Raw genomic sequence first — 343,733 nt, 5'->3', positions numbered from 1 at the left:
CCGATGGTAGTGTGGCCTAAGCCATGCGAGAGTAGGTCATCGCCAGGGTTTTTACCCGAAAACCCCGCTGCTCACGCAGCGGGGTTTTCTTTATGTCCGCGATCAAGTGCGTGTCCAACGCGTGCCCGACACGCCGCGAGGTGTCGTGTCTGTCCGTAGAGCGCGCCACTGCACGGGCGTATCGTCACGGCTGCTGATGACGATGGACGACCCCCCATGGCGCTGAACTGCGTGATTCTCGACGACTACCAGAACGCCGCGATGGCGTATGCCGACTGGAACGCGCTCGGCGAGGCGGTGCAGGTACGCACGCTGACGACGCCACACACCGGCGATGCACTGGTAGCCGCGCTCGGCGATGCCGACATCCTGGTGGTCATGCGCGAACGCACACCCATCACCGCGGCTCTGTTGGCCCGCTTGCCCCGTCTCCGCCTGCTGATCACCAGCGGCATGCGCAATGCGGCGGTCGATGTCGCGGCAGCGAAAGCACAGGGGATCATCGTCTGCGGCACCGACAGCCATCCCGAGCCTGCCGTGGAGATGACCTGGGCGCTGATCCTCGGCCTGATGCGTCAACTGGTGCCGGAGGTCAACGCGCTACGCAGCGATGGACCGTGGCAGCAGACGGTCGGCCGTGACCTGCATGGTGCGCGGTTGGGACTGCTGGGGCTGGGCAAGATCGGTCAACGCGTAGCGCAGATCGGCCAGGCGTTCGGGATGCATGTCAGTGCATGGAGTCCGAATCTCGATGCCGCCCGTGCGGCGGCGGCGGGGGTGCAATTGGCCACGTCCAAGCAGGCGCTGTTCGCCGGCAGTGACGTGGTCTCGCTGCATCTGGTCCTGGGCGAACGCAGCCGCGGAATCGTGGATGCCGACACGCTGGCCTGTCTGCCGACGCACGCGTGCCTGATCAATACCGCGCGGGCCGGTCTCGTTGATCGGCAGGCGTTGATCGATGCCGTGACTGAAAAGCGCATCGCCGGTGTTGGCCTGGATGTCTTCGACATCGAACCCCTCCCGGCAGGGCATCCGCTGCGCACATTACCCAACGTCTTGGCGACGCCCCATCTGGGCTACGTCACCGAGCGCAATTACCGGGACTATTTCGGCCAGGCGGTCGAGAACATCGCCGCCTGGCTGCAGCGCACGCCGCAGCGCACGCTGGGCTGAGGATCACGCCAGCGCGGAGTGGCGCACGGGGTGGGCCTGGTGACGGAACACGGCCACCGCCTGGGTGAGGTCGGCCGCCTGCGCTTCCAACAAGCGTGCGGCGGCACTGGCTTCCTCAACGAGCGCTGCGTTCTGCTGGGTGGCGTCGTCCATCTGCGCCACGGTCTGGTTGACTTGATCGATGCCCGCGGCCTGCTCCTGCGAGGCCGATGAAATCTCGGCCATGATCCCGCTGACGCTGGCCACGCTGCTGACGATCTCGCCCATGGTCTGGCCGGCGTCCTGCACCAGGCGCGCGCCCTCGGCGACCTGCACCACGGAGGCGTCGATCAGGTTCTTGATCTCCTTGGCCGCATCGGCCGAGCGCTGGGCGAGAATGCGCACCTCGCTGGCGACCACCGCAAAGCCGCGACCCTGCTCACCTGCGCGTGCGGCTTCCACGGCGGCGTTGAGGGCAAGAATATTGGTCTGGAAGGCGATGCCGTCGATCACCCGGGTGATGTCGCCGATCCGGCGTGATGCAGTCTGGATCCCATCCATGGTCGTTACCACTTGGCTGACCACGTGGCTGCCGCGCGTGGCGACGTCATGCGCACCGTGGGCCAGTGAGCTGGCCTGACGTGCATGTTCGGCGTTCTGGCGCACCGTGGAGGTCAGTTCCTCCATCGAGGCCGCGGTCTCTTCCAGATGCGCGGCCTGGCGCTCGGTGCGCTCGGATAGATCATCGTTGCCACTGGCGATCTCACTGGCGGCCAGCGAGATCGAACCTGTGCACTGCTTGATGCGCTCCACCATCGCGGTCAGCTGCGCTGCCGTTGCGTTCGCGTCGCGCTGCATGGCCTCGAACGAGCCATGGAAATCGCCCTGCATGCGTTGATCCAGATCCCCGTCGGCCAGCGCGGACAGCATCCGGCGGATTTCACCGACCGTGCCGCCCACGCTGTCCAGCAGCTGGTTGATGCCGCCGGTCAGGCCATTGAGGAAACTGGCGCCGCCATCGGTGGCCTGCAGGCGGCGATCAAGATCGCCCTTGCTGGCGGCGTCGACGATGCCCGCCACCGCGTTCTCCAACAGCAGCTCATGCGTGCGGTCATGCCACTCCACCGCGAAGCCCTGGCGCTGCCCCTGCGCATCGAAGACCGGCGTCACCACCTGGGCGAAGTGCACCGGGCCGATCCGGACGCGGCCATGGTGGGTGGCCATCAAGGTATTGAGGATGGCGCGGATGCGGTCCGGATTGGCATGGAAGCGATGGATGCTGCTGCCGACCAGACGCTCGGCATCGAAGTCCGGAAAGGCCTCGCGCAGGCTGGCCTGCTGGTTGCGCAGCAAGGTCACCACCGACTGGTTGACGTAGCGGATCACGTGATCGTTGTCGGCGATCATCATCGCGGTGCGCGAGACGTCGAGGGCCTGGCGGACCTGGCTGTCGTGCTGATGGACGACGTCCGCGGCCTGGTAGCGCTGGGTGAGCTCGGCAACCGCCGAGGTGGCGCGTTCTTCAGCGCGGACCAGCGCCAATGCCTGTCGCCGGGTGCGCGTCGCCAGCACCCACAGCAGCGCCGCCCCGATCGCGAGTGGCAGCACGGACCATGGCTGTCGTTGCCATACCGCGATGATCAACGAGACCAGCAACAACACACCTGCAGCAAGCAGACACACCGTATCGGTGCGGAGCGCGGAGCGCAGCACGTGATCCGGCGGACGGGGCGGGGCGTGGGAAATGGCGGACATAGCGACTCCAGGATCAGTAGAAAGCAGGGAATCCGTCGCGCGCAGACGCACAGGCGGATGCCACCCCAGACACCGGCAATGCGGTGGGCGTGGCAGCGGGATGAGAGGGGTGTGGGCGCAGAGCCGGTGCGCGTGCAAGAGGATGCATGCGTGCCATGGCGGCAGGTGCCACCCGCATGGCGCGGCCCGGTGGGCGATGGCGCGGCCAATCCGACATTGCTTACGACCTTCCCTGGAAGCCCTGATGGATACGCGGCTTCGCAACGGCGGAGCAAGCGGCAGTGCAGACCGCGCATGGCGGGCTGCGTCCTTGGTATCGGCCCGGAAATGGAAAAGTTGAGCGGCGTGACATCGGCCGGTCACCACACTCTGCTCCAGCAGCACGCGCCGGACCGTCGCGTGCTGGCGCCTCACATGCGCCTACGCGAGGGGCGTCATTCGGCCAGGAAGCGGCGGATTACCTCGCCCACCACGTCTGGATGCTCCATGTGCAGATGATGCGTGCCCGGGAACACCGCCAGCTGCCCGTCACGCAGCAGGCCGATGCGTTCGCTGCGCAGCGGCTCGGGGTAGTACGACTGTGCGGGGGTGGCGTAGATCACCTGGGTCGGGCATTCGATCGCGGCGAGCAGGTCGTCGATCTGCGCCTCGCTGAGGCGCATCGCGGTGGGCAGCATCAGGCGCTGATCGCTGCACCAGCTGTAACCGCCTTCAACAGATTTGACGCCGCGCTCGACCAGCAGGCGCGCACAGGGCTCGCTGAGCTGGTTGGCCATCATGCGGGCGCGGATCGGGGCGGCCAGATCGGGAAACACACGCAGCTTGCGGGTGGGCAGGGCACGTGCGGCGCGCACGTGTTCGCGCAGGCGCTGCGCCGTCTCATTCTCCGGACCGCGCAGGCCGCCGAGTGCCTCGATCGCGACCAAGCGCTCTACCCGTTCCGGGGCAGCTGCTGCGGTGAGGCTGGCGATGCCGGCACCCATCGAATGCCCGAGCAGCACGAAGCGGTCCCAGCCCAGTGCATCCGCGACATCGAGTACGTGGCAGATTGCACCGGGCGTGTTGTATTGCGTGCCCGGCGGCAGATGCGCGCTGTGGCCGTGGCCGGGCAGATCGATCGCCACCAACTCCAGATCCGGCAGCTGCGCGGCCAGCGGCACGAAGCTGGCCGCGTTGTCGAGCCAGCCGTGCAGCGCCAACACGCGGGTGCCCCCTGCAGCACCAGAACGCAGGCCGGCCACGGTAGTGCCGGCGACCGCCAGCGAGAACGGCTGCAGGGTCATGCCAGCGCCGCGATGCTCAGCCGCGACAGCGCCAGTGCATGCGCCTGCGCGTCGTTGAGGCAGGGAATATAGCGCATCGTGGCGCCGCGCTCGGCCACGGTCTCGGTAAAGCCCATCGCGACTTCTTCCAGCGTTTCCAGGCAGTCAGTGGCAAAGCCGGGGCAGACCACGTCCATGCTGCGCACGCCGTTTTCGGCCATCGCCCACAGGGTGGGTTCGGCGTAGGGCTGCAGCCACTTCTCTCGGCCGAAGCGGGACTGGTAGGTCAGCTGCCAGGCATCGTCGGGCAGTTCCAGCGCTTGGGCGATCGCGTGTGCGCTGGCCTCGCAGCGCTGCGGATACGGATCGCCGGCGTCGGCCAGGCGCTGCGGAATGCCGTGGAAGGAAAACACCAGCTTCTCGCCGCGGCCATGCTGCTCCCACCACTGGCGGATGCTGCCGGCGACGGCGGCGACCCAGTCCGGATCGACCGCGTAATCGCGCACCAGGGTGACGGTGACCCCTGGGTGTCTGGGCTGCCATTCGCGCACCTGGTCCTCGATAGAGGCGGTGGTGGTCGTGGAATACTGCGGATACAGCGGCAACACCACGATCCGCTTCATGCCCTCGGCGGCCAGCCGGTCCAGCTCGGCCGGCAGCGCGGGAGTGCCGTAGCGCATCGCATGGCGCACCCGCAGATCGGGCATCAGGCCCTGCATGGCCTCGGCCAAGCGCCGCGTGTAGACCATCAGCGGGGAGCCCTCCGGCAGCCAGACCTGGGCGTACTTGGCCGCCGAACGACCGCTGCGCAGCGGCAGGATCAGCCCGTACAGCAAGGGTTTCCAGAACAGCGGCGGAATCGCGACCACGCGCGGGTCGCTGAGGAACTCAGCCAGGTAGCGACGCACCGCCGGGGCGGTTGGCGTCTCGGGCGTGCCTAGATTGACCGCCAGCACGGCGGTGTCGGGTGCGTCGAGCATGGGGGCATTCTCGCAGGTCTGCGCGATTGGCGGGATGGATTTGGACGATGAACGCGATCCAGCACGCATATCGATAGCCCGGATCACTCATTGCGGATTCATCGCAAGCCTTCTAACGTCGGGCAGTTGCTTTATCTTTGTCTACGTAGACCTTCTGGAGCCCACCATGCGCCGTCTCAGCCTTGTACTGCTGATCTCCGCCAGCCTGCTGTCAACCCAGGCGATGGCCGGGCCACAGGAGGATCAGCGCGCCCGCAATGCGGTGCGTGTCCTGAATGAAATCCAGGACATCCCCGAGCAGGGCATTCCGGACAAGCTGCTGGACGAAGGCCGCGCGGTCATCGTCATTCCCGACACGATCAAGGCCGGTCTGGTGATCGGCGGACGTCGCGGCCACGGCCTGATGTCGGTCAAGACCCCGGATGGCAGCTGGTCCAACCCGGTGTTCGTGAAGCTCACCGGTGGCAGCATCGGCTTCCAGGCCGGCGTGCAGTCTTCCGATGTGGTGCTGGTGTTCCGCAACGACCGCAGCCTGGACAATCTCGTGAACGGCAAGTTCACCCTGGGCGCCGATGCCGGCGTCGCCGCCGGTCCGGTCGGCCGCAACGCCGCCGCCGCCACCGATGGCCAGCTGAAGGCCGAAATCTGGTCCTGGTCGCGCGCCCGCGGGCTGTTCGCCGGTGTGGCGCTGGATGGCGCCGTGCTGCAGATCGACGATGCCGCCAATCTGGATGCCTACGGCAGCAACACCACGCCGCGCATGGTGTTCGAAGGCCGCGTCGGCGAGCCGCCGTCGGTGGATGTCGTCGCCTTCCGTGACCGTCTGGAAGAAGCCACCTACACCGCCCGTGAAAAGCGAGGGACCGCAGGCAGTGCCCCGGCCCCCGCCCCGGCGCCGCGCGCGGCCACCGTGCCGGTTCGACCTGAACAGGCACCGGCCCCGGCCGCTGCCGGCGCGACCACCGCCCCGCTGCAGTCCGTGCCGGCACAGCCGGCCCCGCAGCAGGGCTTCCAGCCGGTCGGTGACGGTGAAGTCCGTACCGAATCGCTGGACGGCAACTGACTTTCGTCACGCGCGCCGGCTTACCGCCGGTGCGCTATGCTCAACCGTCTGATCACTACGTAACGCGAGCGGCTCATGGGCACTTTCAGCATCTGGCATTGGTTGGTCGTGCTGGTCATCGTTCTGCTGGTGTTCGGCACCAAGAAACTGACCAGCGGCGCCAAGGACCTTGGCAGCGCCGTCAAGGAATTCAAGAAGGGCATGCGCGACGAGGACAAGCCGAACGCGCAGCTCAGCGACAGCTCGCGTCCGCAGGACTCGACGACGACGTCGCAGACCGAGCACGACCGCGACCCGCGCTGATCCGGGCGGCTTGGCGTGTTCGATATCGGTTTCAGTGAACTGCTGGTCATCGCGGTGGTGGCCCTGGTCGTGCTCGGCCCCGAGCGGCTGCCCAAGGCGGCCCGCTTCGCCGGGTTGTGGGTACGCCGTGCCCGCAACCAGTGGGATTCGGTGAAGCAGGAGCTCGAGCGCGAGCTGCATGCCGAAGAGATCAAGCGCCAGTTCGATGATGTGAAGTCTTCGGTACGCGATACCGAGTCGCAGCTGCGCGCCAGCGGCGAAGCGGTGCGCCGCGAGGCCGAGCAGATGCGCCAGGACGTGGCGCAGCATGGCGATGGCATTGCGGCGGCCGCTGCGGACGACGAACCGGTGATGACCGGCCCCGCGCCGGGTTCCCCGGCCAGCGTGGCCCAGCATGTGGTGGCCCCCGATGAGGTGGAGCCGCCGCGTGATGCGATGGCGCCGCCGGGCATCGATGGCAGCGCGCCGCGTGCGGACGTGCCGACGGCCCCGCCGGCGTCAACGCACACTGCGCCACCGACGCCTGCGCCCACGCTGCCGAACGATGAGGCACCGCGATGAGCGAGCATGAAAGCAACGAGAGTTCGCTGGTCGAACACCTGATCGAACTGCGCGCGCGCCTGGTGCGCGCGTTGATCGGCCTGGGCGTGGTGTTGCTGGGCCTGATGCCGTTCTCGCGGCAGATCTACACGATGATCGCCGAACCGCTGATCTCGCAGCTGCCGAACGGGCAGACGATGATCGCGACCAACCCGGCCGGCGCCTTCTTCGCGCCGTTGAAACTGACCTTCTTCGTGGCGGTGTTCATCGCCGTGCCGTGGCTGCTGTTCCAGCTGTGGTCGTTCGTGGCGCCGGGCCTGTATGCCCGCGAAAAACGCCTGGCGGTGCCGTTGCTGGCCTCGTCGGTGCTGCTGTTCTATCTGGGCTGCGCGTTCGCGTATTTCCTGGTGTTGCCGGCGGTGTTCCACTTCCTGACCACGTTCCGCCCGGAGGTGATTGCGATCACGCCGGATGCGACCGCTTACCTGGATTTCGTGCTGGCGATCTTCTTCGCCTTCGGCACCAGCTTCGAGCTGCCGGTGGCGATGGTGATCCTGGTGCTGCTGGGCTGGATCACGCCGCAGCAGTTCAAGGAAGGCCGCGGCTACGCGATCGTCGGCATCTTCGTGCTGGCCGCGGTGCTGACGCCGCCGGACGTGGTTTCGCAGCTGATGCTGGCCATTCCGATGTGCCTGCTCTACGAACTGGGCATCCACGCCGCGCGCTGGCTGGTGCCACGCCCGGGCGGGAAAGAACAGCCGGAGTAAGGCACAAACAAAAACCCCGGCCAAGGCCGGGGTTTTCTGTTTGGATCAGGCCGCGAACACGTTGTTCGGGCCCGGCATCGGCGGCGGGGTCTGCGGACCCTGCTGGCCGAACATCTGCTTCCACGCCGTGTAGATGGCACCGGCGAAGACCGGCATCACCACGCCCATCAGCAGCAGCTGCGCCACGAACAGCGCGAGCATCGTGCCGCCGATCAGCTGCGCGATCAGGGCCACCAGCATCACGCCGAAGTAGATCGCAAACACCGCCACGAAGGCGAGCAGGAAGAACACCAGCATCGCCAGCACGTTGTGCAGGCAGGCGCGCAGGCTCAGGCGCATCGCCTGCAGGCCGTTGCGGTGCTCGAACATCACCTGCGGCGGCAGGGTGAACAGCGCCAGCGCCATCGCCAGGAAGGTCACCACCACCAGCGCCAGCCACAGCAGGATGCGCATCGCCGGCAGGCTCGCCATCAACTCTTCGATCTGCGCCGGGTCCGGCTGCGCGCCGGACTGGCTGATCGCGTTGAGCTGCACCATCACCTCGCTCAGGTGTTGCAGGCCGCTGCTGCCGATCAACACCAGCAACAGCACGCCCAGGAACAGGCCGGCCACCAACTGCGGCAGCAGCGAGGCGAGCAGGTTCAAGGCGCGGCCTTCATGCAGGCCCTGCAGCAGGTGCGACGGCTGCGCCACGCGACCCTGGTCGACTTCGCGCACGGCCCAGACCAGGCCGCCGAAGAACAGCGGGCCGGCCAGTGCCATCAACAGCTGCGCCAGCGTGCTCAGCGCCGGGCTGACCATCGCCAGCGACATCACCAGCAACGCGGCCACGGCCCAGATCACGCCGAGCAGGCCCAGCGCCAGCGGCGCCTTGCGCAGGAGGGTGAAACCCGACACCAGCCATTCCGCGCCGGCGGAGGCCGGCAGCTTGCGAATCTCGCTCATAACATTCCGGGACAGGGGAGGAGGCGCGAACGCCCGATTGCGGTCGATTATCCCTGTTTTCCCGGCGCGTGACCTGAAGGCCGCCCTGCGCGGCGCGGACGCTGCGTTGCGCCCGGATGACGTCCCCGCACGGGCCTCAGGCGTTGCGTGCCTGGCGGACGAAACGGCGCAGCAGCTGGCGGGCCAGCGGCGCGGCGCTGACGTCGCGGGCGACGCTGCGCGCGCACCCGCCGTGCTGGCGGATGCACTCGGCGCGGGCGCGGACGTAGCCACGCATGTGGTGGGTGGCGAACTCCGGATGGAACTGCACGCCCCAGGCATGCGCGCCCCAGCGGAAGGCATGGCAGTTGTCCTGCGCCGAGCGCGCCAGGATCGCGGCACCTTCGGGTGCGCGAAGCACCGTCTGCAGGTGGGTGGCGTGGGCCGGGAAGCGTGCGGGCAGGCCGCCGAACAGCGGATCGTCCACCGCCGATGGATCCAGCGCCAGCTCGATCGTGCCGGACTCGCGCCCGGCCGGGTTGTAGGCGACTTCGCCGCCCAGCGCGTGGGCGAGCAGCTGGTGGCCGTAGCAGATGCCGAACACCGGGCGGTCGTCGTGGGCGGCTTCGCGCAGCCACTGCGCGCTGCGTTCGCTCCACTCGGCGCGGTCGGTAACGTAGGCGGCCGAGCCGCTGACGATCACGCCGGCAAAATCGCGGTGGCTGGGCAGGGTGCCGCCCTGCTCGACATCCACCACCACGGTCTCGTCGGCATCCAGCCCGGCCGCGACCCGGATCCAGTGCGAAAACCGCCCGTAGCGGCGCAGCGAGGCGACGGGTTGGCCGGTTTCAAGAATCAGGAACGGGGCGGAATTCATCCGGGGGAGGCAGGACCGAGAGGACTTCCTCGATTGTAGTCAGCCCTGCCGCTACCTTTTCAAGCCCTGCGCGACGCAGGGTTCGTACCCCTTCAGCACGTGCGGCACGGTTGAAGGCGGCCAGATCCATGTCCGCGCGGATGTGCCGGCGCAGGCTGGAACCCAATGGCAGCAACTCATACAGGCCCACGCGACCGAGGAAACCGGTGCGTCGGCAGTCGATGCAGCCGACCGGTGCATATGGCGTGGGCGCCTGAGGTAATGCTGCATCGGCATCAGTCAGCACCGCCCATTGCTCGGCCGAGAGCACCGTGGGCACCTTGCAGCTGGTGCACAGGGTGCGCACCAGGCGCTGGGCCAGCACCCCGTTGAGGGTGGAGGCAAGCAGGTAATGCGGCACGCCCAGATCGAGCAGGCGGGTGATCGCCGAGGGCGCATCGTTGGTGTGCAGGGTGGACAGCACCAGGTGGCCGGTCAACGAGGCCTGGACCGCCATCTGCGCGGTCTCCAGGTCGCGGATCTCGCCGATCATGATGATGTCCGGGTCCTGCCGCAGCAGGGTGCGCACGCCGCTGGCGAAATCCAGGTCGATGTTGGTCTGCACCTGCATCTGGTTGAATTCCGGGGCGATCATTTCGATCGGGTCTTCCACCGTGCAGACATTCACGTCCGGGGTGGCCAGCCGCTTCAGCGTGGAATACAGCGTGGTGGTCTTGCCCGAGCCGGTCGGCCCGGTGACCAGCACGATGCCGTGCGGGCGCTCGACCAGGGCGCTCCAGCCAGCCGCTTCCTGCGGGCTGAAACCCAGCTGGTCGATGCTCTTGAACGCCGCATCCGGGTCGAAGATGCGCATCACGCACTTTTCGCCGAACGCGGTGGGCATGGTCGACAGGCGCATCTCCACTTCGCGCCCGCCCGGCGAACGGGTCTTGATGCGGCCATCCTGCGGGCGGCGACGCTCGGCCAGGTCCATCCGGCCCAGCACCTTGATGCGGCTGACCACGGCGGTCATCACCGCCGGCGGCACCTCGAACACCTTGTGCAGCACGCCATCGATGCGGAAGCGCATGCGGCCCATGTCGCGGCGTGGCTCCAGATGAATGTCCGAGGCGCGCTGCTCGTAGGCGTACTGCAGCAGCCAATCCACGATGTGCACGATGTGCTGGTCGTCGGCGTTGACGTCGCCGGCGCGGCCCAGTTCGACCAGCTGCTCGAAGCTGGGCAGGGTGCTGCTGGTCTCGCCGCGGACATCGCCACGGGCGCCGCGCACCGAGCGCGTCACCCCGTAGAACTCCATGGTGTAGCGGTGCAGATCCAGCGGATTGACCATCGCCAGCTCAATCCGGCGGCGGCTCAGGTGCTGCAGGTCGCGCAGCCACTCCTGGGCCAGCGGCTCGCTGGTGGCAACCAGCACGCGCTCGCTGTCCACCGCCAGCGGCAGGAAGCGGTGGCGGCGGGCATAGGCATGGGAAACCAGGGCGGTGACCGCCGAGACGTCGACCCGGGTCGGGTCCACCCGCAGGTAGCGCACGCCCGCGCGCTGGGCCAGCCACTCGCTCAGGCGCTCCAGGCCGAGCTCACCGCCTGCGCTGGCGCCCAGTTTAAGGTTGGCCAGCAGCACCAGCGGGTGGACCTCGCTGGCATTGCGTGCGCCCGGGGCGGAAAAGCGGATGCGCTCCAGATCGGCGGCGGCGACCAGGCCATCGGCAACCAGGGCCGCGGCGACCTGGTCGAAATCCAGCCGCCCGTGCGGCAGGGGCACGCCCCCGGCAGGGACGCTGGCATAAGCCGCTGGCAGGCGTGGATCCATCCTCCATTTCCCCAGGCACGGAAGGCCCGTGCGGTCGGTCGCTATACTAGCGCACCCCTTCTGCAGGCAAGAATCCGCCGCATGTCCGCGATCCCGAACGTTCCGATCACTTTCCAGGGCCTGATCCAGACCCTCAACCAGTATTGGGCGCAGCAGGGCTGCGTGCTGATCCAGCCGCTGGACCTGGAGGTCGGTGCCGGTACGTTCCACCCGGCCACCTTCCTGCGCTCGATCGGTCCGGAAAGCTGGAACGCCGCGTACGTGCAGCCTTCACGCCGCCCGACCGACGGCCGCTACGGCGAGAACCCCAACCGCCTGCAGCGCTACTACCAGTACCAGGTGGCGATGAAGCCGAGCCCGGACAACATCCAGCAGCTGTACCTGGATTCGCTCAAGGCGCTGGGCATCGATCCGCTGGTGCACGACCTGCGCTTCGTCGAGGACAACTGGGAATCGCCGACCCTCGGTGCCTGGGGCCTGGGCTGGGAAGTGTGGTTGAACGGGATGGAAGTCACCCAGTTCACCTATTTCCAGCAGGCCGGTGGCCTGGAGTGCAAGCCGGTGCTCGGCGAGATCACCTACGGTCTGGAGCGCCTGTGCATGTACCTGCAGAACTGCGACAACGTCTATGACCTGATCTGGACCTACGGTCCGGATGGCACCCCGGTCACCTACGGCGATGTGTACCTGCAGAACGAGATCGAGCAGAGCACCTACAACTTCGAATACGCCGACGTGGATGAAATGTTCCATCGCTTCGATGCCTGCGAAAAAGAGGCGCAGAAGCTGGTCGATGTCGGCCTGCCGCTGCCGGCCTATGAGCAGGTCTGCAAGGCCAGCCATGCCTTCAACCTGCTGGATGCGCGCCGCGCGATCAGCGTGACCGAGCGCCAGCGCTACATCCTGCGCGTGCGCGCGCTGGCCCAGGCCGTGGCCAGGCTGTACGAGGCCAAGCGCCTGGAAGCCGTCGCCGCCAAGGAGGTGCAGGCATGAGCACGATGCAGCCGCTGCTGATTGAACTGGGTACCGAAGAACTGCCGGTCAAGGCGCTGCCGGGCCTGGCCCAGGCCTTCTTCGATGGCATCGTCGACGGCCTGACCAAGCGTGGCGTGGCCATCGAACGTGGCGATGCCAAGCCGCTGTCGACCCCGCGCCGCCTGGCCGTGCTGCTGCCCGGCGTGGCCGTTGAGCAGCCGGAACAGCACAGCGAAGTGCTGGGCCCGTACCTGAACATCGCGCTGGATGCCGAGGGTCAGCCGACCAAGGCGCTGCAGGGCTTCGCCGCCAAGGCCGGGATCGACTGGACCGCGCTGGAGCGCACCACCGATGCCAAGGGCGAGCGCTTCGTGCACCGCTCCACCACGCCGGGCGCGCGCACCGCGACGCTGTTGCCGGAGATCCTGCGCGAGGCGATCGCGGCGATGCCGATTCCCAAGCCCATGCGCTGGGGCAGCCACACCTACGGCTTCGCCCGCCCGGTGCATTGGCTGGTGCTGCTGCACGGCCCGGACATCATCGAGGCCGAGGTGCTGGGCCTGAAGGCCGACCGCATGAGTCGCGGCCATCGCTTCATGCACGACAAGACCGTGCGGCTGAGCGCGCCGGAGGACTACGTCGCCTCGCTGCAGGCCGCCTACGTGCTGGTCGATGCCGACGCGCGCCGCGCGCGCATCGTCGAACAGGTGAACGCGGCGGCCGCGCAGGCCGGCGGCCAGGCGCGCATCACCCCGGACAACCTGGAGCAGGTGGTCAACCTGGTCGAGTGGCCGGCGCCGGTGCTGTGCAGTTTCGAGCGCGAGTTCCTGGCGGTCCCGCAGGAAGCGCTGATCGAGACGATGGAGATCAACCAGAAGTTCTTCCCGGTGCTCGATGCCGGCGGCACGCTGACCGAGAAGTTCATCGGCATCGCCAACATCGAATCCAAGGACGTGGCCGAAGTGGCCAAGGGCTACGAGCGCGTGATCCGTCCGCGTTTCTCCGATGCCAAGTTCTTCTTCGACGAAGATCTGAAGCAGGGCCTGGACGCCATGGGCGACGGCCTGAAGACCGTCACCTACCAGGCCAAGCTGGGCTCGGTGGCCGACAAGGTCGCCCGCGTGGCCGCACTGGCCGAGGCCATCGCGCCGCAGGTCGGCGTGGACCCGGTGCTGGCCAAGCGCGCGGCGCTGCTGGCCAAGAACGACCTGCAGTCGCGCATGGTCAACGAGTTCCCGGAACTGCAGGGCATCGCCGGCCGGCATTACGCCGTGGTCGGCGGCGAGTCGCCGGAGGTGGCGCTGGCCATCGACGAGGCCTACCAGCCGCGCTTCGGTGGCGATGACATCGCGCTGTCGCCGCTGGGCAAGGTGCTGGCCATCGCCGAGCGCCTGGACACGCTGGCCGGTGGCTTTGCCGCAGGCCTGAAGCCGACCGGCAACAAGGATCCGTTCGCGCTGCGCCGCAATGCGCTGGGCCTGGCCCGCACGGTGATCGAGAGCGGGTTCGATCTGGATCTGCGCGCGCTGGTCGCCACCGCCATCGCCGGTCTGCCGGCGGGCGTGCAGCCCAGTGCCGAGCGCAAGACCGAGGCGCTGCCGCAGGAGCTGTACGACTTCGTGATCGATCGTCTGCGCGGCTATTACGCCGACAAGGGCGTGCCGGCCACGCACTTCAACGCGGTCGCCGAGCTGAAGCCGGTCTCGCTGTACGACTTCGACCGCCGCATCGATGCCATCGGCACCTTTGCCGCGCTGCCGGAAGCGGAAGCACTGGCCGCGGCCAACAAGCGCATCCGCAACATCCTGCGCAAGGCCGAGGGCGCGATCCCGGGCATGATCGACCCGGCGCTGCTGGCCGAGCCGGCCGAGAGCGAACTGGCCGAAGCGGTGGAAGCGGCCATCGATGACAGCAACGCCAGCCTGCACCAGAAGGACTACGTGAGCGTGTTGAACCGGTTGGCGCGCCTGCGCCCGCAGGTGGACGCGTTCTTCGATGCGGTGATGGTCAATGCCGAGGATCCCGCGCTGCGGGCCAATCGCCTGGCCCTGCTCAAGCGCCTGGGCGACCGCCTGGGCAGCGTGGCGGCGATCGAACACCTGTCCAACTGACGCGGCGGGGCCGCGCGCCCCACGGTGGACCGGAAGGCGCGACGGCTTCGGCTGTTCGCGCCTTCTGCGCTTCCGGGAGGGCGGCGTGCTCCGATACTCGTGCCGGAAGCGTCATTTGGTGTCGCCCCGGTGTCGCGGACGCTTCTGTCCGATGACGTGTTGTCATCGATCTCGCCGCGTGTGATGCAAGCGACTTTCTCGCGGAATTTAACGGCTTCTTCACCGCCGTTCTGAAACAGCCACGCCGATTTCGCATGCTCGCGATGGCCCGTTATGCTGTCGCCATGCAGCCAACGAAATTCGCCCTTCCGCTGATGTTCCTGTCCTTTGCCACCGTCTCGGTGGCACATGCACGGGGGACCATCGAGAAAGTGGACATCAAAGGATTGGACAAGGGCGACGACGCCGAGATGATCGAGAACATCGAGGTCTCGCTGTCCCTGTACGACACCATCGGCAAGGTCCAGGGCGAGTCGCGGCTGGAGTACCTGTTGTCCCAGGCCGAGCGCCAGACCCGCGAGGCGCTGGAACCGTTCGGCTACTACAACCCGACCATCACGGTAGAAAGCCCCCGCGAAGGCGAGAACCTGCGCGTGGTGATCCAGGTCGACAAGGGCCCGCCGACCGTGGTCCGTCGCGAGCACATCGACATCACCGGCCCGGCCCAGCTGGACCAGTACCTCCAGGAAGACTTGGAGAACTTCAAGCCGCGCAAGGGCCAGCGCTTCGAACACACCGAGTACGAAGCCAGCAAGATCCGGGTGACCCGGCGCCTGGCCGAACGTGGTTACTTCGATGCCGACTTCACCCAGCGCCAGGTCCAGATCACCCGTGCCGAGAACGCGGCCGACGTCGATCTCACCTGGGACAGCGGCCGCCGCTACAACATGGGCGAAATCCGCTTCCACCAGGATTACTTCGTCGACAAGCTGTTCGACCCGCTGGTCTATTGGGACGAAGGCAGCTACTTCCACGAAGGCAAGCTGGACCGCCTGCGCGAATCACTGACCAAGCTGGATTACTTCAGCGTGATCGACATCCAGCCGCGCCCGGACCAGGCCGATGAGAACGGCGATGTGCCGGTGGACGTCAACCTTACCCGCGCCAAGCGCACGATCTACACGGCCGGCCTGAGCTACGGCAGCGAGAGTGGCGCCGGTGTGCGCGGCGGTCTGGAGCGGCGTTTCCTCAACAGCCGCGGGCACAAGATGAACACCCAGCTCGACTATGCGCAGAAGCGCAAGAGCCTGGTCACCAGCTACCGCATTCCGGCCTTCAACTGGCTCGATGGCTGGTATGCGTTCACCGCCAGCGCGTATGACGAGCAGACCGATTACATCGACCTCCGCAACTTCAAGCTGTCGGCCAGCCGCAGCGGTGAGATCAACGAGTACTGGACCGCGATCGCCTCGATCAACGCCCTGCGCGAGCGCTGGCGTTACGCTTCGGGCACCGAGTTCACCGATGCGGTCTACAACACCTCCACGCTGGTCTACCCGCAGCTGGTGGCCGACTACGTCAACGTTGACGATGAAATGTTCCCGCGTCGTGGCCTGAGTGGCAGCGCGACGCTGCGCGGCGGCATCGAAGGCGCCGGCTCGGACACCAGCTTCGTGCAGGCCAACATGGTGCTGCGCTGGTATGTGCCGATCGGCGACACCGACCGCCTGATCCTGCGCGGCGAAGGCGGCACCACCTGGACCAGCGACCTGGTGGCGATGCCGCCGAGCCTGCGCTTCTTCGCCGGTGGCGACCGCAGCATCCGCGGGTATGCCTTCCGCGAAGTCGGCCCGCGCACCGCACCGCCGGACAAGTACGCGCTCGGCGCGAAGAACCTGGTGGTCGGCTCGGCCGAGTATGAGCATTACTTCAAGGGCGGGCCGTGGGGCGCGGCGGTGTTCGTCGATACCGGCAGCGCGTTCGACAACACCATCGACCTGCACACCGGCGTGGGCTTCGGCGTGCGCTGGAAATCGCCGGTGGGCCCGGTGCGCGTGGATATCGCGCACGGCCTGAACAACCCGGATTCGCAGTTCCAGCTGTACCTGAACATCGGAGCGGACCTGTGAGCACGCCGACGCCTTCCGCACCCGCCACCCCGCCGCCGCCGCGCGTGCGTTTCTACCGCAGGCGCCGCTTCTGGGCGTGGTCCGGCTTCACCGTGCTCGGCCTGGTGCTGCTCGCGCTGCTGCTGGTGTACTGGCTGCTGCAGACCGTGGCCGGCCGCGATGTGCTGCTGGCGCAGGTGGTCGCGCGCTTGCCGGTCGGCGCGTCGCTGACGTGGAGCAAGGTGGATGGTCCCGTCGCCGGGCCGCTGGTGCTGCACGATCTGGACTTCCGCTACGACGATATCCATTTCACCGCCGAGCGCGCCTATCTGGATCCGGACATCCGCCCCCTGCTGGGTCGCAAGCTGCAGCTCGATGCCCTGCAGATCAAGAACGCGACGCTGAACCTGGCCAAGAGCGATGAGCCGTTCGAGCTGCCCTCCTGGCCGGACTCGCTGCCGCAGATCGAAATGCCCCTGGCGATCCAGGCCGACACGGTCATCATCGATGGCTTCCGCATCACCCAGGCGCAGCAGCCGCTGATCGACATCGCCAAGGTGCGCGGTGGCGTGGAGATCGCCAATGGCGAATTCCGCGCGACCCAGCTCAAGGTCGACAGCGACATGGGCGATTTCCGCGTGGACGGCCGTTATCTGCCGCGCAGCGATTACGACACCGACATCACCATCGGCGCGCTGATGCCGGCCCCGCGCGGGCGTACCCCGGCGCGGCTGGGGCTGGTCGCACGCGGCGACCTGGGGCACATGGAAGTGGCGATCGCCGGCAACGCACCGGCGCCGCTGCAGGCCAGCCTGGTCTTTGATGGCCGCACCGATCCGGTCTGGAAACTCACCGCACGCAGCAAGGAACTCGACCTGGCACTGCTGGTGCCGGGGATGGACGCGAGCACCAGCACGCCGATGGCGCTGGATGTGCAGGCCGACGGCAAGGGCGGCCAGGCCAATCTGCAGGGCAGCTTCAAGCAGGGCGACATCGCGGTGGAACTGGCGCCCTCCAAGGTCGGCCTGGCCGACCAGGTGCTGACCGTGGCGCCGCTGCAGGTGAAGGGCTTCGGTGGCCAGGCGCGGCTGGAAGGCATCGCGGATTTCACCGACAAGGAAAACGCGAGCCTGCGGTTCTCCGTCGTCGCCAACGACCTGACCTTCGTGCCCGCCGCCGATACCACCACCCCGGGCGCCGCTGCGCCGGTGCCGGTGACGCTCAAGGAAGCGCGCATGGGCCTGGCCGGCACGCTGAAGGCCTGGGCGGCGGTTGGCCGTGCCTCGGTTGAGCGCGAGAAACAGGTCGCCGACCTGACGTTCGACGTGCGCGGCAACGACCAGGCCGCCGTGATCAAGCAGCTGCAGGCCAGCACGCCGGGCGGCTCGCTGGATGTAACCGGCCAGGTCGCCTGGGCACCGCAGCTGGATTGGGACGTCGCCGCCAAACTGGCCGGCTTCGATCCGGGTTACTTCGCGCCGGGCTGGGACGGCAAACTGTCCGGTTCGTTTGCATCGAAGGGCCGCCAGTTGCCGCCGCCCGCCGGCAGTCCGGCCGGTACCGCCGGCAGCTACGAAGCCACCGTCGATGTACCTGGCATCAAGGGCACGCTGCGCAAGCGCGCGCTGGATGCACAGGGCAGGTTCGCCCTGCGCGGCGAGCAGGGCGAGGGCAACCTCAGGCTCGCGCTGGGCAACAGCCGCCTGACCGCCAAGGGCTCGGTCGGTGACCGCCTGGATATCGATGCACAGCTGGAACCGGTGCAGCTGGCGGACCTGTTGCCCAACAGCACCGGCAGCCTGCGCGGCCACGTGCTGATCAAGGGCGCCCGTACCGCACCGGACATCACCGCCGATCTGGTCGGTAGTGGCCTGCGCTGGGACGACTGGAGCGCCGAGGCGATCAGCATCAAGGGCCGCCTACCATGGCAGGGCGACAGCGGCACGCTGGCGGTGCAGGGCAGCAAGCTGCAGGTGGGCATGCTGCTGGACACGCTCAACGTGGATGCGCGCGGCAGCCTGTCAAACCTGCGCGTGGATGCGCAGACGAAAAACGAACTTGGTGCCGTTGCGCTGCAGGGCGGTGTGCGCCAGCAGGGCCAAGCCTGGCGCGGTGACCTGACCGCGCTGCGCATCGCACCGATGAAGGGCGATGCCTGGAGCCTGCGTGCACCGGCCACCTTCAGCGTGCAGGGCAGCAACGTCACCCTGAGCGATGCCTGCCTGGGGGCGGCCACCGGTGGTGCGCTGTGCGCCAGCGCGAACTGGCCGCGCGAAGGCCTGCTCGTACGTGGCGATGCATTGCCGCTGGCGCTGGTGCAGCCCTGGCTGCCGCCGCAGTCCGGCCGCCGCATCTTCATGCGCGGTGAAGTGAATCTGGACGGGCGCATCCGCCCGCGCGGCAACGCGTGGGAAGGCAGTGCCTCGGTCACCTCGCGCGAAGGCGGGGTACGCTTGGGCGACAACGCGCGTGGCGAGCTGGTGCGCTACGACCAGTTCTCGGTGAACCTGGAGATGACCCCGCAGCAGATCAACGCCAAGCTCGGTGTCGGCTTCCAGGGCGATGGCTTCGTGGATGCCAAGGTGCAGACCGGCTGGGATGCCAACGCACCGCTGACCGGCGAGCTCTACATGAACATCGCGCGCCTGTACTGGCTCGAACTGTTCTCCCCGGACATCGTGCGCCCGACCGGGCTGATCGAAGGCCACGTCAGCCTGCGCGGTACCCGTGGCACGCCCTCGCTGGGGGGCGAAGCCACGTTGAGCAAGTTCAATGGCGAGTTCCCCGCGCTGGGCCTGACCTTCGCCGAAGGCAAGGGCAGCTTCACCGCGCAGCCGGATGGCTCGGCCAAGATCACCGCCCAGGCCAACTCCGGCAAGGGCACGCTGTACGTCGACGGCGGGCTGTCCTGGTTCGGTGACGCGCAGCCGCTGCAGCTGCATATCCACGGCGAGAACGTGCTGCTGGCCAATACCAGCGAACTGCGCGTGGTGGCCAACCCCAACCTGGACTTCACCCTGGCCGGCAGCGCGATGCAGCTGCGCGGCACGGTGCATGTGCCCGAAGCAGACCTGGACCTGGAGCGCCTGGATCGCGGTACCTCGGTCTCCGAAGACGTGGTGGTGCTGGACCCGGTCGATCCGGAAGAGGGCCCCAGTTCGCCGCTGGACATGGACCTGACCGTCAGCCTGGGCGACCAGGTCAAGATGGCCGGGTTCGGGTTGAAGGGCGCGCTGACCGGCAAGATGCAGGTGTGGGCGCGCCCCGGACGCGAGATGACCGCCAACGGCGGGCTCGAAGTCAGTGGCCGCTACAAGGCCTACGGCCAGGACCTGACCATCACCCGCGGCAACTTGAACTGGAACTACAACGCGGTCTCCGATCCGCGCATCAACATCCGTGCCCAGCGCACCGTCGGCGACATCACTGCCGGTATCGATGTAACCGGGCGGGCGCAGTCGCCGCGCGTGGACGTGTGGTCGGACCCGGCCATGTCGCAGTCCGAAGCACTGGCCTACCTGGTGCTGGGCCGCAGCCTCACCGGTGCCAGCAGCGACCAGGCCCAGCAGGTCAACGCGGCCTCGGCGGCGCTGTCGGCCGGCAGTGGCCTGCTCGCTTCCCAGCTGGGGGCCAAGCTCGGCCTGGACGATGCCGGCGTGAGCCAGTCGCGCGCGCTGGGCGGCTCGGTGATCGGCTTCGGCAAGTACATCTCGCCCAAGCTCTACATCGGCTACGGCGTCTCGCTGGTCGGCAGTGGTTCGGTACTGACGCTGAAGTACCTGCTGCGGCGTGGCTTCGATGTGGAGCTGGAATCGAGCACGGTGGAGAACCGTGGGTCGCTGAACTGGCGGCGGGAGAAGTAAGCCGCGGCCGGTGGTTCAGGTGCCCCTGACCATCGGCCGTTGCCCTGCCGGGCCTCAGTGGCTAAGGTCTCGGGCTGTTCTGACGTACCGGAAGTGCCCATGTCTTCACGCAAACCCCTCACCGCCGCGCTGGCGCTTGGCCTGACCCTCGCCGCCGGCGCCCATGCCGACGAAGGCATGTGGATGCCGACCCAGCTGCCGGACCTGGCCAAACCGCTGAAGGCGGCCGGCTTCAAGGGCAACCCGGGCGACCTGGCCAACGTTACGGCGCCCCCGCTGAGCGCGGTGGTGCGGGCCGGGGGCGGCACTGGTTCATTCGTCTCCGACGATGGTCTGCTGCTGACCAACCACCACGTGGCCATGGGCGTGATCCAGTACAACACCTCGCCCGAGCACAACCTGATCAACGACGGTTTCATCGCCAAGGGCCGCAGCGACGAGCGCGCGGCCAATCCGGATTTCCGCGTGCTGGTCACGGTCGGGTTCGACAAGGTCACCGATGAGGTGCTGCGCGATGCGCGCGGCAAGACCGGGCGGGCGTACTTCGATGCCGTGGACCGCGCCAGCAAGCAGCTGGTGGCCGAGTGCGAGAAGGAAGGCAACATCCGCTGCAGCGTGGCGGACATGTACTACGGCACCGATTTCTACCGCATCCGCCAGCTCGAACTGAGCGATGTGCGCCTGGTCTACGCGCCGCCGCGCGCGATCGGCAACTACGGCGATGAGATCGACAACTTCATGTGGCCGCGCCACACCGGCGATTTCACCCTGCTGCGTGCCTACGTCGGCAAGGACGGCAAGCCTGCGCCGTACAGCGTGGACAACGTGCCCTACCACCCGCCGGCGCACCTGAAGATGGCGATCGACGGCCCGAAGACCGGCGATTACGCGATGTTGGCCGGTTACCCGGGCATCACCTACCGCCATCGCACCGCCGCCGAATTCGCCAGCCAGATCGATGCGGTGCTGCCGCGCCGCGTGTCGGTGTTCCAGCAGATGATCGACACCATCGAGTCGGCCAGTGCCAAGGACGCGCAGGCGCGTACCCGGTACGCCTCGCAGCTGCAGTCGCTGAAGAACAACCGCAAGCGTGCCGCCGGCGAGCTGGAAGGCCTGCTGCGCAGCGATGCCAAGGCCCAGCGCGCCGCGGATGAAGCGGCGATGCTGCAGGCCACGGACGCGCGTTACCAGGGCGACATCCAGTCGCTGCTGACCTCGCTGTCCAGCGGTGCCTCGGTGGGCGAGCGCGACCTGCTGCTCGACCTGATGGCGGCGCAGAGCCAGCTGCTGCGCTCGGCACTGACCCTGGAGCGCCTGCGCATCGAATCGGCCAAGCCCGATGCCGAGCGCGACAGCGGCTACCAGCAGCGCGATCTGGCGCTGATCGAAGGCGTGCTCAAGCAGGTCCAGCGCCGCTATGATCCGGCCATCGAAAAAGCCCTGCTGACCACGCTGCTGACCCGTTACCAGCAGCTGCCCGACGCGCAGCGCGTGCCCGAGTTCGACGCTGCCTTCGGCCGTACCCCGGCTGCGCTGGCCAAGACCCTGGATACGCTGTACGCCAGCACCCGCCTGGGCGACGAAGCCGAGCGCCTGTCGCGATTTGCCGCCGCACAGCAGGGCAAGGCACTGGCGCGCGATCCGCTGATCGACATGGCCGGACCGCTGGTGGCCGCGCAGCTGCGCCTGGATGACGAGCGCAAGACCCGCGAGGGCGAGCAGCTGCGCCTGCGCCCGGCCTACATGCAGGCGCTGTTCGCCTGGCGGGCCAAGCAGGGCCGCGCGGTGTACCCCGACGCCAACCGTACGCTGCGCATCAGCTACGGCAAGGTCGAGGCGCTCTCGCCGCGCGATGCCGTGCATTTCGACCCGGTGACCACCGTGGCCGGGATCGTGGAGAAGAACACCAACGCCTACCCGTTCGATGCGCCCAAGCCGCTGCTGGCCGCGATCGCCAAGGGCGATTTCGGCTCCACCGCCGACCCGGTGCTCAAGACCCAGACGGTCAACTTCCTGACCAACCTGGACACCACCGGCGGCAACTCCGGCTCGCCGGTGCTCAATGCCAAGGGCGAGCTGATCGGCCTCAACTTCGACAGCAACTGGGAGTCGGTCAGCGCCAGCTGGTGGTTCGACCCGCGCTTCAAGCGCGCGGTGCACGTGGACATGCGCTACCTGCGCTGGCTGCTGGCCAAGGTCTACCCGGCGCCGGAGCTGTTGAAGGAAATGGGCGTCCCCGCCGAGTAAGCGACGCCGGCCGGCCCTGTAGCGCCACGACCAACGGTCGTGGCCTACACTGCGGGCTGCTCTTGCGGAAACAACCCTGTGGTTTCTAGCTGGATCCTGCTGCTGGTCTCGGTGGTCTACGCCGCGCTGCTGTTCGCCGTGGCGTGGTGGGGCGACCGCCGCCCGATGTATCCGGACCGGCCATGGCTGCGCCCGGTGGTCTACAGCCTGGCGCTGGCGGTGTACTGCTCGTCGTGGACGTTCTACGGGGCGGTCGGCACGGCGGTGCGCAACGGCATCGGCTATCTGCCGATCTACCTGGGGCCGCTGCTGCTGTGGGTGTTCGGCTGGCGCATCATCGAGCGCCTGGCACTGATCGCACGCAGCCAGAACGTGGTGTCCATCGCCGATTTCATCTCTTCGCGGTTCGGCCGCTCGCGGCGCCTGGCCGCGCTGGTGGCAGTGATCGCACTGATCGGTATCGTGCCGTACCTGGCATTGCAGTACAAAGCCGTGGCGATGAGCCTGCAGGTGCTGACCGGCAACGTCGGCCCGACCGGCTTCTTCACCGACCCGGCGCTGTACGTGGCGCTGCTGATGGCCTTGTTCGCCACGCTGTTCGGCACCCGCCAGGTGGACGCCACCGAGCACCACCACGGCATGATGCTGGCGATCGCGCTGGAATCGATGATCAAGCTGATCGCGATGGTGGCGCTGGGCCTGTTCGCCTACCTGTGGCTCAACGACCGCACCGATGCGGTGATCGAGTCCGCGCATACGCTGTTCACCGGCCTGCCACCGGTCGGCTTCATCTCGCAGACGCTGCTCAGCTTCCTGGCGATCATCTGCCTGCCGCGTCAGTTCCATGTAGCGGTGGTGGAGTGCGGCGACGTGCGCGACATCCGCCGCGCGCGCTGGATGTTCGGGGCCTACCTGGTGATCATTTCGGCGATGGTGATTCCGATCGCCACGGCTGGCGTGACCCTGTTCGGCACCGGCGGCAGCGTCGCCGACGACAGCATGGTACTGGCGCTGCCGCTGGCCGAGGGGCGCAAGTTCCTAGCGCTGGTGGCCTACGTGGGCGGTTTCTCGGCCGCGACCGGGATGGTGATCGTGGCCTCGATCGCGCTGGCCACCATGGTCAGCAACGATCTGGTGATGCCGGTGCTGCTGCGCCGCAGTGGCGACCACCAGGAGGCGGCCGACGTTGCCTCGCGCGTGCTCTGGATCCGGCGCACGGCGATCCTGCTGCTGGCCCTGGTCGCCTACAGCTACTACCGCGGCAGCAGCAACGACAGCACCCTGGCCTCGTACGGGCTGATGGCCTTCGCCGCCGTGGCGCAGTTCGCGCCGGGCTTGATCGGCGGCCTGTACTGGCGGGGAGCGAGCCGTCGGGGCGTGGAGGTCGGCATGCTGCTCGGCTTCGCCACCTGGGTGTACACGCTGCTCTTGCCCGCGCTCACGCATGCCGGCTGGATGGACGAGGCCTGGCTGGTGCACGGGCCGTTCGGGATCGGCTGGCTGCAGCCGCAGCATCTGTTCGGCATGAGCGGCTGGGACCCGTTGACCCATGGCACGTTCTGGTCGCTGCTGGTCAATGTCGCGGCGATGGTGCTGGTTTCCGTGCGCTGGCGCCCGGGCGTGGACGAGCGCCTGCGTGCCGCGCCGTTCCTGGACCCGTACGCGCAGCGGCCTTCGGTGGCCGGTGTGTGGCCCGGCAACGTGCATGTGGGCGATCTGCTGGCGCTGGCCTCACGGGTGGTCGGTGACCGCCATGCGCGCCGGTCCTTCTTCGAGCAGGCGCAGTCGATGGATCGCGAGCTGCAGGCCTCCGCGCCGGCGGACCGGGCGTGGGTGCAGTTCACCGAGCGCCTGCTGGCGGCCTCGATCGGCGCCGCCTCCGCACGCCTGCTGCTGACCAGCCTGCTGCGCGGCTCGGGCATGGACCTGGGGGAAGTGGTGGCGGTGCTCGACGAAGCCGGGCAGGAGCTGCGCTTCAACCGCGAGATTCTTTCCACCACGCTGGAGAACATCAGTGCCGGGGTCAGCGTGGTCGACCCGGACATGCGCCTGACCGCCTGGAACCGCCGTTACCAGCAGATGTTCGGGTACCCCGACGGGATGCTCTACGTCGGCCGCCCGGTGGCCGACCTGATCCGCTACAACGCCGAGCGTGGCGAGCTGGGCGAGGGCGACATCGAGGTGCAGATCAACCGCCGCATCGGCTACATGCGCGCCGGTTCGCCGCACATCTTCGAGCGCACCCGCAGCGACGGCAAAGTGATCGAGATGCGCGGCCAGGCATTGCCCGGCGGTGGCTATGTCACCAGCTACAACGACATCACCGACTACAAACACGCCGAGCGCGCGCTGCTGGAAGCCAACGAGACGCTGGAGCAGCGCGTGGCCGAGCGCTCGCACGAGGCCGAGATGGCGCAGCAGTCCAAGACGCGCTTCCTGGCGGCGATCAGCCACGATGTGCTGCAGCCGCTCAATGCCGCGCGCCTGTTCGCCTCGGCGCTGCGTGAGAGCCACCACAACAACGAAGAGCAGCGGCACCTGGCCGAGCGCGTGGATGCCTCGCTGCGCGCGGCCGAGGAGCTGCTGGATGGCCTGCTGGATGTCTCCCGCCTGGACGCCGGCGGCCTGCACCCGGTGATCAGCGATTTCGATGTCAGCCTGCTGATGCGCGAGCTGGCGGCGCAGTACTCGCCCGTCGCCGCCGGGCGCGGCCTGCGCATGGATCTGTTCGCACGCCCGGCCTGGGTGCGCAGCGACCGCCGCCTGCTGCGGCGCGTGCTGCAGAACTTCCTGGCCAACGCACTGCGTTACACCCGCCAGGGGCGCATCGTGCTGGCCGTGCGCCATCGCGGGCCGGAAGTGGAGCTGCAGGTCTGGGATACCGGCCCGGGCATCCCCGAGCACCACATGCAGCAGATCTTCGACGAGTTCCACCGCTACCAGCAGCCGTTCGACTGGGGCGAGCAGGGCCTGGGGCTGGGCCTGTCGATCTGCCAGCGCATCTCGCGCCTGCTCGATCACCGCCTCAACGCCCGCAGCCGCGTGGGCAGCGGCAGCATGTTCTCGATCCTGCTGCCCCTGGTGGCCGCACCGCAGCTGCCGGCCGCGACGTCCTCGCCGGCGCCCAGCCCGGTCACCCGTGCCGATTCGCTGGCCGGGATGCGCGTGCTGTGCGTGGACAACGACCAGGAAATCCTGGACGGCATGCGCGCGCTGCTGGGGCGCTGGCAGGTGCAGGTGATCACTGCCAGTACCGTCGACCAGGCGCTGGAGAAAGTCGTCGAGCGCCCGGATGTGATGCTGGTGGATTACCACCTGCATGACCGCCTGGATGGGCTGGATACGCTGGTGGCGCTGGGCCAGAAGGCCGGCCGTGCGATTCCCGGCGCGCTGCTCACTGCCGATGGCCGCGATGAGCTCAAGCGGATGGCGCGCGACCGTGGCTACCGGTTGTTGACCAAGCCGATCAAGCCGGCCTCGCTGCGCGCCTTCCTGGCGGCCTTCCACGACACCCGCGGCGATCTCTAGCCGCGGGCGTCCTGGGGGGCGACGGCAGGCGGTCAGGCCATGGCGCCGCTGAGATGTTCGTACAGGATGGTCGAGCCGATGACGATCAGGATCAGGCCGCCGATGATCTCCGCGCGCTTGCCGACCATGCCGCCCAGCACACGGCCGAGCATGATGCCCATCGTCACCATGGTCAGCGTGCACAGGCCGATGATCAGCGCCATCACGCCGATATGCACATCGAGGAAGGCCAGGCCGATGCCCACCGCCATCGCATCGATGCTGGTGGCGAAGCCGGTCACCGCCAGGCGCCAGAAGCCATGGTGTTTGCTGGTGTCCTCGTCGTCCGCGCCGTCGTCTGGGCGCAGGCCATTGATGATCATGTGCACGCCCAGCGCACCGAGCAGGCCGAAAGCGATCCAGTGATCGAAGGCCTCCACGTACTGCAGCGCGGCGCGGCCGAGCAGCCAGCCGATCACCGGGGTGATGCCTTCGATGACACCGAAAATGAGGCCGGCGCGCAGCGCGTCGGAGAAACGGGGCTTGCGCATCGCCGCGCCTTTGCCGATCGCCGCGGCGAAGGCATCGGTGGACATGGCAAAGCCGATCAGCAGGATCGAAACAGGCGACATTGGGGTACGCGGCAGGTCGGGCGATATCGAGCAACGGACCGCGAACGCGCCCAACCTGTCGTTGCGCACGCGGACCGCTGGTCTCGCCAACCATGATGGTTGCCCGCACCACGGCGCACTGGCCGAGTATGTTGATGCGGGCGATTCCTGCAGCAGGAATCCGGCTACTCCCCAAGGGGACGCGAAGCTTAGCACCGGGGTTGTGGCGTGGCGCGTTTACCGGCAATTGCGCAGGTCACGCTGGATTTCATAGCCCCGGCTATAAGCCGTGGCGGGTAGAGCCGACCGTTGGTCGGCTGCACGGCGTGATCGGGCTCTGCAGCCGACCAACGGTCGGCTCTACGCCACCGATCCGCGCGGTGCCCTCACTCTTCCTCCGGCGGCAACACGATCTGCTCGTCATCGATGGCCAGCTTGCCGGCCATCAGCACCGCCTGGGTGCGGTTGGTGACGCCCAGCTTGCGCAGGATCGCGGTGACATGGGCCTTGATCGTCGCTTCGGAGACATTGAGGTCGTAGGCGATCTGCTTGTTGAGGCGGCCGGCACCGAGCATCTGCAGCACCCGGAACTGCTGCGGCGTCAGCTCGCGCAGGCGCTGGCCGATTTCGCGCTCTTCGCGGCCGGTCGGCGGCACGTTGTGCGCCTCCGGTGGGGCCCAGGTCTCGCCATCGAGGATGGTGCCCAAGGCGTGGCCGATCGTGTCCGAATCGGCGGATTTGGGGATGAAGCCGAACGCACCATGGTCGAGCGCGCGGCGCATCACGGTCGGCTCCTCGCGCGCGGACACCACCACCACCGGCAGCTGCGGGTGCAGGGCACGCATGTGCACCAGCGCATTGAAGCCCTGCGCACCGGGCATGTTGAGGTCCATCAGGACCAGGTCGGCGTCGGTGTGCTGGTCGGCCAGCTGGTACAGCGCTTCCACGCTGTCCGCTTCGTACAGCTGCACGCCGGGGATGACACGGCTCACGGCGCCGCGAAGTGCTTCGCGGAACAGCGGGTGGTCATCGGCAATCAGGAGGGTAGGCATGGTGGGGGCCATGTTGCGAAAGGGGTAACACGCTGAAACGGAACGAGTGTATCGAGCCGGCAGCCCCCTGAGTCAGGGGGCGGCCGCGCGGCGGCGGGGGTGTGGGTGATCGTGAGAAGGGGCCCACGGTCCGCTTGCGGACCCCTCACTTCACCTTGCGTTCTTCCACCAGCGAGGCCACGACCGACGGATCGGCCAGGGTCGAGGTGTCGCCGAGCTGATCCGGCGCGTTCTCGGCGATCTTGCGCAGGATGCGGCGCATGATCTTGCCCGAGCGCGTCTTCGGCAGGCCAGGGGCCCACTGCAGGTGGTCGGGCGCGGCGATCGGCCCGATCTCCTTGCGCACCCAGGCGACCAGTTCCTTGTGCAGCTCCTCGCTCGGCGTCTCGTCGGCGATCAGGGTCACGTAAGCATAGATGCCCTGGCCCTTGATGTCGTGCGGGAAGCCGACCACGGCCGCCTCGGCCACCTTCGGGTGCGAGACCAGCGCGCTTTCCACTTCGGCGGTGCCGATGCGGTGGCCGGAAACGTTGATCACATCGTCGACGCGGCCGGTGATCCAGTAGTAGCCGTCCTCATCGCGACGGCAGCCGTCCCCGGTGAAGTAGCTGCCCGGATAGGTGCGGAAATAGGTGTCGATGAAACGCTGATGGTCGCCGTACACGGTGCGCATCTGGCCCGGCCACGAATCGCGGATGATCAGGTTGCCTTCGGTCGCGCCTTCCTGGATCTCGCCATCGGCATTGACCAGCGCCGGTTGCACGCCGAAGAAGGGCAGGGTGGCCGAGCCTGGCTTGAGATCGACCGCGCCGGGCAGCGGCGAGATCAGGATGCCGCCGGTTTCGGTCTGCCACCAGGTATCCACGATCGGGCAGCGGCTGTCGCCGACCACCTCGTAGTACCAGCGCCAGGCTTCGGGATTAATCGGCTCGCCGACGCTGCCGAGCAGGCGCAGCGAACTGCGCGAGGTGCGCTTGACCGGTGCATCGCCTTCGCGCATCAACGCGCGGATCGCGGTCGGGGCGGTGTAGAAGATGGTGACCTGGTGCTTGTCGATCACCTCCCAGAAGCGCGAGGTGTTCGGGAAGTTCGGCACGCCTTCGAACATCACCGAGGTCGCGCCATTGGCCAGCGGCCCGTACACGATGTAGCTGTGGCCGGTGACCCAGCCGACATCGGCGGTGCACCAGTAGATGTCGTCCTCGCGCAGGTCGAACACCGCTTCATGGGTGTAGGCCGCATACAGCAGGTAACCGCCGGTGGTGTGCAGCACGCCCTTGGGCTTGCCGGTGGAGCCGGAGGTGTAGAGGATGAACAGCGGATCCTCGGCATTCATGCGCTCGGGCTCGCACTGGGTCGGCTGCGGGTCCACCACATCGTGGAACCAGCGGTCGCGCGGGGCCTGCATGTCCACCGCGCCGCCGGTGTGGCGCACCACCAGCACCGTTTCCACGGTGGTGGTGCCGGGCAGCTTCAGCGCCGCATCGACGTTGGCCTTGAGCGGGATCTTCTTGCCACCGCGCAGCCCTTCATCGGCAGTGATGATCAGCTTGCTGCCGCAGTCGATGACGCGGTCGGCGATCGAGTTCGGGGCAAAGCCGCCGAACACCACCGAGTGGATCGCACCGATGCGTGCGCAGGCCAGCATGGCCACGGCGGCGTCGACGATCATCGGCAGGTAGATGGTGACCCGGTCGCCCTTCTTGACGCCGAGGTTGCGCAGCGCGTTGCCGAGGCGGCAGGTGCGCTCATACAGCTCGCGGTAGGTCACGCCCTGGGCGGGTGCATCGGGGCTGTCCGGTTCGAACAGCAGGGCGACCTTGTCACCGCGTTTGTCGAGCTGCCGGTCCAGGCAGTTGACGCTGGCGTTGAGTTCGCCGTCTTCGAACCACTTGATGCGGAAATCATCGAGCTGGTAGCTGACGTTCTTGATGCGGGTCGGTTTCTTGAACCAGTCCAGGCGCTCGGCGGCCTTGCCCCAGAAGGCGTCCGGGTGCTCCACCGATTCACGGTAGCGCTGCTGGTACGTGTTCCTGTCGATCCGCGATGCCGCGGCGAACGCGGCGTCGACGGGGTAAAGATCAGCCATGGCACCCTCACTTGCACGTTGACTTGGGTTGTGCGGTCGCAGCATAAGCGGCGACCTCTCCCCCTCAGTTTGCCGCATCCACCCGCCTGCGCGGTGTCGAGGTGGTTAGACCATGGTCGAACGCCGCATGCCCTGGTATGAGAGGGCCGTCTAGCCCGGTAGCTCACGACTGCTGGTCGTGAGGCAAGGCGTACCGACCAACGGTCGGTACCTGCGCGGTGCCTGCGGCACCTGCCGGTCCCCTGCCGGCGCCCGGGTCGTACTCGCCCCTTGGGGCGAGTACGACTAATGGCCAATAGCTTCGGTGCGTCAACGCGCCGCACCCTCGGCTCGACCGTGCCCCATGCGCGGCATCACCTTGCCACCCGGGAGAGAGGGCAACATGAGCCACCGTTTGCTGAGGACGACACGCCGGCCGTTGGCCGCCGCCCTGTTCGTCGCACTGATCGCGCCAGGCATGGCGTTCGCTGAAACCGCAAAAGAAAGAGCGCTGGAAGCCCGCGTTGTTGAGCTCGAGCGCCAGGTCCAGCTGCTGCTGAACAACCAGCAGCAACAGCAGGCCCAGATCAGCCAGGCCCAGACCGATGTCACCGCCGTGCGCACGGTCCAGGCGCAGCAACCGGTGGCAGCCACCGTGCCGGCCGGCAAGCAGCCGATCCAGGTCACCACCATCACCCCGGGCGCCGCACCGGGCACCACGGTCAAGATCGGCGGCTTCATCAAGGCCGATTTCCTGGCCACCCAGACCGGCGACGGCCAGCTGGCCGACGATGCCACCGGCCGCGCGCTGTACCTGCCGGGCCAGACCCCGGTGGCCGGTGCCGGCGGCAGCGGCAAGCGCTCGGACGTGGACTACAACGCCCACGCCAAGTTCTCGCGCTTCAATCTCGGCATCGACAATGTCAGCGAGGCCGGCAACAAGTCCGGTGCGTTCTTCGAGATGGACTTCTTCGGCAACTCGCTGGGCAACCAGACCGCGACCAATACTTACGGTGCGACCCTGCGTCACGCCTACATGTACTGGAACAACTGGATGGCCGGCCAGACCTGGTCGAACTTCATGGACGCGGCTTCGCTGCCGGAAGCGGCCGACTTCGTTGGCCCGACCGATGGCGTGATCTTCGTGCGCCAGGCCCAGATCCGCTACACCCAGGGCGGCTTCAGCGTCGCGCTGGAAAATCCGGAAACCACGCTGCTCACCGGCACCCGCAACCCGGTCACCGGCGCGTGGACCAACGTGGCCAGCAATTCCGACCGTGGCGCACTGCCGGATCTGACCCTGCGCTACGGCTGGAAGGGCGACTGGGGCACCTTCGGCGTGGGTGGCGTGGTTCGCCAGCTGAAGGTCGACAACCAGACCACCGGTGCCGATGCGGACAAGATCGCCGGCGGCCTTACCCTCGGCGGCAAGTGGGTGATGGGCCCGACCGATACGCTGCATTACCAGGTCACCGGTGGTGAAGGCATCGCGCGTTACATCGGCCTGGGCGTCACCGCCGATACCGCGTATGACATCGCCCGTGACGAACTCAACCCGACCGGCGTATTGGCAGGCTATGTGGGCTGGCGCCACGCCTTCACCCCGAAGCTGCGCACCAACCTGATCTACGCGCGCAGTGATTACGACAACGACGGCAGCCTGGGCCCGCTGGTCACCAAGAGCGTGCAGAGCATCCGCGGCAACGTGTTCTACACCCCGATGCCCAAGGTCGATGTCGGCGCCGAGCTGATGTACGGCGTGCGCGAGATCGAGGATGGCCGCAAGGGCGATATCAGCCGCCTGCAGTTCACTACGAAGTACAGCTTCTAAATGCGTGCCGACCAACGGTCGGCACCTACCAACAACGATTGCTTCGGAGGGGAAGCGTCCCATGTCAACAACACCTGCACCGGCGAAAGCCCAACTCACCCAGGGACACAAGAAGGTCATCTTCGCGTCCAGCCTGGGGACCGTCTTCGAGTGGTACGACTTCTTCCTGTACGGCTCGCTCGCCGCGATCATCGCCAAGCAGTTCTTCAGCGGTGTCAATGAAACCACCGGCATGATCTTCGCCCTGCTGGCGTTCGCGGCCGGCTTCTTCGTGCGTCCGTTCGGCGCGGCCTTCTTCGGCAGCCTCGGCGACCGCATCGGCCGCAAGTACACCTTCCTGGTCACGATCCTGATCATGGGCATTTCGACCTTCCTGGTCGGCGTGCTGCCCAACTACGCCTCGATCGGTTTCGCCGCCCCGGTGATCCTGATCATCCTGCGCCTGGCCCAGGGCCTGGCGATGGGTGGCGAATACGGTGGTGCCGCAACCTACGTCGCCGAGCACGCACCGGCCGACAAGCGTGGCCTGTACACCAGCTTCATCCAGTGCACCGCGACGCTCGGCCTGTTCATGTCGCTGCTGATCATCCTGGCCTGCCGCTACTTCCTGGGCAATGAAGCGTTCGAAGCCTGGGGCTGGCGTATTCCGTTCCTGGTCTCGATCGTGCTGCTGGGCATCTCGGTGTGGATCCGCCTGCAGCTGAGCGAATCCCCGCTGTTCCAGCAGATGAAGGCGGAAGGCAAGGGCTCCAAGACCCCGTTCCGTGACAGCCTCAAGGACGGCAACCTCAAGCTGATGCTGCTGGTCCTGCTCGGTGCCGCAGCCGGCCAGGCCGTGGTGTGGTACGGCGGCCAGTTCTACGCGCTGTTCTTCCTGAGCAGCATGCTCAAGGTCGACGCCACCACCTCCTATCTGCTGATCGCCGCAGCCCTGGCACTGGGCGTGCCGTTCTTCATCTTCTTCGGCTGGCTGTCCGACCGTATCGGCCGCAAGAAGATCATCCTCGCCGGCTGTCTGCTGGCCGCGATCACCTACATCCCGATCTTCAAGGGCCTGACCCACTTCGCCAACCCGGCCATCGAAGAAGCCCGCACCAACTCGCCGGCGCTGGTCAATGCCGATCCGAACACCTGCTCGTTCCAGTTCGATCCGGTTGGCCTGCGCAAGTTCACCAGCTCCTGCGACGTGGCCACCGCGGCCCTGACCAAAGCCGGTGTGCCCTATGAAGTGAAGCCGGCACCGGCTGGTACGCTGGCGACGGTCAACGTCGGGACCACCGCGGTGACCTCCTACGAGGCTGCAGGCCTGACCAAGGAAGACCTCAAGGCCAAGGGTGATGCCTTCGGCGGAGAGCTCAAGGGTGCGTTGGGTGCCGCCGGTTACCCGGCCAAGGCCGACAATGCGCGCATCAACATCCCCGGCACGATCTTCATGCTGTGGCTGCTGGTGCTGTATGTGACCATGGTCTACGGCCCGATCGCCGCTTACCTGGTCGAGCTGTTCCCGACCCGCATCCGCTACACCTCGATGTCGCTGCCGTACCACATCGGTAACGGCTGGTTCGGTGGCTTCCTGCCGGCGATCTCGTTCGCACTGGTGGCCGGTACCGGCAACCTCTACTACGGCCTGTGGTACCCGATCATCATCGCGTTGATGACGGTCGTGGTCGGTGGTCTGTTCCTGCATGAAACCAAGGACGTGGACATCACCAAGTAACGGTGATCCACACGGCAGGACGAAGGGGCCGCGATGCGAATCGCGGCCCTTTTTGTGTCCTGGGTAGTGCCGGCCGCTGGCCGGCTCTGCATGAGATTCCGGAGACGCGTGCATGGCTGCCGGCCAGCGGCCGGCACTACCGATCCCGCCATCACGCAGCCTGCCGCTATAGTCGGCCCATGAGCGATGCCCACACCGATCCTGCCGCGCTTCCCGCGATCCTGCAGCGCCTACGTACCGCCTGGCAGGCCAACCGCCCGACGCTGGAACAGCGCCGCGATGCCCTGCAGCGCCTGCGCGCGGCCCTCAAGGCCCGCCTGCCGGAGATGGCCACGGCGATCTCGGCCGACTTCGGCCACCGCTCCACCCACGAATCGCTGATCGCCGACGGCATGACCGTGCTCGGCGACATCGACCATCTGTGCAGCCACCTGCGCGGCTGGATGCGGCCGCGCCGGGTCGGGGTCGGCTGGCGGTTCTGGCCGGCACGCGCCCAGACCCGGCCGGTTCCTCTGGGTGTGGTCGGGGTGATCTCGCCCTGGAACTACCCGGTCAACCTGGCGTTGATTCCGCTGGCGACCGCGATCGCCGCCGGCAACCACGTGATCCTCAAGCCGTCCGAGCACACGCCGCGCACCAGCGCCTTCCTGCAGTCGCTGCTGGCGGAGGTGTTCCCCTCCGATCGCGTGGCGGTCGTGCAGGGCGATGGAGACCTTGCCAGCGCCGTGGCCGGCTCGCCGCTGGACCACCTGGTGTTCACTGGCTCCACCGCCATCGGCCGCAAGGTCATGGCCGCGGCCGCCGAGCACCTGACCCCGCTCACGCTGGAGCTGGGGGGCAAATCTCCGGCCATCGTCTGCAGCGATTACCCGTTGGAGAAGGCGGCCGCGCGGCTGGCCACCGGCAAGTTCTTCAATGCCGGCCAGACCTGCATCGCGCCGGACTACGTGCTGATCGACGGCCATCGCCAGCGCGAACTGGTGCAGCAGCTGCAGACGCAGGTGCAGGCGCGCTATGGCGATTTCAGCGACGCCGCCGATTACACCCGGATCATCCACGACGGCCAGTACCAGCGCCTGCGTGGCTATCTCGAGGAGGCCCGCGCGCGGGGCGTGCCGGTGATCGAACTGGCGACGGTCGATCCCGAGCGTGCGCAGCGCGAGCGGCTGATCGTGCCGACCATCGTGCTCGATCCGCCGGCGGACCTGGCGCTGATGCGCGAAGAGATCTTCGGTCCGATCCTGCCGGTCTGCGCGTATCCGGATCTGGACGCCGCCATCGCAGAGGTGCAGTCCCGTGACCGCCCGTTGGCGCTGTACGTCTTCAGTCACGAACGTTCGCAGGTGGAACGGGTGCTGGCGCAGGTCGTGGTCGGCGGCGTCACCGTCAACGACACCCTGCTGCATTTCGCGGTCAATGGCCTGCCGTTCGGCGGGGTCGGCCCGAGTGGCATGGGCGCGTACCACGCGCGCGCCGGGTTCGATGCGATGAGCAAGCAGCTGCCGATTCTGTGGCAGTCGCGCTGGGCCGCCAGCGATCTGCTCAAGCCGCCGTATTCGAAGATCGCCGGGATGTTGAAGGCGATGGTGCGGTGAGGGCCGCCGGCATGGACGCCCGCTACAGACGCCTGAGCGTGGCCAGGAACGCGTCGGGATCCTCCGGGGATACCAGCAGCGTGTAACCGGCCGTCGTCGGCAGGATCACCACCTTCGCGGGATCGGTCACTGCTGCAAATGCTTTCCCCTTGCCGGTGCGGAACCACCCCAGTGAAAGGCCCGGCATGCCGATGCCATTGGTGCGTAGACCCAACGCAGTGTCATCGCTGCCGGGCAGCCGCCGTCGCGCGCCGGCATGATCGATCTGTGCCATCGGAACGGAAACGGAATACGCGCCGCCACCGACGGTCAGGGTCGTGGCGTCCGCCGTCAGCCGGATCGCGCTGAGTTGCCAGACGCCAAGCAGGCCGATGATGACGGCCAGAGAGGTGGCGCCGAGCGCGGCCAACTGGGACATCCTGTCCTGCCCGAGGAAGTAGACCGCCGCGCCGACCAACAGTAGCGGGACGACGCCGATCAGCAGCACCGCAGCGAGGGTCTTGTAATTCAACGCGTGGATCGCGAATTCAGTGGGCATGAATGCTCCTTCGGGCATATGTCGCGGTCACGGGCGACATCTCGAGAATCTTCCTCCAGTCGACAGCGATGCAAGTGGGGAAGCTCCTCGCTTTCATGTGCGAAAGCACCTACAGAACTGCGATTCATCTGCAACATTTGCAGTGTGATATTCCCTTGGCCACTGGACAACGTGTTGCGCCGCTGGCCCCGGCGCCTCCGCTAGCGAGTGGCGCTGCGGGTCAATCAGGTCATGTGGCGCAAAGCACCCTCAACCCCCCGGCTGCGGCGATCGGTCTTCGTGGAACCACGCATGGGCCGCAGCTTCCAGATCGCCTTCCTCGGCGATCACCGAACCGTCCTCGTCCAGCAGGGTGTAGTGGCGCTGGTCACCGCCCAGCGCGGCGCTGCCATCCAACCCGAGCAGCAGGGTGTAGAGGGTGTCGGTGGTGAAGACATCGAGCATCTCCCGCAACAGCTGGGTCTGCTCGGGCGACAGGTCCATCGCGGCGATCCTTTCTGCGCAAGCCGTGCCTGGGGTCCATGCCATGGCGAGCAGGTTCGCTTTCTCCGCGTACCACCTTGTTACGAAGGCATCTGCGTTCATTGAATATCTGCGCTGCCGGGGGTGGGCCACAGCCTAGCGGGGGACGCAGGCGTGTGGCAAAAATCTGGGTGCCCGGACGCGAGAGCCTGCCGGCCAGCAGCCGGCAGGGCGTGCGCCCACCGACCAACGGTCGGTGGCTACCGGTAGAATGCCCGCATGAAAATCGCCTCCTGGAACGTCAATTCGCTCAACGTGCGCCTGCCGCACCTGGAACAATGGCTCACGGCGTTCGCGCCGGACGTGGTCGGTATCCAGGAAACCAAGATGGAGGACCACAAGTTCCCCGACGCGGTGCTGGCCGGGCTGGGCTACCGCAGCGTGTTTGCCGGGCAGAAGACCTACAACGGCGTCGCGCTGCTCTCGCGCGAACCGGCGCAGGACGTGCAGATCGGCATTCCCGGTTTCGAGGATGAGCAGAAGCGCGTCATCGCCGGGACCGTCAACGGCGTGCGCATCATCAATCTGTACGTCGTCAACGGTCAGGACGTCGGCACCGACAAGTACGCCTACAAGCTGCGCTGGCTGGAGGCCGTGCATGCCTGGGTCGAGGCCGAGCTGGCCAGGTACCCGGAACTGGTGGTGATGGGCGACTTCAACATCGCCCCCGATGCCCGCGACGTGCACGACCCGCTGGTCTGGAACGAGAACCACATCCTGACCTCCACCGCCGAGCGCGGCGCCCTGAACAAGCTGCTGCAGCTGGGCCTGCACGATGCGTTCCGCCTGCACAGCGAGGAAGAAGGCGTGTTCAGCTGGTGGGATTACCGGGCGGCCGGCTTCCGTCGCAACCTGGGCCTGCGCATCGACCTGACCCTGGTCTCCGACGCGCTCAAGGCGCGCGCGCTGGCCTCGGGCATCGACCGCGAGCCGCGCACCTGGGAGCGCCCCAGCGACCATGCCCCGGCGTGGGTAGAACTGGCGCCGTAAACAACAAGGCCCGGCAGTGCCGGGCCTTGTTGATCGAATGAAGTACGTTAGCGCGTCAGCGGATGCTTTTACGGGTGAACAGATTCACGATCGCCAGCAGAATGACTGCGCCGATCAGCGAATAGATGAACGACCACAGCGTGATCGCTTCATTGATGCCACCGCCGAAAAAGTAGCCGGCAATCAGCGCGCCGACGATGCCGACCACGATGTTGAGGATGATGCCTTGCTGCGCGTCCCGCTTCATGATGATGCTGGCAAGCCAGCCCACGATGCCGCCGACGATCAACCAGATGATGATGCCCATAGCGTTGACTCCCTCTGTGCGGATGCGACCTGTGCAGTTGACGGCACACCCCGTGAAGTCGTCGTGCAGCCGGCATGGCGGGGGCGTGGCATGACCCTGCCTGCGACCTTGGACGGCCCCTGGCGCTTCGGCCCGGTCACGGTCTGGCGCCTGCCGCATGTGCCGGGCACCCGCGGCGAGCCCCAGGCCCGGGTCCTGCTGGCCGAGCAGCTGGGCGGGGCGCCGCAGGACCTGCCGCTGCAGCGTGACCCGCGTGGCCGCCCGGCGCTGCATGGCCCGTTGGCCCATGTGGGCACCGGGTGGAGTCACAGCCACGGCCTGCTGCTGGTCGCGATGGGTGAGGGGGTGCGGCTGGGCGTGGACCTGGAACCGCTGCGCCCGCGCCCGCGGATGCTGGAGATCGTGCAGCGCTTCTTCCACCCGGCCGAGATCGCCTGGCTGGAATCGCTGGACGAGAACGCCCGCAACCACTGGTTCTTCCGGGTGTGGTGCGCCAAGGAGGCGCTGCTGAAGGCGCAGGGGCAGGGCATCTCGTTTGGTCTGCACCGGCTGCAGCTGGCCCCCGGCATCGACGGAGGCCTGCACCTGGCCTGGTGCGACCCGGAACTGGGGCCCGCCGAGCGCTGGCACCTGCATGAGTGGCAGGCGGCGGATGATTTCCGCGCGGCGCTGGCCTGGCATGCGGTGTGAGATCGAGGGCGTGGCCAGCGATTGGGTGTGCGGGCGGAGGCAGCCGACCAACGGTCAGGTATGCGAGCAGCGGCAGCCGACCAACGGTCGGCTCTACCGACCTGCGATAATGGTGCCATGACTGAACACATCCTCCCCGCTGGCGTGGCCGACGCGCTTGAGCGCGGCCTGGCCGCCATGCAGCTGGACGCCGCGCTGGCACCGCCGCTGCTGACCTACCTGACCCTGCTCGACCGCTGGAACCGCACCTACAACCTCACCGCGATCCGCGACCCGCTGGAGATGGTCACCCGCCATCTGCTCGATTCGCTGGCGATGCAGCCGTACCTGGAGAGCGGCACCCTGGCGGACCTGGGCACCGGCCCCGGGCTGCCCGGCATCCCGCTGGCGATCGCGCGCCCGCAGCTGCAGGTGACCCTGGTCGAAAGCAATGGCAAGAAGGCCCGCTTCATGCGCGAGGCCGTGCGCCAGCTGGGCCTGGGCAACGCCCGCGTAGCCGAGTCGCGCGCCGAGGCGCTGGCCGAACCGGCCGCCTATGACTATCTGACCGCGCGCGCGATGGACACCCTGGCCGGGATCATCCGGGTCGGTGGGCACCTGCTGCGCCCCGGCGGCCGCCTGCTGGCGATGAAAGGCGTGTACCCGCACGACGAGATCGCGCAGCTGCCGGCCGGTTGGTCGGTCGAACAGGTGCTGCCGTTGAGCGTCCCTGGATTGACCGGCGAGCGCCATCTGGTGGTGGTCACCGGCCCGTGAGCCGGTGACTCCCGCGCCCGCATCGCCCGCCCCAGCGTCGTCCCGACGCCCTCCCGCGGTGGCCCCGTGCGGTGCCATCGGCGTGCCCGTGGGCGTCGTTGCGGCATTGCGGCGCGTGCCTGCCGCGCATCTCACAGTGCATGACACGCCCCATATACGCATAATGACCAGTCCCACTCCCTGCCGATGAGGCTCACCCGCATGGCCCGCATCATCGCCATCGCCAACCAGAAAGGTGGCGTCGGCAAGACCACGACCGCCGTCAATCTGGCCGCCTCCCTGGCTGCTGCACCCAAGCGCGTGCTTCTTGTCGACCTCGATTCCCAAGGCAATGCGACCATGGGCAGCGGCGTGGACAAGCGCGAAGTCGCCGCTTCCACCTGTGATCTGCTGCTGGGCGAAAGCACCGCAGCCGAGGTCCGGGTCAAGACGCCGGAGGGCTTCGACCTGCTCCCGGGCAACATCGACCTGACCGCCGCCGAGATCCAGCTGATGGACCAGAGCGAGCGCGAGCAGCGCCTCAAGCGCGCGCTGGCCCCGATCCGCGACGAATACGATTACATCCTGATCGACTGCCCGCCGGCGCTGTCGCTGCTGACGCTCAACGCGCTGGCCGCCGCCGATTCGGTGATCGTGCCGATGCAGTGCGAGTACTACGCGCTGGAAGGCCTGAGCGCGCTGGTGGAAACCATCGAAGCGCTGCGCGCCAACCTCAATCCCGCGCTGGAAATCGAGGGCGTGCTGCGCACCATGTTCGATGTGCGCAACAACCTGGCCAATGCCGTGTCGGCCGAGCTGACCGAGCACTTCGGCGAGCAGGTGTTCCGCACCATCGTGCCGCGCAACGTCCGCCTGGCCGAGGCGCCCAGCCATGGCCAGAGCATCGTCGGGTACGACCGTGCCTCGCGCGGTGGCGTTGCCTATCTCGGCCTGGCCGGCGAGATCATCCGTCGCAACAACCAACGCAAGAAGGCCGACAAGGCCATGGAGACCGCCTGATGAGCACCAAGCCTGCCCTCGGCAAGAAACGCGGCCTCGGCCGTGGCCTCGACGCGCTGTTGGGGCCCAAGGGGGCGGTGACACAGGTGCAGGCAGCGGCCGTGGTCGAACCGCAGCCGGGTGAACTCCTGCGCAAGCTGCCGGTGGGCCATCTGCAGCCGGGCAAATACCAGCCGCGCCGCGACATGGACGAAACCAAGCTCGCCGAGCTGGCCGAGTCGATCAAGGCCCAGGGCGTGATCCAGCCGATCCTGGTCCGCCAGCTCGGCCCGGACAGCTTCGAGATCGTGGCCGGCGAACGCCGCTGGCGCGCGTCGCAGCTGGCCGGCCTGGACGAAGTGCCGGTGGTGGTGCGCGAGCTGGAAGACCGCACGGTCATCGCGATGGCGCTGATCGAGAACATCCAGCGCGAAGACCTCAACCCGCTCGAGGAAGCCGAAGCCCTGCAGCGGCTGATCAGCGAATTCGCCCTGACCCATGCCGAGGCCGCCCAGGCCGTGGGCCGCTCGCGTGCGGCGGTGTCCAACCTGCTGCGCCTGCTGGAGCTGCCGATCGCGATCCGCCTTCTGCTGGAAACCCGCCGGCTGGAAATGGGCCATGCCCGCGCCCTGCTGACCCTGGCGCCGGAACTGGCCAGCAAGCTGGCCCAGGAAGCGGCCGACCAGGGCTGGTCGGTACGCGAAGTGGAACACCGCGCGCAGCAGTTCGCTGCCGGCAAGGTGCCCGGCGCGCTGCGCAAGAAGCCCTCCGCCGCTGCACCGCAGGCCGACATCGCCTCGCTGGAAACCGAACTGTCCGAGTCGCTGGGCGCCCGCGTGGCGATCAACCACGGCCGCGGCGGCAAGGGCAAGCTGATCATCCATTACACCGACCTGGACACGCTGGATGGCGTGCTCGACCGACTTCGCGCACAGAAGGGCTGAGTCCCCCGCAGGCGTCAGAGGATTTCCCCCCAGCAATGAACCCCACCAAGGTCGACCGCAACCATCTGTTGCGTCTGACCGACCTGCCGAATGTCGGGCCGGCCTGTGAGAAAGATCTCCGTCTGATCGGCATCCGCGTGCCAGCGCATCTGCGCGGTCGCGATGCCTATGACATGTACGCGCAGCTGTGCCTGCGCACGGGGGTGATGCACGACCCCTGCGTGATCGATGTATTCCTGTCGGTGCTGCGTTTCATGCAGGGCGAAGCGCCGCGGCCGTGGTGGGATTTCAGCAAGGAACGCAAGGCCACCCTGGCCAAGGAAGCGCCGCTCAGCCTCTGGTGAAGCGGACCACCGGGACGTGTGCAACGCCACGCGGGCGTCCCGGGAAAGCACTGTATTGATACGTGGCAAGTAGGACGGACGGACCCCATGACCATTCTCGTGACCGGCGCTGCCGGCTTCATCGGCGCCAACACCTGCAAGGCCCTGCTCGCGCGCGGTGAGCGCGTCGTCGGCCTGGACAACTACAACGACTACTACGATCCGCAGATCAAGCGCGATCGCGTGGCTGCGCTGTGCCCGCAGGCCGATATCCGCGTGCTCGACCTGACCGACCGCGACGGCCTGGCCGCGCTGTTCGACGAGGTGCAGCCGACCCGGGTCATCCACCTGGCCGCCCAGGCCGGCGTGCGGTACTCGCTGGAAAACCCGCATGCCTACGTCGACAGCAACCTGACCGGCTTCGTCAACATGCTGGAGCTGTGCCGCCACCGCGGCGTGGCCCATCTGGTGTATGCCTCGAGCAGCTCGGTGTACGGCGATTCGGCCACCCCGCCGTTCTCCGAAGACCAGCGCATCGACAAGCCGCGCTCGCTGTACGCCGCGACCAAGGCCGCCAACGAGCTGATGGCCTACACCTACGCCCAGCTGTTCGGCCTGCATGCCACCGGCCTGCGCTTCTTCACCGTGTACGGCCCGTGGGGCCGCCCGGACATGGCGCCGCTGCTGTTCTCGCGCGCGGTCCTGGCCGGCCGCCCGATCGACGTGTTCAACGACGGAAAAATGCAGCGCGACTTCACACATGTCTCCGACATCGTGGATGGCATCCTCGGCGCGCTGGCGCATCCGTCCAGCGACACGGTGCCGCACCGGGTGTTCAACCTCGGCAACCACACGCCGATCGAACTGGAGCACTTCATCGGGGTCATCGAGTCCGCCGCCGGACGCCCGGCGCAGAAGGTCTACAAGCCGATGCAGCCCGGCGACATGGTCCGCACGATGGCCGATACCACGCGGGCGCATGACGCGTTCGGCTACGAGCCGGCGATGCCGATCGAGCGCGGTCTGCCGCCGGTGGTGGCCTGGTGCCGGGATTATTTCGGGGATCACGCCTGACACACACGCCTCGATTCATCTTCGGATAACCTCGGGTGCGGAAAATGCGCGCTCTTTTTCGATCCTGGCCATTCGCAGAGCCCGACCATGAGCCAACCCCAGTTGTCGGTCGTCGTCCCGGTCTTCAATGAACGCGACAACGTCACGCCCCTGATCAACGAGATCACCACCGCGCTGCGCGGGCAGGTCGATTTCGAAATCGTCTACATCGACGACCATTCGCGCGACGACACCCTGGCGGTCCTGCAGGCCCTGAAGGCCACCACGCCCGAGCTGCGGGTTCTGCACCACGTCACCCAGAGCGGGCAGAGCACCGCGGTGCGCAACGGCGTCAAGCACGCCCGCGCGCCGTGGATCGCCACCCTGGACGGTGACGGCCAGAACGATCCGGCCGACATCCCCAAGCTGCTCGCCGCGCGCGCGGCGGCCGCCACCGAGGTCAAGCTGTTCGCCGGGTGGCGTGTGAACCGCCAGGATTCGGGCAGCAAGCGCTGGGCCAGCAAGTGGGCCAATGCGATCCGCGCGCGCATGCTGCACGACGATACCCCCGATACCGGCTGCGGCATCAAGCTGTTCGAGCGTGCGGCGTTCCTGGAGCTGCCGTACTTCGACCACATGCACCGCTACCTGCCCGCGCTGATGCAGCGGGCCGGCTGGAAGACCACCAGCGTGCCGGTCAACCATCGGCACCGCACCGCGGGTGTGTCCAAGTACAACAACCTGGGCCGCGCGCTGGTCGGCATCCGCGACCTGCGCGGCGTAGCCTGGCTGATCACGCGCAGCAAGCGCACCGCCGTGGAAGAGCGCTGATGGAACTGCACTGGCTCGACCAGCCACTGACGTGGCTTTACTGGACCGGCCTGCACGTGACCGGCTGGAAGTTGATCGGCTACACCGGCGCGCTGATGTTCGGTGGCCGCTGGCTGGTCCAGTTCATCGCCTCGCGCCGTGCCGGCAAGCCGGTGATCCCGCGCCTGTTCTGGTACATGAGCGTGGTCGGCAGCCTGATGACGCTGAGCTACTTCCTGTTCTCGGCCAAGCAGGACTCGGTGGGCGTGCTGCAGAACCTGTTCCCGGCGTTCACCGCGCTGTACAGCCTGAAGCTGGATATCGACCATCGTGGGTGGAAGCGGGACAAGGCGGCGCATTGAGGGCGTGCCGACCGACCAACGGTCGGTGGCTACCGGATGGGGCCAACGTAGGATGGGGGCCGGCGCCGTAACGGGGGCCGGCGTCGGCGACATGGGCCGCGCGTTTGCGAGGTAGCCACCGACCAACGGTCGGTGGCTACCTCGCGCCTTCGGCGCTGGGGTCCCAGCCTGTGGCCGGTCCCCGGTCCTGCCCGCGACGCGGGCAGGACCTTTGATCCATGCGCAGCCCCTTCGCCGGGTGCCATCATCGGGGTTTGCCGTCCCCCGGGAACCCTGATCGTGAAATCACCGCTCGTTGCTGCGCTGCTGCTCGCCTTGGCCCTTCCTGCCGGCGCCGCCCTGGCCGCGCCTCCAGCTGCCCCGGCCGCCGCCCCGGCCAGCCTGGCCACCGAAAGCCCCGCCGATGCGCAGTTCCGCGCCATCTACGAGAAGGAATGGGCCTGGCGCGAAGCCGGTGGCGGTGAGGCCAGCGAAGACGGCGACGGCCCGGCCAACGCCACCCGCATGCCCGATGTCGGCGCGGCCGCGCAGCAGGGCCGGCTGAAGGTCTGGGACGACGTGCTGGCCCAGCTGGACAAGGTCGACACCCAGGCGCTCTCCGCCGAGAACCGCATCAACTACGCGATCTACCGCGACCAGGTGTTCAACCTGGCCGCCGATGTGCGCCTGCGCGCCTACGAAATGCCGTTCAACGCGGACTCCTCGTTCTGGTCCAACCTGTCCTTCATGGCCCGGCGCGAGATGAAGACCGCGCAGGACTACCGCAACTACATCGCGCGCCTGAACGATGTGCCGCGCTACTTCGACCAGCAGACCGACAACATGCGTGCCGGCCTCAAGCGTGGCTTCAGCGTGCCGCGCGCGGTGCTCGATGGCCGCGAGGTGTCCATCGCCACGGTCTCCGAACTGAAGGACCCGACCCAGTCGCCGCTGTACGCGCCGTTCAAGAAGCTGCCGGCCAGCATCCCGGCCGCCGAGCAGGCACAGCTGCAGGAGCAGGCCCGCCAGGCCATCGGCGGCAGCGTGGTGCCGGCCTTCGCCAAGCTGCGCACCTTCTTCGTCAGCGAGTACGTGCCGCAGGCGCGCACCACCCTGGCCGCCGAAGCGATGCCCGGCGGCAAGGCGTACTACAAGCAGCAGATCCACGAATACACCACGCTGGACCTGACCCCGCAGCAGATCCACGAGATCGGCCTGAAGGAAGTGGCGCGCATCCAGGCCGAGATGGACGGCATCATCAAGCAGGTCGAGTTCAAGGGCAGCTTCGCCGAGTTCCTGACCTTCCTGCGCACCGACCCGCAGTTCTATGCCAAGACCCCGGACGAGCTGCTGCACCGCGCGGCGTGGATCTCCAAGCGCGTGGATGGGGTGATCGGCAAGTACATGACCCTGCCGCGCGCGCGCTTCACCATCGTGCCGGTACCGCCGGATATCGCCCCGTTCTGGACCGCCGGCCGCGGTGGCATGGGCACCTACTGGCTCAACACCTACAACCTGCCGGCACGGCCGCTGTACAACCTGCCGGCGCTGACCCTGCACGAGTCCGATCCGGGCCACGCCCTGCAGGGCGCGCTGGCGGCCGAGCAGGGCGAGCAGCCGGCGTTCCGCCGCAACAACTACATCTCCGCCTACGGCGAAGGGTGGGGCCTGTACTGCGAGAAGCTCGGCGTGGAGATGGGCATCTACGAAACCCCGTACGAGGATTTCGGCCGCCTCACCTACGAGATGTGGCGTGCCGCGCGCCTGGTGATCGATACCGGCGTGCACCACAAGGGCTGGACCCGCGAGCAGGCGCTGTCCTACCTGCGCGACCACACCGCGCTGAGCGAGCATGAAGTGACCACCGAAGTGGATCGCTACATTTCCTGGCCGGGCCAGGCGCTGAGCTACAAGCTCGGCGAGATCGCGATCGTGCGCCTGCGTGCGCAGGCCGAGCAGGAGCTGGGCGACCGTTTCGACGTCAAGGCCTTCCACGACGCCGTGCTCAGCCAGGGCTCGGTGCCCCTGCCGGTGCTGGAGGAACAGATCCAGGCCTTCATCGCCCAGCGCAAGGCTGCGACCAGCTGAGATGCGCGGGGGCCGGCCATCGCGCCGGCCCCTGCCAACGTGAACCGACCTGCCGGGCTGCGATTGTGTAACGGCTTCACGCCCGGCTACCCTGCGGGCCATGTTCCGTCGTGCCCGCCCGCGTCCGTCCCTGCTGCTCCGCCTGCTGATGCTGGTGGTGGTCGGTGTGGGCGTGTTCGGCAGTTCGCTGGCCTCGGCCCTGGCCGATATCCACCTGAGCGTGCATGCCGACAGCAGCGAGCTGCATGGCAGCGATGACACCGCCGGCATCGCCTCCAGCGACGACGACGACAACGAAGACTGGCTGCATGCCCTGGTGCATTGCGGCCACTGCCATGGCCACGGCGGCGTGCTGCCGATGGCCGCGATGGCCTGGAGCCTGCCCGCCGCCCCCAGCCACGGCGTCCCTGCCGGGTTGGTCGCGCAACTGCGCACCCAGCCGCCCGAGAACCTGCTGCGTCCTCCGATAGCGATCTGATGCCCTGCGGCCGCGTGCCGCCGTTTGCCATCTGATTGTTTTCTGGAGACTCCCATGTGGATGCGTCTGGCAGCGTTGGCTGCCATTGCGTTCGTGCCGTGCGTATACGCACAGGGCACGACACCTGCTGCACCGTTGACCCTCGACGACGCCATCGCGCGCGTCGCCCAGTACCACCCCGACCTGCGCCTGGCGCAGGCCCAGCGCCCGGTGTGGGAAGCCCGCCGTGACGCGGCCGGCCTGTCACCCCCTTTGACCGTGGGCGTGGAGCTGGAGAACGCACTCGGCAGCGGTGATGCCCGTGGCGTCGATGCCGCCGAAGTCACCGTCACCCTGGCCGGTGTGCTGGAACGCGGCGGCAAGCTGGATGCCCGCCGCGCCGTGGCCCAGGCCAACCTGGACAGCCTGGCCCCGCAGCGCGAAACCGCGCGGCTGGATCTGATGGCCGAGGTCGCCCGCCGCTATCTGGCAGTGACCGACGCGCGTCAGCAGCTGCGCATCGCCGAGACCGATATCGAGCAGCGAAGACGCGCCGTCGCCGCCGCGCGGCTGCGCCTGCACGCCGGTGCCTCGCCCGAGTCGGTGCTGCTGACCGCGCAGGCGATGCAGGCCCAGGCCGAGCTGGACCGCGATCGCGCCCGGCAGATGGATCAGTCCGCGCGTGCGGCGCTGTCAGCACTGTGGCGCCAGCGCGAGCCCGGTTTCGACGTGGTCACCGGCGACCCGATGCAGCTGCCCGCGCTGCAGGACTTCGCCGTGCTCGCCGAGGAACTGCAGCGGACCCCGGAACTGGCGGTGCTGGCCGGCGAACGCCGCATCCGCGAAGCGCAGCTGCAGCTGGCCCGCACCCAGGCACGGCCCGATGTCAGCTGGCAGGTGGGCGTGCGCAACAGCCGCGATACCCGCGACACCTCCCTGGTCGCCGGTTTCAGCCTGCCGCTGGGCAGTGTGCGCCGTGCCGACCCGGAGATCCGCGCCGCCGAGGCCGAACTGGCGCTCAACAGTGTGGAACGCGAGGCGCGCGCGCTGCAACTGTACGCCACACTGGCCGAAGCACATGGCCGCTACCTGACCTCGCGGCTGGAAGTCACCCGCATGGAACGCGACGTACTGCCCCAGCTCAAGCGCGCCGAGAATGCCGCCGAGAAGGCCTGGCGTGCCGGCGCGATCAGCTACATGGAATGGGCACAGCTGCAGGCAATGCGCATCGAAGCACGCCAGCGCCAGCTGGAAGCGGCCATCGCCGCACAGACCGCTTTGATCGAACTCCAGCGTCTGACCGGCCAGAGCATGGTCGCCGCGACCGACACCGTGTCCACGGAGGACCGCCGATGACCACTACCCTGATCCGTACCGCGCTGGCCGGCAGCCTGTTGATCGCGCTGATGGCGCTCACCGGCTGCGGCGGCAGCGAACCCGCCACGGCGCCGGCCAAGGCGGCCGAGACGGACGCCGGCCATGGTGAAGCCGGACACGACGATGATCATGACGACCACGACGCCCCGGAAAGCACCACCATCGCCGCGGCCATGGCCCAACAGGCCGGCATCCGCGTCGCACCGGTCGTGGCCGGCACCATCGCTGACGAACACGACGTGCAGGGTCTGTTGACCCCGGTCGATGGCCGCGTTGCCCAGGTGATGGCGCGCTTCCCCGGTCCGATCCGCTCGCTGCGCGCCAATGTGGGCGACCGCGTGCGTGCCGGCCAGGTGCTGGCCAGCATCGAGAGCAACCTCAGTCTCACCACCTACACCGTGACCGCACCGATCGGTGGCGTGGTGCTCGCGCGCCAGGCCCAGGTCGGCGGCGTGGCCGGCGAGGGCACGCCCTTGTTCGAGATCGGTGATCTGTCCACGTTGTGGGTGGACCTGCATATCTTCGGCAACGACACCCAGCACATCACCGCTGGCGTGCCGGTCACGGTGTCGCGGATGACCGACGGCGTCAGCCAGGCCACCACGCTGGAGCGTGTGCTGCCCGGTACCGCCACCGCCAGCCAGAGCACGGTCGCCCGTGCCACGCTGCGCAACGATGATGGCCAATGGCGGCCCGGTGCCGCGGTCAAGGCCCGCATCGTGGTCGCCACCACCCCGGCCGCGCAGGTGGTGCCGCTGAGCGCCCTGCAGACGATGGACGGCAAGGACGTGGTGTTCGTGCGCGAAGGCGAGACCTACACCGCGCGTGCGGTCACGCTCGGTGCGCGCGATGCCGGCAAGGTGGAAGTGCTCGATGGCCTGACCCTCGGCGAAGAGGTGGTGGTCGAGCAGAGCTACGTGGTCAAGGCCGACATCGGCAAGGCGGGGGCATCGCATGAACATTGACGCCTCGCCACGCCCCGCATCCGGAGGGCGCCGTCATGCTTGAGCGCATCATCCGCGCCGCCATCGCCCATCGCTGGTTGATGATGGCCCTGACCCTGGTGCTGATCGCGCTCGGCAGCTGGAGTTTCACCAAGCTGCCGATCGACGCCACCCCGGACATCACCAACGTTCAGGTGCAGATCAACACTGCCGCGCCGGGCTACTCGCCGCTGGAGACCGAACAGCGCATCACCTATCCGGTGGAAACGGTGATGGCCGGCCTGCCGGCGATGGAGCAGGCCCGGTCGCTATCACGCTACGGCCTCTCGCAGGTGACCGTGGTGTTCAAGGACGGCACCGATATCTACTTCGCCCGGCAGCAGGTCGCCGAGCGCCTGCAGCAGGTCAAATCGCAGATCCCCGAGGGACTGGATCCGCAGCTGGGGCCGATCTCCACCGGCCTCGGCGAGATCTTCATGTACACCATCGACGCCGATCCCAAGGCGCGCAAGGCCGATGGCACGGCGTACACCGCCACCGACCTGCGCACGCTGCAGGACTGGGTGATCCGCCCGCAGCTGCGCAACGTGCCGGGCGTGACCGAGGTCAACACCATCGGTGGCTTCCAGCGCCAGGTGCACATCACCCCGGATCCGGCACGCCTGCGCGCGCTGGGCTTTACCTTGGAGGACGTGGCGCAGGCGGTGGAAACCAACAACCAGAACGTCGGCGCCGGCTACATCGAACGCAACGGCCAGCAGTTCCTGGTGCGCATCCCCGGGCAGGTCGCCAACCTGGAGGAGATCGGCAACATCGTGCTGGCCCGCCGCGAAGGCGTGCCGATCCATGTGCACGATGTGGCCCAGGTGCAGGACGGCCCGGAACTGCGCAGCGGCGCGGCCACCCAGAACGGCCATGAAGTGGTGATGGGCACGGTGGTGATGCTGATCGGCGCCAACAGCCGTGATGTCGCCCAGGCCGCGGCCGCGCGCCTGCAGCAGGCGCAGGCCAGCCTGCCCGAGGGCGTCACCGTCACCGCCAGCTACGACCGCACCGCGCTGGTCGACCGCACCATCGAGACCGTCGCCAGGAACCTGGTCGAAGGCGCCCTGCTGGTGATCGTGGTGCTGTTCCTGCTGCTCGGCAACTTCCGTGCGGCGTTGATCACCGCGGCGGTGATTCCACTGGCGATGCTGTTCACGCTGACCGGCATGGCCCGGGGCGGTGTGTCGGCCAATCTGATGAGCCTGGGCGCGCTGGACTTCGGCCTGATCGTCGATGGTGCGGTGATCATCATCGAGAACTGCCTGCGCCGCTTCGGCGAACGCCAGCACCTGCTCGGCCGCGACATGACCCGCGAAGAACGCTTCGCCGAAACCGCCAGCGCCACCGCCGAAGTGATCCGCCCGAGCCTGTTCGGGCTGGGCATCATCACCGCGGTGTATCTGCCGATCTTCGCGCTCACCGGCGTGGAAGGAAAAATGTTCCACCCGATGGCGATCACCGTGGTGCTGGCCCTGACCGGTGCGATGGTGCTGGCGCTGACCTTCGTGCCCGCCGCGATCGCGCTGTTCCTCGGTGGCCGTGTGCAGGAGAAGGAAAACCGCCTGATGGCCTGGGTGCGTCGGCGCTATGAGCCGATGCTGGCCTTCGCCCTGCGGCGCGGCCGCTGGATGGTCGCCGGCGCGCTGGTGCTGGTGATCGGCTGCGGCCTGCTGGCCACGCGGCTGGGCAGCGAGTTCGTGCCGAACCTGGACGAAGGCGATGTCGCCATGCACGCCATGCGCATCCCCGGCACCAGCTTGACCCAGTCCATCGAGATGCAGAAGCAGATCGAGAACCGGCTGGTGCAGTTCGCCGAGGTGGACAAGGTGTTCTCCAAGATCGGTACGCCGGAGGTCGCCTCCGATCCGATGCCGCCCTCGGTCGCCGATACCTTCATCATGATGAAACCGCGCAAGGCCTGGCCGGATCCGCGCAAGACACGTGCGGCGCTGCTGGCCGAACTGGAAGAAGCGGTCGAGCAGTTGCCCGGCAACAACTACGAGTTCACCCAGCCGATCCAGATGCGCACCAACGAGTTGATTTCCGGCGTGCGTGCCGACGTGGCCGTGATGCTGTTCGGCGATGATCTGGACACGCTGCTGTCGGTCGGCAAGCGCATCGCGGCGGTGGCCGACAGCGTGCCGGGTGCGGCCGACGTGCGGGTAGAAGAGACGAGCGGCCTGCCACTGCTGACCGTTACCCCCAACCGCACCGCGTTGGCCGGGTATGGCTTGAACCCGGGCCAGGTGCAGTCGACCGTGGCCACCGCGGTGGGTGGCCAGGTGGCAGGGCAGCTGTTCGAAGGCGATCGCCGCTTCGACATCGTGGTGCGCCTGCCCGAAGCGCTGCGCCAGGACCCGGCCGCGCTGGCGGACCTGCCGGTGTCGTTGGAAACCGCACTGGCGGACGCGGCCGATGAATCCAGCAGGGCGGGCAGCTGGACCAGTGGAAGTGCGCGCACGGTGCCGCTGCGTGAGCTGGCGACGCTGAGCAACAGCGAAGGGCCGAACCAGATCAACCGCGAGAACGGCAAACGCCGGATCGTGGTCACCGCCAACGTGCGTGACCGCGACCTTGGTGGATTTGTCGGTGATCTGCAGCAGGCGATCGGGCGCGATGTGCAGGTGCCCAACGGCTACTGGATCGAGTACGGCGGCAGTTTCGAGCAGCTGATCTCGGCCAGCCAGCGCCTGTCCATCGTGGTGCCGGTGACGCTGGCGATCATCTTCGCGCTGCTGTTCTGGGCGTTCGGCTCGGTCAAGGATGCGGCGATCGTGTTCAGCGGCGTGCCGCTGGCGCTTACCGGTGGCGTGCTGGCGTTGGCGCTGCGCGGCATTCCGCTGTCGATCTCGGCCGGTGTCGGCTTCATCGCACTATCCGGCGTGGCGGTACTCAACGGCCTGGTGATGATCAGCTTCGTGCGCAGCCTGCGCGAGCAGGGGATGCCATTGCCGCAGGCGGTACGCGAGGGTGCCTTGGGCCGTCTGCGCCCGGTGCTGATGACCGCATTGGTGGCCTCGCTGGGCTTCGTGCCGATGGCCTTCAACGTGGGCGCCGGCTCGGAGGTGCAGCGTCCGCTGGCGACCGTGGTGATCGGCGGCATCGTCTCGTCCACGCTGCTGACCTTGCTGGTGCTGCCGGTGCTGTATCGGTGGCTGCATCGGAAAGGATGAGGCGGCACGGGTGGTCGGGTAACCCTTCATCGATGGGGTAGCACCCGACCGTTGGTCGGGTGATTCTTCAGGCGGCACAGAAAATTCCGTGCGCGCCGTGGCCGCTGCTATCAAGGTGACAACCACGCCTCGATGGCAGCGACGCCGGCGCGGACGCCGTTCTCGGCCGTCATCGCCTGACCCAGCGCGCCAGCGCGGGCGCGGGTATTGGCATGTTCTGCAAAGGCGATGGCCCGGCTCAGTGTCCCTGCGTCCAACCGCTTCGGCGACAGCGCCGCCGGTGCCACGCCCAACTGCTGCAGCCGGTCCGCCCAGAAGAACTGATCCGCGGCGAACGGCATCACCAGCGAGGGCACCCCGGCCCGGCAGGCCGAGTGCGTGGTGCCGCTGCCACCGTGGTGGATGACGAGCGCGCAGCGCGGGAACAGGGCTTCGTGCGGGGTCGGCCCGAGCACGAACACGTTTTGCGGAAGCGGGGCGCTGGGCAGCCCGGCCCAGCCCGGAAACAGCAGTACCCGCCGCGGCGCCAGGGCCGCCAGCAGCGCCGGCAGCACCTGGTCGCGATCGAAGCCGGTCATGCTGCCGAACCCGAGGTAGACCGGGGCGGGGCCGGCGTCCAGGAAGGCCTGCAGGGCCGGGGGCGGCTGCCAGCCGTGCTCCGGTGCTCGCCACTGGCCGCAGATTCGGTGGTTGGCGGGCCAGTCCGGCGGCGGGGGCAGCAGGCTGGGCGAGATGCCGTACAGCATCGGTAGATCCCGCCAGGGCGAGGCGCGCACCGGCATGCCCAATGCCCGTCGCGCGGCGTTGACCGGACCGCGGAAGGTGCGCCACACCGCCTGGTTGACCAGGGCGTAGCTGAGGCGATTGAGCAGCCCCGGCAGGCGCAGCCGGGGCAGGAACGGAGAGGGGAAGCCGGCGGTCGGGGTCAGCGGGATCATCCCGGTGCCGATCACCGGCAGCCCGTGGTGTTCGGCCACGGCCAGGCCCACGAACGCGGCCAGCCCGCCGGTCAGCACCGCATCGCACCCGGCGGCCGCCGCGTCGGCCTGGCGCATCCAGCCGGGCACGTGCCGTTGCGCCATCCGCGCCAGACCCCGCGAGGCCGCAAGGCGGGCGTTGCCGCGCGACACCAGCGCCACCACCTCGTCATGGATGTCGCCCTCCAGCGCGGCATGCGGGACGCCCAGCTGGCGCGCGGTATCCAGCGTGCCGCGCTCGGCCAGCAGAAGCACCTCATGGCCGGCGCCGATCAGCCCATGACAGAGCATCACCAGCGGGCGGGTGTCGCCTTCGGTGCCGTAGGTCAGGGCGAGCAGCTTCATGAAAGGCTGAAGGCGAAGGGCAGTAAAGGGGCTGGGGTCGTCATCGTCACATCCGCGTTGCAGGCCCGGGCAGCCTAGCGGAGCGGCTGTCACGGGGACGGGATGGCGCGCTTGGGCCAGGCCGGCTTGCCGCAGGCCCCCGGAGCGGGCATAATGCGCGGCTCGCTGTGTCCAAAAACCTTTGGATCGGTGGCCGGGAACACGTCATCCGGCCCGCCCTCGACAGCGTAACCCTTTGATTCTCATGACGTGTGGCGGGAAACCGCCGAGGCCGCCGTCGCCCGGGCTATGGGCTGACAACTACTTTATCGAGGTGCGCAATGTCCCGCGTATGCCAAGTTTCCGGCAAGCGAGTGCAGACGGGTAACAACGTCTCGCACGCCAACAACAAGACCCGTCGTCGTTTCCTGCCCAACCTGCACGAGCGCCGCTTCTGGGTTGCCAGCGAGAACCGCTGGGTCAAGCTTCGTGTTTCCGCGCATGCCCTGCGCACCATCGACAAGAACGGCATCGACTCCGTTCTGGCTGAGCTGCGTTCGCGCGGCGAAAAGGTCTGAGGAGTAAACGATCATGGCAGGCAAGCGCGATAAGATCCGTCTGATTTCGACGGCCAACACTGGCCACTTCTACACGACGGACAAGAACAAGAAGAACACCCCCGGGAAGATGGAATTCCTGAAGTACGATCCGGTCGTGCGCAAGCACGTCCTGTACAAGGAAGGCAAGATCAAGTAATCCGCGAGGATGCTTGAGCTTCCCGAAAAAACCCGCCCCTCGTGGCGGGTTTTTTCATGGGCCGCGCCCGGGCCCGCACCCGGCATGACCGGTTGCATGCAGCGACCCATGGCAGAATGCGATTCCCCTCCCGACGGGCGACGCGATGCTGTTCGAGTGGCTGCTGGGTTCGTGGTTGTTGATGCTGGATTGGCTGATCCGGCTGGCCGCGCTGTTCTGGATTCCCAGCCGCACCACGCCCGGTGCCGCACGCAGCTGGCTGCTGCTGGTCGGCTTCGTGCCGCTGCTCGGGCTGCCGCTGTACCTGCTGTTCGGCCACCCCTGGCTGTCGCGCCAGCGCGTGCAGCGCCAGGCCGAGGCGTCCCAGGTGATCCGCGAGGAACAGGCCCTGCAGCCGCCGCTGCGCTGGACGCCCGCGCCGGATACCGCCACCGCCGAGATCGTGCCGCTGATCGAGCGCCAGGGCGATTTCATGCCCATCCACGGCAACGCGGTGGATCTGCTCAACAACTACGACGCTTCGCTGCAGGCGCTGATCGAAGACATCGACCAGGCGCGCGAACGCGTCCACCTGCTGTACTACCTGATGTTCGACGATGCGGTCGGTGAGGCCATCGTTCAGGCACTGCAGCGCGCCGCGGCGCGTGGCGTGCACTGCCGGTTGCTGCTGGATGCTGTCGGCGCCAAGCGCGGGCTGCGCCACTATCGCCACCGCCTGCAGGCGATCGGTGTGGATGTGCGCGCGATGTTGCCCGGTGGCCTGCGCTGGCGCCGCAGTGGCCGCATGGACCTGCGCAACCACCGCAAGATCGCGGTGATCGACAACCGCGTCGGTTACATCGGCTCGCAGAACCTGGCGCGGGCGCAGTTCGTGGCCGGGTTCCCGAACAAGGAACTGGTCGCGCGCGTGCGTGGGCCCGTAGTCGCCCATCTGGAGGCCGTGTTCGCCAGCGACTGGTACATGGAAACCGGACAGCGCCTGGATGTGTTGACCGCAGTGCCGGTGTGCTCGGCCGATGTCCCGACCCAGCTGCTGCCCAGCGGCCCGGCGTATCCCTTCAGCAACGCGCGTGATGCGGTGAACGCGCTGATCCATCTGGCCCGGCGGCGGATCGTGCTGGTCACGCCCTATTTCGTGCCCGACGAAGCGACCTTGAGCGCGCTGCGCATCGCTGCGCTGTCCGGCGTGCAGGTGCAGCTGATCCTGTCGGCCAGCACCAACCAGCGGCTGACCTCCTGGGCGCAGGAGGCCTACTACGACGAGCTGCTGCGCAGTGGCGTGCGCATCGCGCTGTATGCGCCGAACTTCCTGCACGCCAAGCACCTGACCGTCGATGAAGATATCGCGCTGGTCGGCTCGATCAACCTGGACATCCGCTCGTTCGCGCTCAACGCCGAGATCGGCATGCTCTGCTACGACGCCGGCATGGTGCGGCAGTTGGCGCAGATCGAAGCAGACTATCTCGAACAGTCGCGCCCGCTGGATCTGGCGACATGGCGCCAACGGCCGGCATGGAAGCGCAGCCGCGAAGGCATCGCACGGCTGGCCGATGCCTTGATGTAGCCCGCTGTGACGCACGTGGACGGCCGGTCCACGTGCATCGCCTACAATCGGGGCATGACTGCGTCCGATACCCACCGCCAGTGTGATCTGGCCATCGTCGGCGGCGGCGCTGCCGGCGTCCTCGTCGCGCTGCAGGCCCTGCGCCATGCACAGCGGCCGTCACGTATCGTGCTGTTCGAGCCGGCCTCGGTGCTGGCTGAAGGCATCGCCTACGCCACGCCGTGGCCCGAGCATCTGCTCAACGTACCGGCCGGCAAGATGAGCGGGCTGCCGGATCAACCCGCGGATTTCCTCGATTACCTGATCGACAGCCAGGCGATTGCCGGGGTACCGCGCGAGCTGCTGGCCGACCAGTTCGTGCCGCGCCGCCACTACGCCGCGTACCTGCGCGAGCGCCTGGAGCAGGCGCGCGAGCGCAGCGTGGCGGTGCTGGAGGTGGTCGAACAGCCGGTGTTCGCGTTGGCGCCCACTGCACAGGGCGTGCAGCTGCGGCTCGACGATGAGGTGACGTGGAACGCCCAGCGCGTGGTGCTGGCATGCGGCAACAGCATGCGCCCGTTGCCGGTGCCCGGTGCCGAGGCACTGCCGCCCGCGCAGGCGGTGGAGGCCTGGGATTACGATGGTGTGCGGGTGCTGGCCGGCGATGACGATCTGGCCATCATCGGCTCGGGGCTGAGCATGGCCGACAGCGTGGTGGCCCTGGCCGCCGCCGGTCACCGTGGGCGCATTTTCGTGCTGTCGCGCCACGCGCTGCTGCCCTTGCCGCACGCGCACGGCGCAGCCGTCACGTTCGATCCGCAGCCGCTGTTGGCGATGCCGCTGCGCCAGCGCGTCCGCGAACTGCGTGGGCAGGCCCGCACGGCGGTGGCGCAGGGCATCCCCTGGCAGAGCGTGATGGACCGGATCCGGCCGATGGGGCAGGCGCTGTGGTGGAGCTTGAACGAGGCCGACCAGCGCCGTTTCCTGCGCCACGTGGTGCGCTATTGGGACGTGCACCGTCATCGTATCGCCGAATCGGTGCACGCCCAGGTGGCCGAACTGGAGCGCAGCGGCCAGCTGCAGCGTCACCGTGCCCGGCTGGACACGCTGCTGGTGCAGGAAAGCGGGCTGCAGCTGCACGGCCGCAGCCCGAACCGTGGCCTGCCGCCGCTGACCGTGGGCGCGGTGATCAACGCCACCGGGGTGGAGACGCGCGCGCTGTCCATGCGCAATCCGCTGATCCAGCAGCTGCTGGCGGACGGGCATGCCCGCCCGGGCCCGCATGGCCTGGGCCTGGATACCACGGTGGAGGAGGGCGGCCTGATCGATGGCCACGGCCAGCCGCAGCCGGCGATCCGGGTGGTCGGCAGCCTGCGCATCGGCACCCTGTGGGAAAGCCTGGCGATCCCGGAGCTGCGGGTGCAGGCCGAACAGGCGGCGCGCGGCTGAACCCGTTCGATCCGCGCGCCGGGTAACGGCCCGGAGCGACCCGCCCGAGGGTAAAATGGGGACATGGATGTTTCCCACTTGCTCGACGGGTTGAACCCCGCCCAGCGCGAAGCTGTGTCCGCCCCGCCCGGCCACCATCTGGTGCTTGCCGGTGCCGGTTCCGGCAAGACCCGCGTGCTTATCCACCGCATCGCCTGGCTCAATGAAGTCTGCGGCGTGCCGACCCATGGCATTTTTGCGGTCACCTTCACCAACAAGGCCGCCGGGGAGATGCGTCACCGCATCGACCTGCAGCTGCCGCAGGGCAGCCGCGGCGCCTGGATCGGCACCTTCCATGGCCTGGCCCACCGCCTGCTGCGCCTGCATTACCAGGACGCCAAGCTGCCCGACAGCTTCCAGGTGATGGACTCGGACGACCAGCTGCGGCTGGTCAAGCGCGTGGTCCAGCAGCTGGAGATCGACGACGGCAAGTTCCCGCCGAAGCAGATCGCCTGGTGGATCAACGAGCAGAAGGACGAGGGCCGCCGCCCACAGCACATCCAGCCCGAGCCGCATGATGCGTGGCTGGAGACCATGCGCCAGGCCTACGCGGCCTACCAGGAGCGCTGCGACCGTGCCGGCCTGGTCGATTTCGCCGAGCTGCTGCTGCGCGCGCATGAACTGCTGCGCGACAACCCTGCCCTGCTGGCCCACTACCGTTCGCGCTTCCGCGAAATCCTGGTGGACGAGTTCCAGGACACCAACGCCATCCAGTACGCTTTCGTGCGCGTGCTGGCCGGCGACAGCGGCCACGTGTTCGTGGTCGGCGACGATGACCAGGCCATCTACGGCTGGCGCGGCGCCAAGGTCGAGAACGTCCAGCGCTTCCTGAAGGATTTCCCGGGTGCGCAGACCGTGCGCCTGGAGCAGAACTACCGCTCCACCGCCAACATCCTCGGCGCAGCCAATGCGGTGATCGCGCACAACCCGGACCGCATCGGCAAGGAGTTGTGGACCGACAGCGGCGACGGTGATCCGATCGATCTGTACGCGGCCTACAACGAAATGGATGAGGCGCGTTACGTGGTCGAGCGGGCGCGCCAGTGGGTGCGCGACGGCGGCAGCTACGGCGATGTGGCCGTGCTCTACCGCAGCAACGCGCAGTCGCGTGCGTTCGAAGAATCGCTGCTCTCCGAGCAGGTGCCGTACCGCGTGTATGGCGGCATGCGCTTCTTCGAGCGTGCCGAAATCAAGGACGCGCTGGCATACCTGCGGTTGATGACCAACCGCAACGATGACGCCGCCTTCGAACGCGCGGTCAACACGCCGACGCGCGGCATCGGCGACCGCACCCTGGATGAAGTGCGCCGGTTGGCGCGCGCCCAGGCGATCTCGCTGTGGGAAGCGACCATGCTGACCACCCAGGGAGATGCGCTGGCCGCACGCGCACGCAACGCGCTGGCCGGCTTCCTGGTGCTGGTCAATCAGCTCCAGGCCGAAGCGGACACGATGACCCTGGCCGAACGCATCGACCACGTGCTGATGCGCTCGGGCCTGCGCGAGCACTGGTCCAAGGAAAGCCGCAACGCGCTGGATTCGGAATCGCGCGCGGACAACCTGGACGAACTGGTCTCGGTGGCCTCGCGCTTCGTGCGTCGCGAAGATGACGTCGAAGAGACCCAGGACATGAGCGAGCTGGTCGCCTTCCTCGCCTACGCCTCGCTGGAGGCTGGCGAAGGCCAGGCCCAGGCCGGCGAAGAGGGCGTGCAGTTGATGACGCTGCACGCCGCCAAGGGCCTGGAATTCCCGCTGGTGTTCCTGGCCGGCATGGAAGACGGCCTGTTCCCGAGTGCACGTTCGCTGGAAGAAAGCGGCCGGCTGGAAGAAGAGCGTCGCCTGGCCTACGTGGGCATCACGCGCGCGCGCCAGAAGCTGGTGCTCTGCTACGCCGAATCGCGTCGCATCCATGGCCAGGACAACTACAACGTGCCCTCGCGTTTCCTGCGCGAGATCCCGCGTGAGCTGGTGAACGAAGTGCGCCCCAAGGTGCAGGTCTCGCGCGGCACCTCGCTGGGCGCCAACCGGGTGATGGGCCACGCCGCGCTGGAAGCACCGCCGCTCAAGCTGGGCGCGATGGTCAACCATCCCAAGTTCGGCGAAGGCATGGTCACCGACTATGAAGGCAGCGGCCAGCACGCCCGCGTGCAGGTGGAATTCATCGAAGCCGGCAGCAAGTGGCTGGTGATGGCGTATGCCAACCTGACGGTGATCTGATCACCGTCGGGGGCCGGGAATTCCTGTAGAGCCGAGCCATGCTCGGCTCCACAACAGCGGTCGGTCGTCAGCCGGTGGTGAACGTCTCCACGGCTGCCACCACCCCGGCGCGTTCCATCAGCTCTTCATGCTGACGGTTCTGGATCAGCACGTAGCGCCCTTCCTCCGGCGACAGTACTTCGATCACCTCGTCGCGATAATTGGTGATCTCGATGAAGCCATCGCTCACTCCGTTGAGGTTTTCGATCTCGGCCATCAGTGTCTCAAGACTCACGATGGCCCCGTTCTTGTCCGCTCCGCCGCCGGTCCGGGGGTTGTCGAAATACAGGCTGATCTTCGGTTGCCTGATCCTGCGCCAGTTGTTGACGTCGACGATGTGATGCGTGGACCACTTGAAATCCTCTTCTGATTCGTTGCCGCTGAACTCGCACTGGAAGATCGGCAGACACAGGAACAGGTCGGTTCGATTCGCACTGCGGTTCAGGAGCCCGTGATACGTGCTGGGAACCGCTATCGCGTGGGTGAATCCATAGATGTTTGGTGGAATAGCAAAAATCGTCGGTCTGTCACGAGACAGGTGGGACGGAGCGCTCAGCCCTACGCTGCAAGCGAACTGCGGATCATGGATGTCCTTCGAGGTGATCGCCAGATCATGCCCGTCGGCGTTTCGCAGGCAGCAATAAAGCGTGTACGTCGCAACGACGTATTTGCCAACGTAGCAACCATGGGCTTCGCCGACCTCGCCAAATTCCCTCAACAGCTCATCTCTGGTGATCATGGTTATCTGGACGGTGGGGAAGCCCATGATGGCTGTCGGAACCTTCGTCAGCAATGCAGTTTGTTTAGATTGTCCTGTGGGGTCAGATCCCTTTTCCGATGGAAAAGGAATCCGCCCCCGATTACGCTGCGAGCCATGACCCGCAACGTACTTTTCCTTTGCAGCCAGAACCGCCTGCGCAGCCCGACGGCCGAGCAGGTATTTGCCGATTGGCCCGGTATCGAGACCGCCTCGGCAGGGCTGCTGGCCGACGCCGAGGAAGTGCTCAGTCCGGAACTGTTGCAGTGGGCCGACCTGGTCTTCGTGATGGAGAAGGCGCACCGCAACCGGCTGTCCAGTCGTTACAACGCATGGCTGGGCGGCAAGCGGGTAATCTGCCTGGATATCCCCGACGACTACGAGTACATGGACCCGGTGCTGGTGGAGTTGCTCAAACGTAAGGTGGCGCCGTTCCTGCGTTGACCGCGCTGTTGTAGCGCCGAGCCATGCTCGGCCGCTTACTGCCGAAAGGCAGTCGAGCACGGCTCGACTCTACACATGGGAGCCGGCCAGCGGCCGGCACTACAATGGGCGGCATTCCTTTCGCGCAGGCCCCCGCCATGACCGATTCGCCGCTGCACGTCACCGTGAAGTTGAACGCCAAGCTTCAGCCCGAGCATCGCCACGAGCTGTTCGAAGATCCGCTGGATGCCCTGCTGGGCACTGCCGAACTGGGCGAGATCACGGGCGGTGGCACCGCGCTGACCGACGACGGCGAAGTGGACTATGGCGATATCGAGATCGCGTTGAACGATCCGGCCTCGCTGCCCGGCGTGATCGAGCTGCTGCAGCAGCTGGGTGCACCCAAGGGCTCGCTGATCCAGCGCGAAGGCGTTGCCGATCAGCCGTTCGGTGTCACCGAGGGCCTGGCGTTGTACTTGAACGGTACCGACCTGCCCGATGAGGTCTACGAGCAGTGCGATTCGAACTACGTGTTCGAGCAGATCGTCGAGCGTATCGAAGGCCACGGCGAGATCTGCAGCTGGTGGCAGGGCCCGACCGAGACGGCGCTGTATCTGTATGGCGCCTCGTTCGACACGATGCACGAGCGTATCGCCGATCTGCTGGCGAGCTATCCGCTGTGCCAGGGCGCGCGCGTGGTACGCACCGCCTGATCGATCAACACGCCGGCGCGTGGCCTGCCGCATAGCGCAGGCCACGGCGCAGCTGCGCCCGCACATTCGGGTCGGCATACACCGCCGCGTCGTGGCCCAGCCCGGTGTACCAGCTGCGGCCGCCATCGAAGGGCCGGCACCAGGCGATGGGATGATCGGCGCCCATGGTGCCGCCGTCGTAGCGCGATTCGTCCACCGTCGCGATGACCTGCACCATCCCACGGGGATTGCGCCGGTAGTTGTAGAGCTCATCGCGGATCGGCCAGGCCACTCCGGAAGCCTTCCCGTCCCGTTCGGGCTGCACCAACGTGTCCTGCAGACCTTCCGGGTGTTTGTGGAACCACGCGCCCACCAGCTCGCCATACCACGGCCAGTCGTACTCGGTGTCCGCGGCAGCGTGCACGCCCATGAAACCGCCGCCGTTGCGGATGAACTGCTCCATCGCGGCCTGCTGCGTGGCATCGAGCACATCGCCGGTGGTGTTGGCGAAGACAACGGCGCGGTAGCGGGCGAGGGTGTCGGCGCGGAAGTCGCGCGGATCCTCGCTGTGATCCGCCCTCAATCCGGCCTCGGTGCTCAGCTGGCGCAGCGTCGCCACGGCCACTGGAATCGAGTCGTGGTGGAACTTGGCGGTGCGGGTGAAGATCAGGATGCGGTCGGCGCCGGGTGGGGCGGCAAGCCCGGCCATCGGGAGCAGGAGCAGCGAACACAGCAGGGCGATGAGCAGTCGGCGCATGCGCGGAGTCTGTCACGGGCCGCGGCGCCTGGCGTCCTGCGCTGCAGCACGGGCAACGCATGCGTGCGCGATCGGGCAGGGGGCGGGGCGGGCGGGCACGCTTCATCCCGGATCCTCCCCGGCTCATCCCGGATTTCACGCGCTTCGTCGCGTGCCGCTTGTCGCTTCCAAGGGCGGCGCCCAGAGTCTGCCCCTGTCCGCTGGGAGCGCACTCGTGAACAAGGGAATTCCGTATCTGCTCGCTGCACTGGTCCTGCTGACGTGGTCGGCAGGCTGGGCCGAGCCGGTGCTGGCCCTGGTCCACCACGCGCAGAGCTGCCTGGCCGGCGGCGGCGACTTCGATCTGCTGCGCCTGCGCTGCCAGCCACAGCCCAGCGTGGTGTGCATCGGCCCCGCAACGTTGTGGTTCTGGCTGAGCGGCGTCGTCTTCGCGGTGGTGGCACTGCTGGGCACGCGGCGTGGCGCACGCTGACACGCACGTGGGCAACCGGCATCATCGGGCTCTGTCTGATGGAGGCCACATGGGTCCGAGCGAAAAGGAAAAGATGCTGTCCGGGATGCCGTATCGTCCGGGCGACCCGGAACTGCAGGCCGAGATGGCGGCGGCCAAGGTCTGGATGGTCCGTTACAACGCGGCCCTGGCCGAAAGCCCGGCCGTGCGCCGCGCGCTGTTGCGCGAGCAGCTCGGTGCGGTCGGCGAAGGCGCGGTGATCCGGCCGCCGTTCCACTGCGATTACGGCAGCAACATCCGCCTGGGCCAGGGCGTATTCCTCAACTACAACTGCGTGATCCTGGACGTGGCCGAGGTCAGCATCGGCGATGGCACCCAGATCGGCCCGGCGGTGCAGATCTATGCGGCCGACCATCCGCGCGATCCGCAGGCACGCGCGCAGGGCCTGGAGTCGGCCAGGCCGGTGCGCATCGGCCGCAATGTCTGGATCGGCGGCGGCGCGATCATACTGCCCGGCGTGACCATTGGCGATGACGCGGTGGTCGGTGCCGGCAGCGTGGTCACCCGCGATGTACCGGCCGGTGCGACGGTGGTGGGCAACCCGGCACGGGGAGTGACTGCACGCACCCACGGCGATTGATCCAGCTCAAGGCACCGCGTCCACATCGGGTGTGCAATGGTGATGTTCCCATTGCCACCCCAAGGAGCTCTGCCATGTACAAGCGCATCCTGATCGCCACCGATGGTTCGGAGCTGGCTGAAAAAGGCCTGGCCAAGGGCCTGGAGCTGGCCAGGGACCTCGATGCCGAGGTCGATATCGTGACCGTCTCCGAACCGTGGGCGGTGGGCATGTACGACGCCATGGGCTGGAGCGTGGGCTACATGAACTCGCCCGAGTACAAAGCCGACCGCGAAGAGACCGCGCAGAAGGTGCTGCAGCCGGCCAAGGCCGCCGCCGAGGCGCAGGGACTGCGCACCACCACCGTGCACGTGCTTGACCGCTATGCCGCCGACGGCATCATCGATACTGCCACTGAACGCGGCAGCGACCTGATCGTGATGACCTCGCATGGTCGCCGTGGCGTCACCCGTGTGCTGCTCGGCAGCCAGACCGCCGAAGTGCTGGCACGCAGCACGGTACCGGTACTGGTCATCCGGTAACGGGGAAAGCGGTAGTGCCGGCCGCTGGCCGGCTCCTAGGTTGGCCCGATGCAGGCGCAGCCGGCCAGCGGTCGGCACTACCTCCCCCTTCGTCGCAAAGCGTGCGCGTCCCATCCGTCGCGCGGCGCGAGCGCCCGATCAATCGCGCATCGTGCGCGTCCGATCAATCGCGCAGCTTCAACGTCTGCGATTCATCCAGCGTGCCATCGGGCTGCAGCACCACATAGCGCTCGCCGTGGCGGTCGAACAGTACCGGGATCGGGTCGCGGAACAGCGGGCGGCGCACGAAGCGCAGCTGCCAGCCGAAATGCTCCAGCGTTTCCACCGCCTGGCGCTGCTCCGCCGTCAGGCCGGCGCGCAGTTCAGCCGGGTTCGGGGCAGTGCGGCGTTCGGGTGTGGTCATCGAGCGTAGGCGTGCAGGGACGGGCGTGTTGCCCCGGCCACCGCGTGCGGACACGGGGCGGCCGGGCGGACAGCGCCGCGGTTCACCAGCTGTAGAGCTTCCAGTAGACCGGGGAGACGCCGTCCTTGTCACTGTCCATGCGGCCATCGCCGTTCTGGTCATACATGTAGAACGGGGCACCGCGCGACGGGGTCACCTTGACCATCCGCAGCTGGTCACCCACCCGGTATTCCTCGATGGTGTCGCCGTTGTCCTGGACCGTCTTGACCACGTCGGCACCGGTGACATCGACCGGGGGCCTGCCGCCGCCACCGGTGGCACAGCCGGCCAGCGCGAGCAGGCCTGCGAGCAACAGAATCTTCATGGGCCGGGAGTCCTTGGGCGAAGAGGGCCTGATTATGCCCGATGGATCGTGAGCCCGGTGCCGACGACGGTCAGGGCCGGGCGCGTAGAATCGTCGCATGAGCCGATTAGTCCTGATTGACGGGTCCAGTTACCTGTATCGCGCGTTCCACGCGCTTCCGCCGCTGACCAACGCACACGGTGAACCCACCGGCGCGTTGTTCGGTGTGGTCAACATGCTGCGCGCCACCCTGAAGGAGCGCCCCGAGTACGTCGCTTTCGTGGTCGATGCGCCCGGCAAGACCTTCCGTGACGACCTGTACGCCGACTACAAGGCCAACCGCCCGCCGATGCCCGACGACCTGCGCCCGCAGATCGAGCCGATGTGCCGCATCGTCGAAGCGCTGGGCCTGAGCATCCTGCGCATCCCCGGCGTGGAAGCCGATGATGTGATCGGCACGCTGGCCCTGCAGGGCCACCGCGATGGCCTGCAGGTCACCATTTCCACCGGTGACAAGGACTTCGCCCAGTTGGTCCGCCCGGGCATCGAGCTGGTCAACACCATGACCGGCAGCCGCATGGATTCGGACGCGGCGGTGATGGAGAAGTTCGGCGTGCGTGCCGACCAGATCGTCGACCTGCTGGCGCTGATGGGCGACGCGGTGGACAACGTGCCGGGTGTGGAAAAGTGCGGCCCCAAGACCGCTGCCAAGTGGCTGGCCGAGTACCAGCACCTGGACGGCGTGATCGCCGCGGCCCCGACCATGAAGGGCAAGATCGGCGAAAACCTGCGCGCGGCGCTGGAGCGCCTGCCGCTCAACCGCGAGCTGGTCACGATCCGCACCGACGTGCCCCTGGAGGTGACGCCGCAGACGCTGCCGCTGCGCGAGCCGGATGTGCCCTCGCTGAGCGAGCTGTACCTGCGCTACGGTTTCACCCAGGCCCTCAAGGAGCTGGGCGGCCCGGTGCCGGCCCCCGCCGCCGCCAGCGATGCCCCGGTCAGCCTGCGTGGCACCGCGGCCGGCTACGCCCGCGGCACGGCGGAGGAGGCGGTGGTGCCGGTCGACCCGGCGCTCTCCGCCCCCGGTGAGTACGAGATGGTGCTGACCACTGAACAGCTGGACGCCTGGGTGCAGCGCCTGGCCACGGCCGAGCTGATCTCCTTCGATACCGAGACCGACGCGCTGGACGCCATGCGCGCCAACCTGGTCGGCATCAGCCTGGCGGTCGAGCCGGGCCGGGCGGCCTACATCCCGGTCGGCCATGATTACCCGGGTGCGCCGGCCCAGCTGCCGCGCGAGCAGGTGCTGGCAGCGCTGCGCCCTGCCCTGGAAGACCCCACCAGGAAGAAGCTTGGCCAGCACGGCAAGTACGACCTGCACGTGCTGCGCCGCCACGGCGTGAACCTGCAGGGGTACCACGACGACACCATGCTGGAGAGCTTCGTGCTCAATTCCACCGCCACGCGCCATGACATGGACTCGCTGGCGATGCGCTACCTGGGCTACACCACGATCAAGTTCGAGGAGGTGGCCGGCAAGGGTGCCAAACAGATCTCGTTCTCGCAGGTGGGCCTGGACGAAGCCTGCCGCTACGCCGCCGAAGATGCCGACGTGACCCTGCGCCTGCACCACGCCCTGCAGCCACAACTACAGGCCACGCCCTCGCTGGACAGCGTCTACCGCGACATCGAGATGCCGCTGGTGCCGGTGCTGACCCGCATCGAAGCCAATGGCGTGCACATCGACATGGCCGAACTGCGCCGGCAGAGCCAGGACCTGGGCTCGCGCATGCTGGCTGCCCAGCAGAAGGCCACCGAGCTGGCCGGGCGCACCTTCAACCTGGATTCGCCCAAGCAGCTGCAGGCCGTGCTGTTCGACGAACTGCAGCTGCCGGCACTGGTGAAGACCCCCAAGGGCCAGCCCAGCACCAACGAAGAGGCGCTGGAGGCGATCGCCGAGCAGCATGAACTGCCGCGGGTGATCCTGGAGTACCGCGGGCTGGCCAAGCTGCGCAGCACCTACACCGACAAGCTGCCGGAGATGATCAACCAGGACACCGGGCGGGTACACACCAGCTACCACCAGTCCGGCGCCGCCACCGGCCGGCTGTCCTCGTCCGACCCGAACCTGCAGAACATCCCGATCCGCACCGAGGACGGCCGCCGCATCCGCCGCGCCTTCGTCGCCCCGCCGGGCCGCAAGATCCTGGCCTGCGATTACTCGCAGATCGAACTGCGGATCATGGCCCACCTCTCCGAAGACCCCGGCCTGGTGCGGGCCTTCGAGCAGGGCGTGGACGTGCACCGGGCGACCGCGGCCGAAGTCTTCAGCCGCAGCCTGGAGGAGGTCACCTCCAACGAACGCCGGGCCGCCAAGGCGATCAACTTCGGCCTGATGTACGGCATGAGTGCGTTCGGGCTGGCCCGCAACCTGGGCATCGACCGCGGCCAGGCCCAGGATTACGTGGCGCTGTACTTCAGCCGCTACCCCGGCGTGCGTGATTTCATGGAACGGATGCGCCAGCAGGCCCGTGACCAGGGCTACGTGGAGACCCTGTTCGGCCGTCGCCTGTACCTGAACGACATCAACGCCCGCAACCAGGGCCTGCGTGCCGGGGCGGAACGCGCCGCCATCAACGCCCCCATGCAGGGCACGGCGGCCGACATCATCAAGCGCGCCATGGTGAAGGTGGACAGCTGGCTGCTCGACCACAGCGACCAGGCCAAGATGATTCTGCAGGTACACGATGAACTGGTCTTTGAAACCGAAAGCAGTTTCCTCGATACCTTGCGTTTGAAAGTCGTTGAATTGATGTCGTCAGCGGCCGAACTGCGGGTACCGCTGGTGGTGGATGCCGGCGTCGGTGATAACTGGGATGAGGCACATTGAGGCCTGAATCACAGTCAAAAGGCTGAATTGGTTCATTGCGCCGCGATAATCTGACTGTTGGATGAATGTTTCCGGGAAGAGGGGCGGATTAATTGGGCCCCTTCACGAACTATCAATGTTCGGAGTGCTTTGATAGACCTCGACAGGCGCAATGCCTGTTGTGGATCTCTCCCATCCCCTGGAGCAGATCTCGGAACGGGGGCTCCTCCCCAAGCGCCCGTTCCCCGGCCCCGCTAACCTCCCCCTGGTTGGCGGGGCTTTTTATTTGTGGGGCCGAAAACAGCCCCTCCGCGCCGCCCGGCCATTGCCTCGCAGCGGGTGCCGGCCCATGCTGGCTGGACCAGTCCGGGGAAAGGCAATGAGCGACCTGTTTGCATTGGCCATGCCGTGGTGGGAATTCATCCTGCGCGCGGTGGTGGTGTACGTGGTGGTCCTGGGCATGGTCCGGCTGTCCGGCAAGCGCGCGCTGGGCCAGATCACCCCGTTCGACGTGCTGCTGATCGTGTTGCTCGGCAACGCGGTGCAGAACGCCCTGCTGGGCCAGGACACCTCCCTGGGCGGCGGCCTGCTGCTGGCGGCGACGCTGATCTCGATCAACTACGGCGTGGGCTGGCTCAGCACGCGCAGCCGGCGGATCGAATCGCTGGTCGAAGGCGAGCCGGTGCTGATCGCGCGCGATGGCAAGGTGCTCGATTCGGTGCTCAAGCGCGAGCTGGTTACCCCGTCCGACCTGGACGCCGCGCTGCGTCAGCAGGGGTGCCTGACCATCGATGACGTCGCCCTGGCGGTGCTGGAGATCAACGGCCACATCACGATCGTGCCGAAGAAGGCGTAGAGCCACCCCATGGGTGGCTGCCATCTTTGGGACCGCAGCCACCCATGGGGTGGCGCGCTGGGTTACACCCAGTCGCGCGGAACCAGGTAGTCGGCCAGGCGGGCTTCGTCGCTGCCGGTTTCAGGTTGGAAACCGTATTCCCAGCGCACGCGCGGGGGCAGGCTCATCAGGATGCTCTCGCTGCGCCCACCGCTCTGCAGCCCGAACAGGGTGCCGCGGTCGTAGACCAGGTTGAACTCGACATAGCGGCCGCGCCGGTACAGCTGGAACTCGCGCTCGCGCTCGCCATACGGCGTGTCCTTGCGGCGCTCGACCAGCGGCAGATAGGCGTCCATGAAGCCATCGCCGACCGCGCGCAGATACGCAAAATCGCGCTCGAAGTCGCCATGCAGGTCGTCGAAGAACAATCCGCCTACGCCCCGCGTCTCGTTGCGGTGGCGCAGGAAGAAATACTCATCGCACCAGCGCTTGTGCGCCGCATAGCGCTCTTCGCCGAAGGGCGCGCACAGATCGTGCGCAACCTGGTGCCAGTGCCGCACGTCTTCGTCGATCGGGTAGAACGGGGTGAGGTCGAAGCCCCCGCCGAACCAGGACGCCACCGCCACGCCATCGCGCTCGGCGCGGAAGTAGCGCACGTTGGCGTGCGTGGTCGGCAGATAGGGATTGGCCGGATGGAACACCAGCGAGACGCCGGTCGCGCGCCATGACGCGCCGGCCAGCTCCGGCCGGTTCGCCGAGGCCGATGGCGGCAGGCGGGTACCGGCCACATCGGAGAACCCGATCCCGGCCTGCTCGAACACGGCGCCATCGCGCAGGATGCGGGTACGGCCACCGCCACCCTCCGCACGCTGCCAGAGATCTTCGGCAAAGCGGGCCTGGCCGTCGGCGGTTTCGATCGCCGCACAGATGCGGTCCTGCAGGTCGGTCAGATACGCGCGGACGCGGTCGAAGTCGTTCATGGCGCTACTTTACCGCAGGCCGGTGCACGGCCTGCGTGTGCTCAGTGGCCGCTCTTGCGGTTGCGGTTGCTGCTGTCCTTTGTCGCGGCAGGGGCCTGGGCCGGCGCATCGGCATCGTCGTCCGCCTCGGCCTCGGCGGCCATGCGCTCGGCGATCTGCTCCAGCCCGGCGCTGACCTGCATCAGGCCCCAGTTGCGGGTCGCGTGCACATCGCAGGCCACGTGCGTGCCGTTTCCATCCTTGGCGCAGATCGAGGCCATCTGCTCGGGCAGCGCCTCGTCACCGGTGTGTTCGTAGACGCTGGCCAGGTTCTCGCAGCCCTCGCGTACCCCGGCGGCGCAGAGCTTGAGATAGAACGGCGCCGCCTCGGCCCAGCGGTTGCGCAGCGCCAGCTGGTGACCGGCGGCATTGCAGCCCTGCAGCTTGCCGGCCGCGCAGCACGCCTGCGCACCGCCCTCGCGGCCGAGCGTCGGGCAATCCTGCGGCAGCGGGGTTTCGACGAAGACCACCGGCGCGCTGCACTGCTGCGCCTCGCCGGTGCGCTCGTAATAGCTGAAGCGGTTCCAGCTGTCCATGCCGATCAGGTTGCCGTTGGCCAGGCGCTTGAACACGAAGTCGTCGCCCTGGTCGTGACGCACGCGGATGTCGCCATCGACCAGGCGCGCGCGCAGCTTGCCGCCGAAGCCGCTGTCGATCATGCCGCCATCGCCGAACGGCAGATGGTCCATCAGGCCCTGGCTGGCCACATAGCTGCCGCAGGGCAGGGACGTGGCTGCCACCGGGCTCAACGCCTTGGCGTCCAGCCCGGCCAGCGGGGCGGCCCGCTCACAGGCGCGCGGGTCGTGGCCCCGGGTGCAGGCCCGCTGCAGTGCATCGCGGGCGGGAACCAGGCGGCCGGCGTCCCACAGTGCTTCGGCGGCCTTGGCGCAGAACGTGCCGCCGGTCTGTGCCTGGCAGATCGCGGTGATCTCATCGAGCTGCGCGGCCGGCAGCGGCGAGGCATCGGCGGCGGCGAGGCCGCCGAGCAGGGCCTTGGCAAAGGCCTGGCCCATGGCGTCACGCGCGGCCTCCAGGCAGGCGGCCTGGTCGTACTGGGCGGAGTCGGGCTTGCAGACCTCCGGCGCGTCCCTGTCCGGGCCTTCATCCCGCGTGGCGGCCAGCGTCCTGGCTTCGTGCGCCCCGGACTGGAAGTTGGCCAGCAGGCGCTTGCAGGCGGCCGGGACATCCTCGCGGCACCACTGGCGGAGGCGGTCGTTGCTGGCGAAAAGCATGTCGTCCAGGCAGGTGCCGATCTCGGCCCGGCAGGACGCAGCGGGGAACACAGTGGCGGGGCGACAGGTGGCGGCCTTCTGCAGGCGGTACGCGTTGAAGCGGTCGCTGAGCAGGCGGCCGCCGTCCTCTACGGTCAGCGCGCCGACGCCGCCATTGTCCAGGTCGGCCAGCTTCAGCTCGTCGCCGAGGCGGCTGAGGAGGTACGGCTCGGGTGCCTGGCCGGGAATCTGCCGCACGCCTTCATTCGCACTGTGCAGGGTCAACGTGGTGCCGGTGTCCTCGGAGACGAACGTGCCGCACACCATCGCCTGGGCGGCTGCGGTCGCGGGCAGGCTGACCGCCGTGAGCAGGGTGAACAGGGTCGTGCGCCAGCCGTGGCGGCGCAGAAGCGGGAGGGAAACAGTCACACCATCATCCTTGCAGGTCGTGCAGCGCGCGGTGGCGCTGCGGGGGAATGTCAGCGGCGGAACAGGGCACGCACATCGGCCGCGCACAGGCGCACGATCAGCCAGCCCTGCAGCACCGCGAAGGCCAGCGCGGTCATGCCGGCAAGGCCGCTGCAGATCACGCGCTGCATGCGCAGTTCACTGCGCAGCTTGAGCAGTTCAATCGACATCGTGTCGTCGGGTATCTGCGCCAGCAGGTGGCCGAACGCATCGTCCAGCAACCACGCGGCGATTACGTTGAGCACGGCGGTGACCGCCAGCAGCACGATGAACAGTGCCCATGCCCAGCGCCAGCGACGCAGCATCCCCCAGCACGCCGCACTGCCCAGCAGGCTGGACACGCACAGCAGCACGTTGGCGAGCACCGGGTGGGTCAGCAGCCAGCGCAGCGAGCCGGGCAGCCAGTGCAACTCCTCATCGGCCAGCAGCGCCTGCAGCGCCTCCGCGCCCGACAATGGAATGGCAACCAGGGCCAGGACGGCCCACATCGCGGCCGAGGCCAGGCAGACCAGCAGCACGGACTTGAGCAGGGGGGCGAGAAAGGCAGGGGCGCCATCCCCGCTGGGGCGGGGCATGGAGGAAGGCAATTGCGGGGGAAGCGACGCTGACATCCGGTGTCCTGGTTGGGCAGGCCGCAACGTCTAGGTCGCCGCCACCGCGTTCGCGGCCGCGGGCAGGATATGGTCTGCGCTCAACGGTGCCAAGCGCCGCCCATGCGGCGGGCGCAACGGCACCCAGGCCAGTTCGGCGATTTCCGCCTGTGGCCGCGGCGTCCCGGTGATCGTGACCAGGAACGCATGGGCCCGTACGCGGTGCCCGGCTTCGTGCACCGCCCAGGCCTCGAACCGGCCCAACAGCACGGCCCTGGCAAGGTCCACCGTGACCCCGAGTTCTTCTTCCAGCTCGCGCGCCAGCGCGGCCAAGGGTGCTTCGCCGGGCTCGGGTTTGCCGCCGGGCTGGATGAAGGTGTCCGAGCCGTGCTTGCGCACCACCAGTACGCGGCCGTCGGGATCGAAAACGACCGCGGCGACGATATCGATCGTCGCCGCGGCGTGCTGCACGTCAGTGGGCACCGACGTCATCGCTGGATTACTTCAGGTTCTCTTCGAACAGCTTGAGGATGCGCTTGTACTGGTCCAGCCAGGAATCGGCACGCACATAGCCGTGGCGTTCCAGCGGGTACGGCGCGATCGACCAGTTGTCCTTGTGCAGTTCGATCAGCTTCTGGGTGAGGTTGACCGAATCCTGGAAGAACACGTTGTCATCCATCATCCCGTGCGCGATCAGCAGGTGGTCCTGCAGCCCGTCGGCGTACTCGATCGGCGACGATTTGCGGTACGCCTCCGGGTCGATGTCCGGGGTATTGAGGATGTTGGCGGTGTAGCCGTGGTTGTACTGGTGCCAGTCGACCACCGGGCGCAGCGCGGCACCGGCCTTGAACGTGCCCGGCGAGCGGAACAGCGCCATGAAGGTCATGAAGCCGCCGTAGGAGCCGCCGTAGATGCCGGCGTGGTCGCGGTCGCCCTGCTTGGTGGCCACCAGCCAGTCCAGACCGTCCTTGTAGTCTTCCAGTTCCGGGTGGCCCATGTTGCGGTAGATCGCCGTGCGCCAGTCGCGGCCGTAGCCGGCGCTGCCGCGGTAATCCATGTCCAGCACCACGTAGCCCTTCTGCACCAGCAGGTTGTGGAACATCTGCTCACGGAAGTAGGCCGGGTACTGCTGGTGCACGTTCTGCAGATAGCCGGCGCCGTGCACGAACATGGCGATCGGGTACTGCTTGCCCGGCTCGAAGGTCTCCGGTCCGTAGTACTTGGCCCAGACCACGCCCGCGCCGTGCTTGGACGGCACCTGTACCAGCTTGGGCTGGATCCACTCGCGCGCCTTGAACTCGGCCGTGCGGGTGTCGGTCAGCACCTTGGCCTGGCCACCGGCAGCGGGCACCACGGCCAGCTGGGTCGGCAGGTAGGCGCCGGAGTAACGCACCAGCAGCTGCTGGCCATCCGGGGACAGCGAGAAGTCTTCCACGCCGTTGAGCGAGGTCAGCTCACGCACCTGCTTGCTGGCGGTGTCGACCGCGCACACTTCGTAGTCGCCCGGCGACTGCTGGTTGCACAGGAAGTAGAAGCCGCGGCCGTCGGCGCTGGGCACCGGCATCGAGCTTTCCCACTTGCCGCCGGTCAGTGCCTGAGGCTTGGCCGTGCCCTGCTGGGTATACAGGTGCGAATAGCCGGATTCTTCGGACAGCAGCCACAGCGTGCGGTTGTCGTTGGACCAGCCGAAATCGTTGAAGCTCCAGTTGATCCAGGCGCTGTCGGTCAGGCGATGACGCGTCTCCAGCTTGGCGCTGGCCGGGGTCACGCTGGCGATCCAGCGGTCCTTGTTGTCGTTGGCGCGCAGCATGATCGCGGCCTGCTGGCCATCGGCGCTCCAGCGGATGCCGGGCGCGCCGGGGCCACCGAGTACTTCCACCGGGCGGTTGCCCTTCAGGGCGTCCTTGCCGGCGGCCTTGCGCAGCGCGGCCAGCGGGTCGGTGGCGATGCCCGGCAGGCCGTCCAGCGACAGCGGCTTGACCGTGCCGGCGACGGCATCGACCAGCCACAGCGCGTTCGGCTCCGGGTCGTTGCGGCCCACGCGGGTGCGGGTCTCTTCGAATTCTTCGTAACCCGATTCGGTCACGTATTTGGGCATCTTGCCGCCGCGGCCTTCATCGAAGCTCTTCGGCTTGGTGACCACGATCAGGGTGCGCGCATCGGGCGAGAGCACGCTGTCGACGATCTCCACGTCGGCGCCCAGATACACCGGGCCCGGTGCACGGGTGCCGTCGGCACGGCGCCAGCTGGCTTCCTGCGCCTTGAGCGCCTCGCGCTGGGCGCGGTCGTTGCGCAGCGTGGCCAGGGTGCGCAGCTGCTGCTCACGCAGGGTGTCGGCCTTGGGCGCATCGTCCGGGTTCTTCTCGGCCTTCAGGCTGGCCACCTGCTGCACGCCGGCGGCGGCGGTCCAATGGAACCAGTTCTGGCCGGTACGCCAGATCACGCCGCCATCGCGGGCGAAATTGACCGCGCCGGACTTTTCCGTGCTGCGGGTCAGCTGGGTCAGCGCGCCACTGCGCAGGTCACGCACGAACACATCGCCATTGCGCACGAACGCCGAGCGCTGGCGCGCGCTGTCGTAGACCGGGCTGTCCACATCCAGGGTGCCACGCTGGTCATCGCCGACCTGCGCAGCCACGCCACCGGCGACCGGCTGGCGGAAGGTATCGCGCACCGGGCTGCCGGTGCGCTTGAGCTGGTACTCGACCTGCTGGCTGTTCCAGGACCACCACGCGCTTTCGACCGGGGGGCCGATCCAGTCCGGGTCGGCCATGGCCTGCTCGATGGTGATCGGCGTCGGCGCCGCATGGGCAGCGCCGCCAAGGGCGGCGAGCAGCAGCAGGGACAAAGGCAGCGTTCTGGGCATTGCGGGCGGCACCAATGAGGAAAACCCGCCAAGCGTAGCAGCCGCAAGGGCCGCGGGAAGGGGCCACAGGTCATGGGCGTGCGCTCATGAGCGACGGCCGGTGGGTCGGGCGCTGGGCCCCCATACCCGTTCCGGCGAATGTCCTCCGGCGTCGGCCTGCGGCCGCCCCCTCCCCCTTTATTTCGCCTCCAAGGGTATGGGGGCCCAGCGCCCGACCCACCTGCGACAAAGTGAAGCAGCGCGTCACCGGGTCGCATGTGCCTTTCACGGATACAGGCCCAGACTGGTGCGGATTCCAGAAGCCAGTCGGAGGCGTCTCTTGGACGCGTTGTTGTTGTCCCGGATCCAGTTCGGGTTCGTCATCAGTTTCCACGTGCTGTTCCCGGCCTTCACGATCGGCACGGCCAGCTGGCTGGCCTTTGTCGAATCGCGCTGGCTGCGCACCGGCAATCCGGTCTGGCGCGAGCTGTATTTCTTCTGGCAGAAGATCTTCGCCGTGTCCTTCGGCATGGGCGTGGTCAGCGGCATCGTCATGGCCTTCCAGTTCGGGACCAACTGGCCGCGGCTGAGCGAGGTCGCCGGTACCGTGATCGGGCCGCTGCTCACCTATGAAGTGCTCACCGCGTTCTTCCTGGAGGCCAGCTTCCTGGGCGTGATGATGTTCGGCTGGGGCAAGGTCTCGCCGCGGCTGCATTTCTTCTCCACCTGCATGGTGGCGCTGGGCACGCTGGTCTCCACGTTCTGGATCCTGTCCTCCAACAGTTGGCTGCAGACGCCGGCCGGCTACGACATCATCGACGGCATCGTGCACCCGCAGAACTGGTGGCAAGTGGTGTTCAATCCGTCCTTCCCCTACCGCTTGGCGCACATGGCGCTGGGCTCGTTCATCACCACCTGCTTCGTGATCGGCGGCGTGGGGGCGTGGTACCTGCGCAAGGACGTGCACCGCGAGGCCGGTCGCAAGATGCTGCTGGCCGCGGTGGGCTTCGCCGCGCTGACGGTGCCGGTACAGATCTTCGTCGGCGACATGCATGGCCTGAACACGTTGAAGCACCAGCCGATGAAGATCGCGGCGGTGGAAGCGCACTGGCATTCCGAAGGCGAGGGCAAGGGCGTGCCGCTGGTGGTGTTCGCCGTGCCCAACGAGAAGGCCGAGCGCAATGACTACGAGATCGCGATTCCGCGCCTGGGCAGCCTGATCCTCACCCATTCGCTGGACGGCACCTTCGATCCGCTGACCTCGGTGCCTGCCAGCGATCGGCCGCCGGTGGTGCCGGTGTTCTTCGCGTTCCGGGTGATGGTCGGGCTGGGCACGTTGATGCTGCTGCTGGCCTGGGTCTCGGCGTTCCAGTGGTGGCGCGGCAAACTGTTGCAGTCGCGCTGGTTGATCCGCGGCTGGAACTGGATGCTGCCCAGCGGCTTCATCGCGCTGATCTCCGGCTGGTTCGTGACCGAGATGGGCCGGCAACCGTGGGTGGTCTATGGCGTGCTGCGCACGGCCGATGCAGTCGGCCCGCAGAGTGCGTGGATGACGGCGTTGTCGCTCGGTGTGTACATCGTGGGCTATGCGTTCGTGTTCGGCTGGGGCATCTGGTACCTGGTGAAGATCATCCGCACCGGTCCCAAGCCGCATGAGCCGGCACCGAAGCTGGATGCCGGCAGCCACACCCCGGCGCGGCCGCTGTCCGGTGCCGATGAACCGCTGGAGGAGCGCTGAGATGGAGATGACCACCTGGTTGCCCGTGGCATGGTTCGCGGTGATCGGCTTCGGCGTGCTGATGTACGTGGTGCTGGATGGCTTCGTGCTCGGCATCGGCATCCTGGCGCCGATGGCCGAGGATGAAGAACAGCTCGACATCATGATGAACACCGCCGCGCCGATCTGGGACGGCAACGAAACCTGGCTCGTGCTGGGCGGGGCCGGGTTGATGGCGGCCTTCCCGAAGGCGTACGCCGCGCTGCTGTCCGCGCTGTACCTGCCGGTGCTGCTGCTGGTGGTGGCGCTGGTGTTCCGCGGCGTGGCCTTCGAATTCCGCTTCAAGGCACACCGCTCGCGCAAGCTGTGGAGCGTGGCGTTCGGCCTGGGTTCGCTGCTGGCCGCGTTCGCGCAGGGCGTGATCCTTGGCGCGCTCGTGCAGGGCCTTCAGGTCGTGGATGGCCGTTACGTGGGCGGCGCCTTCAGCTGGTTCAGCCCGTTCTCGATGCTGACCGGCGCTGCCGTGGTGTTCGGTTACGCGCTGCTGGGCAGCACCTGGCTGATCCTCAAGACCGAGGGCCGCGAGCAGACCTTCGCGCGCACCTTGACCCGCCCGCTGGTGGTCGCCGTGATCGTGTTCATGGGCCTGGTCAGCGCGTGGCTGCCGTTCCTGGATTCGCGCCTGATGGCGCGCTGGTTCAGCGATGGCAACTTCTGGTGGCTCTCGCCGGTGCCGTTGCTGACCTTGGCGGTCGCCACGGCGCTGTGGCGCAGCGCGATGCACCCCAAGCGCGATCTGCCGCCGTTCCTGTTGACGCTGGGCCTGTTCGTGCTGGGCTTCATCGGCCTGGTACTGGGCATGTGGCCGTACCTGCTGCCCCCCAGCATGACGTTGTGGCAGGCGGCCGCGCCGGCCTCGTCGCTGAGCTTCAGCCTGGTCGGGCTGGTGATCCTGCTGCCGGTGATCCTGGGCTATACGGCGTGGTCGTACCGGGTGTTCCGCGGCAAGGTGCGGGCGGATGTGGGGTATCACTAAGCGGCTGGCGCTTCCCTGCTGCGCGTGGGCGAGGGCGGTCAGACCCTGCCCGGACGCGACGTAAACCCATCCATGGGGGCTCGACGGGTGCGAGCGATGGCGAAGAGCAGCCGACCGACGGTCGGCTCTACGGGCAGCACGCCACCCACGCCGACCCCGATCAGGCACGACCGGCACATCACGGCGTTCGGCTCAGCCGTGCAGTCCCTCGATCTCCACCAGCAGCTCCGCGCGGCATACCTCCGCATGCAGCACCACGAACGGCGGTGCCGTCGGCAGCGCCGCCATCTGCACCGCCACCGGGCCCATATCCTCCGCCCGGCGCACATACACCTTGAGCACCGAGCCCGAACCCAGTACCGGTGACAACGACGGCCGCTGGCCGCGCGCCGTATCCACCAGGCTCTGCAGATTCGTCAGCGTCTCGCGCAACTGCTCATCCACCGCCCCCGTGTGCTGCGACACATGGCCCACGATCGCCGCCGTCCCCGACTGCAGCAGCGGCAGGCCCGTCGCCAGCGGCGGCAGCAGCGCACGCGAAAAACTGGGCGACTGCGGCCCGTACTGGCGCGGATACCGGAACGCGCTCACCTGGCGCGGATTCTCCAGCGGCTGGCCCGGTTCACGCGCGGCCAGCCAATACACCTGCAGACGGCGCTCGCCATCGAAACGGCCGATGCAGGTCGCCGCCGGCAGCGCGGCCTCGTCCAGCTCGCGCAGGCCACGGACGCGTCCCACGCAGAAGCGCCGATAACGTTCCTGGTCACCGTCGCCCTCGGTCACGGCATCAAGATAGTTCCAGGTCCGCAGCAGGTGCGGATAGCCGCACCGCGACAGGAACGCGCTCATCCGCGCGTAGGCCTCGGCCGCAGCCGATTCGATATCGCTGTCGGTCTCCTCGATCTCCAGCACCCCGAACAGCAGGCTGTCGTTGTGCGACCAGCGCACCCCGTCGGTGACCCCGTGTTCGACCGGCGTGCCGCTGCGCCAGACCTCGATCTGCGCCGGGCCCTGTTCGGCCAGCGGCACCTGCAGCCAGCGCGGGTCGTCCAGCGTGGCGCGGGGAAGGCCGAAGCCGAACACGGCCAGTGTGCGCGGGTCGGCCAGTGCCGCCTCGCGCTGCGTGGCCGGGACGTACGCGACACGGAACAACGCGGGTCCGGAGGAAGGGGAAGCGACTGCCGGGGCCGTTGCGTTGTCGATCGTGTTGCTCATTTCAGAATGTGAATGCAGCCAGTGCCGAGAGTGTCATGATAGCGTGCGCTCCTTTCCCGGCGCCGCCACCGGTGCCAGGCGATGTCGACGGCCTTCTCCTGGTACCCATCCATCATGTTGGCGGGAATGATTGAGTTTTCTGTAATCGATTGGGCGGCGTGGGCGCCGGGCATCACCACCCACGCGCAGTGGCAGGCGTGGGCGAAGGCCCCCTGGCTGCCCACCGGTGAGGACACCCCCGCGTTGTCCGAAGTGCCCGCCATGCAGCGACGTCGCATCGAGCGGCTCGGACGCATGGCGATCCAGACCGCCTGCTGGTGCGAGCAGCCCGACGACGGTGGCCGGGTGCCGCTGGTGTTCGCCTCGCGGCACGGCGACGTGGCCCGTTCGATGGAGCTGCTCAACACCCTGAGTGCGGACCAGCCGATGTCGCCGACCGGCTTCGGCCTGTCGGTGCACAACGCGATCGCAGCGCTGTACTCGATCGCCCGCGGCCAGCGGGGCAACTATCTGGCCCTCGCGGCCGCCCGGGCCACGGTGGAAACGGCCTGCGTGGAGGCCTTCGGGCTGCTCGCCGATGGTGCGCCGGAGGTGCGGCTGGTGGTGTACGAATCGCCGTTGCCGCCGATCTATGTCGGCTTCGCCGACGAGCCCGACCCCTTCTTCGCGTGGTGCTGGCGGCTCGGGCCGGCCAGCGGCCCGGGCACCCGACTGTCGCTGGGCTGGGGTGCCGGCGGCGGGGATCGTCCCTCCGACGGTCTGCCGCATGGCCTTGAAGCGCTGCGCTTCCTGCTGGCGGGGTCGCCTTCGCTGGGCCTGGAGGCCGACGGCCAGCACTGGAGCTGGCAACGCCATGGCTGAGCGCTGGCCGGCCCGGATCAACCGTGCTTGGCGGGTGCTGGGCACGGGGCTGAGCTTTGCCGCCTTCGGGATCGGCGGGCTGGTCCTGGGCGGGATGCTGTTCCTGTCCCTGTTGCTGGTCCGCGACCCGGTCCGCCGGCGCGTGCTGGCGCGGCGCCTGGTCCAAGCCGGTTTCGCCACCCACGTCGGCCTGATGCGCCGGCTGGGGCTGATGACCTACGAGATCCGCGGGGGCGAGCGCCTGCAGCGCAACGGCCTGCTGATCCTGGCCAACCATCCGACCCTGATCGATGTGGTGCTGCTGATCGCCCAGCTGCCCAATGCCGACTGCGTGGTCAAGCAGGCCGTGGCCCGCAACCCGTTCATGCGCGGCCCGGTGCGTGCCGCCGGTTATGTCTCCAATGATGATGGGGCCGGGCTGGTGGACGACTGCATCGCCGCGGTCCAGGCCGGCGGCAACCTGGTGATCTTCCCGGAAGGGACCCGCACCGTGTCCGGGCAGCCGCTGCGCCTGCAGCGTGGCGCGGCCAACATCGCGGTGCGGGGCCGGCTGGACATCACCCCGGTGCGGATCACCTGCACCCCGCCGACCCTGACCAAGGGCCAGAAATGGTATCGTGTGCCATCACGGCGATTTCACGTTCAGCTGGAAGTCGGGGAGGATCTCCCGATCGCCCCGTTTCTGAACGAGACCGGCGATGCGCCCAGGGGGGATGCCTTGGCGGCCAGGCGTGTGACCGATCATCTTGCCCATTACTTCGACTTCGCTGGAGACCCGACCCGTGCAGGCACTTGAGCACGAGATCAAGGAATTGATCATTTCATCGCTTTCACTGGAAGACATCACTCCCGAAGACATCGATTCCGCCGCCCCCCTGTTTGTCGAGGGGCTGGGCCTGGATTCGATCGACGCGCTGGAACTTGGATTGGCCCTGCAGAAAAAGTACGGTGTCAGCCTGTCAGCCGATTCGGAAGAGACCCGTCGCCATTTCTCCAGCGTGCGTGCCCTGAGCGAGTTTGTCGCCGCACGCCAGCCGTCCTAACGGCGCGTCAGGATTTACCCATGACCAAGAACGAACTTTTCGAGCGCATCGTCAAGATCCTCAAGGACAGCTTTGAGATCGAGCCGAGCCGCATCACGCCTGCCGCGCGGCTGTACGACGACCTGGACATCGACAGCATCGACGCGGTCGACCTGATCGTGCAGCTCAAGCCGCTGCTCGGCCGCAATCTGCAACCGGAAGCCTTCAAGCAGGTGCGTACCGTGCAGGACATCGTGGATGTGGTGCACGGGCTGTTGCCCGGTCAAGCGGCCGCCTGACGGCCATCGCTGAAGACTGACCATGGTCCGGGTACGCGTCGCGGCGTTTGCGTTGCTGTCGCTGGCATACCCGCTGGTGGTGTACCTGTCGCTGGGCCGGTTCGAGCCGCGCTGGTTGTCGCTGCTGCTGTTCACCCTGGCCGCGCTGCGCGCGCTGACCACCCGCCAGGCGGTGTGGTGGGTGGCCGCGCTCGGTACCGGCGTGCTCGCCCTGGTCGCCACGGCCTTCAACCAGGCGCTGCCGCTGAAGCTGTACCCGGCGCTGGTGAATGCGGTGATGCTGGTGATCTTCGCGACCAGCCTGCGCTTCGGCCCCAGCGCGGTGGAGCGCCTGGCGCGGCTGAGCGAGCCGGACCTGCCGCCGTTCGCCGTGATCTATACCCGCCGGGTCACCTGGATCTGGTGCGGCTTCTTTGTTCTCAACGGAAGTCTGGCCCTGGCCACGGCGCTGTGGGCGTCCAACCAGGTCTGGGCGTTCTACAACGGATTGTTGGCGTACGTGATGATGGGTGCTCTGTTTGGTGGGGAATGGCTGGTCCGGCGACGGGTCAAGGCGGCGCATGCGCATGGCTGAGTGGATCGCACTGGACCGGTTGGCGCTGGTGCCGCGCCCGGGCCGCATCGTCGGCATGGCCGGCGACACCGTGGTGGACCATCCGCAGTTCCGCACGCAGGTGCTGCGCTGGCAGCAGGCCTTCGCACGCGCGCCCGGCACCGACTGGGCGCTGTATTTCGATGACACGCTCACCTTCGCCGCCGCCCTGCTGGGGGCGTGGCATGCCGGCAAGCGCGTGTTCCTCGGAGGCGACAACCTGCCGGCCACGCTGGAAGGATTGAGCCCGCGCGTGGCCGGTTTTGCGGGTGACGTGCCGGCGCGCTATGCGCCGCTGCAGCCGGATCCGGAGGTCGATCCCGCCGTCGTGCTGCAACCGCTGGATGAAGCCGCACTGGCACTGGTGGTGTTCACCTCCGGCAGCACCGGTGCGCCGAGCGCGATCGTCAAACGCATGCGCCAGCTGACCCGCGAGGTGGATGCGTTGCAGGCCGCCTTCGGCGAGCAGATGGACGGCGCGCAGGTGCAGGGCACGGTCTCGCACCAGCACATCTACGGCCTGCTGTTCCGCGTGCTGTGGCCGCTGGTGGCCGGCCGCGCGATCCAGCCGCGCCGGTTTTTCCATGAGGATCTGGTCAGCGCGCTGGGCGGCCAGCCGTCGGTGCTGGTGGCGACCCCGGCCCACCTCAAACGGTTGCCCGAACAGCTGGACTGGTCCTCGCTGGGCGGCCAGCTGCGTGCGGTGTTCTCCTCCGGTGGCCCGCTGCCGACCGAGGCGGCGCTGCAGGTCCGCGCCCTGATGGGCGTGGCCCCGACCGAGGTCTTCGGCAGCAGCGAGACCGGTGGCGTGGCCTGGCGGCGCTGGAGTGCCGCCCAGCCGCAGTGGCATCCGTTGCCGGGCGTTGCCTGGCGGATCGAGGAAGGTTGCCTGGCGGTGCGTTCGCCGCACCTGGACAACGACGACTGGTGGCTGACCCAGGACCGCGCCGTCGCCGATGACGGCCACAGCTTCCGGCTGCTCGGCCGCGCCGACCGCATCGTCAAGATCGAAGAGCGCCGCGTCTCGCTGGACGCCCTCGAACAGCAGCTGCGTGCGCACCCGGCGGTGCAGGACGTGCGCGTGCTGGTGCTGCCGGGCGCGCGCGAACAGCTGGCCGCCGTGGTGGTGCCGCAGGCGGCGGGCGCCGCGAACTGGGACGATGCACAGCGCCGCCGCCAGGCGCAGCAGCTCGGCGCGCATCTGGCCCAAAGCCACGATGCCGTGACCCGGCCGCGCCGCTGGCGTTTCATCGACGAACTGCCGCTCAACGCGCAGGGCAAGGTTACTGCCGCGGCACTGGCGGCCCTGTTCCGGCCGCTGATGCCGACCCCGGAGTGGCAGCAGCGCGATGCCACCAGCGCCTCGCTGCAGCTCGTGCTGGATCCGGACCTGGTCGCATTCGACGGGCACTTCCCGCAGGCCAGGATCCTGCCCGGCGTGGTCCAGCTGGACTGGGCGATCCACTACAGCCGCAGCGCATTCACGATGCCGCCGCAGTTCCTGCGCATGGACGCGGTCAAGTTCCAGCACGTGGCCCGCCCGGGCGACTGCCTGCAGCTGAGCCTGGGCTGGGATGCGGCCAGGTCGGCGATGAGCTTCCGCTACGTCTCCGTCCATGGCGTGCACGCCAGCGGCCGGGTGGTGTTTGGTGATGCGTGATGACTCCGGTGACGGCATGAGCAGGTCGGCCTTCGCCCCGCTGGTGGTGATCCCGGTGTACGACCACGCGCATGCGATCGGTGCGGTGGTGCAGGGCGTGCTGGCCAGTGGGCAGCCGTGCCTGCTGGTCGACGATGGCTCGCACCGGGAGTGCGCGCAGGTGCTTGATGCGCTGGCCCGCGAGCACGCACCGCAGGTGACGCTGCTGCGGCTGGCGGTGAACCAGGGCAAGGGTGGCGCGATGCTGGCCGGCTTTGCCGAAGCCGCGCGCCTGGGCTACAGCCACGTGCTGCAGATAGATGCCGACGGCCAGCACGAGACTGCCGATATCCCCCGTTTCGTCGCGCTGTCGCAGGCGCAGCCGGAGGCGGTGATCTGTGGTATCCCGCGCTATGACGCCAGCGTGCCCAAGGCGCGCCTGTACGGTCGCTACGCCACGCATATCTGGGTCTGGATCAACACGCTGTCGCTGCAGATCCGCGACTCGATGTGTGGCTTCCGCCTGTATCCACTGGCCCCGGTGATCCGCCTGATGGGCGAGGAAACCATCGGCCGGCGCATGGATTTCGACAGTGAAATCCTGGTGCGGCTGTTCTGGCGTGGGGTGAAGGTGATCAGTGTGCCGACCGCCGTCACCTATCCCAGCGATGGCGTCTCGCACTTCGATGTGTGGCGCGACAACGTGCGCATCAGCCGCATGCACGCGCGCCTGTTCGTCGGAATGCTGTGGCGCGCGCCGCGGCTGCTGTGGCAGCGCATCGCAGGGCCCGGCGCATGACCACGCCCGCCCCCGGCAGTGCCCCGCACTGGGCCGACATCGGCGAGTCCACCTCGGCCGCCGGCGTGCTGTTCCTGTGCTGGGTGCACCGCTGGTTCGGCCGCTGGCCGTTCCGGCTGTGCGTGTACCCGGTGGTGCTCTGCCACTGGTTGAGCAACCGGGTCGCGCGCGAATCGTCGCTGCAGTACCTGGAGCGCCTGCAGGCCCATACCGGCGTGTTCCCCTCGGCACCCGGGCGCTGGCAGAGCCTGAAGCACTTCGCGCTGTTTGCCGACACCATGCTCGACAAGCTGCTCGGCCTGGGCGGCCGCTATCCGCCCGAGCACATCCATCTGCAGCGCGACCTGGTGCTGGACAAGATCGCGCGCCGCGAAGGCGGGCTGATCCTCACCGCGCACATCGGCTGCCTGGAGCTGTGCCAGGTATTGGCCGAGCGGGTGCCGGGCTTCCACATCACCGTGCTGGTCCACACCGCGCACGCGCAGCGCTTCAACCGCCTGATGCAGCGGCTCGATCCGCTGGCCTCGGTGGAGCTGCTGCAGGTCACCGACATGGGCCCGGCCACCGCGGTCGAGCTGCAGCGCCGGGTCGAGGCGGGTGGTTTCGTGGCCATCGTCGGCGACCGCGTGCCGCTGCGTGGCGGGCGCACCGTGCCGGCCCCGTTCCTCGGCCACACCGCGCAGTTCCCGATCGGCGCCTATGTACTGGCCGCCGCGCTGGCCTGCCCGGTCTACACCATGGCCTGCCTGCATCACGGGCGTGGCTACCAGGTGCGCTTTGAACAGTTCACCGACCGCATCGTATTGCCGCGCGGTTCGCGTGACGCCGCGCTGACCGCGCAGGCGGAACATTTCGCCCGGTGGCTGGAAGTTCAGGTCACCCAGGCACCCTTGGACTGGTTCAATTTCTTCCCCTTCTGGGATCAGGCATCTCATGGCAAGTAAGGCCGATCAGGCACCCTCCGTCCGCTTCGGCGATGCGCCGCTGACCATCGAAGACGTGGTCGCGCTGTCACAGCGCCAGGCCCAGGCCGTGGTCACCGACGATGCCGCGTTCACCGCGCGCATCCAGCGCGGCGCGGACTTCCTCGATCGCCTGCTGCGCGAAGACGGCGTCATCTACGGGGTGACCACCGGCTACGGCGATTCGTGCACGGTGAACATTCCGCCGGCGCTGGTGGCCGAACTGCCGCACCACCTGTTCACCTACCACGGCTGTGGCCTGGGGCGTTTCCTGGACCCGCAGGAAACCCGTGCCGTGATCGCCGCGCGCCTGGCTTCGCTGGTGCGCGGCATGTCCGGGGTCAGCCACCCGCTGCTGCAGGGCCTGGCCACGCTGCTGCGGCATGACGTGCTGCCGCTGATCCCGGCCGAAGGCTCGGTCGGCGCCAGCGGCGATCTGACCCCGCTGTCCTACGTGGCCGCGGTGCTTTGCGGCGAGCGCGAGGTGATGTACCAGGGGTCGCGCCGCCCGGCGGCCGAGGTGCTGGCCGAGATCGGCATGGCGCCGCTGCGGCTGCGCCCCAAGGAAGGCCTGGCGATCATGAACGGCACCGCCGTGATGACGGCGCTGGCCTGCCTGGCGTACGACCGCGCCGACTACCTGACCAGGCTGGCCACGCGCCTGACCGCCTTCAACGTGCTGGCCAGTGACGGCAACGCCCATCATTTCGATGAAATGCTGTTCGCTGCCAAGCCGCACCCGGGGCAGACCCGGATCGCCGCGCGCCTGCGCCAGGACCTGCACAGCGACCGGCCGCCGCGCAACGAACAGCGCCTGCAGGACCGTTACTCGCTGCGCTGCGCCCCGCACGTGATCGGCGTGGTGCAGGACGCCCTGCCGTTCTTCCGCCAGCTGATCGAAACCGAACTCAACAGCGCCAACGACAACCCGCTGATCGATGTCGAGGGCGAGCGCATCCTGCATGGTGGCCACTTCTACGGCGGCCACATCGCCTTCGCGATGGACGCGCTGAAGAACACCATCGCCAACCTGGCCGATCTGCTTGATCGGCAGATGGCGCTGGTGGTGGATGCGCGCTTCAACCACGGTCTGCCGGCCAACCTGTCGGCCGCCACCGGTGAGCGTGCCGCGATCAACCATGGCCTGAAGGCGCTGCAGATCAGTGTCTCGGCGTGGACCGCCGAAGCGCTCAAGCAGACCATGCCGGCCTCGGTGTTCTCGCGTTCCACCGAATGCCACAACCAGGACAAGGTCAGCATGGGCACCATCGCAGCGCGCGATTGCCTGCGCGTGATCGAACTGACCGAACAGGTCGTCGCCGCGCTGCTGATCACTGCCCGCCAGGGCGTGGCCCTGCGCGAGCGTGTCGGCATGAAAGCGACGTTGCACGGCGATCTGGCCGCGATGTACCAGGACCTGTCCGAGCGCATCGCGCTGATCGAGGAAGACCGCGCGCTGGATGGCGAGTTGCGCGCCCTGCTGGACGATATCCGCGCACAGCGCTGGGAGTTGTATGTCCACGCCTGATCTGAGCTTCGAGGTGACGCTGTCGCCGGCCTTCCATGACTGCGATGCGATGCAGGTGGTCTGGCACGGCAACTATTTCAAGTACTTCGAGATCGCGCGTTGCGCCCTGCTGCAGCGCCATGATTACGACTACCCGCAGATGCGCGATTCCGGTTACCTGTGGCCGGTGGTCGATGCGCGGGTGAAGTACATCCGCCCGCTGCTGTACGGCCAGGCACTGCGCGTGCGCGCCACGATCACCGAGTGGGAAAACCGCCTGAAGATCGCCTATGAAATCGTGGATGCGGACAGCGGTACTACGCTGACCCGCGCCCATACCATCCAGGTCGCGGTCGACGCGGCCACCAATGAAATGCTCTACCTGTGCCCGCCGGTGCTGTGGGAGCGTCTGGGAGTGCAACCGCAATGAACCGTTTCCTGAGCATGCTGTGCGTGCTGCTGATGCTGGCCATGGTCGCCCCGGCGTTCGCCGCCACCGATGTGGAGGCAGTCAAGCAGCGCGTGGCCAAGGTCGACGTGCTGCGTGGCGAGTTCACCCAGGAGAAACAGGTCGCCGGCTTCAAGAATCCGCTGCGCTCGCAGGGTCGCTTCGTGCTGGCCCAGGACCACGGGGTGGTCTGGACCACGCTCAAGCCGTTCCCCTCCGAGGTGGTGGTCACCCGCGACCGCATCCTCAGCCGGCAAAGCGATGGCAGCAGCCGGGTGGAACTGGATGGCCGCCAGCAGCCGGCGATGCGCTCGGTCAACGCGATCATGTTCGCGTTGATGAGCGGCGATGCGCAGGCGCTGTCGGCGCAGTTCACGGTCAAGGTCGAGGTGTTGCCCGGCAATGCCTGGCGCATGCAGCTGACGCCGCGCTCGGCGATGCTCGGCAAGGTGTTTGCGCAGCTCACTCTGAGCGGTGACCGCTACGTGCGCGAGGTGCAGATCAACGAGGCCAACCAGGATGTCACCCGCATCCACTTTGCCGGCATGAGCGATACGCCGGCGGCGTTGAGCGCCGACGAGGGCCGCAAGTTTGAATGACGTGCTGACGTCCAACGGCCGCCTGCAGCGCCTCTGGCGCTGGCTGGCCATTGCCTGGCTGCTGGTGCTGATCGGCCTGGGCGTGCAGCAATGGCAGTTGTGGAAGAGCGAATCGCGGATCGATACCGACATCCTCGCGCTGTTGCCGCAGGATGCGCACGACCGCCTGCTCTCCGATGTCACCCGCCGTATAGCCGATGCCAACGCGCGCCAGATCGTGGTGTTGCTGGGCAGTACCGATGCGGCGCAGACCAAGGCGGCCGAGGCCGCATTCCGCGATGCCATCAAGGTGGAGCGGGGCGCTGCCCCGCTGCTCCAGGAAAGCGGCTCGATCGAAGGCTGGTTCGATCAGGCACGGGCGTTCTACACACCGTATCGCGACCGCCTGCTGACCAGTGCACAGCGCGAGCGGCTGCAGAACGAACCCACCGATGGCCTGGCCGAATCGGCACTGGCGGCGCTGTACGGCCCGATGGGCGCGCCGCGCCTGACCGAGTGGCGCCAGGATCCGCTCTCGCTGTGGCCGCAGTGGTGGCAGGAGCGCGCGCTGGGTTCGGGCCTGCAGATGGGCGATGACGGCCTGCTGGAAGCCGATGGAAAGCATTGGTCGATCGTGCAGTACGACACGGTCGGCTCGGCGTTCCAGCTCGATGGCGAGCGCCATATCGACCTGCTGCTGGACACCGCCGCCGAGGCCGCCATGAAGCAGGCGCCGGGTCTGGAAGTGCTGCGTGCCGGCGTCCCGCTGCATGCGGAAGCCGCGGCCGTGCAGGCCAACTGGGAGATCAATACGATCGGCTGGGGGTCGCTGGCCGCGGTACTGCTGCTGGTATGGCTGGCGTTCCGTTCGCTGCGCCCGATCCTGCTGGTGGCCGCCTCGCTGCTGATCGGCTGTGGCGTCGCGCTGGCGGTGACGGTGCTGGTGTTCGGCAAGGTGCATGTGTTGACGCTGGTGTTCGGTGCCTCGCTGGTGGGCGTGGCCGAGGATTACGGCATCCACTGGTTCGCCTCGCGCCAGGCCGAACCGGCGGACCGCCGATGGAAGCTGCTGCGGCACCTGCTGCCTGGCCTGTGGCTGGCGCTGTTGACCAGCGCACTGGCCTATCTCGCGCTGGGCCTGGCGCCGTTCCCGGGGCTGCGCCAGATGGCGCTGTTCTCGGTGGTCGGCCTGGCCGCCGCCTTCCTGACCGTGATCTTCTGGTTCCCGTGGCTGGATGGCGGCGAAATCCGTCGTACCGGCTTCGCCCGCTGGCTGGGCGCCACGCTGGAGCGCTGGCCGCGCCTGCATGGGCGCAGTGCCGCGCTTTTCCTGGGCGTGGTGACGGTGCTCTCGGCGATCGGCATCGCCCGTCTGCAGACCAATGACGACCTGCGCAGCCTGCAGTCATCGCCGCCGGACCTGATCGCCCAGCAGATCCGCATCAGCCAGATGCTGGGCATGCCCAGCCCGGCGCAGTTCTATCTGGTCCAGGGCGATACCGCCGAGCAGGTGCTCGAGCGCGAAGAGGCACTTATCGATCGCCTGCGCGTGCTGGAAGCGGACAAGCAGATCGGTGGCTACCGTGCGATCAGCGACTGGCTGCCCTCGCAGCAGCGCCAACATGCCGATGCGGCCCTGACCGCCAAGGTCGAGCCGCAGGTGCTGGCACGGGTCGGTGCGGCGGTGGGTGAGCCACTGCTGCGCCCGGCCTATGCTGCGCAGGACCTGCAGGCCGACGCCTTCCTTGCCTCGCCGGCAGCCATGCCGTTCCGACATCTGTGGCTGGGCGCGGTCGGGCAGGGCGTGGCGTCGGTGGTGATGGTCGATGACCTCTCGCGTGCCGATGCGCTGGCGCTGCTGGAAGCACAGGCCAAGGGCATCGATGGCGTGCGGTGGGTGGACCGGACCGCCGATTTCTCGCAGCTGCTCAAGCATTACCGCAAGCTGATGAGCGGGCTGCTGCTGATCGGCATCGCACTGGTGTTTGCGGTGCTGTTCTGGCGCTACCGCGGCCAGGCCTGGCGCGTGCTCGCCCCGACCCTGATCGCCGGCGCACTGACGCTGGCGCTGCTGGGGCTGTTCGGCCAGCCACTGCAACTGTTCAACGTCCTCGCGCTGATGCTGCTGCTCGGCATGGGCATCGACTACGGCATCTTCCTGATCGAACACCGCGGTGATGCCAGTGCCTGGCTCGCGGTCTGCGTGGGCGCGGCCAGCACCTGGTTGTCGTTCGGCCTGCTCGGGCTGTCGGCCACGCCGGCGCTGCGCGCCTTCGGGTTGACCCTGTTGTTCGGCATCGGCCTGGTCTGGCTGATCTCGCCGCTGTTCCGCCCGCCACCGCACGACGCACCGCACTGAGCGACCGCGTTTCCCTCTCATGATCTGATCAAGGATGTATCGATGAACCCGCAGGTGGAACGTACTGAAATCCTCGTCATCGGCGCCGGCCCGGCCGGCTCCGTGGCGGCGGCGATGCTGCGCCGGCAGGGGCGCCAGGTGCTGATCCTGGAGCGCCAGGCGTTCCCGCGGTTCTCGATCGGCGAGAGCCTGCTGCCGCAGAGCATGGAATACATCGAAGCGGCCGGGCTGCTGCAGGATGTGGTGCAGGCCGGGTTCCAGTACAAGAACGGTGCGGCGTTCGTGCGTAGCGAGGCGACCACCGAGTTTGATTTCCGCGACAAGTTCTCGCCGGGCTGGGGCACCACCTACCAGGTGCAGCGCGCCGACTTCGATGACGTGCTGGCGCGCGGTGCCGAGCGCATGGGCGCTACGCTGCGCTTCGGTGATGAGGTGCTGTCCGTGCAGCCCGGGCGTCCGGCGCAGGTGCAGGTGCGCCGGCCCGATGGCAGCGAGTACACCATCGAGGCCGGTTTCATTCTCGACGCCAGCGGCTTCGCCCGGTTGCTGCCGCGCCTGCTGGACCTGGAGTCGCCGTCGAATTTCCCGGTGCGCGGTGCGATCTTTTGCCATGTGCGCGACCACATTCCGGCCGGCGCGGGCTTTGATCGCAACAAGATCCTGATCACCACCCATCCCGAGCACGTGGACGTGTGGTACTGGACGATTCCGTTCTCCAACGGCTGCTGTTCGCTGGGCGTGGTGGCCGAGCCGAGCTTCTTCGCGCGCTACCCGGGCACCGATCTGGAGAAGCTGCAGGCCATCGTCGGTGAGGATCCGAACCTGGCCCGCCTGCTCGGGAACGCCGAATGGGCGGTGCTGCCGGTGCGCACCATCACCGGGTACTCGGCCAATGTCTCCTCGTTGTGGGGCGAAGGCTATGCCCTGCTCGGCAACGCCGGCGAGTTCCTCGATCCGGTGTTTTCCTCGGGGGTGACTATCGCGTTCAAATCGGCCCAGCTGGCCAGCGATTGCCTGGCCCGCGAGCACGCCGGTGAAACGGTGGACTGGGAACAGGACTTCTCGGTGCCGCTGCGCGCCGGGGTGAAAACCTTCCGGCGTTTCGTCGAGGCCTGGTACGCCGGTGGCTTCCAGAAGATCATCTACCATCCCGATCCGCAGCCGGAGGTGCGCCGCATGATCTCCTCGATCCTGGCCGGCTATGCCTGGGATACCAACAATCCGTACGTTGCCGACGCCAGCGGTCGGCGCCTGCGCGTGCTGGAGGAACTGTGCAGCGCCTGATCCTGACCCTGTTGTTGAGCCTGCTGCTGGCCGCATGCGCCAGCACCCGCATGCCCACGCCGCTGGTACAGCTGCCCGTGCTGCAGCTGGCGCCCTCGGCATTGCCGCAGGCGGTGCAGCTGCAGCAGCGCCTGCAGTTCCGCTTCGGCAGCCACGAGCGTGAGCTGGATGCCCTGCTGGAGGTGGATGCCGAACAGGTGCGGCTGGCGGTGCAGGCGATGGGCCAGACCGGCGTGCGCATGGTCTGGGACGGGCAGCATCTGGAACAGACCCGGGCCCCGTGGCTGCCGCCGCAGGTGCGCGGCGAGCGCGTGCTCGACGACCTGCAGTTCGCGTTGTGGCCCGCCGCGGCGATCCGTGCCGCGCTGCCGGACGGCTGGAGCCTGCAGGAAACCGACGGCGTGCGCAGCCTGGTCCAGGGCGGCACACCCTGGCTGGTGCGCGAGACATTGCCCGATGGTCGCGTGCGGCTGCGCAACCTGGCCGAGGGCTACGAACTGGTGATCGAATCAATGGACATGGGGCAGGGCCGAGAGTGAGCAGCAGCGCGGTCTATCTGAACGAGCTGGGAGTGATCTGCGCACTGGGGGCCGACCGCGCCCAGGTGCGCGAGGGCCTGTTCGCGGCGCAGCCCGGCGGGCTGCACGACAACGACACCATCCTGCCCGGCCGCACGCTGGCGCTGGGCGAAGTGCAGGCGCCGCTGCCGGACCTGGCCGACCTGCCGGTCGCCCTGCGCGGCCGCAACAACGGCCTGCTGGACGCTGCGCTCGGCCAGATCCGCGAGGCCGTCGATGCCGCCGTCGCCCGTTTTGGTGCCGAGCGCGTGGCGGTGATCATCGGTACCAGCACCTCGGGCATCGGCGAGTCGGAGCACGCACTGCGCACCTATCACCGCGATGGCGTGTGGCCGGCGGATTTCCATTACGCCCAGCAGGAAATGGGCACCGCCGCGCGCTTCGTGCGTGAGCGGATCGGCAGCACCGGCCCGGCCTGGACGATCTCCACCGCGTGCTCGTCCAGCGCCAAGGCGCTGATGTCGGCCGCACGCCTGCTGCGCGCCGGCGTGGTCGATGCGGTGGTCGCCGGCGGGGCGGACTCGATGTGCCGCTTCACCGTGGCCGGGTTCAGCGCGCTGGAGTCGGTCTCGGCGGTGCGCTGCAATCCCTTCTCGGTAAACCGCAGCGGCATCAACATCGGCGAAGGCGCCGCGCTGTTCCTGATGACCCGCGAGCCGGGCCCGGTGCGCCTGTCCGGCTGGGGCGAATCGTCCGATGCCCACCATATGTCCGCGCCGGATCCGCAGGGACGTGGCGCGATCGATGCCATGCAGCAGGCGCTGGACCGGGCCGGGCTGGCGCCGGCGCAGATCGACTACGTGAACCTGCATGGCACCGCCACCGGTCACAACGATGCGATGGAAAGCCAGGCGGTCGCCGCGGTGCTGGGCACGCAGGTGCCGGCCAGCTCGACCAAGCCGCTGACCGGGCACACGCTCGGCGCCTCGGGCGCGATCGAAGCGGCGCTGTGCTGGATGACCCTGGCCGACAACCCGGACCAGCAGCTGCCCACCCACTGGTGGGACGGGCAGCCCGATGACGCCTTGCCGGCGCTGGCCCTGGTGGCACCGGGCACGCGCGCTGCGCAACCGCTGCAGCACGTGCTCAGCCATTCGTTCGCCTTCGGCGGCAGCAACGCCGTGCTGGCCCTGGCGCGAGGATGAGCATGCCGCTGCCCGATGACATCGATGCGGTGCTGCCGCACCGCGACAGCATGCGCCTGATCCACCGCGTGGTGGCCTGGCAGGACGAGTCCATCGCCGTTGAGGTGGACGTGCCTGCGCAGGGGCTGTTCTGCACGCCTGATGGCGTGCCCGCCTGGGTCGGGGTGGAGTACATGGCGCAGGCGATCGCCGCCTGGGCCGGGTGCCGCGCACGCCACGCCGGCCGCGCGCCGTCGATCGGCTTCCTGCTTGGCACCCGCCGGTACACCGCCCACCAGCCGTTCTTTGCCGCCGGCAGCTGCCTGCGGGTGGAGGCGAACTGCGAGTTGTTGGGCGAGAATGGCCTGGGCATGTTCGCCTGCCGGATCCTGGCGGGCGATATCGAAATGGCGGTTGCCAACGTCTCCGTGTTTGAACCCACGGACGCGATGGCCTATCTGGAGAGTGGAGAGGCATGACAGGGAATCTGACCGTGCTGGTGACCGGCGCCAGCCGGGGCATCGGCCGTGCCGTGGCGCTGCGTTGCGCGCGCGACGGCTTCGATGTGGTGGTGCATTGCCGCAGCCGCATCGAGGAAGCACAGGCCGTGGTGGCCGAGATCCAGGCGCTGGGCCGACAGGCCCGGGTGCTCATGTTCGACGTCAGCGACCGCGATGCCGCGCGTACCGCGCTGGAAGCGGACATCGAAGCGCACGGCACGTATTACGGGGTGGTCTGCAATGCCGGCATCGCCCGCGATGGCGCCTTCCCGGCGATGCCGGCCGAGGATTGGGATGCGGTCATCCACACCAACCTGGACAGCTTCTACAACGTGCTGCACCCGCTGGTGATGCCGCTGGTGCGCCGGCGCAAGCCTGGCCGCATCGTCACCTTGTCCTCGGTCTCCGGCCTGGTCGGCAACCGCGGCCAGACCAACTACAGCGCGGCCAAGGCCGGCATCATCGGCGCCACCAAGGCGCTGGCGCTGGAGCTGGCCAGCCGCGCGATCACGGTCAACTGCGTGGCCCCCGGGCTGATCGAGACCGAGATGGTCAATGAAGAAGTGGTCGAGCACGCGCTCAAGCTGATCCCGGCCAACCGCCTGGGCCAGCCGGAGGAGGTCGCTGCCGCGGTCTCGTTCCTGCTCTCCGAATCGGCCGGCTACATCACCCGCCAGGTGATCTCGGTGAACGGAGGGATGGTCTGATGGCCCGCCCCGATCGTCGCGTGGTGGTCACCGGCGCGCCTGCCATCAGCCCGCTCGGGCAGGACTGGGCGAGCATCCGTGCGCGCCTGCAGGCCAGGACCAATGCGGTGCGCTACATCCCCGAGTGGGAGGTCTTCGATGGCCTCAACACGCGGCTGGCCGCACCGGCGGAAGATTTCGAACTGCCCGCCAACTACAACCGCAAGACCACCCGCAGCATGGGCAAGGTCGCGGTGATGTCGGTGCGCGCCACCGAGCTGGCGCTGGAGGCGGCCGGCCTGCTCGGCCATCCGGTGCTGCGCAGTGGCATGGCCGGCGTGGCCTATGGCTCGTCCTCGGGCAGCCACGAGGCTACCGCCGAGTTCGGCCGGATGCTGCATGAGCACACCACCGAAGGCATCAGCGCCACCACCTACCTGAAAATGATGAGCCACACCTCGCCGGTGAACATCGGCGTGTTCTTCGGCTTGTCCGGGCGGGTCTACACCACCTCCAGCGCCTGCACCTCGGGCAGCCAGGGCGTGGGCTCGGGCTATGAAGCGATCCGCAGCGGCAAGCAGACCGTGATGGTCACCGGCGGTGCCGAGCAGCTCGACGCCACCGCCGCCGCCGTGTTCGACACCCTGTTCGCCACCAGCGTGCGCAACGATGCGCCGCAGACCACGCCCAGTCCGTTCGATGCGCACCGCGACGGCCTGGTGCTGGGCGAGGGCGCCTGCACGCTGATCCTGGAAGAGCTGGAGCATGCCCAGGCCCGCGGCGCCACGATCCTGGCCGAAGTGGTCGGCTACGGCACCAACAGCGACGGCCAGCACGTCACCCAGCCCAGCGCCGGAACCATGGCGCAGGCCATGCGGCTGGCGCTGGAGGATGCCGACCTGGCTGCCGACCGGATCGGTTACGTCAACGCGCACGGCACCGCCACCGAGCACGGCGACATCGCCGAAACCCAGGCCACCCACCAGGTGTTCGGCCCCGGCGTGCCGATCAGCTCGCTCAAGAGTTATGTGGGTCACATGCTCGGTGCCTGTGGCGCGTTCGAGGCCTGGCTGAGCATCGAGATGATGCGCGAGGGCTGGTTCGCCCCCACCCTGAACCTGCACGAGGTCGATCCCCGATGCGGCGTGCTGGATTACATCCATGGCGACGGCCGTGCCCTGCAGACCGACTACGTCATGAGCAACAACTTCGCCTTCGGCGGCATCAACACCTCGTTGATCTTCCGCCGCTGGCAGGATTGACCGCAGTTTCCGGCCCGCGTCGCGGGCCGGCCGTTCCGTAGACCCCTCGCATCCCCCCAACAAGGAGAAAGTTGAATGCGTCGTTTTGCCCTGATCGCCGCCACCGCGCTGCTCGCCCTGGCCAGTACCGCCCAAGCCCGCGAAACCCGTGTCGAGCAGTCGCTGCATGAGCTGGTCAATTCCGCTGAAGCCCGCAACGTGGGCATCGACGGCAGCGTGAAGTTCTATCTGGCCGGTGAAAAGGTCAGCGTAGTGGAACGCCTGGGCGAGGACGTGACCAACAAGAAGACCAACGCCGCCAACAAGAGCGATGCCGAAGCCTGCCGCTGGGTGGCGCTGTCGGCGCTGCGCGCGCTGCAGGATGGGGCAAAGTCGCGCGGTGCCAATGCCGTGGTCGACATCGTCAGCTACTACAAGAAGAACGAGTTCAAGAGCACCACCAGCTACGAATGCTACGCGGGCGCGATCCTGGCCGGCGTGGCGCTGAAGGGCACCTACGCCAAGGTGAAGTGAGCCCCCGGACCACCGTCCCTGCCGGGGCGGTGGTCCATGCAGCGGCCAACGCAGGTACCGGCGGCATCGCCGCAGCGACGCATTCATCACAGCGGCATCGGCAGACTGCAGCGGCGCCCAGCTGAACGACATCACGACATTGATGAACCTGATGCTGTCGCGTGACGGAAAACCGACGGTAGACAGTGCACGTGGCTTTCACCTGTGCCGGCTTTCCTCCACAATCATTGTCATTCACTACCCTGGGCAACGCCCTGCGGCATGCAAGCCTACGTCTATAAAAGCCAACGCAAGCAGGACAGCTTCGTCTATCTCGCCGTTCGTGATGACTTCTCGGTCATCCCTGACGCGGTAAAGGCCTCGCTGGCGCCGTTCCAGTTCGTTCTCGAAGTGGCCCTGACTCCCGACCGTCGCCTCGCCCAGGTCGATGCCGCACAAGTGCGCCAGAACCTGACCAAGCGTGGATTCCATCTGCAGTTGCCGCCGCCTCCGTTGGCGCCGGTCAGGTTCCCGCGACGCAATGATTGAATCCCAACGCCCCCGCGCCGTCGCATCTGCTGCCGCCCTCGGTGCGCTGCTGGCCCTGGCTGCGGCCATCGGCGGCGTGCCCGGTGCCGTGTGCGCCGCATTGGCCCAGCCGGCGTTCGCGCTGGCGGTCTCGTGGTGGCGCCGCACCCGCTCGCTGCAGCCGCTGCCGCAGGTGGTCCGTCAGGATGCGCCTGCGCTGCTGGCGCTGTGGGGGCTGGGCCCGCTGCTGCTGACCCTGCTGGTGGCCTGGCCGCTGAGTGCCCTGCACGACAGCGGCAGCCTGGCCGCCGTGCTCGGCGTGAGCGTGGCAGTCAGCGCCGCGCTGCTCGGGGTCTGGCGGACCTGGCCGCTGTGGAATGACGTGGAACGCAGCGAAGGCAGCCTGGCCCGTCACTGGCAGACCCTGGCCGGACGCGACCTGACCGCCTGGCGCGGGCTGGCCGTTGCTGCGCTGGTGGTGCTGGTGTGCGCGCTGGTGGTGCTGCCGGCGTGGCCGGGCCTGGTTTCGGCGGCGCTGCACTGGCCGATCGCCGCTGCAGTGGTACTGCTGTCCCCGCTGGCGCACGTGCTGCTGCAGGCGATTGCCCCCGCATCGACCCTGAGCGCACCGGTACCGGCCGAGACCCGCGGTGACCGCGATGATCTGTTCGCCGACGCGTACGCCGAGCCCAAACCGCTGGAATCGATCAGCCTGCACGAACAGCAGCCGGCGCTGTATGACGCGGCGCGCAGCGGCCGGGTCGACCGTGCCCTGCAGTTGCTGCAGGCCGGCGCCGACCCGCACGGGCTGCCCGATCCAGCCTGGCGCGACCAGCGCAGCCTGGCCGTGCTGGCCGCGGTGCTGCCCGACCTGCGCCTGCTGCGCGAACTGATCGCGCGCGGCGTGGGCGTCAATGCCCCGCACCGTGGCATGACCCCGCTGCTGGCTGCTACCCGCGACAGTTGGCACGGTCGCCCCGAGGCGGTGATGACCCTGCTCGCCAATGGCGCCGACCCGCGCGCGGTGGACAGCGAGGGCAACACGCCGCTGCATCACGCGGCGCGCAGTTCCGATCCCGGTGTCGCCGCGCTGCTGCGTGATGCCGCCGCCGAAGTGGACGCGCTCAATGACGACGGCTGGTCGCCGCTGGCCGTGGCCTGCCAGGTCGGCAACTGGCGGCTGGCCAAGTTCCTGCTCGAACGCGGGGCCAAGACCGAGCCGGCCGAGGGCACGCCCGTGCTGCTGGCCGCGGCCGGCACTGAAGAAGACGACCCGGCCGGTGTGCAGCTGCTGCTCAAGCACAAGGCCCGCGCCGATGCGCGCGACCGCCAGCGCCGCAGTGCGCTGCACGAAGCCGCGCTGGCCGGCCATGTCGACATCATCGACGTGCTGCTGGCCGCCGGCGCCAACCTGGAAGCACGCGATGCACTGGCGCGCACGCCGTGGCTGGAGGCCGCGCGTGGTGGCCGGGCCGGCGTGGTCGAACACCTGCTGCCGCACCATCCCGACCTCAATGCGGTGGATGGCGAAGGCCGCAACGCCGTGCTGCTGGCCTGCATGGCCGACAACGTCTCGCCGCTGCTGGTGCGCCGCCTGCGCGACCTGGGCATCGCCGCCGACGTGGCCGATCCGCAGGGCCGACGCGCGGTGGACATCGCCGCCGGTGCCGGGCGCTGGGCCATCGTGTCGCTGCTGGATCCGTCCTATCCGCTGCCCTCGGCGGTCAGCGATGGGCTGGTGATGTCCGGTGACAGCGATGCGGCTCCTGCGTCGCTGCCGGACCGCCCGCCACTGGAACTGCTGCGCGAAGCACTGAGCTTCGGCAACGTCGAGGGCATGGCGGCCCTGGCCCGCCTGTGCGCGCCCGAAGAACTCGGTGCGCTGCTGCACGATGCCGAACTGGCCCTGGACCCGCAGGCGCTGGACTGGCTGCTGGCGCATGGCGCGGCCCCGGAAGTGCTCGATGCCTGCGGGGATACCCCGATGTTCGCGCTGCTGGCGCGCGGCATCGATGCGGTGCCGGCCCTGCAGGTGCTGCTGCGCCGCGGCCTCTCCCCGGCCGGTCGCGGTGGCCTGGCGCGCCTGCTGAGCGCCTGCGCCCAGCATGACCACGCCTCGCGTGGCCTGGAGCAGCTTGCACTCGAACTGCTGGAACGCGGCGCCGACCCGTTCGCGCCGTCGCCGGCGGGCGACCCGCCGCTCTCGCTGGCCGTCCGCCTGGGCTGGCTGCGCCTGCAGCAGGCCCTGCTGACGCTGGGCGTGGACCGCGAAGCGCGCGACAGCCATGGCATGACCGCCCTGCATCTGGCCACGGCGCTCGCGCGCGAAGGCTCGATCAAACTGCTGGTGCAGCAGGGCGCCTCACCCGAAGCCCGCGCCGCCGACGGCCAGACCCCGCTGGGCGTGGCATTGTCGATCGGCCGCCGCGACCTCGCCGACTGGCTGGACTGGCGGGTGTGGCCGTTGCCGCGCCGCGCGCTGCGCGACGGTGACCTGCCGGCCGCTGCGATGGCCGGCGATGCCGATGCCGTGCGTCGCCTGATCGACCTGGGGTTCGGGGTCGATGCCGTCGACGCCCAGGGCTGCACCGCGCTGCTGCGCGCCGCTGGTGGCGGTCACCTGGCCGTGGTGGATCTGCTGCTGACCCGCGGTGCCAACCCGCAGCATGCCGCCGCCAGTGGCGCCACGCCGCTTTCGGCGGCAGTCAGCATGCGCCAGGTGGATATCGTCTCGGCGCTGCTCGATGCCGGTGCCGAACTCGAATACCGCCTGCCGGGCGGCGTCACCGTGCTGATGCTGGCCTCCGCGCTGGGCCTGCCGGACATCGTCTCGCGCCTGCTCACCGCCGGTGCCAACGTGCACGCCGGCGATGCCCAGCAACTGGGTCCGCTGCACTGCGCGGCGCTGTACGGCTTCAGCGCGCGGGACCGTGCGCGTCTGCTCGCCCTGCTCGACACCCTGCTGCTGGCCGGTGCCGAACCGGACCAGGCCGCCGCCGGCTCGGTCACGCCGTTGCTGCTGCTGCTCGGCGCACGCGCCGAGCCGGGCACCGCCTGCGACGAGCAGATCGTGCTCGCTGCGGTGGAGCGTCTGCTGGACGAAGAGGTCTCGCTGGACGTGCGTGATCCGCGCGGCTTCGGTCCACTGCATCTGGCGGCGCTGCACGGCCTGCCGCTGCTGGTGCAGCGCCTGCTGCGTGCCGGTGCCGATCCGGATGTACGCGACGCGCTCAACCGCAGCCCGCGCGAGATCGCGGTGATGCGCGGCTTCATCGACGTCGCTGGCGAATTCGAACCGCTGGTGCCGGGCGTCTCCTCGATGGCCCGGTTCCTGCGCGATAACGGCTGACTCCGCGGCGGGTAGTGCCGGCCGCTGGCCGGCAGCGGATCAATGATGCACGCGACGGTGCATCCGCAGGTTCATCAATGCTGCGGACGGTCGTCCGCGCCCTTCCCATCACTCTCCGCATCCGCCTCGAACAGATGCATCAGGTCCGCACGCGCATCGCGCGAGGTCTGGATCACCGCCGCTTCGTCGTCGTAGACCAGGTACTGATCGCGCAGGAGTTTTTCGTCGTGCTCGCGGAAGCGCTGCACATGGCTGCGTGCGGTCTCCACCGACATGCCCAGCGCGATCAGCATCCGTTCGCTCAGTTCCAGGCTGGTGCCGAACACCTCGCGGAACGGCTCGGCGGACATGTCCATCAGCCGCCACGCATGCTGGCGGTTGCGTGCGCGCACCAGCACCACCGCATCCGGATACATGCGCCGGATCAGCCGCGTGGCCCGCATGTTGGCGTCCGGATCATCCAGCGTGACCACGTACACGCGGATGTGTTCGCCACCTGCGGCGCGCAGCATCTCCGGTCGGGTCGGGTCGCCGTAATAGAGTTTGTTGCCGAACCGGCGCAGGTCCGAGACCGTGTCCGGGTTCGACTCCAGCGCCACGAAGGGAATCTTCTGCGCGGTCAGCAGGCGCGCCACCACCTGGCCGAAGCGGCCCATGCCGGCGATCATCACTTGCGGCTGTACATCGTTGATGTCGACCTTGTCAGCAGGCTGGACGGGGGCCTTGGGTCCCTCGTCGCGACCCAGCAGGCGGATCAGGACGATCATCAGCAGCGGTGTGATCGCCATCGACAGACCCACGATCGCCACCAGCCGATCATGGTTGGCGCTGCCCAGCAGATGCGCGCGCTGCGCCTCGTTGAACACCACGAAGGCGAACTCGCCGCCCAGCCACAGCACGCTGCCCAGCAGTACCGCATGGCGGGTACGCAGCTTGGCCAGCTTGCCGATCCCGAACAGCAGGCCGAACTTCACCACCAGCAGGATCGCCACGCCGGCGGCGATCATCATCGGCTCGGCGATGATGCGGTCCAGGTCGATGCCCATGCCCACCGCGATGAAGAACAGGCCGAGCAGCAGGCCCTTGAACGGCTCGATCTGCGATTCCAGTTCGTGCCGGAATTCCGAATCGGACAACAGCACGCCGGCCAGGAACGCGCCGAGGCTGGGGCTCAGGCCGGCCTCCTGCATGAACCACGCGGTGCCCAGCACCACCAGCAGCGCAGTGGCGGTGAATACTTCGGGGCTGCGTGTACGCGCGATGATGTTGAACAACCGGCGCAGCACCGGCCGGCCGCACAGGATCACCACGGCCAGCGCGCCGATCGCGATCGCCACGTCGTTCCACTGCAGGGTGTCGTTGCGCGCACCGCCGAGCAGCGGAATCGCGGCCAGCAACGGGATCGCGATCAGATCCTGGAACAGCAGGATCGCAAACCCGAGCCGCCCGTAATCGCTGTTGATCGCCTTGTGCTCGGACAGCAGCTGCAGGCCGACCGCCGTGGAGGACAGCGCCAGCGCGATGCCGACGATCAACGCACTCTTCCACTGGAAATGATCGAGCATCAGCAGGCTGCCGAGCACGAGGGCGCTGAGCGCCACCTGCAGCGCGCCGGCCCCGAACACCGAGCGGCGCATCACCTTCAGGCGGGCGGGGGACAACTCCAGGCCGATCACGAACAGCAGCATCACCACGCCGATCTCGGCGGCGCTGAGGATGCGGTCGGCGTCCTGCACGAAGCCCAGCCCATCGGGGCCGAGCACCACGCCGGCGGCGAGGTAGCCGAGCACCGCGCCCAGGCCGAGCTTCTTGAACACCGGCACCGCGATCACCGCGGCCAGCAGCAGCACCAGGGCCAGCTCGAGCGCGCCGCTATGCATGGGAGAACCTGCTCATGGGATCGTGTGCCGTGCGGGTGGAAAGCCTCCCCGGGGCAGCCGGGGCCCGTGGCCGGGGCCACACGCCATTATGCGGCCGCGATGCCGGCCGAAGGCCACTGTTACCCGAACGGCGCGCTCCCCAAGGGTTGACCTGCGTCACACCCGGGTCCAGACTGCCCGCCGCTGCTGGCGTCCGCCGTCGGCAGTAAACCCATCCGGAGTCCCCAACCCATGTCCAGCGACAGTAGAAGTCGACCTTGCTCGACGCCAGCGATGGCGACCGCCTGACACGGGTCGGTTCGCCAGCGTTGGCGTCGCGCAATGCGATACCCACAGGCGAATACGATGAACCAGAAAGACCTGCTGCGCCCGGTGGCCGATGCCGCCTCCTTGAGCGCACCCCTCGATAATTTCAACACCGCCGATGCGGTGGAATTCCTCAACACGCTGAGCCTGTCGCGCGCCGCCGATACGCTGGCCGCGCTGCCGTTGCCGCGCGCGGTGAAGATGCTCGAGCAGCCCGAGCTCAACCGCGGTGGCGATCTGGTGGCGGCCATGCCGGTCGCCCGCGCCGCCGCCCTGCTCGGCCTGATGGCCGATGACCGCGCCACCGACATCGTCCACGAGCTGGACGAGGACGAGCGCGCGCGCCTGATCCCGCTGCTCAGCCCCGAGGCCCGCAAGGCGATCCAGCAGCTGCTCAGCTACCCGGCCCACACCGCCGGCGCCCTGATGACCACCGAGTTCGTCAGCGTGCCCTCGGACTGGACGGTGGGCCGCACCCTGCAGCACATCCGCGAGGTGGAGCGCACCCGCGAGACCGTCTACGCGATCTACGTGCTGGACCCGCATACCCGTGCGCTGGTGCAGGTCGTCACCATGCGCCGGTTGATCACCGGGCTGCCCGAGGAGCCCATCCTCGACGTCGCCCAGGTCAATCCGCCGGTGACGGTGGATGTGCAGCTGGACCAGGAAGAAGTCGCGCAGCTGATCCGCCGCCACGACCTGCTCGCGATCCCGGTGGTGGATGCGCAGCACCATGTGCTGGGCATCGTCACGGTGGACGACATCCTCGATGCCCTGATCGAAGAATCCACCGAGGACGTGCACAAGTTCGGCGGCATGGAAGCACTGGAAAAACCGTACATGCAGATCGGCTTCTTCGAGATGCTGCGCAAGCGTGCCGGCTGGCTGAGCGTGCTGTTCCTGGGCGAGATGCTGACCGCCAGCGCGATGCAGCACTACGAAGACGAGCTGGCGCGCGCGGTGGTGCTGACGCTGTTCATTCCGCTGATCATGAGCTCGGGCGGCAACTCCGGCTCGCAGGCGACCTCGCTGCTGATCCGCAGCCTGGCCCTGCGCGAGCTGCGCCTGCGCGACTGGTGGAAGGTGGCCCTGCGCGAGGTGCCGACCGGCATCACCCTGGGCGCGATCCTGGGCGTGCTGGCGATCATCCGCATCGTCTCCTGGCAGCTGCTGGGCCTGCACGACTACGGCGACCATTGGCAGCTGCTGGCCCTGACCATCGGCGCAGCACTGGTCGGCATCGTCACCTTCGGCTCGCTGTCCGGCTCGATGCTGCCCTTCATCCTCAAGCGCCTGGGCTTCGACCCGGCCAGCGCCTCGGCCCCGTTCGTGGCCACGCTGGTGGACGTCACCGGCCTGGTCATCTACTTCAGCATCGCCGCGATGATCCTGCGCGGCACCCTGCTTTAACAGGGACGGGGGTGGTTAATAACCACCCCCGTCCCTGTTACTGTCTGGTCGCATGAGCACCTACCACCTGCAAGCCGTCTTCCGCCCGCAGTCGGTCGCCGTGATCGGCGGCAGCCCGCGTGAACGTTCCGCCGGCCGGGCGGTGATGCGCAACCTGCGCGGCACCGGCTTCCCCGGCAAGGTCGCCTGGATCAACCCACGGTACAGCGAGATCGACGGCATCCGCACCGTGAAGCGGCTCAAGGACCTGGATTGGGTGCCCGAGCTGGTGGTGATCACCGCCCCGGCCAGCATCGTGCCGCAGGTGGTGGCCACCGCCGCCGAGCGCGGCGTCAGCGCGGCGATTATCCTCACTGCCAACCTGGGCGAAGGCCCGGGCTCGCTGGCCGCACAGGTGGAAGCGGCGGCACGGCCCAAGGGCCTGCGCATACTCGGTCCGCACTGCCTGGGCGTGATCGCCCCGCACGCGCGCTTGAACGCCAGCATCACCGCGCATTTCCCGCAGGCCGGCGATCTGGCCCTGATCTCCGAATCCAGCGCGATCGCCGCGGCCCTGGTGGAGTGGGGCGTGGCACGCTCGGTCGGTTTTTCCGCCGTGGTCTCGCTGGGTGACACCCTCGATGTCGACTTCGGCGATCTGCTCGACTACTTCGCCACCGATTACCGCACCCGCGCGATCCTGCTCTACGTCGAGCACATCCGTGACGCGCGCAAGTTCATGTCGGCCGCGCGCGCCGCGGCGCGTGCCAAGCCGGTGGTGGTGGTCAAGTCCGGCCGTCATATCCGCATCAATCCCGATGCCGATACCCACGTACAGGCGCTGGCCAGTGCCGATGCGGTGTATGGCGCGGCGTTCAACCGCGCCGGCCTGCTGCGCGTCAGCGCGCTGGACGAACTGTTCACCGCGGCCGAAACGCTGGGCCGGCTCGGCACCTTCCCCGGGCGCCGGCTGGCGATCCTGAGCAACGGCGGCGGGGTAGGGCGGCTGGCGGTGGATCAGCTGCTGGCCCTGCGCGGCAGCCTGGCCGAGCTGTCGCCGGCCACTGTTGCCCAGCTCGATGCGGTGCTGCCGCAGGGCTGGTCGCGCAGCAATCCGGTCGACATCGTGGTCGATGCCGACGGCGACCGCTACGCTGCGGCGATCGAAGCGCTGATGTCCGATACCGAGAACGACGCGGTCCTGGTGGTCAACGTGCCGACCGCGTTCACCTCCTCGGCCGATGCCGCGCAGGCGCTGACCCGTACGCTGGGCCTGCGCCCGCGCCATCACCGCGACAAGCCGGTGTTCGCGGTGTGGCTGGGCAACGATGACCGCGCCACCGCCACGCTCAATGCCGCACGTGTGCCGACCTACCCGACCGAAGCCGAGGCCGTGCGCGGCTTCCAGCATCTGGTGCGCTACCGTGACGCGCAGGCCGCGTTGATGGAAACCCCGCCCAGCCTGCCCGAGGATTTCGTGGTCGATACCGCCGGCGCCCGCGCGCTGGTGGAGGCTGCGCTTGCCGCCGGCCAGCAGTGGTTGGACCCGATCGCTACCCACCAGCTGCTGAGCGCCTATGGCATTCCGTCCGCACCGGTGATGCAGGCGCGGGATGCGCACGAGGCGATGGACCTGGCCCAGCCGCTGCTGGAGCAGGGCGCCACGGTCGCGATCAAGGTGTTCTCGGCCGATATTCCGCACAAATCCGATGTGGACGGGGTGCGCTTGAACCTCAGCACCCTGCAGTCGGTGCATGCGGCGGCCACCTCGATCATCGCGCGCGCGCACGAGAAGCGACCCGATGCGCGCATCGATGGCGTGCTGGTGCAGCCGACCATCGTGCGGCCCAAGGCCCGCGAGCTGATTGCCGGCATCGCCGATGACCCGACGTTCGGCCCGGTGATCGTGTTCGGTCGCGGCGGCACCGCGGTCGAAGTGATCGACGACAAGGCGATCGCCCTGCCGCCGCTGGACCTGCGCCTGTCGCATGAACTGATCGGCCGCACGCGGGTCTCACGCATCCTCAAGGCGTACCGCGATGTCCCGGCCGCCGACGAACGTGCAGTCGCGCTGATCCTGGTCAAGCTCGCGCAGCTCGCCGCCGACATCCCCGAGATCCGCACGCTCGACATCAATCCGCTGCTGGCTGACCGCGACGGCGTGATCGCACTCGATGCGCGCGTGGCGATCGAACCCTCGCGCAAACTGCACAAGGGCCGCGGTCATCCGCGCTTCGCGGTGTTCCCCTACCCGAAGGAGTGGGAGCGCACCATCACCCTGTCCGACGGCGCGCCGGCGTTCGTACGTCCGGTCCGCCCCGAGGATGACGCGCTGTTCCGCGCGTTCTTCGCCCGCGTGACCGACGACGACCTGCGCCTGCGCTTCTTCCAGTCGGTGAAGCATTTCAGCCACGAGTTCATCGCACGCCTGACCCAGCTCGACTACGCGCGCTCCATCGCCCTGGTCGCCATCGACCCGCGCAGCGGCGACATGCTCGGCGCGGTGCGGCTGCACGCCGATGCGGACTATGATCGTGGCGAGTACGGCATCCTGATCCGCTCCGACCTCAAGGGCCATGGCATCGGCTGGCGGCTGATGGCGATCATGATCGAGTACGCCCAGTGGCTCGGCCTGAACATCATTGAAGGCCAGGTGCTGCGCGAAAACAGCACCATGCTGGCGATGTGCCAGAGCCTGGGCTTCAAGACGCGACTGGACCCGGACGATTCCACGGTGATGGTGGTGACCCTGCCCGTGCAGGACGTGCAGGACGTGCAGGTGCCGCAGGCGCCCGATCCTGCAACGCACTGAGCCGATCGCGGTACGACGTGTGCACGTTGGCGGAGCGACAATACGGCATGACCGATCGCCTCCCCCTGCTGCTGCTCCCCGGCCTGCTCAATGACGCTGAACTCTGGCGTGCGCAGATTGCCGACCTGTCCGATATCGCCGACTGCATCGTCGGCGACCAGACCCGTGGCGAGACGATGCAGGCGGTGGTCGATGACGTGCTGGCCCAGGCACCGGCGCGTTTCGCCCTGGCCGGTTTCTCGCTGGGTGGGTTCGTGGCGCAGGCGATCCTGCGCACCGCGCCGGAACGCGTTCTGCGGCTGGCCCTGATCGATACCTCGATCCATGCCGACTCGCCCGAGCGTGCCAGGCAACGCCAGACCCAGCGGGCCAGCGTACGCCTGCCCGGGAAATTCCACGGCTTCGGCGACACGTTGATGCGCAGCTACATCGACGCCTCGCGGCTGGAAGACGATGTGCTGGTGCAGCGCGTACGCGACATGACCGCGCGGCTGGGTGCGGAGGTGTTCCTGCGCCAGAGCGCCCTGGATCGGGTGGATGGCCACGACGTGCTGGCCGGGTACCGCGATCCCCTGTTGATCGTGTGTGGTGCGAACGACCGCATCACCCCGCTGGCGATCAGCGAGGAGATGCATGCGCTGGTGCCGGATTCAACCCTGGTGGTGCTGCCCGATTGTGGCCATCTGGCCCCGATGGAGAAGCCGGACGAGGTCAGCGCCGCAATGCGGGACTGGTTGCGGTGATACCGGCCAGCGGCCGGCGCTTCCCGATGATGCCCACGTCGTTGATCAGGCGCTGGCTCTTCCGGTAGGTGCCGACCGTTGGTCGGCACGCACCACCCACGCCCGACCAACCCTCGGACCCTGCCGATCAATCCCAGGCTGGCGCGATCGCTTCCGGATTGGCCAGGCGATGCCCGCGATCCAGCGTGGCGATCTGCGCCATGTCCTCATTGCTCAAACGCAGGTCGGCCGCGAGCAGGTTGCCGGCCAGGTTGTCGCGCTTGGTCGAGGACGGAATCACCGCAAAGCCCTGCTGCAACGCCCACGCCAGCGCGACCTGGGCCGGGGTGGCCTGGTGACGCTCGGCGATGGCCTGGATGACCGGGTCCTTGAGTACTTCGCCGTAGGCCAGGCTCATGTATGCGGTGACATGGATGCCCTGGCCCTTCAGGAACGCGATCAACGCGCGGTTCTGCAGGTAAGGGTGGACTTCGATCTGGTTGGTGGCAATCGCCCCGGCCCCCAGGATCTCGATGGCCTGGCGGGTCTGGGCGATGGTGAAGTTGGAGATGCCGATCTGCCGGGTCAGGCCCTGCGACTTCGCCTCGGCCAATGCACCCAGATACTCGGCCATCGGCACGGCATCCTTCGGCGACGGCCAGTGGATCAGGGTCAGCTCGACATGGTCGGTGCGCAGCTTGCGCAGGCTCTCGCGCAGGCTGTCCAGCAGCGCGTCGTGGTGGAAGTTGGCGATCCAGATCTTGGTGGTGATGAACAGCTCATCGCGGGCCACGCCGGATTCGGCGATGGCCTGGCCGACCTCGGCCTCGTTCTCGTAGATCTGCGCGGTATCGATGGCGCGGTAGCCGACGTCCAGCGCGTTGCGCACCGAATCGATGACGGTCTGGCCTTTCAGGCGGAACGTGCCGAGACCGAATGCGGGAATGCTCATGGAAACTCCTTCATGGGGTGAGGTGCAGGCTACGCCGTGCACCGTAAAGCGACGGTAGAGCCGACCGTTGGTCGGCTGCTGTCACGGGTCCGCGACCGGAATCCCTCAATGCGCACTCACGGCGATGCCTTCGGCGCGGTCGGCCACCCCATCGCGGCGGTCCAGGCGGCCGCTCAACGCGGTCAGGCCGAAGGCGCCCATCACCACCAGCGCGCCCAGCCACGGGGTGTGCATCAGGCCGAAGTGATCGACCACCAGGCCACCCAGTGAAGCACCGAGCGCGATGCCGACGTTGAAGGCGGCGATGTTCAGGCCCGAGGCCACATCGGCGGCCTGCGGAGCGAAACGCTGTGCCTGCTTGACCACATACACCTGCAGCCCCGGCACGTTGCCGAACGCCACCGCGCCCAGCGCCAGCACGGTCAGCAGCACCAGCCAAGTGTTGTAGGCGGTGAAGGTAAGCACGAACAGCACGGCCGCGAGCAGGGCGAAGATCAGCTTCAGTGCCGGGATCGGACCGCGGCGGTCGGCCAGGCGGCCGCCCCACAGGTTGCCGATCGCCACCGACACGCCATAGACCAGCAGCACGCCGCTGACCGCATTGGCCAAGAAACCGGTGACGTCCTGCAGGATCGACGCCAGGTAGGTGAACGACAGGAAGGTGCCGCCGTAGCCGAGCGCGGTGATCGCATACACCAGCAGCAGGCGCGGCTGCGCCAGCACCGACAGCTGCTGGCCGAAGGTCGCCGGCGCGCTGCGCTGCAGGTTGCGCGGCACGAACAGCAGGCTGCCGATCAGCGCGATCACGCCCAGCGCGGCCACCGCGAGGAAGGTCGCACGCCAGCCCAGGTGCTGGCCGATGAAGGTGCCCAGCGGCACGCCGGTGACCAGGGCCACGGTGAGGCCGGTGAACATGATCGCGATCGCGCTGGCTGCTTTCTCCTTGGGCACGACCGAGGTGGCGATGATCGAGCCGATCGAGAAGAACACGCCGTGCGCCAGGCCGGTGAGCACGCGCGCGACGATCAGCGAGCCATAACCCGGCGCCATCCAGGCGATCACGTTGCCAAGCGTGAACAGCAGCATCAGCGCGACCAGCAGGGTCTTGCGCGGCACCCGGCCGGTCAGCGCGGTGAGGACCGGGGCACCGACCGCCACGCCCAGTGCGTACAGCGACACCAGCAGGCCGGCCGAGGGCAGGGTGACGCCGAGGTCGGCGGCGATCGTCGGAATCAGGCCGACGATGACGAATTCAGTCGTGCCGATGGCGTACGCACCCAGCGTCAGCGCCAACAAGGCCAAAGGGATACCACGGGACATGGACGGATACCGGTGGGGAGTGAGGCTGCGCAGTCTGCGCGCCGCACTCTTGCGGAAAAAGCGGCCTTCACGCCAATCACTGTTGCTCCATGGTCAATAATGGAGCCTCTCCGCCGGGCCGCCGCCATGAAAACCACCCTCGATGAGATGCAGGCCTTCATCGCCGTGATCGACAGCGGGTCGATCACCGCCGCCGCCGAACAGCTGGGCCAGACCACCTCCGGGGTCAGCCGCGCGCTGGGTCGGCTGGAAGAAAAGCTCGGCACCACCCTGCTCACGCGGACGACCCGTCGCCTGCAGCTGACCGAGGAGGGCGACGCTTTCCTGGCCCAGGCCCGCGCGATCGTGGCCTCGGTGGAAGCGGCCGAAGAGCAGATCGCCGCACGCCGTCAGCGACCGGCCGGGCGCCTGCGCGTGGATGCGGCGATGCCGTTCGTCCTGCACGTGATCGCCCCGCTGGTGGCCAGCTACCGCGCGCGCTATCCCGAAGTGGCGCTGGAGCTCAACAGCAGCGAGCGCTACATCGATCTGCTGGAGCGGCGCACCGATGTGGCCATCCGTATCGGGCCATTGGCCGATTCCACCCTGCATGCGCGGCCGCTGGCCCACAGCCGGCTGCGCGTGATGGCCAGCCCGGCGTATCTGGAGCAGCACGGCACCCCGCGCGACGTGGCGGCACTGACCGAGCACACCCTGCTCGGCTTCAACGAGCCTGACTCGCTCAACCACTGGCCGCTGCCCGGCGCGACCGACGCGCTGCTGCACGTGCGCCCGGCGGTGGCGGTCTCCAGCGGCGAAACACTGCGCCGGCTGGCGCTGGAAGGGGTCGGGATCGTCAGCCTGTCTGATTTCATGACCCACCGTGACCGCGAAGCCGGCGCCCTGGTGCAGGTGCTGCCGGATATCACCGTGGAGGTCCGCCAGCCGATCCACGCCGTGTACTACCGCAACACGGCGGTCTCGGCGCGGATCAGCTCCTTCCTCGATCACCTGGCCGAGGCCATGGTGGGTACCCCTTACGTCCGGTAGTACCGGCCGCTGGCCGGCTCCCTCGCGATGCCCACTGCGTGCGGTTGCCGGCCAGCGGCCGGCACTACGGCTGCATCACGCCGCGCGCGCCAATCCGGTCACCGCACCGCGCCCGGCATCCAGCACGAACACATCCACCGCCGCGTTCAGGGCCAGCGCCTGGTCTTCCATGCTGCGCGCCGCCGCCGAAGCTTCTTCCACCAGCGCTGCGTTCTGCTGCGTGGTCTCGTCCATCTGCACCACGGTCTGGTTGACCTGCTCGATCCCGGCGGACTGTTCCTGCGAGGCGGCTGCGATGTCGGCCATGATGTGGGTGACGCGCTGCACACTGCCGACGATCTCGCCCATGGTCTGCCCGGCCTGCTGCACCAGTGCGGCGCCGCTGTCGACATCGGTGACGGATTGATCGATCAGCCCCTTGATCTCCTTGGCCGCGCTGGCCGAGCGCTGCGCCAGCGTGCGCACTTCGCTGGCGACCACCGCAAAGCCGCGGCCCTGCTCGCCGGCGCGCGCCGCTTCCACCGCAGCGTTGAGCGCAAGGATGTTCGTCTGGAACGCGATGCCGTCGATGACGGTGATGATCTCGGCGATCTGCCGCGACGAGGCCTGGATCGCCCCCATCGTGGTGACCACCTGGCCGACCACCTCACCGCCTTGCGAAGCGACCGAGGCGGCGTTGATCGAAAGCTGGTTGGCCTGGCGCGCATGCTCGGCGTTCTGGCGCACGGTGGAGGTGAGTTCCTCCATCGAGGCGGCGGTTTCTTCCAGGTTGGCGGCCTGCTGTTCGGTGCGGCGCGACAGGTCGCTGTTGCCCGCGGCGATCTCGCCGGCGGCGGTCTGGATCGACTGCGCGGCGTGCTTGATGTCGCCAACGATGGTGGTCAGCTGACCGGTGGTACGCGCCATGTCATCTCGCATGCGCGCGAACACCCCGTGGAAGTCGCCGTGCATGCGCGCGCTCAGATCACCTCCGGCGATCGCCTGCAGCACGCGCGACACTTCGCCCAGATCCTGCTCGGTGGTCTGCATCAGGCGGTTGAGCCCGCCGACCATCTCGCCGAAGTCGTGCTGGTAGCGTGCCTCATCGCCGCGCTGGCTGAAATCGCCCACGGCCGCTGCCGCCGCCAATCGTTTGATCTCGGCATTGATGGCACCGAGGTTGGCCTTGGCGGTATCCAGCGCCTGGGTGATCACCGCCTTCTCGCCGGGCAGGCGTTCCATGTCCACCGATAGATCACCGACCGCGTAGTGGCCCATGATCTCGATCGCCCGCAGCTTCACCTGGATGTGGTTGGCGACCAGGGTGTTGGTGTCGCTGACCATCTGCCCATAGCCGCCCGGGAATGCCGTGGCGTCCATGCGGTAGCTGATCTCACCGGCGTCGTGGCGCTGCGCCATCGTCGCCTGCGCGGCCAGCACGCCCTTCAGGGTCTGGGTAACCTCGCGCATCGCGGTGCCAAGGCGACCGATCTCATCGCCGCTGCGCACCACCACCACATGCTCCAGATCGCCGCGTGCCACCGCGCGGGCTGCGGCTTCGACCGCGACCACCGGGGCGATCACCGCGCGCCGCAGCCACAGGGTGAGCACGGCCAGCAGCACCAGCGCCGCCAGCGCCGTGACCATGGCCGAGGCGACCAGCGCGGCGCGGGCGCGCTCGGCCGTTGCACCGGTCTCGTACTCGGCTCGTTCGCTGGCGCGCGCGGCCAAGGCATCCAGCGTGGCGCCCACGGCGCGGTCGGCGCCGCGCACCAGCGCGTCGCCGGCCTGGGTGTCATAGCCACTGGCCGCGAACGCCTCCAGCGCGCCGCGGTAGCGGGCCTCCAATGCGCGGTGCTCGGCCAGGAACCGGTTGGCCAGCGTGCGTGTCTGTTCATCGCGGCTGGTCGCCAGCGTGCCGGCGAGGGCTTCAATGCGGCGTCCTTCCGCATCGAACGCCGCCAGGTGGCGCTCGCGCAGCGCTTCATCGGCGCCGCGGATCAACACGTTCTTCCACTCCTGCACCTGCAGCCGGAACTCGCGCTGCAGCAGCTCGGCCTGCGCTTTGCGGGCGACCTCGACCGGCACCTCGGCCGACAGGTTCCGCCAGGCCGATCCCAGCCCGGCCAGGGCCGCCAGCACGATGATGACCAAGCCGAGCGACAGCGCGCCCAGCAGTTTGAATTGAAGACTCAGGGCGCGTGGACGCGCCGGTGCGGAGGACGTCATGGGAAATGAAAAGTGGGGAAGGGCAATGCGGTATCGGTCTGCCTAAAGCAGGCTGAAGTGCGACGCCAATCACGGTTACCGTTCTATTAAACGTTGTGACGATGGCGTGTAGATTAATTTTGGTCGCATATGGAACGAAACAGGACTGGACACGCAACCAATATGTAACTAATGTAGTTACATGAAATCCAGCAACCAGTTCTCAGACGCCTTGCATGTGATGGCCCATCTGGTCGGCCAGGACGGCCCGCGCACCTCCGAGCAGCTCGCGACCTGCCTGCCCACCCACCCCGTGGTCATCCGTCGCCTGCTGTCCGCCCTGCACAAGGGCGGTCTGGTGACCACGGTGCGGGGCCACGGCGGCGGCAGCCAACTGGCGCGGGCACCGGCGCAGATCACCCTGCACGACGTGTATGTCGCCATCGGTGCGCCCCCCCTGCTGCACACCGGTGCGCGCGAGACCGGGCGCGGCTGCCCGGTGCAGCGCGTGGTCAACGAGGCGCTGGACGACAGTTACCGCCAGGCCCAGGCGCTGCTCGAGGCCCGCCTGCGTGACACCACCCTGGCCACGCTGGGCGAAGCATTCGCCCGCCACCTGGCCCACCACGCTGCAGGAGTTCCCCATGAGGTTTGATGCGATTGTCGTCGGCGGCAGTTTCGCCGGCCTGTCCGCGGCCCTGATCCTGGCGCGTGCGCGCCGCGAGATCCTGGTGATCGACAGCGGCCTGCCGCGCAACCGCTTCGCCGCGCATTCGCACGGGGTGCTCGGCCAGGACGGCATCGCCGGCGCCGAGCTGCTGCGCAACGCCAAGGCGCAGCTGTTGGACTACCCGACGGTGCGCTGGGTCAACGATACGGTCAGCACGGCCCAGCCGACCGTGGATGGCTTCGTGGTCGGCACCGCCAACGGTGACACCTGGGCCACGCGCAAGCTGCTGCTGGCCACCGGCATCGCCGATGAACTGCCCGAACTGCCCGGCCTGGCCGAGCGCTGGGGCCACAGCGTGGTGCACTGCCCGTACTGCCATGGCTATGAAATCGGCGGCGGCGCGATCGGCCTGCTGGGCGGGCATGAGAAATCCGCCACGATGGCCGCGTTGCTCGCGGACTGGGGCAACGTCACCCTGTTCGCGCACGGCATGACACTGGCACCGGAAGAACGCGCTGCCCTGCAGCACCGCGGGGTCAGCATCGAGCACGAGGCCGTGATCGGTCTCGAAGGCGAGGCACCGGCGCTGAGCGCTGCCGTGCTCGCCGATGGCCGCCGGGTTGAACTGCGCGCGCTGTTCGTCACCGCGCGCCAGCACATGGCGACACCCCTGGTGGAACAGCTGGGCTGCGTCCTGGAGAACAGCCCGATCGGCGTGCTGGTCCAGGTCGACCCGGGCAAGCAGACCAGCGTGCCCGGCATCTACGCCGCAGGCGATGCAACGCTGGTCGGCAACATCAGCCTGGCCAGTGCCGAAGGCGTGCGCGCCGGCGTCAGCCTGCACCACGCGCTGGTCGCCGAAGACAGCCGGGCCAGCCGATAAGGCGAGGGCGCTCGGCCGGGCCGGAAACCGAGCGCCCACCCCACACGGAAACAGCCGCCCTGCGGCGGCTGTCCGTCATACATGGCGGTGGGCTCAGGCCTGTTCGGCGCTCGCCGCATCCAGCTGCTGCACATCCTGCGCCGACAGCGCGACCTTCGCGGCGGCCAGCACATCGTGCAACTGCTCGACACTGGTGGCGCTGACGATCGGCGCGGTGATGCCTGGACGGGCGATCAACCACGCGATCGCGATCTGCGACGGGCTCACGCCATGCGTGCTGGCGATGTCGTCCAGTGCGCCCAGGATGCGCAGGCCACGCGGATTGACGTACTTGTCCACCACGCTCTGGCCGCGCGCGCTGCTCTTGCCCGCATCGGCGGCACTGCGGTACTTGCCGCTGAGGAAGCCGCTGGCCAGCGAGTAGTAGCTGATCACGCCGAGCTGCGCTTCGCGCACTACCGCTTCCAGCCCGGCTTCGTAACCGGCGCGGTCGTACAGGTTGTACTCCGGCTGCAGCGTTTCATAGCGCGGCAGTTTGTAGTCGGCCGAGACCCTCAAGGCATCGCGCAGGCGCTCGGCGCTGTAGTTGGAGGCACCGATCGCGCGCACCTTGCCCTGTTCGATCAGGCGACCGAAGGCGGCCAGCGTGGATTCCAGCGGGGTGGATTCATCATCTTCGTGCGCCTGGTACAGATCGATCACGTCGGTCTGCAGGCGGCGCAGCGAATCCTCCACGGCGGCGGTGATGTTGTCGGCCGACAGGCCCGGGTGTTCGGACCACTTGGCCACCTTGGTCGCCAGCACCACCTTGTCACGCTTGCCGCTGTGCTTGAACCAGCGGCCCAGAATGGTTTCCGACTCGCCCCCCTGGTTACCGGGCACCCATGCCGAATAGACATCGGCAGTATCGACCAGGTTGAAGCCGGCCTCGACGAAGGCATCGAGGGCGAAGGAGGTCTTCTCGTCCGCACTCCAGCCGAAGACATTGCCGCCGAAGGCGATGGGGGCGACATGGAGGCCGGAACGACCGAGTTCGCGCGTAGCAGTCATGGGTGATGTTCTCCCTGGGAATCGTTTCCACAGGATACGGCCGGGGGGGTGACAGCGTTGCGGCAGCAGGCACAAAACAGTGTTCTGGATTGCTGCGTCGCACTAACGCTTTGTGAACACCTGTGCACGCTTGGCTGCTAGTCTCGCCGCATCCCGTTACTGGAAGCCCCGCCGATGAAAGCCCGTTCGTTGACCTGTGCCTGCCTGTTCACTGTCTCCACCCTGATGCTTACCGCGCCCGCGATGGCGATCAAGCCCGCCGGCCCGAACGCGCAGGTCGCGATCACCCCGGCCGTGCAGAAGGCCGTGCAGGACAATCGCCGCGATCCGGCCAACGTCAAACGCGATGCCTACCGCCATCCGGCGCAGACGCTGTCGTTCTTCGGTGTCGCGCCGGGCCAGACCGTCATCGAAGTCACTCCGGGCAGCGGCTGGTATTCGGAAATCCTGGCGCCGCTGCTGCACGACAAGGGCCAGTACGTGGCCGCCGTGGTCGACCCGATGGCCGTGGCGGAGGGACGTGGCCGCGACTACCAGCAGCGCAGCCGCGATGGGCTGGACAAGAAATTTGCCGGCAACGCTGCCGTGTTCGGCAAAAGCCGTGTGGTGGCTTACGACCCGAAGGCTCCGGTGTTCGGCCCGGCCAACTCGGCGGACGTGGTGCTGACCTTCCGCAACGTGCATAACTGGCGCAGCAGCGGCCAGGCCGAAGGCATGTTCAAGGGCTTCTTCTCGGTGCTCAAGCCGGGCGGCGTGCTCGGCGTGGTGGAACACCGTGCCAAGGCCGATGTACCGGCAGACGACAAGACCGGTTACGTGGGCCAGCAGCAGGTGATCGCGATGGCCAAGGCCGCCGGTTTCGAACTGGCCGGCAGCAGCGAGATCAACACCAACCCGCGCGACACCAAGGATTATCCGAACGGCGTGTGGACGCTGCCGCCGACCAACCAGCATGACGCGGCCGATGAGGCCAAGTACCAGGCGATCGGCGAAAGCGACCGCATGACGCTGCGCTTCGTGAAGCCGGGCAAGTAACACATCGCGCGCGGGCTATGGCCCGCGCGTTCCAGGGAAGGTAGAGGAAAGCACGTTTGAAGAAGCTGCTGTTGATCGCGTTGGCGGTGGTCACGCTGATCAAGATCGTTGATTTCGTGTTCTATGGCCGCAACGGCTATGACCTGATGGGGGCCGCCGGTTTCGGGCTCCTGCTCGCCGGTGCAGCCCTGGACGGGCGTCGCGCGTTCAATGCGCCCGCCACCGGGTCCCGGGCACGGCAAGCCCGCGTCGCCACTGTCTGCGGCGTGGTGCTGGTGCTGGTCTACTTCCTGCTCAAAATGAAGATCATCGGCTGACGTTCGCGCGGATCGCGGCGACGGCATGGGGATGGGACAATGGGCCATCCCACTGCCGCTGTTGCCCCGATGCTGATCGCCTTCAACAAACCGTTCAACGTGCTGTGCCAGTTCACCGACCGCAGCCAGCCCCCGCGCGCGACGCTGGCCGGCTTCGGTCTGCCACCGGCGGTGTATGCCGCCGGGCGGTTGGATTACGACAGCGAAGGCCTGTTGCTGCTCACCGACGATGGCGGCCTGGCCCACCAGTTGACCGATCCGCGGCACAAGGCGGACAAGACCTATTGGGTGCAGGTGGAAGGCACAGTGACCGATGCGCAGCTCCAAGCGCTGCGCCGTGGCGTGCTGCTCAACGATGGCCCCACATTGCCGGCCGGTGTCGAGCGCTTGGAGCCGCCACCCGAACTGTGGCCGCGCACGCCGCCGGTGCGCTTCCGCAAGACGGTGCCCGATGCGTGGCTGGCGATCACGCTGCGCGAGGGCCGCAACCGGCAGGTGCGACGCATGACCGCGGCGGTCGGCCTGCCCACGTTGCGCCTGGTGCGTATCTCGATGGGCGCGCATGCGATCGGCGATCTGCAACCCGGCCAATGGCGGCAGATCGGATAATAAAAAACCGCCGGCAGAGACCGGCGGTTTCGATGCACGTGCGGTAACGCGTCAGCGGATCAGGCGTCGCTGCCGATATCGCTGGTTTCGTCCACCACGGTGTCGTTGCGGCGGTTGCGGGCGCTGATGCGCTGCGCCTGGCCGTTCACCACCCCACCGTTGGCGAGCTTCTTCTTCTGCTGCTTGCGGTACAGCGCATAGCCCAGCAGGCCCACGCCGACAGCGGCGGCGGCGATGGTCACGGCCGGATTGCGGCGCACCACCTTGGCGGCGACCTTGCTGCCGGTCTTGACCGCGCCGAGTGCGGCACCGGTCTTGATCCAGTCGGTCGCCTGCGGCCCGAAGTGACGCAGGTTGCTGCCGGCATGCTTGAGGCCGTCACCAGCGCTGCTGGCAATGTCCAGGGCACGCTCGAGGGCGCGGTCGGTAATCACAGTCAATCTGCTCATGGGGGGTCCTTGCCTAAAGGTTCTGATCCAGTGTCGCGCGGTGGCCGTGTAGGGCGTGTTATCCATTTGCTACGGCCGGATCACGACTGTAGCCGGTTCCCCGCGCTGCGCGCGCCACGTGCCGGGCGATGGTCAGGTGACAGCCATGAATGCGCGCATCGGGTGAGGAATGGGCGGCCCGCTCACGTGCCGCGCGGCTTGGCGCGGTGTGTTGCGTTCGCCGTCCACGGATCGTCCGGCCACGGATGCCGGGGATACCGCCCCTTCATTTCCTTCTTCACCTCGGCGTAGGTGTTCGCCCAGAAATTGCGCAGGTCCTGGGTGACCTGCAGCGGGCGGCCGCCCGGGGAGAGCAGATGCAGCGTCAGCGGGATGCGGCCATCGGCGATGCGCGGGGTGTCGCTCAGGCCGAACAGTTCCTGCAGCTTGACCGCCAGCACCGGCGCCTGCGGCGTGACGCCATCGGCATCGAGCGTGTAGTGGATCGGGCGCTCCATCCCCGAAGGCACGGTGATGCGGACCGGGGCATGGCGATCGATCAGCTGGCGTTGCGCCCACGGCAGCGGTGACTTCAGCGCTTCACCCAAGCTGGATTCGTCGAGCGCGTCCAGGCGGGTCCTGCCGTTGAATGCGGGGGTCAGCCAGGTCGGCAGCGTCGCCAACAGCGCTGCGTCGGAGACATCCGGCAGTTCCAGCGCCGGCATCCATGCGCGCACCGCCAGTGCACGGGCCTGCCACTGGCGCAGCCCTTCGGTCCACGGCAATGCGTCCAGCCCCAGCTCGGCAACCGCATCGGTCAGCGCCTGCGCGGCGTGCGCAGGATCCACGCGACCGGCCGAGCGGCTGTCCAGCACGATGCGGTCGAATCGAGTCTCGCGTCGCGCGACCAGCGCACGCTTCTCAGCATCCCAGCGAACCACGTCTTCCTGTTTGAAGCGATCGGCGAAATCACGGCGCAGGCGGTTCTCGTCCACCGGCGCGGCGCGCAGCAGCAACGCGTCGCGTGCTTCGTAGCGCAGCTCCACCGCGACCAGCCACGGTTCGCCACGCAGATCGCTGGGATCGAACAGGCGCGCGCTGCGGCCATTGGCCAGCAGATAGCGTAGCGGATCGGTCGGATGGCGGGCAGCGATCCGGTCCGGAAATGCATGGGCGAGCAGGTCACCGAGTTGATGCGCTTCGACTGAGGAAGGAGGCGCGGCATCACAGCGCAGGCGTCGCCGCCATTGTTTGCTGGCGGCATCGATGGTCGCCAGCCCGCCGCGGTTGGCATCGGGTGGCACGCGCCCCTGGCGGAACGCCGCCAGCGCACGCCACCGCGCGGCGAGTGCATCACCCCCTTGCCGCAGCGGATCGCGCGCTTCCACCAGCGCGGCCAGATCGCAGGCCAGGGCCTGTTCCACACCGGCACCTGCCGCCATCAGCATCGCCGCCAGCCGTGGATGCGTACCGAGGGTCAGCATGCGCCGGCCCAGCGGGGTCAGCGTGCCACTGTCGCTGAGCGCGCCCAGGCGCTGCAGCAGTTCACGGGCGGCGGCCAGGGCACCGGCCGGCGGTGTATCCACGAAGCGCAGGTCGTCGCTGCCCCAGGCGGCCAGTTCCAGTGCCAGCGAGGCCAGTTCCACCTGCGCGATCTCGGGCCGGCGCTGTGCCTCCAACCGCTGCGACTGCGGCCACAACCGCCACGCCCAGCCCTCGGCCACACGGCCTGCGCGGCCGGCACGCTGGTCCGCCGAGGCCTGCGCGATGTTCACCACATCCAGGCGCGCAAAGCCGCTGTTGGGGTCGTAGCGCGGCTCGCGTGCGAGACCGGCATCAATCACCACGCGCACGCCGGGCAGGGTCACCGAGGATTCGGCCACGTTGGTCGCCAGTACGACCCGGCGGCGACCGCCCGGGTCAGGCTGCAGGACCTGCGATTGCTGGTCCACCGGCAGCTCGCCGTGCAGCGGCAGCACCTGCACGGCCGGATCCAGCACGGCCGGATCCAGCACGGATTGCAGCGCTGTCTGCACGCGTGCGATTTCGCGCTGCCCGGGCAGGAACACCAGCACATCACCCGGATGCTCGGCCAGGGCCTGCTCCACCGCGCGCCGTGCCTGCGGCTCCAGCGCCTCGTCGCGACGTGCGGGAAAATGCGCGACCGTCACCGGGAAGCTGCGGCCTTCGCTGCTCAGGCGCGGCGCATCGAGGAACTGCGCCAGCCGCTCGCCATCCAGCGTGGCCGACATCACCACGATGCGCAGGTCCTCGCGCAGCTGCGACTGCACATCCAGTGCCAGTGCCAGGCCGAGATCGGCGGCCAGATGCCGCTCGTGGAATTCATCGAACAGCAGCGCCCCCACGCCCTCCAGCAGCGGGTCGTCCTGCAGCATCCGGGTCAGGATGCCTTCGGTCACCACCTCGATCCGGGTCCGCGCGGAGATCCTGTTTTCGAAACGGATGCGATAGCCGACGGTGTCCCCGACGTCTTCGCCGCGTTGCCGCGCCATGAACTGCGCGGCGCTGCGCGCGGCCACGCGACGCGGCTCCAGCATGATGATCTTCCGGCCTTCCAGCCACGGTGCATCCAGCAGCGCCAGCGGCACCTGGGTGGTCTTGCCGGCGCCGGGCGGTGCTTCCAGCACCAGCCGGGTGCCGTGCTCCAGCGTGGTCAGGATCTGCGGTAGCAGTGTGGAAATCGGGAACATCGGGGTGGTCATGCGGCAAGGATACGGGGCCCAGGCGGGGGCGGCGAGACGCGCGCGCCGGGGCATCGCGGGGAGCACGGTAGAATGCCCGGGTTCACCCGTCCTGTAGCCCCACATGCAACTGATCGATATCGGCGCCAACCTCACCCATGACTCTTTCGATCGCGACCGCGACGCCGTGCTGGCGCGTGCGCGCGAGGCCGGGGTGGTGCAGATGGTGATCACCGGGGCCAGCCGCGAGCATTCGCCGATGGCGCTGGCGCTGGCCCGCCAGCACCCGGGGTTCCTGTATGCGACCGCTGGCGTGCATCCGCACCATGCGGTGGAATACACCGACGAGTGCGACGCGGAAATGCGCGCGCTGCACGCGCATGCCGAGGTGGTGGCGGTAGGTGAGTGCGGGCTGGATTACTTCCGCGATTTCTCGCCGCGCCCGGCGCAGCACCGCGCCTTCGAGCGCCAGCTGCAGCTCGCCGCCGAAAACGGCAAGCCGCTGTTCCTGCACCAGCGCGACGCGCATGCCGATTTCATGGCGCAGATGAAGAATTTCGAGGGCAAGCTCGGCCCGGCAGTGGTGCACTGCTTCACCGGCGAGCGCCAGGAACTGTTCGATTACCTGGACCAGGACTGGTACATCGGCATCACCGGCTGGTTGTGCGATGAACGCCGTGGCGCCCACCTGCGCGAGCTGGTCAAGCACATCCCGGCCGACCGCCTGATGATCGAGACCGACGCGCCCTACCTGCTGCCGCGCACGCTCAAGCCCCTGCCGAAAGACCGTCGCAACGAGCCGATGTACCTGTCGCACATCATCGAGGAGCTGGCGCGCGACCGCGGGGAGGACGTGGAGATCACGGCCGCCCACGCGACGGCGGCTACGCGCACGTTCTTCCGGCTCCCTGACGCGGCTTGAGAAGGTAGGTACCGACCGTTGGTCGGTACGCGTGTCGGACCCCGCATGGGTACGCCGCACCCACGACCGACGGTCGTGGGCTAGCGCAGGGCAGGGCGTCCGTCGCCGTGCGCCCACGCATCGTCCAGTCCTTCGCGGTACGTGGTGAAGCGTGGCTGCCACTGCAATGCCGCGCGCGTGGCGCGGCCGTCGATGCGCTTGTTGCTGGCGTAGAAGCGGCGCAGTGAGGCGGCCACCTCGGGTGCGTCCCACGCCTGCACGACGGGCAGCGGCATTCCACTCAGCGCCGCGGCGTAGGCCACCACGTCCTGTGGCGGCGCCGGTTCGTCATCGCTCAGCAGATGCAGCGCATCGCGTGCAGGCCGCTGCATCGCAGCCTGCACGCCGCTGGCCAGGTCCGCCACGTGCAGCCGGTTGAATACCAGCCCCGGCCGCACCACCTGCCTCGCCTTGCCCTGCGCCAACTGCACCAGCGCATTGCGCCCGCGCCCATACAGGCCCGGCAGCCGGAACACTGCCGAGGCAATGCCACGCGCCTGCGCGAATGCCTGCCACTGCTGTTCCGCGCGCAGGCGCTTCAGGGCGGTCTCATCGGTCGCATCGGCGGCAGACGTTTCGTTGACCCAACCGCCATCGCGGTCGGCGTAGACCGCGGTGGAGGAGAGATAGCCGACCCAGCGCAGCGCAGGGCTGTCGCCCAGCGCATCGATGAGCAGGCGCAAGGCCGGGTCGCCGTCTGCATCCGGTGGCACGGAGCAGACGATGGCCTCGGCCGTGCGGATCGCCTCGCGCAGGCCCGCGCTGATCGGTTCGCCTGCAACCAGACGGTGGCGGAGCAGCCCATCCGCCGGCGCACTGGCGGGATCGCGTACGGTGCCGCTGCAGGCCACCCCGTTCGAGTGCAGCAGCGCGGCCAGATGCCGCCCGCCATAGCCCAGGCCCAGCACCAGCACGTGGGACGGCAGCGCGGCAGGCATGGCGCTCAGGCGCTGCGCTGCTGCTGGTAGGCCTGCAGGTGCGCATAGGCCACGGCCAGCAGCGGTGCGGCCTGGCCGGCCGCCCGTGCCCGTACCAGCATGTCGCCGACGATATGCTCGGCCTCGACCTGTTGGCCGGCCTCCAGATCGCGCAGCATCGACGCCTTCAACGCCGAGCCGGACTGGGTGGTCGCGGCCAGTGCGATCTCCCGCGCCTTGGCCGGGATCGGCTCGCCGGCCGCCTCGGCCACCGCCAGGCATTCCTCGTACAGGCCCCGCACGATCGCCGCACCGTCATCGGTGGCCACGATCGTGCCGACATCGGCGCGCATCAGGCAGGTCGCCGCCGCCAGCGTGGTCAGGAAGGTGTACTTGATCCACTGCTCCTGCCCGATCGCATCGGTGGCGACGTGGTCCACGCCCGCCTGCACGCAGGCCGCCGCCAGCGCCAGCACGCGCGCGCTGCTGCCGGTGCCGTCGCGCTCGCCGAAGGTCAGCTTGGCCGCCGGCGCCAGATGCACCACCGCGCCGTCGCTGGCCTTGGTCGCGCTGATGAAGCACAGTCCGCCCAGCACGGCGTCGCGGCCGAAGCGTGCGTCGAGATCGGCGTAATGCCGCAGCCCGTTGAGGATCGGCAGCACCGTGGTACGCGGGCCCATCGCCGGGGCGATCGCCTCGATCGAGCTGGCCAGGTCGTAGGCCTTGCAGCTCAGGATCACCAGGTCGAAGGGCTCAGCGCTCGCCAGCGCAGGCAGCGCCTCGGCGGTGACGTGCTTGACCGGGAAGGTCGCATCGCCCAGCGGGCTGCGGATCACCAGCCCTTCGCCCGCCAGCTGGGCCGCACGCGCCGGGCGGACGAGGAAGGTGACGTCCACGCCGGCCTGGGCCAGGCGACCACCGAAGTACCCGCCGGTCCCGCCGGCGCCGAGGATCAGGATACGCATGGCTCTCACACTCCAAATCAGGGATGGCTGAATGCATTCAAGACTGCCGAGGCCTGCACCTGGCAGCTCTGTTATAGTGAAGCCTGGATCGGGGATTCCCGGTCGGCATTGGGCCTCGGCGGATTCGCTGGGGCCTTTTGTTTTTCAGGGGAAGCACTTCAGACCGTATCCACGGTAGCGCCCCGTGGCATCCCGGTCGAGTTTGGTTTCGATGACATCCCATGCCCGGTTCGGCTGGTCCGGGCGCAGCTGTTTCAGCCCAATGGGACGGGCCACCAGATCGGCAAGTTGCAACCCGATCGAGTTGTTCTTCTTGTCGGTCAGCACAGGTTCGAACGGCAGATGGACATGGGCAAAATTGTCGCCGCCGCAGATGCGCCGGAACGCAAGTTCCAGGTCTGCATCTTCGTTGCGCCCCCGGGATTCGCACAGGACATGGGTCAGCAGCGGTCCTTCATCATCGTTGCTCTGTCCGAGACGACGCAGCGAATAAAAAATGCGTTCCAGACAAAAGCGCAACGACAATTCGTAGGGGCTTTCATTCCGTCGGCGATGCTCGACCAGCTGGCGCTTGTCGATGACAGCGGAAAACACCGTCATGGGTGTTCGTTCAAGCACGTCGGTCAATGCCTGGATGAAGGCGTGTTTTTTTGTGCGGTCGCGAAGGATGGCGAACGGGCCGGTATCCTTGCGGATCTCGCGTTCGTGCAGGATGACCGCATCGTGCCCGAATGTTGAGAATTTCAATTGCTGCATCGCCGGGACCACGGTGGTCATGTAGTCCCGTTTGCTGATAAGGCAACAGGACAGCACGAACAACGGATACCCGTCGTCGATGCTGTCCATGCCGTGGTCGCCACTTTCATCGACAAATACGATGTAGTCGCTGAACCGCATCAGATCAGCTCCGCATCCCCACGCCCCGCTTCAGCAGCCACAGCGCCAGCGCCGTCAGCGCCACCACGAAGCCGATCATCAGCGCGTAGGCCACCCACAGCGGCACATCGCTGGTGCCCAGCAGGCCGTAGCGGAACGCGTTGACCATGTAGAAGATCGGATTGGCATGCGTGGCCGCTTCGGCCCAGGTCGGCAGCAGCTTTACCGAATAGAACACGCCGCCCAGGTAGGTCAGCGGGGTCAGGATGAAGGTCGGCACGATCGCCACGTCATCGAACTTCTTGGCGTACACCGCGTTGATGAAGCCGGCCAGCGAGAAGATCGTCGCGCCCAGCAGCACCGTGGTCAGCGTCACCAGCGGGTGCGGGATGCGCACCGGGGTGAAGAACATGGCGATGATCAACACGATCACGCCGACCATCAGGCCACGCAGCACCGCGCCGGACACATAGCCCCACAGGATCACCCAGTTGGGCATCGGGCTGACCAGCAGCTCTTCCACGTGGCGGCCGAACTTGGCGCCGAAGAAGGACGAGCTGATGTTGCCGTAGCTGTTCTGGATCACGCTCATCATCACCAGGCCCGGCACGATGAACTGCATGTAGCTGTAGCCGCCCATCTCGCCCACGCGCGAGCCGATCAGGCCGCCGAAGATCAGGAAGTACAGGGTCATGGTGATCGCCGGCGGCACCAGGGTCTGGCCCCAGATGCGCAGGATGCGCGCCACTTCGCGGCGCACGATGGTCATCAGTGCGATGCGGTTGCGCTGGCCGTCGGTCAGGACCGGGGTCGGGGTGCTGCTCATGCCACGTTCTCCTGGTTGCCGGTGAGGCGCACGAACAGCTCCTCCAGGCGGTTGCTCTTGGTGCGCATCGAACGCACGCGGATACCGGCGGCGTTCAAGGCGTCAAACACACGGTTGAGGTCCATCGCGCGCGGCATGTCCACGTCCAGCGTGTGGCTGTCGGTGGCGATCAGGATCGCGCCTTCGATCTCCGGCAGCTGGGCCGGCAGGCTGCCGTCGATGTCGAACAGGAAGCCCTCCACGTCCAGCTTGGCCAGCAGTTCGCGCATCGGGCCCTGGGTGACGATCTGGCCGTGGTTGATGATGGCCAGGTTCCGGCACAGGTGCTCGGCTTCTTCCAGGTAATGCGTGGTGAGGATGATCGTGGTGCCGGCGGCGTTGATCTCCTTGAGCACGCGCCACATGTCGCGGCGGATTTCGATGTCCACCCCGGCGGTCGGTTCATCCAGGATCAGCAGGCGCGGGCGGGTCATCATCGCGCGGGCGATCATCAACCGGCGCTTCATGCCCCCGGACAGGGTGCGGCTCATCACCTGCGCCTTGTCCCACAGGTGGGCGCGCTTGAGTTCTTCTTCGGCCATCTTCTCGGCCTCGGCACGGGCCACGCCATAGAAGCCGGCGTAGTTGACCAGGATGTCGAAGGGCTTTTCGAACAGGTTGAAGTTGATTTCCTGGGGGACCAGGCCGATCAGGCGCATGGTCGCGCTGCGGTGGCGCACCAGGTCGCTGCCGAAGACCTCGACCTGGCCTTCGCTGAGGTTCACCAGCGAGCTGATGATGCCGATCAGGGTCGACTTGCCGGCGCCGTTGGGACCCAGCAGGGCGAAGAAGTCGCCCGGGGCCACGTCCAGCGAGACGCCCTTCAGCGCCTGGGTGCCGTTGTCATAGGTTTTGCGGAGGTCACGCACCCGCAGGGCGGGCACGGCGGTGGGCGCGGGAGTGTTCTGGGAAGCCAAGCTCTTGCCTTCGCGCCTATGGGCTGGCGCTGGATAGGGGCGGGGAGCGGCTATTATAGAAGACCCCGAGGGCTTGCCCCGGCTACACACTGTCCCGAAAAGTCGTGCCTGCTCAATTCCCCCTCAAACTGGTCGACCGGCGCATGCTGGCCCCGACCGTCGGCCATTACCAGTTCCTGCGTGATGACGGCCAGCCGCTGGATTTCCAGCCCGGTCAGTTCATCCAGGTCCATTTCGAGTACGCCGACGGCACCGCTACCAAGCGCAGCTATTCGCTGGCGACCATTCATGATCACGCCCTCGGCGCGGGCGATGCGGTCGATATCGCGGTCAGCTTCGTCCCTGGCGGCGCCGCCACCTCCCTCTTCGAGGGCCTGGACATCGGCGGCCACGTCAGCGCCAGCGGTCCGTTCGGCCGGTTCTGCCTGCAGCCGGGCGACCACAACGCCCGCTACCTGCTGATCGCCACCGGCACCGGGGTCACCCCGTACCGCTCGATGCTGCCGCTGCTGGCCACCGCCATGGCCGAGCGTGGCGTGGAGGTGGTCCTGCTGCAGGGTGCCCGCACGCCGGCCGAACTGCTCTACAGCGAGGACTTCTATGCCTTCGCGGCCGCCCACCCGGGTTTCCGCTACGTGCCGTGCCTGTCCCGCGAGCTGCCGGAAAACCCGCATCCGGACGTGCGCCACGGCTACGTGCAGCAGCACCTGGCCGAGTTCGCCCCGAGCGCGGCCACCGACATCGCCTACCTGTGCGGCAACCCGGACATGGTCGATGCCACCTTCGAGGCGCTGAAAGAGGCCGGCCTGCCGACCCCGCAGGTGCGGCGCGAGAAGTACGTCAGCAGCAAGTAACCCCGCTTTCCGGCGCGCCGCTGGCCGGTGCGCGGCAGGCGGGCGCCGCTGCCCGGTCCCGGACCGGGCAGCGCTGCACCGTGGCGGGCGGTAAGATGCGCCGCGCGCCGCTTCCGCCTGGCTGACTCGATGCCCCTGGATTTCCCCACCATTGCCGTGCTCGGCTTCCTGCTGTGCCTGGGCATCGCCATGGGTTTTTCACTGCTGCTGCTGGTGCTGCGCCGGCAGCCGGCGCTGCGGTTGTGGACGGCCAGCCTGTGGATGCTCTCGGTCAGCCTGACCCTGGTCGCGCTGCGGCCGTACCTGCCCCATGTAGCCGGAATCCTGTCCGGCAACGTCGCGGTCGCGCTGTCCGGCGTGCTGATGCTGTACGGCGTGGCGCGTCATCTCGGCCGTCGGTTGCCGGCGTGGCAGCCGATGGCATTGGCGGCCACCTATCTTGGCGCGATCGCATTCTTCCTGGTGGTCCATCCCAGCCTGGTCATCCGGCTGCACGTGTTCAGCGTGTTCGCGGTCCTGCTCAACGGATGGATGACCTGGCTGCTGCTGCGCCACGCACCGCCGGCGCAGCGCACCAGCTGCCGGCTGGCGGCGGTGGTGTTCGCCGCGCAGACCCTGCTGTACCTGGTCCGCCTGTTCCTGCCGGTGGCCCCGGATGCGGGTGACGACCTCCTGCGCGCGGGTGCGCCGGTCTTTGCCACCTACCTGGTCGGGCTGATCCTGGAGCTGGCGCGGTGCTTCGCGCTGGTGCTGCTGCTGGTGGAACGGATGCTGGTGGACCTGCAGCGACTGGCACGCACCGACGTACTGACCGGCCTGCTCAACCGCGGGGCGGTGCTGGCCGACGGCGCCAGCCTGCTGGAGCTCAACCGCCGCCCCGGCCGACCCCTGGCGTTGCTGCTGCTGGACGTGGATCACTTCAAGCAGATCAACGACCGTTGGGGACACCTGGCCGGCGATGCGGTGCTGCGGCATGTCGCCGACGTACTGAGCACCTGCGTCGCCGATCGCGAGCATCTGCTGGGCCGCTATGGCGGGGAAGAGTTCGTCCTGCTGCTGCCGGGGGCCGATCAGGCCCAGGCGCGGCAGTGCGCCGATCGCCTGCGCCAGGCGCTGCGTGAGTCGCCCGCGCGGCTCGACGGCGTGCCGGTGCCGGTGACGGCGAGCATCGGCCTGGCGATCGATCAGGGCACAGGCGACATGGCGCGCCTGCTCGGTGAAGCCGATGCCGCCCTGTACCGGGCCAAGGCCGACGGCCGCGACCGCACCATGAGCGCGGTGGCCTTGACGGTGCAGTGAGGTGTACGGCGACGCCGCCGCCTTCCCCGGCACGGGGCCAGCCGTGTAAGTTGGGTCACATCGGCCACGCCAACGCGTCGTGGTGGCATGATCTTCAACAAGGGGAAGTACGGAAGATGTCTACACACCACCTGAGGCTGGCCGGTGCGCTGGTCGCCGCCCTGTGTGCCGGCTGTGCGCCGGTACCGGACGATGCATCCGGCGCGGCCGCCGCTCAACGCCTGTACGGCACGCTCGCGTTCCAGCCCTGCACCCTGACCAGCGCGCAGGCCAGCGCGAACGTGGAGGCACAGTGCGCCACGCTGCAGGTGCCGGAAAATCCGGCCGAACCCGACGGTCGCAGAATCGGCTTGAACATTGCCTGGCTGGAGGCCGGCAATGACGGCGCCGGCAAGGCCGACCCGGTGTTCTTCCTCGCCGGTGGCCCCGGCCAGGCCGCGACCGAGGTCGCCGCACCGGTGAACATGGCGCTGCGCGATGTGCGCAAGCAGCGCGACATCTTCCTGATCGATCAACGCGGCACCGGCAAATCCAATCCGCTCACCTGCCTGGATGCGCAGGGTAAGGAGCTGCCGCTGGACGAGAACGCCGCGCCGAGCGCGGGCCTGATCGAAGACTATGCCCGTCGCTGCGCGCAGTCGTTGACCGGCCGCGCCGACACGCGGTTCTACACCACCACCGAGGCCATCGGCGACCTGGATACGGTGCGCAAGGCGCTGGGCGTGGACAAGGTCAACGTGATCGGCGGCTCCTACGGTACGCGTGTGGCACAGCAGTACGCCGCGCATTATCCGCAGCACACCCGCACCGTCGTGATCGATGGCGTGGTGCCGAACGACCTGGTGGTCGGCGGCGATTTCGCCAACACCTTCGAAGATGCGATCACCCTGCAGTCGGCACAGTGCCGCCAGGATCCGATCTGCGCCCAGCGCTTCCCGGTCGATACCCGCACCCAGCTGCGCAACGTCATGGCCACGCTGGCCAAGGCACCGGTCGAGGTCGAGTACCGCAATCCGGGCACCGGCCAGGCCGAGCGCGATGTATTGACCGCCGATTCGGTGACCGGACTGGCCTTCATGTTCTCGTACATGCCGGAACTGTCCTCGCTGCTGCCGGTGATGCTCGATGAGGCCGCGCAGGGTCGCTATGCGCCGCTGATGTCGTTGAGCAAGATGGCCAGCCGCACGCTGGGCGTGCAGATGAACCGTGGCATGCAATGGTCGGTGCTGTGCGCCGAGGATGCCGACCGCTATCAGGAAAGTGCGCAGGGTGACCGCGTGCTGGGCCCGGAAGTGGCGCGCATGTTCTTCGCGGCGTGCCCGGCGTGGAACGCCGGTTCGCGGCCGAAGGATTTCACCACGCCGTTCGCTTCGTCGCTGCCGGTGCTGCTGCTGTCGGGCCAGTTCGATCCGGTCACGCCGCCGCGCTATGCCGAGCAGGTCGTCAAGCAGCTGCCGAACGGGCGACACCTCCTGGCCAAGGGTCAGGGCCACGGCACGATCAACGCCGGCTGCATGCCGCGCATCCTCGGTCAGTTCATCGACACCGCCGATGCCAAGTCGCTCGATGCCACCTGCCTGGACACCCTCAGCCCGGTGCCGGCGTTCACCTCGTTCAACGGATGGGCCCCATGAACCGTTCCTCCCACCGCACCGGGGAGGTGCGCGCATGATCGTCGCCGAGAACCTGCATAAAGCGTTCAAGACCAAGACCGGCCTGATCCACGCCGTCCAGAACGTCGGCTTCCAGGCCGAAGACGGCCGCATCACCGGCCTGCTCGGGCCGAACGGTGCCGGCAAGACCACCACCATGCGCATGCTGTACACGCTGATGAAGCCCGACCAGGGCCGCGTGCTGGTGGATGGCATCGACGCGGCGGTAGACCCGATCGCCGTGCGCCGCCAGTTGGCGGTGCTCCCCGATGCCCGTGGTGTCTACAAGCGCCTGACCGCGCGCGAGAACATCGCCTACTTCGGCCAGCTGCACGGCCTGAGTGCCGCGCGGATCCGCGAGCGCACCAAGGTGTTGTCCACGGCGCTGGAGATGGAGGACATCCTCGACCGCCAGACCGAAGGGTTCTCGCAGGGCCAGCGCACCAAGACCGCGATCGCCCGCGCCCTGGTGCACGACCCGCGCAACGTGATCCTGGATGAGCCCACCAACGGGCTGGACGTGATGACCACGCGCGCGCTGCGCGGCTTCCTGCGCGGGCTGCGCGACGAGGGGCGCTGCGTGATCTTCTCCAGCCACATCATGCAGGAGGTGGCCGCACTGTGCGACCACGTGGTGATCATCGCGCAGGGCACGGTGATGGCCGCCGGCAGCGCCGATGAGCTGCGCGCACAGACCGGGGAAAGCAACCTGGAAGATGCCTTCGTCAAGGCGATCGGTACCGAAGAAGGATTGCACGCATGAGTTCGTTCGCCACGCTGTTGACCGTGATGCGCAAGGAACTGCGCGATCTCTCCCGCGACCGCCGCACCCTCGCGCTGACCCTGCTGCTGGGACCGCTGCTGTATCCCGTGCTGATTCTCGGCATGAGCAAGCTGGCCGAAAGCCGGGTCAAGACGCAGATCGAGCAGCCGCTGGAAATACCGATGATCGGCGGCGAGCATGCCCCCAATCTGGTGCGTTTCCTGGCATCGCAGGGTCTCAATGCGACCGAGGCACCGAAGGACCTCACCGAAGCGATCCGAAGCCAGCGCATTGATGTGGCGCTGCGCATCAGCCCGGACTTCGGCAAGGACTGGGCCGACGGCCGCCCGGCGCTGGTGGAGATCATCAAGGACAGCACCCGCCGCGCTGCCGATATTCCCAGCAGCCGTCTGGAAGCGGCATTGGGTGGCTACAGCCAGCAGGTCGGTGCCCTGCGCCTGCTGGCGCGCGGGATCGATGCACAGGTGGCGCGCCCGCTGGACGTCGCCGCACAGGACCTCGCGACCGCCGAAGCCAAGCGCGGGATGATGCTCTCGGTGCTGTTGCCGATTCTGCTCACCATCACCTCGTTCCTGGGCGGTGCCTACCTGGTGATGGATACCACGGCCGGCGAACGTGAGCGGCAATCGCTGGAGCCGCTGCTCGCCACCCCCGCACCGCGCAGCGCGATCGTCAGCGGCAAGATCGCTGCGGCCTGCGCCGTGGGTGTCGCATCGCTGCTGCTGACCCTGGCGGCCTTCAAGATCAGCGCGCAGCTATCCTCCGGCGGGGTAGGCCGGCAGCTCAACATGGGCTTCCTGCCGATGCTGCAGATGCTGCTGATCATGCTGCCGATGCTGTTCATCGGCACCTCGCTGCTGACCTTCCTGTCGGCGGCGGCCAAGAGCATGAAAGAAGCCCAGAGCCACATGACCTGGCTGATGCTGCTGCCGATGCTGCCGGGTTACGCGCTGATGGTGTACCCGATCAAGAGTGAGCTGTGGCAGTTTGCGGTGCCGTTCCTGGCGCAGAACCAGATGCTGCTCAAGATCATCCGCCACGAAACGATCAGCGCGCAGATGTGGGCGGTGTACCTGGGCGCGGGCTTCGGTCTGGCGGCGCTGTTCTGGTATGCCGCGGTGCGTCGCTACCATCAGGAACGGTTGGCGATTTCGGGTTGATCCACGAAGGGCTCCGAAAGGGGCCCTTCTTCAGGGGTGGATTCGCATGACGACAGCGCGCCTCAGCGCTTGACCGGTGAGGCGCGGTCCGTGTTGGATACGACACATGGGATCACTGGTAGAGGCTGCACTCGCAGGCGATCTGCGCTTACCGCGATGCTGTCCGGCTAGATTGATGGGTGACGAGCTTTCGGAGACGGAGAGCGAGCCCGCCCATGCATATCGATGCCAATCTTGTCGTGTTGTACGTTTTCAGCGTGGTCGTGATGATCGCCATGCCAGGCCCTGTTGCGGTGTTCGTGGCAGGCACCGGCATCGTCGGTGGACCGAAGCTGGCGCTTCGGGCGATTGCCGGCACTAACGCTGGCTCCCTCGTACTGATCGTGCTGTCGATGCTGGTCGTCCAAGGGCTGCTGTCCATCAATGAGACGGTGTTTACCTTGCTCAAAGGCGGCGGCGCCCTCTACATCGGCTATCTCGGCTACCAGATGCTGCACGATGCCGGAAGGGCGGCGGCGGCCACGCCGGTGGCGACGCACGGGAGTTTCACAAAGGGCTTCGTGATGTCGATCTCGAACCCTAAAGACATCATCTTCTTCGCATCGTTCTTTCCGCAGTTCCTCGAGATCACGCCTCAGCCAACGGTGAGCCTGGGGCTGCTGACCGGACTGTGGATCGTGCTGGACTTCGCCACCCTGATGACGGTCTGCCTGTTGGTCCGGCGGTTGGTGAAACCAAACGTGCACCGGGGGATGCTGCGCGTCTCAGGCGTCTTGCTGATGCTGATTGCCCTGCTCGGCGTGGGGATGGCAGGGCGTGATCTCGTCAGCGCTGGGTTGCCCGCCACCATGGCGTTGCAAGAACCTTCGACTGCCCTATAGCGGCAGTGCTGCATGCGCCACTGAAATCAGAAAAAAGGCCCGGATCACTCCGGGCCTTTCGTCCTCCCACCTTACGCTGCGATCAACCGCCTTCCGGCGCGAAGGCAAGCGTGCGGCGCGTGGTGACCGGGGCGCCGACCGGCTCGAATTTCCAACGCTTGACGGCGTTGAGCGCTTCGCGGTCGAACACGCGCGCCGGGGTGGCGCGCAGCACGCGGGCGGCGGTCACCGAACCGTCGGTGCCGACGGTGAGCTCGACCAGCACTTCGCCGGAGGTGCCCGAACGCAGCGCGTCGGCCGGGTAACGCGGGGCCGGGGTGCTGACCGGGCGCAGGCTCGGCGCCGCGGCGGCCTGGCGGGTGGCCGCGGCCTGCTGGGCGGCGGCCTGCTGCTGGCGCTGTTCGGCCTCGCGGCGGGCGGTGGCCTGACGCTCGGCATCCTGGCGGTCGGTGTCGCGGCGCGCGGCTTCCTGCTGCGCGGCGATCTGCCGCGCGGCCTCGGCTTCGGTGCTCTGCTGCTGTGCCAGGCGCTGCTGTTCAACCAGCTGCTTGGCGCGGGTCTCGGCGTCTTTCTTGACCTTGTCGGTCTCTTCCTGGGTGCGCTTGAGCGCAGTCTGCATGCTGCCGCTGATGCCTTGTTTCAGGCGCGGCAGTGCGGGGGCGGCCGGGTCAACCTTTTCGATCAGCGCAACCAGGCGCTGGGTTTCGGCGAAATCCTCGCGGCCCAGGTTCTGCTCGGCGGCGATCAGGGTATAGGGCAGCAGATCGGTCAGCGCGCTTTTGACCGAGGCGTCATCCGGGGTCTTGTCGCGCAGCGCCAGGTAGTACTCGATGGCGTTGTCGCCGGCCGGGGCGTACATGCGGTTTTCGCGCAGGGCCTTGCTGGCCAGCTCACGCAGTTCCTCGGTACCCAGCGACTGGACCTTGGCCGAGACCGCCGGTGCGGCCGGCGCAGCAGTGGGGGTGGCGGGTGCCGCAGGCGCGGCCGGTGCGGCGTCGTCCTTGCCCGAGCAGGCGGACAGGGCGACCAGCAGGATCATCGGCGCGAACAGGCGCGCCGGGCCATGAGTCTTGACGTGCGACATCCAACTCCCCTTTGAAGACGACGATACGTAGGGCCTGATGCGGTCAGGCCGACCGAAGGCCCTGGACGTTTCCCGACGTCCATGGCGGACCCGCAGGTGTGCAATCTAGCATCACCCCGCCCGGCCCGGGGGCCAGGCGGTCAGGACAGGGGCATCCTCACCGATGCCGCCGCTGCCGGGCAAGTGTCAGTGCGACAGCGTCTTGCTCGGCGTGCCGTTCATCAGCTTGTCGGTGTAGGCGATGCCGATTGCCGAGAGGATGAAGGCGGCATGGATGATGGTCTGCCACATCACCCCGGTCGAGGTCATGGCCGAGCACTTGAAAGCTACGGCGGCCGTGGGGCCGGCGGCTGCAACTGCGGCCGAAACGGCTTGCAAGTAAGCGTCGCTGTTGCACGACGGCAGCCCATCCAGATTGCCCGCCGCAATGAACGTCTTCAGCAGGTGGATCGAGGAGATACCGATGATCGACAGCGCCAGCTTCACCTTCAGCACGCTCGCGTTGACGTGGCTCAGCCATTCCGGCTGGTCGGGGTGGTTTTCCAGGCGCAGGCGCGATACGAAGGTCTCATAGCCGCCCACGATCACCATCACCAGCAGGTTGGAGATCATCACCACGTCGATCAGGCCCAGCACCAGCAGCATGATCTCCTGCTCGCCCATGGTGTTGGCCTTGTGCAGCAGGTGCCACAACTCCTTGCCGAACAGGAACACATAGACGCATTGGGCCAGGATCAGGCCCAGGTACAGCGGCAGCTGCAGCCAGCGCGAGGCGAAGATCAGGGAGGACAGGGGACTGATGGGAGTCTGGGTCGAGCTCATGCTGGGATGCTGCGTTGCGGGGACGGCGCAGCGTAACGGTCCGGCTTGACCCTGCCAAGCCGAATGACGGACTAGACTCGGTATTCCCAATCCGCGAGCCGTCGCCATGATCGACCTGTACTACTGGCCCACCCCGAATGGCCACAAAGTCACGCTGATGCTGGAGGAGACCGGCCTGCCATACCGGATCCAGCCGGTGAACATCGGCGCCGGGGACCAGTTCACGCCCGCCTTCCTGGCGATCTCGCCCAACAACAAGATGCCAGCGCTGGTGGACCACCAGCCCACCGACGGCGGCGCCCCGCAGAGCGTGTTCGAGTCCGGCGCGATCCTGCTGTACCTGGCCGAGAAGACCGGCCGCTTCCTGCCCGCCGACAGCCGCGGCCGGGTGGCGGTGCTGGAATGGCTGTTCTGGCAGATGGCCGGGCTTGGCCCGATGAGCGGCCAGATGGGCCATTTCAACGTCTACGCGCCCGAAAAGATTCCCTATGCGATCGAGCGCTACGACAACGAAGTGCGCCGCCTGCACGGCGTGATGGACAAGCGCCTGGCGCAGACCGCCTATCTCGGCGGTGAAGCGTATAGCATCGCCGACATGGCCAGCTACCCCTGGATCGGGGCCTACGACAAGCTGCCGGTCGATTTCAGCGCCTTCCCGAACCTCAAGCGCTGGCATGACGCGATCGCTGCGCGCCCGGCCACCCAGCGGGCCTACGCCCTGCGCGAGAAGGTGAGCCCGCAGGCCGGCAAGCCACTCAGCGAGGAAGAGCGCAAGCACCTGTTCGGCCAGCGCTGAGCAGCGGCGTAGTGCCGGCCGCTGGCCGGCTCCCCGGAACACTCGGCGCGGCCGGACGTCCGCCATCTCCGGCACGACCGGAACGGTTTTGGTTAGGATGAAGCGTTCCCCAGTACCGCAGCTGCGGCCGGGGACTGCCCAGACGCTGCCGGAATCCTTCATGCGCCACCTGTTTGCTTCGCTCGCCCTGATGCTCGCCTCGACCTCGACCGCCCACGCTGAAAAACTGACCCTGGATGCCATCACCGGCCCGCTGCCGTTGTCCGGCCCGACCCTGATGAAGCCCAAAGTGGCCCCGGATGGCTCGCAGGTCAGCTTCCTGCGCGGCAAGGATGCGGACCGCAACCAGCTGGACCTGTGGGCATACGACATCGCCAGTGGGCAGACCCATCTGCTGGTCGATTCCAAGGTGGTGCTGCCGGGCGAAGAGACCCTGAGCGATGCCGAGAAGGCCCGCCGCGAGCGCCAGCGCATCGCCGCGATGACCGGCATCGTCGATTACCAGTGGTCGCCGGATGCACGCACCCTGCTGTTCCCGCTCGGCGGCGAGCTGTACCTGTACGACCTGAGCAAGCAGGGCAAGGCCGCGGTGCGCCAGCTCACCCACGGCGAAGGCTTCGCCACCGATGCCAAGCTCTCGCCGAAGGGCGGCTTCGTCAGCTTCGTGCGCGCCCGCAACCTGTGGGTGATCGACCTGGCCAGCGGCCAGCAGATCCAGCTCACCGGCGATGGCAGCGACACCATCGGCAACGGCGTGGCCGAGTTCGTGGCCGATGAGGAAATGGACCGCCACACCGGCTACTGGTGGGCGCCGGACGACTCGGCGATCGCCTTCGCCCGCATCGATGAATCCCCGGTGCCAGTGCAGAAACGCTACGAGATGTATGCCGACCGCACCGAGATGATCGAGCAGCGCTACCCGGCCGCCGGCGACCACAACGTCACCGTGAAGCTGGCGGTGATCGCGCCGCGCCGGAACGCCGCGCCGCGCTGGATCGACCTGGGCCGCAACCCCGACATCTATCTGGCCCGCGTCGATTGGCGCGACCCGAAACACCTGACCTTCCAGCGCCAGTCGCGCGATCAGAAGACACTCGAAATGGTCCAGACCGAGCTGGCCAGCGGCCAGCAGCGCACGCTGGTGACCGAAACCTCGCCGACCTGGGTGCCACTGCACAACAGCCTGCGCTTCCTCAAGCAGGGTGGTTTTGTGTGGTCGTCCGAGCGCAGTGGTTTCGAGCACCTGTACCGCATCTCCGATGACGGCAAGACCGTCACCCCGCTGACCGCCGGCACCTGGCCGGTGGACGAACTGCTCGCCGTGGACGAAGACGCCGGCAAGGTCTACTTCCGCGCCGGCATGGACAGCGCGCGCGAAAGCCAGCTGTATGCCGTGTCGCTGCAGGGTGGCACGCCGCAGCGCCTCTCGCAGGCGCCGGGCATGCACACCGCCAGCTTCGCGCGCAACGCCAGCGTCTACGTGGACAGCTGGTCCAACACGACCACGCCGCCGCAGATCGCGCTGCACCGTGCCAACGGCGAGAAGATCGCCACCCTGGTCGAGAACAATCTTGACGACCCGGCGCATCCGTACGCACGCTATCTCGATGCGCAGCGCCCGGTCGAGTTCGGCGCCCTGACCGCCGCCGACGGCAAGACAGAACTGAACTACAGCCTGATCAAGCCGACCGGTTTCGATCCGGCCAAGCGCTACCCGGTGGTGGTGTACGTCTATGGCGGCCCGGCCTCGCAGACGGTCACCAACAGCTGGCCCGGCCGTGGCGATCATCTGTTCAACCAGTACCTGGCCCAGCAGGGCTACGTGGTTTTCTCGCTGGACAACCGTGGCACCCCGCGTCGCGGCCGCGATTTCGGTGGCGCGCTGTATGGCGTGCAGGGCACGGTGGAAGTGGCCGACCAGCTGCGCGGCGTGGCCTGGCTGAAGCAGCAGGCCTGGGTCGACCCGGCGCGCATCGGCGTGCAGGGCTGGTCCAACGGCGGTTACATGACCCTGATGCTGCTGGCCAAGGCCTCCGACAGCTACGCCTGCGGCGTGGCCGGTGCACCGGTGACCGACTGGGGCCTGTATGACACCCACTACACCGAGCGCTACATGAACCTGCCGGGCAACAACCCGAAGGGCTACGAAGAAGCGCGCGTGCTGGCGCACATCGACGGCCTGCGCTCGCGGCTGCTGCTGATCCACGGCATGGCCGATGACAACGTGCTGTTCACCAATTCCACGGTGCTGATGAGCGCCCTGCAGAAGCGCGGCCAGCCGTTCGAACTGATGACCTACCCCGGCGCCAAGCACGGCCTGTCGGGCAGCAATGCGCTGCACCGCTACCGCCTGGCCGAAGATTTCCTGGGGCGTTGCCTGGCGCCCTGATGCCGCGTTTCCGCCACCGGCCTGACAAGGAGTTTGCCGATGACATTGCCGCCCGCGCTTCCTGGTTCGACCGTGCCCACCGGCTGGTGGCGTCGCCACTGGCGCTGGGCGATGCCGCTTGCGGTGGTGGTCGGTATGGCGGCGGCAGCGGGCGCGGTAGGGTTCGCGCTGTCCCAGTGGGCGTACTGGAGCAAGTCCAGCACGCCCTACCAGGAAGCCATGCGCCGCGCGCGCTGCAACATCGAACTGGTGGCGGCCCTGGGTGAGCCGCTGCGCGATGGCTACCTGCCCGCCGGCTCGATGCATTCCAACGGGCAGAGCCAGTTCGTGATCGCGGTGTCCGGCCCGCAGGGCAACGGCCGCATCTTCCTCAACGCCAAGCGCGCCGGCGAGCACTGGGACTACCCGATGCTGTACGTGGTGACCGACGGCAAGGAGGCGATCGATCTGGCCGCCCTGGACGACCTCGAAGCCGCGGACAGTTGCGCGCTCGAAGAGTGCCGGGCGAAGGGGGACTGCCCGCCGGCACCGGAGGCCTTGCAGATCTGAGCGGCGCATGACCTCCGGCCAATTGCCCCGGACCCGCCAAGTGCGTAGGGTCGCAGGCATCCTGCCCTGGAGTTCCTGCATGAAGCCGCTTGTCCTCGCCGTTGCGCTTGCGCTGTCCGTTCCCGCCGCGCTGTCGGCTCCCCCGGCCTTGGCCGCGCCGGCAGCCGCCAAGCCCGCCGCTTCGCCGGCCTGGGTGACCCGCAGCAATCAGCTCGCGCAGATCCTGCTGGATGCGCAGGGCCCGTTCCAGCCGGAAGAAACCGGCTTCTTCGGCGTGCCGGGCTACGACGACAAGGTGGCCGACTTCGGCCCGGACAACGGCGCCCGCTACCGCGCGGCGATGGCCAAGTCGCGCAGTGAGCTGCAGGCCAAGCTCGCCACCGAGCGCGATCCCAATGTCCGCCAGGACCTGGCGATCATGATCGCCGCCGCCGACCAGAACATCGAAGGCAGCGAACTCAACGAGAAGTACCTGCTGCCGTGGAGCGATACCCCGCAGACCGTGTTCAGCGGCCTCAACCTGCTGCTGTCCGACCAGGTGCCCGCCGAACGCCGCGCCAAGGCGCTGGACCGCCTGAAGGCCTACGCCGGGCTTGCCCCGGGCACGCAGCCGGTGACCACGCTGTCGCGCCAGCGCTACGAAGAGCGCCTGGGCGACAAGAGCCTGCTGCAGCCGACGAAGATCGAAGTCGAGCAGTCGCTGGCCAATGTGGATACCTACATCAGCGGCATCGAGCAGCTGTTCGGCAAGTACAAGGTCGCCGGTGCCGAGCAGGCGCTGCAGACCATCGCCAGCCAGCTGCGCGAGTACCGCGACTGGACCCGCCGTGACGTGCTGCCCAAGGCCCGCACCGACGCGCGCCTGCCCGAGCCGCTGTATGCCTACCAGCTCAAGCGCGTGGGCATCGACATCGCCCCGGCGCTGCTGATGCAGCGGGCCCAGCTGGAATTCATGGAAACCCGGTCGGCGATGCGCCAGCTGGCACCGCTGGTGGTGCAGGCCAAGGGCCTGAAGGTCACCGACCCCACCGATCCGGTCGCGGTGGTGCGTGCGCTCAAGGGCGACAAGATTCCTGACGACCAGCTTGAGCACCACTACCGTGGCGTGATCGATGCGATCGACCCGATCATCCGCAAGGAAAAGATCGTCGATGTGCCGCAGCGCCCGATGCAGATGCGGCTGGGCTCGGCTGCCGAAAGTGCCGCCTCGCCGGCCCCGCATTTCCTGCCGGCCCCGCTGGTCGGCAACACCGGGCAGCAGGGCACCTTCGTGCTGCCGCTGGGCAACCCGGCCGCCGGCGACAAGGCCGCGCAGTACGACGATTTCAACTTCGGCTCGGCCGCCTGGACGCTGAGCGCGCATGAAGGCCGCCCGGGCCACGAGCTGCAGTTCACCGCGATGGTCGAGCGCGGCATCTCGCTGGCGCGCACCATGTTCGCCTTCAACTCGGTCAACGTGGAAGGCTGGGCGTTGTATGCCGAAGCGGAGATGGTGCCGTACGAGCCGCTGGACGGGCAGCTGATCGCGCTGCAGTTCCGCCTGCTGCGTGCCGCGCGCGCAATGCTGGACCCGATGCTCAACCTGGGCCAGATCGACCGTGCCAACGCCGAGCGCGTGCTGATCGACGAAGTCGGCCTGTCCAAGGCGATGGCCACCCAGGAACTGGACCGCTACATGGTGCGCATGCCCGGCCAGGCCGGCAGCTACTTCTACGGTTACACCCGCATCCTTGAGCTGCGCATGCAGACCGAGCTGGCGCTGGGCGATCGCTTCGACCGGCTGGCGTTCAACAACTTCCTGCTGGACCAGGGCCTGCTGCCGCCGGACCAGCTGGCCAAGGCAGTGAACGAGGTGTTCGTGCCGAAGTACAACAGCGCGGCCAAGCGCTGACACGGTTCCGGTAGGTGCGGGGCGTTTCCCGGTAGGCACCGACCGTTGGTCGGTGCGCTGGCCCGGCCGCCACGACCAACGGTCGTGGCCTACCGCGGCGCCGGTTAGCGCTGCGGCGTGATCGTCTGCGTGGGCAGGCGCGGCGCCGGCGGCGGGTTGGGTACCCAGATGGCCACGCCGGCCGCGCGCTTCTGCGTGGTCGGAATGCCGATGCCGACGCCACCGCCCACGTGCGAGCCATAGCTGCCCGCACCGACGGACATGCCCACCGGCGAACCGCTGGAGCCGACGCCCATCAGGATCACGCCATTGGCACCGAGGGCGGCCGCTTCACGCTTGAGCCGCATCACGGCCGCATCGGTCTGGCCCTGCGTGCCGAAGCCGACCGCACTGGCCGATTCAAGCTGGGCGATTTCCTGTGAGCCGGCCGGCGGCGTGGAGTAGATCTGGACCGTGGCCGGATCGACCGGCGCACGTGCCTGGCCGAGCATGACCTTGGAGGTGCTGGCACAGCCAGCGCTGAGCAGCGCCAGGCCCAGCAATGCGGCGCATCGGATGTTCATGGCGTTACCCCTGTGTGTGATGGCTGGGATGATCGGCGCTGGCGACTGAATCGGTGCCAACCCCTGCCAGTGCACCCTAGCACCGCCGCGGTGAGGCCCCCGCCAACGGCGTCTCGCTGCCGCTTGCGCCTGCGCCCGGAACCGCTATGGTGGGCCACGCATTCACCTCAAGGAGCCGGGCATGGGATTGATCAGTCTGTTGTGGGGCATCGTGGCGCTGCTCTGGATGATTGTGGCCCTGATCCCGCTGCTGGGCTGGGGCAACTGGTTCCTGATCCCGTTCGCCGCCGTGGGCGCGGTCATCGCCGCCATCGGCATCCTGTTCACCCACGTCAGCAAGCGCGGCCGGGCCTGGACCGGGCTGGTGCTCAACGGCATCGTGGTGGTGGTCGGCATCGTCCGGCTCGGGCTGGGCGGCGGCATCATCTGAGCCATGCGGGTGCGACCGACCGTCGCAGCTCACTGCCGCCCGGCACCATCGGCGTAGAATGACCGGCTGCCGCATCCGGCTCCGCCGGCGGTCCACGCCCGTCCGGGCGCTCTCCCTGCACCGATGATCATTCGTCCTCGTCCCCACGGTTGGCAACTGCTCTACATCCTGCGCGGCTCCATCGTTCCGGCGGTGGCCCCGAAAGTCGTGGCGATCCTGCTGCTGTCCATTGCCGTTGCCGCCCTGGCCGAGCTGTGGCACCCGCCGGGCATCGAGCGCGTCTCGGTGGCGCCGTTCACGCTGCTGGGCCTGGTGCTGTCGATCTTCCTCAGCTTCCGCAACAACGCCTGCTTCGAGCGTTGGTGGGAAGGCCGCAAGCTGTGGGGCCAGCTGATCTATGAATCGCGCAGCCTGGCCCGCCTGTGCCAGGCGCTGCTGGTCGACGATCCTGCGCTGCGCGACCGCGTGTGCCGGCTGTGCATCGGCTTCGCGCATGCCCTGGCCGCCCGCCTGCGCGGCCGCGACGTGGCGTTGGCGGCGCTGCCGTGGGTGGCCGAGGCCGACCGCGTGCGTTTCGGCCAGCGCCGCAATGTGCCGGATCAACTGCTGGCGATGATCGCCTCCGATCTGGCCCAGGCGCTGCGCGCCGGTCAGCTCGATCCCTACCTGTACACCCAGTTCGAAACACGCCTGCATGCGCTTTCCAGCATCCAGGCCGGTTGCGAGCGCATCCTGACCACCCCGCTGCCGTTCGCCTACACGCTGCTGCTGCACCGCTGCGCGTGGCTGTTCTGCGTGCTGCTGCCCTTCGGCCTGGCCAGCTCGCTGGGCTGGGCCACGCCGGTGGTCTCGGCCGTGTTGGCGTATGCGTTCTTCGGCCTGGACCAGCTCGGCGAGGAGATGGAAGAGCCGTTCGGGCTGGAATCCAACGACCTGCCGCTGGATGCGATGGTGCGCACCATCGAGATCGATCTGCTCGACAGCCTGGGCGTCCAGCCGCTGCCCGAGCCCCTGCAACCGCGGCAGTACCTGCTGCAGTAATTCCTGCCTTCCGTTCCGGAGCACCTCATGGCACACCCCGACTATCGCGCCCGCCGCATGCGTCACGACGAGTTCTCGCGCCGCCTCATGCGCGAAAACACCCTGACCACCGACGACCTGATCTATCCGGTGTTCGTGCACGAGCTGGCCGGCCGCGCGCCGATCGCCTCGATGCCGGGCGTGGAACGGCTCTCGATCGACGAGCTGCTCAAGGTGGCCGAAGAGGCGCTGGAACTGGGCATCCCGGTGATCGACCTGTTCCCGGTGATCGATCCGGCCGGCAAGAGTCTGGACGCGGCGGCGGCGTGGGACGGGAACGGGCTGGCGCAGCGCGCCGTGCGTGCACTCAAGTCGCGCTTCCCCGAGCTGGGCGTGATGACCGATGTCGCGCTGGATCCGTACACCACGCATGGTCAGGACGGCATCATCGATGACGCCGGCTACGTGCTCAACGACATTACCGTGGATGCGCTGGTCAAGCAGTCGCTCTCGCATGCAGACGCCGGTGTGGACATCATTTCGCCCTCGGACATGATGGACGGCCGCATCGGTGCGATCCGCCGTGCGCTGGATGCTGCGGGCCACGTCAACGTGCGCATCATGGCCTACTCGGCCAAGTACGCCTCGGCGTTCTACGGTCCGTTCCGCGATGCGGTGGGCAGCTCGGCCGGCCTCGGCAAGGCGGACAAGAAGACCTACCAGATGGACCCGGCCAACGGCGATGAGGCCATGCGCGAGATCGCGCTGGACCTGGAAGAAGGTGCGGACATGGTCATGGTCAAGCCGGGCATGCCCTACCTGGACGTGGTGCGCCGGGTGAAGCAGCAGTTCGGCGTGCCGACCTTCGCGTATCAGGTCAGTGGCGAGTACGCGATGATGAAGGCGGCCTTCGCCAATGGCTGGCTGGACGAGCGGGCGTGTGTGATGGAATCGCTGATCGGCTTCAAGCGTGCCGGTGCCGATGGCGTGCTGACCTATTTCGCCCCGCAGGTGGCGCGTTGGCTGCGCGAGCGCTGACAATACGCGCCCACCCCGATACAGGACGAGGATGATGCAGACGATGGGATGGCTACAGTGGGTGACCTGGACGGCCGGCGTGCTGGCATTTGCAGCGGTCATCGGGCTGGTGATCCGTGGCGTGCGCCGCGCCGCGCGGCAGGCGCCGGAGCAGCCCTCCGCCGCGGCCCGCATCGCCCGTGAGGCGCAGCTGTCGCCCGCCTTGCAGGCACAGCTGGCCGCCTTGAACCAGCGCAAGGATCACGGCGAGATCAGCGAGGCGCAGTACGAGCAGCTGCGCGCGGAGCTGCTGCAGGGCCATTGACGCTGGCCGGCGCCGCCTCCACGGGTAGAGCGACGCCAAGCGTCGCTGCCCTTCGGCCCCGCAACATCAACCGCAGCCCATACCCCGCGGCGCTGCCGGCGCCTTGATCCGGTACAGATCCAGCCCGCCGGCACGCGGTGCGCGTGCCATGCCAGCCAGCACCATCTCCGTGGGCTTGGACGCGTCCACCACCGGCGCGCCGGTCTGGCCGTCGGCGGTGTTGAACGACAACGTCAACGGCACCGCCGCCTGGCGGTGATCGCAGCCCGCCAGCAGGACCTGCGAATGCCCGTCGCTCGCGCGGGTGAAGGCCAGTGCACCCTCGTTATCCAGCCAGGCCGCCCCGAGCTCGTCGGCGGCCGTGTTGAGCGGGGCGGGCAGGGCCTGCGCGGTGCCGAATCCCTCGCCCTGCACGGGCGCCAGGTACAGATCGAAGCCGCCCTGGGTGTGTTTGCCGTTGCGCGAGAACAGCAGCATGCGGCCGTCCGGGCGCAGCGCGGGGGCCCGTTCGTCCGCGCGCGTGTTGAGCGCCCCCGGCAGGGTCTGCGCGGGCCCGACGCTGCCATCGGCGGCCATCGGGGCGCGGTACAGGTCGAATCCGCCCTGGCCGCCGGGTCGGTTGGAGGCGAAGTACAGCCAGCGTCCATCATGGCTGAAGTAGGGGTCGCGCTCATCGCTGGCGCTGTTGAGCGCGAGCGGGGCAGGGTCCTGCCAGCGGCCATCGCGCAGCACCGCCTGCCACAGGTCCCAGCCGCCCTGGCCACCGGCGCGGTCGCTGGCCCACACGATGCGCTGGCCGTCCGGCGCGATCGTGCCCTGGGCTTCGTTGGCCTTGGTCGAGACCACGCCCATGCCCTCGATGCCGAATTCGGAAAGCGCCATCGCGGCGGGCGTGCAGAGTAAACTGGCGCTCAGCGCGAGCAGAGACAATGGAATGCGCATCATCGCGTCCGTTGGGGTTTGCGTTCCATTCTAGGCCCGGAGCAGGACAACCCATGACCGACCGTTACGCCGTATTCGGCCAGCCCATCGCGCATTCGCAGTCGCCGCACATCCACGCCACGTTCGGCCGGCAGGAAGGCCTGGCGCTGGACTACCGTGCGATCGAAGCGTCGCCGGCCGAGTTCCTGGCAGCGCTGGAGGCCTTCGCCGCCGAGGGCGGCGTGGGCGCCAACATCACCGCGCCGCACAAGGAAGCCGCCTTCGCACTGTGCACCACGCTGACCTCGCGCGCGCGCCGCGCCGGTGCGGTCAACACGCTGCTGCGCAAGGGCGACCGCTGGCATGGCGACACCACCGATGGCATCGGCCTGGTCCGTGACCTTACCGACCGCCACGGCCTGGACCTGCGTGGCCGCCGCACCCTGCTGATCGGCGCCGGCGGCTCGGCCCGCAGCGTGGCCCCGGCCCTGCTGGATGCCGGCATCCTGGAGCTGGTGGTGGTCAACCGCACCCCGGAACGCGCCGACGCGCTGATCGATGCGATGGGCGAGCCGGGCCGCGCGATCACCCGCTACTGGGAAGACATCCGCGAGCTGGGCGATTTCGAGTTGATCGTCAACGCCACCTCGGCCGGCCGCGACCGCGCCGCGGAATTCAAGCTGCCGCTCTCGCTCGTCAACAGCATGACCACCGCCGTGGACCTCAACTACGGCGAGGCCGCGATCGCCTTCACCGCGTGGGCGCGCTCGGCCGGCTGCCGCAACATCGTCGACGGCCTGGGCATGCTGGTCGAACAGGCCGCCGAGAGCTTCCTGCAGTGGCACGCGGTGCGCCCGCAGACCGACGCGGTCTACACCGAGCTGCGGAACCGGCTGGCGCCGCTGGCCGGCGAGGACTGAGCCGGTGGACATGGACCTGCTGGTCTCGATGCTGACCATGGTGGGCGTGCGCCTGCCGGTGCTGATCGCGCTGGCGGTCGCGGTGGTCTGGGTGGTGGACACCCCGCGCGGGGCGATCCGCAGTGTTGCCCTGGGCGCGCTGGGCCTGATAGCGCTGACCACGCTGGCCGGCCTGGTGCTCAACCTGGTGCCGATGTGGATGGTGCAGCAGGGCAACTACGAAAACCTGCAGCTGATGTCCAAGCTGCTGGGCGCTGGCCACTTCGCGCTCAACCTGTTCGAGGCGCTCGCGCTGGTCCTGCTGGTCTGGGCGATGACCCGCGCGCTGCGCAGCCGCGCCGTTCCGCCCGCTGCGCCGCTGCCGCCGCGCTGAGCGGATGCAGCAGGCTGTCGCGGTCCACAGTGTTGGCGTGGGTCGCGTCACGGATATGAACCGGCGCGGAAAATGGCGCCGGTCACGACCGCCGGGTCGTGAGAAAATGGGGACCGTGATCCAGTCAGGCAGTCCTCCGGCGTGACCGAAAAAGTTGAAGCCCCCCGCGCCCTGAACGACGAACTCAAGGCCGGCATCCGCGACGCCTACGCCAAGCTGCAGGCCAATACGCCCGGCTTCAGTACCCGGCGCTCGCAGAGCCAGATGATCGGTGTGGTGTCGCGTGCGCTCTCGCACAGCGGCGGCGTGGGCGTGGTTGAAGCCCCGACCGGCGTCGGCAAGTCGCTGGGCTACCTGACCGCCGGCGTGCCGATCGCGCTGGCGACCAAAAAGAAGCTGGTGATCAGCACCGGCACCGTGGCGCTGCAGTCGCAGCTGGTCGAGCGCGACATCCCCAATTTCCTCAAGGCCACCGGTATCGAAGCGACGGTGGCGCTGGCCAAGGGCCGCACCCGCTACCTGTGCACCCGCAATGCCGCCGAAGCGCATGGCGATGGCGCGCAGGAAGGCATGTTCGACGACGAGCAGCCGCTGTTCGATCGCCCGTTGGCGCCGATCGAGATGGACCTGGCGCAGTCGCTGAGCAAGGCCTTCCTCGAAGGCCGCTGGAACGGCGACCTGGACAACGCGCCGGAAACGATCAGCAACACCCTGCGCTCGCGCATCACCACGCCGGCCTCGGGCTGCGCCGGGCGCAAGTGCGCCTACGCCGCGCAGTGCGCCGTGCTGCGTTCGCGCAACACCGTGCGCGAGGCGCAGATCGTGGTGACCAACCACGCGCTGCTGCTGTCGGCCCTGTCGATCGGTGAGAGCGACAACGGCCAGCCGCTGATCGCCCCACCGTCGGACATGCTGCTGGTGCTCGACGAAGGCCACCATATCGGCAACGTCGCCATCGACCAGGGTGCGGCCAGCCTCGCGCTGGACGAGATGGCCAAGCGCACCGGCCGTCTGCAGGTGCTGATCGCCGCGTCCTACCGCGCGGTGGACAAGGACAAGCTGGGCAACCTGCTGCCCAACGAGGCGATCGAGGCCGCCGCCAAGGTCAGCAAGCAGCTCAAGGCCTTTCGTGATGTGATCGACCGCAGCTGGCGGCCGGATCCTTCCGCGCAGGAGCCGATGTGGCGCGCTCCGAATGGCCGCTTGCCGGACATCTGGATGCCGGAGATCGAGGCCATCGCCGACGACACCCGCGCGCTGTTCAACTGGGCGCACGCCGCGCTGACGCAGGTGGCCAAAGGCAAGCCCGAGGATGCCGCGCGCGAGCGCCTGCAGCGCAACCTCGGCATGGCGCTGGAGATGATCGAGCAGCAGCACAACCTGTGGACCGGCTGGCGCCGCGAAGACAAGGACGGCCAGCCGCCCACCGCGCGCTGGGTGACCCTCTCGCGCGATGGCGACCTGGTCCTGCACGGCTCGCCGGTGTCGGCCGCCAACGTGCTGCGCAAGCTGCTCTGGGATGAGGTGGATTCGGTGGTGATGACCTCGGCCACGCTGACCGGCGGCGGCGACTTCCAGGCCTTGGCGATCGACAACGGCATTCCGGCCGAGGCCGAGATGGTCTCGCTCGCCTCCCCGTTCGACCTGCCCAACCAGGCCCAGCTGATCGTGCCGGCGTTCCCGGTGACCCCGGATGACAAGGAAGGTCACCCGAAGGAAATCGCGAAGTACCTGGTCAAGGAACTGGACTGGGGCAAGGGCAGCATCGTGCTGTTTACCTCGCGCTGGAAGATGGAAAAGGTGGCCGAGCTGATGCCGGCCGCGCAGCGCAAACAGGTGCTGGTGCAGGGCGAGACCGCCAAGCAGAAGATGATCGACGAGCACCTGCGGCGTACCTCGGCCGGTGAGGGCTCGGTGCTGTTCGGGCTGAATTCCTTCGGCGAAGGCCTGGATCTGCCTGGCGAAGCCTGCACCACGGTGGTCATCACCCAGGTGCCGTTCGCGGTGCCGACCGATCCGCAGACCTCCACGCTGAGCGAGTGGTTCGAAAGCCGCGGCCTGAACGCCTTCAACCTGATCGCGATCCCGCATGCGCTGCGCACGCTGACCCAGTTCTCCGGCCGGTTGATCCGCACCTCCACCGATACCGGTCGCGTGATCATCCTCGACTCGCGGTTGCTGACCCGCCGCTACGGCAAACGCATCATCGATTCACTGCCGCCGTTCAAGCGGGTGATCGGGTAACACGGGCAGCTCCTGCGACCCGATCAGCGTGTGCGGCCCTCGGGCGTGGTCGTAGTGTCGGGGTGGCGGCAGGACTGAGCGGAATACGCCAGCCGGTAGCTCTGGCCGAAGCACCGGACGAACGCATCGACCACATCGAGGTTGGGCGGCCAGGCGACCTGCACCACCTCGCCGTTCGGCATCGCGAAGCTGAAAAATCCATCCTTGACGTTCACCTCCGGCGGCGCTGGCAGGGCTGCCAGCGCCGTGCGGGCAGCGGCCAGGGCCGGCCGGTCCTTCTCGATGAAGGCGATGCTGGCATCCACGTAGGGATTCCAACCGCCAGCGTCGGGCGCGGGCTTGTAGGTCTGCCGCATCAATGCGACCGCCTGTGCGTCCTGCCCGGCCTGTGCACGCATCTGCGCTTCATGCCAGATCATCGTGGTGTTGCCGGCGGCCTTGGGCTGCGCACGATAGGCCGCGATGAGATCGGCGGCCGCCAGCTGGCACTCCGCCTTCTCCGCCATGGGGCGCCAGCCGCCCCCCAGATCCTGATCGAACTGCTCCGGCGTCAACGCCAGCATCGCAGTGAGATCCACCGCGCATTCGTCGGCAACGGCGGGACAGGCGGCGGCCGACAGGGCCAGAGCCAGCAGAGAGCGCGAGCCGTGCATCGTCACATCCTTGTGCAGAGGTCTGGAGCGAGTGTTGGCCTACGGCACATTGCCGGTCAAGCCGGGCGGCGCCTCCAGGCGCTCTCAGTCCTCCAGCTTCGCCAGATCCCGCACCGCGCCCTTATCGGCACTCGTCGCCAGCAACGCATAGGCTTTCAACGCGCCGGTGACCTTGCGCGGGCGCGCCTCGCGCGGTTTCCAGCCCAGGGCGTCCTGCTCGGCACGGCGTGCCGCCAGCGTGGCGTCATCCAGCAGCAGATCGATGCGCCGCGCCGGGATGTCGATGCGGATGCGGTCGCCATCGCGAACCAGGCCGATGGTGCCGCCCGAGGCCGCTTCCGGCGAGGCATGCCCGATCGACAGGCCCGAGGTGCCGCCGGAGAAACGGCCGTCGGTGAGCAGGGCGCATTGCTTGCCCAGCCCCTTGGATTTCAGATAGCTGGTCGGGTACAGCATCTCCTGCATGCCCGGGCCGCCGCGCGGGCCTTCGTAGCGGATCACGACCACGTCACCGGCGACGACTTCATCGGCGAGGATGCCCTGCACGGCGGCGTCCTGGCTCTCGAACACCCGCGCGTTGCCTTCGAACACATGGATGGATTCATCCACGCCGGCAGTCTTCACCACGCAGCCATCAACGGCCAGGTTGCCACGCAGCACGGCCAGTCCACCTTCTGCGGAGTACGCATGGGCGACATCGCGGATGCAGCCTTCGGCGCGGTCCACGTCCAGCGTCGGCCAGCGCGTGGCCTGGCTGAACGCGATCTGGGTCGGGATGCCTGCCGGCCCGGCGCGGAAGAAATCGTGCACCTTCTCATCGGTGCTCACCGCCACATCCCAACGTGCGATCGCCTCGGCCAGGGTGCGGCTGTGCACGGTCGGCACGTCGGTGTGCAGCAGGCCGCCCCGCGCAAGCTCACCGAGGATGCCGAACACGCCGCCGGCGCGATGCACGTCCTCCATGTGGTACTTCGGCGTGTTCGGAGCGACCTTGCACAGCTGCGGCACACGGCGCGAGAGCGCGTCGATGGCATGCAGGTCGAAGTCCACTTCCGCCTCCTGCGCCGCCGCCAACAGGTGCAGGATGGTGTTGGTCGAGCCGCCCATCGCGATATCCAGCGTCATCGCGTTCTCGAACGCCTGGCGGGTGGCGATGCCGCGGGGCAGCGCACCGATCTCTTCGCCGCCATACCAGCGGTGGCACAGTTCCACGATCAGGCGGCCGGCACGGCGGAACAGCTGCTCGCGGTCGGCGTGCGTGGCCAGGGTGGAGCCGTTGCCCGGCAGCGACAGGCCCAGTGCCTCGGTCAGGCAGTTCATCGAGTTGGCGGTGAACATGCCCGAGCACGAGCCGCAGGTGGGGCAGGCGCTGCGCTCGTATTCGGCGACCTTCTCATCGCTGGCGCTTTCATCGGCGGCGATCACCATGGCATCGACCAGGTCCAGCTTGTGCTCGGACAGGCGCGTCTTGCCCGCTTCCATCGGCCCGCCGGAGACGAACACCACCGGGATGTTCAGGCGCAGCGCGGCCATCAGCATGCCGGGGGTGATCTTGTCGCAGTTGGAGATGCACACCAGCGCATCGGCGCAGTGTGCGTTGGCCATGTACTCCACCGAGTCGGCGATGATCTCGCGGCTGGGCAGCGAATACAGCATGCCGTCATGGCCCATGGCGATGCCGTCATCCACCGCGATGGTGTTGAATTCCTTCGCCACGCCGCCGACCTGCTCGATCTCGCGCGCCACGAGCTGGCCCAGGTCCTTGAGGTGCACGTGGCCGGGCACGAACTGGGTGAACGAGTTGGCGACGGCGATGATCGGCTTGTGGAAGTCGCCATCTGTCATCCCGGTGGCGCGCCACAGGGCGCGTGCGCCAGCCATGTTGCGGCCGGCGGTGGAGGTGCGGGAGCGGTATTCAGGCATGGTGGCTGGCAGGATCTGGCGGGCCGTGGGGGCGCGTTTCGCCTCGATTCTGCCGAAAAATTCCGGTTGCGTTTGCAACCACCTTCGCCGCTGCCGCGCGATCGAATCCTGAAACGCTGTTCATGTTTTCGACTTTGCCGGTTTTGGTTGTTCGCGCCGATCAGGCATGATTGGGGAGATAACCGCACTAGGGGGCATGACGCCATGAAACGTTCCAGGACCACTGCGCTGCTGCTGATGAGCGCTGCGCCGCTGCTGTTCACCGCCTGCCAGAAGAACGAGGCCGTGCAGGTGCAGGAAGGGCTCTACACCTCGGTGCAGGCCTGTACCGAAGCCACCGGCGATCCGTCCAGCTGCCGCAATGCCTTTGCCGAAGCGCAGAAGCAGTCGGCCGATGCCGCCCCCAAGTACGCCACGCGCGAAGCCTGTGAGGCCGAGTACAACGCCGAGCAGTGCGTGGAACAGAAGACCTCCACCGGCCACTCGTTCATCGGCCCGATGATGATGGGCTTCTTCATGTCGCAGATGCTCAGCAACCGCGGCGGCGCGGGTCTGGCCCAGCAGCCGGCGGCGGCGCCGGCCTACCAGGACAAGGCCAAGGGCTGGGCCCGTCCGGGCCCGTCCACCGGTGGGATGAACACCGCCAGCGGCATCGGCGCCGGCAAGGCCGGCCTGGCGCCGGTCAACGCCACCCCGAACCGGGCGGTCACCGCCAGCCGCGGTGGCTTCGGCAACACCAGCAGCAACCGCAGCAGCGTCGGCGGCTGATCGATGCAGCGCGTGCGTATCGCCGAGCGCAGCCAGTGGCGCGCCCGGGCCGAAGAGTCGGGGTTCCGTTTCCACACCATCGATGGCCTGCCGTACTGGGATGAAACCGCGTATTACGCCTTCACCCTGCGTCAGATCGAGCAGGACATCGAAGATCCCAGCGCCGAGCTGCATGCCATGGCGATGGACCTGGTGGACGAGGTGGTGGGCAGCCAGCAGCTGATGGACCAGCTGGCGATCCCGCCGCAGTTCCGCGACTGGATCGCCGACAGCTGGCGCCGCCGCGAGCCGCACCTGTATGGGCGGCTGGATTTCGCCTACGACGGCAGCGGCCCGGCCAAGCTGTACGAGCTCAATTACGACACGCCCACCTCGCTGTTCGAAGCCTCGTTCTTCCAGTGGCAATGGCTGGAGGACCAGCGCAACCAGAACCGGTTGCCGCCGCACGCCGACCAGTTCAACGCGATCCATGAAGCCCTGGTCGAACGGTTCGGTGAACTGGCCGCGCAGCTGCCGCCGCCGCTGTATTTCAGCGCGGTGGGTGCGTCGGACGAAGACCAGGGCACGGTCGCCTACCTGCGCGACTGCGCGGCCCAGGCCGGCCTGCGCGGCGAAGCGATCGCGATCGAGGATATCGGCCTGTCCGAGGACGGGCGCTTCACCGCGCTCGACGACACCGTGATCGGCAGCCTGTTCAAGCTGTACCCGCTGGAAGACCTGATGACCGAGTCGTTCGGCCAGGCGCTGCCCGCCTCGGGCGTGCAGCTGCTGGAACCGGCGTGGAAGGCGATCCTCAGCAACAAGGGCGTGCTGCCGCTGCTGTGGCAGCGCCACCGGGGTCACCCGAACCTGCTCGCCGCCGAGTTCGACGATGGCAGCGAGCTGCCGCGTGGCTGGGTGCGCAAGCCGCTGTTTTCACGCGAGGGCGCCAATGTGGCCATGCACCTGGCCGATGGCAGCTGGCAGGAAAGCGAAGGCCCGTACACCGGCCCGGCGATCCGCCAGGCCGCGCATCCGCTCACCGCGTTCGATGGCGGCTATCCGCTGATCGGCAGCTGGGTGGTGGGTGACCACGCCTGTGGCATGGGCATCCGCGAAGACAACAGCCGGATCACCCGCGACAGCGCCCGCTTCGTACCGCACGCGATCATCGACGAAGCGCCGACGCGCATCTATCTCTGAGCGTTACAGCAACCCATCCCGCTTGACCGCCAGGTAGCGTTCCACCAGCGCCCCGGGCAGTGCTTCGGCGGTGACATCCAGCACCATCACCCGGTGGCTGCGCAGCGCGTCATGTGCGTCGCTGCGCTGCTGCAGGTAACGCGCGATCGCACCGGCCTGGGCAGCGTCCTGCAGGGTTTCCACCGGCTGGGACAGCGCATCATCCAGCGCGCGTTCGCGCAGGCTGGCCACGCACACCAGGTGCTGGCGTTGCAGCAGGCGCACTGCGGCGAGCAGGTCTTCGATGTCCTCGTCACGCACGTTGGTGACCAGCATCACCAGCGAGCGCCGGCGCTGACGCAGCGACAACTCGGTGGCAGCGGCGAGGTAATCGGTGGCCACCGGCTGCGCCTGCAGATCGTAGCTGGCGCGCAGCAGGGTATCGATGGTGCCCATGCCGCGTCTGGGCGCGACCCAGCGGCTGTCGCCCCCGGCCGCAAACAGGCCCACGCCGTCGCCCTGGCGCAGCGCAAGGTAGGACACCACCAGCGCCGCGTTGAGCACATGATCGAAGTGCGACAGGCCGCCTTCGCTGGCCATCATGCGCCGGCCGGTGTCGATCATCAGCACCAGCTGCTGGTTCTTCTCGTCCTGGTACTCACGCGACACCAGCTTGCGCGCACGTGCGGTGGCCTTCCAGTCGATCTGGCGCAGGCTGTCGCCGACGCGGTACTCGCGCATCTGGTGGAAGTCGGTGCCTTCGCCGCGGCGGCGCTTGAGGTGCGCACCGACCAGGCGCGAGGCCTGTTCGGCACTGAACAAGGCGAAGCGCGTCAGCGGGGCGAAGTTCGGGTACACGCGCACCGTCATCGCCGGCGGCAGCTGCCGCCGCTGATGCCACAGGCGCCAGGCGCTGTGCATGCGCAGATGCACGCCCTCGAACACAAAGCGGCCACGTGTGGTCGGGGTCAACCGGTACGCCACGCTGCTGGTCACCATCGGCTTGAGGGCCAGCCTGCGCGGCAGACCCTGCAGGCTCCACCCACCGGGAACCAGATCAAACACCTCCACACGCTGGTGGCGGCTCGACTCCAGACGCAGCGTGGCCTCACGCTCGACGTTCAACGCCAGAGACTCGGGCAGTTCGCGATGCACGCTGGGCGAGGGCTGGGCACGCAGGCGCAGCAGGTCCACCAGCGCAATCAGCGCCACGCCGCCGCCGATCGCCCACCAGACTGCGTGCGGCCAGGCACCGAGCACCACCGGCATGCCGAGCAGGCCCCAGCCGGCCAGCAGCGCCAGCAGCAGTAGGCCCGGCCTCATGCCGCCTGCCCGCGATGGAAAACGCGCCCCCTCATTTGCGCGGTGCGTCCACCTTGGCCAGCAGCGCGGTCAAGGCATCGTCGGCGCTTTGTCCTTCGATCTGCAGTTCCGGTGCCAGGGCGATGCGGTGGCGCAGCGCCGGTCTGGCGATGTCGCGCACGTCGTCTGGGGTGACGAAATCACGGCCGGACAGCACCGCCTGCGCACGCGCCGCACGCACCAGCGCGATGCTGCCGCGCGGGCCGGCACCGAGCGCGATGCCCGGCCACTGCCGCGTGGCGGCGACGATCCGCACCGCGTAGTCGATCACTTCCGGATCGACCGTGATCGCCGCGGTCGCCTGCTGCAGCGCGACCACCTCGGCCCCGCTCAGCACGCGCGGCACCTGCGAGAGATCGAAGTCGGCCGCGCTGCGGCCGGTGGTGATCGCATCGACCATGCGTTTCTCGTCTTCCAGCGCCGGGTAGTCGATCAGCACCTTGAGCAGGAAGCGGTCCAGCTGCGCTTCCGGCAGCGGGTAGGTGCCTTCCTGCTCGACCGGGTTCTGGGTGGCGAGGGTCAAGAACGGCGGGGTCAGCGCGAACGCCTTGCCTTCGATGGTGACCTGGCCTTCCTGCATCACTTCCAGCAGGGCCGACTGGGTCTTGGCCGGCGCACGGTTGATTTCATCGGCGAGCAGCAGGTTGGTGAACACCGGGCCGCGGCGGATCTGGAAGCTCTCCGTCTTCGGGTCGTACACCGCATGGCCGCTGACATCGCTGGGCATCAGGTCCGGGGTGAACTGCACGCGGCCGTAGTCCAGCTCCAGGGCCTGGGCGAGGGCGCGCACCAGCAGGGTCTTGCCCAGCCCGGGGACGCCTTCGATCAGCACATGGCCGCCGGCCAGCAGCGCGATCAGGATCTGGTCGAGTACCTCGGGCTGGCCGATGAAGGCACGGCCCACGGCCTCGCGCACGGCATCGACGCGCTCGGACAACGGCGACGGTGAAGGCGTCACGGCAGGAGGGGACAGCGGCGGCGGAAGCGTCGGCTCGGTCATAGCAGGTTTCTCATCTGGATCAGCAGGCGGATGCGGTCGCGCAGGCCGGCGACGTCGTGGGAAGCGGGTGGGGTCAACGCGGTCTGCACGCGCTCGTGCGACCACTGCAGCAAGGTGGCGACGGCCTGCACCCGGGCCTCGCCGGTCAGCGCGGCCGCACTCGGCGAACGCCGCCGCAGGCGGGCCAGGAATGCGCGCCGGACCGCGTCGTACAGCAGCGGCGCTTTGCCGAAACGCAGCAGGTGTTCGCCGCTGGCGCGGATGTGTTCGAGCAGGGAACGGCGTTCGGCCGGCGGCGAAGGCAGTTCGCTGCCCAGGCGCTGCGCGCGCTGCCAGAGCCAGCCGAGCAGGGCCAGCAGCAACGGCGCCCACACCGGCCAGCCGTGGTAAAACACGCGGTTCCACAACGACGGCGGGCGCGAGGCGTAGACCAGCCACATCGTGCCCTTGCCGTAGTTGGGTGCAAGCACGTAGCGGGTCAGGTCGCGATGGGCCTTGTCGTGCAGGCCGTCGATGGCGGCGTTGGCAGCGTTCTGCGCAACGGTCGGATTGGGCCGGCCCTTGCCGTCCATGAAGGCCATGTCCGCCAGCACATCGATGCGGCCCTGGCCGTGGCGCAGGCGGGCGAACACCAGATCGCCCGTGTCGCCCCACTGGCGCTCGACCGCCACGCCCTTGGGCGGTTGGACCGCGAAGCGGCGTCCGTTGCAGAACTCGACGTGCTGCGGATCATCGCGAACGTGGAACGGCTGGCAGTCGTTTCCGTAGTCCTCGCTGTCCACGCCGAGCGCGTCCAGCAGCGGACCATTGCGCGCAGTCTCCTTGCCCACCGGTGGCGTGCGCACGATCAGATGGCCGCCACGCGCCACCCAGGCCATCAGCGCGGTGGCGGCAGGCGCGGGCACTTCCGCGCTGTCCTGCAGCAGCACCAGCGTGTCGCCCGGCTGCAACGGCATCCGGGCCAGGTCCAGGCGCGGTTGCGACTGTACGGTAAGCCCGTCCGCGCGCAGTGCCTGACCGAGCACATACAACGGGTTGTAGCTGGCTTCACCCTGTGGCGGCAGGTGCTCGAGCTGGGTTACCCGCTCGTGCGTGCGCAGGAACAGGATCGCCAGCGGCACCCCGATCACCAGCAGCACAAGGCCGAGCAGCAGCCAGCGCAGACGGGTGCTCATGCGCGCCACCCGAACTGGCGCTGCAGGGTGGTGGCCAGCGCTTCGAAATCATCATCGGCCGGCAGCCGGCCGGCATACGCAGCGTACTGCCAGACCCGCACGATGCGTTCGAACAGGCGGCGGTCGGCCTCGACCGGCATCCGTCGCGAGGCCCGCAGGCACTGCGCTTCGGTGGCGCCCGGCGGCAGGCTGATCTGCGCGCGCTCGCTCATGGACTCCACGCTGGCGCGATACAGCAGCGCCAGCGCCTGCCGTGGGCGGCCCTCCTGCCACAGTGCACGCGCACGCGCGGCGGGATCGGGTGGCGCCACGTCCGGTACCCGGATCGGCTCTTCCACGACCGCCACAGCCTTGGCCCGGCGGCGCTGGCCGGAGCCACGCAGCCACGGCAGCCAGCGCGGCGCGGTGATCAGCAGCAGCACCACCAGGACGCCGACCACGGCCCACAGCGCCCACTCGGCGATCTGGGCCGGCAGCAATGGGCCCTTGTTGCCACGTTGCCGGGATGCCTTGGCGGCGGCCTCGCGTTTTGCCTTCTCGGCCTCGGCCGCCTCGCTATCCGTGCGCTTCCACTCGGTGACCTCGCGGGTCGGGCTCTGCAGCGGGTCTTCATACGCGCGCTGCACCGCCTGACGGAAGCCGGCGGTGTCCACCGCCTCGTTGCCGAAGACGCCGACCACCGTGTTGTCCGGATCGTTGTCGAACGTCCGGGTGGGAGCGTCCGGCGCCTCGTCTTCGGCGTCTTCATCCTCAGGCGCATCGGACCCCGCGTCGGCCGCGGGCGCCAGACCGTCCTCCAGCGACGGCGCGGCAGCCGGTGCAGCCACCGCCCCCTTGCTGTTGGATGTCTGCTGGGCGTGCAGCGCCGCGCTCGGCCAGATCAGCACCAGGGCCAGCACCAGCAGCGGCGCGGCCTGCTGCAGCCGGGCGTGCAGGCGGCGGAAGGCGATCTCCAGATCCCACGCTTCCATCTGCGTGCGCCGGTCCAGGTACAGGCCGAAGCCGGCGCCGACGTAGAACGGACCGATCAACGTCGCAGCGGCCCAGAACAGCAGGTTCACGCCCAGCTGCATCCACGCCGGCATGTCCTGCTTGGCCAGCTCCCACGCCGCGCGCCAGGACTCGGACAACAGGTCCACCGGGATGAACAGGAACACCGCCGCGATGCCGCCGACCACCAGCACGATCTCGAAGACCATGCACACCAGCGTCAGCAGCAGCGCGTGACCGACCGCGCCGCCGGCGATCGCACGCCGACGCTGGCGGCGATGCGCAGCGTCCGTGCCCTCGAGCAGATTCACCGGCAGCAGCACCGGGCGCAGCGGGCTCAGGCGCCGCCAGCCGAGGTAGCCCCAGAAGCCCTGCCAGCCCCACGTGCGCTGCGCGCGCAGTGTCTGCGTGGTCGTCGAGGCATCGCCGAACACCCCGCGCGAGATCACGTACAACGCGATGCGTTCGAACAATGGCTTGAGCCACCACATCGCCAACCAGGCCCAGCCGAAGCTGTCCGTCCACCAGGCCAGCGCGTTGAGCAGCACGAACACCGGCAGCGACACGCTCACCCACGGCGCCCAGATCGCCGCGGCGTGCCGTCGCACCAGGGCCATCCCCAGCTCCATGGCCTCCCAGCCCGAGCGCGCGCGCAGCACGATGTTGAGCCGATCAATCTGCATCGGCCGCTCCGCGCCCGCCGCGCCACAACCACACGAACACCGCGGTCCACAGCACCGCGGCCACGCTGTATTTGCCCCACGCCGGGATCGCGGCGATCGAGGACCAGAACGCTTCGATGAAGGCGGCCACCAGCAGCATCGCGGCAACGCCCACGCACAGCTTGGCCCCGATCACACCGCCCTCGACCAGCGCATCGATGCGCCGCCGGCGACCGGGCGCAAGCAGTTTCATGCCCAGCTGCAGCCCAGCGCCGCCGGCGATCACGATCGCGGTCAGCTCGAATGCACCATGGCCGGCCACGAAGCGCCAGAACGGATCGCCGTGGCCGATATGCTGCAGATGCCCGGCCACCGATCCGATGCCGACGCCGTTGAACAGCATCACGAACACGGTGCCGACACCGGCGATCAGCCCGAAGGCGAACGTGCGCAGGCCGATGCTGATGTTGTTCATGATGTAGTAGCCGAACATCGTCCAGTTGGTGCCGCTGTCGCGGCCCAGGTTCGGCGAGGCCGGATCGTACATGCGCTCGAACTCGGCGATGCGCGCGTTGTCCAGCAGCAGGTGGATCAGCTCGGGGCGCCACAGGATCAGCGCGAAACTGCCCACCAGCGGCACCACGAACAACGCCGCAGCGACCCACATGCTGCGGGCCTGGCTGCGCACCAGCTGCGGGAAATCGGCGAACAGGAAGGCGAGTGCGCGCTGCCACTGCGGGCGCGGGGTGCGGTACAGCAGGGTATGGCCCTGCTGCATCAGCTGCTGCAGCCGCGCCACCAGCTGCGGGCTGTAACCGCGCCGGCGCGCCAGCGCGAGCTGCTGGCACAGGCGGCGGTAACGCTGCGGGAAGTCGCCATCGTCCAGGCCCTCGTGTGCTGGCTGCCGGCGCGCCTGCCGCGGGTGCTCACCGCGCTGGGCCAGCCAGTGCTCCAGCGCCTGCCATTCGGCCTGGTAGCGGGCGACGAACTGTTCCTGCCTCATCGCCGCCCCAACAGCCAGTTGGCCATCGCATACAGGCGCAGCACGCCGACCTGGCCGTGGCTTCCGGTGAGCGGCGCGGCGATATCGGCCAGTTCCTGCTGGCGTGGCGCCGACAGCCGCGGCGCACGCTCGGCGAAAGCGACCACAGCGGCCTGTTCGGCCGGCTGCAGCGGTTGCGGTGGTACCAGCACACTGCCGACCGGCACCGTGCCGCCCAGCGGCGCGGCGCCCTGATGGATCACCATGGTGCCGGCGACCAGATCGCCGAGGCGGCGGCCATGCGCATCGAACAGGCTCGACAGCAGCCCCAGCGCATAGCCGAACGGCAGCATGTCCACGGTGCGCAGCAGGTTGCGGGTGATCGCGCTCATCCAGCCGATCGGCCCACCATCGCGCGCGACCACGCGCAGGCCCATCGCGCGCTTGCCCAGGGTGCGGCCCCAGCACGCCTCCTGGACGATCGTGTAGGCCCACATCAGCAGGAACATCAGGCCGAGGTAGAGCCCTTGGCCGAACCCGCCGAGGAAGGCCAGCGGAATACTCAGCATCATCAGTGCGCCGACCCGGATCACGAAGTCGATCGCCCACGCCAGCGCACGCGGCAACGGACCAGCGACGGGCAGGTGCAGGGGCACGCCTTCGGGGGTGATGACCTCCCGGTAGGTATCCAGCATGGGCGCGCTCATGGGCGGCGCGTCACGGTGGGCCGTAGGGAAGGCCACAGGGGATGCCGGATTCCTCTCCGGGCTGCCAGCGGGGGCATGCGGGTCTCGACTGCTTCCTGGTCGGCTGAGGACTTTACCGCGCACCGATCCCGATGCCCAGCGGCGCGGCCACCATCACCCCCGGTACTGGTCCTTCAGGCGCACGTAGTGATCGGCCGAGTAATGCAGCGATTCGATCTCTTTGTCGCTGAGCGTGCGCGCCAGCCGTGCGGGGTTGCCCAGCCACAGCTCGCCCTTGCCGACCACCTTGCCCGGGCCGAGCACCGCGCCGGCGCCCAGGAACCCGTGCGTGTTCACCTGCGCACCATCGAGGATGCAGGCGCCCATGCCGATCAGACAGTAATCGCCGATCGTGCAGGCATGGATGATGGTGCCGTGGCCGACCGTGACGCCCTCGCCGATGATGGTGGGGTAGCCGCCCTTGTTGAAGGGGCTGTGGTGGCTGACGTGGATGATGGTGCCGTCCTGGATGTTGCTGCGCGCACCGATCCGCACGTGGTTCACATCCCCGCGGATCACCGTCCCCGGCCAGACCGAGACGTCATCGCCCAGCACCACATCGCCGATGATGGTGCAGGCCGGATCGATGTAGACGCGTTCGCCGAGCACCGGCAGCTTGTCGAGGAAGGGGCGGATCGGGGACATGCATGAACTCCGGCAACGCAGGGACTGGGACGCCGCCTGCCGCGTTGTCCCGGCCCCCGATGATAACGCGGGTGTGCCCGCCAACCGCCGCTGGCGCGCAGACCATCGACTGCACAACTGCACAACTGCACAACTGCACGACGGCGCGACCGCACGCCATCGACGGTAGAGCCGACCGTTGGTCGGCTGCCCGGAATCCCCGGGCGGCGGCTGTGCAGCCGACCAACGGTCGGCTCTACCGGGGGTTGTCGTGCAGCCGACCAACGGTCGGCTCTACCGGGGGCATGCCGCGTTACGCGGCGCGGATGCGGCGCGCGCGTTCCAGATGGACCAGCAGCAGCGAGATTGCCGCCGGGGTCATGCCGGGGATGCGCTGGGCCTGGCCGATGGTCTGCGGCCGCACGCGCTCGAGCTTCTGCTGCACTTCGGCCGAGAGACCGCGCACGCTGGCGTAATCGAAATCGGCGGCGATGGCGGTGTTTTCATGACGCTGCTGGCGTTCGATCTCGTCGCGCTGGCGGTCCAGGTAGCCGGCGTACTTCACGCCGATCTCGACCTGTTCGGCCACCTTGGCGTCGGCCACGGCGGGGCCGAGCGACGGCACCTGCATCAGCTTGGCGTAGTCCAGTTCCGGGCGCTTGATCAGGTCCAGCACGTTGGTTTCGCGGCTGACCGCCACTCCCAGCGTGGCTTCCACCTCGCGGCCGAGCGCATTGCCCGGCGTGGCCCACAGGGCGCGCAGCCGCGCGGTCTCCTGTGCCACCGCGTCCTGCTTGGTCTGGAATGCGCTCCAGCGGCGGTCATCCACCAGCCCCAGTTCGCGGCCAAGGCCGGTCAGGCGCACGTCGGCATTGTCCTCGCGCAGCTGCAGGCGGTACTCGGCGCGGCTGGTGAACATGCGGTACGGCTCGTTGGTGCCGTGGGTGATCAGGTCGTCGACCAGTACGCCCAGATAGGCCTCGTCGCGGCGCGGGCACCAGCCGGCGTCGTCACGGGTGAAGCGGGCGGCGTTGAGGCCGGCCAGCAGACCCTGCGCGGCGGCTTCTTCATAGCCGGTGGTGCCGTTGATCTGGCCGGCGAAGAACAGGCCGCTGACGGTCTTGGTCTCCAGCGTGTTCTTCAGCCCGCGCGGATCAAAGAAGTCGTATTCGATCGCATAGCCGGGGCGGGTGATGTGCGCGTTCTCGAAGCCACGCATGCTGCGCACCAGCGCCAGCTGCACATCGAATGGCAGCGAGGTGGAGATGCCGTTGGGATAGATCTCGACCACGTCCAGCCCTTCGGGCTCGACGAAGATCTGGTGGCTGGCTTTTTCGGCGAAGCGCACCACCTTGTCCTCGATGGAGGGGCAGTAGCGCGGGCCGATGCCTTCGATCTGGCCGCTGTACAGCGGCGAGCGGTGCAGCGCGTTGCGGATGATCTCGTGGGTGCGCTCGCTGGTGTGGGTGATCCAGCAGCTGACCTGCGCCGGATGCTCGTCCACGCTGCCCAGGAAGGACATTACCGGGCGCGGGTCGTCGCCGGGCTGTTCTTCCATCAGGCGGTAATCCAGCGAGCGGCCGTCGATGCGCGGCGGCGTGCCGGTCTTCAGGCGGTCGATCACGAACGGGCGCTCGCGCAGGCGCGCGGCCAGCGTGGTCGCCGGCGGGTCGCCCATGCGGCCGGCGGCGTATTGGGTCTCACCGACGTGGATCTTGCCGGCCAGGAAGGTGCCGGCGGTCAGCACCACGGCGGTCGCGCTGAAGCGCAGGCCGGTCTGGGTGATCGCGCCACGCACGGCATCGCCCTCGATGACCAGGTCATCGACCGCCGCCTGGAACACGGTCAGGTTGGGCTGGGCCTCGACGATCTGGCGGATCGCCATGCGGTACAGATTGCGGTCGGCCTGGCAGCGCGTGGCGCGAACGGCCGGGCCCTTGGAGGCGTTGAGCGTGCGCCACTGGATGCCGGCGCGGTCGGCGGCATGCGCCATTGCGCCGCCCAGGGCGTCGATCTCCTTGACCAGGTGGCCCTTGCCGATGCCGCCGATGGCCGGGTTGCAGCTCATCGCACCGATGGTTTCGACGTTGTGGGTCAGCAGCAGGGTGCGCGCACCGCTGCGTGCGGCCGCCAGCGCGGCTTCGGTGCCGGCGTGGCCGCCGCCGATGACGATCACGTCGTAGCGGTAGAAGGAGTCAGTCATGGCGGAGGAGCTCGGGACGGGGCCGGGCGGCCCGGATCAGCCCTGGAGGCAGGGCGCGGGTGGCGATTTTAGCGCCATTCGTCGGGGGCCGTGAAATCCACCCTCAAGTTGGCACGTTTTCTGCAGATAACCCAATAGCACCCAGGATGGCATGCGCCTTGTGCGCAACGGACCGGAATTGGAACAGGGGCCGGTCCAAGCGCATCGTGGGGAAGCAGAGGGGCCGGCAGTCGGGGGACTGTCGGCCCTGTTTTTTGCCGGTTCCAGCGCGAACGCGCCGCCCAAATACAGAAGGCCCCGCCAGTAGCGGGGCCTTCTGCGTTTAAGGTGCCGACATCCGACAGGGCCGGAACAGGGGGGATCCAGATGTTCCTGGCGGATATCGACATAGAGCCGAATGTGACGCCACTTGTCGCTTTTGGCACTTTGTGACCGTGGCTGTCACCGCCCGGCTAGAGTGAACTGCCGGGCGCGTGAAAATCAAGCCATCTCAGTGCTCAACTGTGCGTTGGTTCGCATTGTTGAGATTCCGCCACGGGGAACCGTTCATCCTCGGCGAAGACGGACGCGGCGCCTGGGCCGGGCGTGCCTGCGGCGGCGACGGACGCTGCTGTTGCTGCCGTTGCTGCTGCGGCGGCCGGCGCGGCCCACCGAGCGAATCCATGTTCCGCCATGGCGAGCCGCCGTTGTTCGGCCGCGGGCGATCCGGCGGACGGGTCGGGTTGCCGTTGCCGTTGCCATGGCCGGGGCGCGGCGGTGGGCGGTGATTGTGCGGCGGGCGATAGTTCGGATACGGGCGATACACCGGATAGCCGTAGCCACCGCCATAGCCGTAATACCCGCCACCGTAGTAGCCGCTGCCGTACCCATAGGGGTATCCGGCCGGGTAGCGATACTCGACCGATGGTGCGCCGTGGTAGTAGCCGCTGCCGCCGCCACCGCCGACATAGTCGTACGTCGCGCAGCCGGACAGGGCCAACAACAGGCCACCGGCAAGAACAAGGCGCATTTTCATGATGGGTCCCCCCAACGGGCTGTAGGGCCAGCTTCGGCCCAAGGCATTGAATCAGCCCTTAACTCGGCCCGATCCGAATGAATGGTTGCCATGCTGACACGTTCATCAAGTCGGATGTGGGAAGGGGGCATACGTTAATCTTGCGTCATGAGCGATTCACCCTTGCCCTGTGTTGACGACGTGCTGGCGGCGGCGGCGCGCATTGCCGCGCACGCCCGCGTGACCCCGGTGTTGCGCTCGCGCACCCTGGATGCGCTGACCGGCGCCACTGTGGTCTTCAAGGCCGAACACCTGCAGCGCAGCGGCGCCTTCAAGTTCCGCGGTGCCTGCAATGCCGTGTGGGCGCTGACCGAGGCGCAGGCCCGGCGCGGGGTGGTCACCCACTCCTCGGGCAACCATGGCGCCGCCCTGGCGCTGGCCGCACGTACCCGTGGGATTGCCTGTCACGTGGTCGTGCCCGAGGGCGCGGTGGCGGCGAAACTGGCCAACATCGGCCGCCACGGGGCCACGTTGTGGCGCTGCGATGCCTCGATCGCCGCGCGCGAAGCCATGTGCGCCCAGGTCCAGGCCGAAACCGGGGCGATCCTGGTCCATCCCTATACCGACCCGTGCGTCATTGCCGGCCAGGGTACGGCCGCGCTGGAACTGCTGCATGCCAGCGAAGGGCTGGAGATGATGGTGGTGCCGGTGGGCGGCGGTGGCCTGGCCGCGGGCACGCGGCTGGCACTGCAGGCCGGCGCCCCGCTGGCCGAGCTGGTCCTGGCCGAGCCGCTGGGCGCGGACGATACCGCGCGCTCGCTGGCCGCTGGCGAGCGCCGCATCGATTTCACCCCCCACACCGTCTGCGATGGCCTGCGCGGGACGCTCGGCGCGCCCAACTTCGCGCTGCTGCAGGGCGCGGCCCAGGTCATCACCGTCGCCGATGAGGCGACCGTCGCTGCGATGCGGCTGATCTGGCAGGTGCTCAAGCAGGTGGTGGAACCGTCCTCGGCGATCGCCCTGGCGGCGATCCTCGCCGAACCGGCACGCTTTGCCGGCAAACGGGTGGGCGTGGTGCTTTCCGGGGGCAATGTGGATCTGGATGCGCTGCCGTGGGGCGCGGTATGAGCCGACGCACCGGAGTGGGCGTGTTCGGGTGGCTGTGGCGGCTGTGCATCGTGCTGGCCGTGTGGCTGCTCGGGGTCACGGCGTGGATCGTCTGGATCGGCGAGCGCGACCAGGCACAGAAGGCCGACGCGATCATCGTGCTCGGCGCGGCAGCCTATGACGCCAAGCCTTCGCCGGTGTTCGAAGAGCGCATCCGCCACGGGCTGGATCTCTACCAGCAGGGCTATGCGCCGCTGCTGATCTTCACCGGTGGCTATGGCGGCACCGGCGCGCGTTTTTCCGAGTCGCAGGTGGCACGTCGCTACGCGCTCAAGCAGGGCGTGCCCGATGACGCGATCCTGATCGAGACCGCCTCACGCACCACGCGGCAGAACCTGATCGAGGCGCGGCGCTTGATGGAGCAGCGCAAGCTGCACCGCGTGATCATCGTCAGCGACCCGCTGCACATGGCGCGCGCGCTGCGCCTGTGCCGCGAACTGGGCATCGATGCGCTGGCCTCGTCCACGCCGAGCACGCGCTTCCGCAGCTTCCACACCAGCTGGCGGTTCCTGGCGCAGGAAATCTATTTCTTCCACCGCGACCTGTTCCCGTCGTAGCGCCGACCGTTGGTCGGCTGGCCCGCCGGGCCGCCGTGCGGCCAGCCGACCAACGGTCGGCTCTACGGGATCACCGTGATCACCGCGGCCGGCGCGATCACCTCGATCAGCGCGATCGGCTCAGGGCGTTCTGCGGCGGATCGGAATCGCCGACACCGGCACCGTGGCGACATCGTGCCCGCGCTCGCGGATCGGTGCGCCACCTTCCGGTGCCCAGGCGTGTGCGTAGATCACTTCCCAGCTGCTGGGCAGCTTGCCGTCCTCGCGTCGCAGCGGCTCGTAGGCGGCACGCGCGGCATCGAAACGCCCGCGCCCGGTCAGTGTGTGGCGGCGGTCCTGGCGCGCGTTGGTGGCGCCGATCGCCTGCAGCTCGCGCATCAGCGCGGTCAGGTCGTCGTAGGTCAGGGTGAACAGGTCGCGGTCCAGCACCGGGTCGCGGAAGCCGGACATCATCAGCGCATCGCCGAACTGCGCGATCGGGGCGAAACGACTGACATGCGGCACCTCGTCGGCGGCGGCGAACGCATCGCGCAGTTCGATCAGCGTCTCCGGCCCGAACGTGGAGACCAGCAGCAGGCCGCCCGGCTTGAGCGCACGACGGAACCCGGCGAACACCGCCGGAAGATCCTCGACCCACTGCAGGCACAGGTTGCTGAAGATCACATCCACGCTCTGGTCCAGCACCGGCAATGCCTGCGCGTCGCCGCACACGCGCGAGAACGGCTTCCACCAGCCGGCCTGCTTCTTTGCTTCGCGCAGCATCGGCTGGGCCAGGTCCAGCGCGATCACCTGCGCCTTGGGCCAGCGCTTCTTCATCAGCGCGCTGGCGTGGCCGGTGCCGCTGCCGACATCGAGCACCACCTGGGGCTGGCGGTTTTCCAGGTAGTCCAGCGATTCGAGCAGGCGCTTCTCCACCTCGCGCTGCAGCGCGGCGGCGGCGTCGTAACTGCGGGCGGCGCGCGAGAAGGCGCGGCGGACGTGATGCGGATCGAAGCTGGACGTCATGGGGTACTCACGGCTCAAAACGGTGGTGCGGGTGGAATCAGAAGGTGCCCGGGTAGGCGCCGCCATCAATCAGCAGGTTCTGCCCGGTGATGTAGCCGGCCTGCGCGCTGCACAGGAAGGCGCAGGCGGCGCCGAACTCGTCAGCGGTGCCGAAACGGCCCGCGGGAATGTGGGTGCGTTTGCGTTCGGCCAGCTGGCCGGCGTCGATGCCCTGCTGCTGCGCCAGGTAGGCGAAGTTGCCGCGCAGGCGGTCGGTATCGAACTGGCCCGGCAGCAGATTGTTGAGGGTGACATTGTGCGCGACGGTCTTGCGGGCCAGTCCGGCCACGAACCCGGTCAGTCCGGAGCGTGCGCCGTTGGAGAGCCCGAGGATGTCGATCGGGGCCTTCACCGACGAGGAGGTGATGTTGACCACGCGGCCGAAGCCGCGCTCGATCATGCCGTCCACGGTGGCGCGGATCAGCTCGATCGGGGCCAGCATGTTGGCATCCAGCGCGGCGATCCAGTCTTCGCGGCTGAACTGGCGGAAATCGCCTGCCGGCGGGCCACCCGCGTTGTTGACCAGGATGTCGACCTGCGGACAGGCGGCCAACGCAGCGTCGCGGCCTTGGGTGGTGGCGATGTCGGCGACGACCCCGATCACCCGGCGCGCACCCGGCAGGGCCTGCAGTTCGAGCACGGCGCGGTCCAGGGCCGCTTCACCGCGCGCGGCGATGACCACGTTGACGCCTTCGCGTGCCAGTGCGCGCGCGCAGCCCAGCCCGAGGCCTTTGCTGGCGGCGCAGACCAGGGCCCAGCGGCCGGCGATTCCAAGATCCATGGGTCAGTCCTGTGGGGAAAGGCAGGCGTACATGATCGGCGATGCGTGGCCGGAACAGGTCAAGGCAGTGCGGCAACGAAGTGTTGCAGCTGCGTGGCGACCTCGTCGGTATGGCCCAGGAACGGCGCGTGCCCGCCCTGGGCGACCACGTGGGCCTGCGCGCCCGGCACCCGTGCCGCGGCGGCCTGCATGGCCCGCGCCGAGACCAGGCGGTCGCGCTGGCCGGCCAGCCACAGGCTCGGTTTGCCCAAGGTGGCCAGGGCGCCGCGCAGGTCGGTGTTCTCCAGCAGGCGCAGGCCTTCCTGCAATGCGCGCGGGGCCGGTTCACCGCGGGCGACCAGCATTTCGCGCAGCGTGCGCAGTTCCTGCCGCGCGTGCTCCGAGCCCATCGCATCCAGCGCCAGGAAGCGCTCCAGCGTGCCGCGGTAGTCCTGCGCGAGATCCTGGCCGAACTGCTCGAACACCGCCGGCTCGACCGCGTGCGGCCAGTCATCGCCGCGCACGAAACGCGGCGTCGCGGCGATCATCGCCAGACCGCGTACCTGCGGCAGGGTCGCCGCAGCATGCAGCGCGAACAGACCGCCGAGCGACCACCCGCACCACACCGCTGGCGGTGTGGCCGCGGCGATGGCGTTGACCACATAGGGCAGGCGCAGCGGCGTGGTGTCCTCGCGGCTGGCACCGTGGCCGGGCAGATCCACCAGGTGCAGCTGGACGTGCGCGGACAGGCGCTCCACCAGCGGCGCGAACACACCGCCATGCAGGGCCCAGCCGTGGATGAGGACCAGTGCCGGGCCCTGGCCGATGACCTCGATATGCATGCTCAACGCTGCGGCATCACGCGGTCAGGGTATTCAGTGCGTGCTGCTGGACCGCAGTGTCGCGTGCATGGGCGATCGCATCGACCAGCGCGTGGACCTGTGCCGGCGCATGCAGCGCGGACAAGGTCACGCGCAGGCGCGCCTTGCCCTCGGGGACGGTCGGCGGGCGGATCGCGCTGACCAGGAAACCGGCTGCTTCCAGCGCGGCCGACAACGCCATCACCGTCGATTCGGCGCCGCACAGCAGCGGTTGGATCGGGGTATCGGACGGCATCAGTTCCAGCCCGTGCTGGCGGGCACCGGTGCGGAAGATGCCGATCAACTCAGTGAGCTTTTCGCGCCGCCAGTCGTCGCGGCGGGCGAGCTTCACGGCAGCCAGTGCCGCGGCGGCCTGGGCCGGCGGCACGGCGGTGGTGTAGATGTAAGGGCGCGCGGTTTCAGCCAGGTGCTGGATCATCGCCTCGTCGCCGAGGACGACCGCACCGCTGCCGCCGAGTGCCTTGCCGAGAGTGGCCAGCTGCAGCGGCACATCGTTGACGCCCAGGCCGGCATCGGCCACGCAGCCACGGCCGTGTTCACCGACCACGCCGATACCGTGCGCGTCATCGACGTACAGCAGCGCTTCCTGCATGCGTGCCACCAGCGACAACGACCGCAGCGGGGCGATGTCGCCGTCCATGCTGAAAACACCGTCGGTGGCCAGCATCGCCGCGCCGTTGGGCGCGTGCTTGAGCTGGCGCAGTGCGCCTTCGGTATCCAGGTGCGGATAACGACGCAGGCGGCAACCGGCCAGGCGCGTGGCATCGAGCAGGCTGGCGTGGTTGAGGCGATCCTGCACGCAGACATCGTCTTCTTCGCTGAGCAGCGCCTGCTGCACGGCAAGGTTGGCGGCAAAGCCACTGCCGAACAGCAGGGCCCGCGGATAGCCGAGCCAGTCGGCCATCTCCCGTTCGAGCGCGTCATGCAGCGCGTGGTGGCCGCAGATCAGGTGCGAGGCGGTGGCGCCGGCGCCTTCGCGCGCGGCGGCATCCTGCAGTGCGCTGACCACGCCGAACTGCTGGGACAGACCCAGGTAGTCATTGCTGCAGAAGTTGGTCAGCCATTGACCGTCCATTTCCAGCTGCACGCCATCGCGCCGGCTCACCACCCGGCGCACCCGCAGGCGCCCCTGCGCGTCGCGGAGCTTGCGCTGGGCCTGGATGCGGTCGTGCAGGTCAGGACGGGCCATGGTCGTCAGGGGGGCCGGGTGGGCCGTTAGCGTACCCGGTTGCCGGGCCCGCTGCTCGGGGCTCAGGCCGCGCGCCCGCAGGGGCCGCCGGCGGTGATGTCGGCATGGACCGTACCCGGGCGGTCGTGCCCGGTGGCATCCACCGTGACCGCCATCGGGCGCAGCCCCAGCCGTTCGAACAGGGCCAGGTCGCGTTCGGTGTCCGGATTGCCGGTGGTCAGCAGCTTTTCGCCATGGAAGATGGAATTGGCCCCCGCCAGGAAGCACAGCGCCTGCAGCTCATCGCTCATCGCCTCGCGCCCGGCCGAGAGCCGCACCATCGAACGTGGCATGACGATGCGGGCCACTGCGATCATCCGCACGAACTCGAACGGGTCCAGCGCGGCAGTGCCGTGCAGCGGGGTGCCGGCGACCTGTACCAGCCGGTTGATCGGCACCGAATCCGGGTGGGCGGGCAGGGTGGCCAGCGCCAGCAGCAGGCCGGCGCGGTGCTCGCGCGTCTCGCCCATGCCGACGATGCCGCCGCAGCAGGTCTTCAGCCCGGCATCGCGGACATGCGCCAGCGTGTCCAGACGGTCCTGGTACTGGCGCGTGTGGATGATCGAATCGTAATAATCCGGCGCGGTGTCCAGGTTGTGGTTGTAGTAGTCCAGCCCGGCCTCACGCAGCGCGGTGGCCTGCTCGCCGCTGAGCATGCCCAGCGTGGCGCAGGTCTCCAGGCCGAGCGCCTTCACCTCGCGGATCATCGCCGCCACCTTGGGGATGTCGCGGTCCTTGGGCGAGCGCCACGCCGCGCCCATGCAGAACCGCGAGGCGCCGGCCGCCTTGGCCTGGCGCGCCTTGGCGACCACCTCGTCGGTGACCATCAGCTTCTGTGCGTCCACGCCGGTGCTGTAGCGCTGCGCCTGCGGGCAGTACGCGCAGTCTTCCGGGCAGCCGCCGGTCTTGACCGAGAGCAGGGTCGAGATCTGGACGTCCGCCGGGTCGAACTGCTCGCGGTGCACGCTGGCCGCGCGATGCAGCAGGACCGGGAAGGGCAGCGCGAACAGGGCCAGTACCTCTTCGCGGTGCCAGTCGTGGCGGATGACAGAAGCCATGGGAGTGTCCTGACAGATAGTGGAACGAAAGGGCGGCAGTCTGGTGAGGCTGTCACCATCTGTCAACCATATGATCTTATCTAAAGTTTACGGTGCGCTGGGCTGGCTGGGCTGGCAGATCCTGCCGTTGCGCTGCCTGGTCTGCGATTGTCCCGGCGAGGACGGCATGGACCTGTGCCGCGCCTGCCATCGGGCGCTGCCGTGGAACGACCGTGCCTGCCGGCGTTGCGCCCTGCCGCTGGCGGTGGACGACCCCGGGGACGCCGACGGCGATCACTGCGAGCGATGTGTGGACGACTGTCCCCGCCAGGCGGCGGCCAGTGCCGCGTTCCTGTACGCGCCGCCGATCGACAGGCTGCTCATCCGGTTCAAGTTCCACCAGGATCTGGCCGCGGGACGGTTGCTCTCGCAGCTCATGCTGCAGCGCGTGCCGTCGTTTCTGGCCGGGCCGCTGCAACCGATGCCACTGCACCGCCGCCGCCTGCGCCAGCGGGGTTACAACCAGGCGCTGGAACTGAGCAAGCCACTGGCACGCGGGCTGTGCTGCCCGCTCTGGAACGGGCTGCAGCGCACCCGCCAGACCGCCGCGCAATCGACGCTGGATGCGGACGCCCGGCGCTGCAACCTGCGCGATGCTTTCGCCGTGCGTGGGCATCCGCCCGCCGGGCTGACCATCGTCGATGATGTGATGACCACCGGGGCGACCACCGATGCCGCGTTGCGCGCGCTGCAGTATGCCGGCGCCGGGCCGATGCAGGTCTGGGTCTGCGCGCGGGTGCCGTAAGCCCCGTTGCCGCGCCCTGCACGGCGCGAGGTCGTACCATCGGCCCGTCATCATCCCCGCAAGGACGTCACATGAACCTGCCGCCGGATTCGCGCACCTCACCTCTTCTCACTGCCATCGGCCGCAGCTGGTGGGTGCTGATGCTGTACGGCGTAGTTGCCGTGGTCTTCGGGCTGATCGCGATCACGCGGCCCCTGTCGGCCGCCACCGCGCTGGCCTGGGCGATTGGCGTGATGGCCCTCGTGGAAGGCCTGATCAGTCTGTTCGCGCTGTTCGGCCGCAGTGGCGTGCCGCGTGGCTGGCTGCTGGTCTATGCGCTGGCTTCGCTGGTGTTCGGCGCGTTGGCTGTGCTCAACCCACTGGCCACGGCCAGCGTGCTGATCCTGCTGCTGGCGGCCTGGCTGATCGTCGCCGGCATCTACCGCATCGTGTTCGCGGTCCGGGTGCGCAAGGAAATCCAGGGCGAGTGGCTGCTGATCCTCAGCGGCGTGCTGGCCATCGTGCTCGGCGCGATGATGGTGGCCAACCCGATGGCGGGCATTGCCGTCACCACGCTGTGGATAGGGATCGGCAGCCTGCTCTATGGCGTACTGCAGATCGTGGTGGCCTGGCGCATCCGCCGCCTGCGCTGAGCACGCGCAGCGGCGATACTCGTGTCCCCACACAAGGAGAAACAGGCATGCGCAGTTGTCTGCTGATCGCCACCATGATGCTGGGTGCCGGACTGAGCGCCTGCACCCAGGCACCTCCTGCGCCGGCGGCGATCGAGACACCGGCGGGCGTCGCACCGCTGGCGAACGCACGCATCCAGATGCGTGAGGTGGCCGAGGATGCCCGCCACCCCGGCGTCACCACGCTCAAGGACCGCGACGGCAACGTGCTGCCCCTGATCGAGCCGGCCTTCATCACCACGGCCGACATCGCCTCGGTGGCCGTGGGCAGCGACGGGACCACCGGACACGGGACGCTGATCCTGCGCTTCACGGATGCCGCGGCGCCGCGGATCCTCGCCGCGACGGAAGCGCGCGTCGCCAAGCGTGTGGCGTTTACCGTTGGCGATCAGGTCCTCAATGTCGCCGTCATCGCCGGCCCCTTCGCGCAGTCCATGCAGGTGAGCGGACTGGACAGCAACGAGGAAGCCCACCGGCTGTATACCGAGATCACCGGCAAGGCGCCCTGAGCACCTCGCGATCCGCGGAGGCGCTCAGCGGAAATTCGCCTCGATCTGCTCCAGCGATTTGCCCTTGGTCTCCGGCAGCCAGAATGCGGCGATGAGGAAGTACAGCAGCGTACAACCGGCCCAGAAGAAGAACATGCTGGCGTAGCCGTGGTGGCCGACCGTGGGCAGGAAGATCGCGGCGATCACGGTGGAAACGAACTGGTTGATCAACAGCGCGATGCTCATGCCGTTGGAGCGGATGCGGGTGGGCATCAGCTCGGACAGCGCGAGCCACACGCACACGCCCGGGCCCACCGCGAAGAACGCCACGAACAGCAGGATGCAGCCGGCGACCAGCCAGCCGTGGGTGGGCGAGGGCACCGGGCCGATCACCGCACGTTCGATCACCAGCGGCGCGTTCGCGGCCTGCGCCGGGTCCGGGAACGGGTTGAGATGCAGCGTGCGGAAGAAGCGGCCGATCACGCTGTCGGCGGAGACCGCATCTTCGCGGCGGATCTGCAGCGTGGCGTCAATCGGGTTGTCGCTGCGCAGTGAGCGCACGTTGCTGAAGCCGCCGTAGGCGTAGGACACGGTCAGCTGCTGGGGCGCGGTGCCGGCGTTGCCGTCCAGGCGCTGCCATTGCGCGGCGTCCAGCGGCAGCGACAAGGTGGTGCCGCTCACCTGCTGCTGCAGCGCGGCCTGCACATCCAGCCGCCCGCGTTCGCTCTGCACGAACAGCAGCGCCGCAGCCAGCAGCGACAGCGTGATGCCGCCACTGCCCAGCATCAGCAGGAACTTGCGGCCTTTGCGGTCCACCAGCAGCAGCGCGACCACCGTCATCACGGCATTGAGCAGCTTGATCGCCACATCGGCGCCATTGGCCACCGAGCCAGGCAGGCCGGCCTGGTTGAGGATGTTGACCGCGTAGGCCAGCACCGAATTGATGCCGGTGGCCTGGGTGAAGGCCAGCACCAGGCAGGCCAGCACGAACGGCCACACGTAGCGGCGGCTGAGCAGCGGGTCGCGCTTGCCGTTGCGGCCGGTCTGCATCTCTTCGGGCGCCTGCATGCGCTGCAGGGTCGGCTCCACCTCATCCGCGGCGACGGTACGCTGCAGGGCACGGCGCGCCTTGTCGATGCGGCCACGGCGCACGAGCCAGCGGGGGGATTCACTGATCAGCAGCACGCCCCCGGTGAACACCAGCCCAGGCAGCAGGCAGCTCCAGAAAATGGTGCGCCAGGCGTGATCCTTGACGTCGAACAGCAGGCGCTGCTGCTCGGCACCGGGCAGATGGCGCACCGCGGCCGTCGCCGCATCCACTGCATGCGCGTGGTACAGCCCGATCACGGCCGCCAGCACCAGGCCGATGGTCAGCAGCAACTGGAACATCGCCGCGCCACGCCCACGTCGTTCCGGGCTGAGCACTTCGGCCAGGTAGAGCGGCACGACGACACCGATCAGGCCGCCACTGATGCCCTGCAGCAGGCGCCCCATCAACAGCGCGCCATAGCCATCGGACAATGCCATCACCGGAATGCTCGCGGTGAACAGCACGCCGGCCAGCAGCATCGCGCCACGGCGGCCGATCAGGTCGGCGACCATCCCGGCGAACAGCGAGGACAGCACACTGCCCAACAGCACCGCGGCGACCACGAAACCCAGCTGCTGGCTGGTCAGGTGCCAGCTCGCGGTGGCGGTGGCCTCCAGATAGGGCAGGGCGCCGGCGATGATGCCGATGTCGATGCCGTAGAGCAGCCCGCCCATGCCACCGATGAACAACAGATAGCGTACCGGCCAGCGTGGCGCGGAAGCGCCGGCGTGCACGGGCATGGCTGCGGAAACGTCGTTCATCGTGCCGGTCCTGTCTGCTGCTGCGTGCGCCATGGCGGCGCGGGAGTCCACGCTCAGTCGAGCGCGATGTCGTCGCCTTCCACCACCACGCCGCGCACGCGCAGGTCGTGGTCGAGCACCACCAGGTCCGCCCAGGCACCGGTCGCGATACGGCCGCGGTCATCGATGCCAAGGTAGTCGGCCGGGTAGCGCGACAGCCGGTGGGAGGCATCGGCGATGTCCAGGCCGAGCGAGACCAGGTTGCGCAGCGCCTGGTCCATGGTCAGTGCGCTGCCGGCCAGCGAGCCGCTCGACAGCCGCACGCAGCCCAGGCACTTGTGCACGCGCTGTACGCCGAGCGCGTATTCGCCATCGGGCATGCCGGTAGCGGCGGTCGCATCAGTGACGCAGTACAGGCGCGGAATCGCGCGCAGCGCGGTGTGGATCGCGCCGGGATGCACGTGCTGCAGATCGGGAATGAGTTCGGCGTACTGCGCATGCGCGAGTGCGGCGGTGGCGATGCCCGGGTGGTAGTGGTCCACACCGGTCATGCCATTGAACAGATGGGTGAAGCCGGCCGCACCGGCGTTCAATGCGGCCACGCCGTCATCATAGCTGCCGGCGCTGTGGCCGAGCTGCACGCGGATACCGAGCGCGCTCAGGGCAGGAATCAGCGCGAGGTGCTGGCCGATTTCCGGGGCGAGGGTCAGCACCTTGATCGGGGCGATCGCGTGCAGGCGCTGCACGTCGGCCAGGGTGGCCTCGACCACCAATGGTGGCTGCGCGCCGAGGCGCTGCGCGCTGATGAAGGGGCCTTCCAGGTGGACGCCGAGCACGCGCGCCATGCCGGGTTCGCGCGTGGCGATCGCAGCGGACAGGCCTTCAAGCGCCCGCGTGATGTCGTCTTCCTGCGCGGTCATGGTGGTGCCCAGCAGCGCGGTGGTGCCGTGCCGGGCGTGCGCGCGGGCCACCGTCTGCGCGGTCGTGCCGCCCTGCATGATGTCCACCCCGGCCCCGCCATGCACATGCAGGTCGATGAAGCCGGGCAGGATCAGCGGCACCTCCGCATCGTCGCGCGGGTCGGCGTGCGCGGTGTCGATGGCAGTGATGCGCTGGTCGAAATGGAGATCGCCGCGGACCCAACCGGTGTCGGTGAGCAGGCGGCCGTGCAGGGAGCGGGACTCGGTCAAGGCGGGGACTCGGCGATGATCACTTCGACGCCCAGCCGCTGCAGCCCTTCCAGGTACTCGGGCTCGATGCTGGCGTCGGTGATGATGGTATGGACCTGGTCCAGCCGCGCGATGCGGTGCAGGCTGACCCGGCCGAACTTGGAGGCATCGGTCAGCACCACGATGCGGCGCGCGCGCTCGACCATGCGGTGGTTGAGGCTGGCTTCGGCCTCATGGTGGGTGGTCAGGCCGAACTGCAGGTCCAGGCCGTCCACACCGAGGAACAACGTGTCGAAGCTGTAGGTGTTGAGGCTGGCTTCGGCCTGGCTGCCATGCAGCGACAGCGACTGCTTGCGCAGCAGCCCGCCGGTGAGCAGCAGCTCCACGCCGGGCGCATTGGCCAGCTCCCAGGCGATGTTGAGCCCGTTGGTCATCACCGTGACATCGCGATGCCCGCGCAGGTGCCGCGCCAGGGTCATCGTGGTCGAGCCGGAATCGATGATGATGTTGTCGCCGGCTTTGACCAGCTTGGCCGCCTCGATACCGATGCGGTCCTTCATCGGCAGGTTCAGCGCATCCTTCTCGTGGATGTCCTGTTCCTGCGGCGGCGTGCGCACCAGCGTGGCGCCCCCGTGGGTGCGCGTGGCCAGCCCCTGCGACTCGATGTGGGTCAGGTCGGCGCGGATCGTCACTGCCGACACCGCAAAGCGCTCCACCAGCTCGCTGACCTGCACGTTGCCGTGCTCGACCAGGGTCTGGAGGATCTGTTGGCGGCGCTGCCGGGTGTTTCGCATGGGGGCGATTCCGTTCGAAAGGGAAAGCCGAAGCTTACCGTTCCGAAAGCTCCTTGGCCTGCCGGGTTTCGTTATGCGCGCCCGAGACGTTGCGATTGCAGGCCCGGGCGTACTCGGCCAGGCGCAGCGCCACCTTGTGCTGGATCAGCGCCAGCGGTTCGGGCTGCAGCTCGTCGGCTTCGATCGCCTTGAGCTGTTCGGGCATGAACTGGCCGAGCAGCATCTGCGGCGGCGCGTGCGCGGTGAGATTGGCGACCAGCGTGTCCAGCGCCGCCTGCACCGCCGGCTCGCCCCAGTAATAGCGGCTGCGGTCGCTGAGCGAATACGCGCGCAGCAGGCGCAGTTCGTGTTCGTCGCCCTGGTAGTAGCTGCGCCAGCTGCCGGGTTTGTCGACCATGCAGCGGTCCAGCACCTCGATCAGCTGCGAGTGCTGCGTGGCCGGCAGCAGCTCGCGCTCGATCATCGCCAGCGCGAACACCGCTTCGCGGAAGGCATAGGTTGCCGCCGGGCCGACTTTCAGGATTGCGAAGTGATCGCGGACCAGCGCGTGCAGGCCAGCTTCGGTCTGGTAATCGGTGGAGTGCGCTTCGAACACGATGCGCGGCTGCTGTTCGACGAAGGCCGACAGGTCCGCGGCGGCGGCAGGGTCGTAGTAGTGCACGCTGCTGTGGTCGAAATCCACGCCGGGCTGCACCACCATCGCGATCACGCGCTCCCAGGCCGGCAGCAGGTCCGGGGCGGAGAATGCTTCGCGGTGGATGGCCAGGGTGGTGGCCGCGGCCGCCGGCGTCGTCACCTGCAGGCCACCGGCCAGCGAGGCCTCACCGCCGGGAATCGGCACTTCGGTGCCGATCACGTAGACCGGCGGCGGCAGCCCGTGCTCGGCAGCGGTGCGCTCGGCAATCCGCGCCAGTTCGGCCGAGCGCGCCGCGACGATGGCGTCCGGCAACGGCGTGGGGTCATCGGCGCAGGACATGCTGCAGTCCAGGTGGATCTTGTGGAAACCGGCGGCCACATAGGCGGCGATCAGCTCGCGGGCGTTGGCCATTGCGGCCGCTGTGGGGCCTTTCTGCCAGGCATTCGGACCGAGGTGGTCGCCGCCGAGCACCAGCCGCTCGGCCGGGAAGCCCGCATCGCGCGCCAGCTGCAGCACGTAGTCGCGGTACTGCGGTGGGGTCATACCGGTATAGCCGCCGAACTGATCGACCTGGTTGGAGGTTGCCTCGATCAGCAGCAGGGTGTCGTAACGCTGCGCCACCTGCATCGCCGCCAGCAACACCTGCGCGTTGCTGCAGCAGACGCTGTACAGCCCGACGGGGGCGCCCTGGCGATGGGTGGCGATCAACGATTGGACGGCGGACATGGCAACTCCAGTAACAGCGGTGTTCAGGGGGAGGGATGGTGCTGACGTGCGAGCAGGGCGGCGCCCCGCGCACCGCCGGCATCGCCGAAGGTGGGCGGCAGGATCGGCGGCACGCGCACGCCGGTGAACAGGTACGGCGCGATCGCGGCCGGCAGATCGCGATACAGCTGCTCCAGCTTGGACAGCCCACCGCCGAGCACGATCACGTGCGGATCGAGCGCGAGAATCAGGCTGGCGAAGCTGTAGCCGAGCAGGTCGCGGTGGATGTCCAGCGCCTGCTGCGCGATCGCATCGCCGGCCTGCGCGCGTGCGACCACCTCGGCAGCATCCAGCGCTGTACCACCGCGCCGCGCATGGATCATCGCCAGGCCGCTGCCGGACACGTACCGCTCCAGGCAGCCGCGCAGGCCGCAGCCGCAGTCCAGCAGCGGCAGATCGTGGCGCTGCTGCAGTGTGGCGGGCAGGCTCCAGTGGCCCCATTCGCCGGCGATGCCGTTGTGCCCGGCGATCAGCCGGCCACCGACGCAGAAGCCACCGCCCGCACCGGTGCCGAGGATCACCCCGAACATGCTGGGATACCCGGCGGCGGTGCCGTCATGCGCTTCGGACAAGGCGAAACACTGCAGATCGTTGCCCAGTTCCAGCGGGCGCTGCAGGCGAGCCTGCAGGTCCGCCCCGACTGTGTGACCGGTCAGGCTGGGCACATTGGCACTGAGCTGGCGGCCGCTGGCGCGATCACGCACGCCGGGCAGGCCAAGGCCGACGGCGACCCCGCGCTGGCCGAGCGCGGCATCCGCCGCATCGACCAGATCGACGATCGCCTGCAGGAACGCAGCGTAGTCCCGGGTCGGCGTCGGTACGCGCTGGCGATGATGCACCGCCAGCGCGGCGTCGCACGCGACCAGCTCGATCTTGGTGCCGCCGATGTCGATGCCGTACCAGGTCTGCATGCGTGCTCAGCCGTGGGGGTGGATGGTCACGCCCTGCACCACACGGTTGACCGTGCCGTCGGGGAAGGGATTGTCGGGCGTCATGCCGAGCGCGGCCGAACGCTGCAGCGCATAGCACTGCGGCACCAGCAACCACAGCGGGGCCAGCCACGGATCGGGCAGTGCAGGTGCGGCGAGGACGAAGTCGCCGTCGGCGCGGTCCGCGTCATCCGGCCCGATCGACAACACACGCCCGGCGATGCCGTCGCGGCGCAGTTCGTTCAACAGGTCCTGCTCGTAGCGGCGGGCCAGCGGCTGTGCGCTGCGCAGCATCACCACCAGCGTTTCACCGTTGAGGGTGGACTTGGGCCCATGGCGGAACCCCAGCGGGGTATTGGCCAGCGCCAGCACCTGGCCGGCGGTGAGTTCGAGCACCTTCAGCGCGGCCTCGCGGGCGACCGCTTCCAGTGGCCCACTGCCGAGATAGATGACGCGCGAGTATGGCGCCTGGGCCAGCGCGGCCACCGCCGCATCCCAGGCATCCAGTGCGCGTTCGCCGTGGTTGGCCAGGCTGTGCAGACGTTCCAGGCGCTGCGCCCACGGGGCGCTGTCGAACGCACTCAGCGCGGCCAGCAGCATGCAGCTCAGGCTGCTGGTCATCGCGAAGGCGCGGTCGCAGCTGGCCGCCGGCATCAGCAGCGACAGCGTATCGCTGCGGCCGTGACCACGCTTGGCAAGTTCGCCTTCGGCATTGCAGGTGATATCCACGAAGCGTGCGCGGTCGACCTGGTCGCGGACCAGATCCACCGCCGCTACGCTTTCCGGGCTGGAGCCGCTGCGCCCGAACGAGACCAGCAGGGTCGGGCGGTCGCGGCGCAGGTACAGCGCCGGATGGGTCAGCAGGCTGGTGGTATGCACGGCGCGGACCTCGGCAGGCCACTGCGCATTGATCTGGTCGGCCACCATCTCGGCAATGAACCCCGAGCTGCCGGCGCCGGTGAAGATCACCAACTGGCCGGGATCGCGCAGGGCTTCCCCGAGGAAGTCATCGATGCGCGCCTGCGCTGCGACCAGAAGGCCGGCCAGCGCGGCCCACAGCCGGGGCTGCTGGGCGATTTCTTCGGCGGTATAGGCGCCACCGAGGCGCTGCCACGTGGGCAAATCAGGGAGCAGAGAAGCGTCCATTCGCAATTCCTGTTGGGCGACCGCACCTTCTGCGTTTTCTTTCGAAATGTCAAATATCGAAAGATAAAGAAAAGGTAGTTCGGTCACAGTTTTCGTCGTCTTCTTCGCGGGCTACCGTCAGCACTTCGACGGAATGCCGCGCCGCAGCAAGGTTTCGGGCGGTCGAAAACGCGTATTCAGGCGCCGTTTGGAAAGAAGGACGGCACAGTATCTTTCGGTTTATATAAATTATCCTTCCTTTTTCTTTGCAATTTGTTGACATCTTTCGAGATCCTGCCCTAGAGTCGGCCGCACTGGTTTCAGTTTCCCGCTCACCGCGGGCTTGGGGGCAAGGTGGACTTCCGGTTACGACGCACTGGTCTGACGATTGCACTGCTTGCGGCAGTGGCGCTGGGCGGCACCGCCAGTGCCGCGCCGGTGGGTAACCTGCGTGCGATCAGTGCCACCCCCGCCAACGACGGCACCCCCGGTTGGACGCTCAGCACCGATACCGGCGCCACGGTGCGCGTGGACCTGTTGCGCGATGACGTCCTGCGCGTGCGCGCCGGCCGCAACGGCACGCTCACCGGTGCCGGCGACAAGGCCGCCCCGATCGTGCTGCCGCAGCCGGCCGCGAAGGTTGCCGTCCAACTGGAAGAGGATGCCAACGAGGTGCGCATCCGCACCGATGCGCTGGTCCTGCACATCCAGCGCCAGCCACTGCGCCTGGCGCTGGTCCGCCGCGAGGGTGACCGCGATGTCGCGCTGTGGCGCGAACTGCAGCCGCTGGACCTGGACAAGGATCAGAGCGTGCAGGTGCTCTCCAGCGAAAGCGATGAGCACTTCTACGGCGGTGGCCAGCAGAACGGCCGCTTCGAGTTCAAGGGCCGCGAACTGGAGGTGTCGTACTCCGGTGGCTGGGAAGAAGGCGATCGCCCCAACCCGGCGCCGATGCTGTTGAGCTCGCGGGGCTGGGGCATGCTGCGCAACACGTGGAGCGACGGCACCTACGATCTGCGCCAGGCCGACCAGGCCACGCTGCTGCACCGCGAGGACCGCTTCGATGCGTACTACTTCGTCGGGCCGAGCCTGCATACGCTGCTGGACCGTTACACCACGCTGACCGGCCGCGCCGGCCTGCTGCCGCGTTGGGCGTTCTCCTATGGCGACGCCGACTGCTACAACGATGGCAACAACATCAAGAAGCCGGGCAGCGTGCCCGACGGCTGGAGCGACGGCCCGACCGGCACCACGTCCGACGTGGTCGACAGCGTGGCCAGGCAGTACCGCGAGCACGACATGCCCGGCGGCTGGATCCTCCCCAACGATGGTTACGGCTGCGGCTACAAAAAGCTGCCCGAGACCGTGCAGGGGCTGGCGAAGTACGGCTTCAGGACCGGCCTGTGGACCGAGAACGGCGTCGACAAGATCGCCTGGGAAGTCGGTACCGCCGGCAGCCGCGTGCAGAAGCTGGACGTGGCCTGGACCGGCAAGGGCTACCAGTTCGCGATGGATGCCAACCAGTCCGCGTTCAACGGCATCATGGACAACTCAGATTCGCGCCCGTTCCTGTGGACGGTGATGGGCTGGGGCGGCATCCAGCGCTATGCGGTGGCCTGGACCGGCGACCAGAGCAGCAGCTGGGATTACATCCGCTGGCACATTCCGACCCTGATCGGCTCGGGCCTGTCCGGCATGGCCTACGCCAGTGGCGACGTGGACGCGATCTTTGGCGGCAGCGCCGAGACCTTCACCCGCGACCTGCAGTGGAAGAGCTTCACCCCTGTGCTGATGGGCATGTCCGGCTGGTCGGGCAATGCGCGCAAGCACCCGTGGTGGTTCGATGAGCCCTACCGCAGCGTCAACCGCGACTACCTCAAGCTGAAGATGCGCATGACCCCGTACATGTACGGGCTGGCACACGATGCAGCGACCAGCGGTGCACCGCTGCTGCGCGCGCTGATGTGGGACTACCCCCAGGACCCGCAGGCCTACACCGAAGCGCACAAGTACCAGTTCCTGCTCGGCCGCGAGCTGTTGATCGCACCGGTGTACCGCAGCCAGGCCGCAAGCCGTGGCTGGCGCCGCGACATCCACCTGCCGCAGGGCCGCTGGATCGACTACTGGGATGGCCGCCAGCTGCAGGCCGGCGCCGAGGGGCGCTCGCTGGATCGTCCGGTCGATCTGGCCACGATCCCGGTGTTCGTGCGCGCCGGCGCCATCATCCCGATGTACCCGGCGATGCTCTACGACGGTGAGAAGCCGCTGGATGAAGTGACCTTCGATCTGTACCCGCAGGGCACCTCGCAGTACACGCTGTACGAAGATGATGGCGCCACCCGCCGCTATGAGAAAGGCGAATCGAGCACGCAGGCGATCACGGTGCAGGCCCCGGCGCAGGGCACTGGCCCGGTGCAGGTGCGCATCGATCCGGTGCAGGGCCGGTATGCCGGCCAGCTGCCGCAGCGCCGCTATGCGCTGCGCGTGCTCAGCCGCCAGCGCCCGGCCACGGTGACGCTGGGCGGACGCGCGCTGCCGATGCTGGCCGACCAGGCAGCGTGGCAAGGTGCGGGCGAGGGCTGGTACTTCGATGCGGCAGAGCGCCGCGGCACCCTGCACGTGCGCACCGCGCCGACCGACATCCGCCAGGCACTCACGCTGCAGCTGGATCTGCCGATCGCCGCCGCACCGGTCGACGATGCCTTCCCGGCCGCACCGGAACTGGGCCGCGCGCTGCCCTCCGACAGCCTGCTTGTGGTCAACCGGCCGGCCGAGGAGCAGGGCTATGAGATGGAGAAAGCCTTCGACGATGATCCGGCCACGTGGTTCCGCACCGTGCGCAACCAGGCGGTCAAGACCGGCGCGCACGAGTGGGTGCTCGGCTTCGGCGAACGCAAGCTGATCGACGGCATCGAACTGGCGCCGCGCAACGACCAGCACTGGAAGAACGGGCAGATCCGCGACTACGAAATCTACATGGCCGACAGCAACGGCGAGTGGGGTGAGCCGATCAAGCGCGGTCGTCTGACCCTGCAGCAGGGAATGCAGCAGATCGACTTCCCCGCCCATGCTGGCCGCCTGCTGCGCTTCCGCGTGCTGAGCACGCAGAACCCGGAAGGTGATGGCGCCAGTGGTGCCGATCCGATGGTGACGGCTGCGCAGGGCAGCGTGGCACGTGCGGTGGATGCGCTGCAGCCGCGCGATGTCGGCCCGATCGTGCTGTCCACCTTCCACGTGCTGGAGCATCCGCAGCCGGACGGCCCGGCGCAGCAGCTGTACCTGTCTGCGCTGCCGCTGCCGACACCGTTGCAGGCCAGCGTCGCCACTGACCACGCCTTCGGCGGGCAGGCGGAAATGCGCATGAACGGCCTGCATTTCCGCCGCGGCCTGGGCGTCAACGCCAGCGGCCGCATCGACCTGAAGCTCAACGGCAGCTGGCGCCTGCTGCGCGCCGACCTGGGTATCGATGATCAGTGCCGCACCGCCGGCGGCATGCAGTTCCAGGTGTGGGGTGACGGTCGGCTGCTGTATGACAGCGGCCTGGTCAACGCACCCGGCGTGGTCAAACCGGAGCTGGACGTGCGCGGCCTGCAGCGGCTGAGCCTGCGCACGCTCGGAGCGCAGGGCGACCACCCCGCGGAGGTCTGTGGCAACTGGGCCAATGCCGCCCTGATCGGACAGGAGGGCGATACCGCCAGCATCGTGTCGCCGTAACCGAAGAAACACGCTTTCAGAAAAACAGCTCTCTCCCGTTTCCCGTCTGCGGCCCTTTGGCCGCGGCACGGGGGACGTTTGCCCGAACACACCCATCCACCGCCAGCCCCACGCTGCGGATCGAACAAGGAGCCCAAGATGTTGACCGAACGCCATCGCCATCGCCGCATCACCGCCACCCCCTTGTCCATCGCACTCGGCCTGGCCGTCGCGGTGGTCGGCAGTGCCAGCGCCCAGGACGCAACGCCCGATACCAAGGCCACCGAGCTGTCGCGCATCGAGGTGACCGGCTCCAACATCCGCCGCAGTGATGTGGAAACCGCCTCGCCGGTGCAGGTGATCAGCAAGCAGGACATCGAGAACATGGGTGCGCGCACCCTGCTGCAGGTGCTCGACAATCTGCCGGCGGCACGTCCGGGTCAGCAGGATGCGCGCTCGCTGTTCACCGGTTCGGATGGTGCCTCGCAGGCCAACCTGCGCGGCCTCGGCGCACAGGGTACGCTGGTGCTGCTCAATGGCCGTCGCCTGTCCTACTACGGCGCGCCGGCCGGCTTCCAGACCCAGTTCGTCAACATCGATGCAATCCCCGCTGCAGCGATCGAACGCATGGAAGTGCTGACCGACGGTGCCTCGGCCGTGTACGGCACCGATGCGGTGGCCGGTGTGATCAACGTGATCACCAAGCGCTCCTACCAGGGCGCGGAGATCAATCTCACCACTGACAAATCCTCGCGGATCAGCTCCTACGGCGAACACCAGGGCAGCATCACCGCCGGCTTCGGCGACCTGGATGAAGACCGCTACAACGTCTACGCCTCGGTGAACCTGTACCGGCGCGATGCGATTCCGCTGAGCGACTTCTACGACAAGCGGCCCGACCAGTACTACGTCAACAACCCGAACTACCTGCCCAACCTGCGCCTGGGGACCGGCAGCAAGCCGGGCGAGTTCAACCCGGGCAGCTACTTCGCCTTCGATCCGGTCACCGGCCGCCGCGTGCAGGAAGCCGCCCCGGGCTGCAACAACGTACTCACCAGCGAAGCGGCCGGCCCGCGCTGTATCTGGGAGACGTGGATGAACAACGAGATCGACGCCGGCGCCAAGTCCGAGCGCAACACCGCCTACGTCAACGCCCACTTCCTGATCGGCGACAGCACCGAAGCCTTCGCCGAAGCCACGTACACCGACATCGACCTGACCGCCAACGGTGGCACGCCGCGTGCCTACGGCACCACCACCGGCAACCCGACCAGCTGGTTCTCGCGCAATACCGGCACCACGGTCAACCAGTTCCTGTATCCGTACCTGGGCCCGAACAACGAATACAACAACGCCTCGCCCGAACTGAAGGCACTGATGGGCGGCGTGGTCGGCCTGCAGTACCTGCTGCAGGACGTGGGCGCCAACCACTTCGGCCAGCGCAACACCGATCAGAGCTACCGCGTGGTGGCCGGGCTGCGCGGTGACATTGGCGACTGGAACTGGGAAACCGCCTTCGCCACCGCGGGCAGCCACTCGGTCACCTACCAGACCACCAACGTGAACCTGGCCGGCTTCGAGAAGGCCTTTGGCCCGTACTCCGTCGACCCGGGCAGTGGCCGCGTCATCATTTCCGACCATCCGGCCTACAAGTTCGGCGAGATCAGCGAGGCCAACGCCGCGCTGATCCGCGAAGCGTTCCCGACCTTCGATATCCAGTCCTGGACGCGCCTGCATACCCTGGACGGCAAGATCGAAGGCCCGCTGTTCCAGATGCCGGCCGGCGAAGTGCGTGCGGCCTTCGGCTTCAACGCCAGCCGCGAGACCTTCTACACGCCTGGCAACCCGGACGCGGCCAACGGCCTGATCACCCAGCAGGGTGGCTCGTGGTTCGACGGCAAGCGCAACACCTACGCGCTGTTCGCCGAGACGGTGGCGCCGCTCACCGAGAAGCTGGAACTGGACGCCGCGCTGCGCGTGGACAAGTACCCGGACTTCAGCGCCAACCTGGCCCCGAAAATCGGCCTGAAGTACCAGATGTTCGACCAGCTGATGCTGCGCGGCACGTACTCCACCGGCTTCCGCGCGCCCAGCCTGGCCGAGTCCGGCAACGGCGGCGTGTTCGCCCAGCTGGGGGGCTACCGTGATGAAGTGCGCTGCAACGAGACCAACGCGATCGCCAACCTGCTGCTGAAGTCGCAGCGCGGCGGTGACGTGGACCTGGGCAATACCCTGCTCAATACCGATTGCAGCCGCACCGTGGCGCGCATGACCCAGCCCAACCCGGACCTGAAGCCGGAAAAGGCCAAGATCACCACGCTGGGCTTTGTCTACGAGCCGACCCAGTGGCTCTCGGTATCGGCCGATTACTGGTTCATCTACCGCAGCAACGAAATCGTCGCCCCGGATTTCACCCGCGATGAAGACATCATCTCCTCCACCCGCTCGCCGATCACCGACAGCGACCGCGCCAACCTGGCGGCGCTGGCGGCGATGTGCGCCGATCCGGCCAGCGGCGTCGCGTGCCCGGGCACGCTGCCCGGTTACAGCGTCGGCAACGTGGCCAGCGTGGTGGGCCAGTACAAGAACCGCGGCAAGACCCTGATCGACGGCTTCGACATCGACGCGCGCAGCCGCTTCTCGCTGGGCGAATGGGGCAACCTCAACATCGGCGTGGCTGCCACCCTCGCCAACCGCAACCGTTCCTACCTGGATGACGAAAGCGGCTGGTACTACGGCGACCTGGTCGGCTACTACAACAACCCGCGCCTGCGCGCCACGTTGAACGCGGACTGGAGCTACAAGCAGGTCACCACCAGCGTTTTCGTCAACTACGTCGGCGGCACCAAGTGGGCGCTGCAGCAGATCGACGAGGAAGACAACAACCCGCAGACGTGCACCGCCGGCTACCTGCCGGTGGAGCAGAGCAAGTGCGATGGTGCGCCGTCGTGGTGGACCGCCAACCTGAGCGTGGCCTGGCGCCCGGACGAGCACTGGAACGTGGGCTTCACCATCAAGAATCTGTTCGACCGTCTGCCGTTCTATGACCCGAACAGCTTCCTGGGCGACTCCAGCGATTACGCCACCATCTTCGGTCGCGGCTACAGTCTGACCGTGGGCTACAAATTCTGATGCAACCCTCGCGCCGGTCCCGGCCGGCGCGATCTTCACACGAGGTACTGTCCATGAAACGCAGAGAATTCATCGCCGCCAGCGCGGCCGTCGCCGCCACCAGCCTGCTGCCGAACACGCCCGCCTGGGCGCGCGGTCGCAAGGTACGGCTGGGCCTGATCGGCACCGGCATGCGCGGCCAGGTATTGTTGAAGGAACTGGTCCGCCGCGATGACGTGGAGGTGGTCGCGCTGTGCGACATCGAGCCGATCATGCTCAAGCGCGGCATGGACATGGTCGCCAAGGCCGGCAAGCCGGCGCCCAAGGCGTACGGCCAGGACGGCGACGTCAACGCCTGGAAGCGGCTGATCGAGCAGCGCGGCCTGGATGGCGTGGTCATCGCCACGCCCTGGGAATACCACGCGCCGATGGCGATCGCGGCCATGCAGGCCAAGGTCGCGGTGGGCTGCGAAGTGGTCGCCGGCATCACCCTGCAGGACCACTGGGATGTCCTCAAGACCCAGCTGTCCACCGGCACCCCCTACATGCTGCTGGAGAACGTCTGCTATCGCCGCGACGTGATGGCGGCGCTGCAGATGGTGCGGCAAGGCCTGTTCGGCGAACTCGTGCACCTGCAGGGCGGCTACCAGCACGACCTGCGCGGGGTGAAGTTCAATTCCGGCGACCCCAGCCAGCCCTATGACAGCGGCGTGGAGTTCGGCGCCAAGGGCTGGTCCGAAGCCCGCTGGCGCACCGAGCACTCGGTGAAGCGCAACGGTGAGCTGTACCCCAGCCACGGCATCGGCCCGTGCGCGATGTACACCGGCATCAACCGCGGCAACCGCTTCACCCATATCAACGCTTTCGCCAGCAAGGCGCGCGGTCTGCATGAGTACACCGTGGCCAAGAGCGGCGGCACCACCCATCCCAGCACCAAGGTGAACTTCAAGCTCGGCGACATCGTCACCACCACGCTGGCCTGCGAGAACGGCGAAACCATCCTGCTGCAGCACGACACCTCGCTGCCGCGCCCGTACTCGATGGGCTTCCGCGTGCAGGGCACCAAGGGCCTGTGGATGGATGTGAACCAGTCCATCCATATCGAAGGCCGCAGCCCGCCGCACAAGTGGGAACCGTTCCAGGCCTACCAGGACCAGTACGAGCACCCGCTGTGGAAGCAGCACGCCGCTACCGCGGCCAGCGCCGGCCACGGTGGCATGGACTGGTTCGTCATCCATGCCTTCGTGGAAGCCCTCAAGGCCAAAGCACCGATGCCGATCGACATCTACGACGCGGTCACCTGGAGCGCGATCACGCCGCTGTCCGAGCAGTCGATCGCCAACAGCTTCCAGACGCTGGAGTTCCCGGATTTCACCGCCGGCCTGTGGAAGCAGCGCAAGCCGATCTTCGCGTTTGATGGGACGTACTGAGCAAGACTGACGTCGCATGGCCGGTACCGGTGCGTACCGGCCATCCCGTGCGTGCATTGACCCGGTCGGCCAGGCGATGGCGCGGCCCAGCCTGGGCGCGATCAGCGCAGGCGGAGCAATGAACACAGGGAAGCGTGGCAAGGATGGTGCGCCCGGAGGGATTCGAACCCCCGACCAATGGCTTCGGAAGCCACTACTCTATCCGGCTGAGCTACGAGCGCGTTGTGTCCTGCATCCCGCCGGGCCGCCTGATGGGGCCACGGACCGCCAAAGCGGCGCGGGAGGAGCATTCTATCCGTAAACGCCGCGCAGGTCTGCCCCCTGCATCGATGCACCGGGCGGCGGCGCGCCCGGCCAGCCCAGGCGGTATCCTTTACCGATGGCTTACGAACGTTTTGAAGCGCCCGAAGCGGCGCCCCCGTCGCGCTGGCGGCACTACTGGAAGTTGATGCGCGCCGACCGCCCGATCGGCACCCTGCTGCTGCTCTGGCCCACCTGGTGGGCGCTGTGGCTGGCCTCCGGCGGGCTGCCGCCGCTGTGGACGCTGTTCGTGTTCACCGCCGGCGTCTGGCTGACCCGCTCGGCCGGCTGCGTGATCAACGATTACGCCGACCGCTGGCTGGACCCACACGTCAAGCGCACCAAGGACCGCCCGCTGGCCAGCGGCGCCGTCTCCGGCCGCGAGGCGCTGGCCCTGTTCGCCGGGCTGATGATCGTCGCCTTCGCGCTGGTGTTGACCCTGAACTGGCTCACCATCGGCATGAGCTTCATCGGCGTGTTCCTGGCCGCCAGCTACCCCTACCTGAAGCGCTACACCCACCTGCCGCAGGTGTACCTGGGCATGGCCTTCGGCTGGGGCATCCCGATGGCCTTCGCCGCGGTGCAGGGCGAGGTGCCGGTGATCGGCTGGCTGCTGTACGGCGCCAACATCCTGTGGTCCACCGCGTACGACACTTGGTACGCCATGGTCGACCGCGATGACGACCTGAAAATGGGCTCGCATTCCACCGCGATCCTGTTCGGCGATCTGGACCTGGTCATCCAGGGCATCCTCTACGCGCTGTTCGTGGGCACGATGGCGCTGGTCGGCCTGCGCGCCGGGCTGGGGTTCTATTACGGCCTGGGCGTCGGCGTGGCCGCCGGGCTGATCGCCTACGAGTTCTGGATCGCCCGCAAGCGCGAGCGTGACCCGTGCTTCAAGGCCTTCCTGCACAACAACTGGGTCGGGGCGGTGCTGTTCGCCGGCATCGCGGTGTCGCTGGCGCTGCGCTGAGGGGCGACCCGACCAACGGTCGGGTGCTACCGGTAACGCGCACTACGACCATTAGGCGACTGACAGCGCCGTGGCCAGCGCCCAGAATCCCTCCCATCGAATGATCGGGGAGGGCGGGGCAATGAACACGTCGACGGTGGTGCAGGACGGCTGGATGGCGCGCGCGGCACTGCGCTCGGCCGCCTGGGCGGAAAAGTGGTTCCCTGATGCGTACGTGTTCGCGGTGCTCGGCGTGGTCATCGTCGCCGCCGCCGCGATGGGCTTCGGCGCCACCCCGCAGGCCACCGCTACGGCATTCGGCGAGGGCTTCTGGAGCCTGATCCCCTTCACCATGCAGATGGCCTTCGTGGTCATCGGCGGCTATGCCGTCGCTACCGCGCCGATCGTCGCGCGTTTCATCGATCTGCTGGCCCGCGTCCCCAGGACCGGCCGTGGCGCGGTGGTCTACGTCGGTCTGATCAGCATGCTCGCCTCGCTGCTCAGCTGGGGCTTCTCGCTGGTGTTCGGCGGCTTGCTGGTCCGCGCACTGGCCCGCCGCGAAGCACTCCACATGGACTACCGCGCCGCCGGTGCCTCGGCGTATCTCGGCCTGGGCGCGGTCTGGGCGATGGGCCTGAGCTCCTCGGCCGCGCAGCTGCAGGCCAACCCGGCCAGCATGCCGCCCGGCCTGGTCGAGATCACCGGCGTGCTGCCCTTCACCGAAACCATCTTCCTGTGGCAGTCGATCGCGCTGACCGCCGCGCTGATCCTGGTCTCGCTGCTGATCGCCTGGCTGACCGCCCCCGGGGCCGCCTCCGCGCGCACCGCCAAGGACTTCGAAGGCGCCGCCCGCGCCGAAGCCGAGCCGCTGCCGCCGCGCACCCGACCCGGCGAGTGGCTGGAGTACAGCCCGCTGCTCACCGTGCTGCTCTCGCTGCTCGCGTTCGGCTGGCTGTTCGGCGAGTTCGCCAGCAAGCCGGTGGTGACCGCCATCGCCAACCTCAACACCTACAACTTCCTGTTCATCTCGCTTGGTCTGCTGCTGCACTGGCGCCCGCGCAGCTTCCTCAACGCCGTGGCCAAGTCCGTCCCCAGCACCACCGGCGTGCTGATCCAGTTCCCGCTGTATGGCGGCATCGCGATGATCCTTACCCACGCCACCGGCAGTGGCGATGAGACGCTCGCGCATCGGCTCTCCACCCTGTTCGTGCATATCGCCACCACCGACACCTTCGCGCTGGTGATGGGCGTGTACTCGGCCGTGCTCGGCTTCTTCGTCCCCTCCGGCGGCGGCAAGTGGATCATCGAAGCGCCGTACGTGATGCAGGCGGCCAACGAACTGAAGGCCCATCTGGGGTGGGCAGTACAGGTCTACAACGCGGCCGAGGCGCTGCCGAACCTGATCAACCCGTTCTGGATGCTGCCGCTGCTCGGCGTGCTCGGCCTGAAGGCGCGCGACATCGTCGGCTTCACCTGCATCCAGCTGCTGGTGCACATCCCGCTGGTGCTCGGCCTGCTGTGGCTGCTGGGCATGACGCTGACCTACGTGCCGCCGGTGATGCCGTGATCGTCATCTGCGCGTCATCTGCAGACGTTGGCTCAGCGATGCCCTGTTCAGTCGCACGACGAGGCATTCTGTGGGAAGCGGAATAAGGGAATTCGAACCGTTCATATGCGGGTCAACGCCTACTGCGACATGGGGTCTGCACTCGTTGAAAAGGTTGGCGTGGAGACGTTGACGAATTCGTCTACAAACCCCCACACGTCGTTAACCTCGCGCTGCAGAGGATGGCCCGGACCGCGACATTCCGTTTGCGGCAACCGGAGAATCGAAATGGCTCAGCAGAACCAGCAGAACCCGAATCAGCGCGGTGAGCAGCAGGAAAGTGGTCGCGGCCAGCAGCAGCAACAGCAGCAGGAACAGCAGCAGCGCAACCAGAACCAGCAGCAGGGCGGCCAGCAGGACGAGGAAGAGTGAGCCCAGCCGGCTGTTGTGTGAACTGAAGCCCCGCTCCGGCGGGGCTTCGTTCGTCCGGGCCTGCTCAGGCCGAGCGCAGGTGCCAGCCCAGTGCCGCGTCTTCGACCACCGCGCCCGGCACCACGTCATGCAGCACCACGCGGATGCCGCGCGCATTCGGCAGCACCTTCTGCTCGGGGAACCAGCGGCGGGTGGCATCGACCACGATCAACAGGCCTTCGTCATCGCCGAGTGGTGCGAAGTGCGGCGTGGGCTGTGACAGCGGCGCCAGCCCGAAGGCGATCTGTGCGTTTGCCTGCACTTCACCGACGTGTTCAGCGGGCAGGCCGACCTCGCTGATGCAGGTCATCTCGCTGCCGTGGAACCCGCCCTGGCACTCGCCCGCAGGCAAGCGTCGCCGCGCGATCAATTCCAGGATCAGGCCGTCCGGCCCGGTGAAATAGATCGATTCCGAATCCCAGCGGCCATCGAACGTGAAGTGGTCATGGCCTTTCAGATCGCGCTGCAGGGTGGCGCGTGCTTTGAGCCAGTCGGTGGCCGCCTCGAAGCGATTGGCGGGCACGTTGAACGCCAGGTGCACACCGCCGACCGGGTTCGATCCTGCGGGTTGCAACTGCAGGGTGCTCCAGCCGATGCGCACGGCCGAGCCCTCGACCGGCAGCTGAAGTTCATCGCGGAAGTACGCCACGGTGGCGGCGACATCGGCCACAGGGAGATCGATCTGATGGATGCGCATGGTGCGGGAGGCCTCGCGTAGATACGTCGACATTCTGCTGGATAACCGGGGCGCGCGCTATGCGTTGATCTGATCACATGGACGCCGTTACAAGGGCATTTCCTACTTCATTACGCGGAGAAGACCGGCTACTCGCTTGGCTACGAAAGGCGTTGAATATTCGTCAACGCCTTCGCCCCTTCGCGGACGTTTATCGGCAGGAAAATCAACCGCAATCCGCAATCCGCAATCCGCAGTCCGCGGCGCTACACGGTCCATTACGGTTGTTGCTGTTTCGTAATGCCCATCTATCTGCGCAACTGAAATGCCAGTGCGCAGTGTCACCGACTGATTCGATACACAATCAAGTCAGATCGGATTCTTCGTTTCATAATAAGGAGATATCTCATGAATCGCGTACTCAATCTGCAGCGCCTAGCCTTGGACACCAATACCGGCACGATGGGAAACAGCTCGGGTAGCTCGACGCACACCTGCTGCGGCGCCGGGAGCGTGGATCGTTAACCACCGCCTGTGACTGATGTGAATAATCGTGGGTGTGGAACGCACCCACGATTCAGACCTTCAGTGATCGGCTTCCAAGCTGGAGATCCTGCCTGACGGTGGGCAAGGTGAGAGGAGGAGCTCTCACCCCGGCGTCCTACCTGCGACATGCGTCTCAGGATCGCTAGCCGGCGTATCCAGCCGGAGAGGGGACCGCTGCCCGATGTCCTTCCCGCAACAGTGTTGGACACCGCTTGGCTCAATACACGGGTCAAGCGCCGAGCCCGTTCAAGGAGCGCGCGCCATGGCATCTGAAAATCTGACACTGCGGGAACTTCGGCACGTAGACAAGATCACCTTCATCAATAGCGATGATCGCTTCTATGAGCCGGATTACGACCATTACACGCCGGGCGATGAGCTCGCCGCAATCGTGCGACCACTACTGGCAGCGCATGGGCGTGGTTGGGAAATTCGCCGGAAGAATGTTTGGTCGCACGTGACGCCTGGTGGCGATGCTCAGGTGCGCTCTCTTCCCATCCAAGGGTGGAAGATTCACCTGTCGGCGATCGAGGGCAATTGCCGCGCCATGCTGGCTGACGCTGCGGCGCTGTTGCTGGAGCAGGATGTCCAGTTCAAGTTCGCGAACGATTGCCGGACGATGAGGATGATGACATCCAAGCGATGGCCCCGGGGAGGGTCCGGAAAGTTCATCACCGTCTATCCGCACACGGAGGGCGAATTCATCCAGGTGATCGAGGCGCTTTACCAGGCGCTTGGCGCCCGGACCGGCTCCTACATTCTGTCCGACAGACGCTACAAGGACAGCCGCTGCCTGTACTACCGCTATGGCGGCATCATCCAGGTGAGCCACCTGGACATCATGGGTAAGCGGATACCGATGCTAGTGGGGCCATCGGGAGAGCACATGCCTGACCGCCGGAACCCATACTTCGAGAGTCCGCCGTGGGCTCAGGATCCGTTCCCGAGTGATGAGGATGAAACTGACGACCGATCCCTCAATGGGGGACGATATCTCGTCGAAAGCGCGCTGGGCTTCTCCAACACGGGAGGTGTCTATCTGTCGGTCGAGCGCGCTACCGGCCGACAGGTGGTCATCAAGGAGGCACGTCCTCATGTCGAGCTTTACGAGAACGGCGGGGATGCGACTACCCGTCTCAAGCGCGAGATGGAGAACCTGAGCATCCTGAGTTCCTTGGGTATCGCGCCAGCGGTCCTCGATATGTTCTGGGACTGGGAAAACCTCTACATGGTCGAAGAGTACGTCGATGCCCATGACATGCGTCAGGTCATGCTGCAGTTCTCTCCATTGATGAAAGTACGCCCGACGCTGGCGGACAGTGATGCGTTCTACGCGATGTACAGGGACATCTTCGTCAACCTCGTGCGTGCAGTTGATCTAGCTCATGGGGCGGGCATGGTGATCGGTGACTTGTCTCCTCCCAATATCCTTGTTGCCAAGGACAGTCTGGCAGTCCGCCTGATCGATCTTGAGGCCGCGTTTCGACCCGAGCTCGGAGAGTCAGAGGACATCCACACACCTGGATTCCGGAGCAAGCTTAAGAGCCGGGCAAGGATCAGCAGCTACGAAGATGACAACTATGCCGTGGCTGCCATCATGATGTACGCCATGTTCCCGATCGTCGCCATGGCCTACATCAGAGATGATCTATTCGATACAGTGCTGCCTGAGATTGTGTGGGATATCGGCTGGGAGGACACGCCCGTCATGGGGGTCATCCGTGACCTCGCACGAGGCAAGGTCAGCCTGAAAGAGGCGGAGGAACGGCTGCTGCAGCCGGTGAGCATTCGCCAGCCCTATGCCTCCAGAGCTGGTAAACGCCTTCCCGCTGACAGCGTGCTGAAGAGGCTGGCCGCCTTCATCCAGGTCAATTATCGCCTCGACCCGAATCACACGCTCTTCCCGTGCGATCCATTCGCGCTGGCGACCAACGGTAGCAGCCTTGGTTTTGGGTCATCAGGGGTGATCTACGCGCTCATCCGTGCCGGAGTGGAGGTGCCCCAAGCTGCATGGGATCGGCATCTCGCCGAGGTCTCGAGCCTGAACAGCCAGAATGCGGCACCGGGCTTCCTTACCGGCCTCGCGGGGATCGGTTGGGCGCACCTGGCAATGGGAGAGGCCGCCACTGGCCTCAGCTTTGTGGACCAAGCCAACAGGAGTGCGCAGAAAATCACACATCCTTCGCTGTACTACGGGATGGCGGGCTTGGGTTTGGCCGATTTGGCCGCCTACGTGGTCTCTGGTCACCATCGCTATCTTGACCTGGCCCTGGAGCTCGCGGCACAGCTCGAGTCCTCCGCGCTTCGGAGCAACGACGGGCTGTATTGGGAAGACGATGGAGTCGTCCGAATTGGCTTTGGCTATGGACAATCCGGTATCGCTCTTTTCTTCCTTCGGCTGTCACAGGCCGCCGGGGACCAGCGCTGGCGAACTCTGGGCAAGGCTGCCCTGTGCTACGACCTCGCTCATGGCCATGAGCTGGAGGCAGGGGTGACGACATTTGCCGCTGCTCCAGCAGGGATCACGACTTATGAGCATTACATTGAGCAAGGCACCGCCGGCATCGTCAAGGTGGCCATCCGGTACGGACTTTGGGAGACGGTGGATAAGCTCGTACTAGATCTGCACAGAAAGTACGCCGGCTTCGCAGGCCTCATGTATGGCTTGGCTGGCCTCATCGACACGCTGGTTGATGCTCACGTGTACTCCGGAAATCCGAAGTATCTGGAAATGGCCCAGCGTGCCTACCAAGGCCTTACCGATCTCTATGTTTTCGGGGACGACGACATGGCGGCGGTGCCTGGAGAGAACCTCTTCCGCATATCGTGTGATTATGCAACTGGAATGGCCGGGGTCATACGCGCCATCCAGAGGCTCAGTGCTCCCGATGGCGATGACTTCTGCTTGGATGTCATGGACGGGCCACTGCTGAAGCGCATTGGTGCGCACGCTGTCCAAGCGTCTGCGTGATCGCGAGGAGAGCGCAATGAAATTCGCAGCCCGAGGACAAGGAGTGCAGGCTGCCTCCACTGCCAAGACTAGCGTGAGAGACTTCGCTCGGCTGTTGGGCGGCGATCGACGTGAATACATCGGCGTGACTGCTGCAGGTGTGCTGATCGGCGCTGCCGAAGGCCTGATTCACCCCTTGCTGATCAAGGCAATTCTTGATCATGCGTCGTCCAGCGGCGAAGTTGAAAGGGTGATTATTTTGGTGCTCGGCTATCTGGTGCTTGGCATATCCCTGAATGCCGGCGCCTACGCCACCTCGTTGTGGCAGCAACGCCTGGATAACAGGATCGTGAGGCGAATCAGTGCGGATCTGCTTGGAGCGTTCTACACCGAAAACTACCGTCGTTTCCTCCGCAATGGGGTCGGGCACTACGTATCGCGCATACGAGCGGATGTAAAGGATGGGTTGGTACCGATGCTTGCGTTGGTGCGAGTGCTTGCGACGAAGATCTCCATGTTGCTGGCCCTGGTCTCCGCATTGATTCTCATCTCCTGGCAAGCATTTGCCGTGCTGGTTGTCATCATTCCCGTGGCGACAGTCGTGAGCTTGTCTGTCGGCAACAGAATCCGCCACCTGACATCGACCGAGCGTGAAAATGAAGCCGACGTGCTCGGTGTGCTGACCAAGGCCGTTGGAAGCATCAAGATGGTTTGCGGCTTTGGGCTTGTGAACAAGACGGTCAAGGAATTCGATAACGGTATGGGCGTGTTGCTTGATACCGGCTACACGCGATTCAAGGCCGTCCGCACCCTGCAGGGTGCCAGTGACCTGACCATGGTGCTGTCGGATGTCTGCTCGATCTTTGTTGGCGCGTTGTTCGTCCTTCAGAGAAAGATGACGTTCGGCTCATTCATTGCCTTCATTAATTCATTCTGGCGGGCCGCGACGACATTGATCGCGATCTTCAAGCACTGGGCCGAGCTCCAGAGCCATGGCGCAACCGTTCATCGGATCACCCAATTCCTTCATGGTCACGAGACGCCTGATTTCGACGTCTGCGACGGCGTGATCGCCATGGATGTTGGCTTCTCCTACAACGCGGCCGACGTGCTGCGGGATGTATCGGTGGCCTGGAAGGCCGGGCGCCGCGTTCTTATCACGGGCGACAACGGATCCGGGAAGACAACGTTTGCCAACATTCTGGCAAGATGCCTGTACCCGACGCAGGGGCGCGTTTTGCTTCCTTCCCGGATCAGTGCAGCTACGCTGCCACTTGCATTTCCACCGCTGAGGGTTGGACAGCTTGACGTCGAGCAGCGCCTGCTCCAGTCCTTTAGCCTGGACTGTCCGGAAATCCTAACGGCCTATCCCGACCAGCTGTCAGCCGGGCAGCAGCAGAAGCTCGCATTGGCCATGGTGCTGAGCAAAGCAGCGGATCTTTATGTGCTGGATGAGCCCCTTGCAAACTTGGATACCAGCGCTCAGGACGTCGCGATGCGAGAGATCATGGCATGGACCGAAGGCGGAACCCTAGTGATGATCATGCATGGCGGCAGCCGGTTCCGAGACCTCTTCGACGAATGTCACCACCTTGGGTCGCCGGAGCAGCCCTCACCAAGTGTGTTCAGCCCCGACCAACCGCGGGCGACGTCAGGAAGACAGAGAACCTTGGTGGCGAACCACGGAAATGCTTCATGATGATTTTCTACTACGTCAAGGTCGCTCTGCACAATGCAGCGAGAAGCAAGGTCGTCACCGGATTGATGGTTCTGGCGATCGCCGTCGGTATTGGTGCCTGCATGGCTACGCTGACCGTCATGCGACTGCTGTCGGGCGATCCACTTCCGGGAAAGAGTGCCCGCATCTTCTACCCTCAGGTCGATGTGAACCCTGCTTCCAGAGGACGCGAGCCGTATGACGTACTGGATTACCGGACTGCCCACGATCTGTGGTCGTCCAGCCAGGCCGACAGGCAGACGATGGTCGTGTCGAGCCCGGTGAAAGTACGATCAGATCTGGCCGGTACCGTTCCATTGATGGTGTCTTCGACCTCGACCACAGCCGACTTTTTCCCGATGTTCGAGGTGCCGATTCAGTACGGGCGAGCGTGGACGCAGGAGGACGATGGGCGGCGCAGCCGGGTAGTTGTCATATCCGATCGCCTGAATCGGCAACTGTTTGGAGGTCGTGACAGCGTCGGTCAGACCCTCACGGTCAAAGATGCGAAGCTGCAAGTAATAGGCGTACTCAAGCCATGGCGCCCTGCGCCCCTGTTTTACAAAATCCGAGGGGGGCGCTTCTCTGGTGGCAAGACCTCGGGATTCTATGGCGCAGCCGATGATGTCCTTCTCCCGATGTCAGCGAGCCTTGAGATAAACGAAGGGGACTTCCAGCCCTTTACGTGCTGGGCCGCCCCAGAGCGCACCGGCGTCCTGCAGGGGTCACCGTGCGTGGCGGTCGGTGTATGGGTGGAGCTTGGCAGTCGGGAGAAGGTCGCAAATTACCGTCGCTATCTCGCCAACTATGCCAGCGAGCAGAAGCGCCTGGGTCGTATTGCGCATGACCAGAACACTCGTATGCCATCGCTGATGGAGTGGCTGGACTTCAATCGCGTCGTACCCAGTGATGTGAAGGTTCAGGCCGTTCTGTCATTCGCTTTTCTCATCATCTGCTTGGCGAATGTCGTGGGCCTGTTGCTGGCCAAGTTCATGAGGCATGGCGGGGAGATTGGACTGCGGCGGGCGTTGGGAGCGAGCAGGACAGCGGTGTTTACGCAGTGCCTTGTGGAGGCGGGGGTCATTGGCATCATTGGTGGGGTCGCTGGCCTGCTTCTGACTCTGTTCGCCTTATGGGCGATCCGCATCCAGCCGGTGGCATACGCAGACCTGATACGCCTGGACGTCACCATGTTCATCGCTACGTTTGTCCTGTCTTTGGTGAGCAGTTTGCTGGCCGGTGCCCTTCCGGCCTACCGGGCCAGCTCGATCCAGCCAGTGGCCCAATTGAAGCTGCTATAGCGGAGTCCATCATGCAAGTGGGAATCATCGTCGCCGCCCTGCGAAAGCATCGATTGGCCACGTTTCTGATAGCAGCGGAGATTGCACTGGCATGCGCAGTGCTCTGCAATGCAATCTTCATGTTTATGGAAAGACGTCGGGCACTGAATCTGGACAGCGGGATCCAGGAGTCTGCGCTTGGTGTCGTTCAACTCTCTGGTTTCAGCTCGGACAACGCCAATGACATCAATGCCCGTGTGATGAGTGCCCTCAGGGCGATTCCCGGTGTCGAGTCGGTGGGGGTGATAAGCGCTGTGCCTTTTGGAGAGCCGGGAATCCGGGCCGGCGTGAGCACCGACGAGGCGCTGGAGCAACCTGGTGGCGTGCTGGATTTCTACCTGGGAGACTCCGCTGCGCTCCAGGCGTTGAGCTTGAGGCTTGTCGCGGGCAGGATGCCAGAGCCGGCGGAGTACACACCTGTTGCGCAGTACGTCCCTTCGAATGCGCCCGTGCTGATCACCCAACAATTGGCGGAGCGCTATTGGCCCGGCCAGAGCGCCGTGGGGCGGAGCCTGTGGGCGTTGGATACGCGATTCACTGTCATCGGCGTCGTCGAGCATCTCATCATCTCGCAACCCGGCGGCGGCGAGGCCTTGGGAAATGATTGGTCCCTCTTCGTGCCAGCAAGTCCTGGGCCATACCTTGCAGGACGTTACATCGTTCGAGCAATGCCCGACGATCTCCCGCGGGTATTTGGCCAAGTAGCAAGGGTGGTGTCATCTGCCGCCCCTGATGTGGTCTTCGATCAATCCGCCAGTCGAACGTTGAGTGAGCTCCGTACAGAGTTCTTCCATGATGCAACGGTGATGATGGGACTTCTGGCGGGCGTCATCGCCGCGCTCCTCGGTGCTACTGCACTCGGCATCGGCGGGTTGGCGAGCTACTGGGTGGAGCAGCGCCGCAAGCAGATCGGTATCCGCCGCGCATTGGGAGCAACACGATGGGACGTGCTTCGCTACTTCCAGATCGAAAATTTCATGATCGTGAGCGTCGGCGTCGCCGCAGGCCTGGTGCTGGCCTACGGACTGAATCTGGCGCTGATGCGCTTCTATGAATTGCCCCGGCTGCCCGCGATGTACTTGCCACTTGGCGCCGCGGCGCTATGGATACTCGGCCAGTTCGCAGTACTTGCGCCGGCGCTGAAGGCATCGATGATCACGCCTGTTCAGGCGATCCGGTCGTTCTGAATTGATCTAAGGGCGCCTGAAAGGCGTCTCCCTAAAGCGCGAGGTGGAAGATGTTGAGAATGCAGGGATTGAGCAAGGTCTTTCAGGTCGAACAGGTGCGAACGCATGCCTTGAGGGAGGTTGACCTTCACGTAGGCGAAGGGGAGTTCCTCGCTGTCACCGGTCCCTCGGGCTCTGGCAAGTCCACATTGCTCAACATTGCTGGTCTTTTGGAGGGTGTGACGACGGGTACGTACACGCTCGATGGCCGGGATGTGTCCACACTCAGTGACGGCAATCGAAGTCGGATCAGGAATGAAAAGGTTGGTTTCATCTTCCAGGGCTTTAATCTGATCCCTGATCTGACACTCTACGACAATGTCGATGTGCCCTTGAGGTATCGCGGACTCGGCGTGAAAGAGCGCACTGAAAGAATCATCCGCGTACTGCAGCGTGTCGGCCTCGGCTCCCGGATGCATCACTTTCCGCGAGCACTGTCTGGTGGACAGCAGCAGCGCGCAGCCATCGCGCGAGCGTTGGCTGGCCGCCCGCGGCTCCTGCTGGCGGATGAGCCAACAGGCAATCTGGACGCCGAGATGGCGGGAACTGTCATGGAGCTGCTGCAGGAGATCAACGCTGGCGGCGCCACAATCATCATGGTCACCCATGATCCTGATCTCGCCCTGAAGGCGACCAGAAACGTGCACTTCGTGGACGGTACCCTCAGTGACAGATTCAGGCTCGATGTGAATCTTGTGGCCGCTTAGCCGCTTAGCCGCTTAGCCGCTTAGCCGCTTAGCCGCCTGACGGCTTTGCCGGCTACCGGCAAGCTGATGGCTCGGACTTCGCCGGCTTGTGCCGCATCACGTCCCCCCACCCCGATCCAACTGCCGATACCCGATCGCCTCCGCCACATGCGCGGTCTCGATGTCTTGGGCATGCCCCAGATCCGCCAACGTCCGCGCCACCCGCAGAATGCGATGCATCGAGCGCGCTGACAGCTGCAGTCGCTCCACGGCGTCCTCCAGCAGTTGCTGATCCTCCCGCGACAACCGGCAATGCGCGCTCAGCTCGAACGGCAGCAGCTGGGCATTGGCCTTTCCGCTGCGCAGCAGCTGCACGTCCCGCGCGGCCACCACCCGGGCGCGAACACTCGCGCTGTCTTCGCCCAGCGGCGCGTCATCGCGCAGCTCGCGCGGGTCCAGCCGCGGCACCTCGACATGCAGGTCGATGCGGTCCATCAAGGGCCCGGAAACCCGCCCCCGGTAACGCTGGATCACCTCTTCGCTGCAGAGGCAGCGGCCACTGCGATCGCCCGCCCAGCCGCACGGGCAGGGGTTCATCGCCGCAACCAGCTGAAACCGCGCGGGAAAGCGCTCCGTCCTTGCCGCGCGGCTGACCACGGCCACCCCGGATTCGATCGGCTCGCGCATGACCTCGAGCGCGTGCCGGCTCCATTCGGGCAGCTCATCCAGAAACAGCACCCCGTTGTGTGCCAACGAGATCTCGCCTGGCCTGGGATGCGAGCCGCCGCCGATCAGCGCCACCGCGCTGGCGGTATGGTGCGGCGCCCTATACGGCCGCTGCCGCCAGCGCCCCGCATCAATGCCCTGACCGCTGCATGAGGCAATGGTCGCCGCTTCCAGGGCCTCGAGCTCGCTGGCCGCGGGCAGGATGCCGGGCAGACGCGACGCCAGCAGCGTCTTGCCGCAGCCCGGCGTGCCAAGCAGCAACAGGTGATGCCCGCCGGCGGCGGCCACTTCCAGCGCCCGGCGCGCCTGCAGCTGCCCGCGCACATCGCGCAGGTCGGGAATGCTGACCGGCACCGTGGCGGCGGCCACAGCCGGTGGCAGCGTGCCGCTTTCAAGGGCGCTGCAGACTTCCAGCAGAGTGCGTGCGATGCGTACGTCGGCATGTTGGGCCAACGCCGCCTCTTCACTGTTGGCCGCAGCCACGATCAGGCTCCGGCCATCCCCGGCGGCTGCGATCGCGGCAGGCAGGACACCGTCTACACCGCGCAGCTCGCCGGTGAGGGCCAGCTCGCCCAGGAATTCGTACCTGTTCAGGGATTGCGCATCGATCTGGCCACTGGCGGCGAGGATGCCGAGCGCAATGGCCAGATCGAATCGGCCGCCTTCCTTGGGCAGATCAGCCGGGGCCAGGTTGATGGTGATCCGCCGCTGGGGAAACTCGAACCGCGCGCAGATCAGCGCGGCGCGCACCCGGTCGCGCGACTCCCGCACGGCCGCAGCGGGCAGCCCGACGATCTGGGTGTGCGGCAACCCGCCGGACAGGAATACTTCGATGCGCACGGCGGGGGCTTTTACACCGGCGCGGGCACGGCTGTGCACCAGCGCGAGGCTCATGCGGTTGTTTCCGGGGTCTGCGGCATGCCAGGAACAATGGCAGGGCACGGAGACCGCAATCCATCAGCGCTTGCCCCGCCGTGGGGTAGGCAAACGTTGGCGCAGTGTCCAGGCACTCCCGCTAGACTGGATGCCCCCACGCACCACGCCGTCGAACACCATGGATATGCACCACCGCTCCGGCCCCATCGAACTGGTCGCCATCGACATGGACGGGACCCTGCTCGATCCCGCACACACGCTCACGCCCCGGGTCATGCAGGCCATCGCCCGCGCCCGCGCGCAGGGCGTGCAGGTGGTGCTGGCCAGCGGCCGACCGGTGTCTGGCATGGCGCCGTTCCTGCAGCAGCTGGGTATCCACGGCGAGCAGGATTACTGCATCGCCTGCAACGGCGCGCTGGTGCAGAACATCGGCAACGGCCAGCGCGTGGTCGAGTTTCCGCTGAGCTTCGAGGACTTCGTGTTCTGTGAGCGGATCTCACGCGAACTCGGTATCCACTTCCAGGCGCTCGATGGCCGGCGCATGTACACGCCCAACCAGGACATCAGCCACTACACCGTGGCCGATTCGCACCTGTCGAACGTGCCGCTGTCGTATCGCCGGGTCGAGGACATGGACCCGGCCATGCAGTTCATCAAACTGATGATGATCGACGAACCCGCGGTGCTGGATGCCGCGATCCAGCGCCTGCCCTCGGAACTGACCGCCCGCTTCGCGGTGCTCAAGAGCGCGCCGTTCTTCCTCGAGGTGTTCGACCACCGGGCCGGGAAGGGGCCGAGCCTGGAGAAGCTGGCCGCGCATCTGGGCGTGGACCGGGCCAACGTGATGGCCGTGGGCGACCAGGAGAACGACCTGACCATGCTGCAGTTCGCCGGGACCAGCGTCGCCATGGGCAACGCGATTCCGGCGGTCAAGCAGACGGCGCGCTTCGAGACCGCGACCAACGCCGAGGACGGCGTGGCGCTGGCGATCGAGCGGTTCGTGCTGCAGGACGCCTGACGCGCGTCAGCGCAAGCCCGGCTTACTCGCGCGGCGCAGCCGAACCGCCACGCGCTTCCAGCTCGGCCACCGCCTTCTCCAGCGCCTCCAGCTTCTCGCGGGTCCGCAGCAGCACGGCACGCTGCACATCGAATTCCTCGCGGGTGACCAGGTCCAGCTTGCCCAGCCCGGCCTGCAGCGCCGTCTTGAAGGTGGCCTGCAGTTCTTCGCGCGACTGGCGCAGGCCCGGCGGGACCATGTCGCTCAGGCGGCGGGCGAGGTCATCCAGATGGTTGAGGTCGATCATGCTGCGGCTCCGCGGGGTATACGCTAAGGATAAGCCGCCACGCTGCCGGCGGCACTGACCGCGCGCATCGCGTTCACCGGCGGACAGGCGTTATCCTCGCAGCCTGAAAGAAAGGAGTGCAGACGGATGAAGATGGTCATGGCGGTGGTCAAGCCGTTCAAGCTCGACGACGTGCGCGAAGCGCTGGCCGAGCGCGGCGTCACCGGGATCACGGTCACCGAGGTCAAGGGCTTCGGGCGGCAGAAGGGCCACACCGAGCTCTACCGCGGGGCGGAGTACGTGGTCGACTTCCTGCCCAAGGTGAAGATCGAGGTGGCCGTCGTCGACAACCAGGTCGAGGAGGTGGTGGAAGCCATCGTCAAAGCCGCCGGCACCGGCAAGATCGGCGACGGCAAGGTCTTCGTGTACGACCTGGGCAGCGTGGTGCGCATCCGCACCGGTGAGCTGGACGCCGACGCGCTGTAACGCGCCGGCCTGCCCACGGGCGCGCGCTGTCAGGCGTGGCCCTTGAACCAGCGGTAGAAGCGCTTCCAGGCCACGCGTACGCCGGCGACCCATCGCGGGTCGGCCACCTGGGCCGCCTCGGAGGCGCTGGGGCGCTCGCCGGTCAGGCGCTGGCGCATCTTCAGCAGGTTCTTCATGTCGCTGCGGCGCAGCTGGCGCGACACGGGGTGCACCGGCAGCCAGCGCGGGCTGCGCCAGGCCGACGTGAAATCCACCAGCACCGGCACGCCACCGCTGACCATCACGTTGGTGCCATGCAGATCGTTGTGGGTGATGCCGGCGGCATGCAGGCGTGTGAGCGCGTACTGCAGCTGCTCGAAGACCTCGATGCCGACCGACTGGGCCGCGCTCAGGGTCTGGCCGGGAATGAACTCCATGCCCAGGGCGAGGCCACCGATGGTGCCGAGCAGGGCCGGCGCGTGCTTCCAGCCGCTCAGGCGCTGCAGGATGCGCGCCTCGCGGCGGACCAAGAGGCGGGCGATCGGCGACAGCGGGGTGCCGCGATAGCGGGTGTAATCCTTGACCACGGCCGGCTGGCCATTGAGGCAGGTCCGGTAGACGTCGGGTTCCAGGAGGCGTTCGCCGCGCTTGAGCAGCTCGGCGGGGGCGGTGTCATCGACACACGAGGCAACAATTGTGTTCATAGGGGTCTGTGCGACCCGGCGGTCGGCGCAATGCGTCAGGCGTACCGGTGCTGCTTATCGTGGGAACTAAAGATTTCGTTAATTTTAGTACTCACCAGTACACGAATCCAGATGATGTCGGAGAAATGTCGTCGCCCGGCGTGGAACAGTTCGTCACGCTGAAGCGGACAATCTTGTATCGTTTGGAATAATTTCGTTCTATATCAGCGGGTTGCCAGCGATCACCGGGGAGTGCGGGGCAGGCAACGCTTCCGTGCGTCCAACGCAGCAGGCGGTTGCATGGGTCACCCGGCGCTGAACATCGCCCAGCCTGTGCTTGACCGCGACGCAGGCGCTGCGGACCATATGCTGTTGTTCGCGACATCGGCGGCCGCCCCTCTCCGGCACGTCCCCGCCCTCTGCCGCCGTATCGGTGCCGGTCACTTCCGTGCATCGCCCCCACCATTTCGGGTCCGGCTGTGCCGGAGGAAGACTGATGATCAAGATCGTGCTGGCAGGGCTGTTCATCGCCTGCGTGCTGTACATCCATTACCGCGGCAAGGTGCGCGCGCGCTGGTCGCGCCAGCTGCTGGACCACTCAAGCTTCATGGCCCCGATCAACGTGATCATGTATGCGTTCTCGAAGGTGCCGACCACGCCCTTCCTGGACCCGGGCAAGGAATTCCCGCAGCTCGAGCCGCTGCGCCAGAACTGGCAGATGATCCGCGACGAAGCGCTGGCCCTGCGCGACGCGGACAAGATCGCTGCGTCCAGCACGTTCAACGATGCCGGCTTCAACTCGTTCTTCCGTCGCGGCTGGAAGCGCTTCTATCTGAAGTGGTACGGCCCCTCGCACCCCTCGGCCAAGGCGCTGTGCCCGAAGACCACCGCGCTGCTGGAATCACTGCCGGACGTGCGTGCGGCGATGTTCGCCCAGCTGCCCTCGGGCAGCGAACTGCGCCCGCACCGCGATCCCTTCGCCGGCTCGCTGCGTCTGCACCTGGGCCTGGCCACGCCGAACGACGATGGCTGCTACATCGTGGTGGATGGCATCAAGAAGAGCTGGCGTGATGGCGAGTGGATGATGTTCGATGAGACCTACATCCACCACGCGCACAACGAGACGCCGGACGACCGCGTGATCCTGTTCTGCGACATCGCCCGCCCGCTGCGCTTCGGCCTGCCGGGCCTGTTCAACCGCGCGGTGGCGTCCACGCTGCTGGCCGGTGGCGCCTCGCCAAACCTGCCGGGTGACCCGACCGGTGGCGTTAACAAGGCCTTCGGCAGCGTCTACAAGGTGCGGCTGAAGGCCAAGGCGCTGCGCGAGCGCAGCGTGGTGGCCTACCAGGTGATCAAGTGGGGCCTGGTGGTGGCGGTGATTGCTGGGATCTGGGCGATCTGAGGCCTTGGGGTTCAGGGGGTTGCCGGCCAGCGGCCGGCACTACCCGGTGACGGAACAACAAAAAACCCGCGCTGCTGCCAGCGCGGGTTTCTTGTTGGCGAACCGGTAGGTGCCGACCGTTGGTCGGCACGCCTTCGATCAGCCCTTCAGGGCCGCCGCCACGAACGGCGGCGTCACCAGCACGCCGGTGTGCAGCGCGGCGGTGTAGTACAGCGTCTCGAACGCCTTGCCAGCCGAATCGGCCTGGCGGAAGTCGAAGCTGCTCTCGCCCTTGCGGGCCAGGGTGACGCTCCACCAGCCGGTCGGGTAGCACGGCTGCGGGAACGGCAGGGTCTTGAACGAACCGAAGCCGGCCTTGCCCATCTCGGTGCGCATTTCGTTGATCAGGTCCAGCTGCATCAGCGGCGACTCGGACTGCTGCACCAGGATGCCGTCGTCCTTCAGGGCCTTGAAGCAGCTCTCGTAGAACGCCTTGTTGAACAGGCCTTCGCCGGGGCCGACCGGATCGGTCGAATCCACGATCACCACATCCACGCTGCCGGCCGGGCAGTTGGCCATGTAGGCCACGCCGTCGTCGAACAACAGCTCGGCGCGCGGGTCGTCATTGGAATCGCACAGCTCCGGGAAGTGCTTGCGGGCCATCACGGTGACCTGCTCATCGATGTCGCACTGGGTCACGCTCTCCACGCCGGTGTGCTTGAGCACTTCGCGCAGGGTGCCGCAGTCGCCGCCGCCGATGATCACCACGCGCTTGGGCGCGGCGTGGGTGAACAGCACCGGGTGGCTGATCATCTCGTGATAGAAGAAGTTGTCCTTGCTGGTCAACATGATGGCGCCATCGATGGTCATCAGGTTGCCCCAGTCGGTGGTCGCGAAGATCTCGATCTTCTGGAACGGCGACTGCACTTCATCCAGCTTGCCGGTCAGGCGGTAGCCGATGGCCGAGCCGGTGCGCTCGAAGTGTTCGATGTACCAGTTGTTGTTGTCAGTCATGGAGAAGCAGTCCTGTTCGGAAGGGTGGTGGAGCCGGGCTGGCGGCGGTGCCGCGTGGCGCAAGCCACGTCCGGACGGGTTGGCCCGTTCAGGTTTCAAGCCTGAGCACGGGCGCGGGCGCGCATGATAACGGAGCTGTCGCCACATAGGCGTTATCATGCACCCCCTTTTTTACCAACCAGGCCCACTGAAATGACCGATTGGTCCCTCGACCAAGCCCGCAAGACCTACTCGATTCCGCATTGGGCGGATGGTTACTTCGACGTGGATCAGGCAGGACACATGGTGGTGAGACCGACTGGCCAGGACGGCCCGGTGGTGTCCTTGCCCAAGATCGTGGACGCCGCCCGCGAGGCCGGCGCCAAGCTGCCGCTGCTGGTGCGCTTCCCGGACATCCTGGGCCAGCGCCTGGGCAAGCTGCAGGCCGCGTTCGCGCAGGCCCAGGCCGATTGGGAGTACCCGGGCGGCTACACCGCCGTGTACCCGATCAAGGTCAACCAGCACCGCGGCGTGGCCGGCACCCTGGCCAGCCACCACGGCGAGGGCTTCGGCCTGGAAGCGGGCAGCAAGCCCGAGCTGATGGCCGTGCTGGCGCTGTCGCGCCCGGGTGGCCTGATCGTCTGCAACGGCTACAAGGACCGCGAGTACATCCGCCTGGCCCTGATCGGCCGCAAGCTGGGCCTGCAGACCTTCATCGTCATCGAGAAGCCCTCCGAGCTGAAGCTGGTGCTGGAGGAATCCAAGGCGCTGGACGTGAAGCCGGGCCTCGGCGTGCGCATGCGCCTGGCCTCGCTGGGCGCGGGCAAGTGGCAGAACAGCGGCGGCGACAAGGCCAAGTTCGGCCTCTCGCCGCGCCAGCTGCTGGACCTGTGGAAGTCGCTGCGCGATACCGAATACGCCGACTGCCTGAGCCTGCTGCATTTCCACATGGGCTCGCAGATCTCCAACGTGCGCGACATCGCCAACGGCATGCGCGAAGCCACCCGCTATTTCGTGGAACTGTCGCGCCTGGGCGCGAAGATCACCCACGTGGACGTCGGCGGTGGCCTGGGCGTGGATTACGAAGGCACCCGCTCGCGCAGCTTCTGCTCGATCAACTACGGCCTGAACTCCTACGCCAGCAACATCGTGCAGCCGCTGGCCAATGCCTGCGAAGAACACGGCCTGACCCCGCCGCGGATCGTCACCGAGTGCGGCCGCGCGATGACTGCGCACCACGCGGTGCTGATCGCCAACGTTTCCGAAGTGGAAGAGGCGCAGGAAGGGCGCGTGCCGGACCAGCACGACGACGAGCCGGCGGCGATCCGCCACCTGCGCGAAATCCACGCCGAGCTCGACGAGCGCCCGGCGGTGGAGCTGTTCCAGGAAGCGCAGCATTTCCATGCCGAAGGCCTTGCCAGCTATGCCCTGGGCCAGATCGACCTGCCGCAGCGCGCCCGCATCGATGACCTGTTCTACGCCATCGCCCATGCCGTGCGTGCCCGCCTGAGCTATGACGAGAAGAGCCATCGCCCGGCGCTGGACGAGTTGAACGAACGCCTGGTGGACAAGTACTTCGTCAACTTCAGCGTGTTCGAATCGATTCCCGATGCTTGGGCGATCGACCAGGTGTTCCCGATCGTGCCGATCGAGCGCCTGAACGAGCAGCCCGAGCGCCGCGGCATCATCGCGGACATGACCTGCGATTCGGACGGCATGGTGAAAACCTATGTCGAGAACGAGAGCCTGGACACCTCGCTGCCGCTGCATGCGCTGAAGTCGGGCGAAAGCTACCGCATCGCGTTCTTCATGGTCGGTGCGTACCAGGAAATCCTGGGCGACATCCACAATCTGTTCGGCGACACGGATGCGGTGGAAGTGCTGGCCGATGCCGATGGCTACGCGATTACCCAGCAGCGCCGCGGTGACACCACCGATGTGATGCTCGACTACGTGGGCTACAGCCTGGCCGATCTGCGGGCGAGCTATGCCGAGCGCGTGGCGGCGGCGAAGCTCTCGCCCGAGCGCGCGCAGGAACTGTCCGAGGCACTGGAGGCCGGCCTGACCGGCTACACCTACCTGTCCGACGAGCCGCTGACGTGAGCCAGCGTTTACGGGTGACGGCCTTCGGGCCGCACCCGGCTGTCCGTAACGCCGGGCATTGCCCGGCGGTCTTTGCAAGGCACCCGACACCGGCATGAGCGCGCGCGCGATCTTTCATCTGTTCCTGCATGCGGCCGTCCCCGCGCTGCTGGCGTGGATGTTCTGGCGCAAGCGCTTCCTGTCCGCCTGGGTGCTGATGCTGCTGGGCTGGATCATCGATCTGGACCACCTGCTGGCCGATCCGATCTACGCCCCGAACCGCTGCAGCATCGGGTTCCATCCACTGCACACCGCCCCGGCGATCGCGGTGTATGCGGGGCTGTGCGTACCGAAGAAGACGCGCCTGTTCGGGATCGGACTGATCATCCACATCGTGCTGGATGCCATTGATTGTTGGTGGATGCGCGCATGACAGGCAGGGGGGCGCCGTGGAGAAGAACGCGTCGCCACGCGCCCGACTCCGACCGGTGTTCGTAGCAGGTGCTCTAATGCTGGCAAGCTGGCGCGCACCTGGGCGCGTTGGGGTGTTCGCGAAAAGCAGCCGACCAACGGTCGGCTCTACCCGGTGGCTGCTCCGCCTGCCGGCAACGTCACCGTCGCCTGCAACCCCGGCGTGTCATTGGCCAGGACCAGCGTGCCACCGTAGCTCTCGGCGATGTCGGCCACGATCGACAATCCCAGCCCGCTGCCCGACGCGCGCTCATCCAGCCGCACGCCGCGTTCCAGCACGCGCTCCAGCTGCGCTGGCGGGAGTCCCGGGCCATCATCGGCCACGGTGATGCGTAGCTGCTTGCTGTCCCGTGCCACGTCCACCCGCACCGCCTGCGCGGCCCACTTGCCGGCATTGTCGAGCAGGTTGCCGAGCATCTCTTCCAGGTCCTCGCGCGCACCGGCGAACACGGCGGCATCCTCGCTGTCGCACGTGAAACGCAGCCCGCGCGCGGCATGTACGCGCTGCATCAGCCCGCACAGCGCGCTCACCACCGGCGCCACCGGCGTGCGCTGCTGGCTGTCCGCGCCCAGGCCTGCAGCGAGGTAACGATCGATGCTGGCCTGCATGCGCGCGGTCTCGCTGCGCAGGGTCTGGCGCCAGTCGCTGCCATCCCCCTCGGCTTCGGTGATGAGCACGGTCAGCGGTGTCTTCAGCGCATGCGCGAGGTCTTCGGCGCTGCGGCGGGCGCGCACCACCATGCGCTGGTGGTGATCGAGCAGCGCATTGAGCTGGCCGGCCAGCGGCGCGACTTCCTTGACCAGGCCCTGCTGCGGGAAGCGCACGTTCTCGCCGTTGCGGACCTGTCCGGCGATGCGGCCCAGTTCGGCCAGCGGCCGCAGCCCGTAATGCACCTGGGTGACCAGTACGGCGAACCACAGTGCGATCAGCACGGCCAGGGCCAGTGCGGTGCGCTGCCGGAAACTGGCAACCTGGGCATCCAGCTGGCTGCGGTCGGTGGCGACCATGACGATCACCGGTGCGGCGGCGCGCGGCAGGGTCACCTGCTGGGCCAGCACGCGCAGTGATTGCTTCAACGGGCCGGTGGCATCGAAGGCCTGCGCCGGCCCCGGGTGCAGCGCGGTCGGGGCGGCCAGCGCGTCATCCCACAGCGAGCGCGATTGCCCAAGCGGGCGGCCCTGCGCGTCCAGCACCTGCCAGTAGTCGCCGGAGAACACGCGCCGGTAGCGCTCGTCGGCCAGGGTGTCGCGCCAGTGCAGCTGCCCGTTGGCATCGCTCTCGGCCAGTGCCAGCACCGCGATCAGGTCGTTGCCCAGGCGCTCGTCCATCGCGGTGCGTGCCGAGCGCTCGAACATCGCGCCCAGCCACCAGGTGGCCAGCGCGGAGACCAGTACCAGGCCCAGGCCACCGGCCACCAGCAGGCGGGTGCGCAGCGAGCCGGTGGTCATGGCGTCGCCGAGAGGCGGAAGCCCTGCCCGCGGTGGGTGTGGATCAACGCGCTGCCCAGCTTGCGGCGGATCCGCCCGATCAGCACGTCCAGCGTGTTGGAGTCCGGATCGAAGCCGTCCTCGTAGACGTTCTCGCCCAGCCGCGCGCGGCTCAGCACGGTATCGGGGTGATGCATGAAGTAACTGAGGATGCGGTGTTCCTGCGCGCTGAGCGCCAGCGGCGCACCGTCCAGCTCGAAGCGGCCGGCATTGACGTCCAGCACCAGTGGGCCGCACTGCAGGCGCGGATGCGCATGACCGGCGCTGCGGCGGATCAGGGCGCGCAGGCGCAGCAGTAGCTCTTCGGGCTGGAACGGCTTGGTCAGATAATCATCGGCGCCGGCATCGAAGCCGGCCAGTTTGTCGTGCCAGCGGGCGCGGGCGGTCAGTACCAGCACCGGGAAGTCCCGGCCCGCCTGGCGCCAGCGCTCGATCACGCTCAGCCCGTCCAGGCCCGGCAGGCCCAGATCGACCACGGCCGCGGCGATGTCTTCGATCTGGCCCTGGTACTCGGCGTCCCGGCCCTCCGCACTATGGATGACCACGTAGCCGGCGTCTTCCAGCAGCGTCTGCAGGCGGCGGGCGAGCAGGGCGTCATCTTCGGCAAGCAGCACGCGCATCAGTCTTTTTCCATTTTCAGCAGGCGGCCGGTGGCCGCATCGTAGTCCAGCTCCATCACCACGCCGTCCGGGCCGAGGATCTCGACCTCGTAGGTGTCCTCATCCAGCTCCACTTCGATGAGCTTGCCGGGATAGCGCCGCAGTGCATCGGCCACCACCTGTTCCAGCGGGACGAAACGGCCCTGCCGGACCGCCTGGCGCACGCTGTCCTGCTGGCGGCTGCCACCGTCGAGCACCCGCATCGGGTCCTGCGGGGCCAGGGTCAACAGCAGGGGCAGCATCAGGGACAGGGCGGACATGCGGGCACGCAGGGCAAAGGGCAGGCCACCGGTATACCGGGGATGTCTAAACAGTATCTAACAGTGCCCCTCATGGTCCGGTTAGGCGTGGTGGCCAGACTGGCGGTGCCGGAATGGACCGGCGCCCCCTCAAGGATTCCCATGAAGACGATGATTGCCGCTACCACCCTGGCCGCCGCCCTGTTCGCCACCCCGGCCTTCGCCGCCAACCTGTCCGCCGCCCAGGTGCAGGCCAAGCTCAGCGCGGCCGGGTACACCCAGGTGCACGAACTGGAGCACGATGATGGCGTGTGGGAGGCGGATGTGACCCGCAAGGACGGCACCGTCGATGAAGTGATCATCGATGACACCAAGGGTGAGATCTTCGACCCGCGCGATGGCCGCGCGCTGCTGGATGCCGGGCAGATCCTGGCGCTGGCCGGCAAGGCCGGGCTGACGCAGATCGAGTCGCTCGAGCGCGATGGCGCCACCTGGACGCTGGATGCACGCAATGCCCGCAACCAGCGCGTGGAAGTGCGTATGAGCGGTCACGATGGCCGCGTACTGGCCAGCAAGCGCGATGGCTGGTGGGACTGATCCCGCGTCACGGCGCACGGATGCACGAACGGCCGGGTTGCCCCGGCCGTACGCGTGAGTGCCCCACCGCTGCAGCGCTTACCAGCGCGCCGGGTAATCCCAGTAGCCGGGCCCACGGCCGTAGCCGCCGTAGCCATCGAAACTGTCATAGCCGTACGGGCCGAAGAAGCCCGGGCCCTTGCCTTCGCTCACCCGGATGTTGACGTTGACGTTGCGGGTGTTGCCCTCGTCCGTGGTGTAGTTCTTGCTCAGATTGAGCTCGGCCGCGTTGTAATGGCTGTTGCCGTAATTCTCGGAATAGCCGATGCCGGTGGTGAAGCTGCCGTTGACCCGCAGTTTGTCATCGGTCACGTGGGCGATGCCGTTGGCGGCCCGGTCGGTGGAACGCCGGCCGGTGCGGTCACCGTAGAACGTGCCCGGCGGATCGCCGCGCAGCGACTGATCGCTCAGGTACTGCAGGGGGGCGTCCGGGATGCTCAGGTCCAGCCCGGTCGAGGACTGCGGCCCGGTGGCGCCTGCGGCAGACTGGGCCAGCGCCACACCGGGCAGGGACAGGCACAGCAGCAGGGGAAGCAGGCGGATCATGAGAGGCTCCGGAGCAGACAGGCGGGACGGCCGACAGCGCTGACGCTAGCAGCCGTAGTTTGAATGATGCCTGTCATGGCGTGCGTTGCAAGGGGAACTCAGCCCAACCGGTCAAATCCGAACAGCTCGGCCAGCGGATGCCGGCGGCGCTCGATCCGCGACCGCAGCAGCCCGGCGCCGATCATGGAGTAGGTGATGCCGTTGCCGCCGTAGGCCATCGCGAACAGCACCCGCGGCCCCCACTGTGGGTGTGGACCGAAGAAGGGCAGGCCATCGTGGGTCTCGGCGAAGGTGCCGCCCCAGGAGAAGGCCGGCTGCAGCGGCAGGTGCGGAAACAGCTTGGCGGTCTTCTTGAGCAGCTTGCCGGTCTTGCTCTCCACACGCCGGTCGCGCCGCGCCGGGAGATCGATGGCGTCGTCTTCGCCGCCGATCAGCAGCCGGTTTTCGCCGGTACTGCGCAGGTAGAGGTAGGGGCGCGCCGATTCCCAGGCCATCGTTTCACGCAGCGGACCGAGCAGATCCGGGTGGATCGGGTCGGTGATGAAGGCGTAGCTGCTGCGGTTGCGGGCCACCGAGGGCTTCAACCAGCGCTGTCCGGCATAGCCGGTGGCCAGCACCACATGCCGGGCCCGGATGCGTGCACCGCCCAGGGTGGTGGCGGTGACGCCACGCGCGGTGGGGGTGAGCGTGTCGAGCACGGTGCGGTCGTAGACCCCGCAGCCACGCTTGTGCAGCCGCATCAGCAGGCGGTAGGTCAGCCGGTACGGATCGATGCGTGCGGCGAGCGCGCTGAGGATCGCCCCCGGCGCGCGGATGCCGTACTCGTCCGCGACGCTGTCGCTGTCCAGCCAGCGCACGTCGAAACCATGCTTGGCACGCAGCGCGCATTCTTCGGCCAGTACGGCCTGATGCCCACGCTTGCTCGCGTAGTAGAGGCTGGCCATGCGATGGCAATCCACATCGCGGAACGGCGCGGCCACCGCGCAGATGGCCGGGATCGCCTCGGCACAGGCCTGGTAGGCCTGCACGGCGGCGTTTTCGCCATAGCGCTGGGCAAGATCGATGAGATGGGTGTCGATCTCATACTGCAGCAGCGCGGTGCTGGCCGCCGTGCTGCCCCAGCCGATGTCGCGTTGTTCGATCAGGGCCACATCGTGCCCGTGCGCGCACAGCTCGTCGGCGATCAGCGCGCCGCTGATGCCGCCGCCGACCACCAGCACCTCGCAGTTGAGATCTTTCTCCAGCGGTGGAAACGCATGCATCAGGCCGTTGCGCACGGCCCAGAACGGGTAACCGCTCTTCAGATCCATTGCGGCCTCAGGCGGTGGGATGGCCGGTATGCGGGGTCTGGATCAGCTCGGACAGGTCGAAGCCCTGCAGCCGCGCCTGCGCCAGATAATGCTCCTGCGTGGTGCGATCGAGCGTGGGGGTACGTGAGAGCAGCCACAGGTACTTGCGGTCCGGGCTGCCGACCAGCGAGACACTGTAGTCCGGCGCGATCTGGATCACCCAGTAGTCGCCCTTGGTGAAGGGCAGCCAGCGCAGGCCCTTCGGCAGGAAGCTGACCTCCAGCCGCGCGGTGTCATTATCGACCGGGCAGGCCTCACCGTCGGCTTCCTCGATCTCGTTGCCCATGCGGCAGCGGTTGACCACGGCGACATGGCCATTGTCCTTCAGGCTGTAATGCGCGGACACATCGGTGCAGCCTTCCGGCTCGTGCTTCATGGGCAGGCGGGCGATCTCGTACCAGGTGCCCAGGTAACGCGGCAGCTTGAGGTCGGGAACGGTCTTCAGGTCGGGATGTGTGGTCATGGGCAACGGCTGGTGGGAATGCGATCCCACGATGCCGGGCCTGCTGCCACGGCCGGGTGAAGCCGAGGCGAGTACGGCGTCGAGAACGCTGCGTTGTCGATGCGTCATGCTCCGGCCGCGTGGGCGGCGCTATGCTGGGCAGGGGCGCCATGAGCGCTTCTTTCAACAGCGATGGAGATGCGGATGTACCAGGTGATTCTGCTCAAGAGCGAAACCGGCTTTGCCCGCCAGCAGCGGGAGACCGCCGACGACGTGCTCGACCATGAGGGCGTGACCTATACCCTGCGTGCCGGGCCGCGGCAGCCGCTGCCGACCGATCATGCCTGGGACGAGATCGCGGTCTACGCGCCGGAGGAGATCACCGAAGAAGAGTTCCAGGACTGGTACGCGCGCCTGCAGCCGCAGGTCGAAGAGCTCCGCCTGAAGTACTGAGGGCCGCATACCTGTTCTGAACGGGGCCCGGTTTATAGTCGCGGGCAGGCGCGGTGGTCCGCGCGAACCGTTGGTGCTGGCGTGTCGCTTCGTCATTCTTCGTTTGTGGTGCGGTCGTTGTCGTGGCTGCTGTTGTTCGCCTGGCTCGGCGCCGCGCCGATCGCGCTGGCCCAGGCCGGCGACCCGGATCCGGACCCTGCCAAGCAGCTGGCCCAGGCCGAAAAAACCTTCCGGTCGATCAATGACGACCTGGAGGATGCGGCCACCACCGAGACCCTCAAGGCGTTGTCCGACCGCGCGCTGGCCGTCCAGCGCGATGCGGACGGCCTGCAGAGTGCACTGGACCCGCAGCTCAAGCAGGTGGACGCGCGCCTGTCGCAGCTGGGCGAGGTGGCCGAAGGTACCGTCGAGCCACCGGAGGTCAGCCGGCAGCGCAAGGCGCTGAACCAGCAGAAGGCCGATATCAACGCGCAAATCGCCCGCGCCAAGCTGCTTTCGGTGGACGCCAGGCAGCTCGGCGAGCGGATCGAGAAGATGCGGGTCACCCAGTTCAGCGAACAGCTGACCCGCAAGGTCGCCTCGCCGTTGTCGCCCGCGCTGTGGCGCAGCTTCGCCAAGGATGTGCCGGGCGATGTGGATCGCTTGGCGATCCTGTACCACATGGGCGTGGACGCCGCGCGCAAGGCGATCGCCCGGCACGGCTGGACCGCGCCGCTGATCGGCCTGGGCGTGGCGCTGGTGATGTTCTTCCCGCTGCGGCTGTGGCTGCGCGCGCTGGGCCGGCGCTTCGCTGCCTCCGAGCGCGCACCGGATGGCCGCCTGCGTCGCTCCGGGCTGGCGGTGTGGCTGCTGCTGGTCGGCACGCTGCTGCCCGGCCTGGCGGCGGTGGCACTGGTCGAGTCACTGGATGCGATCGGCGCGATCCCGCCGCGCCTGCAGTCGGTGGCCCAGACCTTCGAAGTGGCCACCTTCGTGGCCGCCTTCATCGCCGCGCTCAGTGCCTGCCTGCTGGTGCCCAAGAGGCCGTCGTGGCGGCTGCTGTCGCTGGATGACAGCGCGGCCTGGCGCCTGCGCAAGTACGCCTGGGGCGCGGCCGGCCTGACCTGGCTGAGCATCATGCTGGTCGCCTTGGACCGCGCGGCACGTACCAGCGAAGTCACCACGGTGGCCGTGGATGGGCTGATCGCGCTCACGTACATGGCGTTGATCATCGCGATCCTGGTTTCGCTGGCGCGCATGCACAACCGCCAGGCGGCTGAAGCTGCCGAAGCCGAAGCACGTGCCGATCCCCGCGCTGGTGGCGATGGCAAGGTACGCGGCGCGCCCCGCCGCAGCGGCTGGATCGTGCTCGCGCGCCTGGCCGGCCACATCGCCGTGGCAGCGGCGGTGATCGCCACGCTGCTGGGCTATCTCAACTTCGCGCTGTTCGTGGCCCAGCAGCTGGTCTGGGGCGCGGTGGTGCTGATGGCCGTCTCGCTGCTGCTCAAATTCGCCGATGACCTGGCCACCTGGGCGCTCGCGCCCAGCAGCCGTGCCGGGCAGACCATCGTATTGACCACCGGGCTCAGCGAATCGCGGGTGGAGCAGGCCGGCGTGCTGCTCTCGGCGGTGCTGCGCGTGGGCGTGATCGTGCTCGGCCTGCTGGCGCTGGCCGCACCGTTCGGCAACCTCAACGCCTTCCTCGGGGGATTGGATTCGCTGTCCGGCGGGCTGAAGATCGGCGAGACCACGCTCCGACCGAGCAGCGTGATGTACGCGGTGCTGGTGTTCCTGGTGGTCTGGGCGGTGATGCAGGCGTTCCAGCGCTGGCTGAGCGACACCTACTTGCCGAAAACCGAACTGGATGCCGGTGCACGCAACTCGATCAGCACCGTCACCCGCTATCTCGGCATCATCGCCGCAGTGCTGTGGGGCCTGACCGCGCTGGGCATCGGCTTCGAGAAGCTGGCCCTGGTGGTCAGTGCGCTGTCGGTGGGTATCGGCTTCGGCCTGCAGGCGATCACCCAGAACTTCGTCTCGGGCTTGATCCTGCTGGCCGAGCGGCCGGTCAAGATAGGCGACTGGGTCAAGCTGGGCGACCAGGAAGGGGATATCAAGCGGATCAGCGTGCGTTCGACCGAGATCCAGGTCGGCGACAAATCCACCTTGATCGTGCCCAACTCCGAGCTGATCACCAAGACCATCCGCAACATGACGATGGGCAACGCGCAGGGCCGGATCCAGATCCAGTTCTCGGTGCCGTTGAACACCGACGTGGCCGCGCTGCGGCAGATCCTGCTGGATGCATACACCGATCACCCGGGCGTGCTGAGTGACCCGGCACCGTCGGTGTTCATCGATTCGATCGCCAATGGGCAGATCGCGATCAACAGTTTCGCCTACGTCTCGGGCCCGCGTGCGGTGTACGGCGCACGCAGCGAGCTGTATTTCACGATGCTGCAGAAGTTTGCCGCCGCCGGGATCGCGTTGTCCGCACCGACGGACATCCATCTGGTGCGTGACCCAGCGGCAACGCCGGACCCCGACGCATAACAAGGCCGGTAGGTACCGGCTGTTGGCGGGCAGCGTCCTGATCCGGGTAGTGCCGCGATCCAGGTAGTGCCGGCCGCTGGCCGGCAGCGCGCTGATAGAGGTAGCACCGGCCGGCAGCGCCCTGATCCAGGTAGTGCCGGCCGCTGGCCGGCAGCTGCACGATGCAGAGAGAACCGGGAGCCGGCCAGCGGCCGGCACTACCGATACGACCAGCAGACCTGCTAAGGACAGCGGACCCGATACGAACGACGGACCGCCCCCATGCCCGGCGGGAGGGCCGGATCAGCCGCGGTTGCCGCGGCGCGACGGCACCAGCGCGAAGGTATCCACGGCCAGCTTCTCGGCGTGGTTCAACCAGGCGCGCACTTCCAGATCATCCACCTCGTGGTCCAGGCCGAAGCTCAGGTTGATGCGGCCTTCTGCATCGGGCTGCACCCACTGCTGGGCCACCACCACCTTGCGCTGCGAGGAGACGGCTTCGATCCAGAAGCCACGGTCCGGCGACTGCTTGGTCACCAGCTGCACCATGTACTGCCCGGCGCGGGTGCGGCGGCCCTTCTGCGTGATCATGTGCGCCTGGCGGATGCTCGGGCGCGGGCCGTTGAACGGATCCAGCGGGCCATCCACCGCCACGCCACCGCGCAGCTGGTCATCGCGGAAGAGCTTGATGCCCTTGTCCTGGTTGACCAGCATCGCGCACCAGTCGCCATCGGCCGAGCCATCCTCGAACGCAGTGCAGCGATCCACGTAGGCCAGCGTATTGGATGGGTCGGCCAGATCGAACTGCTTGGACGTGTTCTCCAGATACACCGACTTCAGATCCCAATGCTTGTCGTACTCCAGCAGCACCGGCGGCTGCACGTGCTGCAGGCCGATCACCACCTGGTTGTCGTCATCGATGCGCAGCTGGCGGGTCTTGTCGCCCAGCCACAGCGAGCGCGAGAACGCGAGGTAGCGCGGGTAGTCCTTGCCGTTGTCGCGGAACACCGCGGCGCTGGCACTGTCCGAATGCTCCGGATGCAGCAGCGAGCGGCCGAAGCCGATCGAATCGATGGCCGGGTCGATCAGGCTCAGCAGCGTGGCGCCCGAGTCCAGCGTCGAGCCGGCCGGCGCGGTCAGCTGGCGCGGGGCGATGTCCTTGCCCAGGAACAGCAACAGGTTCTCGCGATCCTGCTTGGCCAGGATGTGGCTGAGATCGTTGGGCATGGCCAGGTGATCGGAGGCGATCACGATCAACGTGTCTTCGCCGTACGGACTGGCCTGGATACGATCGACCAGTTTGGCGATCAGCCCGTCGGTGCACTTGAGTGCGTTGAGCATGCCGATGTTGCCGTGCTCGCTCTGGTAACGGGTGCCTTTGCAGGCCACGGGGAGGTGACCGGCGGGATGATGGGTGTCCATGGTCAGCGTGGTGAGCATGAACGGCTCGCCCTTGCGCGAGAGCTGCACGAAGCGGTCGTACGCCTTGTCCAGCAGCACATCATCATGCACGCCCCACGGCGAGAAATGCGCGCGCGTGATCTTCTGCTTCTTGAACCAGGCCAGATCATCCACGGTATCGAAGCCGTGCGTGGCCAGGAACTGGCCCTTGCCCGCGAATTGGCCGTTGGCGCCGCCCAGATAGTGGTTGGTGTAGCCTTGCTGCTTGAGGTAATCGCCGAGGCAGACCGCTTCGGGCAGGAAGCTGCCCATGCGCCCCATGCTGTTCTCATCTTCCTTGGCGGTGGTCAACGGCACGCCGCACATCGAGGAGACCAGGCCGGCGATGGTCCAGCCACCGCCTTCGGCCGAGACCAGCCCGCGCACGTCCAGCGACTGCGCGGCCAGCCGGTTGATGTTGGGCATCAGGTCGGGGAAGGTGGTTTCATTGAGATAGGTGCGTTCCAGGCTTTCGCCGTAGATCCACACGATGTTGCGCGGCTTGGTCAGCGGCTGCTGCGGCACGCGGTACTCGGCCTTGACCATGCTGTAGTCGACCGGGCGCATCTGCTGGTACAGGCGCTGGCCATCGCTGTACAGCGGGCTGACCACGATCGCGACGAACCACATCGCCAGGAAGCCGGCGAAGACTGCCTTGCCGTGTGCGGGTCGGTGCCGGCGACGCAGGCGTGCCAGCAGCAAGGGGGTGAGCGATACCAGCGCCAGTGCGATGAAGCCGGCGATGTAGTGCTTGAAGTCGGCGATGCCGGCGCCTTCCATGTCTGCGCCAAGGTGGTACAGGGTGGCGGCATTGAGGCCATCACCGGACAACTTGTTGATCAACCACCACGCACTGAGGGTCAGCAGCAGCAATGACATCAGGCTTGCCTTCCACCACACCCACTTGTCAGATGCGAGGAACAGCCAGGTGAGCAGCAACAGTGACAGCAGCAGGATCCAGAGCATAAGCACTTTTGGCAGTGGAGACAGGTGGTGATGGACGCCATGACGACGCAGTTCCCATCCGACCGGCTGTCCCAACCACACATGCATGACAAGCCGATGACTCGATCATGCCTGCACGAACCTGACTGAAATGTTTGTTGAAAACGACATCTACCCTCATGCATCGCACTGCGATATGCGACGTAAAACACGCGTGAAGAAGTGCGCACGATGCTGCACTGCATCGCGCGTTTCCCTGTGCGTTTATATGCTCTGTCTGAATGCGTGACGCACGTGGCAAGCGCGTCAACGGTGCCCGCGTTCTTCCTTCGAGCGCGCACGACGATCGAAGATCAGCGCACTGAGGATGATGCCCAATCCGAGGAAGACACCGATCAACATCAGGGTGAATGCGATGGCGGGATAGCCGAACAGATGCCATCCGGTATCGACCTTCATCATCATCGCCGCGGCCAGTATCAGCGCGGCGGTGACGATGCCGGCAGAGACGCGGTTGGCGATCTTCTGCAGGTTCTCCATCAGGCGGGATTCTTCCAGCCCGGTGACCTTCATCTGCAGGCGGTTCTCGGCCAACAGCGCGAGGATGTCGGTCATCTTGCGTGGCCCGTCGCGCAGCAACTGCTGCATCTCCATCGCCTCGCTGGCGAGGTTGGCGGCCGACAGCGATTTCTTCAGGCGCGCGCGCATCACGTGCTGTAGCTGTTTCTCCACGATGCGCCGGGTATCCAGGTCCGGCGACAGCAGCCGGCACACGGTTTCCAGATTCAACAGCGCCTTGCCCAGCAGGCTCAGCTCCGGCGGGGTGCGCAGGCCGCTGGCGGTGGCAATGCGCACCAGGTCCAGCACCACGCGGCCTTCGGAGAAGCTGCTGTTGGCGGCATAGCGCGCGATGATCTGCCCGGTCTCGCGCAGATAGCGTTCTTCATCGAAGAACTCCAGCCGCGTGCTGATGCCGATGATTTCATCGGCGACTTCCTCACCGCGCCCATCCACCGCGGCGAACAACAGTTTGAGCAGGCGCTCGCGCAGGCGCGGCGGCATGTGCGCGACCATGCCCAGGTCGAAGATCGCCAGGCGACCGGCCGGGGTGACGCGCAGATTGCCGGGATGCGGATCGGCGTGGATCTCGCCATGCACGAAGATCTGGTCGACATAGCCGCGGATCAGCGCGGCAGCGAGCGGAGCCATCGGCTGCTCGGTACGGCGCACATCGGGGATCATGTCCACGCGCACGCCCTGCGCCAGCTCCATGGTCAGCACGCGGTGGCTGCAGTAGTCCCAGATCGGCTGTGGCACCCACAGCGGCTTGAACGGCTTGAGATGCTGGCCGAAGCGCTGCAGGTTCTCGGCCTCGGCCTGGTAGTCCAGCTCCTGCATGAGGGTCTTGGCGAATTCATTGAGCCAGTCGCGCAGGCGCACGCGGCGTCCGACCTGGGTGAGATGGTCGGCGGCCAGCGCAAAGCTGCGCAGCACGTCCAGATCCGAGCGCAGCTGGGCGGCGACCTCCGGCTTCTGCACCTTGACCGCCACCTGGCGGCCATCGTGAAGCTCGGCGCGGTGCACCTGGGCGATCGAGGCGCAGCCCAGTGGCACCGGGTCGAAGCTGGCAAACAGCTTGGACACCGACGCGCCCAGTTCCTTTTCGATGATCGCCGCGACGCGCTCGACCGGGATCGGCGCAACGTTCTCCTGCATGCGCTCCAGGGCCGTGGCGAACTCCACCGGCACCATGTCCGGGCGGGTGGAGAGCATCTGGCCCAGCTTGACGAAGGTCGGCCCCAGCGATTCCAGGTCGGTGACGAACTGTTCCGGGTTTCCTTCCGGTGGCACATCGTGGACCGCGCCTGCGTCCAGGTTCATGCCGGAAAATACGCCGGAATTACGGTAGCGCAACAGCAGGCGCAGGATCTGGCTGCGGCGGTTCATGCCCTTGACCAGCGACGGCGAACCGGGAAGGACGGGCGTGGTGTTCAAGCAGGACTCCGGGGCGACGATCACCAGCAGTGTGGCCGGGCGGCAGTGGTGGGCTGGTGAATCCGCTCCGGCTACCGCGACAGGGGTCGGATCGGTCAGAATCGGCGCTCCCGCTTCCTCCTTTGGATCCACCATGGCCGGTGCCAGTCTGTTCGCGTTGCTCGATGACATTGCGTCCCTGCTGGACGATGTGTCGGTGCTGACCAAGGTCGCGGCCAAGAAAACCGCCGGCGTGCTCGGCGACGACCTCGCGCTGAACGCCCAGCAGGTGACCGGGGTCAGTGCCAACCGCGAGCTGCCGGTGGTCTGGGCCGTCGCCAAGGGCTCGCTGGTCAACAAGGCGATCCTGGTGCCGGCCGCGCTGGCGATCAGCGCCTGGCTGCCCTGGGCGATCACCCCGCTGATGATGATCGGCGGCGCGTTCCTCTGCTACGAGGGCGTGGAGAAGCTGGCGCACCGCTTCCTGCATTCGCGCGACGAGGATGAGCAGCGCAAGGCCGAGCGGGCCAAGGCCCTGGCCGACGAGAAGGTGGACATGGTCGCGTGGGAGAAGGACAAGGTGAAGGGCGCGATCCGCACCGATTTCATTCTGTCGGCGGAGATCATCGTGCTGTCGCTGGGCGTGGTCTCCAGTGCACCGTTCCTCAACCAGGTCAGCGCGCTGGTGGTGATCGCCCTGGCGATGACGGTGTTCGTCTACGGTCTGGTCGCCGGCATCGTCAAGCTGGACGACCTGGGCCTGTACCTGTCGCGCAAGGGCGCGGCGCTGGCCGCAGTGGGCCGGGGCCTGCTGGTGGCTGCACCGTGGCTGATGAAGTTCCTCTCGGTGGCCGGCACCGCGGCGATGTTCCTGGTCGGCGGCGGCATCCTGGTGCACAGCATCGAACCGCTGCACCACGCCATCCTGGAGATGGGCGGTGACGGCAGCTGGGGCTGGTTGATCAATGCGCTGGGCAACGTGATCGTCGGCGTGGTGATCGGTGCGGTGGTGCTGGCGGCGGTGACCGGGTTCCAGAAGCTGCGCGGGTCCAAGCCCGCGCACTGACGGCCGGCCGGTTCAGGTCGGCGTCCAGCCGCTCAGGGCGTCCAGCTCGGCGCGGGCGCGGGCCAGCCGGCGCCCGGACAGCGCGTCGATTGCGCGCTGCAGCCACGGCGACGCCGGTGCGTGCTGCACCCAGCGGCGGGCAAGGAGCACCGCGGCCAGCATGGCCAGCGCCCCCGCCGCCAGCGAGGCCAGCAGCCACGGTGCGGCCAAGGCCCCCAAGTCCACACCCCAGGCCTGCCAGGCCACCAGGACCGGCACCGCCAGCCACAGCCAGCACCACGGCAGGCCGAGCAGCAGCTCGGTCAATGCGGTGTGCCGGGCAAGCGCGGCCAGCTGCTGCGATTGCTCCACCACCGTGTGTGTCGGCTCCAGCTGCCGGCGGCGATGCAGGCGGGTGATGCTGGCGATGATCACCGCGATGCAATAGGCGTGCAGCGCCATCGCGCTGAGCATCACCGCCAGCGGCGGTTGCTGCCACCACTGGCTCCCGCAGTACACCGCCAATGCCAGCCAGGCCACCAGCTGCAGCCCCTGCCAGAGGCTGAAGAGCCCGAGTTGGCGCTGCACCGCCCGGTGCCGATGGCTGCGCCATGCCTCCAGCGCGAAGGTCTCCTGCGTATCCGCGTGCTGGCTGGTGCTGTTCCACAGCTGCTTGAGGTCATCCGGTTGCATGGTGGGCTCTCAGTCGGTGGGATTCAGGCGCGTGCGCAGCTGCTGGCGCAGGCGGTGCAGGCGGGTAGAGACATTGGCGACGCTGATGCCCAGCACTTCAGCGATCTGCCGATGGTCGTGATCGTCCAGGTGCAGCAGCATCAGCGCACGATCCAGCGGCGGCAGCGCGTGGATGGCGACCTCCAGCTGGTGCAGCGCGTGACGCTGCTCGGGCGGCGCGCTTTCGTCGGCGGCGGGCAGGTCGTCGTCCAGCGCGGCGTGGTGGCGCTGCCGATGCTGCTGCCGGCGCCATTGCGAGATCGCCACGTTGAGCGCCACCCGGTACAGCCAGGTCGAGAAACGCGCCCGCGCCGGGTCGAACGCCTCGAAGGCCGCCCAGGCCTGCACGCTGATCTCCTGGACCAGATCCAGCCGGTCCTCGTGCTGCGGGCAATAGCCGCGCGCCACCTTCAGCACGATGCCGCGGTGCTGCTCCAGCAGCGCGGCGAAGCGCGGGCGCAGATCGGTGTCGGTGGCGGGCAGTGTCATGTCCATACCCGGATGATTCGCGCCGCTGCGCCGAATATCACAGGCGCAGGCTCAGCGCGGCGGCTCGGCCGCCAGTACCCGGTTCTTGCCAACCCGCTTGGCCGCATACAGCGACGCATCGGCGCGCCGCAGCAGCGCCTCGGCCGGCTCGCCCGGTTGCCACTGCGCCAGCCCGGCACTGAAATGCACCGGCACGCGCTGTTCGTCCAGCGGCAGCGGCCGCTGTGCCAACGAGCGCTGCAGCCGCAGCAGGGTGGACATGCTGTCGGCCGCCGGGGTTTCCGGCAGCAGCAGGACGAACTCGTCGCCACCGAGCCGGGCGATGGCATCGCTGCTGCGCAGGTGCAGCTGGCAGACGCTCACCAGGTGGCGGAGTACCGCATCGCCACCGGCATGGCCGTGCAGGGTGTTGGTCTGGTGGAAATCGTCCAGGTCGAGCAGCGCCAGCGCCAGTGGATGGCCGTGGCGTGCGGCGCGCGCCAGCTCGCGCTCCAGCAGCTCGTCCAGACCGCGCCGGTTGAGCGCGCCAGTCAGCGGGTCGGTACGGATCAAGCCGGACACCTCGCGCAGCTCCTGCTCCAGTTCGGCGATGCGCTGTTCGGCCTGTTCCACTTCGCGGCGTGCATTGCCCAGGTGGTCGCGCGCCTGCAGCGCCTGGTCCTGCACGCGCCCGGTGTCCTGCAGCACATCCTGCAGCAGCTGGTTGAGGTCGGCGATGCTGCGCGCTTCCTTCAGGGCCAGCGCGTAGCTGCTGATCCGGTCGTGGTACTCGCCGGTGCTCACCGCCATGCCGTCCAGGCGCTCGATGAAGCCACCCATGACGTTCTTCATCGCCGCCTTGGATTCAACGATGCCCTGCTTGAGCAGCCCCTGCTTGTAGATCACCTCGCGCAGGTTGGCGCGCGCCTGTTCGACCGAATCGCGATCCAGCGGGCCGCCGATCAGCGAACGCACCGCATGGACCTGGCCGTGCAGCCAACTGCTGTCATCCAGCAGCTCGCTGATGTTGTCCAACAGCAGATCGAACAGACTCAGCAGCAGCTCCTGCTGCTCCTGCCAGCCGTCGCTGCGCACGCCGATCTGGTGCGAGAGCTCGCGCAGCCGCTGTTCGATCGGCTGCAGCGGCTGGCCCGGATGCCAGTGGCGCAGTTCACCGGCCAGCTGCACCGGCTCCTCGCGCAGCTCGGGCATGTTCTGCAGCAGGCTGGCCACGGTCACCCCGACGGTGTGCCGCAGCAGCTCGCGCAGGCGCAGGCTGTCAGGCTGGCCGTCGGGCGTTTCCTGCTCGATGGTGCGGATGTACTTGTCGATCAGCTGGCGCATCGCGCGGCCATAGCTCACCCAGTCCGCGCTGCGCTGCGCCGACTGCAGGCGCAGGCCCATGTCGCCCAGCTCGCCGGGCAGGGTGGACATGCCATTGGCGAACGCAGCCAGCAGCGGCTCGGGCGCATCGATGCCGGCGAACAGCCGCTGCAGCATCGCGCTGCTGCCGCCTTTGGGCCCGGGCGCCGGCTCGCTGGCGGTCTCCACCCCGGTGCCCACGCTCTGTCGCCGCGACAGCAGCCGCCCGACGGCGGTGCCGGGGCGGGGGGAAGCGTCGTGCGGGTCCGTCATGCGGCAGGTCCTTGGCAGTGACCGGCGAGGTGCGCCGGGGCGAGGGGAGGTGGCAACAGTATCGGCGCGGGGCACGCCGGCTTGAACGCGGGGCCCGCTACGCCCGATATGCCACGATTGTAGGCAATCTGACCGCAGGAGCGTGCGATGAAGGTGATGCTGGTAGGCGCGACCGGACTGGTCGGGGGCCATGTGCTGCGGCAACTGCTGGATGACCCGCGTTGCGATGCGGTGATCGCCCCGACCCGCCGCGCGCTGAAGACCACGGATGCAGCGCTGCTCAACCCGGTGGTGGACTTCGCGCAGCTGCCGGCCGGGGCCGACTGGTGGGCGGTGGATGCCGTGATCTGTGCGCTTGGCACCACGATCAAACAGGCCGGCAGCCAGGAGGCCTTCGCACGGGTCGACCATGATTTCCCGCTGGCCGTGGCGCGGCTGGCGCGTGCCCACGGTGCGCATGCCTTCGCATTGAACTCGGCGATGGGCGCCGACCCGGGCTCGCGGATCTTCTACAACCAGGTCAAAGGACGGTTGGAGCAGGACCTGCGGGCGCTGGGCTACCCCTCGCTGACCCTGGTCCGGCCCGGGCTGATCGGCGGTGAGCGTGCCGAACGGCGTACCGGCGAGCATCTGGCCAGCGTGGTGCTCGGCGTGCTCGGCCCGGTGCTGCCGCGCGCCTGGCGGATCAATCCGGCCGGGAACATCGCCGCCGCGCTGGTCGAGGCGGCGTTGGTGCCCACGCCCGGCGTCAGGATCGTGGGTTCGGCCGACCTGGCGGAGCGGTGAGCCGCTGACGGCCGGATGCGCGGCGACCCGGTCACTGCGCTACCCTTTCAGCCCCTTTAGCGGTCCCTGCCATGTCCGTCGACAAGAACCAACGCGATCTCGAAGCCGGTATCCACACCGATCTGGAGGGGCGGCTGACCTACGGCGGCTACCTGCGCCTGGACCAGCTGCTGTCGGCCCAGCAGCCGCTGTCCAACCCGCCGCACCACGACGAAATGCTGTTCATCATCCAGCACCAGACCTCCGAGCTGTGGCTGAAACTGCTGGCGCACGAACTGCGCGCGGCGATCGGGTTCCTGCAGCGCGACGAGGTCTGGCAGTGCCGCAAGGTGCTGGCGCGCAGCAAGCAGGTGCTGCGCCAGCTGACCGAGCAGTGGTCGGTGCTGGAAACGCTGACGCCTTCGGAGTACATGGGCTTCCGCGATGTGCTGGGCCCGTCCTCGGGCTTCCAGTCGCTGCAGTACCGTTACATCGAGTTCCTGCTGGGCAACAAGAACGCGCAGATGCTGCAGGTGTTCTCGCACGACCCGGCCGGCCAGGCCCAGCTGCAGGAGGTGCTTGATGCCCCCAGCCTGTATGAGGAGTTCCTGCGCTACCTGGCCCGCTTCGGCCACCCGGTCCCGGCCGGCTACCAGGGCCGCGACTGGCAGCAGCCGCACGTGGCCGACGACGCCCTGCACCCGGTGTTCGAGCGGATCTACCAGAATACCGACCGCTTCTGGCGGGAGTATTCGCTGTGCGAGGACCTCGTCGATCTGGAGACCGCCTTCCAGCTGTGGCGCTTCCGCCACATGCGCACGGTGATGCGGGTGATCGGGTTCAAGCGCGGTACCGGCGGCTCCAGCGGGGTCGGCTTCCTGCGCCAGGCGCTGGAGCTGACCTTCTTCCCGGAGCTGTTCCAGGTGCGCACCACGATCCGCAACGACGACCCGATGCCGCCGGACGCCTGATCGGACATCGGCCGCAATAAGCCTATTCATATTTACCTGCCCCATCCGCCGTAGGGTGCGGCAGGCCCCGCCGTTGCTGCGCTGCCGGTCTCTGGCCGGAAGTTGCAGATGCAAGTTCAGCGACCATGCTGCCAGCGGTACACATCAGCGTGTATTTGACGTGAACGTGGTTGGTCTGGGATTCTCCCGCGCTGCTTTCGCACATCGGACGTGCATGTCTTCCACCGAACCCAGGAATCCCGCATGAGCGTAGACGCCGCCGCGAAATCCGTTCCCGATCCGGCGCTGCCGGAGTTCAAGACCACGCTGGGCCATCCGCGCCCGTTGTGGATGCTGTTCATGACCGAATTCTGGGAACGCTTTGCGTTCTACGGGATCCGCTGGGCCCTGGTGCTGTACATCGTCGCGCAGTTCTTCGACGGTGATTCGGCCGGCCAGGCCGCGGCCAGCCGGACCTACGGCGCCTACCTGGCGCTGGTCTACGCCGCCGCCATCTTCGGTGGCTACGTCGCCGACCGGGTGCTGGGCTACCAGCGTTCCATCCTGACCGGCGCGGTGATCATGGCTGCCGGCCTGTTCATGGTCGCGATGCCCAACAAGGAAATCTTCGAGCTGGGCCTGGCCACGATCATCATCGGCAACGGCCTGTTCAAGCCCAACATCTCGACCATGGTCGGCAAGCTGTACGGCCTGAAGGATGAGCGCCGCGACTCGGGCTTCACCATCTTCTACATGGGCATCAACATCGGCGCGATGATCGCCCCGGTGCTGACCCAGTACCTGGCCGAGCGCGTGTTCGGCACGCAGGCGATGCCGTCCTACAAGATGGTCTTCATCGCCTCGGGCATTGGCATGCTGATCAGCCTGGCCTGGTTCTACGTCGGCCGTGCCGGCCTGAAGGGCATTGGCGCCCCGCCGGCCGGTGCCGAAGGCTACGGCCGCATCGTGATGGTGTTCATCGGCGCGATCGTGGCGATCCCGGTGGCCTTCTTCCTGCTCTCCACCGGCGCCACCGCGCTGGCGTGGATCCTGGGTGTGATGTTCATCGCCCTGGCGATCCTGCTGCTGGTCGAAGGCATCCGCGAAGGCAAGGTCCAGCGTGACCGCGTGATCGCGATGCTGATCATCTTCACCTTCAACGTGATGTTCTGGATGTTCTTCGAACAGGCCGGCAGCTCGTTCACCTTCCTGGCCGACAACATCGTCAACCGCAACCTGGGCGGCTGGGAATTCCCGACCGCCTGGTTCCAGTCGGTCAACTCGGTGGCGATCATCACCCTGGCCCCGATCATTGCCTGGATCTGGATCAAGCTGGGCCGCGCCAACCCGTCCATCCCGCGCAAGTTCGGCCTGGGCCTGCTGTTCAACGGCGCGGCGTTCGCGCTGCTGATGGTGGCGCTGTCGAGCATGGTCGTGGACGGCAAGATTCCGTTCTGGACGCTGTTCATGGTCTACGTCATCCAGTCCATCGGTGAGCTGTGCCTGTCGCCGATCGGTCTGTCGATGGTGACCAAGCTGGCCCCGGTGCGCCTGGTCGGCTTCGGCATGGGCGGCTGGTTCCTGTCCACCGGCATCGGCAACAACATGTCCGGCATCTTCGCCGGCGTGGTCAGCGGCGAAGGCGGCATGACCGTGGAATCGGCCCTGAAGGGTTACACCTTCGGCTTCTGGGCGTTGATCATTTCCGGCGTGGTGCTGTTCCTGGTCGCCCCGCTGATCAACAAGCTGATGCACGGCGTCAAGTGAGGACCGCGATGCGCATGAAAGCAGCGGCAATGTCGATGATCGTGGCCGGCCTGCTGGCCGCCTGTTCGCCGTCGTCGGCGCCCACCACTGCGCCTGCGCAGCCGCTGGACACCTCCGAGCAGAAAACCCCGGTCGCCGATCCCGGCGCACCGGTGGCCTCGGGCAACACCCCGGCCGCGGCGGACATCGCCGCGATCGCGGCGCTCAACGCCCAGTTCGATCCTGCGCGTGATCCGGTCGCCGATCTGGCCACGGCCAAAGTCGAGGCCCAGCGCGGTGGCAAGCGGATCATCCTGGATGTGGGCGGCGAGTGGTGCCCGTGGTGCCATCTGATGGACGGGTTCATCGAAGGCGATGCGGAGATCCGCAGCTTCCGCGATGCCAACTACGTCTGGATGAAGGTCAACTACAGCGAAGAAAACGAGAACGCGGCGTTCCTGTCGCAGTTCCCGGCAGTGAAGGGCTACCCGCACCTGTTCGTGCTCGACGCCGACGGCACGCTGCTGCACTCGCAGTTCACCGGCGAGCTGGAAGCGGACAAGGGGCAGAAAAAGGGCTACGACCGTGGCCGCTTCTTCGCCTTCATGAAGCAATGGGCGCCACCCAAGGCGTCGTGACTGAACAGGCCGCGGATTCCGCGGCCTTTTTTTTTGCGCTCAATTTGTCGGCCACCCTGCCGCTACCTCCAAGGACCTCATGCCGCGCTGTTCGTGGCGGGCAACCGACGGAATTGGACGCATGCAGCCGGGCACCAGTGACACCCCCACCGATGTTTCCCTCGATGCGCCCGCCGGCGTGAGCCTGCCGTCGGTCGATGTGCTGCTGGACGACCAGACCGCGCCGGATGCGCTCGATGGCGAGGGCGGGACGCCGGCGCCGGGTGCGATCCGCTACCGCCTGCCGATGGTCTCCGTGCCCGGCAACGTGCTGCTCAAGGCCGCGGTGCAGAAACTGGTCGAGCAGAAGGCGCAGCTGGACGCGCTGGCACGCCAGGGCAGCCTGATCGGCCTGATCCCGGCCGAGTGGCAGGGTAGCGGCCTGCGCGGGGTGGACCTGCAGGGCTTCGTGCTGAGCGTGGTCCCGTTCCTGCACAACGCCAGCAAGGACGAAACCGCCCCGGCGCGCGTGCCGCTCAAGCATGTACTCGGTGATGCCGGCCGCTGGGACCAGCACGACGTCGAAGAACCCAAATCGCTGGCGTTCTTCCTGGCCAGCGACGATCGCGCCAGTGCCGGTACGAAGGACCCTGCCGAGGTGTATCTGGTCGGCGCGCTCGGCCTGGCCTGGGCGCACGAGGGGCGTACCCGCCCCGGCTTCCTGCGTGCGATGGGCTACGGCAGCATGGCCGCGCGCGTGCACCTGCTGCCGTACCCGGCGCCGGCGCAGCTGGCGCTGTACAGCGTGACCGCGCACGGGGTGACGCAGCTCTGGTGCGTGCTGGATCGCCGCAAGGTGCGCCCGCTGCTGGCGCCGTGGCTCAGCGTGCCGCTGCTGACCGCCTATGGGGTCACCCCCCCGCAGACCTGGCCGACCAGCTTCCCGGCGGTCGATGAGGTGGCCGCGGTGCTGGCCGCCGCACGTGGTGGCAAGGGCCCGGTCGAAGCGGACCTGGGCAAGGTGGCCGCCAAGGTTGCCCAGGACGCCTCCGGCGAAGCCTGGATGCCGGTCAGCCTGCTCCAGGTCGGCACCTGGTCACCGCGCTGGCGCTACTTCATGGCGACCTTCATCGGTCTGCCATCCCTGTTGCTGGTGGTGGCCGCGCTGGCCTTGCCGGGGGCGATCGAAGCGGCCGCCGTGGCGGCCTCGCTGGGGTTCGCCGGCGGTGCCATCGGCGCCCTGGCCGCGCCCTGGGTGCATGCGCGGCGCAAACACCTGAACTGAGGCGCTACTCGTCCATCCGCTGCAGGCCTTCGCCGGCCAGGCGCAGGATCAGCGTTTCCAGCATCTGTTCTTCTTCCTCGCTGAGCACGGACATCAGCTTGCGGGTGATGTCGATCACCAGCGGGGCGATGGTTTCGTACACCTCGAAACCGGCCGCCGACAGCGCCAGCACCGAGCGGCGCCGGTCGTCGCCATGGGTTTCACGCTTGATGAAGCCCCGTTCGAGCAGTCTGGCCACGGCGCGGCTGACCGCGACCTTGTCCATCGCGGTGCGATCGGACACCTCGCTGGCCGACGAGCCCGGGTACAGCGCCAGGACCGTGATCACCCGCCACTCGGGGATCGCCAGCCCATAACGGTCCCCATACAGCTTGGCGATGTTGCCGCTGACACGGTTGGACAGAACGCTCAGCCGGTACGGCAGGAACTGCTCCAGATCGAGCAGGGCGTGCGACGCGCGGATGCTGTGACTGCTGGGATCGGGCGGGCTCATGTTGCGGTGCACCTTGATGGTGGTTTCATGTGAAACTATAACCTACGTTCCGGACTCCGCATTCTCGCGGGTCTGCCTTCCTACCGCACCTGGTTTTTTCCGATGCGGACTGCTTTGGAGCCACAGCATGACCAGCCAAACGAGCACCGCGTCCTACGCACCCGATCCGGGCATGCAGGTCACCACCTTCGAAAACCCGATGGGCATCGATGGGTTCGAGTTCGTCGAGTTCGCCGCCCCGGCCGGCCGTGGCGCCGAACTGCACGACTATTTCCGCAAGATGGGCTTCACCGCCGTGCTGCGCCACAAGCAGCGTGCGATCACAGTCTATCGCCAGGGCGACGTGAACTTCCTGGTCAATGAAGAGCCGGACTCGTTCGCCTCGGATTTCGCCGAGAAGCACGGCCCGTGCGCCTGCGGTTTCGCGATCCGCTTCAAGAAGCCGGGCGACGAGGTCTACCAGATGGCCCTGGGCAACGGCGCCGAAGCGATCGACTTCAAGCCTGACACCCGCGCCGTCGCCGCCCCGATCATCAAGGGCATCGGCGACTGCATGCTGTACCTGGTCGACCGTTATGGCGCCAACGGCAGCATGTTCGATACCGATTACGCGCCGATCGAGGGCGTGGACCCGCGCCCGAAGGGCTTCGGGCTGACCTTCATCGATCACCTGACCCACAACCTGTACTTCGGCAACATGCAGCAGTGGTCGGACTACTACGAGCGGCTGTTCAACTTCCGCGAGATCCGCTACTTCGACATCAAGGGCCTCAAGACCGGCCTGGTGTCCAAGGCGATGACCGCGCCGGATGGCATCGTGCGCATCCCGCTCAACGAATCCTCCGATCCGAAGAGCCAGATCAACGAATACCTCGACGCTTACAAGGGCGAGGGCATCCAGCACATCGCCTGCTTCACCGAGAACATCTACGAGACCGTGGAAGCGATGCGCGCCCAGGGCGTGGAGTTCCTGGACACGCCGGAGACGTATTTCGACGTGATCGACATGCGCGTGCCCAACCACGGTGAAGACGTGGCCCGGCTGGCGAAGAACAAGATCCTGATCGATGCTGATCCGGAGACCAAGCAGCGCAAGCTGCTGCAGATCTTCACCACCAACTGCATCGGCCCGATCTTCTTCGAGATCATTCAGCGCAAGGGCAACGAAGGGTTCGGCGAAGGCAACTTCACCGCGCTGTTCGAGAGCATCGAGCGCGACCAGATGAAGCGCGGCGTGCTGTAAGACGCGCGCTGTAACGCACCGGCAGCCGCCCGCGTTACGCTGCAACGATGGCATCGGCGTCCGCGCCGGTGCCATCGGCTGTACTCCCTTGCCATCCACGCCTCCGGCGGAGCAGGACCATGAACAACCCGATGTCATCGCGCGGCTACCAGACCGGTTTCGGCAACGAGTTCGCCACCGAGGCGGTGCCTGGTGCGCTGCCGGTGGGGCAGAACTCCCCGCAGCGTGTCGCCCATGGCCTGTATGCCGAACAGCTGTCCGGCACCGCATTCACCGCGCCGCGCGGCAGCAACCGCCGCAGCTGGGTGTACCGCATCCGCCCCGCGGTGACCCACGGTGAGTTCACCCCCTTCGCCCAGCCGCACCTGCACGGTGACTTCGCGCAGGGTGCGGTCTCGCCCAACCAGCTGCGCTGGGATCCGTTGCCGCTGCCCGGTACGCCCACGGATTTCGTCGAGGGGCTGTACACGATGGGCGGCAACGGCTCGCCCGACGCCCACCATGGCGTGGGCATCCACCTGTATGCGGCCAACCGCGACATGCAGGGCCGCTACTTCTACAACGCCGATGGCGAGCTGCTGATCGTTCCGCAGCTCGGCCGCCTGCGCCTGCTCACCGAAATGGGCGTGATCGAGATCGAACCGCAGCAGATCGCGGTGATCCCGCGTGGCGTGCGCTTCCGGGTCGAACTGCCCGATGGCGATGCACGCGGCTACGTCTGCGAGAACTTCGGCGCCCTGCTGAAGCTGCCCGACCTGGGCCCGATCGGGTCCAATGGCCTGGCCAATCCGCGCGACTTCGAGACGCCCCACGCCGCATTCGAGAACGTCGATGGCGCGTTCGAACTGATCGCCAAGTTCGAGGGCCAGCTATGGCGCGCGGACATCGATCATTCGCCGCTGGACGTGGTCGCCTGGCACGGCAACTACGCGCCGTACCGCTATGACCTGCGCCGCTTCAACACGATCGGCTCGATCAGCCATGACCACCCCGATCCGTCGATCTTCCTGGTGCTGCATTCGCCCAGTGATACGCCGGGCACCAGCAACATGGATTTCGCGATCTTCCCGCCGCGTTGGCTGGTCGCGCAGAACACGTTCCGCCCGCCGTGGTTCCACCGCAACATCGCCAGCGAGTTCATGGGCCTGATCCACGGTGCCTACGATGCGAAGGCCGAAGGCTTCGTGCCGGGCGGTGCTTCACTGCACAACTGCATGAGCGGCCACGGCCCGGACGCGGCGACCTTCGAGAAGGCCTCCGCCGCCGACCTGAGCAGACCGGACGTGATCAAGGACACCATGGCCTTCATGTTCGAAACCCGCGGCGTGATCCGCCCGACCGCCCAGGCCATGGCGGCAGCGCACCGCCAGCGCGGGTACCAGCACTGCTGGCAGGGCTTGAAGGCGAATTTCTCGGGGTAGGCAGCCTCAAACCGCCGCGATCTGGAACCGCTCGGCATGCGCCGTCGGCAGCACCTCCAGCAACCGCTGCCGCACCCGTCCGGCGTAGCCGGTCGAGGTCAGCCCGGGCAGCGCCTCCAGCGCGGCGTGCAGTGCGGCCATGACCGCGTCGTCGCTGCGGGCCTGCTGCAGGGTGTGGAACAGCGCCGCCGCCTGCGGATGGCGCTGCAGTTCCAGGATGTCGAGCAGGTAGATCCGCGCGGCGACCAGCGAGCGGCGGCGTTCGGTCACCGGCGCCAGCGCCGCGGTCGGCATCACGCTGGGTGCGGGCGCGGCGGGCGCGGCAACGGTGACCTCCGCGGCCGCACTGGACACCAGATACCCGGTCTGGATCAGCTGGATCACCATCGCCGGGGTCTCCGGGCCCACCAGCTGGCCCAGCTGGACCAGGTCACGCTGGCCGTCGCACAGGATCAACAGCCGGCGCTGGCGCATGTCCAGCGGAGCGCGGTGGGCCTGCAGCGCGGTGCGGGCAAGGTCGGTCTTCTGCGGTTGCATGGGGGCGGGGTCGATGCGGTGCAGGCCGAGCCTGAACGCGGCAGGTGAAACGCCGATGACAACGACAGTGTGCATGCCGCCCACACGGCGCACGCGCTAGGCTGCGCCCATTCACCGGGAGATGCAGGCATGAAACAGCTGGGAAGCGTGATGGCACTGGGGATGGTGCTCGCCTTGGCCGCGTGCGGACGCGCGCCGGAAACCCCGTCCAGCGACGCCGAGGCAGCGGTGCCTGCGCCGGCGGCGTACACCGCGCCCAGCGCGCCCGCCACGGCGGCATCGGGCACGCCAACAGCGGGGCCGGCACGCCTGGACGGCTACGGCCCCGTCGCGTTGGGCAGTACGCTGGAGGAGGTCCGCGCGGCCTGGAAAGAACCGCTGCAGGGCGAGGTCGCCGACGACTACTGCCATGCGCTGCGACCCGAAGGCGCACAGGCCGAGGACGTCATTTTCATGATCGAGGGCAAGCGCCTGGTCCGCTATGACGTGCGCAACGACCGCACCGTCGCCCCCGGTGGCGGCAAGGTCGGCATGTCGCTGGGCCAGCTGCAGACGCTGTACCCCGACCGCGGCGATCTGACCCCGCACAAGTACGACGCGCAGGGCCACAACCTGCGCGTGCGCCCGGCGGCCGAGGGCGGTGCGCTGATCAACTTCGAGATCAACGGCGATGGCAACGTGACCGCGTGGCGCGTTGGCAAGACACCGCAGGTCGACTACGTGGAAGGCTGTTCCTGAGCCACCGCTACCGTCCTGGCCCGGGTGCCGGGGCGGGCGTTCACCGTTCGGGCCGGGCGGGCCCTAGAATCGGCCCACACCCGTCACCGGGGAGCACCAGATGATCGCTGCCACTGTTTGGTTCGTGCTGGGCCTGGTGCTGTTGGCACTGGGCGGGGACAGCATCGTCCGTGCCGCCTCCGGGCTGGCCCAGCGCTTTGGCGCCTCACCGTTCGTGGCCGGGTTGCTGCTGGTGGCCTTCGGCACCTCGCTGCCGGAACTGGTGGTCAACGCCCGCGCCTTCGTGGTCGGGGCGGAAGAACTCGCGCTGGGCAACGCGGTGGGCAGCAACATCGTCAATGTCGGCCTGACCCTGGGGCTGGCGGCGCTGGCCGCACCGCTGCTGGTCCGTGCGCGCCTGCTCTCGCCGCTGCTGGTGTGCCTGGCGGCGGCAAGCCTGCTGCTGATCCTGTTCGGCCTGGATGGCGTCATCGCGCGCTGGGAAGGGGCGGTTCTGCTGCTCGCCTTCGTCGGGCTGCTGGTGTTCCTGCTGCGCCGTGCGCGGTTGGAATCCGAGCCGGTGCGCGAGGCCATCGCCGGCTATGCCATGACCCGCACCGGGCTGTTCCTGAACCTCCTGCGGCTGCTGTTCGCGGCGCTCTGCCTGTATGTCGGCGCGCGCTGGGTTGTGCAGGCCGCGCCGGTGTTCGGCGCCGGGCTGGGCTGGTCGCCGTTGCTGGTTGGCCTGTTGCCGGTGGCGATCGGCACCGCATTGCCCGAAGTGGCGGCGGCGATCGCGGCGGCGCGGCGTGGGCAGGGTGACATGGTGCTGGGCCATGTGATCGGCTCGAGCCTGTTCAACCTGCTGGTGGTGGTCGGCGGCATGGCCGCGCTGCGCCCGCTGGCGCTGCCCGCATCGTTCGTGAAACTGGAGCTGCCGGCGGCGATCGCCTTCGTGCTGGTGCTCTACCCGATGCTGCGCGGTGATCTGACGATCAGCCGGCGTGAGGGCGCGGTGCTGGTGGTGGCCTTCGTCGGCTGGATCGCGCTCGAGCTGGCGTTGATCGGCAGCGTGTGAGGTTGATGGCCAACTGTTGAAGCAGCCGGCCAGCCGCCGGCGCTACCGTTTCGCAGGCTGGTTGCAGCCGGCCAAAGGTCGGCCCTGCCGTTTTGCAGGCGTGTTGCAGCCGACCAACGGTCGGCTCTACTGGCTGTCCCGGGAAACGGGGGCCTTGGCATCGTCGGTCTCGTCTGCGCGGCGCGGTTCCGGCGGCGGCAGCTGTTCTTCCTTGGCGGTCTTGTGCCCGGGCAGCTCTGGCCGGGTTTCCATCAGCAGCGACAACGCGGCCTTGGCCATCATGTGCGCACTGATCGGTGCGGTGATGAACAGGAACACGGTGATCAGCAGTTCGCGCGGCTGCGGGTCTTCGCCGAGGAAGATGTGGTAACAGACCGAGCCGACCAGCACGCAGCCCACGCCCAGCGTGCTGGCCTTGGTCGGTGCGTGCAGGCGCTTGAAGAAGGTCGAAAGCTTCACCAGGCCGAGCGCGCCGACCAGGATGAAGAAGCAGCCGAACAGCAGCAGGATCGACAGCACGATCTGGATGAAGGTGATCATTCGACGATGTCCCGGCGCAGCACGAACTTGCTCAGCACCACCGTGCTGCCGAAGCCGAGCATGGCGATGATCAGCGCGGCTTCGAAATACACCGCCGAGTTGAGGTACATGCCGAACAGCATCAGCTCGGCGATCGCCGTCACCGACAGCGTGTCCAGGGCGAGGATGCGGTCGGGCACGGTCGGGCCGCGCAGCAGGCGCCAGGTGGCCAGCAGCATGGCCAGGCCGACCACGTGCATGCACACCACCATCGTGGTCTGGATGAACATGTATCCGGTCATGGGAAGATCTCCATCAGCGGGGCTTCGTAGCGGGATTTGATCTGCCGGATCAGCGCATCCGGATCATCCAGATGCAGCACGTGCACCAGCAGATACCTGCGGTCATCGGACAAGGCCGCCGACACCGTGCCCGGGGTCAGCGTGATCATGCTGGTCAACGCGGCGATGCCGTGGATGTTGGCGATATCCAGCGGCAGCCAGATGAAGCCGGGGTGGATGCGGCGCTCCGGCCCCAGCACCTGGATCGCGACCCGGATGTTGGAGATCAGGATGTCCCACAGGGTCACGAACAACAGCTTGGGGAGGGGCTTGAGCGAGCCGATCCGCGCGAACTCGCGGTCCAGCCGGGCGGCGAACAGCGGCACCACCACGCCCAGGATCATGCCGAGCACGAACTGGCCCAGGGTGAAGCTGTCGGACATCAGCAGCCAGAACACCACGACCATCACGCTCAGCGAGGGCGAGGGCAGCACGCGTTTGTAGAGGGAAGGCTTGCGCGTCATGGCTGGCGGATCTCCGGCGTGGTGGCGCGCAGCTCACCCACGTAGTCCTGCGGCTGCAGCAGCTGGGTGGCCATCGCATCGGTGTGCTGCATCAGCGGGCCGGCGAACACGCTCATCGCGATGCCATAGCTGAGCAGCAGCGCGGCGGCGAACAATTCCACGGTGCGCGTGGGCGCCTTGCGCGGCTTGGGTGCGCCTTCTTCGACCACCGGCACGCGCCAGAACAGGCGGATGCCGCCGCGGGTCAGGCCGACGATGACCATCAGGCTGCTGCCCAGCACGGCGGCCCAGACTGCCCAGGTGTACTGCGCGGGCATCCCGGCCAGCAGCGCAGCCTTGGCCAGGAAGCCGGACAGCGGCGGCAGGCCCGCGACCGACACCGCACCGATCAGGAACAGTACCGCAGGCGTTTCCTTGCCCGGCATCGGCGCGATGACTTCCTTGCGATCGCTGGCACCGCCGCGGCGGCGGCGGATCAGATCGGCAATGAGGAACAGTGCGGCGGCCACGAAGGTGCTGTGCGGCAGGTAGTAGAGGCCGGCCGAGAGCACTTCGGGCGTACGCACCGAGAAGGCGATGAACAGCGTCGCTGCCGAGACCACCACCAGGTAGGAGATCAGCACGCGCAGGCGTGCCGCAGCGAGCACGCCCAGGCCGCCCAGCACGAGGGTGGCCACACCGGCCCAGAGCAGCCACTGGCTGCCGTAGCCGGCCATCGGTCCGGCACCCTCGCCGAACCACAGCGTGCTGACCCGCAGCACCGCGTACAGGCCGACCTTGGTCATGATCGCGAACAGCGCCGCCACCGCCGCCGGCGCACGCGCATACGCTTCGGGCAGCCACAGATACAGCGGCATCAGCGCGGCCTTGCTGCAGAACACCAGCAGCAACAGCCCCATGGTCGCCTTGACCAGGGTCAGGTGCGAGGCCGGCACTTCAGCGATGCGCTGGGACAGTTCGGCCATGTTGAGCGAGCCCAGCGAGGCGTACAGCAGGCCGAGTGCGATCAGGAACAGGGTCGAGGCGGTGACGTTGAACACCACGTAGTGCAGGCCGATGCGCATGCGCAGGCCGCGCCCGCCGCTGAGCAGCAGGCCGTAGGAGGCGATCAGCATCACCTCGAAGAACACGAACAGATTGAAGATGTCGCCGGTCAGGAACGCGCCGTTCAGGCCGACCAGCTGGAACTGGAACAGCGCATGGAAGTGCGGCGCGCGCCGGTCCCAGCCCGAGCAGGCGTGCAGCAGGCAGGGGATGGCCAGCAGCAGGGTGGTCACCAGCATCCATGCCGAGAGGCGGTCGGCCACCAGCGCGATGCCCAGCCGCGAGGGCCAGTCGCCCAGCAGGTACACCGCGATACTGCCATCGGCGGTCTGCGCGAACAGCAGGGCCACCGCGGCGGCCAGCGCGGCCAGCGTGGTCCACGCCACCGTGCGCTGCACCTTCGGCCCGTAACGGCGGTGCTCGACGAACAGCGAGCAGGCCGCGCCGAACAGGGGAATCAGGATGGGCAGGATCACCGCATGGTTCATGCGCCGCCCTCCCGGCCCGGCGCGGTATCGGCAGGCAGCTCTTCTTCTTCGTGCGCGTCCACGTGGTCGCTGTGGTTGTCGCTGCGACTGCGCATGGCCAGCACGATGCTGACCGCGGTCATCGCAAACGCGATCACGATGGCGGTGAGCACCAGCGCCTGCGGCAGCGGATCGGTGTAGTTGCCCAGGTCGCTGTCGATGCCCTCACGCAGCACCGGCGCCTTGCCCTGCACCAGGCGTCCACCGGCGAAGATCAGCAGGTTGGTCGCATACGACAGGAAGGTCATGCCGAGGATCACATCGAAGCTGCGCGCGCGCAGCAACAGGTAGATGCCGATCGCGCTCAGTACGCCGATGGCGCTTGCCAGGGCCAGTTCCATCAGTGCATCTCCCCGGTTTTTGCCGAACGGCGGGTGGGATCGATCTCGCCTTTGCGGGCGTTGCGGGTGCGCGAGGGCTTGATCGTGCCCATCATCGAGAGCATCAGCATCACCCCGCCGAACACCACCAGGTACACGCCGGTATCAAAGCCGATCGCACTGGCCAGCGGCACCTCGCCGATCAACGGAATGTGCAGGTCCAGGTGGCCGCTGGTCAGGAACGGCACGCCGAACAGCATCGAGGCGCAGCCGCTGAGGATGGCGATCAGCAGACCGGCACCGATGCAGCGGATGTAATCGAAGCCGAAGCGCGATTCCACCGAAGTGGTGCCTTGGATGACGTACTGGATCAGCAGCGGCACGGCCAGCACCAGCCCGGCGATGAAGCCGCCGCCGGGCGCGTTGTGGCCGCGCAGGAACAGGAAGATCGAGACGGTCAGGGTCAGCGGGAACATGATCTGGGCAAGATCGGCCGGTACCGGCAGCTTGATCGGCGGGCCGGGCATGATCTGCTCCGGTGCCATCCGCGAGCGGCGCAGCATGGCGTGCACCACCAGCGCGGCGATGCCGAACACGGTGATCTCACCGAAGGTATCAAAGCCACGGAAGTCGACCAGGATCACGTTGACCACGTTCTGCCCATAGGCCTCCGGCAGCGCACGTGCCAGCAGCTCGCCGGCCATGGTGTTGGGCGGCAGGGTCATGGCGGTGTAGGCCATCGCGGCCAGGCCACCACCGGCGACGATCGCGATCACCGCATCGCGCCGCTTGCGCCAGACCGACTTCTCCGGCGGCGACTGGATCGGCAGGTAGTTCATGCCCAGCAGCATCAGCACCAGGGTGACCATCTCCACCAGCAGCTGGGTCAGGGCCAGATCCGGCGCGGACAGGAACACGAAGGTCAGCGAGACCATCAGGCCGACGCCACCGACCACCAGCACCGCCAGCAAACGCTGCCGGTAGACGAACAGCGCGCCCAGCGCGCAGGCCATCATCACCAGCCACAGAGCCCAGCCCAGCAGCGGGATCGGCTGCGGCGAGGGCCAGTTGGGCGAGGCGGGATGGGCCACGAACGGGGCGGCGGCGACGATCACCGCCACCACCACCAGCGCCATCAGCATGCGCTGCAGGCTGCCGTTGGCCAGGCCCTGGGTGAGCCGGTGGGCGAAGCCGAACACCAGGTCCAGCTGCTTGTGGAAAATGTTGCGGCCGATGCTGCGGCTGACCACCGCGTGCAGGTCGATCAGGCGGCGCAGGCCGAAGTACAGCGCGATGCCGCCGACCACACCGGCTGCGCTCATCGCCAGCGGCATGTTGAACCCGTGCCAGACCGAGAGGCTGTAGGCCGGCATCGCCGGGCCGAGGATGGACGACGCCGCGGCGTGCAGTACCGGGGCGATGGTGATCGCCGGCGCAACGCCGACGGCTACGCAGACCACCACCAGGATCTCCACCGGCACCTTCATGAAGCGCGGCGGCTCATGCGGGACGCGGTCCAGATCGTGTGGCCCCTTGCCGAAGAAGGTGTCGTGCACGAAGCGCAGGCTGTAGGCCACACCGAACACGCCGGCCAGCAGCGCGGCGATCGTCATGGCGATGCGCATCGCCTCCGGCCCGGCGGTCAGGGCTTCGGCGAACAGCATTTCCTTGGACAGGAAGCCGTTGAGCAGCGGGATGCCCGCCATGGCCAGCGAAGCGATGATCGCCAGCGCGCTGGTGATGGGCATCAGCTTTCGCAGTCCCCCCAGCTTGCGCATGTCGCGGGTACCGGTTTCATGGTCGATGATGCCGGCGGCCATGAACAGCGAGGCTTTGAAGGTGGCGTGGTTGAGGATGTGGAACACACCGGCCACCACCGCCATCGGCGCGGACAGGCCGAACAGCATCGTGATCAGGCCCAGGTGGGAGATCGTCGAATAGGCGAGCAGGCCTTTGAGGTCATGCTGGAAGATCGCGTTCCAGGCACCGATCAACAGGGTGATCGCACCGATCCCGCTGACCGTATAGAAGAACAGGTCGGTGCCGGCCAGCGCCGGGTGCAGTCGGGCCAGCAGGAAGACGCCGGCTTTGACCATCGTGGCCGAGTGCAGGTAGGCCGAGACCGGCGTCGGCGCGGCCATCGCGTGCGGCAGCCAGAAGTGGAACGGGAACTGGGCGCTCTTGGTGAAGATGCCGGCCAGGACCAGGAACAGCGCATAGGGATACAGCGAACTGGCGCGGATCAGATCGCCGGCGGCGAGCACGGCATCCAGTTCGAAGCTGCCGACGATGCGGCCGATCAACAGCACGCCGCCAAGCAGGGCCAGGCCGCCGCCGCCGGTGACCACCAGGGCCATCCGGGCGCCCTCGCGGGCGTCCTGCCGGTGCGACCAGAAGCCGATCAGCAGGAACGAGCTGATGCTGGTCATTTCCCAGAACACCATCAGCAGCAACAGGTTGCCCGACAGCACCATGCCCAGCATGGCGCCCATGAACAGCAGCAGGTAGCAGTAGAAGCGGTGGGCGCTGTCGCGGGCACTGAGGTAGTAGTGGGCGTACATCACCACCAGTGCGCCGATCGCCAGCACCATCCCGGCGAACATCCAGGCCAGGCCATCCAGGCGCAGCGAGAAGGCCAGGCCGATCTGCGGTATCCACTCCCCGTAACTGCGGACGATGCCGCCGTCCATGATCGCCGGGGTCATCGTCGCCAACAGCGCCAGGCCCCCCAGCGGAGCGGCCGCGGCTACCCAGGCGGCCGTGGAGCGGGAGGTGCGGCGGAATGAAGCGACAGCCACTGCCATCAGGAAGGGCAGGGCGAGCAGCAGGAGCAGACTAGGATTCATGCAGGGAATGCGGGATTCACGAGCAGGCCGCTCAGTCTAACAGGCAGGCAATTGCTGCCGATACACCCGAATACGCCCTCAATTGCATGTAACGTGCACTGATTCATTTTTTCCGGGCAGCGCCCGGCCCCATTCGGGTCCGTCGGCGGCCGTATGGAAGCCCGCTGGTGACTTTGCCGACTGTGGCCTCCCGACGCCTGTGGAAACGGATCCGGAACCAGGCGTCGCAGGGGCTGCGGGGCCGAAACGGTGTGCACGAAGATGAACGGTGGCCGTCGCTCGAAAGGCCACTGGGGACGATGCTGGAGGGTGCGGCGTGGAGTGCCGGTGAGTGTCCGCGCTCGTTCAGGAAAAGCGGGTCAGTAGCGCCAGTCCATCCGGCGATAGAGCTTGGCCAATACCCACAGGGGGCCGATCAACAGGTAGACCAGATCGGTCAGGAAGCTCGGCTTGCGGCCTTCGTGCTTGTGGCCGATGAACTGCGCCACCCACGCCACGGCAAAAAGCCCCAGCGCCAGCCAGAACAGGTTCACCAGGCCGATCTCGGCTTCCAGCAGCCGGCAGACGCAGCCGCTGACGAAGAAGAACGCGAGCATGCCGTAGCCCAGCGTGCGCGAAAGACGGTTGTAGAAGCACCAGGCGGCGAACATCGCCAGGCCGGCCCAGATCCCGTTCTGGAACCAGGTGATCAGCGGCGGCAGGCACCACAGCAGGGCGATGACCGACCACGCGATCGCCGGGACGGCCAGGACGTGGATGCGCTGGTTCAGCACATTGCGGTGGTCGTCGGAATAGCTGGCGAAGTAGCGGTCGATCGGGCGTGCGACGGTGGTGGCCATGGTCCCTCCCAGGATCTGCAGAGCATACCGCCCCGGGCGGGTGGAGCCGACCGTTGGTCGGCTTGCTCTCGCCCAGACGATACCCCTCGTGCTGCACGCGATAGGCCACCAACGTCCGCGGCAGTCGACCAACGGTCGACTCTACGGCCGGGACCCCCGGCCATCACGGCCGGGGGCGCAGGCGAATCAGTCGACCGAGATCCCGGCCAGGCGCTGCAGCGCCTCGGCGTACTTGGCGCGGGTACGTTCGATGATCTCGGCCGGGATGCTCGGGCCGGGCGCGGTCTTGCCCCAGTCCAGCGTCTCCAGGTAATCGCGGACGAACTGCTTGTCGTAGCTTGGCGGGCTGGTGCCCACCTCGTACTCGTCGGCCGGCCAGTAGCGCGAGGAATCCGGGGTCAGCATCTCGTCCATGATGTACAGACGGCCATCGGCATCGGTGCCGAACTCGAACTTGGTGTCGGCCAGGATGATGCCGCGCTCGCGCGCATAGTCGGCGGCGAAGGCGTAGATGCGCAGGGTCGCATCGCGTACGCGCTCGGCCAGGTCCGCCCCGACCGCCTTCACCATCGCATCGAAATCGATGTTCTCGTCATGGTCGCCGACGGCGGCCTTGGTCGAGGGGGTGAAGATCGGTTCGGGCAGCTGCTCGGCCTGGCGCAGGCCGTCAGGCAGCTCGATGCCGCTGATCTTGCCGGTGCGCTGGTAGTCCTTCCAGCCACTGCCGATCAGGTAACCGCGGGCGATCGCCTCCACCGGGACCGGCTTGAGCTTGCGGGTGACCACCGCGCGCTTGGCGTACAGGGCCGGATCCACGCCCTCGGGCAGCACGCTGGCGACATCGATGCCGGTCAGGTGGTTGGGCATCAGGTGCGCGGTCTTGGCGAACCAGAAGTTCGAGACCTGGCAGAGCATTTCGCCCTTGCCGGGGATCGGGTCGGGCAGCACCACGTCGAAGGCTGACAGACGGTCGGTCGCGACCATCAGCAGGTAGTCCCCCGGCGGTGTGCCGGCGGGGAGCCGGTCGCGCGGAATGTCGAAAACATCACGCACCTTGCCGCGATGGCGCAAGGGCAGGCCGGGGAGATCGGATTGCAACAACGTGGTCGGCACGGGCACTCCTGAGGCTTCGTCATGACAGCTGTCCAGGGGACCCGGAGGGCCCGCACAGACAGCGGGCGGCCTAGTGTAAAGCGGGTTGGGCCTGCTGTGACGTAAAATGAGGATCCTTTGTCGCCTCGGCTGCCCAGACCACCATGCGCTGGTACGGAAAACTGCTCGGATTCATCGCTGGCGCCCTGTTGTTCAGGCCCAATCCGCTGTTCGGGGCCGCGTTCGGGCTGTTGCTGGGGCATGCCTTCGACGCGGACTGGTTCCGGCTGAACAGGGAAAATCCCTACCGTGAGCTGGGGCTGACCTCCGAGGCGACCGATGCCGAGATCGACCTGGCCTACCGCCGGCTGATGTCCCAGTACCACCCCGACAAGGTGGTCGGCGCCGCCCCGGAGCTGCGCCAGCAGGCCGAGCGCAAGTCGCGCCAGCTCAATGCCGCCTATGACCGCATCAAGACCCTGCGCAAGCGCTGATTCCGCGCGGCGCTCCCTTTCAACATCCTGAAGGTCCCGGCCATGTCCAACTGCATCATTGCTCCCTCCATCCTGTCCGCCGATTTCGCCCGCCTGGGCGAGGAAGTGGACAACGTGCTCGCGGCCGGCGCCGACTGGGTGCATTTCGATGTGATGGACAACCACTATGTGCCGAACCTGACGATCGGCCCGCTGGTCTGCCAGGCGCTGCGCAAGCATGGCGTGACCGCACCGATCGACGTGCACCTGATGGTGGAGCCGGTGGACCGCATCATTCCGGATTTCGCCGAGGCCGGCGCGACCTACATCAGCTTCCATCCGGAGGCGAGCCGCCACGTGCACCGCACCATCCAGCTGATCCGTTCGCTGGGCTGCAAGCCGGGCGTGGTGCTCAATCCGGCCACGCCGGTGGACATCCTGGACTGGGTGCTCGATGACCTGGACCTGGTGCTGGTGATGTCGGTCAACCCGGGCTTCGGCGGCCAGGCCTTCATTCCCTCGGCGCTGGACAAGGTGCGCGCGATCCGCAAGAAGATCGATGCCAGCGGCAAGGACATCCGCCTGGAGATCGACGGTGGCGTGAAGGCCGACAACATCGGTGCCATCGCGGCGGCCGGTGCGGATGCGTTCGTGGCCGGCTCGGCGATCTTCAATGCGAAGACCAGCTACCAGGACATCATCGCGCAGATGCGCGGCAATGTCGCCGCGGCGCGGGGCTGAGCCATGGGATCGGTGGCTGCCGTGACCATCCGCGTGGCCACCGCCGAGGATGCGGGGCGGATCCTGCGCTTCATCCGCGAGCTGGCGATCTACGAAAGGGCCGAGTCGTCGGTGCAGACCGACGAAGCGGGCATCCGCGCGAGCCTGTTCGGGCCGGAAGCGAAAGCGCACGCGCTGATCTGCGAGGCCGACGGCGTGGCCATCGGCTATGCGGTGTATTTCTACAATTACTCGACCTGGCTGGGCCGCAACGGGATCTACCTGGAAGACCTGTACGTGAGCCCGGAACGGCGCGGCAGCGGGGCCGGCAAGGCATTGCTGCAGCACATCGCACGGATCGCGGTGGCCGAAGGCTGCGGCCGGTTCGAGTGGTCGGTGCTGGACTGGAATGAACCGGCGATCCAGTTCTACCAGGCCGCCGGTGCGAAGCCGCAAAGCGAGTGGACGGTGTACCGGATGGAAGGCGAGGCATTGCGGACCTTCGCCGAAGGCTGAGCACCCGGCAGAGCCGACCGTTGGTCGGCTGCCGCAGCCAACCCACCCCGGTAGAGCCGACCGTTGGTCGGCTGCCCTCCCGGCGGCAAAAAAAAAGACCGCACCCTTGCAGATGCGGCCCCGGGAACAGCGGGAGGCTGATCCTGCCTCCATCCATCTTCCTTGCTATGGCCTTCCATTCTCCGGGCCATCGGTGACGCTTTGATGACGTTCACCGACGGCCACCCCGCGCGCTGCTAGCCTTCGCTTCCCCACTCCCTGGAAGTACCCCATGAGCCGTCCCCATTGGCGTTTGATCCTCAACGGCAAGGCCACCGGCAATGAGGATGTGCGCGAGGCGGTGGCAGCACTGCGCGAGCGCGGGGTGCAGCTGGAGGTGCGGGTGACCTGGGAGTCGGGCGATGCCGAGCGCTACGTGGCCGAGGCGATCGCACACGGGGTCGACACGATCATCGCGGCCGGCGGAGACGGCACGCTCAGCGAGGTGGCCGAGACGCTGGCCCATCGCGAGGAGCCGGCCGATGCACTGCCGTCGCTGGGCCTCTTGCCGCTGGGCACGGCCAATGACTTCGCCACGGCGGCCGAAATTCCCGACGAACCGCTGGCGGCGCTGGAGCTGATCAGGCACGCGCCGGCGCGGCCGGTCGATCTGCTGCGCATCGATGCCGACGGCAAGGTGTGGTGGTGCGCGAACGTAGCCAGTGGCGGTTTCGGCACCGAGGTGACGGTGGAGACCGATGAGGGCCTGAAGAAGGTGCTCGGCGGGCTGGCCTATCTGGTGACCGGGGTCTCGCGGCTGGGCCGGATCGATCCCATCCAGGCGCGGGTCCGGGCGCCGGGCTTCGAATGGGCCGGTGGCTTCATCGCGCTGGGCGTTGGCAACGGCCGCCAGGCCGGCGGCGGCCAGGTGCTGTGCCCGGAGGCCCTGATCGACGATGGTGTGCTCGATATCACCGTGATTCCCGAGCTGAGCGGGGAGGTGGCGTCCACCTTCGCTGCGCTGGTCAAGGGCGGCAAGCGCGGTGCGCTGGAACAGGTGGCCGAACGTGTCCAGGCGCCGTGGGTGGAGATCGAGGCCGAGGCGCCGCTGACCCTCAATCTGGATGGCGAGCCGGTCCAGGCCCGCCATTTCCGCATCGACTGCGTGCCGGGGCGGGTCAACCTGCATGTAGCGCTGGACAGCCCGCTGCTGTCCAGAGCCTGAGTTCCGGCGCGGCTGCGGGGCCGTCCTGCATACGGCTGGCGCGTGGTGGCGCCTGCCGTGCCCGGCTCACTTGAACAGGCGGTCCAGCAACCGGCCGGCCGCGTTTTCAACCGTCTGATCCGCGCGCCCACCGATACCCGTGGCGACGCCGCCCGACGTGACTGAGCGATCCTTGAAGGAAACGGGGAATGTCTGCAGCCGTCGCAGTCGTCCCTGGCCCAGGTTTTCGTACTGGCCGAAGCTGGCACTGATATCGAAGCGGCTGCCCGGGGTCTGCGCCTCGTTCATGGCGCGCTGCACGAGGAAGGTGACCGTGCTGGATCGGCCTGGCAGCAGGGTGAAGGTCGGGTCGACCCGGTTCGTGGTGGCGATCGGGATGCCCTTGATCGTGTCTTTGTCCTGCCCGCCGAAGAAGCGGTAGGTATAGCCGTGGCTGTCGGTCGCGTTGAAGGTGTCGTACTCATAATTCAACACCATCGGCTGCGACGACACATTGCGCAGTGTCATCGTCACCGTGATCTCTACCGAGCCGCGCGTGCGCTGTCCTGCCCGGATCGAATCCAGCCGCGCTTCGATATCGCCAAATCGCTCCAGTGCGCCGGTGTTGTCGGGGGCCGGCACGCCGCAGCGTTGGTTCAACGCGTCCAGCTGGGCACGCAGCTGTGCGTTCTCACGACGGAGCGCGTCGGCGGATTGTGCGTGGGCAGGCACGGCCTGACCGGCCAGCAATGCGGCCGCCGCAGCGGCCGACAGCAGCGACTGCTTCAAGGTGATTCCGTTCATGTGCAGATCCTCAATGCATGGACATGGCTGCGCCAAACAGGCCGAGCACGGTGAGATTGACCAGCACCCAGACGATGCCCGCAGCGAACAGGCTGGCCAAGGTGATCAACAACTGCTTGATGCCATCGGGGTTCCCCTTGCTTTGCGCATAGGCGAAACACAGGATCGTGCTGAGCAGGAACAGCACCACACCGACGATGCCGACGATCGGCACCAGCGCGCAGCCCCAGCCGATCCATCGCAGCGTCCTGGCCGTGCGCATCAGGCCGTCGGTTGCGCGCCGCCCGGCTTCCTCGCGCACGAGGCGCTGCTGCAGCGCGTTCTGGACGTCGCTTTCATTGAGTTGATTCATGGATGATTCCCCTGTGGATTCCGAAACGATCAGCTGCCCAACGCACGCCGTGCGCAGTCCTCCGGTGAAACGCACGGATCCTCTTCCGCTGGCTGCGCTGCCACCGCCGGATCGGGCGAGTAGGACGCCAGGACGCGTCCGCTGCGGTCCAGAAGCTGGACATGCGTGACATAGGCATTGATGCGACGCTGGTTCAGATCGGCAGACTGGACGAAGAAGTAGGTCCGCAGCCGGGGTTTGCTGTTCCATCGGCTGCGAAGCCCTTCGAGCTCGCGGGCAACCGTTTCGTCAGCGACCGGGGCGAGCTGGACCTGCGCGGGATTGGCCCAGGTGTAGCTATACTCCGGAATGTCCATGAAGTAGCGGTACTTGCCGCCGTTGAATTCGCCGACCGGGAAGCCCTTCCGCTCGAAGTCATAGGCCTGCAGGTCGGCATCATCCAGTTCGCTCCAGTAATAGGGCGAGCGGCCAGCGTCTGCGATGCTCTGTTCGAGCTGCGGGCGAAGCGCCCCCATCAGGTCCTTGCGGCGGAAGGTATCGGCGGTGCCGCGGTATTCCTGCGAGGCAAGGCTGGCCATCGTGTCGAAATCCGTCGGAAGCTTGGACATGGCGGCATAAAGAAACATGACCTGCTGGCCGCTATCCAACTTGCGGTACTCGGCCAGCGGCTTGGCCAGGTCGGCTTGAGGAAGGGTGGTGGGCGCCGGTTTATCGGCGTTTGCCTCACCCTCGGCCGCAGCGGCGTTGCTGTCCTTATCGGTACTCGGGGAAGCTGCATCGCCTTTGCCGCCGCATCCGACGAGCAGCAGGGACAGGGTGAGCGCAGTAGAAACTGATCGCAGCGCAGAGAGGGCCATGGCGTCCTTGACGTGGTGATGGGATGGCGGCAAATCTGCGTCCAGATGCGCAGCGACGCAGGTCATGGACATGACTTGACGAACAACACAGGAGATGGTTGTGAAAGCGGAGCTTATGGAAGAGCTGTACGCGGGGGTCACCGACCCGGAGCGGATGCAGTCATTCGTTGAACGTCTCGGTCGCGCGGTCGGTTGCCACTCCGGCAGCGTGACCCTGCGCGACGTGCACGGGGGGCGACACAGGGCGCTGGTCGCGGCCGGCGCGATGGCCGACCCGCGTACGGTGGAGCGCTTCAACGAAGACACGCTCTACTCGGTGGACAACCTCTGGTTCAACCGGGCCGCGCCGACGATGCGTGCTGGCAGCGTCATCGTCAGCGATCGGGTGGCCACGCTCGATGAGATGCGTGGAACGCGGTACTACCTGGACTTCCTGCGCCAGATCGACACGCTGCGTTCGGTGGCATTGTGTGCCTCGCGCAAGCCGGACCAGGTCACCATGCTGACCTTCGTGGGAACCGAGCGGCGCGGCGATTTCGATGCCCGCGAGGTGGCACTGTGCGAAGCGTTGGCCCCTCACTTCGTCAATGCCTTCGAGCTGCGCCAGGCACTGCAGGACGCGTGGCGGCAGGCAGGAACGCTGGCCCTGCTGCTTCTCGATGAGAACCTGCGGCCGGTATCGGTCAATGCCGGGGGCGAGGAGATGCTGCTGGCGCGCGTCCTGCGTGTGCGCCGAAAGGCGGCATTGGAGCCGGTGCATCCCGCCTCGCGGGCGGGTTGGAATGCCCTGGTCCGGCGCCTGGCGCTGCGGGGCGGTCCGGCGCAGGACCCCGGAGAGGATATCGTCGCTCTGCACGATGCAGATGGACTCCTGGCAGGATTCGCATCGCTTCGGCCCTATGGAAAGTACATTCCCGGCACCGGTACCGCCCGTTTCGTCATGACGGTCAACACGCTGGTGCGCCGCTCCTCGGCGGGGCTGTCCGCCACCCTGCGCGAGCTTTTCGGCCTGACCCCGGGCGAAGCGACGCTGGCCGTAGCGCTGCATCACCAAGGCGAGCTGTCGGCCGCCGCAGCGACCTGCGGCATCGGTGTCGGGAGTGCGCGGACCCGCCTGCAGAGCATTTTCGAGAAGACCCGCCTGCATCGGCAGGTGGACCTGGTCAGGATGCTGGACACCCTGAATGGCATGCTGGCCAGTGAGCGCCCGCTGCCGCTGTACTGACGCCCGGGCAGTCGCTCCATGCCGGAGTGGGCCGCCACGTCGGCTTTGGAGCGGCTGCACGCAGGCCCGGGCGGGGTTCCCCCCCGCGCCGGGCTGAGGTACAGTCGCCGGGTGTCCATTCTGACGACCCCGCATACCCTTTCTTCCGCTCGCCGTTGGTGGCGATGGTGGCCTGTTGCCGTCGTCCGTCCCGCCACCGCCGTTTCCCGGAAGGAAAGTCGTCTTGATCACGCTCGAGCAGTTCCAGCAGCAGGCCGCTGAAGGCCACACCCGCATCCCCGTCGTCCGTGAAGTGCTGTCCGACCTGGACACGCCGCTCTCGGTCTATCTGAAGCTCGCCGACGGCCCGCATACCTATCTGTTTGAATCGGTCGAGGGCGGCGAACGCTTCGGGCGCTATTCCATCATCGGCCTGCCGGCGCGCCGGGTGTATGCCTTCCACGGCCATACCCTGACCATCAGCGAATCCGGCACCGTGGTGGAAACCCGCGAGGTCGCCGACCCGTTCACCGAGGTCGAGGCCCTGCGCAGCGCCCACTCGGTGCCGAAGCTGGCCGGTCTGCCCGGCTTCACCGGCGGCCTGGTCGGCTGGTTCGGCTTCGAGTGCATCGGCTACATCGAACCGCGCCTGGCGCCGCCGCGTGGCCGCGACGAGCTGGGCACGCCGGACATCCTGCTGCTGCACTCCGAAGAACTGGCGGTGTTCGACAACCTGAAGGGCCGCCTGTACCTGATCGTGCATGCCGACCCGGGTCAGCCCGGTGCATGGGAGGAGGCCCAGGCGCGGCTGGATGCGCTGGTCGCCAAACTGCGTGCGCCCGGTGCCGGCTACCCCGCGCCGATCACCCGCGACGTGCTGGACGAGAACGATTTCGTCTCCGGCTTCACCCGCGAAGGCTTCATCGCTGCGGTCGACAAATCCAAGGAATACATCCGCGCCGGCGACATCTTCCAGGTGGTGCTGAGCCAGCGCCTGAGCGTGCCGTTCAAGGCGCGCCCGGTGGATGTGTACCGCGCGCTGCGTGCGCTCAATCCCTCGCCGTACATGTATTTCCTCGATACCGGCGACGTGCAGGTGGTCGGCTCCTCGCCGGAAATCCTGGTGCGGCTGCAGGACGGGGAAGTCACCGTGCGTCCGATCGCCGGCACCCGCCCGCGCGGCGCGACGGTGGAGGAAGACAACGCACTCGAAGTGGAACTGCTGGCCGATCCCAAGGAACGTGCCGAGCATCTGATGCTGATCGATCTCGGCCGCAATGATGCCGGCCGCGTGTCCAAGGCGGGCACGGTGGAAGTGGGCGAGCAGTTCGTGATCGAGCGCTACAGCCACGTCATGCACATCGTCAGCGAGGTCACCGGGCAGCTGCAGCCGGGCCTGAGCTATGCCGACGTGATGCGTGCGACGTTCCCGGCCGGCACCGTCAGCGGCGCGCCGAAGATCCGCGCGCTGGAAGTGATCCGCGAGCTGGAGCCGATCAAGCGCAACGTCTACGCCGGCAGCATCGGCTACATCGGCTGGCATGGCGATGCCGATACCGCGATCGCGATCCGCACCGCGGTGATCAAGGACGGTCGCCTACACGTGCAGGCGGGCGCCGGCATCGTTTACGACTCCGACCCCGGCAAGGAATGGGACGAGACGATGAACAAGGGCCGCGCGTTGTTCCGTGCCGTGGCGCAGGCAGCCAAGGGCCTGTAACGCACTGCTGCCGAACGGCCTGACACGTGCACGGTTGCGTGCACGCCACTTCCCCATTCAAGACGGACCCTGACCATGTTGTTGATGCTCGACAACTACGACAGCTTCACCTACAACCTCGTGCAGTACCTGCAGACGCTGGGCGCCGAGGTCAAGGTGGTGCGCAACGACGCGTTGAGCGTCGATGAAATCGCCGCGCTCGCGCCCGAGCGCATCGTGATCTCGCCCGGCCCGTGCACGCCCAACGAAGCGGGTGTGTCGCTGGAGCTGATCCGCCGGCTCGGCCCGACCACGCCGATCCTGGGCGTGTGCCTGGGCCACCAGAGCATCGGCCAGGTGTATGGCGGTGACGTCATCCGCGCCACCAACATCATGCACGGCAAGACCTCGCCGATCCGGCATGAAGGCAAGGGCGTGTTCGCCGGCCTGCCGGACCGCTACCAGGCCACGCGCTACCACTCGCTGGTGGTCGACAAGACCACGCTGCCGGCCTGCCTGGAAATGACCGCCTGGACCGAGAACGAGGACGGCTCGATCGAAGAGATCATGGGCCTGCGCCATCGCGAACATCCGGTCGAGGGCGTGCAGTTCCACCCCGAGTCGATCCTCACCGAGCATGGCCACGCCCTGCTGAAGAATTTCCTGCAGCGCTGAGCGCGCCGCACCTGCACCACAAAGGACCCCGCATGACCTTCTCCCCCCAGGAAGCCCTGCAGCGCACCATCGAGCACCGCGAGATCTTCTTCGACGAAATGGTCGACCTGATGCGGCAGATCATGCGCGGTGACGTGTCGCCGGTGATGACCGCCGCGATCCTGACCGGCCTGCGGGTCAAGAAGGAAACCATCGGCGAAATCGCCGGTGCCGCCACCGTGATGCGCGAGCTCGCCCTCGCGGTACCGGTGGAGGACAAGACACATCTGGTGGATATCGTCGGCACCGGTGGGGATGGTTCGCACACCTTCAACATTTCCACCTGCGCGATGTTCGTGGTGTCTGCGGCCGGGGCCAAGGTGGCCAAGCATGGCAACCGCAGTGTTTCCTCCAAGTCCGGCAGTGCCGATGCAGTCGAGGCACTGGGCGCGATCATCGATCTGCAGCCGGAGGAGGTCGCGCGCGCGATCACCGAGACCGGCATCGGCTTCATGTTCGCGCCGATGCACCACCCGGCGATGAAGGTCGTCGCGCCGGTGCGCCGCGAAATGGGCGTGCGTACGATCTTCAACATCCTCGGCCCGCTGACCAATCCGGTCGGTGCGACCAATGTGCTGATGGGCGTGTTCCACCCGGATCTGGTCGGCATCCAGGCACGCGTGCTGCGCGAACTCGGTGCCGAGCGCGCGCTGGTGGTGTGGGGTCGCGACAACATGGATGAGATCTCGCTCGGCGCCGGCACGCTGGTCGGCGAGCTGCGCGACGGCAAGGTGCGCGAGTACGAGATCCATCCGGAAGACTTCGGTATCGCGATGTCGGCCAGCCGCAACCTCAAGGTCGAGAGTCCGGAGGAATCCATCGCCATGCTGCGCGGCGTGCTCGACAACCAGCCCGGCCCGGCGCTGGACATCGTCGCCCTCAACGCCGGCGCCGCCCTGTATGTGGCCGGTGTCGCCGACAGCATCGCCGATGGCCTGGCCCGCGCGCGCGCGGTGCTGGCCGATGGCAGTGCGCGCTCGCGGATGGAGCAGTACGTGGCCGCCACCCGCCGCATCCGCGGGGCCGTCTGAGCCCGCGTTTTCAGAATTCAGCGGGGCTGGCCGATAATGGCCGGCCTCCAGGACCCCAATGACATGAGCGACATCCTCGATACCATCCTGGCCCGCAAGGCCGAAGAAGTCGCCGCACGCCGTGCCCAGGTGCCGCTGGAGGCGCTGATCTCGCGCGTGGAGCAGGCCCCGCCGGTGCGGGGGTTCGCCGATGCGCTGCGCGCCTCGATCACCGCCGGCAACCCGGCCGTGATCGCCGAGATCAAGAAGGCCAGTCCGTCCAAGGGCGTGATCCGCCCTGACTTCCATCCGGCCGATATCGCGGTGAGCTACGAGTTCGGTGGTGCCAGCTGCCTGTCGGTGCTGACCGACGTGGACTTCTTCCAAGGCAGCGATGCCTATCTGCAGCAGGCCCGGGAGGCCTGCACGCTGCCGGTGCTGCGCAAGGACTTCGTGATCGATGCCTACCAGGTGTATGAAGCGCGCGTGCTCGGCGCGGACTGCATCCTGCTGATCGTGGCTGCTTTGGACGACCGCCAGCTGGCCGAGCTTTCCGACCTGGCCATGCAGCTGGGCATGGACGTGCTGGTGGAAGTGCACGACATCGACGAGCTGGAGCGTGCCATCCAGGTGCCGGTGCCGCTGATCGGCATCAACAACCGTAACCTGCGCACCTTCGAGGTCTCGCTGCAGACCACGCTGGACATGCGCCAGGCCGTACCGCGCGACCGCCTGCTGGTCACCGAAAGCGGCATCCTCGGCCCGGCCGATGTCTCGGTGATGCGTGAGGCCGGGGTCAATGCGTTCCTGGTCGGCGAGGCCTTCATGCGCGTGGAAGAGCCCGGCGAGGGCCTGCGTCAGCTATTCTTCAGCGCATGACAGCGATCTACCCAACGCCGCGCGACGACGCCCCGCTGGTGGTCTTCGATTTCGATCACACCCTGTATGACGGCGATTCCGGCAGCCATCTGTTCGCCTGGCTGATCAAGCGCAACCCGCTGCGGCTGCTGGCCGCCCTCATCGCCACGCCGCTGCTCGGCCCGCTGGTGGCGTTCCTGCCGACCCGGCGCCGCGGCATCTCCGGCTATGTCTGGATCGCCACGTTCGGCCTGCACCGGGCGCGCGAGTTCAACAAGGTGATCGACCGCTACGTGCTCAAGCACGAGGCCGACATCCGCCGCCGCCTGCTGCCGGTCGCGCTGGAGGTGTTTGCCCGCCACCGGGCCGCCGGAGACCGCGTGGTGGTCGCCACCGGTGCGCCGCCGGAACTGGCCCGCGCGATCCTGGCCTTCGTCGCCCACCAGGGCGTGCCGGTGATCGGCAGCGAGGTCGGCCCGTTCCTGGGCGCGGTCATCGCCACCCGGCACTGCCACAACGAAGAAAAGATGCGGATGCTGCGCGAGCGCGGGTATGGCGAGATCGACGTCGCCTACTCCGACAGCAGCGCCGACCTGCCGCTGCTGCTGGCCGCGGCCGCGCCGGTCGTGGTCAATCCCAAGGCCTCGCGGGTGGCGTACTTCCGCCAGGTGCTGCCCCCGGATACCCCGGTGCTCAACTGGGGCTGCGTGGACCGGGCCGGCGACCCGGTCTGATCCGGCGCTGAAAACGCCCGGGAAGGGCTGAAAAGCGTGTCGCGTCCGGCTCAGCCTGCGCGCCACTGCACGATTGCGTGGCTGATCTGGAACAGGCTGATGCCCAGGACCAGCACGCCGACGGCGATCAACACCCAGCGTTCCTTGACGTTCTTGACCAGAATCGCGGCGATCGGCGCAGCCATCATGCCGCCGATCAGCAGGCCGGCGACGATGTTCAGGTACTGCACGCCCATGGTCAGTAGGAAGGTGATCGACACCGCGAGGGTCACCACGAACTCGGCGGCATTGACCGTGCCGATGGTGGTGCGGGCCTTTCCGCCGCGGGCGAGCAGGGTGGAGGTGGCCACCGGGCCCCAGCCACCGCCGCCGCTGGCATCCAGCAGGCCGGCCACGAAGCCCAGCAGCGGGACACGCTTCACTTCCTGCGCCGGCAGCATCCGGCCGGCCGCGCGCAGCAGGATGAAGATGGCCAGCACCAGCAGATACATATAGATGAAGGGGCGAATCACGTCACCGGGCAGCTGGGTCAGCACGTAGGCCCCCACCACACCACCGACCGCGCCGGGAAGGGCCAGGCGCAGGAACAGCCGGCGATCCACGTTGCCGGCGACCAGGTGCGACACCCCGGAGGCGCCGGTGGTGAAGACTTCAGCGGTGTGCACGCTGGCGCTCACGGCTGCCGGCGGCACGCCCATGCTCAGCATCACCGAGGAGGACACCAGCCCGAAGGCCATGCCCAATGCGCCATCGACCAGCTGTGCGCCTAGGCCGATCAGGATGAACCAATAGAATTCGCTGCCAAGTTCCATGCGAACAGCCTAGCGGCAAATGGGCAGGTAGTGCCGGCCGCCGGCCGGCAACCTCGTCCAGGTCGACGGGCAGGGGGGGATCTGCGTGGTTGCCGGCCAGCGGCCGGCACTACGCGGGCAGGATCAACGGGTGCCGTACAGAACGACGGTCTTGCCGCGGGCATGCAGCAGCCCGTCGGTCTGCAGCTTCTTCAACACGCGGCCGGCCATCTCACGCGAGCAGCCGACTAGGCGCGCCAGCTCCTGGCGCGAGACGCGCAGCTGGGTGCCCTGCGGGTGGCTCATGGCCTCCGGCTCGCGGGACAGGTCGTGCAGGGTCCGCACGATGCGGTCGGTCACGTCCAGGAAGGCCAGGCGGCTGGCTTTCCTGCTGGTGTCGAGCAGGCGCTTGGAGAGCTGCTGGCCGATCGAGTAGAGCAGCCGCGGGGCATCGGCGGAGAGCGGGCCGAGGAACAGCTGATGCAGGCGTTCGTAGCTGATCTCGGCCAGTTCGCACGGGGTGCGGGTGCGCAGGATCACCTCGCGGCGGTCCGATTCCACGAACAGCCCCATCTCGCCGACGAACTCTCCCGAGCCGAAGTAGCCCAGCACCAGCTCACGATCGTCATCTTCCTCAGCCATTATTGAGACGGAGCCGCTGATGACGTAGTACAGGGTGCCTGCCGGATCCCCCGGACGGAATACGTCGGTACGGGCGGGATAACGGCGGCGGTGGCTGTGGGCCAGGAAGCGATCGATTGTTGCGATATCCAGGGCCAATGGACTTGTGGCAAGGCGCACAGTTGACACGTTGAGGCGCTCCGATTGCTCATGAAGAATTCACGGCTATGTGCCGGGAGCTTAACGATCCGAATTGTTAAGGGCAAACCGAGCACAGCTACTCGTTTCAATGCAAGTTTCGCCCCCGATCACTTTGCCCCATAATTACTTCTTTCCCACCACACACAGGATCGACCGCCGTGGTCAAGCCGTTGCCTCGCCTGAGGTTGCAGGGTTTCAACAACCTCACCAAGGCGCTGAGCTTCAACATCTATGACGTCTGTTACGCCCGCACCGAAGAGGAGCGTCAGCGTTACATCGAATATATTGATGAAGAGTACAACGCCGATAGGCTGACTCAGATCCTGACCGACGTTGCCGAGATCATCGGCGCGAACATCCTGAACGTGGCCCGCCAGGACTACGACCCCCAGGGTGCCTCGGTGACGATCCTGATCTCGGAAGAGCCGGTGATCGACAAGAAGCAGGCCGGCAAGGAGCTGATCTCCGACGCCGTGGTCGCCCACATGGACAAGAGCCACATCACTGTCCATACCTACCCGGAAACCCATCCGCAGGAGGGCATCGCCACGTTCCGCGCGGACATCGATGTGGCCACCTGTGGCGTGATTTCCCCGCTGAAAGCGCTGAACTACCTGATCGAGAGTCTGGAATCGGACATCGTGATCATGGACTACCGCGTGCGTGGCTTCACCCGTGACGTGAAGGGCAAGAAGCACTACATCGATCACAAGATCAACTCGATCCAGAACTTCCTGGCCAAGAACATCAAGTCGCGCTACGAGATGTTCGACGTCAATGTCTATCAGGAAAACATCTTCCACACGAAGATGCACCTGAAGGACTTCGACCTGGACCAGTACCTGTTCGAAGAGAAGGCCAAGAACCTGTCGTTCAAGGAACGCATGAAGATCGAGGCGCTGCTGCGTCGTGAGATCGAAGAGCTGTTCCACGGGCGCAACCTGGCCGAGTAAGGCACACCCTGCGATGTCGTCCGGGCCTGGCCCCGGCCGGCGTCGTCCAGGCGGGACGGCCCGCCCTGTGGAACCGGTGTTTGCGCAAAATCGGGTTCCACGGCAGCTACCGACGACGGTCCGGTGTGAAAACACCGGGCCGTTTTGTTTTTGTTAACCCAAGGAATCCCCCATGCCCTGGATCTATCTTCTTGTGGCCGGTCTGTTCGAGATCGGCTTCGCCATCGGAATGAAGTACTCCGAAGGCTTCAGCAAGCCCCTTCCCACGCTGGCCACCGTCGCCGCCGCCCTGGTCAGCCTGTACCTGATGAGCCAGGCCATGAAATCCATTCCGGTCGGCACCGCCTATGCGATCTGGACCGGGATCGGCGCACTGGGCGTGGCGATGCTGGGCATCTTCCTGTTCGGCGACAGCGCTTCGCCGTCGCGGCTGGCCTGCATCGCGTTGATCGTGGCCGGGGTGATCGGGCTGAAGCTGGTCTCGGGGTAACGCCCTCGCATTCGCGCTGGCGCTCCCACGGTTCGCTGTGCGAACCGTGGGCCCCCGGCTCACTGAACACCCATACCCCCGCCGCTTCGCGGCGCCCCCCTGACTCAGGGGGGCTTTTCACCCGATGCACGCGGCGCGGTGGAGGCTTAAAGGCGGTACGCGATGGTCTTCATGACCTTGGAGGCCAGCGCCATCACCGATGGGATCGGGGCGGGCAGCCTGCGCGCGCCGGCATGCTCGGCGTGGTCGGCATGGCGGGCCTCGTCGATCTTCATCACCTTGATCACCTCGCGGCTGCGCAGGTCGGCCGGCGGCAGGGTGTCCAGGTGTTCGTCCAGATGGGCTTCCACCTGGCGCTCGGTTTCGACCACGAAGCCCAGGTTCCAGCCGTCCCCGCGCAGGCCGGCCAGGGTGCCGATGGTGTAGCTGCCGGCATACCAGATCGGGTTGAACAGGCTGGGACGGCTGTCCAGTTCGCGCAGGCGCTGGGCGCACCAGGCCAGATGGTCGGTCTCTTCCTGGGCCGCATCGAGCAGGTGGGCGCGGGTTTCCGGCTCGCGGGCGACCGCGGCCTGGCCGAAGTACAGGCCCTGGGCGCAGACCTCGCCGACGTGGTTGATGCGCATCAGGCCGGCGGCGTGGCGGCGCTCGGGTGCGGCCATCTGCACGTCCGGGGTGCCCTCGGCGGGGTAGGGGCGGCTGGCCGGCGGATTGCCGAACACCGTATCCAGGGCCCGCTGGGCTTCGGTCAGCAGGTGGTCGAGCGGGGTGATCTGGCGGAGCGCGGTCATGGCAGGCGGTGTCGCGGCGGGGGACCGTCGATTCTCGCCCCATGGGGCCGGTGTGCCAAGCCGGGATCGGGGTCAACTTGCATGTGGTGGGGATGGCCAGTACAATCCCGCCTCTTCACAACGCGTGGCAGAGTTCCGGCCGTACTGCGCCGTAATGAGCCCGACCTACTTGAGTTCTTTCATGAGCACTTTCACTGCAAAGTCCGAGACCGTCCAGCGCGACTGGTATCTCGTCGACGCTTCCGGCAAGACGCTGGGCCGTCTGTCCACCGAGCTGGCCCGCCGTCTGCGCGGCAAGCACAAGCCGGTCTACACCCCCCACGTTGATACCGGTGATTACCTGGTTGTCATCAATGCAGAAAAGATTGCCGTCACCGGCAACAAGCTGCAGGACAAGCTGTACCACCGCTTCACTGGCTACATCGGCAACCTGAAGACCGAAACTCTGGCCCAGGCGCTTGAGCGCCACCCGGAGCGCGTCATCGAGACCGCCGTCAAGGGCATGCTGCCGAAGGGCCCGCTGGGCCGCGCCATGTACCGCAAGCTCAAGGTGTACTCGGGTTCCGAGCACCCGCACGCCGCTCAGCAGCCCCAGGTTCTGGATATCTAATCATGGCTATCACGCAAAACTACGGCACCGGCCGCCGCAAGTCCTCCACCGCCCGCGTGTTCCTGCGCAAGGGCGCCGGCAACATCACCGTCAATGGCCGTCCGCTGGACGAGTTCTTTGGCCGTGAGACTGCACGCATGATCGTGCGTCAGCCGCTGGAACTGACCAAGAACACCGAAACCTTCGACATCATGGTCACCGCTGCTGGCGGTGGTACCACCGGTCAGGCCGGTGCGATCCGTCTGGGCATCGCCCGCGCGCTGATCGAGTACGACGAAACCCTGAAGTCCGAGCTGCGCAAGGCTGGCTTCATGACCCGTGACGCCCGTGAAGTCGAGCGTAAGAAGGTCGGCCTGCACAAGGCACGTCGCGCCACCCAGTTCTCCAAGCGCTGATCCATCGCGCCTGGCGTGGGATCCTTCGGGATCCCCCTGGGAGGTACGCAAAAGCCCGGCTTCGGCCGGGCTTTTGTCGTTTTCGGGGGTGGGTGTCCCGTCCGGGGGCGCGCGCCGCCAGGCGAGGGGATGTGGCAGGCAGGGCAGGGGAGGGCTGGCGCCCACACCTTGCTGCGCAAGGTGTGGGGTCCGGGCGCTTCGCGTCCCGACAAACGCCCAAACAAACAGAAAAGGCCGATCTTTCGATCGGCCTTTTCTGTTTGTTTGGCTGCCCCGGATGGATTCGAACCACCGAATGCCTGAGTCAGAGTCAGGTGCCTTACCGCTTGGCGACGGGGCAAAATGTGCGTGCAATTATTGCACTTTCTCCCTGAAAAACCAAGCGAACTTGGTGGCTATGGGTGGACTCGAACCACCGACCCCAGCATTATGAGTGCTGTGCTCTAACCGGCTGAGCTACATAGCCTCAGGGAGCCGGTAATTCTGGAGATGTATCTGGAATCTGTCAACACTTTTTCACCGCGCTTGTGAGTGGGCAGCGGGCGTGGCACAGTCCCGATCAGTAGATTTTTCTAGGAGTCCGCATCGTGATCGATCCGGACGGCTATCGACCGAACGTCGGTATTGTGCTGATGCGGCAGGATGGGCAGGTTTTCTGGGCACGACGCGTGCGCCGGGATGGCTGGCAGTTCCCGCAGGGCGGCATGAACACCGACGAGACGCCTGTCGAAGCCATGTATCGCGAGTTGCAGGAAGAGACCGGGCTGTTGCCGGAGCACGTTGAAGTGCTCGGGGCGACGCCGGGTTGGCTTCGCTATCGGCTGCCGGCACGGGCCATCCGCCGCAATGAACGGCAGGTCTGCATCGGCCAGAAGCAGGTGTGGTTCCTGCTGCGGCTGGCCGGGGACGAATCCCACGTCACCCTGGACCATACCGACAGCCCCGAATTCGACCAGTGGCGTTGGGTCGACTTCTGGTACCCGGTGGAGCACGTGGTGATGTTCAAGCGGGGCGTCTACGCACGCGCCCTGCGCCATCTGGCGCCGCTGGCCCGGGGAGTGGCCGGGACGGGGGTGGAATCGATGCCGAAATCCGCCCAGGAAGCCTGGATGCCCGGCAATGCGGCCGGCCACGACCGGCCACGCAAGCGCACCACGCCCAAGCGGGGCGGCGGCTACTGGCCGCGCAAGACCAAGGGCGAGCCGGGCGCGGTCTGAGCGATCCCGGCGGCCGTGAACCGTATCGAGAATGATTCAGGTTCGAAATTGACAACCATTCTCGTTTCGATTGGAATAGCAGCAGGCCGATCCGGGCCTGCCTGCCGAGTCCGCACGTGTACGTCTGCATCTGCAACGGGGTTACCGACCATCAGATCCGTGAAGCCGCCCAGAGCGGTGTCGCGAGCGTGTCCGAGTTGACGATGCGCACCGGCTGCGGCGCCACCTGCGGGTCCTGCCTGGACATGGCGGCGGACCTGCTGGCCAAGTTCAGCGCCACCCACGATCTGCCCCTGCCGGTCCTGGGCCTCCAGGCCGCCTGACCGGGCGGTGCGCCCGCGAGCCGCCGGCCGCCCAGGGTGGGCTAGCCACCCTTCTACCGGGTCGCAACTGAGCACGATTCGCGTTCCTTCATGCTCCCGCGCGACGCGCTACAGTGCCCGCGATTCCACGCAGCAGGAGCACGCTCATGAAGGGCGACGCGAAAGTCATCGAATTCCTCAACAAGGTCCTCTACAACGAGCTGACCGCCATCAACCAGTACTTCCTGCACGCCAAGATGCTGAAGAACTGGGGCCTGAAGGAGCTCGCCGATCACGAGTACAAGGAATCGATCGAAGAGATGAAGCATGCGGACATCCTGTCCGACCGCATCCTCTTCCTCGAAGGCCTGCCGAACTTCCAGGCACTGGGCAAGCTGCGCATCGGCGAGAACCCGGCCGAGATCCTGCAGTGCGACCTCAGCCTGGAACGCGATGGCGTGGTGACCCTGCGCGAAGCGGTGGCCTATGCCGATTCGATCGGTGACTACGTCAGCCGCCAGCTGTTCGTGAAGATCCTCGAGTCCGAGGAAGAGCATATCGACTGGCTGGAAACCCAGCTGGATCTGATCGAGCGCATCGGCGAACCGAACTACCTGCTGACCAAGATCGAAGACTGAGTCAGCCCTGCAACGGGGCGCGCAGGCGGGCGTGATAGCCGCCCAGCGCGATCCGTGCACGCGCGAACTCGGCGATCAACAGCGCCACCGCGACCGCGGGGCGCTCCAGCGTGCCGGCGCGGGCATCGTGCTCGATCCGCCAGGCCGCTGCCGACAAGGCCATCGCACCCACATTCGCACTGGCGGATTTGAGGCTGTGCGCCAACGCGCGCAGCTGGTCCAGATCCGCGGCGACCGAGGCGTCCTGCAGCTGCCGGATCAACGGTGGCGTGTCATCCAGGAACACGCCGATGATGCGCGCGGTGTCGGCGCCGATCACCTCCAGCAGTTCATCCAGCACCTCCTGATCGAGCACCGGGGCCGGTGACTCGTCGCGGGTTGGCGAAGCGGCGGGCGGAGCCGGCGCGTGCTGAGGCAGGGACGGTGGCTGCACTGCCGGGTCATCGGCCATCGCACTGCCCCAGCGCGCCAGTACGGCCTGCAGCGTTTCGCGGTTGATCGGCTTGGACAGGTAGTCATCCATGCCGGCCTGCAGGCAGCGCTCGCGGTCGCCGGCCATCGCGTTGGCGGTCATCGCCACGATCGGCAGGCGCGCCGTGCCCAGTGCAGCCTCGTGCGCGCGCCAGCGGCGGGTGGTGTCGTAGCCATCCAGCACCGGCATCTGGCAATCCATCAACACCACATCGAATGGTCGCGCGTGCAGCGCCGCGAGCGCCTGCTCGCCCTGCGTGGCGGGCTCCACCTCGCAGCCCAATACCTGCAGCAGGCGTTGGGCGACCAGCAGGTTCACGCTGTTGTCCTCCACCAGCAGCACGCGCAATGGGAACTGCGGCAGGGCCATGGGCGAGCCGGCGTACTCCACCTCGGCCAGCAGCGCGGCCGGCCGGGCGCTGGCGACCACCGGCCTCAGCAGTGCATGCAGCTCGCTGTCTGCAACCTGCCGCGGCAGCGCCGGTCCCGGGCCGAGGGCCTCCGGCGCGGGTGCCTCCTCGCCGTACAGCCACAACAGCTGCGCTCCGGCATGCCGCTCGTTGCCGGCCAAGGCCTTCTGCAGCGCCTGGGTGCCGTGACGCAGGCCGTCAGTGTCGGCGATGACCCAGGCCAGCACCGGGTCGATGCCGGGGCGCTGCGGCGCGCGCAGGGCGTCGATCGCTTCGGCGGCGGTCTCCACCGTGTGCAGTAGCAGGTCATGGTGCTGGGCCACGCGCTCGATGCGCTGGGCCAGCAACGCATCGCGCGTGATCAGCAGGGCGCGGCGCACGGTGCCGATGGCGGGCAGGTCGCCGATCACCTTGAGCAACGGGATCTCGAACCAGAACGTGGCGCCCCGCCCGGGCGTGGAATGCACGCCGATGCGGCCGTGCATGAGATCGATGATGCGCTTGCAGATCGCCAGCCCCAGGCCGGTGCCGCCATACAGGCGCGTGGTCGAGGCATCGGCCTGGCTGAAGGACTGGAACAGGCGCGCCTGCAGGGCGTCATCGATGCCGATGCCGCTGTCGGCGATCTCGAACCGCAGCTGGTGCTGTGCGTTGGTCTCGCCCTGGCGCTGCACGCGCAGCCGGATCTGGCCGCGCTCGGTGAACTTGATCGCGTTGACCAGCAGGTTGCTGAGCACCTGGCGCAGCCGCACCGGATCGCCGCGAACCGACAGCCGCACCGCCGGGTCCAGCTCGAGCGACAGCTGCAGGCCCTTGGGATCGGCGGCACGCTGCATGAGCTGCACCAGTCCTTCCAGCAGCTCGCGCAGGTTGAACGTGGTGATCTCCAGGTTAAGGCCCCTGGCTTCGAGCCGCGAGTAATCGAGGATGTCATCGACGATGCGAAGCAGCTGCTGCGAGCTGGTCGCGGCGGTCTGCAGCATCTGCCGCTGGTCGCTGCCGAGCTGGCCGCGCGCGATCAGGTCCAGCATCGGCAGGATGCCGTTGAGCGGCGTGCGGATCTCATGGCTCATCGTGGCCAGGAACTCACCCTTGGCCAGCGCCGCGGCTTCGGCGGCCTGCTTGGCGCTGAGCAGTTCCTGTTCGAGCTGGTTCTGCTGCTGCCGGCGTTGTTGAAGGTGATCGCGCTCCAGCAGCAGCGACTCGCTGCGCTGCTGCAGGGTGTGGAGCTGATCCTGCGTCTCCCGCCAGCGGCGCACCACCTGCAGCGCAGCCAGCAGCGCCAGCACGGCGGTGCCCGCGGCGATGTCGATCCAGGGGCCATTGGCGCCGATCCGTGCCATCACGCCGGCGGTCGCGCAGGCCGCGGCCGACCCGGCGGCGATCCACAGCGAGGCCGGGGTGGGCGAGGGGGCTGGCCGTCCGTGGCGTCCCATGCTCAGAGCACCGAGTTCTGGAAGTCGAAGTTCAGTTCGCTGCCGGCGGACTGGACCATGTTGCCCTGGATGAAATCAACGCCGCTGATCCACATCGCGGCCGCGGCCTGCGGATCTTCGATCTGCTGGCCGATGATGCGCAGCCCGGCGCGGTGCGCCCGGTCGATCGCCGCGCGCAGTTCGTCGCGGGTCTGCTGGTTGGCATGGCTGTTGGAGAAGCGCGCGGCCATGCGCACATACGCCAGCGGCAGCTGCGCCATCAAGGCGTTGGCCTCATCGCCCGGCTCGAACTGGCTCAGGCAGAAGCGCACGCCGGCTGCATGCATGCGCGTGCAGAACTGCTGCAGGGTGACGGTGTGGATCAGGGCATCAGGCAGGCGCACGTCGATGACCAGCGCGCTGCCGTCGATCTGGCGGCTGGCCAGCGACTCCAGCAGCCAATCGCCGAACGCATCGCGGGCCAGCGTGCGCAGCGACTGCGAGACGAACAGGTGCAGCGGTTGTGCGGCGTGGCGATACAGATCCAGCAGGCCCAGTGCGTGGTCGAGCACCTGCTGGTCAAGATCGGCGATGCGCCCGGCCGCTTCGGCCGCCGGAATCACCTGGCCGGCGGCCAGCACGCTGCCATCGGCCTGGCGCAGCCGCAGCAGCACCTGGTACTGCGCGGTGTTGCCGCCGGCGACGGCGACGATGGGTTGATAGGCCAGTTCCAGTTGCCCTTCCAGCAACGCAAGATGTTCCTGTGCGGCCACATCTTCGCGACGCACATAGGCGGCCACGCCGGCGGTCAGCAGGCGCGCCTGCAGCGTCGTGCGTTCGACCGCTTCCAGCGCGCTGCCCGCATCGGAGAAGCCCGGGGAGAGCTGGGCATGGCCGACCACGCCGCGCAGGTGCACCGATTCGTCATCGCGGATCACGAACGCGCGCGTGGACAACTGTTCGCGTAGCGCGTGCGCCATCGTATCCAGCGTGTCCTCGTCGGCATCGCGGGCCAGGACCAGGAAGCTGTTGTCGTTCAAGCGCGCCAGCAGGTGCGGTTGCGCGGCATCGGCCAGGCGTTGGCCGGCCTGGGTCATCAGCCGTTCGAAGGCGGCATAGCCATAGCGTTCGCGCAGGCCGAGCGCACTGGCGATCTCGATGAAGAACAGGCCGCCGCGATCGCGGTGCGCGAGCGAGGTGCCCAGCTCCTGCATCACGTGATGGCGGGTGGGCAGGCCGGTCTCGGGATTGTTCATCGCCGGCGCACCCGCGTTGCCCGCCTGCGAGGCGGCCTGCGCACGGGCGCGGCGGATCCGGTTGGAGACGGCCGCGATCAGGTGGCGCGGGCGGATCGGCTTGCTGAGGAAATCATCGGCACCGCTGTCGAGTACCTCGAACTGGCGCTCCGGATCCGGGTCGCCACTGAGGAACACGATCGGCAGCAGCTGCTGGCCAGGCTGCTGGCGGATCAACGCGGTCAGGCGCATGCCGTCCAGGCCGGGCAGGTGCAGGTCCATCAGGATCAGGTCGGGGCGATGCTCGGCGATGGCCTGCTGCACGCCTTCGGCATCGCCGTGCACCAGCGCCTGCATGCCGGCGCCGTGCAGCACGCTCTGTGCGAACAGCGCCTGCGAGCGGTCGTCTTCGACGATCAGGACGCGGTACGGCGAATCGATGCCTGGCGGCACCAGGTCGCTGGCATCGGTGGTCATTGGCGGCAGCAACGGCGGCGGGCTGGCCGGCACGGGATTGAGCGCGACGACATTGCTGTGCGGCAACGCGGCGGGCGTGGCCTGGCGTTGCCAGCGCTGCCAGTGCTCGGCCGGCGGCGTTTCAGCGCGCACGGCGCGGGCGGGTGCAACAACGTTGTCGTGAACGGCCATCCGTACTCCCAGTCTGCGCCGCAATTATGCGATGAACGCCCGGAGGCAGGGCGCGCCTTACCGGGGCAGGGTGCCCGGTTTCACCTGCGTCTGCCCACTGTCGGCCTGGCGCATCAGCCAGCGCATCCCCTTCCACAGCGTCCGCCAGATCATCCACACGATCAACGCGCCGATCAGGCTGCACGCCACCACCAGGATCAGCGCCAGCCACGGGTGCGCCAGTGCGAGCGCCAGCCCGCCGACCACCACGGTGTCTTCGGCCGCCGAGGCGACCCAGTTGCTGGCCGGTTCGGGCGAGGTGTTGAGCAGGGCACGGGTGCCGGACTTCAGCCCGTGGCTGGCCAGCGCCACGCCGGCCCCGGCCACCAGGGCGGTACCGCTGAGTTCACCGCTGGGCGAGAGCGTGGCCGCGGCCAGGAACGCACCCGCCGGTACCCGGGCGAGGGTCTGGATCAGGTCCCAGACTGAATCGACCCCGGGGATCTTGTCGGCGAAGAACTCGGCGATGGCCAGCGCGGCCGAGGTGCCCAGCACCCACCACGATTCGGTGGCCTGCAGCGCGGGCGGCAGGTCGACCCAGCCGAGCAGGCCGGCCAGCCCCACGCCGAACACGGTCAGGTACACGCGGATACCGGCCAGCCAGGCCAGCAGGATGCCGATCACGAACAGGTGGGCTTCGGTCATGGCACGCGCTCCGGTGGCAGAATGTGCACAGGCGCACACTATCGTGGATGACGTCCATGAACGCTACTGCCCGGATCCCGAGCCTGCGCGGACAAGGCCTTTTCCCTGACTTACACTAGCCCGTCGTTCCAGACAGGGGCCGTTGCGACAGCGCCGGCAGGCGCGGTCGCCCAGGACTGCCATGAATAAGCCCACACCTTCCCGCATCCAGATCCGTCGGCCGGGCACGCCGCCCGTGCAGGACCGCAAGCGCCTGCTGGTGCTGGGCGGTGCCTGGCTGCTGTCGCTGATCCTGGCCGCGCTGCTCGGCGCCTGGCTGGGCTCACCCGGCGGCGACGTCGGCACCCAGCTCAAGGCCGCCGAGACCCGCAACGAGCGCCTCCAGCAGCAGCTCATCGAACTGCAGCAGCGCCAGGCTACCCTGCAGGCCTCCGACCGCATCAGCCGTGCTGCCAATACCGAGGTCCAGGCCTCGCTGGGTGAGCGCGATGAAGAGATCGCCGGCCTGCGCGCCGACGTGGCCTTCTACGAGCGCCTGGTCGGGGCGACCAGCCAGCGCAAGGGCCTGAACACCCATTCGGTGGAGTTTTCGCCGGAAACCGGCGGCACCTGGCAATACGCCGTGGTGCTGACCCAGAACCTGAACCGGGGGGCGATCAGCCAGGGGCAGATGCGCTTCACCGTGGAAGGCGTCAAGGACGGCAAGCTGACCTCGGTCAGCTGGGACGAGCTGCACCAGCGCACCAAGGTACCGGGCCAGGACTATTCCTTCCGGTACTTCCAGCAGCTCACCGGCAGCGTGATGCTGCCCCAAGGCTTCACCCCGCAACGTGTGCGGGTCACGCTGGGATCGGGCGCGGGGGGCGCCACCCAGGTATTCGATTGGAAACAGGCCGGGGCACCGGCGGCATCGGCAAAAGAAGGGGAGTAAGCCCATGTTTGGCAGCAACAAGTCCAACCGCGACGGACATCTGGTCGTGGACGCGCTGATCGGCGCGCAGGTGGTGATCCGCGGGGACGTGGAATTCAGCGGTGGCCTGTATGTGGAAGGCACCATCCTGGGCAAGGTGATTGCCCAGGACGGCGCCAGCAACGCCACCCTGACGGTGGCCGAGCACGGCGCCATCGAGGGCGAGATCCGCGCCCAGGTGGTGGTCATCAGCGGCCGCCTGGATGGGGATGTACATGCCACCGAGCGGGTCGAACTGACCCCCAGCGCCCGGGTCACCGGCAACATCCACTACCAGGTGGTGGAAATGCACGCCGGTGCCCAGCTGACCGGCCGCCTGATCCACACCTCGGCGCAGATGGCCCTGCCGCCGCCGTCCGGGGATGCGGACGAGGGCAAGGGCAAGGACACCGCCGCCCGCAGGAAGCTGGCCGAGGCGATGGCCTGAATCGCGCCGGCGCCACACCTTGAAACCGTGCTCATGCAGCCCCATGCTGGGGGCATGAGCACGCTTGTTTCCCTGCCCGGCGCACCCGCCGCCGCGCCGAACTACCAGTCCCTGGACCGTCCGCTGAACTTCACCGAGGCCGCTGCGGCCAAGGTCAAGGAGCTGATCCAGGATGAGGGCAACGCTGCCCTCGCCCTGCGCGTCTACATCGAAGGCGGTGGCTGTTCCGGCTTCCAGTACGGGTTCGAGTTCGATGAGAACCGGGCCGAGGACGATCTGGCGGTGGATACCGCCGGCGTCACCCTGCTGGTGGATCCGCTGAGCCTGCAGTACCTGATGGGCGCCGAGGTGGATTACACCGAGAGCCTGACCGGCGCGCAGTTCGTGATCCGCAATCCGAACGCGAAGACCACCTGCGGCTGCGGCAGCAGTTTCAGCATGTGATGCGCGCGCAACCGGCCTGAGGGTCGGTTGCCGCTTGCCAGTCCCGCCGAATGTGGGCAGGCTCTTGCGATGTCCAAATTCTCTTCGCAGCTTTCCGGTTTCGCCTTCGTCAGCGAGCCGTTGGAGCGCGCCGATACCCTGCGCGATGACGCCGATGCGTTGTTGCGGCTGTGGCCGGACGCGCGCGTATTGGTGCTCGACCAGGACGGTACCGCACTGGCGGGCAACGACGGCCAGCCCCTGCCACTGACCGGCGCCGAGCTGGGCGGTGGCCCGGGTACCGCGATCTTCCTCGGCCTGCGCGGCGAGCAGGCGTGGTTCTCGATGGAGGCCGCCGGCCTGTCGGTGACGGCCCCGCAGCGGGTCGACCTGCGGCAGTCCGCCGCGACCTGGTCCATCGCCGATTCCACCGCCTTCTGTTACGCACGCGGCATGTCCTACTGGCAGTCGCGCACCCGTTTCTGCGGCGTGTGTGGCGGCGCGGTGACCTTCAGCCGTGGCGGCTTCGTCGGACGCTGCGGCCAGTGCGCAACCGAACATTACCCGCGGGTGGATCCGGCCGTGATCGTGGCCGTGGAAAACCAGGGCCGGCTGCTGCTGGGCCGGCAGGCCAACTGGGCCCCGCGTCGCTATTCGGTGCTGGCCGGCTTCGTCGAGCCCGGTGAATCGCTGGAGCAGACCGTGGTCCGTGAGGTGTTCGAGGAAAGCCGGGTGCGCGTGCGCGAGTGCCGCTACCTGGGGACCCAGCCATGGCCGTTCCCCGGCGCGCTGATGCTCGGCTTCGCCGCCACGGCCGAAGACGACGTGCCGACCGTGAACGGCGAGCTGGAAGATGCCCGCTGGTTCACCGCCCAGGACGTGGGCGCTGCCCTGGCCCGGGATGTCGAGGACGACGGCGAAGGCATCCGCCTGTCCCCGCCGATCTCGATCTCGCGCAGCCTGATCGAGCACTGGTACCGCCAGCAGGTCGCCTGACCGTCGCCTGCCGTTGCCGCAGGCTGAACACGCGGCGCGTTACATTACCTACGGCCCAGGGAATTGCCGGGCCGCAAGGCATAGTAGCGGCGCGTTCCACGTCCCGAGCCGGAGGCTTACATGTTCACCACCCTGGTCGCCGTGCTGGTTGCCTTGGCCCTGGGCCATGTCGCGCCGGGCGCGGCCGTCGCGCTGCGGCGTTTCGGCCTCTACCGGCGCTGGCTGCAGTGGCTGGACCGGCATGCCGCCGAAGACGGCGCCTGGCGCGGACGCAAGGGTGCCTGGCTGGCGGTGCTGCCGTTCGTCGTGGTGCTGGGCCTGATCCAGTGGCTCTTCGATGATCGGGTGTACGGCCTGCCGTCACTGCTGCTGGGCGTGCTGGTGCTGGTGATGTGCTGGGGCCCGCGCGACCTGGACCGTGATGTCGAGGCGGTGATCGATGCCGATGACGCCCATGCGCGTCATCTGGCGATCGCGCAGCTGCAGTCCGCCGGTGGCAGCCTGCACGAAGACGTCCCCTCGCTCGTCGAAGCAACGGTGCTCAACGCGCTGCGGCGCTGGTTCGCGGTGCTGTTCTGGTTCCTGCTGCTGGGTCCGGTCGGCGCGCTGCTGTATCGCCTGCTGGCGTTGCTGGCGGTCGGCCCGATGCGCTCGCTGGCCAGCGTGGAAGCGGTCGCCGGTGCACGCGTGGTGCTGTCCTGGCTGGAATGGCCGGTGGCGCAGCTGATGTCGCTGTCGATGGCGCTGGTCGGCAACTTCGATACGGCGTTCAAGGCGTGGCGCGAGGCGCATGGCAACCAGTGGGCCACCTCCACGCACTTCCTTGGCGCGGTCGCGCGGGCGAGCGTCAGTGCCGAGCTGCGCGAGGATGCGCACGATTACAGCGATGCGGGCATGGTGCCGGTATGGCGTCGGCTGCCGGAACTGCGCGATGCGATGAGCCTGGTGTGGCGCATGCTGCTGTTGTGGATGGCAGTACTGGCGTTGCTGGTCATCGCCGGCTGGGTGACCTAGCGGTTCAGCTCAGCCCGGCGCCAACCAGGTGAACGGCACCCACGGCAGGTTGCGTGCGATCCAGTAGGCCGGCAGCAGGATCAGCCAGAACGCCGGTTTCATCAACAGCGTGATCAGCGGCTGCAGCACGCGTGGGCGCCAGCCCAGTGCCCAGCCGATCACCAGCGGGGCGATGGCCAGCATCAGCATCGCCAGGGGATTCATCGAGAACGCGGCGACCACATCGCCGTGGGCCAGCGCGTGCAGTGCACGCGTCAGCCCGCAGCCGATGCAGTAGTACCCGGTAACGGCCAGGAAGCTGCACGGCGGGAACGGACTGCTGGCGCTGTTGGGGTCGTAGTGCCGCAGCACCCAGAACCCCGCGCCGGCGGCCAAGGCGGCCGGCGGCAGGGCCGCCAGCAACCAGCGCTTGCCGTGCAGCGCGATCATCAGCTGGCGCTTTCGATCTGCTGCTGGAACTGCTGCATCTGCTGCATGTAACCGTCAACGCCCATGAAGGCCAGCGAGATCACGAACAGCACGACGCCGGCGATCAGGAAACCGGTGGTGACCCACGCCCAGATCTTGGCGTTCTTGGAGGCACGACGCGCGCCTTCCAGGTCGCCCTGGTTGAGCAGGCCGTTGACCTTGCTGGCGAACACGATCGCGACCACGCCGGTGACGATGCCCGGGAAGCTCAGGCACGACAGGCAGCACACGAAGAACGCCAGGATGGTGACGACGATCGACCAGATCAGGTGGTTCGGAATGCTGCCCGGGGCGGGCGGCAGGGGGGCGGTGGCATTCATCAGCGAAGCTCCATTTGCTTGGGTGGGTGTGTATGGGATGGATCCGGGGCGAACAACACACGCGATGAGGCACGATCGGCAACAGGTGACACGACGGCAATGTCCGGCATCGAGCGTCCGCCCGCGCCGGCCAGCGCGGGCGAGGTGCCCCGGGCGGTAATCTAACCGATGTACCCGCGTCCATGTATACGGTTACATGCAGGCAGGGCGGGACTCACGCCTGGTCAGCCCGCAGCTGCCGCACCTGTGTCTCCAGCATCGGGGCCGTGGCGACCTCGCCGGCGATCGGTGCGGAGGCGACCACCTCGACATGCGCGCGGAAGCGACGGGGCACGCGCATGCGGCCCAGGCGCGTGTCGCGCCGGCTCCACATGCTCGACCACATGCCGCGCAGAGCCATCGGCACCACCGGCACCGGGCGACGCTCGAGAATCTTCTCCACGCCCGATTTGAATGCCCCCATCTGCCCATCGCGGGTCAACGCGCCCTCGGGGAAGATGCACACCAGCTCGCCCTCGGCCAGCGCTTTGTCCACCTCATCGAACGCGGCCTGCATCAGTGCGGGATCCTCGCGTGCGCCGGCGATCGGGATCGCCTTGGCGGTGCGGAAGATCCAGCGCATCACCGGGATGTTGAAGATCTTGTAGTACATGACGAAGCGCACCGGACGCGGGATCGTGGCCGACAGGATCAGCGCGTCCATGTAGCTCACGTGGTTGCACACGATCAGCGCCGCGCCCTCGTCCGGCACGTTGGCTTCGATGCCGTGCGGGCGCAGCCGGTACAGCGCGCGCACCATCACCCAGCTGAGGAAGCGCATCAGGAATTCGGGGACGATCGTGAAGATGTAGATCGACACCACGGCGTTGGCGATCGCCAGCGCCAGGAACAGCTGCGGAATGGTCCAGTCCAGCACGCGCTGGGTGAGCAGGCCCAGGCCGGCGGCCAGGACGATGAAGCCCGCGTTCTGGATGTTGAGCGCGGCGAACACGCGCGACATCTCCGACTTGGCCGTGCGGCTCTGGATCAGTGCGAACAGCGGCACCACGAAGAAGCCGGTGAACAGGCCGATGCCGATCAGGTCGATGATGATGCGCACGCTGCCGGGCGCCTGTACGAACTGCCAGATCGACAGCCCGGCGGCGGCGGCTTCCCCGGCACGTGCGAAGTACAGGTCGAGCATGAAGGCGGTCATGCCGAACGCGCCCAGCGGCACCAGGCCGATCTCCACGGTGCGCCCGGACAGTTTTTCGCACAGCAGCGAGCCGGTGCCGGTGCCGAGCGAGAACAGCGCCAGCGCGAAGATGTACAGCGTGGAGCCACCGCCTAGATTGATTTCGGCGTAGGTGGGCAGCTGCGAGGTCAGCATGGTGCCGACGAACCAGAACCAGGACACGCCGAGGATCGCGTTGCGCACCGCCTTCTGCTTCTTGGCCATGCGCAGCACCGCCAGCGACTCGGGCAGCGGGTTCCAGTTGATCTTCAGGTCCGGTGCGCCGGCATCGACCTTCGGGATCATCCGCGCGGTGAGGTTGCCGGCCACGGCCAGCACGATCACCGCGGTCGCGGCGACGATCGGGCCATGGCTGCCCGCCAGGGTGAAGATCAGACCGCCGGCGATCATGCCGGTCAGGATCGACAGCGAGGTGCCCATTTCGACCAGGCCGTTGCCGCCGGTCAGCTCCTCGGGCTTGAGGATGGAGGGCAGTACCGAGTACTTCACCGGCCCGAACAGGGTGGACTGCATGCCGGTGCAGAACAGCGCGACCAGCAGCACCGGCATGCTCTCGGTCAGGAAGCCGACCGCGGCCAGCGACATGATCGCGATCTCCATGGTCGTGGTGATCACGATCAGCCGCGACTTCTCCAGCTTCTCCGCGATCTGCCCGGCCAGCGCCGAGAACAGGAAGTACGGCAGGATGAAGATTGCCGGTGCCAGGTTGGTGTACAGCGAGCGCTCTTCGATCGGCGTGCCGAGGAAGAACAGCAGCGCGATGATCGCCTGGCGGTAGACGTTGTCGTTGAACGCGCCCAGCGACTGGACGATGAAAAACGGCAGGAAACGGCGTTGCCTGAGCAGGGCGAACTGACTATGGCCGGACATGGAGACTCCTTGCGAACCGGCGCAGCCTAGCATTCTCCCTGTTGGCGCAGCATGGCAGCGCCGCGGTACGGTGCAGGCAGCCCCGTTCAACATCCGTATCGACCACCGGTCGATACCTACCGCAGCGTGCGCGCGGCCTCGTTGGCGGCACCGCGCAGCTTGGGCAGCAGGCGCAGCATCAGGCCCATCTGGGTCCGGATCAGCTGCAGCTGGGGCGGCATGTCGTCCGGGATCTGCTCCAGCTGTTCGGCCAGGGCGCGGTCGCCGTCGTTGGCGTCTTCGGCCACCGGCTCGCGCTGCTGCAGCGCGCTGGCGATCTGCTGCATCGCCTGCTCCACGCGTTCCCCGCCGGACAAGGCGAGTGGGTCCTGGCCGTAGCTGTCCAGCTGGGTGCGGTGCGCACCCAGCGCGGAGAGATGGCCGAGCAGCGTGTTGGACAACGCCAGGAAGCGGAACCCCGCATCCAGGTTGCGGCGTACGTGGCCCGGCTCGCGCAGCATGTTCGACAGGGCCGTGGACAGCGCCGCATCGGCGTTGTGCATGTCGCGCCGTGCGATGCGGTAGGCCAGATCGTCCCGCATGCCACTGCCGTACTGGCCGAGCACGGCGTGCAGGTACCTGGCGCAGTTGTCGAGCACCCGCGCCATCACCAGATTCAGGCGGCGGCCCTGCCAGTCGGGCAGGATCAGGAAGGCGGCCGCCGCGGCGATCGCACAGCCCAGCAGCGTATCCACCAGCCGTGGCCAGATCAGCAGGAAGCCATCGCCGATCAGGTTGAAGCAGGTCAGCGCCATCACCGTGATCGCCGCCGAGGCCACCAGGTAGCGATCGCTGCGGGTGAAGAAGAACAGCAGCGCCGAGAGCAGGGCGATCAGCAGCTCGATGCGCAGGTCCTGGAACAACTGCATCAGCGCCCAGGTCAGCACCAGGCCGATCAGGGTGCCGGCGATCCGCTGCGCAAGCCGCTGGCGGGTGGCACCGAAGTGCGGGCGGCAGACGAACACGATGGTCAGCAGCACCCAGGAGCCGTTCTGGGCGTTGAACAGGCGGATCGCCGCGAAGCCGACGATCAGCGCCAGCGCCATGCGCAGGCCATGCCGGAACAGCACCGAGCCGGGGGTGAGCTGCTGGCGGATACGCACGCCCATCTCGCGCAGGGTGTGCGGGTTGGTATCGCGCAGGCGCGTATCGACGTTGTCCAGCGTGGACTCGGACTTCTCGGCTTCGGACAGGCGGCGTTCGATGCTCTGCAGGTTGTGGCCCAGCAGTTCCAGCGAGGCCAGCAGGCGCTGCCACTGGGGATTGTGCTGGGCGCGCAGCCAGCTCAGTGAATCGGTGAGGTCGGCGGTGGCCTGCTTGGTGCGCTCGCCGTACTGGAACGGCTGGCGCAGGCGGATCGCCTGGCCCAGGTTGGCGCAGGCCTCACCCTGCAGCGCGAGCAGGCGCTGGCAGCGGTACAGCACGTCGCTGTGGAAGAACGCTTCGGTCAGCGCGCCATAGGGGTAGTGCGAGGAGCTGGCGCGCTCGTGGAAGTCCTGGGCCATGTAGTACAGGCGCAGGTACAGGCCGGACTGCACGCCGGGCCGACCGGAGCGGCCAAAGCGCGCCAGGATCGCGGTCTTGGCGATGTTGAGGGCTTCAACCACGCGCCGGTTCTGCTCGGCCAGGGCGAGCTGGCGCTTCTGCACGTCCGCATCGCGGACCGGTTCGAACAGATCGGCCTTGAGCTTGAGGTAGCGGCCCAGCTCCAGATACAGGCGGGCAACCCGCTCGCGCACCGGGCGGTTGGCGAACAGGGCGGTCCACAGGATCGAGAGCAACGCATACCAGACCGCACCGGCCAGCAGGTGGCTCACGGCGTTGATCGCCTGGGACAGATCGGCGGCACCGTGCTGTTCCAGCCCGATCATCGTGTAGATGGCCAGGGTTACCGTGGCCTGCGCGATCGAGGCATAGCGCTCGCCGAGCGCGCCGAGCAGGGTCAGCCCGAAGGTGGCCGCGGCCAGGGCGGTGATGAACCACCACGGATGCGGGAACAGCACCACCACCGCCGCGGCGGCCGCCACGAAGCACAGCAGCGACAGCGCCACCGATTTGATCCGGCCCCACCAGTTGTCGTCGGTCTCGGCGATCGCACTGGCGATGATGCCCAGGAACACGCCGGGCAGGGCGGGCAGCTGGTCCAGGTACCAGCACAGCCCCATGGCCGCCGACAACGCGATGAATACCCGCAGGCCATAGCTGGCCTTTTCATGTGCCCACAGGCGGCTGACGCGGGTTTCGAACGAGGGCATGGCGACTCGGCGGAAGAGAGGCCGCCATTATTGCCGGTGCGGAGTGAAGGGGACACCTCTACCGCCGACGGTAGTGCCGGCCGTTGGCCGGCTCCCGACAATGCCGAGGAGCCGGCCAGCGGTCGGCACTACCTGTGTGCTTCCGGTTACATGTCCCAGCGCACGCTTACCGCGAAGGTGCGCGGCAGGCCGACGCCTGCGTTGGACCAGTACTTCTTGTTGGCCAGGTTCTCCACGCCGGCGCGCCAGGTGACGGGATGGCCGGCGGCCTGCATCCGGTAGCCGACACCGGCGTTGACCAGCGTGTAGTCGGGCAGCTTGAGCGTGTTGTCGGCGTCGTAATAGACGTCACCGTAGTAACGGGCCAGTGCATACACGCTCAGGCCCTCGACCTGCGGGACGCTGTAGTCGGCGTGCAGGACGCCCTGCCAGCGGGCGGCGCCGGCGGTGCGGTTGCCTTCCTGGGCGACGCTGTCGGGGGAGAGCTTGTCGTAGGTGGGGTCCAGCCAGGTCACGCCGCCACCGAGCGTGAAGGCATCGGTCAGGCGTACGTCGCCGCTGACTTCCACGCCTTCGTACAGCGTGATGCCGTCCTGCACCAGCAGCTTGCCGGCGGGCGTGAGCAGGTCGATGTTCGCGCCACGCTCCAGCCGGAAGGCGGCGGCATTGGCGCTCCAGCGCGGGTACTCGATCTTGGCGCCGATCTCGTACTGCTTGCTGATGGTCGGGTCGAGCACGTCACCGGCGTTGATGTAATCGCTGCCCACGCGGCTGCCGGCTTCCAGCGATTCCACGTAGCTGGCATACAGCGTCACTGCGTCGGCCGGCTTGTACATCAGGGCGTAGGTCGGGGTGACCGGATAGGTGTGGTACGCACCCTTGTTCTCGAAGTCGTTGTAGCGCGCGCCGGCCAGCAGCGACCAGCCATCGGCGAAGCTGACGGTATCGCTGACAAACGCCGCCTGCTGCACCGTTTCGCTGCCGCGGCTGAGCACGCGCGAGCCGACCGCGTCATGACGCAGTGTCGGGCGCTGGTAGAGGTTGCCGCGGCCGATGGTGTTCCACTCGTAGGGACGGTCCCAGCCCAGCCCGGTCTGGTGGGAGACGCCGGCGACCACCTGGTGCGACAGCGGGCCGGTCTGGAAGCGGCCCTGCACGATCGCCTGGGCCAGCTTCCACTCGCTCTTGCCGCCGAGCTCGTAGGTGTTGACGTTGTAATCGCCGTTGACGTCATCGATATAGGCGAAGATCTTGTTGACGTCGTTCCATGAGGTGGTCACGCCATAGCTCAGGCTGGCCTTCCAGTCATTGTTGATCTGCCAGTTCAACGCCGTGGAGAGCAGGCTGGAACGGGTGTCGTAGTAGCTGCCATCGATGCTGTTGTCGATGTCGCCCGCGAGCGGGCGCGGCAGCTCTGTCAGGCCGATGAAGTAATACTGCGGCGACTCGTTGCTGAGATCGCGCGACTGGAACACGCCATCGAAGGTCCAGGTCAGCCGGTCGGTCAGGCGTGCATCCAGCGACAGGGCGCCGACCTTGCGGTTCACCTCCCCGCCGTTGAAGGTTTCACCTTTCTCCTGGTACGCGTTGAAGCGGTAGCCGAACATGTCCTCGTTGCCGAAGCGTCCGCCCACATCGAGCTGCCCACTGACGATGCCCGCCTCGCGCCAGCCCAGCTGTGCCGACAGCGTGGTGACCTCGGTCGGCTTCTTGGTGACGTAGTTGACGATGCCGCCGGGCTGGCCGAAGCCGTACATGAAGCCGCCGGGACCTTTGAGCAGTTCCACCTGTTCCATCACTTCCAGCGGCCACTCGGTGCCCCACGAGGACACCTGCAGGCCGTTGACGCGGTAGCTGTCGTAGCTGAGATCGATGCCGCGGTTGCGGATCGGCGAACTCCAGCCGCTGGCGTAGGCGCTGACCTGGGTGACCACCGAAGGATCGGTGAGGAAGGCTTCGCCCAGCGAGACCACCTGGCGCTTTTCGATGTCCTCGCGGCCGACGACCGAGATCGCAAACGGGGTATCGCGCACGGCGCGGTCGCCCAGGGCGCCGGTATCGGTGTGGGTACGTTCGGCGGTGACCTTGATCGCATCCAGGTCGGTGGCCGAGCGCGCCCGCGCGGTGCCGTCCGGTACGGACTGGGCATGGGCGGCGCAGGCCAGCGACAGCGCAACGGCCAACGTGGCCAGGCGGGGCAGGGAGGACGACAGCATCGATGGGTTCCTTGGCGGACAGCACAACGCCGTCCGCGATCTACAGAGGGCGGGGGAGGGTCGATGGCTGGATCGCGCAGGCTGGCCGGGAACCGGCAGCGGGGGCATCGCAGTGGGCGACGCAGGACCGTGGCTGGATGAGAATTGTTGTCGTTTTGTTACGTCGCGTCAAACCGGGGCGCACCTACCGGGCGTACCTGCCTGACGTACCGACCAAGGTCGGTACCTACCGGGATGCGACGCGGCATCGGTAGGTGACGACCGTTGGTCGTCACGCCGTAACGCGGCCGGGGCCCAACGCAGGTTCCGACCAACGGTCGGTACCTACCGGGCGATGGCGCTGCGCTTCAGGGCGCGCTTCTCGCGGCGCCGCGCCCGACGGGCCACCCAGCGCTCGCGCAGGCACGAGAAGATCACGTACAGCGCCGGGGTGCTGAGCAGGGTCAGGCTCTGCGAGAACAGCAGGCCACCGATCATCGCGATGCCCAGCGGGCGGCGCAGCTCGGAGCCTTCGCCCAGGCCGATGGCCAGCGGTACCGCGGCCAGGATCGCCACCATGCTGGTCATCATGATCGGGCGGAAGCGCACGATGCTGGCTTCGCGGGCGGCTTCCAGCGGCGTCTTGCCATGCTCGCGCTGCGCCACCACCGCGAAGTCGATCATCATGATCGCGTTCTTCTTGACGATGCCGATCAGCAGCACCAGCGCGATCATCGAGATCACCGACAGTTCGGTGTTGGTGCCGTACAGCGCCAGCAGCGCACCCACACCGGCTGCCGGCAGCGTGGAGAGGATGGTGACCGGGTGGATCAGGCTCTCGTACAGCATGCCCAGCACCAGGTACACGGTAATGATCGCCGCCATCACCAGGATCAGCATCGCCATCGGGTCCGAATCGAAGCCGAACCCGGCGTCGTCGGCCAGGCGGATGTCGCCGGGCATGCGCATGCCGTTGACGGTGCTGTCGATGATGGCCTTGGCCTCGCCCATGCTGGTGCCGGGGGCGAGGTTGTAGCTCAGGTCCATCGTGGTGTACTGGTTCTCGTGGGTGATCTGCGACGGTGCCAGGCCCGGTACCTGCTCGGCCACCGCGGTGATCGGCACCATCTCGCCATTGCCGGCGCGTACGTAGATCTGGTCCAGCGCGCCCGGTGTCGCGGTCTGCTCCGGCAGGGCGTTGACAACCACGCTGTACTGGTTGATGTCCGAGTAGATCGTGGAGATCTGGCGCTGGCCGAAGGCGCCGTACAGCGCGCCGTCGATGGCACCGACCGACACGCCCAGGCGGGCGGCCTTGGCCCGGTCGATCACGATGTTCTGGCGCAGGCCGGCGGCGTCCACGTCGGTGCCGACATCGGCCAGCTTCGGGTTCTTCTTCAGCGCGGCCTGCAGCTTGGGCAGCCACTCCTGCAGCTGGGCCAGGTCGTTGCCCTGCAGCGAGACGCGGTACTGCGCGCCCTGGCTGGCACCACCGCCGTCGTTGCTGGGCAGATCCTGGATGGCGCGCAGGCGCAGCTGCAGGTCGGGGTAACGATCGGCCTTGGCGCTCAGGCGGGCCAGAGCCTGCGCGGTGGTCTCGCGGCGTCCGTCCTTGCGCGACTTCAGCTCAACGTTGAACTGCGCGCTCGAGCCCTGGCGGCCACTGCCCAGGCGCACACCCACGGTCTTCACCGCCGGGTCGGCCATCAGCATGTCGGTGATGCGGCGCTGGCGGTTGACCATGTCTTCGAACGAGACCGTGGCGCTGGAATTCGCGCGGCCCCAGATCAGGCCGGTGTCCTGGGGCGGGAACGCGCCCTTCTTGACCGCACCGAACAGGAACACCGTCGCGCCGATCAGCAGCAGCGGGGTCAGCGACAGCAGCAGCGCGTGGCGCAGCGAGAAATCCAGCAGCTTCACGTAGATCCGCAGCATGCGGTCGTGGCCGGCATCGAGCAGGCGGCCGAAACGGCTCGGCGCACCGGCGTCGGCATGTGCGCTCAGGAAGCGGCTGCACAGCGCCGGGGTCAGCGTCAGCGAGATGATCATCGAGACCACGATGGCCGCCACCAGGGTGACGGTGAACTCGCGGAAGAACGCGCCCATCATGCCTTCGGCGAACAGCAGCGGAATGAACACCGCCACCAGTGAGGCGGTGATCGAGACGATGGTGAAGCCGATCTCGCGCGCGCCAGTGAGGGCGGCCTGCATGCGCGGCATGCCTTCGTCGAGGTGGCGCATGATGTTCTCGATCACCACGATCGCATCGTCGACCACGAAGCCGATCGCGATCACCAGCGCCAGCAGGCTCAGGTTGTTCAGGGTGAAGCCCAGCACGTACATCACCAGCGCCGCGCCGGCCAGTGAAAGCGGCACGGTCACCGCCGCGATCAGGGTCGGGGCCAGCCGGCGCAGGAACAGCGCCATGGTCAGCACCACCATGGCCAGCGCGATCAGCAGGGTGATCTGCACTTCATGCAGCGACGAGCGGATGGTCGGGGTGCGGTCGAAATACGGGGTGAGCGTGGTACCCGGTTCGAGGTAGTCGCGCAGGGTCGGGATCTGCGCCTTCACCCGGTCCACGGTTTCCACGATGTTGGCGCCGGCGCGGGTGAACACGTACATCACCACCGCCGGTTTGTGGTTGAACCACGCGGCCTGGTAAGCGTCCTGCTGCCCGTCGTAGACGTTGGCGATGTCCTGCAGGCGGATCACGCGGCCATCGTCGGCGGTCTTGATCACCAGCTGGGCGAAATCAGCGGCGCGCGCCACCGAGTCGTTGGCGATGATCGCGGTGGTGGTGTTGCCATCGGTGAGGAAGCCGGTCGGCGAGGTCACGTTGGCCGCGCGTACCGCATTGCGCAGGTCATCGGCGGTCAGGCCGAGGGCATTCATCAGGCGCAGGTTGACGTCCACCCGCACCGCCGGCGTGGAGGCGCCGGCGATATCCACCGAGGAAACGCCGGTGATCTGGCGCAGGCGCTGGGCCAGCAGTGAATCGGCCACGTTGTAGAGGTCGTCGGCCGACTGCGTTTCGGAGGTCAGTGCGATCGCGATGACCGGGTCGTCGTTCGGGTTCGCCTTCTGGAACATCGGCGTGCCCAGCCCGGCGGGCAGGTCGGACTGGGCGGAGTTGATCGCGGTCTGCACGTCCAGCGCGGCCGAGTCGATGTCGCGGTCGCTCTGGAAGATCATGAAGACCAGCGAGCTGCCTTCGGAGCTGGACGAGCGCATGCGGTCGATGCCGGGCAGCTGGCCGAGGTGGCGCTCCAGCGGCGCGGTCACCGTGGAGGCCATCGTCGTGGCGTCCGCGCCTGCCTGGTTGGCGTGCACGAAGATCACCGGGATCTGGATGTTCGGCAGTGCCGACACGCCCAGCTGCAGGTAGCAGATCACGCCCACCACGAACAGGCCGATGGCCAGCAGGGCGGTGCCGATCGGGCGGCGGATGAACGGGCCGGAGATGTTCATCGAACGCCTCCGCAGCGGTCTGCGGTGCTCATCATCACGCCTGCGGCTCCTGCACCGGGCCATGGCCGTGACGCAGCGCGCGCTGTTCGCGGCGCTGGCGCAGGCGCTCGGAGAAGCGCTCCATGTACAGGTAGATCACCGGCGTGGTGTACAGCGTGACCAGCTGCGACAGCAGCAGGCCGCCGACGATGGCGATGCCCAGGGGGCGGCGCAGCTCCGAGCCGATGCCGGTGCCCAGCGCCAGCGGCAGCGCGCCGAGCATGGCCGCGGCGGTCGTCATCATGATCGGGCGGAAGCGCAGCAGGCAGGCGCGGCGGATCGCTTCATGCGCGTTGGCCCCGGTGCGGCGTGCCTCGATCGCGAAGTCGACCATCATGATGCCGTTCTTCTTGACGATGCCGATCAGCAGCACGATGCCGACGATGCCATCCACCGACAGCGGCAACCCGCACACCATCAGTGCCAACAGTGCGCCGACACCGGCCGGCGGCAGGGTGGAGATGATGGTGAAGGGGTGGATGTAGCTTTCATACAGCACGCCCAGCACGATGTAGATCAGCACCAGCGAGGCCAGCAGCAGCCACACCACGTCGGTCTGGCTGCCGGTGAACTCGGCCGCCTTGCCGATGAACTGCGCATGCACCTGCGAGGGCATGTTCAGGCCGGCCTTGGTTTCCTCGATCGCCTTGACCGCATCGGACAGCGAGTAGCCCGGCGCGATGTTGAACGACACCGTGACCGCCGGCAGCTGTTGCTGGTGGCTGACCACCAGCGGGGTGCTGGTGACCTTGCCTTCGGCCAGCGCGGCCAGCGGAATGATGTTGCCCGCACCGACCGGGATACCGGTGTTCTGCGCGCCGATGCCGGTGGCCGTGGACGAGTTGGACGAGGTGACCTGACCGAAGTTGGTGGCGTTGCTGCCGGTCAATGCACCGGCCCCGTTGGAGGCCACCGCCAGCTGGTTCATCAGCGCGGTGCTGGTGCGGAATTCCGGCGCCACTTCCAGCACCACGCGGTACTGGTTGAGCTCGGTGAAGATGGTGGAGATCTGGCGCTGGCCGAAGGCGTCGTACAGGGTGTCGTCGATGGTCTGCATCGGCACGCCGAGCACGCTGGCCTTGTCGCGGTCGATGGTCAGTTCCAGCGCGCGGCCCTGGTTGGACAGGTTGTTGTCCACGTCGGCCAGTTCCGGGCGCTGGCGCAGCGCTTCGGTCAGGCGGGTGGCCTGCAGCGCGACCTGCGCGCTGTCCACGTCCGACAGCGAGTACTGGTACTCGGTGGCCGCCACGCGGGTATCCAGGGTGACGTCCTGCACCGGCTTGAGGTACAGCGCCACGCCGGGGATGCCGGCCACGGCCTTCTGCAGGCGCGGCAGGATCTCATCCAGGCCATCGCGGTCGCCGCGCTCCTTGAGCACGATCGACAGCTGGCCCTGGTTGAGCGTGGGGTTCATGGTGCCGGCGCCGATGAAGGCGGACACGCCGGTCACCGCCGGATCACTGCGCAGGGCTTCGGCCACGGCCTTGGTGCGCTGCTCCATCTGCGGGAAGGCGATGTTCTGGTCGGCCTGGACTACGCCGGTGATCAGGCCGGTGTCCTGTTCGGGCAGCAGGCCCTTGGGGATCACGATGTACAGCACCACGGTCAGCACCAGCGCACCGGCGGCGACGGCCAGGGTCAGCGGCTGGTGATCCAGCACCCAGTCCAGGCTGCGCTCGTACAGGCCGACGGTGCGCGACCACACGGTGGTCTTGCCGGCCGCGGCGGCACGCTCGTGCGCATCCTCGCCTTCAGGCAGCGCGTCGGGCTTGAGCAGGTAGGCGCACATCATCGGGGTGAGCGTCAGCGAGATCAGCATCGACAGCGTCACCGCGATGCTCAGCACCCAGGCGAACTCATGGAACAGGCGCCCGGTGACGCCGGGCATCAGCAGCAGCGGCAGGAACACCGCCACCAGCGAAATCGTCAGCGAGAGCACGGTGAAGCCGATCTGCTGCGCGCCGATCTCGGCCGCTTCCGGCCCGCTCTTGCCCTGTTCGATGTAACGCACGATGTTCTCGATCATCACAATCGCATCGTCGACCACGAAGCCGGTGGCCACCACCAGCGCCATCAGCGAGAGGTTGTCCAGCGACATCCCGGCGAACGCCATCACACCGAAGGTGCCGGCCAGCGACAGCGGCACCGCCACCGAGGGAATGATGGTGGCCCACAGGCGGCGCAGGAACACGAAGATCACCGCCACCACCAGGCCGATGGTCAGGATCAGGGTGAACTGCACTTCATGCACCGAGGCGCGGATGGTCTCGGTCCGGTCGTTGAAGATCTCCAGGTGCACGTCGGCCGGCAGCACGTTCTGCAACTGCGGCAGCAGCGTACGGATGCGCTCGACGGTCTGCACGATGTTGGCACCGGGCTGGCGGCGCACTTCCAGCAGCACCGCCGGCTTGCCATCGGCCCACGCGGCCAGCTGGTCGTTCTCCACGCCATCGACCACGTTGGCGACATCGGACAGGCGCACCGGGCGGCCGTTCTTGTAGCTGATGATGGTGTCGCGGTACTCGGCAGCACTGGTCAGCTGGTCATTGGTGCCGATCGAGTAGGACTGGGTCTTGCCGTTGAGCGAGCCCTTGGGCGCGTTGACGTTGGCCTGAGTCAGCGCGCTGCGCAGGTCTTCCAGGGTCAGGCCCATGTTGGACAGCTGCGCCGGGTTGACCTGGATGCGCACGGCCGGGCGCACGTTGCCGGCGATCGAGACCAGGCCTACGCCCTGCACCTGCGACAGGCGCTGGGCGAGGATGGAGTCGGCGTAATTGTTGACGTCGCGCAGCGGGCGCGTGTCGGAGGTGAGCTTGAGGGTGACGATGGCCGCGTCAGCCGGGTTCACCCGGTTGTAGACCGGCTGGTATGGCAGCGAGGAGGGCAGGGTGGCCTGGCGGATCGCGGCCTGCACGTCCTGCGCGGCGATGTCGATGTCGCGGTCCATCGAGAACTGCAGGATGATCGTGGACAGCCCCGCCGACGAATCGGAGGTCATGATCTCCAGCCCGGAAATCTGTCCGAACTGGCGCTCCAGCGGCGTGGTCACCAGCGAGGCCATGGTGACCGCGTTGGCGCCGGGGTACTGGGTGGTCACGACCAGGCTGGGCGCATCGATCTCGGGCAGCGCCGACACCGGCAGCTGGCGGTAACCGAGGATGCCGAGCAGCAGCAGGCCTGCCATCAGCAGCGAGGTGGCGATCGGGCGGCGGATGAAAATCGTCGAAAAGCCCACGGGCGGGTCCTTGCTGGTGCGTCGTGCTGCGTTGGATCAGGCGAACGCCGGCGCTTGGGCCGGCGTCAGGTACACAGGGCGGGCGCGATCAGCGCGGACCGCCACCGCGGCGTCCACCGCCACCCTGCTGCTGGGCGGCCTTGAGCTCGGCTTCGGTCGGTGCGGCCGGGGTTTCGCCGGGCTTGAGCGCGGTGACCTTGGCGCCCGGCTTGAGCCGGAACTGGCCTTCGCTCACGACCCGTTCGCCGCCCTTCAGGCCCTCGGTGATCTGCACCTGGCTGTCGCCGACTTCCACACCGCTCTTGACCGTCTGCATGGCCACCGTGCTGTCCGGCTTGACGATGTAGACGTACTCGCCGTCCGGGCCACGCATCACGGCCTGGGTCGGGATGACGACGCCGCCGGCGATGGTGCGCAGCTGCATGCGGACGTTGACGAACTGGCCCGGCCACAGCGAATTGTCTTCGTTGTCGAACAGGGCGCGCGCGCGGAAGGTGCCGCTGTCGCTGCTGATCTGGTTGTCGACCACGTCCAGCTTGCCGCCATCGGTCAGTACGTGCGCATCGTTGCGGTCCAGCGCGGCGATGGCCACCGCGCCGGCGGCCTGGGCCTGGCGGACGGCGGGCAGCTGACGCTCGGGCAGATTGAACACGACGTGGATCGGGTGGATCTGGGTCAGGGTCACCAGCGCGGTGCCGGCGCTGACGATGTTGCCGGCATCGACCGCACGGATACCGGCGATGCCCGAGATCGGCGCCGTCACGCGGGTGTACTGCAGCTGCACCTGGGCGGCGCGCATGCTGGCTTCGTTGGCCGCCACGGCACTTTCAAACTGGGCCACCTGGTTGCGCTGGGTATCCAGGTCGGTCTTGGCCACGTACTGGCGGTACTCGGCCGAGTTCGAGCGCTGGTAGTTGGAGCGGGCGGTGGCGAGCTGGGCCTGGTTCTGGCGCTTGGCCGCCGCGGCTTCGTCGTAACTGGCCTGCAGGGTGCGCGGATCGATCTGGGCGAGCAGGTCGCCCTTCTTCACTTCCTGGCCTTCCTTGAAGTTCAGGCTGATCAACTGGCCGCCGACCTGCGGGCTCACGGTGACGGTGTTCATCGCCGCGACCGTGCCCAGTGCGCTTGCATAGACCGGCACGTCCTGGCGCGCTGCCTCGATCACCGTGACCGGCACCGGGCCTGCGTTGGCCGGATCACCGCCCTGCCGCCCTTCGGCTGCCGGACCTGCCGCGTCTCCCTTCTTGCCGCCCATCAGGCGCACACCCACGACGGCAACCACCAGCACTGCGACCACCAGCAGCACGATCTTCCAGAAACGCGACATTCAATAACTCCTGAGGGGGCTGGCGGAGGGCGGGGGCCCCGGTTGGCTAGGCGCAAAGCATACTCGTCGCCCGTGGCCTTTCATGCATGACGGATGGGACGGGCGATCAGACCGGATGTGACGGGTGAGGTTCCCCCATGAACGTTCGCCGGGGCAGAAAGTTACACCGCGGCGGTTCCGGATGCCCTACATTCAGGTTCGACCGTTGTCCTGCCCCGTGGAGACCTGCAATGCCCCGTCTGTCGCTGCTGATGTCCGCCCTGCTGCTGGCCACCCCCGGCCTGGCCGCCGCCGCCCCCGCCGAACGCCCCGAAGTGGCGGCCGCCGCGACCCGCCTCAAGGCCCAGGTGATCGACTGGCGCCGCGATTTCCACCAGCACCCGGAGCTGTCCAACCGCGAGGAACGCACCTCGGCCAAGGTCGCCGAGCGCCTGCGCGCGATGGGCCTGAAGCCGCAGACCGGCATCGCCCATCATGGCGTGGTGGCCATCATCAAGGGTGGCAAGCCCGGCCCGCGGATCGCCCTGCGCGCGGACATGGACGCCCTGCCGGTGACCGAACAGACCGGCCTGCCGTTCGCCTCCAAGGCCACCAGCACCTACCGCGGCGAGACCGTCGGGGTAATGCACGCCTGCGGCCACGATGCCCACACCGCCACCCTGCTGGGCGTGGCCGACGCGCTGGTGAAGATGCGCGCGAACCTGCCCGGCGAAGTGATGCTGATTTTCCAGCCTGCCGAAGAAGGCGCGCCGCCGCCGGAAGAGGGCGGTGCGGCGCTGATGCTCAAGGAAGGCCTGTTCAAGGACTTCAAGCCCGAGGCAGTGTTCGGCCTGCATGTGTTCTCCAGCGTGCCCGCGGGCCAGATCGCGGTGCGCGGCGGCCCGCTGATGGCGGCCTCGGACCGGTTCGGGATCAAGGTGATCGGCCGCCAGACCCATGGCTCGGCCCCGTGGAACGGGGTGGACCCGATCGTGGCCACGGCCGACCTGGTCGGCACCGCGCAGACCATCGTCAGCCGCCGCGCCAACCTGTCCAAGCAGCCGGCGGTGGTGACCTTCGGTGCGATCAAGGGCGGCATCCGCTACAACATCATTCCCGATGAAGTGGAGATGGTCGGCACCATCCGCACCTTCGACGAGGGCATGCGCCAGCAGATCTTCGCCGACCTGCGCAACGTGGCCGAGCACACCGCGGCCGCGCACGGGGCCAAGGCGGAAACCGAGATCTACGAATCCGAAGGCAACCCGGCCACGGTCAACGACCCGGCCCTGACCGCGCGGATGCTGCCGAGCCTGCAGGCCGTGGTGGGCGAAGGCAATGTCTACGAGCCGCCGCTGCAGATGGGCGCCGAGGACTTCTCGCTGTATGCCCAGCAGGTGCCGGGCATGTTCTTCTTCGTCGGCTCGACCGGCGAGGGGATCGATCCGGCCACGGCGCCGGCCAACCATTCGCCGAAGTTCCTGCTCGATGAGAAGGCGCTCGATGTGGGCCTGCGCGCGCTGCTGCAGGTGAGCCTGGATTACCTCAATGGGACGCCGGCTGCGGCGCCTGGCGCGGGCTGAAGCCAGCGGACGGCTGGTAGACGGCAGGTCCCGGCCGCTGGCCGGGGCGAAAACCGGCACGGGCGGGAGGGTTCCGATCCTCCCCCCGACTGGGGATGCAACCACCCGGCCGCCGGGTCCGTTCGTTTTCGCCGGCGGACGCCGCGCGCCTACCGGCGTAAAATGGCGGCATGAATACCCCCCAGGACTCCAGCCTCGGTCGCGAGGTGGCTTACCCGTCGCAGTACGATCCCGGCCTGCTTTTCCCCATCCCGCGCCGCGGCGCCCGCGAAGAGATCGGCCTGGACGAGGCGGCGCTGCCGTTCGTCGGCCATGACCGCTGGCAGGCCTATGAGCTGAGCTGGCTGGACGGGCGCGGCAAGCCGCGCGTGGCGGTGGCCACGGTCAGCGTGCCGTGCACCTCGCCGAACCTGATCGAATCCAAGTCATTCAAGCTGTACCTCAATTCGCTCAACAGCACGCGCTTCGACGATGACGCGGCTGCGCGCCTGTGCATCACGCGCGATCTGTCGGCCTGTGCGGGGGCGGTGGTGACGGTCGTGTTCGGGGTGCCACCGCTGGTGGAAGACGCCGAGGGCGAATCGCTGGACGAGCGCGACGTGGCCATCGAGCGCTACGGCCCACCGGCGCCGGAATTCCTGTTCGCCTATGCCGATGACGTGGTCACCGAGACATTGAGTTCGGCGCTGCTCAAGTCCAACTGCCCGGTCACCGGCCAGCCGGACTGGGCCAGTGTCAGCGTGCGCTACCGCGGCCCGAAGATCGACCGCGACGGCTTGCTGAAGTACCTGATCAGCTACCGCGAACACGCCGAGTTCCATGAGCAGTGCGTTGAGCGGATCTTCAGCGAGATCACCCAGCGCTGCCAGCCACAGTGGCTGGAAGTGGAAGCGCGCTACACCCGGCGCGGCGGGCTGGACATCAACCCGTGGCGGGCCAGCCCGGGCATCGAACTGCCGGCCCGCACCGTCCGCGACCTGCGCCAGTAGAGCGACCCCACGGGTCGCTGCCCCGGAACCCGGCACCACGCGCAGCCACCCATGGGGTGGCTCTACCCCCGGGCAACGTGGCCGCCGGTAGCCGTTCCGCGCGCCTTCACATCCACGCCATGCCCCATTAACAAGGGCTGTGACACCGTGCCTCCCATGTCGTCAATCAAGACGGGAGTGTATGGATGAGTACCGATAAGAAAGTCGACTTTTCCGGTGTCAGCGCCAGCGTTGACACCACCGCGCAGAAAGTCGATCAGGTCGATTTCTCGGGTGTGACCGCCTCGGTGGATACCACCGCGGAGAAGGTAGGAGGCACCTACACGGTGCAGAAGGGCGATTCGCTCTCGAAGATCGCCAAGCAGGAACTGGGCGATGCCAATGCGTGGAAGCGCATCTTCGAGGCCAACCGCGACGTGCTGGACGATCCGGACAAGATCCAGCCCGGCCAGACCCTGAAACTGCCGCCCAAAGCCTGATCCACTTTACTGCCCACCATCACACAGGGAGCAATCTCCATGAAGAAGTCGTCCATCAGTACTGCCGTTCTCGCTGCGCTTCTGGCCACCGTAGCCCTGGCTGGCTGCAAGAAGAAAGAAGACACCGCCGATAACAACGCACAGCCGGCGGCGACCGCGCCTGCCGCGCCGGCTCCGATGACCGAAGCCGCGCCGCAGCCGATGACCGCTGCCACCGGCGTGACCGTTTCGACCGTCACCGTCGGCAAGAGCGCTGCGGCGGACAAGACCGTCACCTCGGCCGCATTGTTCGCGCCGAAGGACGACATCATCGTCTCGATCCGCACGGACGGCAGCGCCAACAACGCCAACGTCGCGGCCAAGCTGACCTTCCAGAACGGGCAGGTCGCCGGCGAGCAGAACCAGGTGGTCAATACCACCGGTGCCGAGACCACCAACATCTCCTTCAAGAATGCCAATGGCTGGCCGGCGGGCAAGTACCGCGCGGAAGTCACGGTAGATGGTAAGGCGGCTGGATCGCCGCAGGAGTTTGAGGTCAAGTAAGCCTAGACGCCGACTCTCTCCCGGCAACAGGCTCACGATGGACGCAGCCGCGAGGCTGCGTCTTTTTTATGGGCGCCTGCCGGACCACAGCGTTCCAGTACGTTTGCGTATGGGATGGCTTTGCTCCGGGGGGCTGAAAACGCGACAATGCGGGGGTTTCCCGCCGTGCGCGCCGTTGGTCGGCGCGGTCCCCGGGGAAAGTGCGGGCCCGCTGTGCCAGGCCCTGCACGCGACACGGTTGCACGCGGCCCGGCATTGCCGCCGGCCATCATTCACGAGATCTGCAAGAGAGCCCTGATCCCCCATGTCGAACACGCCCAAGATTCTCTACACGCTCACCGATGAAGCCCCGTTCCTGGCCACGCAGTCGCTGCTGCCGATCGTCGAGGCCTACACCGCCACCGCCGGCATCGCCGTGGAAACCCGCGACATCTCGCTGTCCGGCCGCATCCTGGCCCTGTTCCCGGATTACCTGAAGGATGACCAGAAAGAGGCCGACCACCTGGCCGAACTGGGCCAGCTGGCGACCACCCCGGATGCGAACATCATCAAGCTGCCCAACATCAGCGCCTCGGTGCCGCAGCTCAAGGCCGCGATCAAGGAACTGCAGGACCAGGGCTTCGCGCTGCCGAACTACCCGGACGTGCCGACCGACGACGTCTCGCGCGACATCAAGGCGCGCTACGACAAGGTCAAGGGCAGTGCAGTGAATCCGGTGCTGCGCGAAGGCAACTCCGATCGCCGCGCGCCGCTGTCGGTCAAGAACTACGCCCGCAAGCACCCGCACCGCATGGGCAAGTGGTCCAAGGACTCCAAGTCGCACGTTGCGCACATGGATGGCGGTGACTTCTACGGCAGCGAGAAGTCGGCCACGTTGGCCAACGCCGGCAGCCTGAAGATCGAACTGTTCAAGGCCGACGGCAGCAGCGTCGTGCTCAAGGAAAAGACCGCGGTCAAGGCCGGTGAAATCGTCGATGCCGCCGTGATGAGCCGCAATGCGCTGGCCTCGTTCGTGCAGGCGCAGATCGCCGATGCCAAGGCCAAGGGCGTGCTGTTCTCGCTGCATCTGAAGGCCACCATGATGAAGGTCTCCGACCCGATCATGTTCGGCGTCGTCGTCGAGGAGTTCTACAAGGACGTGCTGGCCAAGCACGCCGACGTGCTCAAGCAGGCCGGTTTCGATCCGAACAACGGCATCGGCGATCTGTCCGCGCGCCTGCCGCAGCTGCCCGAAGCGACCCAGGAAGCGATCAAGGCCGACCTGGCTGCCGAGTACGGCAAGCGCCCGGGCCTGGCCATGGTCAATTCGGACAAGGGCATCACCAACCTGCACGTGCCCAGCGACGTGATCGTCGACGCCTCGATGCCGGCGATGATCCGCGACTCCGGTGGCATGTGGAACGCCGACGGCAAGCTGCAGGACACCAAGGCCGTCATTCCGGACCGTTGCTACGCCGGCGTGTACCAGGCGGTAATCGACGATTGCCGCACCCACGGTGCCTTCGACCCGGCCACCATGGGCTCGGTGCCCAACGTGGGCCTGATGGCGCAGAAGGCCGAGGAATACGGCTCGCACGACAAGACCTTCCAGATCCCGGCTGACGGCACCGTGCGCGTCACCGACGAGGCCGGCAAGGTGGTGTTCGAGCACGCCGTGCAGACCGGTGACATCTGGCGCATGTGCCAGACCAAGGATGCGCCGATCCAGGACTGGGTGAAGCTCGCCGTCAACCGCGCCCGCCTGAGCAACACCCCTGCGGTGTTCTGGCTGGATGCCAACCGCGCGCACGACGCACAGGTGATCGCCAAGGTCGAGACCTATCTGAAGGACCACGACACCAACGGCCTGGACATCCGCATCCTGGCCCCGGTGGAAGCGACCGCCTTCTCGCTGGACCGCATCCGCAAGGGTGAGGACACCATCTCGGTGACCGGCAACGTGCTGCGCGACTACCTGACCGACCTGTTCCCGATCATGGAGCTGGGCACCAGCGCCAAGATGCTCTCCATCGTGCCGCTGATGGCCGGTGGTGGCCTGTTCGAGACCGGTGCCGGTGGTTCGGCCCCCAAGCACGTGCAGCAGTTCGTGGAAGAGGATTACCTGCGCTGGGATTCGCTCGGTGAGTTCCTCGCCCTGGCCGCTTCGCTGGAACACTTGGGCAACCGTTACGACAACGCCGGTGCCACCGTGCTGGCCAAGACCCTGGACCAGGCCAACGGCCAGTTCCTGGACAACGACAAGTCGCCGTCGCGCAAGCTCGGTGGCATCGACAACCGCGGCAGCCACTTCTACATCGCGCTGTACTGGGCCCAGGCCCTGGCCGCGCAGGACGACGATGCCGCGCTGAAGGCCCGTTTCGCGCCACTGGCCAAGGCACTGGCCGACAACGAGCAGGCCATCGTCGGTGAGCTGGCCGCGGTGCAGGGCAAGGCGGTCGATATCGGTGGCTACTACCGCCCGGACGTGGCCAAGGCCAGCGCCGCGATGCGCCCCAGCAGCACCTTCAACAGCGCGCTGGCTGCGCTGTAAGGCAACGGTCCCGCCACTGCGGTGATCGATGAAGAACCCGCGCTCCGGCGCGGGTTTTTTTATGGGTGATTGGTTCTGATCGGGCGGCAGTTCACTGGCGGCCGGGACGGCGGCCAAGCTGGGTCGAGAGGAGGGCGATCTCCGCATCCAGCGCAGCCTGCTGCTCTGCGGCCATCAAACGCAGGACGACGGTGCCATCTGTCTCCGTGCAGGCACCCGTGTTGAAGCACAGCGCATCCATCAATTCACTTCCCACCCCGCAGGCAAGTCCACGTTGGCAGGCGGTGATCTGCCACGCCAATCCGGTGATGAGCGGATCTCCACCCGCGGCTCCCGTCGCAGCGGCTCCCTGAGCAAGGGCCCCCAGATACGCCATCGCCGTCGCGTCGTCGCCCGCAATGACCTGCTCCATCAACTGGCCATACTCCGCCGGCGTGAGAGGTGCCGTAGCGGTCTGGCGAAGACGCAACCAAAGCTGCGAAGCAAGATCACCCTGGCGTGCGGCCTGCTCGCGCCAAGCCAGCATGGCGTCAAGTGGAATCACCTGCCCGCCATCCACACCGCCACATTGCGCGAAAACACGTTCGCCGGTCAGGCGCATCTGCTGCGCGGCATCTGGATCCGGATGCACCCTGGCCGCGCTTTCGACGCCCTCGAGATAGGACGCACGCCGGAGGTTCACCAGAAAACACTTCTCGTACAGCTCGGCCAACCGACGCTGCGCGTGGACATCACCGCCTCCGGCCGCAGCGCTGACACGTTCGAACTCTCTGCGGGTGGCATCTTCGAAGCCGGCCGCGAGTGGTCCAGACTTAAGCGCATGAGGGGCTGGAGCGACAGCCTCCGCGGACAGCGCAGGTGTCGAAGAAGGTCCTGCCATGGTCTGCGATGCCCGTGACGGGTCACGTTGGCCCCAGAACACGGCTATCAGTATTGCCGCCAGCAACAAGGCGCCCGCCCACACTGTCCTGCGACGGCCTGTCGTCATCACTGCCCCTGTTCGATAGTTGATGGTTGATGGGGCGACTCTACCCCGGAACCCGGGTGCACACCTGCGCCGACTGGGCAACCGCCCAGTCGCTGCCGTATGGTGGCGGCAGGTCCTCTGGAAGTGGCTGCATGCGCCTGCTGTTCCTGCCGGTTCCATCATTGCTCCGTCCGGGGCGTCGCATGAACGCGACGCCGGACGCGCTCGCGCGGCTGATCCGCGATGGCTTCGAGGACTACCATGCGCGCTTCGCGGCGATCAGCCGGCGCGCGCGCCAGCGTTTCGAACAGAGGGACTGGGCCGGAGCCCGGCAGGACGCCGTGGAGCGCATCGGGCTGTACGACCTGTGCATCGCCGGGCCCGTCGATGCCCTGCGCCGCGCAGCGGGCGCGGACATCGGTGAGCGCGCGCTGTGGCTGCGCATACGCCCCGCCTACGCTGCACTGCTGGCCGGCTTGATCGACGCCGAGCTCTACAAGACCTTCTACAACACGCTGGCGCGGCGGGTGTTCGCCACCCGCGGTGTGGACGGTGCGATCGAGTTCATGGCGATGGACGTGGAGCCGTCCGATGCCATTACCCATCCGGTCGCGCGACACAGCTACACGCTCTCTCCCACGCGCCCGGCGGACGCGTTCATGCGCGTGCTCGGCGACTATCGGTTCGATGTGCCGTATGCACACCAGCTGCGCTGCGCCGCGGCGGTGGCCGTGCGCCTGCAGGACGATCTGGCACATTGGGGGGATTACCCGGTGCGCAGCATCGAACTGCTCGATACGGTGTTCTACCGTGAGCGCCGCGCCTATCTGGTGGGGCGCGTCTTCGGCGAGCATCGCTTCTCGCCCTGCGTGATCGCACTGGTCCATGACGAGCGCGGCCTGCGCGTCGATGCGGTGCTGAGCCGGCGCCGCGATCTCGCGCATCTGTTCGGTGTCTCGCGCAGCTACTTCCAGGCCGACCTGGCGACCGTTGGCGATGCGGTGGTGTTCCTGCGCAGCCTGCTGCCGGGCAAGCCGGTCGATGAGATCTACACCGTGCTCGGGCGCGCCAAGCAGGGCAAGACCGAGCGCTATCGCACGTTCTTCCGTCACTTCCAGGACCAGCCCGGCGAGCAGCTGGTGCATGCCGATGGCACGCCCGGCATGGTCATGGCGGTGTTCACCCTGCCCAGCTATCCGCTGGTGTTCAAGCTGATCCGCGACCGTTTCGCCTGGCCCAAGACCATGACCCGGCACCAGGTCGAAGAGAAGTATGCGCTGGTATTCAACCTGGACCGTGTCGGCCGGCTGCTCGACGCGCAGCCCTATCGGCACCTGCGCTTCCCGCGGTCGCGTTTCTCCGCGGCGCTGCGCGAGGAACTGCTGACCCAGTGCGCCGGCAGCGTGCATGAGGAGGGCGAGGAACTGGTGATCGCGCTGTGCTACGTGCAGCGACGCTTCCGTCCGCTCAATCTGTACCTGCGCGAGCAGACCGCCGAGGCGCGTCGCATTGCCGCGCTCGACTACGCGCAGGCGATCACCGACATGGCGCGCAACAACATCTTTCCCGGCGACATGCTGCCGAAGAACTTCGGCGTGTCGCGGCATGGGCGTGCCGTGTTCTACGACTACGATGAGCTGTGCCTGGTCACCGAGTGTGCCTTCCGTGCCTGGCCGGCGCCGCGCAACGAAGAGGAAGCGCTGGCCGACGAGCCATGGTTCCAGATCGGCCCCCAGGACGTGTTTCCCGAGCGCTTCTGGATGTTCATGGGGCTGCCGGCGCCCGAGCTGGCGGCGGTGCGCGAGCACTTCGGGCATCTGTTCGATCCGGCGTGGTGGCAGCGGCTGCAGGCCGGTTTCGCGGCCGGTGATTTTCCGGATACCCCGCCGTACGCCGGGGCGCTGCGGCTGGCCTGATTGTCCACCCGATTCCCACTGCGCTACGCTGTCAGGCATCCACAAGGAGAGAGTGCGATGCGTTGTTCCCCTATTCTTGCCCTGGCATTGGCCTTCAGCGGCGTGGGCATGGTCGTGGTCCCCGATGCGGACGCACAGACCAAGCGTGAGGTGCGCGAGCAGGCCGAAGCCAGCATGGTGCTTACCGGCGAGATCGATATCGGCACCGAAGGCCAGGTCGAAGCGTTCCGTCTGGACAAGCGCGCGCAGGTCGACGAGACCATCGTCACCTTCGTCGAAAATGCCGTGAAGACGTGGCGTTTCGCCCCGGTGCTTGTGAATGGCCAGGCCGTCAAGGCACGTACCCCGGCCACCATCCGCCTGGGTGCGAAGAACAACCCCGATGGCACCGGCCTGATCACGCTGCTGGCGGCGAATTTCGAAACGTACGACGAAACCTCGACCGACAACGTCACCAAGGTGAAGATGACGCCGCCGGTGTATCCCGAGGATGTCTTCAACGCGCGCGGGCGTGGCGATGTACTGCTGCTGATACAGGTCGGGCGCGACGGGAGGGTGCTGGATGTGGCCACCGAGCAGGTCAATCTTCGTGTGATCGCCAACGAGGCGAACATGCGGAAAATGCGCGACAAGCTGGCCCGCGTGTCGATGGGCGCCGCACGTAAGTGGACCTTCAAGGCGCCCTCTACCGGAGATCAGAAGGACGAGGCGAGCTGGACCATCCGGGTGCCGGTGCGATTTTCGTTCAGCGATGAGGTGGAGCGCTACGGCCGCTGGGATGCCTACATTCCCGGCCCGCACCAGCAGGCCCCGTGGCGCAGCGACAAGGCACTGAGCGCCGATGCCAATGCCGACCTGCTGCCCGCCGGCGGCGTGTTCATGGCCGACGCCGCCAGCAAGGCGCCGAAGCTGCTGACGCCGCTCGGCGGCTGAGACTAACAGGAGCGCGGGCGTCGCGCCCGCGGTCCCTCATCCTACGCCCGGACTGCCGGGCTGCGGGTACACCACCGTGCGGTTGCGGCCCTGTTCCTTGGCCATGTACAGGGCCTTGTCGGCCAGCCGCAGCGCCTGCTGCGGATCATCGTGATAGGTCGGGTAGTGGGCCACGCCCAGCGACACGGTGACCGTGCCGACCTGCTCGAACACTTCGGCGGCCACCTGGATACGCAGGCGCTCGGCCACCTGCGCGGCATGGAGGGCATCGATGCCCGGCAACAGGATCAGGAACTCCTCGCCGCCGTTGCGGCAGAGCAGATCGGTGTCGCGTGAGCCATCGCGCATCAATTGCGCGATGCGCAGGATCACGGCGTCGCCGACCGCATGACCGAAGCGGTCGTTGATGCTTTTGAAGCGGTCGATGTCCAGCGCGATGATCCCGAACGGCTGGCCGCGTGCCTGCCAGTCTTCCAGCCCCTGCTGCAGGCCGCGCCGGTTCTGCAGGCCGGTAAGGGGATCGGTCATGCTGGCGCGGTTGAGCTTGCCGATGCGGTCCTGCAGCAGGTTGAAGCTGTACAGCAGGGCGGCTTTGAGCTGGGCGACTTCGTAGTACCAGGCCCGGATACCGGTGACGTGGCGGATCGCGATGCCGGTGTCGCGGTTCTGCACGTTGCGCGCCAGCTGCCATAGCGGCAGCGAGATGCGCCGCGCAAACCACCAGGTGATCAGCAGCGACAGGATGCCCAGCGGAATCGCATTCCAGATCACCGCCGACATCAGCTTGGACAGTGAGGCCAGCGTGGCGGTGGTCGGCCGCTGGGCCACCACCCCCCAGCCAACGCTCGGCACCGGCGCGTACCCGGCCAGCATCTGCACGCCATGGGTATTGCGCACCTGCTGGGCGCCCGAGTGGCCCTGGGTGACTGCCTGTACGGCCGGGTTCTGCAGCGCGAACTGGCCGACCCGGTCCTGCTCGATGTGGTACAGGATGCGGCCGTTGCGGTCGACCACGTACAGGTAGGAACCATCGCGGTAGTAGTGCTTGCCCAGCAACGACTGCAGGATGCTGCGCTGGCGCAGGTAGATGGTGCCGCTGACGTAGCCCTGGTACTGGCCCTGCGCGGAGAAGATCGGGTGCGAGATCGCCACCAGCAGCCGGCCGGTGGCCGACTGGTACGGATCGCTGATGAACGGCGCACGCCGGGCGAGGGCGTCGCGGTTGCCAGCACTGTTGAGCAGCACGCCCTGCAGGGCAAGACTCTGCGGTGAGGTGGCCAGCACGGTGCCCCCGGCATCGACGATCAACACCGAGTTGAAGCTGTTGGTCTGCAGTTGCAGGCGGGCGGCCTCGGCCTCCAGCGCCTGGCGATCATGCTGGCGCTGGCCGAGCACGGTGGCGCTGTAGGCCACCTGCTGCTGAGCGGAGAGCACGAAGTTCTGGGTCGATTCGGCGAGCTTGCTGGCGTACACGCGGTTGGCTTCCAGCGTGTTGCCGATCAACTGTTCGCGCTGCACGCGGTAGCTGGCATGCAGGGTGTTGGCCAGGGCGATGATCGCGCTGAGCAGGGCCAGGGCAAGGATCAACGTGCCGAGGTTGAGGCGGGCGGACAACGGGCGCATGCGGTTCACGGGCAGCAGGGTGCAGCACCAACCGGAACACGCGGATGGAACGGCAGCAGCGAAGCAGTCAGGAGCGCACGACACAGTGCCGAACCGGTGCGCGTGCCGCGCCCGCCTTTCGACGACCCCGCCCCCGGGCGGTCAACAACTCTTTGGGCGGCGATTATTGCGGATTACACCCCCACGTGGGTGAAGTGGGCACCGCGGTGGCGGCCTTCAGCGTTCCAGGCGCCTGCGCAGTACGCCGCGCAGGTGATCGGCGCCGGCCTGGTCCAGTGGTCCGAGCACACCGCGTACGGCCTCGGGGATGTGCGCGGTGGTGTGTTCATCGGCCTGGAAGACGTAATGCTGGAACATCGCCTGCCAATGCGCGCGCTGCGCCGGCGGCAGATCGCGGAGCGCCAGCAGCGAGAGCATCAATGCGTTCATCGGCGCATCCATCCACGCCGGCACCGGCCGCCACCAGTAATTGACCAGCACGTTGAACGCCTCCAGCCCTTCCATGTGGTGCCACCACAGCGATGGAATGAACACGGCATCGCCCGGCCCCAGCTCGGCCACCTGTGCGTGCGCCAGTGCCGCGCTGAAGCTTGGAAACCGCACCAGGTCCGGTGCGGCGAAATCGACCAGGCTGACCGCCTGCCCGGCCGGCGTGAAATCCAGTGGCCCGATATACAGATTGCCCACCTGCGATGGGGGGAACAGGGTGACGCGGCGGCGGCCGGCGGCTACGCAGGCCAGGTTGTCCGGCACGTCCTGGTGGGCGGCGATGCGCGAGCGGTTGCCGATCCAGATGCTGGCCAGCGGATCGTCCACCCCCAGTTCCAGCGCATTGGCCTGGCGGAAGCCAGGCAGGAAGCTGTCCAGCGTGGTCGATGCCACATAGATCGACGGCGGTGCCGGTGCCGGCGCGTACTTGAGCAGGGTATCGAGCACGACCTTCAACGGGATCTGCTCGCGGCGGAAATTGAAGCCACTCATGTCCGCGTTGTAGAACACCCGTCCCCGGGCCTCCGGTGGCGCCGTGGTGGCAGTGACCGGCAGCGCGCCGTGATCGAACTGCTTGAGATGGTCAACCGCCGCCTGCGCGGACCGGGTCGCTGCAGCGACCAGCGGCCACCCGGCCACCAGCCCGCGGATCACCTTCGGCGTGGTCCAGCCGGGCAACTGCGCGTGCAGCTGCGCCGGATCCAGATCATGCAGTTCCTCGATCGGGCCGGGCATGGCGGACATCGGCATCCTGATGGCAGGGGCGGGTGGCGCCCACGGTAGCGCGCAGGTGAGGGAAGCGGAAGGCCGCGGGATGAGCGCGGCCTTCCGGTGCTGCAGCTCGGCAGTGCCGACTCAGAACTTGTAGCGGACGCCGAACATGTACCGCGGGCCGGTCTGGGTGGCGTAGCGCAGCATGTTGGTGTGGCGCGAGTAGGTGCGCATGGTCTCGTCGGTCAGGTTGATCGCTTCCAGGCTCAGGGTCAGCTGCTCGCTGACCGCGTAGCTGATGTTGAGATCAAGCTGGCCGTAGGCTTCGGTGTAGTTCGGGTTGGGGCCCTGGCCGCCGATGCCGTTGAGGAACTTGTCGCGCCAGTTGTAGGCCGCACGCACCTGCCAGGCGTTCTTGTCGTAGAACAGCACCGCGTTGGCAGAATCGCTGAGGCCGATCATCGGATACTGGTCGCCCAGGCTGAGGTTGTCGAAGGTCAGGCCGGACTTCACCTTGGTGTAGTTTGCCGCCACGCCAAAGCCGGACTGGCCGAACAGATGCTGCACGGCCACTTCCCAACCCTGGAGGTGGTCCGAACGCTGGTTGGCCGGCAGGGTGACGTCAAACCCGGCAATCGGATCCCCCGGCTGGCCGACGATGCTGCCGGTCTGCTGACCTGCGGAATTGACGCCGGTGGAGGTCACGCCCGGGTCGCCGGCATGGTTGGTGAAGATGTAGTTGCGGATGCACACCGTATCGGTGGCCACGCAGCCCGATGCCAGTGCCTCGTTCCAGTAGGCGCCGCCCACGGGGGTGTGCAGGCTGCCTGCATCCTCACGCGCGATCGTATTGCTGATGAAGTTCTTGATGTTCTTGCGGAAGAAGCCGACCGAGGCGTAGCTGGCCTCTCCGTAGTACCACTCCAGCGAGAGATCGAAGTTGTCCGAGAGCAACGGCTCCAGTGCCGGGTTGCCACGCGAGCCGGTGCCGCCCTGGGTGCGAACGATGTTGTCCAGACGCTGCCCGCTTTCGATCTGCGTCCAGCCTGGACGGCCGAGACTGCGGCTGTAGCTGCCGCGCAGCGCCAACGATTCGCTCAGGTCCAGCTTCAGGTCGAGATTGGGCAGGATGTAGTCGTACTTGCCCTTGCCACCCACGAAGGCGCCTTCGTCGGCGTAGGTGATGTTGAACTCGTTGAGCGAATTCCAGCTGATGGAGGTCGGGACGCGCACCAGCGCCTGCGATTCCACCTCGGTTTCTTCGTAGCGCACACCCGCGGCAATATGCAGCGGCATGTTCCAGTCAAAGGTAGTGCGGTATTGCAGGTAGGCGCTCTTGGACGTTTCCGTGGTGCGGATGTCCTCGGAGTATTCCGTCGGGGCGACATAGCAGGTGGGGCAGGCCGGTTCCACGCCATTGGCCACCTGGGCGGCACGATCGCGCAGGCGGTCGAAATCGAACACCAGGAACTGGCCCGTCAGGCGCGGATCGTTGTGGCCGGAGAACGCCTTGAAGTACTTGGCCATGTCATCGGCGTACCAGATGCTGTCATCGTAGTCCGCAGGCGTACCGACGCCGCCCCAGCTGTCTCGCTGCATGATGGCCGCCGCCGAGCGGTTGTCCACCTTGGTGTGGCCCACGCCGAAATCCAGCGCGGAGTAGTCGGCAAAGCGGAACACGCCCTTGGCCTGCAGCTGCTCCACTTCAGACTTGTTGTAGCTGTTCTGGAAGACCGAGCCGGTCACCAGGGCATCCGATGCCTGGATGCCGCCAGGAGGCAGTGCGATGTTGATGATGGGGAGGTCGCCGCTGTAATCGACCGTGGTCTTGCCACGCACGTAAGCGGCGACGCCAAGCACGCCCGCCGAGCCGTAGGGGCCATCGGGCTGCGATTCGGCACTGGCGCGGTTGTAGTCGAAGGTCATGTCCAGCGCGTCGTTGACCTCCCACTCGACGTTGAAGCCTACCGCTTCCATGTTGTTCTTGGTCGCCAGCTTCATGCCGCCCATGGCCACGTCGCCGTTGACCACGTCTTCGCTGTAGACGATCGGCGCGGCAACCGGGCCGTTGGTCCAGGTGCTGTCGCCGGGGCCGTAGTTGAACCACACCGACAGTTCGCTGCGCTGCTGCTGGACCTTGTTCTCGACATAGGTGTAGTCCAGCGTGGTGGTCACGTTGTCCAGCGGCTTCCACTGGAACGTGGCCTGCCCGTTGGTGCGCTGGCGCTGTACCGCATTGACGTTGTAGGCCGAGTTCTGCGGGCGGCCATAGATATCATCGGGGCCCGGGCGGTTGGTGATCCGGTCGGCATAGCCCGTGCCGGGTTGTGGCAATGCCCGCCAGTCGGTGGTGTCGCTGCCACGAAGCGTCGCCCAGCCTTCGGCAACGGTCGCCTGGTTGAAGCCGGAATCGCGTTCCTGGTGGCTGGCACTGAGTGCAACGCCGAAGCGTCCGTCGGCGTAGGTCTGGCTGAAGATGCCCGACAGCTCACCGGTGATGTTGGACCCTTGCAGCGTGCGCGGCACGTTGTCATTGGAGGTGTCGTGCACCGCCTTCAGGCCCAGGCTGACGACCGGCGCCGCCTCCAGTGGACGCAGCGTCTTGATGTTGATGGTGGCACCGATGCCGCCGGTCGGATTGTCGGCGCGGGTGGTCTTGTAGACCTCCACGGCCGAAATCGATTCGGAGGCGATGTTCGCAAAGTCGAACGATCGCGAGCCGTTCAGGCCGGCACCGCCGTTGCCGAGGTTGGACGCCGGCATCTGCCGGCCGTTCAGGAGCACCAGGTTGTAGTCCGGGCCGATGCCGCGGACGGTCACCTTGGAGCCCTCGCCGCTGGAGGTACGGTCGATCGACACGCCGCTGATGCGCTGCAGCGATTCGGCCAGGTTGGTATCCGGGAACTTGCCGATGTCCTCGGCAACGATGCCGTCGACCACGCCCTGGCTGTCGCGCTTGAGGTTCATCGACGAGGTGAGGCTGCCACGGATGCCGGTGACCTGCACCGCATCCAGCGTGGTGGGGTCGACGCCATTCGGGGCTGTCGTGGAGGTTTCCCGGGCCGCGGGATCCTGCGCCCAGGCCGGGCCGGCCAGGACAGCGAGAAGTGCGGAGGTGAGCATCGCCTTGCGGGGTACGGCCTTGTACGTCTTCATGATGATCCCTCCCCAGGGAATTCGATCGTGGCGGTTCTGCGTTGTGTCGGCGCGGGTTCCAGTGCGCACGGCCCGGATTGGAGCCATGGTTGACAGCGTTGTCAACAAACGACGTCCCCGCTGCGCTTTGCCTGGCCATCGTCACGCGTTCCACGTTGCCTGCACATCCGGCACCTGCGCGGCGGAAGCACTGCAACGCAGGCGTTGTGGCCCGATTCCACCGGGACGTCGGCCGCCGGAAGGAGGATGCACACGCGTTGTGCAGTGCAGAACGAAACTGCGCGAAGTGAATCGCGTGCACGCATCGCAGCATCGCGGGCCACGGACAGCGGATGGCTGACAGCGCTGGACAATCGCGGTCCAAGCAGGTTCCATGTCTGGCCGCCGACTGGCCGGCTCTCCCAATCTGGAAGGACATGCAATGGACACTCCTGCTGCCGTCCGCGGACAACATGTGCAAAGCAATGGCGTTGCACTGGCCGTGGTCACCGCCATCTTTTTCATGTGGGGTTTCCTCACCTGCCTCAACGACATCCTGATTCCGCACCTGAAGGCGGCGTTCGCGCTCACCTGGGTGCAGGCGATGCTGGTCCAGTTCACCTTCTTCGGCGCGTACTTCCTGATGTCGCTGCCCACCGGGCGCCTGGTCGCGGCGGTGGGCTACAAGCGCGGCATCGTTGCCGGCCTGGCCATCGCCGGTGTGGGCGCGCTGTTGTTCTGGCCGGCGGCACAGGCGCATGTGTATGGCCTGTTCCTCGGCGCGCTGTTCGTGCTGGCCACCGGCATCACCGTGCTGCAGGTCGCTGCCAACCCCTATGTTGCGCTGCTCGGTCCGGAGCAGACCAGTTCCAGCCGGCTGACCCTGGCGCAGTCGATGAACGCGCTGGGCACCACGATCGCGCCGTTGTTCGGCGGCCTGCTGATTCTCTCGGCCGCGCCGCGCACCGCCGATGAACTGGCCCTGCTGCCGCAGGCCGAGGCACTGGCTTACCGCGCCGCCGAAGCGCAATCGGTGCAGCTGCCGTACTTCGGCCTGGCCGTCGCGCTGTTCGTGCTGGCGGTGGCGATCTGGATGTTCCGCCTGCCGGCCATTCCCGGCGTGGAAGGCGCGGCCGCCACCGGCAGTGGCCGCCTGCGCGATGCGCTGCGCCATCGCCACCTGCGCTATGGCGTGCTGGCCATCTTCTTCTACGTGGGCGCGGAGGTCTCGATCGGCAGCGTGCTGGTCAATTTCCTTTCGATGCCCGGTATCGGTGAGGGGCTGACCGAGCAGGAAGCCACGCGCTACGTGTCGCTGTATTGGGGGGGGGCGCTGGTCGGCCGTCTGCTGGGTGCGGCATTGCTGACCCGGCTGGACCCGCGCCGCATGCTGGGGGTCTTCGCGTTGATCGTGATCGCCCTGCTGACGCTGACGATGCTCGGCAGCGGCAACCTGGCCAAGTGGAGCGTGGTCAGCATCGGCCTGTTCAACTCGATCATGTTCCCGACCATCTTCGCGCTGGCCATCGCCCGCCTGGGCACGTTGACCGGGCAGGCCTCCAGCCTGCTGGTGATGGCGATCGTGGGCGGCGCGGTGATCCCGCTGGCGATGGGATGGCTGGCCGACCATCACGGGCTGCAGGTGTCCTTCCTGCTGCCGATGCTGTGCTACCTGTTCATTGCCTTCTACGCCTGGCGCGGTTCACGCCACAGCCACTGAGGCAGGCGCTCAGCGGCGACGCGGGGGGTGCGTGGATTCACGCACCAGCACCGCATGGTCGACGGTGACCATGACCCCGGCCTCCGGGGAGCGGATGCGGTCGATCAACTGCTCGGTGGCCAGCCTGCCCATGGAGGCGGTCGGCTGGCGCACGGTGGTCAGCGCCGGGTAGATGTGCCCGGCGATCGGCGTGTCATCGAAGCCGCAGACCGACAGGTCGCGGGGAATGCGCAGGCCGCGCTGCCCGGCGACGCGGAACACCGCGGCGGCCATGTCATCGTTGGCGGCGAAGATCGCGCTCGGCGGCTCCGGCAGGTCCAGCAGTGCATTGGCCGCCTCGATGCCGGATTCGAACGAGAACTGCCCGTTGACCACCAGCGCCGGATCGTAGGCGATGCCGTACTGGCGCAACGCCTGGCGGTAGCCGGCCAGGCGCCACTGGCAGGCCCCGTGCGCGCGCGGGCCCTTGATATGGCCGATGCGGCGATGCCCCTGCGCGACCAGATGACCGATCAGTTCAACCACTGCGGTGGTCTCATCCATGCGCACGCCGATGCAGCCGTCCGGATGCCGCGGTGCGATGGACGCATACGGAATCTCATGCTCTTCCAGGTAGGCCAGCACCACCGCGTCATCGGTCAGCGGCGGGATCAGCACCACCCCGTCCGGGCGCGAATTCTCGAACAGCGCAGCCAGGTCGGGCAGGGTGCGGCGCGCCGTGCCGACCGGGCCCAGGATCAGGTTGTAGTGGTGGGCATGGCACGCCTCCAGCATCCCGTTCTGGATTTCCATGAGGTAGTTGCGCGAGGGATTGTTGTAGACCAGCGCCAGTGCATACGAGCGCTGCCCGGCCAGGCTGCGCGCGGAGAGGTTGGGCTTGTAGCCCAGCCGCGTCACGGCGGCCAGCACCCGCTCGCGGGTTTCCGCGCGCACGTTGGGCTCGTTGTTGAGCACGCGGGAGACCGTCTTGATCGATACACCCGCAACGGCGGCGACATCCTCGATACGACTACGCATGGTGCGGGGGTTCCTCTCGGAGGGGCGGGCGGCCAGGTGCCGATGGTAGTGCGCGTGTGTCACATCGATGTTGCCGATGCAGGCGGATGTTGCCATGCCGGCGACGTGCGTGGCGGGTTCGGGTTTTCCATGCCGCGATGCAGCAGTTCAAGCACGGCCTGGACATCATCTCCGGTGGTGATCCCCGCTGCAGCGGGACGCCGTTCGCAAGCGGGGCCGCGGGCGGTTGACAGCGTTGCCATGGGCTTATATGACAGCGCTGTCAGAGAGGGGCGCTGACCGCTGCCCGGCTGCGGTCCCGCCCGTTCCGTTCGCGCGTATTTCATCAGAGGAAGATGTCCAGTGACCAGCTCCAACAAGACGATTCTCGCTACCTGCCTGCTGGCTGCGCTGGCCTCGACGGCCGGTGCCGCACCGGCCACCGGTGAACGCCTCAAGGACTGGCCCCATGTGACCAGCGCGATCGGGCCGGATGCTGCGCTGGAGGCGCGGGTGCAGGAGATCGTGGCGCAGATGACGCTGGCGCAGAAGGTGGGCCAGATGACCCAGCCCGAGATCAAGATGATCACGCCCGACCAGGTCCGCCAGTACTACATCGGCTCGGTCCTCAATGGCGGCGGCTCCTGGCCGGGCATGGACAAGCACGCCACGGTCGCGCAGTGGCTGCAGTTGGCCGATGCGTATCGGGCGGCCTCGCTGGCCACCGATGCGCGCACACCGATCCCGGTGATCTGGGGTACCGATGCAGTGCACGGCCACAACAACGTCTACCGTGCCACGCTGTTCCCGCACAACATCGGGCTGGGCGCGGCCGGCGACGCCGCGCTGATCGAGCGGATCGGCCGGGCCACCGCACACGCGGTGCGTGCCACCGGCATCGACTGGGTGTTCGCGCCGACGCTGGCAGTAGCGCACGATCCACGTTGGGGGCGCACCTACGAAAGCTATTCCTCCGACCCGCACGTGGTACGGGAATTCGCCCAGGCCTACGTCAAGGGTGCGCAGGGGCGCTTCGGCGACGACGGCAATGTCGTTGCCACCGCCAAGCACTACATCGGCGATGGCGCGACCGACAGCGGCCGCGACCAGGGCGAAGCGCTGGTCGACAAGGCCACCATGATCAACGTGCACGGGCAGGGCTACTACGGTGCGCTTGGCGAAGGCGTGCAGACGGTGATGGCCTCGTTCAACAGCTGGAACGACCGCAGCGGTGGCGTCGACTACGGCAAGATGCACGGCAACAAAGCGCTGCTGACCGGCGCGCTGAAGGAGAAGATGGGCTTCGACGGTTTCGTCGTCTCCGACTGGAACGGCATCGCCCAGGTGCCGGGCTGCCGCAACGACAGCTGTGCGCAGGCGATCAACGCCGGCATCGACATGGTGATGGTGCCCGACGACTGGAAGGCCTTCATCGCCAACACCATCGCCCAGGTGGAGAGCGGGGAGATCCCGATGGCGCGCATCGATGATGCGGTCACCCGCATCCTGCGCGTGAAGCTGCGCGCGGGCCTGTTCGATCACAAGCCGTCCGACAGCCGCCATGCCGGTGACGTCGCCGCCGTGCAGCACCGTGAGCTGGCGCGCCAGGCCGTGCGTGAGTCGCTGGTGCTGCTCAAGAACGAGGCCAAGGTGTTGCCACTGCGCCGCGATGCGCGGGTGATGGTGGTCGGCAAGAGTGCCGACAACCTGTCCGATCAGTCCGGTGGCTGGTCGCTGACCTGGCAGGGCACCGAGAACCGCAATGCCGATTTCCCCACTGCCGATTCGGTGCTGGGTGCGCTGCGTGCCGAACTTGGCGCACAGAAGGTTGCCTACAGCGCCGATGCGACGGCGCTGGATCCCGCGCAGTTCGACGTCGTGGTGGCCGTGATCGGCGAGACGCCATATGCCGAAACCAACGGCGACATCCTCGCGTCCGATCCGGTCAGCCACAGCCGTGCCTATCCGCAGGATCTGGCCGTGCTGCGCGCGGCCCAGGCCAGTGGCAAACCGGTGGTGACCGTGTACTTCTCCGGGCGCCCGATGTACACCAACGATCTGCTCAACCACTCCCAGGCCTTCGTGGCGGCGTGGTTGCCGGGTACCGAAGGCAAGGGCATCACCGACGTGCTGGTGGCTGGCAAGGACGGCAAGCCCGCGCATGATTTCCGCGGGCGGCTGAGCTTCCCGTGGCCGGGCGTGCCGTGCCCGGCGCCGATCGACCGCCCGGATCCGAAGCAGCCGCCGCTGTTCGCGCTTGGCCACGGCCTGAGTTACCGCACCCCGGGCAAGGTCGACCGCCTGCCCGAAGCCAACCCGGACAACTGCGGCGAGGTCACCACGGTGCCGATCTTCAACCGGGCCGACACGCCGCCGTTCGCGCTGCATGTGGCGGCCGCTGGTGCCACCCAGCCGCTGGGCAACGACCTCAACGCCACGTTGCGCTGGCCGGCCGCCGCGCCGGTAGTGCAGGTACGCACCGTGCAGATCAATACCCAGCAGGATGCAAAGGAAGTGACCTGGCTGGCGCCGGCGCAGTTGATCGCACGCAGTTCCTCGCGGCGCAACCTGGGTGCGCTGGCCCGTAATCACGGCGCGCTGCAGTTTGACGTGCAGCTGGTGCAGCGCCCGGTGTCGCCGGTGAAGGTGACCATGCAGTGCGGTACCGGCTGCGAGGGCGGCGTGGATATCGCGCCGGTCCTGGCCACCCTTTCGCCGGGGCAGAAGCAGACCGTGACCGTACCGCTGGCGTGCTTTGCCAAGCAGGGCGTGGACCTGGGTGCGGTGGAAGCACCGTTCGTGGTGAGCGCCGACAAGCCGTTCGCGGCGGCGTTCACCCAGGTGCGCGTATCGGTGGATGCAGACAATGCGGCGGGCGGGGTGCGCTGCCCGTAGCGCCGGGCTCTGTCCGGCCGGCGTTCGGCGGAGGATGTGTGGAGCCGGCCAGCGGCCGGCACTACCCGGGCACCCCTCAACGAAAAAGGCCCCGCGATGCGGGGCCTTTCTCTGTCCGGAAGATGCGCCTATCAGCGCTTCATCGAACCGAAGAACTCGTCGTTGGACTTGGTGTTCTTCATCTTGTCGAGCAGGAATTCCATCGCGGCCATTTCATCCATCGGATGCAGCAGCTTGCGCAGGATCCAGATCTTCTGCAGCAGTTCCGGTTCGATCAGCAGGTCTTCGCGACGGGTGCCCGAGCGGTTGATGTCGATCGCCGGGAACACGCGCTTTTCAGAGATGCGGCGGCTCAGGTGCACTTCGCTGTTGCCGGTGCCCTTGAACTCTTCGTAGATCACCTCGTCCATCTTGCTGCCGGTATCGACCAGCGCGGTGGCGATGATGGTCAGGCTGCCGCCTTCCTCCACGTTGCGCGCGGCGCCGAAGAAGCGCTTCGGACGGTGCAGGGCGTTGGCGTCCACACCACCGGTGAGCACCTTGCCGGAGCTGGGCACCACGTTGTTGTAGGCACGCGCCAGGCGGGTGATCGAGTCGAGCAGGATCACCACGTCCTTCTTGTGCTCGACCAGGCGCTTGGCCCGCTCGATTACCATTTCGGCGACCTGCACGTGGCGCGCAGCCGGTTCGTCGAAGGTGGAGCTGATGACTTCGCCGCGCACGGTGCGCTGCATTTCCGTCACTTCTTCCGGGCGCTCATCGATCAGCAGCACGATCAGGTGCACGTCCGGATGATTGGTGGTGATCGCCGTGGCCACCTGCTGCATCATCATCGTCTTGCCGGCCTTGGGCTGGGAGACGATCAGCGAACGCTGACCCTTGCCCTGCGGTGCCATCAGATCGAGGATGCGGCCGGTGATGTCTTCGGACGAACCGTTGCCGCGTTCCAGGGTGAAGCGCTTGCGCGGGAACAGCGGGGTGAGGTTCTCGAACAGCACCTTGTTCTTGGACGCTTCCAGTGGCTCACCGTTGATGGTGTCCACGATCGACAGCGCGAAGTAGCGTTCGCCGTCCTTCGGGAAGCGGATGCGGCCGGACAGGTGGTCGCCGGTGCGCAGGTTGAAGCGGCGGATCTGGCTGGGCGAAATGTAGGTATCGTCCGGGCCAGCCAGGTAGCTGGCTTCGGCCGCACGCAGGAAGCCGAAGCCGTCGGGCAGGATTTCCAGCACGCCGTCGGCGGCGACGCCGTCACCATGACGGGTCAGCACCTTGAGCAGGGCGAAGATCACGTCCTGCTTGCGGGCACGGGCCACGCCTTCGGAGATCTGCAGCTGCTCGGCGATTTCCAGCAGCTTCTGCGCCGGCATGCGCTTGAGGTCGCTCAGCGAATAGACCGGGAAGCCCTCGGGCACATTGGCCTGCTGGCTGCGCACGAACGGCTGCTGTTCGCCGTTGTCCTGCGGCATGCCGTCATCGTTGTAGCGATCGCCACCGCGGTTGCGGTCACGGCGATTGCGGAAACGGTCGCGGCGGTTGCCTTGGCCCTGACCCTGGCCTTGGCCTTGGTTCTGGCCCTGACCCTGCTGGTACGGGTTCTGCCCGCCCTGCTGGTTCTGGTTCTGGTGCCGGCCATTCTGGTTGCGCTGGCCACCGTCGCCGGTGTCCTGCTGACCACCGCCCTGCGAGGGCGATGCGTCGCCACCGGCAGGAGCTGCCGGCGCCGATGCCTGCGGGGCTGCCGAAGGAGCAGCAGCCGGCGCCGGCGCGTCAGACGCGGCAGCCAGAGGCAGAGCGGGTTGTGAGGGGGGGGAACCTGCCTCGGCAGCGGTGTTGGCGGCGGCCTTGGCGACGCGCGGCTTGCGCACGCGCTTCTCGGCGGGCGCGTCGGCGCTCCCGGGTTCGGAAGTAGTGATATCGGACAAGTGCTGGATTCCTCGCTAGAAGGTGCGAGCGCCCGGCAGGGCGGCGAACGTTGGGAAAGGATCTGGAAGGAAACTGCGTCCAGAAGATGCGGCGCGCGAATGCGGCCGGATATGCCGACACTAACACCGGCTCGCGGCAGCGCGCAAGCCGGGTGGGGCAGGGTCATTCATGCGGGCGATGGGCCCGCGTGGCAGCCGGGCGGGGCCGGCTGCCTGCAGCGATCAGGCCAGGGCCTTGTCGAGCATGCCGGCCAGCTGGGCCTTGCCGACGGCACCGATCTGCTGGGCCTGGACTTCGCCGTCCTTGAACACCAGCAGCATCGGGATCGAGCGCACGTGGTACTTGGCGGCCAGGGCACGGTTCTGGTCCACGTTGACCTTGGCGATCTTGGCGCGGCCGTTGTAGGCGTCGGCCAGTTCATCCAGGGCCGGGGCGATCATCTTGCAGGGACCACACCATTCGGCCCAGAAATCGACCAGCACCGGTTCCTTGGAATTCAGCACTGCGCTATCAAAGTCGGCGTCGCCGACATGTACAACCTTGTCGCTCATCTTGGTTTCTCGTCTGGTAATGCACCCGGCAGGGCCGGAGGAAGTTGAATTTGGGCAACGCCAACCGGGCGTCACCCTCGTCTGGTGCCTCGTGGCCGCGGGCGGCCAGCGGTGCGTTCGGCAGATGCCTGGACGCTCACGGGGCGCAGTGTACCGCTATCGCCGTGACCGGACAGACGCTGGTTGGAAAGAAGCGTCCCGTGATCGCCCCCCTGTCCAAGCGGGGCGGTCACGTCAGATATGTGGCACCACCGGCTTGGGTTCCAGTCCAACGGACGCGGCTGTTCAACCGGCGGCAGGGCCGGTGAACGCGGGGTCCAGGGGCCAAGCCGACGCCGACAGGGCCACCCAGAGGTCCTGATGCCGGGAATTCTCAGAGGATGGTGCGACCGCCGGTCCCGGTTTGGGGCCGACATTGCGCTAAACTGGGGCATTGCGCGGCGCCCTGGACCCAAGTCCGGCCCCGCCAATCCCGGCGCAGGGGCCGTTTGCGACGGTGCCCCCCAAGATGATGCAAGCCACCCGCACCTCTGCCGGCTGGCCTTACCAAGACGGACTCATGAGCGACAAACCGCTGACCGATTTGACCTTCTCCTCCTTCGAGCTGCACCCGGCCCTGCAGGCCGGCCTTGAAGGAGCCGGATTCACCCGCTGCACGCCCATCCAGGCGCTGACCCTGCCGGTCGCGCTGCCCGGCGGCGACGTCGCCGGCCAGGCCCAGACGGGTACCGGCAAGACCCTGGCCTTCCTGGTCGCCGTGGTCAACCGCCTGCTGACCCGCCCGGCGCTGGCCGACCGCAAGCCGGAAGACCCGCGCGCGCTGATCCTGGCGCCGACCCGCGAGCTGGCCATCCAGATCCACAAGGACGCCGTGAAGTTCGGCTCCGACCTCGGCCTGCGCTTCGCGCTGGTCTACGGTGGCGTGGATTACGACAAGCAGCGCGAGATCCTGCAGCAGGGCGTGGACGTGATCATCGCCACCCCGGGCCGCCTGATCGACTACGTCAAGCAGCACAAGGTGGTCTCGCTGCATGCCTGCGAGATCTGCGTGCTCGACGAAGCCGACCGCATGTTCGACCTGGGCTTCATCAAGGACATCCGCTTCCTGCTGCGCCGCATGCCCGAGCGCACCACGCGCCAGACGCTGCTGTTCAGCGCCACGCTCAGCCACCGCGTGCTGGAGCTGGCCTATGAGCACATGAACGAGCCGCAGAAGCTGGTGGTGGAGAGCGAATCGATCACCGCCGCCCGCGTGCGCCAGCGCATCTACTTCCCGGCCGACGAAGAGAAGATCCCGCTGCTGCTGGGCCTGCTCTCGCGCAGCGAAGGCGCCCGCACCATGGTGTTCGTCAATACCAAGGTGTTCGTCGAGCGCGTCGCGCGTTCGCTGGAGAAGGCCGGCTACCGCGTCGGCGTGCTGTCCGGGGATGTGCCGCAGAAGAAGCGCGAAAGCCTGCTCAACCGCTTCCAGAAGGGCCAGCTGGAAATCCTGGTGGCCACCGATGTGGCCGCCCGCGGCCTGCACATCGACGGCATCAAGTACGTCTACAACTACGACCTGCCGTTCGATGCGGAAGACTACGTGCACCGCATCGGCCGCACCGCGCGGCTGGGCGAAGAGGGTGATGCGATCAGCTTCGCCTGCGAGCGCTACGCGATGGGCCTGCCGGATATCGAGGCCTACATCGACCAGAAGATTCCGGTCGAGCCGGTCACCAGCGAAATCCTGACCCCGATTCCGCGCGCGCCGCGTGCACCGTCGCCCGAAGGCGAGGGTGATGCCGAGGGCGACGAGAACGAGAGCGTCGGCCAGATCTTCCGTGAAGCGCGCGAAGCGCGTGCGGCGGAAGAGCAGCGTCGTGGCGGTGGCAGCAGCCGCGGCGGCAAGCCGTCCGGCGGTCGTGGCGAGCGCCGCGCCCCGGGTGAGCGCAGTGCCGATGGCAAGCCGCGCCGTGAGCGCAAGCCGCGCGTGGAAGGCGAGCAGCCGGTGGCTGCCGCCGCCGATGCCGTGGCCAAGCCGCAGCTCGCACCGATCGCCGCCCCGTCCGCCGAAGGCAGCCCGGCCGTGGAAGGCGAGCGCGCCCCGCGCAAGCGTCGTCGCCGTCGCCACGGCCGTCCGGTCGAAGGTGCCGAAGGCGCGGCAGCCACCGGCCCGGTGACCCCGGTGCAGGTGACCGCCAAGCCGATGCGCGGCACGCCGGCCGCCGATCCGGGCGCCTCGTTCCTGACCCGCCTGGGCCGCAAGATCCGCCGGATGCTCTCCGGTTCGTAAGACCTGACGGCTGAGGTAGTGCCGGCCGCTGGCCGGCGCTACCGATCAGCCCCCCATCAGGTTGCCGTTACCTACGCGCCACCCTCGTCCTGCATAATCAGGGGATGAGCGTCCTGCGTTTTGACAATGTCAGCAAACAATATGCGGGCGGCCACCAGGCACTGGTGGACGTCAGCTTCGATGTCGCCCCCGGGGAAATGCTGTTCGTCACCGGTCATTCCGGTGCGGGCAAGAGCACCCTGCTCAAGTTGATCCATCTCGACGAGCGGCCCAGCCGCGGCGCGGTGATCTTCGATGAGCGCAACCTGCTGAAGGTACGCGGCGGCAGTATTCCGCGGCATCGGCGCGAGGTCGGTGCGGTCTACCAGGACCACCGCCTGCTGATGGACCGCAGCATCGCCGAGAATGTCGCCCTGCCGCTGATCCTGCGTGGCACCCGTCGCAACGAGATCGGCAAGCGCGTGCGCTCGGTGCTCGAACGGATGGGCCTGGGCCATCGCGAAAAAGCGCTGCCCTCGCAGTTGTCGGCCGGCGAGCAGCAGCGCGTCGGCATCGCCCGTGCGATTGTCGGCGAGCCCAAGCTGCTGGTCGCCGATGAACCAACCGGCAATCTTGATCCGACCCTGGCGGCAGAAATCATGGCGTTGTTCGCCGAACTGCCCGACCGCGGCACCAGCGTGCTGGTGGTCAGCCACGATCTGGCCCTGCTGCGGCGCATGCGCAAGCGCGTGCTGATCCTGGACCACGGCCGCCTGGTCGATGACATCTCGCCGCAGGACCTGGCCGAATGAATACCCCGGTGACCAAGGAAACCGCCGCGCCATCGCGCCTTGGCGTGTGGCTGCACCATCATGGCCACAGCGTGGTCTTCAGCCTCGGCCGCGCCTGGCGCAAGCCGTGGGCGACCCTGCTCACGGTGATGGTCATGGCGCTGGCGCTGGCCCTGCCGCTGGGCCTGTCGATCGCGCTGGACAACCTCAAGCACTTCGCCGGCAGCGTGCAGCAGTCGCGCGACATCAATCTGTTCCTCAAGACCGATGCCGGGGCCGATGCGGCCGGCCAGGTCGCCGAGACTTTGCGCGCCCGCGCCGACGTGGCCAAGGTGACCGTGCAGACGCCGGAGCAGGGGCTGCAGGAGCTGCGCGAAAGTGCCGGGCTGGGCGAAGCGATCGATGCGCTGCATGACAACCCGCTGCCGACCCTGCTGATCGTGACCCCGGGCGAGGGCGCTGATGACACGCGCCTGGCACAGTCGCTGGAAGGCCTGCCGCAGGCCGATCTGGTGCAGCACGATGCGCTGTGGCGCAAGCGCCTGGATGGCTGGCTCGGATTCGGCACGCGCCTGGTGCAGGTGCTGTCGGTCCTGCTCGGCCTCGGCGCCGCACTGGTGGTCGGGAATACCGTGCGCCTGGACATCCAGGCCCGCCGCGATGAGATCGGTGTGCTGCAGCTGCTCGGTGCCAGCGATGGCTTCATCCGTCGCCCGTTCCTGTACCTGGGCGCGTGGTACGGCCTGGGCGCCGGCGCGGTGGCGCTGGCCCTGATCGGTGCCGCCGGGCTGGCGCTGCGCCCGCCGCTGGCGGCGCTCTCGCAGAGTTATGGCAGCCCGTTCGTGCTGCATGGTCTGGACCTGCTGCATTCCTCGTTCGTGCTGCTCGGCACCGTGGTGCTGGGCTGGCTGGGCGCCTGGCTGGTGACGGGACATTTCCTGCGCCAGACCCGTCCCACCGAAACCTGAGCCCCGCATGCGCCCGCAAGCCCTCAAGCACCTCGTCGACGACGCACCGCGCGTGATGGTCGTCGACGGCTCCAAGCTGGTCCGCAAGTTGATTGCCGATGTGCTGCAACGCGAACTGCCGGCGGTGGAGGTGGTGGGCTGCGCGAGCATCGCCGAGGCGCGTGCGGCACTCGACGCCGGGCCGGTCAGTCTGGTCACCACCTCGCTCACCCTGAGCGACGGCGACGGGCTCGACCTGGCGCGCATCGTGCGCGACGCGGCGGGCCAGGCCTATGTGCCGGTCATCGTGGTGTCCGGCGACGCGCAGCAGCATCTGGAGCAGCGTCGCTTCACCGAGTACGTCACCGACTACTTCGACAAGGCGCTCGGCCACGAAGCGCTGGCCACCTTCATCCGCGGCTATGTCCAGCCGGAGACGATTCCGGGCGCGACGATCCTGTATGTCGAGGACAGCCGCGTGGTGGCCGAGGCGACCAAGCGCATGCTCGAACGGCAGGGCTTGAACGTGCTGCACGTGCTGACGGCCGAAGACGCCTTCGCGCTGCTCACCGCCGAGTCGCTCGGCCGCAGCAGTCACCGCATCGATCTGGTGCTCACCGATGTCACGCTCAAGGGCGAACTCAGTGGCCGCGATGTGGTGCAGCGCGTGCGCGTGGACTTCGGCTACGGCAAGCGCCGCCTGCCGGTGCTGGTGATGACCGGCGACGGCAACCCGCACAATCAATCCGGTCTGCTCCAGGCCGGTGCCAACGATCTGGTGCAGAAGCCGATCGAAGAGCGGCTGCTCATCACCAAGGTGCTGTTCCAGCTGCGTCTGTCCCGCCTCAACGACAAGCCTGCAGTGCGATGAATGACGATGTAGTACCCAGCATCCAGCTCGAACCGAGCTGGAAGACGCGTATCGGTGATTACCTGCTGCGGCCGGACATGCGGGAGTTGTCCGCTTTTCTGCGCCAGCGCAAAGCGGCCGGAGCCCAGGTGTTCCCACCGGGCCCGCAGATCTTTGCCGCCTTCGATGCCACGCCCTTCGACCAGGTCAAGGTGGTCATCCTCGGCCAGGATCCGTATCACGGGTACGGCCAGGCGCACGGCCTGAGCTTCTCGGTGATGCCGGGCGTGCCGGTACCGCCGTCGCTGCTCAACATCTACAAAGAGATCGAGGCCGATCTGGGCATTCCGCGCCCCGACCACGGGTGCCTGCTGCCGTGGGCGCATCGCGGCGTGCTGCTGCTCAACGCGGTGCTGACCGTGGAAGCGGGCAGCGCCGGTGCGCACCAGCGGCGCGGCTGGGAGGGCTTCACCGACCACGTGGTCGATACCCTCAACCGCGAGCGTGAGGGCGTGGTGTTCCTGCTGTGGGGCAGCTACGCCCAGCAGAAGGGCAAGGTCATCGATACCGGCCGGCACCGCGTGCTCAAGGCACCGCATCCGTCACCGTTGTCGGCGCATCGCGGCTTCCTGGGGTGCCGGCATTTCTCGATGACCAACGAGTACCTGCAGCGCCGCGGCCACGGCCGCATCGACTGGTCGCTGCCGCCGCGCGCTGCGCTGGAGCCGGCGGCGTAATCACTGGCGGTCGTCATCTGGACGGCCAGCATCGCGATGATGGAGTGCGCCACCTGCCGCTTGCGGGTTGAACATGGCGGGCTATTACCAGGCGTCGGTGGGTTTGGGCCTGCCACGCGTAGCGGTGGCGCAGGGGGTAGAGCCAGGCCATGCCTGGCTGAACTGCCGACAACCTTTCCGGGCTGAATGGGCGCATCCGGCATCCTGTTCAGCCAGAAAACACGTGATATCACCCAATTCATCACCCTATCCTATTGATTTCATGGGGGTTGATGCCTCGTTTCCAGGCTCTCGCCACTGTCATCATTTCGCGGTACGTTAGACGGGCAATCTGTACCAGCATCCCATGAACAGAACGCTGGAACTTCTTTCCCCTTTAGCAGTCCAATTCCGGGACTGCTAAGATGAGTGCTATGAGCCAGAACACCTCTACTGCCCTTGTGGCAAACAATCTCCCGATTCCCAGTGCGCTCGGTTCGCTGGACGCCTACATCGGTGCCGTGCACCAGATCCCGGTGCTGTCGGTCGATGACGAGCAGGATCTGGCCCGCCGCTTCCGCGACGAGCTGGACCTGGACGCCGCGCGCGAGCTGGTCCATTCCCACCTGCGCTTCGTGGTGCACGTCGCCCGTGGCTACAACGGCTACGGCCTGGCGCTGGGCGACCTGATCCAGGAAGGCAACATCGGCCTGATGAAGGCGGTGAAGCGCTTCGACCCGGACATGGGCGTTCGCCTGGTGTCGTTCGCGGTGCACTGGATCCGTGCGGAAATGCACGAGTTCATCCTCAAGAACTGGCGCATCGTCAAGGTCGCCACGACCAAGGCGCAGCGCAAGCTGTTCTTCAACCTGCGCAAGTCCAAGACCCGCCTGGGCTGGATGAACGCGGCCGAAGTCAGCGCGGTGGCCAAGGACCTGAACGTGTCCGAGCGTGAAGTGCTCGAGATGGAGTCGCGCCTGTCGGGTCGCGATATCGGTTTCGATCTCTCCAGCGATGACGATGACGATCATGCGCCGCCGTCGCCGGCTGCCTACCTGCGCGCCAACGAAGAAGATCCTTCGATGGCGTACGAGCGGATGGACAGCGAAGACAATCAGCTGCAGCTGCTGCGCGAAGGCATGGCCGAACTGGATGCGCGTTCGCGCGACATCATCCGCCGTCGCTGGTTGGACGCGGACAGCAAGGTGACGCTGCAGGAGCTGGCCGATGAGTACGGCGTGTCCGCCGAACGCATCCGCCAGGTCGAAGCGAATGCCCTGAAGAAGATGAAGGCGCTGTTTACTGCGTGATGCAGTGACTGGCGTGGTCACGCGAAAAGGCCCGGTTTGATGCCGGGCCTTTTCTATTCTGGCAGCGCTGCACCTGTGTTTGCCCACTGATCTTTCCGACAGCCGGGCACGCCACGTGCTGATGCTCACGCCGTACCACTCAGTGGCACGGTATGATCATGCAACGTGTCTTCCGCACCCGGAGCTTCAACCGCAGCCTGCGAAGGTCTGCGCTCACCGCCGAGGCCCTGTGCCGCGCGGTCGATGAGATGCGTCGAGGCCTGGTGGATGCTGACCTGGGCGGTGGCATCTTCAAGAAGCGGGTGCGGTTGCCTGGTCGTGGTAAGCGCGGGAGTGTCCGGACCATCATCGCGGCCCCGGTGGGCACCAGTTGGTTCTTCCTGTTTGGCTATGAGAAGAACGAGCGCGCGACAATCAGTGCTACGGAACGGGATGCGCTCCAATTGTATGCCTCGGAATTTCTTGGAATGAGCTCGACACAGTTGGATCACGCCGTGAAATGCGGCGACCTGCAGGAGATCTGTCATGACAAAGACCTCTGAACGCGGGCGCGCGAAGAGCCGACTTCTGGAGGCCGTGCACGATGCTGCCGTGCACCTGCACGCGCATGGGGTCATCGATAGGCGTCGATTGAGCTGCTACGACGCCTTGTGCCTGGAGCCGGTGCCCGCGTACAGCAGCGCCCAGATTCGTGCACTTCGCACGTCGCTTGCGCTCAGCCAGCCGGTATTCGCAGGCGTTCTCAACACCAGCGTTTCAACGGTGCGCAGTTGGGAGCAGGGCGACAAGAAGCCCAGTGGGCCATCGCTGAAACTGTTGAACCTGATCGACCGGAAAGGCCTCGACGCCGTCCTCTAGAACAACGGCCCGGCAATGCCGGGCCGTTGCGCTGTACGGCAGCCGTCGCTGCCCTTGACCCGCCTCAGCCCTGCTCGCGCGCGATCGCCCGCCAGCCGATATCACCGCGGTGGAACTCATGCGCCCAGTGGATCGCACCGACGCCGGCGTAGGCGTTGCGCTGTGCTTCGCCCACCGTGCCGCCCAGTGCAGCCACGCACAGCACACGGCCGCCGGCGCTGAGCACCTGGCCCTGCGCGTCCAGCGTGGTGCCGGCATGGAACACCTTGGCCGTCGCGGCGACAGCGTCCAGGCCGTGGATCACGTCACCGGTGATCGGGGTCTCCGGATACGGCGAGGCCGCCATCACCACGCCCAGCGACGGGCGCGGGTCCCACTGCGCCTCCACGGTATCCAGGCGCTCGTCGATCGCCGCTTCGACCAGATCCACCAGATCCGACTGCAGGCGCAGCATCACCGGCTGGGTTTCCGGATCGCCAAAGCGCACGTTGAATTCGATCACCTTCGGCGCGCCATTGGCATCGATCATCAGGCCGGCATAGAGGAAGCCGGTGAACGGAATGCCGTCGGCGATCATGCCCTGCACGGTCGGGTTGACCACCTCGCGCATCACGCGCGCATGTACTTCATCGGTCACCACCGGGGCTGGCGAGTAGGCGCCCATGCCGCCGGTGTTGGGGCCGGTGTCGCCGTCGCCGACACGCTTGTGGTCCTGCGAGGTCGCCATCGGCAGCGCGGTCCTGCCGTCCACCATCGAGATGAAGCTGGCTTCTTCGCCGTCCAGGAATTCTTCGATCACCACGCGGGCGCCGGCATCACCGAACGCATTGCCGGAGAGCATGTCGCGCACCGCGTCCTCGGCCTCGGCCAGCGTCATCGCCACGATCACGCCCTTGCCGGCGGCCAGGCCATCGGCCTTGACCACGATCGGGGCGCCCTTCTCGCGCAGGTAGGCCAGCGCCGGCTCGACCTCGGTGTGCACGGCGTAGAACGCGGTCGGGATCTTGTGGCGGGCCAGGAAGTCCTTCGCATACGCCTTGCTGCCTTCCAGCTGCGCGGCGGCGGCGGTGGGCCCGAAGATGCGGTGGCCGGCGGCGCGGAAGCGATCGACCACACCGGCCACCAGCGGCACTTCCGGGCCGACCACGGTCAGGCCGATGCCTTCGGTGCCGACCAGTGCCAGCAGGCCGTCCAGCTCGGTGACCTTGACGGCCACGTTGCGGCACTTGGGTTCGGTCGCGGTGCCTGCATTGCCGGGGGCGACGATGACCTCGCGGACCTTCGCGGACTGGGCCAGCTTCCAGGCCAAGGCGTGTTCACGGCCGCCAGCGCCGATGACCAGGATCTTCAATGCAGTTCTCGCGTAAGAGGGCAGGAACGTGATTTTACGCGGTGCGGGCGGCGGGCGCATTCGGGCGGTCGGCTGCCGTGGCAACCCACGGCCTCAGCTGTCGGCGCAGCCGTCGCGCTGCAGGTCGTCCGGCACCGGATACGCGCGCTGCCGGGCATCGAAGATGAGGTGGTAGAACGCGGTCGCAGGTCCCGTGCAGTCGTGGCCGCTGGCACGCACCGTCAGCGGCCAGTAGCCCTCCACGGCGTTGCTGTCGCCCACGGTCGTGTTGAAGTCGACCGCGAACACGCCCTCGCCGCAGTCGGCCGGATTGCCGTCACAGCCGTGCAGGGCAAGGTTGTCGAGGTGATCGCGGTACCGGGCGACATCGCGCAGGCGATGGTTGTGTTCGGCGATGTAGCTGCGCCAGACGCGCCGATGGCCGCGCCGGTGTTCCTCGTGGGAGATCTGGAACGCGCGGCGCTGCGGGCCGAGCTGCGCGATCTGAACCGTGCCGGGTGAACCGTGGCGCCCGTACTGCCCCTGCAGGCGCTGGGCCATGACCAGCAGCGGATCATCGGCGGGCAGCTGCGCGAAGAAGCCGCCCCGGTTGGTTTTTTCCTCGTCCGTACCCACGCGCAGCACGTACAGATCGACCCGGCCCGGCTCGACCGTGGCGGCATCGTCCAGGGTCTGGCACACCGCCAGCAGGGTCTGTTCCTGACCGTCGGCCGTGGCCGTGTCACGCGCGCACACACGGCGGGTGACCGGGCGAAGTGCCTCCACCTCGGTGTCCTCCCACGCATCCTTCCACGGCGCATCCAGTGCGGCCTTGTCGCCATAGCGCAGGCGCAGGAAGGCCTGCAGGCGCTCGGTGTGATCGCCCCTGACGCGGATCGTGTCTTCTGGCTGCGCCGTGGTGTTGAGCACACGGTGCGGTTTGGCGGGCTCGGAAGACGCCCCCGGTTCACTGGCAGGCGTGCAGCCCAGCAGCCCCGCAGCAACGGCCATGACCACCGCTGCGAGGCGATTGCGGAGCGAGGACGACATCCGTGTCGATGCCAGCATCAGTGACGGAAGTGACGGACGCCGGTGAACACCATCGCCAGGCCATGCTCATCGGCGGCGGCGATCACTTCGTTGTCGCGCATCGAGCCACCCGGCTGGATCACCGCCTTGATGCCGGCGGCAGCGGCGGCATCGATGCCATCGCGGAACGGGAAGAACGCATCGGAGGCCATCACCGAGCCTTCCACCACCAGGTTCGCATCGGCGGCCTTGATGCCGGCGATGCGCGCCGAGTACACGCGGCTCATCTGGCCGGCGCCGACACCGATGGTGCGGTTGTCCTTGGCGTAGACGATCGCGTTGGACTTGACGAACTTGGCGACCTTCCAGGCGAACAGCAGATCGGCGAACTGCTTCTCGGTCGGCGCCAGCTTGCTCACCACGGTCAGTTCGTCGCGGCTCATGCCGCGGTTGTCGGCACTCTGCATCAGCAGGCCGGAACCAATCCGCTTGGTGTCGTAGTTGTTGAGGCCTTCGCCATGCGGAATGCGCAGCACGCGCACGTTGGCCTTTTTGGTCGCGTATTCCAGCGCGGCCGGCTCGTAATCCGGAGCGATCAGCACTTCAACGAACTGGCGGTCCAGGATCACCTTGGCGGTGGCCGCGTCCAGCGGCTGGTTGAAGGCGATGATGCCGCCGAAGGCACTGGTCGGGTCGGTCGCATAGGCCAGCTCGTAGGCATCGCCGTTGCCGGCGCCCACGGCCACGCCGCACGGGTTGGCGTGCTTGACGATCACGCAGGCCGGCACGTCGAACTGACGCACGCATTCCCACGCGGCATCGGCGTCGGCGAGGTTGTTGTAGCTCAGTTCCTTGCCCTGCAGCTGCTGGAAGGTGGCCAGCGTGCCCGGCACCGGGTACAGGTCGCGATAGAACGCGCCGCTCTGGTGCGGGTTCTCGCCGTAGCGCAGATCCATCACCTTCACGAAGTTCGAATTCATCTGGGCCGGAAACTCCGCGCGCACCGGCACGGCGGTGTCGGTGGTGGTCACGGCCGAGAGGTAATTGCTGATCGCCGCGTCGTACTGGGCCACGCGGTTGAACGCGGCGACCGAAAAGGCGAAGCGCTTGGCCGCCGACAGCTTGCCGTCATTGGCGTCCAGTTCGGCCAGCAGTTCGTCGTACTGCGACGGATCGGTCGCCACCGCCACGCGGGCGAAATTCTTTGCGGCCGAACGCAGCATCGCCGGGCCACCGATGTCGATGTTCTCCACGGCGTCTTCGAGGGTGCAGTCCGCCTTGGCGGTGACCGATTCGAACGGATACAGGTTCAGCACCAGCAGATCGATCGCGCCGATGCCGTGTTCGGCCATGACGGCGTCATCCAGCCCGGCGCGGCCGAGCAGGCCGCCGTGCACCATCGGGTGCAGGGTCTTGACCCGGCCATCCATCATTTCCGGGAAGCCGGTGACGTCGGCGACATCTTTCACTGCCAGGCCGGCCTCGCGGATCGCCTTGGCGGTCCCGCCGGTGGAGAGCAGCTCCACGTTGCGCGCAGCGAGGGCGCGGGCCAGGTCGATCAGACCGGTTTTGTCGGAAACGGACAGCAGGGCCCGGCGCACGGGCAGCAGATCGGAACTCATGGGGGCAGGAGATCGAAGCGGAGCGGGGCCATATTGTAGGCCAGTGGCGCTGGCATGGCCGCGTTGGTGGTCACCACGACGGCCTGCGGGCCCCTGAAACGACGACGGCCGGTACCGAGGCGTGCTCGATCCGGCCTTCTTTTCCTCGGGCACGATGCGCGCGCCCGGCCCGGCATCAGGTGGTGATGGCGTATTCCTTCAGCTTCTTGCGCAGGGTGGCGCGGTGGATGCCGAGCATCGAAGCGGCGCGGCTCTGGTTGCCTTCGCAATGGTTGAGCACTTCCACGAACAGCGGGATTTCCATCTCGCGCAGCACGATCTCGTAGACATCGTCCGCATCGCAGCCATCCAGGTCCCGCAGGTAGCGCCTGACCGACTGGGCCACGTGTTCGCGCAGGGGTGGCTTGGGCGCGCCACGACTGTTGTCAGGACGAGAAAGGACAGCGTTCAAGGAGTTTCCCGGTGCAAGAGCCGGGGCGGACAACAGCCCACGGCGGAATGATGATGGGGTCAGTCTAGCGCGTGCGTGGGCCGCCTGCCACGCTCTGGCAGCCCGGCGGTGCCTCAGAGGAACTCAAAGGTGAATGCGACCGTAGACGCCGCAGGCTCCCGCACGCGGAAGGCGATCTGTGCGCTCTGGCCCGGTTCCAGCGTGGCGGCCGGGTCCGTCGCGCGATCCAGATAGTCGGCCGGCGCGAACACATTGGTGCCGATCACGCGGCCATCGGCATCGGACAGGGACAGCCGCAGCGACGGCCAGGACTGGGCCCAGCGTGCGTCGTTGCGGATGCTCGCCTGCACCTGCAGCGCGCCGGCCACGCCGGCAACGGGGCGTACATCGCGGCTGAGCATGCTGAAAGCGGTCGGCTCGCGCCAGGCCGGCAAGGCGCAGCGCAGCACGCTGCACAGCCCGGCAATCCAGGGCCGCGTGCCGGCATCGGCAGCCAGCCGGGCGCGGTCGGCCACCGCGATCTGCACCAGCAGCAGCGCGGCCAGCCCGGCAACCATGCCCCACTGCCAGCGCGGCGTGCGCAGGCGCGCACCGGGCAGGCGCAGGAAGCTCGGCGTGGTGATCGCGTCGGCTGGCGGCAGGGCAGCCGTGGCCGGGGTGGGTGCGTCCCCGCCCGGGGCGCGCCCGGCATCCGGCAGCGCTGTCGAGGGCGAAGGCGATGGCGCCTGCCCGACCGCCGCGGCTGCGGGCGCCGCGTCGGCGATGAACCGGCGTGCGGCATCAGCGTCGGAGTCGACCCCGATGCCAGGTGCCGGCGCGGACGGCTGCGGCGCATGCAGCGGCTGTGCATCGATCACCTGTTCCACCGCCAGCGGCGCGATGCGATCGCCCACGGACGTCATCGACGGCGCAGGCGGCGTGTCATCGGGTGCGGCCGGACGATCCGCCGGTTCGGCCGGGGCCGGCGCAGACGGACGCAGGAACGTGGCGAGCGGGCGTCGCGGCGGCATCGGAGGCTCGGACATGGGCACGGGACCGGGCAGGGGACGGGCTATTCAAGCACGGCGGACGCCGGTGATGCGCATCCAGTCGCCATCCTGCGCCACGGCCAGCTGCTCGAAGGCCGGGGCATAGCGCTCCAGCAGTTCACCTTCCTGCCCGTGCAGGATGCCCGACAGCGCGATGCGACCGCCCGGGGCGACGCGCGCGGCCAGCACATCGGCCAGTGCATCCAGGGCCGAGGCGAGGATGTTCGCCACCACCACCGGGTACGTGGCCTGCGGTTCGTCCTCCGGCAGATAGACCTGCACCCGGTCCTGAAGACCATTGCGCTCGGCGTTGTCACCGGTGGCGATCACCGCCTGCGGGTCGTTGTCCACGCCCACCGCGCGGGCAGCCCCCAGCTTCAGCGCCGCTAGGGCGAGGATGCCCGAGCCGCAGCCGAAATCGAGCACGGTGTTGCCGGCCAGCGCGCCTTCGGTGGCCAGCCCGTCCAGCCAACGCAGGCACAGCGCGGTGGTGGGGTGGGTGCCCGAGCCGAATGCCAGGCCCGGGTCCAGGCGGACCACGGCGGCATCCTCGGCCTGCGCGGCCTCCGGCAGGTCGTGGTTCCACGGCACGATCCAGGTGCGGTCGCCGAAGGCCATCGGCTGGAACTGGTCGATCCAGGCGCGTTCCCAGTCTTCGTCGGCCACGGCGCGGAAGCTGGCATTGGCCCAGTCCAGGCCCGGATCGAAGGCGTCCAGCGCGGCCAGCAGGGCCAGCGCATTGGTGTCGCCCGGGAACAGCGCGGTCAGCACCAGGTCGTTCCACAGTGGCGTCTCGCCCACGCCCGGCTCCAGGATCGCGCGCTCGTTGCTGGTGTCGGCATCGGCATCGAGCAGGGTCACCGCCAGCGCGCCCACGTCGTCCAGCGCATTCTCATAGCGCGGCTGGGTGGCTTCGGTGCAGTGCAAGGTCAGTTCCAGGAAGGGCATGGGGGCAGGGGACCGGCGGAAAACCGTGCATGTTAGACCAGTGCGGGCCGATGGTCCCGGCGGCCGCGCGGCGCGGGCGTCTCGCCGGCCGGTAAGATTGGCCTGACAGCCGGTTCAGACAGCCTCGCGGGCGCTTGCTAAACTGAGCGTTCTGCTGTCAACCGCTGACAGCCTGTGACGTCCTGCCCATGGCGCTCGTGCCGACCCTGAAAACCTGGTTGCTGGTCGTACCGGCCCTGGCGTTGCTGGGGGTGGTGGGCTATCGCGCGGGCGATCGGGTGCTGCACGCCGAACCGGCCACCTCGCAGGTGGATGGGCCCCAGGCCGGCGAGGCCACCAGCGCGGTTCCGGCCGAAGCGCGGCAGCTGGCCCGGCGTCTGCTCGGCAGCGAGCGCGGCACCGCGGTGGCCTCGGGCCTTCCGCTGGACCTGCGCGCGGATATCGAAGGCGACACCGACTTGTTCGCCTACGCGCAGCGGCTGCAGTTCCAGGCCGCCAATGGCAACGCCGAGGCCGGGTGGATGGTGAGCCGGGTGTACGACTACTGCGCCATGTACGCGATGGACCCGGGCGGTTACCAGCTCGACAACACCCTGCTCACCGGCATGGGCATGAGCGCGTCGGCACCGATGGTCGCCGCGCGCGAGCGCGTGTCGCGCCGCTGCGCGGGTTTCGTCAGCAGCGATAATCTCGGCCGCCCGTTGATCCTGACCCAGCGTCTGGAGGCGGCCAAGGCCGGCAACCTGGCTGCGGAGGCGTCGCTGTTCGCCGAAGGTCATCCGCTGGAAACCGCCCCGGCCTATCGTCGCGGCCTGGTCGAGCGCGTGATGGATTCGCGCGATCCGGAAGCCTTCATGGCGCTCGCGCCAGGCATGGGTCAGCGCGCCAGCGGGGACAGCGCGATGAGCGGCCTGGTGGCCGGCGATCAGTTCAGCGAACTGGCCTGGCGGCTGGCGGCCTGCGAACTGGGCATGGCCTGCGGCCCGGACAGTGTGCTGATGAACAATTTCTGCGCGAACGGAGGGATCTGTTCGCAGAACGGTGGGCAGGACTTTGCCACTTTTGTGTATGACGCCGCGGTATCGCGGCAAGGTGCGGGGAAAATGAACGTGTTGGTCGAAGAGCTGGTCAAGCAGAGGAATGGGCGATGAATTACCGTCGAATCCTGCACGGTGCGAAATTCTGGTTCTGGGTCGCGTTGTTCGTCGCGTACTCGGCCGGAGCAGTGGGCCTGGTGATGATCGATACCTACGATGATCGTTACCGAAGCCTGTCCAAGGTGCAGTTGACCTCGGTCAAGGCCGATGCCGAAGTGCGTCGTGCCGGTGCCAGTCAGGTCGCTGCGGTGTATCGCGCGCAGAGTGGCATGCCGTTCGCTTCGTTGCCGACCGGTAGCACCTTCCAGGTGGTGTGGCCGGATGGTTCCACCGAGACGATGGTGATCGTCGATCCGACCTCGTCGCTGGGCGTGGAGCCGGTGAAGAATTCGCAGGTCACCGCGGCCGATACCGCCAAGCGGTAAGCACGCGCGGCATGCCCCGCCCTGCGGGGCCGCGGCGTGCCTTCGCCATGGCTCGGGTCAACCAACCCCGGGTTGGCGCCACCGGCATCGCGGGCCATGGCAGCTCGGTTCGCGCAAACAAAAAGGCGGGGAAATCCCCGCCTTTCTGCTGTCCAGCGTCCCGCGCAAGCGATCAGGTCAACGCGATCGACTTGTTCTTGCGTTCGGCCAGGCGCTTTTCCAGGTAGTGGATGTTCTGTCCACCGGCCTGGAAGCCCTTGTCGCGCATGATGCGCTGCTGCAGCGCGACGTTGGTCTTGATGCCGTCCACGACCAGTTCGCTCAGCGCCACGCGCATGCGCGCGATCGCGGTCTCGCGATCCGGGCCGTGCACGATCAGCTTGCCGATCATCGAGTCGTAGTTCGGCGGCACGCGGTAACCACTGTAGATGTGGGTATCCACGCGCACACCGGGGCCACCCGGCGGATGGAACGCGGTGATCTGGCCCGGGCTCGGCACGAAGGTTTCGGCATCTTCGGCGTTGATGCGGCATTCGATCGCGTGGCCGGTCAGCACCACGTCGCTCTGCTTGATGCTCAGCTTCTGGCCGGCGGCGATGCGCAGCTGCTCGCAGACCAGGTCGATGCCGGTCACCATCTCCGTCACCGGATGTTCCACCTGCACGCGGGTGTTCATTTCGATGAAGTAGAAGCGACCGTCTTCGAACAGGAACTCGAAGGTACCCGCGCCGCGGTAGCCGATGCGGATGCAGGCTTCCACGCAGACCTTGCCGATCTCGTCGCGCAGCTCGGCGGTGATGCCCGGTGCCGGCGCTTCTTCCACCACTTTCTGGTGGCGGCGCTGCATGGAGCAGTCGCGTTCACCGAGGTGGATGGCGTTGCCCTGGCCGTCGGCAAGCACCTGGATCTCCACGTGGCGCGGATTCTCCAGGAACTTCTCCATGTAGACCTGATCGTTGCTGAAAGCGGCCTTGGCTTCGGACTTGGTGGTCTCGATCGCCGCCTTCAGCGAGGCCTCGGCATGCACCACGCGCATGCCACGACCGCCACCGCCACCGGAGGCCTTGATGATGACCGGGTAGCCGATCTCACGGGCGATCTTGGTGTTGGCCACGATGTCGTCGGTCAGCGGGCCGCCCGAGCCGGGCACGCACGGCACGCCGGCCGCCTTCATCGCGCGGATCGCTTCCACCTTGTCGCCCATCAGGCGGATGGTGTCGGCCTTGGGGCCGATGAAGATGAAACCGGATTCTTCCACGCGCTCGGCGAAGTCGGCGTTCTCCGAGAGGAAGCCGTACCCCGGGTGGATGGCCTGCGCGTCGGTGACTTCCGCCGCAGCGATCAGGGCCGGGATGTTGAGGTAGCTCTCCGAGGACGGTGCCGGACCGATGCAGACCGACTCGTCGGCCATGGCCACGTGCTTGAGGTTGCGGTCGACCGTGGAATGCACAGCCACCGTGCGGATGCCCAGGGTATGGCACGCGCGCAGGATGCGCAGCGCGATCTCCCCTCGGTTGGCAATAACGACTTTGTCGAGCATGGACTAATCCTTAGCCGATCACGAACAGCGGCTGGTCGAATTCGACCGGCTGGCCGTTTTCGCCCAGGATGGCGACGATGGTGCCGGAAACATCGGCTTCGATCGGGTTGAACATTTTCATCGCTTCGATGATCGCCAGCGTTTCACCGGCCTTGACGGCCTGGCCGACCGACACGAAGGCCGGCTTGTCCGGCGAGGACGAGGCATAGAAGGTGCCGACCATCGGCGCGCGCAGCACGTGGCCATCGGGCAGGGCGTTGCCGGCCTTGGCGGTGCCACCGGTGGAGGCTTCGGTCGGCGACTGCATCGGCATCGCCGGGGCAGCGGCCTGGGCCGGTGCCGGGGCCATCATCATCTGCGGCTGGGCCTGGACCATGCCGTAGCCGGAGACGGGCGCGCGCGACAGGCGCACGGACTCTTCGCCTTCCTTGATTTCGATTTCGGCGAGGTTCGACTCTTCCAGCAGGTCGATCAGCTTCTTGATTTTGCGGAGATCCATAGGGGCCTCTGTGGTCTTGATGTCAGTGGAGAGGGGAAAGCGCGGTGCGCTCGGGTCAAAGCAGTTCGTAGAAATCGCGCAGCTGCCGCGTACGGTCGCGCGCGAGGGTGGTCAGGCAATGCATCTGCGCGCCATTGCGCGAGGTGCCATCGGCGTTGAAGGCGTAGACCGCGTCGCAGTCGTGGTCGCGCAGCTGCATCCACGCGCGCTGGGCCAGGACCAGCTGCTTCTCGGCATCGGCGCAGTGCGTGCAGGCGCCTTCGGCAGCCTGGCTGCGCAACTGCTGGCGCGCCTGGGCATACACCGTGTTCAATTCGGTATCGGCCTCGCTGGCCACATCCGAGGCGCACAGGTCTGATTCCATGGTGCCGCTCGGCTGCGCGCAGTCGATGCCTTCCGCGCTGCGATCAGCGGCGATGGCGGCGCCGCACAGGCAGCCCCACAGCGCGACGCTGGCCAGGACCCGCGGCAGCGTCATCACGCCGAAGCGGCCGCCAGCCGGGTCAGCGCTGCATCCATCGCGTAGCGATAGCTGTCCGCACCGAACCCACAGATCACCCCGACCGCCTTGTCGCTGAAATAACTGTGCTGGCGGAAGGGCTCGCGTGCATGCGGGTTGGACAGATGGATCTCGATGAAGGGCAGGTCCACCGCGGCCAGCGCATCGCGCAGGGCCACCGAGGTGTGGGTGAACGCCGCCGGGTTGATCAGGATGAAGGCGGTGCCGTCGTCCCGGGCGGCCTGCACGCGGTCCACCAGCACGTGCTCGGCGTTGGACTGCAGGCTCTCCAGAGCATTGCCGGCGGCCTGCGCCTGGGCCAGCAGGGCCTGGTCGATCTGCGCCAGCGTGGTGTGCCCATAGACCCCCGGCTCGCGCGTGCCGAGCAGGTTGAGGTTGGGGCCATGCAGGACCAGCAGTTTCGCCATGGGTGCCGAACAACAGGAAAGGGCGGAGTCTGGCGGAACTGGTGGATCGTGTCCAGTTCGGCGAAGTTACGCGTGTTTCAAGCGGTTGTTTGAAATTCGCGTGCGATCCCTGTCCCAGCACGGCATGCCGGCGTCGGGATCACCGCACCTCCGCCAGCACCGCACGCACCCGAAGCGCCAGATCTTCCAGCGTGAACGGCTTGCCGATCACGTGGACTGCGGGGTCCAGCACCCCATCGTGTTCCAGCGCATTGCGGCTGTAGCCGGTGGTGAACAGCACTTTCAGGTCGGGCCGCCGTTTGAGGGCTTCGTCGGCCAGTTGCCGGCCGTTGACCTCCGGCATCACCACATCGGTGAACAGCAGCGCGATGTCCGGATGCTGCTCGAGCAGCGCCAGCGCGCCGGCCGCACCGTCGGCGGCAAGGACCGGGTAGCCCAGTTCGCTCAGCGCCTCGATGGAAAACTGTCGCACGCCCGGTTCGTCTTCCACGACCAGGACCAGCTCGCGGCCACCGCTCAGCGGGCGACTGTCCGCGGGTGCTGTCGAAGGACCCGCGTCGATCTCCCCCTCCCGGCGCGGGAGATACAGCGCCACCGTCGTTCCCTTGCCGAGCGAGGAATGGATCTTCACGTGCCCGGCCGATTGGCGGACGAAGCCGTACACCTGTGACAGGCCCAGCCCGGTGCCCTGGCCGACCTTCTTGGTGGTGAAGAACGGATCGAAGGCCTTGGCGATCACCTCCGGTGGCATGCCGCCCCCGTTGTCGGCCACCGTGATCAGCACGTACTCACCGGTGGGCACGTCGGCACGCATGGCGTCTGCGGCAGAGGCGATCCGGCAGTTGGCCGTTTCCACCACCAGCCGCCCGCCGCCCGGCAGCGCGTCGCGCGCGTTGACGGCCAGGTTGAGGATCACGTTCTCCAGCTGATTGGCATCGGCGAAGGTGCACCACACCTGCGCGGCCAACACGGTCTCCAGGCGGATGCTGCTGCCCAGCGAATGCACCAGCAGGTCGGACATGCCCGCCACCAGGTGGTTCACGTCCAAGGGCACCGGCTGCAGGGGCTGTTGCCGGGAAAACGCCAGCAGGCGCTGGGTCAGCTGCGCGGCCCGGGTCGCGCCGTCGATGGCCATGTCGATATAGCGCTTGGCGCGCGGATCGCTGTCGCCCATGCGCATCGCAAGCAGGTCCAGCGGGCCGATCACGGTGGCGAGCATGTTGTTGAAGTCGTGCGCGATGCCGCCGGTCAACTGGCCCACCGCCTCCATCTTCTGGCTTTGGCGCAGGGCATCTTCCACGCGCGTGCGCTCGGCGACCTCTTCGAGCACGCGGCTCTCGAGGTGTTCGTTCAATTCCTGCAGGCGTGCGTCGGCGAGCTTGCGCGCCGTGATCTCGATCGCCACGCCGACCACCCGCACGCAGCGGTCGCCTTCGAAATGGCCACGCCCCTTTGCCGCCACCCAGCGCACGACACCGTCTTCCTTGCCGACGGTGCGGTACTCCACGTCGTAGAGCGCGCGCCGGGCCGGGTCGGCCGCGGCGGCGAAGGCCGCGAACGTTGCCTCGCTGTCATCGGGATGGATGCCGTCGTAGAAGTCGCGCAACGTCACTGCCACCCCGGGCGAGATGCCGAACATCGCCTTGGTCCGTGCCGGCCAGATCAGTTCATCGCGGACCAGATCGACATCCCAGAAGCCCATGTCACCGGCCTCAGTGGCAAAGCGCAGGCGTTCCTCGCTCTTGGCCAGCGCGGCTTCGGCTGTATTGCGGACGGTCAGGTCGAGCATCGCGCCGATCATCCGCAGCGGCTCACCCACGCCGCCACGCAATACGGTGCCGCGGTCGAGCACCGGCGCAAAGCTGCCATCGGCGCGCCGGAACCGGTATTCGCTGTTCCAGCTCGTCCCGCCGCCTTCGATCACCGCATGGATGTCGGCATCGACGCGCGCACGGTCATCGGGATGGATGTGGTCCAGCCACCACTGCGCCGTGGTCTCGGCCAGGGGATGGCCGAACAGGGTGGTGAGCGCCTCGTTCCAGATCACATGGCCATCGGAGATCCGCCAGTCCCAGATCGCATCGTTGGTGGCCTGGGCGGCCAGCCGATAGCGCTCCTCCACTTCCAGGTGGCGCGCCTCGGCGGCCTTGCGGTCGGTGATGTCCAGCGAGGTGCCGACCAGGCCGACCACGGTGCCGTCGGCGTCACGCAACGGTGACTTGGTCGACAGCCAGTAGGCGCGCCGGCCATCGGGGAAGCTCACTTCCTCTTCGAGCTGCTCGGTCTGCCCGCTGGCCATGACCCGCTCGTCGGTGGCCATGACCGTGGCGGCCTGGGCTGGGTCGTTCAGCAGTTCGGCATCGGTGCGGCCCACGTACACCTCCGGCGGCAGGCCGATGAGGTCGGTGGTGCCGCGGTTGCCGATCAGGATCCGGCCCTGGCGGTCCTTGGCATACACCACGCCGGGGGCTGCCTCGACGAAGGAGCGCAGCAGGGTCTGTGCCTGGTCCCGCTCGGCTTCGATTCGGCGGCGTTCGTCGATATCGATGAGCACGCCGGGGAAGCCGATGGCCTCTCCCTGCGCATCGAGATCCACCCGGCCGATCGCTTCGATCCAGCGGTACGCGCCGTCCGGGCCGCGGGTACGGTACTGGTGCGCATAGCGACCGCCCCGGCGGACCGCCTCGGCGATCGCATCGGCCAGGCCGGCGCGGTCGTCGGGATGAACGGCGGCGACCACCTGTTCCAGCCGCAGTTCCGTGCGCGCCAGGGCAGGGTCCAGGCCATGGGCCAGGGCGAGGGCATCATCCACCGTGAGGTTGTCCCGGGCCACGTCCCAGAACCAGGTGCCGATGATCGCGCCGGCGGCCAGCGCCATCTTGACGCGCTCGGAATCCCGCTCGCGGTGGGAGCCGGGGGAAGGTGAAGAACTCAAGCGGTACCTGCGATCGGCGGGGGGCGGCTCCGGAACCCGGTGGCCCGTACTGCAGGCGACACGGGGCGGCAACGATAGGGTATCGCTGCCGGGCGCCGCTTTGGAACACCCCCCGTTCGCCCCCGCTGCCCGGGCTGGATCCCGTCGGTCGCCCGTGGCTCCGGCTCGATCAGGGGATCAGGCGCGCCGCCCGCAGGCGGGCGAACAGGTCGAAGAACGCATCGTCGCTGGGCTGGTAGTCCAGGAAGCCCATCCGGCGGCTTTTGGACATGTCCGTGATCACCTCCAGCGGGCGCCCGAGATCGGCATCGGTGTGCCAGGGCGAGATCAGCCGATGGATATCCGGCTCTGCCAGACCGTGCGTGGCGGCCAGTGCGGACCAGGGCGCGGCATCGTCGGCCATCTGCGCCGCCAGCGGCCGCACGTGGCCACTGAAGGGTACGGCCTCGATATCGAACCACGCCGCGATCCGGCCCCACATCCAGCGCCACCGGAACACGTCGCCGTTGACCACGTTGAAGGCCTGGTTGGCGGCGGCCGGTGTCTGCGTGGCCCACAGCAGATGACGCGCCAGCAGCCCGGCATCGGTCATGTCGGTCAGCCCCTCCCATTGGGCGAGCGAACCGGGGAACTGGAACGGGCGCCCGGTGTGCCTGCACAGGCTCGCGTGCACGGCCAGGGTCGTGCCCATGTTCATGGCATTGCCCACCGCCGCGCCGATCACCGTGTGCGGACGGTGCACGCTCCAGTGGAAGCCATCGCGGGCGGCGGCGGCAAACACCTCGTCTTCCTGTGCGTAGTAGAAGTTGTCCACGGGCAGGCGCGGTTGTTCTTCACGGAAGGGCGTCTGCGGCAGGTTGCCCTGCGCATAGGCCTCGAACGGGCCGAGGTAGTGTTTCAGGCCCGTCACCAGCGCTACGTGCTGCACCGTGCCTGCGGGCTGAAGCGCGCCAAGCAGGTGACGCACCATCGCGCCGTTCACCCGGATGTTCTCGGCCTCGTTGGCCTGCCGGGACCAGGTGGTGATGAACACGTGCGTGGGTGCCAGTCCGGACAGCGCGGCGCGCGTGGCCTGCGCATCGTGCAGGTCGGCGCAGACGCCGTGGGCGCCGGCGGGCAGCGAATCGGGCCGACGGGCCAGGCCGTGAACTTCCCAGCCCTCCTGCAGCAGCCGTTGTATCAGTGCACTGCCCACGATGCCCGTTGCACCGACCACCAACGCTTTCTGCCTCACGATGTCGCCTCTTTCATTGCTTTACAGGCGCACACCTTAGGATATCCAGATACGCCTCGAAAGAAGGCACCAAACGGTAACCACACATGAAAACGGGTACTCCCGAAGAGCACTGGCGAGAGGATTGCGCCCCCCGGCGGGTGCTGGAGCTGTTCAGCACCAAGTGGACCTCGATGGTGCTGCACACCCTGGCCGTGCGGCATGACGGTACCGCCCGCAGCAACGCGCTGCACCGCAGCCTGCCGGCCGTCTCCAAGAAGATGCTGATCCAGACGCTGCGTGACATGGAGCATGCGGGGATCGTGCTGCGCAACGAGTACCCCACCGTGCCGCCCTCGGTGGAGTACACATTGACCCCGCTGGGGCGGCAACTGGTCGAACCGATCGAACTGATCTACGACTGGGCGCGCCGCAATGCTGGCGCCCTGGACGCGTTGCAGCCGCGCGCGACCTCACGTCGGCGCTGAGCGGGACGTGCCTGCCGGATCGGGTAGGGTACGGCTCCCCTCCAGCGGATCGATGCCGTGGCGGCCTGACAGGATCAGCGGTCAGTGCGGTGTGGTACCGGCAATCCCTCAGGCGCACGGTGACAGTGCGGACCGACCCTGCCAGGCCTCACTTTTGTCCTGTCGTCTCCAGCGCCGCCTTTTCAGCCACGGTCAACGCGCGATGGCCGTAGCTCAGCACCCGGGTCATCTGCCATTGCCCGTCCTTGTGCTGCCAGACCATCACGAACTTCGCGCTGCCTTCGCACTTGCCGGTGGCCACCTCGCAGAAGCGGTGCTCGCCTTCCTCGATCGCGCCGAAGTTCTTGATCGGGTAGACCTTGAGCGTCCCGGGAACCCGTTCGCGGCGGACCTTGTGGCAAATGTACTTGCGCGTGTTGGAGACCACCGTGTCGCGATCGAACGTGGCCCCGCCGCTGTCGTGATAGAACTCGACGGTAGGCGAAAAGTAGCGGGTAAAGGTCTCCAGGTCGCAGCGGTTGTAAGCGTCGAAGACCTGGTCATCCAATCCGGTGATGGTGCGCGTGAGGGCAGCGGCATCTTCGGCCTCCTCGCCAGCGGATGCCGCCAGGGGCGCGAGCATGCCGGCGGCTAGGAGCACGGCGGCGACAACAGCGGGGAAGCGTTTCATCGGCAGTGCCTGCTTCAATCGGACCAGAGCGGGCGTCACTTTTCGCACGGGCCGGAACGCCCTTCAAGTGTCATTCGGACGGATGACCTCCGGCGCACGGAATGACGGGCGAGGGCAGTGGCCCCCTACAGCGTGCTGGAGTCCACCCGCTGGCGACCGGCCTGGGTGAGGTCGATGTCACCATCTTCGGCCTGCGCGGCGTAGCCGGCCTTGACGGCCCAGTTGGCCGCCTCATCGCTGACCGGACGCGTAGCGTTGATATCGCGAAGGATCTGCCGCTGTTCTTCAGTGAGGGGCGCCCGGGTGCTTTCGCTTCCGCTCATGGCGCGCGGACCTCGACGCTGATCGCGCCCTGGGCCAGCCGTGCGCGCTTGGCCCGCCGATGGTTCACCCACCACACCAGCCCCGGCAGGCCGTACAGCAGTGCACCGGCGAGCAGAAAGATCTTGAAGGCGGCATTCATGGCGGTCTCTCTCCGTGCGGTATGGCGTTGGTGCGTCGTGATCGGCCCGAGGTGTGGTGGCGCGCACCGGCGCCTGCAGCGGCCCCGGCCGCGACCCCAGCGCTAGTTCAGCGCAATCGCCGTGAAGGCGCTGTCCCTGCGAGGGATACCCCGAGCCGCAGGGCGCTCGTCGCCGGACCGTCATCACTTCGTCGTCTGGCTCGCTTACAACGGGAGCCGCTGGCGACGCCATGGCCGCTGGTTGAGATGGGCCCTAAAGTTCATCCAAAACCCGCCGATATCGATGCGTCCTTCCGCCTGGAGTACGTGATGTCGGCCGTCCCCCGCCGCCTGTCGTTGTTCGTCGCCCGCCTGGGCGACCGGTTCCGCTTCCGTCTGGCCCCGCCGTCCCGGCTGGCCGGGCTCGGTCGTCTCAGCGTGGCACAAAAACTCAGGGCCAGCCTGCTGATCTGCGGCCTGGGCCTGTTCGCGGTGGCCGTCGTGTACGGCTGGACGCGCCATGATAACGAGCGCGCCGCCGAGGCGTTCGCGGCGCATCAGCAGGAGGCGGCACGGGCCGCCACGCTGGCGACCGAGATCGCCGATGCACGGCGGCTGCAGACGCGGTATGCCAGCACCTTCGAAGATGCTGACCGGGAGGCCCTGCAGGCCGCGCAGCAGCGCCTGCAGACAACGTTGGCGCACCTGCAGCGCGATCCGCACGATGCCGGCAGTGCCGGGGCACTGCGCGAGCTGGCGGTGCGTGCGGGTGACTTCGCCGAGGGCATCACCGCATTGAATGCCCGGGTGGATGAGATGGGGCGCGGTGATGCCGGCCTGCGTGCGCAGCTGGAGGCCGCGGCCGCCACGCTGGAAGCCAGCGTCGAGAGCAGCGCGAGCCCGGTGCTGATGGCCCTGCTGCAGAAGATGCGGCGCGAGGAAAGCCTGCTGCTGCTCACCGGTGATTCGGCGCACACCGATCGTGCCAGCGAACAGAAGCTGCCGTTTGATCTGGCGCTGGCGCAGGCGCGGCTGGGCGCAGACACGCAGGACGCGCTGCGCACGCAGATGGACGACTACCAGGGCGCGCTGTTGGCCTATACCGCTGCCCGCATCGGGCTGGATGTGGAAGCGCAGTCACTGGCTGAGACCGCCGCCCAGATCGGCCCCGGTCTGCAGGCGCTGCAACAGGCACAGACGCGGGCATTGGCGGCGGCACGTGAGCGACAGGCCGCGCGGGCCAGCACCATGGGGGTCGTGTTCGCGCTGACCCTGCTGCTGGTGGCGGTGGTGCTGATCGCCACGCTGCTGCTGGTGCTGCGCGCGGTCCGCCAGCCGATCACCGATACGCTGCGCTTTGCCGAGGACATCGCCGAGGATCGACTCGACACCGTCCTGCCCCTGCATAATCCGCACGATGAAATCGGCCAGCTGGCCGCGCGCCTGCGCCACATGCAGCACCGCCTGCGTGAGCGGATCGACGCCGAGCGCGCGGCCGCGCGCGACAACACCCGTGCCCGCCAGGCGCTGGACTGCGCACAGACCGGGGTGATGGTGCTCGACGGTGAGGGGCAGATCGGTTTCCTCAACCAGGCGCTGCTGGCCGAACTGCAGCTCACGCACGCGGACTGGAGCGGCCAACCGGCTGCCGCCCTGCATCCGGCCTTCGCCACCCTGGTGCCGACGCTGCAGGCCGGCCAGCGCGCCAGCCGCGAGATCGAGCACGCGGGCATCCGCTACCAGCTGGTGATCACCCCGATCGTGGACCACGGCCAGCTGCTGGGCGCAGCGGTGGAGTGGCGCAGCCGCGCGCTGGAAACCACGGTGGAAAACGAAGTCGCCGCACTGGTGGACGCCGCCGCACGGGGGGAACTGCACGGGCGCATCTCGGTGGACGACAAGCAGGGCTTCGTCAAAACCCTGGCCCTGAGCATCAACCACCTGCTCGATACCTTCCAGAGCAATCTGTCCGGGCTGCAGGGGCTGCTCTCGGCGCTGTCGCAGGGCGATCTGCGCGTCCGCATGCACGGTGACTTCCACGGCGTGTTCGCCCGCCTGCGCGACGATGCCAATGCCACGGTGATGCAGCTGACCGACATCGTCGCGCGCATCCAGCAGGCGTCGCTGGCGATCAACCATGCCGCCGGGGAGATCGTCGCCGGCAACCACGACCTCTCCGATCGCACCGAGCGCCAGGCGGCGCACCTGGAAGAGACGGCCTCGTCGATGGAGGCGCTCTCGGCCACCGTCCGGCAGAACGCGGATTCAGCGCAGCAGGCCAACCAACTGGCGATCCGCGCGGCCGAAGTTGCGGCCCGCGGTGGCGAATCGGTGGCGCAGGTGGTCACCACCATGGCCGATATCGCCCTGTCCTCGCGGCGGATCGGGGAGATCACCGGGGTGATCGACGGGATCGCGTTCCAGACCAACATCCTGGCCCTGAACGCCGCCGTGGAAGCGGCGCGGGCCGGCGAGCAGGGGCGCAGCTTCGCGGTGGTGGCTAGCGAAGTACGCCTGTTGGCACAGCGCAGTGCCGACGCTGCGCGCCAGATCAAGCAGCTGATCGACGCCTCGGTAGAGAAGGTCGATGCCGGCACGCGCCAGGTCGATGACGCGGGTGCGACCATGGGTGAGATCGTCGGCAGCGTGCAGCGGGTGACATCGATCATGGCCAGCATTTCAGCCGCGTCGCAGCAGCAGACGGCGGGCATCGAGCAGGTGAGCCAGACGTTGCTGCAGATGGATGGCAGCACGCAGCAGAATGCGGCGCTGGTGGAAGAGGCTTCGGCCTCGGCGCGCGCCCTGGACCGCCAGGCCTCGCTGCTGGGCGAAGCGGTGGATGCCTTCGTCGTGACGCCACCGCCGCCGGCGCGTGTGCGGGCGACGGCCTGAGGCTGCGTCAAGGCCGCGCTCACCGTTCTTCACCGGCGGTGAGCCGGCGCTGTGGTTCGCTATTGTCCACGTATGAAGAAATCCACGCGCCGGCCGTCGCCTCCCACTGCCCCGGATGCCTTCGTGCGCGTCCGGGGTGCACGCGAACACAACCTGAAGAATGTGGATGTCGAGATCCCGCGCGATGCGCTGGTGGTGTTCTCCGGCATCTCCGGCTCGGGCAAGTCGTCGCTGGCGTTCGGCACGCTCTACGCCGAGGCACAGCGCCGCTACCTGGAATCACTGTCGCCGTATGCGCGCCGGCTGATCGACCAGGTCGGCGTGCCGGATGTGGATGCGATCGAAGGGCTGCCACCGGCCGTGGCCCTGCAGCAGCAGCGCGGCACCGCCAGCGTGCGCTCCAGCGTCGGCAGCGTGACCACGTTGTCGAGTCTGCTGCGGATGCTGTACTCGCGCGCCGGTACCTATCCGGCCAGGCAACCCATGCTGTACGCCGAAGACTTCTCGCCGAACACGCCGCAGGGCGCCTGCCCGAACTGCCACGGCCTGGGCTACGTGTATGAGGTGACCGAGCAATCGATGGTGCCCGATCCGTCGCTGAGCATCCGCGAGCGCGCCATCGCCGCGTGGCCGCCGGCGTGGCACGGGCAGAACCAGCGCGACATCCTGGTCACGCTGGGCTACGACGTGGATGTTCCCTGGCGCGATCTGCCCAAGAAGCAGCGGGATTGGATCCTGTTCACCGAGGAACAACCGGTGGTGCCGGTCTACGCCGGCTTCACCCCGGCCGAAACCCGCGCCGCGCTGCGGCGCAAGGAAGAACCCAGCTACATGGGCACCTTCAGCGGTGCGCGCCGCTATGTGCTGCACACCTTTGCGACCACGCAGAGCGCGATGATGAAAAAGCGCGTGGCCCGCTACATGATCGGCGCCCAGTGCCCGGTCTGTGATGGCCGCCGGTTGAAGCGCGAGGCGCTGTCGGTGACATTCGCCGGCATGGACATCGGCACGCTGTCGCAGCTGCCGCTCAGTGCGATGGCGCAGGCGCTGCGTCCTGCGGCCGAAGGTCACTTCGATGCACCGGCCGCCACGGCCACACGCAGCCGCAGCGCAGGCCGGCAGGCCACCGCCAAGCGCGTCGCCGCCGGTGGCAATGCGCATGCCGGCGGCAGTGATGTACGCCGCACGCCGGATCTGTCCGAAGAGAAACGCATCGCGGCACAGCGCATCGCGCACGATCTGGTCGAGCGGATCGGCACGCTGCAGTCGCTGGGCCTGGGTTATCTGTCGATGGACCGCGCGACCCCGACGCTGTCGCCGGGCGAGCTGCAGCGCCTGCGCCTGGCGACGCAGATCCGATCCAGCCTGTTCGGCGTGGTGTACGTGCTGGATGAACCTACCGCCGGCCTGCATCCGGCTGATGGCGAGGCCCTGTACGACGCGCTGGCCCAGCTCAAGGCCGGCGGCAACACCTTGTTCGTGGTCGAGCATGATCTGGAGATGCTGCGCCGCGCGGACTGGCTGGTGGATGTCGGCCCCGGCGCAGGGCAGCATGGCGGCCAGGTGCTCTACAGCGGGCCGCCGGACGGCCTGCGCACGGTCAAAGCCTCGGTCACTGCGCCGTATCTGTTCCAGGACACCACCGGCACGCGCCGCACGCCGCGCGCGCCGTCCGGCTGGCTGGGCCTGCAGGGCGTCCACCGCAACAATCTGCATGGCGTGGAGGCGCGCTTTCCGCTTGGTGCGTTCACCGCAGTCACCGGCGTCTCCGGCTCGGGCAAGTCCAGTCTGGTCAGCCAGGCACTGGTGGAGCTGGTGGGCGAACACCTGGGCCAGGAGCCGCTGACCGAGGAAACCGACAGCGAGTTGCCGCAGCCCAGCCGCATGGAACGCACGCGTGGCCGCTTGAACGGGGCCAAGGCGATCAAGCGGCTGGTCAATGTGGATCAGAAGCCGATCGGGCGCACGCCGCGCTCCAACCTGGCCACCTATACCGGCCTGTTCGATCATGTGCGCCGGCTGTTCGCCGGCACGCGCTCGGCCAAGGCGCGCCGCTACAGCGTCGGCCGCTTCTCCTTCAACGTCGCCGCCGGGCGCTGCGAGACCTGCGAAGGTGAGGGTTTCGTCCACGTCGAACTGCTGTTCATGCCCAGCGTCTACGCACCGTGCCCAACCTGTCACGGCCAGCGCTACAACGCCAAGACGCTGGAGGTGCAGTGGAACGGCCGCAACATCGCGCAGGTGCTGGCGATGACGGTGGAGGAGGCGTTGGCGTTTTTCGCCGACGAGCCACCGGTGCAGCGGCCGCTGCAGCTGCTGCGGGATATCGGGCTGGGCTATCTGCGCCTGGGCCAGCCCGCCACCGAGCTGTCCGGCGGCGAGGCGCAGCGGATCAAGCTGGCCACCGAGCTGCAGCGCAGCCAGCACGGCAGCAGCCTGTACGTGCTGGACGAGCCGACCACCGGCCTGCATCCGGCCGACGTGGACAAGCTGATGGCGCAGCTGCACGGTCTGGTGGATGCCGGCAACACGGTGGTGGTCGTCGAGCACGACCTGCGCGTGGTGGCCGATGCGGACTGGGTGATCGATGTGGGGCCGGGGGCTGGCGAAGAGGGCGGGCGGATCGTGGCCGAGGGCACGCCGGCACAGGTCAGCCGGGCCACGCAGGGGGCGACGGCGCGCTATCTGCGCCGCTGGTTCCCCTGAGCGGCCGGGCGTTGCTCAGTACACATCGCGACGGTAGCGTCCGTCGTTGAGCAGGGCATCGACCGGATCGTTGCCCAGTACCTCGCGCAGCACCGCATCGACGCCTTCGGCCATGCCGTGCAGCGAGCCGCACACATAGATGCTGCCACCCAGATCCACCCATGCGCGCAGTGCCTCCGGTGCGGCGCGCAGACGATCCTGCACATAGCCGCCACCCTCGGCATCGCGCGAGAACGCCAGGTCCACGCGGCTCAGGTGGCCCTTCGCCTGCCAGGCCTCGATCTCCTCGCGATAGAGGAAATCGTGCGCGCGGGTGCGCTCGCCGAACGCCAGCCAGTGCCCGCGGTCGCCCTGTGCGTCCGCTTCGCGCAGCAGGCTGCGCAGGCCGGCGATACCGGTGCCGTTGCCGATCAGCAGCATCGGGGCATGCTCGGGATGGCGATGGAAGCCGGTGTTGCGACGTACCCGGGCCGCGATGCTCTCCGCCTCGGTGGCATGCACGCACAGCCAGCCAGAGCCCAGCCCATGGCGGCCGTCGGGCAGCGCGGTCAGGCGGATCACCAGCTGCACGGCCCCATCGGCCGGTACCGAGGCGATCGAGTACTCGCGATGGGGCAGCGCCGGCAGCCGCGCCAGCCAGCGCGCGGCATCGGCTGCGGCGGCGGGATCACGTGGCTCCACAGCCTCCGGCAGCACGCGCGCGGCAGCCGCTTCGAGCAGCGTCGTGATCCGTCCATCGACCGTCACCGGTGCCTGCGGATCCAGGCCGTTGCGGGCCAGTGCCGCCAGCACGTGGGCACGCGCGTGGCGGGGCGCCATCTCCAGGATGTCACCGGCCTGCCAGTGCGCGTGGGCCGGCGGGTGCAGTTCCACCTGCCAGATCGCCCCGGCGGCGCTGCCCGGATTGAGCACGGTGCGCGCACCGAGTGCCCACGGCTGCAGCGCGACCGGCGCCGGCAGCGGGGTGTGGTCCTCAACGCCGGTCAGCAGGGCCAGCTGCTGCTGCCACTGCGCCAGTGGCACCGCATCGGTGCGATCCACCTCGATGCTGGCGAACAGCCGCTGCGCGCCCTGCGCCGCCAGCCAGCCGTCCACCTGGCGCGAGAAACCACAGAAGCGGGCGTACTCGCGATCGCCGAGCCCGAGCACGGCATACCTCATTCCCTGCAGCGCAGCGGCGTGCGCCAGTACGCGTCGCTCGAAGGCACGCGCGGCGTCCGGTGCTTCGCCATCGCCGAAGGTGCTGATGACGAACAACGCGGTCTCCGTGTCTGCCAGCACTGTGGCATCCACCTGCGCCAGCGGGCGGACGTGCACCGGCAGGCCGGCCGCCTGCAGCTGTGCAGCCGTGCGCCAGGCCAGCTGTTCGGCAAAGCCACTCTGGCTGGCGAATGCCACCAGCCACGGCTGCCCGGTGCCGATGGCCGTCGCCAGCGGCAGGCGCGAGGCGCGCACGTCGCGCTTCTTGCGGCGGCGGTCCAGGTACAGCATCCAGCCGGTGATGAAGAACACCAGCATGCCCAGGCTGGAGAGCATCACGATGATCCGCCCCGGCAGCCCGAAGAAGCTGCCCGAGTGCAGCGCGAACACACTGACGATGATCTTGCCGCCAACGTTCCTGCTGCGGTAAGGCTCGTAGGAGAGCAGGGCACCCGTGGACGGATCGAGCTGGAGGATGTCCTGCGCGCGGTCGTGCGCGGTGTTGCTTCCCTGCACGCGGCTGGTGAGCGCACGGCCTGGCCTGGCCGGGAAACGAAGGTCGATGTACCCGCGCCGCACGCCTTCCAAGGCGTACAGCGTGGTCTGCACCTTGTGCAGGTCCAGTGGGCCGCCACGGGTGCGCGGCGCGGTCTGCTCGGCCGCGGGGCCGCCCAGCAATGCGGTTGCGCCCTTGCGGTACCAGTCGAACGACCACCACAGCCCGGTCAGCGCGATCATCAGGTAGACCAGCAGCACCCAGGTGCCGACCACCGAGTGCAGGCTCCACAGGAAACTGCGCCCGCTGCGCGCCCACTCCACCGCCAGCCAGGTGCGCCAGTGCCACCAGCGCCGCGGCCAGCGCAGGTACAGGCCGGACAGGCAGAAGAACACCAGCGCGATCGCGCAGCTGCCGGTGATCAGGCTGCCGCGCTCACCGCTGACCAGGTGGCGATGCAGATCCTCGACGAAGGCGAAGAAGTCCAGCCCCTTCAGCTCGGTGAGCACGGTGCCGGTGTACGGATCGAAATAGCGCCAATTCGCCTGGCCGCCTTCGAAACGCGCCACCGACAGGCGCTGCCCGGTGGCGTCCACGCGCAGCCGCTGCAGCGGCTGTGGCATGCCCTGCTGCAGCCGTGGCAGCAGCTCTGTCAGGGCCAGTGGCTGCTCGCCCGCCGCGTGCCGCTGCACCACCTGCGCCAGGGCCGGGTTGGCCGCGCGCATGATCTCGTCTTCAAAGGCCAGCGTGGCCCCGCTCAGGCCCATCACCGCCAACACGGTGCCGGCGGTAATGCCCAGCAGCCAGTGCAGCTGGAAAATGATGGTCTTCAACATTGGGGCGGTCCGGCGGCAAGGCGAAGCGCGCCCGGCGGTGGATGAGAATGGATCTCGTCATTGTTGGGCGCAGGCCGGAGGCGGTCAATAGCCCAGGTCGGGCCCGTAGGGCCCCCGATCAAACAGCCACTTCGCCCAAGCGCGTCAGGGCGTTGCCCAGGCCTCGATTTCGCCGGCCGCAAACGGCCCCAGCTTCTGTTTCACGATGCGCCCCTGCGCGTCGATCAGCACGGAATACGGCAGCAGCCCCTGCGCATTGCCCAGCCGCACGCTGGCATCGGCCGGCCCGGGGGTATCGAGCACGATCGGATAGGCGACCGGTACGCGGGTCAGGAAATCGCGCACGCCCTCGGGCGTATCCAGCGCCAGCCCGAGCACCTGCACGCCGGTAGCGCCCTGGGCATCGGCAAAGGCGGTCAGCGCGGGCATTTCCTCCACGCAGGGGCCGCACCAGCTGGCCCAGACATTGATCAGCAGCGGACGCCCGTGGAAGCTGGCCAGGTCCTGCGGTTTCCCTTGGAGGTCCGGCAGGGTGATCGCCGGCATCGGATCCCCCGGTTGGGCCGCGACCACCGCCGGCCGTGGCGGTGGCGGGGCAGTGGCCGGGCGCTCGTCATGCCCGGCGAACCAGACGCCGGCGCCGATGCCCAGCACGGCCGCGATCACGACCACCACGACCGTCCGCCGTGGTGGCCGCAGGCTCATCGCGCGGTCCGCAGCAGCGCTTCTTCCACCAGCGCCTGGGTCAGCACGGTCGGCAGCACGGTGGGCGGGGCGCCCGGGCCGTAGACCACGTACAGCGGCACGCCGACGGCCTTGTGCTCATCCAGGAAGGCGGTGATCTGCGGGTCGACATTGGTGTAGTCGCCGCGCATGTAGACCGCGTTGGTCCGCCGCAACGTATCGCGGAAGGCGTCGGTGCCCAGCACCGCGCGCTCGTTGGCCTTGCAGGTCACGCACCAGTCGGCGGTCATGTTGACGAACACCACGCGGTTGTCCTGGCGCAGGCGGTCCAGCATCTGCGGCGAGTACTCCACCACGTTGTCGCTGGCCGACTGTGCGGCCTTGGCCGGCGGATCCAGGCGGGTCACGCCCCAGATCGGGTACAGCGCGCCGAGCACCAACAGCAGGGCCAGCAGGCCGCCCACGCGCTGGCTGCGCCAGCGGCTGCGTTCGAACCACCACAGGGCCAGCGACAGGATCACCAGGCCGCCCAGCACCAGCGCCATGGCGTCCACGCCGCGCTGCTTGCCCAGCACCCACAGCAGCCAGATCGCGGTGCCGTACATCGGGAAGGCCAGCACCAGCTTGAGGGTTTCCATCCACGCACCGGGGCGCGGCAGGCGGCGCGCCAGCGAGGGCACGAAGCCGATCAGCAGGAATGGCAGCGCCAGACCCAGGCCGAGCGCCAGGAACACCAGCATCGCCTGCAGGCCGGGTGCCGCGAAGGCGTAGGCCAGGGCCGGCCCCATGAACGGAGCCACGCACGGGCTGGCCACCACGCAGGCGAGCACGCCGGTGAAGAAATCGCCGACCGGACCGCTGCGCGAGGCCAGCGACTGGCCCATGCCACCCAGGCTGCCGCCGAGGGTGAACACGCCCGACAGGCTCAGGCCCACGGCGAACATCAGGTACACCAGCGCGGCGATGAACCACGGGTGCTGCAACTGGAAGCCCCATCCCGCGGCCTGGCCGGCCGCCCGCAGCGCGATCACCAGGGCGCCGATGGCAGCGAAGGCCACCAGCACGCCGGCGGTGTACCAGAGCGCATGGCTGCGCGCGCGCTGGCGGCTCTCGCCACTCTGCGCCACGCCCAGCACCTTCAGCGACAGGATCGGCAGCACGCACGGCATCAGGTTGAGGATCAGGCCACCGGCCACGGCGAACAGCAGCAGCACCAGCAGGTTGCCGGGCGCGGCGGCCGGTGCCACCGGCGGCGGGGTGCGCTGCGCGTTGTCGGCACTGGCATCGGGCGGGGTGGCGGTATCGCCGGGCACGGCCAGCGCCGGTTCGTTCGGGCGGATCAGCATCGGCTGGCTGCCGGCGTCGCTGCGGGCCTGGTCGCGCTTGTCGCGATTGGGCAGTGGGGCGATGACCTCGGTCTTCTGCGCGACCTCATCGGCCTTGGCGTTGATCGTGCCGGCCGGCAGCGCCAGCTTCACCCGGCGCGTCATCGGCGGGTAGCAGATGCCATCGGTCTGGCAGCCCTGGAAGGTGATCACCAGCGTGGCGTCGGTCGCACCGGCGGTGCTGCGGCGCAGGGGCAGCGGTACATCGATCTGGTCGAAATACACCGCGACATCGCCGAAGTGTTCATCGCGGTGCGATTTGGCAGCCGGCCACTTGGGCTTGTCCGCGCGGATGCCCGGGGCGCCTTCCAGCGCCAGCGAGGTGCGGTCGCGATACAGGTAGTAGCCCGGCGCCGGGGTGAAACGCAGCAGCACGGTATTGCCATCGCCGACGATCGCATCGAAGCCGAACGCGCGCTCGGAGGGTAGCGGCAGCGCCTGGGTGGTGCTGGTGCCGGGCAGGCGCAGGCCGGTGCCGGTGTTGCCGGCCAGCGGGTTGTTGAACGGGGAGGCAGCAGCGCTGGCGGCAGCCGGGGCGGTGCTGGCCGCGCCGCTGCCACCGCCCGGCAGTTTCACCTGCAGCGTGCGCTTCTGCGGCGGGTAGCACACGCCAGCATCGGCGCA

General features: G+C 67.5%; 299 protein-coding genes, 3 tRNA genes, 1 pseudogene and 1 riboswitch (1 of these 304 only partly in view). Of the genes and pseudogenes, 171 read left to right on the top strand and 132 right to left on the bottom strand.

Going from position 1 to position 343,733, the window contains the following annotated elements; translation table 11 throughout:
* Positions 1-216: 216 nt before the first annotated feature.
* Positions 217-1,173: a D-2-hydroxyacid dehydrogenase family protein gene (locus C0R07_RS09150; RefSeq protein ID WP_070470104.1), complete on the top strand. Its 957-nt coding sequence runs from the start codon at positions 217-219 to the stop codon at positions 1,171-1,173.
* A 3-nt stretch (positions 1,174-1,176) separates the two neighbouring features.
* Here C0R07_RS09150 and C0R07_RS09145 read toward each other — a convergent pair whose 3' ends face one another.
* The 3 genes from C0R07_RS09145 to hemH form a co-directional block, all read right to left on the bottom strand.
* Positions 1,177-2,907, bottom strand: a complete 1,731-nt coding sequence (locus tag C0R07_RS09145; RefSeq protein ID WP_070470102.1) for a methyl-accepting chemotaxis protein — start codon at positions 2,905-2,907, stop codon at positions 1,177-1,179.
* Positions 2,908-3,341: 434 nt separating this feature from the next.
* Positions 3,342-4,190: an alpha/beta fold hydrolase gene (locus C0R07_RS09140; RefSeq protein WP_102788729.1), complete on the bottom strand. Its 849-nt coding sequence runs from the start codon at positions 4,188-4,190 to the stop codon at positions 3,342-3,344.
* A complete protein-coding gene (hemH, locus tag C0R07_RS09135; protein ID WP_102788728.1) occupies positions 4,187-5,149 on the bottom strand; it encodes a ferrochelatase in 963 nt (320 codons plus the stop codon). Before hemH ends, C0R07_RS09140 begins: the two co-directional genes overlap by 4 nt.
* A gap of 166 nt (positions 5,150-5,315) precedes the next feature.
* Between hemH and C0R07_RS09130 the strand changes: the two genes are divergently transcribed.
* From C0R07_RS09130 to tatC, 4 genes are all read left to right on the top strand, one after another.
* Positions 5,316-6,212, top strand: a complete 897-nt coding sequence (locus C0R07_RS09130; RefSeq protein ID WP_102788727.1) for a lipid-binding SYLF domain-containing protein — start codon at positions 5,316-5,318, stop codon at positions 6,210-6,212.
* A 75-nt stretch (positions 6,213-6,287) separates the two neighbouring features.
* Entirely contained in the window at positions 6,288-6,515 is a 228-nt protein-coding gene (gene tatA, locus C0R07_RS09125) for a Sec-independent protein translocase subunit TatA (protein ID WP_070426251.1), read from the top strand.
* 15 nt (positions 6,516-6,530) lie between these two features.
* A complete protein-coding gene (gene tatB / locus C0R07_RS09120) occupies positions 6,531-7,076 on the top strand; it encodes a Sec-independent protein translocase protein TatB (RefSeq protein WP_102788726.1) in 546 nt (181 codons plus the stop codon).
* Complete coding sequence (gene tatC / locus C0R07_RS09115) at positions 7,073-7,822, top strand: twin-arginine translocase subunit TatC (protein ID WP_102788725.1); 750 nt, start codon at positions 7,073-7,075, stop codon at positions 7,820-7,822. Before tatB ends, tatC begins: the two co-directional genes overlap by 4 nt.
* A 45-nt stretch (positions 7,823-7,867) precedes the next feature.
* Here tatC and C0R07_RS09110 read toward each other — a convergent pair whose 3' ends face one another.
* From C0R07_RS09110 to C0R07_RS09100, 3 genes are all read right to left on the bottom strand, one after another.
* Positions 7,868-8,767: a BPSS1780 family membrane protein gene (locus C0R07_RS09110; protein WP_070470085.1), complete on the bottom strand. Its 900-nt coding sequence runs from the start codon at positions 8,765-8,767 to the stop codon at positions 7,868-7,870.
* A 136-nt stretch (positions 8,768-8,903) separates the two neighbouring features.
* Entirely contained in the window at positions 8,904-9,623 is a 720-nt protein-coding gene (locus C0R07_RS09105; protein ID WP_102788724.1) for a glutamine amidotransferase, read from the bottom strand.
* A complete protein-coding gene (locus C0R07_RS09100) occupies positions 9,595-11,433 on the bottom strand; it encodes a GspE/PulE family protein (RefSeq protein WP_102788723.1) in 1,839 nt (612 codons plus the stop codon). Before C0R07_RS09100 ends, C0R07_RS09105 begins: the two co-directional genes overlap by 29 nt.
* A gap of 81 nt (positions 11,434-11,514) precedes the next feature.
* On the opposite strand from C0R07_RS09100, the gene glyQ reads away from it, so the two are divergent.
* The 6 genes from glyQ to C0R07_RS09070 all read left to right on the top strand — a co-directional run bounded on the left by glyQ (position 11,515) and on the right by C0R07_RS09070 (position 26,205).
* On the top strand, positions 11,515-12,426 hold the full coding sequence (glyQ, locus tag C0R07_RS09095) for a glycine--tRNA ligase subunit alpha (protein ID WP_102788722.1): 912 nt from the start codon (positions 11,515-11,517) through the stop codon (positions 12,424-12,426).
* The gene (gene glyS, locus C0R07_RS09090) at positions 12,423-14,519 is read left to right on the top strand and encodes a glycine--tRNA ligase subunit beta (protein ID WP_070426245.1); all 2,097 of its coding nucleotides are present in this window, start codon (positions 12,423-12,425) and stop codon (positions 14,517-14,519) included. The genes glyQ and glyS overlap by 4 nt, the downstream gene beginning before the upstream one ends.
* Before the next feature lie 263 nt (positions 14,520-14,782).
* A complete protein-coding gene (locus tag C0R07_RS09085) occupies positions 14,783-16,588 on the top strand; it encodes an autotransporter assembly complex protein TamA (protein ID WP_019185595.1) in 1,806 nt (601 codons plus the stop codon).
* Entirely contained in the window at positions 16,585-20,430 is a 3,846-nt protein-coding gene (locus C0R07_RS09080) for a translocation/assembly module TamB domain-containing protein (protein ID WP_102788721.1), read from the top strand. Before C0R07_RS09085 ends, C0R07_RS09080 begins: the two co-directional genes overlap by 4 nt.
* Before the next feature lie 99 nt (positions 20,431-20,529).
* Positions 20,530-22,677 carry a S46 family peptidase gene (locus C0R07_RS09075; RefSeq protein WP_102788720.1) on the top strand — a complete coding sequence of 716 codons (2,148 nt, stop codon included), beginning with the start codon at positions 20,530-20,532 and terminating at the stop codon, positions 22,675-22,677.
* Between the two features lie 78 nt (positions 22,678-22,755).
* Positions 22,756-26,205, top strand: coding sequence for a hybrid sensor histidine kinase/response regulator (locus C0R07_RS09070; protein ID WP_102788719.1), 3,450 nt, complete (start codon positions 22,756-22,758; stop codon positions 26,203-26,205).
* A gap of 32 nt (positions 26,206-26,237) precedes the next feature.
* Here C0R07_RS09070 and mntP read toward each other — a convergent pair whose 3' ends face one another.
* From mntP to acs, 3 genes are all read right to left on the bottom strand, one after another.
* The gene (gene mntP / locus C0R07_RS09065) at positions 26,238-26,816 is read right to left on the bottom strand and encodes a manganese efflux pump MntP (RefSeq protein ID WP_102788718.1); all 579 of its coding nucleotides are present in this window, start codon (positions 26,814-26,816) and stop codon (positions 26,238-26,240) included.
* 88 nt (positions 26,817-26,904) lie between these two features.
* Positions 26,905-26,995: riboswitch (yybP-ykoY riboswitch) on the bottom strand.
* A 186-nt stretch (positions 26,996-27,181) separates the two neighbouring features.
* Positions 27,182-27,847 carry a response regulator transcription factor gene (locus C0R07_RS09060; RefSeq protein ID WP_019185603.1) on the bottom strand — a complete coding sequence of 222 codons (666 nt, stop codon included), beginning with the start codon at positions 27,845-27,847 and terminating at the stop codon, positions 27,182-27,184.
* Positions 27,848-27,992: 145 nt separating this feature from the next.
* The gene (acs, locus tag C0R07_RS09055; protein ID WP_070426241.1) at positions 27,993-29,936 is read right to left on the bottom strand and encodes an acetate--CoA ligase; all 1,944 of its coding nucleotides are present in this window, start codon (positions 29,934-29,936) and stop codon (positions 27,993-27,995) included.
* 382 nt (positions 29,937-30,318) lie between these two features.
* Here acs and C0R07_RS09050 point away from each other — a divergent pair, with 382 nt between their 5' ends.
* From C0R07_RS09050 to C0R07_RS09040, 3 genes are all read left to right on the top strand, one after another.
* Positions 30,319-31,746, top strand: coding sequence for a DcaP family trimeric outer membrane transporter (locus tag C0R07_RS09050; RefSeq protein ID WP_102788717.1), 1,428 nt, complete (start codon positions 30,319-30,321; stop codon positions 31,744-31,746).
* 61 nt (positions 31,747-31,807) lie between these two features.
* Positions 31,808-33,463, top strand: coding sequence for an MFS transporter (locus C0R07_RS09045; RefSeq protein ID WP_102788716.1), 1,656 nt, complete (start codon positions 31,808-31,810; stop codon positions 33,461-33,463).
* 179 nt (positions 33,464-33,642) lie between these two features.
* On the top strand, positions 33,643-35,058 hold the full coding sequence (locus tag C0R07_RS09040; protein WP_102788715.1) for a coniferyl aldehyde dehydrogenase: 1,416 nt from the start codon (positions 33,643-33,645) through the stop codon (positions 35,056-35,058).
* A 22-nt stretch (positions 35,059-35,080) separates the two neighbouring features.
* Here the strand turns inward: C0R07_RS09040 and C0R07_RS09035 are convergent, their stop codons facing one another.
* Both C0R07_RS09035 and C0R07_RS09030 read right to left on the bottom strand, forming a co-directional pair.
* A complete protein-coding gene (locus tag C0R07_RS09035) occupies positions 35,081-35,596 on the bottom strand; it encodes a PH domain-containing protein (RefSeq protein WP_102788714.1) in 516 nt (171 codons plus the stop codon).
* Between the two features lie 249 nt (positions 35,597-35,845).
* Positions 35,846-36,079 (bottom strand): hypothetical protein, encoded by a 234-nt coding sequence (locus C0R07_RS09030; protein WP_102788713.1) that lies wholly within the window; start codon positions 36,077-36,079, stop codon positions 35,846-35,848.
* Between the two features lie 258 nt (positions 36,080-36,337).
* Here C0R07_RS09030 and xth point away from each other — a divergent pair, with 258 nt between their 5' ends.
* A complete protein-coding gene (gene xth / locus C0R07_RS09025; protein ID WP_019185609.1) occupies positions 36,338-37,108 on the top strand; it encodes an exodeoxyribonuclease III in 771 nt (256 codons plus the stop codon).
* 55 nt (positions 37,109-37,163) lie between these two features.
* Here the strand turns inward: xth and C0R07_RS09020 are convergent, their stop codons facing one another.
* On the bottom strand, positions 37,164-37,415 hold the full coding sequence (locus C0R07_RS09020) for a GlsB/YeaQ/YmgE family stress response membrane protein (RefSeq protein WP_019185610.1): 252 nt from the start codon (positions 37,413-37,415) through the stop codon (positions 37,164-37,166).
* A 90-nt stretch (positions 37,416-37,505) separates the two neighbouring features.
* Between C0R07_RS09020 and C0R07_RS09015 the strand changes: the two genes are divergently transcribed.
* The 13 genes from C0R07_RS09015 to C0R07_RS08955 all read left to right on the top strand — a co-directional run bounded on the left by C0R07_RS09015 (position 37,506) and on the right by C0R07_RS08955 (position 51,394).
* Positions 37,506-38,105: a 4'-phosphopantetheinyl transferase family protein gene (locus C0R07_RS09015; protein WP_102788712.1), complete on the top strand. Its 600-nt coding sequence runs from the start codon at positions 37,506-37,508 to the stop codon at positions 38,103-38,105.
* A 117-nt stretch (positions 38,106-38,222) separates the two neighbouring features.
* Positions 38,223-38,861, top strand: a complete 639-nt coding sequence (rsmG, locus tag C0R07_RS09010) for a 16S rRNA (guanine(527)-N(7))-methyltransferase RsmG (RefSeq protein ID WP_102788711.1) — start codon at positions 38,223-38,225, stop codon at positions 38,859-38,861.
* 201 nt (positions 38,862-39,062) lie between these two features.
* Positions 39,063-39,860, top strand: coding sequence for a ParA family protein (locus C0R07_RS09005; RefSeq protein WP_019185613.1), 798 nt, complete (start codon positions 39,063-39,065; stop codon positions 39,858-39,860).
* Complete coding sequence (locus C0R07_RS09000; protein ID WP_019185614.1) at positions 39,860-40,783, top strand: ParB/RepB/Spo0J family partition protein; 924 nt, start codon at positions 39,860-39,862, stop codon at positions 40,781-40,783. Before C0R07_RS09005 ends, C0R07_RS09000 begins: the two co-directional genes overlap by 1 nt.
* Before the next feature lie 35 nt (positions 40,784-40,818).
* Positions 40,819-41,127 carry a helix-hairpin-helix domain-containing protein gene (locus tag C0R07_RS08995; RefSeq protein WP_019185615.1) on the top strand — a complete coding sequence of 103 codons (309 nt, stop codon included), beginning with the start codon at positions 40,819-40,821 and terminating at the stop codon, positions 41,125-41,127.
* 87 nt (positions 41,128-41,214) lie between these two features.
* Complete coding sequence (locus C0R07_RS08990) at positions 41,215-42,180, top strand: SDR family NAD(P)-dependent oxidoreductase (RefSeq protein WP_070426232.1); 966 nt, start codon at positions 41,215-41,217, stop codon at positions 42,178-42,180.
* Between the two features lie 87 nt (positions 42,181-42,267).
* Positions 42,268-42,990, top strand: coding sequence for a glycosyltransferase family 2 protein (locus tag C0R07_RS08985; RefSeq protein WP_046272973.1), 723 nt, complete (start codon positions 42,268-42,270; stop codon positions 42,988-42,990).
* Entirely contained in the window at positions 42,990-43,331 is a 342-nt protein-coding gene (locus tag C0R07_RS08980; protein ID WP_019185618.1) for a lipid-A-disaccharide synthase N-terminal domain-containing protein, read from the top strand. The genes C0R07_RS08985 and C0R07_RS08980 overlap by 1 nt, the downstream gene beginning before the upstream one ends.
* Positions 43,332-43,610: 279 nt before the next feature.
* A complete protein-coding gene (locus tag C0R07_RS08975; RefSeq protein ID WP_102788710.1) occupies positions 43,611-45,398 on the top strand; it encodes a DUF885 domain-containing protein in 1,788 nt (595 codons plus the stop codon).
* A gap of 100 nt (positions 45,399-45,498) precedes the next feature.
* Positions 45,499-45,876 carry a DUF2946 family protein gene (locus tag C0R07_RS08970; RefSeq protein WP_102788709.1) on the top strand — a complete coding sequence of 126 codons (378 nt, stop codon included), beginning with the start codon at positions 45,499-45,501 and terminating at the stop codon, positions 45,874-45,876.
* Positions 45,877-45,930: 54 nt separating this feature from the next.
* On the top strand, positions 45,931-47,211 hold the full coding sequence (locus C0R07_RS08965; protein WP_102788708.1) for a TolC family protein: 1,281 nt from the start codon (positions 45,931-45,933) through the stop codon (positions 47,209-47,211).
* A complete protein-coding gene (locus C0R07_RS08960) occupies positions 47,208-48,197 on the top strand; it encodes an efflux RND transporter periplasmic adaptor subunit (protein WP_102788707.1) in 990 nt (329 codons plus the stop codon). Before C0R07_RS08965 ends, C0R07_RS08960 begins: the two co-directional genes overlap by 4 nt.
* Positions 48,198-48,232: 35 nt before the next feature.
* Complete coding sequence (locus C0R07_RS08955) at positions 48,233-51,394, top strand: efflux RND transporter permease subunit (RefSeq protein WP_102788706.1); 3,162 nt, start codon at positions 48,233-48,235, stop codon at positions 51,392-51,394.
* 110 nt (positions 51,395-51,504) lie between these two features.
* Here the strand turns inward: C0R07_RS08955 and C0R07_RS08950 are convergent, their stop codons facing one another.
* Positions 51,505-52,716 (bottom strand): glycosyltransferase, encoded by a 1,212-nt coding sequence (locus C0R07_RS08950; RefSeq protein WP_102788705.1) that lies wholly within the window; start codon positions 52,714-52,716, stop codon positions 51,505-51,507.
* A gap of 320 nt (positions 52,717-53,036) precedes the next feature.
* On the opposite strand from C0R07_RS08950, the gene rpmB reads away from it, so the two are divergent.
* The 5 genes from rpmB (at position 53,037) to uvrD (ending at position 58,696) form a co-directional block, all read left to right on the top strand.
* Positions 53,037-53,273: a 50S ribosomal protein L28 gene (gene rpmB, locus C0R07_RS08945; protein ID WP_019185625.1), complete on the top strand. Its 237-nt coding sequence runs from the start codon at positions 53,037-53,039 to the stop codon at positions 53,271-53,273.
* Positions 53,274-53,283: 10 nt separating this feature from the next.
* Entirely contained in the window at positions 53,284-53,451 is a 168-nt protein-coding gene (rpmG, locus tag C0R07_RS08940; RefSeq protein WP_172407465.1) for a 50S ribosomal protein L33, read from the top strand.
* A 145-nt stretch (positions 53,452-53,596) separates the two neighbouring features.
* Positions 53,597-55,015: a cardiolipin synthase gene (gene cls, locus C0R07_RS08935; protein ID WP_070470035.1), complete on the top strand. Its 1,419-nt coding sequence runs from the start codon at positions 53,597-53,599 to the stop codon at positions 55,013-55,015.
* Positions 55,016-55,051: 36 nt separating this feature from the next.
* Positions 55,052-56,443: an FAD/NAD(P)-binding protein gene (locus C0R07_RS08930; RefSeq protein ID WP_070470112.1), complete on the top strand. Its 1,392-nt coding sequence runs from the start codon at positions 55,052-55,054 to the stop codon at positions 56,441-56,443.
* A gap of 63 nt (positions 56,444-56,506) precedes the next feature.
* Positions 56,507-58,696, top strand: coding sequence for a DNA helicase II (gene uvrD / locus C0R07_RS08925; RefSeq protein ID WP_070470033.1), 2,190 nt, complete (start codon positions 56,507-56,509; stop codon positions 58,694-58,696).
* Between the two features lie 67 nt (positions 58,697-58,763).
* On the opposite strand, the gene C0R07_RS08920 is transcribed toward uvrD, so the two are convergent.
* A complete protein-coding gene (locus C0R07_RS08920) occupies positions 58,764-59,501 on the bottom strand; it encodes a hypothetical protein (RefSeq protein ID WP_083298666.1) in 738 nt (245 codons plus the stop codon).
* Positions 59,502-59,609: 108 nt separating this feature from the next.
* Between C0R07_RS08920 and C0R07_RS08915 the strand changes: the two genes are divergently transcribed.
* Positions 59,610-59,936 (top strand): low molecular weight protein tyrosine phosphatase family protein, encoded by a 327-nt coding sequence (locus tag C0R07_RS08915; RefSeq protein WP_102788704.1) that lies wholly within the window; start codon positions 59,610-59,612, stop codon positions 59,934-59,936.
* Positions 59,937-60,073: 137 nt separating this feature from the next.
* Positions 60,074-60,628 (top strand): hypothetical protein, encoded by a 555-nt coding sequence (locus tag C0R07_RS08910; protein ID WP_026070161.1) that lies wholly within the window; start codon positions 60,074-60,076, stop codon positions 60,626-60,628.
* Positions 60,629-60,632: 4 nt separating this feature from the next.
* Here C0R07_RS08910 and C0R07_RS08905 read toward each other — a convergent pair whose 3' ends face one another.
* Positions 60,633-61,364 (bottom strand): ThuA domain-containing protein, encoded by a 732-nt coding sequence (locus tag C0R07_RS08905; RefSeq protein ID WP_070426222.1) that lies wholly within the window; start codon positions 61,362-61,364, stop codon positions 60,633-60,635.
* Positions 61,365-61,578: 214 nt separating this feature from the next.
* Here C0R07_RS08905 and C0R07_RS08900 point away from each other — a divergent pair, with 214 nt between their 5' ends.
* The 3 genes from C0R07_RS08900 (at position 61,579) to C0R07_RS08890 (ending at position 62,976) form a co-directional block, all read left to right on the top strand.
* Positions 61,579-61,836 carry a hypothetical protein gene (locus C0R07_RS08900; protein WP_019185634.1) on the top strand — a complete coding sequence of 86 codons (258 nt, stop codon included), beginning with the start codon at positions 61,579-61,581 and terminating at the stop codon, positions 61,834-61,836.
* A gap of 49 nt (positions 61,837-61,885) precedes the next feature.
* Complete coding sequence (locus C0R07_RS08895) at positions 61,886-62,455, top strand: sugar O-acetyltransferase (protein ID WP_070426221.1); 570 nt, start codon at positions 61,886-61,888, stop codon at positions 62,453-62,455.
* A 74-nt stretch (positions 62,456-62,529) separates the two neighbouring features.
* The gene (locus C0R07_RS08890) at positions 62,530-62,976 is read left to right on the top strand and encodes a universal stress protein (RefSeq protein WP_102788703.1); all 447 of its coding nucleotides are present in this window, start codon (positions 62,530-62,532) and stop codon (positions 62,974-62,976) included.
* A gap of 163 nt (positions 62,977-63,139) precedes the next feature.
* Here the strand turns inward: C0R07_RS08890 and C0R07_RS08885 are convergent, their stop codons facing one another.
* Both C0R07_RS08885 and C0R07_RS08880 read right to left on the bottom strand, forming a co-directional pair.
* Entirely contained in the window at positions 63,140-63,379 is a 240-nt protein-coding gene (locus tag C0R07_RS08885; RefSeq protein ID WP_019185637.1) for a hypothetical protein, read from the bottom strand.
* Between the two features lie 82 nt (positions 63,380-63,461).
* Positions 63,462-63,743 (bottom strand): DUF2782 domain-containing protein, encoded by a 282-nt coding sequence (locus C0R07_RS08880; RefSeq protein ID WP_102788702.1) that lies wholly within the window; start codon positions 63,741-63,743, stop codon positions 63,462-63,464.
* Between the two features lie 97 nt (positions 63,744-63,840).
* Between C0R07_RS08880 and polA the strand changes: the two genes are divergently transcribed.
* A complete protein-coding gene (polA, locus tag C0R07_RS08875; protein ID WP_102788701.1) occupies positions 63,841-66,612 on the top strand; it encodes a DNA polymerase I in 2,772 nt (923 codons plus the stop codon).
* Positions 66,613-66,970: 358 nt separating this feature from the next.
* Positions 66,971-67,447 (top strand): DUF421 domain-containing protein, encoded by a 477-nt coding sequence (locus C0R07_RS08870; protein WP_102788700.1) that lies wholly within the window; start codon positions 66,971-66,973, stop codon positions 67,445-67,447.
* A gap of 62 nt (positions 67,448-67,509) precedes the next feature.
* On the opposite strand, the gene hemF is transcribed toward C0R07_RS08870, so the two are convergent.
* The 5 genes from hemF to C0R07_RS08845 all read right to left on the bottom strand — a co-directional run bounded on the left by hemF (position 67,510) and on the right by C0R07_RS08845 (position 73,580).
* Complete coding sequence (gene hemF, locus C0R07_RS08865; RefSeq protein WP_070470021.1) at positions 67,510-68,406, bottom strand: oxygen-dependent coproporphyrinogen oxidase; 897 nt, start codon at positions 68,404-68,406, stop codon at positions 67,510-67,512.
* Positions 68,407-68,447: 41 nt separating this feature from the next.
* Positions 68,448-70,085 (bottom strand): hypothetical protein, encoded by a 1,638-nt coding sequence (locus tag C0R07_RS08860; RefSeq protein ID WP_102788699.1) that lies wholly within the window; start codon positions 70,083-70,085, stop codon positions 68,448-68,450.
* Between the two features lie 50 nt (positions 70,086-70,135).
* Positions 70,136-70,699, bottom strand: a complete 564-nt coding sequence (locus C0R07_RS08855; RefSeq protein ID WP_146027593.1) for a hypothetical protein — start codon at positions 70,697-70,699, stop codon at positions 70,136-70,138.
* Between the two features lie 66 nt (positions 70,700-70,765).
* Complete coding sequence (locus tag C0R07_RS08850; RefSeq protein WP_102788748.1) at positions 70,766-71,185, bottom strand: NUDIX hydrolase; 420 nt, start codon at positions 71,183-71,185, stop codon at positions 70,766-70,768.
* A 28-nt stretch (positions 71,186-71,213) separates the two neighbouring features.
* Complete coding sequence (locus C0R07_RS08845) at positions 71,214-73,580, bottom strand: S9 family peptidase (protein WP_167390339.1); 2,367 nt, start codon at positions 73,578-73,580, stop codon at positions 71,214-71,216.
* A gap of 319 nt (positions 73,581-73,899) precedes the next feature.
* On the opposite strand from C0R07_RS08845, the gene C0R07_RS08840 reads away from it, so the two are divergent.
* On the top strand, positions 73,900-75,297 hold the full coding sequence (locus C0R07_RS08840; RefSeq protein WP_070470011.1) for a cytochrome ubiquinol oxidase subunit I: 1,398 nt from the start codon (positions 73,900-73,902) through the stop codon (positions 75,295-75,297).
* 1 nt (position 75,298) lies between these two features.
* Positions 75,299-76,312 (top strand): cytochrome d ubiquinol oxidase subunit II, encoded by a 1,014-nt coding sequence (cydB, locus tag C0R07_RS08835; protein WP_019185501.1) that lies wholly within the window; start codon positions 75,299-75,301, stop codon positions 76,310-76,312.
* 192 nt (positions 76,313-76,504) lie between these two features.
* Here the strand turns inward: cydB and C0R07_RS08830 are convergent, their stop codons facing one another.
* Positions 76,505-77,527, bottom strand: a complete 1,023-nt coding sequence (locus C0R07_RS08830; RefSeq protein ID WP_070470009.1) for a pteridine-dependent deoxygenase — start codon at positions 77,525-77,527, stop codon at positions 76,505-76,507.
* 126 nt (positions 77,528-77,653) lie between these two features.
* On the opposite strand from C0R07_RS08830, the gene C0R07_RS08825 reads away from it, so the two are divergent.
* The 21 genes from C0R07_RS08825 to C0R07_RS08725 all read left to right on the top strand — a co-directional run bounded on the left by C0R07_RS08825 (position 77,654) and on the right by C0R07_RS08725 (position 98,396).
* Entirely contained in the window at positions 77,654-78,388 is a 735-nt protein-coding gene (locus C0R07_RS08825) for a beta-ketoacyl synthase chain length factor (protein WP_102788695.1), read from the top strand.
* Positions 78,381-79,184 (top strand): lysophospholipid acyltransferase family protein, encoded by an 804-nt coding sequence (locus C0R07_RS08820; protein ID WP_102788694.1) that lies wholly within the window; start codon positions 78,381-78,383, stop codon positions 79,182-79,184. Before C0R07_RS08825 ends, C0R07_RS08820 begins: the two co-directional genes overlap by 8 nt.
* Positions 79,171-79,431, top strand: coding sequence for a phosphopantetheine-binding protein (locus C0R07_RS08815; RefSeq protein WP_019185497.1), 261 nt, complete (start codon positions 79,171-79,173; stop codon positions 79,429-79,431). The genes C0R07_RS08820 and C0R07_RS08815 overlap by 14 nt, the downstream gene beginning before the upstream one ends.
* Positions 79,432-79,451: 20 nt before the next feature.
* On the top strand, positions 79,452-79,709 hold the full coding sequence (locus C0R07_RS08810) for an acyl carrier protein (RefSeq protein ID WP_019185496.1): 258 nt from the start codon (positions 79,452-79,454) through the stop codon (positions 79,707-79,709).
* 22 nt (positions 79,710-79,731) lie between these two features.
* Complete coding sequence (locus C0R07_RS08805) at positions 79,732-80,283, top strand: membrane protein (RefSeq protein WP_019185495.1); 552 nt, start codon at positions 79,732-79,734, stop codon at positions 80,281-80,283.
* The gene (locus tag C0R07_RS08800; protein ID WP_102788747.1) at positions 80,276-81,961 is read left to right on the top strand and encodes an AMP-binding protein; all 1,686 of its coding nucleotides are present in this window, start codon (positions 80,276-80,278) and stop codon (positions 81,959-81,961) included. The genes C0R07_RS08805 and C0R07_RS08800 overlap by 8 nt, the downstream gene beginning before the upstream one ends.
* The gene (locus C0R07_RS08795; protein ID WP_070470007.1) at positions 81,954-82,739 is read left to right on the top strand and encodes a glycosyltransferase family 2 protein; all 786 of its coding nucleotides are present in this window, start codon (positions 81,954-81,956) and stop codon (positions 82,737-82,739) included. Before C0R07_RS08800 ends, C0R07_RS08795 begins: the two co-directional genes overlap by 8 nt.
* Entirely contained in the window at positions 82,736-83,683 is a 948-nt protein-coding gene (locus C0R07_RS08790; protein ID WP_019185492.1) for an acyltransferase, read from the top strand. Before C0R07_RS08795 ends, C0R07_RS08790 begins: the two co-directional genes overlap by 4 nt.
* The gene (locus tag C0R07_RS08785) at positions 83,673-85,229 is read left to right on the top strand and encodes an HAL/PAL/TAL family ammonia-lyase (protein ID WP_102788693.1); all 1,557 of its coding nucleotides are present in this window, start codon (positions 83,673-83,675) and stop codon (positions 85,227-85,229) included. The genes C0R07_RS08790 and C0R07_RS08785 overlap by 11 nt, the downstream gene beginning before the upstream one ends.
* A complete protein-coding gene (locus C0R07_RS08780; protein ID WP_102788692.1) occupies positions 85,216-85,638 on the top strand; it encodes an acyl-CoA thioesterase in 423 nt (140 codons plus the stop codon). The genes C0R07_RS08785 and C0R07_RS08780 overlap by 14 nt, the downstream gene beginning before the upstream one ends.
* Positions 85,635-86,255 carry a LolA family protein gene (locus C0R07_RS08775; RefSeq protein ID WP_102788691.1) on the top strand — a complete coding sequence of 207 codons (621 nt, stop codon included), beginning with the start codon at positions 85,635-85,637 and terminating at the stop codon, positions 86,253-86,255. The genes C0R07_RS08780 and C0R07_RS08775 overlap by 4 nt, the downstream gene beginning before the upstream one ends.
* A complete protein-coding gene (locus C0R07_RS08770; protein WP_102788690.1) occupies positions 86,248-88,593 on the top strand; it encodes an MMPL family transporter in 2,346 nt (781 codons plus the stop codon). The genes C0R07_RS08775 and C0R07_RS08770 overlap by 8 nt, the downstream gene beginning before the upstream one ends.
* A gap of 42 nt (positions 88,594-88,635) precedes the next feature.
* A complete protein-coding gene (locus C0R07_RS08765; RefSeq protein ID WP_102788689.1) occupies positions 88,636-89,877 on the top strand; it encodes an NAD(P)/FAD-dependent oxidoreductase in 1,242 nt (413 codons plus the stop codon).
* Positions 89,865-90,416: a DUF3261 domain-containing protein gene (locus tag C0R07_RS08760; RefSeq protein WP_070469997.1), complete on the top strand. Its 552-nt coding sequence runs from the start codon at positions 89,865-89,867 to the stop codon at positions 90,414-90,416. The genes C0R07_RS08765 and C0R07_RS08760 overlap by 13 nt, the downstream gene beginning before the upstream one ends.
* Complete coding sequence (locus C0R07_RS08755; RefSeq protein ID WP_070469995.1) at positions 90,413-91,600, top strand: beta-ketoacyl-[acyl-carrier-protein] synthase family protein; 1,188 nt, start codon at positions 90,413-90,415, stop codon at positions 91,598-91,600. The genes C0R07_RS08760 and C0R07_RS08755 overlap by 4 nt, the downstream gene beginning before the upstream one ends.
* 2 nt (positions 91,601-91,602) lie before the next feature.
* Positions 91,603-92,058 (top strand): dehydratase, encoded by a 456-nt coding sequence (locus C0R07_RS08750; RefSeq protein WP_026070143.1) that lies wholly within the window; start codon positions 91,603-91,605, stop codon positions 92,056-92,058.
* On the top strand, positions 92,055-92,786 hold the full coding sequence (gene fabG, locus C0R07_RS08745) for a 3-oxoacyl-ACP reductase FabG (protein WP_070426205.1): 732 nt from the start codon (positions 92,055-92,057) through the stop codon (positions 92,784-92,786). Before C0R07_RS08750 ends, fabG begins: the two co-directional genes overlap by 4 nt.
* Positions 92,786-94,027, top strand: coding sequence for a beta-ketoacyl-ACP synthase (locus tag C0R07_RS08740; protein WP_102788688.1), 1,242 nt, complete (start codon positions 92,786-92,788; stop codon positions 94,025-94,027). The genes fabG and C0R07_RS08740 overlap by 1 nt, the downstream gene beginning before the upstream one ends.
* A gap of 75 nt (positions 94,028-94,102) precedes the next feature.
* Positions 94,103-94,540 (top strand): excinuclease ATPase subunit, encoded by a 438-nt coding sequence (locus C0R07_RS08735; protein ID WP_070426203.1) that lies wholly within the window; start codon positions 94,103-94,105, stop codon positions 94,538-94,540.
* Positions 94,541-94,801: 261 nt separating this feature from the next.
* Positions 94,802-95,068 carry a YcgL domain-containing protein gene (locus C0R07_RS08730; RefSeq protein WP_102788687.1) on the top strand — a complete coding sequence of 89 codons (267 nt, stop codon included), beginning with the start codon at positions 94,802-94,804 and terminating at the stop codon, positions 95,066-95,068.
* Positions 95,061-98,396 carry an ankyrin repeat domain-containing protein gene (locus C0R07_RS08725; RefSeq protein WP_102788686.1) on the top strand — a complete coding sequence of 1,112 codons (3,336 nt, stop codon included), beginning with the start codon at positions 95,061-95,063 and terminating at the stop codon, positions 98,394-98,396. Before C0R07_RS08730 ends, C0R07_RS08725 begins: the two co-directional genes overlap by 8 nt.
* A gap of 74 nt (positions 98,397-98,470) precedes the next feature.
* On the opposite strand, the gene C0R07_RS08720 is transcribed toward C0R07_RS08725, so the two are convergent.
* Positions 98,471-100,276 (bottom strand): monovalent cation:proton antiporter-2 (CPA2) family protein, encoded by a 1,806-nt coding sequence (locus tag C0R07_RS08720; RefSeq protein WP_070426201.1) that lies wholly within the window; start codon positions 100,274-100,276, stop codon positions 98,471-98,473.
* Positions 100,277-100,621: 345 nt separating this feature from the next.
* On the opposite strand from C0R07_RS08720, the gene mgtE reads away from it, so the two are divergent.
* The 3 genes from mgtE to C0R07_RS08700 are packed head-to-tail and all read left to right on the top strand — an operon-like array spanning position 100,622 to position 105,526.
* Entirely contained in the window at positions 100,622-101,992 is a 1,371-nt protein-coding gene (gene mgtE, locus C0R07_RS08710) for a magnesium transporter (RefSeq protein ID WP_019185477.1), read from the top strand.
* Between the two features lie 52 nt (positions 101,993-102,044).
* The gene (locus C0R07_RS08705) at positions 102,045-104,783 is read left to right on the top strand and encodes a bifunctional acetate--CoA ligase family protein/GNAT family N-acetyltransferase (RefSeq protein ID WP_102788685.1); all 2,739 of its coding nucleotides are present in this window, start codon (positions 102,045-102,047) and stop codon (positions 104,781-104,783) included.
* Between the two features lie 47 nt (positions 104,784-104,830).
* Positions 104,831-105,526: an alpha/beta fold hydrolase gene (locus C0R07_RS08700; RefSeq protein ID WP_102788684.1), complete on the top strand. Its 696-nt coding sequence runs from the start codon at positions 104,831-104,833 to the stop codon at positions 105,524-105,526.
* Between the two features lie 127 nt (positions 105,527-105,653).
* On the opposite strand, the gene dkgB is transcribed toward C0R07_RS08700, so the two are convergent.
* Both dkgB and C0R07_RS08690 read right to left on the bottom strand, forming a co-directional pair.
* Positions 105,654-106,457, bottom strand: a complete 804-nt coding sequence (gene dkgB, locus C0R07_RS08695; RefSeq protein WP_102788683.1) for a 2,5-didehydrogluconate reductase DkgB — start codon at positions 106,455-106,457, stop codon at positions 105,654-105,656.
* A 105-nt stretch (positions 106,458-106,562) separates the two neighbouring features.
* Entirely contained in the window at positions 106,563-107,777 is a 1,215-nt protein-coding gene (locus C0R07_RS08690) for an MFS transporter (RefSeq protein WP_102788682.1), read from the bottom strand.
* 126 nt (positions 107,778-107,903) lie between these two features.
* Between C0R07_RS08690 and C0R07_RS08685 the strand changes: the two genes are divergently transcribed.
* On the top strand, positions 107,904-108,806 hold the full coding sequence (locus tag C0R07_RS08685) for a LysR family transcriptional regulator (protein WP_102788681.1): 903 nt from the start codon (positions 107,904-107,906) through the stop codon (positions 108,804-108,806).
* 75 nt (positions 108,807-108,881) lie between these two features.
* Here C0R07_RS08685 and C0R07_RS08680 read toward each other — a convergent pair whose 3' ends face one another.
* Positions 108,882-111,014 (bottom strand): methyl-accepting chemotaxis protein, encoded by a 2,133-nt coding sequence (locus C0R07_RS08680; protein WP_102788680.1) that lies wholly within the window; start codon positions 111,012-111,014, stop codon positions 108,882-108,884.
* Positions 111,015-111,195: 181 nt separating this feature from the next.
* Here C0R07_RS08680 and C0R07_RS08675 point away from each other — a divergent pair, with 181 nt between their 5' ends.
* Together C0R07_RS08675 and C0R07_RS08670 are read left to right on the top strand one after the other, a co-directional pair.
* Positions 111,196-111,648, top strand: coding sequence for an Rrf2 family transcriptional regulator (locus C0R07_RS08675; RefSeq protein ID WP_102788679.1), 453 nt, complete (start codon positions 111,196-111,198; stop codon positions 111,646-111,648).
* The gene (locus C0R07_RS08670; protein WP_102788678.1) at positions 111,638-112,546 is read left to right on the top strand and encodes an NAD(P)/FAD-dependent oxidoreductase; all 909 of its coding nucleotides are present in this window, start codon (positions 111,638-111,640) and stop codon (positions 112,544-112,546) included. The genes C0R07_RS08675 and C0R07_RS08670 overlap by 11 nt, the downstream gene beginning before the upstream one ends.
* Before the next feature lie 93 nt (positions 112,547-112,639).
* Here the strand turns inward: C0R07_RS08670 and C0R07_RS08665 are convergent, their stop codons facing one another.
* A complete protein-coding gene (locus tag C0R07_RS08665; RefSeq protein WP_102788677.1) occupies positions 112,640-113,596 on the bottom strand; it encodes an aldo/keto reductase in 957 nt (318 codons plus the stop codon).
* Positions 113,597-113,770: 174 nt separating this feature from the next.
* On the opposite strand from C0R07_RS08665, the gene C0R07_RS08660 reads away from it, so the two are divergent.
* The 3 genes from C0R07_RS08660 (at position 113,771) to C0R07_RS08650 (ending at position 115,557) form a co-directional block, all read left to right on the top strand.
* Positions 113,771-114,631, top strand: a complete 861-nt coding sequence (locus tag C0R07_RS08660; protein ID WP_102788676.1) for a class I SAM-dependent methyltransferase — start codon at positions 113,771-113,773, stop codon at positions 114,629-114,631.
* A 56-nt stretch (positions 114,632-114,687) separates the two neighbouring features.
* Positions 114,688-114,948, top strand: coding sequence for a hypothetical protein (locus tag C0R07_RS08655; RefSeq protein ID WP_102788675.1), 261 nt, complete (start codon positions 114,688-114,690; stop codon positions 114,946-114,948).
* Between the two features lie 69 nt (positions 114,949-115,017).
* Positions 115,018-115,557 (top strand): pseudouridine synthase, encoded by a 540-nt coding sequence (locus C0R07_RS08650; RefSeq protein ID WP_102788674.1) that lies wholly within the window; start codon positions 115,018-115,020, stop codon positions 115,555-115,557.
* Positions 115,558-115,616: 59 nt separating this feature from the next.
* On the opposite strand, the gene C0R07_RS08645 is transcribed toward C0R07_RS08650, so the two are convergent.
* Together C0R07_RS08645 and hrpB are read right to left on the bottom strand one after the other, a co-directional pair.
* The gene (locus C0R07_RS08645; protein ID WP_102788673.1) at positions 115,617-116,006 is read right to left on the bottom strand and encodes a hypothetical protein; all 390 of its coding nucleotides are present in this window, start codon (positions 116,004-116,006) and stop codon (positions 115,617-115,619) included.
* 182 nt (positions 116,007-116,188) lie between these two features.
* The gene (gene hrpB / locus C0R07_RS08640) at positions 116,189-118,708 is read right to left on the bottom strand and encodes an ATP-dependent helicase HrpB (protein WP_102788672.1); all 2,520 of its coding nucleotides are present in this window, start codon (positions 118,706-118,708) and stop codon (positions 116,189-116,191) included.
* A gap of 103 nt (positions 118,709-118,811) precedes the next feature.
* Here hrpB and C0R07_RS08635 point away from each other — a divergent pair, with 103 nt between their 5' ends.
* Positions 118,812-119,609 carry a TatD family hydrolase gene (locus C0R07_RS08635; RefSeq protein ID WP_070469963.1) on the top strand — a complete coding sequence of 266 codons (798 nt, stop codon included), beginning with the start codon at positions 118,812-118,814 and terminating at the stop codon, positions 119,607-119,609.
* A gap of 80 nt (positions 119,610-119,689) precedes the next feature.
* Here C0R07_RS08635 and C0R07_RS08630 read toward each other — a convergent pair whose 3' ends face one another.
* The 5 genes from C0R07_RS08630 to C0R07_RS08610 form a co-directional block, all read right to left on the bottom strand.
* On the bottom strand, positions 119,690-120,586 hold the full coding sequence (locus tag C0R07_RS08630; protein WP_102788671.1) for an epimerase: 897 nt from the start codon (positions 120,584-120,586) through the stop codon (positions 119,690-119,692).
* 5 nt (positions 120,587-120,591) lie between these two features.
* Positions 120,592-121,530: a 2-dehydropantoate 2-reductase gene (panE, locus tag C0R07_RS08625; RefSeq protein ID WP_019185460.1), complete on the bottom strand. Its 939-nt coding sequence runs from the start codon at positions 121,528-121,530 to the stop codon at positions 120,592-120,594.
* 144 nt (positions 121,531-121,674) lie between these two features.
* Positions 121,675-122,427 carry a DUF3800 domain-containing protein gene (locus C0R07_RS08620; protein WP_102788670.1) on the bottom strand — a complete coding sequence of 251 codons (753 nt, stop codon included), beginning with the start codon at positions 122,425-122,427 and terminating at the stop codon, positions 121,675-121,677.
* A 4-nt stretch (positions 122,428-122,431) separates the two neighbouring features.
* Positions 122,432-123,232: an ABC transporter permease gene (locus C0R07_RS08615; RefSeq protein ID WP_019185458.1), complete on the bottom strand. Its 801-nt coding sequence runs from the start codon at positions 123,230-123,232 to the stop codon at positions 122,432-122,434.
* A complete protein-coding gene (locus tag C0R07_RS08610; protein WP_102788669.1) occupies positions 123,229-124,188 on the bottom strand; it encodes an ABC transporter ATP-binding protein in 960 nt (319 codons plus the stop codon). The genes C0R07_RS08615 and C0R07_RS08610 overlap by 4 nt, the downstream gene beginning before the upstream one ends.
* Before the next feature lie 104 nt (positions 124,189-124,292).
* On the opposite strand from C0R07_RS08610, the gene C0R07_RS08605 reads away from it, so the two are divergent.
* The 6 genes from C0R07_RS08605 (at position 124,293) to C0R07_RS08580 (ending at position 130,818) form a co-directional block, all read left to right on the top strand.
* On the top strand, positions 124,293-125,042 hold the full coding sequence (locus C0R07_RS08605; protein WP_083279823.1) for a ferredoxin--NADP reductase: 750 nt from the start codon (positions 124,293-124,295) through the stop codon (positions 125,040-125,042).
* 129 nt (positions 125,043-125,171) lie between these two features.
* Positions 125,172-126,341 carry a GGDEF domain-containing protein gene (locus C0R07_RS08600; protein WP_102788668.1) on the top strand — a complete coding sequence of 390 codons (1,170 nt, stop codon included), beginning with the start codon at positions 125,172-125,174 and terminating at the stop codon, positions 126,339-126,341.
* Positions 126,342-126,457: 116 nt separating this feature from the next.
* On the top strand, positions 126,458-127,975 hold the full coding sequence (locus C0R07_RS08595; RefSeq protein ID WP_102788667.1) for an alpha/beta hydrolase: 1,518 nt from the start codon (positions 126,458-126,460) through the stop codon (positions 127,973-127,975).
* 34 nt (positions 127,976-128,009) lie between these two features.
* Positions 128,010-128,756, top strand: coding sequence for an ATP-binding cassette domain-containing protein (locus tag C0R07_RS08590; protein WP_046273991.1), 747 nt, complete (start codon positions 128,010-128,012; stop codon positions 128,754-128,756).
* Entirely contained in the window at positions 128,753-129,937 is a 1,185-nt protein-coding gene (locus tag C0R07_RS08585; RefSeq protein WP_019185451.1) for an ABC transporter permease, read from the top strand. The genes C0R07_RS08590 and C0R07_RS08585 overlap by 4 nt, the downstream gene beginning before the upstream one ends.
* A gap of 215 nt (positions 129,938-130,152) precedes the next feature.
* On the top strand, positions 130,153-130,818 hold the full coding sequence (locus C0R07_RS08580; RefSeq protein WP_070469951.1) for a LysE family translocator: 666 nt from the start codon (positions 130,153-130,155) through the stop codon (positions 130,816-130,818).
* A gap of 82 nt (positions 130,819-130,900) precedes the next feature.
* On the opposite strand, the gene C0R07_RS08575 is transcribed toward C0R07_RS08580, so the two are convergent.
* Together C0R07_RS08575 and C0R07_RS08570 are read right to left on the bottom strand one after the other, a co-directional pair.
* Positions 130,901-131,902, bottom strand: a complete 1,002-nt coding sequence (locus C0R07_RS08575; protein ID WP_102788666.1) for an energy transducer TonB — start codon at positions 131,900-131,902, stop codon at positions 130,901-130,903.
* A gap of 186 nt (positions 131,903-132,088) precedes the next feature.
* Complete coding sequence (locus C0R07_RS08570) at positions 132,089-132,724, bottom strand: TIGR00645 family protein (protein WP_102788665.1); 636 nt, start codon at positions 132,722-132,724, stop codon at positions 132,089-132,091.
* Positions 132,725-132,830: 106 nt separating this feature from the next.
* Here C0R07_RS08570 and C0R07_RS08565 point away from each other — a divergent pair, with 106 nt between their 5' ends.
* The 4 genes from C0R07_RS08565 to C0R07_RS08550 all read left to right on the top strand — a co-directional run bounded on the left by C0R07_RS08565 (position 132,831) and on the right by C0R07_RS08550 (position 138,349).
* Complete coding sequence (locus C0R07_RS08565; protein ID WP_102788664.1) at positions 132,831-133,520, top strand: glutathione binding-like protein; 690 nt, start codon at positions 132,831-132,833, stop codon at positions 133,518-133,520.
* 160 nt (positions 133,521-133,680) lie between these two features.
* Positions 133,681-135,909 carry a S9 family peptidase gene (locus tag C0R07_RS08560; protein ID WP_070472549.1) on the top strand — a complete coding sequence of 743 codons (2,229 nt, stop codon included), beginning with the start codon at positions 133,681-133,683 and terminating at the stop codon, positions 135,907-135,909.
* A 39-nt stretch (positions 135,910-135,948) separates the two neighbouring features.
* Complete coding sequence (locus tag C0R07_RS08555) at positions 135,949-136,458, top strand: cytochrome c oxidase assembly factor Coa1 family protein (protein ID WP_046273032.1); 510 nt, start codon at positions 135,949-135,951, stop codon at positions 136,456-136,458.
* Positions 136,459-136,537: 79 nt separating this feature from the next.
* Positions 136,538-138,349 carry a DUF885 domain-containing protein gene (locus C0R07_RS08550; protein ID WP_070472546.1) on the top strand — a complete coding sequence of 604 codons (1,812 nt, stop codon included), beginning with the start codon at positions 136,538-136,540 and terminating at the stop codon, positions 138,347-138,349.
* 104 nt (positions 138,350-138,453) lie between these two features.
* Here C0R07_RS08550 and C0R07_RS08545 read toward each other — a convergent pair whose 3' ends face one another.
* Entirely contained in the window at positions 138,454-138,912 is a 459-nt protein-coding gene (locus C0R07_RS08545; RefSeq protein ID WP_019185443.1) for a hypothetical protein, read from the bottom strand.
* 181 nt (positions 138,913-139,093) lie between these two features.
* Here C0R07_RS08545 and C0R07_RS08540 point away from each other — a divergent pair, with 181 nt between their 5' ends.
* The 4 genes from C0R07_RS08540 to C0R07_RS08525 all read left to right on the top strand — a co-directional run bounded on the left by C0R07_RS08540 (position 139,094) and on the right by C0R07_RS08525 (position 141,704).
* A complete protein-coding gene (locus C0R07_RS08540) occupies positions 139,094-139,342 on the top strand; it encodes a hypothetical protein (RefSeq protein WP_070472543.1) in 249 nt (82 codons plus the stop codon).
* A gap of 123 nt (positions 139,343-139,465) precedes the next feature.
* Positions 139,466-140,383, top strand: coding sequence for a bestrophin family protein (locus tag C0R07_RS08535; protein ID WP_102788663.1), 918 nt, complete (start codon positions 139,466-139,468; stop codon positions 140,381-140,383).
* Positions 140,384-140,410: 27 nt separating this feature from the next.
* Positions 140,411-141,400 carry a porphobilinogen synthase gene (hemB, locus tag C0R07_RS08530; protein ID WP_102788662.1) on the top strand — a complete coding sequence of 330 codons (990 nt, stop codon included), beginning with the start codon at positions 140,411-140,413 and terminating at the stop codon, positions 141,398-141,400.
* A 31-nt stretch (positions 141,401-141,431) separates the two neighbouring features.
* Positions 141,432-141,704 (top strand): SHOCT domain-containing protein, encoded by a 273-nt coding sequence (locus C0R07_RS08525; protein ID WP_019185439.1) that lies wholly within the window; start codon positions 141,432-141,434, stop codon positions 141,702-141,704.
* 66 nt (positions 141,705-141,770) lie between these two features.
* On the opposite strand, the gene C0R07_RS08520 is transcribed toward C0R07_RS08525, so the two are convergent.
* Complete coding sequence (locus C0R07_RS08520) at positions 141,771-142,646, bottom strand: PD40 domain-containing protein (protein WP_102788746.1); 876 nt, start codon at positions 142,644-142,646, stop codon at positions 141,771-141,773.
* A 53-nt stretch (positions 142,647-142,699) separates the two neighbouring features.
* On the opposite strand from C0R07_RS08520, the gene aroE reads away from it, so the two are divergent.
* The 3 genes from aroE (at position 142,700) to dinG (ending at position 146,162) form a co-directional block, all read left to right on the top strand.
* On the top strand, positions 142,700-143,545 hold the full coding sequence (aroE, locus tag C0R07_RS08515) for a shikimate dehydrogenase (RefSeq protein ID WP_102788661.1): 846 nt from the start codon (positions 142,700-142,702) through the stop codon (positions 143,543-143,545).
* Between the two features lie 10 nt (positions 143,546-143,555).
* A complete protein-coding gene (locus C0R07_RS08510) occupies positions 143,556-143,918 on the top strand; it encodes a hypothetical protein (RefSeq protein ID WP_070472534.1) in 363 nt (120 codons plus the stop codon).
* A 141-nt stretch (positions 143,919-144,059) separates the two neighbouring features.
* Positions 144,060-146,162: an ATP-dependent DNA helicase DinG gene (gene dinG / locus C0R07_RS08505; RefSeq protein ID WP_070472531.1), complete on the top strand. Its 2,103-nt coding sequence runs from the start codon at positions 144,060-144,062 to the stop codon at positions 146,160-146,162.
* 23 nt (positions 146,163-146,185) lie between these two features.
* Here the strand turns inward: dinG and C0R07_RS08500 are convergent, their stop codons facing one another.
* Positions 146,186-146,815 (bottom strand): hypothetical protein, encoded by a 630-nt coding sequence (locus C0R07_RS08500; RefSeq protein WP_083298778.1) that lies wholly within the window; start codon positions 146,813-146,815, stop codon positions 146,186-146,188.
* A gap of 84 nt (positions 146,816-146,899) precedes the next feature.
* On the bottom strand, positions 146,900-148,738 hold the full coding sequence (ilvD, locus tag C0R07_RS08495) for a dihydroxy-acid dehydratase (protein WP_102788660.1): 1,839 nt from the start codon (positions 148,736-148,738) through the stop codon (positions 146,900-146,902).
* Positions 148,739-148,942: 204 nt separating this feature from the next.
* On the opposite strand from ilvD, the gene C0R07_RS08490 reads away from it, so the two are divergent.
* Both C0R07_RS08490 and C0R07_RS08485 read left to right on the top strand, forming a co-directional pair.
* A complete protein-coding gene (locus C0R07_RS08490) occupies positions 148,943-149,506 on the top strand; it encodes a DUF1190 domain-containing protein (RefSeq protein WP_070472525.1) in 564 nt (187 codons plus the stop codon).
* Between the two features lie 3 nt (positions 149,507-149,509).
* Positions 149,510-150,688 (top strand): glutathionylspermidine synthase family protein, encoded by a 1,179-nt coding sequence (locus C0R07_RS08485; RefSeq protein ID WP_102788659.1) that lies wholly within the window; start codon positions 149,510-149,512, stop codon positions 150,686-150,688.
* Between the two features lie 3 nt (positions 150,689-150,691).
* Here the strand turns inward: C0R07_RS08485 and C0R07_RS08480 are convergent, their stop codons facing one another.
* From C0R07_RS08480 to C0R07_RS08435, 9 genes are all read right to left on the bottom strand, one after another.
* A complete protein-coding gene (locus tag C0R07_RS08480; RefSeq protein ID WP_102788658.1) occupies positions 150,692-151,990 on the bottom strand; it encodes a DUF58 domain-containing protein in 1,299 nt (432 codons plus the stop codon).
* A 31-nt stretch (positions 151,991-152,021) separates the two neighbouring features.
* Positions 152,022-153,029 (bottom strand): AAA family ATPase, encoded by a 1,008-nt coding sequence (locus C0R07_RS08475; protein ID WP_254427811.1) that lies wholly within the window; start codon positions 153,027-153,029, stop codon positions 152,022-152,024.
* Entirely contained in the window at positions 153,026-154,204 is a 1,179-nt protein-coding gene (locus C0R07_RS08470) for a DUF4350 domain-containing protein (protein ID WP_102788744.1), read from the bottom strand. Before C0R07_RS08470 ends, C0R07_RS08475 begins: the two co-directional genes overlap by 4 nt.
* Complete coding sequence (locus tag C0R07_RS08465) at positions 154,201-155,877, bottom strand: DUF4129 domain-containing protein (RefSeq protein WP_102788657.1); 1,677 nt, start codon at positions 155,875-155,877, stop codon at positions 154,201-154,203. The genes C0R07_RS08470 and C0R07_RS08465 overlap by 4 nt, the downstream gene beginning before the upstream one ends.
* Positions 155,867-156,859 carry a stage II sporulation protein M gene (locus C0R07_RS08460; RefSeq protein WP_070426168.1) on the bottom strand — a complete coding sequence of 331 codons (993 nt, stop codon included), beginning with the start codon at positions 156,857-156,859 and terminating at the stop codon, positions 155,867-155,869. The genes C0R07_RS08465 and C0R07_RS08460 overlap by 11 nt, the downstream gene beginning before the upstream one ends.
* A complete protein-coding gene (locus tag C0R07_RS08455) occupies positions 156,856-157,545 on the bottom strand; it encodes an RDD family protein (protein ID WP_102788656.1) in 690 nt (229 codons plus the stop codon). Before C0R07_RS08455 ends, C0R07_RS08460 begins: the two co-directional genes overlap by 4 nt.
* A 153-nt stretch (positions 157,546-157,698) precedes the next feature.
* The gene (locus C0R07_RS08450; protein WP_102788655.1) at positions 157,699-158,229 is read right to left on the bottom strand and encodes a gamma carbonic anhydrase family protein; all 531 of its coding nucleotides are present in this window, start codon (positions 158,227-158,229) and stop codon (positions 157,699-157,701) included.
* 292 nt (positions 158,230-158,521) lie between these two features.
* Entirely contained in the window at positions 158,522-160,411 is a 1,890-nt protein-coding gene (gene mnmG, locus C0R07_RS08445) for a tRNA uridine-5-carboxymethylaminomethyl(34) synthesis enzyme MnmG (protein WP_102788654.1), read from the bottom strand.
* A gap of 490 nt (positions 160,412-160,901) precedes the next feature.
* Positions 160,902-161,426, bottom strand: coding sequence for a hypothetical protein (locus C0R07_RS08435; protein ID WP_102788652.1), 525 nt, complete (start codon positions 161,424-161,426; stop codon positions 160,902-160,904).
* Positions 161,427-161,573: 147 nt separating this feature from the next.
* On the opposite strand from C0R07_RS08435, the gene C0R07_RS08430 reads away from it, so the two are divergent.
* The gene (locus C0R07_RS08430) at positions 161,574-162,533 is read left to right on the top strand and encodes a pyridoxal-phosphate dependent enzyme (protein ID WP_102788651.1); all 960 of its coding nucleotides are present in this window, start codon (positions 161,574-161,576) and stop codon (positions 162,531-162,533) included.
* Complete coding sequence (locus C0R07_RS08425; protein WP_026070106.1) at positions 162,518-163,129, top strand: YdcF family protein; 612 nt, start codon at positions 162,518-162,520, stop codon at positions 163,127-163,129. Before C0R07_RS08430 ends, C0R07_RS08425 begins: the two co-directional genes overlap by 16 nt.
* Positions 163,130-163,249: 120 nt before the next feature.
* Here C0R07_RS08425 and bioC read toward each other — a convergent pair whose 3' ends face one another.
* From bioC to bioB, 5 genes are all read right to left on the bottom strand, one after another.
* Positions 163,250-164,134 carry a malonyl-ACP O-methyltransferase BioC gene (bioC, locus tag C0R07_RS08420; protein WP_070472493.1) on the bottom strand — a complete coding sequence of 295 codons (885 nt, stop codon included), beginning with the start codon at positions 164,132-164,134 and terminating at the stop codon, positions 163,250-163,252.
* A 37-nt stretch (positions 164,135-164,171) separates the two neighbouring features.
* Positions 164,172-164,954: an SDR family oxidoreductase gene (locus C0R07_RS08415; RefSeq protein WP_070472490.1), complete on the bottom strand. Its 783-nt coding sequence runs from the start codon at positions 164,952-164,954 to the stop codon at positions 164,172-164,174.
* Between the two features lie 59 nt (positions 164,955-165,013).
* A complete protein-coding gene (gene bioH / locus C0R07_RS08410; protein WP_102788650.1) occupies positions 165,014-165,775 on the bottom strand; it encodes a pimeloyl-ACP methyl ester esterase BioH in 762 nt (253 codons plus the stop codon).
* 16 nt (positions 165,776-165,791) lie between these two features.
* Complete coding sequence (gene bioF / locus C0R07_RS08405) at positions 165,792-167,003, bottom strand: 8-amino-7-oxononanoate synthase (protein WP_102788649.1); 1,212 nt, start codon at positions 167,001-167,003, stop codon at positions 165,792-165,794.
* Positions 167,004-167,065: 62 nt separating this feature from the next.
* Positions 167,066-168,100 carry a biotin synthase BioB gene (gene bioB / locus C0R07_RS08400; RefSeq protein WP_102788648.1) on the bottom strand — a complete coding sequence of 345 codons (1,035 nt, stop codon included), beginning with the start codon at positions 168,098-168,100 and terminating at the stop codon, positions 167,066-167,068.
* 70 nt (positions 168,101-168,170) lie between these two features.
* Here bioB and C0R07_RS08395 point away from each other — a divergent pair, with 70 nt between their 5' ends.
* The 3 genes from C0R07_RS08395 to C0R07_RS08385 all read left to right on the top strand — a co-directional run bounded on the left by C0R07_RS08395 (position 168,171) and on the right by C0R07_RS08385 (position 170,064).
* Complete coding sequence (locus C0R07_RS08395; protein WP_070426156.1) at positions 168,171-168,884, top strand: ComF family protein; 714 nt, start codon at positions 168,171-168,173, stop codon at positions 168,882-168,884.
* Positions 168,885-168,955: 71 nt separating this feature from the next.
* Positions 168,956-169,516: an HdeD family acid-resistance protein gene (locus C0R07_RS08390; protein ID WP_070472478.1), complete on the top strand. Its 561-nt coding sequence runs from the start codon at positions 168,956-168,958 to the stop codon at positions 169,514-169,516.
* A gap of 47 nt (positions 169,517-169,563) precedes the next feature.
* Positions 169,564-170,064, top strand: a complete 501-nt coding sequence (locus tag C0R07_RS08385; RefSeq protein WP_070472475.1) for a SecDF P1 head subdomain-containing protein — start codon at positions 169,564-169,566, stop codon at positions 170,062-170,064.
* A gap of 24 nt (positions 170,065-170,088) precedes the next feature.
* On the opposite strand, the gene C0R07_RS08380 is transcribed toward C0R07_RS08385, so the two are convergent.
* From C0R07_RS08380 to C0R07_RS08355, 6 genes are read right to left on the bottom strand one after another with little or no spacing between them, the layout of a single operon-like run.
* On the bottom strand, positions 170,089-171,894 hold the full coding sequence (locus C0R07_RS08380; protein WP_102788647.1) for an MFS transporter: 1,806 nt from the start codon (positions 171,892-171,894) through the stop codon (positions 170,089-170,091).
* Positions 171,895-171,947: 53 nt separating this feature from the next.
* The gene (gene nagA / locus C0R07_RS08375; RefSeq protein ID WP_070472469.1) at positions 171,948-173,063 is read right to left on the bottom strand and encodes an N-acetylglucosamine-6-phosphate deacetylase; all 1,116 of its coding nucleotides are present in this window, start codon (positions 173,061-173,063) and stop codon (positions 171,948-171,950) included.
* Positions 173,060-173,836: a DeoR family transcriptional regulator gene (locus C0R07_RS08370; RefSeq protein ID WP_019185238.1), complete on the bottom strand. Its 777-nt coding sequence runs from the start codon at positions 173,834-173,836 to the stop codon at positions 173,060-173,062. Before C0R07_RS08370 ends, nagA begins: the two co-directional genes overlap by 4 nt.
* A 34-nt stretch (positions 173,837-173,870) precedes the next feature.
* The gene (locus C0R07_RS08365) at positions 173,871-175,199 is read right to left on the bottom strand and encodes a D-tagatose-bisphosphate aldolase, class II, non-catalytic subunit (protein ID WP_070472466.1); all 1,329 of its coding nucleotides are present in this window, start codon (positions 175,197-175,199) and stop codon (positions 173,871-173,873) included.
* Between the two features lie 23 nt (positions 175,200-175,222).
* On the bottom strand, positions 175,223-176,149 hold the full coding sequence (locus C0R07_RS08360) for an ROK family protein (protein ID WP_070472464.1): 927 nt from the start codon (positions 176,147-176,149) through the stop codon (positions 175,223-175,225).
* Positions 176,150-176,155: 6 nt separating this feature from the next.
* Positions 176,156-177,313 carry an SIS domain-containing protein gene (locus C0R07_RS08355; RefSeq protein WP_102788646.1) on the bottom strand — a complete coding sequence of 386 codons (1,158 nt, stop codon included), beginning with the start codon at positions 177,311-177,313 and terminating at the stop codon, positions 176,156-176,158.
* Between the two features lie 333 nt (positions 177,314-177,646).
* Here C0R07_RS08355 and C0R07_RS08350 point away from each other — a divergent pair, with 333 nt between their 5' ends.
* The 3 genes from C0R07_RS08350 (at position 177,647) to C0R07_RS08340 (ending at position 185,526) form a co-directional block, all read left to right on the top strand.
* Positions 177,647-181,006 carry a TIM-barrel domain-containing protein gene (locus tag C0R07_RS08350; RefSeq protein WP_102788645.1) on the top strand — a complete coding sequence of 1,120 codons (3,360 nt, stop codon included), beginning with the start codon at positions 177,647-177,649 and terminating at the stop codon, positions 181,004-181,006.
* Between the two features lie 138 nt (positions 181,007-181,144).
* Complete coding sequence (locus C0R07_RS08345) at positions 181,145-184,117, top strand: TonB-dependent receptor plug domain-containing protein (RefSeq protein ID WP_070472455.1); 2,973 nt, start codon at positions 181,145-181,147, stop codon at positions 184,115-184,117.
* Between the two features lie 53 nt (positions 184,118-184,170).
* A complete protein-coding gene (locus C0R07_RS08340) occupies positions 184,171-185,526 on the top strand; it encodes a Gfo/Idh/MocA family protein (RefSeq protein ID WP_070472452.1) in 1,356 nt (451 codons plus the stop codon).
* Between the two features lie 144 nt (positions 185,527-185,670).
* Here the strand turns inward: C0R07_RS08340 and C0R07_RS08335 are convergent.
* Positions 185,671-185,747 (bottom strand) — tRNA-Arg (locus C0R07_RS08335).
* 158 nt (positions 185,748-185,905) lie between these two features.
* Between C0R07_RS08335 and ubiA the strand changes: the two genes are divergently transcribed.
* From ubiA to C0R07_RS19895, 3 genes are all read left to right on the top strand, one after another.
* Entirely contained in the window at positions 185,906-186,799 is an 894-nt protein-coding gene (ubiA, locus tag C0R07_RS08330; protein ID WP_102788644.1) for a 4-hydroxybenzoate octaprenyltransferase, read from the top strand.
* Between the two features lie 154 nt (positions 186,800-186,953).
* Positions 186,954-188,345, top strand: coding sequence for a TIGR00366 family protein (locus tag C0R07_RS08325; RefSeq protein WP_167390344.1), 1,392 nt, complete (start codon positions 186,954-186,956; stop codon positions 188,343-188,345).
* A gap of 267 nt (positions 188,346-188,612) precedes the next feature.
* Entirely contained in the window at positions 188,613-188,756 is a 144-nt protein-coding gene (locus tag C0R07_RS19895; protein ID WP_167390338.1) for a hypothetical protein, read from the top strand.
* Between the two features lie 64 nt (positions 188,757-188,820).
* Here the strand turns inward: C0R07_RS19895 and C0R07_RS08320 are convergent, their stop codons facing one another.
* The gene (locus C0R07_RS08320) at positions 188,821-189,492 is read right to left on the bottom strand and encodes a VOC family protein (RefSeq protein ID WP_102788642.1); all 672 of its coding nucleotides are present in this window, start codon (positions 189,490-189,492) and stop codon (positions 188,821-188,823) included.
* Between the two features lie 387 nt (positions 189,493-189,879).
* On the opposite strand from C0R07_RS08320, the gene C0R07_RS20290 reads away from it, so the two are divergent.
* From C0R07_RS20290 to C0R07_RS08295, 6 genes are all read left to right on the top strand, one after another.
* Positions 189,880-189,996, top strand: a complete 117-nt coding sequence (locus tag C0R07_RS20290) for a class III lanthipeptide (protein ID WP_217350016.1) — start codon at positions 189,880-189,882, stop codon at positions 189,994-189,996.
* Positions 189,997-190,279: 283 nt separating this feature from the next.
* Positions 190,280-192,988, top strand: coding sequence for a class III lanthionine synthetase LanKC (gene lanKC / locus C0R07_RS08315; protein ID WP_102788641.1), 2,709 nt, complete (start codon positions 190,280-190,282; stop codon positions 192,986-192,988).
* Positions 192,989-193,004: 16 nt separating this feature from the next.
* The gene (locus C0R07_RS08310; RefSeq protein ID WP_254427810.1) at positions 193,005-194,666 is read left to right on the top strand and encodes an ABC transporter transmembrane domain-containing protein; all 1,662 of its coding nucleotides are present in this window, start codon (positions 193,005-193,007) and stop codon (positions 194,664-194,666) included.
* On the top strand, positions 194,666-195,985 hold the full coding sequence (locus tag C0R07_RS08305) for an ABC transporter permease (RefSeq protein ID WP_167390343.1): 1,320 nt from the start codon (positions 194,666-194,668) through the stop codon (positions 195,983-195,985). The genes C0R07_RS08310 and C0R07_RS08305 overlap by 1 nt, the downstream gene beginning before the upstream one ends.
* Before the next feature lie 11 nt (positions 195,986-195,996).
* Positions 195,997-197,211, top strand: coding sequence for an ABC transporter permease (locus C0R07_RS08300; RefSeq protein ID WP_102788638.1), 1,215 nt, complete (start codon positions 195,997-195,999; stop codon positions 197,209-197,211).
* A gap of 50 nt (positions 197,212-197,261) precedes the next feature.
* Positions 197,262-197,957 (top strand): ABC transporter ATP-binding protein, encoded by a 696-nt coding sequence (locus C0R07_RS08295; RefSeq protein ID WP_102788637.1) that lies wholly within the window; start codon positions 197,262-197,264, stop codon positions 197,955-197,957.
* Positions 197,958-198,053: 96 nt separating this feature from the next.
* On the opposite strand, the gene C0R07_RS08290 is transcribed toward C0R07_RS08295, so the two are convergent.
* Positions 198,054-199,556, bottom strand: coding sequence for a YifB family Mg chelatase-like AAA ATPase (locus C0R07_RS08290; RefSeq protein ID WP_102788636.1), 1,503 nt, complete (start codon positions 199,554-199,556; stop codon positions 198,054-198,056).
* 160 nt (positions 199,557-199,716) lie between these two features.
* Here C0R07_RS08290 and yidA point away from each other — a divergent pair, with 160 nt between their 5' ends.
* On the top strand, positions 199,717-200,556 hold the full coding sequence (gene yidA, locus C0R07_RS08285; protein ID WP_102788635.1) for a sugar-phosphatase: 840 nt from the start codon (positions 199,717-199,719) through the stop codon (positions 200,554-200,556).
* A 22-nt stretch (positions 200,557-200,578) separates the two neighbouring features.
* Here yidA and ubiK read toward each other — a convergent pair whose 3' ends face one another.
* A complete protein-coding gene (gene ubiK / locus C0R07_RS08280) occupies positions 200,579-200,842 on the bottom strand; it encodes a ubiquinone biosynthesis accessory factor UbiK (RefSeq protein ID WP_102788634.1) in 264 nt (87 codons plus the stop codon).
* A gap of 126 nt (positions 200,843-200,968) precedes the next feature.
* On the opposite strand from ubiK, the gene C0R07_RS08275 reads away from it, so the two are divergent.
* Positions 200,969-201,307: a P-II family nitrogen regulator gene (locus C0R07_RS08275; RefSeq protein ID WP_070472404.1), complete on the top strand. Its 339-nt coding sequence runs from the start codon at positions 200,969-200,971 to the stop codon at positions 201,305-201,307.
* Between the two features lie 29 nt (positions 201,308-201,336).
* Here C0R07_RS08275 and C0R07_RS08270 read toward each other — a convergent pair whose 3' ends face one another.
* Positions 201,337-201,990 carry an RIO1 family regulatory kinase/ATPase gene (locus C0R07_RS08270; protein WP_070426140.1) on the bottom strand — a complete coding sequence of 218 codons (654 nt, stop codon included), beginning with the start codon at positions 201,988-201,990 and terminating at the stop codon, positions 201,337-201,339.
* Between the two features lie 475 nt (positions 201,991-202,465).
* Here C0R07_RS08270 and C0R07_RS08265 point away from each other — a divergent pair, with 475 nt between their 5' ends.
* The gene (locus C0R07_RS08265; protein ID WP_070472400.1) at positions 202,466-203,371 is read left to right on the top strand and encodes an aspartyl/asparaginyl beta-hydroxylase domain-containing protein; all 906 of its coding nucleotides are present in this window, start codon (positions 202,466-202,468) and stop codon (positions 203,369-203,371) included.
* Between the two features lie 138 nt (positions 203,372-203,509).
* Here the strand turns inward: C0R07_RS08265 and speE are convergent, their stop codons facing one another.
* Positions 203,510-204,364, bottom strand: a complete 855-nt coding sequence (speE, locus tag C0R07_RS08260; protein WP_102788633.1) for a polyamine aminopropyltransferase — start codon at positions 204,362-204,364, stop codon at positions 203,510-203,512.
* A gap of 192 nt (positions 204,365-204,556) precedes the next feature.
* Between speE and speA the strand changes: the two genes are divergently transcribed.
* Together speA and C0R07_RS08250 are read left to right on the top strand one after the other, a co-directional pair.
* Positions 204,557-206,446, top strand: a complete 1,890-nt coding sequence (speA, locus tag C0R07_RS08255) for an arginine decarboxylase (RefSeq protein ID WP_070426138.1) — start codon at positions 204,557-204,559, stop codon at positions 206,444-206,446.
* Between the two features lie 94 nt (positions 206,447-206,540).
* Complete coding sequence (locus tag C0R07_RS08250; protein ID WP_070426137.1) at positions 206,541-206,858, top strand: DUF6122 family protein; 318 nt, start codon at positions 206,541-206,543, stop codon at positions 206,856-206,858.
* 146 nt (positions 206,859-207,004) lie between these two features.
* Here C0R07_RS08250 and C0R07_RS08245 read toward each other — a convergent pair whose 3' ends face one another.
* Genes C0R07_RS08245 through C0R07_RS08235 form a run of 3 tightly spaced genes read right to left on the bottom strand, consistent with a single transcriptional unit; the run spans position 207,005 to position 209,303 of the window.
* On the bottom strand, positions 207,005-208,345 hold the full coding sequence (locus C0R07_RS08245) for a sensor histidine kinase (RefSeq protein WP_102788632.1): 1,341 nt from the start codon (positions 208,343-208,345) through the stop codon (positions 207,005-207,007).
* A complete protein-coding gene (locus C0R07_RS08240; protein WP_019185264.1) occupies positions 208,342-209,004 on the bottom strand; it encodes a response regulator transcription factor in 663 nt (220 codons plus the stop codon). The genes C0R07_RS08245 and C0R07_RS08240 overlap by 4 nt, the downstream gene beginning before the upstream one ends.
* Entirely contained in the window at positions 209,004-209,303 is a 300-nt protein-coding gene (locus C0R07_RS08235; protein WP_019185265.1) for a PepSY domain-containing protein, read from the bottom strand. Before C0R07_RS08235 ends, C0R07_RS08240 begins: the two co-directional genes overlap by 1 nt.
* Positions 209,304-209,444: 141 nt before the next feature.
* Between C0R07_RS08235 and C0R07_RS08230 the strand changes: the two genes are divergently transcribed.
* Complete coding sequence (locus C0R07_RS08230; protein ID WP_254427809.1) at positions 209,445-209,879, top strand: PepSY domain-containing protein; 435 nt, start codon at positions 209,445-209,447, stop codon at positions 209,877-209,879.
* 78 nt (positions 209,880-209,957) lie between these two features.
* Here C0R07_RS08230 and C0R07_RS08225 read toward each other — a convergent pair whose 3' ends face one another.
* From C0R07_RS08225 to C0R07_RS08215, 3 genes are all read right to left on the bottom strand, one after another.
* On the bottom strand, positions 209,958-210,464 hold the full coding sequence (locus C0R07_RS08225; protein WP_102788631.1) for a hypothetical protein: 507 nt from the start codon (positions 210,462-210,464) through the stop codon (positions 209,958-209,960).
* A 98-nt stretch (positions 210,465-210,562) separates the two neighbouring features.
* Positions 210,563-211,774, bottom strand: coding sequence for an NAD(P)/FAD-dependent oxidoreductase (locus C0R07_RS08220; RefSeq protein WP_102788630.1), 1,212 nt, complete (start codon positions 211,772-211,774; stop codon positions 210,563-210,565).
* A 7-nt stretch (positions 211,775-211,781) separates the two neighbouring features.
* Entirely contained in the window at positions 211,782-212,276 is a 495-nt protein-coding gene (locus C0R07_RS08215) for a lipocalin family protein (protein WP_046273045.1), read from the bottom strand.
* A 183-nt stretch (positions 212,277-212,459) separates the two neighbouring features.
* Between C0R07_RS08215 and C0R07_RS08210 the strand changes: the two genes are divergently transcribed.
* Both C0R07_RS08210 and C0R07_RS08205 read left to right on the top strand, forming a co-directional pair.
* Positions 212,460-212,708: a hypothetical protein gene (locus C0R07_RS08210; protein WP_026070111.1), complete on the top strand. Its 249-nt coding sequence runs from the start codon at positions 212,460-212,462 to the stop codon at positions 212,706-212,708.
* Positions 212,709-212,834: 126 nt separating this feature from the next.
* Positions 212,835-215,240, top strand: coding sequence for a DUF3772 domain-containing protein (locus C0R07_RS08205; protein ID WP_167390342.1), 2,406 nt, complete (start codon positions 212,835-212,837; stop codon positions 215,238-215,240).
* A 282-nt stretch (positions 215,241-215,522) separates the two neighbouring features.
* Here C0R07_RS08205 and C0R07_RS08200 read toward each other — a convergent pair whose 3' ends face one another.
* Together C0R07_RS08200 and C0R07_RS08195 are read right to left on the bottom strand one after the other, a co-directional pair.
* Entirely contained in the window at positions 215,523-217,625 is a 2,103-nt protein-coding gene (locus C0R07_RS08200; protein WP_070472388.1) for a phosphoglycerol transferase I, read from the bottom strand.
* A 285-nt stretch (positions 217,626-217,910) separates the two neighbouring features.
* A pseudogene (locus tag C0R07_RS08195) lies at positions 217,911-219,554 on the bottom strand (ABC1 kinase family protein); the annotation flags it as partial.
* A 178-nt stretch (positions 219,555-219,732) separates the two neighbouring features.
* Here C0R07_RS08195 and C0R07_RS08190 point away from each other — a divergent pair.
* Positions 219,733-220,644 (top strand): DUF808 domain-containing protein, encoded by a 912-nt coding sequence (locus tag C0R07_RS08190; protein WP_070472385.1) that lies wholly within the window; start codon positions 219,733-219,735, stop codon positions 220,642-220,644.
* Positions 220,645-220,656: 12 nt separating this feature from the next.
* On the opposite strand, the gene C0R07_RS08185 is transcribed toward C0R07_RS08190, so the two are convergent.
* The 3 genes from C0R07_RS08185 to C0R07_RS08175 are packed head-to-tail and all read right to left on the bottom strand — an operon-like array spanning position 220,657 to position 223,458.
* Positions 220,657-221,316: a hypothetical protein gene (locus C0R07_RS08185; RefSeq protein WP_102788628.1), complete on the bottom strand. Its 660-nt coding sequence runs from the start codon at positions 221,314-221,316 to the stop codon at positions 220,657-220,659.
* A gap of 9 nt (positions 221,317-221,325) precedes the next feature.
* Positions 221,326-221,850 (bottom strand): RNA polymerase sigma factor, encoded by a 525-nt coding sequence (locus C0R07_RS08180; RefSeq protein WP_080341516.1) that lies wholly within the window; start codon positions 221,848-221,850, stop codon positions 221,326-221,328.
* A 45-nt stretch (positions 221,851-221,895) separates the two neighbouring features.
* Positions 221,896-223,458 (bottom strand): GGDEF domain-containing protein, encoded by a 1,563-nt coding sequence (locus tag C0R07_RS08175; RefSeq protein WP_019185277.1) that lies wholly within the window; start codon positions 223,456-223,458, stop codon positions 221,896-221,898.
* Positions 223,459-223,605: 147 nt separating this feature from the next.
* On the opposite strand from C0R07_RS08175, the gene C0R07_RS08170 reads away from it, so the two are divergent.
* The 5 genes from C0R07_RS08170 (at position 223,606) to C0R07_RS08150 (ending at position 228,821) form a co-directional block, all read left to right on the top strand.
* Positions 223,606-224,244, top strand: coding sequence for an NAD-dependent dehydratase (locus C0R07_RS08170; protein WP_070472375.1), 639 nt, complete (start codon positions 223,606-223,608; stop codon positions 224,242-224,244).
* A 71-nt stretch (positions 224,245-224,315) separates the two neighbouring features.
* The gene (locus C0R07_RS08165; RefSeq protein ID WP_019185279.1) at positions 224,316-225,194 is read left to right on the top strand and encodes a tryptophan 2,3-dioxygenase; all 879 of its coding nucleotides are present in this window, start codon (positions 224,316-224,318) and stop codon (positions 225,192-225,194) included.
* Between the two features lie 243 nt (positions 225,195-225,437).
* The gene (locus C0R07_RS08160) at positions 225,438-226,940 is read left to right on the top strand and encodes a peptide MFS transporter (RefSeq protein WP_046273049.1); all 1,503 of its coding nucleotides are present in this window, start codon (positions 225,438-225,440) and stop codon (positions 226,938-226,940) included.
* Positions 226,941-226,948: 8 nt separating this feature from the next.
* Positions 226,949-227,557 (top strand): thioredoxin family protein, encoded by a 609-nt coding sequence (locus C0R07_RS08155; protein WP_102788627.1) that lies wholly within the window; start codon positions 226,949-226,951, stop codon positions 227,555-227,557.
* Positions 227,558-227,678: 121 nt separating this feature from the next.
* Positions 227,679-228,821 (top strand): hypothetical protein, encoded by a 1,143-nt coding sequence (locus tag C0R07_RS08150; RefSeq protein ID WP_102788626.1) that lies wholly within the window; start codon positions 227,679-227,681, stop codon positions 228,819-228,821.
* Positions 228,822-228,825: 4 nt separating this feature from the next.
* Here the strand turns inward: C0R07_RS08150 and C0R07_RS08145 are convergent, their stop codons facing one another.
* The gene (locus C0R07_RS08145; protein WP_026070113.1) at positions 228,826-229,314 is read right to left on the bottom strand and encodes a MarR family winged helix-turn-helix transcriptional regulator; all 489 of its coding nucleotides are present in this window, start codon (positions 229,312-229,314) and stop codon (positions 228,826-228,828) included.
* Positions 229,315-229,486: 172 nt separating this feature from the next.
* On the opposite strand from C0R07_RS08145, the gene hppD reads away from it, so the two are divergent.
* Entirely contained in the window at positions 229,487-230,557 is a 1,071-nt protein-coding gene (gene hppD, locus C0R07_RS08140; RefSeq protein ID WP_102788741.1) for a 4-hydroxyphenylpyruvate dioxygenase, read from the top strand.
* A 119-nt stretch (positions 230,558-230,676) separates the two neighbouring features.
* A complete protein-coding gene (gene hmgA / locus C0R07_RS08135; protein ID WP_102788625.1) occupies positions 230,677-231,978 on the top strand; it encodes a homogentisate 1,2-dioxygenase in 1,302 nt (433 codons plus the stop codon).
* A 6-nt stretch (positions 231,979-231,984) separates the two neighbouring features.
* Here hmgA and C0R07_RS08130 read toward each other — a convergent pair whose 3' ends face one another.
* Positions 231,985-232,515, bottom strand: a complete 531-nt coding sequence (locus tag C0R07_RS08130; protein ID WP_102788624.1) for a hypothetical protein — start codon at positions 232,513-232,515, stop codon at positions 231,985-231,987.
* A 156-nt stretch (positions 232,516-232,671) separates the two neighbouring features.
* Between C0R07_RS08130 and C0R07_RS08125 the strand changes: the two genes are divergently transcribed.
* Positions 232,672-233,253: a hypothetical protein gene (locus tag C0R07_RS08125; RefSeq protein ID WP_174704350.1), complete on the top strand. Its 582-nt coding sequence runs from the start codon at positions 232,672-232,674 to the stop codon at positions 233,251-233,253.
* A gap of 100 nt (positions 233,254-233,353) precedes the next feature.
* Positions 233,354-234,310 (top strand): sodium:calcium antiporter, encoded by a 957-nt coding sequence (locus C0R07_RS08120; protein WP_070426122.1) that lies wholly within the window; start codon positions 233,354-233,356, stop codon positions 234,308-234,310.
* A gap of 126 nt (positions 234,311-234,436) precedes the next feature.
* Here the strand turns inward: C0R07_RS08120 and C0R07_RS08115 are convergent, their stop codons facing one another.
* The 8 genes from C0R07_RS08115 to C0R07_RS08080 all read right to left on the bottom strand — a co-directional run bounded on the left by C0R07_RS08115 (position 234,437) and on the right by C0R07_RS08080 (position 242,323).
* Positions 234,437-234,850, bottom strand: a complete 414-nt coding sequence (locus tag C0R07_RS08115; RefSeq protein WP_019185291.1) for a Na+/H+ antiporter subunit G — start codon at positions 234,848-234,850, stop codon at positions 234,437-234,439.
* On the bottom strand, positions 234,847-235,131 hold the full coding sequence (locus tag C0R07_RS08110; RefSeq protein ID WP_070472350.1) for a K+/H+ antiporter subunit F: 285 nt from the start codon (positions 235,129-235,131) through the stop codon (positions 234,847-234,849). Before C0R07_RS08110 ends, C0R07_RS08115 begins: the two co-directional genes overlap by 4 nt.
* Positions 235,128-235,634 (bottom strand): Na+/H+ antiporter subunit E, encoded by a 507-nt coding sequence (locus C0R07_RS08105; protein ID WP_070472347.1) that lies wholly within the window; start codon positions 235,632-235,634, stop codon positions 235,128-235,130. Before C0R07_RS08105 ends, C0R07_RS08110 begins: the two co-directional genes overlap by 4 nt.
* Positions 235,631-237,166: a monovalent cation/H+ antiporter subunit D gene (locus tag C0R07_RS08100; protein WP_102788622.1), complete on the bottom strand. Its 1,536-nt coding sequence runs from the start codon at positions 237,164-237,166 to the stop codon at positions 235,631-235,633. Before C0R07_RS08100 ends, C0R07_RS08105 begins: the two co-directional genes overlap by 4 nt.
* Complete coding sequence (locus tag C0R07_RS08095) at positions 237,163-237,546, bottom strand: Na+/H+ antiporter subunit C (protein WP_019185295.1); 384 nt, start codon at positions 237,544-237,546, stop codon at positions 237,163-237,165. The genes C0R07_RS08100 and C0R07_RS08095 overlap by 4 nt, the downstream gene beginning before the upstream one ends.
* Entirely contained in the window at positions 237,546-240,371 is a 2,826-nt protein-coding gene (locus tag C0R07_RS08090) for a monovalent cation/H+ antiporter subunit A (protein WP_070426119.1), read from the bottom strand. Before C0R07_RS08090 ends, C0R07_RS08095 begins: the two co-directional genes overlap by 1 nt.
* A 359-nt stretch (positions 240,372-240,730) precedes the next feature.
* Positions 240,731-241,210, bottom strand: a complete 480-nt coding sequence (locus C0R07_RS08085) for a DUF962 domain-containing protein (RefSeq protein WP_070426118.1) — start codon at positions 241,208-241,210, stop codon at positions 240,731-240,733.
* A gap of 186 nt (positions 241,211-241,396) precedes the next feature.
* The gene (locus C0R07_RS08080; protein WP_019185298.1) at positions 241,397-242,323 is read right to left on the bottom strand and encodes a phosphoribosylaminoimidazolesuccinocarboxamide synthase; all 927 of its coding nucleotides are present in this window, start codon (positions 242,321-242,323) and stop codon (positions 241,397-241,399) included.
* 143 nt (positions 242,324-242,466) lie between these two features.
* On the opposite strand from C0R07_RS08080, the gene C0R07_RS08075 reads away from it, so the two are divergent.
* The 4 genes from C0R07_RS08075 to yegS all read left to right on the top strand — a co-directional run bounded on the left by C0R07_RS08075 (position 242,467) and on the right by yegS (position 245,215).
* Positions 242,467-242,796 carry a J domain-containing protein gene (locus tag C0R07_RS08075; protein WP_019185299.1) on the top strand — a complete coding sequence of 110 codons (330 nt, stop codon included), beginning with the start codon at positions 242,467-242,469 and terminating at the stop codon, positions 242,794-242,796.
* A gap of 42 nt (positions 242,797-242,838) precedes the next feature.
* Positions 242,839-243,516, top strand: a complete 678-nt coding sequence (rpe, locus tag C0R07_RS08070; protein WP_070426117.1) for a ribulose-phosphate 3-epimerase — start codon at positions 242,839-242,841, stop codon at positions 243,514-243,516.
* Positions 243,517-243,528: 12 nt separating this feature from the next.
* Positions 243,529-244,011 carry a GNAT family N-acetyltransferase gene (locus C0R07_RS08065; RefSeq protein WP_102788740.1) on the top strand — a complete coding sequence of 161 codons (483 nt, stop codon included), beginning with the start codon at positions 243,529-243,531 and terminating at the stop codon, positions 244,009-244,011.
* A gap of 271 nt (positions 244,012-244,282) precedes the next feature.
* Positions 244,283-245,215: a lipid kinase YegS gene (gene yegS, locus C0R07_RS08060; protein ID WP_019185303.1), complete on the top strand. Its 933-nt coding sequence runs from the start codon at positions 244,283-244,285 to the stop codon at positions 245,213-245,215.
* A 66-nt stretch (positions 245,216-245,281) separates the two neighbouring features.
* Here yegS and C0R07_RS08055 read toward each other — a convergent pair whose 3' ends face one another.
* The 3 genes from C0R07_RS08055 to C0R07_RS08045 are packed head-to-tail and all read right to left on the bottom strand — an operon-like array spanning position 245,282 to position 247,273.
* Positions 245,282-245,998: a hypothetical protein gene (locus C0R07_RS08055; protein ID WP_102788621.1), complete on the bottom strand. Its 717-nt coding sequence runs from the start codon at positions 245,996-245,998 to the stop codon at positions 245,282-245,284.
* A gap of 10 nt (positions 245,999-246,008) precedes the next feature.
* The gene (locus C0R07_RS08050) at positions 246,009-246,350 is read right to left on the bottom strand and encodes a hypothetical protein (protein ID WP_019185305.1); all 342 of its coding nucleotides are present in this window, start codon (positions 246,348-246,350) and stop codon (positions 246,009-246,011) included.
* A gap of 29 nt (positions 246,351-246,379) precedes the next feature.
* On the bottom strand, positions 246,380-247,273 hold the full coding sequence (locus C0R07_RS08045; protein ID WP_139146348.1) for a hypothetical protein: 894 nt from the start codon (positions 247,271-247,273) through the stop codon (positions 246,380-246,382).
* A 34-nt stretch (positions 247,274-247,307) separates the two neighbouring features.
* Here C0R07_RS08045 and C0R07_RS08040 point away from each other — a divergent pair, with 34 nt between their 5' ends.
* The 6 genes from C0R07_RS08040 (at position 247,308) to C0R07_RS08015 (ending at position 253,426) form a co-directional block, all read left to right on the top strand.
* Entirely contained in the window at positions 247,308-248,432 is a 1,125-nt protein-coding gene (locus C0R07_RS08040; protein ID WP_139146347.1) for a hypothetical protein, read from the top strand.
* Between the two features lie 223 nt (positions 248,433-248,655).
* The gene (trpE, locus tag C0R07_RS08035; RefSeq protein ID WP_102788620.1) at positions 248,656-250,131 is read left to right on the top strand and encodes an anthranilate synthase component I; all 1,476 of its coding nucleotides are present in this window, start codon (positions 248,656-248,658) and stop codon (positions 250,129-250,131) included.
* Positions 250,132-250,206: 75 nt separating this feature from the next.
* The gene (locus tag C0R07_RS08030; RefSeq protein WP_070472319.1) at positions 250,207-250,785 is read left to right on the top strand and encodes an anthranilate synthase component II; all 579 of its coding nucleotides are present in this window, start codon (positions 250,207-250,209) and stop codon (positions 250,783-250,785) included.
* 32 nt (positions 250,786-250,817) lie between these two features.
* The gene (gene trpD, locus C0R07_RS08025; protein WP_070472315.1) at positions 250,818-251,855 is read left to right on the top strand and encodes an anthranilate phosphoribosyltransferase; all 1,038 of its coding nucleotides are present in this window, start codon (positions 250,818-250,820) and stop codon (positions 251,853-251,855) included.
* 63 nt (positions 251,856-251,918) lie between these two features.
* On the top strand, positions 251,919-252,713 hold the full coding sequence (gene trpC, locus C0R07_RS08020; protein ID WP_070472312.1) for an indole-3-glycerol phosphate synthase TrpC: 795 nt from the start codon (positions 251,919-251,921) through the stop codon (positions 252,711-252,713).
* Positions 252,710-253,426 (top strand): haloacid dehalogenase-like hydrolase, encoded by a 717-nt coding sequence (locus C0R07_RS08015; protein ID WP_070472309.1) that lies wholly within the window; start codon positions 252,710-252,712, stop codon positions 253,424-253,426. The genes trpC and C0R07_RS08015 overlap by 4 nt, the downstream gene beginning before the upstream one ends.
* A gap of 50 nt (positions 253,427-253,476) precedes the next feature.
* On the opposite strand, the gene C0R07_RS08010 is transcribed toward C0R07_RS08015, so the two are convergent.
* Positions 253,477-254,238, bottom strand: a complete 762-nt coding sequence (locus tag C0R07_RS08010; protein WP_019185313.1) for a sulfite exporter TauE/SafE family protein — start codon at positions 254,236-254,238, stop codon at positions 253,477-253,479.
* A 123-nt stretch (positions 254,239-254,361) separates the two neighbouring features.
* On the bottom strand, positions 254,362-255,027 hold the full coding sequence (gene crp / locus C0R07_RS08005) for a cAMP-activated global transcriptional regulator CRP (RefSeq protein ID WP_019185314.1): 666 nt from the start codon (positions 255,025-255,027) through the stop codon (positions 254,362-254,364).
* A gap of 170 nt (positions 255,028-255,197) precedes the next feature.
* Here crp and speD point away from each other — a divergent pair, with 170 nt between their 5' ends.
* Together speD and sugE are read left to right on the top strand one after the other, a co-directional pair.
* A complete protein-coding gene (gene speD, locus C0R07_RS08000) occupies positions 255,198-255,992 on the top strand; it encodes an adenosylmethionine decarboxylase (protein ID WP_019185315.1) in 795 nt (264 codons plus the stop codon).
* Between the two features lie 172 nt (positions 255,993-256,164).
* A complete protein-coding gene (gene sugE, locus C0R07_RS07995; RefSeq protein WP_070472306.1) occupies positions 256,165-256,482 on the top strand; it encodes a quaternary ammonium compound efflux SMR transporter SugE in 318 nt (105 codons plus the stop codon).
* Between the two features lie 146 nt (positions 256,483-256,628).
* Here sugE and coq7 read toward each other — a convergent pair whose 3' ends face one another.
* Positions 256,629-257,273: a 2-polyprenyl-3-methyl-6-methoxy-1,4-benzoquinone monooxygenase gene (coq7, locus tag C0R07_RS07990; protein ID WP_019185317.1), complete on the bottom strand. Its 645-nt coding sequence runs from the start codon at positions 257,271-257,273 to the stop codon at positions 256,629-256,631.
* A 181-nt stretch (positions 257,274-257,454) separates the two neighbouring features.
* Between coq7 and rplM the strand changes: the two genes are divergently transcribed.
* Positions 257,455-257,883 carry a 50S ribosomal protein L13 gene (gene rplM / locus C0R07_RS07985; protein ID WP_017354548.1) on the top strand — a complete coding sequence of 143 codons (429 nt, stop codon included), beginning with the start codon at positions 257,455-257,457 and terminating at the stop codon, positions 257,881-257,883.
* 2 nt (positions 257,884-257,885) lie between these two features.
* Positions 257,886-258,278, top strand: coding sequence for a 30S ribosomal protein S9 (rpsI, locus tag C0R07_RS07980; RefSeq protein ID WP_019185318.1), 393 nt, complete (start codon positions 257,886-257,888; stop codon positions 258,276-258,278).
* Between the two features lie 265 nt (positions 258,279-258,543).
* Here rpsI and C0R07_RS07975 read toward each other — a convergent pair.
* Both C0R07_RS07975 and C0R07_RS07970 read right to left on the bottom strand, forming a co-directional pair.
* A tRNA-Gln gene (locus C0R07_RS07975) sits at positions 258,544-258,618 on the bottom strand.
* Positions 258,619-258,667: 49 nt separating this feature from the next.
* Positions 258,668-258,744 (bottom strand) — tRNA-Met (locus C0R07_RS07970).
* A 121-nt stretch (positions 258,745-258,865) separates the two neighbouring features.
* On the opposite strand from C0R07_RS07970, the gene C0R07_RS07965 reads away from it, so the two are divergent.
* The 3 genes from C0R07_RS07965 (at position 258,866) to bfr (ending at position 260,435) form a co-directional block, all read left to right on the top strand.
* Positions 258,866-259,495, top strand: coding sequence for an RNA pyrophosphohydrolase (locus C0R07_RS07965; protein ID WP_019185319.1), 630 nt, complete (start codon positions 258,866-258,868; stop codon positions 259,493-259,495).
* 116 nt (positions 259,496-259,611) lie between these two features.
* The gene (locus C0R07_RS07960; protein WP_019185320.1) at positions 259,612-259,818 is read left to right on the top strand and encodes a (2Fe-2S)-binding protein; all 207 of its coding nucleotides are present in this window, start codon (positions 259,612-259,614) and stop codon (positions 259,816-259,818) included.
* A gap of 146 nt (positions 259,819-259,964) precedes the next feature.
* Positions 259,965-260,435 (top strand): bacterioferritin, encoded by a 471-nt coding sequence (bfr, locus tag C0R07_RS07955; protein WP_019185321.1) that lies wholly within the window; start codon positions 259,965-259,967, stop codon positions 260,433-260,435.
* Between the two features lies 1 nt (position 260,436).
* Here bfr and C0R07_RS07950 read toward each other — a convergent pair whose 3' ends face one another.
* Genes C0R07_RS07950 through C0R07_RS07940 form a run of 3 tightly spaced genes read right to left on the bottom strand, consistent with a single transcriptional unit; the run spans position 260,437 to position 265,298 of the window.
* Positions 260,437-262,701, bottom strand: coding sequence for an ATP-binding protein (locus C0R07_RS07950; RefSeq protein WP_428991899.1), 2,265 nt, complete (start codon positions 262,699-262,701; stop codon positions 260,437-260,439).
* Between the two features lie 53 nt (positions 262,702-262,754).
* Entirely contained in the window at positions 262,755-264,638 is a 1,884-nt protein-coding gene (locus tag C0R07_RS07945; protein WP_390330703.1) for an EAL domain-containing protein, read from the bottom strand.
* A 33-nt stretch (positions 264,639-264,671) separates the two neighbouring features.
* Positions 264,672-265,298: a DUF4126 domain-containing protein gene (locus C0R07_RS07940; protein ID WP_070472299.1), complete on the bottom strand. Its 627-nt coding sequence runs from the start codon at positions 265,296-265,298 to the stop codon at positions 264,672-264,674.
* A gap of 181 nt (positions 265,299-265,479) precedes the next feature.
* Here C0R07_RS07940 and C0R07_RS07935 point away from each other — a divergent pair, with 181 nt between their 5' ends.
* From C0R07_RS07935 to ampE, 5 genes are all read left to right on the top strand, one after another.
* Entirely contained in the window at positions 265,480-266,229 is a 750-nt protein-coding gene (locus C0R07_RS07935; RefSeq protein WP_019185325.1) for a DUF6776 family protein, read from the top strand.
* Between the two features lie 4 nt (positions 266,230-266,233).
* Complete coding sequence (locus C0R07_RS07930; protein ID WP_019185326.1) at positions 266,234-266,695, top strand: bactofilin family protein; 462 nt, start codon at positions 266,234-266,236, stop codon at positions 266,693-266,695.
* Between the two features lie 54 nt (positions 266,696-266,749).
* Positions 266,750-267,139 (top strand): iron-sulfur cluster insertion protein ErpA, encoded by a 390-nt coding sequence (gene erpA, locus C0R07_RS07925; RefSeq protein ID WP_019185327.1) that lies wholly within the window; start codon positions 266,750-266,752, stop codon positions 267,137-267,139.
* Between the two features lie 69 nt (positions 267,140-267,208).
* A complete protein-coding gene (gene nudC / locus C0R07_RS07920; protein ID WP_070472296.1) occupies positions 267,209-268,114 on the top strand; it encodes an NAD(+) diphosphatase in 906 nt (301 codons plus the stop codon).
* Between the two features lie 120 nt (positions 268,115-268,234).
* Positions 268,235-269,128, top strand: a complete 894-nt coding sequence (ampE, locus tag C0R07_RS07915; RefSeq protein WP_070472292.1) for a regulatory signaling modulator protein AmpE — start codon at positions 268,235-268,237, stop codon at positions 269,126-269,128.
* A gap of 9 nt (positions 269,129-269,137) precedes the next feature.
* Here ampE and C0R07_RS07910 read toward each other — a convergent pair whose 3' ends face one another.
* The 8 genes from C0R07_RS07910 to C0R07_RS07875 all read right to left on the bottom strand — a co-directional run bounded on the left by C0R07_RS07910 (position 269,138) and on the right by C0R07_RS07875 (position 284,581).
* Positions 269,138-269,557 carry a DUF2752 domain-containing protein gene (locus C0R07_RS07910; protein WP_070472290.1) on the bottom strand — a complete coding sequence of 140 codons (420 nt, stop codon included), beginning with the start codon at positions 269,555-269,557 and terminating at the stop codon, positions 269,138-269,140.
* Complete coding sequence (locus C0R07_RS07905) at positions 269,557-269,916, bottom strand: CD225/dispanin family protein (RefSeq protein WP_019185331.1); 360 nt, start codon at positions 269,914-269,916, stop codon at positions 269,557-269,559. Before C0R07_RS07905 ends, C0R07_RS07910 begins: the two co-directional genes overlap by 1 nt.
* Before the next feature lie 214 nt (positions 269,917-270,130).
* A complete protein-coding gene (locus tag C0R07_RS07900; RefSeq protein ID WP_070472287.1) occupies positions 270,131-272,020 on the bottom strand; it encodes an MFS transporter in 1,890 nt (629 codons plus the stop codon).
* Between the two features lie 116 nt (positions 272,021-272,136).
* A complete protein-coding gene (gene yccS / locus C0R07_RS07895) occupies positions 272,137-274,314 on the bottom strand; it encodes a YccS family putative transporter (RefSeq protein ID WP_102788618.1) in 2,178 nt (725 codons plus the stop codon).
* Between the two features lie 146 nt (positions 274,315-274,460).
* Entirely contained in the window at positions 274,461-276,530 is a 2,070-nt protein-coding gene (locus C0R07_RS07890; RefSeq protein ID WP_070472276.1) for a TonB-dependent siderophore receptor, read from the bottom strand.
* 324 nt (positions 276,531-276,854) lie between these two features.
* Entirely contained in the window at positions 276,855-279,980 is a 3,126-nt protein-coding gene (locus tag C0R07_RS07885) for an efflux RND transporter permease subunit (RefSeq protein ID WP_102788617.1), read from the bottom strand.
* Between the two features lie 34 nt (positions 279,981-280,014).
* Positions 280,015-283,254 carry an efflux RND transporter permease subunit gene (locus C0R07_RS07880; RefSeq protein ID WP_070426098.1) on the bottom strand — a complete coding sequence of 1,080 codons (3,240 nt, stop codon included), beginning with the start codon at positions 283,252-283,254 and terminating at the stop codon, positions 280,015-280,017.
* A gap of 88 nt (positions 283,255-283,342) precedes the next feature.
* Complete coding sequence (locus tag C0R07_RS07875) at positions 283,343-284,581, bottom strand: efflux RND transporter periplasmic adaptor subunit (RefSeq protein WP_070472267.1); 1,239 nt, start codon at positions 284,579-284,581, stop codon at positions 283,343-283,345.
* A gap of 230 nt (positions 284,582-284,811) precedes the next feature.
* Between C0R07_RS07875 and C0R07_RS07870 the strand changes: the two genes are divergently transcribed.
* From C0R07_RS07870 to C0R07_RS07850, 5 genes are all read left to right on the top strand, one after another.
* Positions 284,812-286,143, top strand: coding sequence for a M20 family metallopeptidase (locus C0R07_RS07870; protein WP_070426096.1), 1,332 nt, complete (start codon positions 284,812-284,814; stop codon positions 286,141-286,143).
* Between the two features lie 170 nt (positions 286,144-286,313).
* Positions 286,314-287,132, top strand: coding sequence for an NADPH-dependent 7-cyano-7-deazaguanine reductase QueF (gene queF / locus C0R07_RS07865; RefSeq protein WP_070472261.1), 819 nt, complete (start codon positions 286,314-286,316; stop codon positions 287,130-287,132).
* Between the two features lie 185 nt (positions 287,133-287,317).
* Positions 287,318-287,611, top strand: coding sequence for a LysM peptidoglycan-binding domain-containing protein (locus tag C0R07_RS07860; protein ID WP_070426094.1), 294 nt, complete (start codon positions 287,318-287,320; stop codon positions 287,609-287,611).
* A 39-nt stretch (positions 287,612-287,650) separates the two neighbouring features.
* Positions 287,651-288,154: a hypothetical protein gene (locus tag C0R07_RS07855; protein ID WP_070472258.1), complete on the top strand. Its 504-nt coding sequence runs from the start codon at positions 287,651-287,653 to the stop codon at positions 288,152-288,154.
* Positions 288,155-288,458: 304 nt separating this feature from the next.
* Positions 288,459-290,684: an NADP-dependent isocitrate dehydrogenase gene (locus C0R07_RS07850; protein WP_070472255.1), complete on the top strand. Its 2,226-nt coding sequence runs from the start codon at positions 288,459-288,461 to the stop codon at positions 290,682-290,684.
* 91 nt (positions 290,685-290,775) lie between these two features.
* Here the strand turns inward: C0R07_RS07850 and C0R07_RS07845 are convergent, their stop codons facing one another.
* The gene (locus C0R07_RS07845; RefSeq protein WP_102788616.1) at positions 290,776-291,396 is read right to left on the bottom strand and encodes a hypothetical protein; all 621 of its coding nucleotides are present in this window, start codon (positions 291,394-291,396) and stop codon (positions 290,776-290,778) included.
* Between the two features lie 458 nt (positions 291,397-291,854).
* On the opposite strand from C0R07_RS07845, the gene aceK reads away from it, so the two are divergent.
* Together aceK and C0R07_RS07835 are read left to right on the top strand one after the other, a co-directional pair.
* The gene (aceK, locus tag C0R07_RS07840; protein WP_102788739.1) at positions 291,855-293,567 is read left to right on the top strand and encodes a bifunctional isocitrate dehydrogenase kinase/phosphatase; all 1,713 of its coding nucleotides are present in this window, start codon (positions 291,855-291,857) and stop codon (positions 293,565-293,567) included.
* A gap of 57 nt (positions 293,568-293,624) precedes the next feature.
* Entirely contained in the window at positions 293,625-294,500 is an 876-nt protein-coding gene (locus C0R07_RS07835) for an energy transducer TonB (RefSeq protein WP_146027592.1), read from the top strand.
* 36 nt (positions 294,501-294,536) lie between these two features.
* Here C0R07_RS07835 and C0R07_RS07830 read toward each other — a convergent pair whose 3' ends face one another.
* The 3 genes from C0R07_RS07830 to C0R07_RS07820 all read right to left on the bottom strand — a co-directional run bounded on the left by C0R07_RS07830 (position 294,537) and on the right by C0R07_RS07820 (position 300,479).
* On the bottom strand, positions 294,537-296,123 hold the full coding sequence (locus tag C0R07_RS07830) for a sensor domain-containing diguanylate cyclase (protein WP_070472249.1): 1,587 nt from the start codon (positions 296,121-296,123) through the stop codon (positions 294,537-294,539).
* A gap of 216 nt (positions 296,124-296,339) precedes the next feature.
* On the bottom strand, positions 296,340-297,356 hold the full coding sequence (locus C0R07_RS07825) for a cupin-like domain-containing protein (protein WP_102788614.1): 1,017 nt from the start codon (positions 297,354-297,356) through the stop codon (positions 296,340-296,342).
* A gap of 111 nt (positions 297,357-297,467) precedes the next feature.
* Positions 297,468-300,479: a TonB-dependent receptor gene (locus C0R07_RS07820; RefSeq protein ID WP_019183504.1), complete on the bottom strand. Its 3,012-nt coding sequence runs from the start codon at positions 300,477-300,479 to the stop codon at positions 297,468-297,470.
* 421 nt (positions 300,480-300,900) lie between these two features.
* Between C0R07_RS07820 and C0R07_RS07815 the strand changes: the two genes are divergently transcribed.
* The gene (locus C0R07_RS07815; protein WP_167390337.1) at positions 300,901-302,178 is read left to right on the top strand and encodes a sugar MFS transporter; all 1,278 of its coding nucleotides are present in this window, start codon (positions 300,901-300,903) and stop codon (positions 302,176-302,178) included.
* Between the two features lie 9 nt (positions 302,179-302,187).
* On the opposite strand, the gene C0R07_RS07810 is transcribed toward C0R07_RS07815, so the two are convergent.
* Entirely contained in the window at positions 302,188-303,195 is a 1,008-nt protein-coding gene (locus tag C0R07_RS07810) for a LacI family DNA-binding transcriptional regulator (protein WP_046273075.1), read from the bottom strand.
* Positions 303,196-303,537: 342 nt separating this feature from the next.
* On the opposite strand from C0R07_RS07810, the gene C0R07_RS07805 reads away from it, so the two are divergent.
* Positions 303,538-306,069, top strand: a complete 2,532-nt coding sequence (locus C0R07_RS07805; RefSeq protein WP_102788612.1) for a glycoside hydrolase family 3 protein — start codon at positions 303,538-303,540, stop codon at positions 306,067-306,069.
* A 131-nt stretch (positions 306,070-306,200) separates the two neighbouring features.
* Here the strand turns inward: C0R07_RS07805 and rho are convergent, their stop codons facing one another.
* A complete protein-coding gene (gene rho / locus C0R07_RS07800) occupies positions 306,201-307,991 on the bottom strand; it encodes a transcription termination factor Rho (RefSeq protein WP_019183508.1) in 1,791 nt (596 codons plus the stop codon).
* 222 nt (positions 307,992-308,213) lie between these two features.
* Positions 308,214-308,543 (bottom strand): thioredoxin TrxA, encoded by a 330-nt coding sequence (trxA, locus tag C0R07_RS07795; RefSeq protein WP_019183509.1) that lies wholly within the window; start codon positions 308,541-308,543, stop codon positions 308,214-308,216.
* A gap of 559 nt (positions 308,544-309,102) precedes the next feature.
* Here trxA and rhlB point away from each other — a divergent pair.
* The 8 genes from rhlB to C0R07_RS07755 all read left to right on the top strand — a co-directional run bounded on the left by rhlB (position 309,103) and on the right by C0R07_RS07755 (position 316,266).
* Positions 309,103-310,815, top strand: coding sequence for an ATP-dependent RNA helicase RhlB (rhlB, locus tag C0R07_RS07790; RefSeq protein WP_102788611.1), 1,713 nt, complete (start codon positions 309,103-309,105; stop codon positions 310,813-310,815).
* 104 nt (positions 310,816-310,919) lie between these two features.
* Positions 310,920-311,606: a cell division ATP-binding protein FtsE gene (gene ftsE, locus C0R07_RS07785; RefSeq protein WP_019183511.1), complete on the top strand. Its 687-nt coding sequence runs from the start codon at positions 310,920-310,922 to the stop codon at positions 311,604-311,606.
* Positions 311,603-312,553: a permease-like cell division protein FtsX gene (gene ftsX, locus C0R07_RS07780; RefSeq protein WP_102788610.1), complete on the top strand. Its 951-nt coding sequence runs from the start codon at positions 311,603-311,605 to the stop codon at positions 312,551-312,553. Before ftsE ends, ftsX begins: the two co-directional genes overlap by 4 nt.
* A gap of 7 nt (positions 312,554-312,560) precedes the next feature.
* Positions 312,561-313,403: a response regulator gene (locus tag C0R07_RS07775; RefSeq protein ID WP_102788609.1), complete on the top strand. Its 843-nt coding sequence runs from the start codon at positions 312,561-312,563 to the stop codon at positions 313,401-313,403.
* Positions 313,400-314,119, top strand: coding sequence for a uracil-DNA glycosylase (gene ung / locus C0R07_RS07770; protein WP_070472228.1), 720 nt, complete (start codon positions 313,400-313,402; stop codon positions 314,117-314,119). Before C0R07_RS07775 ends, ung begins: the two co-directional genes overlap by 4 nt.
* A gap of 413 nt (positions 314,120-314,532) precedes the next feature.
* Positions 314,533-315,408 carry an RNA polymerase sigma factor RpoH gene (gene rpoH, locus C0R07_RS07765; protein ID WP_019183519.1) on the top strand — a complete coding sequence of 292 codons (876 nt, stop codon included), beginning with the start codon at positions 314,533-314,535 and terminating at the stop codon, positions 315,406-315,408.
* 158 nt (positions 315,409-315,566) lie between these two features.
* On the top strand, positions 315,567-315,950 hold the full coding sequence (locus C0R07_RS07760; RefSeq protein WP_070472598.1) for a type II toxin-antitoxin system RelE/ParE family toxin: 384 nt from the start codon (positions 315,567-315,569) through the stop codon (positions 315,948-315,950).
* Positions 315,934-316,266 carry a helix-turn-helix domain-containing protein gene (locus tag C0R07_RS07755; RefSeq protein ID WP_019183521.1) on the top strand — a complete coding sequence of 111 codons (333 nt, stop codon included), beginning with the start codon at positions 315,934-315,936 and terminating at the stop codon, positions 316,264-316,266. The genes C0R07_RS07760 and C0R07_RS07755 overlap by 17 nt, the downstream gene beginning before the upstream one ends.
* Before the next feature lie 64 nt (positions 316,267-316,330).
* Here C0R07_RS07755 and purD read toward each other — a convergent pair whose 3' ends face one another.
* The 6 genes from purD to prmA form a co-directional block, all read right to left on the bottom strand.
* On the bottom strand, positions 316,331-317,617 hold the full coding sequence (gene purD / locus C0R07_RS07750; protein ID WP_102788608.1) for a phosphoribosylamine--glycine ligase: 1,287 nt from the start codon (positions 317,615-317,617) through the stop codon (positions 316,331-316,333).
* Positions 317,618-317,710: 93 nt separating this feature from the next.
* Positions 317,711-318,646 carry a hypothetical protein gene (locus C0R07_RS07745; RefSeq protein ID WP_070472220.1) on the bottom strand — a complete coding sequence of 312 codons (936 nt, stop codon included), beginning with the start codon at positions 318,644-318,646 and terminating at the stop codon, positions 317,711-317,713.
* A 17-nt stretch (positions 318,647-318,663) separates the two neighbouring features.
* A complete protein-coding gene (purH, locus tag C0R07_RS07740) occupies positions 318,664-320,247 on the bottom strand; it encodes a bifunctional phosphoribosylaminoimidazolecarboxamide formyltransferase/IMP cyclohydrolase (RefSeq protein WP_102788607.1) in 1,584 nt (527 codons plus the stop codon).
* Between the two features lie 175 nt (positions 320,248-320,422).
* Positions 320,423-320,698 (bottom strand): DNA-binding transcriptional regulator Fis, encoded by a 276-nt coding sequence (gene fis / locus C0R07_RS07735; RefSeq protein ID WP_102788606.1) that lies wholly within the window; start codon positions 320,696-320,698, stop codon positions 320,423-320,425.
* A gap of 113 nt (positions 320,699-320,811) precedes the next feature.
* The gene (locus C0R07_RS07730) at positions 320,812-321,723 is read right to left on the bottom strand and encodes a DUF3426 domain-containing protein (RefSeq protein WP_102788605.1); all 912 of its coding nucleotides are present in this window, start codon (positions 321,721-321,723) and stop codon (positions 320,812-320,814) included.
* A 30-nt stretch (positions 321,724-321,753) separates the two neighbouring features.
* Entirely contained in the window at positions 321,754-322,674 is a 921-nt protein-coding gene (gene prmA / locus C0R07_RS07725; protein WP_046273087.1) for a 50S ribosomal protein L11 methyltransferase, read from the bottom strand.
* A gap of 188 nt (positions 322,675-322,862) precedes the next feature.
* Between prmA and C0R07_RS07720 the strand changes: the two genes are divergently transcribed.
* Positions 322,863-323,825 carry a hypothetical protein gene (locus C0R07_RS07720; RefSeq protein WP_019183528.1) on the top strand — a complete coding sequence of 321 codons (963 nt, stop codon included), beginning with the start codon at positions 322,863-322,865 and terminating at the stop codon, positions 323,823-323,825.
* Positions 323,822-324,196, top strand: coding sequence for a hypothetical protein (locus C0R07_RS07715; protein WP_019183529.1), 375 nt, complete (start codon positions 323,822-323,824; stop codon positions 324,194-324,196). Before C0R07_RS07720 ends, C0R07_RS07715 begins: the two co-directional genes overlap by 4 nt.
* 172 nt (positions 324,197-324,368) lie before the next feature.
* On the opposite strand, the gene accC is transcribed toward C0R07_RS07715, so the two are convergent.
* The 6 genes from accC to C0R07_RS07685 all read right to left on the bottom strand — a co-directional run bounded on the left by accC (position 324,369) and on the right by C0R07_RS07685 (position 331,334).
* Positions 324,369-325,736, bottom strand: a complete 1,368-nt coding sequence (gene accC, locus C0R07_RS07710; protein WP_019183530.1) for an acetyl-CoA carboxylase biotin carboxylase subunit — start codon at positions 325,734-325,736, stop codon at positions 324,369-324,371.
* Positions 325,737-325,746: 10 nt separating this feature from the next.
* Positions 325,747-326,235 carry an acetyl-CoA carboxylase biotin carboxyl carrier protein gene (gene accB / locus C0R07_RS07705; RefSeq protein ID WP_019183531.1) on the bottom strand — a complete coding sequence of 163 codons (489 nt, stop codon included), beginning with the start codon at positions 326,233-326,235 and terminating at the stop codon, positions 325,747-325,749.
* A 55-nt stretch (positions 326,236-326,290) separates the two neighbouring features.
* Positions 326,291-326,713, bottom strand: coding sequence for a lysozyme inhibitor LprI family protein (locus C0R07_RS07700; protein ID WP_102788738.1), 423 nt, complete (start codon positions 326,711-326,713; stop codon positions 326,291-326,293).
* Positions 326,713-327,162, bottom strand: a complete 450-nt coding sequence (aroQ, locus tag C0R07_RS07695) for a type II 3-dehydroquinate dehydratase (RefSeq protein WP_102788604.1) — start codon at positions 327,160-327,162, stop codon at positions 326,713-326,715. The genes C0R07_RS07700 and aroQ overlap by 1 nt, the downstream gene beginning before the upstream one ends.
* A gap of 139 nt (positions 327,163-327,301) precedes the next feature.
* Positions 327,302-330,097, bottom strand: coding sequence for a PAS domain-containing hybrid sensor histidine kinase/response regulator (locus C0R07_RS07690; protein ID WP_254427807.1), 2,796 nt, complete (start codon positions 330,095-330,097; stop codon positions 327,302-327,304).
* A gap of 169 nt (positions 330,098-330,266) precedes the next feature.
* Positions 330,267-331,334, bottom strand: a complete 1,068-nt coding sequence (locus tag C0R07_RS07685; RefSeq protein ID WP_217350019.1) for an SDR family oxidoreductase — start codon at positions 331,332-331,334, stop codon at positions 330,267-330,269.
* Positions 331,335-331,417: 83 nt separating this feature from the next.
* Here C0R07_RS07685 and C0R07_RS07680 point away from each other — a divergent pair, with 83 nt between their 5' ends.
* Positions 331,418-331,798: a winged helix-turn-helix transcriptional regulator gene (locus C0R07_RS07680; protein ID WP_102788601.1), complete on the top strand. Its 381-nt coding sequence runs from the start codon at positions 331,418-331,420 to the stop codon at positions 331,796-331,798.
* 148 nt (positions 331,799-331,946) lie between these two features.
* On the opposite strand, the gene C0R07_RS07675 is transcribed toward C0R07_RS07680, so the two are convergent.
* The 3 genes from C0R07_RS07675 to C0R07_RS19890 all read right to left on the bottom strand — a co-directional run bounded on the left by C0R07_RS07675 (position 331,947) and on the right by C0R07_RS19890 (position 332,931).
* Positions 331,947-332,468, bottom strand: coding sequence for a nuclear transport factor 2 family protein (locus C0R07_RS07675; protein WP_102788600.1), 522 nt, complete (start codon positions 332,466-332,468; stop codon positions 331,947-331,949).
* A 125-nt stretch (positions 332,469-332,593) separates the two neighbouring features.
* Positions 332,594-332,791, bottom strand: a complete 198-nt coding sequence (locus tag C0R07_RS07670) for a hypothetical protein (protein ID WP_070426068.1) — start codon at positions 332,789-332,791, stop codon at positions 332,594-332,596.
* The gene (locus C0R07_RS19890; protein ID WP_019183543.1) at positions 332,788-332,931 is read right to left on the bottom strand and encodes a hypothetical protein; all 144 of its coding nucleotides are present in this window, start codon (positions 332,929-332,931) and stop codon (positions 332,788-332,790) included. The genes C0R07_RS07670 and C0R07_RS19890 overlap by 4 nt, the downstream gene beginning before the upstream one ends.
* A gap of 309 nt (positions 332,932-333,240) precedes the next feature.
* Here C0R07_RS19890 and C0R07_RS07665 point away from each other — a divergent pair, with 309 nt between their 5' ends.
* On the top strand, positions 333,241-335,802 hold the full coding sequence (locus C0R07_RS07665; protein ID WP_102788599.1) for a methyl-accepting chemotaxis protein: 2,562 nt from the start codon (positions 333,241-333,243) through the stop codon (positions 335,800-335,802).
* Positions 335,803-335,874: 72 nt separating this feature from the next.
* Positions 335,875-338,508 (top strand): excinuclease ABC subunit UvrA, encoded by a 2,634-nt coding sequence (locus C0R07_RS07660; RefSeq protein ID WP_102788598.1) that lies wholly within the window; start codon positions 335,875-335,877, stop codon positions 338,506-338,508.
* Positions 338,509-338,523: 15 nt separating this feature from the next.
* Here the strand turns inward: C0R07_RS07660 and C0R07_RS07655 are convergent, their stop codons facing one another.
* The 3 genes from C0R07_RS07655 to C0R07_RS07645 form a co-directional block, all read right to left on the bottom strand.
* Complete coding sequence (locus C0R07_RS07655) at positions 338,524-341,040, bottom strand: PepSY-associated TM helix domain-containing protein (protein ID WP_102788597.1); 2,517 nt, start codon at positions 341,038-341,040, stop codon at positions 338,524-338,526.
* Positions 341,041-341,184: 144 nt separating this feature from the next.
* The gene (locus C0R07_RS07650) at positions 341,185-341,745 is read right to left on the bottom strand and encodes a TlpA family protein disulfide reductase (protein ID WP_070426064.1); all 561 of its coding nucleotides are present in this window, start codon (positions 341,743-341,745) and stop codon (positions 341,185-341,187) included.
* Positions 341,742-343,733, bottom strand: partial view of a protein-disulfide reductase DsbD domain-containing protein gene (locus tag C0R07_RS07645; protein WP_174704348.1) — the 3' portion only. 369 nt of this gene lie beyond the right edge of the window; only the last 1,992 of its 2,361 coding nucleotides appear in the window; its start codon lies off the right edge, out of view — the gene reads right to left on this strand; the stop codon is at positions 341,742-341,744. Before C0R07_RS07645 ends, C0R07_RS07650 begins: the two co-directional genes overlap by 4 nt.

The sequence above is a fragment of the Stenotrophomonas bentonitica genome (assembly GCF_002887735.1).
Classification (GTDB): domain Bacteria; phylum Pseudomonadota; class Gammaproteobacteria; order Xanthomonadales; family Xanthomonadaceae; genus Stenotrophomonas; species Stenotrophomonas bentonitica_A.
This window is presented reverse-complemented; position numbering and strand designations above follow the sequence as displayed.

Coding starts and splice junctions, on each gene's coding strand:
- bioH (WP_102788650.1), bottom strand. CDS start 165,775: ATGCATATCGAGGTCATCGGCCAGGGCCCGGCACTGGTCCTCATCCAC.
- C0R07_RS07860 (WP_070426094.1), top strand. CDS start 287,318: ATGAGTACCGATAAGAAAGTCGACTTTTCCGGTGTCAGCGCCAGCGTT.
- C0R07_RS08820 (WP_102788694.1), top strand. CDS start 78,381: ATGGCTGAGCGCTGGCCGGCCCGGATCAACCGTGCTTGGCGGGTGCTG.
- C0R07_RS08705 (WP_102788685.1), top strand. CDS start 102,045: ATGAGCACCTACCACCTGCAAGCCGTCTTCCGCCCGCAGTCGGTCGCC.
- C0R07_RS08160 (WP_046273049.1), top strand. CDS start 225,438: ATGAGCGTAGACGCCGCCGCGAAATCCGTTCCCGATCCGGCGCTGCCG.
- C0R07_RS07830 (WP_070472249.1), bottom strand. CDS start 296,123: ATGCGCCCGTTGTCCGCCCGCCTCAACCTCGGCACGTTGATCCTTGCC.
- C0R07_RS07875 (WP_070472267.1), bottom strand. CDS start 284,581: ATGTCGCGTTTCTGGAAGATCGTGCTGCTGGTGGTCGCAGTGCTGGTG.
- trpD (WP_070472315.1), top strand. CDS start 250,818: ATGACCTTCTCCCCCCAGGAAGCCCTGCAGCGCACCATCGAGCACCGC.
- C0R07_RS08075 (WP_019185299.1), top strand. CDS start 242,467: ATGCGCTGGTACGGAAAACTGCTCGGATTCATCGCTGGCGCCCTGTTG.
- bfr (WP_019185321.1), top strand. CDS start 259,965: ATGAAGGGCGACGCGAAAGTCATCGAATTCCTCAACAAGGTCCTCTAC.
- C0R07_RS09140 (WP_102788729.1), bottom strand. CDS start 4,190: ATGACCCTGCAGCCGTTCTCGCTGGCGGTCGCCGGCACTACCGTGGCC.
- mnmG (WP_102788654.1), bottom strand. CDS start 160,411: ATGACTGACTCCTTCTACCGCTACGACGTGATCGTCATCGGCGGCGGC.
- C0R07_RS09035 (WP_102788714.1), bottom strand. CDS start 35,596: ATGCCCACTGAATTCGCGATCCACGCGTTGAATTACAAGACCCTCGCT.
- C0R07_RS09030 (WP_102788713.1), bottom strand. CDS start 36,079: ATGGACCTGTCGCCCGAGCAGACCCAGCTGTTGCGGGAGATGCTCGAT.
- coq7 (WP_019185317.1), bottom strand. CDS start 257,273: ATGACCGCGCTCCGCCAGATCACCCCGCTCGACCACCTGCTGACCGAA.
- polA (WP_102788701.1), top strand. CDS start 63,841: ATGAGCCGATTAGTCCTGATTGACGGGTCCAGTTACCTGTATCGCGCG.
- C0R07_RS07935 (WP_019185325.1), top strand. CDS start 265,480: ATGAATAAGCCCACACCTTCCCGCATCCAGATCCGTCGGCCGGGCACG.
- C0R07_RS19895 (WP_167390338.1), top strand. CDS start 188,613: ATGGCTCAGCAGAACCAGCAGAACCCGAATCAGCGCGGTGAGCAGCAG.
- C0R07_RS07775 (WP_102788609.1), top strand. CDS start 312,561: ATGCGCCCGCAAGCCCTCAAGCACCTCGTCGACGACGCACCGCGCGTG.
- C0R07_RS08385 (WP_070472475.1), top strand. CDS start 169,564: ATGCGCAGTTGTCTGCTGATCGCCACCATGATGCTGGGTGCCGGACTG.
- C0R07_RS08585 (WP_019185451.1), top strand. CDS start 128,753: ATGAGTTCGTTCGCCACGCTGTTGACCGTGATGCGCAAGGAACTGCGC.
- C0R07_RS07665 (WP_102788599.1), top strand. CDS start 333,241: ATGTCGGCCGTCCCCCGCCGCCTGTCGTTGTTCGTCGCCCGCCTGGGC.
- C0R07_RS08180 (WP_080341516.1), bottom strand. CDS start 221,850: ATGGACATGACACTGCCCGCCACCGACACCGATCTGCGCCCGCGCTTC.
- C0R07_RS08920 (WP_083298666.1), bottom strand. CDS start 59,501: ATGGGCTTCCCCACCGTCCAGATAACCATGATCACCAGAGATGAGCTG.
- C0R07_RS08120 (WP_070426122.1), top strand. CDS start 233,354: ATGATCGCTGCCACTGTTTGGTTCGTGCTGGGCCTGGTGCTGTTGGCA.
- C0R07_RS08965 (WP_102788708.1), top strand. CDS start 45,931: ATGTGGATGCGTCTGGCAGCGTTGGCTGCCATTGCGTTCGTGCCGTGC.
- C0R07_RS07815 (WP_167390337.1), top strand. CDS start 300,901: ATGGACACTCCTGCTGCCGTCCGCGGACAACATGTGCAAAGCAATGGC.
- C0R07_RS08105 (WP_070472347.1), bottom strand. CDS start 235,634: ATGACGCGCAAGCCTTCCCTCTACAAACGCGTGCTGCCCTCGCCCTCG.
- C0R07_RS08190 (WP_070472385.1), top strand. CDS start 219,733: ATGGCCGGTGCCAGTCTGTTCGCGTTGCTCGATGACATTGCGTCCCTG.
- C0R07_RS07870 (WP_070426096.1), top strand. CDS start 284,812: ATGCCCCGTCTGTCGCTGCTGATGTCCGCCCTGCTGCTGGCCACCCCC.
- C0R07_RS08325 (WP_167390344.1), top strand. CDS start 186,954: ATGGCGCGCGCGGCACTGCGCTCGGCCGCCTGGGCGGAAAAGTGGTTC.
- C0R07_RS07715 (WP_019183529.1), top strand. CDS start 323,822: ATGAATTACCGTCGAATCCTGCACGGTGCGAAATTCTGGTTCTGGGTC.
- hrpB (WP_102788672.1), bottom strand. CDS start 118,708: ATGACCACCCCGATGTTCCCGATTTCCACACTGCTACCGCAGATCCTG.
- C0R07_RS08675 (WP_102788679.1), top strand. CDS start 111,196: ATGAAATCCAGCAACCAGTTCTCAGACGCCTTGCATGTGATGGCCCAT.
- C0R07_RS08540 (WP_070472543.1), top strand. CDS start 139,094: ATGGGATTGATCAGTCTGTTGTGGGGCATCGTGGCGCTGCTCTGGATG.
- C0R07_RS08305 (WP_167390343.1), top strand. CDS start 194,666: ATGATTTTCTACTACGTCAAGGTCGCTCTGCACAATGCAGCGAGAAGC.
- C0R07_RS08110 (WP_070472350.1), bottom strand. CDS start 235,131: ATGACCGGATACATGTTCATCCAGACCACGATGGTGGTGTGCATGCAC.
- C0R07_RS08880 (WP_102788702.1), bottom strand. CDS start 63,743: ATGAAGATTCTGTTGCTCGCAGGCCTGCTCGCGCTGGCCGGCTGTGCC.
- C0R07_RS08685 (WP_102788681.1), top strand. CDS start 107,904: ATGAAAACCACCCTCGATGAGATGCAGGCCTTCATCGCCGTGATCGAC.
- C0R07_RS08415 (WP_070472490.1), bottom strand. CDS start 164,954: ATGGATCTTGGAATCGCCGGCCGCTGGGCCCTGGTCTGCGCCGCCAGC.
- C0R07_RS08145 (WP_026070113.1), bottom strand. CDS start 229,314: ATGAGCCCGCCCGATCCCAGCAGTCACAGCATCCGCGCGTCGCACGCC.
- C0R07_RS08520 (WP_102788746.1), bottom strand. CDS start 142,646: ATGCGCATTCCATTGTCTCTGCTCGCGCTGAGCGCCAGTTTACTCTGC.
- C0R07_RS08725 (WP_102788686.1), top strand. CDS start 95,061: ATGATTGAATCCCAACGCCCCCGCGCCGTCGCATCTGCTGCCGCCCTC.
- C0R07_RS08155 (WP_102788627.1), top strand. CDS start 226,949: ATGCGCATGAAAGCAGCGGCAATGTCGATGATCGTGGCCGGCCTGCTG.
- C0R07_RS08730 (WP_102788687.1), top strand. CDS start 94,802: ATGCAAGCCTACGTCTATAAAAGCCAACGCAAGCAGGACAGCTTCGTC.
- C0R07_RS08915 (WP_102788704.1), top strand. CDS start 59,610: ATGACCCGCAACGTACTTTTCCTTTGCAGCCAGAACCGCCTGCGCAGC.
- C0R07_RS08615 (WP_019185458.1), bottom strand. CDS start 123,232: ATGAGCAGCACCCCGACCCCGGTCCTGACCGACGGCCAGCGCAACCGC.
- ilvD (WP_102788660.1), bottom strand. CDS start 148,738: ATGCCTGAATACCGCTCCCGCACCTCCACCGCCGGCCGCAACATGGCT.
- C0R07_RS08645 (WP_102788673.1), bottom strand. CDS start 116,006: ATGAGCAGATTGACTGTGATTACCGACCGCGCCCTCGAGCGTGCCCTG.
- C0R07_RS07655 (WP_102788597.1), bottom strand. CDS start 341,040: ATGTTGAAGACCATCATTTTCCAGCTGCACTGGCTGCTGGGCATTACC.
- C0R07_RS08050 (WP_019185305.1), bottom strand. CDS start 246,350: ATGAATCAACTCAATGAAAGCGACGTCCAGAACGCGCTGCAGCAGCGC.
- C0R07_RS08950 (WP_102788705.1), bottom strand. CDS start 52,716: ATGAAGCTGCTCGCCCTGACCTACGGCACCGAAGGCGACACCCGCCCG.
- C0R07_RS08680 (WP_102788680.1), bottom strand. CDS start 111,014: ATGACGTCCTCCGCACCGGCGCGTCCACGCGCCCTGAGTCTTCAATTC.
- C0R07_RS09020 (WP_019185610.1), bottom strand. CDS start 37,415: ATGGGCATCATCATCTGGTTGATCGTCGGCGGCATCGTGGGCTGGCTT.
- yidA (WP_102788635.1), top strand. CDS start 199,717: ATGGATATGCACCACCGCTCCGGCCCCATCGAACTGGTCGCCATCGAC.
- C0R07_RS08805 (WP_019185495.1), top strand. CDS start 79,732: ATGGTCCGGGTACGCGTCGCGGCGTTTGCGTTGCTGTCGCTGGCATAC.
- cydB (WP_019185501.1), top strand. CDS start 75,299: ATGGAGATGACCACCTGGTTGCCCGTGGCATGGTTCGCGGTGATCGGC.
- C0R07_RS07885 (WP_102788617.1), bottom strand. CDS start 279,980: ATGAACATCTCCGGCCCGTTCATCCGCCGCCCGATCGGCACCGCCCTG.
- C0R07_RS07810 (WP_046273075.1), bottom strand. CDS start 303,195: ATGCGTAGTCGTATCGAGGATGTCGCCGCCGTTGCGGGTGTATCGATC.
- C0R07_RS08775 (WP_102788691.1), top strand. CDS start 85,635: ATGAACCGTTTCCTGAGCATGCTGTGCGTGCTGCTGATGCTGGCCATG.
- yccS (WP_102788618.1), bottom strand. CDS start 274,314: ATGCCCTCGTTCGAAACCCGCGTCAGCCGCCTGTGGGCACATGAAAAG.
- C0R07_RS07820 (WP_019183504.1), bottom strand. CDS start 300,479: ATGAAGACGTACAAGGCCGTACCCCGCAAGGCGATGCTCACCTCCGCA.
- C0R07_RS08320 (WP_102788642.1), bottom strand. CDS start 189,492: ATGCGCATCCATCAGATCGATCTCCCTGTGGCCGATGTCGCCGCCACC.
- aroQ (WP_102788604.1), bottom strand. CDS start 327,162: ATGGCGAAACTGCTGGTCCTGCATGGCCCCAACCTCAACCTGCTCGGC.
- C0R07_RS08750 (WP_026070143.1), top strand. CDS start 91,603: ATGCCGCTGCCCGATGACATCGATGCGGTGCTGCCGCACCGCGACAGC.
- C0R07_RS08435 (WP_102788652.1), bottom strand. CDS start 161,426: ATGAAAATGCGCCTTGTTCTTGCCGGTGGCCTGTTGTTGGCCCTGTCC.
- trxA (WP_019183509.1), bottom strand. CDS start 308,543: ATGAGCGACAAGGTTGTACATGTCGGCGACGCCGACTTTGATAGCGCA.
- C0R07_RS07855 (WP_070472258.1), top strand. CDS start 287,651: ATGAAGAAGTCGTCCATCAGTACTGCCGTTCTCGCTGCGCTTCTGGCC.
- C0R07_RS08175 (WP_019185277.1), bottom strand. CDS start 223,458: ATGACGGACCCGCACGACGCTTCCCCCCGCCCCGGCACCGCCGTCGGG.
- nudC (WP_070472296.1), top strand. CDS start 267,209: ATGTCCAAATTCTCTTCGCAGCTTTCCGGTTTCGCCTTCGTCAGCGAG.
- C0R07_RS08475 (WP_254427811.1), bottom strand. CDS start 153,029: ATGACCGAGCCGACGCTTCCGCCGCCGCTGTCCCCTCCTGCCGTGACG.
- C0R07_RS08600 (WP_102788668.1), top strand. CDS start 125,172: ATGCCCCTGGATTTCCCCACCATTGCCGTGCTCGGCTTCCTGCTGTGC.
- C0R07_RS08670 (WP_102788678.1), top strand. CDS start 111,638: ATGAGGTTTGATGCGATTGTCGTCGGCGGCAGTTTCGCCGGCCTGTCC.
- C0R07_RS08100 (WP_102788622.1), bottom strand. CDS start 237,166: ATGAACCATGCGGTGATCCTGCCCATCCTGATTCCCCTGTTCGGCGCG.
- cls (WP_070470035.1), top strand. CDS start 53,597: ATGCTGTTCGAGTGGCTGCTGGGTTCGTGGTTGTTGATGCTGGATTGG.
- prmA (WP_046273087.1), bottom strand. CDS start 322,674: ATGCCCTTCCTGGAACTGACCTTGCACTGCACCGAAGCCACCCAGCCG.
- C0R07_RS08545 (WP_019185443.1), bottom strand. CDS start 138,912: ATGAACATCCGATGCGCCGCATTGCTGGGCCTGGCGCTGCTCAGCGCT.
- C0R07_RS08765 (WP_102788689.1), top strand. CDS start 88,636: ATGAACCCGCAGGTGGAACGTACTGAAATCCTCGTCATCGGCGCCGGC.
- ubiA (WP_102788644.1), top strand. CDS start 185,906: ATGGCTTACGAACGTTTTGAAGCGCCCGAAGCGGCGCCCCCGTCGCGC.
- rpe (WP_070426117.1), top strand. CDS start 242,839: ATGTCCAACTGCATCATTGCTCCCTCCATCCTGTCCGCCGATTTCGCC.
- C0R07_RS09075 (WP_102788720.1), top strand. CDS start 20,530: ATGTCTTCACGCAAACCCCTCACCGCCGCGCTGGCGCTTGGCCTGACC.
- C0R07_RS07720 (WP_019183528.1), top strand. CDS start 322,863: ATGGCGCTCGTGCCGACCCTGAAAACCTGGTTGCTGGTCGTACCGGCC.
- C0R07_RS08300 (WP_102788638.1), top strand. CDS start 195,997: ATGCAAGTGGGAATCATCGTCGCCGCCCTGCGAAAGCATCGATTGGCC.
- C0R07_RS09005 (WP_019185613.1), top strand. CDS start 39,063: ATGGCCCGCATCATCGCCATCGCCAACCAGAAAGGTGGCGTCGGCAAG.
- mgtE (WP_019185477.1), top strand. CDS start 100,622: ATGAACCAGAAAGACCTGCTGCGCCCGGTGGCCGATGCCGCCTCCTTG.
- dkgB (WP_102788683.1), bottom strand. CDS start 106,457: ATGAGCATTCCCGCATTCGGTCTCGGCACGTTCCGCCTGAAAGGCCAG.
- panE (WP_019185460.1), bottom strand. CDS start 121,530: ATGCGTATCCTGATCCTCGGCGCCGGCGGGACCGGCGGGTACTTCGGT.
- fabG (WP_070426205.1), top strand. CDS start 92,055: ATGACAGGGAATCTGACCGTGCTGGTGACCGGCGCCAGCCGGGGCATC.
- mntP (WP_102788718.1), bottom strand. CDS start 26,816: ATGTCGCCTGTTTCGATCCTGCTGATCGGCTTTGCCATGTCCACCGAT.
- C0R07_RS08700 (WP_102788684.1), top strand. CDS start 104,831: ATGACCGATCGCCTCCCCCTGCTGCTGCTCCCCGGCCTGCTCAATGAC.
- C0R07_RS08460 (WP_070426168.1), bottom strand. CDS start 156,859: ATGAGGCAGGAACAGTTCGTCGCCCGCTACCAGGCCGAATGGCAGGCG.
- C0R07_RS08455 (WP_102788656.1), bottom strand. CDS start 157,545: ATGAGCGCGCCCATGCTGGATACCTACCGGGAGGTCATCACCCCCGAA.
- C0R07_RS08595 (WP_102788667.1), top strand. CDS start 126,458: ATGTCTACACACCACCTGAGGCTGGCCGGTGCGCTGGTCGCCGCCCTG.
- C0R07_RS08485 (WP_102788659.1), top strand. CDS start 149,510: ATGCAGCGCGTGCGTATCGCCGAGCGCAGCCAGTGGCGCGCCCGGGCC.
- C0R07_RS08590 (WP_046273991.1), top strand. CDS start 128,010: ATGATCGTCGCCGAGAACCTGCATAAAGCGTTCAAGACCAAGACCGGC.
- C0R07_RS08290 (WP_102788636.1), bottom strand. CDS start 199,556: ATGAGCCTCGCGCTGGTGCACAGCCGTGCCCGCGCCGGTGTAAAAGCC.
- C0R07_RS07680 (WP_102788601.1), top strand. CDS start 331,418: ATGAAAACGGGTACTCCCGAAGAGCACTGGCGAGAGGATTGCGCCCCC.
- lanKC (WP_102788641.1), top strand. CDS start 190,280: ATGGCATCTGAAAATCTGACACTGCGGGAACTTCGGCACGTAGACAAG.
- C0R07_RS08470 (WP_102788744.1), bottom strand. CDS start 154,204: ATGAGCACCCGTCTGCGCTGGCTGCTGCTCGGCCTTGTGCTGCTGGTG.
- C0R07_RS07905 (WP_019185331.1), bottom strand. CDS start 269,916: ATGAATGCCACCGCCCCCCTGCCGCCCGCCCCGGGCAGCATTCCGAAC.
- C0R07_RS08345 (WP_070472455.1), top strand. CDS start 181,145: ATGTTGACCGAACGCCATCGCCATCGCCGCATCACCGCCACCCCCTTG.
- hemF (WP_070470021.1), bottom strand. CDS start 68,406: ATGAACGACTTCGACCGCGTCCGCGCGTATCTGACCGACCTGCAGGAC.
- C0R07_RS08310 (WP_254427810.1), top strand. CDS start 193,005: ATGAAATTCGCAGCCCGAGGACAAGGAGTGCAGGCTGCCTCCACTGCC.
- C0R07_RS08465 (WP_102788657.1), bottom strand. CDS start 155,877: ATGCAGATTGATCGGCTCAACATCGTGCTGCGCGCGCGCTCGGGCTGG.
- C0R07_RS09145 (WP_070470102.1), bottom strand. CDS start 2,907: ATGTCCGCCATTTCCCACGCCCCGCCCCGTCCGCCGGATCACGTGCTG.
- C0R07_RS09150 (WP_070470104.1), top strand. CDS start 217: ATGGCGCTGAACTGCGTGATTCTCGACGACTACCAGAACGCCGCGATG.
- C0R07_RS09060 (WP_019185603.1), bottom strand. CDS start 27,847: ATGCCTACCCTCCTGATTGCCGATGACCACCCGCTGTTCCGCGAAGCA.
- acs (WP_070426241.1), bottom strand. CDS start 29,936: ATGGCTGATCTTTACCCCGTCGACGCCGCGTTCGCCGCGGCATCGCGG.
- C0R07_RS08250 (WP_070426137.1), top strand. CDS start 206,541: ATGAGCGCGCGCGCGATCTTTCATCTGTTCCTGCATGCGGCCGTCCCC.
- C0R07_RS08535 (WP_102788663.1), top strand. CDS start 139,466: ATGATCATTCGTCCTCGTCCCCACGGTTGGCAACTGCTCTACATCCTG.
- C0R07_RS08220 (WP_102788630.1), bottom strand. CDS start 211,774: ATGGATCTGAAGAGCGGTTACCCGTTCTGGGCCGTGCGCAACGGCCTG.
- C0R07_RS08045 (WP_139146348.1), bottom strand. CDS start 247,273: ATGACCTGCGTCGCTGCGCATCTGGACGCAGATTTGCCGCCATCCCAT.
- rsmG (WP_102788711.1), top strand. CDS start 38,223: ATGACTGAACACATCCTCCCCGCTGGCGTGGCCGACGCGCTTGAGCGC.
- C0R07_RS08015 (WP_070472309.1), top strand. CDS start 252,710: ATGACAGCGATCTACCCAACGCCGCGCGACGACGCCCCGCTGGTGGTC.
- accC (WP_019183530.1), bottom strand. CDS start 325,736: ATGCTCGACAAAGTCGTTATTGCCAACCGAGGGGAGATCGCGCTGCGC.
- C0R07_RS08365 (WP_070472466.1), bottom strand. CDS start 175,199: ATGTCCGCCGTCCAATCGTTGATCGCCACCCATCGCCAGGGCGCCCCC.
- C0R07_RS08010 (WP_019185313.1), bottom strand. CDS start 254,238: ATGGAACTTGGCAGCGAATTCTATTGGTTCATCCTGATCGGCCTAGGC.
- C0R07_RS08870 (WP_102788700.1), top strand. CDS start 66,971: ATGAGCGACCTGTTTGCATTGGCCATGCCGTGGTGGGAATTCATCCTG.
- C0R07_RS07670 (WP_070426068.1), bottom strand. CDS start 332,791: ATGAGCGGAAGCGAAAGCACCCGGGCGCCCCTCACTGAAGAACAGCGG.
- C0R07_RS07900 (WP_070472287.1), bottom strand. CDS start 272,020: ATGTCCGGCCATAGTCAGTTCGCCCTGCTCAGGCAACGCCGTTTCCTG.
- C0R07_RS08630 (WP_102788671.1), bottom strand. CDS start 120,586: ATGCCTGCCGCGCTGCCGTCCCACGTGCTGGTGCTGGGCCTGGGCTAT.
- trpC (WP_070472312.1), top strand. CDS start 251,919: ATGAGCGACATCCTCGATACCATCCTGGCCCGCAAGGCCGAAGAAGTC.
- ftsE (WP_019183511.1), top strand. CDS start 310,920: ATGAGCGTCCTGCGTTTTGACAATGTCAGCAAACAATATGCGGGCGGC.
- C0R07_RS08240 (WP_019185264.1), bottom strand. CDS start 209,004: ATGCGCGTGCTGCTTGCCGAAGATGACGCCCTGCTCGCCCGCCGCCTG.
- C0R07_RS08115 (WP_019185291.1), bottom strand. CDS start 234,850: ATGATCACCTTCATCCAGATCGTGCTGTCGATCCTGCTGCTGTTCGGC.
- C0R07_RS08550 (WP_070472546.1), top strand. CDS start 136,538: ATGAAGCCGCTTGTCCTCGCCGTTGCGCTTGCGCTGTCCGTTCCCGCC.
- ampE (WP_070472292.1), top strand. CDS start 268,235: ATGTTCACCACCCTGGTCGCCGTGCTGGTTGCCTTGGCCCTGGGCCAT.
- bioC (WP_070472493.1), bottom strand. CDS start 164,134: ATGACGTCCAGCTTCGATCCGCATCACGTCCGCCGCGCCTTCTCGCGC.
- C0R07_RS07825 (WP_102788614.1), bottom strand. CDS start 297,356: ATGTCCGCCATGCCCGGCCCGATCGAGGAACTGCATGATCTGGATCCG.
- C0R07_RS08275 (WP_070472404.1), top strand. CDS start 200,969: ATGAAGATGGTCATGGCGGTGGTCAAGCCGTTCAAGCTCGACGACGTG.
- C0R07_RS08235 (WP_019185265.1), bottom strand. CDS start 209,303: ATGTCCGCCCTGTCCCTGATGCTGCCCCTGCTGTTGACCCTGGCCCCG.
- C0R07_RS08690 (WP_102788682.1), bottom strand. CDS start 107,777: ATGTCCCGTGGTATCCCTTTGGCCTTGTTGGCGCTGACGCTGGGTGCG.
- yegS (WP_019185303.1), top strand. CDS start 244,283: ATGAGCCGTCCCCATTGGCGTTTGATCCTCAACGGCAAGGCCACCGGC.
- C0R07_RS08735 (WP_070426203.1), top strand. CDS start 94,103: ATGCGTCGTTTTGCCCTGATCGCCGCCACCGCGCTGCTCGCCCTGGCC.
- C0R07_RS08215 (WP_046273045.1), bottom strand. CDS start 212,276: ATGACCACACATCCCGACCTGAAGACCGTTCCCGACCTCAAGCTGCCG.
- C0R07_RS08230 (WP_254427809.1), top strand. CDS start 209,445: ATGAAGACGATGATTGCCGCTACCACCCTGGCCGCCGCCCTGTTCGCC.
- rpsI (WP_019185318.1), top strand. CDS start 257,886: ATGGCTATCACGCAAAACTACGGCACCGGCCGCCGCAAGTCCTCCACC.
- speA (WP_070426138.1), top strand. CDS start 204,557: ATGACCGATTGGTCCCTCGACCAAGCCCGCAAGACCTACTCGATTCCG.
- C0R07_RS08525 (WP_019185439.1), top strand. CDS start 141,432: ATGATGCAGACGATGGGATGGCTACAGTGGGTGACCTGGACGGCCGGC.
- C0R07_RS07745 (WP_070472220.1), bottom strand. CDS start 318,646: ATGTCGTCCTCGCTCCGCAATCGCCTCGCAGCGGTGGTCATGGCCGTT.
- ung (WP_070472228.1), top strand. CDS start 313,400: ATGAATGACGATGTAGTACCCAGCATCCAGCTCGAACCGAGCTGGAAG.
- hmgA (WP_102788625.1), top strand. CDS start 230,677: ATGAACAACCCGATGTCATCGCGCGGCTACCAGACCGGTTTCGGCAAC.
- C0R07_RS08985 (WP_046272973.1), top strand. CDS start 42,268: ATGAGCCAACCCCAGTTGTCGGTCGTCGTCCCGGTCTTCAATGAACGC.
- C0R07_RS08210 (WP_026070111.1), top strand. CDS start 212,460: ATGTACCAGGTGATTCTGCTCAAGAGCGAAACCGGCTTTGCCCGCCAG.
- C0R07_RS08660 (WP_102788676.1), top strand. CDS start 113,771: ATGAAAGCCCGTTCGTTGACCTGTGCCTGCCTGTTCACTGTCTCCACC.
- C0R07_RS09130 (WP_102788727.1), top strand. CDS start 5,316: ATGCGCCGTCTCAGCCTTGTACTGCTGATCTCCGCCAGCCTGCTGTCA.
- C0R07_RS09100 (WP_102788723.1), bottom strand. CDS start 11,433: ATGGATCCACGCCTGCCAGCGGCTTATGCCAGCGTCCCTGCCGGGGGC.
- C0R07_RS09050 (WP_102788717.1), top strand. CDS start 30,319: ATGAGCCACCGTTTGCTGAGGACGACACGCCGGCCGTTGGCCGCCGCC.
- C0R07_RS08265 (WP_070472400.1), top strand. CDS start 202,466: ATGATCAAGATCGTGCTGGCAGGGCTGTTCATCGCCTGCGTGCTGTAC.
- C0R07_RS08845 (WP_167390339.1), bottom strand. CDS start 73,580: ATGCCCAGAACGCTGCCTTTGTCCCTGCTGCTGCTCGCCGCCCTTGGC.
- ubiK (WP_102788634.1), bottom strand. CDS start 200,842: ATGATCGACCTCAACCATCTGGATGACCTCGCCCGCCGCCTGAGCGAC.
- hemH (WP_102788728.1), bottom strand. CDS start 5,149: ATGCTCGACGCACCCGACACCGCCGTGCTGGCGGTCAATCTAGGCACG.
- C0R07_RS08895 (WP_070426221.1), top strand. CDS start 61,886: ATGGGTCCGAGCGAAAAGGAAAAGATGCTGTCCGGGATGCCGTATCGT.
- C0R07_RS08800 (WP_102788747.1), top strand. CDS start 80,276: ATGGCTGAGTGGATCGCACTGGACCGGTTGGCGCTGGTGCCGCGCCCG.
- tatA (WP_070426251.1), top strand. CDS start 6,288: ATGGGCACTTTCAGCATCTGGCATTGGTTGGTCGTGCTGGTCATCGTT.
- C0R07_RS20290 (WP_217350016.1), top strand. CDS start 189,880: ATGAATCGCGTACTCAATCTGCAGCGCCTAGCCTTGGACACCAATACC.
- C0R07_RS08360 (WP_070472464.1), bottom strand. CDS start 176,149: ATGCAGACCTGGTACGGCATCGACATCGGCGGCACCAAGATCGAGCTG.
- C0R07_RS08855 (WP_146027593.1), bottom strand. CDS start 70,699: ATGCCCCGCCCCAGCGGGGATGGCGCCCCTGCCTTTCTCGCCCCCCTG.
- C0R07_RS08635 (WP_070469963.1), top strand. CDS start 118,812: ATGCAACTGATCGATATCGGCGCCAACCTCACCCATGACTCTTTCGAT.
- C0R07_RS08480 (WP_102788658.1), bottom strand. CDS start 151,990: ATGAGGCCGGGCCTACTGCTGCTGGCGCTGCTGGCCGGCTGGGGCCTG.
- C0R07_RS07650 (WP_070426064.1), bottom strand. CDS start 341,745: ATGAGCCTGCGGCCACCACGGCGGACGGTCGTGGTGGTCGTGATCGCG.
- C0R07_RS08450 (WP_102788655.1), bottom strand. CDS start 158,229: ATGTCCCCGATCCGCCCCTTCCTCGACAAGCTGCCGGTGCTCGGCGAA.
- rpmB (WP_019185625.1), top strand. CDS start 53,037: ATGTCCCGCGTATGCCAAGTTTCCGGCAAGCGAGTGCAGACGGGTAAC.
- C0R07_RS08200 (WP_070472388.1), bottom strand. CDS start 217,625: ATGCTCTGGATCCTGCTGCTGTCACTGTTGCTGCTCACCTGGCTGTTC.
- sugE (WP_070472306.1), top strand. CDS start 256,165: ATGCCCTGGATCTATCTTCTTGTGGCCGGTCTGTTCGAGATCGGCTTC.
- C0R07_RS08810 (WP_019185496.1), top strand. CDS start 79,452: ATGACCAAGAACGAACTTTTCGAGCGCATCGTCAAGATCCTCAAGGAC.
- C0R07_RS08570 (WP_102788665.1), bottom strand. CDS start 132,724: ATGAGCTCGACCCAGACTCCCATCAGTCCCCTGTCCTCCCTGATCTTC.
- C0R07_RS08390 (WP_070472478.1), top strand. CDS start 168,956: ATGAACCTGCCGCCGGATTCGCGCACCTCACCTCTTCTCACTGCCATC.
- erpA (WP_019185327.1), top strand. CDS start 266,750: ATGAGCACGCTTGTTTCCCTGCCCGGCGCACCCGCCGCCGCGCCGAAC.
- rhlB (WP_102788611.1), top strand. CDS start 309,103: ATGAGCGACAAACCGCTGACCGATTTGACCTTCTCCTCCTTCGAGCTG.
- glyS (WP_070426245.1), top strand. CDS start 12,423: ATGAGCACGATGCAGCCGCTGCTGATTGAACTGGGTACCGAAGAACTG.
- C0R07_RS08995 (WP_019185615.1), top strand. CDS start 40,819: ATGAACCCCACCAAGGTCGACCGCAACCATCTGTTGCGTCTGACCGAC.
- C0R07_RS09015 (WP_102788712.1), top strand. CDS start 37,506: ATGACCCTGCCTGCGACCTTGGACGGCCCCTGGCGCTTCGGCCCGGTC.
- C0R07_RS08960 (WP_102788707.1), top strand. CDS start 47,208: ATGACCACTACCCTGATCCGTACCGCGCTGGCCGGCAGCCTGTTGATC.
- C0R07_RS08665 (WP_102788677.1), bottom strand. CDS start 113,596: ATGACTGCTACGCGCGAACTCGGTCGTTCCGGCCTCCATGTCGCCCCC.
- purH (WP_102788607.1), bottom strand. CDS start 320,247: ATGAGTTCCGATCTGCTGCCCGTGCGCCGGGCCCTGCTGTCCGTTTCC.
- C0R07_RS08905 (WP_070426222.1), bottom strand. CDS start 61,364: ATGCGCCGACTGCTCATCGCCCTGCTGTGTTCGCTGCTCCTGCTCCCG.
- C0R07_RS08990 (WP_070426232.1), top strand. CDS start 41,215: ATGACCATTCTCGTGACCGGCGCTGCCGGCTTCATCGGCGCCAACACC.
- C0R07_RS08030 (WP_070472319.1), top strand. CDS start 250,207: ATGTTGTTGATGCTCGACAACTACGACAGCTTCACCTACAACCTCGTG.
- C0R07_RS08055 (WP_102788621.1), bottom strand. CDS start 245,998: ATGAACGGAATCACCTTGAAGCAGTCGCTGCTGTCGGCCGCTGCGGCG.
- C0R07_RS08955 (WP_102788706.1), top strand. CDS start 48,233: ATGCTTGAGCGCATCATCCGCGCCGCCATCGCCCATCGCTGGTTGATG.
- C0R07_RS09040 (WP_102788715.1), top strand. CDS start 33,643: ATGAGCGATGCCCACACCGATCCTGCCGCGCTTCCCGCGATCCTGCAG.
- C0R07_RS08795 (WP_070470007.1), top strand. CDS start 81,954: ATGCGTGATGACTCCGGTGACGGCATGAGCAGGTCGGCCTTCGCCCCG.
- glyQ (WP_102788722.1), top strand. CDS start 11,515: ATGTCCGCGATCCCGAACGTTCCGATCACTTTCCAGGGCCTGATCCAG.
- C0R07_RS08090 (WP_070426119.1), bottom strand. CDS start 240,371: ATGAATCCTAGTCTGCTCCTGCTGCTCGCCCTGCCCTTCCTGATGGCA.
- C0R07_RS08910 (WP_026070161.1), top strand. CDS start 60,074: ATGACCGATTCGCCGCTGCACGTCACCGTGAAGTTGAACGCCAAGCTT.
- C0R07_RS08790 (WP_019185492.1), top strand. CDS start 82,736: ATGACCACGCCCGCCCCCGGCAGTGCCCCGCACTGGGCCGACATCGGC.
- C0R07_RS08780 (WP_102788692.1), top strand. CDS start 85,216: ATGTCCACGCCTGATCTGAGCTTCGAGGTGACGCTGTCGCCGGCCTTC.
- C0R07_RS08650 (WP_102788674.1), top strand. CDS start 115,018: ATGCTGATCGCCTTCAACAAACCGTTCAACGTGCTGTGCCAGTTCACC.
- C0R07_RS08370 (WP_019185238.1), bottom strand. CDS start 173,836: ATGCGAAACACCCGGCAGCGCCGCCAACAGATCCTCCAGACCCTGGTC.
- C0R07_RS07930 (WP_019185326.1), top strand. CDS start 266,234: ATGTTTGGCAGCAACAAGTCCAACCGCGACGGACATCTGGTCGTGGAC.
- C0R07_RS08095 (WP_019185295.1), bottom strand. CDS start 237,546: ATGGAACTGGCCCTGGCAAGCGCCATCGGCGTACTGAGCGCGATCGGC.
- bioB (WP_102788648.1), bottom strand. CDS start 168,100: ATGGCTTCTGTCATCCGCCACGACTGGCACCGCGAAGAGGTACTGGCC.
- C0R07_RS07755 (WP_019183521.1), top strand. CDS start 315,934: ATGACAAAGACCTCTGAACGCGGGCGCGCGAAGAGCCGACTTCTGGAG.
- uvrD (WP_070470033.1), top strand. CDS start 56,507: ATGGATGTTTCCCACTTGCTCGACGGGTTGAACCCCGCCCAGCGCGAA.
- C0R07_RS07675 (WP_102788600.1), bottom strand. CDS start 332,468: ATGAAACGCTTCCCCGCTGTTGTCGCCGCCGTGCTCCTAGCCGCCGGC.
- C0R07_RS07850 (WP_070472255.1), top strand. CDS start 288,459: ATGTCGAACACGCCCAAGATTCTCTACACGCTCACCGATGAAGCCCCG.
- C0R07_RS08890 (WP_102788703.1), top strand. CDS start 62,530: ATGTACAAGCGCATCCTGATCGCCACCGATGGTTCGGAGCTGGCTGAA.
- C0R07_RS08885 (WP_019185637.1), bottom strand. CDS start 63,379: ATGACCACACCCGAACGCCGCACTGCCCCGAACCCGGCTGAACTGCGC.
- C0R07_RS08970 (WP_102788709.1), top strand. CDS start 45,499: ATGTTCCGTCGTGCCCGCCCGCGTCCGTCCCTGCTGCTCCGCCTGCTG.
- C0R07_RS07890 (WP_070472276.1), bottom strand. CDS start 276,530: ATGCTGTCGTCCTCCCTGCCCCGCCTGGCCACGTTGGCCGTTGCGCTG.
- C0R07_RS08165 (WP_019185279.1), top strand. CDS start 224,316: ATGTCCGTCGACAAGAACCAACGCGATCTCGAAGCCGGTATCCACACC.
- C0R07_RS08560 (WP_070472549.1), top strand. CDS start 133,681: ATGCGCCACCTGTTTGCTTCGCTCGCCCTGATGCTCGCCTCGACCTCG.
- queF (WP_070472261.1), top strand. CDS start 286,314: ATGAATACCCCCCAGGACTCCAGCCTCGGTCGCGAGGTGGCTTACCCG.
- C0R07_RS09085 (WP_019185595.1), top strand. CDS start 14,783: ATGGCCCGTTATGCTGTCGCCATGCAGCCAACGAAATTCGCCCTTCCG.
- C0R07_RS08500 (WP_083298778.1), bottom strand. CDS start 146,815: ATGCACGGCTCGCGCTCTCTGCTGGCTCTGGCCCTGTCGGCCGCCGCC.
- C0R07_RS09000 (WP_019185614.1), top strand. CDS start 39,860: ATGAGCACCAAGCCTGCCCTCGGCAAGAAACGCGGCCTCGGCCGTGGC.
- C0R07_RS08295 (WP_102788637.1), top strand. CDS start 197,262: ATGTTGAGAATGCAGGGATTGAGCAAGGTCTTTCAGGTCGAACAGGTG.
- hppD (WP_102788741.1), top strand. CDS start 229,487: ATGCAGGTCACCACCTTCGAAAACCCGATGGGCATCGATGGGTTCGAG.
- C0R07_RS08580 (WP_070469951.1), top strand. CDS start 130,153: ATGCATATCGATGCCAATCTTGTCGTGTTGTACGTTTTCAGCGTGGTC.
- C0R07_RS09110 (WP_070470085.1), bottom strand. CDS start 8,767: ATGAGCGAGATTCGCAAGCTGCCGGCCTCCGCCGGCGCGGAATGGCTG.
- C0R07_RS08225 (WP_102788631.1), bottom strand. CDS start 210,464: ATGATCCGCCTGCTTCCCCTGCTGCTGTGCCTGTCCCTGCCCGGTGTG.
- C0R07_RS08185 (WP_102788628.1), bottom strand. CDS start 221,316: ATGCAACCGGATGACCTCAAGCAGCTGTGGAACAGCACCAGCCAGCAC.
- C0R07_RS08510 (WP_070472534.1), top strand. CDS start 143,556: ATGGACCTGCTGGTCTCGATGCTGACCATGGTGGGCGTGCGCCTGCCG.
- C0R07_RS08170 (WP_070472375.1), top strand. CDS start 223,606: ATGAAGGTGATGCTGGTAGGCGCGACCGGACTGGTCGGGGGCCATGTG.
- C0R07_RS08490 (WP_070472525.1), top strand. CDS start 148,943: ATGAAACGTTCCAGGACCACTGCGCTGCTGCTGATGAGCGCTGCGCCG.
- C0R07_RS07700 (WP_102788738.1), bottom strand. CDS start 326,713: ATGACGCTGCCGCGGGTCCTGGCCAGCGTCGCGCTGTGGGGCTGCCTG.
- hemB (WP_102788662.1), top strand. CDS start 140,411: ATGGCACACCCCGACTATCGCGCCCGCCGCATGCGTCACGACGAGTTC.
- xth (WP_019185609.1), top strand. CDS start 36,338: ATGAAAATCGCCTCCTGGAACGTCAATTCGCTCAACGTGCGCCTGCCG.
- C0R07_RS08620 (WP_102788670.1), bottom strand. CDS start 122,427: ATGCGGTTCAGCGACTACATCGTATTTGTCGATGAAAGTGGCGACCAC.
- C0R07_RS07760 (WP_070472598.1), top strand. CDS start 315,567: ATGCAACGTGTCTTCCGCACCCGGAGCTTCAACCGCAGCCTGCGAAGG.
- C0R07_RS08555 (WP_046273032.1), top strand. CDS start 135,949: ATGACATTGCCGCCCGCGCTTCCTGGTTCGACCGTGCCCACCGGCTGG.
- rplM (WP_017354548.1), top strand. CDS start 257,455: ATGAGCACTTTCACTGCAAAGTCCGAGACCGTCCAGCGCGACTGGTAT.
- C0R07_RS08085 (WP_070426118.1), bottom strand. CDS start 241,210: ATGGCCACCACCGTCGCACGCCCGATCGACCGCTACTTCGCCAGCTAT.
- C0R07_RS08980 (WP_019185618.1), top strand. CDS start 42,990: ATGGAACTGCACTGGCTCGACCAGCCACTGACGTGGCTTTACTGGACC.
- C0R07_RS08830 (WP_070470009.1), bottom strand. CDS start 77,527: ATGAGCAACACGATCGACAACGCAACGGCCCCGGCAGTCGCTTCCCCT.
- C0R07_RS07730 (WP_102788605.1), bottom strand. CDS start 321,723: ATGTCCGAGCCTCCGATGCCGCCGCGACGCCCGCTCGCCACGTTCCTG.
- bioF (WP_102788649.1), bottom strand. CDS start 167,003: ATGGCCCGTCCTGACCTGCACGACCGCATCCAGGCCCAGCGCAAGCTC.
- aroE (WP_102788661.1), top strand. CDS start 142,700: ATGACCGACCGTTACGCCGTATTCGGCCAGCCCATCGCGCATTCGCAG.
- aceK (WP_102788739.1), top strand. CDS start 291,855: ATGAACGCGACGCCGGACGCGCTCGCGCGGCTGATCCGCGATGGCTTC.
- C0R07_RS07940 (WP_070472299.1), bottom strand. CDS start 265,298: ATGACCGAAGCCCACCTGTTCGTGATCGGCATCCTGCTGGCCTGGCTG.
- speE (WP_102788633.1), bottom strand. CDS start 204,364: ATGACTGACAACAACAACTGGTACATCGAACACTTCGAGCGCACCGGC.
- accB (WP_019183531.1), bottom strand. CDS start 326,235: ATGGATCTCCGCAAAATCAAGAAGCTGATCGACCTGCTGGAAGAGTCG.
- C0R07_RS08150 (WP_102788626.1), top strand. CDS start 227,679: ATGCAGCCGGGCACCAGTGACACCCCCACCGATGTTTCCCTCGATGCG.
- tatC (WP_102788725.1), top strand. CDS start 7,073: ATGAGCGAGCATGAAAGCAACGAGAGTTCGCTGGTCGAACACCTGATC.
- C0R07_RS09105 (WP_102788724.1), bottom strand. CDS start 9,623: ATGAATTCCGCCCCGTTCCTGATTCTTGAAACCGGCCAACCCGTCGCC.
- C0R07_RS08785 (WP_102788693.1), top strand. CDS start 83,673: ATGGCAAGTAAGGCCGATCAGGCACCCTCCGTCCGCTTCGGCGATGCG.
- ftsX (WP_102788610.1), top strand. CDS start 311,603: ATGAATACCCCGGTGACCAAGGAAACCGCCGCGCCATCGCGCCTTGGC.
- rpoH (WP_019183519.1), top strand. CDS start 314,533: ATGAGCCAGAACACCTCTACTGCCCTTGTGGCAAACAATCTCCCGATT.
- C0R07_RS08575 (WP_102788666.1), bottom strand. CDS start 131,902: ATGTCGCACGTCAAGACTCATGGCCCGGCGCGCCTGTTCGCGCCGATG.
- C0R07_RS08720 (WP_070426201.1), bottom strand. CDS start 100,276: ATGCATAGCGGCGCGCTCGAGCTGGCCCTGGTGCTGCTGCTGGCCGCG.
- C0R07_RS07660 (WP_102788598.1), top strand. CDS start 335,875: ATGAAGAAATCCACGCGCCGGCCGTCGCCTCCCACTGCCCCGGATGCC.
- C0R07_RS08565 (WP_102788664.1), top strand. CDS start 132,831: ATGATCGACCTGTACTACTGGCCCACCCCGAATGGCCACAAAGTCACG.
- C0R07_RS08270 (WP_070426140.1), bottom strand. CDS start 201,990: ATGAACACAATTGTTGCCTCGTGTGTCGATGACACCGCCCCCGCCGAG.
- C0R07_RS08130 (WP_102788624.1), bottom strand. CDS start 232,515: ATGCAACCGCAGAAGACCGACCTTGCCCGCACCGCGCTGCAGGCCCAC.
- C0R07_RS07910 (WP_070472290.1), bottom strand. CDS start 269,557: ATGATCGCGCTGCACGGCAAGCGCTGGTTGCTGGCGGCCCTGCCGCCG.
- C0R07_RS08430 (WP_102788651.1), top strand. CDS start 161,574: ATGAGCGATTCACCCTTGCCCTGTGTTGACGACGTGCTGGCGGCGGCG.
- C0R07_RS08380 (WP_102788647.1), bottom strand. CDS start 171,894: ATGAACGACGTTTCCGCAGCCATGCCCGTGCACGCCGGCGCTTCCGCG.
- C0R07_RS19890 (WP_019183543.1), bottom strand. CDS start 332,931: ATGAATGCCGCCTTCAAGATCTTTCTGCTCGCCGGTGCACTGCTGTAC.
- C0R07_RS08395 (WP_070426156.1), top strand. CDS start 168,171: ATGATCTTATCTAAAGTTTACGGTGCGCTGGGCTGGCTGGGCTGGCAG.
- C0R07_RS09045 (WP_102788716.1), top strand. CDS start 31,808: ATGTCAACAACACCTGCACCGGCGAAAGCCCAACTCACCCAGGGACAC.
- C0R07_RS08245 (WP_102788632.1), bottom strand. CDS start 208,345: ATGACCACCGGCTCGCTGCGCACCCGCCTGCTGGTGGCCGGTGGCCTG.
- C0R07_RS07835 (WP_146027592.1), top strand. CDS start 293,625: ATGCGTTGTTCCCCTATTCTTGCCCTGGCATTGGCCTTCAGCGGCGTG.
- C0R07_RS08355 (WP_102788646.1), bottom strand. CDS start 177,313: ATGGACGCTTCTCTGCTCCCTGATTTGCCCACGTGGCAGCGCCTCGGT.
- C0R07_RS08340 (WP_070472452.1), top strand. CDS start 184,171: ATGAAACGCAGAGAATTCATCGCCGCCAGCGCGGCCGTCGCCGCCACC.
- C0R07_RS08825 (WP_102788695.1), top strand. CDS start 77,654: ATGATTGAGTTTTCTGTAATCGATTGGGCGGCGTGGGCGCCGGGCATC.
- C0R07_RS08740 (WP_102788688.1), top strand. CDS start 92,786: ATGGCCCGCCCCGATCGTCGCGTGGTGGTCACCGGCGCGCCTGCCATC.